This window comes from Bacillus sp. FSL R5-0422, from assembly GCF_038610765.1.
GTDB lineage: Bacteria > Bacillota > Bacilli > Bacillales > Bacillaceae > Bacillus > Bacillus pumilus_O.
Genome location: NZ_CP152014.1, coordinates 3,282,917 through 3,641,587, shown reverse-complemented (window position 1 = coordinate 3,641,587; position 358,671 = coordinate 3,282,917). Strand labels below are relative to the sequence as shown.

At 41.3% G+C, this 358,671-nt stretch carries 356 protein-coding genes, 4 tRNA genes, 1 pseudogene, 4 riboswitches and 1 other annotated feature (1 of these 366 running past the window's edge); of the genes and pseudogenes, 259 read left to right on the top strand and 102 right to left on the bottom strand.

All coding sequences use genetic code 11. From position 1 onward, the window contains the following. Positions 1 to 620: 620 nt before the first annotated feature. The 11 genes from rpmH (at position 621) to MKX52_RS18590 (ending at position 10,941) form a co-directional block, all read left to right on the top strand. On the top strand, positions 621 to 755 hold the full coding sequence (gene rpmH, locus MKX52_RS18640; protein ID WP_008360908.1) for a 50S ribosomal protein L34: 135 nt from the start codon (positions 621 to 623) through the stop codon (positions 753 to 755). A 78-nt stretch (positions 756 to 833) separates the two neighbouring features. Next, positions 834 to 1,193: a ribonuclease P protein component gene (gene rnpA, locus MKX52_RS18635; RefSeq protein ID WP_003214983.1), complete on the top strand. Its 360-nt coding sequence runs from the start codon at positions 834 to 836 to the stop codon at positions 1,191 to 1,193. A gap of 158 nt (positions 1,194 to 1,351) precedes the next feature. Next, the gene (spoIIIJ, locus tag MKX52_RS18630; protein ID WP_095117972.1) at positions 1,352 to 2,134 is read left to right on the top strand and encodes a YidC family membrane integrase SpoIIIJ; all 783 of its coding nucleotides are present in this window, start codon (positions 1,352 to 1,354) and stop codon (positions 2,132 to 2,134) included. Further along, positions 2,131 to 2,754, top strand: coding sequence for an RNA-binding cell elongation regulator Jag/EloR (gene jag, locus MKX52_RS18625; RefSeq protein WP_342491240.1), 624 nt, complete (start codon positions 2,131 to 2,133; stop codon positions 2,752 to 2,754). Before spoIIIJ ends, jag begins: the two co-directional genes overlap by 4 nt. A 403-nt stretch (positions 2,755 to 3,157) precedes the next feature. Next, a complete protein-coding gene (mnmE, locus tag MKX52_RS18620; RefSeq protein ID WP_012011921.1) occupies positions 3,158 to 4,537 on the top strand; it encodes a tRNA uridine-5-carboxymethylaminomethyl(34) synthesis GTPase MnmE in 1,380 nt (459 codons plus the stop codon). Positions 4,538 to 4,554: 17 nt separating this feature from the next. Continuing rightward, positions 4,555 to 6,441 carry a tRNA uridine-5-carboxymethylaminomethyl(34) synthesis enzyme MnmG gene (gene mnmG / locus MKX52_RS18615; RefSeq protein ID WP_342491239.1) on the top strand — a complete coding sequence of 629 codons (1,887 nt, stop codon included), beginning with the start codon at positions 4,555 to 4,557 and terminating at the stop codon, positions 6,439 to 6,441. A 13-nt stretch (positions 6,442 to 6,454) separates the two neighbouring features. Then, entirely contained in the window at positions 6,455 to 7,174 is a 720-nt protein-coding gene (gene rsmG / locus MKX52_RS18610) for a 16S rRNA (guanine(527)-N(7))-methyltransferase RsmG (RefSeq protein WP_144457382.1), read from the top strand. 105 nt (positions 7,175 to 7,279) lie between these two features. Beyond that, the gene (gene noc, locus MKX52_RS18605; protein ID WP_342491238.1) at positions 7,280 to 8,155 is read left to right on the top strand and encodes a nucleoid occlusion protein; all 876 of its coding nucleotides are present in this window, start codon (positions 7,280 to 7,282) and stop codon (positions 8,153 to 8,155) included. A 118-nt stretch (positions 8,156 to 8,273) separates the two neighbouring features. Next, on the top strand, positions 8,274 to 9,098 hold the full coding sequence (locus MKX52_RS18600) for an orthopoxovirus pf05708 family protein (RefSeq protein WP_342491237.1): 825 nt from the start codon (positions 8,274 to 8,276) through the stop codon (positions 9,096 to 9,098). A gap of 234 nt (positions 9,099 to 9,332) precedes the next feature. Next, positions 9,333 to 10,094 (top strand): sporulation initiation inhibitor protein Soj, encoded by a 762-nt coding sequence (gene soj / locus MKX52_RS18595; RefSeq protein WP_034620351.1) that lies wholly within the window; start codon positions 9,333 to 9,335, stop codon positions 10,092 to 10,094. Continuing rightward, positions 10,087 to 10,941: a ParB/RepB/Spo0J family partition protein gene (locus MKX52_RS18590; RefSeq protein ID WP_041816105.1), complete on the top strand. Its 855-nt coding sequence runs from the start codon at positions 10,087 to 10,089 to the stop codon at positions 10,939 to 10,941. The genes soj and MKX52_RS18590 overlap by 8 nt, the downstream gene beginning before the upstream one ends. Positions 10,942 to 10,966: 25 nt before the next feature. On the opposite strand, the gene yyaC is transcribed toward MKX52_RS18590, so the two are convergent. Then, positions 10,967 to 11,593, bottom strand: a complete 627-nt coding sequence (gene yyaC / locus MKX52_RS18585; RefSeq protein WP_003215235.1) for a spore protease YyaC — start codon at positions 11,591 to 11,593, stop codon at positions 10,967 to 10,969. 72 nt (positions 11,594 to 11,665) lie between these two features. On the opposite strand from yyaC, the gene MKX52_RS18580 reads away from it, so the two are divergent. After that, complete coding sequence (locus MKX52_RS18580; RefSeq protein WP_081112347.1) at positions 11,666 to 12,721, top strand: hypothetical protein; 1,056 nt, start codon at positions 11,666 to 11,668, stop codon at positions 12,719 to 12,721. 25 nt (positions 12,722 to 12,746) lie between these two features. Here the strand turns inward: MKX52_RS18580 and MKX52_RS18575 are convergent, their stop codons facing one another. Beyond that, positions 12,747 to 13,157, bottom strand: coding sequence for a hypothetical protein (locus tag MKX52_RS18575; protein ID WP_012011912.1), 411 nt, complete (start codon positions 13,155 to 13,157; stop codon positions 12,747 to 12,749). A 15-nt stretch (positions 13,158 to 13,172) separates the two neighbouring features. Next, complete coding sequence (locus MKX52_RS18570) at positions 13,173 to 14,492, bottom strand: hydrolase (protein WP_342491236.1); 1,320 nt, start codon at positions 14,490 to 14,492, stop codon at positions 13,173 to 13,175. A 285-nt stretch (positions 14,493 to 14,777) separates the two neighbouring features. On the opposite strand from MKX52_RS18570, the gene MKX52_RS18565 reads away from it, so the two are divergent. The 10 genes from MKX52_RS18565 to wrbA all read left to right on the top strand — a co-directional run bounded on the left by MKX52_RS18565 (position 14,778) and on the right by wrbA (position 22,693). After that, entirely contained in the window at positions 14,778 to 14,984 is a 207-nt protein-coding gene (locus MKX52_RS18565) for a DUF951 domain-containing protein (protein ID WP_012011910.1), read from the top strand. 216 nt (positions 14,985 to 15,200) lie between these two features. Continuing rightward, positions 15,201 to 16,301 (top strand): redox-regulated ATPase YchF, encoded by a 1,101-nt coding sequence (gene ychF / locus MKX52_RS18560; protein WP_012011909.1) that lies wholly within the window; start codon positions 15,201 to 15,203, stop codon positions 16,299 to 16,301. A gap of 108 nt (positions 16,302 to 16,409) precedes the next feature. Continuing rightward, positions 16,410 to 16,697 (top strand): 30S ribosomal protein S6, encoded by a 288-nt coding sequence (gene rpsF / locus MKX52_RS18555; RefSeq protein ID WP_003215073.1) that lies wholly within the window; start codon positions 16,410 to 16,412, stop codon positions 16,695 to 16,697. A gap of 36 nt (positions 16,698 to 16,733) precedes the next feature. Further along, a complete protein-coding gene (gene ssbA / locus MKX52_RS18550; RefSeq protein ID WP_003215157.1) occupies positions 16,734 to 17,279 on the top strand; it encodes a single-stranded DNA-binding protein SsbA in 546 nt (181 codons plus the stop codon). Between the two features lie 43 nt (positions 17,280 to 17,322). Next, entirely contained in the window at positions 17,323 to 17,562 is a 240-nt protein-coding gene (gene rpsR / locus MKX52_RS18545; protein WP_008347556.1) for a 30S ribosomal protein S18, read from the top strand. Between the two features lie 201 nt (positions 17,563 to 17,763). Next, complete coding sequence (locus MKX52_RS18540; RefSeq protein WP_342491235.1) at positions 17,764 to 18,729, top strand: ABC transporter ATP-binding protein; 966 nt, start codon at positions 17,764 to 17,766, stop codon at positions 18,727 to 18,729. Then, positions 18,722 to 20,239 carry an ABC transporter permease/substrate-binding protein gene (locus MKX52_RS18535; RefSeq protein WP_342491234.1) on the top strand — a complete coding sequence of 506 codons (1,518 nt, stop codon included), beginning with the start codon at positions 18,722 to 18,724 and terminating at the stop codon, positions 20,237 to 20,239. The genes MKX52_RS18540 and MKX52_RS18535 overlap by 8 nt, the downstream gene beginning before the upstream one ends. A 169-nt stretch (positions 20,240 to 20,408) precedes the next feature. Next, positions 20,409 to 21,401, top strand: coding sequence for a ring-cleaving dioxygenase (locus tag MKX52_RS18530; protein ID WP_342491233.1), 993 nt, complete (start codon positions 20,409 to 20,411; stop codon positions 21,399 to 21,401). Beyond that, positions 21,398 to 22,006, top strand: coding sequence for an alpha/beta hydrolase (locus tag MKX52_RS18525; RefSeq protein ID WP_151022144.1), 609 nt, complete (start codon positions 21,398 to 21,400; stop codon positions 22,004 to 22,006). The genes MKX52_RS18530 and MKX52_RS18525 overlap by 4 nt, the downstream gene beginning before the upstream one ends. A 72-nt stretch (positions 22,007 to 22,078) precedes the next feature. Beyond that, positions 22,079 to 22,693 (top strand): NAD(P)H:quinone oxidoreductase, encoded by a 615-nt coding sequence (gene wrbA, locus MKX52_RS18520; protein ID WP_186299398.1) that lies wholly within the window; start codon positions 22,079 to 22,081, stop codon positions 22,691 to 22,693. Between the two features lie 48 nt (positions 22,694 to 22,741). Here the strand turns inward: wrbA and katX are convergent, their stop codons facing one another. Then, positions 22,742 to 24,331, bottom strand: coding sequence for a catalase KatX (katX, locus tag MKX52_RS18515; protein ID WP_342491232.1), 1,590 nt, complete (start codon positions 24,329 to 24,331; stop codon positions 22,742 to 22,744). A gap of 105 nt (positions 24,332 to 24,436) precedes the next feature. Here katX and MKX52_RS18510 point away from each other — a divergent pair, with 105 nt between their 5' ends. From MKX52_RS18510 to MKX52_RS18500, 3 genes are all read left to right on the top strand, one after another. Next, positions 24,437 to 25,093 (top strand): hypothetical protein, encoded by a 657-nt coding sequence (locus MKX52_RS18510; protein WP_342491231.1) that lies wholly within the window; start codon positions 24,437 to 24,439, stop codon positions 25,091 to 25,093. A 148-nt stretch (positions 25,094 to 25,241) separates the two neighbouring features. Further along, positions 25,242 to 25,736 carry an RNA polymerase sigma factor gene (locus tag MKX52_RS18505; protein WP_050944666.1) on the top strand — a complete coding sequence of 165 codons (495 nt, stop codon included), beginning with the start codon at positions 25,242 to 25,244 and terminating at the stop codon, positions 25,734 to 25,736. Beyond that, complete coding sequence (locus MKX52_RS18500) at positions 25,737 to 26,594, top strand: DUF3298 domain-containing protein (RefSeq protein WP_342491230.1); 858 nt, start codon at positions 25,737 to 25,739, stop codon at positions 26,592 to 26,594. Between the two features lie 47 nt (positions 26,595 to 26,641). On the opposite strand, the gene MKX52_RS18495 is transcribed toward MKX52_RS18500, so the two are convergent. After that, a complete protein-coding gene (locus MKX52_RS18495) occupies positions 26,642 to 27,568 on the bottom strand; it encodes a manganese-dependent inorganic pyrophosphatase (RefSeq protein WP_342491229.1) in 927 nt (308 codons plus the stop codon). Between the two features lie 302 nt (positions 27,569 to 27,870). On the opposite strand from MKX52_RS18495, the gene MKX52_RS18490 reads away from it, so the two are divergent. From MKX52_RS18490 to rplI, 3 genes are read left to right on the top strand one after another with little or no spacing between them, the layout of a single operon-like run. Beyond that, entirely contained in the window at positions 27,871 to 28,809 is a 939-nt protein-coding gene (locus MKX52_RS18490; protein WP_342491228.1) for a YybS family protein, read from the top strand. A 30-nt stretch (positions 28,810 to 28,839) separates the two neighbouring features. Then, entirely contained in the window at positions 28,840 to 30,819 is a 1,980-nt protein-coding gene (locus MKX52_RS18485; RefSeq protein ID WP_342491227.1) for a DHH family phosphoesterase, read from the top strand. Further along, positions 30,816 to 31,265, top strand: a complete 450-nt coding sequence (gene rplI / locus MKX52_RS18480; protein WP_012011896.1) for a 50S ribosomal protein L9 — start codon at positions 30,816 to 30,818, stop codon at positions 31,263 to 31,265. Before MKX52_RS18485 ends, rplI begins: the two co-directional genes overlap by 4 nt. A 45-nt stretch (positions 31,266 to 31,310) precedes the next feature. On the opposite strand, the gene MKX52_RS18475 is transcribed toward rplI, so the two are convergent. From MKX52_RS18475 to MKX52_RS18450, 6 genes are all read right to left on the bottom strand, one after another. After that, on the bottom strand, positions 31,311 to 32,519 hold the full coding sequence (locus tag MKX52_RS18475; RefSeq protein ID WP_088002935.1) for an MFS transporter: 1,209 nt from the start codon (positions 32,517 to 32,519) through the stop codon (positions 31,311 to 31,313). Between the two features lie 21 nt (positions 32,520 to 32,540). Further along, positions 32,541 to 32,687 carry a YycC family protein gene (locus tag MKX52_RS18470; RefSeq protein ID WP_003214589.1) on the bottom strand — a complete coding sequence of 49 codons (147 nt, stop codon included), beginning with the start codon at positions 32,685 to 32,687 and terminating at the stop codon, positions 32,541 to 32,543. 90 nt (positions 32,688 to 32,777) lie between these two features. Continuing rightward, positions 32,778 to 33,509, bottom strand: coding sequence for an alpha/beta hydrolase-fold protein (locus MKX52_RS18465; protein WP_342491226.1), 732 nt, complete (start codon positions 33,507 to 33,509; stop codon positions 32,778 to 32,780). A gap of 46 nt (positions 33,510 to 33,555) precedes the next feature. After that, complete coding sequence (locus MKX52_RS18460; RefSeq protein WP_012011892.1) at positions 33,556 to 34,527, bottom strand: iron-hydroxamate ABC transporter substrate-binding protein; 972 nt, start codon at positions 34,525 to 34,527, stop codon at positions 33,556 to 33,558. A gap of 98 nt (positions 34,528 to 34,625) precedes the next feature. Further along, complete coding sequence (locus tag MKX52_RS18455) at positions 34,626 to 36,242, bottom strand: ABC transporter substrate-binding protein (protein WP_342491225.1); 1,617 nt, start codon at positions 36,240 to 36,242, stop codon at positions 34,626 to 34,628. Positions 36,243 to 36,577: 335 nt separating this feature from the next. Beyond that, a complete protein-coding gene (locus MKX52_RS18450; RefSeq protein ID WP_342491224.1) occupies positions 36,578 to 37,435 on the bottom strand; it encodes a hypothetical protein in 858 nt (285 codons plus the stop codon). Between the two features lie 109 nt (positions 37,436 to 37,544). On the opposite strand from MKX52_RS18450, the gene MKX52_RS18445 reads away from it, so the two are divergent. From MKX52_RS18445 to MKX52_RS18410, 8 genes are all read left to right on the top strand, one after another. Next, a complete protein-coding gene (locus MKX52_RS18445; RefSeq protein ID WP_342491223.1) occupies positions 37,545 to 38,492 on the top strand; it encodes a DUF4885 family protein in 948 nt (315 codons plus the stop codon). Then, on the top strand, positions 38,489 to 39,445 hold the full coding sequence (locus tag MKX52_RS18440; protein WP_342491222.1) for a DUF4885 family protein: 957 nt from the start codon (positions 38,489 to 38,491) through the stop codon (positions 39,443 to 39,445). The genes MKX52_RS18445 and MKX52_RS18440 overlap by 4 nt, the downstream gene beginning before the upstream one ends. A gap of 220 nt (positions 39,446 to 39,665) precedes the next feature. Beyond that, a complete protein-coding gene (gene dnaB / locus MKX52_RS18435) occupies positions 39,666 to 41,030 on the top strand; it encodes a replicative DNA helicase (protein ID WP_012011888.1) in 1,365 nt (454 codons plus the stop codon). 129 nt (positions 41,031 to 41,159) lie between these two features. Further along, a complete protein-coding gene (locus tag MKX52_RS18430; protein WP_012011887.1) occupies positions 41,160 to 41,573 on the top strand; it encodes a VOC family protein in 414 nt (137 codons plus the stop codon). Between the two features lie 352 nt (positions 41,574 to 41,925). After that, positions 41,926 to 42,063, top strand: a complete 138-nt coding sequence (locus tag MKX52_RS18425; RefSeq protein WP_186316308.1) for a hypothetical protein — start codon at positions 41,926 to 41,928, stop codon at positions 42,061 to 42,063. 443 nt (positions 42,064 to 42,506) lie between these two features. Then, complete coding sequence (locus MKX52_RS18420) at positions 42,507 to 43,796, top strand: adenylosuccinate synthase (protein ID WP_342491221.1); 1,290 nt, start codon at positions 42,507 to 42,509, stop codon at positions 43,794 to 43,796. A gap of 136 nt (positions 43,797 to 43,932) precedes the next feature. After that, positions 43,933 to 45,066, top strand: a complete 1,134-nt coding sequence (locus tag MKX52_RS18415; protein ID WP_342491220.1) for a DUF418 domain-containing protein — start codon at positions 43,933 to 43,935, stop codon at positions 45,064 to 45,066. A 15-nt stretch (positions 45,067 to 45,081) separates the two neighbouring features. Beyond that, positions 45,082 to 45,291 carry a hypothetical protein gene (locus MKX52_RS18410; protein WP_012011882.1) on the top strand — a complete coding sequence of 70 codons (210 nt, stop codon included), beginning with the start codon at positions 45,082 to 45,084 and terminating at the stop codon, positions 45,289 to 45,291. A gap of 230 nt (positions 45,292 to 45,521) precedes the next feature. Here the strand turns inward: MKX52_RS18410 and MKX52_RS18405 are convergent, their stop codons facing one another. Beyond that, on the bottom strand, positions 45,522 to 46,046 hold the full coding sequence (locus MKX52_RS18405; RefSeq protein ID WP_012011881.1) for a peroxiredoxin family protein: 525 nt from the start codon (positions 46,044 to 46,046) through the stop codon (positions 45,522 to 45,524). Positions 46,047 to 46,375: 329 nt separating this feature from the next. Here MKX52_RS18405 and MKX52_RS18400 point away from each other — a divergent pair. The 11 genes from MKX52_RS18400 to MKX52_RS18350 all read left to right on the top strand — a co-directional run bounded on the left by MKX52_RS18400 (position 46,376) and on the right by MKX52_RS18350 (position 54,514). Next, a tRNA-Lys gene (locus MKX52_RS18400) sits at positions 46,376 to 46,451 on the top strand. 6 nt (positions 46,452 to 46,457) lie between these two features. Next, a tRNA-Glu gene (locus MKX52_RS18395) sits at positions 46,458 to 46,529 on the top strand. Between the two features lie 81 nt (positions 46,530 to 46,610). After that, positions 46,611 to 46,687: transfer RNA gene (locus tag MKX52_RS18390), tRNA-Asp, on the top strand. 27 nt (positions 46,688 to 46,714) lie between these two features. Beyond that, positions 46,715 to 46,787 (top strand) — tRNA-Phe (locus MKX52_RS18385). A 348-nt stretch (positions 46,788 to 47,135) separates the two neighbouring features. Beyond that, the gene (gene yycF, locus MKX52_RS18380; RefSeq protein ID WP_003215017.1) at positions 47,136 to 47,843 is read left to right on the top strand and encodes a response regulator YycF; all 708 of its coding nucleotides are present in this window, start codon (positions 47,136 to 47,138) and stop codon (positions 47,841 to 47,843) included. Positions 47,844 to 47,850: 7 nt separating this feature from the next. Continuing rightward, positions 47,851 to 49,689 (top strand): cell wall metabolism sensor histidine kinase WalK, encoded by a 1,839-nt coding sequence (gene walK / locus MKX52_RS18375; protein ID WP_012011880.1) that lies wholly within the window; start codon positions 47,851 to 47,853, stop codon positions 49,687 to 49,689. Beyond that, on the top strand, positions 49,679 to 51,058 hold the full coding sequence (gene yycH, locus MKX52_RS18370; protein ID WP_342491219.1) for a two-component system activity regulator YycH: 1,380 nt from the start codon (positions 49,679 to 49,681) through the stop codon (positions 51,056 to 51,058). The genes walK and yycH overlap by 11 nt, the downstream gene beginning before the upstream one ends. Continuing rightward, on the top strand, positions 51,045 to 51,908 hold the full coding sequence (yycI, locus tag MKX52_RS18365; protein ID WP_088001940.1) for a two-component system regulatory protein YycI: 864 nt from the start codon (positions 51,045 to 51,047) through the stop codon (positions 51,906 to 51,908). Before yycH ends, yycI begins: the two co-directional genes overlap by 14 nt. Before the next feature lie 6 nt (positions 51,909 to 51,914). Then, the gene (locus tag MKX52_RS18360; RefSeq protein ID WP_012011877.1) at positions 51,915 to 52,709 is read left to right on the top strand and encodes an MBL fold metallo-hydrolase; all 795 of its coding nucleotides are present in this window, start codon (positions 51,915 to 51,917) and stop codon (positions 52,707 to 52,709) included. Positions 52,710 to 52,790: 81 nt separating this feature from the next. Next, positions 52,791 to 53,978 (top strand): S1C family serine protease, encoded by a 1,188-nt coding sequence (locus MKX52_RS18355; RefSeq protein WP_088001938.1) that lies wholly within the window; start codon positions 52,791 to 52,793, stop codon positions 53,976 to 53,978. Between the two features lie 68 nt (positions 53,979 to 54,046). Then, positions 54,047 to 54,514 carry a GNAT family N-acetyltransferase gene (locus MKX52_RS18350; RefSeq protein WP_342491218.1) on the top strand — a complete coding sequence of 156 codons (468 nt, stop codon included), beginning with the start codon at positions 54,047 to 54,049 and terminating at the stop codon, positions 54,512 to 54,514. A 36-nt stretch (positions 54,515 to 54,550) separates the two neighbouring features. Here the strand turns inward: MKX52_RS18350 and MKX52_RS18345 are convergent, their stop codons facing one another. Continuing rightward, complete coding sequence (locus MKX52_RS18345; RefSeq protein WP_342491217.1) at positions 54,551 to 55,432, bottom strand: ABC transporter ATP-binding protein; 882 nt, start codon at positions 55,430 to 55,432, stop codon at positions 54,551 to 54,553. Next, positions 55,433 to 56,122 carry an ABC transporter permease subunit gene (locus tag MKX52_RS18340; RefSeq protein WP_342491216.1) on the bottom strand — a complete coding sequence of 230 codons (690 nt, stop codon included), beginning with the start codon at positions 56,120 to 56,122 and terminating at the stop codon, positions 55,433 to 55,435. A 192-nt stretch (positions 56,123 to 56,314) separates the two neighbouring features. Next, positions 56,315 to 56,585 (top strand) — a binding site (T-box leader). A 110-nt stretch (positions 56,586 to 56,695) separates the two neighbouring features. On the opposite strand from MKX52_RS18340, the gene MKX52_RS18335 reads away from it, so the two are divergent. The 11 genes from MKX52_RS18335 to MKX52_RS18285 all read left to right on the top strand — a co-directional run bounded on the left by MKX52_RS18335 (position 56,696) and on the right by MKX52_RS18285 (position 68,300). Then, complete coding sequence (locus MKX52_RS18335; RefSeq protein ID WP_012011872.1) at positions 56,696 to 57,556, top strand: S-adenosyl-l-methionine hydroxide adenosyltransferase family protein; 861 nt, start codon at positions 56,696 to 56,698, stop codon at positions 57,554 to 57,556. A 14-nt stretch (positions 57,557 to 57,570) separates the two neighbouring features. Next, complete coding sequence (locus MKX52_RS18330) at positions 57,571 to 58,128, top strand: ECF-type riboflavin transporter substrate-binding protein (RefSeq protein WP_117732834.1); 558 nt, start codon at positions 57,571 to 57,573, stop codon at positions 58,126 to 58,128. A 19-nt stretch (positions 58,129 to 58,147) separates the two neighbouring features. Next, complete coding sequence (locus MKX52_RS18325; protein ID WP_342491215.1) at positions 58,148 to 59,863, top strand: ABC transporter ATP-binding protein; 1,716 nt, start codon at positions 58,148 to 58,150, stop codon at positions 59,861 to 59,863. Further along, positions 59,854 to 60,684: an energy-coupling factor transporter transmembrane component T gene (locus MKX52_RS18320; RefSeq protein WP_012011869.1), complete on the top strand. Its 831-nt coding sequence runs from the start codon at positions 59,854 to 59,856 to the stop codon at positions 60,682 to 60,684. Before MKX52_RS18325 ends, MKX52_RS18320 begins: the two co-directional genes overlap by 10 nt. Before the next feature lie 161 nt (positions 60,685 to 60,845). Further along, positions 60,846 to 61,016: a CxxH/CxxC protein gene (locus MKX52_RS18315; RefSeq protein WP_008360116.1), complete on the top strand. Its 171-nt coding sequence runs from the start codon at positions 60,846 to 60,848 to the stop codon at positions 61,014 to 61,016. An 80-nt stretch (positions 61,017 to 61,096) separates the two neighbouring features. Next, positions 61,097 to 61,576: a 23S rRNA (pseudouridine(1915)-N(3))-methyltransferase RlmH gene (gene rlmH / locus MKX52_RS18310; RefSeq protein WP_342491214.1), complete on the top strand. Its 480-nt coding sequence runs from the start codon at positions 61,097 to 61,099 to the stop codon at positions 61,574 to 61,576. A gap of 77 nt (positions 61,577 to 61,653) precedes the next feature. Beyond that, positions 61,654 to 62,463: a hypothetical protein gene (locus tag MKX52_RS18305; RefSeq protein WP_342491213.1), complete on the top strand. Its 810-nt coding sequence runs from the start codon at positions 61,654 to 61,656 to the stop codon at positions 62,461 to 62,463. Between the two features lie 17 nt (positions 62,464 to 62,480). Then, positions 62,481 to 63,299 carry a hypothetical protein gene (locus MKX52_RS18300; protein ID WP_342491212.1) on the top strand — a complete coding sequence of 273 codons (819 nt, stop codon included), beginning with the start codon at positions 62,481 to 62,483 and terminating at the stop codon, positions 63,297 to 63,299. 185 nt (positions 63,300 to 63,484) lie between these two features. After that, positions 63,485 to 65,368, top strand: coding sequence for a 3'-5' exonuclease (locus tag MKX52_RS18295; RefSeq protein WP_342491211.1), 1,884 nt, complete (start codon positions 63,485 to 63,487; stop codon positions 65,366 to 65,368). 184 nt (positions 65,369 to 65,552) lie between these two features. Then, positions 65,553 to 67,382 (top strand): hypothetical protein, encoded by a 1,830-nt coding sequence (locus MKX52_RS18290; RefSeq protein ID WP_342491210.1) that lies wholly within the window; start codon positions 65,553 to 65,555, stop codon positions 67,380 to 67,382. Between the two features lie 69 nt (positions 67,383 to 67,451). Then, the gene (locus MKX52_RS18285; protein ID WP_342491209.1) at positions 67,452 to 68,300 is read left to right on the top strand and encodes an MBL fold metallo-hydrolase; all 849 of its coding nucleotides are present in this window, start codon (positions 67,452 to 67,454) and stop codon (positions 68,298 to 68,300) included. Positions 68,301 to 68,357: 57 nt separating this feature from the next. Here MKX52_RS18285 and MKX52_RS18280 read toward each other — a convergent pair whose 3' ends face one another. Then, complete coding sequence (locus MKX52_RS18280; protein WP_342491208.1) at positions 68,358 to 68,600, bottom strand: hypothetical protein; 243 nt, start codon at positions 68,598 to 68,600, stop codon at positions 68,358 to 68,360. 14 nt (positions 68,601 to 68,614) lie between these two features. Further along, the gene (locus MKX52_RS18275) at positions 68,615 to 68,863 is read right to left on the bottom strand and encodes a hypothetical protein (protein ID WP_342491207.1); all 249 of its coding nucleotides are present in this window, start codon (positions 68,861 to 68,863) and stop codon (positions 68,615 to 68,617) included. A 100-nt stretch (positions 68,864 to 68,963) separates the two neighbouring features. Here MKX52_RS18275 and MKX52_RS18270 point away from each other — a divergent pair, with 100 nt between their 5' ends. The 5 genes from MKX52_RS18270 to MKX52_RS18250 all read left to right on the top strand — a co-directional run bounded on the left by MKX52_RS18270 (position 68,964) and on the right by MKX52_RS18250 (position 73,117). Then, positions 68,964 to 69,554, top strand: coding sequence for a Crp/Fnr family transcriptional regulator (locus tag MKX52_RS18270; RefSeq protein ID WP_217016443.1), 591 nt, complete (start codon positions 68,964 to 68,966; stop codon positions 69,552 to 69,554). A 71-nt stretch (positions 69,555 to 69,625) separates the two neighbouring features. Further along, positions 69,626 to 69,967 carry a darcynin family protein gene (locus MKX52_RS18265; RefSeq protein ID WP_217016444.1) on the top strand — a complete coding sequence of 114 codons (342 nt, stop codon included), beginning with the start codon at positions 69,626 to 69,628 and terminating at the stop codon, positions 69,965 to 69,967. 105 nt (positions 69,968 to 70,072) lie between these two features. Continuing rightward, positions 70,073 to 70,579, top strand: coding sequence for an LURP-one-related family protein (locus MKX52_RS18260; RefSeq protein ID WP_342491206.1), 507 nt, complete (start codon positions 70,073 to 70,075; stop codon positions 70,577 to 70,579). Positions 70,580 to 70,754: 175 nt separating this feature from the next. Next, positions 70,755 to 72,098, top strand: a complete 1,344-nt coding sequence (locus MKX52_RS18255; RefSeq protein WP_217016446.1) for a hypothetical protein — start codon at positions 70,755 to 70,757, stop codon at positions 72,096 to 72,098. A 155-nt stretch (positions 72,099 to 72,253) separates the two neighbouring features. Next, on the top strand, positions 72,254 to 73,117 hold the full coding sequence (locus MKX52_RS18250) for a LysR family transcriptional regulator (protein WP_342491205.1): 864 nt from the start codon (positions 72,254 to 72,256) through the stop codon (positions 73,115 to 73,117). A gap of 43 nt (positions 73,118 to 73,160) precedes the next feature. Here the strand turns inward: MKX52_RS18250 and MKX52_RS18245 are convergent, their stop codons facing one another. Further along, positions 73,161 to 74,057 carry a PhzF family phenazine biosynthesis protein gene (locus tag MKX52_RS18245; protein ID WP_144468582.1) on the bottom strand — a complete coding sequence of 299 codons (897 nt, stop codon included), beginning with the start codon at positions 74,055 to 74,057 and terminating at the stop codon, positions 73,161 to 73,163. A gap of 240 nt (positions 74,058 to 74,297) precedes the next feature. On the opposite strand from MKX52_RS18245, the gene MKX52_RS18240 reads away from it, so the two are divergent. Then, entirely contained in the window at positions 74,298 to 76,481 is a 2,184-nt protein-coding gene (locus tag MKX52_RS18240) for an Ig-like domain-containing protein (protein ID WP_342491204.1), read from the top strand. 81 nt (positions 76,482 to 76,562) lie between these two features. Continuing rightward, the gene (locus tag MKX52_RS18235; protein ID WP_342491203.1) at positions 76,563 to 77,573 is read left to right on the top strand and encodes a hypothetical protein; all 1,011 of its coding nucleotides are present in this window, start codon (positions 76,563 to 76,565) and stop codon (positions 77,571 to 77,573) included. Between the two features lie 49 nt (positions 77,574 to 77,622). Here the strand turns inward: MKX52_RS18235 and MKX52_RS18230 are convergent, their stop codons facing one another. After that, the gene (locus MKX52_RS18230; protein ID WP_012011855.1) at positions 77,623 to 78,333 is read right to left on the bottom strand and encodes a GntR family transcriptional regulator; all 711 of its coding nucleotides are present in this window, start codon (positions 78,331 to 78,333) and stop codon (positions 77,623 to 77,625) included. A 185-nt stretch (positions 78,334 to 78,518) separates the two neighbouring features. On the opposite strand from MKX52_RS18230, the gene bglA reads away from it, so the two are divergent. Continuing rightward, complete coding sequence (gene bglA, locus MKX52_RS18225; protein WP_342491906.1) at positions 78,519 to 79,958, top strand: 6-phospho-beta-glucosidase BglA; 1,440 nt, start codon at positions 78,519 to 78,521, stop codon at positions 79,956 to 79,958. Positions 79,959 to 80,011: 53 nt separating this feature from the next. Here the strand turns inward: bglA and MKX52_RS18220 are convergent, their stop codons facing one another. Further along, the gene (locus MKX52_RS18220) at positions 80,012 to 80,173 is read right to left on the bottom strand and encodes a hypothetical protein (RefSeq protein ID WP_342491202.1); all 162 of its coding nucleotides are present in this window, start codon (positions 80,171 to 80,173) and stop codon (positions 80,012 to 80,014) included. A 160-nt stretch (positions 80,174 to 80,333) separates the two neighbouring features. Between MKX52_RS18220 and MKX52_RS18215 the strand changes: the two genes are divergently transcribed. From MKX52_RS18215 to MKX52_RS18205, 3 genes are all read left to right on the top strand, one after another. Continuing rightward, positions 80,334 to 81,569, top strand: coding sequence for a TerD family protein (locus MKX52_RS18215; protein WP_342491201.1), 1,236 nt, complete (start codon positions 80,334 to 80,336; stop codon positions 81,567 to 81,569). A 437-nt stretch (positions 81,570 to 82,006) separates the two neighbouring features. Beyond that, on the top strand, positions 82,007 to 82,621 hold the full coding sequence (locus MKX52_RS18210) for a hypothetical protein (protein WP_144503452.1): 615 nt from the start codon (positions 82,007 to 82,009) through the stop codon (positions 82,619 to 82,621). A 333-nt stretch (positions 82,622 to 82,954) separates the two neighbouring features. After that, on the top strand, positions 82,955 to 84,148 hold the full coding sequence (locus MKX52_RS18205) for an MFS transporter (protein WP_119125626.1): 1,194 nt from the start codon (positions 82,955 to 82,957) through the stop codon (positions 84,146 to 84,148). A gap of 241 nt (positions 84,149 to 84,389) precedes the next feature. Here MKX52_RS18205 and MKX52_RS18200 read toward each other — a convergent pair whose 3' ends face one another. From MKX52_RS18200 to MKX52_RS18190, 3 genes are all read right to left on the bottom strand, one after another. Then, complete coding sequence (locus MKX52_RS18200; RefSeq protein WP_342491200.1) at positions 84,390 to 85,292, bottom strand: quinate/shikimate dehydrogenase; 903 nt, start codon at positions 85,290 to 85,292, stop codon at positions 84,390 to 84,392. Between the two features lie 18 nt (positions 85,293 to 85,310). Beyond that, positions 85,311 to 86,492, bottom strand: coding sequence for an MFS transporter (locus tag MKX52_RS18195; protein ID WP_342491199.1), 1,182 nt, complete (start codon positions 86,490 to 86,492; stop codon positions 85,311 to 85,313). Between the two features lie 436 nt (positions 86,493 to 86,928). Further along, positions 86,929 to 87,951, bottom strand: coding sequence for a LacI family DNA-binding transcriptional regulator (locus MKX52_RS18190; protein ID WP_012011845.1), 1,023 nt, complete (start codon positions 87,949 to 87,951; stop codon positions 86,929 to 86,931). Positions 87,952 to 88,215: 264 nt separating this feature from the next. Beyond that, a riboswitch (glycine riboswitch) is annotated at positions 88,216 to 88,295 on the top strand. A 162-nt stretch (positions 88,296 to 88,457) separates the two neighbouring features. Between MKX52_RS18190 and MKX52_RS18185 the strand changes: the two genes are divergently transcribed. Further along, entirely contained in the window at positions 88,458 to 89,804 is a 1,347-nt protein-coding gene (locus MKX52_RS18185) for an amino acid permease (RefSeq protein ID WP_012011844.1), read from the top strand. Positions 89,805 to 89,852: 48 nt separating this feature from the next. Here MKX52_RS18185 and MKX52_RS18180 read toward each other — a convergent pair whose 3' ends face one another. Together MKX52_RS18180 and MKX52_RS18175 are read right to left on the bottom strand one after the other, a co-directional pair. Beyond that, on the bottom strand, positions 89,853 to 90,533 hold the full coding sequence (locus tag MKX52_RS18180; RefSeq protein ID WP_342491198.1) for a DUF3169 family protein: 681 nt from the start codon (positions 90,531 to 90,533) through the stop codon (positions 89,853 to 89,855). Next, positions 90,530 to 90,736, bottom strand: coding sequence for a helix-turn-helix transcriptional regulator (locus MKX52_RS18175; RefSeq protein WP_088001880.1), 207 nt, complete (start codon positions 90,734 to 90,736; stop codon positions 90,530 to 90,532). The genes MKX52_RS18180 and MKX52_RS18175 overlap by 4 nt, the downstream gene beginning before the upstream one ends. Positions 90,737 to 90,906: 170 nt before the next feature. On the opposite strand from MKX52_RS18175, the gene MKX52_RS18170 reads away from it, so the two are divergent. After that, the gene (locus tag MKX52_RS18170; protein ID WP_342491197.1) at positions 90,907 to 91,530 is read left to right on the top strand and encodes a CoA pyrophosphatase; all 624 of its coding nucleotides are present in this window, start codon (positions 90,907 to 90,909) and stop codon (positions 91,528 to 91,530) included. A gap of 11 nt (positions 91,531 to 91,541) precedes the next feature. Here the strand turns inward: MKX52_RS18170 and MKX52_RS18165 are convergent, their stop codons facing one another. Then, positions 91,542 to 92,024, bottom strand: a complete 483-nt coding sequence (locus MKX52_RS18165) for a DUF4188 domain-containing protein (RefSeq protein WP_012011841.1) — start codon at positions 92,022 to 92,024, stop codon at positions 91,542 to 91,544. Positions 92,025 to 92,028: 4 nt separating this feature from the next. Further along, positions 92,029 to 92,580, bottom strand: coding sequence for a PadR family transcriptional regulator (locus MKX52_RS18160; protein WP_144459654.1), 552 nt, complete (start codon positions 92,578 to 92,580; stop codon positions 92,029 to 92,031). A 179-nt stretch (positions 92,581 to 92,759) separates the two neighbouring features. Here MKX52_RS18160 and MKX52_RS18155 point away from each other — a divergent pair, with 179 nt between their 5' ends. The 5 genes from MKX52_RS18155 to MKX52_RS18135 all read left to right on the top strand — a co-directional run bounded on the left by MKX52_RS18155 (position 92,760) and on the right by MKX52_RS18135 (position 99,202). Continuing rightward, positions 92,760 to 93,653, top strand: coding sequence for a hypothetical protein (locus tag MKX52_RS18155; protein WP_342491196.1), 894 nt, complete (start codon positions 92,760 to 92,762; stop codon positions 93,651 to 93,653). A gap of 115 nt (positions 93,654 to 93,768) precedes the next feature. Next, complete coding sequence (locus MKX52_RS18150; RefSeq protein WP_342491195.1) at positions 93,769 to 94,647, top strand: hypothetical protein; 879 nt, start codon at positions 93,769 to 93,771, stop codon at positions 94,645 to 94,647. 345 nt (positions 94,648 to 94,992) lie between these two features. Continuing rightward, complete coding sequence (locus MKX52_RS18145) at positions 94,993 to 96,852, top strand: beta-glucoside-specific PTS transporter subunit IIABC (RefSeq protein WP_342491194.1); 1,860 nt, start codon at positions 94,993 to 94,995, stop codon at positions 96,850 to 96,852. 4 nt (positions 96,853 to 96,856) lie between these two features. Further along, positions 96,857 to 98,323, top strand: a complete 1,467-nt coding sequence (locus tag MKX52_RS18140; protein ID WP_144471793.1) for a glycoside hydrolase family 1 protein — start codon at positions 96,857 to 96,859, stop codon at positions 98,321 to 98,323. 30 nt (positions 98,324 to 98,353) lie between these two features. Continuing rightward, positions 98,354 to 99,202: a PRD domain-containing protein gene (locus tag MKX52_RS18135; protein ID WP_012011835.1), complete on the top strand. Its 849-nt coding sequence runs from the start codon at positions 98,354 to 98,356 to the stop codon at positions 99,200 to 99,202. Between the two features lie 99 nt (positions 99,203 to 99,301). Here the strand turns inward: MKX52_RS18135 and MKX52_RS18130 are convergent, their stop codons facing one another. The 5 genes from MKX52_RS18130 to MKX52_RS18110 all read right to left on the bottom strand — a co-directional run bounded on the left by MKX52_RS18130 (position 99,302) and on the right by MKX52_RS18110 (position 106,211). Further along, on the bottom strand, positions 99,302 to 100,480 hold the full coding sequence (locus tag MKX52_RS18130) for a tetratricopeptide repeat protein (RefSeq protein ID WP_342491193.1): 1,179 nt from the start codon (positions 100,478 to 100,480) through the stop codon (positions 99,302 to 99,304). 658 nt (positions 100,481 to 101,138) lie between these two features. Further along, positions 101,139 to 101,900 carry an ABC transporter ATP-binding protein gene (locus MKX52_RS18125; protein ID WP_342491192.1) on the bottom strand — a complete coding sequence of 254 codons (762 nt, stop codon included), beginning with the start codon at positions 101,898 to 101,900 and terminating at the stop codon, positions 101,139 to 101,141. Positions 101,901 to 101,913: 13 nt separating this feature from the next. Beyond that, positions 101,914 to 104,241 (bottom strand): ABC transporter permease, encoded by a 2,328-nt coding sequence (locus MKX52_RS18120; protein WP_342491191.1) that lies wholly within the window; start codon positions 104,239 to 104,241, stop codon positions 101,914 to 101,916. Further along, complete coding sequence (locus MKX52_RS18115) at positions 104,238 to 105,491, bottom strand: MFS transporter (protein WP_342491190.1); 1,254 nt, start codon at positions 105,489 to 105,491, stop codon at positions 104,238 to 104,240. The genes MKX52_RS18120 and MKX52_RS18115 overlap by 4 nt, the downstream gene beginning before the upstream one ends. Positions 105,492 to 105,560: 69 nt before the next feature. After that, entirely contained in the window at positions 105,561 to 106,211 is a 651-nt protein-coding gene (locus tag MKX52_RS18110; RefSeq protein WP_342491189.1) for a TetR/AcrR family transcriptional regulator, read from the bottom strand. Between the two features lie 161 nt (positions 106,212 to 106,372). Between MKX52_RS18110 and MKX52_RS18105 the strand changes: the two genes are divergently transcribed. The 7 genes from MKX52_RS18105 to MKX52_RS18075 all read left to right on the top strand — a co-directional run bounded on the left by MKX52_RS18105 (position 106,373) and on the right by MKX52_RS18075 (position 113,139). Next, complete coding sequence (locus tag MKX52_RS18105; protein WP_342491188.1) at positions 106,373 to 107,485, top strand: sugar diacid recognition domain-containing protein; 1,113 nt, start codon at positions 106,373 to 106,375, stop codon at positions 107,483 to 107,485. 118 nt (positions 107,486 to 107,603) lie between these two features. Then, positions 107,604 to 108,875: a GntP family permease gene (locus tag MKX52_RS18100; protein ID WP_217016464.1), complete on the top strand. Its 1,272-nt coding sequence runs from the start codon at positions 107,604 to 107,606 to the stop codon at positions 108,873 to 108,875. Positions 108,876 to 108,906: 31 nt separating this feature from the next. Then, a complete protein-coding gene (locus MKX52_RS18095) occupies positions 108,907 to 110,046 on the top strand; it encodes a glycerate kinase (RefSeq protein WP_088004018.1) in 1,140 nt (379 codons plus the stop codon). Positions 110,047 to 110,138: 92 nt separating this feature from the next. After that, on the top strand, positions 110,139 to 110,477 hold the full coding sequence (locus MKX52_RS18090; protein ID WP_012011822.1) for a zinc ribbon domain-containing protein YjdM: 339 nt from the start codon (positions 110,139 to 110,141) through the stop codon (positions 110,475 to 110,477). Positions 110,478 to 110,803: 326 nt separating this feature from the next. After that, on the top strand, positions 110,804 to 111,733 hold the full coding sequence (locus tag MKX52_RS18085; protein ID WP_342491187.1) for an ABC transporter ATP-binding protein: 930 nt from the start codon (positions 110,804 to 110,806) through the stop codon (positions 111,731 to 111,733). Beyond that, complete coding sequence (locus tag MKX52_RS18080; RefSeq protein ID WP_012011813.1) at positions 111,730 to 112,683, top strand: ABC transporter permease subunit; 954 nt, start codon at positions 111,730 to 111,732, stop codon at positions 112,681 to 112,683. The genes MKX52_RS18085 and MKX52_RS18080 overlap by 4 nt, the downstream gene beginning before the upstream one ends. 27 nt (positions 112,684 to 112,710) lie before the next feature. Beyond that, a complete protein-coding gene (locus MKX52_RS18075) occupies positions 112,711 to 113,139 on the top strand; it encodes a DUF4064 domain-containing protein (protein WP_012011812.1) in 429 nt (142 codons plus the stop codon). A gap of 41 nt (positions 113,140 to 113,180) precedes the next feature. Here MKX52_RS18075 and MKX52_RS18070 read toward each other — a convergent pair whose 3' ends face one another. From MKX52_RS18070 to MKX52_RS18040, 7 genes are all read right to left on the bottom strand, one after another. Further along, complete coding sequence (locus tag MKX52_RS18070; RefSeq protein ID WP_012011811.1) at positions 113,181 to 114,509, bottom strand: citrate:proton symporter; 1,329 nt, start codon at positions 114,507 to 114,509, stop codon at positions 113,181 to 113,183. 296 nt (positions 114,510 to 114,805) lie between these two features. Beyond that, on the bottom strand, positions 114,806 to 116,872 hold the full coding sequence (locus tag MKX52_RS18065) for a beta-galactosidase (RefSeq protein WP_342491186.1): 2,067 nt from the start codon (positions 116,870 to 116,872) through the stop codon (positions 114,806 to 114,808). 23 nt (positions 116,873 to 116,895) lie between these two features. Next, a complete protein-coding gene (locus MKX52_RS18060) occupies positions 116,896 to 118,104 on the bottom strand; it encodes a glycosyl hydrolase 53 family protein (protein WP_342491185.1) in 1,209 nt (402 codons plus the stop codon). Positions 118,105 to 118,115: 11 nt separating this feature from the next. Then, positions 118,116 to 118,958 (bottom strand): sugar ABC transporter permease, encoded by an 843-nt coding sequence (locus MKX52_RS18055; RefSeq protein WP_012011808.1) that lies wholly within the window; start codon positions 118,956 to 118,958, stop codon positions 118,116 to 118,118. Between the two features lies 1 nt (position 118,959). Next, entirely contained in the window at positions 118,960 to 120,198 is a 1,239-nt protein-coding gene (locus MKX52_RS18050; protein ID WP_003214698.1) for a sugar ABC transporter permease, read from the bottom strand. A 138-nt stretch (positions 120,199 to 120,336) separates the two neighbouring features. Then, positions 120,337 to 121,602 (bottom strand): extracellular solute-binding protein, encoded by a 1,266-nt coding sequence (locus MKX52_RS18045; RefSeq protein ID WP_342491184.1) that lies wholly within the window; start codon positions 121,600 to 121,602, stop codon positions 120,337 to 120,339. 170 nt (positions 121,603 to 121,772) lie between these two features. Continuing rightward, positions 121,773 to 122,768, bottom strand: a complete 996-nt coding sequence (locus MKX52_RS18040) for a LacI family DNA-binding transcriptional regulator (RefSeq protein WP_342491183.1) — start codon at positions 122,766 to 122,768, stop codon at positions 121,773 to 121,775. Between the two features lie 172 nt (positions 122,769 to 122,940). Between MKX52_RS18040 and MKX52_RS18035 the strand changes: the two genes are divergently transcribed. Beyond that, entirely contained in the window at positions 122,941 to 123,840 is a 900-nt protein-coding gene (locus MKX52_RS18035) for a LysR family transcriptional regulator (protein WP_003214942.1), read from the top strand. Between the two features lie 15 nt (positions 123,841 to 123,855). Here MKX52_RS18035 and MKX52_RS18030 read toward each other — a convergent pair whose 3' ends face one another. From MKX52_RS18030 to MKX52_RS18020, 3 genes are all read right to left on the bottom strand, one after another. After that, complete coding sequence (locus tag MKX52_RS18030) at positions 123,856 to 125,532, bottom strand: hypothetical protein (RefSeq protein ID WP_119125605.1); 1,677 nt, start codon at positions 125,530 to 125,532, stop codon at positions 123,856 to 123,858. A gap of 82 nt (positions 125,533 to 125,614) precedes the next feature. After that, positions 125,615 to 126,025, bottom strand: a complete 411-nt coding sequence (locus tag MKX52_RS18025) for a hypothetical protein (RefSeq protein ID WP_342491182.1) — start codon at positions 126,023 to 126,025, stop codon at positions 125,615 to 125,617. A gap of 12 nt (positions 126,026 to 126,037) precedes the next feature. Next, positions 126,038 to 127,519, bottom strand: a complete 1,482-nt coding sequence (locus MKX52_RS18020; RefSeq protein WP_342491181.1) for a lipase — start codon at positions 127,517 to 127,519, stop codon at positions 126,038 to 126,040. A 133-nt stretch (positions 127,520 to 127,652) separates the two neighbouring features. Here MKX52_RS18020 and MKX52_RS18015 point away from each other — a divergent pair, with 133 nt between their 5' ends. The 8 genes from MKX52_RS18015 to MKX52_RS17980 all read left to right on the top strand — a co-directional run bounded on the left by MKX52_RS18015 (position 127,653) and on the right by MKX52_RS17980 (position 135,539). After that, positions 127,653 to 128,150 (top strand): DUF1433 domain-containing protein, encoded by a 498-nt coding sequence (locus tag MKX52_RS18015; protein WP_012011801.1) that lies wholly within the window; start codon positions 127,653 to 127,655, stop codon positions 128,148 to 128,150. Between the two features lie 83 nt (positions 128,151 to 128,233). Beyond that, complete coding sequence (locus MKX52_RS18010; RefSeq protein WP_342491180.1) at positions 128,234 to 128,716, top strand: DUF1433 domain-containing protein; 483 nt, start codon at positions 128,234 to 128,236, stop codon at positions 128,714 to 128,716. 82 nt (positions 128,717 to 128,798) lie between these two features. Further along, positions 128,799 to 129,281, top strand: coding sequence for a DUF1433 domain-containing protein (locus MKX52_RS18005; RefSeq protein ID WP_342491179.1), 483 nt, complete (start codon positions 128,799 to 128,801; stop codon positions 129,279 to 129,281). Between the two features lie 94 nt (positions 129,282 to 129,375). Beyond that, positions 129,376 to 130,311, top strand: coding sequence for a nucleoside hydrolase (locus tag MKX52_RS18000; protein WP_342491178.1), 936 nt, complete (start codon positions 129,376 to 129,378; stop codon positions 130,309 to 130,311). A 91-nt stretch (positions 130,312 to 130,402) separates the two neighbouring features. Beyond that, positions 130,403 to 131,260, top strand: coding sequence for a MurR/RpiR family transcriptional regulator (locus tag MKX52_RS17995; RefSeq protein ID WP_251184413.1), 858 nt, complete (start codon positions 130,403 to 130,405; stop codon positions 131,258 to 131,260). 184 nt (positions 131,261 to 131,444) lie between these two features. Then, positions 131,445 to 132,989 carry a gluconokinase gene (gene gntK / locus MKX52_RS17990; protein WP_342491177.1) on the top strand — a complete coding sequence of 515 codons (1,545 nt, stop codon included), beginning with the start codon at positions 131,445 to 131,447 and terminating at the stop codon, positions 132,987 to 132,989. A gap of 24 nt (positions 132,990 to 133,013) precedes the next feature. Next, complete coding sequence (locus MKX52_RS17985) at positions 133,014 to 134,342, top strand: GntP family permease (protein WP_088004045.1); 1,329 nt, start codon at positions 133,014 to 133,016, stop codon at positions 134,340 to 134,342. 105 nt (positions 134,343 to 134,447) lie between these two features. Next, a complete protein-coding gene (locus MKX52_RS17980) occupies positions 134,448 to 135,539 on the top strand; it encodes a DNA alkylation repair protein (RefSeq protein WP_342491176.1) in 1,092 nt (363 codons plus the stop codon). A gap of 31 nt (positions 135,540 to 135,570) precedes the next feature. Here MKX52_RS17980 and MKX52_RS17975 read toward each other — a convergent pair whose 3' ends face one another. Further along, positions 135,571 to 136,908, bottom strand: a complete 1,338-nt coding sequence (locus MKX52_RS17975; protein WP_012011793.1) for an amino acid permease — start codon at positions 136,906 to 136,908, stop codon at positions 135,571 to 135,573. A gap of 319 nt (positions 136,909 to 137,227) precedes the next feature. On the opposite strand from MKX52_RS17975, the gene MKX52_RS17970 reads away from it, so the two are divergent. After that, positions 137,228 to 138,742, top strand: coding sequence for a PAS domain-containing protein (locus tag MKX52_RS17970; RefSeq protein ID WP_342491175.1), 1,515 nt, complete (start codon positions 137,228 to 137,230; stop codon positions 138,740 to 138,742). 40 nt (positions 138,743 to 138,782) lie between these two features. Here MKX52_RS17970 and MKX52_RS17965 read toward each other — a convergent pair whose 3' ends face one another. Then, positions 138,783 to 139,766 carry a Gfo/Idh/MocA family oxidoreductase gene (locus MKX52_RS17965; RefSeq protein WP_342491174.1) on the bottom strand — a complete coding sequence of 328 codons (984 nt, stop codon included), beginning with the start codon at positions 139,764 to 139,766 and terminating at the stop codon, positions 138,783 to 138,785. Between the two features lie 142 nt (positions 139,767 to 139,908). Continuing rightward, positions 139,909 to 140,268 carry a MerR family transcriptional regulator gene (locus MKX52_RS17960; protein ID WP_012011790.1) on the bottom strand — a complete coding sequence of 120 codons (360 nt, stop codon included), beginning with the start codon at positions 140,266 to 140,268 and terminating at the stop codon, positions 139,909 to 139,911. Between the two features lie 309 nt (positions 140,269 to 140,577). Between MKX52_RS17960 and yidA the strand changes: the two genes are divergently transcribed. After that, entirely contained in the window at positions 140,578 to 141,390 is an 813-nt protein-coding gene (gene yidA, locus MKX52_RS17955) for a sugar-phosphatase (protein ID WP_012011789.1), read from the top strand. 37 nt (positions 141,391 to 141,427) lie between these two features. On the opposite strand, the gene MKX52_RS17950 is transcribed toward yidA, so the two are convergent. Next, positions 141,428 to 142,435 (bottom strand): helix-turn-helix transcriptional regulator, encoded by a 1,008-nt coding sequence (locus tag MKX52_RS17950; RefSeq protein ID WP_144469374.1) that lies wholly within the window; start codon positions 142,433 to 142,435, stop codon positions 141,428 to 141,430. A gap of 129 nt (positions 142,436 to 142,564) precedes the next feature. Between MKX52_RS17950 and MKX52_RS17945 the strand changes: the two genes are divergently transcribed. The 3 genes from MKX52_RS17945 (at position 142,565) to MKX52_RS17935 (ending at position 145,882) form a co-directional block, all read left to right on the top strand. After that, a complete protein-coding gene (locus MKX52_RS17945) occupies positions 142,565 to 143,272 on the top strand; it encodes a class I SAM-dependent methyltransferase (protein ID WP_342491173.1) in 708 nt (235 codons plus the stop codon). Beyond that, positions 143,269 to 144,366 carry a saccharopine dehydrogenase gene (locus MKX52_RS17940; RefSeq protein WP_342491172.1) on the top strand — a complete coding sequence of 366 codons (1,098 nt, stop codon included), beginning with the start codon at positions 143,269 to 143,271 and terminating at the stop codon, positions 144,364 to 144,366. The genes MKX52_RS17945 and MKX52_RS17940 overlap by 4 nt, the downstream gene beginning before the upstream one ends. A 244-nt stretch (positions 144,367 to 144,610) precedes the next feature. After that, positions 144,611 to 145,882: an MFS transporter gene (locus MKX52_RS17935; protein WP_342491171.1), complete on the top strand. Its 1,272-nt coding sequence runs from the start codon at positions 144,611 to 144,613 to the stop codon at positions 145,880 to 145,882. Positions 145,883 to 146,020: 138 nt separating this feature from the next. Here MKX52_RS17935 and MKX52_RS17930 read toward each other — a convergent pair whose 3' ends face one another. Then, positions 146,021 to 147,844, bottom strand: coding sequence for an acyltransferase family protein (locus MKX52_RS17930; RefSeq protein WP_342491170.1), 1,824 nt, complete (start codon positions 147,842 to 147,844; stop codon positions 146,021 to 146,023). A gap of 257 nt (positions 147,845 to 148,101) precedes the next feature. On the opposite strand from MKX52_RS17930, the gene MKX52_RS17925 reads away from it, so the two are divergent. The 6 genes from MKX52_RS17925 (at position 148,102) to MKX52_RS17900 (ending at position 153,991) form a co-directional block, all read left to right on the top strand. Beyond that, a complete protein-coding gene (locus MKX52_RS17925; protein ID WP_342491169.1) occupies positions 148,102 to 148,563 on the top strand; it encodes a stage III sporulation protein AH in 462 nt (153 codons plus the stop codon). A gap of 117 nt (positions 148,564 to 148,680) precedes the next feature. Continuing rightward, positions 148,681 to 149,556 (top strand): aldose 1-epimerase family protein, encoded by an 876-nt coding sequence (locus tag MKX52_RS17920; protein WP_342491168.1) that lies wholly within the window; start codon positions 148,681 to 148,683, stop codon positions 149,554 to 149,556. A gap of 60 nt (positions 149,557 to 149,616) precedes the next feature. Further along, complete coding sequence (locus tag MKX52_RS17915; RefSeq protein WP_342491167.1) at positions 149,617 to 150,561, top strand: sugar-binding transcriptional regulator; 945 nt, start codon at positions 149,617 to 149,619, stop codon at positions 150,559 to 150,561. Between the two features lie 83 nt (positions 150,562 to 150,644). After that, entirely contained in the window at positions 150,645 to 151,316 is a 672-nt protein-coding gene (deoC, locus tag MKX52_RS17910) for a deoxyribose-phosphate aldolase (RefSeq protein ID WP_119125591.1), read from the top strand. Positions 151,317 to 151,482: 166 nt separating this feature from the next. Continuing rightward, positions 151,483 to 152,664, top strand: a complete 1,182-nt coding sequence (locus tag MKX52_RS17905) for a NupC/NupG family nucleoside CNT transporter (protein ID WP_058013304.1) — start codon at positions 151,483 to 151,485, stop codon at positions 152,662 to 152,664. Between the two features lie 25 nt (positions 152,665 to 152,689). Then, a complete protein-coding gene (locus MKX52_RS17900; protein WP_012011779.1) occupies positions 152,690 to 153,991 on the top strand; it encodes a pyrimidine-nucleoside phosphorylase in 1,302 nt (433 codons plus the stop codon). A gap of 52 nt (positions 153,992 to 154,043) precedes the next feature. Here the strand turns inward: MKX52_RS17900 and MKX52_RS17895 are convergent, their stop codons facing one another. Together MKX52_RS17895 and MKX52_RS17890 are read right to left on the bottom strand one after the other, a co-directional pair. Continuing rightward, positions 154,044 to 154,601, bottom strand: coding sequence for a VanZ family protein (locus MKX52_RS17895; protein ID WP_144468100.1), 558 nt, complete (start codon positions 154,599 to 154,601; stop codon positions 154,044 to 154,046). Between the two features lie 27 nt (positions 154,602 to 154,628). Continuing rightward, a complete protein-coding gene (locus tag MKX52_RS17890) occupies positions 154,629 to 155,024 on the bottom strand; it encodes a hypothetical protein (RefSeq protein ID WP_144458137.1) in 396 nt (131 codons plus the stop codon). 235 nt (positions 155,025 to 155,259) lie between these two features. Between MKX52_RS17890 and MKX52_RS17885 the strand changes: the two genes are divergently transcribed. The 6 genes from MKX52_RS17885 (at position 155,260) to MKX52_RS17860 (ending at position 160,085) form a co-directional block, all read left to right on the top strand. Further along, entirely contained in the window at positions 155,260 to 155,703 is a 444-nt protein-coding gene (locus MKX52_RS17885) for a MarR family transcriptional regulator (protein ID WP_088002687.1), read from the top strand. Between the two features lie 14 nt (positions 155,704 to 155,717). After that, the gene (locus MKX52_RS17880) at positions 155,718 to 156,356 is read left to right on the top strand and encodes a nitroreductase family protein (RefSeq protein ID WP_012011776.1); all 639 of its coding nucleotides are present in this window, start codon (positions 155,718 to 155,720) and stop codon (positions 156,354 to 156,356) included. 25 nt (positions 156,357 to 156,381) lie between these two features. Further along, positions 156,382 to 156,675: a putative quinol monooxygenase gene (locus MKX52_RS17875; protein WP_342491166.1), complete on the top strand. Its 294-nt coding sequence runs from the start codon at positions 156,382 to 156,384 to the stop codon at positions 156,673 to 156,675. A gap of 189 nt (positions 156,676 to 156,864) precedes the next feature. Beyond that, on the top strand, positions 156,865 to 159,246 hold the full coding sequence (locus MKX52_RS17870; protein ID WP_342491165.1) for an immune inhibitor A domain-containing protein: 2,382 nt from the start codon (positions 156,865 to 156,867) through the stop codon (positions 159,244 to 159,246). A gap of 207 nt (positions 159,247 to 159,453) precedes the next feature. Then, positions 159,454 to 159,708: an ORF6C domain-containing protein gene (locus MKX52_RS17865; RefSeq protein WP_012011773.1), complete on the top strand. Its 255-nt coding sequence runs from the start codon at positions 159,454 to 159,456 to the stop codon at positions 159,706 to 159,708. Between the two features lie 5 nt (positions 159,709 to 159,713). Beyond that, a complete protein-coding gene (locus tag MKX52_RS17860; RefSeq protein WP_003215243.1) occupies positions 159,714 to 160,085 on the top strand; it encodes a DUF1304 domain-containing protein in 372 nt (123 codons plus the stop codon). A gap of 34 nt (positions 160,086 to 160,119) precedes the next feature. Here MKX52_RS17860 and MKX52_RS17855 read toward each other — a convergent pair whose 3' ends face one another. Further along, positions 160,120 to 160,284 carry a hypothetical protein gene (locus MKX52_RS17855; RefSeq protein WP_162900865.1) on the bottom strand — a complete coding sequence of 55 codons (165 nt, stop codon included), beginning with the start codon at positions 160,282 to 160,284 and terminating at the stop codon, positions 160,120 to 160,122. Between the two features lie 254 nt (positions 160,285 to 160,538). On the opposite strand from MKX52_RS17855, the gene MKX52_RS17850 reads away from it, so the two are divergent. The 11 genes from MKX52_RS17850 (at position 160,539) to MKX52_RS17800 (ending at position 172,953) form a co-directional block, all read left to right on the top strand. After that, positions 160,539 to 161,195, top strand: a complete 657-nt coding sequence (locus tag MKX52_RS17850) for a type 1 glutamine amidotransferase domain-containing protein (protein WP_342491164.1) — start codon at positions 160,539 to 160,541, stop codon at positions 161,193 to 161,195. 142 nt (positions 161,196 to 161,337) lie between these two features. After that, positions 161,338 to 162,465 carry a hypothetical protein gene (locus MKX52_RS17845; protein WP_342491163.1) on the top strand — a complete coding sequence of 376 codons (1,128 nt, stop codon included), beginning with the start codon at positions 161,338 to 161,340 and terminating at the stop codon, positions 162,463 to 162,465. Between the two features lie 56 nt (positions 162,466 to 162,521). After that, positions 162,522 to 162,625: riboswitch (TPP riboswitch) on the top strand. 87 nt (positions 162,626 to 162,712) lie between these two features. Beyond that, positions 162,713 to 163,399: a thiaminase II gene (gene tenA, locus MKX52_RS17840; RefSeq protein ID WP_088002676.1), complete on the top strand. Its 687-nt coding sequence runs from the start codon at positions 162,713 to 162,715 to the stop codon at positions 163,397 to 163,399. Beyond that, entirely contained in the window at positions 163,396 to 163,995 is a 600-nt protein-coding gene (locus tag MKX52_RS17835; RefSeq protein WP_144458133.1) for an ECF transporter S component, read from the top strand. Before tenA ends, MKX52_RS17835 begins: the two co-directional genes overlap by 4 nt. Further along, entirely contained in the window at positions 163,970 to 165,568 is a 1,599-nt protein-coding gene (locus MKX52_RS17830; RefSeq protein WP_342491162.1) for an energy-coupling factor transporter ATPase, read from the top strand. Before MKX52_RS17835 ends, MKX52_RS17830 begins: the two co-directional genes overlap by 26 nt. After that, on the top strand, positions 165,558 to 166,292 hold the full coding sequence (locus tag MKX52_RS17825; protein ID WP_251184921.1) for an energy-coupling factor transporter transmembrane component T: 735 nt from the start codon (positions 165,558 to 165,560) through the stop codon (positions 166,290 to 166,292). The genes MKX52_RS17830 and MKX52_RS17825 overlap by 11 nt, the downstream gene beginning before the upstream one ends. A 151-nt stretch (positions 166,293 to 166,443) precedes the next feature. Further along, a complete protein-coding gene (locus MKX52_RS17820) occupies positions 166,444 to 167,283 on the top strand; it encodes a methyl-accepting chemotaxis protein (protein ID WP_088002664.1) in 840 nt (279 codons plus the stop codon). Positions 167,284 to 167,455: 172 nt separating this feature from the next. Further along, a complete protein-coding gene (locus tag MKX52_RS17815) occupies positions 167,456 to 168,271 on the top strand; it encodes a YwqG family protein (RefSeq protein ID WP_342491161.1) in 816 nt (271 codons plus the stop codon). 224 nt (positions 168,272 to 168,495) lie between these two features. Continuing rightward, a complete protein-coding gene (locus MKX52_RS17810) occupies positions 168,496 to 169,329 on the top strand; it encodes a PRD domain-containing protein (protein ID WP_088002659.1) in 834 nt (277 codons plus the stop codon). A 326-nt stretch (positions 169,330 to 169,655) separates the two neighbouring features. Then, complete coding sequence (locus tag MKX52_RS17805) at positions 169,656 to 171,563, top strand: beta-glucoside-specific PTS transporter subunit IIABC (protein WP_342491160.1); 1,908 nt, start codon at positions 169,656 to 169,658, stop codon at positions 171,561 to 171,563. Further along, positions 171,535 to 172,953 carry a glycoside hydrolase family 1 protein gene (locus MKX52_RS17800; protein WP_144503487.1) on the top strand — a complete coding sequence of 473 codons (1,419 nt, stop codon included), beginning with the start codon at positions 171,535 to 171,537 and terminating at the stop codon, positions 172,951 to 172,953. The genes MKX52_RS17805 and MKX52_RS17800 overlap by 29 nt, the downstream gene beginning before the upstream one ends. 54 nt (positions 172,954 to 173,007) lie before the next feature. Here MKX52_RS17800 and MKX52_RS17795 read toward each other — a convergent pair whose 3' ends face one another. The 5 genes from MKX52_RS17795 to MKX52_RS17775 form a co-directional block, all read right to left on the bottom strand. After that, complete coding sequence (locus MKX52_RS17795) at positions 173,008 to 174,132, bottom strand: 5-methyltetrahydropteroyltriglutamate--homocysteine S-methyltransferase (RefSeq protein ID WP_088002650.1); 1,125 nt, start codon at positions 174,130 to 174,132, stop codon at positions 173,008 to 173,010. 87 nt (positions 174,133 to 174,219) lie between these two features. Then, positions 174,220 to 174,332, bottom strand: a riboswitch (SAM riboswitch). An 80-nt stretch (positions 174,333 to 174,412) separates the two neighbouring features. After that, positions 174,413 to 175,732 carry a gluconate:H+ symporter gene (locus MKX52_RS17790; RefSeq protein WP_342491159.1) on the bottom strand — a complete coding sequence of 440 codons (1,320 nt, stop codon included), beginning with the start codon at positions 175,730 to 175,732 and terminating at the stop codon, positions 174,413 to 174,415. 52 nt (positions 175,733 to 175,784) lie between these two features. After that, entirely contained in the window at positions 175,785 to 177,206 is a 1,422-nt protein-coding gene (locus MKX52_RS17785) for a four-carbon acid sugar kinase family protein (RefSeq protein ID WP_342491158.1), read from the bottom strand. A gap of 7 nt (positions 177,207 to 177,213) precedes the next feature. After that, positions 177,214 to 178,107: a 2-hydroxy-3-oxopropionate reductase gene (gene garR / locus MKX52_RS17780; protein WP_342491157.1), complete on the bottom strand. Its 894-nt coding sequence runs from the start codon at positions 178,105 to 178,107 to the stop codon at positions 177,214 to 177,216. Between the two features lie 198 nt (positions 178,108 to 178,305). Continuing rightward, positions 178,306 to 179,163, bottom strand: coding sequence for a MurR/RpiR family transcriptional regulator (locus tag MKX52_RS17775; protein ID WP_176372673.1), 858 nt, complete (start codon positions 179,161 to 179,163; stop codon positions 178,306 to 178,308). Between the two features lie 161 nt (positions 179,164 to 179,324). On the opposite strand from MKX52_RS17775, the gene MKX52_RS17770 reads away from it, so the two are divergent. Beyond that, positions 179,325 to 180,002 (top strand): DUF3298 and DUF4163 domain-containing protein, encoded by a 678-nt coding sequence (locus tag MKX52_RS17770; RefSeq protein WP_041816056.1) that lies wholly within the window; start codon positions 179,325 to 179,327, stop codon positions 180,000 to 180,002. Positions 180,003 to 180,086: 84 nt separating this feature from the next. Here MKX52_RS17770 and MKX52_RS17765 read toward each other — a convergent pair whose 3' ends face one another. Both MKX52_RS17765 and pepT read right to left on the bottom strand, forming a co-directional pair. Further along, positions 180,087 to 180,266 carry a hypothetical protein gene (locus MKX52_RS17765; protein ID WP_041816054.1) on the bottom strand — a complete coding sequence of 60 codons (180 nt, stop codon included), beginning with the start codon at positions 180,264 to 180,266 and terminating at the stop codon, positions 180,087 to 180,089. Between the two features lie 288 nt (positions 180,267 to 180,554). Beyond that, positions 180,555 to 181,787: a peptidase T gene (gene pepT, locus MKX52_RS17760; protein ID WP_342491156.1), complete on the bottom strand. Its 1,233-nt coding sequence runs from the start codon at positions 181,785 to 181,787 to the stop codon at positions 180,555 to 180,557. 226 nt (positions 181,788 to 182,013) lie between these two features. Between pepT and MKX52_RS17755 the strand changes: the two genes are divergently transcribed. From MKX52_RS17755 to MKX52_RS17735, 5 genes are all read left to right on the top strand, one after another. Next, a complete protein-coding gene (locus tag MKX52_RS17755; RefSeq protein ID WP_041816052.1) occupies positions 182,014 to 182,337 on the top strand; it encodes a WXG100 family type VII secretion target in 324 nt (107 codons plus the stop codon). A 4-nt stretch (positions 182,338 to 182,341) separates the two neighbouring features. Then, positions 182,342 to 183,538: a glycine zipper domain-containing protein gene (locus tag MKX52_RS17750; RefSeq protein ID WP_144468077.1), complete on the top strand. Its 1,197-nt coding sequence runs from the start codon at positions 182,342 to 182,344 to the stop codon at positions 183,536 to 183,538. Positions 183,539 to 183,550: 12 nt separating this feature from the next. After that, positions 183,551 to 184,309, top strand: a complete 759-nt coding sequence (locus tag MKX52_RS17745; RefSeq protein WP_342491155.1) for a hypothetical protein — start codon at positions 183,551 to 183,553, stop codon at positions 184,307 to 184,309. Between the two features lie 21 nt (positions 184,310 to 184,330). After that, positions 184,331 to 184,858 (top strand): YfjD family protein, encoded by a 528-nt coding sequence (locus MKX52_RS17740; RefSeq protein WP_342491154.1) that lies wholly within the window; start codon positions 184,331 to 184,333, stop codon positions 184,856 to 184,858. Positions 184,859 to 184,956: 98 nt separating this feature from the next. Further along, positions 184,957 to 185,424 (top strand): helix-turn-helix transcriptional regulator, encoded by a 468-nt coding sequence (locus tag MKX52_RS17735; protein ID WP_012011745.1) that lies wholly within the window; start codon positions 184,957 to 184,959, stop codon positions 185,422 to 185,424. Between the two features lie 54 nt (positions 185,425 to 185,478). Here the strand turns inward: MKX52_RS17735 and MKX52_RS17730 are convergent, their stop codons facing one another. Continuing rightward, the gene (locus MKX52_RS17730; RefSeq protein WP_003214932.1) at positions 185,479 to 185,826 is read right to left on the bottom strand and encodes a helix-turn-helix transcriptional regulator; all 348 of its coding nucleotides are present in this window, start codon (positions 185,824 to 185,826) and stop codon (positions 185,479 to 185,481) included. A 207-nt stretch (positions 185,827 to 186,033) separates the two neighbouring features. Between MKX52_RS17730 and MKX52_RS17725 the strand changes: the two genes are divergently transcribed. The 6 genes from MKX52_RS17725 to MKX52_RS17700 all read left to right on the top strand — a co-directional run bounded on the left by MKX52_RS17725 (position 186,034) and on the right by MKX52_RS17700 (position 191,759). Continuing rightward, positions 186,034 to 187,023: an asparaginase gene (locus tag MKX52_RS17725; protein ID WP_003215391.1), complete on the top strand. Its 990-nt coding sequence runs from the start codon at positions 186,034 to 186,036 to the stop codon at positions 187,021 to 187,023. 28 nt (positions 187,024 to 187,051) lie between these two features. Beyond that, positions 187,052 to 188,473 (top strand): aspartate ammonia-lyase, encoded by a 1,422-nt coding sequence (aspA, locus tag MKX52_RS17720; RefSeq protein ID WP_012011744.1) that lies wholly within the window; start codon positions 187,052 to 187,054, stop codon positions 188,471 to 188,473. Between the two features lie 143 nt (positions 188,474 to 188,616). After that, positions 188,617 to 190,026: a Na+/H+ antiporter NhaC gene (gene nhaC / locus MKX52_RS17715; RefSeq protein WP_144458109.1), complete on the top strand. Its 1,410-nt coding sequence runs from the start codon at positions 188,617 to 188,619 to the stop codon at positions 190,024 to 190,026. 298 nt (positions 190,027 to 190,324) lie between these two features. Further along, positions 190,325 to 190,750, top strand: a complete 426-nt coding sequence (locus MKX52_RS17710) for a DUF5082 family protein (RefSeq protein ID WP_050944558.1) — start codon at positions 190,325 to 190,327, stop codon at positions 190,748 to 190,750. 37 nt (positions 190,751 to 190,787) lie between these two features. Beyond that, on the top strand, positions 190,788 to 191,051 hold the full coding sequence (locus MKX52_RS17705; protein ID WP_012011741.1) for a YwqI/YxiC family protein: 264 nt from the start codon (positions 190,788 to 190,790) through the stop codon (positions 191,049 to 191,051). A 282-nt stretch (positions 191,052 to 191,333) separates the two neighbouring features. Next, positions 191,334 to 191,759: a DUF5082 family protein gene (locus MKX52_RS17700; protein WP_012011740.1), complete on the top strand. Its 426-nt coding sequence runs from the start codon at positions 191,334 to 191,336 to the stop codon at positions 191,757 to 191,759. A 44-nt stretch (positions 191,760 to 191,803) separates the two neighbouring features. On the opposite strand, the gene MKX52_RS17695 is transcribed toward MKX52_RS17700, so the two are convergent. Then, complete coding sequence (locus MKX52_RS17695) at positions 191,804 to 192,019, bottom strand: hypothetical protein (protein WP_225970040.1); 216 nt, start codon at positions 192,017 to 192,019, stop codon at positions 191,804 to 191,806. A 136-nt stretch (positions 192,020 to 192,155) separates the two neighbouring features. On the opposite strand from MKX52_RS17695, the gene MKX52_RS17690 reads away from it, so the two are divergent. The 7 genes from MKX52_RS17690 (at position 192,156) to MKX52_RS17660 (ending at position 199,128) form a co-directional block, all read left to right on the top strand. After that, positions 192,156 to 194,114, top strand: coding sequence for a BglG family transcription antiterminator (locus MKX52_RS17690; protein ID WP_342491153.1), 1,959 nt, complete (start codon positions 192,156 to 192,158; stop codon positions 194,112 to 194,114). 89 nt (positions 194,115 to 194,203) lie between these two features. After that, positions 194,204 to 195,514, top strand: a complete 1,311-nt coding sequence (locus MKX52_RS17685; protein ID WP_144498901.1) for a PTS transporter subunit EIIC — start codon at positions 194,204 to 194,206, stop codon at positions 195,512 to 195,514. A gap of 150 nt (positions 195,515 to 195,664) precedes the next feature. Then, a complete protein-coding gene (locus MKX52_RS17680; protein WP_236832264.1) occupies positions 195,665 to 196,087 on the top strand; it encodes a mannonate dehydratase in 423 nt (140 codons plus the stop codon). After that, entirely contained in the window at positions 196,084 to 197,517 is a 1,434-nt protein-coding gene (locus MKX52_RS17675) for a glycoside hydrolase family 1 protein (protein ID WP_342491152.1), read from the top strand. Before MKX52_RS17680 ends, MKX52_RS17675 begins: the two co-directional genes overlap by 4 nt. Before the next feature lie 12 nt (positions 197,518 to 197,529). Then, positions 197,530 to 197,853, top strand: coding sequence for a PTS sugar transporter subunit IIB (locus tag MKX52_RS17670; RefSeq protein WP_342491151.1), 324 nt, complete (start codon positions 197,530 to 197,532; stop codon positions 197,851 to 197,853). Between the two features lie 19 nt (positions 197,854 to 197,872). Next, positions 197,873 to 198,202 carry a PTS lactose/cellobiose transporter subunit IIA gene (locus MKX52_RS17665; RefSeq protein ID WP_342491150.1) on the top strand — a complete coding sequence of 110 codons (330 nt, stop codon included), beginning with the start codon at positions 197,873 to 197,875 and terminating at the stop codon, positions 198,200 to 198,202. Positions 198,203 to 198,267: 65 nt separating this feature from the next. Continuing rightward, on the top strand, positions 198,268 to 199,128 hold the full coding sequence (locus MKX52_RS17660; protein WP_342491149.1) for a polysaccharide deacetylase family protein: 861 nt from the start codon (positions 198,268 to 198,270) through the stop codon (positions 199,126 to 199,128). Between the two features lie 851 nt (positions 199,129 to 199,979). On the opposite strand, the pseudogene MKX52_RS17655 reads toward MKX52_RS17660, so the two are convergent. The 4 genes and pseudogenes from MKX52_RS17655 to MKX52_RS17640 all read right to left on the bottom strand — a co-directional run bounded on the left by MKX52_RS17655 (position 199,980) and on the right by MKX52_RS17640 (position 203,063). Then, positions 199,980 to 200,278, bottom strand: a pseudogene (locus tag MKX52_RS17655) (hypothetical protein). A 74-nt stretch (positions 200,279 to 200,352) separates the two neighbouring features. Continuing rightward, complete coding sequence (ribD, locus tag MKX52_RS17650; protein WP_144468057.1) at positions 200,353 to 201,444, bottom strand: bifunctional diaminohydroxyphosphoribosylaminopyrimidine deaminase/5-amino-6-(5-phosphoribosylamino)uracil reductase RibD; 1,092 nt, start codon at positions 201,442 to 201,444, stop codon at positions 200,353 to 200,355. Beyond that, a complete protein-coding gene (locus tag MKX52_RS17645) occupies positions 201,431 to 202,192 on the bottom strand; it encodes a GTP cyclohydrolase II (RefSeq protein WP_012011730.1) in 762 nt (253 codons plus the stop codon). Before MKX52_RS17645 ends, ribD begins: the two co-directional genes overlap by 14 nt. Beyond that, a complete protein-coding gene (locus MKX52_RS17640; RefSeq protein WP_012011729.1) occupies positions 202,170 to 203,063 on the bottom strand; it encodes a VOC family protein in 894 nt (297 codons plus the stop codon). Before MKX52_RS17640 ends, MKX52_RS17645 begins: the two co-directional genes overlap by 23 nt. Positions 203,064 to 203,238: 175 nt before the next feature. Between MKX52_RS17640 and MKX52_RS17635 the strand changes: the two genes are divergently transcribed. The 15 genes from MKX52_RS17635 (at position 203,239) to cydC (ending at position 219,754) form a co-directional block, all read left to right on the top strand. After that, the gene (locus tag MKX52_RS17635) at positions 203,239 to 203,571 is read left to right on the top strand and encodes a helix-turn-helix domain-containing protein (protein WP_144455236.1); all 333 of its coding nucleotides are present in this window, start codon (positions 203,239 to 203,241) and stop codon (positions 203,569 to 203,571) included. 369 nt (positions 203,572 to 203,940) lie between these two features. Further along, positions 203,941 to 204,399 carry an NEAT domain-containing protein gene (locus MKX52_RS17630; protein ID WP_041816047.1) on the top strand — a complete coding sequence of 153 codons (459 nt, stop codon included), beginning with the start codon at positions 203,941 to 203,943 and terminating at the stop codon, positions 204,397 to 204,399. Between the two features lie 20 nt (positions 204,400 to 204,419). Beyond that, the gene (gene isdC / locus MKX52_RS17625) at positions 204,420 to 205,073 is read left to right on the top strand and encodes a heme uptake protein IsdC (RefSeq protein WP_041816388.1); all 654 of its coding nucleotides are present in this window, start codon (positions 204,420 to 204,422) and stop codon (positions 205,071 to 205,073) included. Between the two features lie 18 nt (positions 205,074 to 205,091). After that, positions 205,092 to 206,936 (top strand): NEAT domain-containing protein, encoded by a 1,845-nt coding sequence (locus tag MKX52_RS17620; RefSeq protein WP_342491148.1) that lies wholly within the window; start codon positions 205,092 to 205,094, stop codon positions 206,934 to 206,936. A gap of 75 nt (positions 206,937 to 207,011) precedes the next feature. Further along, positions 207,012 to 207,899, top strand: coding sequence for a heme ABC transporter substrate-binding protein IsdE (gene isdE, locus MKX52_RS17615; protein WP_342491147.1), 888 nt, complete (start codon positions 207,012 to 207,014; stop codon positions 207,897 to 207,899). A gap of 33 nt (positions 207,900 to 207,932) precedes the next feature. Next, positions 207,933 to 208,919, top strand: coding sequence for an iron ABC transporter permease (locus tag MKX52_RS17610; protein WP_012011726.1), 987 nt, complete (start codon positions 207,933 to 207,935; stop codon positions 208,917 to 208,919). After that, complete coding sequence (locus MKX52_RS17605) at positions 208,906 to 209,676, top strand: ABC transporter ATP-binding protein (protein ID WP_342491146.1); 771 nt, start codon at positions 208,906 to 208,908, stop codon at positions 209,674 to 209,676. The genes MKX52_RS17610 and MKX52_RS17605 overlap by 14 nt, the downstream gene beginning before the upstream one ends. A 26-nt stretch (positions 209,677 to 209,702) precedes the next feature. Next, positions 209,703 to 210,455 (top strand): class B sortase, encoded by a 753-nt coding sequence (srtB, locus tag MKX52_RS17600; protein WP_342491145.1) that lies wholly within the window; start codon positions 209,703 to 209,705, stop codon positions 210,453 to 210,455. A gap of 18 nt (positions 210,456 to 210,473) precedes the next feature. Then, positions 210,474 to 211,412: an ABC transporter substrate-binding protein gene (locus MKX52_RS17595; protein ID WP_144503501.1), complete on the top strand. Its 939-nt coding sequence runs from the start codon at positions 210,474 to 210,476 to the stop codon at positions 211,410 to 211,412. After that, on the top strand, positions 211,409 to 212,422 hold the full coding sequence (locus MKX52_RS17590; RefSeq protein ID WP_342491144.1) for an iron ABC transporter permease: 1,014 nt from the start codon (positions 211,409 to 211,411) through the stop codon (positions 212,420 to 212,422). Before MKX52_RS17595 ends, MKX52_RS17590 begins: the two co-directional genes overlap by 4 nt. Position 212,423: 1 nt before the next feature. Continuing rightward, positions 212,424 to 213,545 carry a heme oxygenase gene (gene isdG / locus MKX52_RS17585; protein WP_342491143.1) on the top strand — a complete coding sequence of 374 codons (1,122 nt, stop codon included), beginning with the start codon at positions 212,424 to 212,426 and terminating at the stop codon, positions 213,543 to 213,545. A gap of 331 nt (positions 213,546 to 213,876) precedes the next feature. Next, entirely contained in the window at positions 213,877 to 215,292 is a 1,416-nt protein-coding gene (locus MKX52_RS17580; protein ID WP_119125559.1) for a cytochrome ubiquinol oxidase subunit I, read from the top strand. Further along, positions 215,279 to 216,295: a cytochrome d ubiquinol oxidase subunit II gene (gene cydB / locus MKX52_RS17575; RefSeq protein WP_088002585.1), complete on the top strand. Its 1,017-nt coding sequence runs from the start codon at positions 215,279 to 215,281 to the stop codon at positions 216,293 to 216,295. The genes MKX52_RS17580 and cydB overlap by 14 nt, the downstream gene beginning before the upstream one ends. Beyond that, on the top strand, positions 216,295 to 218,031 hold the full coding sequence (gene cydD / locus MKX52_RS17570) for a thiol reductant ABC exporter subunit CydD (RefSeq protein WP_342491142.1): 1,737 nt from the start codon (positions 216,295 to 216,297) through the stop codon (positions 218,029 to 218,031). Before cydB ends, cydD begins: the two co-directional genes overlap by 1 nt. Then, positions 218,021 to 219,754: a thiol reductant ABC exporter subunit CydC gene (gene cydC / locus MKX52_RS17565; protein WP_342491141.1), complete on the top strand. Its 1,734-nt coding sequence runs from the start codon at positions 218,021 to 218,023 to the stop codon at positions 219,752 to 219,754. Before cydD ends, cydC begins: the two co-directional genes overlap by 11 nt. A gap of 57 nt (positions 219,755 to 219,811) precedes the next feature. Here the strand turns inward: cydC and MKX52_RS17560 are convergent, their stop codons facing one another. After that, positions 219,812 to 220,855: a pectate lyase gene (locus MKX52_RS17560; protein WP_342491140.1), complete on the bottom strand. Its 1,044-nt coding sequence runs from the start codon at positions 220,853 to 220,855 to the stop codon at positions 219,812 to 219,814. Positions 220,856 to 221,323: 468 nt separating this feature from the next. Between MKX52_RS17560 and sigY the strand changes: the two genes are divergently transcribed. The 13 genes from sigY (at position 221,324) to MKX52_RS17495 (ending at position 232,622) form a co-directional block, all read left to right on the top strand. Continuing rightward, positions 221,324 to 221,854: an RNA polymerase sigma factor SigY gene (gene sigY / locus MKX52_RS17555; RefSeq protein WP_144469451.1), complete on the top strand. Its 531-nt coding sequence runs from the start codon at positions 221,324 to 221,326 to the stop codon at positions 221,852 to 221,854. Further along, complete coding sequence (locus tag MKX52_RS17550; RefSeq protein WP_144469453.1) at positions 221,854 to 222,168, top strand: YxlC family protein; 315 nt, start codon at positions 221,854 to 221,856, stop codon at positions 222,166 to 222,168. Before sigY ends, MKX52_RS17550 begins: the two co-directional genes overlap by 1 nt. After that, a complete protein-coding gene (locus MKX52_RS17545) occupies positions 222,165 to 222,377 on the top strand; it encodes a transcriptional regulator (protein WP_088002567.1) in 213 nt (70 codons plus the stop codon). Before MKX52_RS17550 ends, MKX52_RS17545 begins: the two co-directional genes overlap by 4 nt. Positions 222,378 to 222,691: 314 nt before the next feature. Continuing rightward, positions 222,692 to 224,062, top strand: coding sequence for an NADP-specific glutamate dehydrogenase (gdhA, locus tag MKX52_RS17540; protein WP_342491139.1), 1,371 nt, complete (start codon positions 222,692 to 222,694; stop codon positions 224,060 to 224,062). 83 nt (positions 224,063 to 224,145) lie between these two features. Then, positions 224,146 to 224,259: a hypothetical protein gene (locus MKX52_RS17535; protein WP_003214702.1), complete on the top strand. Its 114-nt coding sequence runs from the start codon at positions 224,146 to 224,148 to the stop codon at positions 224,257 to 224,259. Positions 224,260 to 224,385: 126 nt separating this feature from the next. Then, the gene (locus MKX52_RS17530) at positions 224,386 to 225,768 is read left to right on the top strand and encodes a copper amine oxidase (RefSeq protein WP_119125553.1); all 1,383 of its coding nucleotides are present in this window, start codon (positions 224,386 to 224,388) and stop codon (positions 225,766 to 225,768) included. Between the two features lie 70 nt (positions 225,769 to 225,838). Next, the gene (locus MKX52_RS17525; protein ID WP_342491138.1) at positions 225,839 to 226,453 is read left to right on the top strand and encodes a sortase; all 615 of its coding nucleotides are present in this window, start codon (positions 225,839 to 225,841) and stop codon (positions 226,451 to 226,453) included. A 237-nt stretch (positions 226,454 to 226,690) separates the two neighbouring features. Next, positions 226,691 to 228,637, top strand: a complete 1,947-nt coding sequence (locus MKX52_RS17520; RefSeq protein WP_342491137.1) for a BglG family transcription antiterminator — start codon at positions 226,691 to 226,693, stop codon at positions 228,635 to 228,637. 119 nt (positions 228,638 to 228,756) lie between these two features. Then, complete coding sequence (locus tag MKX52_RS17515) at positions 228,757 to 229,062, top strand: PTS sugar transporter subunit IIB (RefSeq protein ID WP_012011708.1); 306 nt, start codon at positions 228,757 to 228,759, stop codon at positions 229,060 to 229,062. Positions 229,063 to 229,076: 14 nt separating this feature from the next. Next, positions 229,077 to 230,426 carry a PTS cellobiose transporter subunit IIC gene (celB, locus tag MKX52_RS17510; RefSeq protein WP_342491136.1) on the top strand — a complete coding sequence of 450 codons (1,350 nt, stop codon included), beginning with the start codon at positions 229,077 to 229,079 and terminating at the stop codon, positions 230,424 to 230,426. A 26-nt stretch (positions 230,427 to 230,452) separates the two neighbouring features. Then, positions 230,453 to 230,779: a PTS lactose/cellobiose transporter subunit IIA gene (locus MKX52_RS17505; protein ID WP_012011706.1), complete on the top strand. Its 327-nt coding sequence runs from the start codon at positions 230,453 to 230,455 to the stop codon at positions 230,777 to 230,779. Further along, positions 230,776 to 232,104, top strand: coding sequence for a 6-phospho-beta-glucosidase (locus MKX52_RS17500; RefSeq protein WP_144503513.1), 1,329 nt, complete (start codon positions 230,776 to 230,778; stop codon positions 232,102 to 232,104). Before MKX52_RS17505 ends, MKX52_RS17500 begins: the two co-directional genes overlap by 4 nt. 119 nt (positions 232,105 to 232,223) lie before the next feature. Continuing rightward, entirely contained in the window at positions 232,224 to 232,622 is a 399-nt protein-coding gene (locus tag MKX52_RS17495) for a hypothetical protein (RefSeq protein WP_088002550.1), read from the top strand. A 318-nt stretch (positions 232,623 to 232,940) separates the two neighbouring features. On the opposite strand, the gene MKX52_RS17490 is transcribed toward MKX52_RS17495, so the two are convergent. Continuing rightward, a complete protein-coding gene (locus MKX52_RS17490; RefSeq protein WP_003215056.1) occupies positions 232,941 to 234,032 on the bottom strand; it encodes a branched-chain amino acid aminotransferase in 1,092 nt (363 codons plus the stop codon). Positions 234,033 to 234,398: 366 nt separating this feature from the next. Between MKX52_RS17490 and MKX52_RS17485 the strand changes: the two genes are divergently transcribed. The 5 genes from MKX52_RS17485 to MKX52_RS17465 all read left to right on the top strand — a co-directional run bounded on the left by MKX52_RS17485 (position 234,399) and on the right by MKX52_RS17465 (position 240,641). After that, positions 234,399 to 235,826, top strand: coding sequence for a right-handed parallel beta-helix repeat-containing protein (locus MKX52_RS17485; protein WP_088002544.1), 1,428 nt, complete (start codon positions 234,399 to 234,401; stop codon positions 235,824 to 235,826). 115 nt (positions 235,827 to 235,941) lie between these two features. Next, a riboswitch (SAM riboswitch) is annotated at positions 235,942 to 236,051 on the top strand. A gap of 169 nt (positions 236,052 to 236,220) precedes the next feature. Further along, positions 236,221 to 237,339 carry a sugar ABC transporter substrate-binding protein gene (locus MKX52_RS17480; RefSeq protein WP_012011701.1) on the top strand — a complete coding sequence of 373 codons (1,119 nt, stop codon included), beginning with the start codon at positions 236,221 to 236,223 and terminating at the stop codon, positions 237,337 to 237,339. Positions 237,340 to 237,408: 69 nt separating this feature from the next. Continuing rightward, positions 237,409 to 238,905 (top strand): sugar ABC transporter ATP-binding protein, encoded by a 1,497-nt coding sequence (locus tag MKX52_RS17475; protein ID WP_342491135.1) that lies wholly within the window; start codon positions 237,409 to 237,411, stop codon positions 238,903 to 238,905. Continuing rightward, complete coding sequence (locus MKX52_RS17470) at positions 238,902 to 239,915, top strand: ABC transporter permease (protein WP_012011699.1); 1,014 nt, start codon at positions 238,902 to 238,904, stop codon at positions 239,913 to 239,915. Before MKX52_RS17475 ends, MKX52_RS17470 begins: the two co-directional genes overlap by 4 nt. A 93-nt stretch (positions 239,916 to 240,008) precedes the next feature. Then, complete coding sequence (locus MKX52_RS17465) at positions 240,009 to 240,641, top strand: GTP pyrophosphokinase family protein (protein ID WP_065097768.1); 633 nt, start codon at positions 240,009 to 240,011, stop codon at positions 240,639 to 240,641. A 48-nt stretch (positions 240,642 to 240,689) separates the two neighbouring features. Here the strand turns inward: MKX52_RS17465 and MKX52_RS17460 are convergent, their stop codons facing one another. Both MKX52_RS17460 and MKX52_RS17455 read right to left on the bottom strand, forming a co-directional pair. Beyond that, entirely contained in the window at positions 240,690 to 240,830 is a 141-nt protein-coding gene (locus MKX52_RS17460; RefSeq protein ID WP_162900864.1) for a hypothetical protein, read from the bottom strand. 19 nt (positions 240,831 to 240,849) lie between these two features. Continuing rightward, positions 240,850 to 241,935 (bottom strand): Rap family tetratricopeptide repeat protein, encoded by a 1,086-nt coding sequence (locus tag MKX52_RS17455; RefSeq protein WP_342491134.1) that lies wholly within the window; start codon positions 241,933 to 241,935, stop codon positions 240,850 to 240,852. Between the two features lie 526 nt (positions 241,936 to 242,461). Here MKX52_RS17455 and MKX52_RS17450 point away from each other — a divergent pair. The 3 genes from MKX52_RS17450 to MKX52_RS17440 all read left to right on the top strand — a co-directional run bounded on the left by MKX52_RS17450 (position 242,462) and on the right by MKX52_RS17440 (position 244,665). Continuing rightward, the gene (locus MKX52_RS17450; protein WP_144469464.1) at positions 242,462 to 243,226 is read left to right on the top strand and encodes a transporter substrate-binding domain-containing protein; all 765 of its coding nucleotides are present in this window, start codon (positions 242,462 to 242,464) and stop codon (positions 243,224 to 243,226) included. A 69-nt stretch (positions 243,227 to 243,295) separates the two neighbouring features. After that, positions 243,296 to 243,940 carry an amino acid ABC transporter permease gene (locus tag MKX52_RS17445; RefSeq protein ID WP_342491133.1) on the top strand — a complete coding sequence of 215 codons (645 nt, stop codon included), beginning with the start codon at positions 243,296 to 243,298 and terminating at the stop codon, positions 243,938 to 243,940. Then, positions 243,937 to 244,665 (top strand): amino acid ABC transporter ATP-binding protein, encoded by a 729-nt coding sequence (locus tag MKX52_RS17440; protein ID WP_144469468.1) that lies wholly within the window; start codon positions 243,937 to 243,939, stop codon positions 244,663 to 244,665. Before MKX52_RS17445 ends, MKX52_RS17440 begins: the two co-directional genes overlap by 4 nt. A gap of 79 nt (positions 244,666 to 244,744) precedes the next feature. On the opposite strand, the gene MKX52_RS17435 is transcribed toward MKX52_RS17440, so the two are convergent. Further along, entirely contained in the window at positions 244,745 to 245,128 is a 384-nt protein-coding gene (locus MKX52_RS17435; RefSeq protein ID WP_012011694.1) for a VOC family protein, read from the bottom strand. Positions 245,129 to 245,245: 117 nt separating this feature from the next. On the opposite strand from MKX52_RS17435, the gene MKX52_RS17430 reads away from it, so the two are divergent. Then, positions 245,246 to 246,427, top strand: coding sequence for a class I SAM-dependent rRNA methyltransferase (locus tag MKX52_RS17430; protein ID WP_342491132.1), 1,182 nt, complete (start codon positions 245,246 to 245,248; stop codon positions 246,425 to 246,427). A gap of 37 nt (positions 246,428 to 246,464) precedes the next feature. On the opposite strand, the gene MKX52_RS17425 is transcribed toward MKX52_RS17430, so the two are convergent. Continuing rightward, complete coding sequence (locus MKX52_RS17425; protein WP_012011692.1) at positions 246,465 to 247,145, bottom strand: CidB/LrgB family autolysis modulator; 681 nt, start codon at positions 247,143 to 247,145, stop codon at positions 246,465 to 246,467. After that, on the bottom strand, positions 247,139 to 247,522 hold the full coding sequence (locus MKX52_RS17420; protein WP_342491131.1) for a CidA/LrgA family holin-like protein: 384 nt from the start codon (positions 247,520 to 247,522) through the stop codon (positions 247,139 to 247,141). Before MKX52_RS17420 ends, MKX52_RS17425 begins: the two co-directional genes overlap by 7 nt. A gap of 165 nt (positions 247,523 to 247,687) precedes the next feature. On the opposite strand from MKX52_RS17420, the gene MKX52_RS17415 reads away from it, so the two are divergent. From MKX52_RS17415 to MKX52_RS17400, 4 genes are all read left to right on the top strand, one after another. Then, the gene (locus MKX52_RS17415) at positions 247,688 to 248,575 is read left to right on the top strand and encodes a LysR family transcriptional regulator (RefSeq protein WP_342491130.1); all 888 of its coding nucleotides are present in this window, start codon (positions 247,688 to 247,690) and stop codon (positions 248,573 to 248,575) included. Between the two features lie 17 nt (positions 248,576 to 248,592). Continuing rightward, a complete protein-coding gene (gene thiM, locus MKX52_RS17410; RefSeq protein WP_088002527.1) occupies positions 248,593 to 249,417 on the top strand; it encodes a hydroxyethylthiazole kinase in 825 nt (274 codons plus the stop codon). Further along, positions 249,404 to 250,072: a thiamine phosphate synthase gene (thiE, locus tag MKX52_RS17405; protein ID WP_342491129.1), complete on the top strand. Its 669-nt coding sequence runs from the start codon at positions 249,404 to 249,406 to the stop codon at positions 250,070 to 250,072. The genes thiM and thiE overlap by 14 nt, the downstream gene beginning before the upstream one ends. A gap of 134 nt (positions 250,073 to 250,206) precedes the next feature. Then, entirely contained in the window at positions 250,207 to 250,581 is a 375-nt protein-coding gene (locus MKX52_RS17400) for a nuclear transport factor 2 family protein (RefSeq protein ID WP_088002521.1), read from the top strand. Positions 250,582 to 250,606: 25 nt separating this feature from the next. Here MKX52_RS17400 and MKX52_RS17395 read toward each other — a convergent pair whose 3' ends face one another. The 4 genes from MKX52_RS17395 to MKX52_RS17380 all read right to left on the bottom strand — a co-directional run bounded on the left by MKX52_RS17395 (position 250,607) and on the right by MKX52_RS17380 (position 254,456). Further along, on the bottom strand, positions 250,607 to 250,945 hold the full coding sequence (locus tag MKX52_RS17395; RefSeq protein WP_342491128.1) for a DUF4288 domain-containing protein: 339 nt from the start codon (positions 250,943 to 250,945) through the stop codon (positions 250,607 to 250,609). A 489-nt stretch (positions 250,946 to 251,434) separates the two neighbouring features. After that, the gene (locus MKX52_RS17390; protein ID WP_144459735.1) at positions 251,435 to 252,976 is read right to left on the bottom strand and encodes a cation acetate symporter; all 1,542 of its coding nucleotides are present in this window, start codon (positions 252,974 to 252,976) and stop codon (positions 251,435 to 251,437) included. After that, a complete protein-coding gene (locus MKX52_RS17385) occupies positions 252,973 to 253,287 on the bottom strand; it encodes a DUF485 domain-containing protein (protein WP_342491127.1) in 315 nt (104 codons plus the stop codon). Before MKX52_RS17385 ends, MKX52_RS17390 begins: the two co-directional genes overlap by 4 nt. 500 nt (positions 253,288 to 253,787) lie before the next feature. Beyond that, positions 253,788 to 254,456 (bottom strand): hypothetical protein, encoded by a 669-nt coding sequence (locus MKX52_RS17380; RefSeq protein WP_012011682.1) that lies wholly within the window; start codon positions 254,454 to 254,456, stop codon positions 253,788 to 253,790. A gap of 740 nt (positions 254,457 to 255,196) precedes the next feature. On the opposite strand from MKX52_RS17380, the gene MKX52_RS17375 reads away from it, so the two are divergent. Together MKX52_RS17375 and MKX52_RS17370 are read left to right on the top strand one after the other, a co-directional pair. Then, entirely contained in the window at positions 255,197 to 256,324 is a 1,128-nt protein-coding gene (locus MKX52_RS17375) for a Rap family tetratricopeptide repeat protein (RefSeq protein WP_012011680.1), read from the top strand. After that, positions 256,314 to 256,559, top strand: a complete 246-nt coding sequence (locus MKX52_RS17370) for a hypothetical protein (protein ID WP_342491126.1) — start codon at positions 256,314 to 256,316, stop codon at positions 256,557 to 256,559. The genes MKX52_RS17375 and MKX52_RS17370 overlap by 11 nt, the downstream gene beginning before the upstream one ends. A gap of 279 nt (positions 256,560 to 256,838) precedes the next feature. On the opposite strand, the gene MKX52_RS17365 is transcribed toward MKX52_RS17370, so the two are convergent. The 3 genes from MKX52_RS17365 to MKX52_RS17355 all read right to left on the bottom strand — a co-directional run bounded on the left by MKX52_RS17365 (position 256,839) and on the right by MKX52_RS17355 (position 258,628). After that, the gene (locus tag MKX52_RS17365; protein WP_342491125.1) at positions 256,839 to 257,507 is read right to left on the bottom strand and encodes a glycosyltransferase family protein; all 669 of its coding nucleotides are present in this window, start codon (positions 257,505 to 257,507) and stop codon (positions 256,839 to 256,841) included. Beyond that, entirely contained in the window at positions 257,500 to 258,189 is a 690-nt protein-coding gene (locus MKX52_RS17360; RefSeq protein WP_342491124.1) for a class I SAM-dependent methyltransferase, read from the bottom strand. Before MKX52_RS17360 ends, MKX52_RS17365 begins: the two co-directional genes overlap by 8 nt. A 298-nt stretch (positions 258,190 to 258,487) precedes the next feature. Continuing rightward, complete coding sequence (locus tag MKX52_RS17355) at positions 258,488 to 258,628, bottom strand: anti-repressor SinI family protein (protein WP_003215413.1); 141 nt, start codon at positions 258,626 to 258,628, stop codon at positions 258,488 to 258,490. A gap of 456 nt (positions 258,629 to 259,084) precedes the next feature. Between MKX52_RS17355 and MKX52_RS17350 the strand changes: the two genes are divergently transcribed. Both MKX52_RS17350 and MKX52_RS17345 read left to right on the top strand, forming a co-directional pair. Then, on the top strand, positions 259,085 to 259,468 hold the full coding sequence (locus MKX52_RS17350) for a GtrA family protein (protein ID WP_180992577.1): 384 nt from the start codon (positions 259,085 to 259,087) through the stop codon (positions 259,466 to 259,468). Positions 259,469 to 259,495: 27 nt separating this feature from the next. Next, on the top strand, positions 259,496 to 259,753 hold the full coding sequence (locus tag MKX52_RS17345) for a hypothetical protein (RefSeq protein ID WP_216888305.1): 258 nt from the start codon (positions 259,496 to 259,498) through the stop codon (positions 259,751 to 259,753). 35 nt (positions 259,754 to 259,788) lie between these two features. Here the strand turns inward: MKX52_RS17345 and MKX52_RS17340 are convergent, their stop codons facing one another. Continuing rightward, a complete protein-coding gene (locus tag MKX52_RS17340) occupies positions 259,789 to 260,634 on the bottom strand; it encodes an AraC family transcriptional regulator (protein ID WP_003214606.1) in 846 nt (281 codons plus the stop codon). A gap of 176 nt (positions 260,635 to 260,810) precedes the next feature. Between MKX52_RS17340 and MKX52_RS17335 the strand changes: the two genes are divergently transcribed. From MKX52_RS17335 to qoxD, 8 genes are all read left to right on the top strand, one after another. Further along, positions 260,811 to 261,995: a galactokinase gene (locus MKX52_RS17335; protein ID WP_342491123.1), complete on the top strand. Its 1,185-nt coding sequence runs from the start codon at positions 260,811 to 260,813 to the stop codon at positions 261,993 to 261,995. Then, the gene (gene galE / locus MKX52_RS17330; protein WP_342491122.1) at positions 261,995 to 262,987 is read left to right on the top strand and encodes a UDP-glucose 4-epimerase GalE; all 993 of its coding nucleotides are present in this window, start codon (positions 261,995 to 261,997) and stop codon (positions 262,985 to 262,987) included. The genes MKX52_RS17335 and galE overlap by 1 nt, the downstream gene beginning before the upstream one ends. Before the next feature lie 34 nt (positions 262,988 to 263,021). After that, the gene (gene galT / locus MKX52_RS17325; RefSeq protein WP_342491121.1) at positions 263,022 to 264,542 is read left to right on the top strand and encodes a UDP-glucose--hexose-1-phosphate uridylyltransferase; all 1,521 of its coding nucleotides are present in this window, start codon (positions 263,022 to 263,024) and stop codon (positions 264,540 to 264,542) included. Positions 264,543 to 264,546: 4 nt separating this feature from the next. Next, positions 264,547 to 265,629, top strand: a complete 1,083-nt coding sequence (locus tag MKX52_RS17320; protein WP_012011670.1) for an aminopeptidase P family N-terminal domain-containing protein — start codon at positions 264,547 to 264,549, stop codon at positions 265,627 to 265,629. Between the two features lie 516 nt (positions 265,630 to 266,145). Then, positions 266,146 to 267,102, top strand: a complete 957-nt coding sequence (qoxA, locus tag MKX52_RS17315; RefSeq protein ID WP_088002709.1) for a cytochrome aa3 quinol oxidase subunit II — start codon at positions 266,146 to 266,148, stop codon at positions 267,100 to 267,102. A 27-nt stretch (positions 267,103 to 267,129) separates the two neighbouring features. Beyond that, on the top strand, positions 267,130 to 269,088 hold the full coding sequence (gene qoxB, locus MKX52_RS17310) for a cytochrome aa3 quinol oxidase subunit I (RefSeq protein ID WP_003215069.1): 1,959 nt from the start codon (positions 267,130 to 267,132) through the stop codon (positions 269,086 to 269,088). After that, the gene (gene qoxC / locus MKX52_RS17305) at positions 269,088 to 269,705 is read left to right on the top strand and encodes a cytochrome aa3 quinol oxidase subunit III (RefSeq protein WP_012011668.1); all 618 of its coding nucleotides are present in this window, start codon (positions 269,088 to 269,090) and stop codon (positions 269,703 to 269,705) included. The genes qoxB and qoxC overlap by 1 nt, the downstream gene beginning before the upstream one ends. A 1-nt stretch (position 269,706) precedes the next feature. Beyond that, positions 269,707 to 270,087, top strand: a complete 381-nt coding sequence (qoxD, locus tag MKX52_RS17300) for a cytochrome aa3 quinol oxidase subunit IV (RefSeq protein ID WP_012011667.1) — start codon at positions 269,707 to 269,709, stop codon at positions 270,085 to 270,087. Positions 270,088 to 270,166: 79 nt separating this feature from the next. Here qoxD and MKX52_RS17295 read toward each other — a convergent pair whose 3' ends face one another. Beyond that, positions 270,167 to 270,433: a spore morphogenesis/germination protein YwcE gene (locus tag MKX52_RS17295; protein ID WP_003215279.1), complete on the bottom strand. Its 267-nt coding sequence runs from the start codon at positions 270,431 to 270,433 to the stop codon at positions 270,167 to 270,169. Positions 270,434 to 270,909: 476 nt separating this feature from the next. On the opposite strand from MKX52_RS17295, the gene MKX52_RS17290 reads away from it, so the two are divergent. From MKX52_RS17290 to MKX52_RS17280, 3 genes are all read left to right on the top strand, one after another. After that, positions 270,910 to 272,124, top strand: coding sequence for an FtsW/RodA/SpoVE family cell cycle protein (locus MKX52_RS17290; RefSeq protein ID WP_144468027.1), 1,215 nt, complete (start codon positions 270,910 to 270,912; stop codon positions 272,122 to 272,124). Positions 272,125 to 272,234: 110 nt separating this feature from the next. Beyond that, positions 272,235 to 272,984, top strand: a complete 750-nt coding sequence (gene nfsA / locus MKX52_RS17285; RefSeq protein ID WP_342491120.1) for an oxygen-insensitive NADPH nitroreductase — start codon at positions 272,235 to 272,237, stop codon at positions 272,982 to 272,984. A gap of 55 nt (positions 272,985 to 273,039) precedes the next feature. After that, a complete protein-coding gene (locus tag MKX52_RS17280; protein ID WP_119125545.1) occupies positions 273,040 to 274,041 on the top strand; it encodes an LLM class flavin-dependent oxidoreductase in 1,002 nt (333 codons plus the stop codon). Positions 274,042 to 274,056: 15 nt separating this feature from the next. On the opposite strand, the gene MKX52_RS17275 is transcribed toward MKX52_RS17280, so the two are convergent. Beyond that, complete coding sequence (locus MKX52_RS17275) at positions 274,057 to 274,284, bottom strand: hypothetical protein (protein WP_342491119.1); 228 nt, start codon at positions 274,282 to 274,284, stop codon at positions 274,057 to 274,059. 81 nt (positions 274,285 to 274,365) lie between these two features. Continuing rightward, positions 274,366 to 276,792, bottom strand: a complete 2,427-nt coding sequence (locus tag MKX52_RS17270) for a S8 family serine peptidase (protein ID WP_012011662.1) — start codon at positions 276,790 to 276,792, stop codon at positions 274,366 to 274,368. A 500-nt stretch (positions 276,793 to 277,292) separates the two neighbouring features. On the opposite strand from MKX52_RS17270, the gene MKX52_RS17265 reads away from it, so the two are divergent. The 6 genes from MKX52_RS17265 to MKX52_RS17240 all read left to right on the top strand — a co-directional run bounded on the left by MKX52_RS17265 (position 277,293) and on the right by MKX52_RS17240 (position 283,246). Continuing rightward, the gene (locus tag MKX52_RS17265) at positions 277,293 to 277,571 is read left to right on the top strand and encodes a hypothetical protein (protein WP_342491118.1); all 279 of its coding nucleotides are present in this window, start codon (positions 277,293 to 277,295) and stop codon (positions 277,569 to 277,571) included. Positions 277,572 to 277,623: 52 nt separating this feature from the next. Then, entirely contained in the window at positions 277,624 to 278,457 is an 834-nt protein-coding gene (locus MKX52_RS17260; RefSeq protein ID WP_088002486.1) for a PRD domain-containing protein, read from the top strand. A gap of 254 nt (positions 278,458 to 278,711) precedes the next feature. Continuing rightward, positions 278,712 to 280,100 (top strand): sucrose-specific PTS transporter subunit IIBC, encoded by a 1,389-nt coding sequence (locus MKX52_RS17255; RefSeq protein WP_342491117.1) that lies wholly within the window; start codon positions 278,712 to 278,714, stop codon positions 280,098 to 280,100. A 19-nt stretch (positions 280,101 to 280,119) separates the two neighbouring features. Then, positions 280,120 to 281,577 (top strand): sucrose-6-phosphate hydrolase, encoded by a 1,458-nt coding sequence (locus tag MKX52_RS17250; protein WP_342491116.1) that lies wholly within the window; start codon positions 280,120 to 280,122, stop codon positions 281,575 to 281,577. 189 nt (positions 281,578 to 281,766) lie between these two features. Continuing rightward, positions 281,767 to 282,021 (top strand): hypothetical protein, encoded by a 255-nt coding sequence (locus MKX52_RS17245; protein ID WP_008359596.1) that lies wholly within the window; start codon positions 281,767 to 281,769, stop codon positions 282,019 to 282,021. A 148-nt stretch (positions 282,022 to 282,169) separates the two neighbouring features. Further along, positions 282,170 to 283,246 (top strand): chitobiase/beta-hexosaminidase C-terminal domain-containing protein, encoded by a 1,077-nt coding sequence (locus MKX52_RS17240; protein ID WP_342491115.1) that lies wholly within the window; start codon positions 282,170 to 282,172, stop codon positions 283,244 to 283,246. Between the two features lie 45 nt (positions 283,247 to 283,291). Here MKX52_RS17240 and MKX52_RS17235 read toward each other — a convergent pair whose 3' ends face one another. Further along, positions 283,292 to 284,101: a bifunctional hydroxymethylpyrimidine kinase/phosphomethylpyrimidine kinase gene (locus MKX52_RS17235; RefSeq protein ID WP_012011655.1), complete on the bottom strand. Its 810-nt coding sequence runs from the start codon at positions 284,099 to 284,101 to the stop codon at positions 283,292 to 283,294. Between the two features lie 126 nt (positions 284,102 to 284,227). After that, complete coding sequence (locus tag MKX52_RS17230) at positions 284,228 to 284,533, bottom strand: general stress protein (protein ID WP_342491114.1); 306 nt, start codon at positions 284,531 to 284,533, stop codon at positions 284,228 to 284,230. 128 nt (positions 284,534 to 284,661) lie between these two features. On the opposite strand from MKX52_RS17230, the gene MKX52_RS17225 reads away from it, so the two are divergent. Beyond that, positions 284,662 to 285,489, top strand: a complete 828-nt coding sequence (locus MKX52_RS17225; protein WP_342491113.1) for a glycosyltransferase family 2 protein — start codon at positions 284,662 to 284,664, stop codon at positions 285,487 to 285,489. Next, positions 285,486 to 286,166 (top strand): uracil-DNA glycosylase, encoded by a 681-nt coding sequence (locus MKX52_RS17220; protein ID WP_012011651.1) that lies wholly within the window; start codon positions 285,486 to 285,488, stop codon positions 286,164 to 286,166. The genes MKX52_RS17225 and MKX52_RS17220 overlap by 4 nt, the downstream gene beginning before the upstream one ends. A gap of 33 nt (positions 286,167 to 286,199) precedes the next feature. Here the strand turns inward: MKX52_RS17220 and MKX52_RS17215 are convergent, their stop codons facing one another. Beyond that, positions 286,200 to 287,558, bottom strand: coding sequence for an aldehyde dehydrogenase (locus MKX52_RS17215; protein WP_342491112.1), 1,359 nt, complete (start codon positions 287,556 to 287,558; stop codon positions 286,200 to 286,202). 160 nt (positions 287,559 to 287,718) lie between these two features. Between MKX52_RS17215 and MKX52_RS17210 the strand changes: the two genes are divergently transcribed. The 3 genes from MKX52_RS17210 to MKX52_RS17200 all read left to right on the top strand — a co-directional run bounded on the left by MKX52_RS17210 (position 287,719) and on the right by MKX52_RS17200 (position 289,835). Next, entirely contained in the window at positions 287,719 to 288,051 is a 333-nt protein-coding gene (locus MKX52_RS17210; RefSeq protein ID WP_217013303.1) for a YwdI family protein, read from the top strand. Positions 288,052 to 288,084: 33 nt separating this feature from the next. Continuing rightward, complete coding sequence (locus tag MKX52_RS17205; protein WP_144458865.1) at positions 288,085 to 289,392, top strand: purine/pyrimidine permease; 1,308 nt, start codon at positions 288,085 to 288,087, stop codon at positions 289,390 to 289,392. A gap of 71 nt (positions 289,393 to 289,463) precedes the next feature. Continuing rightward, positions 289,464 to 289,835, top strand: coding sequence for a DUF423 domain-containing protein (locus MKX52_RS17200; protein WP_144469506.1), 372 nt, complete (start codon positions 289,464 to 289,466; stop codon positions 289,833 to 289,835). A 40-nt stretch (positions 289,836 to 289,875) separates the two neighbouring features. On the opposite strand, the gene MKX52_RS17195 is transcribed toward MKX52_RS17200, so the two are convergent. The 3 genes from MKX52_RS17195 to MKX52_RS17185 all read right to left on the bottom strand — a co-directional run bounded on the left by MKX52_RS17195 (position 289,876) and on the right by MKX52_RS17185 (position 292,064). Continuing rightward, on the bottom strand, positions 289,876 to 290,493 hold the full coding sequence (locus MKX52_RS17195) for a cupin domain-containing protein (RefSeq protein WP_012011647.1): 618 nt from the start codon (positions 290,491 to 290,493) through the stop codon (positions 289,876 to 289,878). A 129-nt stretch (positions 290,494 to 290,622) separates the two neighbouring features. Beyond that, entirely contained in the window at positions 290,623 to 291,165 is a 543-nt protein-coding gene (gene gerQ, locus MKX52_RS17190) for a spore coat protein GerQ (protein ID WP_012011646.1), read from the bottom strand. 224 nt (positions 291,166 to 291,389) lie between these two features. Then, complete coding sequence (locus MKX52_RS17185; RefSeq protein ID WP_342491111.1) at positions 291,390 to 292,064, bottom strand: YIP1 family protein; 675 nt, start codon at positions 292,062 to 292,064, stop codon at positions 291,390 to 291,392. A 175-nt stretch (positions 292,065 to 292,239) separates the two neighbouring features. On the opposite strand from MKX52_RS17185, the gene MKX52_RS17180 reads away from it, so the two are divergent. From MKX52_RS17180 to MKX52_RS17125, 12 genes are all read left to right on the top strand, one after another. Beyond that, the gene (locus MKX52_RS17180) at positions 292,240 to 293,010 is read left to right on the top strand and encodes a glycosyltransferase family 2 protein (protein WP_342491110.1); all 771 of its coding nucleotides are present in this window, start codon (positions 292,240 to 292,242) and stop codon (positions 293,008 to 293,010) included. 6 nt (positions 293,011 to 293,016) lie between these two features. After that, complete coding sequence (locus MKX52_RS17175) at positions 293,017 to 294,429, top strand: CDP-glycerol glycerophosphotransferase family protein (RefSeq protein WP_342491109.1); 1,413 nt, start codon at positions 293,017 to 293,019, stop codon at positions 294,427 to 294,429. Between the two features lie 21 nt (positions 294,430 to 294,450). Then, entirely contained in the window at positions 294,451 to 295,629 is a 1,179-nt protein-coding gene (locus tag MKX52_RS17170; RefSeq protein ID WP_251183751.1) for a DegT/DnrJ/EryC1/StrS family aminotransferase, read from the top strand. Beyond that, complete coding sequence (locus MKX52_RS17165) at positions 295,626 to 296,501, top strand: GNAT family N-acetyltransferase (RefSeq protein WP_342491108.1); 876 nt, start codon at positions 295,626 to 295,628, stop codon at positions 296,499 to 296,501. Before MKX52_RS17170 ends, MKX52_RS17165 begins: the two co-directional genes overlap by 4 nt. Before the next feature lies 1 nt (position 296,502). Beyond that, positions 296,503 to 297,627, top strand: a complete 1,125-nt coding sequence (locus MKX52_RS17160; protein WP_342491107.1) for an N-acetylneuraminate synthase family protein — start codon at positions 296,503 to 296,505, stop codon at positions 297,625 to 297,627. After that, positions 297,617 to 298,357, top strand: coding sequence for a glycosyltransferase family protein (locus MKX52_RS17155; protein WP_119125533.1), 741 nt, complete (start codon positions 297,617 to 297,619; stop codon positions 298,355 to 298,357). Before MKX52_RS17160 ends, MKX52_RS17155 begins: the two co-directional genes overlap by 11 nt. Next, positions 298,354 to 299,382: a glycosyltransferase gene (locus tag MKX52_RS17150; RefSeq protein WP_342491106.1), complete on the top strand. Its 1,029-nt coding sequence runs from the start codon at positions 298,354 to 298,356 to the stop codon at positions 299,380 to 299,382. Before MKX52_RS17155 ends, MKX52_RS17150 begins: the two co-directional genes overlap by 4 nt. A 2-nt stretch (positions 299,383 to 299,384) precedes the next feature. Next, positions 299,385 to 300,125, top strand: a complete 741-nt coding sequence (locus tag MKX52_RS17145) for a sugar phosphate nucleotidyltransferase (protein ID WP_342491105.1) — start codon at positions 299,385 to 299,387, stop codon at positions 300,123 to 300,125. Then, positions 300,122 to 301,087 carry a dTDP-glucose 4,6-dehydratase gene (gene rfbB, locus MKX52_RS17140; RefSeq protein ID WP_144473445.1) on the top strand — a complete coding sequence of 322 codons (966 nt, stop codon included), beginning with the start codon at positions 300,122 to 300,124 and terminating at the stop codon, positions 301,085 to 301,087. The genes MKX52_RS17145 and rfbB overlap by 4 nt, the downstream gene beginning before the upstream one ends. Before the next feature lie 3 nt (positions 301,088 to 301,090). Further along, complete coding sequence (gene rfbD / locus MKX52_RS17135) at positions 301,091 to 301,945, top strand: dTDP-4-dehydrorhamnose reductase (protein WP_012011635.1); 855 nt, start codon at positions 301,091 to 301,093, stop codon at positions 301,943 to 301,945. Then, a complete protein-coding gene (locus MKX52_RS17130; RefSeq protein WP_342491104.1) occupies positions 301,938 to 302,393 on the top strand; it encodes a dTDP-4-dehydrorhamnose 3,5-epimerase family protein in 456 nt (151 codons plus the stop codon). Before rfbD ends, MKX52_RS17130 begins: the two co-directional genes overlap by 8 nt. A 102-nt stretch (positions 302,394 to 302,495) precedes the next feature. After that, complete coding sequence (locus tag MKX52_RS17125; RefSeq protein WP_342491103.1) at positions 302,496 to 303,287, top strand: SDR family oxidoreductase; 792 nt, start codon at positions 302,496 to 302,498, stop codon at positions 303,285 to 303,287. 14 nt (positions 303,288 to 303,301) lie between these two features. Here the strand turns inward: MKX52_RS17125 and MKX52_RS17120 are convergent, their stop codons facing one another. From MKX52_RS17120 to MKX52_RS17095, 6 genes are all read right to left on the bottom strand, one after another. Continuing rightward, positions 303,302 to 304,495: a pyridoxal phosphate-dependent aminotransferase gene (locus tag MKX52_RS17120; RefSeq protein WP_342491905.1), complete on the bottom strand. Its 1,194-nt coding sequence runs from the start codon at positions 304,493 to 304,495 to the stop codon at positions 303,302 to 303,304. A gap of 18 nt (positions 304,496 to 304,513) precedes the next feature. Further along, complete coding sequence (locus tag MKX52_RS17115) at positions 304,514 to 305,935, bottom strand: ATP-grasp domain-containing protein (protein WP_342491102.1); 1,422 nt, start codon at positions 305,933 to 305,935, stop codon at positions 304,514 to 304,516. A 15-nt stretch (positions 305,936 to 305,950) separates the two neighbouring features. Beyond that, positions 305,951 to 306,712, bottom strand: a complete 762-nt coding sequence (locus tag MKX52_RS17110) for an SDR family NAD(P)-dependent oxidoreductase (protein ID WP_342491101.1) — start codon at positions 306,710 to 306,712, stop codon at positions 305,951 to 305,953. After that, entirely contained in the window at positions 306,709 to 307,416 is a 708-nt protein-coding gene (locus tag MKX52_RS17105) for a cupin domain-containing protein (RefSeq protein ID WP_342491100.1), read from the bottom strand. Before MKX52_RS17105 ends, MKX52_RS17110 begins: the two co-directional genes overlap by 4 nt. Position 307,417: 1 nt before the next feature. Continuing rightward, a complete protein-coding gene (locus tag MKX52_RS17100) occupies positions 307,418 to 308,020 on the bottom strand; it encodes a bacilysin biosynthesis protein BacA (RefSeq protein ID WP_088002983.1) in 603 nt (200 codons plus the stop codon). Positions 308,021 to 308,169: 149 nt separating this feature from the next. Further along, positions 308,170 to 309,402, bottom strand: a complete 1,233-nt coding sequence (locus tag MKX52_RS17095) for an MFS transporter (RefSeq protein ID WP_342491099.1) — start codon at positions 309,400 to 309,402, stop codon at positions 308,170 to 308,172. 145 nt (positions 309,403 to 309,547) lie between these two features. Here MKX52_RS17095 and MKX52_RS17090 point away from each other — a divergent pair, with 145 nt between their 5' ends. Beyond that, complete coding sequence (locus tag MKX52_RS17090; RefSeq protein WP_342491098.1) at positions 309,548 to 310,027, top strand: Lrp/AsnC family transcriptional regulator; 480 nt, start codon at positions 309,548 to 309,550, stop codon at positions 310,025 to 310,027. A 13-nt stretch (positions 310,028 to 310,040) separates the two neighbouring features. Here MKX52_RS17090 and MKX52_RS17085 read toward each other — a convergent pair whose 3' ends face one another. Both MKX52_RS17085 and hemQ read right to left on the bottom strand, forming a co-directional pair. Continuing rightward, positions 310,041 to 311,201, bottom strand: a complete 1,161-nt coding sequence (locus MKX52_RS17085; protein ID WP_012011625.1) for an MFS transporter — start codon at positions 311,199 to 311,201, stop codon at positions 310,041 to 310,043. 67 nt (positions 311,202 to 311,268) lie between these two features. Next, positions 311,269 to 312,039: a hydrogen peroxide-dependent heme synthase gene (gene hemQ, locus MKX52_RS17080; protein WP_012011624.1), complete on the bottom strand. Its 771-nt coding sequence runs from the start codon at positions 312,037 to 312,039 to the stop codon at positions 311,269 to 311,271. Between the two features lie 240 nt (positions 312,040 to 312,279). On the opposite strand from hemQ, the gene pta reads away from it, so the two are divergent. The 17 genes from pta (at position 312,280) to MKX52_RS16995 (ending at position 326,005) form a co-directional block, all read left to right on the top strand. Beyond that, entirely contained in the window at positions 312,280 to 313,251 is a 972-nt protein-coding gene (pta, locus tag MKX52_RS17075; protein ID WP_342491097.1) for a phosphate acetyltransferase, read from the top strand. Positions 313,252 to 313,366: 115 nt separating this feature from the next. Beyond that, positions 313,367 to 314,218, top strand: a complete 852-nt coding sequence (locus MKX52_RS17070) for a MurR/RpiR family transcriptional regulator (protein ID WP_342491096.1) — start codon at positions 313,367 to 313,369, stop codon at positions 314,216 to 314,218. A gap of 144 nt (positions 314,219 to 314,362) precedes the next feature. Then, the gene (locus MKX52_RS17065) at positions 314,363 to 315,034 is read left to right on the top strand and encodes an RraA family protein (RefSeq protein ID WP_144455306.1); all 672 of its coding nucleotides are present in this window, start codon (positions 314,363 to 314,365) and stop codon (positions 315,032 to 315,034) included. 12 nt (positions 315,035 to 315,046) lie between these two features. Further along, the gene (locus tag MKX52_RS17060; protein WP_088002999.1) at positions 315,047 to 315,922 is read left to right on the top strand and encodes a prephenate dehydrogenase/arogenate dehydrogenase family protein; all 876 of its coding nucleotides are present in this window, start codon (positions 315,047 to 315,049) and stop codon (positions 315,920 to 315,922) included. A gap of 41 nt (positions 315,923 to 315,963) precedes the next feature. Further along, positions 315,964 to 317,298 carry a TRAP transporter large permease subunit gene (locus MKX52_RS17055; RefSeq protein ID WP_342491095.1) on the top strand — a complete coding sequence of 445 codons (1,335 nt, stop codon included), beginning with the start codon at positions 315,964 to 315,966 and terminating at the stop codon, positions 317,296 to 317,298. Positions 317,299 to 317,311: 13 nt separating this feature from the next. After that, positions 317,312 to 317,578 (top strand): hypothetical protein, encoded by a 267-nt coding sequence (locus MKX52_RS17050; RefSeq protein ID WP_217013287.1) that lies wholly within the window; start codon positions 317,312 to 317,314, stop codon positions 317,576 to 317,578. A gap of 174 nt (positions 317,579 to 317,752) precedes the next feature. Beyond that, positions 317,753 to 318,151 carry a DUF5082 family protein gene (locus MKX52_RS17045; protein WP_342491094.1) on the top strand — a complete coding sequence of 133 codons (399 nt, stop codon included), beginning with the start codon at positions 317,753 to 317,755 and terminating at the stop codon, positions 318,149 to 318,151. 4 nt (positions 318,152 to 318,155) lie between these two features. Next, a complete protein-coding gene (locus MKX52_RS17040; protein WP_012011617.1) occupies positions 318,156 to 318,434 on the top strand; it encodes a YwqI/YxiC family protein in 279 nt (92 codons plus the stop codon). A gap of 11 nt (positions 318,435 to 318,445) precedes the next feature. Continuing rightward, a complete protein-coding gene (locus tag MKX52_RS17035) occupies positions 318,446 to 318,616 on the top strand; it encodes a hypothetical protein (RefSeq protein ID WP_342491093.1) in 171 nt (56 codons plus the stop codon). A 243-nt stretch (positions 318,617 to 318,859) separates the two neighbouring features. Then, on the top strand, positions 318,860 to 318,982 hold the full coding sequence (locus tag MKX52_RS17030) for a hypothetical protein (protein WP_260856529.1): 123 nt from the start codon (positions 318,860 to 318,862) through the stop codon (positions 318,980 to 318,982). 84 nt (positions 318,983 to 319,066) lie between these two features. Next, the gene (locus MKX52_RS17025) at positions 319,067 to 320,854 is read left to right on the top strand and encodes a T7SS effector LXG polymorphic toxin (RefSeq protein ID WP_342491092.1); all 1,788 of its coding nucleotides are present in this window, start codon (positions 319,067 to 319,069) and stop codon (positions 320,852 to 320,854) included. Then, entirely contained in the window at positions 320,854 to 321,294 is a 441-nt protein-coding gene (locus tag MKX52_RS17020) for an SMI1/KNR4 family protein (RefSeq protein ID WP_342491091.1), read from the top strand. Before MKX52_RS17025 ends, MKX52_RS17020 begins: the two co-directional genes overlap by 1 nt. 159 nt (positions 321,295 to 321,453) lie before the next feature. Next, positions 321,454 to 321,852 (top strand): SMI1/KNR4 family protein, encoded by a 399-nt coding sequence (locus tag MKX52_RS17015; RefSeq protein WP_342491904.1) that lies wholly within the window; start codon positions 321,454 to 321,456, stop codon positions 321,850 to 321,852. Between the two features lie 167 nt (positions 321,853 to 322,019). Beyond that, complete coding sequence (locus tag MKX52_RS17010; RefSeq protein ID WP_119125516.1) at positions 322,020 to 322,865, top strand: lipoate--protein ligase family protein; 846 nt, start codon at positions 322,020 to 322,022, stop codon at positions 322,863 to 322,865. Between the two features lie 28 nt (positions 322,866 to 322,893). Beyond that, the gene (locus MKX52_RS17005) at positions 322,894 to 323,379 is read left to right on the top strand and encodes a tetratricopeptide repeat protein (protein WP_342491090.1); all 486 of its coding nucleotides are present in this window, start codon (positions 322,894 to 322,896) and stop codon (positions 323,377 to 323,379) included. Between the two features lie 119 nt (positions 323,380 to 323,498). Next, positions 323,499 to 325,775, top strand: coding sequence for a glycosyltransferase (locus MKX52_RS17000; protein ID WP_342491089.1), 2,277 nt, complete (start codon positions 323,499 to 323,501; stop codon positions 325,773 to 325,775). Beyond that, entirely contained in the window at positions 325,772 to 326,005 is a 234-nt protein-coding gene (locus tag MKX52_RS16995) for a DUF5970 family protein (protein WP_119125513.1), read from the top strand. The genes MKX52_RS17000 and MKX52_RS16995 overlap by 4 nt, the downstream gene beginning before the upstream one ends. Positions 326,006 to 326,039: 34 nt before the next feature. Here MKX52_RS16995 and MKX52_RS16990 read toward each other — a convergent pair whose 3' ends face one another. Beyond that, the gene (locus tag MKX52_RS16990) at positions 326,040 to 326,840 is read right to left on the bottom strand and encodes an RsfA family transcriptional regulator (protein WP_088003038.1); all 801 of its coding nucleotides are present in this window, start codon (positions 326,838 to 326,840) and stop codon (positions 326,040 to 326,042) included. Between the two features lie 238 nt (positions 326,841 to 327,078). Here MKX52_RS16990 and MKX52_RS16985 point away from each other — a divergent pair, with 238 nt between their 5' ends. The 8 genes from MKX52_RS16985 (at position 327,079) to MKX52_RS16950 (ending at position 334,568) form a co-directional block, all read left to right on the top strand. Beyond that, positions 327,079 to 327,300 carry a DUF1450 domain-containing protein gene (locus tag MKX52_RS16985; protein WP_003215259.1) on the top strand — a complete coding sequence of 74 codons (222 nt, stop codon included), beginning with the start codon at positions 327,079 to 327,081 and terminating at the stop codon, positions 327,298 to 327,300. Positions 327,301 to 327,470: 170 nt separating this feature from the next. Next, a complete protein-coding gene (locus MKX52_RS16980) occupies positions 327,471 to 328,772 on the top strand; it encodes an HD domain-containing protein (RefSeq protein WP_007497716.1) in 1,302 nt (433 codons plus the stop codon). 30 nt (positions 328,773 to 328,802) lie between these two features. Next, a complete protein-coding gene (locus tag MKX52_RS16975) occupies positions 328,803 to 329,303 on the top strand; it encodes a YwgA family protein (RefSeq protein ID WP_012011603.1) in 501 nt (166 codons plus the stop codon). A 226-nt stretch (positions 329,304 to 329,529) separates the two neighbouring features. Beyond that, positions 329,530 to 330,342, top strand: a complete 813-nt coding sequence (locus MKX52_RS16970) for a zinc-dependent metalloprotease (RefSeq protein ID WP_161985303.1) — start codon at positions 329,530 to 329,532, stop codon at positions 330,340 to 330,342. Between the two features lie 323 nt (positions 330,343 to 330,665). Then, entirely contained in the window at positions 330,666 to 330,983 is a 318-nt protein-coding gene (locus MKX52_RS16965) for an uberolysin/carnocyclin family circular bacteriocin (protein ID WP_342491088.1), read from the top strand. A gap of 85 nt (positions 330,984 to 331,068) precedes the next feature. Then, a complete protein-coding gene (locus MKX52_RS16960) occupies positions 331,069 to 332,808 on the top strand; it encodes a hypothetical protein (RefSeq protein WP_144455329.1) in 1,740 nt (579 codons plus the stop codon). Continuing rightward, the gene (locus tag MKX52_RS16955) at positions 332,805 to 333,326 is read left to right on the top strand and encodes a stage II sporulation protein M (protein WP_342491087.1); all 522 of its coding nucleotides are present in this window, start codon (positions 332,805 to 332,807) and stop codon (positions 333,324 to 333,326) included. The genes MKX52_RS16960 and MKX52_RS16955 overlap by 4 nt, the downstream gene beginning before the upstream one ends. 582 nt (positions 333,327 to 333,908) lie before the next feature. After that, positions 333,909 to 334,568: an ABC transporter ATP-binding protein gene (locus tag MKX52_RS16950; RefSeq protein WP_342491086.1), complete on the top strand. Its 660-nt coding sequence runs from the start codon at positions 333,909 to 333,911 to the stop codon at positions 334,566 to 334,568. 320 nt (positions 334,569 to 334,888) lie between these two features. Here MKX52_RS16950 and MKX52_RS16945 read toward each other — a convergent pair whose 3' ends face one another. Further along, entirely contained in the window at positions 334,889 to 335,074 is a 186-nt protein-coding gene (locus MKX52_RS16945) for a 2-hydroxymuconate tautomerase (protein WP_003214939.1), read from the bottom strand. A gap of 107 nt (positions 335,075 to 335,181) precedes the next feature. Here MKX52_RS16945 and MKX52_RS16940 point away from each other — a divergent pair, with 107 nt between their 5' ends. Then, on the top strand, positions 335,182 to 335,844 hold the full coding sequence (locus MKX52_RS16940) for a site-2 protease family protein (RefSeq protein ID WP_342491085.1): 663 nt from the start codon (positions 335,182 to 335,184) through the stop codon (positions 335,842 to 335,844). A 12-nt stretch (positions 335,845 to 335,856) separates the two neighbouring features. Further along, entirely contained in the window at positions 335,857 to 336,375 is a 519-nt protein-coding gene (locus MKX52_RS16935) for a YwhD family protein (protein WP_217016005.1), read from the top strand. A 133-nt stretch (positions 336,376 to 336,508) separates the two neighbouring features. On the opposite strand, the gene MKX52_RS16930 is transcribed toward MKX52_RS16935, so the two are convergent. Continuing rightward, positions 336,509 to 338,578, bottom strand: a complete 2,070-nt coding sequence (locus tag MKX52_RS16930; protein WP_342491084.1) for a transglycosylase domain-containing protein — start codon at positions 338,576 to 338,578, stop codon at positions 336,509 to 336,511. Positions 338,579 to 338,803: 225 nt separating this feature from the next. Here MKX52_RS16930 and speE point away from each other — a divergent pair, with 225 nt between their 5' ends. From speE to argS, 5 genes are all read left to right on the top strand, one after another. Then, the gene (gene speE, locus MKX52_RS16925; RefSeq protein WP_012011597.1) at positions 338,804 to 339,634 is read left to right on the top strand and encodes a spermidine synthase; all 831 of its coding nucleotides are present in this window, start codon (positions 338,804 to 338,806) and stop codon (positions 339,632 to 339,634) included. Between the two features lie 69 nt (positions 339,635 to 339,703). After that, a complete protein-coding gene (speB, locus tag MKX52_RS16920) occupies positions 339,704 to 340,576 on the top strand; it encodes an agmatinase (RefSeq protein WP_342491083.1) in 873 nt (290 codons plus the stop codon). A 78-nt stretch (positions 340,577 to 340,654) separates the two neighbouring features. Beyond that, the gene (locus MKX52_RS16915; RefSeq protein WP_342491082.1) at positions 340,655 to 341,002 is read left to right on the top strand and encodes a hypothetical protein; all 348 of its coding nucleotides are present in this window, start codon (positions 340,655 to 340,657) and stop codon (positions 341,000 to 341,002) included. A gap of 124 nt (positions 341,003 to 341,126) precedes the next feature. Continuing rightward, complete coding sequence (locus tag MKX52_RS16910; protein WP_003215400.1) at positions 341,127 to 341,549, top strand: DUF1934 family protein; 423 nt, start codon at positions 341,127 to 341,129, stop codon at positions 341,547 to 341,549. Then, positions 341,546 to 343,219: an arginine--tRNA ligase gene (argS, locus tag MKX52_RS16905; RefSeq protein ID WP_088003055.1), complete on the top strand. Its 1,674-nt coding sequence runs from the start codon at positions 341,546 to 341,548 to the stop codon at positions 343,217 to 343,219. Before MKX52_RS16910 ends, argS begins: the two co-directional genes overlap by 4 nt. A gap of 50 nt (positions 343,220 to 343,269) precedes the next feature. Here argS and MKX52_RS16900 read toward each other — a convergent pair whose 3' ends face one another. Together MKX52_RS16900 and MKX52_RS16895 are read right to left on the bottom strand one after the other, a co-directional pair. Then, entirely contained in the window at positions 343,270 to 343,446 is a 177-nt protein-coding gene (locus MKX52_RS16900; protein WP_342491081.1) for a hypothetical protein, read from the bottom strand. Between the two features lie 482 nt (positions 343,447 to 343,928). Then, positions 343,929 to 344,900, bottom strand: coding sequence for a S66 peptidase family protein (locus MKX52_RS16895; protein ID WP_342491080.1), 972 nt, complete (start codon positions 344,898 to 344,900; stop codon positions 343,929 to 343,931). Positions 344,901 to 345,056: 156 nt separating this feature from the next. Here MKX52_RS16895 and cls (MKX52_RS16890) point away from each other — a divergent pair, with 156 nt between their 5' ends. The 3 genes from cls (MKX52_RS16890) to MKX52_RS16880 all read left to right on the top strand — a co-directional run bounded on the left by cls (MKX52_RS16890) (position 345,057) and on the right by MKX52_RS16880 (position 349,650). Next, positions 345,057 to 346,559 (top strand): cardiolipin synthase, encoded by a 1,503-nt coding sequence (gene cls / locus MKX52_RS16890; protein ID WP_342491079.1) that lies wholly within the window; start codon positions 345,057 to 345,059, stop codon positions 346,557 to 346,559. Positions 346,560 to 346,664: 105 nt separating this feature from the next. Then, positions 346,665 to 348,380, top strand: coding sequence for an ABC transporter ATP-binding protein (locus MKX52_RS16885; protein WP_342491078.1), 1,716 nt, complete (start codon positions 346,665 to 346,667; stop codon positions 348,378 to 348,380). Positions 348,381 to 348,651: 271 nt separating this feature from the next. Next, positions 348,652 to 349,650 (top strand): S66 peptidase family protein, encoded by a 999-nt coding sequence (locus tag MKX52_RS16880; protein ID WP_342491077.1) that lies wholly within the window; start codon positions 348,652 to 348,654, stop codon positions 349,648 to 349,650. Positions 349,651 to 349,676: 26 nt separating this feature from the next. Here the strand turns inward: MKX52_RS16880 and MKX52_RS16875 are convergent, their stop codons facing one another. The 3 genes from MKX52_RS16875 to cls (MKX52_RS16865) all read right to left on the bottom strand — a co-directional run bounded on the left by MKX52_RS16875 (position 349,677) and on the right by cls (MKX52_RS16865) (position 352,176). Further along, the gene (locus MKX52_RS16875) at positions 349,677 to 349,931 is read right to left on the bottom strand and encodes a general stress protein (RefSeq protein WP_088003321.1); all 255 of its coding nucleotides are present in this window, start codon (positions 349,929 to 349,931) and stop codon (positions 349,677 to 349,679) included. Between the two features lie 73 nt (positions 349,932 to 350,004). After that, the gene (gene uvsE / locus MKX52_RS16870; RefSeq protein WP_151021659.1) at positions 350,005 to 350,967 is read right to left on the bottom strand and encodes a UV DNA damage repair endonuclease UvsE; all 963 of its coding nucleotides are present in this window, start codon (positions 350,965 to 350,967) and stop codon (positions 350,005 to 350,007) included. 12 nt (positions 350,968 to 350,979) lie between these two features. Then, positions 350,980 to 352,176, bottom strand: coding sequence for a cardiolipin synthase (cls, locus tag MKX52_RS16865; protein WP_342491076.1), 1,197 nt, complete (start codon positions 352,174 to 352,176; stop codon positions 350,980 to 350,982). Between the two features lie 143 nt (positions 352,177 to 352,319). Between cls (MKX52_RS16865) and MKX52_RS16860 the strand changes: the two genes are divergently transcribed. The 5 genes from MKX52_RS16860 to MKX52_RS16840 form a co-directional block, all read left to right on the top strand. Next, the gene (locus MKX52_RS16860; protein WP_342491075.1) at positions 352,320 to 354,431 is read left to right on the top strand and encodes a heterodisulfide reductase-related iron-sulfur binding cluster; all 2,112 of its coding nucleotides are present in this window, start codon (positions 352,320 to 352,322) and stop codon (positions 354,429 to 354,431) included. Between the two features lie 102 nt (positions 354,432 to 354,533). Further along, complete coding sequence (locus tag MKX52_RS16855; protein ID WP_342491074.1) at positions 354,534 to 355,709, top strand: acetyl-CoA C-acetyltransferase; 1,176 nt, start codon at positions 354,534 to 354,536, stop codon at positions 355,707 to 355,709. 19 nt (positions 355,710 to 355,728) lie between these two features. Next, entirely contained in the window at positions 355,729 to 356,592 is an 864-nt protein-coding gene (locus MKX52_RS16850) for a 3-hydroxybutyryl-CoA dehydrogenase (protein ID WP_144458919.1), read from the top strand. Between the two features lie 11 nt (positions 356,593 to 356,603). After that, positions 356,604 to 357,716, top strand: coding sequence for an acyl-CoA dehydrogenase family protein (locus MKX52_RS16845; RefSeq protein ID WP_342491073.1), 1,113 nt, complete (start codon positions 356,604 to 356,606; stop codon positions 357,714 to 357,716). 16 nt (positions 357,717 to 357,732) lie between these two features. After that, positions 357,733 to 358,671 carry the 5' portion of an acyl-CoA dehydrogenase gene (locus MKX52_RS16840; RefSeq protein WP_342491072.1) on the top strand. The gene runs 204 nt beyond the window's last position, so 939 of the gene's 1,143 nt are visible here — the first part of the coding sequence; its start codon is at positions 357,733 to 357,735; its stop codon lies off the right edge, out of view.

The following is a 358,671-nucleotide window of genomic DNA, read 5'->3' as shown; positions in this document are numbered from 1 at the left end:
AAGACTTCTCCCCCCTCCTTTTCTTTTTAAAATGACCAGTATCAAACTGTTATAGAACACGAAAAAGAGCAAATGGTCATCACCATTCGTGCACATACATTGTTGAAAACAAATAATATAGTAGAAAAACGTCTTTTCGACAAATCACACAGTCTGTGGATAAACAATTCAACAAGCTGTGTAATATCTTTCCACAGGTTGTCCACAATTTGTGGATAACATAAATAGGTCAGATAAGTAATTAAGAGTTAAAACACAAATATAATATCAAAATAAACAAGATGGCGCAATGGGTGTCACAAACTTATCCACACACTTTACATCCTGTTGAAAAATAATTATCCACATCAGTTATTTGTGTGAAAAAAATGTCGATAATGAATGTGGATAGTCTAAATATGCCGAAAACATATCCACACCCTTGTTATGAAGACCTTTTAGGAGGAAAAAGAGAAGAAAATGTTAGAAACTAAAAAAGAAGGTTTCTTCGTTTGATAAATTATGTTATGCTTATAAGGTTGATAATAAGAGTTTTATCATTGATATTGACAATCGATGGGTTACACAAATATAATGAGTTAGACTGTCTTAAACAGCTATTCCTCAGGGAGGTGTCATACATGAAAAGAACGTTTCAACCAAATAACCGTAAGCGTAGTAAAGTTCATGGCTTCCGCAGCCGTATGAGTTCTAAGAACGGACGTCTAGTTTTAAAGCGACGCCGCAGCAAAGGTAGAAAAAAATTATCAGCTTAGGCCACTGAATAATGTCAGTGGTCTTTTTTACATAAAATCGTAAATGAACTGTCAGTTTTTATCGGAGTGGAAGAAAACATGAAGAAGCGAAACAGGCTAAAAAAAAATGAAGAGTTTCAAAAAGTGTTTAAAAAAGGTCAATCAATGGCGAATCGTCAATTCGTTATTTACCAGCTGGATCAACCAAATCAAGATGAACTGCGTTTAGGATTGTCTGTGAGTAAGAAGATTGGTAATGCAGTGATGAGAAATCGAATTAAACGACTGATCCGTCAGGTGTTTTTAGAGGAAGGTCATAAGTTAAAGCAAGAAAAAGACTACATTGTCATTGCGAGAAAACCAGCAAGTGAATTGACCTTTGAAGAAACAAAGAAGTCTCTCCAACATTTATTTAGAAAATCCGCTGTTTATCAACAACAACCGAAAAAGTCTTCGTAATAGAAACTTTCGTTGAATCAATTTTTAAAAGCGCTTCCTTCATCTAGTGAATTAAAATGAAACCACCACTTTGTAATGAAAAAATGTTACCATACTGATTAGGTGAGTCACTTTCGTAATCAATTCCAACTTAAATAAAGTTTGAAGTAATGGGAGGAATCTTGTTGAAAAGGCGATTATTACTAATATTTAGCTTGATTGGCGCATTGGTTCTATTGGCAGGATGTACACAAATTAATGAACCAATCACATCAGATAGTAAGGGATTCTGGAACTCTTATATTGTTTACCCGCTATCTCAATTAATCACGTACATGGCAAATTTGACTGGTGAAAACTACGGAGTTGCGATCATTATTGTGACACTGTTAATCCGCTTGCTCATTTTACCATTAATGATTAAGCAGTTAAGAAGTACAAAAGCAATGCAAGCATTACAGCCTGAACTGAAAAAGCTTCGTGAAAAATATAGCTCTAAAGATCAAAAAACTCAGCAGCAGCTTCAGCAGGAAACAATGGCTCTTTTCCAAAAAAATGGCGTCAATCCATTAGCCGGATGTTTCCCGATTTTAATTCAGATGCCAATCCTAATCGGATTCTATCATGCGATTATGAGAACAGCTGAAATTAAAAAGCATACTTTCTTATGGTTTGACTTAGGTAGTCCAGATCCATTATTCCTATTACCGATCATTGCGGGGGTAGCTACTTTCATTCAGCAAAAACTGATGATGGCTGGAAATCCTTCGGACAACCCTCAAATGGCGATCATGTTATGGGTTATGCCGATTATGATCATTGTATTTGCTATTAGTTTCCCAGCAGCACTTTCATTGTACTGGGTTGTAGGTAACATTTTCATGATCATCCAAACATTAGTGATTAAAACTCCTCAAGTAAAATTAGATACAAAAGAAAAAGCTGGCGGGAATAAAAAATGAAGGAAATAACTGCTGTCGGTCGCACAATCGAAGAAGCAGTAGATTCCGGACTTAAACAAATTCAGCTTCTAAAACAAGAAGTAGACATCACAATTGTGGATGAAGGAAATAAAGGGTTTTTAGGATTATTTGGTAAAAGACAAGCTGTAGTCAAATTGGTAGAAAAGAGAAATGCTCTTAAATTAGCTACACAATATTTAGATAATATTGTTAAATCTATTGATCCTAAAGCGAAGATTGTTTCCAAACAGGAGCCGAAAAAGATTTCTTTCCACATTGATGGAGATAAAACGTCATTAATGATTGGAAAAAGAGGACAAACTTTGTACTCTTTAGAAACTTTGGTACAGTTAGTGTTTAATCGCTATTCTGATCAGTATCATCATATTACCATTGATATTGGAGATTATAGGAAGAAGCGACAAGAAGCACTTGAACAATATGCCGTCAAGACGGCAAACAAAGTTTTAAAAACGAAGAGAAAAGTTCACTTAGAACCAATGCCTTCGAACGAACGAAAAGTAATTCATGATACGATCGCTACTTTTTCTAAAGAACTAGCAACGGCATCGGAAGATACAGGTAGTAAGCGTCATGTAGTGGTGCTGTATAAAAAATAACAGAAAGACTAGAATTCAGCAAAGCTGGATTTTAGTCTTTTTTTATTGAAAAATTGTGTTTCTATAGAAGATTCATCCTTTATTTCTAAAAAGTTAGGGTGTAAGTTGAGTCGAAAATGCCATTTTTACAAGTAAACGAAGGCATCGGGGCGTTTAAATTTATCGGGTTTCGGTGTAAGATGTGAAGATAAGTTTAGAACGTCGTTATTCACATGTGGATAAGTTAAGTGTTAAAATAGATAGGATGCAAAGCTGTGGATAATTGGATAGAGGATACTTTCACTTCGCTTTCATTTATGGTATCTTTAAATTTTGGATTAAGCGTTTTTGATATAGAGATGGACAACGTCCATTTAATAGATAAAAGACTGTCTATTAAAATAGAGAAAGAGGTGATTGAGCGATGGATACAATTGCAGCCATTTCGACACCGATGGGTGAAGGAGCAATTGCGATTATTCGTTTAAGTGGGCCTGAAGCGGTGCAGATCGCTGATAGGATGTATAAAGGACCTAAGGAGAAAAAACTTGTATCAGTGGATTCTCATACCATCCATTATGGTCATATTGTGGATGCAAGAACTGATCAAGTAATAGAAGAGGTCATGGTGTCAGTACTTCGAGCGCCAAAAACATTTACGAGAGAAGACGTTATTGAGATTAACTGCCATGGCGGAATTGTAACGGTCAATAAAGTATTGCAGCTTGCTTTAAGAGAAGGAGCAAGATTAGCGGAGCCAGGTGAGTTCACAAAGCGTGCTTTCTTAAATGGAAGAATAGATCTATCGCAAGCAGAGGCTGTCATGGACTTGATTCGGGCAAAGACGGATCGGGCGATGAATGTAGCGATCACTCAAATGGAGGGACGTCTCTCCGGTTTGGTTCAGCGACTGCGCGGCGAGATCCTAGAAACACTGGCGCATATTGAAGTCAATATTGACTACCCTGAGTATGACGATGTTGAAGAAATGACACATCGCGTCTTAGTGGAAAAAGCGACATCGGTCAAAAAAGAAATTGAGTCGCTACTCTCGACTTCTCACCAAGGGAAAATTCTTCGAGAGGGCTTATCCACTGTCATTATAGGAAGGCCAAATGTTGGAAAGTCTTCCTTGTTGAATAGCCTTGTACAGGAAACAAAGGCCATTGTCACAGATATTCCTGGAACTACGAGAGACGTTATTGAGGAATATGTGAATGTACGAGGCGTACCTCTCCGTCTAGTCGATACTGCGGGTATACGTGAGACAGAGGACATTGTTGAGCGTATAGGGGTTGAACGATCTAGACAGGTCTTAAAAGAAGCTGACCTGATTTTACTTGTGCTCAATTATAGCGAAGAATTATCGGAAGAAGATATTAAACTTTTTGAGGCTGTCTCAGGTATGGATATCATCGTGATTGTGAATAAGACAGACCTTGAGCCTAAGCTTGATGTAGAAAAGGTCAAGCAGTTAGCAAAGGATCGTCCGGTGGTCACTACATCATTATTACAAGAAAAGGGCATTGATGAGCTTGAAATGGCAATTCAATCACTGTTCTTCACTGGATCAATTGAAAGTGGAGATTTAACGTATGTAAGTAATACAAGGCATATTGCTCTTCTTCAGGCAGCAAAACAATCAATTGAAGATGCTCTTGAAGGAATTGAAATGGATGTACCAATCGACATTGTTCAAATAGATTTAACACGCTGCTGGGAACAGCTCGGTGAAATTATAGGAGATGCTGTTCATGAAAGCTTGATTGATCAGTTATTCTCTCAATTCTGTTTAGGAAAGTAAAGGGAGGAACATAAGAAATGGGTTATGAAGCTGGCAATTATGACGTCATCGTCGTGGGTGCCGGTCATGCTGGGGTTGAGGCTGCTCTTGCTTCTGCAAGACAGGGCGCTAAAACACTTGTATTGACTATCAACCTCGATATGGTTGCTTTTATGCCATGTAATCCGTCCGTAGGCGGTCCTGCAAAAGGGATTGTCGTTAGAGAAATTGATGCACTGGGCGGAGAAATGGCACGAAATATAGATAAGACGCATATTCAAATGCGCATGCTGAATACGGGGAAAGGACCTGCTGTTCGTGCTTTAAGAGCGCAAGCAGACAAGTTCCAATATCAGCATGAAATGAAAAAAACAATGGAAAATGAACCGAACCTGACAATGCTGCAAGGTATGGTGGATCATTTAATTGTAGAAGATGAGGAATGTAAAGGTGTTGTTACACAAACAGGGGCAAACTATCGTGCGAAGTCTGTTGTATTAACGACGGGAACTTTCTTAAAAGGTCGCATTATTTTAGGGGATCTATCGTATTCAAGTGGTCCTAATAACCAGCAGCCATCCATCAAATTATCGGATCATTTAGCAGAGTTAGGATTCGATTTGGTTCGCTTTAAAACAGGAACACCTCCTCGAGTGAATAGTCACTCGATTGACTATAGTAAAACAGAAATTCAACCAGGTGATGACGTTCCGCGGGCGTTCTCCTATGAAACAGTTGAATATATTACAGACCAACTGCCATGCTGGTTAACATATACAAGTTTAGAAACACATCAAATTATTGATGAGAATCTTCACCGTTCTCCAATGTATTCAGGTATGATTAAAGGAACTGGTCCTAGATACTGCCCTTCCATTGAAGACAAAGTGGTTCGTTTCAATGACAAACCGAGACATCAAATTTTCTTAGAGCCAGAAGGTCGTAATACGCAGGAAGTGTATGTTCAAGGATTATCTACAAGTCTTCCAGAGGATGTACAGCAGCGCATGCTTTCTACCATCCCTGGGCTCGAAAATGTCCAAATGATGAGAGCGGGTTATGCCATTGAGTATGATGCAATTGTGCCTACTCAGTTGTGGCCTACACTCGAGACGAAGAAAATTTCTGGATTATATACAGCTGGCCAAATTAATGGTACGTCTGGCTATGAAGAAGCAGCAGGTCAAGGAATTATGGCAGGTATTAATGCAGGAAGAAAAGCATTGGGTAAAGAAGAAGTCATTTTAAGCCGATCTGATGCATATATCGGTGTTCTCATAGATGATCTTGTCACAAAGGGAACAAATGAACCTTACCGTCTTTTAACATCCCGTGCAGAGTATCGTTTGCTTCTTCGTCATGACAATGCGGATTTAAGATTAACTGAACTTGGCTATCATATTGGATTAATATCTCAAGAAAGATTCCAAGCATTCCAGCAGAAAAAAGAAGCCATTGAAGCAGAGAAAAAACGTTTATATTCAGTCATCATCAAACCTACAGCTGAGACACAAGAGTTTATTCGTTCACTTGGTGGAAGTGAGCTGAAGGACGGTATTCGTGCTAGTGATTTGATGAAGCGTCCAGAAATGAACTATGAATCAGTTGTGAGGTTAGCTCCTGCTGAAACACCGCTTCCTTCTGATGTGTGTGAGCAGGTAGAGATTCAAATTAAATACGAAGGTTATATCGAAAAGTCACTCCAACAAGTTGAAAAGCTGAAAAAGATGGAGAACAAAAAGATTCCTGATCGTATTGATTATGACGCCATCAAAGGAATTGCAACTGAAGCGAAACAAAAGTTGAAAGAAGTCCGACCGCTTTCTGTTGCACAGGCTTCTCGTATTTCAGGCGTTAATCCTGCTGATATTTCTATCCTTTTAGTATATTTAGAGCAGGGACGTATTGCGAAGATAGCAGAATAGAAAGGATGTCGGTATGAACATTGAACAATTTACAGCAGCACTAGAGGAGAAAGGGATCACTCTTTCTCCTGTGCAGCTTGAACAATTTGAAACTTACTTCCGCATGCTTGTAGAATGGAACGAGAAAATGAATTTGACGTCCATTACTGAAAAGGAAGAAGTGTATTTAAAGCATTTTTATGATTCCATTTCCGCATCATTTTTCATTGATTTTCACAAAGTGACGACGATTTGCGATATTGGAGCTGGTGCTGGTTTCCCGAGCATTCCTCTTAAAATTTGCTTCCCTCATCTACATGTGACCATTGTTGATTCTCTTCAGAAACGAATTACGTTTCTTAATGAGTTAGCAAAAGGGTTAAACTTACAAGATACTACTTTTTATCATGATCGTGCGGAGACGTTTGGACAACGTAAGGAAAAGCGTGAAAGCTATGATCTTGTCACTGCTAGAGCAGTTGCGCGTTTATCTGTCTTGAGCGAACTATGTCTCCCCCTTGTAAAAAAGGAAGGGCTGTTTGTGGCATTAAAAGCATCTGCTGCTGATGAAGAAATGCAAGCAGGGAAGAAAGCCGTTACTGTCCTCGGAGGAGAGGTTGTTGAAAAGCATTCCTTTGTTCTTCCTTTAGAAGAAAGCGAACGGAACATTATTGTCATTAAAAAGAAAAAGCAAACACCAAAAAAATATCCTAGAAAACCAGGAACACCTAATAAATCACCAATAGAAGGTTGATCATGTAAAAGGTCGGTTTTTCTTCAATATTTAAGATTTTACAGAAGGAAAAAACATGAGAAAATAGAATTATAAAAAGGTAGTTTTTAAAGGTGGTGTAGGTTCATGAAGCATTCACTCTCACGCTTCTTCGGGCTTGGTGACAAAGAACATCCTGAGCGTGAAACCGAAATAGAGGCAGAGATTGCTGAGCATGATACATTAAAGGAAGAGATACAGGAGCTCCCGGTTGACACAATTATGCCAAACCGTTTTCAGCCACGCACCATTTTTTCAGAAGAAAAGATACATGAGCTGGCCACGACGATTCATACCCATGGCATTATTCAACCTATTGTCGTCAGACCGACAGAAGAAGAAGGAAAATATGAACTGATCGCCGGTGAAAGACGATGGAGAGCGGTACAGACTCTTCAATGGGAGAAAATCCCCGCTATTATAAAAGATTTTACTGATACGGAAACGGCATCTGTCGCATTGATTGAAAATTTGCAAAGAGAAGAGCTGTCTGCTATTGAAGAGGCTCATGCCTATGCACGTCTTTTAGAGCTTCATGATTTAACACAGGAAGCGCTTGCTCAGCGTTTAGGTAAGGGACAATCTACTGTTGCAAACAAACTAAGACTTTTAAAGTTGCCTGAAGAGGTACAACAAGCCATTTTAGAGAAAAAAATCTCTGAAAGGCATGCACGTTCACTTGTACCCCTAAAGCTTCCAGAATTACAAATCGCACTCTTGCAGGAAATCATCGAAAAGCAGCTGAATGTAAAACAGGCTGAAGAGCGTGTAGTGAAAATGCTTGAACAAAAAACAGATCGCAAACCGAAGCCAAAACGTAAGGCGTTTAGTCGTGATACACGAATTGCGATGAATACCATTCGTCAGTCTCTCCATATGGTAGAAGACAGCGGGCTTAAAATAAATACCGAGGAAGAAGAATTTGAGGAATATATCCAATTAACAATTCGGATTCCTAAATAGAAAAAAGCTGATGAGAGCCACTCGTCAGCTTTTTTTATTGATTCTACATTATATTTACTTATTATTCATAAATTGGTAGAATGTGATTTTCATAGAGGGAAGGAGGTGACATGACTCGATGAAAATGAAAAAGATGAATCTTGTTATTATTTGTTATTTACTGTTTTCTTTTTCTCTTTTTACAAATGAAACAACCATATTTGCTGTGAACTCGCCAACGGCTGCTCCAGATGAAAGCCCGCTGACCAAAAAAGAACTGAACGTCCTGAAGAAACAAGATGTTGTTTCAAAAGAGATCACTTTAGATCAATTAAATCATGAACATGAGTCTCAGGACGACACTATTGACTTGATTTCAGCTGGCGATCATTTGAAAGATTATGGCTTACAACAAAACAAGCAGAATGAGTTTGTGACGGATGAAAAGCCTCACACCATCAAGCACCTTTTAGGAAGGCCGTATCCTGGTACCAATATTATACCTAAAAAAGGGGATATCTTGGTGACAAACACTGATGCTGTGAAGGGTATCGTTGGACATGCAGGTATCGTCATTAATGAGGAAAGTTTTGCTTCTATTCCCGGGTTTCGACAGCATCCTCAGCTTGATTCCATTCTTAACTGGTTTCGCTATAATGCCAACACAAAGGTCATTCGGATTAATCAAAAGGAAACAGCAGACCTGGCAGGGGAATGGGCGCGCGATTATGTGAAAGCTCATCCAACTGCTCGATACTCCATCACTATGTCCATTCAATCACTGGATCCGACCTATTGTTCAAAGATTGTGTGGCAGGCCTATGCCAAAACAGGCGATGCTGTAGGTCATGCGACATTTACCATTAAGACACCCTATGGATTCTTAAAAAAGAGAAGCTACAAAACGGTGACCCCTAAGATCATTGTGAACGAAGGCCGAACAATTGGTGGATTACAATTTTGATAGATGCCCTCACTTTTGATGCAAGTGAGGGTTTTTTATGCTGATTTTTTTCTTCAATAGTTATATTGATATATTTTTTACTGTGTTTAAATTCGTTTTTTCATGTGCGAAAATAGACATTTGCCGACGAATATATAATGGAGAAACAAAAAAAGCAAACGTTTCATACTTTTTTTGATAGAATAGGAAGTATGAATGAATGAGAAACTTGTTAAGTTGAAAGTGGGTGTCATCGTGGGAAAAATCATAGCGATTACCAACCAGAAGGGCGGCGTCGGGAAGACGACAACTTCTGTTAATTTGAGTGCGTGTTTAGCATACATAGGTAAACGAGTGTTGTTAGTTGATATTGATCCGCAGGGTAATGCCACGAGTGGTATTGGGATTGAGAAGGCCGACGTAGAAAAGTGCGTGTACGATATTTTAGTTGATGATGCAGATGTTCTTGATGTGATTAAGACGACAGAGGTCGAAAATCTCGATGTCATTCCTGCGACGATACAACTTGCAGGGGCTGAAATAGAGCTTGTGCCTACGATTTCACGAGAAGTGAGATTGAAGAGAGCACTTGAGTCTGTTAAGCAAAATTATGATTATATGATTATTGACTGCCCGCCATCACTCGGATTACTGACGATTAATGCGTTAACCGCATCCGATTCCGTTTTAATTCCGGTACAGTGTGAATATTATGCGCTTGAAGGATTGAGCCAATTATTAAACACTGTTCGTCTCGTGCAGAAACATTTAAATACGGATCTTGCCATTGAAGGTGTATTGCTGACAATGCTTGATGCACGAACAAATCTTGGGATTCAAGTCATCGAAGAGGTGAAGAAATACTTCAGAGATAAGGTCTATCAGACCGTGATTCCGCGAAATGTAAGACTGAGTGAAGCGCCTAGTCATGGGAAACCGATTATCTTGTATGATCCACGTTCAAGAGGTGCAGATGTCTATTTAGACTTAGCAAAGGAAGTGGATGCGAATGGCTAAAGGTCTTGGAAAGGGTATTAATGCACTATTTAACACTGTAGATTCAAATGAAGAAACGGTTGAAGAAATCAAAATAAAGGATTTGCGTCCGAACCCGTATCAGCCAAGGAAAACGTTTGATGAAGATGCATTGTCTGATCTGAAAGAATCTATTCAGCAGCATGGTGTGTTACAGCCGATCATTGTCCGCAAATCGATTAAAGGATATGACATTGTAGCAGGTGAACGTCGTTTCCGTGCAGCTCAACAAGCTGGTTTGACAACGATTCCTGCGATCGTCAGAGAATTTTCAGAAACGCTGATGAGAGAGATTGCCCTTTTAGAAAACTTGCAACGCGAGGATTTATCTCCATTAGAAGAAGCGGAAGCCTATGCTTCCTTGCTAGATCACCTAAGTGTGACGCAAGAGGAATTAGCGAAGCGATTAGGGAAGAGCAGACCGCATATTGCGAATCATCTCCGCCTTTTGACTTTACCGGATGAAGTACAAAAGCTGATTGCAGATGGTACGTTATCGATGGGACATGGAAGAACCTTGCTTAGCTTGAAAAACAAAAATAAGCTGGCGCCATTGGTAAAGAAAATCGTGGACGAGGGTTTAAACGTACGTCAGGTTGAGAAACTTGTTCAGCAGTTAAACGAAAATGTTCCACGTGAAACAAAGAAAAAAGAAGCACCAAAGGATCGAGTGTTGAAAGAAAGAGAGTCTTTCTTACAAAACTACTTTGGCACTTCAGTGTCGATCAAGAAACAGAAGAAAAAAGGAAAAATAGAGATTGAATTTCTCTCCAACGAAGATTTAGAAAGAATCCTCGAATTGCTTTCTACGAGAGAATCATCAGAGTGACCATCTTGATACGAGATGGTCTTTTTTATATTCTCCCAGTGATATTTTGAATAGGAGCAAAGAGAGAACGACTTTTTTCTCTTGTCCAATCCATTTGATCAATATGAGATAGACTTTCAGAAAGTGTATTGGCCATAGACATGACAAGATGAAGGCGTGTGTTTTGGAGAACGAAGTATTCCATAAAGCCGCTCACATTGACGATCCCATTAATATGAATATCTCCTACCTCTGGCAGCTCTTTTTGTACACCCGCTCCAGGCTTTAACGGTCCATCTCCAATTTGGAAGGAGCCTACACTTTTCACTCTTCCTAAACAGGCATCAATTGCTACAATAAATGGATGTTTATGAGCTTGTTCAATTTCAGCAAGCTTTTCTTTTAAATTAACCGCATGAACTGGGTCAGAGAGCGTTCCATATACATGAAGCTTTTTCAAATCAAGACCTGAAAGCTTTGTACCAACAAGTGGACCTAGAGAGTCGCCAGTTGAGCGGTCTGTTCCAATACAAACGATGGCAACGGGTCTTTTTCCTGCTTTCTGAAGATGCGAGAATAAAATACTTTTAAGCTGTTGAATGGCGTTTGTATCCGTATGGGACACGTATTCTTTCACCCTATTTCTAAAAAAAAGACCGTTCTTGCTATTCATAGGTCTCACTTCCTTGTCATAGTAGTTAGTAACAGTATACGGAAACAAGCTTAATTCTATACCTATGAGGTGATGATTGTGTGGAAGGCTGGTTCAAGGTGGACGCTTTTAATTTTAGGAAGCTTAATAGGAGCGGGGTATGCTTCCGGCCAAGAAATTTGGCAGTTTTTTGGCATTGATAGTGGACTAGCCATTCTACTGTTTACATTGATGTTCATGCTGTCTACCTATGTGGTGTTAAAAATTAGTTATGAGGTACGTGCCGATCACTTTGTGCCAGTGCTAGAGCGGCTTGTCGGTCCATGGCTGGCTAAAGTGTATGACGTTTTAATTGTCCTTTATTTATTCACGACAACGACAGTCATGATTGCCGGTGGTGGGGTGACGCTAGAGATGTATCATGTGCCATTTTGGGTGGGGATCGGTGCCTTTTGTCTATTTTCATTTATGATTTTTTTCTGGGATGTGAAAGGGCTCTTATCTGTGAATGCTTTCATTATACCAATTTTGGTGGCGGGGCTCATCTATGCGTTTGTTTTTTATTATATGAACCATGATCATATGTGGCGGATTGATTTTGGACAGCAGTACAATTGGCCTGCCAGTATTGTCTTTGCTTCTTTGAATATATTATCTGTGGTCGCAGTGCTGTCTTCGGTTGGGAAAGAAATGAAGGGGCTTGGAGAGGCAAAAGTGGCGAGTATATTAAGTGGTCTGATTTTTGGGGTTATCTCGTACGTGTATAACGAAATACTGGTTGATATTTCTGGGAGCCTATCAGCAGAAGGCATTCCCTTGTTTACAGTATTAGAAGGAGCGCCAACATCATTGTTTGTTTTTATGACCGTTGTCCTTTGTCTAGCCATTTATACGACGACAGCGGCAGGTTTATTTGGTTTATCCAGCCGAATGCTCTCTTTTGTACCATTGCCTCGATGGTTGGTGGTGCTCATAATGCTTCTTTTAATGGCGCCTTTGACATCTCTTGGGTTTGCCGATTTGATTGCTTTCTTGTATCCAATATATAGCTTGCTGAATCTTTATTTGCTTGTCTGTTTAATGCTATATCCGATTTTAAGTAAAAAGATATTTTCTCACCCTAAAAATTATATTGATAAAATAAAATAAGCACCTCTCTTTGGCAGAGCTGTGCTTATTTTATACGAATAGAATCAATGGCTTCTTTGATATCATCATAGACTGGCATTTGCTTAAGACGCTGAAGGCGTTCCTCTAGTTCTGAAATGGCTTGTCCTTTTAAGTGCTGAGAGATGTGTTGTTTGACAATGGTCGTCTGGTTGATCATGTCTTCTGTTTTAGACAATTGATACTCCAAGTGCACGCGAGTGTTTGCTAATTCGTCATGCAGTCGCATTTTGAGCAGCCGTTTTAGATCCTTTCGCTGTCCTTCTCTTCGTATGGCCTGAATGGCGGCTATCTCTTCTGGGGACTGCGTTTGTGTTTGTGGTGCTGATTGATTTTCAAATACAGACATGGAGCGGCGGGCACTCACATTTTGCAAGAAACGCTGGGCGTCACTAGGAGGTTTATTTTGATTGATCATGCGGCGACTCCTTTCTTAATGAATACCCATTTGCATCGCAAGGCGCCTATCTGCCTTGGCGTAATCATCACCCATTGTGTACATATGTCTTGAAAGGGTAGAAAGTTCTTGTTCGTAATCTCTCAAGGTGTACAGGGCATTCAGTTGTTTTTCATGTGAATAAAAGGAGGAATGAGGTTGTTCCATCCTCACTTCTTCTACTAGTGCTTCCACATCACTTGGACTTAATAAATCATAGTGACCAAAGCCGACGAGTCCTTTGAGCTCTTGTTTTACATGCTGGACGGCGTCTTTTACACTTTCATCGATCCCATCAATTTTATCAAATATAGTGTGTACTTCATGATCAATCACACTTTGGAGATCGTAGGATGAATTTTTCAGTAAATGGGATTTTATGATAATTTCTAGACCGCTTTGTGCATATGCACGTCCAGAATGGATTTCTTGCAACAGCATGGCTGTAAAACTTGTATTATGATCAAGTTGTTCATCTAAAATCCGGGCAGATCCATCTTTGTGGAATGAATACCCATTTTCTTTTAAGTTTCCAGAAATTAGAGCTAAAAAAGCATTTGTATCAAAGGATTCGTTCCATTCTATATTCATAGACGCAAAAGCTGATTTTAAAAAGGTATCAATTTCTCTTTGTTTATATTTAACCGATTCTTGGACGGCGCTTTGTCGCTGTGGCGGCACGGTGTACTTAACTTGACCAACTCCATGATCATGACGATTGAGTAAACCTACATAATGACTAGGTTGAATATATTCAGTCAAGACCCGTGTATATTGACCTTGCTGCGCTTTCTGCTGAATCGAAGGTGCCAGACTGCTCCAAATATTGGGGCTATCAAAGGTGATGGCTTTTTTGACAGCTGGTTGTTCTGTTGCAACATAAGCACAAACAGCACCGGCAAGGGCTTGTCCAGTGAGATAAATACCTGCATTGGGGTGCTTCTGACTGATTTGCTCTATGTATTTCTTCCCTTTATAAAAGACATGATCTTGATTGCTTTCAAAGGACTTCCTTTGAATGGGATAGGCATAATCTGTTTTAAGCAATGACTGTGCCGCGATGTGTACATCTTGTGGCGAGGTCACCGGCATTTGATTCGGCATCGGACAGTGAAAAGCGACGATGAACTCATCTGTTTTCTCCGGTTGCATCGTTAAACCATATAATTGATGATCGACCTTGAGAAAATCGTGGACAGTGAGCGTTTGTTGACCTATTTCTATCGTATGGTGCTGCTGGTAATTATCTATGTTTCCAGCATGATCGGATATGATTTTATATTCTTTATCAGTTAATCTATCCTTTCGATTGACCATCGTACCTGCTCCCTCACATAACATTTATGCAGATATCATAAATCAAAAAATATGGAAAAACCACAGCGTTCTACCAATAAAAACCTTTTGGCCTACAGTGTTTGTGACAATATTGAAAAAAAGCGGAGTTTAAGTAACTATTGGTCACAAATAAAATGATCTAAAAGAAGGGTTTTTTTTATAAACAAGAATAGGAGAAAAAGGGTCTTTGCTTTGTGCATTGCTCTACATCGTCGTTTTTTTGTACAATAGATTCAATGAAGTGAGCAAGAGAGGTGAAAGCTGATGGCAGACAAAGCGTTTGGGTTACATGACGTCGTTGAAATGAAGAAACCCCATCCATGTGGTGTCAATCGGTGGAAAGTGATTCGATTGGGCATGGATATTCGTATTAAATGTGAAGGCTGCGGACATAGCGTCATGATCCCAAGGAGAGACTTTGAACGAAAAATGAAGAAAATTCTCGTCAAGCATGAGGAGCCAACTGCTTAAGTAGGCCTCATGCTTTTTTGATGAAATTTGTCTTTTGTATAGAAAAATTAGATGCAAATTCCCGTTTTAAAGGATTGATTTATTCTTTTTGGCAATGTTTCTTCTATTGATAATGCATAACGGTTAGCTTGTCTTTTCATGTAAACCTACTTATAATTGCTCTAGGTTCATATTACGCAGTATAACGAGCACGTTTGATATAGAGGAGATGAAAGAATGGCTTTAACAGCTGGTATTGTTGGCTTACCTAACGTCGGGAAGTCAACGCTATTTAATGCAATTACACAGGCTGGAGCGGAGTCTGCTAACTATCCGTTTTGTACCATTGATCCAAACGTCGGAATTGTAGAAGTTCCAGACGAGCGTTTGCAAAAACTAACAGAATTGGTGCAGCCGAAAAAGACAGTTCCGACTGCTTTTGAATTCACTGATATTGCCGGTATTGTCAAAGGAGCTTCAAAAGGTGAAGGTTTAGGGAATAAATTCCTTTCTCACATTCGTCAAGTAGATGCGATCTGTCACGTGGTGAGAGCTTTTGCAGATGATAACATCACACACGTATCAGGTAAGGTTGACCCTGTGTCAGATATCGAAACCATTAATTTAGAGTTGATTTTGGCTGATTTAGAAACAGTTGAAAAACGTTTGGCTCGTGTGAGTAAGCTTGCAAAACAAAAGGATAAGGAAGCGGTAGCTGAATTTGATATTTTGTCGAAGCTAATGCATGCATTTGAAGCTGGGAAATCGGCAAGATCTGTAGAATTTACAGAGGAGCAACAGAAACTTGTGAAACAGCTTCATTTACTCACATCTAAACCAGTTCTTTATGTAGCAAATGTGAGTGAGGATGAAGTAGCAGATCATGACGGCAACGAGTATGTGCAGCAAATCCGTGAGTTTGCTTCCGGTGAAAATGCTGAAGTCATCGTCGTATGTGCGAAGATCGAGTCTGAAATTGCAGAGCTTGAAGGGGAAGAGAAACAGATGTTCCTTGAAGAGCTTGGCATTAAAGAGTCAGGTCTAGATCAGCTGATTCAAGCATCTTATTCACTTCTTGGTTTAGCTACTTATTTCACAGCAGGTGAGCAGGAAGTACGCGCTTGGACGTTTAAAAAGGGAATGAAGGCGCCGGAATGTGCTGGAATCATTCATACAGACTTTGAGCGTGGGTTCATTCGTGCGGAAACGGTTGCATATGAAGATTTACTTGCTGGCGGGAGCATGTCTGCTGCAAAAGAGGCTGGAAAAGTCCGTCTAGAAGGTAAAGAATATGTAGTGAAAGATGGAGACGTTATTCATTTCCGTTTTAATGTATAGGTTCTTGTCATAGGCCAAGTAATTTGTTATAATATACAATTGTGAGTAATATAATTTATTGCTCCTTGCCCGTTTAGGGCCGCTTAGACCAAAAGGAGGTGCAATCAGATGAGAAAGTACGAAGTTATGTACATCATCCGCCCAACAGTTGACGATGAGGCTAAAAAAGCAGTTATCGAGCGTTTCAATAACGTGTTAACTTCTAACGGTGCGGAGATCACTGGAACAAAGGATTGGGGTAAACGTCGTCTTGCATACGAAATCAACGATTTCCGTGAAGGCTTCTACCAAATCGTAAATGTTCAATCTGACGCTGCAGCAGTTCAAGAATTTGACCGCTTAGCTAAGATCAGTGACGATATCATTCGCCACATTGTTGTTAAAGAAGAAGTATAAATCATTGAAATATATATTTAAAGGTGGTCTTTCAATATGCTAAACCGTGTTGTATTGGTCGGAAGACTAACAAAAGACCCTGAGCTTCGCTACACGCCTAATGGTGCGGCTGTAGCCACGTTTACTCTAGCTGTGAATCGTACGTTTACGAATCAATCTGGAGAGCGTGAAGCCGATTTCATTAACTGTGTTACTTGGAGAAGACAAGCCGAGAATGTGGCTAATTTCTTGAAAAAAGGAAGTCTTGCCGGTGTAGACGGTCGTTTGCAGACAAGAAACTATGAAAATCAGCAAGGACAGCGTGTCTTCGTGACAGAGGTTCAAGCTGAGAGTGTTCAATTTCTTGAGCCTAAGAGCGGCGGTGCTGGTTCAGGTGGATACAGCGGCGGTGGCAATAGCGGAGGCCAGTATTATGGCGGTAGCCAAAACGATCAGAATCCATTTGGAAATGAACCAAGTCAAAATCCATATGGCAATCAAAGCAACCAACAAAATCGTAATCAGGGAAATAGCTTCAATGATGACCCATTTGCGAATGACGGTAAACCGATTGACATCTCCGATGATGATTTGCCATTCTAATTGATCTGAAAAAACAATGACTAAAGGAAAGGTGTGAAAACAAATGGCAGGTGGACGCAGAGGCGGTCGTGCGAAACGTCGTAAAGTATGTTTCTTTACTTCTAACGGTATCACGCACATCGATTACAAAGATGTTGATCTTCTTAGAAAGTTTGTTTCTGAGCGTGGTAAAATTTTACCTCGTCGTGTAACAGGAACTAGCGCTAAGTATCAACGTAAATTGACATTAGCGATTAAAAAATCACGTCAAATGGCATTACTTCCATACGTTACTGGTGAGTAAGTCGTTGACTTAAAAGCGGAGAGCCTCGAGCTCTCCGCTTTTTTTTATTGTCTCAAGAAGATCTCACCTGAACTGGCTAGAGCTGATTTTGGCGGACATTCTAGGGGAAGTATGTAAAAGAGACAGTTTGTTCTATACAAATATGGGGTCGATCTGTCATATTGGTAGTCAAGAAAATAATTGCAGTCAGGGCGTGGAAAGATGATTGAATTTAGGAAGGTATCAATGCAATTTTCAGATGAACGTTATGCTGTTGAATCGGTTGATTTAGAGATTCAGAAGGGCGAGTTCTTTGTTTTCATTGGACCTAGTGGAAGCGGGAAAACGACGACATTGAAAATGATCAATCGTCTCATTTCTTCTACAGAAGGTGAGATTTACATAAAGGGTCAAAAAATAAATGATTATGATATGTACGAGTTGCGCTGGGATATTGGGTATGTTCTGCAGCAAATTGCTCTTTTTCCTCATATGACCATTGAAGAAAATATTGCTGTGGTTCCAGAGCTCAAACGATGGAGCCGTCACGAGATCAATAAGCGAGTGGAGGAATTGATGCAGATGGTTGGGCTTGACCCTGCTATGTATCGACATCGGAAGCCGTCAGAGCTATCTGGTGGACAGCAGCAGCGTGTTGGTGTGGCACGTGCACTTGCAGCTGATCCTGAGATTATCTTGATGGATGAACCCTTTAGTGCGTTAGATCCACTAACGAGGGAGAAATTGCAGGATGATCTGCTTGATTTGCAGCGCCGTATTCAAAAGACCATTGTCTTCGTGACGCATGATATGCAGGAGGCGATGAGACTCGGTGATCGGATTTGTATCATGAAAGAAGGGAAAGTGGTGCAGATTGGTCGTCCAGAGGAATTGGTTCAACACCCAGTCAATGCTTTTGTTCGAGAGTTTGTCTCAGGTGCTGCTCGCCATGTAGGACAACAAGCGTTTGAGCTAGAGGCCATGGCTAGACCAATGCCTGATGAGTCTCTTTTAGGCTATGAAGCAATCACAACACATGCCACGCTGAATGAGGTCTTATCCGAATTGGCAAAGCATGAGGAATTGGCTGTGGAAAAGGACGGGGAGCGAATTGGACTAGTGAATCGTCAAGCGGTGATTCAGTTTTTAGTTGATTCTCCTAGAGAGAGGGGCGAGTCACATGAATGATTGGATCAATCTGTTTTTAGATCGAAAAGAACAATTGGGTCATGCATTACTTGAGCATATTCAAATTTCGTTTATTGCTTTATTTTTAGCCATTTTGATTGCCATTCCATTAGGTATCTATTTAACGAGGGTGCCAAAGCTTGCAGAATGGGTGATTGGGGTGACGGCGGTCTTGCAAACAATCCCGTCTCTTGCGCTGCTTGGCTTGCTGATTCCTCTTGTTGGGATTGGGCAAGTGCCTGCGATTATTGCGCTTGTCGTTTATGCCCTCCTCCCGATTTTAAGAAATACATATACAGGCATTCAGGAGGTCGATCCTTCCCTGAGAGAAGCGGCACTTGCTATGGGAATGAATCACAGCAAACGATTATTAAAGGTAGAGCTGCCTCTAGCCATGCCAGTTATCATGGCAGGTATCCGAACCGGGATGGTTCTCATCGTGGGAACTGCCACTCTTGCCGCACTGATCGGAGCTGGGGGATTAGGAAGCCTCATTTTATTAGGAATTGACCGAAATGATATGGCACTCATTGTCATTGGTGCTATACCAGCTGCCTTACTCGCACTCTTATTTGATGTGGTACTGCGCACGTTTGAGAGAATCTCTTTTAAAAAGACTGTGATCTCTGTGACGGTTTTTGCTGTGATTGCAGGAGCTATTGTCGCGGGCCCATTATTGTTTCAACAAGAAAAAAAAGAAATCACCATCGGTGGAAAGTTAGGATCAGAGCCTGAAATTCTAATCTCGATGTATAAACTTTTAATTGAACAGGATACGGATATTCAAGTCAATCTTAAGCCTGGTCTTGGCAAGACGTCTTTTGTTTTTCAAGCTTTACAGTCTGGTGATATTGACATTTATCCTGAGTTTACGGGTACTGCAATTTCTGAGTTCCTCAAACAAACAGCGAAAAGCACAGATAAAGAAAAAGTGTATGAGCAAGCGCGGCGCGGTTTGGAATCATCCTTTCAGCTCCGCCTTCTTGAGCCGATGGCTTACAACAATACGTATGCTTTAGCCGTGCCTCAGTCGTTGGCTGATCAATATGATGTATCTAATATTTCAGATCTAGGCAAGATCAAGAATCGCATAAAGGCTGGATTTACCTTAGAATTTTCTGATCGACAGGATGGGTATCGAGGTATTCAAAAGACCTATCAGTTTTCCTTTGATGATGTAGTGACGATGGAACCGAAGCTTCGGTATCGAGCGATTCAAAAAGGGGATATCAATTTAGTCGATGCCTATTCGACAGACAGTGAATTGAGGCAATACAAGTTAAAGGTGCTTAATGATGATCAGCATGTTTTCCCGCCATATCAAGGAGCACCGCTGTTAAGGCAAGAGACATTAACGGAGTACCCTGAGATTGAGACCTCTCTCAATAAGCTCGGGGGTCAAATTACAGACGATGAGATGAGAGAAATGAATTATGAAGTGAATGTGCAAGGTAAGGATGCATTTCAGGTAGCGAAAGCCTATTTAAAAAAGAAAAAATTACTGCATTAATCAAGGAAGAGCAGGTCTGTTATGTAAAAGCAGATCTGCTTTTTTAAAAGGAAAAACAAAAATCGTTGACTTTTATTTAAAAACATCATATCCTTAATTCGAGATAAATATATTTTTTTAATTTAATATCTCGAATTCGAGATAATATAAAGACAGCAGTCAAGACATAATGAATAGAGGCTTGTTACTTCATGATAGGAGGTCATTAGAAGTGAAGAAAACAGAAGGAATTCACCATATCACAGCAATTGTAGGGCATCCTCAGGAGAACGTTGATTTTTATGCAGGTGTTTTAGGACTTCGTCTCGTGAAGAAGACCGTGAATTTTGATGATCCAGGTACTTACCATTTATATTTTGGAAATGAAGGAGGATCTCCGGGAACGATTATTACGTTTTTCCCTTGGCCAGGTGCTCAAAAGGGACAAATTGGCGCGGGTCAAGTGGGGGTGACGACATATGTTGTACCATCAGGCGCTTTCTCTTTCTGGAAGGAACGTCTTGAGCAGTTTGATATTTCTTATGAAATGGTTGAACGCTTTGATGAAGCCTTTCTCTCATTTGAAGATCCACACGGCTTGTTGATAGAGCTAGTAGAACGTGCGGAGGGAAAACAAAATGATTGGACATTTAACGGAGTTACGCCAGATGTAGCGATAAAAGGGTTTGGGGGAGCTGTTTTATTAACATCACAGCCAGAGCAAACGATGCAGCTGCTAGAACAAACAATGGGATTCGAACGAGTTGGAGCAGAAGAGGATTATGTAAGATTCCGTTCATTTGGTGAGATAGGCAATGTCATTGATGTGAACAAGACACCTGTTGCACGCGGACGTATGGGTGTTGGGGTGGTGCATCATATTGCATGGAGAGCGACCGATGATCATGATCAGTTAGATTGGCAAAGACATATTGCACAAAGCGGGTATCAAGTGACACCTGTGCAAGATCGAAATTACTTCAATGCGATTTATTTTAGAGAGCTTGGCGGCATATTATTTGAAATTGCAACTGATCCTCCAGGGTTTGCCCACGATGAATCAGTGGAAACTATGGGTGAAGCATTGAAACTTCCACCACAATATGAAGCGCAGCGCAGTCAGATTGAACAAATTGTGCTACCGATAGAAGTGAGAGAGTTGAAAGGGAAAGGAGACGCATGATGAAACATCTTTTTCGTAAAGGAAAGAATGATCAAAGACCTGTTTTGTTATTACTGCATGGTACTGGCGGGACAGAAGAAGATTTATTGCCGCTTGCCGATTTAGTCGATGCTGACGCTTCTGTTCTTAGTGTGAGAGGAAATGTGTTGGAAAACGGTATGCCGCGCTTTTTCAGACGTTTAGCAGAGGGTATTTTCGATGAACAGGATTTAATTGAGCGGACAGAGGAACTGTATACATTTATCGGAGACGCAGCAGATAAATATGGATTCGATCGTCATAATGTCGTCGCTCTCGGATATTCCAATGGGGCGAACATTGCAGGAAGTCTTTTATTCCATTACGAGGATGCGTTAAAAGGAGCGATCCTGCATCATCCAATGGTTCCAAGACGCGGTGTTTCATTGCCTTCATTGGCGGGGAAACAAGTCTTTATCGCAGCTGGTGAAAATGACCCAATGTGCCGACCAGAGGAATCACAAGAACTCGAGCAATTGCTGCAAGGCGCAGGCGCTTCGGTCACACTACATTGGGAAAATCGCGGACATCAGTTAACGAGAGAAGAAGTCGATGCTGCGGCATTATGGTATCGTCGTCAATTTTAATGAAGGTAGGGAAAATAGGTGGGATTTTTACAGAAGCTTTTTGGGCAAACCAAACAAAAGGAGATGGAACAAATGGAAAACGTAAAATTAGCAGTTATTTATTATAGTTCAACAGGTACAAACTATCAGATGGCAAAATGGGCAGAGGCTGGAGCGAAAGAAGCTGGCGCCGAAGTGAAAGTATTAAAGGTTGCAGAATTGGCACCAGAAGCAGTTGTAGCATCAAATCCAGCATGGAAAGCACATTTAGACGAAACAAAGGATGTTCCAGAGGTTCAATTAAGTGATTTAGAGTGGGCAGATGCGATCATCTTTAGCATGCCAACACGTTTTGGTAACTTACCGGCTCAAATGAAGCAATTTTTAGACACAACTGGTGGCCTATGGTTCCAAGGGAAATTGGCAAACAAAGCGGTAAGTGCAATGACATCTGCACAAAACCCAAATGGTGGGCAGGAGCAGACCATTCTTAGCCTTTACACAACAATGTTCCACTGGGGAGCGATTATTGCCGCTCCTGGTTACACAGATGACTCATTGTACGGCGCAGGGGGCAACCCATACGGTGTGAGTGTGACTGTTGACCAAAATGGAAAAATCCAAGAGGATGCAGAAGCTGCTGCAAAACATCAAGCAAAACGTACGGTCAATGTAGCAGAATGGATCAAAAAGGGTCAAAACGCTTAATGAATGAATACAAAAAGAATGCAGCCTAGGCGCTGCATTCTTTTTTATTTAATAAGGATCTGATGGTGTGCTGTTGTTAATCGCATCATCCACGGCTTGTGCGGCGCCAGTTGAGCCTATAGGTCCGCTTGGCTGTTCTTGTTTGAAGGCCTTTAAGCCGTCAGCGACACGCTTTCCGTAGTCAGGGTCTGCCTTTGTAAAGTTTTCGATCATTTGCGCTTGAATGTCCTTTTGACAAGTCGCAAGAGTGTTGACTAAGTTCTTAATCAATTCCTCACGTTCCCAATCATTGAAGCGGCGATACGTTTCTCCGGCTTGTCCGAAGTTGTTTGGGCGGTCAATAGCTTCCCGTTTGACGTCACCCTCAACAAAAGGCGTATGATCCTTCCCGTCCTGCTTAGCTTCTTTTAGTCCGCCGAGGATCGATGGTTCATAATTTACATGGGGGTTTTGGCCTTTGCCTTGATCGACCTGGTATTCCATTTGCCCATCTCTTTGATTCGTGGCGACATGCTTTTTCGGGGCATTGATCGGCAGCTGTAAATAGTTCGGTCCCACTCGATATCGCTGCGTGTCAGAGTAAGAGAAGGTGCGTCCTTGGAGTAATTTATCATCTGAGAAATCCAAGCCGTCTACAAGAACGCCAGTCCCAAAGGCAACTTGCTCAACTTCTGCGAAATAATTTTCTGGATTTTTGTTTAATACCATTCGTCCAATAGGCTTCCATGGATAGTCATCCTTGTACCATAGCTTGGTTGGATCAAGCGGGTCAAAGTCAAGGTGAGGGTGGGCATCATCTTCCATGATCTGCGCATAGACCTCCCATTCAGGATGATCTCCTTGCTCAATGGCTTCATATAAATCCTGTGTGGCATGATTAAAGTTTTCACCTTGTATCGCTTGAGCCTGTTCTTGTGTCAGATTGCGAATGCCTTGCTTCGGTTCAAAGTGATATTTGACCAGCACCGCTTTTCCTTCATGGTTCACCCATTTGTAGGCATGGACACCTGAGCCTTGCATGTGCCGATAGGTTGCTGGGATGCCCCATGGTGAAAAGAGAAATGTCACCATATGTGTCGCTTCAGGAGATTGCGAGACGAAGTCAAAAATACGCTCGCCGTCCTGACGGTTGGTGACAGGGTCTGGCTTAAACGCATGAACCAAATCGGGAAATTTCAAAGCATCTCGGATAAAGAAAATTTTCAGGTTGTTTCCAACGAGATCCCAGTTACCTTCTTCTGTATAAAATTTAATCGCAAACCCTCTCGGATCGCGCAATGTTTCTGGAGAATGACCGCCGTGAATGACAGAAGAAAAACGGACGAAAACAGGTGTCTTTTTTCCTTTTTCCTGAAATAATTTTGCTCTTGTATAAGTAGAAATAGGTTCATCACCGAATGTGCCATAGGCTTCAAAGTAACCGTGAGCTCCCGCCCCGCGTGCATGGACGACACGTTCAGGAATACGTTCGCGGTCAAAATGACTGATTTTTTCTAGGAAATCGTAGTTTTCAAGCGTAGTCGGGCCTCTATTTCCGACAGTTCTCATATTTTGATTGTCTGTTACGGGGTGACCTTGCCGATTTGTTAAAGTGTCTTCTGACTCTGAAGATGATTTAGGGTGTTGATCTTCTTTCAATTCGAATCCCTCCTTCAATATCTCCCTAACAATATGGTCATCTTTCTCCCTATTTCATACAAGGATTGATATAATGATTGAAAACTTTCACGAGGAGCGAACCTGATGATTCGATTACACTGCCTTCATGCCCATCCGTCTAATCAGTCCTATATAGAAGACGTGTTTGGAGATCCAGATATTGAGTTGCATCACACGGTCGATTCATCATTTATAGAACGTGCCACACAAGATCCAGATTTTCATCCTCACAAGCAACAAGCCTATGCCATCAACAAACTGATGAAAGAAGATGAAGCTGACATCATTCTGCTCACGTGTACACAATACATTGCCGCATTAGGTGATCAAGAGCATCTCTTTAAACAACCAATTGTTCCGATCGATGAACCGTTATTTGAGCTGATTTGTCAGAGAAAAGGGCCGCTTCAACTTGTGTTTTCAAACCCGGATACAGTGGAGGGGACAATGGAGCGGCTTGGATCATATGCAAAAAAGCACGGCAAACAGATTGATGCAGAAGTTATGGTGATGGAGGGTGTCTTTCACCTTTGCCTAAACGGTGAATTGCACGCTTATGAGGAGGAAATTAAAAAGCAGCTCAGAAGATGTATGAAAGAAGATGGGGACATTTGCGTGATGCAGTTATCGATGGTTCATGCGGCACAGCAGATGGTAGAAGAGACAGGTGTTCCGATCATTCATCCGCTTTCTCCACTTAAACAGTATGTCCATCAAACAATATCTGCTTTGAAAGAGTGAACCTGCCTGGTTCGCTCTTTTTGTATAGAAACGGAAATGGGATGACATGTTAAAAAATAATCGAGCGCAAACTATTTTCAAAAGGTGCGCGTCTATCCAATGTAAGAAATAACCGATGCGCATTTAAGATAAAGGAGCTCTTTGTAAAATGAAGAAACGAAAAATTGAGGATCAATTTGCTGATTACGTAATGGAGCATAAACACAGTTTTTATCGATTGTCCTATAGTTATGTCAAAAATCCAGAAGATGCGATGGATGTCGTTCAAGAGGCGATTCATAAAGCACTCAAATCTGTTCACAGGTTAGAGGATGCGACCAAGATGCATAGCTGGTTTTATAAAATTGTGGTGAACGCTGCCCTAGACTTTTTACGAAAGAAGAAGCGTGTGCAAGTGACAGATGATGACACGCTTGAGTTCTTATCACAGGGTGAATCAGATGTTTATGAAGATCAAGATGTCAGACGAGCCATAGAGGATTTGCCCGATATGTACCGGGTCATCATTATCTTGAGATTCTTTGAAGATTTAAAACTAGAGGACATCGCCCACATTCTCGAAGAAAACGAAAACACCATCAAAACAAGATTATATAAGGCGTTGCGGCTTTTAAAAGTAGAATTATCGCAGGAGGAAATATAAATGGATAAGCATTTGGAACAGTTAAAAGAGGAATATTTAGAAATCCCTATTCCGCCGGAATTCGATGCTATGGTTGAACGAACATTAAAACGAAAAATCAAAAAACCTCATTTTCAGCAATGGACGATCGGACTTGTTGCTGCGGCTGCTTTATTTGTTACGACTGTAAATGTCAGTCCACAGGCGGCAAGAGCGATTTCAGAGGTACCGATCATTGGCGAGCTAGTGAAAGTTGTGACATTCACTGAATTTAAAAAGAGCGACCAAGGAACGAATATTGACCTTAAAACACCACACGTTTCAGGGCTTGGGGACGGAAAATTACAAGACAGCCTGAATCAAAAATATTTAGCTGAAAACAAAAAGCTGTATCAAGATTTCGAAAAGGAAACAAAGGGTTATAAAAATGGTCATTTGAGTGTAGAGAGCGGATATGAAGTGAAAACAAACAATGACCAAATCCTTTCACTAGGTCGATACAAGGTAACGACTCAGGCTTCTGCGGCAGAGGAAATGACATATGATACGATCGATAAGAAAAACCATGTACTCATTACATTGCCAAGTCTGTTTAAAGATGATCGGTATATTGATGTGATTAGTGAAAATATTAAAGAACAAATGAAGAAGCAGATGAAAGAAGATTCAAATAAGATTTACTGGATGACCAAGCAAGATATGGTTGATCCGTTTAAGAAGATTCAGCCAGACCAAAGCTTCTATATCAATTCAAAAGGCAAACTGGTGATTTCCTTTAATGAATATGATGTGGCGCCTGGTTACATGGGCGTAGTTGAATTTACGATTCCAACAAGTGTGCTAAAGGATATTCTTGTCAGCGATATGTACATTCATTAAAAGAAGAAAAAAGACTGCTGAACATGTCAGCAGTCTTTTAATGTTTATTATGAAAGTGCGTCTGTCAGTGCAGGTACAACTTGTTTCTTTCTTGATACGACACCTTTTAGTAAAGCGGTGTTGTTTTCAAGTGTGACATGAAATGCTTTTTCTACTTTTGCCGCTTCTGCACCGAGAGCAAGTGCAAGAGAGTCATTTTCTAGGATGTCTGTGATCACTAGAACGAATAGATCAAGGCCTTTCGCTGCGATGACTTCATTGATTTTCGCTTCAATTTCAGCCTGTCTAGCTGTCACTTCAGCGATATCTACTGTATTGACTTGCGCAATTTCCACTTTGCTATTGCCTAATGCGAATTCTTTTGCATCAATTGTAATTAATTCTTGAACCGTTTTTTGGCTAAGGTCAGCACCAGCTTTTAGCATATCTAGGCCGTAAACTTCTGGATCTACCCCTGCGATTTTTGCGAGTTCATGCGCAGCATCAATATCCTGCTGTGTGCATGTTGGGGATTTGAATAGCAAGGAATCAGAAATGATTGCAGATAAAAGCAAACCAGCGATTTCTTTTTCAATCTTCACTTGGTTCTCTTTGTACATTTTGTTTAAAATTGTTGCTGTACAGCCAACAGGCTCAGCGCGATAGTATAGAGGTTCACTTGTTTCAAAGTTGGCAATACGGTGATGGTCAATGACTTCAGTCACTTGTACTTGATCAATATCGCTTACACTTTGTTGGAATTCGTTATGATCGACAAGAATGACTTGCTTTGTTTCATTTGCAGCCGTTTCAATGAAACGAGGTGCTTCTTGTTTAAAGAAGTCTAATGCGAATTGTGTTTCTCCGTTGATTTCTCCAAGTCTGACCGCTTCTGCTTCGATGCCGATTTTATTTTTTAGATCAGCGTAAGCGATAGCAGAGCAAATCGTGTCTGTGTCAGGATTTTTGTGTCCGAATACGAGTGTTTTTCCCATGTGAATTCTCCTTCTTACATTTATTGATGATGTTTCTATTCTAACAGCTTTTGTCCTTGAATTCAGGGTTTATAGCTAAGAATAATTTAAAAAATTGTAACATGCTGTTTGAAAAGTTGCATGTACGAATCTGTATCAGTGTTCCACGTGAAACGCTCTTAAGATAGCCTGCATTTTACTTGCGATTTACCGCTATGGTAAAATAAAGGTTGGGGTAAGACATGGAGTAGCTTACATCGTACGTATACATAGAAGGACACATTGAGCAAGATATAGTAAAAGGATTGGATAGAGGTGAAGGTGTGAAACAAACAAAAGCGTTAGTAGAGGGCGCTATCATGATCAGTATTTTCTCTGTCATGACGCTGTTTTATTTGTATGTGCCGCTATTATCCATTATTTTCTTTCTAGCTGCTCCGATTCCGATCATCCTCTATACAATCAGGCACGGCTTGAAAAAAGGAATTGCTGCTGGCGCTATCGGGATAGTGATCAGCTTTTTAATTGGGTCTATTAATGGACTCATGACTGCGCCCATTCTGATTGCTGTGGGATTAGGCATGGGTGTTTTCTACAGCAGACGGCAGCCCGGAAATGCCATCATTGCAGGTGGGCTGATTTATTTATTCAGTTTTCTTATCTCCTTTATTGTCAGTGTTCAGCTTTTTCAAATCGATATCATGAATATTGCGAAAGAGTCGATTGAGCAAATGATGCCGATGTTAGAGAGTACTTTAAAGCAATCCGGCGCGTCTGAAAAGGAGATTGCCAAACAGCTCAAACAGTTTAAAGAGTTGCAGGATACAGCATTAAACGCTCTACCTGTAGCGCTTTTGATCACTGCTACTTTGATGGCTTTTGTGAATCATTGGTTCGTGCGGCCCTTGATCAAACGGTTTGTATCAGACATGCCAGTCCTTAAGAAATTTAAGGATATGCGGCTGCCAAAAAGCATGGTATGGTATTATTTACTCACACTGCTTTTGATGCTGATTCAGACAGAAAAAGGCAGCTTTTTATGGCTCGTTCAGTCGAGTGCGTTTAAAATTTTATTTATACTGGTGCTTATTCAGGGATTTTCTTTTATCTTCTATTATTGCCACGAAAAAGGCATCTCAAAAGCAGTCCCCATTTCCGCTATCGTGTTAGGGGTTCTCTATCCGCCAGTCGGTGTGGTTGTGCGTATCATAGGGATTGCTGACATAGGCTTTGATTTAAGAGAAAAAGTGAAAAACAAATAATTCACTCTGAATGTTGAGGAGTTGATATCAGTGCCAAGCTTCTATAGAAAACCTGTCATCAAGTATCCGATCATCGCTTTAATTGTCCTTGCGGTATTCACAGTCCTCCTCAACCTTTATTATAATTGGATCATAGGAGCTGTTGGTCTTTTAGTCCTTGCAGGTGTGCTCTACTTCTTAAAGTGGGCAGATACGCAAGTTCAGAAAGAGATTGATTCATATATTTCAACATTATCCTATCGAGTCAAAAAGGTTGGAGAAGAAGCATTAATGGAAATGCCAATTGGTATTATGCTGTTTAATGACCAGTATTATATCGAATGGACAAATCCATTTCTCGCTTCGTGTTTTCATGAAAGCACGCTTGTCGGCAGATCCTTGTATGATACATTCGAGTCCATTGTGCCTCTTATTAAACAAGAGGTCGAGACAGAAAATGTGACGCTGAATGATCGGAAATTCAAAGTCATTATTAAACGGTCAGAACGCCTTTTATATTTCTTTGATGTCACAGAACAGGTACAGATTGAAAGACAGTACGAAAATGAACGAACGGTGTTATCTTATATCTTTTTAGACAATTACGATGATGTCACGCAGGGTCTTGATGATCAGGTGCGCAGCGCCATTAATAGTGAAGTGACGTCACTTTTAAACAACTGGGCACAGGAATATGGTATTTTCCTGAAGCGAATTTCGTCCGAACGATTTATGGCGGTTCTAAATGAAAGCATTTTAGCAGAACTGGAAGCGTCGAAATTCTCTATTTTAGATGAGGTCCGTGAGAAAACAGGAGCGCATAGTGCGACGCTGACCTTGAGTATCGGGATCGGTGCATCCGTACCTTCTTTAAAAGAACTTGGGGCACTTGCGCAGTCGAGTCTTGATCTTGCCCTCGGACGAGGCGGGGATCAGGTCGCCATTAAGCAGCCGAATGGAAAAGTGAAATTCTACGGCGGGAAAACGAACCCAATGGAGAAACGGACACGTGTACGCGCACGAGTTATTTCTCATGCTTTAAAAGAAATTGTATCTGAAAGCGGCAATGTCATGATCATGGGGCATAAGTTCCCAGACATGGACTCGATCGGTGCATCCATTGGGATTTTAAAGGTCGCCCAGGCCAACGGGAAAGAAGGCTATATTGTCATTGATGCCAACCAAATTGGTGACAGTGTTCAACGCTTGATTAGTGAAATTAAGAATTATGAAGATCTTTGGTCACGTTTTATCACCCCAGAGGAAGCCATGGAGCTTGCAAAGGATGACACGCTGCTTGTGGTCGTGGATACACATAAACCGTCTCTCGTCATGGAAGAACGACTACTCAATAAAATTGAACATGTCGTGGTCATTGACCATCATAGACGCGGCGAGGAGTTTATCCGTGATCCATTACTTGTCTATATGGAGCCGTATGCTTCATCCACAGCAGAGCTTGTGACAGAGCTTTTAGAGTATCAGCCGAAGAAATTGCGCATTAACATGATCGAAGCGACTGCGCTTCTCGCAGGGATCATCGTTGATACGAAGAGTTTCTCGCTGAGAACGGGATCAAGAACGTTTGATGCAGCCTCTTACCTTCGTGCGAAGGGGGCAGATCCTGTCCTTGTGCAAAAGTTCCTAAAAGAGACCGTGGATCATTACATCAAACGGGCAAAGCTCATTCAGCATACAGATTTGTATCAAAATCAGGTGGCGATTGCTTCATTACCGTCCGACAGCTCGGAGTATTATGATCAAATTACGATTGCCCAGACGGCTGATTCCCTGTTGTCAATGAGTGAGGTAGAAGCGTCATTTGCTGTCGCTAGGCGAGATGACAATACGGTGTGCATTAGTGCGAGATCATTAGGGGATATCAACGTTCAAATTATCATGGAAGCGTTAGATGGCGGCGGTCATTTGACTAACGCTGCAACCCAAATGTATGGTATAACCATTGAAGAAGCGGTAGAGCAGTTAAAAGCTGCCATTGATGAATATTTCGAAGGAGGGGTTCAAAGATGAAAGTCATCTTTCTAAAAGACGTAAAAGGCAAAGGGAAAAAAGGCGAAGTCAAGAATGTCGCTGACGGATACGCTCACAACTTTCTCATCAAACAAGGGTTAGCGGTTGAAGCAAACCCAACGAACCTAAGTGCATTGGAAGGGCAGAAGAACAAAGAGAAAAAGAATGCCGTCCAAGAGCTTGAACAAGCGAAACAACTAAAGGAAACACTTGAGGCGCTAACAGTGGAACTAACAGCAAAATCAGGTGAAGGCGGTCGTCTGTTTGGATCAATTACAAGCAAACAAATCGCTGATAAATTGCAAAAAGATCATCAAATCAAAGTCGATAAGCGCAAAATCGAGCTGAATGACGCCATCCGTGCATTAGGTTACACAAATGTACCGGTGAAGCTTCATCCAGAGGTACAAGCAACGTTAAAGGTACACGTGACAGAACAAGCATAAACAGAAAAGAACCCGTCTCACGAGGAGGCGGGTTCTTTTTTATGATCAATCTGAAATATAGACGCTTCGTCCAGCACGCATACCGGATAAAAACATGAAAAATAGAACGATGATAAAGATGATAATGGACGGCGTCCATGTATGTGTGACATCAAAAAGGATACCGATCATGAGTGGACCAACGGCGGCTAATAAATAACCGATAGACTGCGCCATTCCAGAAAGCGCAGCGGCTTGCTCCATATTGGTTGTCCGTAATCCGATAAATGTGAGGGCAAGACTGATGCTTGCACCTTGTCCAATACCGATCAATAAAACAGAGATCACCAGAATAGGCGTCGATCCTCCGAGGAGAAGTCCGATCATCCCAAGTAAATACACAAGGACAAGCCCGAAGACAAGCGGTCTTTGTGTTTTTAATTTTTCTGCAAAAACAGGTGCTAGAAAGGTGGATGGCAGCCCAACAAACTGCATAATGGACAGCATCCAACCGGCTGTTGATAGATTCATTCCATGTGATGTTAAGATATCAGGAAACCAAGCGATGCTGCTATAGAAAAGGAATGACTGCAGCCCCATAAATAAAGTTACCTGCCATGCGACACGTGAACGCCATATTGGCTGCTCTGTGAGCGAAATGCTTTTGACAGACGCTGTGTTCTGATGAAGAAGCTGTGGAGCCCAGACCATCATCGCAAGAAGTGCAAGGCCAGCCCATACGAGGAATGATGTATTCCAGCCGCCAGGCATTGCATGGCTAAGCGGAACACTGACACCTGATGCAAGTGCCGCAAAGACGGACATCGAGGTCGTATAGACACTTGTCATTAAACCAGCATGTGCAGGAAATTTATGCTTCACGAGCCCCGGTAAGAGCACATTACATATCGCAATCCCGACACCGATAAGTGCGGTTCCGATCATTAAGAAGGTGATGGAACCAAACGAGCGAATCACAATCCCAAACAGAAGGACAGCGAGCCCTAGCCAAAGGGTTCGTTCGTTGCCCAGACGCTTTCCGATTTTAGGTGTAATGGGAGAAAGCAATGCGAATGAGAGCAGTGGTAACGTCGTAAGAAAACCTGCAAGTCCGTTAGACAACTGCAAATCGGAACGAATGGCACCGATGAGAGGGCCAACAGACGTAATGGCAGGTCGTAGGTTAAATGCAATAAGTAAAATCCCAGCAATCAGCAGGATGGTTTGTCCTTTACTGCGGGGATGTAAGGTTGATTGTTCTAGTTGTTGTTCCATGAATGTATACTCCTTTATTCTTTAAGAAGAACGATCTTTCTTCTGTTCAAGTTCTGCTAGTTTAGCGATTAAGATATGTTGCGGCATATGCATGATTTGTTCAATGGGTACATTGAGTGATGCCGCAAGTTTTTGTGCCGTGTCGGCTGAGATTTGTAAAGGTCTCATACGCAAATCTCCCTCCTCTTTCAATCTATAAGTTCCAATATATCATAACCGCTCATCGTGCGGCTGAAAAAATTTTCACTGCGGCAGGCTCTATTTAGCGCCATAAAACCACTTGAGGGCAGAGACAAAGTTTCGCTGAAATTGACTGATATGATGTCCCTCCCTGTACTCAATATGAAGGCGGAGTTGGTGTTTTGGCATACCATAACCGTGCAGAATGTGATGCAGCTCTTCCGTAAATGGCACCATATGTTGCTGAGCAGAAGATTTCTCCTTTCCTTCCTCACTGCCAACGGATAAATAAATGCGCTGGGGTAAAGCCTTAGGGTGATGTTGACGTACATAAGGCATGAAGTGAGGATACCAAAAGGAACCGGAAAGAGAGCCGATATGTTGAAAAAAGAATTGCTTCTTCCAAAGTGCATACATGGACACAAGGCCACCTAAGGAGGCACCAATAAGTGCGTGCTGACGATCATCAGGCTCAATCGGATAGTATTGAACAAGATAAGGCATCAACTGGTCAGTTAAAAAAGCGAGATACGTGTCTGCTTCACCTTTGAAAGCTGGGAAGGATGAATGAAGGGAGGGTGCCTCCCAAGGTGTATATTCATCGAGCCGGTTGATTGGGTGAATGCCAATCAGTACTACAGGCATGATGGAACGGCCTTCGATCATCTCTTCTAAAGAAAGGATGTGCTGATGAAACAGGGAAGATCCATCCTGGACAATCACAGCCGGCATGAGGGTGTTTGAATGAGGCGGGAGATAAATATCGAGTTGCCGTCCGTTCAGTTCTTCATATAAAAAAGTACCTTTCATTTAGGAGGTCCTCCTTCGATGATGATGAAGAGCGCCATGACGGCGCTCATTCAGTTTTTTTTGATGATAACCAATTGACTGCTTGTTCGAGAAATGTGGTTTTACTTAAAGCTGTCCCACCTTGAAGCAGGGGATCGACGATATTTTCACTCACATGCCCTTGTTTCACTGCTTGAAGGCTTGCCCAAATCTGATTGGACTCTAAATCCTTGAGGGCTTTCGGATTTGATGCGTTTTCTTCCTCAGAGAATTGAATAAAAATATAATCAGGATCCAATTCGCCGAGCCGTTCCAATGAAAGTAAGGATTGTGCTTTGGCCTTTTTTACTTCGTTTGGTGCAGTAAATCCAAGATCTCCATACAAGGTAGAGTTGAAATATACATCTTCAGGATAGACGTAAAGATCTCCTTGTCGAATGCGGAGGATGATGGCTGTTTTGTTTTTACTTGTTTCTTTTAATGTTTTTTTCGCTTTTTCTAAGTCTTTTTGATAGTTTGCAATGATCGTTTTTACTTCTGTTTCTTTCCCAGTCAATTGTCCAAGCAATATGAGATTGGCTTTCCAATCGGAAGAAATATGAGACACTGGAATGGTTGTTTGAATCTTAGCTAGTTTTTGAATGGTCGCTGGCGGGAACTTTGTTGACCCTAAAATGACATCAGGTTTGAGCTTCAGAATTTTTTCTGCGTTTGGTTCTGTTTTCTCACCAATGCCTTCTGTTTTAGACGTGATGTCTTCAAATAATGATGGGAATGTGCCGCCTACTGTTGAAGCACCAATTGGATGAATACCAAGCAGTTTGGCATCTTCCATTGATTCTAAGCTTCCAGCAATGACAAGTCGTTTTGCTGGTGTGTTGACTTCATATGTCTTTCCTAAATACTCTATTTCAGCCTTAGCTGGTGTTTCCGTGGAGGTTGTTTTCTTTGTTGTAGCCGTTGTTTGATCTCCATTGCCACAAGCTGAAGTGATAATCATGACCATACAAATGAAAAGAAAAGCTGCCCATTTTTTCATACGTTTTCTCCTTTAACTGATAATTGTTCTCAATTAAAGATTGTATGCCTCTTTGCATCACGGTTCCATAGATTTTTCACAGGACTTTGCTGGACTTTTTACGGATAAAAAGATAATAGATGTTGAATGACCCGTAAGTGGCTAGCAGCTGAATATTCTCTCCATGGATCTGAAGAAAGCGAATAGACAGCTTGCCTCGCAACTGCTCTAATGTTTTGCCAAGCTTCCTGCTGTTTTAATTGATGGTAAAAAGCGATGGTGTCTGGTTCTTTATGCAAGAGTAAAAATATGCAGTCTGGATCACACTGCTGGATAAAGGCGATATCTATTTTCTGCTCTATCAAGCTGCTAGTTTGATGAAAGGCGGGAGGCACACCGATCTCTTCTAATATGACCTCTGACATTGTGCGGTTGACGTACAAGTAGAGTTGATCTTGATACACTCTGATTGGGAGCATTGTTTTTTTCCTGTGTGAGCAAACTCTCTTCGTATACTCTACTAGTTCATCGTAATGTATCAGCCATTCCTCTGCTTCTTTTTCTTCCCCTAATAGGGCGGCTGTCTCTTGGAACTGAGCCCGCCAGTTTAATAATTTAAAAGAGACAAAATGTACAGGACAAATTGATTGAAGTGCCTCTTTCTCTTCCTTTGTGATTTGATCGTTTGCAATGATAAGTTCTGGTTGTGCTTTTTGTACTTGCTGGATGTCTATTTCGCTATGTTGATTAACTCGGTGTGCGTTTAAATGAATGGGAATATCGTCTCCATAGTGTTCAAAATCATAGGCAGTCCACTTCGGATGAAGAGGTGCAGCATAAGGAAGCAAGTGAAGCGGTGTGAATTGTCCAAGGATAGATGGACCGTATGCAATGATTTTACGCTGTCTGCTTTTCATATACTGAGAAGGAGTTATACCGGTCTTTTTCTTAAACAATCGACTAAAGTAGTAAGGGTCTTGATAACCGATTTCCTGGGCAATATTTTTAAGCTTGTTATGTCCTTGCGCTATCAGTTGCTTAGCACGGGTCAGCCTTTTTCTCGTTACATAGTCTGTAACGCTTTGACCAAATTGCTTCTTAAATTGTTCGCTATAATGATTGGGGCTAATTCCAGCCATCTTAGCAAGTGTGGCTAGGCGAATGGGTTCATCTGAATGATCGTTGATGTATTGCTTCGTTTTTAAGAGTGCTTGTGCCGTGTCCCTCACCTTGTGCTGGTGAAGTGTCAGCAGTTTGAGAATCAACGATTGAAACAGTAACTGGCATTGAAAGGAATGAACGGAATCATTCTTCTTCCAAAGGTCAATCATCTGTGATAACGAGTAATGGATTTGGTCGAAGGCATCTGTATGGACGAATTGCCATGCATTGAGAAGAGACTTTGCCTTCTCTTGTGAAATGGGTGTTATCTCATCATGAAGCATGGCATATATGTGAAAACGGACTAAATAAAGCTCATGTTTTTGATTGGGCACGGTATCTAGCATAAATGTATCGTTTGGCATAATGGTATACAGTGTTTCATCTGTTAGGCGCCCTTTTTTATCATTGATGAAGAGAAATCCGCTGCTTTTGAGACTGAAAAGAAGGCAGTATGCATCGGAAAGCTGTTGTTCTACATGCGGTAATGCTGTGTGATGGATTTTTTCAACACTGATCAGGCGATATATAAAATGACCGGCATCCGTCAGCTCAGGTCTTGGATTATTGTTCATGTACAGTCACCTCTACTTTATATAGTGAATTGAAAAACACCCTGTCTTCTTCACAGGGTGACAATGATTGTATATGAGTTAGGCTGTGTGTCTGCGGTGACATCATCGTAACCGAGATTTTGGAAGTTTGCTTGGAAAGTAGTGAATACATGCAACTACAAGTGAAAATGATTATCATTATCAAAAATGTTATCTTTATTTTATAGATTAGTCAAATGAGGCGGCTGTTTTAAAAGTGGTAAAGTATAGCATTCAAAATGTCACAATTAAAAAAAGTAAGGGTTGTGCCCTTACTTTTTGGTCAAATGGTGCACATGTCTGTAAACACCATTAAATTAGAATCCATCTGTGACATCATATTCGTAACGGATATCGGCTTTGACATTGCTCATAGTAGATCTTGCTGTAGCCTTTGCATTGTACTTAAAGCTCCATTTTTGAGCGACTTTTAATTGATTTTCCAGAGAAATACGGTAAGAACCACTTGTTGCAGATGAAACAATGGATTCGTTCCAAATCTTGTTTGCATCAGCCATCAGCTTGTGAGTGACATTTCCTTGGTTAGGCGATTGGGTACTAGTTGTTGAAATGGATTTAACGATTGCATTTTTAGGGATAGAAGAGTTCTTCGTTAAATCCATTGAAATGACAGAAGAATCAACTCCTAAAAAATTCAAAGAAGTATTCCCCATGTTGGTGGCGGCTCCCGTAAAATTGAATGTTCCATTTCCAGATTTGATGCGATCTTGAATGGAGACAGTAAAATACATATTTTCTGTATATGTACCACGGGTCACTTTCACAAAATAAGTTTCTGAATTTGAAGTAACGTCATCAGTATTAGCAAAAATAAATGGTGTAACTGAATCAGGGTTAATGACTCTAGATCTACCATCAGAATATTTCGAATTGTAAACCTCTATTTTCATCCCAGTGTACTGCTTATCATATGAACTTCTAACATAAACTTTTTCACCCTTATTAATTGTGAACTGATAATACGCTTCGTTTTCACCTTCAGGTAAGATTGTCGTATCTGGACGACTATATTTCCAATATCCCATTGAGCTTGCTGTGTTAGGACTGTTATTCCCCGTAATCGCTGCTTCTGCTGAATTAGGTGCAAAAAAACTAGTAACAAGCACTAATAATAATGCAGGTAATAAAAAACGTTTGAAGATAGTATTTGTCATATTTTAACCCTCCTTGTAATAATTACTATATCGGCATTAAACTAACAATTTTTAACTTAATTGCCGATATATTTAATAATCACTATTTTTTGAAAAAAGGAGAATCAAAATGAATATTAATACGTCATACCCGACAAGTGCGCCTAACAATCAGAACCGAATCGACTATAAAGGTCAATCAGCTATTAAAAGTACAAATGAGTTGATGACCGAAGCTGATAAACGAATGAAAGTATTAGATGAAAAATATCAAAAAATAAATGAACAAAATAAACGTTTCAAAGATCCTCATGGCCATATATTTGATAAGTATCGAAATCCAAACTCCCCTTATTTCAGAAATGATTTAACCAAACCGGAAAGAGAGGCGGCTTACTCTATTGAAATTGGATGGGCTAATAGTGGAACAGGAGGGCATTATAATTCTAATGATGCCGCCTTCCGTAATGAAAAACGGTATGATCCAACCCAAGAAAGTGTAGAAAAGAAAATACTCAATCGTCAAAAGGTCAACGAACAATTACAAAGTTTATTCTCTAAAAACGGTATAACCATTCCTAAAAACACAAATTTAACTTTTACCATTGACCCGAACAATTTTAAATTAGTGGTAAGTGGTTCAAAAGACGAATCGCTGACTAAACAAATAGAAGAACTATTAAATACAAGCAACAATACAAGAGAATTATTTTTCCATATTATGAAAAGTAGAAATGATGATTCGACTCAATTCACGCCTGATTCTCTTGCTAAATTCCACCTTGTGAATCAAATCAAAACGGTGACAGGCTACAATTTAAAAGACTTAAATATTGTAAACGGTCAATTTGTAACGGATAAAGGGGTCAATATTTTTGATATATACAAAGAAGATCTCCTGAAAAACCCATACACAGCAGAACATGCACGAATTGCCGCTTCACATTACGGAGCACAGCTATTTGATCTAGCCAAAAACGGGTTTGATTCTATTCCCGACTTGGTGTTATCAATTGGTTATCAAAATGGGTCGTTACATGACATTGGACAAAAGGTGAATTACGGAGTAACAAAATGAAGATAAATACATCAAATGCTACAGCGGTTCTAAACAATCAGAACGTTACCGATTTCAATAGCCATCCAGCTATTAAAAGTACAAATGAGGTGATGACCGAATCTGATAGACGGATGAAAATATTAGATGAAAAATACGAAAAAATTAATGAACAAAATAAACGATTCAATGATCCTCAAGACCATATATATAATAAGTATAGAAACCCTTACTCTTCTTATTTCAGAAGTGATCTAACAAAACCGGAAAGAGAAGCTGCATACACTATGGAAATGAGTTGGGCAAGGAATAATAAGGGTGGTCAATATGACTTTAATGACGCCATCTTCCGTAATGAAAAACGGTACGATCCTACACAAGAAAGTGTAGAAAAGAAAATACTCAATCGTCAAAAGGTCAACGAACAATTACAAGATTTATTCTCTAAAAACGGAATATCCATTCCTAAAAACACAAATATCACTTTTACTATTGATCCAAATAATTTCAAATTAGTAGTGAGTGGTTCAAAAGACGAATCGCTCATGAAACAAATAGAAGACTTATTAAATACAACCAACAATACAAGAGAACTATTTTTTCATATTATGAAAAGTAGAAATGATGATTCTACTCAATTCACACCTGATTCTCTGGCAAAGTTCCATCTTGTCAACCAAATCAAAACGGTGACAGGCTACAATTTAAAAGATTTAAGTATTGTAAACGGTCAATTTATAACGGATAACGGAGCGAATATTTTTGATCTATACAAAGAAGAACTCCTGAAAAATCCATATACAGCTGAAAATGCACGTATTGCCGCTTCACATTATGGTGCACAACTATTTGACCTAGCGAAAAACGGGTTTGATTCTATTCCAGATTTGGTGTTATCTATTGGTTATCAAAACGGCTCTTTACAAGACATTGGACAAAAAGAGAATTATGGGATTAAGAGAACAATAGATTAACAAAACGTGGACGACAACAGGTACAAAACCAGATACCGTTAATAAAAGACTCTATAACAATTGATGTTACAGAGTCTTTTCTATTGAGATGCGTTGGTTGGCTGTTCAACGAAACCTCCTCATGGTAATTTTGACTATAGACGATGTTTTTCACTTTTTTATTGGTGAAAATGTTAAAATGATGAGTAGCGTATTTTTTTATGAAAGGACGGTGCTTGGCATGACGGAACTTCTCGATGACCGGCTGCCGCCGCAAAATATAGAAGCCGAGCAGGCCGTATTAGGTGCTGTTTTTTTAGAACCATCTGCGCTCACGCTCGCTTCTGAGGTATTAATTCCAGAGGATTTCTATAGAATGTCGCATCAAAAGATTTATAATGCGATGCTTGTACTTGGTGATAGAGGGGAACCGGTCGATCTTGTTACGGTGACATCTGAACTGGCCAATACAGATTTACTAGAAGAGGTAGGCGGGATTTCGTATTTAACCGATATTGCGAACTCTGTCCCAACTGCCGCAAACATAGAATACTATGCAAAAATTGTAGAAGAGAAATCCATTTTAAGACGTCTGATCCGCACGGCGACAACCATTGCACAGGATGGATACACGCGTGAGGATGAAGTAGAGGATCTGTTGAGTGATGCTGAAAAGACCATTATGGAAGTGGCGCAGCGTAAAAACTCAGGAGCTTTCCAAAACATTAAGGACGTGCTTGTTCAGACATATGATAATATTGAACAGCTTCATAACCGAAAAGGCGATATCACAGGGATTCCAACAGGTTTCTCCGAGCTTGATCGGATGACAGCTGGATTCCAGCGAAATGACTTAATTATTGTAGCAGCTCGTCCATCAGTAGGGAAAACGGCTTTCGCATTGAACATCGCACAGAATGTTGCGACCAAAACGGACGAAAGTGTCGCCATCTTTAGTTTAGAGATGGGATCTGAGCAGCTAGTTATGCGTATGCTTTGTGCAGAGGGGAATATCAATGCACAAAACCTAAGAACCGGTAATCTGACAGAAGAGGACTGGGGCAAGCTGACAATGGCGATGGGCTCGCTATCGAATAGTGGGATTTTCATTGATGATACACCAGGAATCAGGGTAAGTGAAATTCGCTCAAAATGCCGCCGCTTGAAGCAAGAAAACGGTCTTGGTATGATCCTGATTGACTACTTACAGCTCATTCAAGGGAGCGGACGATCAAGCGATAACCGTCAGCAAGAGGTTTCTGAAATCTCTCGGGCATTAAAATCGCTGGCAAGGGAGCTTGAAGTTCCAGTTATTGCTTTGTCTCAGCTTTCACGTGGAGTAGAGCAGCGTCAGGACAAACGTCCGATGATGTCTGATATTCGTGAATCAGGAAGTATCGAGCAGGATGCCGATATCGTGGCATTCCTTTATCGTGATGATTACTACGACAAAGAATCAGAGAATAAGAACATTATTGAAATCATCATTGCCAAACAGCGTAACGGCCCAGTGGGTACAGTATCACTGGCGTTCGTCAAAGAATATAACAAATTCGTCAACCTGGAAAGAAGGTTTGACGATGCGGGTGTTCCGCCCGGTGCTTAAAGCCCAGCTCAAGAAGCTGGGCTTTTTTTAATGGATCTACATCGAAAGAATGATTGAAAAACGATCGAAATGAGGAGGAGAGAAAGACTGAGAAATCGTATACTAAAAGAAGAAAAGGAGTGATGACTGATGAAATTTCAACAGTTCGAAGCCGCTCAATTACGCATCGCACGCCCAACCGTCAACATGGAAGAGGTTGTGTCCTTTTATGAAGAAGGCTTAGGGCTCAAACGAATAGGCTCGTTTGATCAGCATGAAGGATATGATGGTGTCATGCTGGGGCTCCCTCATCAGCATGTTCATTTAGAAATCACAAAGCATGAAGAAGAAGAAAGTTTGCCCGCCCCGCATCCAGAACAGCTTCTTGTGTTCTATATTCCGGATGCTGAGGAATTTCAGCAAATGAAAGAGAGGTTGCTCTCATTTGGCGGACGGCAAGTCACCTCTACAAATCCATATTGGGAACGGGGTGGAGCAACCATTGAAGATCCAGATGGGTATCGCATTGTGCTCATGAACACAGATGGCATCACCCCTGTTTAAAAAAGACTCCCATGCCCGGGAGTTTTTTCTGTTATGAACGAGGTGTGACACGCAGTTGATCACATCTTCCAAAAGCCTATTTTAACAAGCTAGTCACTCTATTAAAAACTGGGGAAGGTCCTTCAAGCAGCCGAAGAGAATGGGATTTTTTATATCCGGGCTGATGTTGTAGGTTGTTCATTATATATATACTCCCAGTCATTTTAATCTAAGGATATTAGAAGTTTTACCTTAAAAAATTAAGATGTAGTAAGAGAACTTCATAAATAGTGTTATATTGAAAATATAGATAAATATTCAAATTATTAATGCGTAGGCTTCTAATATAACTGCGCTTTAGGAGGGGTTTTATTTGTTATTTGTGGGCATTGCGATTTTGTTGGTGATCTGTATTTCAGGCTCCACGATCGAGAAGAGAATAAAAAATATTGAGCAGCAAAATAACACCATCATAGAACTGTTAAAAGAGCAATTGGACTATAAAAAATAAGCTCGGTATAGACCCGTAAGCCAACTATATAGTCAGCTTACGGGTTTTCATTTTTAGAGTTCTGAACACCGAATGATCATGCCTTGTGTGAAAATTAGTAAGAACAATCAGAGTTTGCACCGTAATTCGCCATCTCTGCTTACATTGGAACGGCTGAATGGTGGCTGAGGACAGGTAGACCGTATTCACCAGACTTTATGGCAAATTCGATGATTCATTTAATTGAAAATCAATAGAAAGTAAAAAACATTGGTTTTACTCAAAATCTCCCTTTTTAAGCGCTGAAGAAGTGAGTAAAGCGCTTTTTCTCATATTTAAAACGAACAAAATTTGATTTCGAGATATTAATGTTCGGATTTCACGTTGACTTTTTCGGTTTGCATTGATAAAATAAATGTGTTTGAAAGAGATAACGTTTTGAAAGGTTAACGGAGGTGCACGATATGTCTTCAGTAGTCGTAGTAGGTACGCAGTGGGGTGACGAAGGGAAAGGGAAAATTACCGATTTCCTTTCAGAAAATGCAGAGGTGATTGCCCGTTATCAAGGGGGAAACAATGCAGGTCACACGATCAAATTTGATGGAGTGACTTACAAGCTACACCTCATTCCGTCCGGTATTTTTTATCAAGAGAAAACTTGTGTCATCGGTAATGGAATGGTGGTTGATCCTAAAGCGTTGGTCACTGAGCTTGCGTATCTTCACGAACGGAATGTGAGTACAGATAACCTCAGAATCAGCAATAGAGCCCATGTGATTTTACCTTACCATTTAAAATTGGACGAGGTAGAAGAAGAGCGGAAAGGGGCTAACAAGATCGGTACGACGAAAAAAGGAATCGGACCAGCTTATATGGACAAAGCAGCTCGTATCGGTATCCGTGTCGCAGATCTATTAGATCGTGAAGTATTTGAAGAGAAGCTTGCGCGTAATCTAGAAGAGAAAAATCGTCTTTTAGAGAAAATGTACGACGCAGAAGGCTTCAAGATTGAAGATATTTTAGACGAGTATTATGAATATGGCCAGCAAGTGAAAAAATATGTCGTGGACACATCTGTTGTCTTGAATGACGCACTAGATGAAGGCCGCCGCGTGCTATTTGAAGGTGCACAAGGTGTTATGCTTGATATCGATCAAGGGACATATCCATTTGTTACGTCATCTAACCCAGTGGCTGGGGGAGTGACGATTGGTTCTGGTGTAGGACCAACGAAGATTCAACATGTGGTCGGCGTGTCAAAAGCGTACACAACACGTGTTGGAGATGGCCCATTCCCGACAGAACTCCATGATGAAATTGGTGATCAAATCCGTGAGGTTGGCCGTGAATACGGTACAACAACTGGACGCCCGCGCCGTGTTGGCTGGTTTGACAGTGTTGTTGTCCGCCATGCTCGCCGTGTGAGCGGGATTACAGATCTATCTCTTAACTCAATTGATGTACTGACAGGGATTGAAACATTGAAAATCTGTGTCGCTTATAAATTGAATGGAGAAATCACAGAAGAATTCCCAGCAAGTCTAAATGAACTAGCGAAATGTGAGCCTGTCTACGAAGAAATGCCAGGATGGACAGAGGATATTACAGGCGTGAAGAATTTAAGCGAACTGCCTGAAAATGCCCGTCATTATCTAGAGCGCATTTCACAACTAACAGGTATTCCACTTTCCATTTTCTCAGTCGGACCAGATCGTTCTCAAACGAACGTTGTCCGTAGCGTGTACCGTCCATAATCATAGACTGATCAGACACCAGTAAAATTACACATTTTGCTGGTGTTTTTTTGTTTAAATATTTCTTAATTTCAGTAGAACAGGCTTCCGATCATTACCAAAATATGATAACTGTATAGGGGGAAGGGGCGTTCTAGTGAAAGAAAGAATAAGATTATTAGATATTTTAAGAGGTTTCGCCATATTAGGCACATTGGGAACGAACGTCTGGTTTTTTGCGTATGCAGGGGATACCTTTGCGACAGATCAGATTGCAGATGAATATGAGAATGGCAGTTTTTTAGAAAGCCTTGTTTCCATGTTCGTCTATGGGAAAATGCTCTCGCTGCTCACCATCATGTTTGGTGTAGGACTAGAGTTGAAATACCAGCAGGCCAAAAGGAAAAACTCGCCTTGGCCGGGTACATACTTATGGATTCTTTTATTTTTATTTATCGAAGGCTTTGTCCATTTTGCACTTGTGATGGAATATGATGTGCTCATGAGTTATGCTGTCACCGGTTTGCTTGTGGCATTTATTGTACGAGGAGGGAGCAAGCGTATTAAAAGAGGCATGATCTTCTCTGGAGTCATTCATCTGCTTGTTCTGTCCAGCTTGATGGTGTTCGCCCTCTCTGAAATGGAAACAGCATCGTATGATCAAGGTAGTGAACCCGCGCTGGAAGAGCAGATGCCAGAGACATGGATCTCGCAGATTCAAGAACGATTGCAACACTTTTTCATGTACCGGGGGGAAGCGATCTTTATCATTCCAATGAACACATTTTTGTTTTTATTAGGTGTGCGGATGATGAGAGCCGGTGTATTTTATGCAAATGAACGCGGGCAGTCTCTACGGAAAAGATTATTCCGAGTCGGTCTGTGGGTAGGGTTGCCTCTGAATGCACTTGTCTTCGTTCCGAACGAACTAGTGGAATTCGTGGTGCGCTATGCGTTTTCGCCATTCCTTTCTCTTTTCTATATCGCTGTTATTGCGAAGCTCCTGGCTCACACGGAGTCATGGTTCATGTGGAATTGGTTTGAATATGTAGGGAAAATGGCGCTTAGTTGTTACATCCTGCAAAATGTCATCTGCTCCATTCTTTTTTATAGCTGGGGATTGGGTCTTGGCGGACAAATCAACGCTCCTCTTATTGTATTGGCATGGCTGTTGATTTCACTTCTGCAAATTGCCATATCAGCGTTTTGTCTAAAGGTTTGGAGAATCGGTCCGATGGAATATATTCGTTCGCGGGCACTTTGCCGGGTGACGATGAAGAAAGCAGGATAAAGAGGAATCGTGACAATGTTTTTCAAAAAAAGTACGAAAAGAGAACAAGCGAATGCGCGTAAAGCAGCTGTGTCAGCATTTATCTTTTATCTTCTCGCATTAGGAGGACATGCGCTGTACTCTTATTTCCAGGATGATAAACCGCCAGTCACCTTTGTGATTCTCATGGCGGGTCTCCTTGTATTTTTCACCTCAGATTGGCTATACAATAAGAGACGTTCATAAAAGAAGCCCTCATGACGAGGGCTTCACAGCGTGTAGACAAACCCTCGCATTCTTTGTCAGTCCTGTGCGTTGGTGCTCACGAATGTCAAATTCGCTCCGCGCCACTGCTCGTCCTTCCTAGACTGCAAAGGTTTTCAGACCACGCTGAAAAGAAGACAAAGGGCTAAAATAAAGATCATTTTAGCCCTTTGTCAACAATCTGAGAAGCCCTCATGACGAGGGCTTCTTTCTTATTTCACGCTTTTATATTGACCTTTTAAGTTTTTACGGATGTACTGAATGATTTTGCGCAATTCGTTGGCATGCGGTCTGCCAAACGGACTTGTTTGCCTTTGCTGATAGAGGACTTGGCCCTTTTCGTTTAGTAAGAAATAGGCAGGTTCTCCGTGCACCCCGTGATCTTCATAAGGAGCATCTTCCCCATGATAGTGGACTTCGTATGCTTTTAATGAAGTGAGATCCTTGTCAGACATGATGGGGAAGGATAGTCCTTCTTTATCGGCAAATTCCTTCAAGTCATCAGAATGATCTGTTGAAATCGCCATTAAGTGGATATCCTTGTCTTGAAAGTATGATTGCTGCTGTTCGAGCTCTTTTAATTCTTCTACACATACTGGGCACCATGAGCCTCTAAAGAAGACAATGAGGTGCCAGCTTTGATGCTCCTCTAGATGTTTGTGAAAATCAATATGTTCGCCCTGAATGGTTGGAAGTGAAAAATTGGGCATTTTATCTCCTAATTTGAATGAACTCATACTGCTTCCTCCTTTTTAAATCACAATGTCACTTGTTTCATGTATAACCAATTTCGTTCGGTCTAAAACGTTTCTATGTGTTTGAATAGTCAGAGGTCATGAAAATGAAGGCGGTTGCAAGTAGAAGGAATTTGGCAGGAGATTTCAAATCCGACACTTTTTTTAAAAAAATGTCGAAAAACGTATTGCCATATGTAATTACTCTATGATATTATAAATCTCGTTGTTGCAAAGGTCTCTGAAACTTGTTAGGATGCGATGTTCCAGCTTTTTTAAAGCGATTGGTTTGACGCAATACAACTTCTTCAGAATTACTTTTCACAAACCGAGAGCCATTAGCTCAGTTGGTAGAGCATCTGACTTTTAATCAGAGGGTCGAAGGTTCGAGTCCTTCATGGCTCACCATGTATTGGCCCGTTGGTCAAGCGGTTAAGACACCGCCCTTTCACGGCGGTAACACGGGTTCGAATCCCGTACGGGTCATTGATTTACTTTAGCGTTAAGCTAATTTTTCCTCACTTGCTTGGAAGAGCACCACGATTGCTTTTTCGGGCAAGTTACTGAGGTCCGGTAGTTCAGTTGGTTAGAATGCCTGCCTGTCACGCAGGAGGTCGCGGGTTCGAGTCCCGTCCGGACCGCCATTTATATTTATTCATCTTTTTGATGATGGCTCGGTAGCTCAGTTGGTAGAGCAACGGACTGAAAATCCGTGTGTCGGCGGTTCGATTCCGTCCCGAGCCACTTCCAAACGCATCTGCAATCGCAGGTGCGTTTTTCTTATGAAAAGAAGGCATAAAAAGGGAGAAGCCGGACCTAGGTAGGGCCCGGCTCCATAAGAAGAAGACGTTACATTTATATAGACGATCGGTGACTGGAAAAGTTTCAATAAAAAAGGAAAAAAACCATCATTTTTTTGAGCATCGTCTTTCTATCCAACGATTGCTAGAAAAGAAAGCCGTTATTATTTTTATCTTTGCCACGTAAAACGTTATAATAGACAGTGAGCCTTTTTTGCTCAAATGAAAAAGGTCTGATGAAACATGCAAAAATGGAATGACATAGATGCTAAAAATGCAGGAGGAAATCACAATGGAAAAAAAGATTCTTGTCGTAGATGATGAAAAGCCGATTGCTGATATATTGGAGTTTAACTTAAGAAAAGAGGGCTATGAGGTTCATTGTGCATATGACGGCAATGAAGCCCTTGAAATGGTAGAAGAAATCAAACCAGACATTATTTTGCTAGACATCATGCTACCGAATAAAGATGGCGTTGAAGTATGCCGTGAAGTGAGAAAGAAATATGACATGCCGATTATCATGCTGACAGCAAAAGACTCTGAAATTGATAAAGTCATCGGTCTTGAGCTTGGCGCAGATGATTATGTGACGAAGCCATTTAGCACGCGCGAGCTGCTTGCCCGTGTGAAGGCGAATTTAAGAAGACAAATTGCTACGCCGCAGACAGAGGAAGAATCTGAATCAAATGATATTGAAATTGGATCACTTGTCATATATCCAGATGCGTATGTGGTGTCTAAGCGCGAGGAAACGATTGAATTGACGCACCGTGAGTTCGAATTGCTTCATTACTTAGCGAAACATATCGGACAAGTGATGACACGTGAGCACTTGCTGCAAACCGTATGGGGCTACGATTACTTCGGAGATGTCCGTACAGTAGACGTCACCGTCCGCCGTCTTCGTGAGAAAATTGAAGACAATCCTAGTCATCCAAGCTGGATCGTGACAAGACGAGGCGTCGGCTACTATTTAAGAAACCCAGAGCAGGACTAAGATTCTTATGAGTAAAGTAGGTTTTTTTCGCTCGATTCACTTTAAATTGACCTTAATTTACGTGCTGCTGATCATCGTCGCGATGCAGATCATTGGCGTGTACTTTGTGAAGCAGCTAGAGCAGTCCTTAATTAATTCATATGATAATTCCTTGAATCAGCGAATCTACTCGTTATCGTATTACCTAGAACAAGATTCATCGAAAAGTAAGGCAGAATTAAAAGAGGATGCTCAAAAGATATTAAACGACTTTAACAACAAAGATGAGTCTAATGAAATTTCTGAAGTCAGCTATATTGACGAAAGCAGAGAGGTGATTGCCTCTGTGAATAATGGCAGTCAGGAGATTGCCGGCAAGAAAATCACAGATCAAATCATTAGCCGGATTTTCGCAGTAGGCAAAGACTACGAAAAGAAATTCTATGACCCAGAATCCAATAAACGGGTGCGTATTTCTGCGACAGCCGTGAAAAATGAAAACCAAGAAACTGTCGGTGTGATTTATGTTGTGTCTTCGATGGAGAGCGTGTTTAACCAAATGCGAACCATTAACACCATTTTGGCGACGGGGACACTGATCGCCCTTGGGACGACCGCACTACTTGGGATTTTCATCTTTAGAACCATCACTCATCCTATTTCGGATATGAGGAAGCAAGCAATTGAGCTCGCCAAAGGGAACTTTTCCAGGAAGGTTCGAAAGTATGGACATGACGAGATTGGCCAGCTTGCGACAACCTTTAACCATCTGACGAGAGAGCTGGAGGAAGCGCAGCTCATGACAGAGGGAGAGCGGAAGAAGCTATCTTCTGTCATTGCCTATATGACAGATGGCGTCATCGCCACGAATCAAAACGGTGCGATTATTCTATTAAACAGCCCAGCATTAGAGCTGTTAAATGTTTCACGTGAAACAGCACTAGAGATGCCGATTACGTCCTTACTGGGCCTCGAGGACACGCATACCTTTGAAGATTTAGTTGAAAATCAAGATTCCATGCTGCTAGAAATCGAACGTGAAGATCAGCTGTCAGTTTTGCGTGTAAATTTCTCAGTGATTCAGAAAGAGCACGGGAAAATTGATGGATTAATTGCGGTCATTTACGACGTCACAGAGCAGGAGAAAATTGATGCAGAACGCCGCGAATTCGTTGCGAACGTATCGCATGAGCTACGCACACCGCTAACGACGATGCGAAGCTATCTTGAGGCGCTGGCTGAAGGCGCAATTGGAGATAAAGAGCTTGCACCAAGGTTCCTTAGTGTGACGCAAAATGAAACAGAACGCATGATCCGGCTTGTCAATGACTTGCTACAGCTATCTAAGTTCGACAGCAAGGATTATCAATTCAACCGTGAGTGGACGAATTTTATCAGATTTATCTCATTGGTCATCGATCGTTTTGAAATGACAAAAGAGCAGCATGTTGAGTTTATCCGCAATCTTCCGCAGCGTGAAATATATGTGGAAATCGATCAAGATAAAATCACACAAGTGCTCGATAATATCATTTCTAATGCGATGAAATACTCTCCAGAGGGTGGACATATCACGTTTACCGTTGATTTGGATGAGGAGAAGAGTCTTGTATTATTCAGCGTCAAAGATGAAGGAATCGGTATTCCGAAGAAGGATATGGATAAAATCTTTGAACGTTTTTATCGAGTGGATAAGGCGAGAACAAGAAAGCTTGGCGGAACCGGCCTTGGCCTTGCGATTGCAAAAGAAATGGTTCAGGCTCATGGCGGAGACATTTGGGCTGACAGCATTGAAGGAAAAGGAACCACAGTGACCTTTACCCTTCCGTACAATGAAGAACAAGAGGATGATTGGGATGAAGCGTGAGACCTTTAAAACCATAATATTGACAATCCTAATTGCGATCAGTCTTGTGTTTACGTGGAATATTTGGATGTTCCAGCCCGTCATGCAGGACCAGGCAGATGCCGGCACTAAGGTCGTGGAAACGAAGAAGATATCAAGCGATGAACCTAGAAGCCTCATTGATGTCGTGAAGCCGCGGGAGATGTTCATCCATTCGAATGGAGAGCATTTTAAAGTGGATCAAAAGGAACTCTTTCAAAACTTCTGGAATGATGTGAGCCTTTGGGATGTGAAAGAGATTTCGGATGTGTCAGATCAATATTCTGAGCAGAAATTTAAGAATTTCTTCTATGGAAACGGAGGACAGGGGAAGACATTGGATCTTGTGTTCAATGACCCGATTCCGATTGATATATTCCAAGCGCTGTTTAAATGGCCGAACAAGTCCATTGAATACAACTCGTTTGATCGGATGATTGTGCCGTTCTCCCAGCAAGATAAGGCCAATAAGAAAGTTTATTTGGTTTCATACAGCAAGGAAACGGTGCTTGAGCTGACAATAGAGTCTGCTAACTATCGAAATCTCATGGACAGTATCGCAGCCGCTCAAAACGAGATGCCGCGCTACGATCTTTATACGTTCTCTGCGAATTCGAAACGAGATTTCCTCCTTCCGAGAAAGCAAGAGCAGCTTGAATCGAAAATGTTCTTTATCGAAACGATTAAAACAAGCAAATTCAAGGACGCTCTGTTTACGGACCCGAGTCTTGTCGGTGAGGAGTCTAATTTAAACCGAACGGTGTACACAGATGGCACAAGCCGTCTTGAAGCGAATCAAAAAGACCACCGCATCCAATATCAGCACCGCAACATCAACAGCAGCACCGTTTTCCAAACGGGCGATTTGATTAAGCGAAGTGTGAAGTATTTCAATGATACGGGGAGCTTTACCGATGACTATCAATACTTTGGCATCAATAGCAACCAGCAGCTTTCCTTTAATATGTTTATGGATGGCCTGCCGATCGTCAACAGTACAAAGCACCCATTTGGGATGACCTCGCTTGAAGTACAGTGGGCGAATGATGACATCTTAAATTACAAGCGTCCAAACTATATTCTAGGCAACAAGGCGAGTCAAAGTGAACAGGTCAAGCTGATGAACGGGACAGAGTTGAAAGACTTAATCGTCAAGCAGACGAAATATGATGACCTTGAGAAAATTGAACAAATTTTCCCGGCCTATCAAGCTGTTTCCACCGCATCAGATCAAGATCAAGCGATGTTTGTCTGGCTGGAGCCAGTATGGTGCATGAAATACAACGGCAAAACCGTGATTCTATCGCATGATTTGTTGACAGAGGGGAGCGAGAATCATGGAGTGGAATAAGACCAAAACGATCTTTATCCTAGCCTTTCTCGTTCTCGATATCTTTCTAGGTTTTCAATACTTTGAAAAACGATCGACTGATCATTTTGCGATTATCGAAAAAACGGATACGCTGGAAGAAATGAAGGCAGACGGGATCAAATATGGCAATCTATCAGATGAAGCGAAGATTGGCTACCGCATTACAGCTGAAAAGAAGCAATATACGAAAAAGGATGTCGACGAATTAGCTGATCAAAAGGCGAAAAGCACATTCCCGAAAACAGACAAAGATGATCCTGTCACGCTGCTTGAAATGACCTTCAATAAACCAGTGGCTTTACCGAAAAAAGATATGAAAACAGCGGCGGCAAACCTGGTGAACCAGCGTTTGCTAGATGGGAAGAATTATAAGCTGTGGAGTATTGATGAAGAGACAGGGAAAATCGTCTTTTTCCAAACGTATAAAGGGAAATACATTTTCCAAGAGGGGCTTGATGACTCCGAAACCATCGGAAAAATCACCCTAGATCTAAATGATAAAAATGAGGTCGTATCATATCAGCAGTCGATGGTGATATCGATTAATGAAGTGAGAAAAGAAACCCTTGTGCCAGCGCTTGAAACTGTGAAGGACTTATATACGCAAAACATGCTGAGCCAAAACACGACCGTGAAAAAGGTAGAGCTAGGCTACTATACGCAATATCCAGGTGCAAGCACGCAGGTTATGGTGCCTGTATGGCGAGTCGAGCTTGAGGGCGTATCAACTGGTTCAAAGAAAAAGACAGAAGAAGAATATTTGATCAATGCCATTGATGGCTCAACACTTGATCATATAGAGAAAGATGACAAATCTTCAATGGAGTGAGAGAACATGAGCTTGCAGTTCAGTGTACTAGCGAGCGGAAGTACGGGGAACGCTTTTTATTTAGAAACAGGCGAGCATGCCTTTTTAGTGGATGCTGGTTTAAGCGGCAAACAAATGGTCGAATTGCTGAGTCAAATCGACCGCAAGCCCGAAGACTTGGACGGTATTTTTGTGACACATGAGCACTCAGATCATATTAAAGGACTTGGTGTCATGGCAAGAAAGTACAAGCTTCCTGTCTATGCAAATGCGAAAACATGGAAGGCGATGGAGTCTCATATCGGGAAGATTGATACAGAGCAAAAATTCCATTTTGATATGGAAACTGTCCAATCCTTTGGCGGCCTCGATGTTGAGTCCTTTGGCGTCTCACATGATGCGGCTGAGCCCATGTTTTACGTGTTCCATTATGGAGGGCGCAAACTTGCCCTAATGACGGATACAGGCTATGTGAGTGATCGTATGAAAGGCATCATACAGTCAGCCAATACATTTGTATTTGAGAGCAATCATGATGTCGGTATGCTGCAAATGGGTAGATACCCGTGGAGCATTAAGCGTAGAATTCTGAGCGATGTCGGACATGTTTCAAATGAAGATGCCGCTCTTGCGATGACAGATGTCATTGGAGATGCCACCTCACGCATTTACTTGGCTCACTTGAGTCAAGACAACAACATGAAGGATTTAGCCCGTATGGCGGTCCAGCAAACGCTTGAGATGAAAGGCTTTGTTGTCGGGGATGGCTTTGATTTATATGATACGGATCCGAAAAAAGCAACCCCGCTTTGCGCCGTATGATTTTTACAATCGTATGATTAAGATAAGAGCTTCTTACCAACACTATATACATCATCTATTCACTGAAAGGAAGGAAACATAGTGGATTATCGCGATGTAGAGTGGAAGCCGAGACGAAGCAGAAAAGGATATTTCCTATCTGGTCTAATCGGTGTATTGGTAGGAGCTTTTTTAATGGGATTCTTTTTCCCCTATGTATCAGGACAGAGCGGCAGTCCCTTTGGATGGCAGCAGAACGGAGATGGGCAAGCAGCACAGGGCCCTTTAAAGACCGTCAATGTGAATGTCAATGATGCGGTCACAAAAGTCGTATCGAATATGTCAGATACGGTTGTCGGCGTTATTAATATACAAAAGTCGAGCTTTTGGGAAGAAGGCGGAGAGGCAGGCAGCGGGTCAGGTGTGATTTATAAGAAAAAGGGTGACACCTTTTATATCGTGACCAACCATCATGTCATCAAAGGTGCCAACCAGCTTGAAGTGAGTCTTCAGGATGGGACAAGAATTGGCGCCAATCTTGTCGGAAGCGATCAGCTCATGGATTTAGCGGTTCTCACCGTCAAAAGTGATAAGATCAAACAAACCGCAGCCTTCGGTAATTCAGACCATGTGAAGCCCGGTGAGCCAGTGATCGCCATTGGAAATCCATTAGGGCTTGAATTCGCAGGCTCTGTCACACAAGGTGTCATTTCAGGAACGGAACGTGCGATTCCTGTAGACTCGAATGGAGACGGACAGGCGGATTGGAATGCGGAGGTACTGCAAACAGATGCCGCCATCAATCCAGGGAACAGCGGTGGTGCCCTGATCAATATGGACGGAAAAGTGATCGGTATCAACTCAATGAAGATTGCCGAATCAGAAGTAGAAGGCATCGGACTGTCTATCCCAGCGAACCTCGTCATCCCTGTCATAGAGGATTTAGAGCGCTACGGAGAGGTGAAACGTCCGTACCTAGGTGTTGGCATGAAATCATTAGCAGATATTGCGAGCTACCACTGGGAGGAAACATTGAAGCTGCCATCTAACGTCACATCAGGCGTTGTCGTGATGAGTGTCGAGCCTTTGTCTCCGGCAGGAAAAGCGGGGCTAAAAGAGCTGGATGTCGTCACTTCCTTTGATGGCAAGAGTGTACAGAATATCGTAGACCTTCGTAAGTATTTATATCAAAAGAAAGTCGGCGACAAGGTAAAGGTACAGTTTTACCGAAGCGGAAAGAAAAAATCAGTAGAAATCAAACTTTCTCAAACCGACCGATTCGGCGGGTGACCAGTTCCTTGAGAGGACTGGTTTTTTTTGCATGCTCATCATATGATGAAGGAAAGGGGGCGATACAGTTGGTTACACTACAGCCAATGTCACAGACGGATTACGATGTATTGATGGAGAAGGCCATTCAGCGGTACGCAGAAGAAAAGGTACGCGCAGGGACTTGGGAAGAGGAAGAATCACTTGCAAACGCCGAAGAACAATTTGATCGGCTCCTTCCTGAAGGTCTACAGACAGAGCATCATGAGCTATGGAATCTCTTGAATGGAGAAGAGGCGATTGGCTGGGTTTGGCTTTGTTATGACCCGAATCATCCACAGAAGGAAGGATTCATTTATAACTTTTTCTTATTCGAAACTTATCGAGGGAAAGGCTTTGCAAAGCAGGCCATTGCTGCATTAGAGGAAGAGGCAAAGTCATTAGGAGTGCAAAAACTTTCGCTTCATGTCTTTGCACATAATCAAATTGCCCGTTCACTGTATGAGAAGACGGGATTTGAAGAAACCGGAATCTATATGAGTAAACCTTTATCATAAAGAAGAAGCACCGTGCGGATTGCATGCGGTGCTTTTTTATGAGGAGCTCATGGCATCTTCAGCCGTGACTCTGTATATATCGACTTTGCATTTCACGAAAGCGCGAATGATCGCTGGAACTTGAGCTTCTGAACGAATTAACAATGAGGTCTCGTCATCACTGATCACAAGATCTGTTCCGACAGTTTGTAAGTACTGCGTGAGAACAGGCTTCACCTCATCATCAATCCACGCATGCTTGAAGGTTGCACGTATGTTTGAGGATGTGATGGTTTTCTCTTGAGGATGTGTATGGGGGGACACTAATTTTCCTTCAGAAATAAAAGCCGTTTTGGTACAAATACTATTTGTGAACATTGGGCGATCAGCCGTTAAAAAGACGGTTTTCCCTTCATGTTTTAACGTGTCAATGACCTGCTGGATGTGCAAGATCGAATCTGCATCAATATCGGCAAAAGGCTCGTCGAGTAAAACAAATTCAGGTCGATGGGCGATAGCCTGCGCCATGCCGAGTCGTTTCTTCATACCAGGTGTGAAGGAACCGACCTTTTCCTGATGATAGTGATCTAAGCCGACAAATTCGAGCAGTTCTTCATAATCACTCGTTTTCTGACGCGTCCCGGTGATTTTTGATAAGTAGGCAAGATGTTCAAGTGCCGTCAGCCCTTCATATAAATCCGTATATTCAGGCAGAACACCGATATGCTGCCTCACCTTTTTTAATGAAGGCATATCCATCATCGTAAATGTCCCAGAGGTGGGTCGGGAAATTCCCGTAATGATATTGAAAAACGTCGTCTTTCCAGAACCCTTCGGTCCAATGAGTCCGAAGATATCGCCACGATTGACATCAAGGGTAATGTGATCTATCGCGACTTTTGTCCGATATTTTTTTGTGAGTTCTTTTGTATGTAGCATTTAGACATCCCTCCTTTGAAATAGGAGTGCTGTTCCAATAAGTAATACAACGGTTAATGCTGTATTCATGAGTACATAAGTCAGCGGTTCACTCAAGCGCGCATAATAATAAGGCGTCATATATTGGAACCAATGAATCAATCGTTCTGAAGAAAGAACCGATATCATACTGACGATCGGGAAAAGAAAGGAAAACAACATCCCAACAAACATTGATTTCTGCGGGGTTGGAAAGAGCATGGACAAAAATAAAGCACATGAGATACCGACACTGATAAAGGTTAAGATTTTTAACGCATCAGAGAACAAAAAACGATGTGAAATCATCATATTCAGTACATATGTTGTCATAATACAGCTGAGCCAAAATAGCATTAGTCCAAGATATTTACCGATAATAATGTTTAAACGGGTGGTTTTACTGACGAGAAAACGAATGGTTTTCAAATGGATTTCTCGACTCAAAATATCATGAGACAATAAGAAAATAAGGAAGAAACCAAATAGAGACATCACCAGTTCATTCCCAATGGAATAAGGATCCTTTGCCTGCTCCCATTTGTCCTGATGAGCAGCAATAAACGGTAGAGTTGAAACAAAAGTAGATAAAATGAAAATAATAACAATTGTTAAAATAGATTTTGTGCTTTTGAAGAGCTGCTTAAACTCATTCATACAGATGGTCCACACACGCTGTACCTCCCTTCATCTTTATTATACCGCTAGAAAAGAAAGACACCATATCTTGCTCTTTAACATTTGTTTAAATTTTATAAAAAGCAGACTCTTCCAGCACCAGTTGACTAACTTTTGAAAATGTTCAGAAAAATATCTTGATTTATCAAAAAACATCATGTATGATAGCTTTAATTCAAGATAGTTAAACAGGCAATGACGAGAGAAAGTACAATCATCAATTTTTCCACAGAGAGCTTCGGTAGCTGAAAAGAAGCAAAAATAATGATTCGAAAAATGGTCTCCGAGCCTCGTGCTGAACATATCTATGATATTAGTAGGACACGACGAGAGTTGGTACTCGTTATCAAAACCACAGTATATGAGCCAGATTGGAGCTTTGTACTTGTAGAGGCTGTTTAGCGCGAGCAAACAGTAAATAAAGGTGGTACCACGAGACAAATACCTCGTCCTTATGATTCAAAGATAAGGATGGGGTATTTTTTATTGTCCACTTTTTTCATACAAATGTTCAAATGTTCCACGTGAAACGCCACATCCATTTTTTCAAATGAAAGGGAGATTGACATGAGTGAACATGCATTGGTTTTACAATCAGATTTTGGCATTGATGATGGAGCGGTCAGCGCTATGTACGGAGTGGCAAATACGGTCAGCAGCAGCATTCGCCTTTTTGATTTAACACACAATATTCCGCAATATGACATTTGGGAGGCATCTTACCGCTTGCTCCAAACCGTCACGTACTGGCCGGAAGAGACGGTATTTGTATCTGTCGTTGATCCAGGCGTTGGGTCAGAAAGAAAGAGTCTTGTCGTCAAAACCACAAGCTCGCACTACATCATTACCCCAGATAACGGGACACTCACTCACGTAGCGCAGGATATAGGCATTGTAGAAGCCCGTTATTTAGATGAAACCATTAACCGGCTGCCAAAGTCGGGAAAATCACATACATTCCATGGGAGAGACATTTACGCATATACAGGTGCGAGAATTGCTTCAGGAGTGATTTCTTTTGAAGAGGTTGGGCCAAAGGCGAATATTGATGATATTATTCACCTTCCAGTCGTACAGGCTTATGCGAAAGAAGAAGTGATCACAGGGACAATTGATATTTTAGACGTGCGGTTCGGAAACCTATGGACAAACATTCATCACACGCTATTTGAACAGCTTTCAATCAATTATGGGGATGCAATAGAAGTTACCATTGCCAACGGGCCAAAAAATGTGTATAAAAATATCATGACCTATGGACGATCTTTTGCCGATTTAAAGGTAGGCGAACCACTCGTATATGTCAATTCACTCGATCATTTAGGCGTGGCGATCAATCAAGGGTCATTTGCAAAGGCTTATAACATCGGTACAGGCACAGGCTGGCGCCTTTCGATTCGCAAAGCTCCGCGCATTATATACGAATAAGAGGAGGATACATCATGGCAGGTAAACAACTTTCAACGAAAACTGTCGTTGCCATCGGAATTGGCGCAGCCGTCTTTGTCATTTTAGGACGCTTCGTCTCCATTCCAACTGGGATTCCGAATACACAAATTGAAACATCGTATGCATTCCTTGCATTAATGGCCGTGCTATTTGGTCCTGTTGCAGGCGCACTGATTGGATTTATTGGTCATCTCATTAAAGATGCGACCACATTCGGCCCTTGGTGGAGCTGGATTATCGTTTCAGGTGTTGTTGGGTTATTGATCGGCTTCATTTCGAACCGTTTAAAAGTAGAAGAGGGCGACTTTGGTTGGAAAAAGATCACGCTCTTCAATGTAGTGCAAATCAGTGTGCAGGCAATTGGCTGGTTTGTTATTGCACCATTACTCGATATAGCAATTTATGCTGAGCCAGCAAAAAAGGTATTTTTTCAGGGCTTTACCGCAGGAATCTCAAACATCATCACAGTTGGTGTACTAGGAACCATCATCATTGCGGCTTATGCGAAAACAAGAAGCAAAAGCGGCAGTCTATCGAAAGAAACATCATGAAGCAAGGTGGAACACATAAATGAAGAAACCGATGATTCAATTCGAACATTTCGGATTCCAATATCGCAGTCAGGCAGAACCGACATTGAAAGATATCAACCTGACCATCTATGAAGGTGAAAAAGTCCTCATCGCAGGCCCGTCTGGATCGGGAAAAAGCACACTAGCCCATTGCATCAATGGGCTAGTTCCTGCGTCTTATAAAGGTTCTATGGAAGGAAGTCTTCACATTGGCGGGAAAAATGCAGAGAAAGAGAACATTTTCTCCCTCTCACAGCTCGTCGGAACGGTGCTGCAAGATCCTGATGGACAATTTATCGGGCTGACCGTTGGAGAAGATATCGCATTTACACTTGAAAATGATCAAGTCACACGCGAAGAAATGAAAGCACGTGTCGAAGAAGCAGCAAGATTAACAGAGGTAGATGGGAAGCTGGCATCGTCTGTCCATGAGCTGTCAGGCGGTCAAAAACAACGTGTCGCCATTGCAGGCGTACTTGTGAACGAAGTCGACATTTTGCTGTTCGACGAACCACTTGCAAGTCTTGATCCCGCAACAGGTAAAGAAGTGATCGATCTCATTGATCGACTACAAAAACAAACGAAAAAAACGGTCGTGATGGTCGAGCACCGATTAGAGGATGTTCTTTTCCGCCAAGTCGACCGCATCATCGTTGTCAATGACGGCACGATTGCAGCAGACATGACACCAGATGAATTGCTCGCCTCAAATGTATTAGAAGCGGCGTATTTACGTGAGCCTTTATATGTAAAAGCCATGAAATATGCAGGTATTCCGATTGAAGCAGGAGATCAAATTGCGAATTTACAGCATCTTACCTTAAATGATGAGGAAAAAATGAAAATCGAGCAGTGGATGGAAGAGTCTGAGCCATTAGCTGAGCAGAATGAAGCGCAGGATTTACTAGAAGTGCGTGAGCTTAGTTTTGACTATCCGACAAGACCCAACACACTGAACAACATCTCTTTTACCGTCAAAAAAGGAGAAATGATCAGCATCGCTGGAGCCAATGGCGCAGGCAAGACGACACTATCCAAAGTGCTCTGCGCGTTTGAAAAGCCAACAAAAGGGACCATTCATCTAAATGGTGATGACATCACAGGAGATACGATCAAACAGCGCTCCGAACGAATCGGCGTCGTCATGCAAAACCCGAATCAAATGATTTCTAAACAGATGATTTTTGATGAAGTTGCATTTGGTCTCGTTTTAAGAGGCGTAAAGGAAGACGATATCAAGGAACGGGTGGAGCGAGTCCTAAAAGTATGCGGCTTATACCCATTTCGGAACTGGCCGATTTCAGCCCTCAGCTTTGGACAGAAAAAGCGCGTTACCATCGCATCAATTCTTGTATTAGATCCAGAAATTATCATTTTAGATGAGCCAACCGCCGGACAGGATTTTAGACATTACACAGAGATGATGACGTTTTTAGAGCAATTAAATCAGCAGGGCGTCACGATCTTGATGATCACCCATGACATGCATTTGATGCTCGAATACACAACAAGAACCATTGTCATATCAGATGGAGAAAAAATCGCAGATGATACACCTGCCAAAGTACTGACAGATCAGCTACTTGTTCAAAAGGCGAGCTTAAAGGAAACGTCGCTATATGAACTGGCGCTGAAAGCAGACTGGCCAAATCCAAATGAACTCGTGGAACGCTTCATTGAGGTGGACAGAAAGGAACGAATGACATGGCTGTAGACATGCTGTCTTATATTGATCGCCCGTCGCCGATTCACCGGCTGACAGGGGCAACCAAACTCATTTGCTTTATCCTCTGGTCGTCCGCAGCGATGCTCACGTATGATACAGGCGTACTAGTGTTTATGCTAGTTGCCAGTATCGTGTTCTTTCAATTGTCGAACGTGCAATTTCGTGATATCTCTTTCGTAGTGATTGTCCTGGCGGTTTTCCTAGTGATCAATAACATCGCCATTTACATCTTTGCGCCCCAGCAAGGCGTCGCGATCTACGGAGCAAAGCATGAGCTGTTTCATATTGCCGGCTGGTACAACGTCACACTTGAACAGCTTTTCTATCAGTTGAACATTACACTGAAATACGTGACAGTCATGCCAGCAGCTCTTTTATTTATTGTGACAACAAATCCAAGTGAATTCGCCTCATCGCTCAGCAGAATTGGGGTCAGCTACCGGATTTCGTATGCGGTAGCGATTGCTCTGCGCTATATTCCAGATATTCAGCGTGATTTTCGAACGATCGCGATTTCTCAACAAGCAAGAGGCATTGATTTGTCGAAGAATGAAAAACTGGGAAAACGGATCAAAAATGCGTTGTCGATTGTGATGCCGTTGATATTTTCTAGCCTAGAGCGGATTGAAACGATCAGCAATGCGATGGAGCTGCGCGGATTTGGAAAGCATAAAAAGCGCACATGGTTTACGGCGAAAGACTTTCAAAAAGCAGATTATGTGGCGTTCATATTTGTTGGTGTGGTACTGATCGTGTCGCTAGTGATTACATTTGTGAGAGGAACGAGATTTTATAACCCGTTTCTATAGAAGGAAGCCTTCACAGGAGTGGAGGCTTTTTTATTTGGTTTGTGGATAAAAGGTGTGGAAAATGGTAAAAGACTATTAACATGTGAATAAATCGGTTATATTGAACAATGAACGAAACACTTGTGAATAACGAGACAACATATTGGAGGAATTAGAAACTTATGAACAAATCACTTTATGCTTGCGCAGAACATATAGAAACCGTACTAGACATGTACATAGATGATCACGAAACGCCGCCAGAATTCAGAAAAATCGAACATACACACAGCTTATCCACAACCTGTGAATTGTGCGATGAACCTGCAATATATATAGTGGGGAACGAATGATCGGACACAAAATACACAAATTTTATCCACAATTGTTGATAACTTATATGAATAACTTGTTCTTAAGGTGGGGATGACCTGTGAATATATCAATTATCACAGTAGGAAAATTAAAAGAGAAATATTTAAAGCAAGGCATAGCCGAATACACAAAACGATTACAGGCTTATGCGAAAATCGACATCATTGAACTCGCAGACGAAAAAGCACCAGAACACCTCAGCGAGCAAGACATGAAAATCATCAAAGACAAAGAAGGCGAACGCATCCTAAGCAAAATCAACCCAGACGCCCACGTCATCGCCCTCGCCATCGAAGGAAAAATGAAAACTTCCGAAGAATTAGCCGATACAATAGATAAGCTGGCAACATACGGAAAAAGCAAGGTGTGTTTTGTCATAGGGGGATCCCTTGGTTTAAGCGACGCCGTCATGCAGCGTGCGAATGAGAAGCTGTCGTTTTCGAGGATGACGTTCCCGCATCAGTTGATGAGGCTGGTGTTGGTGGAACAGATTTATCGGACGTTTCGGATTGTGCGGGGGGAGCCTTATCATAAGTGAATTCTTTTAAATGAAGATAATTTTTCCATATAAAATGTATACTTAAATAATCCAGTAGTCAAAAAGGAGTGACATAATTGACTGTTAGTAAAACGCTAAATAACATTTTGTATATATTATCTTTAGTTTTTCTGGTAGGGTCGATTATAATGTATCTCCTAAAAGAAGAAACATTGGGATGGACGACATTTTTCGGAACAGATGCACTTACTCTTTACGGATTAGTAGCTACTTTTTTAAGTATGTTAGCAATGAAAATAAATTTTATTCGAAAGACATTTAGATGGATCCTTTTAAATCTAAGTTTGACTAAAATCAACTATGAATTATCTATGGTTGTTGATAGTAATTCATCTACAAAAGAAATTTATGATGTTATCTTAAAAAGTATAAATGAATCTGATGTTTATAGAAATAATGAATTTGAAGTTTATAATAAGAAAAGTATGTTAATTAGATTTTCAGTAGTTGCAATGAATTCAACGATTTCTATAAAGGAACAAGAAGTTACATCTGAATATCAGACAGATAATACAAAATATTCTAGTAGACATAAAATAGAGATAAAAAGTGTTGAAAATTTTAAAAGTATGAATAAAGTTATTAATTTCACACTCAATATAATGACAGATAAATTACAACAAGAAGATTTAAATTTTAATAAATTTTATTTAAAGGTTAAAAAAAACAGTACAGAATATAATTTTTTGAATATAAATAATCTTCTTTTAGATAAATCATTTGACATTATTTATTCTGAAACTCAAATTCAAAAATCTAATTCAAATATTGCTATTAATGCTCATGAAGGGATAACCATATCCGCAAGAAGCAGAGGGGAATTTGTAATAGCAATAGATTTGCTAAAAGATATATTAGTAAGTTAATAAAAGGGGAGATTTAAATGGGATTTGTAATTACGGTAAATAAAATAAAAAGAAAACCAAGTGATTTTGAAGAAGTTGTAATAGGGCAAGAAACGATACAGTTAGAGGGAAGTTCAGCAGTTGCGGAAACTAAGATATATAAACCGCAACTTAGCTCGGAGTTGCAGGGAATGAACGCAGAACATGAAGAAATAGAAGATGAAATCGATGAAGATTTTATTGAGGTTTTTCCAGATGAGGAAGTGGAACAGGTGACTTTAATTCCGGGAGGGGATATAACAGACTATGAAAAGTATATATTGAAGCATTCTCAAAAGTACCCGATAGTTGGTGTATTAAATCAAAGAGAATTCAAAGAAATACTGAGAATTTTTAGCTTCGATGTTTATATAAATAATTCCTATGCTATCAGCTATTCGAAACACAAAGGAAAATTTGCTCAATCAGCATTCAAACGTTTATCGGATACTACTGATTTTAAGAGTGATCCATATGAATTAAACTTATTAGATGCTTTAGAAAACATTATTACTAGTGATAGTGGGATAACTATTAAAGCAGGTTGGTTTGCCAATTTAGGACTAGCTAATTTGGATAGTGTCCTATTACGTGGAGAAGATGTTGACCAAGCCGCAGACTGGAAAAGATTTAAAAGGACAGCAGGAGCATCATTATCTAATATTGAATTATTAGTAGAAGATGATGCTTTTCCTAACAATAGTATTGCTATCTCTTTAAGTAAGAGAGGCATCCTTTACTGTAAACGAAATATCTCTCCAGAGAAAAGTTTAGAATTAACTGATAGAATTTTTAAAATAGTTCTTGGAGGGGAATAAAACGTAACTAAAAGCTCTTAGATTAGTAATCTAAGAGCTTTTTGAGATAATTTTATTTTTTATATAAACAGCCGCCCTAACTATTTTGTTAAAACAAAACCATTTATTACAATATATATTGTTTAAAAAAAACCATATTATTCCGATATATGGTGTATAAGGATAATAGAGGGGTGTTAGTATAAATGGCAATTACATTACCAGAAAATATTAAAAGTACTGCTACTGCAGGAGAGCGAATTTTATTTCGAACATTAAAGGAATATCTACCCGAAGAGTATATTGTACATTATGAGCCTAATATCGATGGATTTAGACCAGACTTTGTGATAATTGGTCCTGATTTAGGAGTTTTAGTTTTGGAAGTAAAAGATTACACCAAAAATACAATAAGAGAGCTAAACGATAATACCTGGGGCATTTTAAATTCTTCTGGTGATTTACATAGAGTGAAGAGTCCCCTAGTTCAATCAAGAGAGTATGCTTTTAAAATAAAAGATATGCTTGAGAAAGACATTGATTTAATCAATACAGAAGGGAAATATCAGTTTAAATTAAAGTTTCCTTATGGTTATGGTGTCGTCTTCACTCGGCTTCATGAAGAACAACTTTTAAAAAATAAAGTATATGAGGTTATTGATCCACATTTTATTTTATCGCGTGACCAGATTGATCCAGATAATGACCATTTTGATCCTGAGATCTTAATAGAAAAATTGTTTGATATGTTTCATGTGCCTTTCAAGTTAAATACTCCACTATCATCTGACGAATTAGAAAGGATTCGTTATCATCTATACAAAGAAATACGCGTTGGAGCAGATGTTGAACCAGTCCCTTACCAAGACAAACTGTTATTATCTTTTCGGAACATCAAAACGATGGATCTACATCAAGAAAACTTGGCTAAACAGATTGGTGATAAACATCGGCTAATTAGAGGAGTAGCAGGAAGCGGTAAAACCTTAATCTTAGCGACTCGAGCAAAAATGTTAGCTGAACAACATCCGAATTGGAAGATATTAATACTCTGTTACAATGTAGCTTTGAAACAAAATATTAAACAAATGATTCATTCTAAATTTACAGAACCAGATGATTTTCTGACATCCGATCATAGAAAAACACCAAACTTAAATAATATACAAATATTAAATTTTCATCAATGGATTAAAAAAGAGCATGGCATTTCAGAACTTGAAATAGATGACTACATTGAAAAAATAGAAAATGATGCTTTAACTCCTGTAAAGTATGATGCCATTTTAATTGACGAAGGACAGGACTTTGAAGGGAGCTGGCTGCATCTCATCAGCTTATGCTTAGATCCAGAGACGCAATCTTTACTTTTAGTAGAAGATAGAGCGCAAGATATCTATCGGAAAAGTAGAAGTTATGTGAAAGATACGGGGCTTGATTTTAGAGGTAGATCTAGAATCTTAAATATAAATTATCGTAATACGTCACAAATTGTGGATTTCGGATGGAAATTTTACGATAGCCATAGAGCTTTAGATCTTAAATTAAAACAAGAACAGACAGAGACAATAGAAATCATCCCTCCAAAAAAGACGAAACGTAAAGGGCCAGAGGTAGAGCTTTTAAGATGTAATACCTTTAAAGAAGAAATAGAGGAGATTACTAAACAAATAGTGGGTCAACATAATGAAAAGAACATACCTTACTCTGAAATTGCCATTTTATATCGAATAAAGGGATATAATAACCATTATATATCAGCGATTCAATCGGAATTTCAAACAAAGAATATTCCTTACAATTGGATAACTGAAAATGGTGCAACTAAACATATGTTCAATCCAGAGGAAGAGACAGTCAAAATTTGTTCTCTCGATAGTAGTAAAGGTCTTGACTTCCAATCCGTTTTTATTGTGAAAGCTGATCTGATGCCATTAAAGTATGAAGAGGATCAAGAAAAAGAAGTGTCTTTAATGTATATAGGGATGACTCGTGCTAAAGAGTACCTATCAATATCCTATTCAGGCGTCTCTTCGTTTACTCAGTATTTTGAGGATGCAAAGCAAAAAGAGCCGACATTTAATCAATAATTTTAAATAGTAAAAGGTATGGGAATTCATTCATTTCCCATACCTTTTTTCATGTAAGAAGAAAAGAAGACTCTTTTTAATAAATATCGTATTATATATAATGAAAACTTAGTTAAAAAAACGATTACAGCAGGTATTGGGAACGATCACATATTCAATCTACAATTACTTAAAGGAGACTTCCATGAGTTTTAAAGCTGACTTTAAACGTGAAATGAGTAACGTAATAAAAGACGTAGAAAAAGAAATAAATAAAACATGGAAAATTGAATATAAAGGACATTCTATAGAAATTACAAACCAAATAAAAGAAGAGCAACTAATCATTGATGGTGTGACAGTTGATAAAAAGCAACGAAAAAGTGTAATGTCTCATATAATTCCATATTCAAAATTATCAGGAATATTGGAAATTAAAGATGGTACAAAACACAAAGTGTCCGTTAAACTTGGTGGGTATGTACGATTTCGTTGTATTGTGAAGGTAGATCATGAAACGGTTTTAGATGATTCAATGAAGATAGAATTTCTACCATGGGATCATAAAGAGAAAATCGTTCCCTTTATTCAACAACAAATTCAAACACATCATAAAATAGTAGATGATCGTTTACCCGATGAAGATTATTTATTTGACGAAAATGAACCACGATTGGCTCCCGGTTTATCTGATTATTATGTAGATGAACGACCTGCCCCTTTTTATGTGAAGAAATTATTGAAGCTTTTTGCAAAACAACTAAATCATCCTACAAATGAAACAAGAAAGAAAACATATGAAAAAGTCATTTCTAACATTATGGCGAGCCGCAGCAGTGAGTTAATTGAACGATTTCAACAAACACAATGTGATGAATCCCGTGTACAGCAAGAAGCGTTATGGCTTCTTGAGCATGCGGCCCATCGGGAGGTCGTCAAATTTGCAGTTATGATACTGGGATGTACGAACTGTGAAAAATACAAAGAGCTTTTATTCACAATAGGTATGCATGAAGAATTTACTTCTTATGTCGTGATTGCATTGAAGAATGGCACAATTCAAGGAAACGAACATGTTTGGGGTCTTGCAAAGTCCGTTGATGGATGGGGGAAGATTTCGGCTGTTGAGCAATTGGAAGCATCGACGCCAGAAATAAAACGATGGCTACTAACAAAGGGCTGCGAAAATACAATCATGAATGAATACTTAGGCTATACTTGTGCTCTTCATGGTGATCTGGAATCAGCTTTATCAGAAGATGAAATTTCCAAAGAATTATATGATGGAGCGAGCCTCATCATTCAAGCATTATTAGAAGATGAGGTTTCTATCTACGGTATCGAAGAGTATCCAAATGCAAGCTCGGTTCTCTGCCGTTTTATTCATCATGCTCGTAAGCACTGCCAAACAATTGAGGACTTTTATCCAATTTTGAAAATAAATGAGTTTTTAAATGATGAACAAGAGGTTTGGGAAGAACGATTGAATGATTCAGGGACACAGGGTGATTATAAGGCTGTCAAGGAAGCGGTTCAACCGTTTATCAATGACAGTAGATGGCCAAAGCTTGCAATCGATTCGTTACAACAGGGTTTTAGCTCCCAAGCACTTAAAATTGCTCTCTTTTATCGTTTAGATGTGATTGAACGTCTATTTGCTTTACTTGAGAAAGATCCGGCAAATAGTGAAATATACTTTGCTGTTATGGACACAAATCATCACCAGCATATTAGAGAGCTTTGTACATTTGCAGAAACACATTTATCGTTATCAAACCTCTCAGATGATGAAGTGGCTTGTCTACAATATATTGTGCAAGATTTATATGAACACGACGGTGTAGGATTGCCATTGATTCAAGCTGCACTTAGATCAGATGATGGAAATTTACAGTATCATGCTTTAAGTGTATTAAAAGAATGGTCTCCTTCGTATTCACAGCAAGCGGCCACAAGGGAATTGATTGAACATATTTCTGTGAAGACGAAGGATAAAGAAGATCGAAAATTAGCCAAACATTTGTTAAAGAAATAATATTTGATTAAGTACCGCATAACAATTTAGCGGGGATAAAACTTAAAAATATTAGAAAGCAGGCACACCATGCACACAATCAAAAAAATAGGCAAAACCTTCTCCTACATCACACCAGTATCACTCACCGACCGCCCCATCCTAGGCATGGTCGAAGGCAATCACAAAACATTAATGATCGATGCAGGCAATTCAGAAGATCATGCGAACTATTTCATTCAAACAACTTTAAAGCATGAGCTCGCCTCTCCCGATCTGGTTGTCCTCACTCATTGGCATTGGGATCATATTTTTGGTCTACCGGCGTTGCCTCATGCGGTTTCAATTGCTTCTACAAAAACCAGAAAGGAAATGGAGAAGCTTCTTCCGTTTTCTTGGTCAGATGAGGCGATTGATGAGCGGGTGAGGGAAGGAACGGAGATTGAGTTTTGCGCGAAGGCGATAAAAGAAGAATATCAGGATCATCGAGAGATTCAGGTCGTTTTACCGGATGTGACGTTTGATCGTCGGATGGAGATTGATCTTGGCGGGGTGACTTGTGTTGTGCAGCATGTTGGGGGCGATCATGCTGCAGATTCAGTGATCGTGTATGTGAAAGAGGAAAAAATCCTGTTTCTTGGTGATTGCATTTATCCGAAAATGTATGCCGAAAAAGTACATTATACGGTGAAAGAAATCTTGCGTCTTTTAGATGAGTTAGATGCTTTTGATGCCGAAACGTATATTCCTTCACACCAAAGACCGTGGTCAAAAGAGGAGTTTCGTCAGGAAACAGATAAGCTTAGGATGATGGCGAAATTCACTGATCTATGTGGTGGAGATAAGCAGAAAATAACGAATGAATATAAAAAGTACGTGAACAGAGAACTGAAAGAGGATGAATTAGAAACTATAGAGTACTTTGTAGATGGGTATTAAATAATAAATAAAAAAGTCTCATTTGAGTGATTTTCCTCAAACGAGACTTTTTTATTTCTATGGTAACCCTACAAAGTCTTCTGCATCACGAACTGTGACAGACATATTTTTAGCATTAATAATAATGACACAATCCCAAGTCGGCTTAATTTGCAGTTCATCATTCTCATCAATACGGATAATTCCTTTAAATTCAACAGTCTGTTCTAGAAAGACCATTTTCTTTTCTGTATCGTCTTTGACTGCAGTTAAATGTTCAGGATAGTGAACTGTCCAATCATAAAAAGTGGTTTTCTCCATAGTTCCTCCTGTTTTCATTCGTACACATCTCCGAATACTTCTTCTGTTTGCCGGATGGTCAGAGATTTGTTGGTCGGATCAATTGAAATGACACAATCCCAAGTAGGTTTGATTTGTAGCTCGTTGTTGTCATCCATCCAAATGATGCTATTTAGTTCAATGGATGGCTCTAAAATGACCATCTTTTTTTCATGATGATCTGTTATTGCCGTTAAGTCTGCTTGTAATTGAATGGTCCAATCAAAAAAAGTGATCTTTTTCATTGTTTCTCCTCTCATCATCGCTTATATTTCCATTATAACTTGAGTGTTTTCTGAAACAATTTTTTATCAAGTCTTCTAATACTAGAGAGGTAACTTACAGATGGACAAAATACCTGACCCATACGCTACTTTCAAAACCAAAATATCGAAATATCCAATTGAACAAAATCATTGGCAAGCCTTCAAAGATGGAACAACGATTAAACCATTAAAAGCGGGTACATGCCTGATCAAGGCTGGCGATCCAGTGAAGCATGCCTACTTCTGCATAACAGGTCTCTTCCGTCTCTTCTATTTGTTACCGGATGGAAGGGAGTATAATGTGGCTTTTACGTTGGAAGATGATTTTTCTACGTCTTATGCAAGTATGATCAACGGGCAGCCTTCTCCTTATTCGATTGAAGCGATGGAGGATTCTATTGTGATTGAAATTCCGTATGATCTGCTTCAAATGTTGATGGACAGAAGTCATATGTGGGAGCGGTTTGTTCGGGTGAGTGTAGAAAGGCTGTATACGAGAAAGGAAGAGCGTGAGAGGGAACTGCTATATTTGCCAGCCATTGAGCGATATCAGGCGTTTTTATTGAAATATCCCGGGTTACATCAGCGTATCGCTCAATATCAAATTGCCTCATATATCGGTATTTCTCCGGTTTCGCTGAGCAGGTTGCTGCATCCTGCTGAACATTAACCTATGTTAATGCGCATTCTCTAGATCTGGCGTACAATCATCACATCATAGAAGAATCGAGGGGCTTGATGATGAAATATACGATGGTTGTTTTATTAGAGTTCTATCCATCTTGGCTTGCTTTACCACGAGAGGAGCGCAAAACCCATGCGGCTTCGCTACAAGAGTTGATGCAGAGATATGAGGAACATGTGACGGTGCGCTTTTTTGATGCTGAAGCTTTTCCAGGTAAGGATTACACAGATTTTGTTATATGTGAAACGGAAGACCTGAAATTCTATCATTTTATGTGGGAAGAGATTAGAGATTCTATTCCCTACACAAGTGGTTATGTCAAAATGAAAGAAGTCATCATGGGAATGGAAGATGCTTTTCAAACATATGAACAAGAATCTCTGAACATGGATCAGTAATCGAAAACCACCTGCTATCAGGTGGTTTTTTGTACATTCTATTGTTTGGTATAATCAGAGGTAGGGTAAGAACGGATAAATTTTTGAACTGAATCGGAGGTACTTATGAAACAGCTTTATATGAAGCAGAAAGTATTTAGCCTGAGCGGCAGGTTTACGGTAAAGGATCAACAGGAGAACGATGTGTATGTGGTCGAAGGCAGCTTTATGAAGATGCCGAAGACGTTTACCATTCTGAATACAGAACGACATGAAATCGCTGTGATTACCAAGAAAATGTTTACCTTTTTACCGAAGTTTTTAGTAGAAGTTGGTGGTCAAGAGGTATTGACGATCAAAAAAGAGTTTACGTTCTTTAAAGCAAAATATTCAATTGATGCTGCTGGGATCGAAGTGCAAGGTAACTGGTGGGATATGAATTTCCAGGTGCTCCAGAACGGCGAAGTGATCGGTCAGGTGAAGAAGGAATGGTTTACTTGGGGTGACAGCTATAAGGTTGATATTTTGAAAGAAGAGATGGAGCCTGTGATGATTGCATTTGTTGTTGCAATTGATTGTGTGAAGGCGGATGAAGCGGCGTCTAGGTCTTCGTCGTCGGCAACGACGAATTAGAAGAGAATATGGAAAAATAAAATCCTCAATTGGCTTTAAGCTTGTCGAGGATTTTTTTTTATGAGTGAAAATTAATAAACCTTATGATTCATAGATAATGAATTTTTTAGGTCATTCTCTATTATTTAACTTTAGTGTTATAATAATCAAATAAATTGATTAAGGAGTTTGAAAAATGAAGAAAAAGACGTTATTTATTATCGGTAGTAGTGTAGTTCTGTTACTTATTATTATCTTCTTGGTGGCTGGACGTTCAACAAATCCAGCAGATTTGGCAAAAGAATTTAAGGAAAAAGTGGAAAATGGAGATGCAAATGGCTTAGTTAAATTAGTAAAGCTTCAGAAAAAAGAGATGTCATGGGATAAAAAGGATGCCGAGAGCATTATTAATTATCTAAAAGATGAAAATAAAGAATTTGAAAATCAAGTAGAATTACTAGAGTATCAAGCAAAGTATTATCATTCAGACGGTGAAGATAGTACATTTACTGAGAGTCTATTTGGAAAAGCTTTCTTGTCTATGGGACCATTTTTTATAGATAAAGAGAAAGGTTTATTTGGGCGAGATAAATATACGCTTAAAGCAAGAGCCTACAAGGTAGAAGTTGAAGCTGTGAAAGGGGCAGAGCTCTCTTTTAACGGTGAGAAAATCAATTTTGATAGCGGTCATTCTAAACTTCTGGGCTACTTTGGACCAGGTGTGTATGAAATAAAAGGAGAAAAGAAGTTTAACTATACAACAGTAAATGATGAGAAGAAATTCACACTTTTTGATGCTGACTCTTATGAAAAAACAATTAGTCTTAACTTTACAGGTGATAATGTAGATGTATCATCATCAATGCCTAATACTGAGATATTGGTGAACGGAAAAGGAACTGGAGAGAAAATAGAGAAAGGTACTACGTTTGGTCCTGTGAAAGAAGGAATTACCTTACAAGGTAGGGCTGAATTTCCTTGGGGAGAGGGCAAGAGTAAAGAATACGAAGTAAAAGTTGAGGAAGATACTGACTCATCTTCTTTTTTTGGTGGATCAAAGGAGCAGTATGACTTAACACCCAATCCAATTATTGATAAAGCGTTTAAAGACAATATAAAACAAGAGATAAATGATTTCGCAAAACAGATGGTTGAGGCTAAAAATTCAAAGGATGCAAATAAGTTGAAAAACGTGTCTGATAATCTTAAAAAAGAATATATAAAAGTAATTGCTGATTATGATGCAAATAATTATTATGAAGGAAAGGCACTGGGTACGAGAATTGATTTTTCAAATGCCACCTATGAATTAGGAAGTGGCGGTTCCCATTTGGTACATATTCCAGTTGAGTTTCATGTTAAAGAAAGAGAAGTTTTTGAATACGTTGACAGTGAAAGTGAAGAGGGATTTTCGGAAGTTGAGCTTACTTTAGAATATATGGAAGATAAAAAAACATGGTTAATTAGTAGTGTTGAAGATGATTATTCGACTAATGATGAATATATGACTAGCAAAGAAGTAGAAAAAACAACTTTTTAGTTTGGATAGTTGTAATATATACAGAGAGTCATTCTGTGGTTATTTAACGGAAGAAGAGTGCCTCAAAGCACTCTTCTTCCGTTCTTTTAGAAAAAATCATAATTGTTCTTACAAAAATTAATTAAGCCTAAATAAATACAAAAGAGGTGAGCACAATGATCACATTCCAATACAAAGTATTTCTAACAGTCGTCGAGTGCGGCAGTTTTACAAAAGCCGGGGAGAAGCTTGGTTTGACGCAGTCTGGAGTCAGTCATAATATTGCGAAGCTTGAGTCGGAATTAGGGGTTGTGCTGCTTCGGCGGAATCGAAACGGGTTGTCGTTAACGGATGCAGGTGAGCGGGTGATGCAACATATTCGGCAAATCATTCATCATGCGTCATTGCTTGAGCAGGAGGCGGCGCTAATTCAAGGGATGGAAGTGGGGAGTATCAAGATCGGAACGTTCTCTAGTTTTTCTTCAAAAATGCTTCCGCAGCTGATCCACCTTTTTACCAAAAGGTATCCCAATATCCAAGTAGAGTTATATGAAGGTGGTTATGAGGAGATTGAGGAATGGATTGTATCTGGCACGATTGATGTTGGTTTTTTAACACAGCCATCGAGAGAATTCGAAACCATTCCACTTTTCCAAGATGAATTGGTGGTGCTCATGCAAGAGGATCATCGCTTCAATACGAAGAAAGTGATAGAAGTTGACTCGTTACATGATGAATCATTCATTATGCCCAAGGCAGGTTGTGACCTGCTCATTAAGAAACTATTAAAAGATAGAGGCGTGAAGCCTCATGTTTTATTTGAAATTGGAGACAACAATACGCTCATTTCGATGGTTCAAGAAGGGCTCGGAGTGACCATCATTCCGACATTAATTTTGCCGCCGCAGATGTCTCATACGAAAGTGATTCCACTTGAGACAAGCGTATATCGTGAAATCAACTTGGCGTTCAAGTCATTTAAAGTAGCATCGCCATCGGCCAAAAGATGGATCGAAGTCGTCAAAGATCATTTTAAGTAAATTCAGCTTGAACGAGATGTCTCCCATTCAAGCTGATGATTTATTATATGGTCAACACGCCGCGAATAGTGATAACCGCTGCGCCTGCCACTTTGATCACAGGTTTTGATTCGTTCGGAATAACCGTAATGCGAAGGATGCCGGGTCTGCCAATGGCATCCCCTTGAGCAATGTTTAGACGAGTGGTTTCTTGCTGAGAAATGATACCCTCTACATAAAGATAACCAGCCAATGCCCCGTTTGCTGCCCCCGTCACCGGATCTTCGGGTATCCCAATCCCAGGTGCAAAATCCCTCGTGTAAAGATCAACTTCTTTTGCGGTATGAAATGTATAAAGGTGAGTCGTTGTGATATTCTGCTCTTTATTCATTTTCCCTAAAGCCGCTAAGTTCGGTGCCGCTTGGTCAATGTCCTGTTGGTGCTTCATCGGAACGAGAAGATGCCAGTTTCCGGTGTTTGCTAATTTGATAGGGTAAGATGGATCAATGCGATCACTGCTGACACCAATCATGTCACTAAGCTCTTCTAAATCGATCATAAAATCTCGCGTTTTCGGTGTCACCTGCGTCATTTCCACATCGATGACTTTGCCATTTTCTTCGTGCCATACAACAGGAACATGGCCAATCTTCGTTTCTAACACGACCCCTGTTTTCTCTTTTGCCAGCCCAAGCTCCGTCGCTAAAAGCCAAGTCAATCCAACAGTCGCATGCCCGCAGAAATTAACTTCATCTGTCGGAGTGAAGTATTTGACTCGATAATCAGCTTCTTTATCATGTGCAGGGAGCAAGAAGACAGATTCAGGTAAATTCAACTCTTTGGCGATATTCTGCATCTCATCCTCCGTTAAATGATCACCATCCAACACGACCCCAGCAGCATTTCCTCCAAATTTCTCAGTTGTAAACGCATCGACATGATACACCCTAATGTCTCTCATATAATAAATCCTCCTATAGAATCTTGTTACGTTTATCATAAGTTTGATCATTCCATTCGTAAAATGAATCTTTTTGATACTTTAAATCGGAAGTGTTCATGTAAGGGAGCGAAATTCACAGTATCTATTAAAATAGTAATTAGATAAGCCTTTAGTCACATTATTAACTCTTGTGCCTACATTGGATGAAATGTATAATATTTGTATATTAAAACATTAATAGGAAAAGAGGATATCTTTATGAAAATAGTCCTGAAAATAGTAGTTTCTATTCTCTGTATGATGATGTTAACTTTCAATATACAAGAAAATGTGAGTGCCGCAGAGGGTGGAACGAAAACAACAGTTGATCGTTATCAATATGGTGATAATTATCTGACAGGTAAAACAGCGCCAAACGCAATCGTTGCATTCGTAGATTGGGGTGTTCCGAGTAACTGGAAATCTAAATATATGCACTATGCAAAAGCAGATAGTAACGGAAACTTTAAGTTGTTTTCTTGGAACATTAGTTCAGGCCAAACGGTGGGGTTAGATACGTACGACCAAAATGGGACAAAGCTTTCTTCAAACAAAGTGTATGTATTCAAGGAATCGTTCACCTCATTAGATCCGATATATGATACTTCTCAGGAGCTAACTGGGAAAACTGTGAAGAACACAAAAGTAGAGGTCATGAAAGATGGCAAAGTGATTGCATCAGGCACATTCAATGATGCCATTCAATTAAAGCTGCCTGCCCTAAATGCAGGCACATTCCTAACAGTGAAAATGACGACTGGCAGCAATATCGACGTTTACAAAAAAATTGTGAATCCTAAGAAAATCTCACTTATTCCTACGACGAAATGGTCGAAATCAGTGAAAGGCCAAACGGGAATTCCTTATGCAAAGATCGTCTTTAAAAATCAAAAATCAGGTGACATCATTCAATCGATGACTGCAGATGGTGATGGCAATTTTGAATTGAGTGTGGACAATAACACAATAAAAGCATTGGATCAAAGTGAATTTCAAGTGATGGAACCCTCTTATGATAATGCTTTGTATGAGACCACTTTCCGACTTAGATCAACCGCTCCGACGATTGATCCATTTACTCAGCTTTCCACTTCAGTAGCTGGGACTGCAACTCCTAAAAGTATGATCAATATTTTAGATGGAGAGGGAAGAGTCATTGGGGAAGGTCAGACAGACGCTAATGGCGACTATGATGTTCCTGTTTCAAAGTTAATCGGTGGTGACTTAATTACAGTCAAGTCGTTCATGGCAGATAACCCGAATGAAACGGATCAATCTCAGGAAGATGTACAGAAAGTTTTTGTGGAGGAAATCGATGACTCAAGTGATACCATTAACGGCATCAGTACGTTTGGTGATCAAGCTGTTGTAGAGGTGCAAACTGATTCAGCGAATAACACAATAAGAGCAATGTCGAAACTCAGTTCAAGTATAACGAAAAAGAAATATGGACCGTTTGCCATTACTCCGGGGAAAAACTTCAAATTAAAAACAGGGAAATTAATGAAAGGATCTAAAGTAACCATCACGTTGCAAAGTGGAAAGAGAAAGGTTGCCCTGCCAGCTGTTACCGTTAAAAAAGTCGTCACATCTCCACTTCTATCATCTCAAGTGAAGGTGACAAACAACAAAGGCAAAAACGATACAGTGACGATAAAAGGAATCAAAAAACAATCCGTCATTAAAATCTTTAAACAAGCTTCTGGTGGAAAAGCAATTGCTCAACAGACTGCATCTTACTCGAACGTGACGATTTCCTTGAAGCAATTAGGCCAAACAAATGGAACACTTTATATCAGTATGAAAGAGCCTAGTTTAAAAGAGAGCAATCGAGTATCGATTCGTTATCAGGGTGAAAAATCAGATGTTTTAAAAGCCAACCAAGTCAAAATCAATAATCTTAAAAATAAAAAAGACGTCATTACAGTGAGTAAGATCAAGAAAAAAGATGTCATCAAAGTTTATTCAACAAATGGAAAACTACTTGCCACATCAAAACCAGCGAACAGTTCATCTATCAAGCTGTACGTTAAACAAGTAGGGGCTAAGAGCGGTAAAGTGTATGTGACTCGTAGCGGAGATAAGATGCTGGAAAGCGGAAAGCAAGCCATTTCTTTTAAGGGTGAACCATCTGCTGCGCTAAATAGCAATCAAATCAAAATCGTGAACAACAAGAAGAAAAAAGACGTTGTCACGATCAGTCAATTAGCGAAACAAGATGTGGTCAAAATCTATCATTCATCAGGGAAGCTGATTGGAAAATCAACGGTTTCTAAAGGCAAGGCTGTGAAAGTCACTTTTAAACAACTTGGTGCCAAGGGTGGAAAGCTTTACTTCACCGTCACTGGGAAAGGCATGTCAGAAAGTAATAAGACAGTAAAGAAGTTTCAGGCTGAAAAGTAGTGTGCTCAATCGCCATTCATTTAGGGTGGCGATTTTTAAATAGCTAAATGATACAAATTTCATTGATAGGAGCGTGTTTTTTTGAAAAAAATAAAGATTATCATTTCAATGGCTGTCATCTTTTTCTGCAGTATATGGTCTACTACTGTACAGGCTCAATCAGGATATTTCAATACGTATACAACGTATTCTGCAATGTCTGGTTCTGGGTTTTACACTTCTATGCAAGGGATGGCTGTAGATCGTAATAATAATACGATTTATTCTGCAAAAATAAATACGTCAAATCATCTGACGCAATTGTATTCGACAAAAATGAACAACTCGTCCAGCAAAAGAATAGTTAAGCTTCTTAAAAACTCTGACACCAACAGTACTATCAATGATTTAGGACATGCGAATGACCTAGCTGTGAAAGCTCAAAAAGGTGATGAACAAGTTAGCTTGTATGTAGCGCCGATGACCGATGGTGTAAAGTATGTAAAAAAAATAGTGAAGTTAAGTGTGAACACGAAGAAAAATACGTACAAAGTGGCTAAATCCTATGTCCTGCAGTACCAAGGGGCGAATTTATCAATTAGTGGCATCACATATTCTGTAGGAACCGATAAGTTTATTGTAAGGTCTGGCAATCGCTTTTTTATTGGGAATTTTAATGACAAAAAAGGGCAGTTTGAATATGAGGCAACATTTGCATTAAATTATACAAAAGCTGTCGTAAACCGATCAGTGGTCGATGTGTCCAAATACATTCTTCAAGGAATCTCATTCTACCAAGGAACATTATATGTGCCTTTATCTAAACCGGATACTAACGGAGGAGCTTCTAATGTGAGTGTTATTCTCACATATCCGCTAAATATTAATCAAATGATCAAAGAGCAAAAGGAGACAGCTACAAAGGATTTTTCAAAAGAATTGTTTACGAGAAAAGATCTTTCATTCCGAATTACGAGCAGTGCATTTACTCTTTTTGAAATAGAAGCTGTCGATTTTGATGACGGAACATTATATTTTAATACGAATCGTGGTAAAAAAGGAACACAAGAAGATATGATAGCAACGTTTAATGACTATAACTATTACAAATAAATTGTCCACTTTAAAAGACCCCTTAGCCATGAGGGGTCTTTTCCATCCATCACCCATAATAATTATTCGCCTGAATAAAAAATTGGGATTGCATGTAGTTATATGTGATTTTCGAGAAGTCGAAAGGTTGGCCGTTTGTGAGATGAAAGACGGTTTCGACGCGGAGAGCGGGATCGTCTTGTTTAAGGCCGAGGTGTTTTGCTTCGGTTTCATTCAGTTTTCCTACTTGCAAGTACATATCGGAAAAGCCGACTTTGAGCCCAAGGCCTTCGCTTATAAATTTAAAAACAGAATCGGCGGCAATTTCTGTGTTGAGATAGGGAATGATGGTTTTTCGGTAATAGGATTCTTCTAGACATAAGGTTTGACCATTGATATAACGGATGCGTTTGAGGTAAAAAACATCCTCTTCTTCTTCAATATTCAAATTAAGCGCTGCTTCTTCGGGCGGTTTGATGGTGTCCAGCATTAAAACCTCTGATGTCAGTTGAAACTCCTCTAAATCTTTTTTAAACCCTTGGTTGGATAAAAGGCTGATGTAGCCCTTGCGTCTGTGTCTTCGAACAAAGATGCCGCTGCCCCTCACTTGATAGATAATTCCTTTTCTTTCGAGTAAGTCTAATGATTTGATAATGGTGCTTTTGCTCACAGCAAATTGGCTCATGAGGGTTTCGAGTACAGGAAGCTTGTCTCCTTGCTGTAGCTCATGGGTGACAATATATTTTTCAATATCGCTCGCAATTTGTTGATACTTTAACATAGCTATTCCTCTTTGTTTTCACGATTTATTGTCTTTGATTATAGCACATACCGATTTTTCTTTGATATGTTAAATAAAATTATATATGTATTGATAAATTGTACCGGTATAATTATAATGTACATATACTAGTAGTGATACAGCCAACGGACGTCATGATAACAATTGTGAAATAGGAGGAATAGATAATGACATTACCAAAAGATTTCCTATGGGGCGGCGCATTAGCTGCACATCAATTTGAAGGTGGATGGAATGAAGCAGGAAAAGGTCCAAGTGTTGTGGATGTAATGACAGCCGGAGCCCATGGAGTGCCGAGACAAATTACGGAGACGATAGAAGAAAGCAAATTTTATCCGAACCATGAAGCAATCGATTTCTACCATCGTTACAAGGAAGATATCGCGATGTTTGCCGAAATGGGCTTAAAATGCCTTCGTACATCCATTGGCTGGAGCCGAATTTTCCCAAAGGGAGATGAAGCGGAACCGAATGAAGCAGGTTTGCAATTCTATGATGATGTATTCGATGAACTGCTCAAGCATGGCATCGAGCCTGTAATTACACTGTCCCACTTTGAGATGCCGCTTCATTTGGCAAGAGAATACGGCGGGTTCAGAAGCCGAAAAGTGGCGGAATACTTCGCGAAATTCGCTGAAGTGTGCTTCAATCGTTACAAGGAAAAGGTCACGTACTGGATGACATTTAATGAAATCAATAACAAAATGGATGTCAACAACCCGCTGTTCCTATGGACAAACTCAGGAGTATCTATCAAAGAAGGCGAAAATGCCAAAGAAATTATGTATCAAGCAGGACATCATGAATTACTAGCAAGTGCATGGGCAGTAGCAAAAGGCAAAGAAATCAATCCTGATTTTCAAATTGGTGCAATGGTATCTCACGTACCAATCTATCCATATTCCTCAAATCCAGAGGATGTCATGCTTGCTGAAGAATATATGAGACAACGCTATTTCTTCCCAGACGTACAAGTTCGGGGCTACTATCCAAGCTATGCACTCAAAGAATTCGAACGCGAAGGCTATCAAATTCCGTTTGAAGAAGGCGATGAAGAAAGCTTGAGAAAAGGGAAAGTAGATTATCTTGGCTTTAGCTACTACATGTCAACAACGGTTAAAAGTGATGAAGTGTCTGATAACGACGGAGACATTGTCAACGGAGCCCTTCCGCATGGAGTAGACAATCCTTATATCAAATCAAGTGACTGGGGCTGGTCCATTGACCCGACAGGCTTAAGATATACGCTGAATCGTTTTTACGATCGCTATCAAATCCCGCTCTTTATTGTTGAAAATGGATTTGGTGCCATTGATCAAGTGGAGGAAGACGGTTCCATTCATGACCCAGAACGAATTCAATATCTCGCTTCTCATATCGAAGCACTGAAAAAAGCCATCGAATACGATGGTGTTGACCTGATTGGCTACACACCTTGGGGTATCATTGACATCGTGTCATTCACAACAGGTGAAATGAAAAAACGCTACGGCATGATCTACGTTGACCGCGACAACGAAGGCAACGGCTCAATGAAGAGACTCAAAAAAGATTCGTTTACTTGGTACCAAAACGTCATTGCCACGAATGGTGAAGAAGTGTAATAAAGGAAAAAATAGAAACCCGAATGAGCGTGGTATATGCTTGTTCGGGTTTTTCATCGTTTATGTTTTGATAGACTCTGAATACAAAGAAAAAAGAGAGTAATGGCGACAAAATAGTTCATTGGATTGTGAAAGATCTCCATGTTCAAGGATATTTGAAGAAGAATCCAAAGGAAGAATATGACCATAACAACAGGAATGATTTTTTTATACATATTGATTCTCCTTTTGAGAGTGGTTTGTTTTTAGTTAGCATTGTCTCATATTGTTGCAGAGGTTGAAAAGAGATAAAGAAATGAATAGTTTCATTACATGATTTGGTATAATTGATCTATAAAAACGTTAAATGGTAGATAAAGAATAGGAGTTGTTGTAATGAATCACACTCTGCAAATGGGAGCCAATACCGTACTAAACTCTCCAAAGGGGCAGGTATCCATCAGCTATGAAGTGTCATCTGACATTGATATTTCTTTAACGGCATTTCTTTTAACAGATTCGGATCAGGTTGAAGGAGATCATGGCATTATTTTCTACAATCAACCAGAGAGTGCTTCTGGTGCAGCGGCACTTCTACCAGCAGATGTATCAGGTCAGTTGAAAAGGCATCAATTGAATTTTGATATGAGCAGAGTGCCTGCTGGAATCACAAAGATGGCTATTACATTAACAGAAGATCAAGGAACAGGGTTTTCTCAAGTGAAGCATTTGCAAGCAGAAATTCGAACAGGCGATGAGGTGTTTTATCTAACACCAGTAAACTTTACAAATGAAAAGGGCATTGTCGTAGTAGAGCTGTATATGAGAAACGGTGATACGAAAGCACGATCAATCTGGCGTGGTTTCGATTCTGGGCTGGAAGGGCTATGCAAGCTTTATGGTGTGGAGGTTGAGCCAGATGAACAGGAGATGTCTACAACACTAATGGCTCCTGAAAAACAACCAATTGATGATCCTGCTCAAACGAAGGCAACAGCTAAAGAGCAAGTCGCTGCACCTATCAGTTTAAAAAAAGTTCAAGGTAAAATTAGTCTAGACAAAGGTCATAAACCGATCATCATTGAGAAAACGCCTGAGATCACAGCGACAGTATCTTGGGAGTCTGGCACCGATTATGATATTTATGCATTGGTCTACACAAAGTCAGGAAAGCAAGTAGATGTGGCTATGTTTGGTGCGAAAGGAATTCCTGCTCTCAAAAGTTACGGCAACGGAGCTGTTGAGCATATGGGAGATGTCGGTAGAGACTATGAATCAATGAAAACAGAAGTGATTAAACTTCGGTTAAATGATGATATCCTTGCTGTCGTTCCGGTTGTTTATTCTGCTCAATCAAACGGGACAGGTTCTTTTTATAGATATAGAGTATCTATGAGTATCGATAATCATCAAGGAACGTCTGTGACGATTCATTCCAAACATGCCAATGACAATGATCGTATTTATTCTTGTGTGCCAGGTATGCTTCAAAATACAAATGATGGTGTAATCATCCGCCCACTTGAGCTTTACAGCAAACCAAACTCTGAGCGCAGACCGAAATTAAAAATGAAGTCTTCTAATGAAATTGAGGTATTGATGGATAAAGGACCTGTCAATGATTACAAATAAAACGGATGTATGGCTAGCTCCAAAAAGGTGACTTTTATGAATAATAAGCCTAAAAAAATTGAAACTCTAAAAAGAAAAAGCAGAAGAAAGTACTTCATGAATGAAGCTATATGACACTTCCAGAAAACGCATTTTTATTGGATTATGCATAGAACGAACGGAATATTATCATGAGCTAAGTATTTGGGGTGTGTAAGAAATAACAAATTTGGTGCACAGTTTGCATAAACCATAGCTTTTTTATTTAACTTTTGCTTGAATAGTCCCAAAGTTATATTTTTTGGTTCGATTAAACAATTAATTGAGTACAAATATCTAATTTTTTGTTAAAAATTTCTTCTGCCAACCGATATAGATATTATCATCCAAAAATGTTCGTTTTAGGAAATTGAATTTGTGATGAAACACTATATCGTTATGAGGGAAGGAAGTTTAAAATGAAGTTTTTAAAGAAAAGTTGGAAGTATATTGTAGTAGCCATTGTTGCTATGTTTATCGGATCGGCAATGTCTGGTTCCTCACCATCAAAAGCAAGTGAAAAACTAAAGAAAGAAAACGAAACTCTGCAGAAAAAAGTAGATGAGTTAGCTCCATATGCAAAGTTAGCCGAAGCTGATGCAAAAGAAAAAATGGAGAAAATAGAAAAGAAAAAAGAAGAAGAAGCAAAAGCTAAAAAAGAAGAAGAGAAAAAGAAAGAAGAATTAGCAAAGAAAAAAGCTGAGGAACAAGAGAAAAAGGGTTACGATACTGGTATCACTTACGATCAATTGGCTAGAACACCTGAAAAATATAAAGGAAAAAAAGTGAAATTTAAAGGTGAAGTTGTCCAAGTCATGGAAGGTGACGGTACGACAGAAATAAGAGTAGCTGTAGATGAATATTACAATGATATTGTTTATGGCGCTTATCAAGCTGATCTCGTTAAATCGCGAGTCTTAGAAGGAGACGTAATTACTCTTATGGGTACTTCTGAGGGTGTCATTACATATGAATCCACGACAGATGGTAATATTACAATTCCAAGCGTAAATATTGAGAAAATCGAGAATTGAGGTTTTCTATCGAACACTTAAAAAGTTTTTACTTGGATTAAGAGTCAACCGTCAAAGTTGGTAGACGATCAAAAAGGAGTGGACACCTGCCACTCCTTTTTTTGTATCAATTCCTCTCAAATTTAAGCAATTCACTATCATTACCTTTCACATTCATATAAAATAAGATCAGTGAAAAATTGAAGAAATGCTTGATACATGAAGGGCATGTAAGCGGTGAGCTGCATGACATGATGAGATGTATGAACGTGAAGGCTGTAAAGCTGTTCTTCCTCACATATGAGATCTTATAAATGGTCACTTCATTGCGATGGTGTTGAGGGGTGTGTCAGGATGAGGAATCCGTATGTGAGAACGGCTTCTAGTCTATATATTAATTACTTTTTATTAGGTATGGTCAATATCATTTTGGCTTCCAATATGCCATTTTTAATCAAACAGTTAGATACAAATAGTGCAGGAATTAGTTATATGATTTCGGCGCTTGGCATTGGTAGGGTACTCACGTATGGTTTATCGGGTGTTCTATCAGATCGTTTTGGGCGAAAGCCTGTCATTTTGGTTTCGGGTGTGCTGATGGCTGTGTTCCTCATCGGAATTCCGTTGTCTCCAAATTATCAAATCGCGTTTGCATTTGCCATTTTGGCAGGGGTCGCGAATTCGGCAATGGACGCAGGAACGTATCCTGCATTAATGGAGGCTTTTCCGCAAAACTCGGGATCTGCGAATGTGATGGTGAAGGCCTTTATATCCATTGGGGCAACCATTTTGCCACTTGCGATTTTCTTTTTGGCAGAGCATGATTTGTTTTATGGAATGGCATTTTTTGTTCCTGCTCTGATCTATCTTGTGAATGTCTTGATGTTGTGGACCTTGCCATTTCCAAATCATCGCAAGGTGGAACAAGTCCAGGTAACGGAGCAGGATGGACTTCCGCGCTTCTCGACAGAGCCTACATTTTGGAGAGAAGGGATCGCACTCATTGTGATCAGCTTTACGTCAAATGGGCTATATGCGTTGCCACAAATTTGGCTTCCTACGTACGGTGAGGCCATATTGGGAATGACATCGGGCAGTGCTGTGAAACTGCTCAGTTACTATAGCATGGGCGGGCTGCTATCTGTCGTGATGCTTGCATTTCTGTTGCGCCGTTTTGTGCGTCCGGTCACTGTGCTGCTGATCTATCCAATCATTACACTAGTTTCTATTTGTGTACTCTTGGTCGTGAAATCGCCAGTCATCGGAACCGTTAATGCTTTTGTATTGGGATTTTCAACAGCAGGAGTTTTTCAACTAACATTAACTGTGATGGCTGAATTCTTCTGGAAAAACAAAGGGACGATGACAGGAATTATTTCCACAGCGGGCGGCGTGTCGGCTATCGTCATCCCAGTCGTAACAGGCTTAATTCAGAGTCACTCGTCCATTTTACAAATCTTTATGTTCGATGCAGTGGTGGCTGTTGCGGCCATTATCGGCGCATTGTATATTCTGTATCGATACCGCCAAATCATGGTTCATGATTAAAAAAAGACGACCTCCGCTGGAAATCGTCTCAGCGTGAAGACAAACCCTCGCATTCGTTGTCAGGGCTGTGCTCCTGTGCTCACGAATGTCAAATTCGCTCCGCTCCTGTGCTCGCCCTTCCTAGACTGCAAAGATTTTCTATCACGCTGAAAAGAAGACAAAGGGCTAAAATGAAGATCATTTTAGCCCTTTGTCAATAATGTAAGACGACCTCCGCATAGGAAGTCGTCTTTTTTTTGTTTTAGAATCGGTCATTTTCAAAAAGAATTTGTTTTACTTGATCAACTGGCATATCTTCACCAGTAAAGAGTTTGTAAGCAAGTGCACCTTGCCATAGCATCATTCCAAGACCGTTAATGGTTTTGGCGCCAGCTTCCTGTGCTTGCGCAAGAAGTTTTGTTTTTTGCGGGTTGTATACGACATCTGTCACGATCAAATCTTCACGAAGTACATCAAGTGTATCATCGATAATGCTAAGTTGATCTAGTGGTTTCATGCCAAGGCTTGTCCCATTTGCTAGGATTGCACTTTCTGCTACTTCACGGCGGAACGCGTCTTTGTCTTCAAGTGGGAAAATATTAGCTTTGACACCGAAGGATTTCATTTCGTTGTTGATGTAATTTACATTTTCTTCGGCTTGAACAAAGTATTGATCTTGGCGAGCAAAAATACTAATTTCACGAATACCAGATTGTGCAAGCTGAATGGCGATCGGAGTCGCCGCACCGCCAGAGCCAACGAGGGTGACCTTTTTACCGGCTAATTCAACGCCATGTTCAATCAAGTTTCTCACATATCCAAGACCGTCTGTGTTGTAACCGATGAGCTTGCCATCCTTGTTGACAACGGTGTTACTTGCACGTGTGTATTTTGCAGAATCATCTAGTTCGTCTAAGTAATCTAGTACTTTCATTTTGTTCGGCATAGAGACGTTAAATCCAGCTGCACCCATTGCTTTCATACCGTATACGGCAACTTCTAGTTCATCATTCCCTACTTCAAATGCGAGATAAGCATAGTTGATACCTGTTAGTGTATAGCCAAGGTTATGCATACGTGGTGAAAGGCTGTGCCCGATTGGTGTAGCAAGAAGACCGACTAATTTTGTTTTCCCATCAATATTTCGTTCATGTATGTTTGTCATGATTGACATCTCCTTCAATTATTTAAATAATTTTTTCATGCGTCCAAGAACAAAGACCGCTAGCAATACGCTCATAACCGCAATGGTCATATCGAAAAATAACGTCATTTTAATATCGTACGTGCTGACCAATCCACTTGTAATGAGCGGCACGAGGATAAACGCGGAGCTTGCTGCAATGTTGACGTAGGATGAAGCCGTTGCTTTGTTTGTCGGAAATAGTTTCATCATAATACTCATCGCTAGCTGGAAGATTCCCGCTGTAAATAGCCCTAAGAAAAAGGTGCTGACAATGACAATGCTGTATGTTTCGATTTGGAAAAGTGAAAGCATTGCAAGGAACGCCCCAATTGGATAAATGATCGCTACCATAATTGGTGAAATGAATTTATCTAAAACGATCGACAGCAAGAGAACAGATACCAATGCACCGATACTAAAATAAGATAGAAGCTGTGTGGCTTGTTCTGTGCCAAGTCCGATTAATTTTAATCCGAGCTGCGGAAGCCATGTCTGCCATACGACAAACAATGCAGTCGACGTGAATCCCATGAGTACAACAGCTAAGCCTTCGCCAAGCATTTTTGGTTCTTCCTTCAGCTGCTCCTGTACTGGAAGAGCGTCTTGTGAAGAAACTTGCTTATGGTTCGGGAAGGGCATAAAGATTAAGTAAATCCCAACAAGTAAATAAAGAAGCCCTAGTCCAAAGAACGCCCAGCCCCAGAAGATGTCATGTGCCACTAGGAATGCCAAGATAAATGGAAGAACAGTCGCCCCAATAGATACAGACGCTTTCACTAAAACAGACGCAGAACTTGCTTTTTTCGGAAATGACTCAGTCAAAGCAGGATAGGTTCCTGAATCAAGCAGTGAATTTGCAATACCTGCTGAAATCGCAAGGATAAATGCCAGTGTATAACTCGTTGTTGTTGGAATACCGATTAAGAATAATAAGTAAAGAAAATTCCCTGTAATAATGACAGGCTTACGTCCCCAGCTGTCGGCTAACCGGCCTGAGAAAAAGAGTGCAATGAGTTTACCAATTCCGATCGCCGAGACAAGCAAGCTAATTTTCGGAATATCTACATGGTAGCGTCCAGATAAGCTGTCCATGTTGGAAGCTATAATAATATTGATCATGCCAAGCATGAAGTAGTTTAAATACATACCAATTGATGATTTAATATAAGGATTTTTCATGTTCCCACTCCTATATTTGAAACCCCTTTAAGGTCAAATTCTTTGTCTACCCTTTGTTATTTTCTTACATGTACATAAGTCCATCACAACACCCCTTGTGTGATTGATGAGAGTAAATTAATGAATATTCATCTCTTCTTTCATTAAGTACATCGTTCTACCAAATTGTAAAAAATAATAACAGTCTTGGTTAGAAAGTGAAACTTCATGATTTGATCAGAATCATGAATTATCGTTCTCAACTGTTTTTTGATAGAAATAACGATAGAATGAATTTGGTATAACGATATACTAAAAGAAGCAACGAGATAAATATACTCCTGTGTTATAAATGTGTCAAGTTTATGACTTTGTGATTTAAAAAAAGAAAAATGAAACAAAGAAATCGTTGACTTGATCAATAAAAAAAGAGAATTGCTGTACGCAATTCTCTTTTTCATGATGAGGGAGCGGTTTCTCTAATATGAAGTTGAGGCTTTAAGATCAATCTCTGCAGCTCTTCATCCTGTTCGTTCATTTTATGATATAAAAGGTTTGCTGCTTTTACCCCGATGGATCGGGGGAAGGAGGAAACAGTGGTGAGCGGCGGATGGTACATTTCCGCTTCAGGAACATTATCGAATCCAACCACATCGATATCTTCACCAGGCTTAATGTCCCGTGCTGATAGTTCTTGAATGACTCCAAATGCGACTAGATCACTAAAACAAAAAATAGCAGTAGGAGGCTCAGGCTGATCCATCACTTGGGCAAGTGCTTCTTTCCCACCTTCACGAGTAGGTTCTATGTCTATAATAAGAGAATCATCAATCGTCAGATTTTCTTCGTCATGGGCTTTTTTGAAACCTTTCATCCGCTCAATCCAAGTAGATGAGGTCTTGATGCCGCCTAAGAAGGCGATACGCCGATGCCCCTTTTGAAGAAGATGACGAATCGCCATCCAAGCACCTTGTTCATAATCAACGCCGACGTAGTCACATTGCACATCTGATAATTCTCGATTTGCCAGTACTTTTGGGGTGCGAATTTGATTTAATTGTTTGACCGTTCGTGTAGAGCTTTTTGAAGCTGGGTTTAAAATAATTCCACCCACTCGGTGCTCTACCATTGTGGAAATGAGCCGCTCCTGTTTATCGACACTGTCAAAGGTCGTACCAAGTAGAACAGTATAGCCAAGTGATTCAAGCGTGGTTTGCACGCCAATTAAAAACTCAGACATAAAGGTATTAGAAATATCCGTGACAATCACACCCACGATATTTGAGCTTTTTGATCGCATGTTGGCAGCAACGCGGTCGTAAACGTATCCTAAGTCCTCCATGGATTGCAGTACTTTTTTTCGAGTGGCTTCAGAGATTCTAGGATTATTTCGAACAACAAGTGATGCCGTTGAAGTCGAAACACCGGCATGCTTGGCAACTTCCTGTAATGTGACACGCTGTTTGTTCATTTTTTTCATTTGTTATCACCAACTTCCATGGATTTCTTCACTTTGTTCATGATCAAGAGGGATTTCTCCATCAAACGGACCGAACATCTTTTGATTTATTATACATGAATCAAAGGGGATTGATGAAGTGAAGTTATATGGCTGCCACCGTCACTCATAAAAGATTTCCATTGACAGCTTTCTTTTAGAGGCGTAAAATATGAAATTATTCAGAAATAGCAACATTTTAATAAAATAACGAAGGCTATGATTGCTGTGGGTCACACTATAGCAGGAGCAGCTTCTGGAGAGACCGCATGTATGTGCGGCGCCGAAGGGTTCACAATCTCAGGCAAAAGGACAGAAGAGTACGAAATATTGTATTTGTAATGCATGGATGATGCCGTGTATTGCTTTTCTCTATTTTGCTATTCTTTTATGACCGTGAGATTGGAGCGCATCCAATCTCTTTTTTTATGGACTTTTTGAGAGTTCATTATTTCAGTATAAGATCGTGTCGTAGGAGGGCGTTAGCATTGGAACAACAAGAATTAAAACGAGATTTATCAAACCGCCATGTTCAGTTGATTGCAATTGGCGGAACTATTGGAACTGGGCTGTTTTTAGGCTCTGGAAAGGCCATTCAATTGGCAGGTCCATCGATCATTTTTGCTTATTTCATTGTCGGAATGGCGATCTTTTTCGTCATGAGGGCACTTGGTGAACTACTCTTATCGAAGACAGGCTATCAGTCATTAACCGATATTGCAGAAGACTACCTTGGTCCGTGGGCTTCTTTCGTGACAGGGTGGACGTATTGGTTTTGCTGGATTATGACCGCGATGGCGGATGTGATTGCGGTCGGAGTGTATGTGCAGTATTGGTTTGACATTCCGCAATGGATTCCTGCTATCATTTGTTTGTTAATTTTACTAGGGTTTAATTTATTAACGGTGAAGCTTTTCGGAGAAATGGAATTTTGGTTTGCACTCATTAAAGTGATTACGATTCTCTTGCTGATCGGCGTTGGAATTGTTCTTTTAATCATTGGGTTTCAAACAGATGCAGGGCCGGTGACGGTAACGAACCTTTGGTCACACGGCGGACTATTCCCGCATGGTGTTACAGGTTTCTTACTGTCATTCCAAATGGTTATCTTTGCGTATGTGGGAGTGGAGTTGGTCGGTGTGTCCGCAGCAGAAACAGCCAATCCTCAAAAAAACATCCCGTCTGCGATTAATAAAATTCCATTAAGAATTCTATTTTTCTATGTGGGCGCCATTTTTGTCTTATTATGTATCAATCCATGGACTGAGCTTAGTGCATCAGAAAGCCCTTTTGTGAAAACCTTTGGGCTGATTGGAATTCCAGTAGCAGCGGGACTCATTAACTTTGTTGTCTTGACGTCTGCGGCTTCTGCTTGTAATAGCGGTATGTTCTCGACGAGCCGGATTTTGTATAATCTCAGTCATCAAAAACAGGGCCCATCTTCCTTTGGCCGCCTGAACAAGCACGCTGTACCAAGTAATGCACTATTCGTTTCAACAATTGTGGTATCGGTCGGTGCTCTTTTAAGCAAGCTGATTCCGGAACAAGCCTTTGGTATTGTCACAACCATCAGTGCCATTTGTTTCATTTGGGTATGGAGTATTATTTTAATTTGCCATTTAAAATATAAGAAGACAAAGCCTGAACTGCATGCAGCATCTACTTTTAAAGCACCGTTCACACCTTTTGTGAACATTTGTGTTCTTGTCCTTTTTGCTGCCATTTTAGTGATCATGCTGTTTGCGGATGCAACACGTCCGGCGCTCTTGTTAACACCAGTTTGGTTTGGTTTCTTATTATTGATTTATGCAAGAAAGAAACGCCGTGCGTCATAATAGATAGAAAAAAGCACAGCCTTTGCAGTAGGCTGTGCTTTTGTTCATTCAACGATTTCTAATCTTGAACATATAATTGGCATTCAAAAGGATTAAAACAATTCCAATCACGATGATTGAGAAGAGCTGAGAGTGATTGGCTCCAAGGGAATACACAATCAAAATAAACATGGCACCGGTCAATAAGATGTTCATCATTTGATACGTGTGAAACAGTCCGCCAAGCATCACATGCTTTTCACCTTCGTCAGAAATAGCAAGCAGTTTTTTATTATAATCTTTGTCAGTCGGGCTTGGGAGATTGCGATTAGGGTAGACAAGTTTTAGAACGGATAACGCTACATAAGAACTGATAATGGTAATGATAAATAAAGCAACATTGACGAGAATCAGCCAAATAGGAAGTTCGGTAACGATAGCCATACCGATGGCAATAATGGATAAAATGGTACTCACTGTATTGGCTAAAGTCGAATCAGTAAAGGTACGATACTGTTTTGCTTCGAGTTCATCCTCTTCATCTCCAGAGACCGAAAATGATACTCTTTTCTTCATACGTGAAATCCCTGAAAAACAATAAACAATCAATACAATCGTCAAGCCGCTGATGACAAGAGTCGCTTCAAATGCGACATCAAGAAGGGTCATCTCAAATTCAGCTGCCAGCAGACAGTAAGCGCCGAGAAAGCCAAGGAGAGCACCTAATAGCATTTTGTATACAGTTTTCATGATAGTTCATCCTCCTCGAATAGAAAAATACGTTCAATGGGTTCCTGAAAAATTCGTGAAAGCTTAACAGCGAGCAAGAGAGACGGCATTAATTCATCTCGTTCCATTAAGCTGATGGTCTGACGAGAAACCTTTGCACGACTGGCAAGTTCAGTTTGGTTCAAACCATCACGCGCACGAAGCTCTTTTAATCGATTTTTCATTCTGTCACCTCAATTTTGATCTGAATCTTTCTTTGATTGTAAAGCATCTTATTCAATTTGACAAGTAAAGTTGTCAAGTTGATAAAAATAATTGTCAGAAAGATCATCTTTCTTCAAAAGATGAACCATGATACGCTAAAAGAAAGAGAAACAGAAAATAGGTGATGCCCGTGTTCATTGACCAATTAAAAAATGACTTACATCAATCTCAACCTTTATTTATTGGAGAAGAAACAGCATTCAAAGCTGCAGTCCTTGTCCCTTTGGTGCAAGTAAACGGAGAATGGCATATTTTATTTGAGGTGCGATCGCTCATCATGAGAAAACAGCCGGGTGATATTAGCTTCCCTGGTGGTAAGCTCGATGGCAGCGAAACAGCACAGGAAGCTGCATTGCGAGAAACACATGAAGAGCTTGGCATTCCGCCAGAATCGGTGGAGATTCTTGGACAGCTCAGCCCTTACATTGCATCTCCATCCTTTGTGGTTTACCCATATGTCGGGATCATTGATGAACAAAAAGTAAAACACTCCTTCAATCAAGAAGAAGTAGAAGAGACCTTTACCGTGCCTTTATGTTGGTTAAGTCAATATGAGCCGTATTTACATCATGTATCCGTTCAGCCAACACCAGCTGAGGATTTCCCTTATGAAAAAATCATGAATGGTGAGAAGTACCGCTGGGGGAGTCGTTCGATAGAGGAATGGTTTTATGATTATGAAAATTACACCATTTGGGGATTAACAGCCCGCATATTAAAACATTTTGTGACCGTTGCAAAAAGAAATTCCTAGAGATTCGCTCTCTAGGAATTTGTTGTTTTCAGCCGTTCTTTTGCTGTTTGTTTTCCTTTACCAATTGGAATAGGCGCTCTCGCTTGGCTAAGTCCATAAGAAGGCATGTTCACATAGACAGATTCATACGAGCCGGCTTGAATTTGATAGGTTTCATGATAAATACCCACTGCGTCATTGTTCTGAGCCCTCTGATGGAAGTTCTTCCAAGCCGCCAAATGTTTTTCCATCTTCGCATAAGCCAGAAGGTCATCTGTTGATTTCCAATATTGGATCATCGCTGTCGTCCGTAAGCCAAAGTAATTCTCTGTCCCGAGGAAACCAAGCTCTTCTTGATGGGTATACAATTCTTTGATCATACCAGGCATTGCCATGAACACAGGCATCCATTGATGAACCGCCCAGCGTTTGTTGATTCGCATGCCAATAATAAACACAACAATCGAGTCAGAATTCTCCGTTGTAAACCTGCCAGCACGTATGTCTTTTTTCATACATTTACCCTTCCTTCTTCATCAAATGGGATGTTTCCACGCACCAATCAATTCCTGCTTGAGCCACTCTTTTTCCGTAATCTAATGTAAACAGCCAATACTTCGCATCTGCTTCATCGGGATAAAGTTCTTGAATGTTTTGTTCAATCGAAACATAGGTCTCATAACGGATACGAAGCTGTCTTTCATAATCCTGTAGAAGCACCAGTTTTTTCTCAATCGAAAGATATTGACCGAAGAATAACTTTAATAACACTTCATTTCGTTCTGATGGTAAATGATCAAGAGGCTTTGCCAGCCATTGCCTTAACGTCTCCAGCCCTTTTTCAGTCAGATGATATTCCCGCTTGTCAGAGCGACCTGACGAAGAAGCAGGTGAAACCTCAGCAAGCCCTTCCTCGACTATTAACTTTAAAGCTGGATAAATTTGTCCATAACTAATTTTCCAAAAATGATGCAAGCTTCTATCAATTAATTGCTTCACTTCGTACCCTGACTTACAATCTGTCGTTAAAATACCTAAAATCGCATACGTCGTATCATTGTATTTTTTCATATCAGCACACCTATCTAAAAGATATATCATTTAGATATATAATAAACGATGTATAGCTGCAGACACAAGATGTATAAGAGAAAAAAATGCTAGAAAGGAGGTGAAAAGATCACTGATTTGTTAATCCATGAAATGAATCATTCATATTGATTGAACGATGATAGTTTGGAGGGGGATATATGAGTAAATCGAAAATTTGGCTCATGGCTATTCTGGTGGTACTTATGATTGGTGGAGGCGGCTTTATAGCATATCAAGCAATCGCAAAAAAGAGTGGTTTGAATCACCCCTACGCCTTTGCATATAAGACAAATGATCGTGTGAACTGGTTCAAGGTAACAGAGAGAAACGGAAAAGTAACAGGTCATCTGAATGAAACCATTTTAGAGGAAAATCCGAAAAGGCATTATGATCCCAATATATTTATCAACAAATATCAATTAACCGGAAAATCAATTGAAAACGGTTACGAATTTCATGTAAAGCAAGGGGAAGAAATGGTCACATATGAAGTTCACCTTGTCGAAAAGGATCTTTCTGTGAAAAAACAAGGTGAAAAGCAAAGCATCACATACAAAGCAGTTGATCAAAAAAAACTACGTGCTGTTCAACAGGACATTCATGATCGATATGAGAAACTGATGGATGACACGGAAAATAGATTTCATGATTATGTAAGAAACTTCATTAAGAAAGTAACAGGCGCTTATGGTTATCTGTATACGGCGGAGGATGGTTCATACCAACTATTTCTAAAGGTAAAACGAATGTATATGCAGTCTGAATGGGCAGGTTCTTTTCTGATGAGAAAGGTTCCAGGAGATGGTGGTGAACCTTATAAAGAAACGAAACATACAGCCGGTGGAGTTTCAGATGGGATCATGTTTGATTTGAGTACTTATCCTGCAATTGAAAAGGGTTTTATTTTAGGGGAAACTGACCGAGATGCAACATCAATTAAATTTCCTTTTAAAATGGCAGGCGGGACAATAGAATTTAAAGCGGTTACGAAAGAGGAATATCAAGAACAAACGGAAGCATTCAAAAAGAAGGCGAAAGAATGGCAAAAGTAGATCGTGTTGGAACAGATGAATGTTGTGAATGGCATTTCAGGGCGATAAGAATTTAGTTGAATATATAAATAGGGACAATGAATATTTTTTAAATCATATATTAGTGGAGGTACGTATGAGTAAATTGAAAATGTGGATCGTGTCTATCCTAACAGTGCTAGTCATTGGTGGAGGCGGCTGGACAGCATATCAAGCAATCGCACAAAAAAATTCATTGAACCATTCCTATGCATTTGCGTATAAAACGAAGGATAGAATGAGCTGGTTTAAGGTATCTTTGAGCAAAGGGAAAGTAACAGGGCATTTAAATGAAAAGTATGTAGAAGAAGTGAGATGGGATCCGCATATCTATAAAAAACAATTTGTCGTAGCCGGCAGCTCAAAAGAAAATGGATATGAATTCAAAGTCACACAAGGTAAAGAAACGATCGTATACGAAGTTCATTTTTCAGGAAAAGACCTTTCAGTGAAAAAACAAGGCGAAAAGAAAAGCACGATTTATCAGGCGATCAATCAAAAAAAGCTAGATAAATATCAGAAAGATATTCAAAAACGGTATGATTATCTATTCGATACCGCGGAGGATAGGTTTTATGATAGTATGAGAAACTTCAAGGAGAAAGTGGCAAAGGTATATGGCTTTCTCTATACGGCAAAGGACAAACAATTATTTTTACAGGTGAAAACCATGCATATTGAGATTGGATGGACCGGCTCCCTTCTAATCACAACTGTTCCTGAAGAAGATTGTAAGCCTTATAAAGAAATGAGATTAGAAGTCTCGGGTGAAACGGATGGAAGAAGTTTTGTAATGGGCCATGAGCCATCAATTGAAGATGGGATCATTAAAGGTTCCACTGATCGAGATGTAAAATCAATCAAACTTCCATTTAAAATGACAGGCGGTACCGTAGAGTTAAAAGCGGTCACGAAGAAGGAATATCAAAAACAAGCGAAAGCATTCAAAAAGCAGGCGGAAGAACAGAAAAAATAATAAATGGTGAAAACCAGATGAAAACTTATCTGGTTTTTTAACATGGAGATAGTTCTTATCGATGATAAAAGGATATCGATGTATAAAAAGGCGAGAAAGGTTGTTTTCATTAAATTAAAGAAAATTAATTTAGGTAGATAGACCTTAATAAATTTCAGAAAAATAAATGTTGACGCTTTCATATAATCGATATATACTAAAAACAAATCCAATATAAATAAATTAGACATGTGACTGGTCATGCAGGCAGGATCTAAAAACGATGAATTTCTTTAATTTGTCGTTTTAGATCCTTTTTTTATTGCCAAAATATAGGTCTCATGTATGAGAAAAGGAGGAGAAAAAATGGATTACACACAAGTCGCCAAAGACGTTTTACAGCATGTAGGTGGTAAAGAAAACATTGCGCACCTTGAGCACTGCTCAACAAGACTTCGCTTCACACTAATTGATCAGAAAAAAGCAGATGTACCAGCATTAGAAAAAACACCAGGTGTCATAGCTGTCAGAATGTCAGGACAATGCCAAGTGGTCATTGGGAATGACGTGATTGAAGTGTATCAAGAGGTAACAAGAATAATGGGCAGCAGCTCATCGGGGCAAGTCGTGCCATCCAATCAGCCAAAAGAAAAAAGAAAAGTAGGCACAGTTCTATTAGATTTCATTGTCGGTGTCTTCCAGCCGCTTGTTCCAGCTATCGCAGGCGGAGGGATTTTAAAATCATTTCTTCTCCTTTTCTCTCTATTAGGCTGGATGGATGCAAAGGGTCAAACCTATCAAATATTGAACATGGTAGGGGACGCGCCGCTTTACTTCCTGCCATTACTAGTCGCTGTAACAACGGCAAATAAATTAAAAGTAAACCCACTGGTCGCATTATCAGCAGTCGGTGCGCTTCTTCTTCCGAACATGACGGCTATGCTTACTGAAGGTGCGCAATTGCTGTCGTTCGACGTGAAAAATATAGCTTATGCGTATCAAGTATTCCCAGCAATCCTTTCTGTATTGCTTTACGCTCAAATGGAAAAATTCTTTACACGATTTTCACCAAAACCAATTCGGATTTTCTTTGTCCCAATGATGTCATTAGTCATTACTGTACCAGTTACGTTACTGTTATTAGGACCACTTGGTTTTACAGCAGGACAAGGGTTTTCATCTGTTATTCTTGCGATGTTTAATACAGTAGGCTGGGTAGCTGTCGCGATTTTAGCAGCAGTCCTTCCATTCATGGTCGCATCAGGAATGCACAAAGCAATGGTCCCTTATGCAGTCACTACGATGGGTACCCTAGGGAAAGAAGCACTTTATCTGCCAGCATCACTTGCTCATAATATTGCGGAAAGTGGAGCGTGTTTTGCTGTAGCACTACGCACAAAAGACAAGGTACTCAGATCAACAGCTATTTCGGCAGGGATTTCAGCATTTTTTGGTATCACAGAGCCTGCTTTGTATGGTGTCACACTTCAAAATAAGCGAGTCCTTGGAAGTGTCATGATTGGTTCGTTTGTTGGTGGGACCTTCATTGGATTAATTGGGATACAAGCCTTTGTACTTGTTGGTCCTGGATTAGCAAGTATGTCGATGTTTATATCAGATGAGCTCCCACGAAATCTAATGTTTGCTGTCATTGGAGCAGTCATTTCCTTTATTGTCGCTTTTATCGCTGCTTTTGTATTAGGTAAGGATAAAACGGTAGAAGAAAAGACAAATGATCAAGCTGCATTTGCTGAACAAATTGGAGCAGGTGAGACATTCAAAAGTCCTGTGATTGGTCAAATGATCTCTCTATCTGAAGTAAAAGATGATATTTTTTCTTCAAAGGTCATGGGAGACGGAATTGCCATTGTCCCTTCAGAAGGAGCGCTTTACGCACCAGTAGATGGTGAGGTGACCATGCTGTTCGAAACAAATCATGCACTTGGTATGAAAACGGACCAAGGCGTTGAAGTATTATTCCATATCGGCATTGATACCGTGCAATTGGAAGGACAGTATTTTCAGCCAAAAGTTCAGGCAGGAGAACGTGTTCAAGCAGGAGATTTACTGATTGAATTTGATGTAGAAAAAATCATAGCAGCAGGTTATGATCCAGTTACACTTGCTGTCATCACAAATACAGATCAATATGAAATAAAGGTACAGCCATTACAAGAGGTCAATCGTCAAGATACATTGATGGTTGTTACACAATTAGGAGGCTAAATATATGACAACAATTAAAGGTTTTCCAAAAGGGTTTTTATGGGGCGGCGCCATTGCCGCCAACCAGGCAGAAGGAGCCTGGAATATAGATGGAAAAGGACCATCAGTTGCAGATATTGCAATGTATCGTTCCAACTTAAGTGTAGAAGATTATGAAGGACATCTTGCTGTGACTTCTGAAAATATAGAACGTGCAATAAATGACCCAGATGATAAAAAGTATCCTAAACGCAGAGGTGTTGATTTCTATCACCACTATAAAGAGGATTTGGCTCTATTTGCTGAAATGGGCTTTAAAACACTTCGCATTTCTATTGCGTGGAGTCGTATCTTCCCTACTGGAGAAGAAGCTGAACCAAATGAAAAAGGTCTGCAATTCTATGATCGTGTATTTGCTGAAATGAAAAAACTCAATATAGAACCGATTGTGACACTCTCTCATTATGAAATGCCTTTAGCCCTTAGTGTGAAATATAACGGCTGGGTGGAAAGAAAAGTGGTCGATCTCTTTGTGAAGTTCGCCAATGTTTGTTTCGAACGCTATCAACATGATGTGAAATATTGGCTCACCTTTAATGAAATTGATAGTATTCACCGCCACTCATTCATTACAGCAGGAATTATTCCTGATCGTTGCCCAGAAGGTAAAGTAGAAGAGACCGTGTATCAAGCACTCCATCATCAATTTGTTGCGTCTGCTCTTGTAACAGCTGATTGCCATCGTATTATTCCAGGTAGCCAGGTTGGGTGTATGCTGACAAAATTGACAACGTATCCGCATACGTGTCATCCGAATGATGTGGAACAAGCTTTAAAACAAAACTTAGAAAACTATTTCTATGCAGATGTTCAGGTGTTTGGCGAATATCCACCACTGATTACACGGATGCTTGAGAGAAAAAATATTCATATTCAAATGGAAGCAGATGATCTCAACATTTTAAAAGAAAATACAGTCGATTTCATCTCATTTAGCTACTATATGTCTTTAACTGAATCAGCTCAAGAAGGGTTAGAGCAGACAGAAGGGAATACGATTCGTGGCGTCAAAAACCCTTATCTGCCTTCAACTGACTGGGGCTGGCAAATTGATCCGGTTGGTCTGAAAATTTCTTTAATCGAACTGTACGATCGCTATCAAAAACCTCTTATCATTGTCGAGAATGGAATGGGAGCTAAGGATGTAGTTGAAAGTGATGGCTCTATCCATGACGACTATCGGATTAACTATTTTAAAGAGCATTTCCGTCAGATGAGAGAAGCGATTGAAGAAGGCGTCGATCTTTTTGGATATACGAGCTGGGGCTCAATTGATATTATTAGTGCAGGTACATCACAAATGTCAAAACGCTATGGCTTTATTCACGTAGATCAAGATGATGATGGAAACGGCACATTAAAACGATCTCGAAAAGACTCATTTTATTGGTACCAAAAAGTCATTGAGACAAATGGTGAATCGCTTGATTGAACACCACAATCATGAAAACAGGTGATGACGATGTTTAAAATCAAAAAAGTTTTAAACTCGAGTGTGGTCCTGGCTGAAGATCAGAACCAACAGGAGATGGTTTTGTTTGGCCGTGGGATTGGCTATGGACAGAAACCGGGTCAAATGATAGAAGAGAAAAAAGCGGACCAAGTCTTTATGTCAGTCGATAACATGAGAGCAAAGGAATTTCTTCAATTGTTAGATTCAATGCCTCAAGAGTTTATCGATTTAACTCAGCGCATCGTCCAATATGCAGAAAAACGGTTAAATTCAAGTCTAAATTCAGGTGTTTATTTTACCTTAATGGATCATTTGAATTTTGCTGTTGAACGACATAAAAAGAATATTAATATTACGAACCGTGTGTACTGGGAAATCAAAAATTACTATACTGAAGAATTTGAAGTAGGGAAGTACGCTCTTGAATTAGTTAATGATACATTGAGCATACAATTACCAAAAGAAGAAGCAGCAAATATTGCCTTTCACTTAATCAATGCATTAGGTGAAGAATCCGATTCAAAAGATAGCATGAAATATGCCAAAATGATCGGAAGCATTGTCAATCTTGTGCGCTATACATTGAATATGAAAATGGATCAGGAGAATATTCATTACAGTCGATTCATTACACATGTGAAGTTCTTTGTAGAGAGATTTTATGCAAATAAATTACTCTCGGATCAAGAAAATGAGTTGTTTGAACAAATTGCACACTTGTATCCTCAAGCGATGGATGTTGCTTTTAAAATCAAGGATTATATTAAACAGGTGCATAGTATCGTGATTCCGAATGATGAGCTTACGTATCTTGCGGTACATATACACCGCCTCATGTCTTATCAGCAATTGAAATAATGGTGGAACCACTTGCCTTTTGACCAGGCAAGTGGTTCTTTGCTGTGATCAGTTTTATATTAAGTTCCGATAGGTCGTTCTGTTGTGCCAGGATTCGTGTCATTTAACGAATTGAAAGACACTGTTTGTCCGAAAACGACAATGGTTAAAGCGATGAACAATAAACTCATTTTTTTCATTAGAATTCCTCCATTCAAATATAGGATGGTTCATGTGATAGGCTTCCTTCAAAAAGAGATAGGCTTGATGAGTGGCACCTAAATCTTCAAAGTGTTTTGCAGCCAGTGCACTTAATTCACATGCACCTTCAGCATCCTTTAATTCTTTTAGAATGCTGATTTCCTCGAAACAGGCTTGAGCTTTTTGAGACATATCCTCAGTAAAATATAGATGGTAAAGCAAATTCATTTTTGCTGTATAGATGGGGCATTTCTCTGATTCGTGTTTTTGGTTGACTAATTCGAAGTAATAGAGAGCTTGTGTTCTTTCATCAATAGATAAAAGTTCTTTGACTAACATAAACATGGTGTGATGGAAATAGCATGATGAGAGGTAGTTTTCATCACTTAGAGCCTGTTCTAGGGCATCGATACATTTTTTCGATTCTCCAGCTTCAGCATACAGAATACTGATATTATGAAAAAGCTGTGAAGCTAGAAAACGATCATTTAGACTGTCAGCGATGTGTAATGCTTTTTTATAGTAGTTTTCTGCTCTTGTGAAGTCGCCAATATCCATATAATTAGCAGCGGAGATGACAAAGGCTGACGCTAGTCTTCTTTCATATCCCTCATGACTTTTGAAAATATCTACAGCATTCTGAATATAGTGAAGAGAAATTAGGCTTTGACGAAGTAGCATATATAAGTTTGCGATTTTCGTATGGAATTCAGCTACTTCTATTTCATCCGGAATGTTTTGTAGTTTTTTCTCAGCAATTTTAAACAGTCCAATGGCTGATGCATAGTCTCTGTTATATGAAGCGTAAAGGGCTTTGTATAGGTAAAAATAGTATTCAATTAAGTCGTTTGTTTTAGATGGGCAATCTAGCTCTGTCTGTTCTTTCAGTGTTTTACCTCTTCGTTCATATATCATGAGTTTATACTTGCCTTCTAGCAATGAATAATAAGTCAATACCTCCTGATTTTCTTCCATTTCTTGAAGCAATTGCTTTAATTCTGTGTACATTGCGTTAGCACTTTGTACATCATGTTTGCGAATCGCAATTCGCCAATCATTTAAACGGTTCCCCACCTGTTCAGCAGAAATGATAGCCATGAAATTTCACCTCTTTAAGATCCTTTCACCTGTTTCACTAAAAAACGATATCACAATTTTTGGAAGAATATAATCGTTTCTGTGAGGTGATTGCCAAGAGGTAATAAAAAGGACCAATGGTCATGTGATGAACGAAATTGTAATGGTGATTGAATGTTTTTACAAATGATTAAAATCTTTTTTTAATTGTCTAAAAGAGGAGTATATACAATAGGTTTTATGATTATGATCGAAAATATCATTGGTATATTGAAAATAAAGGGATTTTAGGTGATCGGTGGGTAAGTTGGGAGGTCGATCTATCAAAGAAAATCAGTTATGATGATGCTAGATCAAATTTGGAATAGAAACTGATAGAAGCAGACAAAAGTAGCTATTAATCACAAAAATTCGTCTGCTTGAAAGGATGTTGATATGAAAAAAAGATTTAAAATCCTAAACTGGCAAATCACATTGGTCATTGCGACGTTGTTACTCGTTTTAGTGACTCTGTATGTGTCAAAGAGATACTTTTATAGCAAAGAAATAGAATTACTGACAGAATCTTGTCAACAAGTAGGCGGTAAAATCATACTAGAAACTAATAGTTTATCTATGGATTATTCATTTGAGTGCCAGGAAAAGTAAAACAGGCGAAAAATGCCTGTTTTACTACAACTTAAAACCCCAAACCTTGGAGCCATTGATTTAATCGGGTCTCCCGTTTCTCGGCACTTGCCGCATCAAATTTCCCTAAATGTAAGCTGGCTGTTATTTCTCCGTCATTCATAAACATGATTCTTTCAGAACGAAGAGCAACCTTTGGGTCATGTGTGACAAGCAGTAATGTCGCCCCTTCAGAATGGATTTTCGAAAAGATATTCATCACTTCCTTAGTTGCATGGGAGTTAAGAGCACCTGTTGGTTCATCAGCGAAAAGAATGTCTGGTTCATTCATCAGCGCTCGGCAGATAGAGGCTCTTTGAAGCTGACCTCCTGAAACTTCTGACAAATATCTATCTGCTAAATGATCAATATCAAGTTTCTCCATTAAATATCTAGCTCGTTCATTTACTTCTTTTCTTGGCTTTTTCTTTGTTAAGTAAGCTGCAGTAATGATGTTATCAAATAGATTAAGATTTTTTAGTAAGTGGCTGTGTTGAAAGACAAATCCCATTTCTGTTAAACGAAAAGCAGATAACTGTTTATCTGTCATTTCTGATAGTAAATGGCCTTTATATTTGATCTCTCCCGTTGAGGCTGTTTCTATCCCGCTAAGCTGATAAAGCAAGGAGGTTTTCCCGCATCCAGAAGGTCCCATAATCGTCACAAATTCCCCAGGATTTATCGATAAATGAATATCTTTAAGGATGATTTGTTTCTGTCCTTTTAAAGAATCAATTTGCAAAGACAATCGCTTTGTTTCAATCAAATGTTCCATGTGAAACATCTCCTTATGAAAGTGTATGACGTGAAGTTTGACTAGTAAAAAATGTCTTCAATAACGAAGCGCTTAAAGCTAAGCTGACAATCAACAGTGTGATGGGGTATACAACTGAGACCCATTGTGGTGCCAGCCATTGAAGGCTTGATGCCCCTAAGGATGCTCCACCTATACTCATTAAAGCTGGTCCAATCGTGTGGACAGCGATAGTGCCAATCAATGCGCCCAAAAAGATAACGGAAATAAAACTTGTCATATATTGTCCTGTTACATCTTTTTTAGAAAATCCAATCGTTCTTAACAAATGGTTTCGACTGGAATCTTTTGCTTTTAACATGTGTAGGAACATGATTAACATCAAACTTGCGGTGCCAAAAGCAGCTAATGTAGATAAAAATGCAATGACTTTTACTAAAGATGCTGTACTGCCGATTGTTTGATGAACGTATTCTTTCATATCTGTCACTTTTGCAGGGGATATCTCTTTTTCAAGTACTGTTTTTTTCTCTTCAATTTCTACTCCTGGGTTTAGTTGGATTTGAATGGTTTTCCAAAGGGCTGATTGCGGAAATGGCTGTGATATTGCTTTTGCTGTTTTCCCACCGTTCGTGACATCCTGATAAATGCCAGTCACAGTTTTTTCAATTTCATGCCCGTTTGTTACAAGAGTAATTTTTTCTCCTACCTTTTTCTGAAGTGAATCTGAACTGAGCACTGATAAGGCAATGTCTTTCTTCTTTAAAGGCTGTCGCCCTTGTAAATAGGTAAGAGGAAATGCTGAGAGATTGCCTGTTTCTAAATAGAGTGTTTCTAATGAATTCTCCTTTGATTTTGCCTGAAGAGAAGTTGTTTCATATATGGCTGATGCATGAATATCTCGATCTTCAAGAATCATTGATTCTATTTCATTTGTTTTTTCCTCTAAATGACTTCCTTGTCGTATATCGATTCGGAGGTCACTTTGACCAGAGCCAAGATATGTGATGAAATCCGGCGATTGTAATGTATACCATAGCTGAATAGGTAGTAGCATCAAAAATGTACAAAGGGCGATAATACAAGTAATCGTTGTATACAACTTCTTTCGTGATAATAGATCTTTTAAACCAAGCCACATATTGACTGGTATGAATCTGTTTTTCTTGAGATGCAAGGGTATTTGTTTTTTATCATTCGTTGAAATAACGTTGCCTTGAAGTGCTTGAGCGGCTGATACTCGACCAAACTTTCTTAGGACAGTATAGCTGCCAGAAATGATAATCGTTGCTATCACAATAGAAACACAAAGCGGAATGAACCAAGTAGTAAAAGAAGGCTGATTTCCCATGTAACGCTGAATATTGGCTGTAAATATATCACCAAATATAAACGTTAATCCATATCCTGCTATACACCCTACACAAGCAAGCAAGGCATACTTTCCAACGTATAATTGCTTGATTCTTCTTAAAGGAATCCCAAGCACCTTCAATATTCCAATTTCACGTTCGTCTTCTTCTATAGAAGCCGTCATAGCAAGGTGGAGAGAGAGAAGAGCTATTCCGATGAGCAGCATGCAAACAAGTAGGAGAATGGCGATCACCATTCCATCTGTTAATGCGTTTAGCATACGTAGCAAAGGTAAAGTGACAGCTGGACCTTGTTGTGGAAGCTGGGATGACTGGTAGATTGCTTGAAAAGCATCTGCCTGGGCGGCATCATGCAGTAAAAATTCAATCAAATATTCCTTTTTATGGAACACTTGATTCGTTGCGTCCCAATCCTTGTGATGAAGAAGGAATCTTTTCGAACTAACAAGACTCGGGTTCATTTGTGCATCTCGCAAGAATGCTTTGATGCGGAAAGAGAATTGATTAGCCCCTTTCCCGATCAGTAACGTTTCTCCTATTTTCAGATGATACCTTTGCTGAAAGTAAATAGGCACTGCGACTTCACCTTTACTGATAGTGAGCTTTTCATTTTGTTCATTTAAAAGAAAATCAAAATAACGATTCTGTTTCACAAATAGATGATCCATCACACCTGCTTTGGCGGGTTCGTTTCCGAACTTGATATTTGCATGTTCAATTGGAATCATTGGGACGATTTGATGTGCCTTAACCATATTCTGCTTGCTTGAAAAAGTCTCAATATCTTTTTCCTTTAGGCTGCCTTCATGCATTTGGACAAAGTCTGGTGCCTTGGCTGAATGGAGCAGATTAGAAATGGAACCATTCAGCTGTACTGTCATTTGAGCGGCACTTGTTGCTAGAAATGATGTCATCATAATGCATATTGTTAAACCGATGGAAATGAGACGGTGGCGGGTTAAGTCCTTCTTTATAAACGTCAGTCTCATGAGGCTGATTCCCCTTCATGTTGCAACATATTTTTTGTTAAATAGGCAAGGACAAACATGAAAGTACTGACTATTAGAACTGTCACATACATGTTTGCTGAAAACGTATTGAACAAGAACCCATACATCATTTGACCAAGTGGGGCAGCACATTGAGAAACCATTGTCAGATTGGCCATCACTTTTCCTAATTGATTATTTGGCGTTTTCTTTTGAACGTGTGAAATCACAACGATTGAGATCATTGTAAGCAGCATAGCAATCGGAAGACATCCTGCTAGAAAGAGAAAATAAGCTGGATAAGTGCCAAATTGAAGAGCTGTGTTTGATGTTGAGAATGCGACAGGTAGCAAGATGATCGCGATGACGATCAGCCAGCGATATAAAGTAGGGATACGCCAATGCTTTGTTACAAGTCCAACTAGCAGAGCCCCTGCGATGACCGCAAACTCAATTAAGCCCATGCCTACTCCATACATGATGTCACTGCTTTTCATTGTGACCCTTAAAATGATCGGACCACCTACGATAAAAAATGGTGTGAGGATGAAATTTAACATTGCAGCAAGCAACATGGCTCTTTTTAAAAATGACTGACTGCCAATATAGGAAAATCCTTGTTTCATATCTTTTACGAGCACTTTGCCCATAGGTTCCGTTAAGGGGCTAGGTGAGAAGGATATGTTTAACCGTAAAAGCATGCATGCTGATAGAAAGAACACGATGGCACTGGCACCTATGATGGATTGACTTCCAACCAGTCCGTACAGTACCCCACCGATAATAGGAGCGAGGACACCTGAAAGTGCCTGCACGCCATTGACAATCCCGTTTGCTTGTTCTAATTGTTCCTGTTTTACTAACTGTGGAATGCTGGACATCACAGCGGGAGCATAGAACGTACTCATCACACCAAGAAGCACCATGACCGCTCCGATCATAATGAGTGAATCATTGCCTGAGAATAACCAAAAATAAAAAGCCACAATCATGATGCCAGTGAGAACATCAAATAAAATCATCAAGTTCCTTCTGTTAAACCGGTCAGCAATTGCGCCTGCTAAGGGCGAAAGAAGGAGTGGTACATTGGATAAAGCGAATAGTAAGGCATATAAGTCAACACGCTGAGTCATATCTAGCACGTATAAAGATAGAACAAACCGAATTAAGGAAGATCCAAAAACGGAAATAATCTGTCCGAGCACGAGGTAAATAAAGTGGGATGAGCCTCTTTTAGATAATAAAGACATAGGTATCACTCTCCTTTTAGACCGACCGTCAGTCTATAATGTATGCAGGATTGGTATTGAAGTGACCAATCACTGATTATGTTCATCAAGTTCTCCAGTTAAACGTTTCAGAAGAAAGGAGAAACTCCCTTTTTCTGCATGTAATGAGGATTCGAGGATGTCGATAAAAGCTAGTGCGCGCTGCATACTCTCTTCGGCTGTCCATTGAAAAAGGCCCTCATCAAATATGACTTGTGCAGAAGCAAGAAGGAATTCCACCGTTTCTTGAGGGTACTTTGTATTAAATGTTCCATCTTTCACACCTTGCTGAATGACATCAGCTAAAACGGGTGAGAGTTCTTTAATCGCTTTAATTAAGCTTTTTTGGTGCATCTCTGCATTAGAAGGCTGGTGAAATTGTTCAATCATGCCCTGTTTATTGCTTCCTTGCTTTGGCGATTGCGACATGATAATGCGAAATAGTTTGTCGACCACTGGAAGGTCTGGATCAGCTGCAATACGTTTTGCCACGATGATATCTGCTTTGATGATCCTGTCAATAATGGCATCCATCACTTCTTCTTTGGATGAAAAGTAATAATAAAAAGTGCCTTTTGCAATGCCAACAGCTTTCAGAATATCGATAATCGTTGTTTGCTGATAGCCTTTCGTAGAAAAAAGCTCTTCGGCTGCGTTTAAGATGTCATTTTTACGTTCTTCAGGATGTTTAACGGTTCTCATAAAGCCATCCTTTCTTTTGACTAGACTGTCGGTCGGTCCTTTGATTTGATTAAACACTTTTCAAAGTACCTTTGTCAATGACTTATTTTTAAACACTTTGCATTTATTGTGCAATGACACTATGATACATTGAATGAAAACACCTTCAGGAGAGATGCCTCATGCAATTTTTAACCACTGAATTGGCACAAGAAATGGTTGAACGTACGATGCGTATTTTAGATAAAAATATCAATGTAATGAATGCGGATGGTGTCATCATTGGTTCTGGTGAACGAAACAGGATTGGTCAGAAACATGATGGTACACGACTTGTGCTAACAAGCGGGAACAGTATGGAAATTGACTACAAGGCGTCCTTACAATTAGAAGGAGTCAGACCAGGAATCAATTTGCCCATTTGCTTTCGTGAACAAGTAGTTGGTGTGATCGGCATTACAGGTGAGCCGGAGAATATTCGGCATCATGCTGAGCTGGTGAAAATGGCAGCTGAGCTAGTGTTAGAGCAGTCTTTTCTGCTCGAACGAGTGCAGTGGCGGCAGCGAATAGAGAGTGAAATTGTCAATCAGTTAATTTCTGATTCGGACGTTGGTGATCATCAGCTAAAGAACCGAGCTGCATGGCTAGGAATGGATTTAGAAAAGCGTCGAATGGCCATCATTTTTCAGCCAGTTCCCTCCTCAGAAGACGCTGTGCATAAAATGATGCATGCGATTCAATACGATAAGAATGCAGATGATTTGCTTGGTATGACTTTTCGTCATGAATTGGTTCTTTTAAGGGAGCCGATCTCTGATCATCGTTTAAAGCATGTGGTTGTGCAGTTGCAAAGAACAATGGAAAATGCAGTAGGGGGCCAGGTGCTTGTGGGGATAGGGACTGTCGCCGCTGACATAAGCCGGCTGTCATTGTCCTTTGAGCACGCAAGAGATTCCTTGCGACTGGGAAAGGCCCTTGATCCGGAGGAAAGTATTTATTTTTTTGAATCTTATCAGTTGGAAAGACTATTCATCACTGCAGGAGTTGTTGAAGAAAACGTTAGTTGGACTGACTTTTACAAGCCATTAACGCAAGAAGTGGAGCTTGCCCACACATTAAGCATTTACATTGAAGAGGGCGGTGATTTACAAAGAAGTGTTGATCGTCTATATATTCACCGGAATACATTGAGATATCGTTTAGATAAGATACAAGCTTTGACTGGAAAAGATCCCCGTCATGTAAAACAGTTGATGGAGCTTTATATGGCGCAGTTGATGAATCAATTATCTTGATTGTGCATTTGCACAATGAGATGAAGTGATAAATGAAAAAAGTTCATCTAGATTCACAACCCGATTCCATATAGTAAACGCTTACAATAAAAGAAAGACATTTTGGGGGGGATCGAGGATGAATGGAGATGTGACTGTAAGTACACTGGGAGCCATTATGGCACTGGTTATTGCGATTGTTCTTATTTTAAGAAAAGTATCACCTGCGTATGGCATGCTGGCAGGTGCATTTATAGGCGGTTTAATTGGCGGCGTAGATATTGCTCAGACCGTGAATGTCATGATGGAAGGTGCTAAGGGCATGATTCCAGCTGTTCTTAGAATTATGGCGGCAGGGGTGCTGGCTGGCGTTTTAATTGAGTCGGGTGCAGCTTTATCTATCGCTGAGGCGATCGTGAAAAAGCTTGGAGAGGCGAGGGCGTTATTAGCACTGGCGCTGGCAACCATGATTTTAACGACAGTGGGCGTTTTTGTAGATGTAGCCGTTATCACGGTAGCACCTATTGCACTTGCGATTGCCAAACGGGCAAAGCTCTCAAAAACGGGAATTCTACTTGCTATGATTGGAGGTGGGAAAGCAGGGAATATCATGTCCCCCAATCCAAACGCCATTGCCGCTTCTGATGCGTTTGGTGTACCGCTTACTTCAATGATGGCAGCAGGTATCATTCCGGCTATATTTGGCTTAGCTGTCACATACGTGTTGGCCAAAAAGCTTGCTAAGAAAGGATCGCCTGTACTTGAAGAAGAAGTTAATCAAAGCCAGTTTCAAGTACCTGCCTTTTTACCAGCGGTGGTCGGTCCACTTGTCACCATTTTATTGTTGGCTTTAAGACCGCTTTTTCAAATGAATATAGACCCAATGATCGCCTTACCGATCGGAGGCATTGTAGGCGCTCTTTTCATGAAAAAAGGGAAATTTATTAATGATTATGCGATGTCCGGGCTGAACAAAATGTCGGGTGTAGCGATTATGTTATTAGGGACAGGCACATTAGCAGGCATTGTATCGAATTCTTCCTTAAAAGATGTGTTTATTCAAGCACTTGATGCATCGGGATTACCTCCGTATTTGCTTGCACCAGCTTCAGGGATCTTTATGTCAGCCGCCACTGCTTCGACAACAGCAGGAACAGCAGTAGCGAGTGGCGTATTCAGCGGTACATTACTTGGTCTCGGCGTATCGGCTCTTTCAGGGGCAGCGATGATTCATGCTGGTTCAACTGTGCTTGATCATATGCCGCACGGAAGCTTTTTCCACGCAACAGCAGGAAGTGTTCAAATGGATATCAAAGAGCGCCTGAAGCTCATGCCATTTGAATCGTTAATTGGTTTGACATTAACCGTCGTATCAACCATTATATTCGGCGTTTTCAAGTTGTTTGGCTGATGACATTTGATAAGAAACGAGGGGCATTAGGATGAAAATTGTGATTGCACCAGATTCATTTAAAGAAAGTTTATCTGCATATGAGACAGCATGTGCCATTGAGCGAGGATTTCAAGCGATTTTGCCAGACGCTGAATATATCAAACTTCCCATGGCAGATGGAGGAGAGGGAACTGTTCAATCGCTAGTTGATGCGACGGGTGGGCACATAATCAATCATGTGGTCACAGGCCCGCTTGGTGACCCCGTCGATGCCTTTTTTGGCATGTTAGGAGACGATGAGACGGCTGTTATAGAGATGGCCGCAGCCTCTGGGTTACACCTTGTTCCACAAGAAAAACGCAATCCATTACTCACGACATCGAGGGGAACTGGGGAATTAATGCTTGCTGCGCTAGATCAAGGAGCAAAGCATGTCATCATTGGGCTTGGCGGAAGTGCAACAAATGATGGCGGCGTTGGGATGATGCAAGGATTAGGTGCAGCTTTTCTTGATCAAGCAGGACAGGAGTTGTCGCCAGGTGGTGGAGCCCTTCATCAATTAGCTTCTATTGATCTAACTGGACTTGACCCTAGACTGCAGTCCGTTCGGCTGGAGGCAGCCTGTGACGTGGATAATCCTTTAACAGGTAAGAGAGGAGCGTCTGCTGTATTTGGTCCTCAAAAAGGTGCTGATGAAGAAATGGTTCAAGTGCTAGACATGAATTTAACTCATTTTGCCCAAATAGCAGAAAAGCAGTTTAATGTATCTTTTGAATATGCAGAAGGGGCAGGAGCGGCAGGAGGACTTGGTGCGAGTTTATTAGGCTTTTTACACGCTGATTTGCAGCGAGGAATTGATATTGTGCTCAAGGCAGTTCAGTTTGATGATGTCATCAAGGGGGCAGACCTAGTGATTACTGGGGAAGGCCGAATTGACCAGCAAACCATTTATGGAAAAACCCCAATTGGTGTAGCCAAAGCAGCAAAGCAGTATCACCTGCCTGTGATCGGCATCGCGGGCTCTCTCTCAAAAGATAGTGCAGTCGTACATGAGCATGGCATTGATGCCCTTTTTAGTATTGTTCCTGGTGTAACTTCTCTTTCTGAGGCGATGAGAGATGGGGCTATTCATGTAGAGAGAACCGCTCGAAATATTGCGGCTACTATATCAATTGGAAGAAATAAGTAAGCGGTGAAAAATGTTTCCTTTTCTATTACATTCTTTCTATCGAAATGTGGTAAAATTGTATGAAATGAAATAGAAAGTTGGAGGAAACACAAATGTCTAATCTACCAAATTGTCCTTCATGCAGCTCAACGTATACTTATGAGGATGGCAGTCTGCTAGTTTGTCCTGAATGTGCGCATGAATGGTCACTTGAACAAGAACAAGCGGCAGAGGAGCAGCTTGTGGTCAAAGATGCGAATGGAAATCTGTTAAGTGATGGGGATACAGTCTCTGTCATTAAAGATTTAAAAGTAAAAGGTTCTTCTTCCGTTTTAAAAATAGGGACGAAGGTCAAAGGCATTCGGTTAGTTGAAGGCGATCATAACATTGATTGTAAAATTCCTAGCTTTGGTGCAATGAAGTTAAAATCAGAGTTTGTGAAAAAGGTATAGTAACGAAAGGAGGCTGTCAGTAAGAGGCCTCTTTTTCATTTCTTTATTTATAGGTGAAAGGAATAATCTTAAACAGAATTCCATACATATATACCTGTTGAAAAAGGTTCATTTTTTAAAAAATCAAGCCTCTTTTCACATAAAAAATGGCTGTTTTCTTAACCCTACCTTAAAAAAGGCAGATGATTCGCTAAATTTTGGTTCATCCCCTTCACAACTTTTGGGCATTGCTGTACCATATGGAAGTGTTCTTCTATTTTTAACGAATCATGGTGTTATCAGGAAATAGATGATAGATGATACTTAGACAAAGAAGGAGAGGTAACGTGACGAACGTTTTAGAACTGCATAATGTATCTAGGCATATTCACGGGAAAAAGATCGTTCAAGACTTGAGCTTTTCTGTCCAAGCGGGCGAAGTCTTTGGCTTCTTAGGACCAAACGGCGCAGGGAAAACGACAACCATTCGTATGATGGTCGGTCTTTCTCCAATTACATCTGGTGACATTCTGATTAATGGTCATAGTATTCAATCTTCATATCAGCATGCCATTCAAGATGTTGGTGCTATTATTGAAAACCCAGAAATGTATAATCATTTAACAGCTAGACAAAATCTTGTTCACTTTGCCAGAATGAATGGGAAAGTGGATGAAGGGCGAATTGATGAGCTGCTAGAACTAGTCAGCTTACAGCACGTGAAACATAAGCGTGTCCGAACGTTTTCATTAGGAATGAAGCAGCGTTTAGGTATTGCGCAAGCACTGATACATAGACCGAAACTGCTGATATTAGATGAGCCGACCAATGGACTTGATCCAGAGGGAATTCGCATGATACGAGATTACTTGAGAAGGCTTGCAAAGGAAGAAGGGCTAGCTGTTATTGTTTCAAGTCATCTCATGTCAGAAATGGAATTGATGTGTGACCGTTTTGCGATTATCCAAAAAGGCAAGCTGATTGCGATTGAGGATCAGCGTGCAGAGACGAACCAGGACGAATTAGTCAATTATCGAATGAAGGTCGCTTCTGATGAACTGGAAGAAACGAAGAAACTCATTGGTATATTTGAGGAAGGCACGACTGTAAGAGAAGAGGAGCAGTATTTATTCTTCTCCTTGTCAGAAGAGAAAATGCCGGAATTGATTCGTCATTTGAGCGGCGCGTCCATTCATTTGTACGAAATCAAAATAGAAAAACAAACCTTAGAAGATAAGTTCTTAAGCTTAACAGGTAAAAAGGAGGCAGACGTATGATTCGCCTCATTCAAAACGAGTGGATGAAGATCAGTTATCGTATTGGAACTTGGATTATGGTTGGACTTCTTGTTTTAGGTATGATTGCCACGTTGATCTTTGCGGTTAAGACAAATGACGGTGATCAGGCATCAGGCGATTGGAAGACTGAGCTGCAATCGATCAATAAAGCAAAGAAACAAGAATTGAAAGAGGATAATATAGGATTTTATAAGAGATCTCTTGAAAAGGATATAGCGATCAATGAGTATCGAATCAAGCATGATTTGCCTCCTGCGGATCAATTCGGTAAAAACGCATGGGCTTATGTGAAGATCAATGCTGATTTGCTTCAGCTGGTCGGTGTGTTTGTGATTATCATTGCAGCCACAATTGTCTCGGCTGAATATAAGCATGGTACAATTAAATTATTGTTAATTCGTCCACCATCAAGAATGAAGATTCTCTTATCTAAATACTTTACTGTTCAACTTTATTCTCTATTTCTTATCGCGGTTTTATTTATCCTATCATTTATCTTAGGTGCGATATTCTTTGGACTAAATCATGACTATGTGCATTTGGCTTATCAAAATGGTGAAGTCATTGAGCGGTCTCAGTTTGCAAATATGGTCTCTTATTATTTGGCACATTGTGCTATGTTTGTTGTATTAGGGACACTTTCTTTTGCCATCTCAACAGTATTTAGAAGTGAGGCCATTTCTATCGCAATCAGTGTGTTAGCGTATGTTGTTGGAGCATCCATCACAAGCATTTTGATGTTCTTCTTTGATTGGGCGAAATACTTATTGTTTGCCAATGATCCTGCACAATATTTTGCAGACACACCTACTTTTATCGAAGACATGTCTCTAGGATTCTCACTAATCGTCCTAGTGATCTATTGGGCTATTTTCTTAGCCATTGCCTTAATTGTCTTCCAAAAACGAGAAGTGAAAACAGGCAGTTAAATTTTAAAATTTTTAGGAGGTTTACACATGATTAGACGTAAAGGTGAAAAGATTATGGGGATTATCAGTATTGTCCTCAATGTCATTGGTGTTGGATTTGGAGCATTAATTCTCTCCTTAGGTCCATCATTTTATGATCAAATCAATGAAGTGTTACAAGAGGAAGGAGAAACATTGCCAATTGAAACCCTTGAGGCTTCGGTTAATTCATTTGGTACTCAGTACATGGTTGTTTCCATCATTGCGGCTGTACTATCAATTGTTGGTGTGATTCTCTTGAAAACAGACCGCCGTGCCGTGATTTCAGGTGTTCTTTTCTTGGTGTCTGCTGTGACTCTTTTGATTGGAACAGTTGGCCTTGCATTCGTTCCAATGGTTCTATTGTTTATCATTGGTTTGATGTCTCTTATTAGAAAGCCGAATACAGACATTCACACAAATGAATATCCTTCATAAATAAAAAAGACATGCGCCGCTGTGCGCATGTCTTTTTATATTTATATAATGCCTATCAGTTTGGCAACGATCAGTAGAACAATACTGAATCCCCACATCCAGAAGAAAGAGTAGCGAATATGTTTCCCCATATCGACTCCTGCAAGACCTATTGCAAGCCAAACGGCTGGAGCGAGAGGGCTGACAAAGGTTCCTATGATGTTGCCGATCATCATGGCATACGCTGCGGAAGTGCCCGTCACGCCAACCTCAGATGTGATGGATTCGACAATTGGCAGAAGTGCATAATAATAAGCGTCTGTACTTGTCAGCATATCCAGTGGTACCCCAAACATCCCGACAATGATATGTAAAAATGGAAGCAGGAAAGCAGGTAGAATCTGAATGCTGTCCACAGCAATAGCTTTTAGCATTCCCGTTCCTTCGAGAATCCCTAGAAAAGAACCTGCGGAGAAAATAACAGCGGCCATCATGAGTGCACTAGGTGCATGTGCCTTGATTCTCTCCATTTGTACATCCACTTTCGGATAGTTAATTAATAGTGCGAGAGAAAGACCAATCATAAACATATAACTAGCCGGAATCACGTTGAGCACAAGAAGGACAACAACGGCTATAAACAGAATGAAATTCACCCAAATCAAGTGATAGCGTTTTAAAGCGGCATCACCTGTCTCGCTAATGGATTGAATAGCCCGGTCCCAATCTGCGCCTTCTAATTGAACAGCAGCAATTTCATTTGCGGCGATTTTGACCCGAATGCGTTTTTCTTCTCTTTTTCCTAAAATAAATGCCATTCCTAATACGAGAACGACCCCAATGAGCTGAATGGGAATGAGCGGCACCCAAAGTTCAGATGGGTCCATCTTAAGGACACTCGCTGCCCGTCCTGTGGGGCCAGCCCACGGCACCATATTCGTTAAGCCAGCACTTGTCCCGATCAATAACAGCAATAAGTACGGACTCATATGTAATTTTTTATAAAGTGGAAGTAGTGCAGGTACAGTTAATAAAAATGTAGTCGCTCCTGCTCCGTCTAAATGAGCGATGACTCCTATTAGAGCTGTCCCCATCGCAACTGTGACAACATTTCCCTTAGTCAGTTTAATCAGCGTTTTTATTACAGGTTCAAAGAACCCTGTATCTTGTAAAATGCCAAAAAATAAAATGGCGAAGATGAACATGGTCGCCACTGGCAGTACTTTGATAATCCCTTCTTCAAAGAATGATTGAATGTCATGAATCCCAAATCCTGCGATGAATGCCCCGATTAAAGGCACCATGACCATGGCAACAATTGGACTTGCTTTCCCCCAAATCAGCAATACAACAATCGTTAAAATAATCAACAATCCAACAAACGTTAACATAAGTCCCTCCCCCTACAATAAACCGTTTACATTTTCTTGCTCTTTTTATCACAATGCAGTCCCATATCTGCATTGAAAAAAAGGGTATCAAAAATATGAGTATTAGGCAACCGCTTTCATACCTATAAAATGGTGAAAAAGGATGATGAAACCAGTATTGGCGCAGGATGAAACATGTCGAAAAATTTAGATAAAATATAAAGATTCAAATTTAAATATAAAATACATGACTATATACGGGTATTTAGACTTACTAAAATGAAAGAAGCGTCCAATGAGTAGACGCCTCGTTCAATCTATTTTTTCATAATCATGTACTCGTAAGGATCAAGCTGGAGCTCTTGAGGCACATGTTGCCCTGTCAGCATATTTTGATAGCTCTCTTTTGAATCTAGTGAAAGGAGCTGCTGTTTTTCCGTAAAATTCATCATAAACACATAGTCCTGTGACCCATCTGTTCGTTTTTGGACACTGACTCCCTCTGGAATTTCCGTTGATAGGACGGGCTGTATATCCATTCCTACGATGAGATCCTCGTAAAACTCATCATAAAAAATTTGCTCATTTTCGGAAGCCATATAGTATGCCTTTCCATCTCCAAAAGGGTGGACAGTCAGGGCTGGCTGTCCTTCGTAGCATCCATTCTCAAAATGCCCTAACACAGAGGCCGTTTCAGGATGTATGGATTCGCAATATTGCCCGACATGGTAAGTGCGTCCATTCCCTGTGGTCATTAATACATGTTCATCTGGCATCAATGTGTTGATTTCTTCCGTCCAAATGCCAAGTACATGGCGGAGAGGACCGGGGAAACCGCCGAGGAAACAGAGGTCATTTTCGTCGACCATACCGCTCCAATAGGTTGCGATAAAAATACCGCCCGTTTTAACAAAGGCTTCGATTTTTTCTGCAACGCCTGGTTTGATCATGTAAAGCATTGGACCAATGAGCACACGATAGGACGAGAAATCCTTTTCCATGCCGACAATGTCAACAGGGATGCCTTTTTTCCAAAAGCTTCGATAGTGAGTTTGACAAGCCTCTACGTAGCGTTTGTTTGTATTATTTAAGCCTTGTGCATCATCAATGGCCCAGTGGTTTTCCCAATCGTATATGATGGCGACTTCTGGTTGAACGGAAGTCCCTGCGATGGGCTGCAGATGCTCCAGTTGTTTCCCTAGATCAGCGACCTCTTGAAACACGCGCGTATGTTCATGTCCAGAATGATCAACTACCGCACCATGGAATTTCTCAGATGCACCGCGCCCTTGGCGCCACTGGAAGTAAAGCACGGAGTCTGATCCGTGGGCAATCGCCTGTATAGCAGAAAGATGTGCCATGCCTTTGTGTTTGACCTTATTCACTTCATGCCAGTTCACAAGGCTCGGTGTACTCTCCATCACGAGAAATGGCTGACCGTCCTTTAATGAACGATATAAGTCGTGAACGAAGGCAACGTTTGACGCCAATTCAGCCGTTGTTTCCCTGCCGCTATGCCATGCTGGGTAGCTATCCCATGAAATCACGTCGACTTCTTTGGCAAATTGATGATAATCCAGTCCAAGAAATGGTCGCATATGCGGGTAGTCGCCCATAAAGTTGGTGGTCACTGGGATGTGAGGCGTCAATTCCCGCAGCGGTTCAATTTCATTTTGATAAAAATTGATCGTTTGCGCCGTGACAAAGCGTTTCCAGTCTAGATTCATCCCATGTATCATGTGCTCTCCGTGCGGTGCAGGTGACTCAACTTGTGACCAATCACTATACGTGTGGCTCCAAAATCCCGTCCACCATGCCTGGTTTAAAGCTTCAAGGTCATGATTGTACTTGTCTTTCAAATACCCTCGAAATGCTTCTTGGCAGAGATCGCAATGACATTCGCCGCCGTATTCATTCGAAATGTGCCACATGATCAGTGCTGGGTGATCCTTGTAGCGTTCAGCGAGCAAACGATTGAGTGTATTCGTTTTTTCTCGATAAATCGGTGAAGTAAAGCAATGATTATGGCGAAGTCCATGTAAATTACGCTGACGGTTCGCTTCGACGCGCAATACCTCAGGATATGTTTGTGACAGCCAAGCAGGTCTCGCCCCGCTTGGCGTTGCAAGAATGGCATGTGCCCCCTGTGCTGCCAAGCGGTCCATGATGTCATCCAGCCATGCAAAATCATACTGACCTTCTTCTGGCTCTAGCTTACTCCATCCGAAAATGTTGATGGAGAATGTTTGACAGTGTGCAAGCTTCATTAATCGAAAATCTTCGTCAATGATCTCGGGCATATGAAGCCATTGATCTGGATTATAATCGCCACCATGCAAAAAGCCTTTCACATTTGGGTGAACGAGTGGGTAACGCTTTCCCATTTTGTCACGTCCTATCCTTATAATTACGGTGTCATTTGTTTAAATACATCTAGTGAAGGCAGTGCTTTTCCGTTGAAATCAAACATAGCCTGATTTTCCCAAGCATTTCCGACTGTACCGGTCGTTTGAATATAAGCTAGCCCAAATTGACTTGACCACGGGGCGCCTTTCGCTGGAATCCAAAGCGGTTCCCAATAAAAGAATCCTTTCCCGCGATTGTTTTTCACTTGTGAAATTTTTTCTGATAGATCTCGTATAAAAGATGCCTGGCCTTGTGGTGAAGCTGGGTAGCCAGCAGTATTGACTGAATCTTGATTAAATGAGTTTTCTAGGTTGTCACCATTTGCTGTTGTAAAACCGTAGGCGGTTTCTACCACGATGACGTCTTTTTGATAGCGGGCGCTAATGTCATTCATATTGTTAGTAAGACCGCTAAATCCCCCGTCCCAATACGGGTAGTAAGATAAACCGATCGTATCGAATGAGACACCTCTTTTGGTGATTTCATCAAACCACCAGCGGGAGGCTCCGTTGTCCCCACCATGAGCAAGGTGAAGCATGATGTTGATATTTGAATCGACAGAACGGACAGCATTTGTACCAGCCTTTAGCAAAGCGGCGAGCCGGTCAAATTCACCGCCGCCTTCACCCCAGCTTTTGCCGTTCGGCCACAACATGCCTGAGTTCAATTCATTCCCGACCTGTACCATGTTCGGGAGCGCATTTTGGGCTTTCATCGTTTTGAGTACATCCCCTGTGTAAGTGCCAACCGCTTTTACTAAATCATTTTGTGAAAGAGATACCCAAGCTTTTGGTTTGAACTGTTTACCAGGATCGGTCCAGAAATCACTGTAATGAAAATCAAGCAGTACTTTCATATTTTGTGCTTTTGCGCGTTTTGATAAAGCGATGGCTGTATTAAGATCATTTGTCCCGCCATTATAGGCACGACCTTGGTTGTCGTATGGATGGTTCCACAGTCTAATGCGCACATAGTTGACGCCTTTTTCCTTTAATAGCTTGAGCGGGTCCACCTGTTTTCCATTCTGGTCGAAGTATCTGCCGCCGCTTCTCTCCACTTCCGCAAGCATGGAGATATCTGCTCCTTTAGTGAAATCACCTTGCAGTCCATTGATTGGCTGAACTGAAATGGCATCCGCTTTTGCTTCAGGTAAAATTCCTAACCCCATTAAAAAGAAAACGACAATCGTCACAAGCATCCATTTCTTCATCTAATCTCCCCTTATCCTTTTGTCCCACCTTGTGTGAGGCCGGACACAAATTGTTTTTGTAACACAAGAAACAATAAAGCGACTGGAATCGCAATGAGTAAAGCCCCGGCTGCAAAGGTCGTGTAGCTGGCCCCCATTTTGTCTGATACTAGATTGTACAGACCGATCGGGAGCGTATACATTTCGGGTGAGCGAACAATGACACTGGAGATAATGAAATCACCCAGTGGTCCTGTAAATGAGTTGATGGCGACAACCGCCAAAATGGGCTTAGCAAGCGGCATAATAATTTGGATGAAAATTCGAAAATGCCCTGCGCCGTCCATTCTGGCTGATTCATCGAGATCCTTCGGAATGGCATCAAGATAGCCTTTCATTAAATACGTATTCATCGGAATTTGTCCGCCTGCATAAATCAAAATCAGTGCAAGATGGCTGTTAATCAGTCCAAGCATTTGAGCCAAAACGAAAATCGCAATCAGCGCTGAAAATTGAGGAATCATTTGAAGCAGCAAAAAGAGCATCAGCCCATTTTTCCGTCCTTTGAAACGGAATCTAGAAAAGGCATAGCCTGTAAAACTAACAAGAATCAGCGTTAACAACATTGTGGCAATACTGATCTTCATGGAGTTCCAATACCATTTTGCATAAAGTGCACCTTGACCGAAAAAGAGCTCGGTAAAGTGACTGAACGTTGGATTCTTCGGAAACATACTTGTACTCATTAGGCTGTTTCCAGGATTAAAGGAAGCACCAATTGTCCAAAGCAGTGGATAAAGAATACAAATGGAGGCAATGAAAAGGATAAAATAAGTAATACTCAGACGAATGAGCTTGTTTTGTTTTGATCCCATATCACATCATGTCCTCCTCTTTGAATGAATTCGTTCTCTTAAACTGCCAGAGTGCAATGGCGATGACAAAGATTGAAAGTAAAATCGTGACAGCCGCAGCGAGTGCATATTGAGAGGACTGCATCGTGAGTTTATAAATCCAAGACACCAAGATGTCCGTTCCCCCAGCGGTTGATCCTGCAACAGGCGGTCCCCCGCCATTAAATAAATAGATGATATTAAAGTTGTTAAAGTTAAACGTATATTGTGTGATGAGGATGGGAGCAATCGAATAGAGAACAAGCGGTAATGTGATGGACCGGAATTTCTGAAAGAAATTGGCTCCATCAATGGTCGCTGCCTCATATAAGTCCTCGGGAATCGCCTGCAACACGCCTGTTGTCATAATGAAAACGAAAGGAAATCCAAGCCAAGTCTGCATCGCAATGAGGGCAATTTTGCTCCAAAATGGATCTGTCAGCCATGGTTTTGGATCAATCCCTATCGATGCAAAAAGTGTATTGTTAATGGCCCCAAATGTATCATTGAACAATCCAGCAAACACCAAAATCGTCACAAAACCTGGAACAGCCCAAGGAAGAATCAAAATGGTTCTAAAAAACCGTTTTCCCTTTAAATCCTTCTGATTGAGCAGAACCGCTAAAAAGATGCCGAGGGCACATTGAAGGGTTGACGCAGCCAAGGTCCATACGACGGTCCAGCCAAGTACATCAATGAAGGTGTCTCTCCAAATATCAATGGAAAAGATATTTTGAAAGTTCTTAATCCCTACCCAGTCAATCAGATTGGCAGGAGGCGAGTGGTATAAATCATAGTTTGTAAAGGCAAGCGCAAAGCTGAACATAATAGGAAAGACAACAGAAAATAGAAGTAAAAAGAAAGCAGGAGTGCTCATTAAGTAAGGGAAGCCTTGATCGATGAGCTGATGATATTGAGCACGGATGGAATGAAGTGGTACCCCTTGATCCCGTTTCTTTCCATTCATAAAAGCATCACGCATCATGAGGACGTAAAAGCCGATACCAAAACCAGCTGTTAACAGCGCAATGATCCCCTTCGCTAAAAGAAAAACAGAGTTGTCACGAGGCAGCATCGTCCCCAGTGTGAACAGTCCCCAGAAGCCAATATTGAATAAATCATAAAATACAATCAAAAAAGAGACGCCGAACAGGAAAAAGAGTGCCCCTTTGCCGTACTGTTTGTTGTATATCTGCCCCATTCCGGGTATAAAGGAGAACATTAGCGCCCGTCTCCGGTGTGTCTTTGATTCCACTATGTGTGTGCGGTCTAGTTCAAGGTTACCCGTCACGTCTAACACCTACTTCATATGAAATTAGATCAACTACGGGCAGTTTGATAGACTACCCGCATTTGATGGTTATTTGGAGTGATTTGCTTTAATTTGAGAGTCGATTTGATTGACCGCATCATCAAATGCCTTTTTCACATCTGTACGACCAGTTGCAATGAGTCCTAAAGCACTATCAATCGGCTTCCACACCTCTGCCATTTCAGGATTGTTCGGTGTCAGTGTGGCATATTTCGTTTGTTTTGAAATTGCATCTGCGTTGGCATTTTCTGTGATGACTGGATCTTTCATCAGCTTTTTCACTGGTGGAATTTCCTCTGTCACTTCAAAGCGCTTCTTCGCATTTTTTTCGTTCGTGATAAATTCAACAAATTTCTCAGCAAGTTCTTTATTTTTAGAATAAGAGGAGACGTTGTAGCTCTTGACACCTAAGAATGAGCTCATATGTTTTCCGTTAGGGAGTGTTGGCAGTTCGGTCACACCATAATCAATCCCAGCTTCCTTATATGGACCGAATGACCATGGACCAGAAATGACAGCAGCGGCCTTTTTTTCTGTGAATAAGGAGTTGAGGACATTGATTCCTTGTTCCCCAATGATGCCTTTCGGGAAAAGTCCTTCGCTAAAGAATTTTTGAACATATTCTCCACCTTGGATAGCACCATCGTTGTTCAAACCAATATCATTCACATCATAAGAGCCGTCGCTTTTCTGCTTGAAAATATAGCCCCCAGATCCGCCTAAAACACTTTGTGCGTAGTAAATCTCATCCCATTTCGCAACAAAGCCGTACTTTCCGTCTTTTGTCATCTTTTTCGAAAGATCATACCAGCCATCAAGTGTCGTTGGTGCCTTTTTGACAATATCTTTATTATAAAAAAGCACTGTCGTTTCAACTGATTTAGGAAGACCGTACAGCTTGCCGTCTACCGTTTGTGATTGAATCGATTCGTCTGTGAAGGAGTCGATCACTTTTTGATCTGGCTTCATTTCCTGTAATAGCCCCTCAGTGACAGCTGATCCAATTTGATCGTGAGGTATCGTGATGACGTCTGGACCTGTCCCAGCTGCTCCATCTAGACGCAGAGCTTCAATTTGATCGGCATAAGCTTTTTCGACCACTTTGATTTTCACATTATGTTGTTTTTCGAATTCTTTTACAGCGTCTTGAATCCCATCAGATTTTTTGACGTCTTCCCACACTAGCAAGGTCTTTGTACCTGTAGATGCTGGCTGTGATCCGCTTGAATTGTCATCTCCTGGTCCGCAAGCCGAAAGCAGAAGTACAGCAGTCCCAACGACTGCTGATAATGTCGCCCATTTTCCCTTTTTCATGAATAATCCCCTCTCGTTCTTTTTTCACAGATGATAAGAAAACGCTTTCTTAATGTGAGAATATCAACTTAAGTAAAAAAAGTAAACATATTTTATTAAATTTATTAAGTAAAATTTTTTACTCATATAAAGAAAAGAAGCCCTCGACATTGGACGGGGCTTCCAGTTGTTTATATCGTACTTTTTCGAAAGACTGGTTCTGAGGCAATCAGTACAGTTTTCGGTAATGTTCTGCCGTCTACAAGTCTTTCTAACAGTAAATCGATTGCTGTTTCACAAAGCAAAGACGTGTGGATATGATACGTGGTGAGCGGTGGTGACACATATTGAGACACATGAATATCGTTGATACTAAAGACGCTCACGCGGTTCGGAAGAGGAAATCCCCGTTCGTTTAATGCTTGTAAACAGCCGATGGCAAGAGGGTCACTAGCGACACAGAATGCGGATGGCAAGTCATCGCCAAGCTCATCAATCGCCTTCATCATCAGCGCATAACCTTCATCCACTGAGAAATGGTGACCGACATAGACCAATCGCTCATCAAGAACATTGTGAGCCTTCATATAATCACGGAAGGTTGTTTCGCGAATATCAGGAATATGCATATTCGTATTCAGGTCTAAGTCTGTGCCGCCAATGAATCCAATGGATGTGTGTTCCTTTTCAATAAAAGAATCGATGATCTTTTCAACAATTCTTTTCAGGTTTGGCTTTACTGAATCAAAACGATCTTCATCTGGTGACGTATCAATAAAAACGATATGTTGGGTGATCGCATATAATTGATCAAGCTCTGACTTTTTAAATCGGCCGATGGCGATGATCCCTTCTGTAGAAGGATCAATGGAGTGAAGCCCATCAGAAGGATTGTAAGCGGTGACATTTAAACTCCGAGTATTCGTAAGATCCTCGATGCCTAGACGAATGGATTTAAAATAAATATCTTCAAGCTCTTCCTTTTCGGTCATCCAATAGAGAAAGGCGATTTTTTTTAATGAATGTTTGAATGTTTTCTTTTGATAGGACAAAGCTTCAGCGGCGGCGTATACTTTCTCACGTGTTTGATCCGTGACAGATAGGTTAGGATCTTGGTTCAGTACGCGAGATACAGTCGCAATGGATAATCCAGCTTTTTCAGCAATGTCTTTTATTTTAGCTGCCAAATCAGCACCTCCTATAGAAAATATCTCCTTCTAGTATAGAGTCTTTAAAAAAATTAGTAAATATTTTTATTAAATTGTTTTCAGTTAAGCGCTTCTTTACGCATTGGAGAGGAATTAGTAAGATATATATATGAAAGGTTTTGGATTAAGATTTCTGATAGGAGAGGGACCGATGTATTACGATGCACTGAAGACATTTGTGACAGTTGTGGAAGAGAAAAACTTTACAAAGGCAGCCCAAAAGCTGCGAATTTCTCAGCCGAGTGTCAGTCTTCATATTAAGAACTTGGAGCAGGAATTCCAGACCGTTCTGCTGAATCGTTCGCCAAAGCAATTAACTGTTACACCAACTGGGGATATGCTGTACCATCGATCAAAACAAATCATTCGTTTATATGAACAGGCGAAGCAGGATATTTATGAGCATCATCATCTAGCAAGAGGGAAGCTGACAATCGGGGCGAGTTTTACGATTGGAGAGTACGTGCTGCCGCAAATATTGGCAGAGTTTCATCAGCTCTATCCGCATGTGGACATTGAGGTGGTCATTGATAACACAGAGGCGATCGCCAGTCACGTCCGCTTATTCCATGTCGACATCGGTTTAATCGAAGGACAGACGAATGACAAAGAATTGACAGTAGAAACTTTTCTAGAAGACGAGCTTTATATCGTTGCACCATTAGATCATCCCTTTGCTAAGAAAAAGGATGTCACGATTGATCAATTGCAAAACGAAACATGGATCACGAGAGAAGAAGGATCAGGCACCGGAGAATACTTACAGCACGTTCTGAAATCAAATGGACTGAAAGCACGGACGTTTGTGACGTTTAGCAGCAATCAAGCGATTAAAGAAGCTGTGATTCATGGAATGGGGCTTTCTGTTTTATCGAAATATGTGCTCCAGCGAGGCAGCATTGGCGGTGAACTGGCTGTTATTTCTGTGAGAGGAATGGATTTTAAACGAAAATTCTCTTATGTCGAGTCGCCCATGACAGGGGGAAATAAAAATAAAGAATTGCTTGTAGAATTGTTAAGGAAAGAGAGAAAAGACGCTTCTCCTCAGTAGGAGAAACGTCTTTTTTTATAATCCTTTGATGTTGATTTCATCAACTGGAAGGAAGATTTCACCTGTATCTGTGTATTTCATGGTAACCTGGTCGCCTTCTTTTAAATAAATGACGAGAGGTTCTTTTTCGGATGACATGGTGTAGCTTTTTCCATCGTCTAGTAGGAAGGTGACGGTTGTATAATCGCCGGTCTTTTCTTTATACACTCGTTTGACTTTCCCTGTCGTTTCTTTCTTTTCCTGCTTAGAGGAACTGTTAACGGTACCGCCGCCTTTTTGCAGAGCTGTCTTATAGGCTCTCAATGCTTCGTTTGGTGTAGAAGCGTATGCAGCGATTTCAGGATTGGCTGCAGACACGATAAAGTAGTTTTGCAGGAAGCCATTTGAATCGAGAACCGGCGTGAGCCAGCTGGCTTCTCCATAGAAATTATACAGAATCGGCATGCGGCCTTTCCATTTCTTTTCGATGAAACGTTTCTCAATAATTTGCAGAGCGCCTTGAGAATCCATGTAGGACGCTTCAAGATTTCCGGTATAATAAGTCGCTTTTCCTGTTCGGGCATTTGTCAGGGCATATCCAAGCATCGAATCAACGCCCTCTTTCGGACTTGTGAAATCTGTGAAGTAGTACATATCTCCTTTTGAATCAAATACTGGACTCACATTGGCTTCTGTTCCTTCATCTGAAGGCAGCTTCACATCTGACTTTCCAAACATACTGTTCCAGAACCCGTGAATATAGTTTCCGAAATAGCTATTTTGCAGACTAACGGCCTCTGGTGAAACCGCGCCATCAATAAAAGCAGGTACTTGATCTAGCGAATATTTCTTCGTTGCTCCTGTTTTGGCATCAACAACGACTACACCGGAAGCTTTAAAGCCGTTTCGAGCAGAGATGAAATCGCCATACGTGCGAATGTAATAAGGCTTTCCATCATCATTGATCTCTAGCTGTGTATCGCCGTAGAAAATCAAATCAGGGTATTGAAGGCGAATATGCCGCTCAATTTCTTTGTTGAAATAAGAGGAAGGTGTGTAAACCATCTCTGTTTTCACAAACTTTGGATTGGCAGATGAGTCGGTCGCACTTAATGTAAAGTAACCAGGCGTACTCCCTGAACGAATCCATTTAAAGAAATCCGAGAATTCCACTGGGGCGATGTATACATACTCACCGTTGACCTTCTGGATTTGCAGACTGCCAAGCTCATAGTAGCTTGTATTCGGAACCTGTCCGAACGATTTCTTCATTTTGTTTCGCGCAAATTGAGGCGGGACACTCGCAGGTGTTTCCGTCTCATCAAACGCTTTGATTTCGACCTTTTGATCCATTTTGGAGACATCAAATTTCTCATTCGCATTAAATAGAAAAGCTGTCGCCATATAAATGCCGAGCAGTAATAGAATAAGAAACAGCACGCCTTTAATCTTACGCTCCAATCCAACTGATAAAAAGGCGCCTGCTGCTGTCACAACAAGTCCAATCAACCAGAGGGATGAAGGATTGCGATCCAAATTGGTGATGTAATAGAATACAAAAATTCCGACCATAAACAGTAAAGCAATGCCTGCAATCCACATCAGTGGAACCTGCTGTTCTGCCCCTTTTTTTCTAACGATCAACTTGAGCGGCGTGAGCAAGAGGGTCAAGATAAGACCGATCACAACCGAAAATAACAAAATATATCCCACAAACAGATCTCCTTTCAAATCAATCACTCTTTTAGTATATACGAGTGAGACGGGGAAAAGATTCATCGAACAGAAGGTTCAGCTAAATGCCAATCGAGTCGATGGCGGATTGAACATCTTCTTTCAGTTCGTAAAACTTAAGTCTTTGTTCGATTTTCTCTGTTAAGGCGTCAATGGCATGTCCTGACATATGTGAATGAATACGCTTCTGATGTTTATACACTTTGTTCTGAAGTTCATCAATGAGATCTAAAATTTTTCCCGCTTCTTGTCGGTCTTCTGCAAATTCAAGTTGAAGCTGATGCCGGATGGCTCTAATTAGCGCTGTTTTCTGCTCTTCTTTGATCTTTGCTTTCAAAGCAGCCAGCTCTGCAGGTGTCATGTCCTCAGTGTGAAAGTTTGCTTGAGAAAAAACGGAGCTTGATGTATGCGTATCTGTCATTCGTTGCAAAAAACGGTCTGCATCTGTTGGTTGTTTCTTTGAAAATTCCATTCCTCGTTCTCCTTATGAAATGCCCATATTCTTGGCTAGGGCTGTATCTGCATCATGGTATTCTTTCCCTAGCTGGCTCATATCATCTGATATTGAATCCAGCCACCTTTTGATATTCATCGCACTATCAATCGCTGTATCATACTCTTTGATGGAATAGAACTCATTCTCAAGTCCCTCCGTTTTTAAATGACGAATCACGGCATCCACATCAGAAGCCGTCAGCTGATCATAGGAACCAAAGCCAACGATCTGTTTGTATCTCGAGCGTACCCGTTCCACAGACTGATCCACTTTGTCATCGAGCTTCTCGATTTTGCGAATAATTTTCTGCATATGGTGCTCGGCATATGTCGAGAATTTACGACCTGTGTTCATGAGAACATGGGACTTGATTAAAATTGCCACCACACTTTGCAAATGAACATTCGACTGACTTAATTGATGTAACATGGCGGCAGTGAGAGAAGGATTTTTTCTCAACATATCATCAATGGTTTCAACGGAGCCATCTGATGAAAAGGCATACCGATCTAAGCCATGGCTGCCAGCAATGGCTTCAAGAAACAAATTTGCATCCAATGAAGGATTTACGCTCATTGCCCGATTGAGGAGATTTTTCATAAATTGGACGGCTTTGGAGGGGTCCTCGGAGTAATCGACGCCTTCAGGTAAAGCGGCATCATACATCACTTTCACACGACCAATTTCTGTCGTATGTCGATTTAAAAGAGAAAGCCCGTCATTGAGATTGATATATTCTGTTAATCTACTACGGTAATCACCTTTTAATGCTTTGGCTTGGAGGCCGTCCGATAGATTGGGGTAAATATTCGGATTCTCAAAGGTGACCCCGCCTTTAATAAAATCATTTTTAACAAGAACGTAGGACGCATTCGATCCGCCAAGTGAATGCCCTGTCACATACATTTTGGCATTTGGCATTTTCTTATGTATTTCTTTCGCATACCGATCCGCTTGAACCATTTGATTCTCTGCACCATGTTCAAAGGGAATATTCTTAATCAAATACTTTGTATCTGATATCAGCCAATCTTGCACAACCTCATTTGTATAGGTCGTTGTCCCTGTCGCCACCTTCGTCGTGATTTCCTTTGACGTCTGTGACTGACGAAACGGAGGCAGCTTCGTCAAAATGGTAGAAAGAAGATCATCTGACTCTTTTTTTCCATGTTTTTTAATGGTATCTTTATATTGGCCAGCGCCAATCGGTTCTGACCCGCGGTAGGCGATGACTGCGTTTTTGATTTTGGTGAGGTCTTTGCCTTTGTTAGAAATACGATAATCTTCTCTTGAGACAAGGGTTAGTGCATTTAGACCTTTTTTTGTTTCTTTATAATCAACGACATACATTTTTCTACCGTTGCTAATTTTTATTGCTTTAGATTTTTTATAGCTTTCTATACTATAAGATCTAGAAGAGATCAAATTATAATCCTCATCTGTTAGTGCATATGATCTTAACTTAGACAAAGTAGTCACTCCTATAATAATATTAACAATGATGTAAATTATAATATACTATGGGATAAATATCTATTTTAATTAAAAATATTTAACTATGATTAGAGGTACATTTTGAAGTTGAAAAGGTGGATATTATAATATGAAATACCTCAAAATTTGTTTGTTTGTTTTTATCCTTATTATCATTATTATGTCAGCCGTTTTAATTATCCAACATAAGCGAGACCAATCCCATGATGCTGGAGGGAATAACAGTATGCAACAAAAAGAGAAAAGCGACCAAGAAAAGGCAGAAGAGTATGCAAAGAAAATGAAGCCAAAAATTGAAGAGGATTTACGTGAGTCAGATATTCATGGATTCATAAAAAAGATTACGTTTAAAAATCAAGTCACGATCAATCCGATGGGACATATCATGATTAGAGGATATATCAATGATGACCCTGAGAGATTTGGTTTTGAAGCATTACTAAGATACGAATCTGACAAAGTAGATTCGATGAGCTATGATCCTGACTTATCAGACCGTTTCGAGAATTGGGATGATTTTGATCCGCAAGTGAAAGAAGATTTTCTAAATAGCCTTTCCGAAAAAGAACGTGAACAGTATCTTAAGGATATTGGAGAAAAAGAGTAAGCAGGTACTCATCAACCTGCTTTTATTTTTGCCAATTTCATAGATAGATTGATTAAAGGTTTATTAAGGAGTTTTTGCTTTTTATGAGAAATACAATGAAGTTTTCTATCATAATTGTGGTCGGTATCATCTCAGTAACTGCGTTTATTGTACAGTACATTAATCAGAGTCTGTCAGATGATGTAGTGCAAGAAAAAAGCGATCAAGAAAAAGAAGAAGAGCTTGCAGAGAAGATGAAACCAAAAATCGAAGAATATTTACATAAAATGGATATTCATAACTTTATAAAATCTATTACGTTCAAAAAAGATGTGACTATTAATCCTATGGGGGATATTGTTATTAACGGGTATGTGAATGATGAGCCGGTAAAGTACAATTTTTCAGCATCCCTACAATATAGGTCTAGAAAGATAGGTTCAATGAGTTATTCATACGAGTTATCAATTCGATTCAGGGACTGGGAAAAATATAAAGGTGAACCGGAATTAAAAGAAAATTTCTTGAAAAGTCTTCCCAAAAAGGAACGCGAACAATATCTGAAAGATATTGGCGAAAAAGAGTAAAACAGGGACTTGTCTCCCTGTTTTTATTTTGTCAATTTCATTGGTAGACAGATTAAAAGTATATTAAGGAGTTTTTCTTTTCATGAGAAATACATTGAAATTTTCTATTATAATTGTGGCCACTGTCATCTCAATAACTATGTTCGTTGTAGAGTTCATTCATCAGGGTTTTTCAGATGAAGTAGTGAAAGAGAAAAGTGATCTAGAAAAGGCCGAAGAATTCGCAGAAAAGATGAAACCAAAAATTGAAGAACGTTTACATGAAGAAGATATTCACAATTTTATCAAAACCATCACATTTAAAAAAAATGTATCTATAAGCCCTATGGGTTATGTCACAGTTGATGGATATATAAATAATGAGCCTGATAAATATCATTTTTCTGCATCATTAATATACAAATCTAATGAAATAGGTTCGATGAGTCATTCTCCTGACTTATCAGATCGCTTTATAGACTGGGATGAATATAAAGATGAACCTAAAGTTAAAGAGGATTATCTTAAAAGCTTCACCGAAAAAGAACGCGAACAATATCTGAAAGACATTGGAGAAAAAGAGTAATAAGATCAACCTGGTAATGTTCCCTAAATAGTTGAAACAAGCATATGCTATCATTCCCCTAACAACACTTTCAAATAAGGGAGAGATTTCAATCATGGCAAATAAAAAGAAATTGATCTTAGATGTAGATACTGGAATCGATGATGCGATTGGGATTTTGCTGGCGGTGAAAAGTGAGCAGTTTGATATGTTGGGGATTACAACGGTGTGTGGGAATGTGTCTGTCAATGCGGCTACATTGAATACGTGTAAAGTGCTTGAGCTGGTTGAGGCAGATGATATTCCTGTCATAAAAGGTTCAGCAACGCCTCTTTTAAGAGCGCCTCATTATGAACATCGGGTACACGGAGAGGATGGGATTGGCGGTGCTTTAAAGGATGTCGAGCCTAAGAAGACCGCAGATGCTGGTTTTGCGCCTGATTTTATCATCGACCAAGTGATGCAGTATTCGAAGCAGGTTACGCTTGTGTTGACAGGCCCTTTAACGAATTTAGCCCTTGCAGTGAAAAAGTGTCCTGAGCTGATTCATCATGTGAAAGAAGTCATTTTTATGGGTGGTGTCGTGCAGGGTCAGGGGAATGTCACGCCGGTAGCGGAATTTAATACATATGCAGACCCAGAAGCGGCAAAGCTAGTGCTGGATGCAGGGTTCCCTACATTAACTCAAGTGGGATTAGATGTCACGAGAAAGGTCTTGCTTACGGATGAAAGAATCGATGCGATTCAGAATGAAACGTTAGCCCATTATATTAGAGAGAGCACAAGCATTTACCGTCAGCGCTACTTTGAGCGGAATGGTGTGTGGGCGTGTGCCATGCATGATCCGCTTGCTGTCAGTCTCGCCATTGACAAGCAACTCGTGAGCACTCAGGCTTTTCATGTGGACGTCGAGACGAAGAGTGAGTTTTGTGATGGACAGATGATCTGTGATTTTCAGCATCAATGGAAGAAAGAGCGCAACGTTCAAGTATGTACGGATGTAGATGCTGACGCTTTCTTTGATTTATTGATCAACACAATGAACGCTTAAAAAAGAAGTCTGTGCAAACAGGCTTCTTTTTTATAAGATGGGAACATGAGGAAATGTATGCGTTCACATCAATAGGGAGGAGTGAAGTCAATTGGCTTCTGTTAGTTTAAGTAGTATTGAAAAAATACGAGCAGCAAGCAGAGGATTGCCGCCAAAGCTCAAAGCAATTGCAGAGCATATTACGAGTGAGCCCCGCGACATCATCCATTTGTCTATTGTCGAGCTTGCGAAAAAAACTGCAAGCTCAGAGGCAACGATTTTTCGTCTTTGTAAAAGGCTTGGATTTGAGGGCTTTCAAGATTTGAAGATTGCTATTGCCCAGGAAATAGACCAAACAAAGCCTAATTATGTAGATGAAGAAATGAGTCTTGATGATGATATGGCTGTTTTTATGCAAAAGGTTTTTCAGACGAATATATCTGCATTAAAGGATAGCTTTCAATTGTTGAATCCAGAGGATGTAGAAAAGGCCATACAAATCATTCATGAAGCAAAACGCTTAGAGTTTTATGGGAGTGGTGGGTCTGGCCTCATTGCGACTGACGCTTTTCATAAATTTATGAGGACTGGCATCAACTGTATTGTCCACACAGATTCCCACTTTCAAGCAATGTCTGCTGGTCTTCTTGATCAGCATAGTACAGTGATCGGTATTTCTCATTCTGGACGTAATAAAGATTTGCTCGATGCGATGAAAACTGCAAAGGGCAAAGGAGCTAAAACCATTGGTATTACAAGCTATCAACGCTCTCCATTGAGCCAGCTTGCAGATGTCACGTTGTATACAGCAACGCAAGAAACGGCTTTTCGAACAGAAGCGATGTCCGCAAGACTTGCTCAGCTGACGGTCATTGACGTTCTATATTTTGCACTTGCTCACTTAAGGCAGCAGGAGACCATAACAAATTTAAAGCAAATGCGAGAAACCATTTCACAAAAAAGGGTGTAATGGTTCCAAAAATAAATTTTTCTGATAATGAAAAATGCTGTTGTGGTAACGATTATGAGCTTTTTACTGAAAATAATTTTCTTTTCAGTCGTTGAATGTCGAAAAAATTATTTTTATAATGGGGTTTAACAGACAATTTAAAACTACATATGTGACTTCAAATCAATGATTGGGCGTGATACAGATGAAGGGGAACCAGGCGGTAATTGGTTTGGATATTGGAACAACAAGTACAAAGGCGGTTCTGTTTGGACCTCAGGGGAAAGTATTAGCGAAGCATTCAGTTCCTTATGAGCTCATTCAGCCCCAGCCAGCATGGGTTGAGCAGGACCCTGAGAAGATATTAGAAGCCGTCATTGCGAGTGTAAGAGGTGCATTGACGAAAGCAACATTTGATAAAGAAAATCTGATAGGCATCGGGATAAGTTCAGCGATGCATTCCTTAATTGTGATGGATCAGGATGGGAAGACGTTAACGAACAGTATCATTTGGGCTGATAACAGAAGTGCAGAACAAGCGAAACGAATCAAATCAGATATGGATGGCTTCCACATTTATAAAAGGACAGGTACACCGATCCATCCAATGTCACCGCTTTCAAAAATACGTTGGATGAAAGAAATGGCACCGGATGTCTTCAAGAAGGCAGCAAAATTTATTTCGATCAAAGAATATATTCTTTATCATTTCTTCGGTCAGTATGTCGTCGATTATTCAATCGCTTCAGCAACGGGACTGTTCCAATTGGAAACGCTTCAATGGGATGAGAAGGCGCTTCGTATTGCTGGAATTGAAGCGAGTCAACTATCTGAGCTTGTTCCAACAAAGTATCAACTGAGAGGACTTCAGCCAGAGATTGCACTGCGCATGGGCATTAGAGAAGATACACCATTTGTCATTGGTGCGAATGATGGTGTTCTAGCGAATTTAGGTGTGGGTGCGATTGGTCAAGGAGAGGTGGCTGTTACGATTGGGACAAGCGGTGCGGTCCGTACGGTTGTAGACAAACCAATCACAGATGAGCAATCAAGAACGTTCTGCTATGCCCTGACAGATAAGCATTGGGTTGTAGGAGGACCGACCAATAATGGCGGGATCATGCTAAGGTGGTTGAAGGATGAATTCGGGTCGTCAGAGGTGGAGGTAGCAAAGCGTCTAGGGGTGGACCCTTACGATCTGATGATGGACATCGCGGAAAAGGTTCCAGCTGGTTCTGAGGGTTTGCTGTTTCTACCATTTTTATCAGGTGAGCGTGCACCTTATTGGAATCCAAATGCGAGAGGCACCTTTTTTGGAATTGGCCTTCAGCATAAGCGGGAGCATTTTATTAGAGCTGTGTTAGAAGGCGTCATTATGAGCGTTTTCTCGATCGGTGTTGCCTTAAGAGATTTAACCGGTTCAGCAAAGGATGTCAGAGCTTCGGGCGGGTTTGCACGATCTCCGCTATGGCGGCAAATTTTAGCGGATACGATGGGTAGAGAAGTGCTAGTTCCAGAAAGTTACGAAGCGTCAGCACTTGGGGCGGCTGTCCTTGCACTTTATAGTTTAGGTCATATGGAAGAGATAGAAGAGGTTCAAGAGTGGATTCGAATCTCTGCTCGTCATGAACCTAATATGAAAAACAATGAAACTTACATAGAGCTGTTTTATTTATATGAGCGCCTCTACGACAAACTGAAGGATGAATTTGATGTCATTAGCGCGCTGCAATTAAAACAAAATCGTTAAACATCAGGGAAAAGGTGGGAGAACATGCTTTTATTCATCGTGATTGCGGCGATTGTCCTTTTACTCATTCTCATTACAGTCGCTAAGTTGAATCCGTTTGTGAGCTTAATTATTACTTCGATGCTCGTGGGCTTTGCGACGGGGATGGATTTGCAGGAAATCATTCAATCAATTAAAACGGGATTAGGCAATACGTTATCATTGCTGGCTATTGTTCTAGCGCTTGGTACCATGCTTGGAAAAATGATGGCTGAATCAGGGGGAGCAGAACGAATAGCTCAAACTTTAATCGGCCGGTTTGGAACGAAAAATGTACATTGGGCAATGATGTTTGTTGCTTTTATCGTGGGGATACCTGTCTTTTTTCAGGTCGGTTTCGTTCTTCTCATTCCTTTACTTTTTACAATTGCCATTGAAACAGGCATTTCGCTCGTGACCATTGGCATCTCGTTAATCGCTGGCCTGTCTGTCGTGCATGGGCTAGTCCCGCCTCATCCAGCGGCAATGGCAGCCGTTGGCATCTATCATGCCAACGTGGGGAAAACCATTTTCTTCTCTATTATTGTGGGATTGCCGACAGCGATTATTGCTGGACCGCTGTATGGTAAATGGATTGGAAAACGGATACATAAACCCGTTCCGGAGATGCTGAGAAAGCAATTCACTGAACGAAATGAGGATCGAAAACTCCCAGGCTTTGCGAATACGATGTTTACCATATTGGTGCCGGTGATTTTGATGCTTCTTGCCACATTGGCGGACATTATCTTACCAGAGGGCAATATGTGGTTCCAAGTATTCAAGTACATCGGAGATCCAATAACAGCACTGCTGATTGCAACAGTTTATTCTTTCTTCAGTCTTGGCTTTGTGCAAGGGATGAGCCGTGACAGGGTGCTTTCCTTTAGTAATGAGTGCTTAGGTCCAATCGCTTCCATCTTGCTTGTCATTGGAGCAGGCGGAGCTTTCAATAATGTGCTCATTGATTCAGGTGTCGGTGATTATATTGCAGATTTAGCCAAACACTCGCCGATTTCACCGATTTTGCTTAGTTGGCTGATTGCTGCGGTGATTCGGGTGGCAACAGGATCTGCGACGGTATCTATGATGACAGCAGCAGGTATTGTAGCGCCAATTGCTGCAACGATGCCGGACGTGAGCAGGGAACTGCTTGTGTTAGCAACAGGAGCAGGTTCGTTAATTTTATCTCACGTCAATGACTCTGGTTTTTGGCTGATCAAGGAGTATTTTGGTATGACCATTAAAGAGACGTTTTTGACATGGACGGCTATGGAGACGATCATTTCTGTTAGTGCTATTGCATTTATTATGATCATTAATATGTTTATATAGCGAACAACAGCCTGGTTCTTTGGAATTGGGCTGTTTTTGCGTGTTGTGATACCACTTTCTTCAGATTGGGGTAAAATAATGATATTGAGAATGTGGGAGGCGGACATGATCGAACCATTAAAACATGTGTACAATGAATTGTTTATCCAAGAATTAGCTGAGAAACTTGCGCAGGTTTCGTCTGAATTTGATGCTGAGCCATTCAAGCGGCTCGTACTTCAAGAGGATTGGGAGCAGCTTGAGTTAAAAGGGCGGATGAGACGAGTCACTGAATCGATGCATGCCTGTCTGCCGGCAGATTATGAGAAGGCAATTGAGATACTGCGTCAGATAGCCCCGCATTTTTCAGGGCTTAGTGCGCTCGTCTTTCCAGACTACGTCGAGACGTACGGCCTTGCACATTGGGACCTCTCGATCAAAGCGCTCGAATTTTTCACACCCTTTTCCACTTCTGAATTTGCTGTTCGGCCATTTCTGATTCAAGATCAAGGCAAAATGCTGGCGCAAATGCTTGTATGGTCTCAGGATCAAAATGAGCATATACGGAGGCTGGCTAGTGAAGGGTGTAGACCACGTCTGCCATGGGGCTTATCTGTCCCTTCACTTAAAAAGAACCCCTCGGTCACGCTGCCCATTTTGGAAAACTTGAAGGCAGACCCGTCTCGTTATGTGCAGAAAAGTGTAGCGAATCATTTAAATGATATTTCTGCAATTCAGCCAGATCTAATGAAGCAGACGGTTCAAAACTGGTATGGAACCAACGAACATACCAACTGGATTGTCAAACATGCATCCCGTACTTTACTCAAAAAAGGAGATCCAGCTATTATGGCGTTGTTTGGCTATGGGGACGATCCATCCGTTCACGTAACGGATTTGAAGATCGTACAAGATCCTATTCAGATCGGTGAGAAAATGACTTTTCATTTTACCCTACAAGCCGATAAGCCGTTAAAGCTGCGTGTAGAGTATGCCATTGACTATGTCAAAGCTCGGGGGACCCGCAATCAAAAAGTATTTAAAATCACAGAGTTTGAAACAGACACAACGTTACATAGAGAATTCGTCAGATCACAATCTTTTCAAAATATGACGACGAGAAAACATTATGAAGGAACCCATACACTAACAATCATCATCAACGGTATTCCAAAAGCATCGATTGATTTTGAAGTAACAGAAGACAGCAACTCATGAAAAAACCCGCCTCAATGGCGGGTTTTAGCGTTTAAGCCTTCTTTTTCATTAAGAATGAAGCAATGATGGCTGCGATTAAGAAACCGATGCTGATAATCGAGCTAGGCAAGTTTTCTTGTCTGAATAAAAACATCACAAAACTCACACTTAATACAAGACCTGCAAATAAAGTTAGATACGGAAATAGCCACACCTTGAAATACGGCTCCTGTGGATATTTCGGACGAAGTTTCAGATGTGCCATGCAAATGCTAATCCAAATGAGTGAAACAGCAAAACCAGGAATAGCTAGCATATAACTGAAAATTTGCTCTGGATATAAGTAAGCAAAGAATGTTCCGATGAGAAGAAACAGAACGGTTACCCATAAACTCAAAATGGGCACGCCTCTTTTGTTAACCTGTGCCAGCTTTTTCGGACCGCCATCTGATTTAGAGAGAGAATGCATCATTCTCGTTGTTCCATAAATGCCAGAATTCGCCGCCGATAGAACGGCTGTAATCAATACAAAATTTATGAAGTGAGAGGCGCCTTGCATACCGGCTGCTGAAAAGACTTGAACAAATGGGCTGTTATTTGGATCAATTTGATTCCAAGGAATGAGTCCACAGATGATCAAAATCGGCAAAGTGTAAAATAAGATAATACGCCACATCATACTTTTAACAACACCAGGCAAGACCTTTTCGGCATCCTTTGTTTCTGTAATGGTCAGCCCGATCAATTCAGAGCCTCCATAAGAGAAAATAACGACTAATAAAGAGGCGAAGATCGCACCCCATCCGTTCGGGACGAAGTTTTGATAGTTGGTGAGTGCAGATGTGCTTTGTTCGTTCGGAATGATCCCAAATAATAGAGCTGCACCAAGAATAATAAACACAATAATAACGAAAATCTTCATTCCAGCGAACCAAAACTCAATTTCACCAAAGTATTTTACATTATTTAAGTTAATTCCGATGACTAATAGTGAGCAGAGTAAACATAGTGACCATAGCGGTACGTTCGGTAACCAGTATTGAAGCAGGCTACCTGCCGCAATAATCTCGATGACACACACAGTGAGCCACATGAAACAGTAAACCCAGCCGACAACAAATGAAAAACGTTGACCAAGCGCAATCTGTATCAGGTCGCGAAGGTTATTTCCCGGATAGACAATCGCCATTTCAGCTAAGGCTGCCATTACGATGAGCAATAATAATCCGGCAAATACATAGGAAAAGATGACCCCAGGACCTGCTAAACCGATTGTATCGGCACTTCCTTTAAAGATTCCTGTACCAATGACCCCGCCCAATGCAATCATGCGAATGTGACGCGGTGATAAAAGCTTTTTTAATTCTTGTTGTTCCTGATTCGCGCTCATGACGTTCTCCTTTTTAAAAAAATGCTTATGTTCCATTTTCTTTTTTCGGGACGTCACTGTCAATATAAAAAAAGAGATTTTTCAGACAAAAGAGGCGGTTGATTCTATCAAATGAACCGTTTTCTTCCATAAATCCTTTCCGTGACCTATCCCCAAAATCTGATACTTCGTGAAAAAATGAACATTTGCCTTCATTCTGACATAAACAATTTTCAGTTTTTGTCGATATATCTTCTGTATTACTAAAGTCCTAATAAAGAATTGTTTATAACTGTAAAATATTTCAAAAAGCATGAAAGAATGAAAGGAGTTATGAAAGATGTTTATGAGAAAAGGAAATGATTCATCGTCGGGAACCCTTTTAAATGAGAGTAGTCGATTAGTAGAACGAATTGAGAAGGGAGACCTTTCAGCAAGAATAGATACTGCTGCATTCTCTTCAAGTCAAACGATTGAAGCAGTAGCCCAAATAAATGAAGCTTTGGAAAAGATGCAGGAAGCAAATGAAAATATTCAAATGCGGATGAATTTGGTGACAAAAGCTATTCAAGTTGGTTTATGGGATATGGTCGTGATCGCTGGAGATCCGGTCAATCCAAAAAATGAATTCACATGGACGGATGATTTCCGTAAGATGCTAGGCTTTCAAAACGAGCACGATTTTCCAAATGTTTTAGACAGCTGGGCATCTCGAATTCATCCGGATGAACAAGAATATACCTTAAATGCATTTTCTACGCATTTATTGGATCATTCGGGACGTACACCATATGATATCGAATATCGCTTGAAGTTGAAAAATGGAAATTATCGCTGGTTCAAAGCAACTGGCACAACCATTCGTGATCGAAATGGTGTCCCTCTTCGTGTGGCGGGAGCTCTTTTTGATATTCATGATCAGAAATTGAAAGAAGAAGAACTACAAGCATTCGTGACGAGATATGACTTGATCAACCGTGCGCTTGTGGAAGCTCCTTGGGACATGGTCGTAGAGGCTGGCGATCCAGTCAATCCGAATAACGAGTTCTGGTGGTCTCCGCAGTTCAGAAAAACGCTTGGTTTTACGGACGAAAAGGATTTCCCGAACGTATTAAGCAGCTGGAGCGACCGCCTGCATCCTGAGGATCAAGAAAAGGCTCTTCAAGCTTTTGCAGATCATTTGAATGATCACTCTGGACGCACGCCATTTGATATTGATTACAGATTGCAGAGCAAAAATGGCGAGTATCGCTGGTATCATGCTGGTGGTGAAACCATTCGTGATGAAAAAGGTGTTCCTCTTCGTGTCGCTGGTACCATTCGTGACATCACGTTAGAAAAAAACAAAGAGAAAACAGCGAATGAAATGGCGTCACAAGTAGAACAGCTTTCAAGTTCAATCAGTGAGATGGTATCAGGAATCAGCTCTGTAACAAATCAAGCGCAAGAGCTTGCTGTTGCACAAGAGCAGTCAACATCTGCTGCCAATCTAGCAAAAAATAGTGCAGATGAGACGAAAAATATTTCTGACTTGATCAAAGAAGTAGCGAACCAAACGAACCTGCTTGGTCTAAATGCTGCGATTGAGGCAGCAAGAGCTGGTGAACAAGGAAGAGGATTCTCAGTCGTTGCAGATGAAGTACGTAAACTGGCGCTTCATAGTGCCAATGCAACGGAAAATATCGAATCTAGTTTAACGGATATGAAAACACAAATTGATGAAATTCTTGATAATATCTCGAATATGACAGCTCTTACACAAACACAGGCTGCTTTAACAGAGCAAGTGAATGCTGCAGTCGATGAAGTGAACCACATGTCTCAGCGCCTTGTTGCCTATTCGAAGAGTATTTAATCATTAAGAACCGCCCTCATATCAGAAGGCGGTTTTTTTATTACAATTGATCTGCTGGAAAAACAATACCTGCATCTTTTCTTGCAGCATCAAGGACTTTCATGACGGAGAGACTTTCATCAAGCCATGCATAGCACTGTTCATGATTTTTTGTTTCAATGATGTGCTGAAAAGCCTCTGCTTCATAAAATAGGCGGTTTGAATTTGTTTGTGCATTGAGTGAGATCACCTGATCATTCACATGGAGCAGCACTTCCTCGCAGCCATTCGCACCGTTTTTCACATGAATGAAGCCTTTTTCCCCTTGAATCAATGCAAAATTCATGCTGTTTGTATCCTTACTTCCGACACTTGTTGCAATGAAATCATTGTAGGTGAAAGTCAAAACACCAGACGTATCTATGCCATTTGGGTGACGGTTTGCTTGGTAGCGAACCTGCTCCGGTGATCCGAAGAGATTCATGATGAAATGGACATTATAGATATTAATATCCATCAATGCTCCTCCTGAGAATTCAGGGTTAAAGACATTTGGCGTTTCGCCGGCTAGCAGCTGATTATATTTGCTTGAATATTGACTATAGTTGCATTGAACCAGTTTGATTTTACCTAGCTGATGAAGGTGTTTTTTGATGAAATGATAGTTTGGCATATGAACGGTCGTAATGGCTTCAAATAGAAGAAGCTGCTTTTCCTTTGCGAGAGCGATTAAGGCTTCCAGCTCTTTGACATTAGAGGTGAAAGGCTTTTCGCAAATCACATGTTTTCCTTTTCTTAATGCAGCCGTGGCATGCTCGCTATGTAATCGATTCGGTGATGCAATATAAACGGCTTCAATGTTTGGATCTTCTAGCATAGCCGTTAAATTTGTATAAGTCGTTTTTACACCAAATTTGTCTGCGAGCTTCTTTGCCGTTGCTTCCTTTCTTGAATAGACGGCATGACAAGAAGCGCCGTCAAGCTGTTCAATCGCTTGCAAGAAGCTTTCCACAATCACACCTGTTCCAATGGTTGCAATGTTCATTCTACAAAACCCCTTCCACTCGTTTGATATCAAGTAAAGCTGTCTCTAGTATAACTGATGTTTGAATCGCACGCGCACTTGGCACCTGGGCGGAGAGGGGGGCCAGTGGCAAACACTGGCACATCTTTGGCAGCCCTTACAATTAGCTGATGTTCGCTAATGTTTGTTTTGTTAACAATTGAATGGCAGCTTTCCTCTTCTTTAACTCATGAATGGAGTGTTGAATATCCTCCACTTTTTGTTCGAGCAGCTGTTCAGCTTCTGTCTTTGATTGTTTTTCAAATAACGATTTGATAATTTCGCGAATTTCTTTGAGTGAGAAATCTAGTTTTCTTGCTTCTGTGATAAAGGATAGCATGAGTACATATTTTTTATCATATAAACGATAGCCGTTATGTGCTCTCTTTGGTTCGGGGAGCACACCCTCATTTTCATAAAAACGAATGGTTTCAATATGCACACCAGACATTTTTGACAATTTACCTCTAGTAAACGTAATCATTCCCTGCACCTCCTTTCTTTGCTATCCATCATACAATTAGAATTGCTAGTTTCAAAATATTCAGTGGTGAACTTTTGTTTTCATTTTCCCGTTGGAATAGGGCAGAAACCCTATTTACAGCAGGATGAATAGAATACGATATAATAGAGAAGGCATTTGACAATTTTGTTACAGGTGAGAACAAGTAGACAGCGTGATGAAAAAACGATAGGCTAAAATAGGTAAATAGTAATGATATAATCTGTCATCATCTAGATGATGGCTCAAAATAGTGCAGCACAAGTTTTGCTGAGAAAAGGGGACCAGTAAATGTATAAATTAGTTGCAATTGATATGGATGGTACGTTATTAAATGATCAACATATGGTGCCGGATGAGGTGTTTGAAGCCATTCAACAGGCGAAAGCAGAGGGAGTTAAAATCGTATTATGTACAGGACGGCCGATTGGCGGAGTGCATCGCTATTTAGATGATCTTCAGCTCAATCAAGAGGGAGATTATGTGATTGCCTACAATGGGGCGCTTGTCCAAAACAGTCACACAAATGAAGTGGTGTCAGAACTGACGTTATCCTATGAGGATTTAACTTCTTTATATAAGCTGAGCCGTGAGCTCGATACACCGATGCATTATTTCGATTCGGCTCATTTGTACACACCGAACCGAGATATCAGTGAGTACACAGTACTTGAATCCTATTTAACAAAGCTGCCGCTTAAATATTTACCTGTTGAAGAGGCAGATCCTTCAATGAGATTACCGAAGATGATGTATATTGATCAGCCAGAACGGTTGGAAAAGACGATACAAGCCATTCCATCTGAAGTGAAAGAAAAGTACATGATGGTGAAAAGCACAGATTTCTTCCTTGAAATCCTGCATCCTGAAGTCAGCAAAGGGAATGCCGTGAAGCTTCTAGCGAAAGAGCTGGGGATTGCTCGTGAAGAGGTCATGGCCATTGGTGACAATGGAAACGACGTATCGATGCTTGAATTTGCAGGCTGCGGCGTTGCCATGGGAAATGCCATTGATGATGTCAAAGCAGTAGCAGATGTTGTGACAAAATCCAATAATGAAGCCGGAGTTGCCCATATCCTGCATGAATTAGTTTTAGGAAAATAAACCAAAAGAGCGGTCTACCACTAAGGTAGCCGCTTTTTTATATGTGAGAGAAAAAGTAAACAAGCATCCGTCTGCTGCTCAAATTTGTCTTTTGCAGCATCGCCTTCACATGATCATGGACGGTATGGGTTGAAATAAATAAAGTACTGGCAATTTCCTTTGTAGACTGTCCTTTTAATAAGCAGTCGAGGACGTTCATCTCTCTTTCTGTCAGCTTGTACGTTTTTGCCGCATAAGGAAGAATATCATGGGTTTGAGCTCTCTTGATGTGAATCATGACAGCCTCTTCCTGACCTGCTGCCTGTGCTAACCGAAATGCTTGAAGAGAGAGGAACAACCCCGTAGGCAATCTCGTCATGCTTGCTGCGGTTTGCTCAATACCTCCGTATAAAAGTTTTGCCCCTAATGCTCTAAACGGGCGTGGCATGATCGTTTTGTCATGGATTTGTTCAAAGGCTTGAAACGTCTGAAGCCAATGAAGACCTGTCTCATTTCCATAAAGAAGGTTGTAATCGTGCGAAAGAATGAGGAAGCCTTGTTGCTCCGCCGCCGCGTCTTCTTCCGTATCTCTTTTCTTGAAAAGTTCATCTCTTAGCTTGGCTGCAAGTCTTGGCGTTTGTTCGATGACCGCTTGGATCTCTTTTTCTTGAAAAGGTTCCTTGTCCTTTAGACGATAGAGGCTGGCAATGCCCCAGCATTCCCCTTGGATCACAAGAGCTGCCCGCAATTCATCAGACCATCCATTAGGTAACAAAATGTCTTGGTAGCGCTCACTACTAAGGTATTCTCCGCTTTGGACTAGGCTCGCAGCATGAACGGGGCCTTTGGCTAGCGTTTCATGCTGATGTACGTCCCTTTTTAAAAACTCATTTTGAAACAGCTGGTTATGAATGTCTTCAATCGGTTCATCTGTGAAGGAACCTGTCGAGAGGAGAGTGGCTGGATCAATGGTCGTGATACAGGCTGCATCAAAATCAAGGACGGCAGCAAGTTCGTCCCGAATGTGTTGTCTCAGCTGCTGAAAATGAGTGGCTGGATTGGTCACAGGATCTCCTCCTCAAAAATCCCCACTTTTAGGGATCGTGTTTTCTGTTGTCTCTTTTTACAATAAAGATGTCATATCGTTAGTGTACAGGAAACGATGTAAAGCGGAAAGGAATTGGAGGAGAAGGACATGAAAGAAAACCAGCATTGGCACGATCCCGTGGCTGAGTCATATGCAGCGACGATTGCCTATAAAGTACCCGGTTATCAGCTATTGCATGAGTTGACAATAGACGTATTAGAAACTGAATTAAAGGGAGCGGCTTCCCGCATCTTGACTGTTGGAGCGGGTGGGGGCGAAGAGATCATCAACATGTTACAAAGAAAAGGAGATTGGCACATCACAGGGGTCGATCCGTCTCCTTCTATGCTGGACATGGCGAAACAGCGGGTGGCACAGCTAGAAAAGGAGGCGCGTGTCACATGGCATGAGGCCTCATTAGATACGGTTTCAGCTGATCCTGTTTACGATGCAGCGGTGAGCTTGCTTGTTATTCATTTTATAGAAAAGCGTCAGCTCTTTTTAGAGGAGGTTGCCCGTAGACTTCAACCAGATGCGCCGTTTATGTTGGCATTTATACAGGGCGAGATGAAGTCCCATGCATTTCAACAGGAGCTTCACATGCTTTCTCTGTTCATGCAGCGGCAAGGCTTAGAAAAAGATGTGTTTACGTCCTTTAAAAACAGGCTGGGACACACGACACACCCTGTTCCCGAGGAAGAAATAAAAGAACATTTAATCAAAGCAGGATTTAAAGACATCAGACCTTACTTTCAGGCAGGAATGATCAAAGGTCTTGTTTGCAAGCGAGGTCGTAGAGAGGCGGATGAGAAATGAGAACACAGGTGATGGTGATAGGCGGCTATGGACATGTTGGACAACAAATATGTCTTCAGCTAAGCGAAGTGTACCCCGGGCAAATTGTTGCGGCAGGCAGAAGCTATGAGAAGGCAGTGAAGTTTTCACGCCAGACAAAAGGGAAGGTTCTTCCCTATCAATTAGATGTGAGTGAGCCGTTATTTTCGGACTGGATGGATCAAACAAGGCTGGTAATTATGTGCCTTGATCAAGAAGACCCGTCATTTGCTGAAACAGTTCTCCGGTCAGGTATTGATTATATAGATATCTCTGCAAAAGGAGCGTACATGGAACAGGTGGCAAAGCTGGATCAGCAGCACATCGGTGCAACGGCTTTACTCAGTGTCGGGCTTGCGCCTGGCCTTACGAATTTATTGGCAGCGAAAGCATCATCTATGCTCTCAACAGTGGATCAAATAGATATAGGGATTATGCTTGGATTGGGTGATCAGCATGGGAAAGCCGCCATTGAATGGACGCTTGAGAATGTCCATACTGACTATGTGCATACTGAGCATCATCAACGTAAAAGAGTCAAAAGCTTTACTGGAGGCAAGCGTATAGATTTTGGGGTGAAACTTGGAAAGAGGCAAGCCTATCAATTCCCTTTCTCGGATCAGCAGACATTGCCTTCGACGCTCAGCGTGCCTTCTGTGACGACAAGGCTTTGTTTTGATTCTCGCGTGGCAACTCGGGCATTTGCCTTCACAAGGAGCCTTGGAATGACGTCACTTCTCACTGTTCCGAAAATTAAGGAAAGAGCCATTTCCATGATTCAATCGGCTCAAATGGGAACAGATCAATATGCAGTGAAAGTGGAGGCGACAGGAATGGAAAGGAACAAGATTCATCAAGCAGCGCTTGGAATAAAAGGGCATGATGAGTCTCAAGCCACAGCTCAAGTCGCCTCTGCTGCAGCACTGCATTTATTGAGCAGGAGGTTTGAGACAGGTGTGTTTCATATCGAACAATTATTTTCATTAGCGTATGAAAATGGTAATTTTGCGTTGGTGGATCAAAAAACGAAGGAAAAGCGTGTGTTAGCGCTGAAAGCCAGCCTTTTAACGGCATAAAAGAAGACTAGCAGGTTGCTAGTCTGGGTAACGAGATGAAAACATCTTCACTCTAAGATATGCGTCAGTTCAAAAGAATAGATCAGTCATGTGGCAGCTTTATTCATGTTCTCCTTGAAAAACAAGTTGTCCTCAATGTAAATGGCCGAGAGTGAAAAAGATTCGAATCGAGGATTGTAGGCTGAAAGGCTGAACTGATATAATGGTTACATTTTGCAAATAAATCTCAAGTGGGTGTTTACAAGTGTTAGATACAGAACAAGGTGTAATGAAGAATTATATAGATTCACCCCAAAAATTGAAAAAATTATTTAAACGAGTATTGTTCGTTGTCAGTCTATCGCAAATATTTGGAGGGGCTGGTATAGCCGCAGGAATTACGGTAGGTGCACTTTTAGCTCAACAAATGCTTGGAACTGAAGCCTATGCAGGAGTCCCAATCGCTTTATTTACTTTGGGGTCAGCTGGGTCAGCTTTTATTGTAGGAAAGCTTTCGCAACGTTATGGACGGCGTATCGGTTTATCTGCAGGTTTTGTTGCTGGAGGGCTAGGAGCAATTGGTGTAGTGATTGCAGCTATGATGAATAGTGTCATTTTACTATTTGCATCGCTCTTCATTTACGGCGCAGGAACAGCTACAAATTTACAAGCTCGTTATGCTGGGACTGACTTAGCGAATTCTAAACAACGTGCAACTGCAATTAGTATGACAATGGTCATGACAACATTTGGAGCAGTAGCAGGTCCGAATTTAGTTGAAATGATGGGGGAATTAGCAGTATCAATTGGTGTTCCAGCACTTGCGGGTCCCTTTATTTTATCAGCAGCAGCATTTATTGTAGCAGGTCTTGTCCTTTTTATTCTGCTGCGTCCTGATCCGCTAGTCATTGCTCAAAAAATAGCAATTTACAAAGCAGAGCATGGGCATGGAAATCAACGAGATTCTGCTGATCAAAAAATAGATAGAAAAGGGCTTACAGTAGGTGCCACGGTTATGATCTTAACTCAAATCGTCATGGTTGCACTCATGACTATGACACCGGTGCATATGCAGCATCATGGTCATGGATTAGCCGAAGTGGGCATTGTGATTGGTTTTCATATAGGTGCGATGTATCTTCCTTCACCTATCACGGGTGTACTTGTAGATAAACTAGGACGAACAGCTATGAGCATAGCGTCGGGCATCACATTGTTACTTGCTGGTTTATTAGCAGCATTCGCACCAAGTGATTCAATGATTCTATTAATCATTGCTCTTTCTTTACTTGGATTGGGATGGAACTTTGGTTTAATTAGTGGTACTGCTCAAATAGTTGATTCTACAGAACCATCAACCCGGGCAAAAACCCAAGGAACACTCGATGTTTTTGTTGCGTTAGCAGGTGCTTCTGGCGGCGCTCTTTCAGGAATGATCGTTGCGAATACGAGTTATGCTGCATTATCTTTAAGCGGAGGAATTTTATCGTTAATTCTCATACCTGTCATAGTTTGGTCTTTTAAAAGTAAAACATAATGAAGCTCCGAGCTGCAGATGCTCCTGCAATCCATCACAAAAAAAGACATGCCCCTAATCATGGGAAAGCATGTCTTTTTTAATTTTCTATTATTAGTAGAGCAATTGCACAAATTGCTTCACAGGATGCTAGTCCTCTTATGATGAAGATGACACATCTCCTTTTTTCTTGATACTCGCTGTAATGAGCTGTGTCAATGTGTCAGAGCCTTTAGTTGAAAGGTGAACACCATCAGGCTGAAAATAAGATGGCTGTCCGGTAGCGGCTGAATGCCAATCGACCAGGGTCACATTGGCATGTTGATCGGCCACTCGCTGAATGACTGCATTCACATCATTTTCCCAAGACCTTGGGACTCTTGTGTTCACAAGGAAAATATGCGCCTTTGAAAATTGCTGAATGAATGCTGTCAATGTGCCCTCAGTAAAATAGCCATTCGTGCCAAGCTCAATAATAACAGCGGCATCAGATTGATTAAATGAAGCATACTGAGGAGCGAGGCTGACGGCTTCGTTCATTTGTCTGCCAACCTTTGCATCGATAGTGATTTGTGCATATGTCTTTTCAAGATTTGGCGCTATGTCTAGCATGACGGAATCACCAATAGCAAGAATTTGGTGAAACTGCTTCTGATCTGCTGCTTTCTTCTCGTGTTTTTCTTTCTTTTTCTTCGTTTTCGCTTCCGTAGAGTCGCCTGTTTTTTTCGGTGCCGTCTTAATTTGTGTCACTTCCTTGGCATGTGGAGACGTATGAGATGAGCTGGACATGCCAATGGTAAATAAAATGATAAGAGCCGCAGTGATTCCAATGAACACTTTATGAGACGTAGACCATTGTTTGTATCCCTTTTTCCAAATAGACCAAGAGGCAAAATATTGTTTGAAGCCAAGCCGGCGAATCGGTTGCTCGATGAAGCGGTAAGAAGCCTCTGCAATGAGTAAAATGGCAATGATCTGCAATGCAACACGTCCTATAGAAGGCTGTCCAATTTCAATGATAGGGGTGGTCAGCACGATGATGGGATAATGCCACAGGTAAATACCATAAGAACGCTTTCCAAGCCAGACGAGTGGCTGATAGGAGAGCCATTTTCCTAGTAGGCTTGCAGGGTGGCAGATGCATGCAATTAAAATGGCTGCATTCAGACAGAATAAAAGCATGCCGCCTTGATAGAGAAAGCCGTCAAATTCGTCCACTGCATAAACACATAGAAGAAAAACTGCAAACGATCCAAAACCAGCGATATGTAAAATACGCCTGCCAACAGGAAGTAGCTTTTTGCTGGACAGTCTTTGCATGGGCCATACAAATGCTAGGCTGCACCCAATCAGAAGCGCAAATGCACGAGTATCTGTTCCATAATAAACCCTGCTTGGGTCCGTATCTGGTGAATAAAGAATCGCCATCCATAAGGCGGAGACAAGTGCAAGGCCAAAGGTGATCATTGGCAGATGGGATCTATTTTTTACCCATTTTAGCCCTGCAATCAATAGTACTGGCCAAATGATATAAAATTGCTCTTCAATCGCCAAAGACCATAAATTTTTCAGTGGAGATACAGCATTGAAGCTATCAAAATAAGACAGCTGATGGAAAATGTACCACCAGTTACTGACATAAAAAAAGGACGATAAGGCATCGCCACGAATGGACAAAAGTGCATTCGAACCCGCAATCGCACACCAGCTGACGGTTAAGAAAATCATCACGTAAGCAGCTGGAAGAAGCCTTCTGATTCGGCCCATCCAAAATGGCAAAAGCTCTTGATAGCCTAAATCCTGTTTATGTAACAAGATCGTCGTAATCAAGTAACCAGAAATCACAAAAAACAAATCAACGCCAAGAAACCCGCCGCTCGCAGGTCCAATATGTAAGTGATAAGCAATGACCGCCAATACAGCAATGGCTCTTAGCCCATCTAATCCTAATATATAACGTAAACGATTCTCCTTGCTGTTCATGAAAATGAATCCCCCATTAATGAAAAGCATCTTTACTTAAATTAAGAAAATTAATAGATAGTATATATAATAGACGTGTATCCATAGCATTTAGTTTGAGTTTTTTTATAAAATTTTAAGATAAACGGAAAAATATATCACTTTATTATATTATTACATCAATATAAAATGGAAGTTATTGAATTCATCAATTGAGAGATACTGGGGCACATAAGTTACGTAAAACTTAGTAGGCGTTCAGATACAGGAGGGTTTTGATGTTTGTTTTAAATCGTCAACCAAAAAACAAGGAATACAATGCGCTCATCGATTTATGTTGTGAAGTATGTGATGAATTCCAATTAGTTTTTAGAAAAGATTTAGCTGATTTTGATGATTATCGTGAAATTCTAAATAAACTTTCACCATCTCTTAAAGAAATGAAGGAAGAGTCTGAGTGGGCTACTACGATTCTAGGAGATGGTCAAACAGCTTATGTTTATTATTATTATGCCAATGAACACACAAAAAATTTGTTAAAAGAACTTTCGAACTCTCTATACGGGTGGGTTCACCCTAATTTACTGGAGGATTTATCATTCTTCAAAAATGGAAAAGAGTGGATGGTTTCAAGCTCACATGAAGAGGAGAGCTATATTTTTCCTGAAAACGAAGAAGAAATTGAGAGTTTAAAACAAATCAAAGGTCTTAAATGGACTATACAAGAAGATGATGAATAAGTTATTTTAAAGGCTTTCCCCTAGAAGGGAGAAGTCTTTTTTATTATAAATAACTCTTTTATACTCAAAACCAAAATCCCTGTCATAATAAAAGAAGATGGAAAGGGGATGTGTGAAATGAGAAGACTTGAAAATAATCAGTTATTGATTCAGATCAATGAGAGAGGTGCCGAGGTCAGAGAGGTGCTTCACAAGGAAAGTGGACGTCAATATATGTGGTCTGGCGATCCTGCATACTGGGGCAGGGTGTCGCCTGTCTTATTCCCGATTGTTGGGCGATTAAAGAATGACCAATACAAGATAGATGGTCAAACCTATGAGCTCACGCAACATGGATTCTTGCGTGATGTTGATTTTGATGTACATGAAGAAACGAAACATACAGTGACTTTTCAATATGAATCAAAAGGTCGTCATATCAAGCAGTATCCTTATGAATTTACTGCCCGTATCCGGTACGAGCTATTAGAAAATGGTCTGACGATTTCCTGGGAAATTGATTATGCCGGAGATGACAAGATGTATTTCTCTATTGGAGGTCACCCCGCTTTTCGAGTCCCGCTTGTTGAAGGAGAACGTACAGCGGATTATACCCTGACATTGACGCCTTCTACTGAGCATCTTCCTGTCCAATATGAACTGAAAAATTCACTTATCAGGGAGAAAGAAAAAGGGATTCAGCTTGAACCGATTCAGCTTCGACCAGAGCTTTTTCAGCATGATGCGATGGTCTTTCGTCATATCAATCGAGTGTCATTGACGTCTCAGGCAGGTCACGGGGTTGAGGTTGATCTCACTGGTTTTCCGTTCGTTGGCATTTGGTCACCTTATGATCAAGAAAAAGGCACAATGGCTCCTTTTGTTTGTATTGAGCCTTGGTACGGTATTGCCGATGTTGAAGGGACGAATGGACAATACAAGGAAAAGTTCGGTATTCAAACTTTAGGGAAGAATGAGACGTTCCAAGCCGCCTATACGATTTTCTTCAAATGAACATTTGTGCATGATGAGTTGAACAATTTGTTATGATAGAAGAAAAAAGGAGGCGTACGAATGGATCGGGAGAAACAACAACTGAGTATTGAAGCGGCAAGGCTATATTATTTATCGGATTACAGCCAGCAGGAAATTGCCAAACAGCTCGACCTGTCGAGACCAACTGTATCTCGGCTGCTTCAATATGCGAAGGAGAAGGGGTACGTCCAGATAACGGTAATGGACCCGTTTGAAGATTTGAATGAGTTGTCCTCATTGCTCAAGGAAAAATATGACCTGCTCGAAGCTCATGTGGTGTTTTCGCCCAAAGATGATTATCCAACGATCACCGAATACTTGAGCCAATTTGGTGCTGAGTACTTGCAAAGCACAGTAAAAGACGGTGATATCGTTGGTGTGAGCTGGGGAACCACTATGTATCAAATTGCTCAAAAGATGCAACCTAAACAGGTCAAAGGTGTAGAGGTTGTCCAGCTGAAGGGTGGGATTAGCCACTCCCATGTGAATACATATTCTGCGGAAACCATCCAGCTGTTTGCAGAGGCCTTTCAAACAGCACCGCGCTATTTGCCGCTTCCTGTTGTATTTGATAGTGCTGCCGTCAAAGAGATGGTTGAACAGGACAGACATATTCAGCGCATCATTGAAATGGGCAAACAGGCGAATATTGCTGTGTTCACTGTTGGAACGGTAAGAGATGAAGCCCTTTTGTTTAGACTTGGTTACTTCCGCGAAGAAGAAAAAGCATTGCTCAAAGCATCCAGCGTCGGAGACATCTGCTCGCGCTTTTATGATCAAGAAGGAAAAATTTGCAGTGAAGCGATTAACAACCGTACGATTGGCGTGGAGCTTGATGATTTAAGGACAAAAGAACGTTCTATTCTTGTTGCTGGCGGACATCGCAAGGTAGCTTCTATCCACGGGGCACTAAGAGGAAAATATGCGAACGTCTTGATTATTGATCAGCATACAGCAAAGGCTCTTATAAATGTCACAAAATAGTTGAACAAAATTTCATAACTATGTTTACAATTGTTCATCGGTCATATATGATGAAAGTATCATAATTAAAAGGAAGTGTAAGCATGACGATAGCAAAGCTCATTGATCATACAGCACTAAAACCAGATACATCGAAAGCTGCAATTATGCAGTTACTTGAAGAAGCAAAGACTCATCAGTTTGCATCCGTATGTGTGAATCCAACATGGGTATCTCTTGCGGCGAAAGAACTAGCAGGAACAGGCGTTGACGTTTGTACAGTCATCGGTTTCCCGCTAGGTGCAAACACAACAGCAGTGAAAGCATTCGAAACAAAGGATGCCATCGAGAATGGTGCAACTGAAGTGGACATGGTTATCAATATTGCGGCATTGAAAGACGGCGAATATGATGCAGTTGAGCAAGATATTCGTGCAGTTGTAGACGCGGCAAAAGGGAAAGCACTTGTGAAAGTTATTATTGAAGCGTGCTTACTCACAGATGAAGAGAAAGTCAAAGCTTGTGAGCTTTCAGTGAAAGCTGGCGCTGATTTTGTGAAAACATCGACTGGATTTAGTACAGGCGGTGCGACTGCTGAGGACATCGCATTAATGCGTAAAACAGTAGGGCCTGACATCGGTGTGAAAGCATCCGGCGGTGTGAGAACAAAAGAAGATGTTGAGGCAATGCTAGCTGCAGGCGCTACCCGAATTGGTGCGAGTGCAGGCGTTTCTATTATCAAAGGGGATCAATCAGCTCCTTCGAAAGACTATTAATTCATACGATCCTATGGTAGGATAACATTCGTGACTCATAAATGATGAAAAAGTCATATGCGGAAGGATCTCACTTCTGGGAATTTCTTCCGCACTTTGTTTGCAAAATAGGGTTTGTCCCATACAAGCGCATTAATGTAAACGAATTCATTCGAGGAGGAAAAACATGAAATACGTGATTGGTATCATCGGTTTGCTGGTGATTCTCGCCATTGCATGGCTAGCTAGTAACGGCAAAAAACGGGTAAAATTCCGTCCAGTAATTGTCATGATTGTACTGCAATTTATTTTAGGTTATATTCTGCTCAATACAGGTGTTGGAAACTTCCTAGTCGGAGGCTTTGCAAAAGGATTCCAAATGCTACTAGGCTATGCCGGTGAAGGAATCAACTTCGTATTTGGCGGATTAATGAATGATAAGGCATCAACTTTCTTCATCAACGTTTTACTGCCGATCGTCTTTATTTCGGCATTGATTGGTATCTTGCAGCATTGGCGTATCCTTCCGCTTATCGTACGCGGAATCGGTTATCTGCTCAGCAAAGTAAACGGTATGGGGAAACTAGAATCTTACAACGCAGTAGCGTCTGCGATTTTAGGCCAATCAGAAGTCTTTATTTCCATTAAGAAACAGCTCGGATTATTACCTCAGCAGCGTCTTTATACATTATGTGCATCTGCCATGTCGACCGTATCGATGTCGATTGTCGGTGCGTACATGCAAATGATTAAACCAGAGTACGTGGTCACAGCACTTGTGCTGAACCTATTTGGTGGATTTATTATCGCGTCTATTATCAATCCATATGAAGTAGCTAAGGACGAAGACATGCTTGAAGTCGTTGAAGAAGAAAAGCAATCCTTCTTTGAAATGCTTGGCGAATATATTATGGACGGTTTCAAAGTAGCGATTGTTGTCGCTGCGATGTTGATTGGATTCGTTGCATTAATTGCGATGATTAATGGAATCTTTACAGCTGTTATCGGTGTGTCTTTCCAAGATGTACTTGGTTATGTATTTGCCCCATTTGCTTTCATTGTTGGTGTACCTTGGAGCGAAGCAGTACAAGCAGGAAGCATCATGGCAACGAAAATGGTTTCCAACGAATTTGTGGCAATGCAAATCCTGTCTGGCGATGCTTTCCATTTCACTGCTCGTACAGAAGCGATTATCTCTGTATTCCTTGTATCATTTGCGAACTTCTCTTCTATCGGTATCATTGCTGGAGCAGTCAAAGGCTTAAACGAAAAACAAGGAAACGTTGTCGCACGCTTTGGATTAAAGCTTCTATTTGGTGCAACACTTGTCAGCTTCTTAACAGCAGGCGTTGTCGGTTTGATTTACTAATTTAAAAAAAGGAATGGTGAAAACAATGAGAATGGTAGATATCATTGCGAAAAAACGTGACGGAAAAGAATTATCTTCAGAGGAAATTTCTTTCTTTGTCAAAGGATATACGGACGGAACAATTCCTGACTACCAAGCAAGTGCCTTGGCTATGGCGATTTTCTTCCAAGATATGACGGATCAAGAACGTGCAGACTTAACGCTCGCTATGGCGAACTCAGGAGACACGATTGACCTGTCTGCCATTGAAGGCATTAAAGTAGACAAGCATTCAACAGGCGGTGTAGGTGATACAACAACGCTTGTACTTGCACCTCTTGTGGCTGCACTTGATGTACCTGTAGCGAAAATGTCTGGCCGCGGTCTTGGACATACAGGTGGTACAGTGGATAAGCTTGAAGCGGTAAAAGGCTTCCACGTAGAAATCACAAAAGATGAATTCATCGAGCTTGTGAACCGTCATAAAGTAGCGGTCATTGGTCAATCAGGCAACCTGACACCAGCAGATAAAAAGCTTTATGCCCTTCGTGATGTGACAGGTACTGTGAACTCAATCCCGCTCATTGCTAGCTCAATTATGAGTAAGAAAATTGCTGCTGGCGCAGATGCGATCGTATTAGATGTAAAAACAGGTGCAGGTGCTTTCATGAAAACACCTGAAGACTCTGAGAAACTTGCAAAAGCCATGGTTCGTATTGGAAACAACGTTGGCAGACAAACGATGGCTGTCATCTCTGATATGTCTCAGCCGTTAGGATTAGCGATTGGAAATTCCCTTGAAGTGAAAGAAGCCATTGACACACTTAAAGGCGAAGGCCCTGAAGACTTAAACGAGCTTGTGCTCACATTAGGAAGTCAAATGGTCGTTCTTGCGAAAAAAGCAGAAACGCTTGATGAAGCAAGAGAAAAGCTGATTGAAGTCATGAAAAACGGCAAAGCACTTGAGAAATTCAAGGAATTCTTAGAAAACCAAGGCGGAGACGGCTCGATTGTAGATCAACCAGAAAAACTGCCGCAAGCCCCTTACCAAATCGAAGTTCCTGCAAAAGAAGCAGGTGTGGTTGCTGAGATCGTCGCAGACGAAATCGGTGTTGCAGCCATGATTCTTGGAGCAGGACGTGCAACAAAAGAGGACGATATCGACCTATCAGTTGGTATCATGCTGAACAAAAAAGTTGGCGATCGTGTTGAAAAAGGAGATTCACTCGTAACACTTCATGCAAATCGAGAAGATGTTGCGAATGTCATGGAGAAAATTTATGACAACATTCGCATCGCAGATCATGCGGATGCACCAACTCTCATTCACACGGTGATCACAGAATAAAGAAAAAAGGACAAAAGTGCTTCGTCGCTTTTGTCCTTTTTTGCTAAAAATATTAACGTAGTGTTAAGTTGTACTTATCTAATGAATTCTTTGAATACTTATAAATTATTACTCCAATTAAAGTACCTAAAGTATTTGTTATGATGTCATCAACATCAAAACTTCTATAATTGTAGCCTACAATCAAATCTAAAACAAATTGTATCAATTCAATACTCAGGCTCACTAGGAAACCTATATAAATAACCTTTCGTAATTGGTTAAATGAAAAAAGAATAGGCAGAATAAATCCAAGTGGCACGAATAGAATAACGTTTCCAATGATTTGTTTTATAAATGTTGTCAGTCCAAATTCAAGTGTGACAATTATTGTTTTAAAAGGTATAAAATTATGAATAGAACCTAAATTGTCTTCTATCATAATTTCTATTAACTTCTTTTGATAAGGAAATGGGAAAAAAGTTAGAGAAACAAGACTAGCAATATATAAAGAAAACAATATATAGTATAGAAATAAGATTTTACTTGTAGTACCGCGCATAAATTTATATACGAAGATCACTAAACTAATCCCACATATAATGAAGTAGGGTAGAAGAGGATTTAACATATGAGACTCTCCTTGAATCTAAGATTATCAGTAACTAAGAGAACCTTTACCAATGATCCTCTTATAATTATAATTTTTCCATATTTCGTAGCTATATGTATGCCCTTTTTTTACAGAATAGTCAGTATCTGTATACGGTGAACCTTTACTGGATTTTTCAAATCCTAGACGAGTAACTAACTGAGCATTACTCCACCAGTTCTTTTGTTCATATACATGAATGGTAAAATAGGTATCTCCACCCCAACTTGTCATGTTTATCTTTCCAGTTACAGAATTTTTAGTTGACTTGTATTTACCAATATATAATTGGTGGGTCATATCAAATTTGAAATCTTTAGTTGCTGCTTGAGCTACTATTGGCGTAATCATAATTAAACAAATCATAAAAACAGTTAAAAACTTAAGAAAATTCTTTTTCAAAATAATCATCCTTTATTATATTTTAGCTTACTTTTATAATAATTACATTTTATGATAATAAAGTCAATATTTTTCGGTTGGAATTAAATATTAAATACTATACTTTTTATTTATTTTGATAGAGTAGATTTACCTTATGAAACAAACTTCTTGCAATCATGAAATAATGGGTGTATATTAGTTGACGAGTCAATGATTGATATATCAACTAATTGATCTGAATAGAAAAGAGGGGATGGCATTGACTGCATTTTGCTCTGAAGAAGCAGAGGTATTATACCGTTTGCAGTGCGTGAACCGTATGATGGGCGTGAAGTTCGAAGCATGCACGGGCATCAGCCAATCAAGATTAGAGTTGCTCTCACTGTTATTTCAAGCAGACGAAATCAGCCAGTCAGATTTGCAGAAAAAAGTAAATATTGATAGTGCGGCTGTGACGCGTCACTTAAAACAGTTAGAAACAAAAGGAATGGTCACGCGCAGAAGAAAGCCAGAAGATAATCGAGTCACACTTGTTCGTCTGACAGAAGAAGGCAGAACAAGAATCGAAGCTTCTAAAAAAGAAAAAGAACGATTTATCTCAGAAATGCTTGAGAACGTAAGTGACGAAGAACGAAAGCTTCTCACTGATGTGCTCAGCCGAATACAACAAAACATCGAAAAGATTCAAACAACTTAAAGGAGTGTTTCAACATGGCTACAACATTAAAAACAAACGATTTTATGGAAATTATGAAAGGACGCCGTTCTATTCGTAATTATGACCCAGCTGTGAAAATCAGCAAAGAAGAAATGGCAGAGATTCTAGAAGAAGCAACGACTGCACCATCATCAGTGAATGCACAGCCTTGGCGCTTCATGGTCATTGACAGCCCAGAAGGAAAAGAAAAGCTTGCACCACTTGCAAAATTCAACCAAACTCAAGTGTCAACATCAGCAGCTGTCATTGCCGTATTTGCAGATATGAAAAGCAATGAATACTTAGATGAAATTTATTCAAAAGCAGTAGAGCATGGCTACATGCCTCAAGAAGTGAAAGAAAGACAAATTGCTGCACTAACTGCACACTTTGAGGTACTTCCAGAGCAAGTCAACCGCGAAACAATCTTAATTGACGGTGGAATTGTGTCTATGCAGCTTATGCTTGCAGCACGTGCACACGGCTATGATACAAATCCAATTGGTGGTTTTGATAAAGAAGTCATCGCTGAAACATTTGGCTGGGATAAAGAACGTTATGTACCAGTAATGCTGTTATCAATTGGGAAAGCTGCTGACGAAGGTTATGCTTCTTACCGCTTACCGATTGAACGCATTACAGAGTGGAAATAATATCTATTAAAAAGGGGACTATCATATGATTATTATTCATGCAGGAATGACCATTTATCCAGAAAAAGAAACCGTATTTCTAGAAGAAATCAATTCATTAATGACAGCTTCACAAGCGGAAGAAGGCAATGTATCCTACAAGCTGTTCAAGGATACAGATAAGGAAAATACCTTCTTAATGGTAGAAGTGTGGAAAGATGACGCTGCGGTTCAGAGCCATAATGCGAGTGCACATTTCCAAGCTTTCGTCGCGAAGGCAAAAGAATTCTTAGCCGCTCCACTTGACGTTGTTGCCTTTCAAGGTCAGCAACTTTCATAGTAAAACAACAAACACCCTAGGCGTTTATCGTCTAGGGTTCTTTTATTTTCGACACATTGTTCCACCCATTTCATTCCCGTATTGTGCATTTTCCACAAAGTTTCTGAAAATAAAATGTTTTTCGACTTAAGTATATTGGAATATGCTAGAATTAGATATTATTTATTACCAAATTAGGGAGGAACCAAAATGAAAAAAGGGAAATGGACGAGTATTGCACTAACGGCTGTCCTCAGTTTAGGCACATTGGCAGCTTTCAGCACCCCTCTATCTGCCCACACCACAGAGAAATCAACATCCTCAGATGGCGGTCATTATTCAGGTGTTCCATTTGACGCAAGTGTCGTGAATGAAGACCGTCTCATCAAAGCCTTGAAAAAACAAGGAAAGATCAAAAAGAACGCCAATGAAGCAGAAACCCAAAAAGCACTAAAGAACTATCTAAAGAAAAAAGAAGAATCCGCTATGAAACAAAGTGCAAGCACCTTAACAGAAGAGCCTGAATTTCTGAAAGAATACAAACAAAAGGTACATAACAAATTAGCCAAAAAGAAAAAGTTAAAGAAGCATAATGGAAAAGAAAGCAATCATGTAAAACCGGTCAAAAAAGAAAAGTATAAAGGCGATGTTCGCAATGATAAGGTATTGGTTTTATTAGTAGATTTTAAAGATTATAAGCATAATAGTATTAAAAAAGAAGAGACTGATATGTACTATGACAAGTACGATCAACAGCACTATCAAGACATGCTTTTTGGAAAAAATGGCTACATCGGTCCAGATGGGAAACGAAAAGTATCCATGAAGCAATATTATGAGAAGCAGTCTGGCGGTAGTTACACGATCAGTGGAACGGTTGCTGGCTGGTATACAGCGAAGCATGAAGCAGCCTATTATGGCGGGAACGTACCTGATGAATCAGGCAGTGACGGTAGACCGCGTGAATTGGTGAAAGAAGCACTAGAAGCTGCAGCAAAGGACCCTAATATTGATCTTAGTGAATATGATCAATGGGATCGATATGATATGGATGGAGACGGCGTTTATAACGAACCAGACGGCATCATTGACCATTTGATGGTCGTTCATGCTGGTGTAGGTGAAGAAGCTGGCGGCGGACAGCTTGGCTCTGATGCGATTTGGTCGCACCGCTGGTCACTTGGTGATGTATTTGAAATTCCAAACACAGAATCTGAAGTTGGACAAGGCGGAAAGTTAGGCGCGTTAGATTACACCATTGAGCCTGAAGATGGTGCGGCAGGCGTATTCACACATGAATTCGGACATGACCTTGGTCTTCCTGATGAGTACGATACACAGTACACAGGCGGAGGCGAGCCCGTTTCCTACTGGTCGATCATGTCAAGCGGAAGCTGGGCAGGTAAAGTCCCTGGAACGGAACCAACAGGCTTTAGTCCATATGCGAAAGAAATGCTTCAAAACTTGCATGGCGGTAACTGGCTTACTGGACAAACCATCGATGGTAAAACATTAAAGAAAAGCAAAACAGTGCTGATTGATGAAGCAGCAACAAAAGGAACGAACCATGATGCGGTTCGGGTAGATTTACCAGATAAAGAGATTGAGGTCACAAAACCTGCTCAAGGACAACATGCGTACTTTAGCGGAACGGGTGACAATTTAAATGCGACCATGACGACAACAGGTATCGATTTGTCGAAAGGGAGCAAAGCAGAGCTGACATTTAAAGCATGGTACGATATCGAAGAAGATTATGACTATGCATATGTAGAAGTTCGTGAAACAGGAACCGATCAGTGGAAGACGATTGCTGGTAACATCACAAACGATCGAAATGAAGCTGGAGCGAACGAAGGCAATGGAATTGACGGAAAATCAGATGGATGGGTAGATGCAACCTTTGATCTTTCTGCTTATGCAGGGAAGAAAATTGACCTGCAATTCCGCTATACAACCGATGCAGGCTATTCACTGCCAGGCTTATTTGTAGATGATTTAAACATCACTGCAGATGGGACGAACGTATGGGCAGATGATGCCGAGGATACGTCTACTTTCACGTTTAACGGATTCTCGAAATCAAACGGAAAACAATATGCAGCACAATATTATTTATTAGAGTGGCGCTCTTATGCTGACGTTGATAAAGGGTTAAAGCATATCAAACGCGGGGCAAGTCTCATGAGCTATAATAATGGTTTGGTCGTGTGGTATGTCGATCAATCCTACAGTGATAACTGGGTAGGAAAACACCCAGGGAACGGTTTCCTTGGTGTAGTAGATGCAGATCAGCAAGTATTGAAGTGGAGTGACGGCTCTATTGCTGCTACAGGTTTCCAAGTACATGATGCTGCATTTTCTTTGAACCCAAGTACGAAGCTCAATATTGATTATACAGCGACAACTGGCTTAACTTTGGTAGATCGCTATATTCGCCCGACTCGTACATTTAGTGATAAAAAGAATTATGTGAATCCAAAAAATCCAGATGCAGGACGTGATGTGCCAACATACGGTCTATCCTTTAAAGTTGTTGGACAAAGTAAGGATCGTTCTGTTGGAAAGGTATTAATTTCTAAAAGTAACTAAACAGAAAGCCGGATTCTACCATTGAATCCGGCTTTTTGATATGGTCATAAACTGATTTTGATGAAGAGAACGGCTTTTCGATCGAATGTCTGTTCTTTTTTATTTTGATATCCGAATGAAATCATTATATAATAGGGACTGGAAGGTTTTTCTTTCATACATGGTTCTTTTTAGCTGTTAAAACAAAGGAAAGGATGAGCGTTACCAATGAGTTGTGTCACTGCTAAGCAATTAAAGGTGATAAGAGGGACGATGCAGACTTTTTGCAGCCATTTGGAGTATGATGGTCATGGTAAGCTTCATATCAATACCATCATGGCTTTTATTAAAAAGGAATTTGGTGTGAGGAAAATGAAAGACATTCCACAAAGCCGCTTTACTGAAGCACTTGAATTAATACAAGACTTTGATTTATACACGGATAAAATAGAAATTCGTGATCGTCTATCAGAAAGGAATTAACTAAATTGAATATTTTAGCAATAATACTAGTAGGAATTGTCGCATTAGAACACCTTGTCATTATGTTATTAGAAATGTTTTTTATGGAATCAAAGATGGCAAAAAGATCCTTTAAGTTGCCAGAACACTTGCAAAAGGATCCAAATGTAAAAGTGATGTTTGCCAATCAGGGGCTTTATAACGGGTTTTTGGCTGCTGGACTCATTTGGGGGCTCATTCTCGGATCGAATACTGTTGGATATATGATTCAGCTATTTTTCATTCTTTGCGTGATCATCGCTGCGGTATTCGGCGGTGTGACATCTAATAAATCAATCATCGTCAAGCAAGGCGTACCAGCGCTGCTTGCATTAATTGCGCTTATCCTGGCAATTTAGCCATGAATAAAGCCGCCCTAGTAAAGGGCGGCTTTTAACTTTTTCGAAGACCCATTAAACGAATAATGGAGGTCAGACATAGCGCAACGGCTACAGCCAAAATAATTTTTCCGTACATGACCCCTGTTAAATTCATCAAAAAGACGGCTAATATGATACAGAGCGTGATGATGATCATCACAATCGAATAGGTTTTCATCTACTTTCCACTCCTTTAAAAGTCCCCTCACATCCGTGAGATCTATCCATTTTACCTCATATGATATTACTCAATGACAATTTTACATGAAATTCCCTATCAATAGAATGTGACATATAGATTAGATTTGATGTCATGCCATATTTTTTAGAGAATCGGGTATACCATAAAGAGCTGTACTAAAGTTAAATTGCTTGATATTTAATTGTGCAAAATGTAAAATAACCACATGATAAATCGAAAGGATGATCAAGATGAGTAAGAAAGTGTTATTAGTATCCACAAGCAGTTCAGAAATGAACGGACATCCAACAGGCTTATGGCTAGAAGAATTGGCAGAGCCATTTCATATTTTTAAAGAAAATGAATTAGACGTTCAAATTGTCTCGATTCAAGGTGGAACTGTTCCTATTGATAAAAATTCCATTCCAGAAGGTGTTCCAGCGCAATATCAAGATGTATATGAATTACTTCAAGACACAAAGGCGCTTACAGATGTGAACCCAGCTGATTATGATGGCATCTTCTTTGCAGGAGGACACGGCCCAATGATCGACTTTGCGTCTAATCAACTGGTAGCCGATGCAATCTTAGCAATTTCAAACAAAAATGGTGCAGTCGGTGCTGTTTGTCACGGCGTTTCAGCATTCGTTGATGTGAAGGATCAAGATGGCAAATCATTCATCGAAGGCAAAAAAATCACAGGCTTTACAAACGAAGAAGAGGAAGCTGTTCAGCTGACATCAAAGGTGCCATTTTTATTGGAAACAAAACTTCGTGAGCAAGGGGCAGCGTTTGAAAAAGGAGATGCCTTTGCACCATACGCAGTAGTTGACGGAAAAATCATTACTGGACAAAATCCAGGTTCCAGTGCAGAAACAGCACGCCTGTTTGTTAAAACCATTTCATAAAGTCATCAAAAAACCAGTCGTAGAACATACGGCTGGTTTTTTTGTCATAAAGATTTCCTAAAAAAGACCATAACAACGAACGAAATAATGGTAAAATATTCACAGGGTATAAAACCCAAATTAGGAAAAAGGGGATGTTCCTGTGAGAGCTTTTTATGGAAAAATGACTGCCGCTTTATTATCCATTCTACTCGTCACAACAGGTTTATTTTCACCAGCATTAAAAGCAGAAGAAGCACCGAAAACAGATGGTAAATTATCACCACTGACGGAAAAAGCCATTCAGCAAGTGCAAGACTCGTTTTTGAAGCAGGATGAAGGAACCGCTATCAAACAGAAACAGTTAAAAAAATCTTTTAAAGTAGATAAGAAAAATGGAATCAGTATCAAACGAAAAGCCGCTAAAGATGGCAAGATGCGTACATCTTCCGTTCGCTCCATTGATGGATTAGCCATCAACCAATCAGTTGTCTTATCAGAGGACGACCCAGTCGATTTATGGTTGTTAAGTACGACTTCACCTCAGGCACTCATCAGCCGAATTACCTCATCAAATCCCGATTATTTCGTACAATTATTTGTTGTTGATTATGAAACTGGACAAGCTTATCCGACGGACTTGATTCAGCCAGCAGGCAGTCTCCTTGGTTTGACCAATTTACCAGCAGGTGACTACGCATTCGGTATCACAAGCGATGGAGATTTTGGAGACTCTTACACACTACTAGTGAATGCAAAAAACCCACCCAATTTCACAGGGGCTGTTTCCCTCTCTTCCACCTTGCAATACTTTGTAGCTGAGTATGCCAATGGGGATGTTTTCGCTAATGGTACAAAAGTGTATAACAAACAATCGAAGACCGCCGATTATAAATGGGAGCGTGTATTTTATTTCTCATATGACGGAAAATATGATCAGAGAACCCATTCTGTTGAAAGTGTAAAAGTGAAAAGTATCTCGGCACCAGTATCGTACTCTGCTCCTTATGCGAGTTCATCTGAGGCCATTCTCGTCTACTTAGATGTAGAGACATTATTTATGTATCATGAATCATCGTTTGCTAGCGGACAATTCTACCATAGTAGCTTTGTTGATACACTTGGAAAGACAACGCCAAGACGTTTAGATATAGATGACATGACAAATTACGGCGATCATATTTTAGCTGTTGATTTGAAAACAGGAAAACCAATTGATTTCTTCAGTGTCCTTAATTTTTACTATGCTGCGGGGATCGAGAAGCTGCCTACGATCAGAACGTTGAATTAAGAAAGGCGGTTGACAGCAAATCTCCACATGTGTAGAGTAAAGATAATTAAATGACAAAAGTCCACTAGGGGAGTCATGTATGACTGAGACAAGAGGAAATCTTGGACCCTTTGAACCTGATCTAGTTTGTACTAGCGGAGGGAAGTGGAGCTGGACCTCGTCTTATTCATGATTGAATCGATAAGAAGGCCGCTCCATTTGGGGTGGCTTTTTCATTTATTCTACTGAAGAAGAGGAGGCTTTTTTTATGACATTTTCAGCGCAATTAAGAGAAGAAACAGAACCATTATTTGAAGCCATTTATCAGCATCCGTTTGTCAGGGGACTGGCAGAAGGAAAGCTGGAAAAGAAGCAGATCATTCATTACGTCAAACAAGATGCAGAATATTTACAGGCTTTTATTAAAATTTATGCAGCGGCTCTTAGCAGATGTACAGACAAAGAAGATATTGCTTTTTTCCATCAGCAGATTGCATTTGTACTAGATAGTGAGACACACCCTCACCAAAACCTTTGCCGAGTGGCAGGTGTATCATATGATGGGCTCCAAGGTGCCCCGCTTGCTCCGAGTGCTCATCACTATATTCATCACATGCTACAAGTCGCCAAGGAAGGCACGCTTGGAGAAATGATCGCTGTTCTGCTTCCATGCCCTTGGACATATTGGGAAATTGGGAAACGAATGCTCACAGATGTGCAGCCCGACCCGTCACATCCGTTTTATGAGTGGATCACATTTTATGGAGGGTTAACCGACTCTATTACGGTGGAGCTTTGCAAACGGCTCGATCAGCTGGCGGAAGCAGCAAGTGAGAAGGAAAAGGAAAAAATGAAACAGCACTTTATCTTAAGCTGTCAACTAGAGTACAAGTTTTGGGACATGGCGTTTACGGTGGAAGAGTGGCCAGTTCCATTGGAGGTGCATTCATCATGACATGGAAGATGAAAGAAGTTGTCCTTGCTGTCATTTTATCCGTTGCATGCGGTGTCATCTATTTAGGGTGGTCCACACTTTACTTGCCCATTACAGCACTTGTTGGCCCCGCAGGAGGGAACATCATGTTTGGCATTTGGGTGATTGCTAGTCCAATCGTCGCGTATATCATCCAAAAGCCGGGAGCTGCCCTGATCGCAGAAACAGCCGCTGCCGCTGTGGAATTACTAACAGGCAGCCACTTCGGTCTTTCAGCCTTGCTGATTGGTGTATGCCAAGGACTTGGGGCAGAAATCGCCTTTGCTCTTTTTGGATATAAACGATATCGTATGTGGACACTGATGTTGTCAGGTGCCTTTGCGGCTGTTGGAGCAATGGCTTACAGCCTCGTTGCAAATGGCTTTGGTTATTACACACCTCAAGTTCTACTCATCACACTCATAACTCAAATTATTAGTGGAATGATACTGGGCGGATGTTTAGCCAAAGTTGTGGTAGACACATTATCTAAAACCGGTGTACTGAATCAATATGCCATCATGAAAGAAAAAAGAAACAAAGGTGAACAGCATGAATTCATTTCTCGCGTGCAATAATCTCACTGTCCGTTTTTATGAACAGCCTCAGCCCGTTTTGCATCAAGTCTCTCTGTCCATTCAAAAAGGAGAAAAGGTGCTTATTTTAGGACCAAGCGGAAGCGGTAAATCAACGCTCATCTCGGTTCTGGCTGGCATCATTCCAGAACATTTAGAAGCGGATATGCAGGGCGAAGTGATATTGCAAAGACATACAGGCGTCATGTTTCAGGACCCTGATTCCCAGTTTTGTATGCATCGTGTCAATGAAGAAATTGCCTTTAGCTTAGAGAACCGCTCCGTCCCTCGCGACGAGATGGATGATATCATTCAACAGCTCATGCAAAAAGTCCAACTCGAAGTCGATCCGAATACAGACATTCACACATTATCTGGCGGTATGAAGCAGCGATTGGCGCTTGCTTGTTTATTAGCTTTAGAGCCAGATGTGCTGTTCTTTGATGAACCGACCGCACAGCTTGATCCAGCAGGCAGAATGGAGATCTTTCGGCTTCTACAGCAGCTTGCAGCTGATCAGCGACAAACCATGATTTTTGTAGAGCATGTGCTAGATGGTGTCATCGAATGGATGGACCGGGTGATTTTATTAGACGATCAAGGCAGCATCTTAGCTGATGGATCTCCAAAAGATGTATTGACGACATATGAAAAAGAAATGAAAGAGGCAGGGATATGGCGGCCGAAATTATTTCCCGAGAAATGGTCCACAATCCTTCAAGATCCATTTCATCCAATGAGTCATACGTTTATGCAAACCTTTGAAGCAAGAAAAGAACAGCATAAACAAGTGCCGGCGACTGAGCGGGAGACCATCATGCGTTCAGAAGATCTTCAATTAAGCTACGGGAAAAAAAGAATTATGAGTGATCTCCAGCTTGATATTAAAACAGGGGATTGGGTGGCGATCATTGGGGAAAATGGAAGTGGGAAAAGCACATGTCTTAAACATTTGGTTCGTTTAGAGTCAACGAAAAAAGGCCACATTTTCTTAAAAGACACACTCCTTAAAAAGTGGTCAGACCGAGAACTATATGAAAAAGCAGGCTTTGTGTTTCAAAATCCGGAGCTTCAATTCATACAAGATACAGTGTTCGATGAAATTGCATTTGGTGGAAGGCAGCGGAATTGGCCAGAGAACGTTGTACAAGAAAAAACCATTCAGCTATTGAAAGAGTTCGGTTTAGAAAAGCATGCAAAAGCTCATCCTTTCACTTTAAGCTTAGGTCAAAAAAGAAGATTGAGTGTGGCTACAATGCTCCTTTTTGATCAGGATGTCTTATTGTTAGACGAACCGACTTTCGGACAGGATGAAAGAACAGCGAAGGAATTAATCAGGCGCTTAAAAGAACGTCAACGCCAAGGCACCACTATTTTAATGGTCACACATGATATGGACCTTGTCGATGAGTGTGCCAATCAAGTGCTTCTTTTTCATCAAGGAAAGCATGTGTATGAAGGTACGCCTTATGATCTATTTTCAAATCAGGAACTTGTCGATGCTTATCAGCTGAGAGCCCCGTTGCATTATCAATATATGGCTGAAAGAAAGGACGTGCTGACGATTGCAAAGTAATCATTCCTTTCTTTCCACTGTGAATCCAGCTATCAAATTACTCGCCCATCTGCTTGCGATGTGTTGTCTCATGGCGATATCGGATCCTAAAACAACCTTCATCATCTGGCTGTTTGCACTTGGTATTGGACTTGTCTTAGGCGGATGGAATTTGAAGTATCTTTTCACAAGACTTGTCCCTTATCTGCTCTTTTTCATTCTCGTGTTTTGGATGATGGCGGCCTTTGGCAAGGGGGATCATACTGTTTGGAAATGGGCATGGTTTCATATGACAGAGGAGAGTTTACGAAATGGACTCACCATCGCTCTCAGAATGCTTGGCTTTGTGACATTTGGTCTTTTGTTTACGTCCACAACAGATTTGACAGCATTTATGATGAGCCTCATTCATCAGTGCAAAATGTCGCCAAAATGGGCGTATGGGATGCTTGCAGGCTTCCGGTTTATTCCGTTATTTCAAAGTGAATTAAAGCAAATGAAGGCAGCACATAAAATTAGAGGCTATAAGCAAAAAAACAGTTGGAAAGCCTTTATACGTTATGCACTTCCTCTTTTTACACAGGGCGTACGAAAATCAGAACGTTTGGCCATTGCGATGGAAGCAAGAGGCTTCACGGGTGAGAGGGAGCGGACGTATTATCATGTCATCAGCACTTCATGGATCGACTATATGTATCTTTTGCTCATCGTTATCAGTGTCTTGATATGCATGTCCTTTTTTTAAAAACCTCCCCACATTCTCTTGATAGAATGTGGTTTTTTTATATGCCTTAGGTCATTTGATTGATATTAGTACACATTACAGGCTGTAATAGATCTTATAACGAACCGATAAAGAAGATGTACTGAGAAAAAGAGAGGATGAACGTGAGCGAATGTCACAGAGAATTGATAACATAATAGACGCTTTACCAATCATTGGACTAGCTATGAGAGAGCAACTAACCTTTTCTATTTTAGGGAAAGAGAAGGTTCTTTATTATCAGCAACACGGAAACATTGACCTAGGGTTTAAAGCTGGAGATATCGTAGCTCCAGGGTTCGAAAACTTCTCTATGTTGAAAAATGGGAGAGAGCCATCGTTTATCCAAATTCCGAAAGAAGTATACGGGATTCCAATGGATATTGTAGCCGTTCCAATTAAAGATGAAACGGGTCAAGTAGTCGCTGCTTTCTGCGTGGCCTATGACCAGACCAATCAACAACGATTAGATGACATCATGACAGAGAGCAACCAAGCTTCCGAAAAACTCGTCGCAATGGTACAGCAAGTGGCTGCACATTCAGAGGAACTACAAGCGACAAGTGAACAAATTCTACAAAACACGAAAACCACTGTAGAAAATTCCTCTAAAATCAATCAAGTGTCCAATCTTATCAAAGGTATTTCTGATCAAACGAACTTACTTGGACTCAACGCATCAATTGAGGCTGCAAGAGTAGGTGAAGCAGGAGCAGGATTCGGAGTGGTTGCAACGGAAGTGAGAAAGCTGTCAACTCATGCGAAACAAGCGACGACTGATATTGAAACAGCGCTAAAAGATGTGCAGGGATCGATTAAAGGAATGGAAGAAGAAATAGCACAAATTGTCGCTTCTTCTGAGCATCAAGCAGAGCTTGTAGGCACATTTACAAAAATTATTGAAGGCCTCCATGAAACAAATGAAACGATGAAATCACTCGCAGAAGACTTAGTGAATTATCAAGTGAAATAAAAAATAGATCGACCAAAACCTCCAAATCAATCGGAGGTTTTTTTCATTTGAAGGTGAGAAAGTTGTTAGGATATTGACCGATTTATCGCTGACAGGTAGAGTACACTTCTGTATGATAGAAAAAGAGATACTAGTCTAGTCAGTAGACCTAATCATAAGGAGGGAGACCATCGTGACACAATCAGCGAAGTTGCAAGAAATCATAGCACCTTACCGTAAAATGTTAGATCGAACGGAACAGCCCATGATTCAACTACAGATGAAACAAGGAAAAACAGGACCTTACGACAGCAAAATTGCAGGTGATCCTTACTTCCCTAAAAACGATGAATATCCAGTTGATGGTGAAGGTCACCCTATGAAGCTTTTGGCACAAATTAATTTTGGTCAGCTGCCGAAGCTGAAGGATTATCCAGAAACAGGACTTTTGCAAATTTTTATTTCTGTGCATGATGATCTTTATGGGATGAATATTGACCATAAAACAGAGCAAAAAGATTTTCGGATCAAATTTATTGAGGAACCTTTCTTGGCAGAAGAAGAGTTGTTGACTGATTTTTCTTTTGTGAAAATTCCTGATGATTTTTATTTTCCTGTGACGAAAGAAGGCGCCATTACAGGTGAACGGTCCAGTGAAACGATTAGTGTTGGAGATTTCCGCTTTGAGAAAATCACAGGTAAGCACGCCTGGGACCTATTTGAAGGTGTAGAAGGCATTGATGGAGATGAAGCGGATGCCTTGCTAGATGAATTTTATGAAACAGAGAGTGGCTTTGGTCACAAATTGGGCGGGTATCCAGGGTTTACACAAGAAGATCCGCGTACCTATGTAGATCAAGAACATACCGTTCTGTTATTACAAATTGACTCAGATGATGAAGTAGATCTAATGTGGGGAGATTGCGGAATCGCCAACTTTTTCATCAAACCAGAAGACCTCAAACGAAAAAATTTCGAGAATGTCGTCTATAATTGGGATTGCTCCTGATTTTGTAAAAAACACTCTTTATAGAGTGTTTTTGTGTATGTTTTTAGACTTTTTTGCCCCTATTTCGTCATTTTTGAGAGGTAATTTGTCATTCTTTCTAGTTGACCGTATCAAAAAAAAATGTAAAATCATCTTAAAGTCCTCTTTTTTGAAAATAATAATAACATGACATATTAGTCTACAATGAGATGCTCGAAAAAGCGGAATGTATTGGGGGGTATCAATTGATCATTTCGAAAGTAATCAATAATAATGTGGTCAGTGCGTATGATGACGAGCAGCATGAGCTAGTCATTATGGGCAGAGGAATCGCTTTTCAAAAGAAAAGTGGAGATCCGATTGACGAAGAACGTATTGAAAAAGTATTTTCCATTCAAAATAAAGATATATCAGAAAAATTCAAAACCCTGCTTTATGATATTCCAATCGAGTATATGCAAGTGTGTGAGGCGATTATTGATCATGCGAGAACAACCCTTAATAAAAATTTGAATGACAGTATCTATGTGACACTGACGGATCATATCACCTTTGCTATTGAACGTCATCAAAAAGGTATGGACATCAAAAATGCTCTGCTCTGGGAAATTAAGCGGTTGTACAAAGATGAGTTTATGTGTGGTGTAGAAGCGCTTCGGATTATTCAGGACAAGCTCAATATTCATCTTCCTGAGGATGAAGCCGGTTTTATTGCGATGCACATTGTCAATGCAGAACTCAATGAAGAAATGCCGAACGTGATTCAAATTACCAAACTCATTCAAGATATTTTAAATATCGTTAAGTATCACTTTCAAATTGATTTAGACGAGGAATCATTAAACTATTTCCGATTTGTCACGCATTTAAAGTTTTTTGGACAGCGTCTGTTTAACGAAACACAAATGGAAAATCAAAATGAATTTCTGTATGAAGTCGTAAAAGAGAAAAACACTGCAGCTTTCCAATGTGCTGAGAAAATTAACGATTATGTACAAAAAGAATACAACCGAAGCCTCATAGAAGATGAGATGCTGTATTTAACTTTGCATATCGACAGAGTGATAAAAAGAAAATAAATTTAAAAAGAAAGCGTTGACATCATAAAATTAACATGATACTTTATAACTATAAACAACATAACTCACAATCTTTTAGGATTGTTACTGGTCAAGCAGGCAAAACCTAAATCATTGTCCCTATCTTTGATAAGGCGTGATTTAGGTTTTTTGTATCCAAAGACTTATAAAAATTAAATAACGATCAATCGCTATGAAGGATTGTTACTGGTTAAGCAGGCAAAACCTAAATATCGATTAATGTCTGAATCGCTATTTTTCGGACATTAATGGATGTTTAGGTTTTTTCTATATCATGATTTAATCAACGATTGGAGGGTAATACAATGAACCACAAACAAACAGCAAAAGAAGTTCTAGAGCTTGTCGGCGGTGAAAAGAATGTTAAGCAGGTCACGCATTGTATGACAAGACTTCGCTTCAACTTATACGATGAAAGCAAAGCGGATAAAGAGAAGCTGCAATCAACAGATGGTGTCATGGGTGTGAATCAAAGCGGAGGTCAATATCATGTCATTATCGGCAATGATGTTTCGAATGTCTATCAAGCCATGATTGCTGACTCAGGCCTGTCAACAGATGTAAAGTCAGGCGGTACAGAAGAAGCAACAAAACAAAATGTGATATCTAAGCTTTTCGATTTTATCTCTGGTGTCTTCACACCGATTCTTCCAGCCATTGCGGGAGCCGGGATGATCAAAGGGATCTTGGCACTCATGCTTACGTTCCAGTGGATTTCAGATAAAAGCAGCACATATGCCATTTTAACAGCTATCGGAGACGGAGCCTTTTACTTCTTACCGATTCTGCTTGCTGTAAGCGTAGCCAAAAAAATTGGCACAAATCAGTATATCGCCGCTGCCATTGCAGCCGCCGCACTGCATCCGCAGTTAACGGCTTTACTAGGCGCAGGAAATACAGAATTTCTAGGCTTACCAGTGGTTGCCGTTGTGTACTCTTCATCGGTCATTCCGATTCTACTCACCATCTGGCTCGGCTCATATGTTGAAAAATTCGCAGAAAAGTATAGTCCGAAATCATTAAAGATCATCCTTGTTCCAACAGTCACACTTCTTGTCGTAGTACCAATTATGCTGATCGCGGTAGGACCGCTTGGTGGAATTATCGGAAATGGTCTTTCAGGTGGAATTGATTTATTGTTCAAACATGCAGGCATTTTGGCCGGACTCTTGATCGGCGGCTTCATGTCACCATTGATCATTACGGGTATGCACTATGCACTGCTTCCAATCATGATCAACAACATTACGTTAAACGGTTTTGACTTCATTCTTCCAATGATGTTTGTAGCGAATATGGCACAAGCAGGCGCAGCATTCGGTGTGTTCTTAAGATCAAAAAACAAAACATTCAAATCATTGGCGATGTCTACAAGTATTACTGCATTAATGGGTATTACTGAACCTGCTATGTATGGTGTGAACATGCGATTGAAAAAACCGTTCCTTGCAGCCCTCATTGGTGCAGCAGTAGGCGGCGTGTTCATGTCGATCTTTAAAGTAAAATCATATGTGATATCTGGATCAGCAGGTCTCCCAGGTCTCCCAACATTCATTGGCCCAACATTTGTCTACTCTATCATTGGCTTAGTAATCGCCTTTGTCGTAGCAACGATCATGACACTTGTTCTAGGATTCAAAGATGTACCAGTAAAAGATGATACAAAAGCAGACAAACCAGAAGAAAAGAAAGACACAGTAACACTTCAAAATGAAGTAGTACAAAGCCCGCTTGAAGGTCAATTAAAGCCGCTAAATCAAGTAAATGATGCAACATTCTCTAATGAAATCATGGGGAAAGGTACAGCCATTGTCCCAACAGTTGGACGTGTAGTAGCACCATTCAATGGCAAGGTTGAAACCATTTTTCAAACGAAACATGCCATTGGCTTAAAGAGTGACCAAGGCACTGAGCTTCTCATTCATGTTGGAATTGATACGGTGAAGCTTGGCGGAAAACATTTCACAAGTCATGTAGAGTCAGGTGATTTTGTACAAGCAGGAGATGTGCTCGTTGAATTTGATATCGAGGGCATTCAGCAAGAAGGCTATGATGTCACCACACCAATTATTGTGACCAACACAAACGATTTTGCACAAGTTGATGCGAAAACAGAAGGCACGATTTCAGTACAAGAGACACTGCTTACAGTCAGTGTAGAAGAAAATGAGGAGGGCGTTCAACATGAACAAGTTAGAAAAAACATTTCCTAAAGATTTCTTATGGGGCGGCGCTGTTGCAGGCAACCAAATTGAAGGTGCTTATAATAAAGATGGAAAAGGCTTATCGACAGCAGATGTATCACCGCATGGAATTATGCATCCATTCGATGAATCAATGAAAGACTTAAACTTATATCATGATGCGATTGACTTCTACCATCGCTATAAAGAAGATATTGCACTCTTTGCAGAAATGGGATTCAAATGCTTCAGACTCTCTATTTCTTGGCCGCGTATTTTCCCAAATGGCGACGATGCGGAACCAAATGAAGCAGGCCTTGCTTTTTATGACAGAGTATTCGATGAACTGCATAAGCATGGAATTGAACCAGTTGTCACGATTTCCCATTATGAAATGCCGCTTGCACTTGTGAAAAACTACGGCGGTTGGAGAAACCGTAAGCTTGTCGACCTTTATGAAACATACGCGAAAACGTTGTTTACTCGCTATAAAGACAAAGTGAAATATTGGATGACCTTTAATGAAATCAACGTCGTGTTACATGCGCCTTTCACTGGCGGTGGTCTTGTATTTGAAGAGGGGGATGACGAGAAAAGCATTCAATATCAAGCAGCGCATCACCAATTTGTTGCAAGTGCTTTAGCTGTCAAAGCAGGCCACGAAATCATTCCTGATGCGAAAATCGGCTGTATGATTGCAGCGATGACAACTTATCCATACAGCTCAAGACCAGAAGATATGTTTGCTGCAATGGATCAGGACCGTAAAACCTTGTTCTTCTCAGATGTACAGGCAAGAGGCTACTATCCAGGTTACATGAAACGATACTTCCAAGAAAATGGAATTCATATTGAGATCCAAGATGGTGATGAAGACATCCTAAGAAACCATACAGTAGACTATATTGGCTTCAGCTATTACATGAGCTTTGTGACAAGTACAGATCCAGAGGTTCTTGGAAAAGTCACTGGTGGTAACCTATTTGAAGGCGTTAAAAACCCTTATCTAGAAGCAAGTGATTGGGGATGGCAAATTGATCCAAAAGGACTTCGTACAACACTAAACCAACTATATGACCGCTACCAAAAACCATTATTTATCGTAGAAAATGGACTGGGAGCTGTCGATCAAGTAGAAGAAGACGGATCCATTCAAGACGATTACCGAATTGATTACCTCAGAAGCCATTTGCTAGAGGCGAGAGAAGCCATTGCAGACGGAGTAGACTTGATGGGTTATACAAGCTGGGGCCCAATTGACCTTGTTAGCGCATCAACAGCTGAAATGAAAAAGCGCTACGGCTTCATTTATGTCGACCGTGATAACGAAGGAAAAGGTACATTAGATAGAAAGAAAAAGAAAAGTTTCGATTGGTATAAACAGGTGATTGCGACAAATGGCGATCATTTAGATGCATAAAAGAAAAAAGACAAACCGTTCATACTGCGGTTTGTCTTTTTTTCGTCATTTGGACTATGAAGTCCACACTTGATCCGCAATCTCAATCACATGACGAAGCTTTTCCCATTGTTGCTCTTCTGTTAACAGATTGCCTTCCTCCGTTGAGGCGAAACCGCACTGTGGACTCAAGCAAATCTGGTTAATGTCGACGTATTGAGCTGCTTCCTCGATTCTTTTTTGAATCTGTTCAGCCGGCTCAAGCTCACCGTATTTTGAAGTGACAAGGCCTAGTACGATTTGGAGGTTTGGGTTCTTCACATAGCGAAGGGGTTCAAAACCGCCAGAACGATCGTCGTCGAATTCTAAAAAGAGACCATCTACATCTAAGCCGGCAAAAATCGTCTCTGCCGCTGCTTCATAACCGCCTTCAGCTGCCCATGTCGATTTAAAGTTCCCACGGCAAATGTGCATAGTGATCACCAAGTCCTCTGGACGATCGGCAACTGCTTCATTGATTGTTTTCGCAAATGACTCACGCAGTTCATCTTCTTCTCGGCCAAAGGCTTTGATTTGTTCATGCCCTTTTTCAGAAAAGAACACGGCCCATGCTGTATCATCCAGCTGTAGATAGCGACAGCCTGCATCATAAAAGGCACGGATGGCTTTTTTATATGCCTGTGCCACATCATGGTGGAATGCCTCTAGGCTGTCGTATACTCCTTCTTCAAGCTTTCCACGGAAAAAGAGCATATTCGGACTTGGAATCGTCATTTTAGCGGTATGATCACCAGCGATGCTGTGAAGGAATCGATAATCTTCCAGCATTGGATGATCTGTAAAATCGATCTTGCCCGTTACTTTGATTCCTCGCGCCTTTGTCGTCGTATTGTGGAATTGAATACCTTGATCTGCTTCAAATCCTTCAACTCCATCGAGTCCCTCAAGAAAGTCAAAATGCCACCAAGCACGTCTGAACTCTCCATCTGTGACAACCTCTAATCCAATTTCCTTTTGTTTCTCCACAATACGAGTGATTTCTTCATTTTCAATTTGTCGGAGTTGCTCTGCTGTCAGTGTACCGTCTGCTTTTTGCTTGCGTGCTTCCTTGATACGTTCTGAACGAAGTAAGCTGCCTACTTGATCTGCGCGGAATGGCGGTTTCGTTGTTTTCTTTCCAATGGTTTGTACTTGTGTCATGTTGAATCCCTTCTTTCTACAGGTTAAAAATCAAATAAAAAAGCTCTTCCTTGGATAAGGAAGAGCATCATATACTGAGAGAACTCTGCCTTATCTTCAAACAAGCATCTGCTTGCTTAAGGAATTAGCACCATTCTGTTCCGAGGAACAGCGGTTGCCGGGTTTCACAGGGCCAGTCCCTCCACCACTCTTAATAAGGTTACCTTTGATTCAATTTTCTTAATAAACATAATTATTCAACTTTTACGAGAGAAAGTCAATGGTTTTTACAGTTAATTTTCTATATGAACAAATCAGCGACGAGAACCCCCGCTAGTCCGACAAGTGAAAGAACGGTCACCATCAATGTCCACGTTTTAAAGGTTTGGGCCATGGACAGGTTAAAGTATTCTTTATAAATCCAGAAACCCGCATCATTCACGTGAGAGAACGTAATGCTGCCGGCACCTGTTGCGATCACCATTAACTCTGGGCTCACACCTGTGAGTCCAATCAAAGGAGCAGAAATGCCAGCCGCTGTGAGTCCGGCGACAGTGGCTGACCCTAAAGATACACGAAGGACCGCAGCAATCAACCAGGTGAGAAGCAGTGGCGAAAGTGTGCTTCCTTGCATGATTCCTGCAATGTATTGATCAACACCGCTATCAATGAGCACCTGTTTAAAAGCGCCACCACCTGCAATAATTAATAAAATCATCGCAATAGAACCGATAGAATCTGTGATTGATTTCATCACATCCTGCATGCTCTTTCCTCTGCCAAGTCCAAACGTGTAGATAGCAAGAAGAACGGAGATTAACAGTGCAATCGCAGGCTCGCCTAAAAACTCAGCGGTTGGCAGTAATGAGGAAGACGGAAAGAAAATTTCTAAAACTGCTCTGAAAGTCATGAGCAATACAGGCAAAATAGCGGTGAAAATGCTGATGCCGAAGCTTGGCATCTCTTCTTCTGTAAATTCCTTTGGATTAAATAAGTTCATTGGAATATGTGCGTGTAACTGATCTTTTTTAAATAATTTTGTAAAGAGAAGTCCGCCTACTAAAACAGCAGGAATCGCTAAAATAATCCCAACTAATAAGGTTTGTCCCATGTTTGCTTGAAAGACATTTGCAATGGCAGTCGGCCCTGGGTGAGGAGGGAGGAAGCCATGTGTGGTGATGAGTGCAGCGACGAGCGGCATACCCACATAAAGCACAGGAAGTCTTGCAGCTTGAGCGATCGTAAAGACTAGTGGAATTAAGATAATGAATCCGGTTTCATAAAATAGAGCAATTCCGATCACAAACCCAGTCAGCATCGTTGCCCATTGAATCTTTCCAATACCGAATCGATCAATGAGTGTCATCGCAATACGCTGAGCTCCGCCAGAATCAGCCATCAATTTACCAAGCATCGCACCAAAACCGAGAACGAGTGCGAGATGCCCGAGCGTACTGCCGAGTCCTTTTTCGACGGAAGCAATCGCTTCAAGTGGTGACATTCCTTCTAAGACAGCGACAATTAAAGAAACAATAATCAAAGATATGAAAGCGTTTAACTTAAAGACAACCATAAGTAAAAGCAATAATAAAACGCCAAGTCCGATAAACACTAACGACATGGTTTTTCCTCCTTTGTGGTGCATAAAGGAGTGTATAAACACCCCCTATGCTTTATCCTTCAAGTATGTCTACAGCTTCTTTTAACGTATCCCTTGAACCAACATTTCCCGGGAAAATCACATAAGACATGAAAGGGAATTTACTATCTTCACCTGTTTGCCAAACGGGAATGCCTGGTTTGATCTGCCCTGCTACGGTTGCGCGTTTCACGTGAAGTCCTCTAGTTCCAATATCACTGGAGGTAATGCCACCTTTGGCAATGAGATACTTAGGGCGAATTGTGAGACGCTGGACAATGCTTGTCACAGCATCACTAATTTTTACAGAAAGCTTTAATTCTTCCTCCTGTCGATCATCCCCAAGGTCAAGCCGTTCTCTTCTTGTATAAACAGCCACAGATTGACCAGATACTAATAATTCTTCAGTTTGCTGAATCACACGGTCAATTTCTTGTTGAAATGCTTCAGGCTCCAGCACGAGGTGTGTATTGAATTCGATCAAAGCTACCTCTTTATTTTGTTGAAGCGCTTTTAATTGATCTGTTGTCTTCTTCACATGAGAACCAATCATAATGAGACCACCGTGTGGGCTTTGTTCTTGTATCAAGTCATGTCTTGTTAATAAGGCACGATCCCCTATACCGCCAAGAACTTTTGTAAGTGCCGCTGCACTTCTGAACATAAGTTGCTTTCCTGCTTGAATGGCTTCTATGAGAGCAGTGACAAAGACTTTGACATCGTCATAGTCCACAGCGTTTACAACCACTTTTTTAAAATCAGTCACACTCAAGAGCTGATTTTTTATTTGATTCATTCGTAAAGCCCGTAGATCATCTAACGAAATGTAAGTGGTGTTCTCTTTCGTGAAAGATCCGTCTGACTTTTCTTCAATCCATTCTCCGAGATGAGATGACTGAAAGCCGAATGTGCGATCTTGTGCAAATTCTGTGTTACCAGCAGGAATTAATTCTTGTCCTTCTTGGACGTAATGAATATTGTTGATCGTCAAGCGTCCACCTTCTTGGAAAAAAGGAAGAAGGATTTCTCCATCGAATTGGCGGGAGCTTTGCTGTTCAATCGTGGTTCTGAGTACTTCTGTTTCCAGCGGGAAGTGTCCACGAAGAGTGGAATCTCCTCGGCTGACAATGATGAAATCCTGATCAAGCCGTTCCGCTACCTTTACAATTGTTGAAGCGATTGTTTCGTGTACAGCGATCGTTTCCTTCTCAGTCATACTGCGAGAATTGGTCAAAATAAAAAACATGCGGCTGTCTTCAAGAAAACCAGCTTCGATGCTTTCTTCTGACCAATCGGTGAAAACAGAGACGCCATGTACGGTTTGAATCCCTGTTGGATCATCATCTAATACAATGACTTTATGATGAAAGCTGTTCAGTGCTTGTTCGTATGCTGCTTGAATGATTTTTGAATCCGCTTTCGGAAGAGCATTCAGTATGTCAGTGCTTTTCTTCATGACCATCTCATCCTTTCTTCACTTCGACATGAGCCATTTTTTCGTAATATTGAACGATGCCGCCATGGTCAAGCCCAGATTTTCCGTCGGCTTTGAGCGCGTGGAAGATTTCGAGCAGCTGGCTAGAAAGAGGGAGAGGAACGCCGATATCGTGAGCCGTTTCCATCACATTGGTTAAATCCTTTAAGTTAATGTCGATACGTCCGCCTGGTTCAAAGTTACGTTCTAAGATGAGAGGGACTTTTGCATCAAGAACGGCACTTCCTGCCAGCCCACCGCGAATAGCTTCATACATTTTGTCAATGGCAATGCCCGATTTAGCAGCAAGAACGAGCGCCTCGGACATAGCGGCAATATTTAAGTTGACGATGATTTGATTGGCGAGCTTCGCTGTTGTTCCGCTCCCATTTGTGCCAACTAATACAACCTCTGTGCCCATCGCAAGCAGGACATCCTTCACTTGCTCAAAGATGGCTTCTTCGCCGCCAGCCATGATGGCAAGTGTTCCGTCTATTGCCTTCGGTTCTCCGCCGCTGACAGGTGCGTCGATAAATTCTACCTGATGCTGTTTTGTAAGAGCAGCTAAAGCTCTAGAAGTAACAGGAGAAATTGAGCTCATATCTACGACAATCGTTCCAGGTTTAGCTGTAGTTAAAATGCCATGATCACCTGAAACAACAGCCTCTACGTGCTCTCCTTTAGGAAGCATTGTGATAATGATATCGCTTTCAAAAGCGGCATCAGCTGCTGAAAAAGCACCTTTTGCTCCGGCTTTTTGTAACGCTTGAATCGCTTCCTCATTTAGATCGAAAACAGTCACAGTATGACCGGCTTTTAATAGATTAAGTGCCATAGGCTTTCCCATAATACCTAATCCAATGAATCCAAGTTTCTTTGTCACATTGAACGCCTCCTATATAGAAAACCCTTACAAAGAGCGCTTTCTTTTCTGTTTGTTAGTATATATACTATCTTTTATAATTGATAGTAGGAAATAAACTATTGTTCATTTAATGTACATGACGTGATAGGAACGTGTCAACGGAAAATATGAGAAAAGTCACAAAAAAAGACCGGAATCAGCTCCGGCCTTTTGCGTTCATGTTTTATTTTTAGCTACGGCTAATCGAGATCTTTTCACATTTTCAATGGCATTTGATCCTAGTTCTAAAACAGCGGCAACGTATAGTACATCGATGATCACAAGCTGGTTAATACGGGAGATCATGGAGTCAGATCGATAGGTTGTCTCCCTAGAAGAACTGAGCAGATGAAAGTCAGATCGCTTTGCGAGTTCTGATTTCGGATAGCTGGTGATAGAGGCGATTTTTGCTCCCTTTTCTTTAGCAAATTGCACGGCATCGAGAATTTCTCTACTCTCTCCTGAATGGGAGATCGCAACGATAAAATCGTGTTCCGTGGCGTGAGTTGCAATCATGTTCATCATATGCGGATCACTGCATAGACTTACTTCAAAACCAAGCTGGAGGAACTTATGATAAGCATCCCCGGCAATAAAGCTGGACGCACCGGCTCCAAAAAAGACGGTTTTATGTGCCTGTTTCATTTGTTCAATAAATTGCGTGACGGCATGGTCTTCTACTATATGTTTCATATCTTGAATAGAGTTTGTTGTTAACTCTATGACTTTATGTTTAATGTCAGCTACACTATCGGATGCCTCGATTTCACCGTATATGGATTGGGGTGTATTGGTTGCTATATCCTGTGCGACATGGACACGAAACACTTGGTATGATTCATAACCAATTTTCCGTAGAAACCGAAAGATCGTCGTTTCACTTGTATTGCATTCAGAAGCGAGTGCACTAATGGAATGAAGCACAACCTTCTGAGGGTTTTCTAAAATATAATTGGCAATCTTTTTCTGGGTCGGAGACAAACTATGAAACGTCGTCCGAATGTGACTAAAAATATTCTCTTCTATGATAAACACCACACTTCATCTAGCATTCTACATTAAGCATACAGGAACTTATGAAAACGGTAAACAAACCCGAAGTGGGAAAATGAAGAATAATATGGAAATACTGCTTCTTTTGGTTCTTTTGTCATGGTATACTCAATTGGTAATAGACAAAAATGGGGGTTTTTACTATGACAATGAAAAAAGGCCTAACAATCAGTCTGCTCATTTTTTCACTGATTGTTTCGTTGTTTGCGCCAGTTGGATCTGCGGATGCCAAACAAGCAAAAAAAGCGAAAGTAAGCACACACTATTATAAAAAGAAAAAAACGTTTAAATATGCACAAGTGAAAAACCTAAGTAAGGCGCATATGAAAACCATCAATCGTGATTTAAAAGAAGACATCGCATTCTCTTATTCTACTTATTTATACTTAAAGGACGAAGCGAAAAAGGATGGTTTTGGGAAGATCACGTACGAAAGATCGTTTAAAACGAAATTTAACAATGGGAAGAAACTCAGTATCTTAAACTATGATTACATGAATGATGGTGGAATGCACGGCGATACGATGGTTTCCAGCATGAACTATGTGCTAACGAAGAAAAAGACAAAGCAAGTGTTCTTGACAGACGTTGTGAAAACAAAGAAAAAGCGTACGAAAGTAAGAGATTATATTTATAACTACACAAAGAAACATAAGAGCAAATTCTATGCGAACCTGAAAAAAAGAGACATTGAAATCAACTACAACACGCAGTATTACTTCACGAAAAAGGGAATTGCTGTTGTCTTCCAGCCATATGAGATTTCACCTTACTATGTAGGGATACCGGTGATTCAAGTTCCTGCGAAAGTATATAAATAAAAAGAAAAACGACCACTGTATTTGGTCGTTTTTTTGCTATTTATTCAATGAAAAAGAGCCCCTGATGAGGCTCTTTTTTTAGATTTATACTTGTTTAGGTGCCTCGTTTAGTGGGTGACGGCGTTTTCCGTTGTAGTGGCGGCGCATACGAAAGATTTCAAACTCCGAAAGCTCTGCGCTTTTTCGTTTTGGTGTGCGGTTATCTTTTTTGAAAGAGAATAGTAAGTAGCAGCAAAGTGAAGCGATAATCAATAAAATCATCATATGACATTCCTCCAATTCATCCTATTCTTTAAGTGTAGACAGGGTGAGTGATGTTTATAACTGAAAATAAGCAGCAGAATCGGTTTAGTTCTTAAGATTTAGGTGATCTGCTAATTTAGGTCTAAAATACTGGTTGTTTTTAACTATTATATTTCCAGTTATTGCACTCGTCAAGAAGAATTTTTCTGGGGTTGTCTCTATTAGTACGAATAAGTGTCATAAAAGTTTCAGAAAATTGTAAACTTTTATTAAAAAACCGTTCCCGAACAGGAACGGTTGTAAACATATCTATGCTTTTTCTTCAAATAAACGGGCGATTTCAACGATGACTTCTGTTGCTTTCACCATGTTCTCGACAGAAATAAATTCATATTTACCGTGGAAGTTTTCCCCGCCAGTAAAGATGTTTGGTGTTGGAAGACCTTTATATGAAAGCTGGGAGCCATCTGTACCGCCGCGGATTGGTTCGATCACAGGTGTCACTGAGCGGTTTTCCATTGCTTCATGGGCAATATCCACAATGTGTTTCACCGGCTCAATTTTTTCTCTCATATTATAATATTGATCTTGAATTTTGAGATTGATGCTGTTTTCTCCGTAAATGGCTTTTAAGTCACTTGCTATTTTTTCAAATAGTGCTTTGCGATCGTTAAATTTGTCTTTATCAAAATCACGAATAATATATTGAAGCTCTGCTTCTTCGACTTCTCCTACAAACTTCGTGAGATGGAAAAACCCTTCGTAGCCTTCTGTGTATTCCGGTGATTCATCAGATGGTAGCTTGTTGTGGAAGAGCATCCCAATCTTCGCAGCGCTGACCATTTTGTCTTTTGCTGTCCCAGGGTGGACATTGTTTCCTTTAATTGATACTTTCGCACCTGCTGCGTTAAAGCTTTCATATTGCAGCTCCCCGAGTGGTCCTCCGTCAATTGTATACGCATAGGAAGCGCCAAAGGCTTCCACATCAAATTTGTGCGGCCCTCTGCCAATCTCTTCATCTGGTGTAAAGGCGACGCGAATTTTGCCATGCTTGATTTCTGGATGCTCAATTAAGTAATGCATAGCGGTCATAATTTCTGCGATACCTGCTTTGTTATCCGCACCAAGTAAGGTTGTGCCATCTGTTGTGATTAGCGTATGTCCTTGATACTTTTGTAAATTTGGAAACTGTGTTGGAGATAAAACGATATGTAAATCTTCATTTAAGGTGATGTCGCCGCCTTGATAGTTTTCATGAAGCTGCGGTTTTACATTTTTTCCGGTGAAGTCAGTCGCTGTGTCGATGTGAGCCAGGAAGCCAATAGTCGGCACGTCTTTGTCTGTGTTAGACGGGATCGTCCCCATGACATATCCGTTTTCATCCATTGTTACTTCTTGAATCCCGATGGATTTCATTTCTTCAACTAGTTGTCTCGCTAAGTTCAACTGTCCTTCAGTTGATGGGCAACTTTCCTTATCTGCATCCGACTGTGTATCTACCCTCACATAACTCGTGAATCGCTGAATCATTTCTTCTTTCATGTATACGTCACTCCTTTTGTAGAATACGTTCATTTTATCACGTCTTGAATGCGCTTCATAACAAGAAAGGCTTTCTCTGGCAATTAGAGAGGAAAAAGACCTACTTTCATTTTGTGATGTGTTGAATGGTTCTTTAGGGTGATTTTTTTGGGTGTCTTTTTATTTATAATGAGGACATATAAAATCATCCATTTGTACGTTAAATTGGGAGAAAGGGGTGCGAAAGTTGGATTCTAGTCAAACGCTGGCACTCGCTCAAAAGTTTCAGGAAGCAGCTGAAGAGATTCGGCAGTCAAAGCAGTTGCTGGAGAATCGGCTCAAGGCAGTAGGATCAGGCTGGCAAGGAGAAGCAAGGAATAAATTTGATCAAAGCTTTGAAGAAACAACAGCACGCTATGATCAATTTGAAAAGGACTTGCTTGAAACAAGTCAGGAACTGCGCGATGCAGCGGTCAAAATCGAGGAACGGAAAGCTGAAATAGCCAGAATGGAAGAGCTTGAGCGAAAGAGACGAGAAGAACGGAGAGAAAGAAACCGAGAAGGGAGATGATGTGATGGCACGTGACATAGTGGTTGATCCAGATCAGCTGACAGGGCTGGCGAATGATGTTGTAGGCGAACTGTCTGCCATAGAAACGAAGCACCGCGATTTACATAGTGAACTGGATGGTCTTATTTTAGGCTGTGATCCGCGGTATAGAAGCTGTTTTTCAGGCGTCGGGGATGCATGGGGAGCAGGACAAGCTTTGATCAGTAAATTGAGTAGTGATGATATTGCGATTCGTCATGCAAAAGATAAAATGGTCGAAGCAGATGATATTTTACGGAAATTGTACAGTATCTATGATCAATATGGAACACTCACGAGCTTAGCTGGTATTGTGATGATGCAGGCGAAATACTACGGGCTTGGGATGACGACCTTCATTAAAGAAAATGGTCGTTATGCAGCGCAGCATTCAAAGCTACTGCTTGATTTGACGAGCCGGGTAGAAGGAACGAGATTTGACCGACTAGCAAGGATTTGGCTAAGCAATAAAGAATTATTAAAACGATCAAATTGGTCGATGGCTGATTTGGTCCATAAGAAATTCACAAAATTTTATCCTGACGATACAGTTGCATTTACGAATAGTGTCCGTGATTTTACAAAAGGAAGTATCAATTGGAAGGACACGGCTGCGATCAAGTCTGTTTTGAAGAATGGATCAAGATTTGCCAAAGGAAATGCCATCATTGCAACGGTAGTCACTGGTGCAACGGAAACGGTCGGCTGTGGTTTGAAAATTGCAGAGAATTATGCAGAATTCGGTGATCAGCCAGAAGTCCTGAAGCGTGAAAATGCGAAGGCTGTTGGAAATGCAGTGAACAATACGGTCTTTATCGCTGGCGGGTCTGTCGCAGGTGCCGTTGTCGGAGGAGCTCTTGGAAGCTTTGCAGGACCGATTGGAACTGTCGTTGGAGGAGCCATTGGTTCCGCAGTCGGTGGTTTTATAGGAGAAAAAGTTGCCAAGCTGACATCAGGATTTGCTGAGCAGGTTGCAGTGAAATTAAAGGACCCAATTCATGCAGTCGTGGATAAAGGGAGACAAGCATTCGAGCTGGCGGGTCAAGGTGTGAAAGCAGTCAATGACACCATTGATCAGGCAAATCAGGTGATACATAAAGGGATAGAAAAAACAAAAGAAACCGCAGATTCGCTCATAAAAGGTGCAGGCGATTTCTTTAAGGGTGCATTTTCTTTTGGATAAGGAGAGATCAAGTTGGATCAGCTAAGTCTAGCTATTGAGGAACTCATCTTTAGTTTTTACAGTGAAGGCTATTTTGAACAGGGCATGTCCTTAAAGGAAGCCTATTACCCTGATGTAGAGGACGAGCGATTAGGTTTTTTATTTGAAATTGCGTGCCGCTCTTTGCTCGCAAAAGGTGTACTGGAATTTCAAAACAGACAATATCGTTATAAAGCGGAATACCGTCATTTCATTCAGGCGATGAATGATGCATCTCACACCATCAAGGCGTCTCGATTTGGTGATAAAGATGAAGAAATTAGTACCTCCTTTCACACGACACAGATGGGCGTATATGCGCATCATACGCTGTATGATCAACAAGTCCATCAGATTCAAAAACTGAAGGACGACCAGCAGGCAGAGGAACAATTGACTGCCTTTTTCAACCTACAGATGAGTGATCACCCTGAATCTGTCATGACCCTGCAAGCAGAGGAATTTGAAAAACTATTAGAGCAAGCAAGTGAGGCGAAAAATGAGTGGCCTTCCTTCCTTCCTCGAGCTGAGAACGAAGAACTCGTGCAGTCATTTGTTTCGGATGTACAGACGAGAAAAGGAAAGATGGACTCCCTAATGAAGGTCGTCTATGACAAAAATAATACGCCTGATGTGGAATCTATGTTATTTGTTATTCCAGGTGAGAAACAGTCGTGGCTTGTGTCGGGAATAAAAGAAAGTGAATTTCGCGTGGAGACGGCTCATAGAGACGGATTACGTTCTATATTCTAATGGAGAAAAGGAGAATGACGCTTGAATCCAAGTGAAGGAATAGAAGTGAGAAGCAGGACCTTTTTAAGGGTATGGGCTTTTTTAGCAACAGGCGGCTTCGGTATCATCGGTATTTGGTTGTTTTCAGAAGCTCTAACATTTGAATCGAATTATACATTGTTTTTATTTTTAGGCGGACTATTAGGCATGGTCTATGGCTCGATCTCTTTTTTGATGATTCTGCCAGCTTTTACGAGGAGGGGAAATGTGATTTTTCGCATTCAGCGCGGAAAAAATGGTGCTGTGCTGCATCGTGAGCGGACGATCCCTTTTCAAGACATTCAATCCATTGATATGCGCAGGCATCGGTACAGTGTAAGAGGATTTCTCTTCATGGATGTGCTCATTCGGAAAATAGATGGGAAATTGATCAAAATTCCAGCGTACAGTATTTTAGATGAAGAAGTATTCGAGCAAACCGTCAAACAAGAGATCTATCCATATTTAAATCAGACAGCCCAAGAGAAATGGAGACAGCAGCATGGTCAGGTTGAAGAACAGATCAATTAAGTATTATTTGCCAATATCCTAAAGGATGAGGCGCCACTTTTTCGAAAAAATCGTGTATGATGTCAGTAAAGACTGAAGACTCGGAGAGGTGATGAGAGATGGATAAAGAAATGGTAATCGACCTCGTCACAGAACAAATGGCACGGATTCGAAAAGAAAAGAATTATACGCAGGACCGCATGGCTGAGGTACTTGGTTTATCGAAGCGTCATTTGCAGCAGGTTGAAAAAAATAGGCTTCGCCTCAACTGGACGCAAACTGCGGCCGTATGTGCATTATTCAGGGATAGTGACATTTTAAAAGGGACACTTGGAGATGATCCGCTTGAGATTCTGGAAGTCGTTGCACATGATGAATTGCATTTATCGGTGGAACGTACGATCGGCGGAAAGGTTTGGTGGCGGACATCTATCAAAAAAGGCACATTTCGTCTTCAGCAAAATGTGCTGAGTCAGCATTACCGCATTTTAGATGATGAGAATTATCGCTATTATAGTTCGTTTAATAAAGAAGAAGCGAAGCGGCGCTTAGAGGAACTAAGTCAGTTGTCTTCTCCTTATTCATAAGCAGTTAAAAAAAAGAGAGGCACCCGATTGGTAGGGGCCTCTCTTTTTTGTGTTTTATACTTTTAGGGTGTTTTTCGCCCGAATAAAGGCAACAAGCTGTTTGATTTCTTCATCATTTAGGGGAACCCCGTCTACAAGAATGGTTCCTTCTTTTGCTTCGGTCAGTTCAATTTTGATATCAGAGATTTTACGTTGTATCTCTGGCTCGTCCGTTCTACCAAGTAAAAAATCAATGGACGTATCATACAAATCAGCCAGGCGCTTCACTGCTTCAAGCGAAGGTCGTCGGTACCCAGATTCGTAACCGGCATAGGTGCTTTTGGCGATACCTAGGCGATCTGCCGTATGCTGGAGAGACCATTTTTTCTTTTTTCTAAGAGTGGTTAAACGATCGAGTATCATTACATGAACGCTCCTTTATATACAACAACAGTATATCATATTTTGTGATAGAATGTACGCGTTATGCGTAATAATTTCTTGATTAATTCGCGTTATGTGACTATAATGGCAATGAAGGTACGCGTAAAGCGTATATTATAGAATAGCACAAGCTGGCTTATAATATGTGTGACAAACGTAGTAATTTTACTGAAAGAGGTGGACCTGTTGAAGAAATTATTGCTTTTAACCACTGGTGGGACGATTGCATCTGTAGAGAGTGAAAATGGTTTGGCTCCAGGTGTTAAAGCTGAGGACCTTTTAAGCTATTTAAACGAAATTAATGCAGAGTACACAATGGACACAAAGTCCCTAATGAGTATAGATAGTACAAATATGCAGCCTGAATACTGGGTAGATATCGCAACAGCCATTTATGAAAATTATGATCAATATGACGGCTTTGTCGTCACGCATGGAACCGATACAATGGCCTATACATCAGCAGCACTATCTTATATGCTGCAAAATCCGGATAAGCCAATTGTCATTACAGGCTCACAAATCCCGATTACGTTCAAGAAAACAGATGCGAAGAAAAACATCACTGATGCGATTCGCTTTGCATGTGACGGCGTAGGCGGCGTGTATGTTGTCTTTGATGGCAGAGTGATTCAAGGGACACGCGCAATCAAATTAAGAACGAAAAGCTACGATGCATTTGAAAGTATTAACTATCCATATATTGCATCGATTGAAAACCATCAAATTGAATACAATAGCAAAGTAAAAAGATCGTCAATGAAACCGCTTAAATTAGACGCATCCTTAAACACCGACGTTTGTCTCTTGAAATTGCACCCAGGTCTAAAGCCTGAATTCTTAGATGCAATCAAAGGTGTATACAAAGGAGTCGTTATCGAAAGCTACGGCAGCGGCGGAATTCCTTTCGAAGGAAGAAACCTTTTAGAGAAAATCAACGAATTGCTCGAAGAAGGCATTTCTGTTGTCATCACAACTCAGTGTCTTGAAGAAGGAGAAGACATGAGCGTGTATGAAGTAGGACGCAAAATCAATCAAGAACTGGTGGCACGTTCACGAAACATGAACACAGAAGCCATCGTGCCGAAACTCATGTGGGCATTAGGTAAAACAACAGACCCAAGAGAAGTGAAAAAGATTATGGAAACGCCGATCGCAGAAGATTTAGTGATTTAACTATTCTATAGAAAGCAGGTCATATCAGATGGTTCAAGCAACTTATCGCTATGAGAAGGATTTTCTTGGAGAAAAAGAAATTCTAGCAGACGTGTATTATGGAGTTCAAACCCTTCGTGCAAAGGAAAATTTCCCGATTACGGGATACCGCATGCATGAGGAACTGATTAGAGCCTTTGCCATCGTGAAAAAAGCAGCAGCTCAAGCCAATATGGAAGTTGGACGTTTATATGAAGGAATTGGAAATGCCATCGTACAAGCTTCTGATGAGGTCATTGAAGGTAAGCTGCATGAGTACTTTATTGTAGACCCAATTCAAGGCGGCGCAGGAACGTCGATGAATATGAATGCCAATGAAGTCATTGGAAACAGAGCGCTAGAAATCATGGGACATCAAAAGGGTGAATACATCCATTTAAGCCCAAACACACATGTAAACATGTCACAATCCACGAATGACTCGTTTCCAACAGCTATCCACATTGCTGTATTGAAGCAATTAGACATTCTGCTTGAGACAATGCAAACGATGCAGGACGTATTCCAAAAGAAAGCGAAAGAATTTGATCATGTGATCAAAATGGGACGTACGCACCTGCAGGATGCTGTTCCAATTCGTTTAGGACAGGAATTTGAAGCTTACAGCCGCGTGCTCAGCCGCGATATTAAGCGGATCAACCAATCAAAGCAGCATTTATATGAAGTCAACATGGGTGCAACAGCAGTTGGGACAGGCCTAAACGCAGATCCTCGTTATATTGAGATCGTCGTGAAGAAGCTAGCCGATATTTCTGGTCTTCCGCTTGTAGGCGCAGAGCATCTTGTAGATGCAACGCAAAATACAGATGCTTACACAGAGGTGTCTGCTGCATTAAAAGTATGCATGATGAACATGTCTAAGATTGCCAATGACCTTCGTCTAATGGCTTCTGGTCCACGTGCAGGTCTTGCTGAAATTGCATTGCCAGCTCGTCAGCCAGGATCATCCATTATGCCTGGGAAAGTCAATCCAGTTATGGCAGAGCTCATTAACCAAATCGCATTCCAGGTCATTGGGAATGACCACACCATCTGTCTTGCCTCTGAAGCAGGTCAGCTTGAGTTAAATGTGATGGAGCCTGTTTTGGTCTTTAACTTACTTCAATCTATTAGTATAATGAATAACGGCTTCCGTTCATTCACAGATCATTGCTTAGTGGACATTGAAGCAAATGAAAAACGTTTGAAAGAATATGTAGAAAAAAGCGCAGGCGTGATCACTGCAGTGAATCCTCATTTAGGCTATGAAGCAGCGGCTAGAATCGCTAGGGAAGCCATTTTAACAGGACAATCGATCAGAGATCTTTGCTTGCAAAATGATGTATTAACAGAAGAAGAACTTGATATTATTTTGAATCCATTCGAGATGACAAAGCCTGGAATTGCGGGTGCAGAGCTCCTAGAGCGATAATAATATCAAAAATTTTATTTTATTAATATGTAGAATTGCCTGTGAAATAGAGAAAAACAGGCAATTCACTTTCTTTCGAATTGACACACTTTTTTCACAATATTTTGAAAACGCTTAACGCGTATACAAAGGGAGGAAACACAATGAAATCACCACGTCTGCCGTCTATGTTAGAAGTCGTGTCTGTACTTGGCTTGTTTTTAGCAATTGTTTTATCTTTTACTCTTTATTTCAAATTGGATATTCAACTAGCATTGTTTATCTCATGGTTTATGGTTATCGCATTAGGTATTCGATTGGGGCATTCCTATAAGGATCTTCAAAATGCGATCACAAAAGGGATATCAAATGGTTTAGAAGCCATTTTAATCTTAATTGCAGTAGGTGCACTTGTTGGTACATGGATTGCAGGTGGGGTTGTACCTACGTTAATCTATTATGGTTTAGAGTTTATTCATCCTAATATCTTCTTATTAGCTACGCTTGTCATCTGTGCACTCATGTCCATTGCAACAGGAACCTCTTGGGGGACGGTCGGAACAGCAGGGATTGCGATGATCGCAATTGGTGAAGGGCTTGGTATTCCACTTCCGATTGTGGCAGGTGCCGTCTTATCTGGTGCTTATTTTGGAGATAAATTATCCCCATTATCAGATAGTACAGTGCTCGCTTCCTCACTTTCAAAAGTGGACGTGCTGGCGCATGTTCGAGCGATGATGGTTTTATCCATACCAGCCTTTGTTATAACGGCCATTATGTTTACGGTTACAGGCTTTATGTATGGAGGACGCAACATTGATCAAGATAAAGTAGAGTTTTTGAAAAATGCTCTTCATGATACATTCACCATCAACATTTGGATGGTCATCCCAGCAGTAGTGGTTGTATTACTGCTCGTATTTAAGAAACCTTCAATGCCTGTTATAGCTATTGGTGCTCTTTTAGGATCTATTTGGGCGATGGCTTTCCAAGGAATGAATCCAGCAGATGCGATTGGTTCAGCATACAATGGCTTCTCTATTAATTCAGATGTAGATTTCTTAAATACGCTGTTAAATCGTGGTGGTATTGTGAATATGCTTGGATCTTTAGTGGTCATTATTCTCGGGCTTGGGTTTGGTGGCGTACTTGAATATCTAGGCGTTCTAAAAGTAATTGTTTCTACTTTTGAGAAGAAATTATATAATGCAGGAAATGTAACTCTATCTACACTTGTTGTAGCATTCTTTGCAAATATTTTCGGATGTGCAATGTACGTTTCATTAATTCTTACACCGAAGATTATGGAAAAAAGCTACGATAAATTGAAAATAGACAGACGTGTTCTATCTAGAAACGCTGAAGTCGGTGGAACGATGACGTCTGGTATGGTTCCTTGGTCAGATAACGGGATTTATATGGCGGGAATTCTAGGCGTATCCACATTCTCTTATTTACCATTTATGTGGTTGAGCTTTGTGGCCATCGGTCTTGCTATTATTTACGGATATACAGGGAAATTTATCTGGTACGTTAAGAATCCACCACAAGAATCAGAAGAATCGGCTTCATAAGCCGTTTACAAAAGCCGCTCCTCTAACGGGCGGCTTTTGTTTGTCCTAGGTCTGTATGACTATATGTGACATCTCACAAATAATCAGGATGTAAGACCCCCTATAAAAGGGGGCTTAAGAGGTAATGAGAAGCAGAATGAAAGCATATTTATCCCATAAAAAGGGCACAAATCCCTATTCAAACGTGAGTCTTTGAACCTTATAATAACAATATTGGAAAAAGTGCTATTCACCTTACGCTCGTTTAGAAGAACTCTAAGCAGCGTTTTTATTTTTTTGTCAGGAGGAGGAACCCATAATGAGCTTATCGGATATGCTGTCTGCCCTAAACGGTGGCATTACAAGTAAAAAGGCAGAAATCGAAGAGAAAATCGCTCGACTGAAAAAGGCGAAAAGTAAGGTCGAACGTGAACAAGATGCGGCAGAAACAGACCTGAAGCAAATCAAGCAGCCAAAGCTTGGGACCTCTTGGAAAGGTGAGCGAAGCCAAGATTTCAAATCAGAACGAAATGAAGCCCATGATGCGTTGCAAACGATTGTGAACGATAAGTACCCACGCTATGTGAGCCGCATCGAATTCAAAATTAGTACGTTAGAAGCTGAACAAGCAGCGTTATCCTTTGCCAGTTCCCTAGCTGGAGACGCCGCACGTCTTGCTGAAAAAGGAGAAGACGCAGTGGAGGACGCCAAACGCTTGATCTCAAAAGCATGGAGCAGCTTATAAGCCAACTTCATGCTGAACAAACTTGGAGGATATCACGATGGGACAAATTAAGTTAAACTACCAAACAGTTATGAATCAACTAGACGAAGTCTCCCAAGCAGTCGAAGCTTTAACAATGAAAAAAGCAGCAGATAAAGCAGGTGAAAACAGCCTTGAATTTGTGACCAAGTGGACGGCACGTGAGGCAGAGGTGAACGAAATGGTCTCAAGTTTTAAAGAAGCTTTAACCAAAAATGTCCAGGATACACGCTCGAATGTGAAAACCTTAAAAGAACAGGATGAAGCGATTGCGGCAAAATAAATGCAATCGTTTTTCTAATGGGTTTCATGGGATGAAGCAAAATATAGATCTAAAGACACATATATCATTCGGGATATACGACCTTGTATTATTCCGTTTTTCTTCCAAGCGCGTCACTAAAAGGACACCTTTTCCCTATTTAAGACTGAGGCTTTTCACCTTATACTATATTTAATGAAAGCAAAACGATAGAAATGTCAGGTTTGGAAAAATCAAGTGAGTCGATCATTTCTAATGCTCTGACGCTGTGCTTTCGTATGAGGTCCGATAGAGGTGGATGACATGAGTTTATCCGAGATGCTACACCATCTGCATATGGGAATTGAAAACAGACGTGCAGAATTTGATGAAATGATCTCTCGGTTAAAGACAGCCAAAAGCAATATTCGAACAGAACAAGATCTTGCGCAGTCAGACATAAAGGAAATCAAGAAGCCTGCTCTAGATTCGTCATGGAAAGGTGAGAGAGGAACTGACTTTCATCACCACCGAAAAGACGCCTACCAAGTCATGCACGACATCGTAAACAATGAGTATGAAAAATATATCTCCGAAATTGATCAAAAAATCTTGCATTTTGAATTGAAAAAAATGGAGCTGGCTGTCGCCAGTAATTTTGCCGGAAGAGCCCAGGACGTGATGGAAAAGGGCGAGGATTTTGCGCTCGATGTTAAACATCTGATTGAACGGGGCTGGAAGGCTCTTTAAAATAATAAAACAGCCATCTCATCAGCGAGCGGCTGTTTTTTTGTTTAGTCACATCCACCACCACTATCACCAGAATCTCCTCCCCCGCAGGAGACATCAGAAGCGTGATGACTATAAGAATCAGTATAGGTACTTGTTGTTGAACTGTGATGAGAGGAACGTTTAGCAGATGTACGTTGATCCTTTGGTGTGAACAGATGAGCAACGATTGCGCCTAAAGAAGCCAATATGATGATAACCACAAACATAAAAGAACCCATGATGTATCCCTCCTCTTGTTTTCTATTCATACGAATGAGCCATATCGTGGTTCCCGAATTGAAAGAAAAACTGGGCAAAGAGTTCTACTTTCGTTTATGATGATAGGCAAAAGTAAATGCCAAGGGAGGAGAGATCATGCTATCTCTACGTCAGGAGGAGCTTCTGAAACGACTGATGCAAGCGGAACAGGAACTGACTAGTGAAGAAATTGCCCGCATGATTGGTGTCACATCAAGAACCATCCGAACAGATATGAAAGCGCTTAAATCTACTTTAGCTGAATATGGAGCCGTACTCCATATCAAACGCGGGGCAGGGTATACATTGACCGTCGAGGATTATGGGTCTTTTCGTACATTTTTGAAAAAATCATTGGGAGAAAGAAATGAAAAAAAAGAACAGATTATCCCCAATCAGCCTGAAGACCGTGTAGCCTATCTATTGAAAAGGCTGCTTCTATCTGAAGACTATATAAAGTTAGATGCGTTGGCAGAGGAATTGTTTGTGAGTGAATCGACAGTGAAAAATGATTTGAAAGCGGTCAGACATTTATTTTCATTACATGGACTTTCTGTGTCACATCGTCCTAAATATGGCCTAAGGCTGACAGGGGAGGAAATGAAATTAAGATATTGTATGGCTGAGCATGTGTTTCAAAAAGCGCATGCGAACTCTACGCTGTTACCTGAAGAAACGTATCAATTCATTCAGGGTATCGTGCGTTCACGTACAAAAGCTAGCGGACTTTATCTGTCAGAGATTGGTTTAAGTAATTTGGTCACCCACATCGCCATTGCATGCAAGCGAATTGAAGAGAAAAAAATAGTCATGATGCCAGAAACGGAATTGAAAGAGATTCAAGTCCAGCCTGTTTTCCAAGTAGCTCAACAAATGGCAGAAGATATTCGGCATGTGCTAGGAATTGAGTTTCCATTATCTGAAATGGCGTATATTGCAATTCACTTGATGGGAGCGAAGATGATGGCTTACGGAGATGCGGGTCATACGCTATTTCATCTTCTAGAAGAAGATCACTTTCGCTTCGTTCACCAATTGCTTGCTTATGTAGAGGAGCACATGTCACTTAATATTCAATTTGATAAAGAATTAATCGTTGGATTAAGTCTTCATTTACGTTCTGCTATTCATCGTTTTAGGTACGGTATGAACATTCGTAATCCTTATTTAACGGACATTAAAAGGCATTATCCCATTGCATTTGAAGCTGGTGTTTATATGGGGAGATGGCTGAAAGAAAAAGAGGGAATTGAGATTCATGAGGATGAGATTGGGTATTTGGCGCTTCATATCGGGGCTGCAATCGAGCGAACAAAATCACAGCACGTGAAAAAGAGATGCCTAATTGTATGTGCGACGGGTGTCGCCAGCAGTCAGCTCCTTCTTCATAAGCTGAAAGCAGCTTTTAGCGAAAGGATGGAAATCGTTGGTACCGCCAGTGTTGGGGAAATGTCTTCGTACGATTTGAGAAGCATTGATTTTATTATTAGTACCATTCCGCTTCAGAACACGTTGCCGGTGCCAGTAGTTGATGTACATACGATTCTAAGTGACGATGATATTGTTCGGCTGAAACGGTTTGTGCAGGGCGCGCAGGATACAGGGGTTTTGCGTTATGTGAGTCCGCCGCTGACATTTTTTCAGCAAGACCTTCAATCAAGAGAAGAGGTTCTGCAATTTTTCGTGAACGTGCTCAAGGAACAGGATCGCATCCCAGAAGAGTTTGAACAATTATTGCTGGAAAGAGAGCAAGTGTCACCGACATCGTTTGGTCATTTGGTTGCGATTCCTCATCCGATTAAGCCAGCAACAGATGACACGTTTTGTGCGATCTGTACGTTGAAAAAACCGGTGCTGTGGGGTGAAAATCGGGTACAAGTCGTTTGTTTGTTAAGCATCCAGAAGACGTATCAAAAAGAATTACAGTCACTTTATCAATTTCTTGTACGGCTGACAGAGCGCAAGGAAGTGGTAGATCAACTCATCAAGGCCGCTTCATTTGAAGAACTGACGGCGGCGCTACAAGTATTGGAGCATCCGAATGAAAAAAAGGGACACTCATTTCCGCATCTGTGAGGAAAAAGATTAGATGTTAATGAAAGCGCTTTTAAAATAACATCAAAAAGGAGGATGATCACGAGTTTTTGCAAAGGGGGAGACAGATCATGAGCTTCAAGGAGAAAGCGGCAGACGTCATGGGGAATGTGGCTTATCGTATCACGAATCAGAAATATATTATGGCGATTAAACAGGCATTTGTCACACTGATGCCAATCATCATTACAGGGGCTTTTGCTGTATTGGTGGCAAATATGATTATGAGCCCAGAAACAGGGCTTGCTCATTTTGAGATGTTCAGATTTTTAGCGGAGCTTCAGCCAATTATGAAGGCAATCAATTATGCCACGCTGAACTTTTTAACGATTGGGGCTGTGTTCCTCATCGGAATAGAGCTTGGGAAAATCAACGGGCACAAGTCTCTGTTCCCAGGGCTGATGGCATTGATTTCATTTATTTCTGTTATTCCAACGACACTTCTTCTTGAAGTGGATGGATCGATGCGTGAAGTTGTAGATGTACTGGCAAGGCAATTTTCCGATCCAAAAAGTTTATTTTTAGGGATGATCATAGCGATCGTATCTGTAGAAATTTTTTGTAAGCTGACTAAGGTGAAATGGCTGCAAATCAAGATGCCAGATTCTGTTCCATCGAATGTGGCAACATCTTTTTCGTCACTTTTTCCTTCGATCATTACGATTACGATCATTAGTTCCTTCGGCTTTGCATTTCATCGTTTGACAGGCATTTATTTGCATGAAGCAGTGTATAACGTGGTGCAACGTCCGCTAGAAAGTGTTGTACAGGGTCTACCGGGAATTTTAACCTTGATGTTTGTGGCGCAATTTTTCTGGGTGATCGGCATCCATGGCAATCAGATGATCAAACCGATCAGGGAGCCACTCTTATTAGGATCGATTGCAGTAAATATGACAGCATTTCAAGAAGGAAAAGAGATTCCGAATATCATCACGATGCCATTTTGGGATGTGTATATGAGCATCGGTGGTTCAGGTGTGACCATTGGGCTTTTGATTGCGATTTTTATTGCTGGAAGAAGGGAAGAGATGCGAAGTATTGCCAAGCTCTCATCTGGTCCAGGTCTCTTCAATATCAATGAACCCGTTATTTTTGGCTTACCTGTCATGTTAAACCCTGTGATGGCAATTCCATTTATCGTCACACCCCTTGTGACAGGAACGATTGGTTACATTGCGACAGCTACAGGGTTTGCTGGTAAAGCCGTCGTGATGGTGCCGTGGACGACACCACCAATCGTGAATGCATGGCTGTCCACCGCTGGCAGCATGGGGGCTGTCATCACACAGCTTATCTGTATTGTGGTCGCAGTCTTCATCTATTTGCCATTTGTTCTCTTGTCTAACCGCAAACCAGAAACGGCACCAGATTCAGAGTAAAAGGAGTGACATGAATGAACATGCAATTCAGGTGGTACGGAGAGGGTGATCCCGTATCACTCGCCCATATACGCTAAATTCCAGGCATGAAAGGTATTGTGAGTGCCGTCTATGATGTACCAGCTGGTGACCTGTGGCCTGAGGAAAGGATTGCTTGAGAGACATGAACTCGTATTTGAGGTGGTAGAAAGTCTTCCTGTCCATGAAGACATCAAACTCGGTAGACCAAAGAGGGACGTTTATATCAAGCATTATCAAGAAAACATTCGACGAGTAGCGAAGCACGGTGTGAAAGTCATTTGTTATAACTTCATGCCTGTCCTCGATTGGACACGAACGCAACTCGACTTTTCATTGGCTGATCGATCAACGACCCTTGCCTATTTTCAGCATCAACTAGAACAAATGGACATAGAGAAAGACCCATTTTCGCTGCCAAGATGGGATACCTCTTATACACAGGAGGAAATGAAACAATTGATGGCTGATTACAGGGAGCTTGGGGCTATATATTTGCAAGGGATTTGGGAAGGACTTCACGTTCAAACGAAGAAAGGGAAGGTGGCAACATGAACAGAATCGAGATTCCAAGAGATTTTATCCTAGGTGCTGCGGCCTCTGCTTGGCAAACGGAGGGATGGAAGGGAAAGCAAGCGCATCAGGACTCGTACATCGATTTATGGTATAAGAACGGATATCACGTATGGCACGAAGGATATGGGCCGGCTGGTGCGACGAACTTTTACGAGCGCTATCCAGAAGATGTAGCCCTCATGAAAGAAATTGGCCTGACTCATTATAGGACATCGATCAATTGGTCGAGATTTTTTATCGATTACGAGAAGGGGATTGTGGATGAGGATTACGCCCGTTACGTTGATGATTTGATCAATGAATTAATTGCGTCAGGTGTAGAGCCGATGTTTTGTTTAGAGCATTATGAGCTTCCAGCCGTGCTGCTTGAAAAGTACGACGGATGGTCATCAAAGCATGTCGTCGAGCTTTTTGTTCTCTATGCGGAAAAGGTGTTTGAGCGATATGGAGACAGGGTCAAGCATTGGTTTAGCTTTAATGAACCGATTGTTGTCCAAACACGCTTGTACCTAGATGCTATTCGCTATCCCTTTGAGCAAAATACGAAGAAATGGATGCAGTGGAATTATCATAAAGCGTTGGCAACAGCAAAAGTGGTGAAGCTGTTTCGAGAGATGGGATTGAAGGAATCAACAGGTGCAAAAATTGGGGTAATTCTCAATCCAGAAGTGACATATGCAAGATCTTCTGCTCCGCATGATCAAGAAGCGGCACGGATATATGATTTGTTTTTCAATCGAGTGTTCTTAGATCCCTCCATCAAAGGGGAGTATCCAGAGGAATTGCTCGATCTGTTGAAAAAGCATGAGATTCTTTTCGATGCGACAGAGGAAGAGCTTCAGATGATCAAGAATTATACGGTCGATGTCGTCGGGCTCAACTTATACTATCCTCATCGTGTCAAGGCGCCGAGTAAGGCGTGGAATGAGCACACACCATTTCATCCGTCTTATTATTACGATATGTTTGAGCTTCCAGGAAGAAAAATGAATCCATTCAGAGGTTGGGAAATCTACCCGGACATTGTCTATGATATGGGCATGAGAATAAAAGAAGAATACGGAAATATTGAGTGGTTTGTGGCCGAAAACGGCATGGGTGTAGAAAAGGAAGAACGGTTTAAAAAAGAAGACGGTATTATCGATGATCAGTATCGCATTTCCTTTATCAGCCAGCATTTGAAACGGGCAATTCAAGCGAAAGCAGAAGGTTCAAATTGCACGGGCTATATGCTGTGGGCTTTTACGGATAATGTATCGCCGATGAATGCCTTTAAAAATCGCTACGGATTAGTCGAAATCCAGCTGGAGAATGAACGGAATCGTCAGTTGAAAGCATCAGCGTATTGGTACCAGACATTAATTAAAACAAGGGAACTGAAGGTCGAAACAGAAGTCAACTATCGATAGGAGTGTTGGGATATGAAACGAATCATTCTCGCTTGTGCCGCAGGAATGTCGACGTCCATTGTAGTGTCCAAAATGAAGGCAGCCGCAGAAGCTAAGGGGCTGGAATATGATATATACGCCATACCTGAAGGGGCTATTGCGGATGAATTAGAAGAGCATGGAGAAGATGTGCAGGTGATTTTACTTGGACCACAAGTAAGCTTTATGAAAAAGACAGCAGAAAAAACAGCGGCACCTTACCAAATACCTGTCGATGTCATCAATGTGAATTTATACGGAACAGCGAACGGAGAAAAAATACTAGAACATGCTCTGAAACTAGCAAATGAATCTTAAGTAATTGGAGGAGAAGCAGATGACGGTATTAGAGGAAATGCAGGGAGCAGCCTTTCAAATCATTGCTCATGCGGGCGAGGCAAGAAGTCATTATGTCGAAGCCATTCGTCTAGCAAGAACTGATGATTTTGAAAAAGCACAGCAGTTGATTGAAAAAGGGGAGGAAGCGTTTCGAAGCATCCACAACCTTCACTTGTCGCTAATCCAAAAAGAGGCGGCAGGTGAGCAGCTTCCCTTTTCTTTACTGCTAATACATGCAGAAGATCAAATGCTCACAACAGAGACCATTCATCTGCTTGCCATCGAAATGATTGAAATGTGTAAAAAAATAAACACCTTGTCAAAATAGATATCAGCTAGTAACCAATTTCTGTTATAATCATTCGATAGATAGAGAGAAAGCAGGATTGGTGAATGAAAAAAACATGTATGTTGATGACGGTTGGTCTTTTGGCGCTGCTCATTTCAGGCTGTATGGGAACGAAGGAGCAAACGGAAGGAAACCAGCAAGTGGTCAAAGAGGAAAAAGGTCCATTACAATTAAAAGAAACAGAAGAGATTCAGCAGGCAGAAGCGATAGAGGTTGATACACAAAACTGGATTGAGCAAAAGGAGCCGGTAGAGCTTCCGATTTTGATGTATCACAGCATCTCCAGTGGTAACTCGCTGCGTGTACCAAAGAGCGAGTTTGCGGCTCATATGAAATGGCTGAAGGACAACGACTATGTCACGCTGTCGCCAGAAGAAGCGTACCGCGTCTTCACAACAAATACGAAGCCAAGTGAGAAGTGTGTCCTCATTACATTCGATGATGGATATACCGATAACTATACAAAGGCATTTCCGATTTTAAAGCAGTATGGGATGAAGGCAACGATTTTTATGATTGAGCAATCCATCGGCCGTCCGAATCACTTAACAGATGAACAAATGGATGAAATGATAACAAATGGGCTATCAATTGAGAGTCATACCATTCATCATTTAGAGCTCAATCGTTTATCAAAGGAGCAACAGAAAGAGGAATTAAAAGGATCAAAGGCATTCTTTGATCAACGTTTTTCTCAGCGTACGAGAATGGTGAGCTATCCTGTCGGGCGCTATAACGAAGACACGCTGAAGCTGGCGAAAGAAGCAGGTTATCAAATGGCTGTCACCACTGAACCTGGACATGCGAAGAAGGAACAGGGCATGATGTCCTTGCACCGTGTGCGCGTGTCACCGGGACTTTCACCCGAAAGCTTTGGCAGGCTGGTAAAAGGGAATGAACGATAAATGTTTCACATGAAACATTTTACGACAAGTTTCATGGTTTGAATAAAACTTGTTTTGGACTTATAGATTCAAGCAGGGTAAGGAATCAGTTTTGTCATCCACTGATCCTTTTTATTTAACTAAACAAGGTCATACAGTTGCCAATAGAAAGTAAGGGGGCGTTACATAAGAATTTTAAGTTATATAGATTGTTGCTCAGTGTACTTGATAAAAAATTCATTTCAAACAGTACAGTTCTTAGAATTTTTTACACTTAAAGGGTTAAAAAGTGTGCTTATCTATGGTAACAAATTGATACTTATGATAACATGTAATTGCACAAGTTTTTTGTTCAACTCGGACTAAGTTGAACTAGTTTTCAAACTGAAGCACGAGAGCTTCAAGGTGAATTTCTTTAATGTCACCATATAACTGAAAAGAAATTTAATTTGAGCACTCGGCTGACTACCGTGTGCTTTTTCTATGTATACATTTTTAATTTGAGGAATACACTGAATAAATAAAGTAGCCCTCCAAAAAGCAGAAACGAGATAGAACCAGCATTACCTTGACTAGGGGTAATGAAGGTGCTACTTTATTTTTTATTATCATCTTAAGGGTTAATTCAGAACGGTCTCTTATCTATCATCCATGTTATGAACTGGACTAGAGTTCGTATCGAATTTAAGATAAGAAACCAAAGCTTGTACTTGCAGGTGCAAGCTTTTTTCTTTTTGTTCTTGCGTCTCTCAACGCGTGAATGCACAAGTTTTGTTCTCAAACTGACCCCTCCTTTCTTGGCATAAAAACACCTTTATTATAGAAGGGGGGAGGACTATCAATTACTTTACGTTTCTATGTATATTTTACCATTATGTCCATAAAATTACGAATAGCACCATGTTGTTTTCCTCTTGTTTTTTATCATTCATCAAAAAATTGCAATGCGCTCTTTCTTGCTTGTAATAATCAATTCGATCCTGCATAGTACCTGTATGAACCTCAAATTTATGTCCGACAGGGTCTGTAAAGTAGATCAACTGATGATCATTTTCATCTCTTGGGCGACCTGGCACATATAAATCTATATCCTTTTCCACATTCAGAGCAAGCCGTCTTTTTTTCTTTTTACTAATAAAGTGGCGTCAAATACTTTGGTGTAAAAATCAATTGAGGTTTCTAAATCAGAAACAGAAAAATGCCAATTGAAAAAGCCTGTAGACGGGGTCTACAAGCTTTTTTTGTTTATTGATAAACGGGATAGCCCGTTATTTTAATATCTTTCCCTAGTGTTTCTACTGAGAGCTGATCGAGTTCAATGGCGTCACTCATAAGACGTATGCCTTCGCCTCCAAAAAAGGAAGGAGAAAGCCTTCCGCCAATCAGTTTAGGTGCCATATAAATGACTAATTTATCTACAAGCTGCTGTTCTAAAAATGAAGCATTGATCTGGCCGCCGCCTTCAATCATGAGGGAGGAGACATTTTTTTCTCCCAGCATTTGAAGTACTTCTTGAAGGGGCACCCGCGTCTCGCTATCTGTTACAAAGACGCTGACGCCGGCTGCTTCTAAAGCGGCCCGTTTTTCCTCATCTGCTTGTTTTGTTGTAAAGATCCATGTTGGTGCCATCTGATCCGTGACGATCTTTGCTGTCAGCGGAGTTGATAGCTTAGAGTCTAAAACAATGCGAATCGGATGATTTCCATTTGGAATCCGTGCAGTGAGTGAAGGGTCGTCATGAATAACCGTTTGAGCACCGACCAAAATCGCATCGTTGATATTGCGGATATGATGAGCATCATAACGGGATGTCTCAGATGTAATCCATTTGCTGTCAGACGTAGCAGACGCAATTTTTCCGTCTAATGTAATACCTGCCTTGAGTGTCACGAAAGGTGTTTTTTTCGTAATAAAATGATTAAACACTTCATTCATGAGAATGGATTCCTGTTCAAGTACGCCTGTAATCACTTGGATGCCAGCATCTTGTAAAATGGCAATTCCGCGGCCAGCGACAAGCGGATTCGGGTCAAGAGCCGCCACGACAACGGTTTCGACGCCTGCTTTCACAAGTGCCTCCGCACAAGGACCTGTACGACCATGGTGAGAACAAGGCTCAAGGGTCACATAAATGGTGGCTCCTTTTGCCTTGTCTCCGGCCATTTTAAGTGCATGAATTTCAGCATGTGCTTCACCGGCTTTCATGTGAGCACCTACACCAACAATTTCATTCTCTCGCACAATCACAGCCCCGACGAGCGGGTTTGGAGATGTCTGACCTTTCATTGCCCGTGCATTTTCAAGTGCTAGATTCATATAACGCTCATGATGTGGCAATCGTACGCACCTCTTGATCCGCCTTCATATGACCTGAGCGGTTAATTTTTGTCTGTAAGTATTTTTCATTGAACTCAGAGACATCACCCCAAAGTGGAATCCGTCCAGAAAGAGAAAGACCTGCATGGCTGATGGCATCTGTCTTTTTCGGATTATTGGTAATGAGTCTAACTGGCTTTGTTCGAAGTGTTTGAAGAACCGCGATGGCCTCTTCATATTGACGCGTGTCATCTTCAAAGCCAAGTGCTTCGTTCGCTTCTACTGTATCGTAGCCGTTTTCTTGAAGGATATAAGCCATGGCTTTCGTGAAAAGTCCAATACCGCGGCCTTCATGGTTGGCTAAATAAAACAGGGCACCTGCACCATTGTCCTCAATCATTCGCATGGACTGCTTCAATTGGAAGCCGCAATCGCAGCGCTTGCTTCCGAAAATATCACCAGTGTGGCAAATGGAATGCATGCGGATAAGGGCTTCGTCAGCGTGCTCGAAATCTCCATACACTAGCACGCTTGACTGCTGATGATCGGCAAGCTGGCGGGACGAGAGGCTTTCAATTAAAGCTTCATCTGACAATGGTTCTAACCCATCGTCTTTTAACCATGAATACCAGTTGAACATCACTGTTCTGCCGTCTAAATTCACTGGCAATTTAATGGGTCCAGTGATATATATATACCCGTCTTCTTGCTGTACTCGTTTGATTTTATCTTTTAAAATGGCTGTTTTAAGATCTGTGTGTTTGTCCATATTCTGCACCTTCTTTTTTGTCTGTTTCTTCAATCTGTAAACGAACGAGAACGCCAAATGGATCAACGAATTCGTTACTTTTCCCAACTGTTTTCACTGGAGTGCCTGCTTTTGTTAGGCGCTCAACGACGGACTGTCTGTCTGCCTCTTGTGGGAATACGAGTGTATAGCTTCTAATTCCTGAAAAACGTGGATCAATGGCTCCCTTTCGCCCACGTCCCCATGCATTAAAGGCAAGGTGATGGTGGTACACACCAGCTGCGATAAATACACTTGCTGGTGGAGCCATTCGAATATGAAAACCGAGCGTATTGACATAAAAGGAATCAGCTTCTTCTGGGTTCAGATGGAAATGTAAGTGTCCCATCACGGTACCAGCCGGAAGTCCTTCCCACGTCGTATCAGCGGCTTCTTGTAGGAGACCATCTCCATCAAGAGGTGCATTTCCGCCACCTTTCAGTTCTCCATGCTCACCTACCCAAACGTCCTCAGGACGATCAGCATATATTTCTACGCCAATGCCGTCAGGATCACTTAAATAAATGGCTTCACTAAAAAAGTGGTCGCTTGCTCCAATTAAAGGATAGCCTTTTTTGATCACATGTGCCAGCCATGTGCCCAGGTTTTTTCTGGTAGGTAATAAAACAGCAAAATGATAAAGTCCTGGCTCGTGATCAGGCTTCTCCTTGAGCTGTGCATCTTCTTTTAACAAAAGAATGGGTTCCTTTGCATTGCTGCCAAGTGTCACTGTGGAATCTGTCTTTTCTAATATAGAAAATCCTAAAATATCTGTATAAAAAGGTATAGAACGCTCAAAGCTGGATACATGTAATTCTGTTACACCCAATCTTAGCTCCTCAATTGTCTTCAAGCTCGGTCATCTCCTTCATGATATATGCATCGGCATGTTCAAATGTTTTTGAAAATCTATAAAATGAATACCTTGTTACTTTTAGTAACTAAACTATATAATAGTTAGTGACTTATTTCAAGTAATTAATTATGTTATAATGAAAAAAAGAGAAAAAAGTGGGAGGGAGTAAGGTATGGCTCAAGAAGATGGCTGTCCAATCACAGATGCCATGGAGATTCTAGGCAAGAAGTGGGTCATTCTCATCATCAATCAGCTTCTGACAGGCCCTAAGCGTTTCTGTCAGCTTGAAAATGAAATGAACATCAGTGGCAGATTATTATCTGAAAGGCTGAAGGATTTAGAGGCTGAAGAACTCGTTGAGAAAAACGTATACCCTGACATTCCAGTACGGATTGAATACGAATTAACAGCGCAAGGGAAGAAAATAGAGCCGATTATTCGTGAAATGTATGCTTGGTCTTTAGAACGTAAAAACAGCAAAAAAGGGGAACATGTCCCTTCCTAATCGATTTCGATCAGACTGTCTGATCGAAATTTTTTTGTGTGATTTTCCAGAAATCTAAGTCAATAGTATGAAAAATGATGTTGACAATAAATTCACCCATCATATAAGATCAAGAAGAAGAGGGTTCTTTTCCCTGTAATGGAATGGAGGTCATGCCATGGAATCATGAATGGGACAGATTGCCTAAAACACGTGTCAATACATCATTTAGAAACAGACATCTTTGGCTTTTAAGAAGCAAAGATTTATTTTTTCAACTCAATTGATAATGATTATCATAATCATCTTTAAGTGTAATCCAGCGCTTATGAAGATTATTTTTTTATTGTCCATTGAGAATAATTATCAATATCATTTAGGAGGGTTCATATGAAAGTCATTCGTTCAACATCACACGCATTATTGCTTTTTAGTTTTGTTCTATTATTTGCTCTAGCCCCGATTAGCTCAGCATCAGCAGCTGGTTTAGCAGATGGTCAACATTCAGCACAATATGTGGTTTGGAAGGCAGATAGCGATTCGACTTCAACAGCGAATACGTATTTTGAAAAACCAGCAAAGCTTGTCGTGAAGGATGGAAAAATCAAAGCACAAGTGACGTTAACAAATAGTTCTTGGATCACTAGCTTTAAAACACTTGAGCAAGGTGTCTACAAAGATGCGAAGGTGATCAGTACAAACACAGCTGCGAATAAGAGAACAGTAGAATTCAACGTGAACAGCCTGACAGAAGTCGTACCAGCAAAAGTGAGCGTCACTGTACCTGCCATCGGATATACAGGTAATTACGACATCCGACTCAAGTTTGATGCAGCATCTGTTCAATAAAAAGGGAGGAAATTCGCTTGATGAAAAAAATGATGAGGCTATCAGTCTTCATGACCGCTTTATTATTGGCATTTATGTTGCCTTTTTCAAACGCACAGGCTGCCACGTTAAAGGATGGTACATACTCCGTCAACTATAATGTGCTCAAGGCTGAAGGAAATGCGGTCTCCATGGCAAATGATTACTGGCTGAAGCCAGCAAAAGTGATTGCAAAAAACGGGAAGCTGACAGTACAAATGACCATTAAAAATAGCAGCTGGGTGACGGAATTTAAAGTGCCCGGAAATGGCGGCTATGTCGATACAACGGTTCTCTCAACCAATAAAAAAGCCAACACAAGGATTGTTCAGTTCCAAGCACAGAGCTTGTCTAAACCAATCAAGTCAAAAATACATGTCACTGTAAAATCTGCTGATTATGATCATGATTATACCATTCAGCTGAAATTTGATGAGAGCAGCATGAAATCACTTTCGTCTAACAGCACAAACAAATCAGCGGGTGAGGCAGAAAAGCAGCAGCCATCAAAAGAATCAACGAAAACATCTGATTCATCCACGACAAAACAAGAAGAGAATCCTCAAACTGGTGATACAAACCAGACAGGGTGGCTCCTTGTACTTGCTCTATGCTCAGGTGGATTTTTAGCAAGAAAGTGGATCATCAAGCATTAAGGAAGGAAGTGTCACCATTTGAAACGTCTTTTACATCTAAAGGCAGCCATTCTGCTCATTTTATTCAGTTTGTTTACTGCATTTCAGATTCCTCAAGGAACGGCACAAGCTGCATCATTTGTTGATGGTGAATACACAGTCGGGTTCACTGTTTTAAAAAATGGCAGCACAGAAGCGTCCATGATGGATACGTATACAGAAAAGCCAGCTAAGCTGATTGTGGAAAATGGCAAAACGACTGCCTATGTCACACTGAAGCAAAGCAAAGAGATTACAGATTTCAAGGTCGAACAAAATGGCAATCTTGTCACCACTGAAACCGTTAGTGAGGATGAAACTGCCAATACACGTGTGATCAAATTTGATGTTGCCGACTTATCAGCCAAATTAAACGGTTGGGTGAAAATTTACTGGGATTTAGGCGGCTTTATTTATGACGAAGCATATGATGTGCAGCTTGCATTCGATCAAAGCAGCCTAACGCTCGTTACACCTGCAAAGCCAGACGATAGCGAAACAAAACCAGATGACCAAACTGGCACAAAGCCAGACGATAGCGAAACAAAACCAGATGACCAAACTGGCACAAAGCCAGACGATAACGAAACAAAGCCGGATGATCAAACTGGCACAAAGCCAGACGATCAGCAGACGACACCAGGTAATAACAATGGCACAAAGCCAGTGGATTCTACACAAAATCAACTGAAAGATGGCGAGTACCGCATCAATTACAGTGTGCTCAAAGGGGATGAAGATGAGTCATCTCGGATGAATCAATACTTCTCACATCCTGCATCCTTAACCATCAAAAATGGAAAACGAACCATTTCCTTTACGGTGAAGGACGATACGTCTGTTGCTTCCTTGAAAACAGAGAAAAACGGTTCTTATCAAGAAGTGAAGACTGTCAGTACAGATAAAGCAAAGAACACAAGAGTGGTATCATTTGATGTCGCAGATTTGAAAAAAGCGGTCAAAGGAAAAGTACACGTTGTCGTAGCAGCCGCTCACTATGAGCAAACCTACGATATTCGTTTTCAATTCGATGCAAAGAGTATCGCGCCACTTAAAGGCGGACAGGTAGAGGAAGAAACGCCTGCTACGCCAGAAACGCCAGAAACGCCTGCTACAACAGAAACACCAAAACCAAACACACCATCACCAGAAACAAATAATGGCGGAGCTGCTCAAGAGACGGCTCAGCTTAAAGACGGTGTATACAAGCTTCCTTTTTCTATGAAGAAACCAGACAAGGATGAGCTTTCTCGTATGAACGATTACGTCGTGAGCCCTGCGACACTGGTTGTGAAAAATGGCCGCCATTTCGTTTCATATACAGTGAAGAATAGCTCAGCCATCACGTCCTTCCAAGTAGGAACAGGCGGCAAGTTTGAGGAGACGCTTGTTGCAAAAACCGATCAAAAATCAGATACACGAGTGATTCAATATGAAGTCAAAAGCTTAAGCACGGCTCAGGCAGCACGCGTGAAAATTGATATTCCGGCTGCGAATTATCATGAGCAGTACGATGTCCAACTTGTCTATGACACGAAAGGAATTGCTCTTGGTGAAGGAAGCGGGATTCGAACGGTCATTGGAGACGATGAGAGTGTCGGCTTTGTCAAAAATCCAAATGATCGCGATTCTCAACCAAATCAACCGATTCAACTTGAGAATTTAGTGCCAGAGGAAACAGGTGCAGAGCAGTTAACTTTTACTCCATCAGATGACCAAACCAAGTCTGAGACTGGACAGCTGAATCCAAAAACAGGAGATACCTCTCTTCTTTGGGTGTATATTCTTTTATTCGGCGGGTCATTATTCGTACTCGTTAGAAAGTATCAAACAAGAACAAGATAAATGGTTTAGTTGAAGTGAGATGCGCCGAGACCATCGACGCATCCACTCTCTTTTTTCGAAAGGGGGCTTCTGTTTTTGAAGCATCGAATGTTATGTACCTTGATCGCTGCCTTCGGTGTGTGCGTGATCTTATCGGGCTGCTCACAGTCAGCTGAAAGCTCAGCAAAAAGCAAAAAAAGCGTAGAGTCAAATGCGCGCATTGTGGCAACGACTGTAGCCGCTGTGGAGATCATGGATGCCTTAGAGATCGATCTTGTCGGGGTGCCAACAAGTCAAAAATCCTTGCCAGCTCGTTATAAAGGACTGCCGGAAGTCGGTAATCCAATGAGCCCAGACATGGAAATCATCCAATCACTTCAACCGACAGATGTCCTGTCTGTGACAACCCTTCAATATGATTTAGAGACACCCTTTCAGCAAGCTGGTGTCCCTGCTACATACTTAAATCTCGAGAGCATGGCTAACATGGAAAAGGCGATCACGAAGCTCGGAGGTCAGTATGACAGAAAGAAACAAGCCAAGCGCATCGTGACTGATTTTGAACAAAAAAAGAAAGACATACAAGAGAAGACAAAGGGAAAACGAAAGCCATCCGTTCTGATTTTACTTGGTGTACCAGGCAGTTATTTGGTGGCGACAGAGCATTCATATATTGGTGATCTTGTACGTATCGCAGGCGGAGAGAACATTGTCAAAGGTGAGAAAATGGAGTATTTGGCTTCCAATACGGAGTATTTACAAAAAGCCAATCCAGATATCATCCTCCGGGCCGCACATGGGATGCCAGATGAAGTCGTCCGCATGTTTGATCAAGAATTTAAATCAAATGACATTTGGAAGCATTTTCATGCAGTCAAGCAAAACCGGGTGTATGACCTCGAAGAAAGCTTATTCGGGACAACAGGCAATTTAAAGGCAGCAGAAGCACTAGATGAACTAATGCGTATGTTGTATCCGTCATAAGCGGCGAATCTGAATGATAAAAGGACGTTTAAGATGAAAAAAACAGGGATTTTATTTATGACAGTCAGTGTCTTACTAGTGTGCGTGTTTATTTATTCCGCCATTACTGGGAGCATTCATGTCACCCCGATTGAATTATTGGAAGGGCTCATCACCGGTCAACATGCACAGGTAGAAATCATTAAAGATCTCAGAATTCCTCGCATGCTCATTGCCATGTTTACAGGGGCCGCCTTATCAGTCTCCGGTGTACTGCTACAGTCGGTCATGAGGAATCCATTAGCTGATGCCGGCGTCATTGGGATTTCATCAGGAGCCAGCTTCTTTTCTTTAATGGCCATAACAGCACTTCCTCAATTTTATTTCTACTCTCCTTTATTTTCGGTGTTAGGCGGAGCCATTGCGTGTTTCCTCGTGTATGTTCTGTCTTGGAAGGGTGGATTAAGCCCCATCCGTATGATTTTGGTTGGGATCGCCATCAATGCCATGTTTACTGGAATGGCTGAAGCATTTGTGACCATTTGCAGTTATTTCAATATCACGATCAATCAGTCAGGACAGTCGAATCTCACGATGAAAACGTGGGGAGATGTCCGTTTAATCGGAGTCTATGGTGTCGTCGGTCTTGTCGTAGCCCTATTCTTTAGTAGGTGGTGTAACCTCTTGGCTCTTCAGGACAAGACAGCGAAAAATTTAGGATTGCGTGTGACCAGAATGCGCCTTTTGATTTCCATTACAGCTGTATTGCTTGCGGCGGTGACGGCAGCGGTAGCGGGCGTGATTGCGTTTGTCGGTTTGCTTATCCCGCACATTTCAAGAAGACTTGTCGGCTCGGATCACCGGGTACTCATTCCATTTTCTGCGTTAGGCGGGGCTTTGCTGATTCTAACGGCTGATACACTCGGCAGGACGCTTGTCGCGCCAAATGAAATTCCTGCTTCTACGATCATGGCCGTGATTGGCGGACCATTTCTGATCTTTTTACTAAGAAGGGGGGATCGTCTTCATGGACATTCGTGAGGTGTCATTCTCATATGACCAGCAGAAGGACATCGTTCAATCGGTCACCACACACATTGAAAAAGGGAAAATCACAACCATTATCGGTCCGAATGGCTCGGGGAAATCCACACTGCTTTCATTGATGGCGCATAACCATACGCCAAATAAAGGGCAGATTCACTTAGACGGCCAGGCGCTGAATGCGTTTAAGCCAAAGGAACTGGCAAAAAAGCTCGCTGTCGTTCATCAGCAAAATGAAGCGCCGCTTGATTTAACGATCGAGAGGATCGTGGCATTTGGCAGAACGCCGTACCAGACGATGCGCGGAGGAGACAAGGAAGAGGATGAGAGAGCGATAGAGTGGGCGCTTTCCAGTACAAAGCTAACGGAAAAACGAAAGGTGCCGCTCGCCTCACTGTCAGGTGGTGAGCGGCAGCGAGTATGGATTGCGATGGCGCTTGCGCAAAAAACGCCGATCCTCTTTTTAGATGAACCGACAACTTATTTGGATATTTACTATCAATTTGACATTCTTGAGCTGATCCGTGAGCTCAATGTCTTACATGGACTAACAATCGTTATGGTGCTGCACGACATGAACCAGGCTGTCCGCTACAGCGATGTCATCATTGCGATGAAGAATGGGCGGATTATGAGTGAAGGACAACCAAATGATGTGTTAACAGAAGAAAATGTGCGGCACATTTATGATGTGTCCGTCACGATTAAACAGGATGCAGAAACAGGGATGTACATCGTGCCTGTTGGTATATAAGCTGTGCAAAAAGCAGGTGAGACAGTGTGAAAAGACGAAAACGGGTCTGGCAGCGTATGCTGACAATCGTCTGTTTAGGTGTATTCATTTATAGCGGTTCGGCGATTGGCTTAGAACTGTTCGGCTATTATCAAAATCGGCAGGTGCTTGCAAAGGCTCAGACGATGTACGGACATGAGCCAGGAATGAATGAAAACCGGGAGCCAGGAACCATTCGTACATCATTTGATGAACTGCGGAAGGTGAACGACGATATTGTCGGCTGGATCAACATGAAGGACACAATGATCCAGTACCCAATCGTCCAATCTCGAGATAATGCGTTCTACTTAACCCGTAATTACTTAAAAAATGACACCAGGGCAGGCAGTATTTTTATGGATTATCGCAATGACGTCTTGCATGAAAGCCCGAATACTGTGGTGTACGGGCATCGAATGAGGGATGGGTCCATGTTCGCTGGACTCACAAACTATTTGAAAAAGGATTTCTTCGATGAACATCGGACATTTCAATACGATACGCTGTATCAAAGCTATGAGGCGGAGATTTTTGCCGTGTATGAAACAACGGTGGACTTCGATTATATTCAAACCGATTTTCAAGATCTTGGCGAATATGCGCACTACTTGCAAGCTGTGCGGAAAAAATCAATCTATCAAACGAAGACAGACGTGTCCACAGATGACCTCATCCTCACTCTATCGACCTGTGATCATGTGCTTGCACCGAAAATCGGGCGTCTCGTGGTACAGGCAAAGCTAAAGAAAGTTTACTAGAAAAGGAGAGACAGGCGGTTGAAATTTTCACATGTGATTTTCATGGGACTTGTCTTAATGTTACTCCTCGTCGGATGCAGTCAGGCAGCACCTGTAGAGAAAGGGAGTGGACAAGGTGCGCTGAAGATAAAGGACTTTGCCGGCAGAACACTGTCGTTTGAAGACTCCCCTCAGCGTATTGTCTCATTATCGACTGGAGACATGAGCATCCTATATGCCTTAGGCGGCGAGGTGGTCGGTCGTCCGGCCGCCGAATTACCAGAAAGCTTACAACAGGCTACATCTGTTCAAACAATTGGTACAACACATCAATTTGATGTAGAGCTTATCACAAGCTTAAAGCCCGATGTTGTACTTGGGAATGAACAATTAAACAGCAAGGACATCTCTACAATAGAAGGAATTGGTTCACAGCTTCTTTTGACAAGTGCCAATTCAGTAAAGGACATCCAGCGACAAATTACGTTATTCGGAGATTTGCTAGGAAAGCAGCAAAAGGCAAAAGCGCTTAACAAGCAAATCGATCAGCGGAAAAAGCAGGTCAAACAGCCTCAGAAAAAAGTGAAGACACTCGTTGTATACGGGGCACCTGGCACATATATGGCGGCACTACCTCAATCCTTAAGCGGAGATTTACTGCACATCGCTGGAGGGACGAACATTGCGGAGAATGAACCGGCACTCGAGAAATTCCCTCAATACGCTCAAATCAATGCAGAGAAGGTCATCGAAGCTGATCCTGATCTTATCCTGCTTATGACCCACAGCAATCCTGAAGATGTGAAAGCGGGCTTTATGAGTGAAATGAAGCAGAATGCCGCATGGCACGATGTGTCAGCCGTCAAACATGGACATGTCGAGATTTTGCCTAGTGATCTATTTGGGACGAATCCAGGTGCAGACGTGATGAAAGCGATTGATGAACTAGAGAAAAGATTGAAGCGATTGTCATCATGAAAATGAATGCAGAATTAGATTTTCAAAAAAGACAGTCGAGGCGAAGATGGCTGATACCCGGGCTGTTCATCTCGTTAGTTGTAGGCACATGTCTAGGACTTGCATTAGGTTCTGTTCAATTAACACTGCAAGACTTACTCGCTGCTTTGACGGGGTCAGGTCAGCCTGTCCATGAGAAAATAGTGATGGATTTACGTCTGCCGCGCGTTTTCATCGGTTTCATCGTTGGGGCCTGTCTCGCAGCATCAGGGGCGATTTTACAAGGAGTCGTCCGAAATCCACTCGCTGACCCTGGCATCATCGGTGTGACAGCTGGCGGCGGATTGGCTGCTGTGCTCAGCATGATCGTGTTTCCACAATTCACGTATCTGCTTCCAGCCGCTGCTTTCCTTGGCGCTTTATTAGCGGCACTTGTGGTGTATATGCTTTCATTTGATCAAGGGGTTTCCCCATTGAAGCTGATTTTGGCGGGAGTTGCAGTCAATGCCCTGCTTGGGGCGGTGATGAATGGGTTTATGGTGCTTTATAGTGAGCGTGTGCAGGCTGTCCTGCCCTTTTTATCAGGAGGGTTAAATGGACGGAGCTGGCATCATCTAAGCTTCGTGTCGCCCTATGCGCTCGCTGGGTTGTGCCTTTGTTTTTTTGCCATCAAGCCGGCAAATCTTCTTTTGCTTGGCGATGAATCAGCTCAGCTACTCGGTCTCAGAGTAGAGCGCACACGGTTTTTCTTAATTGCACTAGCGGCACTTTTAGCTGGTGCAGCAGTAAGTGTGAGCGGCTTAATAGGCTTTGTCGGACTGGTCGTTCCTCATTTTATCCGTCTTTTAATTGGAGATGACTACCGGTACCTGCTGCCAATTTCAATGCTGGGCGGAGGCGTGCTTGTGGTTTTTGCAGATACAGCGGCAAGGGTATGGTTTACGCCAGTTGAACTGCCTGTCGGTATCTTGCTTGCCTGCATCGGTGCACCTTTCTTCCTCTATTTATTAAAAAAGAAAGGGAGGGGTTAAGTTGGATGTGATCGCTATGGATGACGTGAGTCTCAGTCAAGGAGGCTTTCAGCTCTCATCTATATCAGCAGCTGTTCCTAAAGGAAGCGTGACAGGCATTATTGGACCGAATGGATCAGGGAAGTCGACTTTTATTAAAGCAGCCGCACGCCTTACATCAATCGAAAGCGGCATGATATATATTCATGATATACCGCAAAAAGAGATGACGGCTCAGGAGATTGCAAAGGAGATCGCCGTTCTCATGCAGACGAGGACAGCTATTCCATCTATGACCGTACGGGAGCTGGTCGCACTTGGACGCAGTCCGCATCGTTCGATCTGGAAAAAAAGCTCGAAGACAGATCAAGAAGCGATTGAGTGGGCGCTTGATGTGACCAATAGCCGTATCAATGAAAATAGAATGCTGCATACATTGTCTGGCGGAGAAAGGCAAAAAGCGTATATTGCGATGGCGCTTGCTCAGAAGACAGAGACGATTATTCTGGATGAGCCGACAACTTACTTAGATATTGCGCATCAGCTTGATTTACTAGAGCTACTCAAACAGCTGAATAAGACGCATGGAATCACCATTTTAATGGTTCTTCACGACCTGCAGCAGGCAGCAAAATATTGTGACCGCCTTATCGTGATGAAGCGTGGTCAGATTTATCAAATAGGGACACCAAAAGACGTATTAACAGAAAGCTTTTTCAAAGAGGTCTTTGGGATTCAGGCTGAGGTTCACTTAGATGGTGAGCATCCGCTGATTATTCCAATCGCTTCGATCCAACAACAAAAGGGAGATGAACAAAACATGATCATTGTTAATAACCAGGTAAGAGTAGAAAAAGGCAGTGCCGACCACCTCGTCAAACGTTTTAACAAGCAAGGACAGGTAGAATTCATGGAAGGATTTTTAGGCATGGAAGTCTGGGTCACACAGCAGACAACCGATTACGATGAAGTGACCATTCATACACGCTGGAATCGAAAAGAAGACTTCGTGAACTGGACAAAATCTCAGGCATTTGGTGATGCGCACGCTCATGGAAAAGCGAAACCTGAAGGCCTATTGAAAAACAAAATTACGTACTATGAAGTACAAGTGACTAGACCGGCTTTACAGAAAAAAGCCTAAAAAAGAAACAAAGCGCTGCAGCTCACGTGCAGCGCTATTTTTTTGCGTTTTTTTACTTTCTGTCACATTTCTTTGACAAAGTATTCAAACAACTGACACAATACCATCCAATTTTTAGGTAAAATTTACTTTATTTTTGAAGCGTATGGGTGTAAAGTACAGGTATAAATAACTAACCGAATGAAAAGCAAGAGTAAAATTTCACCGAGTAAACCATTTCAAACAGGCTATTATTTGTGAATCGTTGAACAAATAGTGAACATTTTGTGAAATGGTGAGCATAAATATTTCAAATCATTCGGCATGTGAAAGTAAGGGAGGATGTAAGACTGTGAGTGAGCTGTTTTTAGCAAGATTTCAATTTGCTTCAACGACATTATTTCATTTTATTTTTGTTCCTATGTCAATAGGTTTGGTGTTTATCGTTGCATTGATGCAGACCCTTTATGTCGTCAAGAAAAAAGAGATTTATAAAAAAATGGCGAAGTTTTGGGGTCATCTATTCTTACTCAATTTTGCAGTAGGTGTGGTGACAGGGATTCTCCAGGAATTCCAGTTTGGGATGAACTGGTCAGATTATTCAAGGTTTGTCGGTGATGTATTTGGTGCACCGCTTGCCATTGAAGCACTGCTCGCCTTTTTCCTTGAATCTACATTTATTGGACTTTGGATATTCGGCTGGGATCGCTTGCCGAAGAAGATTCATTTATTGTGTATTTGGCTTGTTTCCCTTGGTACGATCTTTTCGGCGTTTTGGATTTTACTCGCCAACTCATTTATGCAAGAACCAGTTGGATTTGTGATTAAAAATGGCCGTGCAGAAATGAATGATTTTGGCGCTCTTGTAACAAACCCGCAGCTTTGGGTTGAATTCCCGCACGTTCTGTTTGGGGCGCTGGCTACAGGTGCATTCTTTATCGCAGGAGTTAGTGCCTATAAAATGATCAAAAAACAAGAAATCGCCTTTTTCAAAAAATCATTCCAGATTGCGATGGTTCTCGCTTTAATTTCTGGCTTAGGTGTGGCGTTCTCTGGACATGATCAAGCGAAGCACTTAATGGAATCACAGCCGATGAAGATGGCAGCAAGTGAAGCCCTTTGGAAGGATAGTGGAGATCCAGCGGCTTGGACACTATTTGCCAATATTGATACAGATAAAAAAGAAAACTCTGCGGAGATCAATATTCCGTTTGCTTTAAGTTACTTGGCTTATTCGAAATTTAGTGGAGATGTGCCAGGTATGCTGACCCTTCAAAAAGAATATGAAGCAAAGTTTGGTCCTGGAGACTATATTCCGCCAGTAAAAACAACGTTCTGGAGCTTTAGAATCATGGTCGGTGCCGGCATGCTGATGATTTTTGCCAGTATGATTGGCTTGTACTTAAGCTTTAGAAAAAAACTCGAAACGAACAAATGGTTTTTACGCTTCATGGTAGGGATGATTTCATTCCCATTTATTGCGAACTCAGCTGGCTGGATTATGACCGAAATTGGGCGTCAGCCGTGGACGGTCTTTGGAATGATGACGACGGCTCAATCGATTTCACCAAACGTATCGTACGGCATGCTGTTATTCTCAGTCATTAGCTTTACGACGATTTATCTGATTCTTGCCATCTTGCTTGCCTACCTATTCATTCGAGAAATTAAAAAAGGTGCACATTCGGAAGAGGATACAGATCAAAAGGATGAAACGGACCTGTCTACAGATCCATTTGATGGAGGCGCATATCATGGCATATCTTAACGAGATTTGGTTTATTCTTGTCGCAGTATTGTTTGTTGGATTTTTCTTCTTAGAAGGATTTGATTTTGGTGTTGGGATGTCCATGCAGCTACTTGGTAAAGATGCGCACGAACGCCGCATTTTAATTAACACGATTGGACCTTTCTGGGATGCGAATGAGGTCTGGCTGATTACAGCTGGGGGCGCAATTTTCGCTGCTTTCCCGCACTGGTATGCCACGATGTTCAGTGGATACTATATACCGTTTGCGGTTCTCCTCTTAGCGCTCATCGGGCGCGGAGTTGCCTTTGAATTCCGAGGGAAGGTTGAGAAAGCCTCTTGGATCAAAGCATGGGACTGGGTCATCTTCTTTGGCAGTCTGTTGCCACCGTTTTTACTCGGTGTGCTATTCACAAGTATTTTACGCGGGATGCCAATTGATCAAGACATGAACATGTACGCTGGTTTTACGGATTTTGTGAACCTTTATTCAGTGATAGGCGGATTAGCTGTAACGATTCTTTGCCTACTGCACGGATTGATTTTCGTCACACTTCGTACAGAGGGTGATTTAAGAGATCGTGCGAGAAAGCTTGGCAAGCGTGTCCTGCTGATTGCGCTGCCAGTACTTGTCCTATTTGTTGGTGTATCTATCATGGAAACAGACATTTATACGGTACGCCCGATCATCACCATTCCGTTAACTGTTCTCATCGTGGTTTGTTACGTAGCGGCGCTATTCTTTATGAAAAAAGAACGTGATGGCTGGACATTCCTATTCACAGGTGCTGGCATCATGGTGACAGTGACGATGCTTTTCACTGCATTGTTCCCGCGCGTCATGATTAGTTCAATCAACCATACATTTGATTTGACCATTCAAAACGCTGCATCTGGATCTTATTCACTGACGGTCATGACGATTGTTGCCATTTCTTTGCTGCCCTTTGTGCTTGGGTATCAAATTTGGAGCTATTACGTCTTCCGTAAACGTGTAAGCGGTAAGGAGCCAATGACCTACTAATGGATAAACGTTTGCTTCAATTAAAAGGAATAAGAGGGCTTCTTGCCCTCTTAGGTATTGTGTCACTCATCCAAGGAGCAAGTATTATTTTCCAAGCACAGTGGCTGGCACATGCCATTACTACGCTGTTTGACGGGAAAAGCCTTTCGCAGGCAACGCCTTATGTCCTGCTGTTTCTTGCTGCCTTTCTTGTGCGGCACGGTCTCACCTTGATTCGGGAGAAGGTCATGTTTACCTACTCTTCCCGAATTGGAGCAGACATCAGAAAACAGCTGTTAGACCAACTCTTTCGTTTAGGCCCAGCTTTCACAAAGAAAAAGGGTACAGGAAAACTTGTCACATTAGCGATGGAGGGAATTGCTCAATATCGTCAGTATTTACAGCTGTTTTTACCGAAAATGGTCAACATGGCAGTGATACCGGCAATGGTCCTCATCTATGTTTGGACATTAGACGACACATCTGCTGTTATTTTAATCGTGACGCTACCGATATTAATTATCTTTATGATTTTGCTAGGTCTAGTCGCTCAGCGTAAAGCGGCCAAACAATGGAGATCGTATGAGAAATTATCCAATCATTTTACTGATTCTCTCCGCGGCCTTGAAACGCTTCGTTACTTAGGCATTAGCAAAAAACATTCTCGCAATATCGGGGAAGTGTCAAAGCGATATCGAAAGGCGACCATGAGTACGCTGAAGGTCGCATTTCTTTCATCATTTGCGCTGGATTTCTTTTCCATGCTGTCGATTGCAACCGTCGCTGTCTTTCTTGGCTTGCGATTAATTGAAGGAGAGCTTCTCTTATTGCCGGCTTTGACGGCGCTCATGCTGGCACCAGAATATTTCCTGCCAGTACGTGAAGTGGGAAATGATTATCATGCCACGCTAAATGGAAAAGAAGCGAATGAAGCGATGCAGGTCATTTTAGAAGAAAAGGGCTTCCGCACGCAGGAGACACAATCAGTGCAATTGAACGAGTGGAATGAACAGTCTGCACTCACCCTGCATGATGTGAGTGTCCAGCATGACGAACATGCCCCTTATTCAATTCAGGGTGTAGATCTTACTGTCAAAGGGAAGAAGAAAATCGGAATCATTGGTGCCAGTGGTTCAGGGAAATCGACGTTAACCGATGTGCTCGGCGGCTTTGTTGAACCGACCTCAGGTCAAATCACACTAAACGGCAATCCACTTGTGCATTTACAGATGAAGGAATGGCAAAAGGAAGTCGTCTATATGCCGCAGCACCCTTATTTATTTCACATGACATTAAGAGAAAACATTCGTTTTTATGAACCGCATGCAACAGATGAAGAAGTGGAAAGAGCTGCCAGTGAAGCGGGCTTATCTCAGCTCGTGGCGCAGCTACCAAATGGCTTTGATGAGGTCATTGGAGAACAAGGAAGAGGACTAAGCGGCGGACAGGCACAAAGAATTGCGCTTGCGCGAACGGTGCTGGGCAAGCGGTCCATTATGCTGTTAGATGAACCAACGGCACATCTCGATATTGAGACAGAGTATGAATTGAAGAAAACAATGCTTCCGCTGTTTGAAGATAAACTTGTGTTCTTAGCGACACATAGGCTCCATTGGATGCCAGATATGGATGAGATCATTGTCATGGATGAAGGAACAATTGCGGAAATGGGTACACATGAATCATTAATGCAAAGAAAAGGCGTGTATTATCAATTGGTACAGGAGCAAATGGGGGCGGTCACACATGGTAAGTAAAGGTTGGTTTATACCTTATATCAAGGAGAATCAAAAGCTGTTTGCGCTGGTTTTATTTCTAGGGGCAATTGCAGTATTCTCTGCTTCTATGCTGATGTATACGTCAGGATTTCTCATTTCTAAAGCAGCCACAAGACCTGAGAATATACTTATGGTCTACGTCCCAATTGTAGCTGTCCGTACCTTTGGTATTTCACGCTCAGCTGCCCGTTATGCAGAAAGATTGGCGAGCCACCAGCTCATTTTGACCATGATTGAAAAAATGCGTGTCCGCCTATATGACATGGCTGAACGAAGTGCGAAACAGACAAAGCTGGGTACAGGTGAAATGCTAGGGCTCTTGTCAGATGATGTTGAGAGACTACAGGACGCCTATTTAAAAACCATCTTTCCATCCATCGGTGCGCTGCTTTTATACGCCGCATCCATTGGGGCACTTGGTCTATTCTCGTGGCCTTTTGCTGGCTTGATGCTGATTTATATGGCACTTCTTGTATTTGTTTTCCCATACGTCACAGTGCTAGTGAACCGGGCGAGACAAATTCAAATGAAAAAAGGCAGAAATGAACTGTATAGCCATTTAACAGATGCCGTCATGGGCGTGAGTGATTGGCTGTTTAGCGGTAGGCAGAAAGATTTTGTGGATGAATATGAAAAGAAAGAAGCGCAGCTGTTAGCGCTTGAAGCAGCCAAGCACCGATTTATCCGTCTGCGCCAGTTTTTGGCACAGCTTATCATTGGAGGAGCTGTTGTGCTTGTCGTGTATTGGAGCGGTTCCGTCGTCCAGTCAGGCTCGATGTCACACACCCTAATTGCAGCCTTCGTGCTTGTGCTTTTTCCGTTAACAGAGGCCTTTCTTCCACTTTCAGATGCAGCAGGCGATATTCCGGTCTATCAGCATGCTGTCAGCAGATTACATCATTATGAAAAACTTTCGTATGAAGGAGAATCTGAGCGCAAGACAGTTGACCAGTCGGCTGTTTCTCAAGATAAAGCTGTTTCTTTTGAACAAGTGTCCTTTGGATATGATTTGCACCAACCCGTGCTAAAGCAACTCTCATTTTCACTAAAGCAAGGGGAATCACTTGCTCTCTTAGGGAAAAGCGGTGCAGGAAAGTCGACTATTTTGAAATTGTTAGAAGGAGCTGTCGTGCCAAATCAAGGAGCTGTCAGCATTCAGGGGAAACCGGTCGAAAGCATTCGAGAGAATGTGTCTACCTATGTGTCAGTGCTCAATCAGCAGCCGTATTTATTCGATACCTCTGTTTTAAACAATATTCGCTTAGGCTCTCCTCATGCGACAGAGGAACAAGTAAAAGAAGCAGCGAGACAAGTGCAGCTGCACGATACCATCGAATCTTTGCCAGAGGGTTATCACACCAGTGTGCAGGAGACAGGGATTCGTTTCTCAGGGGGAGAAAGACAACGGATGGCATTAGCCCGTATTTTGCTGCAAAACACCCCGATTGTTGTATTAGATGAGCCCACCGTTGGACTTGACCCACGTACAGAGCGTGAGTTGCTTGAAACCATTTTCCGTGTGTTAAAAGGAAAAACGGTCATTTGGATTACCCATCATCTCACTGGCTGTGAGGCATGTGACCGCATTATGTTTATTGAAGATGGTCAAATTGAGATGCAGGGGGAGCATCAGGAACTACTGAAAGAAAACCCGCGCTATCAAAAATTGTATGAGATGGATCGGCCGTTTTCTACAATATAAATAGATGAAATGACAAGAACGTTCGGACAGAGATTTCTGCCCGAACGTTTTGTGGTTTTAAGGGTTTACTTTTCCAACACCAGCATTTGATACTACTTCTGATTTGACATTGTTCACGTTAAGCAAAGAGTAGTTATAAGGAGGGTTGTACGTACCTGTAGAAGACGTTGGCAGACTGCCTGAGCTGTTAATATATGAGTTGTTGATGACATGCCATGTACCGACTTGACGGCTGTCCCAGCTGCCAATCGCATTTTTTGTATTTTCAAATACGTTGTGCTCAATTCTCATTTTTGCGCCCATACGAGAGTTAATCGCTGTTGTATGGATACCTTTATAGTAGTTGTTATACACATGACCTTCCCCGAAGCGCATAGATGGTACACGAGAATTCAGGTTTTCAAAACGGTTGTTGTGGAATGTAATTTTTCGGTTGTAGTTGTCGTTATCAGAGCTGCCCATGAGCATCGTTTTCCAGCTGTCATGAACATAGTTCCAAGAGAAGGTAATATAGTCGGAGTCATTTTTCACATCAAATAATCCATCATAATCATCTTTACCTGAGTTTAATGTATTGTACAGTTCATTATGGTCGACCCATACGTTTTTAGAAGCGCCTTCGATTCCGATGGCATCCTTGTCACCGATTTTGCTGTGATGGATTTTCAAGTTGCGGATGATGATGTTATTGGCACGCCATACTTTAATGCCAATGCCATTAAATTCACCTTTCGTGCCTTTGCCGACGATCGAGACATTGTTTGTATCTTTCACATCGATTTTATTGGCAGATGTATTAGAAGGGGTAATCGTCCCGTCGACAACAATTTTTAACTTTTCGTTTTTTCCTTTACTTTTGAGGGCAGCCAATAGTTCATTTCCGGTTTTAACTGTGACGGTTTTACCACCTTCACCGCCTGTTGTACCGCCATTTAATGTGGAGAACCCTTGTTGATTAAAATTGGCCATAATAGAAGGGCTTTCGGGATACTTTGCTGCCGCTTTTGCCTCTCCATTAGGTGCAAATAATGAAGTCACGAGACCAATCGCTAACACACCAGCTAACATTGGAACTTTTTTCTTCAAATTCAACCTCTCCATTCATTTTGTTTTAATGTAAACGTTTCCAAAAATAAGCTGCAATTCAACTACTCCTCCTTCCTTCGCCAGTATCGCCTTTTTCGGAATGTAGGAAGAGCATAGCACGCAAAAAGGTATCATCGGCTAAGAATTGGCGCTGTGTATTCCGTGATTTTCTAGAAAACTAAGGTCATGATTATTTTATTTTCGTCTAAATGAGACAAGGATCATTGACGATAGGTATTGGGATGACCTAGTGATTATGAAAGAGAGCTTGTCCGCTTGATAGAAAATCAGAACGAATCATTTTGTGAGAGACGAAGGAATGTCATAATCATTTCATAAGAAAAAACTGGATATTTAACGCTTCAATTACTGGACCAACAGGGAAAAAAGCAGACAAACTAAAAAAATGCATTCCATTTTGAACGATATCGTCATACGTGTCGTCTCATGAATAAGAGAAGAAAAAGGGAAGGAGGGGTGTGTTTGGAGCAGGCAGAAGAGACACTATTGATTCAGCGGGCAAAACAGGGGGAAGATGCTGCATTTACAGCTCTATATCGTCATCATTATTCCTTTCTTTACCGTTATATAATGAAGCTTACCCTTCAACAAGAGCTTGCAGAAGAAATCATGCAAGAAACGATGCTGAAAGCGTACATGAAACTCTCTTCATTTAGAGGAGATTCCTTATTCTCAACATGGCTCATATCCATTGCATCTAGACAATTTTTGGATCACCAGAAGAAAAGAAAACGTGAACAATTGAGGGAAGGAAAGGCTAATCAAGAGACGATGCGCCGTTTTAAATGGGAGATTCAGCAAAAGGGTCATACTTGGCACGAGATGTGGGATGCTCTAAACGAATTGAAGGCTCAGGAGAGAGCGCCGATTATTTTGCACTATTATTATGGCTTTACTTATCCAGAGATTGCTTCAATGCTCGGTATGAGAGAAGGCACTGTGAAGTCGAGGGTTCATCATGGGTTAAAGAAAATTCGAAAGGAGTGGTCTTAATGAAGGAAGATCAGTTCACAGAAGAACGTTTAAAGGAAGAGTTACAGCAACTAGATGAACAAATTGAAGTGAAAGAGCCGAGTGAACAAGCTGTCATGATGATGCTGAAGCAGGCGAAGGAACAAGAGAAAAGGCGTTTTAAACAAGAAGTGCTGGCGTATGTTCTCATCAGTCTGACCATTCTCACACTATTTGTCGCTGCCATCACCCATTTACCTTTTATCTTCATTCTTCTTCAAGTCGTGAGTGTGCCGCTCTGCGTCGTTGTCGGCATCAAGGAATATCAACATATTAAAGGAGGGTCTTCCTTATGAGTCAGACGGAGATGATCATCTTATTGTGCGCATTGCCGTTACTATTTGCGCAGGGCCTGCTTTTATTTATGGATGCGAAGAAAAGAGGGCGTTATAAGTGGTTTTGGGGCATTGTCGGTTTAATTAACTTCCCATCGTCTTCTATTTTATATTGGCTTTGTGTCGTGTACCCTGATCGAAAAAAAGAAGAGAAGATCCGAAAAGATTGAGCTGCCGGCCTATAAAACTTTAGGCCTTTTTTTCGTGTTGAAGATCAACTAGAAATCTTTCATGGTTCATCTAATTGTCAAAGAGTGCGGGATATATAGTGTCTAAAAGATGATTTCTAGCTCAATAGTCATTCTGTAAGAGATACTTTCTAAAAACGATGACGGCGGCTGTTTGATCCATCTCAAATCGGCATCATTTTCATCTGTTATCAGTATTGATCAGTTTTTACAAATGGTGTTAAATTAATCTCAATATGCGTTAGAAAATCTAACAGGATAAATGTGTGAAGATATACAAAGGAGGCAGATGAGACATGTTGACCTTAGATCGAGCAGCACAAACAGCACAAAGCTACATCGACCGTGTGTTAGAAGAGGTGGAAAAACGAAATCCTGGTGAAGAGGAATTTCAGCAAGCCGTAAGAGAAATTCTAGAATCACTTGTTCCCGTTTTTGCAAAGCATCCAGAGTATGAAAAACAAGGCATTTTAGAACGACTCATCGAGCCTGAACGGCTTGTGGTATTTCGCGTACCATGGGTAGACGATGAGGGGAAAGTACAAGTCAACCGTGGTTTCAGGGTTCAATTCAATAGTGCCATCGGTCCTTACAAAGGAGGCATTCGTTTCCACCCATCTGTCAATGCAAGCATTATCAAGTTTTTAGGATTTGAACAAATCTTTAAAAATGCACTGACTGGTATGCCGATCGGTGGAGGAAAAGGTGGATCAGATTTTGATCCTAAAGGGAAATCAGATGGAGAAATCATGCGTTTCGTTCAAAGCTTTATGAGTGAACTCAGCCGATATATTGGGCCTGATCAAGATGTGCCAGCAGGTGATATTGGCGTAGGGGCACGCGAAATTGGTTATATGTTCGGGCAGTACAAGAAAATGCGTGGTGCTTATGAAGCAGGTGTGCTTACAGGGAAAAGCCCTGGATTTGGAGGCAGCTTAGCCAGAAAAGAAGCAACAGGCTATGGACTGGTGTACTTTATGGAAGAAATGTTAAAAGCGAATGGACTTCAATTTGAAGGGCGTTCAGTTGTCGTATCTGGCTCAGGGAATGTGTCTATTTATGCGATGGAGAAGGTCATAGAGCTAGGTGGTAAGGTTGTAGCATGCAGTGATTCAAGCGGAGCGATTTATGATCCACAAGGCATTTCATTAGAAACAGTGAAACAACTGAAAGAAGGAAGCAATCAACGAATTGGGGCATACATAGACATTCACCCGCATGCTGAATTGATTGAAGATTGCGAACAAATTTGGTCTGTTCCTTGTGACATTGCGCTTCCATGTGCAACGCAAAATGAAATATCTGAGATGCAGGCACAGCAGCTCGTGGAAAATGGTGTCATTGCGGTAGGAGAAGGAGCGAATATGCCCTCTACTCTAAAGGCAGTCAAAGTTTTTGAACAGAATGATATTCTATTTGCGCCGGCAAAAGCGGCAAATGCAGGTGGAGTAGGTGTCTCAGCGCTGGAAATGGCGCAAAATAGTGCAAGAATGTCTTGGACATTTGAGGAAGTAGATGATCAGCTGAAACAAATGATGCAGACGATTTATCGTCAGTGTACAGAGACAGCAGACGAATATGGACACTCTGGAAACTTGATCGTAGGCGCAAATATTGCAGGATTTCGTAAAGTGGCAGATGCGATGATCGCTCAAGGCGTGATTTAACTCCTGCTCTCCCGCACCTGTTTATTTCATGACAAGATGGGGAATCTTCCTTGTAAGAATGACAATAAGGAGGCGCGGGAGAAATGAAAAAATGGCTGAAACAAATTTTTAAATGGGCACCTGTGATTTATCCAGTGGTGAGAAAAATATATAAAGAGCGGAAAGCATCTAAACGTCGTAACGTATCAGCCGGATAATCCGGCTTTTTTTTTATGCACACATACCGGTTGTGCAATGAATGAAAAAAAAGTTAGATTTGAATGATCCAAGTCATGCCTCACTCCGTTAAGTACATAACAAACGGAAAGAGGAGGCAATAACAGATGAACATGAAAAAAGCGATTTTAACCATCCCGCTTAGTGCAGCATTACTATTTCCGGCAGCTCATAGCGCAAGTGCACACGAAGGACATATGCATGGAGAGGCAAAGAAGATGTCTTCGTCACAAGAGGTGTCAAATAAAGCAACCGATCTTCGAGCAACTCTAGATCAGCTGTTTTCAGAGCACGCTTATTTAGCAGTCATCACAATGCAAAAGGGAATTGACGATAGCAAAGATTTTAAACAAGCAGCGGCAGCGCTAAATGACAACACAAATGACTTATCGGAAGCCATCGCTTCTGTGTACGGAAAAAAAGCAGGGAAACAATTCAAAGACATTTGGTCAAGTCATATTGGCTACTTTGTTGATTATGTACAAGCAACGGCAAAGAAAGATGAAGCAGGTAAAAAGAAAGCAGTTAAGCAGCTTGACCAATATCGCATGAAACAAGCCGATATGCTCGATCAAGCAACAGACGGTAGATTGAAAGCTAGTGAACTAGAAGAAGGCTTAAAAATGCACGTCAATGAACTGTTGAAAGCGTTTGATAGCTACACTGAAAAGGATTTTGATACGACCTATGAAACGGTTAGAAAATCTATTCATCATATGTTTGAAGTAGGCAAGGGCGTATCGTGGGCGATCACAGATCAATTTCCTGGGAAATTTGATCACAAATCCGTCGACACACCGGCCGCAGACCTTCGAGAAGATTTAAACTACTTGTTCTCAGAGCATTTGGCGCTTGCAGTCGTTGCTATGCAAAAAGGAAATGATGGCAGCAAGGACTTTGATCAAGCAGCGGCAGCTTTGAACGAAAACACAAATGATTTATCAGATGCGATTGCCTCTGTTTATGGCAAGGATGCCGGAAAACAATTCAAAGATATTTGGTCAAGCCATATCGGATACTTAGTTGATTATGTCAAAGCGGATGCATCAGGAGACAAAGAAGCGAAAGAAAAAGCGGTGAAAAACTTAGATGCGTATCGAATGAAGCAAGCGAAATTTTTAGATCAAGCAACAGATGGACGTTTGAAGGCAGCAGATTTAGAAGCGGGCTTAAAAATGCATATTGATGAATTGATCAAAACATATACGTCATACCATAATGGCGATTACGATCAGCTTTATCCAACAGTGCGAGAAGCGTACGGTCATATGTTCATGGTCGGTCAAGATGTCGCAGCAGCCATTGTTGATCAGCATCCTAAAATGTTCAAATCCAAGATGCCTAATGAAATGCCGAAAACAGGTATGGGAGGTACAGCCGGTCCTTTAGGTATGTCATATGAAGCCTTTGCGGGATTAATCGCAAGCTTGATCCTAGCAGGTGGTGCAATGGGTGCGTTCTTCCTTATTCGCCGCAAGACATCAAATTAAGCTCATATCAAAACAAAGGGGGAACGTGCACAATCGTGCCGTTCCTTTCTTTCAAAGGAGGCAGACTGACTTGAAAAGGTGGATGTTTGGTCTTCTGATGCTTCTCATCATCACGGGCTGTGCATCAAAATCAATGGATGATTCGTCATCCGCTAAAACAACCTCATCTCCTGAAAAAATCATAACAAACCAAGCCGCAAAACAGTCTCATTCAAAAGCTATATTAAAAGACGAACCGTCCGGTATTGTACCGGCTGAAATTGCAATTCCGGCGATTGGTGTCAAAGCAAAAGTAGAGAAAACCACCTTATCTAAGGATGGCAGTATGGGCGTTCCTAAAAAGACGGACAACACAGCTTGGTTTAAAGATGGTCCAAAGCCAGGAGATAAAGGGAACGCCGTCATGAATGGTCATGTTGATAATAAATGGGGACCTTCTGTTTTTTATCGACTAAAGGAGCTAAAAAAGGGAAACAAGGTAATCGTGACGTCCTCGTCAGGGAAAAAGCGAACCTTTGAAGTCATCAAAGTGCAAAGTTATCCTCGTGAAGAAAAGCCTAATGCATTTTTCGGGTATGCTTTTACACGAAATCTCAACTTAATCACATGTACAGGGACATTTGATCATGCAGCTGGGACTCATGAAAAAAGATTGGTTGTCTTTACGCAGCTGATCTCTTCATAAAAAAGGCGATGGCTCGAAGGTGCAGCGCCTTTTTTTCATGGTTTCCAAACGGTCCTATAAAAAGATTCATAGGTCATTAGATATGGTTTGTTGTATAAGTAGGGGCGTTTGTCATATAAATGAGTTGGCAATTTTTATTTCTTTTCAGTAGAATATGAGTAATGAAGAGAACTGCAAGCGTATACAACCTGTCCAGACAAGGCAGATTCTCCACCCTTACATAAGGAGGCCGATCTGATGCTGAGTAAAAGACTGGCGCACATTTTAAGTCAGTTAATGGCAGCGGAGACCCCGCTCACAAGCGCTGCGCTTTCTGTCAGCTTACAAGTGACAAGCCGCACCGTTCGTACAGACATCAAGGAACTGAACGACCGTCTCGCTCCTTACCAAGCGGCTGTATCAGCTGTTCGAGGAGCTGGTTATGAGCTGTTGATCAACGATGAGAATGCCTTTCGCCGTTTTATGAAAGAAGAGGTCGAACAGGAAGAACCGCTGGCTGTTCTGCCGGAGGAGCGCGTTCGGTTTATTTTAAAAAAACTGCTTCTTGCAGAGTCTTATGTGAAACTGGAAGATTTACAGGAGCAGCTGTTTATCAGTAAATCGACGATGAGTAACGATATGAAATGGGTCAAACGCAAGCTTGAACCCTTTGATCTAAAGCTGGAAGCAAAGCCGAATAAAGGCTGCCGGATCAAAGGATCGGAGATGAAAATCCGTTATTGTATGTCAGAATATTTATTCAATGAACGCCGTTCCTACCAAACGATGCTGAATACAGCAGTGACCATTTTGCCAAAACATGAATTGGAATTGATTCAGAAAACAATCATTGATTATATCAATAAAGAAAGAATGAATCTATCAGACATTTGCATGAATAATTTAATCGTTCATGTTGCGATTGCCTGCAAACGGATTAGACACGGAAACTATGTATCTGTTTTGCCAGAAGAAATCAATGAAATTCCACGGGCAAAGGAATACAAGGTCGCGAAAAAAATGGTGGAACGTCTTGAAGGACTGCTGGACGTCTCTTTTCCACAAGAGGAGATCGTCTATATCGCCATTCATTTGTTAGGAACAGCTAAAATGGTGCAGTCCTTTTCGTCGAGCGGTCAAAAACAAATTGTGGATGATGACACGAGCCGTCTTGTTCAGCTTATGTTGAAAGCGATTGACCAAAAATTGCAGCTGGATTTAGCAGGAGATGCGGAATTGCTGATTGGGCTCAGCCTGCACTTAAAGCCAGCCATGACTCGGTGTAAATATGGGATGAACTTAAGAAATCCGATGCTTGATGAAATAAAGGCGGGGTATCCACTTGCTTTTGAAGCAGGGATTGTCGCTAGCCGGGTAATTGAAGAAGAGACGGGGTTATGTATTCATGAGAATGAAATCGGCTATATCGCACTTCATTTTGGTGCGGCTTTAGAGCGGAGAAAAATGGAGATTCCGCCGAAGCGATGTCTCATTGTTTGTGCATCTGGTGCAGGGAGTGCGAGGCTGCTGCAGGATCGATTGCGGTCACAATTTGGGTCAAAGTTGACAATCTTAGGCACAGCAGAGCTTTATTCGCTTCCGCATGTCTCTTTACATGCCCTTGATTTGATTATTACAACGGTCCCGATTCAGATGGATATCCCGATACCCGTCATACAAGTGAATACTATTTTGGGAGGCGGCGACTTTTTAAAAATTGAAGAAGCCCTGACGAGTGAAACAAGGGTGACATTGGCCTCTCAATATATGAAAAAGGAATTGGTCTTTACAAAGCGTGCCTTTCAAACAAAGGAAGAGGTCATCGCCTTTCTTACAAAAAAAGTCATCGATATGGGATTAGCACCAGCAGAGCTTACACCTTCTGTGATGGAAAGAGAAGAGGCTGCTCCTACATCCTTCGGGCATTATACAGCCATTCCGCACCCAATGACGCCGCTGACAGAAGAGACATTTTGGGCAATATGTACACTAGAAAAACCGATTATATGGGGAGAGAAAAAAGTTCAATTTGTCTGCTTGCTTTGTGTCGAAAAAGAGAATGCAAAAGACTTAAAAGGGATGTACCGTCTACTGGGTGAGCTTGTGCACAATGTGAAATTCATTCAGCACCTCATCGCCTGTGATACATTTGAAGACATGCTCGATATCATGTATAAGAAGGCTCCTTCGTACAAGAATTCATAGTGTGATCTTAACTTTTTCCGCTTCCTAAAGGAAAAAGTATAGGTGTTTATGAAAGCGGTTTCATAATATGATGAGTGTGTAAAGAAAAGCTACACACTTTCAAAAGGGGGCGTTTACACATGAACATCTTATTGGTATGTGCAGCAGGTATGTCTACAAGCTTACTAGTTACAAAAATGGAGAAAAGCGCGCAAGAACAAGGAAAAGACTATCGTATTTGGGCAGTATCCGGAGATTCAGCAAAAAATCATATTGATCAAGCCGATGTGCTTTTATTAGGACCACAGGTTCGATATTTATTACCACAAATGAAAAAGCTAGGAGAAGAAAAAAGTATTCCAGTCGACGTCATTAATACCGTGCATTACGGCGTATGTAATGGGGCTGAGGTTTTAAAATCTGCTGAACAGTTAGTGAACGGATAAAGGGGGCGGATGGGATGAATGGATTCAACCGATTTCTAGAAGAGAAGGTCATGCCGTTTGCAGGGAAGATTGCCGCTCAAAGACATTTACAAGCATTGCGTGACGGAATTGTTTTAACCATGCCTCTCATTATTGTCGGTTCACTGTTTCTCATTTTAGCCAACCTTCCGATTCCAGGATACAGCGATTTTATGGCAAGTATCTTCGGAGCAGAATGGGCCACGAAACTATCCTACCCTGTGAATGCAACCTTTGACATTATGGCACTTGTTGCAACCTTCGGGATTGCCTACAGGCTAGCTGAAAAGTATGCAGTGGATGCCCTATCATCTGGTGCGATCGCTGTTGCAGCTTTCCTTTTGGCGACACCATATCAAGTTCCTTTCACACCTGAAGGCTCAACAGAAGCCATATTAGTAGGTGGGGGAATTCCAGTCACATTGATGGGCAGTAAAGGGTTATTCGTTGCTATGATTATTGCCATGCTTTCAACTGAAATTTACCGATTCATCGTCCAGCGGAATATCGTCATTAAGATGCCTGATGGTGTACCGCCAGCAGTGAGTAAATCGTTTATCGCACTTATTCCAGGTTTTGTGGTCATCACGCTAATCTGGGTCGCTAGACTTTTGATTGAGATGACACCATTTGAAAGTATTCATAATATCATCACGGTCTTAATTGGCACACCGCTTTCCATTCTTGGTGGAAGCTTAGGCGGAAGTATTGTCGCCATGGGCGTGCAAATGCTTCTCTGGGCTTGCGGTATTCATGGAGCAACCATTGTCGGCGGCGTCATGGGACCAATTTGGCTCGGTGCGATGGATGAGAACCGTCTCGCATTCCAAGCAGGAGAAGTGCTGCCAAATATCTTCACAGCGCAGTTCTTTGAAATCTTCATCAATGTCGGCGGAAGCGGTGCAACGCTTGCCTTGGTGCTGACGATGATCTTACGTGCCAGAAGTAAGCAAATGAAACAGCTTGGCCGACTTGCCATTGGGCCAGCTATCTTTAACATCAACGAACCGATCATTTTCGGAATGCCGATTGTCATGAACCCAATGCTTTTGATTCCGTTTATCCTTACGCCAATCATGATGATCATTACCACATATATCGGAATGAGCACAGGGCTTGTCGCAAAACCGGCGGGGATTGCGGTCCCATGGACGATGCCGCCTATTATTTCAGGCTATCTCGCCACAGGAGGCAAAATCTCTGGTGCGGTCATGCAGCTGATTAACCTGGTGTTGTCATTCGCTTTATACTACCCATTCTTTAGAATGTGGGATAAGCAGAAATTGAAAGAAGAAAGTGAACTAGAAACAAAAGCCACAACTGATGAAAATGTCGTCAACATGTAATAGAGGAAACAAGGGGGATGCGGCCGATGGAAATGGAACAAATTGTGTTTCAACTCATCTTACACGGCGGGAATGGCAGAAGCTCAGCGATGGAAGCCATTACATGTGCAAAGCAAGGAAACTTTGATGAGGCGAAGCTAAAATTGCAGGAAGCACAAGACGCGTTAAATGAGGCGCATCACGCACAGACAGAGCTGATCCAAGGAGAAATTAGAGGAGAAAAGACCGACATCAGTCTCTTAATGATCCATGCACAGGATCATCTCATGAACGCAATGACTGTCAAGGAGCTTGCGGCGGAAATCATCGAACTCCATGAAAAAATGAAGCAACTCGGAGGTGTCAATTCATGAAAGAAGGAATCAAAATTGTCACAATAGGCGGAGGATCGAGCTATACGCCTGAGCTTGTCGAAGGATTTATCAAACGGTATCATGAATTGCCAGTAAAGGAATTATGGCTCGTGGATATTGAAGCGGGTCAAGAAAAGTTAAACATCGTGGGTGCTCTCGCGAAACGCATGGTCGAAAAAGCCGGGCTACCGATTGAAGTACACCTGACGCTTGACCGCAGGGAGGCCCTGAAGGACGCAGATTTTGTGACAACACAATTTCGTGTAGGGTTGCTTGAAGCACGTGCAAAGGATGAGAGAATCCCGCTGAAATACGGCGTCATCGGTCAGGAAACGAACGGACCAGGCGGTTTATTTAAAGGTCTTCGAACCATTCCAGTGATTCTCGACATCGTGAAGGATATGGAAGAGCTTTGTCCAGATGCATGGCTTGTGAATTTTACAAATCCAGCAGGGATGGTCACAGAAGCTGTGCTGCGCTATACGAATCTAAAAAAAGTAGTCGGACTATGCAATGTTCCAATTGGGATAAAAATGGGGATTGCCAAGGCGCTTGAGGTGGATGTTGAACGGATCGAGGTACAGTTTGCGGGCCTCAACCACATGGTTTATGGATTAGACGTGTATTTAGACGGGATCAGCATTATGGATCAAGTGCTCGATGAATTAGGAAATCCGAATAGTCAGTGGTCTATGAAGAACATTGAAGCGAAAAACTGGGAACCTTCTTTTGTGAAAGGCTTAGGAGTCATCCCATGCCCGTATCACCGCTATTACTATAAAACAAAAGATATGCTGGAAGAAGAGCAAAAGGCAGCCCAAGAAAAAGGAACAAGAGCAGAGGTTGTCCAGCAGGTCGAACACGAATTATTTGAGCTCTATAAAGATCCGGATTTATCAATTAAACCACCGCAGCTCGAAAAAAGAGGCGGGGCGTACTACAGTGACGCGGCATGTAACTTAATCAGCTCCATCTATAATGATAAGCATGACATCCAACCAGTCAATACAGTGAACAGAGGCGCAATAGCCAGCATTCCCGCTGATTCAGCGGTTGAAGTGAACTGTATTATCACGAAGGACGGACCAAAACCAATTGCGACAGGTGATCTACCTGTAGCTGTGAGAGGGCTCGTTCAACAAATCAAATCATTTGAGCGTGTGGCAGCAGAAGCGGCAGTCACAGGAGATTACGAGACGGCTCTTGTAGCAATGACGATCAATCCGCTTGTCCCATCTGACGAAATTGCAAAGCAAATTTTAGATGAAATGCTCGAAGCCCATCGTGAATATTTACCGCAATTCTTCAAATCAGTTAAAGCTTAAAACAAATGGCCCCTTTATGGGGTCGTTTTTTTATCATTGCCCCATATAGAAATTCAAAAAAGAAGTGTATGATAGTTAAAAAACAACATGTATGGCTTCAAAGAAAGGACGGTTTGAGTATGGTTGCAATTGGTTTAATGCTTTACGGCTTTGTCGTTCAACCTCTGTTGAGTTATGGCACAGTGGTCTTGTTTTTGTATGGCATCATCGCTTCATTTATTGGTCTTATTCGTCATAGACAGTATGTGTGGATTTATGTTCTTCGCCTGCTCGTTTGTTTTACCATTCCAGTAACCAACCTGTTGATGTATTTCGCCACAATTGGTGGAGATGAAAGAGACTTTGATTTTCAGCCGATGCCGTTTGTTTATTATCTTGTTTTTATCATAGAAATCATCATCGTCTTTTTACCAGAGATCTTTTTACTGATCGAAAAAAAGAGGAGCATCAAATGGAAACAGTGGATATATGCAGGGGCGATTGTAGGTGTATCTGTCTTGTTTTGGTGTACGATTTGATAGAAGGCTGACTGGATATCTAAGGCTATTTCGCCTTTTTGCCACGTAACCTCTTTCGTCTAACCTTTACAAAAGTAATAGAAAGAACAAGGATAGAAATTCCGAGAAACTTAAATAGAACACGGGTGTGAAACGGTGAATCGTCGAAACCAGTAGCGACGATCATTGAACCGATACAGATCCCAATGAACGCTAGTAGATAAGTAAAAAACATACCATCACTCTCCTTAATCATATGTATTTACCATTATAAGGTATATTGGAGAGGTGAATAAACAAAAAAAGAACCCTTCATGATTGAAAGGTTCTTTTACATGTTTAAGCTTGTTTGACGACCGAGTCGACTTCTACTGTCCAGCCGAAGATATCTGGTTGTGTGCCTTTTTGAATACCCGTAATGGCTTCATACAATTTCTTTGATACTTCACCTGTTTGACCATCTTGAATCACATATGGCTGATCGTGATAAATTAATTCCCCGACAGGAGAGATGACGGCCGCCGTTCCAGTTCCAAAGATTTCTTCAAGCTCACCTGATTGATGTGCTTCAATTAACTCATCAATCGAAATTTTACGCTCTGTCACTGGAATTCCCCAATGTTTTAATAGCTCAAGTACAGAGTTACGGGTGATGCCTTCTAAAATGCTGCCGTTCAGTTCAGGCGTCACGATTTCCCCATTGATCTTAAAGAAGATATTCATACTTCCGACTTCTTCAATATACTTCTTCTCAACACCATCAAGCCAAAGAACTTGTGAAAAACCTTTCGTTTCAGCCACTTGCTGTGCCTTAAGGCTTGAGGCGTAGTTTCCAGCTGTTTTGGCATTTCCTGTTCCGCCTTTAACGGCACGGACAAACTCGTTTTCAACGGCAATTTTGACTGGATGGATGCCTTCTTTATAGTAAGATCCCACTGGAGAGAGGATAATCAGCAGCTTATACGTGCTTGACGGTGCAACGCCTAAATACGGCTCAGTGGAAATAATGAATGGACGGATATACAAGGAAGTGCCCTCTGCATCAGGTACCCAATCCTTATCAATGCGAATGAGTTCATTTAAGCCCTCTAAAACCGTTTCTGTATCAATTTGCGGGATACACAGGCGGTCATTGGATCTGTTTAAGCGCTCCATGTTCTTTTCCGGACGGAATAAGAGAATTTTCTGATCCTCGGAAACATAAGCCTTCAAGCCTTCAAAAACAGATTGCCCATAATGGTAGACCATCGAAGCTGGGTCCATTGGAATAGCCTGATAAGGGATAATTCTTGGGTCATACCAGCCTTGATCAATGGAATAATCCATCACAAACATGTGATCTGTGAAGATTTTTCCGAATTCAAGTTGATCAGATTGAGGTTTTGGTTTTTTTGTTGAACTAAGTTCAACGCGGATGGGTTGTTTTGGCATCGTAAATCTCCTTGCTGTTTGATTATTTGAAAATTCTAATAATATGAAATAATTATGATTCTATTCTATACCTTCACAAAATATTAGCAATAGGTTTTCTGGAATTCAGACAAGAAAAATCTGTTAAAGCGCTTTCCTTCTCTCTGCCGTCAGTCTGCCTCATGTCACCCCTTTGTAATAAAGAAATAAAATCCAAATGCATTATTAACTGATTAATCTGACAATTTAAAAGCGGATAAATTTCCTGTAAGATATTCTTTCAACCATACACCTTTTGACCAGTACATTGCAAGGGGCATTCTCATATTTTAATCCTCTTTTTTTTAACCGATAAAGAAAATAGAAGTGAAAGGAGCAAACAACAGGATGAAACGAGCGATACCAGGTATTTTACTTATTTTATTCATGACCGTCATCAGCTTCGGCTGTCAAGCGATGACGGAGGAGGCTGGCGCTAAGCAAAGCATAGCCTATCACGTAGCGACAAACGGAAACGATAAAAACCCAGGAACGAAGCAAAAACCTTTTCGCACGCTGAAAAAAGCGGCAAGTATGGCGAAAGCCGGGACAACCATTTACGTGAGAGGCGGCACATATAAAGAGAAATTGATTGTCCGCCATTCAGGTACAAAGAAAGCACCAGTTATCTTTCAAGCTTATGGAAAAGAAAAACCTGTTATTAGCGGGGCTTCACTTAAAGGAAATCAAGCAGATGGCGGTCTTGTCACGATCGATCAAAAAAGTTACATTACCCTCAAAGGTCTGACGGTGGGACATCTCAAGACGAATAAAGAAGACCTGACCCCAGTCGGTATTTTCATCAAAGGAAGCGGGAAAGGCGTCAAACTTCTCAACAACCGAGTGTATGACATTCAGACGACACACAAAAATGGGAATGCGCACGGTATTGCGGTCTATGGAACAAAAGCTCCAGCGGCCATTGAAGATATTGAAATCAAAGGAAACACTGTTGAAAAATTAAAGCTTGGCTTCAGTGAAGCGCTTGTGCTCAATGGGAACGTCACTAAGTTTCGTGTGACACATAACACGGTTCGCCACACGGATAATATAGGTATTGATTTAATTGGTTTTGAGAACGTAGCACCTTCTAAAAAGTACGATCAAGTCAGAAATGGTGTTGTATCAAGAAACAAAGTGTACGAGATCACGAGTGTAGGGAATCCAGCCTATGGCAAAGACATCTCCGCTGGTGGCATTTATGTGGATGGTGGGAAGGATATTGTGATTGATCATAACATTACACATCACAACGATCTTGGGATTGAAGTCACAAGTGAACATAAAGGAAAAATGGCAGATCGTATTCGCATTGAACACAACCAAGTGTATTTGAACCGTTATACAGGCATTTCAATTGGCGGTTATGATAAAAAGCGAGGCGGAACAACAAATACGACGATCTCACATAATATTTTATACAAAAATGACACAGCCGGCTTAGAAGGCGGTCAATTGTTGATGCAATATCAAGCCGTGAACAATCGAATCACGAGCAATATCATGACAGCGAGTGCCTCGCATTACTTAGTCGTGAATCTTTATGGAGTGAATCAAAAGAATACCTTCCAGAAGAACGTTTATGATGACCGCAAAGGTGCGAAGGCTTCACAGTGGGTATGGCGCGGGAAATGGATGGAAGGCTACAAAACATATCTCTCTAAAAGCGGTCAAGATAAAGGATCAGCACATCTCAATCCGCAATTTGTGAATGAGAAAAAATATGATTTTCGCCTGAAGAAGTCATCACCTGCTAAGAAAATCATCGGAAATTAAGCATGTGTGAACGCAAACGCATTGTTTTAAATTTTCAAAAAAATCATTGACATTGATGTGACATCACATTAAAGTAAAGAAGACATTTCAACGAAAACAAAATTTCATAACGGATCTCTTATCAAGAGAGGCAGAGGGACTGGCCCTATGACGCCCGGCAACCGTTTCTACTATAGAAATTGGTGCTAATTCCTGCAAAGCTGTGACAGCTTTGACAGATAAGAGAGGAAGAATTCCCGATACATGTTTCATGCAACGGTGTTCAAGCCTCTCTTTCTAAGAGAGGCTTTTTGTCGTCTCTTTTTCAAAAGGAAGAACAGTTTACTGGCGTTTTCCTACATTTTTACCTAGTTTTCCGATGTGAAAAATAAAAACAACTTGAGGAGGAACAGCAATGAAGCGTAAGTATTTTACATCTAGTCTTATATTATTAACGGTATTGACTGTCCTATTAACAGGCTGCGGCACTGGATCGAGTGCGGGCTCAAAGGCAAATGCGAATGAAAAAGTCTCTTTTGACAATGTACCGAAGCGATTCGCAAAGGGACAGGGAGCAAAAATTAAAGTCATCCGTAAAATCGGCGGAGATGATCATACAGCACAGTTTTTAGCTGGGACAAAGGCAGAAGGTGAAGCGCTTGGCTTTACGGTTGATGTCTACACCGCAAATGGAGATACAGCGAAGTTCCATGACGCCATCTCTCAGGCGCTGGAAGAAAATTATGATGGCTTTATCATCTCTCATGGGGACGACGAGGCGACCGTCGCTGACGTGAAAAAGATTACGGCAAAGGGCATTCCGGTCGTAGCGTTCGATTCAAATCCTAAACTGAAAGGCATCAAAGGGGTTACAGTGACGTCTCAAGATGACGAACAATTAGCGAAAAAATCACTAGATGCACTCGTGTCTGATTTTAAAGGAAAAGCCAATATTGCGTACCTCTGGGTAGATGGATTCCCGCCAATGGTGAGACGGAACAAGGTTTATCAAGAAACGCTCAAACAACATTCAGGAATCAAGGAACTTGACCGCTTTGGTATTGCCTCCTCTGATACGTCTGTTCAAACACAAAATGCTGTGGCAGCGATGCTGAATAAATATCCAAAGGGTAAACTCGATGCTATTTTTGCCACGTGGGATGCCTTTGCCATTGGCGCAGCAAGAGCGCTAAAGGAAGCAGGAAGAACAGAAGTGAAGATTTATGGGATTGATGTGTCAAATGCTGATCTTCAAGAAATGACAGCAAAAGACAGTCCGTGGAAGTACACAGCAGCAGTTGATCCGAAGCTCATTGGCGCAGTTGACGTGAGAATTCTTGCGAAGAAAATAGCGGGCGAGAAAACCCCGTCTTCCTATGACCTTGAGGCCTCTCTCATCTCACAAAAACAGCTTCAACAATCAGGAAAAGCCATCAATATGGTCAATCTTGCAGACGAAGTGAAGGGATTCGGCTCATCAACTGCCTTTGAAGAAGATTGGATGAAGACCTTGAAGAAGCATTATACAAAATAAACGTCGTGCACTCTCTTCTATAGAGGGTGTTTCGTTTTTCAGATGATGATCATGAGAAGGAGGACACCTATGACAGCGCCGTTAGTTTGTATGAAGCATATTTCGATTGAATTCCCAGGAGTAAAAGCGTTAGATCAAGTGAATTTCACATTAGAAAAAGGGACAGTTCATGCACTGATTGGAGCGAATGGTGCTGGGAAGTCCACGTTAATGAAAGTTCTTTCTGGCGCTCATTCCCATTATGAAGGAAGCATTCAAATCAATGGTCAGGCGGCATCAATTCAAACCCCAAAGGATGCAGCCTCATATGGTGTGCAGACGGTTCATCAAGAAGTGGATACAGCTCTCGTTCCTTATTTAAGTGTTGGAGAGAATATGATGATGCATCAGCTTGAGAAAAAAACATTTGTCGGCTGGAAAGAGCTACACCGTAAGGCAGCTCACCGATTAAAAGAATTGGACATCGACATTTCCACAAAACGCCTTGTGAGTGATCTGTCCCTTGCGGAAAAACAGATGGTGCTCATCGCCAAGGCTGTTTCAATCAAATGCAGCATTTTAATCTTAGATGAACCAACTGCCCCGCTTAGTCATACAGAAACAAACAAGTTATTTTTAATGATTGATCGGCTGAAACAGAATGGAACGGGTATTGTGTTTATCTCTCATCGCATGCCTGAAATTTTCACCATTTGTGATGAACTGACAGTGATGCGAAATGGAACCGATGTCGCAGCTCATCTTGTTCAAAATACAAATCCCCAGCAGATCATTGAAGAAATGCTAGGAGCGCCATTAGAGGAGCAATTCCCGCTTCGTACACCTTTGAAAGACGCACCTATTGTCCTTGAAGTGAAGCAGCTAAACGACCAGCATAAATTACGCAACATTCATCTTCATGTAAAAAAGGGAGAAATTCTCGGAATTGCAGGCCTTGTCGGTGCAGGAAAAACGGAATTGTGTAAAGCGCTTTTCAGCGCCTCAGAAAAAACGACGGGGACTGTACAACTTCATGGTCAAACCGTACGCTTCACATCGCCTCATCAAGCTGTGAGAGCTGGAATGGCCCTTGTGCCAGAAGAAAGGAGAAAGGAAGGGGTTCTGACAGAAGAGAGTGTGGGGTGGAACTTAACAGCAGCAAATCTTCGCTCATTCTCACGTGTGTTCAGCTTCTTACATCGTTCAAAGGAAAAGCGGAAAGCAGACGAAATCGTCAAGCGACTTGGTGTGAAAACCCCATCTCTTGAAGCAAAGGTGAAGCATCTATCCGGTGGAAATCAACAGAAGATTGCCATCGGAAAATGGCTGCTGGCTGAGGCGGATGTCTATCTCTTTGATGAACCAACTAAAGGTGTTGACGTTGGAGCGAAAAAAGATATTTTCACACTGATTGCAGAGCTTGCCGCCCGCGGGAAATCTGTGATTTATGCGTCAAGTGAGCTGTCGGAGATTGCAGGGATCGCAGACCGCGTCTATGTGCTGTATGATGGCAGCATTGCCCGGGAAATGACGGCCCCAACGACTGAGGAAGAGCTTTTATATCATTCAACAGGAGGACAATCATGACTGAACGACAAATTCTAGCCCCTGTGCAGCAAACGAAAAAACAGCGGCCATCCTTTCATCTATTTGATTTCTTTTATCGATATGGCACGATTTTAACCATTGTTGTATTGATTGTGGTATTTGCGGCAGCGAATCCAGCGTTTTTACAAACAGGGAATATCATCAATATCTTACGGTCTATCTCGATTGTGACCATTATTGCGGTGGGCCTTACCATCTCATTGGCAGTCAACGGCTTTGATCTATCAGTCGGATCAGTCGCAACGTTATCAAATGCAATCGTGATTTCTATGTTTGTGTGGTTTTCGCAAAACCCGCTGATTGCGATCCTTTCTGCGCTAGCGGCTGCCCTTATTGTTGGTTTACTCAATGCCTTGATGATTGTCAAAATGAAAATTCCAGATATGCTCATGACATTAGCCATGATGTTTATCATTCAAGGATTGGCTCAAACGTATACGAAAGGGGCGACCATTTCTGAAAACATGGTGCTGCCTGACGGTACATTCTCAACGGGTACAATTCCCGCCTTTTTTAGCAAAATCGGACAGGTGCCATATATTATTCTCTTAATGGCAGTGATTGTGCTATTTGCACATATTTTCATGACCTACACAAAGCACGGACGATTTATGTACATCATTGGTGGGAATAAGGAAGCGGCTCGATTGTCCGGGATACATGTAAACAAATATAAAATCGCGGCATATCTGCTCTCAGCTTTATTTGCAGCAATCGGTGGTATTGTGCTGGCATCAAGGGTGATGACAGCGGAAATAAATGCAGGTACACCTTATTTAATGGATGGCGTAGCGGCAGCTTTTATCGGTTTTTCCGTCATGGGAGCAGGAAAACCAAATGCATTTGGTACTTTTATTGGGGCTGTGCTCATCGGTATTTTGCAAAATGGGCTTGTGATGATGTCTGTCCCTTATTACGCGATGGATATTGTGAAAGGCTCTGTACTCGCGCTTGCGCTAGCGTTGACGTATTACAAACAGCGAGGCTGACGATGTATTTTTTAAAACCTTTCGAGTCTCGTCTCCGTCTAGTAAACGGAAAGCGGTGCAGCCGCCGTTTCCCAAAAGGAGATGACAAAAGAAATGAATATGTCAGCAACTCATGTAGAAGATTTGAAAAACGTCATGGAAGACTGGAAAAATGAATTATTAGTATATAAATTTGCATTAGATGAAATGGATACGAAGTTTTCAATCATTAGCCAAGAATATAATTTAATCCATGGCCACAATCCAATAGAGCATACAAAATCACGGATCAAATCCTTTGAAAGCATTGTAAATAAATTAGCAAGAAAAGGATGCGACATCACAACACAATGTGCCAAGGAGTATATTCATGATATCGCAGGTGTCCGCATCATCTGCTCCTTTATTCAAGATATCTATAATATTATCGATGTATTGAGGCAAAGAGAGGATCTAAAAATCCTTGAAGTGAAAGATTACATTCAACATCCAAAACCAAATGGCTACAGAAGTCTTCATTTAATTGTGGAGATTCCTGTCTACTTAACGAATCGTGTGGAGCATGTGAAGGTTGAGATTCAGGTGCGGACCATAGCGATGGATTTTTGGGCGAGTCTTGAACATAAAATCTATTATAAATTGCAAAACGATGTTCCTCATCAGCTAACCGATGAACTGAAGGAAGCGGCTGATATAGCCCATTACTTAGATGAAAAAATGCAAAATATTAAACGAGAAATTGATTAGTGCATAAAAAAGAGCAGCTACGATATTCACAGCTGCTCTTTAACATGTTTAAGGATTGGTACCGCGGTCTCTCTTTTGAATCATATCTTGAGATTGTGCAGATTGGCTATCTTTTTGGATAGAAGCGCCAATGGAAGCACCAGTTATCAAGAGTGTCAAAACCGCAGTTGTGATAAGCCATTTTTTCATCATATATCACTCCATATTCTTAACAAGTTTTTAAGGACAACGCCTTGTTCCAGAAATAAGTAGATTCTTCATGAAGTCCAAGATCTGTTAAGTAAGCAGCTGCATCCTGACAGATGGCTTCAAGATCGACAAGAAAATTCATAGATTCTAATTGATCACAATAAGACTTGATTTGCTCTATCATGTTGTCTTGCTGAAGCATCAGTGTTTCTAAAATAGATAATTTAAGTGAAATGTTTCGTTGTTTTAAATTTTCTGCTTTTTGAAGTGAAAGCTGTACATAGTAGTGGAACAAACCAGGTTTTTTCAGCTTGAATAGTGCTTTTGTGTAGGCATACATGGCAAGTAAGTAGCCGCCTGGAGAAGACGTTTCAAATGTCTCGATCAATAAAGCCTTTTCTAGGAGCGACACAGCTTCACTGTATTCATTTCTAAGACTTTTAATAAAAGCTGCATTGCAATACGCATGACCAAGTAAATCTGGGTCTTCCATTTGTTCTAGTGAATGAATCACTTCTTCAAATAATGATTCTGCCTCATCATATTTTGATTGATCAGCATAATTCAAAGCGAGCATCATTTGACAGCTGATTGACTTTTTTACATAACATGGATCTGCGTCATAAATAGATGAAGCCATTTTCAAGTGGTGTATGGAGAGGAGCGTGGATCTTATATTATAGTAAAGACAGCCTGTTTTATAATGAAATTCTGCTTTCTCAATGTCATCGTGGACGAGATCTAATTTATCCTCTGCCAATTTTAAAAGGTGAAATGCCGTATCCTGATTGCCTCTGCGCATTTCATACATCCCTTTAAAGAAATAGAAATAGTAGCTGAGCATGTCATCTGTACGGATTGCATTTTCATCAACAAAAAGACTATGATCCAACGAAGCTGTATCTTCGATGAGATCTTTAAAACGGTACTCTAGCAATTGATAGTAAAGTAAGACGTCTTGATTCTCTTCCATGTGATCAAACGCTTGAAGAATCTCTTCTTTTAGCTGGATCGCACCTTGTATTTCTCTTTTTTTCATCATGACATACCAGTCATTTAACATATTCGCTACATCAACGGACGACAAAACACCTGTTTCTGACAATTTATATCCTCCTTTCTTCATCTATCACTCTAGTTCGATTTCCGTTCATCTGAATTCACTTTCCATATTCAGTATCTTCTTATATTTTAAGCGCTCTCTCGCAATTTGTAAAACATGTTTTTTGATGTAAATTCAACCAGTTGTGAAAGAAATAGGGATTAGGTGTCTTTTTGTATACGCTTACATATTTTTAGGTAAAAAGAGGATATTAGAAAAAATATATTGCAATATCAATAGAGAGAAGAAAGTCATTCAAACGTCTATCTTCGCATGTTAGAAAAAACGGCGGTTTTCAAGGTGATATCTCGTTTTTTGTGAGATTATCTCACATCATGATTGTGAATTGCTTTTCTTTTAGAATAAATGAGTTATTCGCAAAAAAGTAAAATTTAAAGAGACTATTGATCTAGGATTGTATGGATCTTTGGTATTGATAAAAAATATCACACACTATAGATTTAGCGTGGTATATTATTAATGGTATTACGAATATTTAGACAAAACTGACAATAGGGGGTCGTGTTTTATGAAAAAATCGATGTTACTGATCATGGGACTCATAGTTGTGTTCGTCATGGCAGCCTGTGGATCAAAATCGGACAGCGGTTCGGGAGAAGGCAAAGACACATATAAAATAGGGATAGATGTAACATATCCGCCGTTTGAATTTGAAAAGGGCGGTAAAACTGAAGGGATAGACGTAGATCTAATTAACGCCATCGCGAAAGACCAAGACTTCAAAGTGAAGCTGGAAGCTATGGATTTCTCAGGCATTATCCCCGCAATGCAGGCAGGCCAGCTTGATGTAGGGATGGGCGGAATGAGTATTACAGATGAGCGTAAGAAGAAGGTAGATTTCTCAGACCCATACTTCGACGCTGGACTGACAGTTGTTGTGAAAAAAGACAGCAGCATTAAATCAATTGATGATTTAAAGGGGAAAAAGCTAGCTGTTAAAAATGGGACGACGGGTGCAAAATTTGCATCGGATAACGCAGATAAATATGGGTATGAAGTGGTTCAATTTAACGACAGCCCATCGATGTTCCAAGAAGTTTCAAACGGAAATGCAGATGCTTTAATTGAGGATTATCCTGTCATTACGTATGCAATCGCACAACAAGATTTAAAATTGAAAACAGTTGGAGACCGATTGAATGGCGACCAGTATGGTATCTCTGTCATGAAGGGGAAAAACCAAGATCTATTGAAAAAGATCAATAAAGGTCTAGAGAACCTAAAGAAAAACGGTGAATATGACAAGATTATTGATAAATATTTGAAGTCATAACACTGGCGAGGCGCGCTCCGAGCGCGCTTTCTTTATGATACGCCGTATGTGAATTAGGGAGGGAGAAACATGGACACGATTGTTAATGCATTTCCGTATTTAATGGATGGGTTGCAAACCACTTTATATATCTTTGTTGTTGCCATCATTTTAGGATTTATCATCGGTTTAATAGTGGCATTATTCCGTCTATCACCTTTTAAAATCTTAAATTTCATCGCGCTTGTCTTTGTCAATGCCATTCGAGGCACACCATTTATCGTACAGCTATTCTTCATTTACTTTGGTTTGAATACACTTGAATTCATATCGCTTGATCGAGTGCCGGCAGGGATTATTACAGTAGCGATTAATGCAGGGGCTTATTTCTCAGAAATTGTTCGTGCTGGGATTCAATCCATTGATAAAGGACAAACAGAAGCTGCACGTTCCTTAGGCTTTACAGGGGGACAAAACTTGCGTTTTATCGTGCTTCCGCAAGCATTTCGCCGCATGCTTCCAGCAATTACAAACCAAGCCATTATCAGTTTGAAGGACACGTCTCTCTTATCAATTATCGGAATCGCCGATATTATGCAGCGGGGTCAAGTACAAGCATCGGCAACATTTGATCCTTTGAATGTCTGGCTCATTGTCGGTATCATTTATTTCGTGATCATTTATTTACTTTCTCTACTGGCTAGCTATGCAGAAAGGAGATTTGATATCAAATGAGTATGATTACAGTGAAAAATTTGAAGAAATCCTTTGGAGATCACGAAGTGTTAAAGGATATTAATGCAGTCATCGAAGAAAAGGAAGTAGTGTGTGTCATTGGCCCTTCTGGGTCAGGCAAAAGCACGTTTCTAAGATGTCTCAATAAATTAGAAGATATTACGGCTGGTGAAGTCGTTGTCCACGGACATACGATTACAGATCCAAAGGTGAATATCAATAAAGTACGTCAAGAAGTGGGGATGGTGTTTCAGCACTTTAATTTATTTCCTCATAAAACCGTTTTAGAAAACATCACGATCGCACCGGTGAAGGTAAAAGGCACCGACAAGAAGGCGGCACTCGATAAAGCGATGGACCTGCTTGAAAAGGTAGGCTTAAAAGACAAAGCCAAAAGCTATCCTAACCAATTATCTGGTGGACAAAAACAGCGTGTCGCCATTGCTAGAGCCTTGGCAATGGACCCGAAAGTGTTATTATTCGATGAACCGACATCTGCTCTTGACCCTGAAGTGGTCGGAGATGTATTAGCAGTGATGAAACAATTAGCCGTCGAAGGCATGACGATGATTGTGGTCACACACGAAATGGGCTTTGCGAGAGAGGTTGGAGACCGCGTGATCTTTATGGATGGCGGATATATTGTCGAAGAAGACAAACCGGAAGCTCTCTTTGGAAACCCGCAGCATGAGCGTACAAAATCATTTCTTAGTAAGGTGTTATAAAAAAAGAGTAAGGGCATATGGATGCTCTTACTCTTTTTTATGGGGCATAAAGGGAATCGGCCCCATTTCCTAGGAAATATTAGCGCTGGAAGAATTCGATCCATTCTTGATCTGGCCCTCTGAAAAAGAAGTAGCAGTATCCATTTGGTAACGTCGTAATTTCTTCATCAATCAATTCAATTTGCAGCTTTTGAATACGATTGAATTCAGCATGAATATTGTCTGTTGTAAAGGCAAGATGGTGTACTTTTCCTTCAGATGGCAGATCGCTACTGTACCCTTGGATGAGCTCAATTTCCGTTTCTGCCTCATCTTTAAAGCCGAGAAATGCAAGCTCAATCACTCCGTTTGTATGAGTGATGCGATCCTTTAATTTCATGCCCACGACTTTTTCATAAAAATCAATGGACGTATCAATATTGGAAACCATAATACCTGTATGATCTAATCGTAATGTCGTCAAAAAAGAGCCTCCTCTATGGTGTGTTGATATTTTTCTCCTCATCTTATCATAATAGAAGTAACGTATACATTCATATGATAGGATAGAGAGAGTCAATTTAGGATAAGGATGACACAAATGAAAAAAATCTCATTAAAACAAACATTTGCAGAACAACTCAAAAAAGGATATCCGCTCATTTCTAAAGATGCTGTATCGCATGTAAGCAGTGTGAAAGAAGGCGAACTGATTGAATGGGTGGATGAGCGAGGCGCCTTTTTAGGAAAAGGATATTATGGTGTGCAAAATAAAGGGATCGGCTGGGTACTTACTTTTGATGCCAACGAAAAAATAGACCACGCCTTTTTTGTCTCCAAGCTTGAGCAGGCATCGAAAAGTAGAACGCATTTATTTCGTGATGCACAGACGACTGCTTTCCGTGTGTTCAACGGAGAGGGAGATGGAATTGGTGGATTCACGATTGATCATTATGACGGTTTCTATCTCATCCAGTGGTATAGCGAAGGAGTGTATACATTCAAGGCGGAAGTATTGGCTGCACTTGAGCATGTATATCCAGACTATAAAGGCATTTATGAAAAGAAACGATTTGATACGTCGGGACAGTATATAGAAGATGATGATTTTGTAAAGGGAGAAAAAGGTGAATTTCCTCTTATCGTCAAAGAAAATGGCATGAACATAGCGGTTTACTTAAATGATGGTGCGATGACAGGTATTTTTCTTGATCAACGTCATGTGAGAAAAGCAATTCGAGATCGTTATGCAAACGGAAAGACCGTGCTCAATACATTTTCTTACACAGGTGCTTTCTCTGTAGCAGCAGCACTTGGCGGAGCGAGCCGGACGACAAGTGTAGATGTCGCAAACCGCAGTTTGAAAAAAACATCTGAACAGTTTGAAGTCAATGATATAGATGTGGATGGGCAAGATATTAAAGTTATGGACGTCTTTAAGTATTTTCCGTTTGCTGCGAAAAAAGGATGGACCTATGATCTTGTCATATTAGACCCGCCTTCCTTTGCACGCACGAAAAAACACACATTCAGTGCAGCGAAGGACTATAAGAAGCTATTAAAAGAAGCCATCCAAATCACCGCTGAGAACGGCGTCATTGTGGCATCAACGAATAGCAGTGCATTTGGTATGAAGAAATTCAAAGGATTTATTGCGCAGGCCTTTAAAGAATCAGGCCAAACCTATCGTATCCTTGAAGAATATACACTTCCTGAGGATTTCCGTACGACGAAAAATTATCCTGAAGGAAATTATTTAAAGGTTGTCTTCATACAAGCATAAGAAAAAAGCCATTTTCCGATAAAGGAAATGGCTTTTTTTATAAGGCAAACGACATGAGGATAGGCGCTGCACATAAAGTAATGATGGCTGAAATAATCATGGATACGCTTGAGATCGTCCCTGAGACGGAGCTCATTTCAAATGCCTTTGATGTTCCTGCCCCGTGTGCACCTGTACCAAGCAAGACGCCCATGGCAATGTCATTATCGATACGGAAATAACGAATGATCATTGGACCGATGATTGACCCAAACAGTGCGGTTAAAATGACGAATACTGCCGTAACGGACGGCATTCCGCCAATCATTTCTGACACACTCATCGCCACTGGCGTTGTGACCGACCTTGGGACAAGACTTTCAATAAGGCCTGTATCCAAGTGGAACAACTTCGCGATAAATGCCGTAGATAGGATGGCAATGACAGAACCGCAAGCCACATTCAAAATAATTTCCACTGCATGCTTCTTCAGAATGTGAAAATACTTATAGAGGGGAATGGCAAAAGCAACAGTCGCAGGCTGAAGCATATTCGTGAGCCATTTCCCGCCTTGATTGTATGCGTCGTAAGGAATGTTGACGATTAAAAGCAAGACGACAAGGACAAGCGGTGTCACAAGTAACGGTGAGACATAGACCTTCGGGTGTCGTTTATATACCGCTTTTGATCCGAGATATAAAAGAACTGTTAAGATCAAAAATAGTACGCCAACTAACATAGCTTTTTTCGCTCCTTTCTTTTCGCAATCATTTGCGTCATGATACCAGTCGAGAGCATGACGACAAAGGTACTCAGTAAGACGACAAGGACAATACTTGTACCAGATTGAGAAAGCAATGTTCCATAATCAATAACACCAACGGCGGACGGGATAAAGAATAGTAGCAGTTCTCCGAGCAGCCAGACGGCACCAAGTTCAATCCATTTTAATTGAATAATTTTAAAATGAAGTAATAAGAAAATGACCAGAATGCCTAATATCGTGCCCGGAATTCTTAAATGCAAAAAGGCCGCGAGCACATTCATCAATTTCGCAAAAACAAACAAAGCCATAATCTGAAGGACAGCAATCAGCGGCGTTTTGACCAATTTCACTTTCTGTTCACTCCTTTTTCTATATAAATTGTTCACTGTTTCACAAAAACATGACAACGTTCCAATTGATTAGCTTACTTTAAAGTGTACAGCACGTTCAGTTATAGGTAAAATACATATATCGAATAATTAGTATTCCTTTTGTCTATAGGAAGGATGAGTCATGTGGACATTAGACATTTAACATATTTCTTAGAAGTGGCAAGGTTAAAAAGCTTCACAAAAGCATCACAATCTCTTTATGTGTCGCAGCCTACCATATCCAAGATGGTCAAAAACCTTGAAGATGAGCTAGGGGTGCAGTTGTTTTATCGGAATGGCAGACAGGTTGAAATGACAGATGCTGGACAAACGATGTATACCCAGGCGAGTGAAATCACACAATCATTTCAAAATTTAACAAGCGAGCTAAACGATTTAATGAATGTTAAAAAAGGGCATATTCGCATCGGGCTGCCACCGATGATTGGATCGAGTTTTTTCCCGAATGTCATGGGAGAATTTCGCCAGCAGTATCCAGATGTCACATTTCAATTGGTGGAACACGGCTCTATCAAAGTAGAGGAAGGGGTCGAAGATGGTTCGTTAGATATTGGTGTCATTGTTCTGCCTGCAAATGATAAAATCTTTCATACGTACACCATTATTAAAGAGGACATGAAGCTCGTGACGCATCCATCACATCCGATGGCAGATCGAGATAAGGTTGATTTAGCTGATTTAAAGGAAGAGTCTTTTATTTTCTTTCGAGAAGACTTTGTTCTGCATAGCCGGATATTGAATGAATGTATGAATGCGGGCTTCCGGCCCAATGTCATTTATGAGACGTCTCAATGGGATTTCATTAGTGAGATGGTAGCCGAGAACTTGGGGATTGGCCTTCTGCCTGAGCGGATCTGCCGTGATCTTGATCCTGAAAAGGTGAAAGTCATTTCCTTAAATACATCGATCCCGTGGCATTTAGGAGTCATTTGGCGAAAGGATCGCTATTTGTCGTTTGCGGCAAGAGAATGGTTAAAACATACGAAATCCTATGTATGGGGAGCAGAGTAAAAGGGAGGACGATACGGATGAAAACAAGCATCGCATCTCATTTATTGGAGAAGGTTCGAGCGGAAAATCCACTTGTTCATAATATCACCAATCAAGTCGTGACGAACTTTACAGCGAATGGTCTGCTTGCTTTAGGCGCTTCGCCGGTCATGGCAAACGCCAAAGAAGAAGTGGCAGAAATGGCGCAATTAGCCGATGCGCTTGTGCTAAATATTGGCACACTGACCAAGGAGACGGTGGAGTCCATGATTCTGGCTGGACAAGCTGCTAATAAAAAGGGGATACCTGTTCTATTAGATCCTGTCGGCGTTGGTGCGACAACGTTTCGTTTGAAAGCGGCAAAACAGCTGTTAGAGCAAGTGAACATAACCGTTGTCAGAGGGAACGCTGCAGAAATTGCTCATTTACTTGAAGTGGATGGTTGGGAGTCAAAAGGCGTAGATGCGAAAGCAGCAAACGGAGATGTATCGGCACTAGTCAAACAAGCAGCGAAGACACTTCAGACGGTTGTGGTGATTACAGGGGAAGTCGATGTAGTGTCAGATGGAGAGGACTTGTTGTCTATTCATAATGGACATGAATGGCTCACCAAGGTGACGGGAACAGGCTGTTTACTGACGTCTGTTATCGGGGCATTTTGTGCAGCAGGTGAAAGGCCGCTTCACGCATCGGCAGCTGCTCTATTGTTTTATGGTGTCGCAGCTGAAAAGGCAGCTCAGTACACCCAGAATAAAGGGCCAGGTACGTTTCAAATGGAATTGCTCAATGCACTCTCACACACAACTGGCAATGATGTGTTGACGCTAGGGAAAATAGGGGGAATGTCACATGACAAAGACTGATCAACAGCAAATCAAACAGCAATTATCGGTTTATTTTATTATGGGAACAGCGAATACAAGCAAGCAACCGCTTGATGTGTTGAAAGAGGCGATTCAAGGCGGAATCACCATGTTTCAATTTCGAGAAAAGGGCGAGGGAGCCTTGCAAGGAGAAGAGAAGAAACAATTGGCTCGTCAACTCCAAGTACTTTGCAAAGAAGCGAATGTTCCGTTTATTGTAAATGATGATGTGCAGCTAGCGATAGATTTAGATGCAGATGGCGTACATGTTGGACAGGAAGATACAAATGCAAAAGACGTCAGACAAAAAATCGGGGATAAAATATTAGGTGTATCTACGCATAACCTAGACGAAGTGAAACAAGCCATGAAAGACGGTGCAGATTATGTCGGCATGGGTCCAGTCTATCCAACAGAAACGAAAAAGGATACACGCAGTGTCCAAGGAGTCTCATTGATCACTGAAGTGCGTCATCATGGACTTCATATTCCGATTGTTGGCATCGGGGGTATCGCATACGATAATGCAGCACCAGTCATACAAGCAGGAGCAGATGGTATCAGCATCATCAGCGCCATTAGCCAGAGCGCTGATCCTAAGAAAGCAGCAGAAGAATTAAGAGCACTTGTTACATCAGAAAAAGCATTACTTTAATACGGAAGAGACATGGATTGACTCAATTCATGTCTTTTTTGATTTCGGGGAAAATAGACAGGTGAGAAACAATTGTGTACAATCAAATTGTTCGATTTTTATCGAAATGACAGGTAAATAAAGGAGAATGAACAATGGAAGTGCTCGATACGTATTTTCGCCGCTACGATGAAGCTGGAAAAGGGCAAGAACAAATGGATGAATTGCTCGCATTGTTTTCTGACGATGTCATGATTGTCTTAAATGGTGCAGAGAAGCCTGGTATCCAAGCATTTACACAGTTTTTAAACACATTTTTCCATGTGCATGAAGACATCAAACATATGTGGGATGGATGGGAAAAAAGAGAAGATGGCAAGTATGAAACCAACTGGGCCGTTTGTGGAAAACTTTCGGATGGCCGTGTTTATACAGCAGAAGGAATTGATATTGCAGAACTAGACGACAAAGGAAAAATCGTTTATTTAGAAAACGTTCCGAAAAATCCAGAGTTATTTCAGCGCTATTAAAAAGCTGGCTCATCAGCCAGCTTTTTTATTTGTCTAAAGAATAAGCCTCGATGGCTTCTTTCGCCGATGTTTCTTTATCAAACATAAGGTGGCGGCTGTACACTTCACTTAAATGCAGCGATTCTTGATCTAAGTGATCTATAAGCTCAAAGACATCTAATATGGCTGCTAATTTTATGGTCGTTTGTCCACCTGCAGCATTCTCAAAGGTTTCTTCTGGAAAGCTTTTTTTGACGATATCTTTTACTTTGCGATGGTTTTTTGCTCGCACCAAAAGGATTCGTTCTTCAAATATTTTAGCGGGCATATTGCTTGGTGATGAGATGGATTCAAATAATAACTTGGCAGAATATAGCTGACGCATAAGTAATGTCACTTCTTTCTTGCAGCTTTTCATTGTACACGCATGAAATGATTTCCAGTATGTGACTAAAATGATAACATATGAATGACGTAGTGTAGGAGAAATAGATCTATAACGGGGGGATAGTCATGAAGAAAGTGATTGATAACAGAGGAGAAACACATGAAATTTTGTTGATCATCGTCACCTTATGCTCTCTTATCACGTGTAGAAAAATTGCGAGATTAGAAAAGTATAAAGATAAGTTGAAGGGTCAATTTATACCTTACTAAGGAAAAGAAGAACACAAAAAAGCCGGCTTCCAGCGTGTAGACAAACCCTTGCATTCGGAGGCAGTCCTGCGTGCTGGTGCTCACAAATGTCAAATTCGCTCTGCGCCAGTACTCGTCCTTTCAAGGGCTACAAAGATTTTCTATCACGCTGAAAATAAGAGAAAGGGCTAAAATCAAGATCATTTTAGCCCTTTGTCAACAATATGAAGTCTCTTCCTTATGAATCAGTATCCATATGCATCCCTGTATGTGCCTTTACTTGAATTTCTGTAAAGGTGTCTTCATCTGCTTTTTCAGAAGAGAAGATCGTGCCTAAGTAAGCGGCAAGGAATCCGAGCGGAATCGAGATAATGCCAGGGTTCGACAGCGGGATGAGCGGATCTCCTGTAAAGATAGCTGCTCCCGATGGGTCCCAGACGCTTGGGCTGAGCGAGACGATGATCAGTGCGCTCAGCAGACCTACTAAGCTCCCTGCAATGGCACCCGTAGAATTAAATCGTTTCCAGAAGACAGTGAAGATAATCAATGGTAAATTTGCACTTGCTGCCACTGCGAAGGCAAGTGACACAAGGAAAGCAACGTTTAACGATTGGGCAAATAATGCAAGAATAATAGAAAGAATGGCCACGCCGATAGAAGCAAAGCGTGCGGCCTTCACCTGTTCCCGTTCACTCGCTTTCCCCTTGCGTATGATCTGACTATAAAAGTCATGCGCAAAGGCAGACGCAGCAGATAGGACGAGACCAGTTACGACCGCCAAAATGGTCGCAAAGGCAATAGCGGAGACAAAGGCAAATAACAGATCTCCACCAAGGGCTTGGGCGAGCAGTGGAGCAGCCATATTTCCTGCTGCATCTGCTGCTGTAATCGCGTCTGTTCCAACAAAGGCAGCTGCACCGAAGCCAAGGAAAACCGTCATTAAATAGAAAATACCGATGATCCACGTAGCGGATAGAACAGATTTACGTGCAGAAATGGCATCCTTCACCGTATAAAATCGGATCAAAATGTGCGGCAAACCTGCTGTTCCAAGCACTAAAGCAAGGTTCAAAGACAAGGTCTCTAAAGGCACATCATATTTATTTCCCGGGTGAAGAAATGACCCACCGAGCGGGGTCGCTGTTTTCATCTCCTCAAACATTTTGAGCAGGCTAAAATCAAACTTTGCAAATACAAGCAGTGAAATAATCAGTGTTCCTAACATGAGAAGCACAGCCTTTGTGATCTGTACCCAGCTCGTTGCGATCATGCCGCCAAACACGACATAAATGGTCATCAAGACACCAACGATTAGCACCGCAATCCAGTAATCAATGCCAAGAAGCAGCTTGATTAATGCACCTGCCCCCACAAGCTGTGCAATCATATAAAAAGTAGAGACTGTGATTGTGTTAAAAGCGGCTACTCCTCGAATGGCAGGGCGTTTAAATCGTGCAGCAATCATATCAGCCATCGTATATTTACCTAGATTTCGAAGCGGTTCGGCCACAACGTAAAGAACGACAAGATACGCCACGAGAAAGCCAATGCTATAGAAAAAGCCATCAAATCCATTCAAAGCGATCATTCCAGCGATTCCTAAAAATGATGCAGCAGACATATAGTCCCCGGCGATGGCAAGGCCGTTCTGAAACCCAGTCAGACCTCCACCTGCTGTGTAAAAGTCGCTCGCATTGCTCGTTTTTTTCGCAGCAAAATACGTGATGACCAATGTGAGCCCTACGATCGCTATGAATAAAATAAAAGCGGTCATGCTCATTCGTCATCACCTCTTGATTCAATTTTTAAAGCGCTTACATATTTGTCGAACTGAGCAGCTTTCTTCGCATAAAGTCCACATAATACCCAGGTCATCACAAATTGTGTGAGGGCGAATAACCACGCCCATGAAATCGCGCCAATTGCTGGCGTGTTCAAAAAGGTGAAGTAGGATGTAGCAACCGGAAGTGAAAAGTAAAAGAGAAAAAAGAAAATCGTCATCGGTACGATAAATCTGCGTTTTTCCTCGAGAAGTTTTCGAAAATCCTCTGCAGCGGCAACCTTCTTATAGTGAACTTTTTTGTCTGCCATTGTTTCCTCCTTTGTACGAATTAGGGACAAGGTACTCCAATGCATATGAGACGATCTGGTTGTTTATGACAGTATAGCATAAAAAAGGCACCCAGAAAGGGTGTTTGAGCCTAATTAAAACATGACTTTATCTTCAGGTATTTTTTGCTTCGCACTGGCTTAGTAATCTATGATGAAATTACTTGGAAATTTATGAGTTTATTCAGTTGTTAGAGGAAAGGCAACCTTAAGAAATGACCCGGATTTCTGTGGTAGCGGTAAGAAATATAAAAAGTCATAAGGACATTCATCTGAATCAAGGGCTGCACAGTTTATCGAAACACAAAAAAGTACGAACGAAAAATAGAAGATTATCAAAAATTTACAGGTAATATTCCTCCATGTCAGGAGGAGTGTTATAACTGCTCCACTACTTGATCCAAAAACAACCGAGTTGGCATGTTGACATTAAGAATTACATAAACATGAGAAAAAGCAGGCTAATGAAGCCTGCTTCTTTTTTAATATTTTTTCCCAAGACGTGTCGTATGTGAAACTGTTTTAACATGCTTTTTACGCTTTGAATCTTTGTAGACAGATAAGACAAATTTGTTGTTCCAGTAGCCGTTTTTCGGGCTGTAGTACGTTTTGAATGTGTAATGAAAGACTTTTTGACCTGTTGATCCTGAAGCGGATGTTACTGCTGTAGCTATTATGGCTACTGCTTTCAGTGTCAAGACTGCGCCAGCTATAGCACCGGTCCCCGTTGGTAATGCTAAAATAGCACCTGTGACAAGAGCGACAATAGCAACAGTGATGTTGAATTTGTTTTTATAGTTTTTTACAAGTCTCCATTGGTAATCTTTGTTTGTTGTGCTAATCTCGCTGTCTTCATTGATTAATTCTTTTCCAGCTTCTTTAAATTCCTCTAACTCAACTAATTCATTGTTGATACGAAGTTCTTTTTTTGCTCGGTCAAAAGAGACGGTATCAACTCGTTCGCCATTATCAATCGTTATTGTTTGAGTGCTGCCTTTGGTCACGGAATTGAAAGTATGTACCTTACCTTCAATTTCAGTTTGATAAGATTCTTTAATTTCTTGAGGTTGGTGGGTTATTGCTGCTACGGTTTGTAATGGAACTGTTAAAAATAACGTCAGGCCTAAAAGCACGATTATGAACTTTTTCATTTTGGATATTTCCCCCTTGTTTTTTGTGCAATAATGTACATATGGATAAAAAATGCTTTTCTTTTAAAAAAAGTTAATTTAGGAGTGATTGATGTGTTTTGGAATTGGGTAGTGGGCATGATCGGGATAATCCTAGGAGCTTGTATCTTTGCAACGGAGTTCGAAGATGCTACTTTCTTCACTCGCTTTATGTTCAAGCTTATTGCGATTTTACTTCTTGTGTTTTCAGTGACTTTTATTAAGTGGCGGCGGAAAAAAATAAAACAGCATAAGTCATAGTACTCCCTCCTTTTTCTTGACATGTTTTCATCCTAGCATTGATTGATTCACCTTTGGGAATTCAATGGAAAATTTCTTTTTGGGTTGCGGTGACCGCAATATAGGTTCTTTAATATGGTCTTCACTTGATAATAAAGAACAGGCTACAGAGCCTGTTCTTTTGTTTCTTAAAAAACATTGAGTCTATTTCAAAAACATCACCAAGAGCGTTTATATTCGATACTAAGCACCTTTATTTATGCTCGGGGATTTTCCATAATGTGATACTGCAAATGCGCTTATATGGGATTTAAATGGGTTAACAGCGATAGCATTTAAAAACCGATATGTCTAGTGTCCTACTTGCTTAAAAAACGTTTGCGTCATGCCGAAAATTTTACATATTAATGGATAAATAGGTTTTTATTAGGAACTGATATGCTAACATTTATTAAAAATTGGTTTTCTAGGGGGGATTGTAGATGGCGTCTATACCGTCTCCAGTTGTAGCGATCAAGATAAATGAATGGTATAAGCATATAAAAAGATTCAATGTTAAAGAGGCTCAGATGCTAAGGGAAGAGGTTAGAAAAGATATAGATGTCATGGAAGAAGATGAACAGGCGGTTCTTTATTTTCAGTTAATGGAGTTCCGTCATCAATTGATGACAGACTATGTGCAGCCTTCTAAAGAACCACTTGAAAAATCGGATTACTTGAAAGCTGTAGAAGGACAAGGAAAAAAGATGTCAGCCATTCTTGAATACTATTTTAATTTTTTTCAAGGAATGTATGAATTCAAAAATGGTGAGTTTATTAGAGCTATTGTATTCTATAAGCGTGCGGAAAAGCGCCTTGAGCAAGTAGGGGAGGAGTTAGAAAGAGCAGAATTTTATTACAAGTTATCAGAAGTGTTTTATCACATGAAACAGACACACGTATCTATGTATTACGTTGGTCTTTCTTATGATACTTATAAGGCGCAAAAGAGCAATTCCCTTTATATGATTCGAGAAATTAATTGTCTAACTGTTATGGCAGGTAATTTCATTGATTTTGAATGCAGAGAAAAAGCGCTTCCTCATTTAATGTCAGCTTTAGAAAAATCTAAAGCAATTTCTAATAAGCCAATGATTGTGAAGTCATTATTTAATATTGGGTGCTGTTATAAAGGATTAGGTGATTTTAATAGGGCGCTAGCTTATTTTAATCAGGTTATTCTAGAAGGAGAGCCTATTAATGCTATAGAGTTGCTATTGGTTTATTACGAATTATCGTTATTTCATTTGAGTCAAAAGGAATTTATTGAGGGTGAAAGATTTTTCAAAAGAGGCTTGGAAGAAGCGAAGAATAGAAAAAATGATCTGTTTTTATCGTTGCTGATGTTATTGGAAATTTTATTTTTAAAAACAGCAAACTTAAGTGAAGTCTTGAACTCGTTGGAAAAATTAGAGAATGAGAGGGGTTATCCATACATGGAAGACCTAGCGCTCGAAGCGGCTCGGTACTATAATGAGAATGGGCGTATGGATGAATCTGTAAAAATGTATGAAAAAGTGATGTACGCCCGAAAACAAATCCAAAGGGGCGACTGTTCATATGAATGTTAAAACGGTTCTTACTTGTTTTTTGGGTGCTTCAGCATTGCTAGGTGTGATCTCATTATCATCTGTCGATTTTGATGTGAATTCAAGAAATGCTACTTCTCCAGAATCCACTGATCTGACTGTAAATGCTACAGGCAGTAGCGTTACTACTGAGGGTTTTGCTGTGAGGAATGGAACCCGTTCTAGTGAAAATCCTGATGTTCGTTTTGGAACACGTGATTCTAGGTTATCTACTTGATGAATTAAACTGACCTTTAGGATTTGTCAGGCTGTCGAGAAAATCTCGACAGCTTTATTGTCCCAGAAAGGTTATCGATTCTATAAATCAGATCCGAAAGCTTGTGCTCCGTGTCCTTTTCTTGAAAGCTGCACAAGATTTCAAAAGCACCAAAAGGTCATTTCAAGACACGTGTGGGAAGCCTTTTTCATTCTCACCTTACATCATGACATGGAAAATAAAAAGAATGTAGAAAAACATGAGTTTCTCTACATTCTGTGCACCCGAAAAGGGTGCTTTCTATCGATAATTTGCAAGAAATGTTTGTCTCGCTTTTTCATATGCTTCCGCATCAAAATGATCTCCGCATTTGTGGATGCACCAAGGCTCTTCTTGCCTTGCAATGCCAACCTCATAGCCTTGTTGCATGAATTCAAAGGATTGCGAAACATCATAAAAATGAAAGCCATCAAAGAGATCCTCACGCCACTTTACATCATACTGCGTCGCCATAAAAAGACCATCAATCGCCGAAGCGTTCATATAATCTTGCGCTTCGGCCTGTTGACGACCATTTTCAAATGAAAGCAGTTGATAGGTGTCGTGACGATATTCAATGACTTTCCCCCTGCAATCAGAACTCTCCCACCAGATTCCATTGTCAGGCACGCTTTCTGCACCTATGACCCCAACCATCCCAAGTGATGGATGCTGTAAAAAAAGCGGGATCAACTCAAGAAGCATATGCTGTTTGACAATCAATGTATCTTGATGAAGATAAATTTTAAACTGAGCTGGATGAGTGATGGCTTCATTATAAGCAGAGGTCATACTGGATGCATGTCTAATCGGCAAAACCTCCACATGATATCCATGGGGAGCGGGAAGTGTAGCGAGCTGCCGAAAGCAAGCCTGAAACATCGACTCATCATTTACACATAAAACAAACAGGATGGTGGGATTACTCATGAAGCTGAACCGCCTCAACTACATACTGATAGGCGGTAGCGGCCTCATGAAAATCTGAACGAATGCTATGCTTTATGAGTAATTCATGTAAATCACTCATCACGCTCTCATAGGAAGGATGCTGAACGCGAATGGTTTTGAGTTCGCGAATACGGAAGCCTGCTGATTGAAAGAGTGCATGAATTTCATGAAGAGTAAAGAAACGCAAATGAGTTTGATCCATTAATCCTGCATCTGTATAAGTGAATCTGCCGGCTAATAATTCTAAAACGGTTGATATGTGACCGATATTCGGAATGGATGACAGAATGGCTCCTTCTTTTTTTAGGAAAGGTTTGACCTTCTTTAAAACGGCCCACGGGTCCAATAAATGTTCAAGGACATCTCCGAAAATGATGCAGTCAAATTGTTCCTGTTCGTAAGGGAGCGTCATCTGTTCAATATTTCCGCATAGCACATGATCTAGCTCTTGCTCAGCCTCTTTTGCTGCATCCTCAAACGATTCGATTCCATAAATGGTCCGGCCTTTTTGTTTCAGGACTTTTCCAAGCTTGCCTGTGCCGCATCCGATATCCAATAAAGACGTCCATTCCGCGCGGATACGGCTGACAATGACCGGGTTCACGCCATGATAATACTGATCCTTTTTTTGGTGATAATAGGAAAGGGACTCTGAACTCACGCTCTACCCACCTTTCTGCTTTCTCATTGTTTTCATGCTTAATATATGGGTGGGGAGCTTGGTTTTATAACGAGAGAAGGACAATTTTCATGAATGGTGGCTAAAAAGGGATCATATAAAGAACGGGAAACGGACTGTCCTCCTAATATAGAAAGACAGAACCCCATGAGTGGAAGGGATTGGTATGAAGGGGTGTTCTACTGTAGCGTATCGTCATGAAAGGATTTTTAAAAGGTCAATTGACAAGTCAGAACTTTTAGCCAAAGCAGTCTGAAAGACAAAGGATAACGGCGTTGATTTACGGTTTGTTTATCATCTTCTGATCACCGTTGGATGTTAAAAAAGCTTGTATTTCTTCGATGGCTAGTCCAATTTTTTTCGCTTCCTGAATCAAATAAACCCACTCTTCGTCAACTCTTCTTTTCACTTGCGTATCCATAATATCCTCCAGTTCAATAAGACATATTCATCTGCAACCAATGACTTGAACAAACCGTCTAGTAACTGTACGTGTGGATGAAAACAGCGCAAAATAGATTTTGTCGAAAAATGATGACATTTAACCTATTTTGTAAAATCTATCACCTACCACGTTCCTAAAAAAATGACTAAAAAACCCATAATTATTGATTTCTTACTTCTAATAATAAACAATTGTACAGTCAGTTAAAAGATTATAAATTAAAATAATGAAAAAGACCTAAATCATTTGGCTTATATAAACCAATTAGGTTGACATTTGCCATCGAGTAGAACAAATTTCATCTGTGCAGGACGTACATATTGTTCGTTTGGGAAGTTCTTCTCAAGATGGTATTCTAAAAGAAACAGAAACCACCAAGAAGGAATGAAGAAAGACATGTATAGCCTTTTTCAAAAGTATCAAGAAGTTGTCATGTATCTTGTGATGGGTGTGTGTACAACCATCGTCAACATAGTCAGCTTCTACTTATTCGTTGAGATGTTTTCCATGGATTATAAAACAGCTACAGTTGTTTCATGGGTATTTGCTGTTCTCTTTGCTTATATCACCAATAAGAAGTATGTCTTCAAGCAAAAGGCTCGTGATACGAAAAGCCTTATGCGTGAGCTTTCTTCATTTTTTAGTGTTCGTCTCATGTCTCTAGGTGTCGATCTGGGGCTGATGATTTTATTTGTGAGCCAATTGGCGCTCAATGAAACGGTCGCAAAAATTCTTGTCAACTTTGTGATTGTGGTCGTGAATTATGTCGCCAGTAAATGGTTCGTCTTCAAGAAAACAAAAGAAGATGCGATTTAACATATGAAAAAAGATAGGTGATGTGAAATGAGCAGCAGGCCAGACGAATTATATGACGTCATATATCAGCAAACAGAAAAGCAGCATGAACAAGTGTTGAGGCTAGTCAAAGAAATGACCGCACATCCAGAAGCGTTTTCGGAACAAGAAAAGGAAAAGATCAACCGAATGGACATTGCGCTTCAAACAGCAACGGACATTTTGCAAAACTTAATGACACCTGACACGCAAATGTCCATTGTTTTAAGACAAGGGAGAATTCATGTTGACCTGACGAAAGCGTAAAAGAAGCAGCCAATTGTGAAAGCGGCTGCTTTTTATTATGCATCGCTTGTTTCCCGCAGTTGCTTTGGAGACATGCCGATTTTCTTTCGAAAGACTTTATTCAAGTAATTCGCATTTCTATAGCCGCACTGTATGGCGATTTCTTCAATCGAATATTTTGTTGTTTTCAATAACGTTTCCGCCTTTTCTAACCGAATATTGGTTAGGTAGTGAATAGGTGTGAAGCCAGTGGCCTTTTTGAATTCCCTCGTAAAATGACTTTTGGATAAACGTGCCGCAGCTGCCATATCGTCTGGGCCAATTTCTTCGTGAAAATGATGGCTGGCAAACAAGGCCGCTTGAACGATGGGCTCGGGCCATTTCTCCATTTGTCCCTCAAGCTTTGGCAAATATGAATACAGTTCCATGACAAATTGATAAGCAAGGCTAGACCCCTCAAATGGATTGGTAATCCGTCTTTCACTGGCTTCATCATAAATGGTCTTGAGCAGGCGGATCGGTCTGGAATTCGGATGAAAACGCATGACCTGCTTTCCTTGGTCAATAAATTGGTCAAAGCAAAGATCGCAGGCTTCCCCGTAAAGCGTTAAATAGAGAAATTCCCAATGCTCACTGTCTTCTGGAAAATAATATTGGTAGGCACTAGGGCTTTTCACGAGAAAGGCCTGACCCGGCAATACTTTGAAACGTTTCTCTCCGATTTCAATCATGCCATGTCCAGACAGTGTGAGCTGAAAAATGCACTTGCCCTGATCCTTTCGCTCCACGCCATTCCAGCTATATAACGAAGAAGATTGAACTTCCCAGCCAACAGACCAGATTTGTGCCGGCAATGTCACATCAGAATGGTGAAAACGAAATGCAAATGCTTCTTTCTTCAAATTGGAAACCCTCCTTCACAGCAAAAAACAACCTTTTTCTATTTATAATCATGTTACACCTCATATCACATCGTACCATTCACAGCAAAAAAAGGGTATTTTTTAACGATTTTTTTACCATTGAACGGATGTTGCTGTGACAACTAAAATAAATAGTATCAGAAGAGAAAAGGGGAATGGATATGATCGATATGTTACGCGCGGCATTTTGCCAGCAATTTGGAGATAGAGAAGAACTTCGCTATTTTTTTGCCCCAGGAAGAGTGAACTTGATTGGTGAACATACAGATTATAATGGAGGACATGTGTTTCCATGTGCGCTTACTCTCGGAACGTATGCTGCTTGTGCAAAACGTTCAGATGGCCGCATAAGAATGTATTCCTTGAACTTTGAGGGCGATGGTGTGAAAGAATTCAATCTTTTTGAAATCGCTTACGTAGAATCGGACGGCTGGGCAAATTATCCGAAGGGTGTGTTCAAACATTTTATAGAAGCAGGAATGAAGATAGAAGAAGGCTTTGACATTGTGTACAGCGGCAATATTCCAAATGGGGCAGGTCTGTCTTCCTCTGCCTCCATAGAGCTTGTCACCGCTGTTCTCATCAATGAATGGCATTCATTCGGCGTTTCAAATGTCCAACTCGCTCTTCTTTCTCAGCGTGCAGAGAATGAATTTATTGGTGTCAATTGCGGGATCATGGATCAGTTTTCGATTGCCCTTGGAAAAGAAGATCACGCCATTTTGCTCAATTGTGATACCCTTGCCTTCGAATATAGTCCGTTTCGACAAGAAGGACTTGCGCTTGTCATCGCCAATACAAATAAAAAGCGGACACTGGCAGATTCCAAATATAATGAGCGCCGGGCAGAGTGTCAATCCGCTTTAAATGATCTACAGAAAAAAATCGACATTACCCACTTATGTGAGCTCACTGCGGATGAATTTGCAGGGGTTGCCCACTTGATTGAAGATGACATATGCCGCAAACGGGCAAGACATGTCGTGACGGAAAATGAGCGGACCATAAGAGCGATAAATTTCTTGAAAAATGATAAAATTGAAAAGTTAGGCGCACTCATGAAGGCTTCTCATCTTTCATTAAAGAATGATTATGAAGTAACAGGACTTGAACTAGATGCACTGGCTGAAGCCGCTTGGCGGCACCCAGGAACGATTGGCTCCCGTATGACAGGTGCAGGCTTTGGCGGATGCACGATCAGCATTGTGAAAGAAGAGCAGCTGGTGTCATTTATAGAAGAAACTGGTGCGATGTATCAAGAGAAAACAGGCATTCAAGCCTCCTTTTACACAGCTGGAATTGGAGGCGGCGCAAGAGAACTCACGAAGGAGGAAGTGTAATGACAATTTTAGTTTGTGGAGGAGCAGGGTACATCGGCAGTCATGCGGTGGCGGCTCTTCTAGCGAAAGGCGAACGAGTAGTGGTAGTGGATAATTTGCAGACAGGCCACAAAGAAGCTGTTTTGGAAGGAGCTGTCTTAGAGAAGGGGGATTTACGAGATCACGCTTTTTTAAGACAGGTGTTCAAAACGCATCAAATAGAAGCGGTCATGCACTTTGCGGCAGATTCACTTGTTGGGGAGAGTGTGACAGACCCGCTTAAGTACTATGACAACAACGTTGGCGGAGCAACTGCTTTACTACAAGTCATGAATGAATTTGATGTGAAGCACATCGTCTTCTCTTCCACTGCTGCTGCATACGGTGAACCGAAGCGGGTACCGATCGTTGAAACGGATGAAACGAACCCAACAAATCCTTATGGAGAAACGAAACTAGCGATTGAAAAAATGCTGAAGTGGTCTGAAGAAGCGTATGGAATAGAATACGTAGTGCTTCGCTACTTTAATGTAGCTGGTGCCCATACAGAAGGGCTTGTCGGAGAGGATCATCAGCCTGAGACGCATCTCATTCCAATTATTTTGCAAGTTGCTTTAGGAAAACGAGATCAAATCATGATTTATGGTGATGATTATGAGACAGAGGATGGCACGTGTATTAGAGATTACATTCATGTGATGGATTTAGTAGAGGCACACATCCTAGCTGTTGACCGCTTGCGTGCTGGAAAAGGCAGTGCGACCTACAACTTAGGGAATGGAACAGGTTTCTCAGTGAAGCAGGTCGTAGAAGCCGTCAGAAAAGTCACGGGGCATGCCATCCCGGCACAAGTGGTAAAAAGGCGCGCGGGAGATCCAGCAAAGCTGATTGCTTCTTCTGAAAAAGCGCTGCAAGAATTAGGATGGACACCTCAATATGCTGACCTTCACACGATCATTCAGAGTGCGTGGGATTGGTTTCAAAAGCATCCAGATGGCTATCAAAGTGAATAAAACGTAAAGACAGGCAAGAGAGGGGGCAAAGGGAATGGCGATTGATATTTTTGAAAAGCTGGAACAGCTGATTCAATATGGGATCAATAAAAAGCTCATAACATCACTAGATATCGAATATACGAGAAATCGATTGCTTGAGGTGCTCAGGCTTGATGAAGCGGAAACAAGAACAGTCCCAGGAGAAGAAGACCTTGAAGACATCTTAATGCCAATGCTCGATTGGGCAGTAGAAACAGGGCTAATTCCTGAGGGGACGGATACGTATCGTGATTTACTAGATGCGAAAATTATGGGCTGTTTGGTGGCTCCTCCAAGTGTTATCTATGCGAAGTTTGAAGAGAAGCGCAAGCAGGAGGGACCGAAGGCTGCTACGAGCTGGTTCTATGAGATGCAGAAGCATGCCCATTACATTCATACAGGCAGGATCGCCAAAAATGTACAGTGGTTTACACCAACAGACGATGGCGTGCTGGAGATCACCATTAATCTATCAAAGCCAGAAAAAGATCCTAAAGCCATCGCTCAAGCGAAGAAGCTCAGTCAAAAGCAATATCCCCTTTGTCTCCTTTGTAAAGAAAACGTTGGGTTCGAGGGCAGGGTCAATCATCCAGCGAGACAGAATCATCGGATCATTCCTGTGTCACTCTCAGGCGAATCGTGGTTTCTGCAATTTTCACCTTATGTGTACTACAACGAGCATTGCATAGTGTTCAAAGGCAAACATGAGCCAATGAGCATCACCAAAAAGACCTTTGAACGACTGCTTTCCTTCATATCTATATACCCGCACTATTTCATCGGGTCAAACGCCGACCTTCCGATTGTCGGAGGCAGTATATTAAGTCATGACCATTTTCAGGGCGGTGCACATGAATTTCCGATGGCAAAAGCAGAGATGGAAGAAGTCTTTTCTCTCAAAGCCTTTCCAAATGTGCGAGCTGGTATTGTGAAATGGCCGATGTCTGTGATCCGCCTTCGATGCAGTGAGCAGCAGTCGCTCGCAGACGCAGCAGATTTTATCTTACATGAGTGGAAACTGTATTCAGATGAAGAGGTGGGGGTGATCGCTCATACAGGAGAGACTCCTCACAATACCATTACTCCTATTGCTCGGCGTCACGGGGATGACTATGAATTAGATTTAGTGCTGCGTAATAACCGGACAAACAAGCAGCACCCGGACGGCATTTTCCATCCGCACGAAGAAGTTCACCATATTAAAAAAGAGAATATCGGATTAATTGAAGTCATGGGCCTTGCTGTGCTTCCTGGTAGATTAGCAGAGGAATTAAGCCAATTAAAAGAGGCTTTACTATCCGAAAGTCCACTTGAAGAAATCAAAGCCCGTCCTGAAATCATGAAGCACGAGGCTTGGGTAAAGCGGATGCTTGAAGAGAACACCTTTACAGAGGATAATACTCAAACCATTTTACAAAAAGAAATTGGTGTTATTTTTTCTCGAATTCTCTCACAGGCAGGTGTGTTTAAAAGAACTGAGCAAGGGAAAACAGCTTTTAACCGTTTCATTCAAACACTTCAAACAGGCAGGTGATTAGATGATTGAACAAGTAAGAGAGCTAATGGAAGATAAGCAGCTTGATGGGGTTTTGATTCAAAAACGAAATAACTTCTCATGGCTGACAGGCGGAAGAAGGAATCATATTGTGTTAAATACGCCAGAGGGTGTGTGCCAGCTACTCGTCTTAAAAGACGACATCGTTCTGATTGTGAATCAAATGGAAGAAAAGCGGATCATTGAAGAAGAAATGGCGTACGTCGATCATCCGTTCCAAGTGGTCACAATGGATTGGTATGAGGATGAGACCCCATACATTCAAGAACTCACAAAAGGTAAACGAATTGGGACGGATATTCAAATGGAAGGATTCGAATGGATCGAACCGGATTTGTCGCATGTTCGCTCGATCCTAACTGCTTCACAGCTCAGACAATATGAAAAACTCTGTCATGAAACAGCAGTCATTGTAGAAAGTGTCTGTCAAGAAATCGTTCCAGGGCAGACCGAGCACGAAATTGCTTCGCTTGTTGCTCAAAGAGCCATTGCTCAAGGGATGACGATAGAAGTCCTGCTTGTGGCAACAGATGATCGGATCCATCAATACCGTCACCCGATTCCAACAGATAAAGCCCTTCAAAAGCACGCGCTTGTTGTTCTCTGCGCGGAGCGTCACGGGCTCGTTGCAAATGTCACAAGGTCTGTTTACTTTGGTCAGCTTCCGAAGGAGCTTGCAGAGAACAAAGAGCGGCTAGCACGAATTGACACGGTCATGAATGCCGCCACACGTCCTGGGAAAACATTAGGTGATGTTTTGAAAGCAGGTATTGCTCAGTATGAAAGAGAGGGCTTCCCTGATAGCTGGAAAAAGCTCCATCAAGGGGGAAAAACGGGATTTGTATCTAGGGAAATCATTGCCGTTCCTTCAGCAAAGGAAGAAATTCAGATGCATCAAGTGTTTACATGGAACCCTTCATTGCCTGGACTGAAATCAGAGGATACGATTGTGGTAGAAAAAGAGGGCAACCGTTTTTTAACGTATACAGGCAAGTGGACGTACATGGACATTGAACATGAAGGGAACATCTATAGACGACCTGACATCTTAGTGAGAGATGAATAAATGTAGATTGCCGGCGCTGAGCCGGTTTTTTGCTGGAAGTCTCTAGAGAGATTCCACTAATTCAGCATCATTACCAATTCTTACAGCGTATACACAGAGGATCGATACTTTCTTTTCTTGTGAACTTGCGTTAAAATGAGTAAGGTTTTTGTTAAATGTGGGGATACCTATTTCGAAATTGTTTACCTAGATAAAATTTCATTAAGTTAAATTGAAATTTGACCAAACTTTTTTATTGTGGTAAACCTAAATTTGACAAAGTTCTTGATTGTTTGTCCTTTGCCTTCAACTCTCAACTTTTCAAAATCCTAGAAATTTATTGTGTGTGCAATAATATAAATTTATGTCGAATTTATGACATTTTAATAGAAATCTGTTGAAAAATAAATGAACTTTTGAAAAAAGGGAAGCTAACTCTAACAGATTTTGATAGCATTACAAAGGGAAGAAAAGTTTTCGAAGGCAGATGGCTTTTCACAATTATTCAGCAATTTATACATTATCTAAGGAAGGATGGTGATCTTCTTGTTCAGAGCCATTAAACCTATGCTTTTATTAGCGATGCTCGTGAGTGTTTTTCTATTAGGAGGTTGCAGCAATATCGCTGTTTTAGATCCTAAAGGACCTGTCGCAGCACAACAAAAAGACTTAATCCTTTTATCCATCGGATTCATGCTCTTTATCGTTGGTGCGGTATTTGTATTGTTTACCATCATTTTGGTTAAATACCGTGAGCGTAAGGACGTTGGAAACGCCTCTTATAACCCAGAACTACACGGGAATACGCTTCTAGAAGTTGTCTGGACAGTGATCCCAATATTAATCGTTGCTGCCCTTTCAGTTCCAACTGTAAAAACCATTTACTCTTTGGAAGAGGCACCTCAAGCAACAAGCCATAAAGATCCTCTTGTCGTTTATGCTACAGCTGTTGATTGGAAATGGATTTTCAGCTATCCAGAGGAAAATATTGAGACAGTGAACTACTTAAACATTCCAAAAGATCAGCCGGTTTTATTCAAAATCACTTCTGCTGATACAATGGCATCACTATGGATTCCTCAGCTAGGCGGGGAGAAGTATGCGATGGCTGGAATGGAGATGGAACAATATCTTCAAGCTGATCAAGTTGGCACATATGAAGGAAGAAACGCCAACTTCACAGGCGAGGGCTTTGCTCAGCAAAAATTCAAAGTCAATGCGATGAAGCAGTCTGACTATGATAAATGGGTAAGCAAAACGAAAAAAGAAGCTCCGAAGTTAACGAAGAAAACGTATGACTACTTGATGCTTCCTGATGCTGCAGATGTGCAGACATTCTCATCAACACATTTATCCTTTGCGAAGCATGGAGAGGATTCTGAATACGCACTCCAAGCACGCAAACGTTTAGGTTACCAATCAGTTTCTCCGCATTCCAAAACAGATCCTTTCGAGAATGTGAAGAACTATAAAAGAAAACTAGATAATGAATAAACTGACTAAGGAAAGGAGGAGGCCGTTATGCATTTGAAATGGGATGAGTTTTTTGTAACTGGAGACCCATTAATTCTTGGTGCGCAAATTTCTATCGCTCTTACTTCCATTGCTATCGTGTTTGTTTTAACCTACTTTAAAAAGTGGAAATGGCTCTGGAAAGAATGGCTAACATCAGTTGATCATAAAAAGCTTGGGATCATGTATATCCTTGCTGCTGTGATTATGTTCTTCCGCGGTGGGGTAGACGGACTGATGATGCGCGCACAGCTGGCGCTTCCTAATAATACGTTTTTAGATTCCAACCACTATAATGAAATTTTCACAACGCATGGTACGATCATGATTTTATTCATGGCGATGCCATTTTTAATTGGTTTAATCAACGTCGTTGTACCTCTTCAAATTGGTGCGCGTGACGTTGCATTCCCTTACTTGAACAACCTGAGTTTCTGGACATTTATGGTCGGAGCGATGCTGTTCAACATTTCCTTCGTTATTGGAGGATCACCAAGTGCAGGCTGGACGAGTTACATGCCGCTCGCCGGAAATGACTTCTCACCAGGACCTGGACAGAACTATTACTTGCTCGGGCTCCAAATTGCAGGTATTGGTACACTTATGACGGGTATTAACTTCATGGTGACCATCTTAAAAATGCGTACAAAAGGTATGACGCTCATGCGTATGCCAATGTTTACATGGACAACATTGATCACGTCTGTCATCATCGTATTCGCATTCCCTGTACTAACAGTTGCTTTAGCACTTATGACATTTGATCGTTTATTCGGTTCTGCATTCTTTACACTCGAAGCAGGCGGTATGCCAATGCTTTGGGCGAACCTTTTCTGGATTTGGGGACATCCTGAGGTATATATCGTTATCCTGCCGGCTTTCGGTATTTTCTCAGAAATTTTTGCAACGTTCTCAAGAAAACAGCTGTTTGGTTACAAAGCGATGGTTGTATCGATTGTGGCAATCTCTGTTCTTAGTTTCCTTGTGTGGGTTCACCACTTCTTTACAATGGGGAACAGTGCAGCGGTTAACTCATTCTTCTCGATTACAACAATGGCGATTTCTGTACCAACAGGTGTGAAAATCTTTAACTGGCTCTTTACGATGTATCGTGGCCGTATCAGTTTTACTTCACCAATGCTTTGGGCACTTGGTTTCATCCCGAACTTTGTTATCGGTGGTGTGACTGGGGTTATGCTTGCGATGGCAGCTGCGGATTACCAGTACCATAACACGTACTTCCTAGTATCCCACTTCCACTATGTATTAATCGCAGGTACTGTCTTTGCATGTTTTGCTGGTCTTGTTTTCTGGTATCCAAAAATGTTTGGTTACAAGTTAAACGAAAGAATCGGCAAATGGTTCTTCTGGGTATTCATGATCGGATTTAACATCTGTTTCTTCCCGCAGTACTTCTTAGGACTGCAAGGAATGCCAAGACGTATTTATACGTACGGACCAGAAGATGGCTGGACTGCACTAAACTTTATTTCAACAATTGGTGCATTTATGATGGGTGTCGGATTCATCATCCTTTGCTACAACATTTACTACAGCTGGAGACACGCGAAACGTGAAGTGTCTGGAGACAGCTGGGGAGAAGGACGTACTCTTGACTGGGCGACATCTTCTGCAATTCCGCCGCATTATAACTTTGCAGCACTTCCAGAAGTGACAACACCAGATGCATTCCATCATTGGAAGCAAAACAATGTAGACGTTCATCCTGAGAAAGAATTCAAGAAAATTCACATGCCGCACAATTCAGGTAGACCACTTATCATGTCTGCATTCTTCGGACTTGGAGCATTCGGTCTTGTATTTGAATGGTACTGGATTGGCGTTATTGGCTTAATCGGTGTATTCGCAACAATGATTTTACGTTCATTTGAATATGACGATGGCTACTATATTCCTGTTGAAGAAGTGATTGAAACAGAGAAAAAGAATAAGGAGGCGCAGAAGTAATGGGACATAATGATAGCAGCTATGCAAATGCACCGCTTGAATATCAGTCTGAAACGGGACGTTTAAACATTCTTGGTTTCTGGATATTCCTTGGCGCGGAAATCGTGTTATTCTCAACACTTTTTGCGACCTACTTTGTTCTTCATGGCAGAACAGCTGGCGGCGTTTTACCAGCTGAGCTGTTTGATATGAAGCTTGTATTGATCATGACATTCCTGCTATTGGTTAGTTCATTTACATGTGGGATTGCTGTTCATGAAATGCGCCGTGGAAGTACAAAAGGGGTTGTCATTTGGACAATTCTTACACTGCTTCTAGGTGCAGGATTTGTTGGATTTGAGCTTTTTGAGTTCTTCCATTATGTACACGAGGGTGCGAGCATCCATACAAGTGCGTATTGGTCTGCATTCTTTGTACTCTTAGGAACTCACGGATTACACGTATCTATCGGTATCTTCTGGATTACCGGGGTGTTGTTCCAAATTAAAAAACGTGGATTAACTCCACAAACAGCATCGAAGATTTTTATCTCAAGTCTATACTGGCATTTCCTTGATGTTGTATGGATCTTCATCTTCACAGCTGTTTACTTGATCGGATTAGGGGGGCTTTTGTGATATGGCTGGAAAAACACATTCCTCAGCAGAGCACGAACACTTCCCTTGGAAACACGTAGTTGGCTTCATTCTATCCATCGTGCTAACCGTTTTAGCATTCTGGATTGCTATTGGAGCTGAAATTGGCAGTTCTGCAAAACTATGGATTATCTTTGGTTTTGCTTTCATTCAAGCGTTCTTGCAGCTATTCATGTTTATGCACATGACAGAAAGCGAGAACGGAACTGTTCAAGTCGGAAATACATTGTTTGGTCTGTTTTGTGCGATTATCTTCGTTATCGGATCTGTTTGGATCTTTGCGGCTCACTACAGCCACGGAGAGAACAGCAAAGACGGTTATTCACCTTCTGCGCCAAAGCAATCTGAGCATTCAGAGAAATAATAAAAAACCACTCATCTTTCAAAGGTGAGTGGTTTTTATCTTTGATGTTGATAACGCCCTTCAATAAGTGGGGCGTTATTTATCTGGTGCTACTGAATCTTTTACGAATGAATGGAAGTCCATAAATGAGGAACGCTGCAATGTGTGCCAAAATGACGTTAATGGCAAAGAATGCAATCATGAAGGTATGTCCTGCTGGAGATAAACTGCTTGTCATGTAAAGACCGAAGAAAATCCACATAATCATAATGGGTGGAATAGAAGCAAGTGCAATTTTTCTGTTTTCCAACCATAAAAACAGGGGTGTAGCCGTTGCAATACATAGGTACGCAAAGAACATATCCATCGTATCCAACTCCTTTGTAAGTTGATGTTCAATTCAAATGAGAGGTCAGGATGCAATTGTGTCTGTTTTTAGGAGATATTATGAACATTTTGTTACAAGTATTATACCACAATTGACTTTGAAGTAAACTCAATAATTGGAAAATGGGCCTTATTCCGTAGAAGGTGGATTTTTCTTTTTCTCTTCGTACAGCTTATGTTGGTTTAATAATTGCTTGTCATATCGCCACATAGGTCATTGAATTTTCCCCTTAATATCTGTAAAATAATCTTTTTAAAGGACTCATGATCGGTTGAATGAAAAGAGTATAGAGGAATTTTTTCCTATTGTTAGGATGAAAAGTATTTCATTTTTTGAAAAATGATTGGAACCTTTCGGATGTATCTTCCGTCATATTTAAGGTGAGTTGCTTTTGTGAAAATTTCAATCTAATATAAATAAGGGCTTTTATGTTTTGTAATAAGGGTGGTTAGTTCATGAATAAGAGGAATACATCTCCATACTATCAAGGGGATTTCATTTTTATATTTTTAGCCTTCTTTGCCATTAGTGTCATTTCTATATATGCTGCGGGTCAGTTTGAACAATATGGTAGTGGTGCATGGACAAGGCAAATCATTTATTATCTCATTGGAGCAATTTGCATTGTAGCTATTAATTATTTAGACCTTGAACAGCTTGAAAAGTTGAGTATATACATCTTTCTAGGTGGGATACTTCTTCTAATTATTTTAAAATTGAGCCCCGCTCAGATTGGGGGTAAAGACTTTGCCCCTGTAAAAAACGGAGCCAAAAGTTGGTTTATAATTCCGGGGATTGGAACACTTCAGCCTTCAGAGTTCATGAAAATTGGTCTGATTATGATGCTCGCGTCTGTCATTGGAAAGTCTACACCTAGGGGAAAAAGGACATTAGAAGATGATATTATTCTATTATTAAAAATTGCGGGAGTGGCAGCTGTACCAGTTGGACTGATTTTCTTGCAGGATGCAGGTACTGCTGCTGTTTGTATGTTTATTGTAATGGTAATGGTATTTTTATCTGGAGTTAATTGGAAGATAATTTCATTGATTGGTTCTGTTGTTGTACTCTTAATAATTACGGTTCTGTCTGTAGTTTTATTATTTCCAGATTTCGCTAAAGAAAGTCTTGGTGTTAAACAATATCAAATCAATAGGATTACTGCTTGGATTCCAGATAGTTCTGCGAACTCTGAGGAAACTAAAATACAAGATGCTACAAGTAGTGATAAGTTTCAGGTTGATAGGGCCATTATGGCTATTGGGGCTGGACAGATTTTTGGGAATGGGGTTAAAAACTTAAAAGTCTATGTCCCAGAGGCACAAACAGACATGATTTTCTCCATTATAGGAGAAGCCTTTGGTTTTATTGGCTGTGCGTTTGTTGTGATCATGTTCTTCTTCTTGATCTACCGGCTTGTCGTGCTGATTGATCGTATCCATCCTTATAGCCGATTTGCGTCATTCTTCTGTGTAGGATATACAGCACTTATTGTAATCCATACGTTCCAGAACATTGGGATGAACATCGGCGTAATGCCTGTAACAGGGATTCCGCTCCTATTTATCAGCTTCGGAGGAAGCTCTGTTTTATCTGTTCTCATTGGATTCGGAATTGCTTATAACGCAAGTGTTCAATTAACAAAATACCAAAGTTATTTATTTAAATAAAACGGGTAAGGGCAGTCTAAGCATAGACTGTCTTTTTTCATTCGAGTTTTAATTTTTGAAAAGCCATATATCTTTGTCTTATGATAGGAGAAGTGAAGGAGGTCTTCGAATTGAACAAAACGATAGAAACGATATTAAATCATCGGTCCATCCGTTCGTTTACAGACGAGCGTTTGTCCGAAGAAGAGGTGCTGACACTTATTAAAAGTGCACAGGCTGCTTCGACATCAAGCTATGTACAGGCGTACAGTATTATTGGTGTGACAGATCAAGAGAAGAAGGCCAAGCTTGCTGAACTGGCTGGGAATCAGCCATACGTTGAGAAGAATGGGCATTTCTTTGTCTTCTGTGCAGACTTGAAACGCCATGATGATATTGCAAAAAAAGCAGGGAAGAATCATCAGGAGGCGCTTGAGAATACGGAAGCCTTTCTCATTAGCGTCATTGATACGGCGCTCGCTGCGCAAAATATGAGTATAGCCGCAGAATCAATGGGACTTGGGATCTGCTATATTGGCGGCCTGCGCAATCAACTGAGAGAAGTCTCTAATCTGCTTGAAACACCATCATATGTGTTGCCGTTATTTGGTCTGGTTGTTGGACATCCAGCAAGTCAATCGTCACAAAAGGAACGGTTGCCAGTTGAACTCATTTATCATGAAAATTCATATCAGCAAGATGAAGCGCGTGTGGATCGTTATTTAAAAGAATACGATGATCGTATTTCATCCTATTATGAAGAACGAACAAACGGAGAGAGAACAGATACTTGGTCTAAGCAGATGCTTCGCGGCTTTAGTCAGCCAAAGCGTGCCTTCCTTGGGGAATTTGTAAAAGAGAAGGGCTTTAATCGAAAATAAATAGAAATCCCCCTTTCGATGGAGAGAGGGGGATTTCTGTAAGAGGTGCAGTAAGATGAAATTAAGTATACTGGATCAATCTCCTTTAATTGGAGATGCAACTCCTGCTGAAGCCTTGAAGCAAACGGTTGAATTGGCAAAACAGGCAGAAAAGTGGGGCTATCACCGATTTTGGGTATCAGAGCATCACTTTTCAAACCGGCTTGCAGGATCGAGTCCAGAGGTGCTCCTCGGTCATTTATCAGCCGTTACGTCACATATACGTATTGGCTCAGGAGGTGTGATGCTGCCGCACTACAGCGCGTATAAAGTAGCAGAGAACTTCAGGGTTCTCGAGGCTCTCGCTCCTGGCAGAATTGATCTTGGAATTGGACGTGCTCCTGGTGGTATGCCGATTTCCTCCATTGCTCTTCATCATGGTGAACGAAAACGTCTAGGTGATCAATATCCTGAGCAAGTAGAAGAGTTGAAGGTCTATTTACACGACCTAGCAGATGAATTTTATCCATTGCCTCATTTAACCGCTTCTCCGAAAGTAGAGACTGCACCCGAGGTATGGATGCTTGGTTCCTCTGGAGGAAGTGCAAGACTTGCGGCGAAAGCAGGTGCAGGCTATACGTTTGCTCTATTTATCAATGGTGAAGGTGGAGAAGATTCTGTAGAACAATATATCAACCGGTTCGAACCATCAGCATTCGGTGAGAAGCCGCGCGTTAGTCTGGCGGTCTTCGTTTTATGTGCTGAAACTGAGGAACAGGCAGAAAAACTGGCAGTCAGTTTAGATTTATCTTTACTTGCCAATGAACAGGGGCAAAACCTCGGGGGATTTCCTTCATATGAAAAGGCACAAGCATATTCCTATAGTCCATATGAACAAAAACGTGTGGCTGCCAATCGTCAAAGAATGGTGGTTGGGACGCCATCTTCTGTGAAAAAGCAGCTGACGGCACTAACGAAGGCTTATCGTACAAATGAAGTGATTGCCGTGACCATCACTCACCGCATGCAAGACCGGCTCACATCCTATCGTTTATTAAAAGAAGCCTTTGATGCATAACGTATGTATGTCTAGTTAGCGTCCACGCAGCCAGTAGAGAGGGAAGAGAAGCATCATGATGAAAATAAACGAGGCTGTCACAAGCAAACTAAGTGGGTAAATAAAGGACACATAGACTGTCAGCTCGCATGTTTGATGAAAAGGACGAGGATGTTTCGCATATAAAAGGGTGAAAAAATACAACAGGGTGATCGTTAGAAAAAAAGCAGTAAAACAAGAAACGATCCATAGCAATATCAACATCAGTCTCTCTTTCCTCCATATATGATCAAAAAGCCTTGATGAGCTGATCCGCTCATTCAAGGCTTTTCTTGTGATTCACATTTATTCAGGGTAAATATCGAAAGGTTCCTTCGTTTGAACAGTGTCAGATTTCCCTTTCAAACTTGCATACGCAAGCATTGTATACTCACCAGATTCGAGCTTTTGACCTTGATTGATTGTGCCATTCCATTTTACGCGGTGTTCTCCTTTATCAACATGTTGATAAACACCTGCTTCACCTAAATACTCTCCATCTGTCGAGTAGACGAGGAATGCAAGGTTTTCAGCTCCGCCAGGCAGATAGCTGCTAATGACATAGCTTCCAGCACGGTTATCCGGCTCTACAGAAACCGAAGTGACGCGCGGATAATCAGGTTCTTTTACAATCAATAAAGTCGGAATCTCTGTGACCTTTCTGCCATTTTCGCGAAGGGTAATGCTACCTTGGTACGTTCCTTTTTTGGTTTTACCGTATTTCACTTGTACGGCGGAAGTAAAGGACCCTGTGGAATTCCCTTTGACAGTGATTTTCTTCGTTCCGTTTGTGCTGATGCCGCTGCCATCGAATTTGTAATCAATGGTGTATGTTTTCGGTGCTTTTGAAAGGTTCTCTACCTTGAATTTCTTCGTTTTGATTTGAACGCCTTTTTCTTTCAAGAAAGTGCCATAAGAATAACTCGCATCAGAAACGATAGATGACGCTTGGAGTGATTCGATAATTCGAACACTGCCTGTCCCTTGTGTGTTGTGAGGGAATGGGTTGCCGTTTGCATCGAATAGTTTTTCTGCTGTATTCATCAGCAATGCTTTAATTTGTGCTGTTGAGTAAGATGGTTTTGCTTGCTTAATGATCGCTGCAACCCCAGCCACATGCGGTGAAGCCATGCTTGTTCCTTGCTTTGATCCATATCCGTAAGGCTGAGAAGGATCGTGCGTTGGGATTGTACTCACAATGCTGACCCCTGGCGCTGATAAATCAGGCTTAATCATCCACGTATCCACAACTGGTCCGCGAGAGGAGAAGTCAGCGACTTGCTCACTAAGCTCTTTAACAAATTGAATGGAGAAAGTCGTTGTATTATTTCCAGCCTCAATGGCATTGACAAGCGCCGTTCCTTCAGCTTTTGATAGCTTAATCGTTGGAAGAGCAAGACCTGGTACATCGACTGGAATTTCCCCATCGGTGTTGTTAAACATCACAACGCCGATTGCACCAGCAGCTTTTGCATTGTCGACTTTATCAACAAAGGCAATCGCTCCTCGCTCGATCACGGCAACCTTTCCTTTCACATCAATGTCTTCAAATGCTTTTTCGTCACCGATCCCTGCATGGACGAGTGTGACTTGTTTTTGGTCAAGTGCTTTTAAATCACTCTCTTGGTAGTAGCCCATCACTTTTGCAGTAGAATAGTTCGGGAATGTCACATTGTAAAGGCTGTAAGGAAGCTGAGTTGCTCCGACAGATATGGCATCTCTTGACGTGCCGGGAGATCCGACTGTCCAGCTGTTCGGACCGCTGTTTCCATTCGATGTGACAGCGACAACGCCTTCAGACATGGCCCAATCAAGTGCGATACTTGTAGCATAATCAGGGTTATTCACACTGTTTCCGAGAGAGAGGTTCATAACATCTGCTCCATCAGTAACAGCACGGTCGATGCCTGCAAGAACGTTTTCAGTTGTTCCAGAACCGCCTGGTCCAAGTACACGGTATGCAAGAAGTGTGGCATCCTTGGCGACACCTTTCATTTGTCCATTGGCAGCAATTGTCCCTGCAACGTGTGTGCCGTGGTCTGTCGATTCACCTCTAGGGTCTCCTTTAGGTGTCTCTTGCGGAGAATAATCGTTATCAACAAAATCATAGCCTTTGTATAAACCAAAGTTTCCTTTTAAATCAGGGTGGGTATAGTCAACTCCAGTATCAATGACAGCGACTTTTACCCCTTTTCCAGAGTAGCCGGCATCCCAAGCTTTTGGTGCACCGATAAACGGAGCGCTTTTATCCATAAGAGGGGAGACATCTTCATTTGGAAGCTGAATGCTTTCCTTTTTCACTTCATCTGTTTGATATGTAACGTCCGGATAAACGGCTTTGACTCCGTCAACTGCGAGCAGCTTCGGAATTTCGTTTGCAGGAAGTTTCATAGAGAAACCAGAGAAGACTTTTTCATATTCTTGACGAACACTCGCTTTATCAATTTCTTTGAGTGCTTCATTTTTTACTTTTGTTCGAGATTTTTTGAGGGAGGCTTTTGTTTGAGCTTTGCCTTCTTGCTTTGCTTCAACTAAAGATTTTTCCTTTAATTCAACAATGACAGTGGTATGTTTTCTAGATTTGACATTGATTTCACCGAAGATTTCTGCTTTTTCCAGTTCCACCTGTTTGTTCGATGGAGCGGCAGCAGCCTGTTGACCTGTAAAGAATGTGGATAAAACAAAAATAGTGGAGAACAATAGAACGGAAGAACGAGAGATAACCTTTTTCATTAATTTTCCCCTTTCTAGATGTGTTTTTAGGGAGATAGCCTTTCTTTTTGTAGATAAATAGGAAAGATTCACTGCCCGTTATTAAGTATTCAATACGATGAAAACAATTCCTTTACTAAAATGGTCTTATTTTACATAGTTATAAAGAACTATTTTGTTTATAAAGTCTCACTTATGCACAAACTCCTGTTGATAACTCAATTATTTAGATATATATATGGAAAACAAAAAAATCTCATACACAAAATCTAGTAATGGGGTGTTGATATGTGGATAAACCCTGTTGATAAGGTGTGCTTATCTTTTGGATATAGTGTGTATAAAATTTTTATTGAAACATCCTCGTACATGATGATCTTCTGCACTTTTCAACAAAACTTCTGAAAACTAGTTTGTTTTTTCACCCAGATTGTGACAAACCTTTCTTTTTTCTCGGGATATGATAGGAGCAGTTGTTTTGCTAGAACTGCTAGATTCTAAGAAAAGCGGAGGGATGTTCAGTGAGGAAATTCAAAAACTGGTTGAGTGTATGGTTTGGTTTCATGATGAATGTGCTTGTGAATCCTGGTGTGATGATGAAGCAGCAACGTTTTCAGGCAGCTGCAGTGGATGATCGTTTCTTTCAAATCGTGAAAGAGAGAGAGCTAGAGAAGCTGGCAGAAGTAAAGAACAAGAAGCGCAGGTCAGAAAGAGCGTTTAAGCAAAGTCTGATAATGCTTGATAAGAAGACGACGAGAGAGGCGCGTGCTGGTCCGCTCTTACCTTTACATGGGAGATGAAACAGGGTAAAATCCCACATAAGAAACGTTATCTGGTGGGAGAGGATACCCCTTGAAGATATATAAGATATTGAATAACAATGCAGTTGTTGTAAAGGAAGGTGATCAGGAGAAAATTGTGATGGGGCCCGGAATTGCTTTTCAGAAGGGGAAAAATGACGTCGTTCCCGTTCAAAAAATAGAGAAAATCTTTGTTGTGCGTGAAGAAAATGAGAAATTCAAACAAATCCTTGCAACATTGCCCGAAGCGCATATTGAGGTGGCAGAGCATATCATCAGTTATGCAGAGGGTGAACTGATGATGCCGCTTAGTGATCATATCCACATATCACTGACTGACCATTTATCCTTTGCCATTGAGCGCATTCAAAAGGGCATTGTGCTATATAATAAATTGCTTGGTGAGATCAAAGTCTTATATAAGCAGGAATATGATATTGGAAAGTATGCCATTCGTTATGTAAAGGAGCGGCTCGGGGTTGAACTGCCGGACGATGAGGCAGGGTATGTAGCACTCCATATTCATACGGCCAAAATGAATACGGAGTCTATGAAAAAGACCGTGAAATATACAACGATGATCAAAGAAATGATCGAGCATATAGAAAGCTATTTTCAGTATTCAATTGATGAGGATAGTATTTCCTATCAGCGGCTTGTGACACATTTGAGGTATGCATTAGGCAGGTTGGAATCAAATGAGGCATTTCAAATCATGGACGATGACATGCTGAGTTTTATCCAAACAAAGTATGATTTGGCTTACCAGTGTGCACGTGGACTCGCTGATTTGTTGAAAAATGAATATGAACTTTATCTCCCTGAATCGGAGATCGGCTACATCACGCTGCATGTCCAGCGTCTGCAGGATGCCGAATTGGTTTAGTGGTTGTGCCTGCATGCAGGCTTTTTTTTATGCACACTACTTTAATTAGTGTATATGGGTCAATAGATTCGAAAAAAGAGGTTGACGCAGGTCACGCTCTTATACTATGATGAAAGCGTAATCAAAATTTGATATCGTGGGATTGTGACTGTCAGGCAGGCAAGACCTAAAATTTGCGTAACGAGGGGACGTGTATGTCCTTTTATCGTTGGTGAATTTTAGGTCTTTTTTGCTTTAAAAAAGGAGGAGACAACATGGATTATCAAAAAACAGCCAAAGAATTAACAGAACTATTAGGTGGCAAAGAAAATGTCATCAGTGCCACGCATTGTGCAACAAGACTCAGATTGGTGATGAAAGATGAAGAGCTAATTGACAAAGAGGCCATTGAGGAACTTGAAGGGGTAAAGGGGGCTTTCTCAAGCTCGGGGCAATTCCAAATCATTTTTGGAACAGGAGCAGTCAACAAAGTATATGAACCTTTTGCTCGTGAGACTGGCCTTGAGACAGACGACGAGAAACAAAAACCTGTCAGCCATGATGAAGCAGTGAAACAAAAAATGAATCCACTTGCTCGTTTTGCAAAGACGTTATCAAATATATTTGTGCCGATCATTCCAGCGATTGTTGCAAGCGGTTTATTAATGGGCTTATTAGGTATGATGAAAGCCTTCAAATGGGCTGACCCAAGCTCCGCGATTTTTCAAATGCTTGATATGTTCTCAAGCGCAGCCTTTATCATTTTGCCGATTTTAATTGGGGTCAGTGCAGCGAAAGAGTTTGGTGGAAATCCGTATTTAGGAGCCGTTATTGGGGGGATTATGATTCACCCGAACCTGCTCAACCCGTGGGGACTGACAGATGCGAAACCAGAGTATATGCATTTATTCAATTTTGATATTGCTCTTCTTGGTTACCAAGGAACAGTCATTCCAGTGTTATTGACTGTGTACATCATGTGCCTTGTTGAAAAGAATTTAAGAAAAGTGGTTCCGAACAGTATTGATTTACTTGTGACTCCATTTGTGACGGTGATTGTGACTGGATTTGTGACGTTTATTGCTGTTGGGCCGCTTGGAAGAATGCTCGGTACAGGAATTTCGAATGCACTGACATTTATTTATGATCATGCAGGGTTCTTAGCAGGACTCATTTTCGGAGGAGCCTACTCACTTATTGTGCTCACAGGGGTTCATCATAGCTTCCATGCGATTGAAGCTGGACTGTTGAATGATATTGGACGTAACTATTTGCTGCCAATTTGGGCGATGTCTAACGTAGCACAGGGCGGGGCAGGCTTGGCGGTCTTTTTCTTAGCGAAACGAGCGAAAACAAAGGAAATCGCACTACCTGCAGCTTTCTCTGCTTTCCTAGGGATTACCGAGCCTGTGATATTCGGTGTCAATCTCCGCTATCGTAAGCCGTTTATCGCCGCGATGATTGGAGGCGCATTAGGCGGGGCATTTGTTGTTTTCACAAAGGTAGCCGCCAACGCCTATGGTTTAACTGGTATTCCGATGATTGCGATTGCAGCGCCATTCGGTATGCAAAATGTGGTGAATTATGTGATTGGTATGTTAATCGCTGTTGCGGTCTCATTTACTCTCACTATCATGTTTAAAGTAAAAGAAGTAGAAAAATAATCAAGGAGTGGTCACAGTCATGACAACAACTGACGCAGCACTTCGTCAAAAGGTAGCAGAACGTATTCGAAACTATGGGCATTTGGTGAAAAAAGATGTGTATCGCCAGCATTTTCATTTAATGCCGCCGGTTGGTCTTTTAAATGACCCGAATGGGTTGATTCAGTGGAAAGGGGTTTACCACATTTTTTATCAGTGGCAGCCATTCAAAACGGGTCACGGCGCAAAATTTTGGGGCCATTACACATCGACAGATTTAGTGAATTGGCAGCACGAGGAAGCCGCTCTTGCGCCAAGTGATTGGTTTGATCAAAACGGCTGTTATTCTGGCAGTGCAGTCATTGACGATGGACATATGTATGTGATGTACACTGGCAACGTTCGCGATGAACAAGGGAACCGCGAGACGTATCAATGTTTAGCGGTTTCAGAGGATGGCATTCATTTTCAGAAAAAAGGTGTCGTGGCGACGCTTCCAGAGGGATTCACTGCCCATTTTCGTGATCCGAAAGTATGGAAGCGAAATGGCCAGTGGTACATGGTTCTAGGTGCACAAAGCCTTGACCTGAAAGGGAATCTCGTCTTATTTACCTCTGATACTTTAGACAATTGGACGTTTCAAGGCATCATTGCAGGCAGTGGGAAAAATGGATTAGAGGATTTCGGCTATATGTGGGAATGTCCAGATCTATTTGAATTAGATGGCCGGGATGTATTGATTGTGTCGCCGCAGGGGCTCGAGCCGAATGGCTTAAAATATCATAATACACATCAATCAGGTTATTTTGTTGGGAAATTGGATGACCATACCTATCAATATACGCACGGAGCGTTTGAGGAGCTGGATCGAGGCTTTGACTTCTATGCGCAGCAAACCTTTCTAGACGAATCAGGCAGACGCCTTTTAATTGGATGGATGGGAGTGCCTGATCAAGGAGAAGAGCATCACCCAACGATTTCTTATCAATGGATACACTGCCTCACCATTCCAAGAGAGCTACGTTTAGATGAAGATGGACATCTGATTCAAAAGCCCGTCACTGAGCTTCAGGCGATGAGAACCAACGAACAAGAGCATGTTTTCCATATCAAACGCTCTGTTCAATCGATTCCTGTAGATGATATTACGAGTGCAGAGTTATTCATTGATCAAATTGATACACAAAAAGGGTTTGAATGCTGTATTCGTGCGGCAGCCCGTATCATTTATGATAAAGATGAGGGCAAACTGACATTAGAGAGAGATCGATTTGAAGATCGAACAAAAGAAGTTCGAGAAGTGGCAATAGAGGAATTACACGACCTTCACATCTTGATCGATGCATCTTCAATTGAGATTTTTGTAAACGGAGGCAGAGAAGTATTGACTGCTCGTTACTTTCCTTCCCCGGGGAATAAATCAATCTCAATCAGTGGCAGAAATGAAACAAAACTTAAACTAAAAACATGGCATTTACAAAGAAAAGTAGATCAATGATCTGCTTTTTTTCTAGTGAATTCAGCCTGTATCTTAGGGGCTATATCATGTATATACAAGCGTTGCCAGAAGCGGTTTGATGACGTTTTACATATATGATAACAGGTGGAATTATGGTATCATTTTAAAATATATACAGCTGAGGCTGACGTTTATCCAAATGCGATAGGACAAAAAGGGGTTGTTTACTTGAATTCAAAACAGCAGCCGACGACTAGAAAACGCTTGGAGACAATGGCAGATCATGTTGAAGATAAACGTGAAGAATATAAAGAATTGCTCATTCAAGTCCAATCTATTCTCGGTGAACCTTCTCTAGAGCAGGAAGAATTAAAAGAGAAGCTGTCAGATACGTATAAACAAATGAAAGAATATGCCTTATTTGTTGAATCTATTGAAGCCTTTATTCGAAAAATGGCGAAAGAATCTGATCAGCAAAAGTAGGTATGAATGTATCGTGAAAAAGTATACCTGTGTATGGGTATGCTTTTTTTAGTCAGATCATTAAAAATTAAAATGAAAGCGTTGACATTTCTTTTGTCATGATACAAAATAAATGAAAATTCATCTAAGCTTATACAGGAGGAACGATATGAACCATGCAACCAAGAAATATTTGATTACCGCTATCATTGTCCTTTTTTCTATGAGTTTTCTTAGTCCTTCCGTTTCATCTGCTCGAACCCCGCACACGTCATTTTTTACACCTACCGCTTCCTTACCATCTGGTCAATATTATCGTGCACAAGAGGTGGCTCTCCATTCTCCGGTGCCAAAAGCTACTTTGTATTACACAACAGACGGCAGTCAGCCGACATCTCAAAGTCAGCGGTATAAAAAGCCTATTCATATTGATACCAATACAACTTTAAAAGTAAGCGCTTACAAAAATAAGCACTACCTAGCTACTTCTACGTACAATTATCGTTTTGTCACACGAGAGGATATTGCATCATCTTTTTTATCTTTTGAATATCAAGGAATGCCTTATCGGTTGTACATTCCGACAAACCATAAGAGGGGTAAAGCTTATCCTCTAGTCCTATTCTTACATGGAGGCGGGGAAAGAGGGACCGATAATCAAAAGCAGTTACTTGCGAACGATGGTGCAGTTTTATGGGCTTCTCCTGAAGTTCAAAAGAAACATCCTGCATACGTACTAGCACCTCAGGCGCGAAATACTGTGGATGGGGGCTTTGCTTTAACAAGAAATGCGCAAAATGAAATCGATCTGAAAAATGTATTTCAATTTTCACCAGATTTACACAAAGCCTATGAAGTGCTTCAGCATGTGTTAACTTCTTATAAGATTGATCAGAAAAGGATTTATGCGACTGGTTTATCTCAAGGCGGATTTGGCTCGTATCAGTTGAACATCACATATCCTCGTTTGTTCGCAGCGATGATTTCTATTGCCGGTGGTGCTGATCCAAGCAAGGCGGGAATTTTAGCACACAAGCCAATATGGGCATTTCATGCAGAGGATGATTCCATTATCCCTATCAGCTATGCGAGAAATACAATTCAGGCTATTCAAAATGCTGGTGGAAGGCCAATTTATACGGAGTATGAAAGCAAGTATGGGTATGATCATGCATCATGGACGCCTGCTTATGAGACCAAAGGATTAACCGATTGGTTATTTGCACAGAGACTCAGCTTACGATAAACAAAAAAACCGATTCATCCAAAAGACGAATCGGTTTTTTCTATTCTACTTATCAAAACGATGAGCAGAATGCTTTGTTGGTCCGATGTATTCATTTAGCTGGAAAGAGCCTTTGATGGCAGCTGTGATGAATTCTTTTGCTGCATAAATGGCTTCTTTCACGTCTGAGCCGTTTGCCAGTTCAGCTGTGACTGCTGCTGAGAATGTGCAGCCCGCGCCGTGTGTGTATTCTGTGTCGATCTTATCTGTTTCAAGTCGTTCGAAGGTTTGTCCATCATAAAGCAAATCGATCGCTTTATCTGGGCTTAGCTTACCGCCTCCAGTGATGACCACATACTTGGCACCAAGTTCGTGAATGCGTTTTGCTGCTTCTTCCATTTGTTCGATCGTTTTGATCTCACCGATTCCGCTTAATTGACCTGCTTCGAAAAGGTTAGGCGTAATGACGGTTGCCAGTGGCGTAAGCTTTTCGCGCAGTGCTTCAGCGTGCTCTGGATATAGCACTTCGTTCGCACCCTTACAAACCATAACAGGATCAATGACGACATTTTTTAAGTCGTATGTTTTGATGGTGTCCGCTGCAAGTTCGATCACGTCGACTGTTGGGAGCATCCCTGTTTTCAGCGCATCTACCCCAATGCCTTCTACAATGGTAGAGAGCTGCGCACGGATCGTCGCCGTATCAATTGGAAACACCTGATGATCCCAATGGTTATGAGGGTCCATTGCAACGACAACGGTTAAAGCTGTCATCCCATAGACGTTTTTCTCTTGAAACGTTTTTAAATCTGCTTGGATACCTGCACCGCCGCTTGAATCCGAGCCTGCGATGGTGAGTGCTTTATTCATAGACATAGTTGCTGAACCTCCAATGTGATGTGTAACAGTTACTGTTCTATCCCTTATTATAATCAGCTTTTCCATTTATCACAATGAAACGACCTAAAAAAGCGTTCCACCCTAGGAAGAACGCCTTTCCCCTTATCTTTTACAAATCACCAATTTCCCTATTTTCAGTTCGTCTAAAAGTGTTAAGGCTAATTCCTGATCGGCGCCAACTGACATCATTTTGGCCATGAGCTCGTCATCCCGAGTGCGGATGACATTGGCGATTTGATCTAAAATCCCTTGATCGACCGCTGTCATGCTTTTGGCACTCGTATGCTCTGTGACGGTATCAGAGCGTTCTGGATCGTACGCAAAAACAAAAATATCATCCTTTGCTGAACGTATTTGTTCAATGGTCTGTTTTGCTTCTTTGCTATTTTCTACTGTGAAATGTTCCATCGTCATCACTCCTTTTCATCAAAAATTCCCATTTTTCCGTCACATCAAACCGCCTTTTATATCATGAGAAGAACGTCATTTTATGTTTTAATGGAAAAAGACGAATCTATTAAAGGAGTAAGCTGAATATGAAGATTTCCTTATTAATTGTGACACATAACCGGCTCAGCGCACTGTGTGAGCTGCTTGAATCTATTACGAGACAAACCGTACAGCCCTTTGAAATTGTGGTTGTGAATGATGCAGGAGAGCGTGTCGAGGTCATTCAGGAACTCTATCCCGAACTTCCGATCCGCTTGATCCATTTAGAAGAGAATGTCCAGCATGTGAATGCTAGAAACGTGGGGGTGCGGGAGCTGACAGGCGATGTCATTATGCTTAGTGATGACGATGATTATTTTACACCTTGTCATATTGAACGGATGAGTAAGGCGCTGGAGGATGCCGATTTTGTCTTTTCTGATGCAGAAATTGTGTCATTTGAAGAAAAAGGCGTGACCCGCTTCCCGGTGTCAAGACGTCTGTTTGCGTATACAGCTGCTATTGAGGATATGCGTGTCTTTTCTACATATGTTCCTTCCGGTAGTATGTACAAACGCTGTATACACGATGAGATTGGCTATTTTGATCCAGCGATGCATCATTACTGGGATTGGGACTTTTTCTTACGTGTCACGCAGCATGCCCGGGTCAAACGAGTGCCTGCTGCCAGTGTGATCTATGCGTTCTTTGACGGCGGTGGAAATCAGTCTAGTGACCTTGGTGAGACAAGAAAGAACTATTTAGATGATTTAAGTGAAAAGCATGGGCTGGGCGATTTGCCGACAGCGAACTTTGCTGTCTTATTAGAAGAACCAGCGATGAAAAAGCGAGAATCAGAGAGTGAGATTGTGTGGGATGGAAAACCGATGATCTCAAGACTGGCACAGCAGACACAAGGAGGAGAACCCCAATGAAGCCATTTTTAAATGATAGCTGGTGGGCTGTGATGAAAAGTGAATTTGAACAGCCATATTATCAGGAATTACGTGAATGGATGAAGGAAGAATATCGCACGCAGACCGTTTTTCCGAAACCGGATGACGTTTATCGCGCGCTTCATTTGACATCATATGAAGAGGTCAAAGTGGTGATTTTGGGACAAGACCCTTATCATGGCCCAGGACAGGCACATGGATTAAGCTTTTCTGTCCAGCCTGGCGTGAAGCATCCACCATCGTTGAGAAATATTTTTCAGGAGCTAAAGGATGATCTTGGCTGTCCTGTTCCAAATCACGGCTCACTTGTGAGCTGGGCAGAGCAAGGTGTGCTGCTCTTAAACACTGTGTTGACCGTAAGAAAGGGCGAGGCGAACTCGCATAAAGGCAAAGGCTGGGAACGTGTGACAGACCGTGTGATTGATGCGCTGAATGAACGTGATCAGCCCGTCGTTTTTGTGCTGTGGGGAAGACATGCTCAAAATAAGAAAGAACGCATTGACCAAAACAAGCATTACATCATTGAGTCACCTCATCCAAGTCCTTTTTCAGCAAGAAACGGCTTTTTTGGCAGTCGTCCGTTTTCAAAGGTAAACGCGTATTTAAAGCAAATGGGGACAGAAGAAATTAATTGGTGTATCCAAGATATTGAATAAAAAGAGGACGAGGGGAGAGACCCTTCGTCCTGTTTATTTTAAAAATTTACGAACCAAGTCGAGTCCGTTTTTCGCATTTGGATAACGGAAGGAAAAATCGAAGCGATTGGTTTGGCGTAGAACGCTTTTTTCATGCGTAAAGGTAAAAAAGCTTTCTTTCCCATGATATCGTCCCATGCCGCTTTCACCCACGCCTCCGAATGGCAGGTAAGGAGTAGCGACATGCATGAGCGTGTCATTGATACATCCTCCGCCAAATGAGAGATGGTCTAGAATATAGGATTCTGTTTCTTTACTTGTTGTAAATAAGTAAAGCGCAAGCGGCTTCGGTCTTGCTTTGATCATATGAGTTGCCTCGTGCAGAGAATCGAAGGTCATGACAGGCAGAATCGGTCCGAAAATTTCCTCCTGCATGACGGGATCTTCCCATGTGATGTGGTCTAAAATGGTCGGTGCAATTTTGAGCTCGTCTTCGTTGCGCTGTCCACCCGTAACGACCGTTCCATTTGAGAGGAATTCGGAAAGCCTGTCAAAATGACGTTGGCTGACATTTTTCCCAAAGTGCGGATGTGTTTCCGGTTGTTCGCCATAAAAGTCACGAATGCAGGCTGTCATTTCCCGTAAAAGTTCCTCTTTTATGGATTCATGAACAAGCAAATAGTCTGGCGCAATACACGTTTGACCGGCATTGGCAAATTTGCCGAACGTGATTCGTTTTGCCGCTAATTTGATATCTGCATCAGGCATGACGATGCAAGGGCTTTTTCCGCCAAGTTCGAGTGTGACAGGAGTCAAATGCTTTGCGGCGGCTTCCATGACGACTTTGCCGACTGCCACACTTCCTGTAAAAAAGATATAATCAAAGGGCAGTTTCAACAGCTCTGTACTCACATCTACACCGCCTTCTACGACAGTGGCATGGTCTTCTTGAAATACAGGTTCGATTATTGCACTGATTACTTCTGAAACTTGCGGCGTCAGCTCAGACGGTTTTAAAATAACGGCATTACCTGCAGCAATGGCACCAACTAATGGAGAAAGAGCCAATTGGAAAGGATAGTTCCAAGGAGCAATGATGAGCACACTGCCATAAGGTTCCTTTATAATCATGCTTTTCGACCCGATATGAGTGAGGGGGGTTCGCACGCGTGTTGGCTTTGCCCATTTGTGGAGGTGCTTGATGGTATGATTGATTTCTTCATACACCATCCCGATCTCAGTTGTGTAGGCTTCCTGTTCGGATTTATGTAAATCATGGGCCAAGGCTTGTAAAATATCCTCTTCATGCTGTTTGATGGCTGCTTTTAAGTCTTTAAGAAGACGGATGCGTTCTTCAACCGACGGCTTTTGAAAGACTTTTTGTTTCTGAAAAAGAGCAGTGAGCTTATCCATTATTCAATCCTTTCATAAACGATACTGTTTCTTTTATTATGTGTGAAGGGCTATGTCGGGTCAAATAAGAGAGGCGGGTTTGAAAAAATGAACCCATTTCGTTTGTTCATTTGGTAAAATAATGTTGAAAAGAGACTTTTTTAGATTGGAGGGTCTACCCTTGAATATTCATATATCAAGCCTGCTCCAAAAAATGGAGGAAGCGGTTCAAAAGGCGAAACAAAGTGGAAATGATGAAGAGGTGAAACGTCAAGTGGCGGCGATTTCTTCACTATGTGATGTCATTCTCGATGCACCATCACAGATGCAAATGCCGCAAACGCCGGTGATCTCGCCACCTTCTTCGATACAGACACCGTCCGCGCCGCCCGTATCCTCAGATCAAGCGATGCTTGAGAAACTGATGGGTGCGAGTGGTGCGAAGAAATTTCAGCATCAAGAAGAGGGGCAAAAAGAGAAGGATGGGAACGGCGACTCTATCTTTGATTTTTAATGGTCTTGTCACGACAAAGGGAAGGTGATCGGTTTGAAACTATTTTTGGGCGCCATTCAGTGGATGGCATTTTTTATCGCAGCTTCTATTGCTGTACCAATTGCGATTGCACAAGCATTTGAATTGAACCAAGTGCAGTCAGCGGAGCTGATTCAAAGTACATTCTTTTCACTTGGTCTTGTGGCGATGGTGCAATGTTTATGTGGCCATATGCTACCGATCAATGAAAGTCCAGCGGGGCTTTGGTGGGGTGTGTATACCCTTTATGCAGGTATGACAGGAACCATCTTTGCGACGTATCCTGAAACCCTGCAAGCCTTACAAGGAGCTTTAATTTTTAGTGCTGCTTTCTTTTTTATTTTTAGTTTATTTAAAATCATTAATTGGCTCGCGTCGTTATTTACGCCAGTCGTCACAGGTATTTATTTGCTGCTATTAGTTGTCCAGTTAAGTCAGCCGATTATGAAAGGGCTGATGGGCATCGGCTATCGGGGAAATCAGGTGGACGGACTAGTCTTTTGCTTGTCGATCTTAATTATTGTCCTGACCTTCATGATCAGCCGCTCAAAATGGCATTACTTAAGGCAGTTTTCTGTGTTGTTTGCCCTTGCAGGAGGCTGGTTGTTATTCGCTCTACTCGGGCTGGCAAAGCCGGTTCGAATTCCAGAAAAAATCATCGAGTTTCCGAAGCTGTTCCCATTCGGAACGCCAGTCTTTGACAGCGGATTGCTTGTCACGTCCTTTTTCATTACGATATTACTCATTGTGAACATGCTGGCAAGTATTCGAATTGTGGAAAGTTCAGTGAAGGCATTTGGTGAACTGCGTGAGCGGAAGAGAGCTCGTCCGGCTGGTTTTGTCGCAGCATTTGGTCACTTACTGAGTGGATTGATCGGAGCGATTGCGCCTGTACCTATTTCCGGGGCAGCAGGATTTATCCAGACAACGAAAATTCCATCGAGAAAGCCTTTTTTCATAGGAAGTTTGCTCATTGTACTCATTAGTTTATTCCCACTGCTCATGAGCTTTTTCTCCGCATTGCCATCACCTGTGGGGCTTGCTGTAAACTTTGTGGTATTCTCCTCAATGATTGGAATTGCGATGTCTGAGTTCGATCAGTATGAAAAAGAAGAAATTCCGCGGATTCGCTTTGTCTTAGGAATTGCCGTTTTAGCAGGTGTAGGGGCGATGTTTGTACCACAGGGAGCCTTGAAAGGCATGCATCCTGTACTTATTTCATTATTAAGCAATGGACTTGTACTAGGTACACTCATTGCGATCGTGGTCGATCAAGTTCTGTTACGAAAGAAAAAGAAATCCGACAATCTCGTGTCAACGTAAAGGGAAAGTTGAATATCCTCTGTCACCCGCGCTATGATAAAAGATAATTGACGAGATAAGGAGAATGACGAATGAAACTATTTTTCATTTTAGGTGCGATGAATGCGATGTTAGCTGTTGGACTCGGAGCCTTCGGTGCGCACGGTCTTGAAGGGAAAATTCCTGAAAAGTATATAGAGATTTGGAACAAAGGGGTTCAATATCAAATGTTCCATGCGATAGGACTATTTATTGTCGCTTTTCTTGCAGATAAGCTGTCAGGTGTTTCTCTAGTTCCGACCGCTGGCTGGGTCATGCTTGCAGGCATCCTTTTCTTCTCAGGCAGCCTTTATGTCCTAGCATTGACTCAGGTGAAGATTCTAGGTGCCATTACCCCAATTGGTGGGTTGGCATTTATCGCTTCTTGGATCTTGCTTGTCATTGCAGCAGCAAAAAATTTATAAGCCAAAAAACCGATGCTCTGAGAGGGGCATCGGTTTTTTCTTAATTCCAGTAAGGAGCGTAATTCGGTGGTGCTTGATAATATGGGATGTAGTGAGATGGAGGGACAGGGTTCGTTTGTACTTCCTCTTCTCTGTGGCAAAATGGCCCGATAAAAGCACTTGGCTTCACAGGCTGAATCGCCTGTTTCCACTGTGTTTCGTTCATGCAATACGTATGTGCCATGATGTGAGCAGGGGTAAGGGTGAGAAGGTCTGAGCCTAGGATCACTTCTGGCGTAGATGCGTTAAAAATGGCTAACAAATGAGTTCTGTCTTGAAGGGCAACTTCGTAGTGCCACCAGCCTTGAGGTACGTTTGCCACCTGTCCAGGGTTGATGGTATAGGTGTGCAGTTTTTTTGTAAATGGATTCAGCATCGAGACGGCAGCAGAACCGGCTATACAATAAACAAGCTCTGCGGCATTTTGATGATAATGAGGCTCTACGACTTTGCTTTTACTCAAATATATATCCAGCAGCGATACTTGATCCAACGAATTTAATTGTTTTTTCCCTAAAACGTTAATCAGGTTATGCTGATCGTATTTCACAAGTGGGCTTTGATTCAGATCGTATGAATATTTCACATTTGGCGATGTATAATCTAGCTCAACAGTCATGAATGTCACCTCTAGGCGTTTGATAAAAACTACTAGGCATCTTATGAGCAGTGCTCTAGAGGTGTGACAAAAACCTACTCAAAAGAAAAAAGCAAGGGCACCTGCTCCTTGCTTTTTATGTGGCGTTATCTACCTTGGAGAATACGTGGACATAGAGTATGGATAGTCGTATTGAATTTCCCCATCAAACGTAATGTAATCAAGATAGATCGTTAATAGTAAGTATCGTGTTCCCGTCTTGTTATCGCTAATAATAATGTGGTCACGTCCTGCAGCTTCAATGACGCCTCTGAAAATCTTCGAGTTCCACTCCTTACTTGCCTCAAACGTCATATAAATCGTGGCTACCTTGCCGCGGTTCAATCGTAAAATATTTTCAATATAGGACTGTTCGATTGGCAGCTGACCAGTGACATTCTGCTGATAAATGGGTCCAGAAGGAATTTGATACGGCTGCCCGCTGCTCTGCATGCCCTGCCCCCCTTGTGAAGAACCAGTAGACGGCATTGGTGAAAATCCCTGCTGCATTTGTCCTTGCATTTGACCCTGCGTTTGGGGAGGGACTGAATAACCCATCTGCTGCGCAGGATACGGATTTGCTCCATATTGTTGCTGGCGAAAATCTTGACCTTCGAAACCCGAACCTTGCCCAAATTGATTTTTCAATTTCATAACGTTCCTCCTCTTTCCTCATGGTGTTCTAAACAGAAGGCGCTTAAGCACCTGTTGTTTCCATAGCATTCTTTCTCTCTTTCACACTATGAGACAGGTGGGCAGAATATGTACACTGAACGAAAAAAAGGAACTGCGGTGCAGTTCCTTAGGCGCGGGCAAACCCCCCGCATTCTTTGTCAAGTCTGTGCTTCGTTGCTTACGAATATGATATGAAATCTTCCTTACATCATCCAATTTACAGCGCGCTGGACATCAAATAAAAGAGTCATGATAAGAAAAAATACCGCAAGCGGTGTGATCACAATGAGAAAGGCTTGCCATAATCTGAGCTTCATCACAGCGACAATGCCTAAAACGGTCATTCCAAATATCCACGTCTTCGCATAAGCCTCAATCAATGTCAACAGATCGAGATAATACCATACCTCAAAGTGCTGATCTAAATAGGGTGAGATTTTGACAAACGTATACGGACCGAGCAATCTGATCGTAAAAATCCAACTGAGTGCAAATAAAGAGGAAGGGAAAAAGATTGTCAGCGTGCAGGCTTTGAGTACATCTAGATATGCCGTTTGACTGCCGAAAAAAAGACGCCCTAACCACTTTAGGATGAGTACACCGAAAAAAAGACCGAGATTGCCTGCTAGAATACCATATCCCGCACCTTGTAACAGAATAAAAGGGAATGGAATATGATTGCCCATATAATCGCTAAAATACCCTTCGTAGACCCAGCCTGTACCAGCGATACTTGCAAGGAGCATCATCAGCCAAATGGGAATAGAGGAATGTTGATATGAGCGAATAATCGTTTTTGTTGCGACGAAAATTTTGAAAAATCGAAAAAAACCTTTTGCTTCCTCTTCTTGGGAGTGATCATTCTTCATAGCTTCCAATGTTCTTTACTCCTTTAATACACACAAATGATTACTTATATTACCAAAAAGTTCGCGTTTTTCAAAGTTAGATCAATAAAAAAATACAATTTTATAAAAAATAGGTCACTCTACAGTCTCTTTAAGAGGAGACACATATGATAACCATAGTTTGAAAGAGACCGAGGTGAAAACTTTGACAAAAGTAACTGTCATTATGACGAGCTACAACAAGGCGGCTTACGTCGGCAGATCGATTGAAGCGATTTTGCAGCAGACGCTGTCAGACTTTGAACTATTTATCATGGACGATGGTTCAAACGAAAAAACCCTTGCTGTAATTGAGCCCTTTCGCAAAGATCCCCGTGTTCATTTTATCCAAAGCGGTGTCAAATCGCTGGAGGAGAGAACAGCGAAAACCCGATACGCCGTCCTCATTAATCAAGCTTTAGAACTAGCAAAGGGGGAGTATATTTCCTATGCCACAGATGACAATGTCTATACCCCGGACCGTTTAGAGAAACTCACACATTATCTAGATGCTCGTCCAGGTGAAGATATTGTCTATTCTGCTTCAAAAGTAATCTATTTAAATAGCAAAAAAGAGCCAGTTAAGGAAACGATTCGACCTGCGCAAGCGGTGCAATGGAATGCACCTTGTGCCATAGATCATTGCTCAGTCGTTCATCGTGCTTCTATTTTAACAAAAATCCATGCTGAATTTGGGTCTTACTGGGACGAGAGTCCGCATTTTTATCGAATAGGGGATGCTCGGTTCTTTTTTCGATTAAATCATTTTTATCCGTTCTATCCCTATGATGAAGTGTTAGATACAAATTACATCACAGAGCAGTCGATTCACTATCAGTTGGCGGAAGAAGAGAAAAGTGCTTTTATTCAAGCACTTCCTGAGCAGTCTACCTGCTGGGAGCTCCGCCACATATTAAAACAAAAACATGGGAGGTGACCTTAAGTGTCGCACTATATTCATCATTATTGGCAGGTGTACTTTGAGTTTGTAAATCTCATGAAGGATTTGTCCTATCGACAAATTCCCCTTGGATTGATCAGCAATTTCTATCAATATATCAGTCCTGAGGTAAGGGAACGTATGGAGGATGAGGCATTCGGTCAAGAATTGACAACCGATTGTCCGTTGCCGGAAGAAATTCAGCCATTTTATGATCAACATAAGCAGCAGATCAAGCGTATTGCGTATCATCCGGCGAATGGAAAGGTCTTGCTTCATTTTGAACATCTGCGTTTTACTGAACAAAATTACACGCGGTTCCATCCAAGTCAAACCGTGGTGCTTGCTCGCTGGAAGAAGGCAGACTATTTCGGTTTACCTGTCATCAGCAAGCCGGAATTAGCGGGAGAGGTTAATAAAGAAGCCCATGCTGAATATATTGAGAAAGCAAATGCTCTCCTTAAACCTTACGCAAAGCACCCCGTCTTTGGCGATGTCTTTTTTAGAGAAAAGCTTCGGAAGGACATTGTGCAATTTATTGATGTCATTGACCAGACAGAAGTGCTATTTCAGATGGAGCCAATTGCAGCCATTATCGTGGGGACAACGGAGGATGCATACAGCCGCGTACTTGCATTGCAAACTGTGAAACGCCAGCTCACGAGTATCTGTCTTCAGCACGGCGCGCTTATGGGAGACGAAGCCTTTTTACCGATTTTTACGACGTGCCACGGGGTGTTTGGAAAGTATGAAAAAGACTGGTATGTAGACAAAGGCTGTCAACCGGAACAGGTGGAGGTCACAGGTCATCCAAGGTTTGATTTGGTGAAGGATCGAACGCCGCTTCAGCAGGAACTCATCTTTCGTAAATTAAACTTCAATCCTGCTAAAAAGACCGTGCTTGTGGCAACGCAGCCGTTTTCAGAAGCTTTCTATGGTGATGTGCTTAAAACAATTGCAAAACGGAAAGACATTCAGTTGATCATGAAGCCGCATCCGTGGGAAATTGCCCGAAACCGATTAAATGAGTATGTGTCCATTGAACGCGCAGGAAATCATGTGAGACTGATTAAAAAAGAAATCGACTTGTATGACCTGCTGCCATATATGGATATGGTCATTACGCTTACATCAACCGTCGGTCTTGAAGCAATGCTTTTTGAAAAGAGTGTGCTGATCGGGAAAATGACAGAAGGCAGAAGATACCCTTATTACGAGTCGCTTGGCAGCTATCATATGGAAAACCCTGTTGAACTGGCTGAGAAAGCCATTCGTATTTTATCGGATGATCAAGAGATGAAGCTGGCAAAGCAGCAAGGAGCTAAGTTCATTAAACAACATTATCCGCATGCGCGATCGACCGATGTGCTGCTTTCTCTGCTTAAAACAAAAACAGGTGTAGATTTTCAGAGATGAAGATAGGGGTGTTCAAGCGATATGGAAAAAAAGAGAGAACAATTTCTTCCTTATGCCCTGCCGTTGATTGAGCAGGAAGAAATTGAGGAAGTCATTGGAACATTAAAATCCGGCTGGCTGTCAACCGGACCAAAAGTCAGACAGTTTGAAGAAGAGTTTCGGAAGCTGACTGGTGCAAAACATGCGATTGCTGTCAATTCATGTACAGCTGCTTTATTTTTAGCCTTAAAAGCTAGAGGGATTGGGAATGGGGATGAGGTGATTACAACGCCTCTGACATTTTGTGCAACAGCCAATACGATCATTCATACAGGGGCAGCTCCTGTTTTTGTCGATATTGACCCAGCGACACTCAACCTCGATGCAGAGAAACTAGAAGAGGCGATTACACCATATACAAAAGCCATTGTCCCTGTTCATTTTGCTGGCCAATCGTGCGATATGGACCGGATTCTAGCCATTGCTAAAAAGTACGATCTATTTGTGCTCGAGGATGCCGCTCACGCCCTGCATACGACGTATCACGGGCAGCCGATTGGAGCGATTGGAGATGCGACTGCCTTTAGTTTTTATGCGACGAAAAACATAGCGACCGGGGAAGGCGGCATGCTGACGACAAATGATGATGCACTAGCCGATCGAATTAGAAAACTAGCACTCCATGGGATGAGCAAGGGAGCATGGAATCGTTATGGAGAAAAAGGAACGTGGTACTACGAGGTCGAGGAACCTGGCTATAAGATGAATATGTTTGATGTGCAAGCATCGTTAGGACTTGTCCAGCTAAACCGTCTAGATGATATGCAAGCACGGAGAGAACTAATTGCGAAAGCGTACAATCAGGCATTTCAAAAAGAAACAGGGCTGATCCTACCGCCTGTCCATCAAGAGGGCAGACATGCATGGCATTTATATGTACTGCAAGTGGACCCGAAAGAAGCATTCATCACACGTGATGAGCTGATTGATCGGCTGCAGAAAGACTATAAGATCGGCACGAGTGTTCACTTTATCCCTGTTCATTTGCATCCATACTATCAACAAACCTATCATTATTCACCAGAGGATTTCCCTGAGTCACTCGCATACTACAAGCGGACCCTCTCACTGCCTCTTTACCCAAGTATGACAGATGAAGATGTGCAGGATGTCATCGCTGCGGTGCTGTCTATTTTAAAAGAACAGAAGGCATCTTCATGAAGGTCGTTCATGCAATAGACGATCAGGTGTTATCCGTTTGGCTTGAGAAATACGGTCAACAAATTGAACAAATGAAAGGCTTCAAACAGTTTGGTCTTGTCAGTGGCGCCCAGCTCAAAGCGGTGCTGTTATACGACTGGTCAAAATGGGAAAGCGGCATATTTGATCAGCATATTTTTCATGTGAAGTTTGCGGAAGCTGAGTCAGCACCTGCTTTTCAGGAATTGATGGAACGCTTCATCAATTGGATGAGATCAGAAAAATGCGATTTTTTCTTTTTACGTCTTGAAGCGGCAGATGTTGAAAAAAATCGCATCGTCCAAAGGCTGTCACATGTGTACTATGTGGGCGGTCTCACTCGTCTTGAAGCACCGCCTATTCACATGGAAATGCCATCAACAAGTGAAGATGTGGTCATCAGTCTGCCGGATGAAAAGGAATACGATGAGGCGGTGTCACTCGCTTATCAGGCTTTTGTGAAAAGCCGGTATGCACTTGATCCTTTTTTAGACCAGAATGCCGTCCAGCATTTCTTTCAAGAATGGATGAAAAATAATTTGCTCGGACGTGCAGATATCAATCTCGCAGCAAAGGTGAATGATGAAATCGTTGGTTTGATCCAAGGGTTGATAAAGGACGATGAGTTGGTGCTTGATTTACTTGCCATTAGACCAAATGCACAAGGGAAAGGACTCGGGAAAAAGCTGGTGATGGCAATGATGAAAGCCTCTTATGAGAGAGGGCACCGGTTTATGTCGGCCGGAACTCAGATGCATAACACAACCGCCATTCAGCTGTACGAAAAGCTGGGCTTTAGAACAAAAAATTCTTTTTTGTATTACCATGTATGGCCGAAAAAAGGAGAGAGGTAAGATGGCGCATTTCTACATTGGAGATCGCAAAGTGGGGGATGGTGCGCCTGTCTTTATCATTGCAGAGGCAGGCATTAACCATGATGGGAAGCTGGATCAGGCGCTTGCTTTAATTGATGTGGCAAAAGAAGCAGGTGCCGATGCAGTGAAGTTTCAAATGTTTCAAGCTGATCGGATGTATCAAAAGGAACCGGGTTTATACGAAACAGCCAAGGGAGAAGAGGTGTCCATTTTTTCCTTAGTCGAACAAATGGAGCTGCCGCCAGAATGGTTACCGGTGTTATTGTCACGCTGCGCGGAAAAAGGGCTGCTCTTTTTAAGCACAGTGTGTGACGAGGAATCTGCGGATTTATTAAATCAAACCGATCCGCCAGCTTTTAAACTGGCATCCTATGAGATCAATCATTTGCCTCTTTTACGTCACACAGCTTCTTTTCAAAAGCCCATCATTTTCTCAACTGCCGGCGCCACTATTGCAGATGTTCATGAAGCATATGAGGCGATTACAAGCGAGCAAAACGATCAGGTCGCCATCATGCATTGCGTGGCAAAGTATCCAGCACCTAGAGCTTTCACGAATCTTCGTGTGCTCCAAACCTTAGCCTCCGCTTTTCCTGAGGCGGTCATCGGCTTTTCTGATCATAGTGAACATCCTACTGAAGCTCCTGTTGCTGCTGTGAAACTTGGGGCAGCCATGATTGAAAAGCATTTTACAATAGATAAGACACTTCCTGGCGCCGATCACTCCTTTGCGCTCGATCCAGAAGAATTAAAGGAAATGGTTCAGCATATTCGAACGGCGGAAAAGAAGCGGAACCAATCAGAAACTGATGCTCATTCTGTGTCAGAGGATCTCCTTGGCAGTTCTTTTAAAACGACAACAGCCATTGAAGGGCAGATTCGTGAATTTGCGTATCGAGGGATTTTTACGACAAGAGGGATTGCAAGGGGCGAGACGTTGACCGAAGAAAATCTAGCCGTATTACGTCCAGGACAAAAAATCCAAGGTCTTCATCCGCGATACATGGAGATTTTACTGGGGGCAAAAGCTGTCAGAGACATTCCAGCCCATACAGGGATTTCGTGGAAAGATGTGCTCATGCAGGAGTCTGCAAATGATCAATGATGTGCTCTTTGTCATACAGGCTAGAATGGGCTCAACAAGACTGCCAAAAAAGGTGATGAAGCCGATCGGTGGTATGGCATTGATCGATTTTATCGTTGAACGGGTAAAGCAATCAGATCATTACAATCACAAAACGCAGAACCTCATGATCGCCACAACAGTCGAAGCAGAAGATGATCTATTGGCTCATTATTGTTTATCAAAGGGCTATAAGGTATTTCGTGGCAGTGAGATGGATGTATTGCAGCGATTCGCAAAGATAGCTCAACATTTTGAACCACAAATCATTGTACGTTTAACGGGAGATAATCCATTTATAGATCCAGCGCTTTTGTCGAAAATGCTTGAAGAACATAAACAGAAGAAGGCGGACTACACGTATACGACCGGAACACCACTCGGTATTTCCGGGGAAATGATCAACGCAACTATTTTACGTGAAATCGACAATTTTCCCCTTACGCAACCAGAGCGTGAGCATGTCACGCTGTATATCCGAAAGCACCCTGAGCAATTTCAACTGCAATTATTCACACCGCCCAAAGAACTCGCATATCCTGCTTATCGATTCACGATTGATACAGAAGAAGATTACGTATTTGCCACCCGTTTACTTGAAAAAGCCGGTGGGTCTAATGCGGTGCCTACAGCTGAACTCATCACCATTTGTGAACAGGATCCTGATATGGTTCGGTTGAATCAATTTGTGAAGCAGAAGGATGCTGAATGAACAAAAAAATCATGATTGTTGTGTACGGTGGTTTTTTAAGAGGAATGGGGCATGTCGTTAGAATGAAACGGCTGGCAAAGGAACTGATTCAAGAAGGAAACGACTTGTATTTCTATACAAATGAACAGATTTGTGTAGAAATGCTCTCGCATTCAGCGTGGCATGTTCATTTGGTGAAGGAATCAAATGTAATTTTTCAGATAGAGCAGGACATAAAAAAGATAAATCCTGATCTTCTGTTGATCGATGTCCTTGATTGTGAGCTTCAGTTCCTTCGATCGATCAAAGCATCCTCCAGTAATGCAAAATTGGTCTTATTTGAAGAGGAAAGAACAGAAGTTTGCCAGCTTGCTGATGCTGTTGTAAACGGCATTTATGGTGGACTGGATGAAAAGCACCTGCAAGTAAATGGCACGGACTACTTTTATGGAACACCTTATTTATTGTTAGATCACGAGATCAGCAAATTAAAAGACACATATGAGGTTCGCAAAGAATGTAAGAAAGTAGTGATCAGCCTTGGAGGCAGTGATCCTGAAGGGTTATTAACAAAGGCTGTATCAGCACTTCGCGAAGCCGGCCATTTACACATTCTAGCGGTTACAGGAAAAGCCTCTCGCATCGAAGAAAAAATCAAGGCTACACATATTCAATTCATTCGCCATACGGATCAATTATCTGCCCATCTTGCCGAAGCCGATCTAGCGATTGTTGCTGGTGGGATGACGTTATATGAGGCCGTTTGTATCGGGGTGCCTAGCATTGTCCTTTCACAAGTAGACCACCAAGCAGTAACAGCCACTCGTTTTGCACAAAAGGGAGCCTGCTATCATCTTGGGTTAGGCCGCCTTGTGGATGAAAAGGATATATGGCGTGCTGTTCGAAGGCTGTCCGGTAGCTATTTTCTCCGTAGGAGTATTCACCTCAATGGACGGTCACTCATTGATGGAAAAGGAACCGAACGAGTGAAAAACATTCTTATATACCTCATGAATCATCACCAAAAAGAACATAAGGATGTGTAGATGTGAAGGGAGTTATTTTAGCAGGAGGAAAGGGATCACGACTGGCACCCTTAACAAAGATTTTCAATAAACATTTATTGCCGGTTGGCCCATATCCGATGATTTATTGGTCATTGTTCAAATTGAAAGAAGCAGGAATTTTAGATGTCATGGTCATATCACAAGCAGAACAAATCCCGTTGTTTCAAAAACTGCTTGAAGGCGATCAGGAACTTGGGATGAACATCGTGTATCAAGTACAGCCTGAAGCTTCTGGAATTTCAGACGGTTTATCCTATGCAAAGCCATTTGTAGAAGGTGAAAAGTTTGTACTGATGCTTGGTGATAATGTATTTGAAGATTCGCTGAACCCTTTCGTTGACGCCTTTCAGCGGCAAGAAAACGGTGCGAAAGTTCTGTTGAAAGAAGTGACAGATCCAAAGCGATTTGGTATTGCAGAAATTGATGCCGTTCACCAACGAATAGTATCAATTGAGGAAAAACCGGAGCATCCGCGTTCATCCTACTGCGTCACGGGTATCTATTTTTATGATCAAGAAGTCTTTCAATATATTGAGAAAATCTCGCCATCAGATCGAGGCGAATTAGAGATTACAGATGTAAACAATCTCTATATCTCAAATAGTCAGCTGACCTATGATATGTTAAAAGGGTGGTGGATTGATGCAGGAACACATGAATCTCTCCACCAGGCATCAACGAAAATGTTTGAAACGATGAAGAAAAAAGAGGGATACGAATGACGAAGTCTTATTTAATTACAGGCGGAGCGGGATTTATTGGACTGAATTTTGTGAAGCTGCTGCTTCAGGAAACAGATGTCCGGCTCACTGTTTTTGACAAGTTAACATATGCCAGTCATCCAGAAGAGATGGATGAATTATTAAAGCTGTCTCATTTTCGTTTTATTCAAGGAGATATCACCCTTCAACATGAGCTGGATCAAGCGTTTGATGAAGTCTATGATGCTATCATTCATTTTGCAGCGGAATCCCATGTTGATCGCAGTATTGAATCGGCAGAGCCGTTTATTCAAACAAATGTGCTCGGCACTTATCGTATGCTGGAGGCAGTCTTAAAAGGAAAGGCGAAAAAGCTTATTCATATTTCAACAGACGAAGTATATGGAGATTTGGAGCTAGATGACCCAGCTTTCACAGAACAAACACCACTTTCACCGAATAATCCTTATTCTGCAAGCAAGGCAAGTTCAGACCTGCTTGTGAAATCTTATATCCACACTCACCAATTACCCGCAATGATCACAAGATGCAGCAACAACTACGGACCATATCAGCATGAAGAAAAATTAATACCGACGATTATTAGAAAAGCAATCAATGGAGAAAAGATCCCGATTTATGGGGACGGCCAGCAGATTCGCGATTGGCTGTATGTTGAGGATCATGCGAAAGCTGTAAAGCAGGTCCTTGAAAACGGAACAGCTGGGCAAGTGTACAATATCGGCGGTGGCAACGAGAAAACGAATCTTGATTTGACCAAGACCATTCTGACGCAGCTCGGGATCAGTCATGACCGTATTGCGTTTGTTGAAGACCGAAAAGGACATGACAGACGGTATGCGATTGACGCCAGTAAACTAAAAAGAGGGCTTGGCTGGACGCAGTTGACGTCATTTGAAGCAGGTATTGAAAAAACGATCAATTGGTATCGTACCAAATATGATCAGAGCGAAGAAGGGTGACGGATGAAAGTTTTAATCACCGGTGCAGGCGGGCAACTAGGGAAAGAATTGAGCAGACAGCTCAAGGAGAAAGACATCACCGTCATTGCCTTAACGAGGAGCATGCTCAATATCGCAGACCAGCAAGCAGTCAGACACGCAATGAGACATTTTCGACCTCATATTGTTGTCAGTGCAGCAGCATATACCTCTGTAGATCAGTGTGAAACAGAAACGGAAAAGGCGTATCTTGTTAATGGCATTGGCGCCTACTACACAGCGCTGGAGGCTAAGAACATAGGGGCTGATGTGTTACATGTCAGTACAGATTATGTGTTTGACGGGCAAGCAGACACGCCTTACAAAGTCGATGCACAAGCAGATCCTCAAACCATTTATGGAAAAAGTAAAAAGCTTGGTGAGGAATTGATTCATCTTGTATCAGACGAAGTAAAAATCATCCGTACATCGTGGCTATACGGACATGAGGGACATAATTTTGTGAATACCATCCTTCGGCTCGCAGAAACAAAGGATCAATTGCGCATCGTGAACGACCAAATAGGCTCACCTACTTATACAAAGGATGTCGCAGAGGCCATCATTCATTTGTTTGATCAACAGGCAGGAATTTATCATGTCAGTAACAGAGAGAGCTGTTCCTGGTTTGACTTTGCGTCAGAAATTGTGGCAAAAAGCGGCCTGTCTACGACCATTGAGCCCATTTCCACGGAAGAGTATGGATTCCAAACGCCTCGCCCAGCCTATTCTGTATTAGACCTTCAAGCGATTGAAGCTACAGGTTGGCAGCCGAGACATTGGAAGGATGCGCTTCATGAATATTTGCAGAAAGAAGGGAGATGGCATCAGCATGATTGAAGGTGTACAAACGAAAAAACTCATGAAACATTGTGATGATCGCGGCTTTTTTGCAGAGCTCATTCGAGATGATGAGCCATTGCTGAAACGTTTTGGGCAGGCATCGTGGTCGAAAAGCTTTCCAGGAGTGATCAAAGCCTTTCATTATCATGAAAAGCAAGATGACGTTTGGTTTTTCCCAGTAGGTCATGCTCAGGTCGTTTTATACGATTTGCGTGAGGACTCTCCTACAAGGGGGCAAACCGATGTGTATTATATGGGGGAAGATAATCCAATGCTGCTCCTCATTCCAAAGGGTGTCGCGCATGGCTACCGGGTACTAGGGGAGACACCGCTGCAAATTGTCTATTTCACGACAGAATCCTATGACCCGAAAAAACCAGATGAAAAGAGAATCGCTTGGAATGACGAGACAATCGGATTTGATTGGGAAACGACATTTAAATAAAGAACAGAGGCCTTTCGCAGGAGAAAGGTCTTTTTTTGTTGAAATACATTCTGTAAGTGTCATTTTATGTATTTTTATAAGTTGAGCAGAAAAGGGATGTGGATGAGTTTGTCTAAAAGAATTGCATTTGTAACAGGGGCAAGTACAGGGATTGGAAAGGCAATCGCCATAAAGCTTGCCGCCCAGGACCATATAAAGGTCATCATCAATTCTAGAAATCAATCCTCACTAGAAGATACGCGGCAGCACATTGAACGTATGGCAGAAACAAAGGAGCCGGTGTCTCTTTTCTGTGGCGATATGTCACATGAAGGAGTGCGAGCTGAGGCCTTTGCGGCAATAGATAAAGAGTTTGGCAGACTGGATGTGTTGATTAACAACATTCCAGGAGGGAAGCCAGATACTTTTGATTCATGTGAAAGCGAGCAGATGCTGGCAGCATTTTCTCAGAAAGCTCTTGCGTACATTGATATGATGAAACGCGCGGCAGTGATGATGAAAAGACATGAATATGGACGGATCATTCAAATTGTCGGGAACCTTTGGAAGGAACCTGGTCATCAAATGTTTACGAACAGTATGATGAATGCAGCGATTATCAATGCTAGTAAAAATGCAGCCTCGCAGCTTGCGCATTCTGGGATCACAGTGAATTGTTTAAATCCAGGATTTATTGCTACAGATCGGTATGAACAATTTATCGAAAACATGATACGTGAACAGTCATTATCACGCGAAGAAGCTGTACAGGCTGTTGCGTCAGGAATCCCGATGCAAAGAGTAGGTTCAGCGAGTGAAATGGCTTCATTGGCCGCATTTATCGCATCAGAGGAAGCCTCTTATGTCACTGGCCAGCAAATATCTGTTGATGGTGGTTCGATGAAAAGTATATAAATATGAAAAACCCGCTATATGCGGGTTTTTTGATGAAAGCAAATCGGCAGGATATGGAGCCGGTCGATAAAAAGGGCAAGCTGCTCAATTGGCGCCACCATTGAGATGCGGACATGGCGTCTTCCATGTGTGCCAAACACACTCCCAGGCGTCACGACGACATCTGCATGCTCGAGTAAATAGTCGGCAAAGGTATGGGAATCCTCGAATTCATCAGGAATCGGTGCCCACAAATAAAAGGCGCCGGCTGGACGTTCAATGGTCCAGCCAAGCTGCTTCTCAGCTTGACGGATGAAGAAAGCCATTCGCTCAAGGTAGACTTCTTTCAAAGATTGAATATGAGAGTTATCACTTTGTAAAGCGACGGTGGCGGCATGCTGAAATCCACCATACATACTGACAAATACATGATCTTGGAAAGCGTTAATGGCATGAATGATGTCCTCATTGCCTACAGCAAAAGCGACTCTCCATCCTGCCATATTGAATGTTTTGGATAAAGAATATAGTTCCACGCCTACGTTTTTTCCAAGAGGAGCTTTTAGAAAGCTTATAGGTTTTTGCTCGTAATGAAAGGAGCCATAAGCAAAATCATGAATCACATGAAGACCGTGAGTAGAGGCAAATGCCGCAGCCTCTTCAAAAAAAGCCTCATTTGCCACCGCACCTGTTGGGTTATTCGGATAATTTAAGAAAAGGACCTTTGCCTTTTTTAACACGCCTGGATCAATTGATGAGAAATTCGGCAAATAGCCATTTTCCTCTTCTAGCCGGATGCAGTATGGCTTTGCATCTGCCATTAAGATACCTGAATGATATTCTGGGTATCCAGGATCGGGGACAAGGGCAATGTCACCTGGATCAAGCAGACACTGACTCATTACATAAAGGCCTGTTTTTCCTCCAGTGAAAAGGGCAATTTCCTTCTTCGGGTCAACCTCGATACCGAATTCCTTTCTGTAGAAATCCGCAATGGCTTGCTTGAAAAAGTCAAAGCCTCTAAAAGGTGCATATTGCTGAAATGGCAAAGAGCCTGCTGCTTCTTCAAGGGCACTCACAATATGTGCAGGGGTCGGAAGATCGGGATTTCCCTGACCAAGGTTAATGATGTTCGCTCCCTGTTGTGTTTTATGCGCTATTTTCTCAAACACGGTTCCAAATTTTTGTTCTGGCAGCCGTTCAATCATGTTAGATGGTAAGATCTTCACCACGACATCCTCTCTTTCTTATCCCTTCACTAATTCATCCATTAACTGAATGGATGCCTGCTTTTGAATGTTACGGATAGAAGCAGCAACATCCAGAGAAGACGACCCTTTTAATTCAAGAGACACGATGCCATTAAAGGCTTCAAATAAAGACAAATCGACAAAGGTTCCTTTAGGTGGAGCGGATTCACTGATGATGACAGTATCTCCAACTAAAGTGTCCTGCGGAATATACACATGATCAATGGTGATGTGTGTGACCTCAGGCGGAATGTGTCCGCTCTCTTTGAAATGCTGAGGGTATAAATGACAATCTGCTACATAATGCGTATGACCAGAAAGTAGTTCTTTTGGCAAATCAGCTTTTTTTCCATCGACTAATACATCAATGAGCAGCTTGGCCATATCGACCCCAAAGACTTTTTTGATATTCGGAATCATATTCCAGCCAGCAAATCTAGCTGCTGATTCAATTAATCCGGTTTCCCGGTGTTTCATAAGCTTGATCTCTGTATGAGTGGCGCAGTTTTCAAGTCCTAACCCCTCATTTGCTTTTTTTGCTGCCTCAATGATGAGGTGCTGCGCTTCATTGTCTAGGATCGACGGAGTGATATGAGCTGTTTCTGTAAATCCGATTTGAGGGGTCTTATCATGAATGACAAATGGGATATATTCTCCCTCAACAACTAATCCTTCTACACTGACATAATCAGAATAGCCGTCGTCTTGATACCAATCCTCGTAAGAACCCTCTAAGTACGTTTCAGCGACAAACGGTGCATCATACGTCACAGCGTTTGGAACGGGGATGGTTTGCAAATAGGATTGTACGCGTAAAAAGAGATCATCACTGCCGGCACGATCATGAAAAAGGGTCACGCCAATGGAGCTTGCTAAATATGTAGGCTTTAAAATGAGCGGTGTCCCGATATGCTCAATGGCTTGCTGAAAATCAGCTAAAGTTGTGACAGGCTTAGTTTTTACTGCTTTGACCCCAGCCTCGTTGAATGCAGCCCTCATTTGGCTTTTATCACGCGCTAATTCAGCTGCCTTTACCCCGGCGCCGCGCAGCCCAAGTCGTTCAGCGGCTTTTGCCATTGGTGCAATGAATAATTCATTATTGGTGGTGACCGCATCTGCTTTGAAAAAGGAAGCGACACGAACGAGGTCATCGACCACCTCTTCCTCTGATTTCAGATAATCATCATGTGCCCAATAAATCGAATCAGGGTGTTCAAAAGAAGGATTTGTATCAAAATAATCCCGATCTTTGATGACCGCAATAGAGTATTTTTCGATTAGCTCAGCGTGTCCCTTTGTAATAGCAAAGGGTCTCGGGATATAAGAAACGATATGATACGATGCAGCCACGCTTTCATAAAACATATGGGGCGGGCATCCTCCCAGATCAGCAATGACAAGTACGGTTTTTTTACTCAATGAAAGCACTCCTTTTTATCTAGCGGTGTAACCGCCATCTGCTGTGACAACACTTCCAGTCATATAGCTGGATAAATCAGAGGCGAGAAACAGCATGACGCCCGCAATTTCTTCTGGTTTTCCGAGACGACGTAATGGATTCACCTTTGCTTTTTCCTTTTTAACAACCTCAAGACTTTCTGAATGATTGTCTAAAAAGGATTTTTCATTTAATGGTGTATCAATAATGCCTGGGGCAATACAGTTTACCCTGATTTGATGGGCGGCATAGTCGACCGCCATCGATTTGGTCAACTGGATGACACCGCCCTTTGTTGCGTTATATGCAGGGATGTCAGGCCAGCCGACAAGACCTCCGACAGATCCAGTATTGATGATACTTCCGCTTTTCTTTTCAAGCATATGTGGCAAAGTATGCTTACTCATGAGAAAGACACCCGTCAGGTTGACCTGGACAATGTGATTCCAATTCTCTAACGTCATCTCGTGAACAGGCGAGACGATTTCAATGCCTGCATTGTTAATCAGTACATCGATTGTTCCAAACTGGTTCAGCACAGACTGAACGGTTTTTTGACAGTCAGATTCATTCGTAATATCTGTTTTGAAAAACGCAAGATGCTCGTGCGGTAATGATTCAACGAGTTGTTTGCCGCTTTTTTCATTGATGTCGGCCACTGCGACTATTGCTCCGTGCTCAAGGAAAAGCTTGACTGCGGCAAGCCCAATCCCCGATGCACCTCCTGTAATCAAGACGACTTTTCGGGCAAGGTTCATTTCTTCACCTTCGACTCTTTTGGTTTCAACCGATTATAGCGGGGAGGAAAGAAGAGATTAATAGACTTTGAGGCTTCCGGCTTTGGATTTATTGCCCCGTGATCTTCCTTAGGTTCACAGAAGTAGGTAGTACCAAATTCCATTTTTTCTGTAAAGCCTTCAATGGTCATATCATAGCCTCCGCTGATGCAAATGCCGATTTGTTCATTGCGGTGTTTGTGAAAAGGCATTTCTCCGCCATTTCCAGGAATGTTGGCAATCATGAGCTCCATCCAATCCTCAACAAAGAAGGTCACTTCCATGCCAGGGAGTAAATCCCGTGTTTTGAAAATGTCTAAGAAATAAGTAGGAGGCGCTGTGTATTCCTCGCCATCTTTTAATCTTTTAATATCAATAGCAATCACTTCTTCATCTGTTAGGTTAGAAGCGCCGTGAGGGATAAAAGGTGGTGCGATATAGGCTGATTCTAAAGGGGTGAGTAATTGGATCGATGGGCCGACCGTCATTTGAAGCTCGCCTTTTAATACGATACCGATTTGTGCTTCGGGATGCTCGTGAGGTTCAATGATCGTGTGAGGAGGGACGTATGAGATTAACACTTCCGTATCACCTCTGACTGTGGAATATTGTGTGACACCATTCTCCCATTCTATTTTCTTGGCTTGTGGAAAATATCGTTCTTGCGTCTTTTGTTCAGTTTGCATATTATATCTCTCCTTTTCCGAATATGGACCAGCTCATAGGGATGCTTTTAAACGTTCGAACGAAGGTGAGGCCATATGTGGCTCTGGCTACCTCATTGGTTAAAGCGAAATCAAATTCGCCGTCTCTTACTTTTTGTGCGGCAGTACTTGTTGAATTGACTAGCTCAAATTCAGCATTTTGGTGAATGAAATATTGAATCAAATTGACAGGGGCAGGGTGAGAGACAATTTTTAAATGGTGGAGCATTTGTTCATGAAATGGAAAATCTGGTCTGACAGCCAAACCATACATGGGTGTGTCACATCTGAAAATTTGTAAAAGCTGCAGGTCAGGTCTCATGTAGAAGTGTTTGATTCCTTCGTATGCGTGTGGAACGAGAGTGTATTGGAGTGCGTGAGAGAGAGTATGTTCAATGCAAGTTTCGAACGAGTCGTAAAGGGATAGTTTCGTTTGAGTGCCGAGTGTAGTGGTGGAATGAGAGATGAAATGTTTTGCTGCGTATTCACTGCTTGTCCCCTTAGGGCCTAGTGTATTGACTGTAAACATCTTAGGTGAAACGATGGGCTCTTCTTTGAAATGAAAAACATCATTCTTTAAGATCATGTTTACCATCCAATCTTTTTCAAATTTTTACTAGATTATAAAAAATAAAATTGGCAATTGTCAACAAAATTTTTAAAAAATGTATTTTATGATGATATTAAAAATTGATCTAAAAAACTGCACATACCTTGATGTGCAGTGGGTGGAGCTTACGTTTCAATTGTGTTTTTATGTTTCTGCTGTAAGGTTCGTTCACGTTTATAGCTGACGAAGCTAATAAGAAAACCAACGAGCGTAATGAGGGCACATAGAAGCCCGACCGTATGATAGCCGAAATGGACATAGACTGGTCCCATCAGAGCGGAACCAAGCATAACGGCAAGATTGGACGCAAGGCTGTAAAAAGCCATCACTTTACCTCGGTGGGTTTGGGAGCAGTCACTTAAAACAGTGCTCAAAAGCGTGACAGATAAACTTTGCATGGCACCCCAAATAAATAGGGCAAAAATCAGCAATGTCCATGAGAAAGGAGCATAAGGAAGTAAGGCGAGAACGAGTGTAATGCCGCCCAGCACAAAAAATAGAGAACGAGTTTTGCCAAACAAGTCTGCTAATTTCCCTGTAAATACACTCATAGAAAAGCCGACCCCGTAAGCCATGATCAGAAGTCCAGCAGTTGATTGACCTCCAGAAAACAAACTTTGCAAATACGCTCCTAAAAATGAGTACATGCCATAAAATCCAAGCATATTACAAAATGTCACAGTCAAATAGGCGGGGACACGATCAATTTTTAAAGCTCCCCATAAAGAGCCAGCTTTCTCCTTAGCTTGAGGTGTTCCTGTATTCGCTGTGGCGGTTCGTTTACGAGATTCAAGGATGACGAGTAGCAGGACAATGAGACTCATGATAGCGAAAATCCAAAAGGTCCATCGCCAGTTTAAACTCTGCCCGATGAAGGCGCCAATTGGTACACCAAGGACAAGAGAAAGAGACCAACTCGACACAATGATTCCCATCACTTTGCCTCGATATTCATAAGGCACCCGGTCGCCCACAAGCGCATAGGCTGTTGGCACAAATACACCGGTCGCGAGCCCAGAAATAGCACGGCCGGCAAAAAACACGGCCAAATTCGGGGCAGCCGCACACATCACGGTCCCAATCAAAAAGAAAGAAAGACCGATGATCAGACAAAGCTCCCTTGAATATCGGTCCCCTAAAGGAACAAGCAGCGGGGCTCCAACCAGCACAGCTAACCCATAAATGCTGATGGAAAGAGCGAGAATATCAAGAGAGTGCTGAAAGGAGTTTGATAAATCAGGTAGCAGTGGTGAAATCACCAGTTCTTCCGATCCCGCCGCAAAGACGCCAAGTGTCAGCGCAATGGCAAGTGTGATGGGAAATGTTTGAGAAGCCTGGCTGTCTAAAGATTCTTTCATCAGGTGATCCCTCCATACTTGCTTTTTCATTCAATTCCGTTAAAATAAATTCTACCATTATTTAGTTTTATTTTACATTTCGCATCATAAGTATTATCATAAAATACTTTTCAAATGGAACGATTTTTGGATAGGAGAGGTACGAATGAAAATCACCGATGTTGATGTGCATATTTTAAATGAATTGAAAGAAGATGCCCGCTTATCTATGAGGGAATTGTCCAAACGAGTCAATTTATCCGCCCCTGCGGTAGCAGAAAGAGTGCGTAAATTAGAGGATGCAGGGATTATCGAAGGGTATTCGGTTCAGGTGAACTATAAAAAATTAGGGCTTATGATTGACTGCCTGCTGGAAGTCACAGTGCTAAACGGGGAGTATCAACGTTTTGTGGCTTTTATGAATCAGCACCCACGCGCTTTTTTTGCGTATCGAGTGGCAGGGCAGTCATGCTTTTTCATTAAGCTGTCAGTCGCGTCCCTTGAAGAAATTGAAGCCTTTATTCAGGCAGTGTCTGGGTTTACAAAAACCGTATCTCATATTGTCTTATCCGAGCACTCCTTTTCCCACCCAGTTCAGGAACGTGTGAAACAAATAGAGGAGCCAGAAATGACCATGATGAAATAAAAAAGGACCTGACTCAAGTCCTTTTTGTTCGTCTGTCTGACTGATCGCTCATGATTGTAATGATGAGTCCAATGAAGGTTACAGCTGCAGCAAATAACGGTACAAGCTGTAAATGTGTAAGCTCGATAGCAAGACCGCCAAGCGCTGCACCGCCGGCATTCCCGATATTAAAGGCAGAATGACTAAGCGTTGATGCGAGTGTCGGTGCTTCATGTGCCATGTTCATTGTGCGATATTGCAATGTAGGAACAAGAATAAATGAAATGATTCCCCACACAAAAATGGTCAGCACAGCAGGCACTTTGAATTCGGAAGTGATTGTAAACAATAATAGGACAGCTATCAGCAGAATCAGTGACACGATAATACTTGGCATCAGCTTCCAGTCGGCAAGCTTTCCACCAACTAAATTCCCGATGGTGACCCCAAGTCCGAAAAGAACAAGGATGAGCGTCACCCCATTTTCCTGAAAACCAGTCACTTGCAGCAGGATCGGGCTAATATACGTAAAAGCTGTAAATACACCTGCAAAACCAAAGATCGTCATTGCAAAGGAGACGAGCACTTGTGGCTTTTTCAAAACAGACACTTCATTTCGAATATCCAGTACTTCTTCCTTCGATTGATTGGGTACTAAGCTGATGATACCGATTAAGGAAATGAGTCCAATGACGGCAATGACGAGAAACGACATACGCCAGCCGAATTGATTTCCAATGAAGGTACCGAACGGCACACCTAGTACATTGGCGACCGTCAGTCCTGTAAACATGAAGCTGATCGCACTTGCACTTTTCTCCTTAGGTACAAGCCGTGCTGCCATGATCGCTCCGACACCAAAGAAGGTCCCGTGAGCAAATGATGTTAAAATACGTGCCGCCATTAATAGACCATAAGAGGTTGATACAGCAGCGACAGCATTTCCCGCCACAAACAGGATCATTAATAAAATGAGAAGACGTTTCCTCGACATTTTCCCAGTCGATAACGTTAAAATAGGTCCGCCAACTGCTACACCAAGTGCATATCCAGTAATCAGCTGCCCTGAAGCAGAGATAGATACATGAAGGTCGTTAGCAACGTTTGGTAAAAGTCCCATAATAACAAATTCAGTCATGCCAATCGAAAACGCACCGAGCGTTAACGCAAAAATAGCGATGGGAAAGTTTTTCATGATGTGATCACCCTTCTAAAAAAATACATAAAAAGGCTTCGGAAAGATCCGAAGCCTTAAGAGTTTATCATACATGAAAATAAGACGCCAGCTGCTCGTTTGCTAATCGGTTTCCGACAAAGAAGGAACCGAATTCGCCGTAGCGTGCACTGACTTCATCAAAGCGCATTTCATAAACCAATTTTTTGAATTGAAGCACATCGTCAGAGAATAGAGTGACGCCCCACTCATAATCATCAAAACCGACGGAGCCTGTAATGATCTGCTTTACTTTTCCAGCATAGCTTCGGCCAATTAAGCCGTGGCTTCTCATAAGTGATTTACGCTCATCCATGGAGAGCATGTACCAGTTGTCATTGCCGGAACGTCTTTTATCCATTGGATAGAAGCACACGTATTGAGAAGAAGGGAGCTCTGGGTATAGACGCGCACGTACATGCGGGTTCTCGTAAGGATCTCCGCCATCTCCGCCTCCTGCTAAGTAGTTGCTAAGTTCAACAACTGAAACGTACGAATAAGCTGGGATCGTAAACTCTGCTAGTCGTGTCTTGTTGAATTCAAGTTCAATTTCACCCAGTTCTTCCATGGTTGGACGCAAAATCATGAGCATAATATCTGCTTTTTGGCCGACAATACTATAGATTGTTTGGCTTCCAGTCTTATCGTGCTCAGCTATTTTCCATTTTTCTAATAGACCTGTGAACTCATGAAGAATCGCTTGACGCTCATCACTTGTCAGCAGCTTCCAAGCTGTCCAGTCAAAGGTTCTAAAATCATGTAGTGCATACCAGCCGTCTAGTGTTTGAGCTGCTTCATTGGTTGTATGTTGTTCGCTCATTTATTTCACTCCTATTAACAGTTTTCCATCTGTTCCAACTATAACATAGTTTGTCCAAATGAAGATGTGATCAAAACTTGAACGGCGAAGTGAGTTATTATGGAAATTGATTTAATTAGTTTGAAAAATAAGAATTTAATTTGTAAGCGCTATAATGTAAGTTGGTAGTTTGAATTTATGTAGAAGAAGAGTATGCTTAAAAGAGAACGCTTTTTTTGTAAAATCAAGGAGGGTATATAAGTGGCAGATATTTTTTCAACAGTTCAGGAAAAGGTTGCAGGTAAAGGAGTAAAGATCGTTTTTCCTGAGGGAATGGACGAACGCATTCTAACAGCCGTTCAAAAACTAGCAGATGGCAAAGTCTTGCAGCCAATTGTTGTAGGTAAAACTCAAGAAGTTGAAGCAAAAGCAAAAGAATTAGGTCTTACACTTGATGGTGTTGACGTGTATGATCCTCATACATATGAAGGTTTTGAAGAGCTTGTACAAGCTTTCGTCGAAAGACGTAAAGGCAAAGCAACAGAAGAGCAAGCAAGAAAAGCATTACTAGATGAAAACTACTTTGGTACGATGCTTGTGTACAAAGGTCTTGCAGACGGACTTGTGAGCGGTGCAGCACATTCAACTGCTGACACAGTACGCCCAGCACTTCAAATCATTAAAACAAAAGAAGGAGTAAAGAAAACTTCTGGCGTCTTCATCATGGCTCGTGGCGAAGAGCAATATGTGTTTGCTGATTGTGCAATCAACATTGCACCAGACAGCCAAGATCTAGCTGAAATTGCCATCGAAAGTGCAAACACAGCCAAAATGTTCGACATCGAACCACGTGTGGCAATGCTTAGCTTCTCTACAAAAGGCTCAGCAAAATCAGACGAGACAGAAAAAGTATCTGAAGCAGTTCAGATTGCAAAAGAAAAAGCACCTGAGCTTGTACTTGATGGAGAATTCCAATTCGATGCAGCTTTCGTTCCTTCAGTAGCAGCGAAAAAAGCACCAGATTCCGTTATTAAAGGCGATGCTAGCGTATTTGTTTTCCCTAGCCTAGAAGCTGGAAACATTGGCTACAAAATTGCACAGCGCTTAGGTAACTTTGAAGCTGTAGGTCCAATCTTGCAAGGCTTAAACCAGCCAGTAAACGACCTTTCAAGAGGCTGTAATGCAGAAGACGTTTACAACCTTGCGCTTATCACAGCAGCTCAAGCACTATAAAATAGCATCATCGTTAAAGCAGTCAGCGCGATAGATTCGTGTTGGCTGTTTTTTTATATTGGTCAAATGTGTACAATAAAGAGAGATAAAGTCGATAGGATGGGCAGGTGCTAAAATGGAGGATTTAATACATAAGCTTCAGCATAAGGTCGCAGAATTAACCGATGCACAGAGGAGAATTGCAGATTATATCGTACAACATCCAATGGAGGTCGCTTTTTTAACTGTCGATAAACTGGCGTCAAAAGTCGGGACGAGTACAGCAACCATTATGCGATTCTCTGCTGCTGTGGGGTATTCCGGTTTTTCTGAGTTTCAAAAAGAGCTCCAATCAGCTATGAAGCATAAAGCCGACCCTCAAACGAGACTTGAAGCGAACCTTAAGCATTCAAATAAGAGTCAGCTCCTGCATAACCATGTAGAACTGCAATTTCAAAATATCCAGTACGCCTTGGACAATATCACGGAAGAAACCTTTCAGCAAATTGTTGGGAAAATAGCTAGCGCGCGCCATGTTTTGTGTACAAGTGTCCGAAGTGGAAGACCTGTTGGCGAATACATGTCGTTCGGAATCAATCGGCTATTAGGCAATTGCCAGTATATTGATGCAGATCAAAGTGACTGGGTGGATGATTTGGTTCATTTCAACTCAGGTGATTTCATTATAGCTGTCAGCTATCCGCGCTATGCAAAGCGTATGAAGGATTTGATGGAAGCAGCGAAGTCTTATGGGGTGGAAGTCCTTTTAATCACAGACAGCTACAGCTCCCCATTAACTAAATATGCACAATATGTATTACCATGTTCCTCAGCAAGTGTAGGCTCTCATAACTCTGTCGTATCTGCTATCTTTATCGTCGATTTCATTTTAAGTGCATTAGCGATGAATGATCCAGAAAGAACCAAATCACGTTTAGATCAAATCAATCATATGTTAACGAAAATGAGTTATCACACAACACATTAGTCGTGTGATAACTCATTTTTTTATTTTTTTGAAAGCGCTTTACTATTTAAAAACAAGGTGGTATGATCATATCACAAAAGTAATATATATTACTTTAAATTAATTAAATGTAATGAATATAACTCAAAGGGGATGATGGAAACAATGAGTACTGTTCATTTCGTGTCAAATGATCTTATAGCTAGAGCAAGAAAGCTTAACTCGACCTTGCTGTCAGACGTGATGGGATGCACCGGCGCGATGGATCATCAAATCAAACCAGTTGCGAGAGGCATGAATATCGTCGGCACAGCTTTTACCGTGAGCTTACGGCCAGGGGATAATTTGTTTCTTCACCAAGCGATTTATTCTGCGCAAGTAGGCGATATACTCATCGTTGATGGGAAAGATCATAAGGGTCATGCATATTTAGGGGAATTGATGGCAGGTGCTGCAAAGGCTGTAGGGATAGAAGGAATCGTGATCGACGGTCTTGTCCGCGATAAAGTCGCTTTAGAGGAATTAGCTTTTCCAATCTATAGTAAGGGATTCATGCCGAATGGACCCTTTAAAGATGGACCTGGTGAATTGAATGAAATCATCTCGTGTGGAGGGGTCAAAGTATCACCAGGTGACTTGGTCGTTGCAGATGATGATGGAGTAGTGATTGTCCCGAAGGAGAAAGCAGAAGTGATGCTGTCTCTGGCTGAAGAGAAACAAGCATATGAACATCAAAGATTAAAAACCATTCAACATTATATAAGCGAAGAAAAGCAGGATATCAGTCTCCTAGCACCTGCATGGCTAGAGGGCAAAATGAAAAAATTCCAAGGATAGGGGGGATCTGTGATGAAGATAGGCTTTATCGGTTATGGAGAAGCGGCATATGAGCTGTCAACGGGATTGAAAACAGAAGGATTAAATCATTTTTATGCGTATGATGTACTATTACAGAATGAGAAACTAGCTGGAACAATCCAAGAAAAAGCAGCTCGTACAGGCGTCGAATTAACAAATAATGTGAATGAAGTCATTGAGAAATCTGACATTATCATTGCGGCTGTGCCAGCGAATAAAACCTTAGAAGTGGCTCAATCGGTATTAGGAAGTTTGAAAAAAAATCAAGTATATGTGGACGTATCGGCATCAACTCCAGACATCAAAAAACAAGTGGCAGACGAAATGAAAAAGCAAGAAGCTCTATTTGTAGATGCCGCCATGCTAGGACCTCTCCCAGTTAACAAACACAAGGTTCCGATCACGGCAAGCGGTAGTGGAACAGATCGATTCATTGAATTAACGAAAGAATACGGTATGAATATTACAAAAATCAGTGATCAGCCCGGAGATGCTTCAGCCTTAAAGCTAATACGAAGCATTTATATGAAAGGGATTGTCGCTTTACTCATTGAATTTTTGGAAATTTCTAAAAAATATAATGTCGAAGATCAAGCAATTTCTTCACTTAGCGAAACGCTGGACAGCAAAAGTTTTGAAGAGACGATGAATCGTCTTGTAACAGGAAGTGCCTTACATGCAAAAAGGCGAGCGATCGAATTACTTGGCTCTATTGAAATGCTGGATTCAGCTCATATTGATGCGAGCATGTCACGGGCAGCACAACAGAAGCTAGAGAAATTAGCAGACTTTCAATTCGTTGAACGGTTTAATGGGGAAAAACCCGCCAGCTGGGAAGAAGTCATTGATGTGATGCAGCAAGGGTGATGTAAGCGTTTTATTATATGAAGGGGAGGCGAAGAAACGACATGGGTTTTATTGCATTGATTGTATTCATAGCCGTCATCATTATATGGAATGTCATCGTGAAACGAAATATGGGAGAAGCCATGCTGTTAGGCTTTATTGCAACCACTTTGTTTGGTGGAATGGATGCGCTTAGACTGTTTTGGGATGGTTTACTATTTGCATCCACTTATGAGGTGCTTTATGCAGCCGTTGCGTTTGTATTCATGGCTTATTTAATCGAGAAGCTGGAATTAATTCACGCACTCTTGCGCATCCTGAATTCGGTCATCGGTAGACTTCCAGGTGGCGCAGCTTATATGAGTACGTTAGGTTCAGCAGTGTTAGGTGCTCTTTCAGGTTCAAATTCTGCAAATACAGCTGCCACTGGCTCTATTACGGCTTCTTGGATGATTAAATCAGGATGGAGCCGAACCTATACGGCCACGATTCTAGCCGGGAATGGCGGACTTGGAGCCGCGTTGCCTCCGAACTCTTCCATGTTTATCATGCTCGGCTTTGCACCAGTTGCAGCCCTTGTCTCTGAAGGTGATTTATATATTGCTCTTTTAATAGGAGGACTGTATCAAGTCATATACCGATTTATTTTGGTGTATATTCTGGTGAAAAAGAATAAAATCCAAGCGATGCCGCCAGATGATATTGTTCCCTTTGGAGAAGCTGTGAAACAGGGATGGAAATCGATTTTTATTTTTTTCGGTGCCTTGATCCCGATCATCATCACAATTGGTCCGCTGGCAAACTACTTAAAAAGTAATCCAAATATTGGACTAGAGGCCATGGATCAAATTTCTTTAATTACGTGGATTCCAATTCTCATGATGCTGATTAGTTTAACAATTGGAAGAAAAAAGGCGTCTGCACTAGATTGGTCTCAGTTTTTCAAGTCGGCCATTCCTAAGTTTACAACGATTGGGGCCTTGATGCTGTTTGCTGTTGCTGCTAGTCAGGTGCTTGCTGAATTAGGACTCGCAGAAGATTTGACGCAAATCACATCAGTACTTGCCATTCCGAAGTGGCTTATGGTGCTTATTGTTGGTGTTCTTGTCACGCTGGTGGCTGGACCATTATCTTCAACTGCCACATTAACCGCTGTTGGGCTTGTCTCATTCTCAGCTTTAATCTCAGTCGGAGTAGATCCGGTTGTCGCGGTTGTCGCCATTCTAGCCTTTTCATCAACAGAAGGCGCTTCCCCGCCTGCATCAGGATCCATTTTCATCGCTTCTGGTCTTGCAGGAGCCCGTCCTGAGAAAACATTTATTCCGCTCATTCTTTACTATATGCTGCCGATTGTAGGAATTGGCTGGCTCATCGGAATGGAAATACTTCCAGTATAGAAAGGAGTCACATATGAGAGCATTGATGGAATGTTTATTTAAAGTGCTGCTTGTCCTTTTCTTAACGTCAGGTACCATGTTGGTATTCGGGCAAATACTTGGGATTCTCTTGCAAAAGGGAGATTTGATCATAGCAAGTACGAACCTATTCAAAAATCCAACACTGGTGTTAAGCGCTTTTTTTAGTCTTGTCGGTTTCTCTCTTCATTATATTCCTGAAAAGAAAGATACATCATTTAGCGATCAACCATCAGCATCAGCTGGTGATTCGGTCAAATAAGCGTCAAAAGCTGGATTCAGTTGGTGAATTCAGCTTTTTTGTGCGTGTGTAATAGGTATAAAAACCCAATACCGACGATTCATTTTTCGTTGAATTCGTTTTCAATCATATGCCTCTTGTGCTAGGAAATGGTAACATGACGGAGGACTATTTGAGGAATAGAGGTGTTTGACGATGTCTGGAGCTATCATCGGTTATACAACAGCCTTGTATTCGTTAAAGGCAGACATATCCATAAAAAAAGAACAAATCATAGAACTGACCATGTGTCGAAAAGAAATAAAAGAAGCAAAGTCTGCTCTGGCAGATGCTAACAAGAAAATGACTCATCCAGATCTGACATCACATACATGGTTTGGTTATCTTGCAGATACGTTTGATGACATTCGAGACGAGATGGCATCCGCCAGTCAAGAGATAAAAAGTGTACAGATCACCAATCTAGTGAACCGAATTGATGAAAGAATCAGCGACTTAAAATCAGAGATCCATTCATTAGAACATGAAATTCATTCGGTTGAAAGAAAAATAGAGAAAGAAAAGCAGAAACAACTGGAAGAAAAAAGAGGGTAGTCACATGAGCAGAGAAATTAAAATAGATGCCAGTCAGGTCAAACGAGTATTACAGCATGCAAAACAATCAGGTGCTCAAATGAATGCAACACATCCAACAACCATCAAAGGGAGAAATCAGCTCCTGACGGCAGACACATTAGAAAAAATCAATCAGCAGCTGAACGAATTAAGTACATCCTACATAGGCATTCTTCAGAAACAGCTTGTACAAACAGAACAAGCGGTGAACACCATGATCGAAACGGACAAGGCGCTTGCTTCCAGCAGTAAAAGAAAATAAAGGAGAACGCAATGAAAACCCTTGATGCCTTTGCGCTAATAAACGGAATTGACCAAACGCTGAATATATTAAAGCAGCAAGTAGATAATTACACAGCATGGTGGTTTTCAAAAACAAATAAAAAAAGAAAGCATCATGTAGCACTTGATTCTAATCAAACTATAACCTGCGGATGCAGCTAGTGGTCATCATTTAAAAATCAAGTTGAAAGGAGTAATAGGATCATTAAGAATAATTGGGTATCTGTTCAGAAGATTGAAGATGAAACTTTAATTTGGGCTGGAACTATAATCAGAGTTTTTAAAGAGGAAATAAATAAGGACAACATACAAGATAATTTCTATGATTACATCGTTTCTTTTATTTATGATAACAATGAATATTTACAATTAACCTGTCTTACTCAAGGGGAGGGTGGAAATATTGTGTCTGTATTGCAAGCAGAACCAGATTCTAATTATTCATTAGGTAAGGAATTGAAAAGAATGATGGATGATGGTAAAAACTCTGTTTTTGTGAAATTCTCACCTGAATGTATCGTTAAGTAAACATCTAATATGAGCGGTGAACACCATGATCGAAACGGACAAGGCGCTTGCCTCCAGCAGTAAAAGAAAATAAAGGAGAACGTAATGAAAACCCTTGATGCCTTTGCGCTAATAAACGGAATTGACCAAACGCTGAATACATTAAAGCAGCAATCACAACAGATTAGCTCCATAGAAAAACAAATCCAACAGATCATTTCACTTGATGGCGCACTAAAGGGAGAGGCGGGACAAGCCATCCGGTCCTTTTATACAGAATGTCATATTCCCTTCCTACAATTCTTTCAGGTCGTCATTGAGGAATACAGCACTGCGCTGAAAAACACAAAGCAGGCGCTTCATGCACTTGAATCAAATCAAAACGGCTTTATATCACAAGCATTTATTGAACACGAACTTGATCAAGGATTAAAAAAAGCTGAACGAACGATTTCTGAAATCGTATCAGAGGTGAACCACGCCATCGGCAGAATTGGTTATATTGTTCATTTGCCGAATGTAGACGAATCAACTTTTCAGCAAAACTATCAAAAAGCATGGCTCGAGACCTCAAGAACCATTGGTCTGCTTCATGCATTTGACAGAGAGCAGACAAGCGCTTTGCAAGAAACAAAAAGTTCCCTTCAAACAATGAAGCAATACATCAATACGTTAAGTGCCATGTTCACCGGCCCAAAAATCGACATCACGAGCTATCAAAAAGGGTCTATTTTCAAAAATGGAAAAGAAGAAAAAATAAGCAGCACCATCAGTGGGTTGAATGACAAAATAGAAAACACGAAAGACAACCCGATGATGATCATGCTGAAGAAGTTGAGAGAGAAAGAACGGACGAATGTGGAGACGGTTGTTCGGGACGAATTTCATAAAAACACTAATCAACAAGTCACAGCAAACGATCCATCACTTACGACGTTGCAAAGGGAAGCTGTAAACGGGAAAAACAAGATTCATAGAGACATCAGGGTCATAAATGGTAAACTATACAACGTCAAAGGCATTAAAAAATTAAAAGAATTTGATATAGCAGATGAAGTCGTCACCGACTCATCCAATATTGATTTTATTGGCGGCCGATACACCGTTTACGCCAATAAACAAATTATTCGAACGTATATCGCAAACGGTGAAGTAAGAATAGAAGAAGTAGACAAAATTCCAGAAAGCCGGAGTCGAGGCAACGCGAAACGCATATTAGACGGTGAAGTTGTCTCAACAACCGAAAACATCATCCTAGAATACAGCGGAATCTATGACGGTTATCGAGCCGTCACCGGCAAAGACCCTGAAACCAGCCAAAACATCAGTAGCACAGACCAAGCCCTATCCGCAGCTTCAATTATCCCAATCGCGAAAATAGTGAAGGTAGGGAAATATGTTTTTAAGATAGATCAAGGGAAGAGTGCGGTAAAGAGGATTACTACTAGTACAGGGAGTAAGATAGATTCTGATACAATAAAAAGATATGTTAGAGATATAGAAGGACGAACAGGAAGAGAGTTACCTAAAAACCAAATAGATAATTTGAAAGCAGCATTAAGAAATAAAGAGTATAGCAAAATGTCACCCATAGAAACGGCTAAGCATCGGGCGAAATTTGATAGTGTGAAAAGTAAAGTAATCAAAGAGTGGGAAAGAAATACTGGACAAAAGTGGCCAGTGTATAATGAGAATATTATTTCAGGGAAAACTGGTAAAGTAATTAGAAAAAAAGGAGATAAGTATGATGCTCACCATATAATTGAAAATACTTTTGGAGGAGAGCATGAGTGGTGGAATATGCATCCTGCAAAATTTCCAAATGAGCATCAAGCAGGTATACATGGAGCAGGTTCACCTGCAAATACATTATTTAAAGGAGTTAAAAAATAATGAGATATGAATTTATTAAGAAAAACGAAGAAAATAGTTTTTTTTTAGTAACTGAAAAAGAAATCTTAGATGTTGAAAAGGAACTTGACTTAAAGTTTCCTAAGGAGTTAATTCGTTTTTATATAGAGGTAGGTTACGGTTTTATTAATGGGTCTGAGTTTAATACTAATCGCATTATGGACCCTTATTCTGTAAGAGACTTTCGATTAAGGGTTAATGATTTTGAATTCTATCCTGACATTGAAATCTATGATGAATTTGAGAATAACAAATTAATCTTTTTTGAAGCAAATGAGACAGCTTTAATGTCAATTGAATTGAATGAAAAGGATAAAAGCGCAATATATTATTATGATATACAAATCGCTAATTCTTTGGAAGAATTTTTAACCAAAATACAAGAGGATGATAAATATTATCTAGATTTACTAGCAGATTAATAAAAGCTTTTCAAAAGTTACTTTGCATTGATCAACTAATAGATGAGAATTGCAAAAGGGGAAATTCATCATTTGGAATATAAGTATGGGTTGAGTGACCTGTTAAGTAAAATTTAAAGATAAATCAAAAATTTATAAACATGGCACTCTTCGAGGAGGATTCACAAGATCGATGTAACCCAACTTACAGGTTTAATTATCAACAAACCAGAAACAGATATAAACATCAAAAAGGCAGAATCCCAACTAAACATGGTGCTGCCTCATGCTCATAAGACCTTACTTAAACAGACAAATGGATGTTCCGTTGGAGGCGATGTCCTACTATATGGCACTGAGGACCTTGCGGAACGCAATGCAACGTGGGAAGTTCATCATTATGCCAACGGCTATGTAGCCATTGGCGACGATGGTGGCGGACAAGTATTTCTCATGCGTCAGACCGAAGAAGAAAAACGCGTATGGATTGTGGACGCTGGTGTGATGGACCCTCAGCATGCAGAATTGGTGACTGAAAACTTGCTGGAGTGGGTGAGTGGAGGATGTATCGTTGAATGAACACAGCTTTCAAATGTATGAATCACTGAAAAGTAAAACTGAATCATCCAACTGAACGCTCTGTGACGTTAAATGTCATGGAGCTTTTTTAATGATCTCTTCGATTCTCCCTCCATTCTTCCCATGTTATAATAAACACAGTTTATGAACGAGAGGATATGCAGGACATGAAAAATGAACCTATTGAGTTACTGACACAGCCGAAATGGCGAATCATAGATCAATCGAGCCTCGGTCTTTATGTGGACCCGAAGCAATCCTTTGCGATGGATGATACGCTTTGTGCGTCGGTCGGGAAGGGACTCTCACCAGCGACAGCGCGTTCTTGGGTGCATCACAATACAATTGTGCTTGGAATTCAGGATACAAGACTTCCTTTTCTCCAAGATGGTGTAAAGCTCCTCGAAGAAGAGGGCTATCGCGTCATTGTACGCAACTCAGGCGGCCTTGCTGTGGTGCTGGATGAAGGTGTCTTGAATGTGTCGTTAATCTTTGCGGAACAAAAAAAAGGCATTGATATTGACCGCGGGTATGATGCGATGGTGGAATTGGTCTGCCGGATGCTGTCTAAGTATGAGGTGGACATTGAAGCTTATGAAATTGTCGGCTCTTATTGTCCGGGCAGCTATGACCTAAGCATCAATGGAAAGAAATTTGCAGGCATTTCTCAGCGTAGATTACGCGGGGGAGTTGCTGTGCAAATTTATTTGTGTGCAGATGGAAGCGGGCGGGAACGTGCTGACTTGATCCGCCGTTTTTATGACGCCGCCTTAAAGGACAAACGAGAAGAAGTGAAGGCCGTATTTCCTGATATACAACCTGATACGATGGCGTCTTTATCAGAATTAACTGGAGAACCAATTGATTGTGCGCTCCTTATGCGTCTTTTACTAGAAGAGCTTCAAACGTTAAGTGATCAGCTGACAGCTTCAGGGCTGAGCGCAGATGAACAGCTAGAATTTGAAAAAAACATGACGCGGATGATTGAGCGGAATGAAAAGGTGTTTTCTTAAAAATCTTGAAAAGCATAGAGGTGAACTGATGGAAACCAAGCTCGAGAAAGCCATTGAACTTCGAAAAAGTGGACACCTTCAAGAATCAAATGAAATGCTCTCTCATCTTGTAGAGAAGTATCCAGACGATGCCTCTATTCATTATCAATGTGCCTGGAGTTATGACTTGCTAGGAGAGGAAAGGCAAGCTGTCTTTTTTTATGAAAGAGCCATTGAGTTAGGATTGTCTTCAGAAGAACTAGAAGACGCTTTACTAGGGTTAGGAAGTACATACAGAACCTTAGGAGAATATGAAAAGTCCAAGCACATATTCCTACGAGGGATAGAAACTTATCCGGACAACAAAGCCATTCAAACGTTCTATGCCATGACTTTGTATAATTTGAAAGAACATAGCAAAGCAATGGAAATGTTACTGAACTGTTTAACTGAAACGACAACAGATCCTACTATTTTGAGTTATCGAAAAGCAATTGATTTTTATTCGAATCAGTTAGATAAATTGTGGAAATAAACCATTTAATAGAATAGTCAAATAGAAACGGAGGGGCACTTTAATGGAAGAATCCCCTCCTTCGTTATGTTGTTTTTTATGCGATAGTCATTTATGACATAAGAAAGAAGGAAAATGTATTGTCATTATTCACCACGTATTACCCGCTGTTTATGCTTTGCGTTTTGTCTTTGTTGTATGTAATGTATCGTATTCAACCGATAGCCTCTACGGTTAAAAAAATCATCATTGTGCTTTGTGTGTTAACTAATGCCGCTTATATTTGCTGGCGTCTTTTCTTTACACTGCCTCATGAAGGTACTTTTAATATTGTGATGGGTATTTTGCTTGTTGCTTGTGAATGCATTGGATTTTTACAGCTGCTTGTGTTTTATACACTTGTTTGGAAACCTTCTAATCGGAAGCAAGTCATGATCAGTGATCTTGATAGGCTGCAAACAGTTGATATTTTCATAGCTACATATAATGAACCAATTGAAGTGCTGAAACGTACTGTTGCAGGTTGTGTGAATCTCTCTTATCCAAAGGACAAAGTCCATATTTATTTATGTGATGATGGAAAACGGGCGTCTGTAGAGCAGCTTGCGTCTGAGTTTGGTGTTCATTATTTGACGAGAACCGATAACAAGTTTGCGAAGGCGGGTAATTTAAACCATGCGATGTCTCAAACGAATGGGGAGCTGATTCTCACACTTGATGCCGATATGGTTCCCCTTCCTGCCTTTTTAGAAAAAACAGTGCCTTATTTTCATGATGGAGCGACGGCGTTTGTTCAAGTTCCACAGGCGTTTTATAACGAAGATCCTTTCCAATATAATATGTTCTCGAAGGATCGAATTCCGAATGAGCAGGACTTCTTCATGCAAACCCTTCAAGCTGGGAAGGATCGGTTTAATGCTGTGATGTATGTCGGTAGTAATACTGTCTTTAGAAGAATGGCCTTAGATGAAATTGGCGGATTTGCTACTGGGGTGATTACAGAAGACATGGCGACAGGAATGCTGCTCCAAGGCAAGTTCAAATCTGTGTCTGTCGGAGAAGTATTAGCCGTCGGTCTGGCACCTGAAAGCTGGCTGGATCTGTTAAAGCAGAGAGATCGGTGGTCGAGAGGGAACATTCAGTGTGCCCGTAAGTTTAATCCTTTGAAGGTTCGCGGCTTAACGCTGATGCAGCGAGTTCTTTATTTAGATGGTATTGTGTATTGGTTTAACGGTTTGTTTAAAATGATTTACATTCTCACACCGATTTTGTTTTTATTGTTTGGTATTCAAAGTTTCTGGGCAGATTTCCAGTCCATTTTCATGTTCTGGCTACCGGCGTTCTTTAGTTCCTATTTAGCATTTAAACTGGTGTCGAATCAAAAAAGAAGCATGTTTTGGAGTCATATTTATGAAAGCTCGATGGCATTCCACCTAGCTGGTGTGGCTTTAAGTGAGCTGTTTTTCAAAAAGAGAGTGGAATTTCTTGTCACACCAAAGGGAATTCAAACAGACAAAAGACATTTTCATTTGAAAACGATGATTCCCCATTTAATCTTTTTGCTACTCTCATTGCTTGTCCTAGTGAAAATAGGATACGATGTGAAGGTAAACGGAACGATGAATGCTGATCTCACGTTGATTAATATATTTTGGGTGATGTATAACGGTGCAGGTCTATTCATGGCACTGCTTGTGGCGTTTGATCGTCCGCGTTATCGAAAATCAGAGCGGTTTATCATTGAAAAAGAGGGACAGCTTCGTTCTGATCATCAAGATCAGTCGATTGCATGTTTCCTGCTAGATATGAGTGATTCAGGAGCGCGACTCTCCATTCCATTGGATCAAGCTTCTTCTCTTTATCAAGGACAACAGCAACTATTCTTTACAGAGGATGAAAGCGTGACGTGTGACGTCGTCTGGAGCTATCCAGAGGAAGACAAGCTGATGGTAGGTGTTGCTTTTACTGACACACAAAAATCAGAGTATCTATCACTCATCCGCTTCCTATTCACACGAGAGCATGTAGCCATTACGGATCGTGAGAAAAAATCCTATGCTGTTCGGACGTTTCTCCGTTTTATAAGAGAAACAGAGAAAGTGCCAAAGGCTATACGGCGAAAATGGATGAGAAAACCTTTAAAAGGTGTGACAGGCACGTTATCATATGGGGACAAATTAGAAGAGAAGGTGTCGCTTGTCATACACGATATTAGTGTATCTGGGTGTAAAATCGAGTCTGAAGCTGTCATTGAATTACATGAGAAAGTACGGATCACCATTGACACAGAATCTTTGACAGATCAGCCGGCGATTGCCGTTTGGACTTCAAAAAAACGCGGCCGCACAATGGTCGGACTCAAATTTGTTCAACCTGACATCAAGCAAATAGAAGAAAGAGAGGGAGTGGTTTCTTGAAATCAAAAAACGGCGGTTACCTCTATTTACTATGGCTTCCTATTATCATAGGAGCCGGCTACGGCATTTCGCTTTTGGTGCCGTTTCTTCAGCCTGTACTGACACTTGGCATCGCAGGTCTGTATATTTTTATATTTGGTGATTTTCAGGTGAGACAAGTCAGGTATATTTTTATGTTTGTCTTTTTGATTAATGTCCTATTTAGTGTGATGCTATTTTTAGGCATTTAAAAAAGTGCTTCCCACAGATGGGGAGCACTTTTTGTTATTCTGCCATTTTTTCGAGGTTGCCGTTTCGGTCCATTTTAAAGGTTGGAGCGGCAGTGTCGTCCTCTTCAAACAAAACTAGTTTTCTTGCACGGTTCATGATTTTGACGAGTGTTTCATAATCTTCTTGAATGGTGAGCTGATCCTTTTCAAGCTTTTTCACTTCTGCTTCTAGCTGCGTGACTTTATGTGAAAGTTCGTTATTTTCTCGTTTTAACCGGCTGTTTTCCATGCGTAAGGCAGAGGATTGCTGTCCATCGCCTTCATAGCGTCGCAAGAAATCAATGACATCTTCGATGGTTAACTCCTGTTGCTGCCTAAAAGGATTGGCTTCTGGCTTTTTCTCCACGACATGAGAAGCCTGTGACAATAAGTGTGATAAACTAGCTAACTCTTCATTGTAGCTTTGGTCTACAAACTGAAGTTGCTCTGCTGTTTCAGATGCTGGTGCAAACGTTTCTTCCTTCGCTGGTTCCAGCTCCTGCGAGAATTCCTCTTGCGTGACCGTTTCTTCTACTTGCGGCTGATAGAGTAATCGTTTCTTTGCAGGCTGGCCGTTGCCGAGCGCACGCATGCGTTGTTTCCGCTGTTTTTTAGCAAGGGCTAGAGCTTTTTCATATTGATGCCTCACAACAGCATTCCATCTAAAACCGCAAGCCGCTGAGGTGCGATTTAGCTTATCTCCAACTTCTTCAAATGCATTCAACTGTGTGCTGCCCTCTCTCACGTGACGTAAGACGGTTTCCGCCAAAAGGAGATCATCTTCCTCTGACCAAGCATCTTGTCTTTGTTTTGACATGTTTAAACCCCCATATGATTTGATGGTATTAGATTAGCCAAGTTCAAGACGGTTTATACAAGTTTGCTAAAAGGATAGTGGAAAATACTAGCTTTTATATGAGCACGTCTCAGCAATTATCATGCGTCTTGCAAGTCCAGCCGCTTCGATGTACAATGTTGGGTGGTATATTATGACTCTTGGTTGTCCAACTGTTTCATATAAAATGAAGTTCATCATTGAAAGGAAGCGTAAGACCATGGCTAATGAGTTTCGCGTATGTGACGATTGCGATGCGACGAACCTAAAGACGTTGTTGCCTCGACTCAAATCGGTTGACCCTGATGCAAAAATTGAAATTGGCTGTCAATCCTATTGTGGTCCAGGACGAAAAAAGGCTTTTGCGTTTGTAAACAATCGCCCATTATCCGCACCAACAGAAGATGAGTTACTCGAAAAGGTTCAAAAAAAAGTCAAATAAATGTCACTGAATGTGTTCAGTCGACCTAAAAAGAGGTCCGTCCCTGTCAGGTCGGGCTTTTTACGTCCGTGCAATCATTGAGAACACATTCACGAGCAAATTCAAGGATGTTTTCGGGAAAAGTTACCCGATATAATAGAAACACGTCTTAAAAAAAGAGGGACGAAACGATGGCGTATCCAAAAGGGAAATTATCTGAGGAAAAGGTATTTAAAGATCCTGTGCACCGTTATGTTCACGTACGGGACGCATTAATATGGGATTTAATAGGAACAAGAGAATTTCAGCGCCTGCGCCGAATTAAACAGCTAGGAACCACTTATTTGACGTTTCATGGTGCAGAACACAGCCGTTTCAATCATTCGCTCGGTGTATACGAGATTGTGAGACGGATTGTGGATGATGTATTCAAAGGACGGCCGGAATGGGATGAGGGAGAACGCGAGCTTGTCCTGAGTGCGGCCTTGCTTCATGACCTCGGACATGGACCATTTTCTCATTCCTTTGAAAAGGTCTTCCACTTAGATCATGAATCGTTTACAAGAGATATTATTTTAGGGCAAACCGAAGTCAATGAAGTGCTTCGCCGGGTGAGTGATGATTTCCCGAAGCATGTGGCAGAAGTTATTGCGAAAACGTATCAAAACAAACAGGTGGTCAGTTTGATCTCAAGTCAAATCGATGCCGACCGTATGGACTACTTGCAGCGTGATGCCTACTATACAGGCGTCAGCTACGGCCATTTTGATATGGAGCGTATTTTGCGCGTAATGCGTCCTAGAGAAGATCAGATTGTGATGAAGCAGAGCGGGATGCATGCGGTTGAAGATTATATTATGAGCCGCTATCAAATGTATTGGCAAGTCTATTTCCACCCAGTGACACGCAGTGCGGAAGTCATTTTAACGAAAATCCTTCATCGGGCAAAAGAGCTGCATGAAACGGGTTATATTTTTACACATGCCCCAGTTCATTTTTATTCGATCTTTGAGGGGAATGTCACCACAGAGGACTACATTAAGCTGGATGAATCTATTGTCTTATTTTATTTTCAGGCGTGGGAAGATGAAGAAGATCACGTGCTGGCTGATTTGTGCCGCCGTTTTATGAACCGCCGATTGTTCCAATATACAGAGTTTAATCCGAATGAAGAAATGACGAAATATTTCAAGCTGACCGCCTTGTTCAAGGAGGCAGGCATTGATCCTGACTATTATTTAGTCGTCGACTCTTCCTCTGACTTGCCATACGACTTCTACAGACCAGGTGAGGAAGAAGAGAGACTGCCGATTCACCTTTTGACGCAAAGTGGTCACATTAAAGAGCTGTCGAGACAGTCAGATATTGTTGATGCCATTTCCGGTAAACGAAGAACCGATCATAAACTTTATTTCCCGATGGACTTAATTGTAGATATGTCGGAAAAAGCTGAAGAAAAGAAGGCGATCATGAAGCTGCTTGGATTGGGATAAGGAAGTACTGAAAAAGGAGATGTCGGGAATTTGTTGAAAGAGCATGCAAAGTTGATGAAGGTATTCTCTGAATCTGGGGAAATCGTTGGACGGAAGAAGCTGCAAAAGATGATTTACATAGCAAAAAAGCTAGATTTGCCTTTTTACGAGAAATACGATTTTCACTTTTATGGCCCCTATTCAGAGGAGTTGACGCTCAGAATTGAAGAGTTGTGCAACCTTGGATTCTTGGACGAAATGAAGGAAAAAAAAGGCGGGTACTATCAATATCGCTATTCGCTGACGGACAATGGGAAAGAATTTCTCGACCAGTGTGAAGTGGACATGCCTGACCTCAAAGTACTGACGCAGCAGATGAACGAGCAGTCGTCTCGTTTCCTAGAGCTCGTCTCTACGATTTTATACTTTGATGATCTGCCAGAAGATGAGGTAAAGGAAAAGGTCTTCACTATTAAAAGCAAGCAGCGCTATACGGACGAAGAATTTGAGGATGCTCTTGCTTATATTGATCAATTGAAGGAATTGAACTAGCTTCACAAAAGCCCCGCATTTAGGGCTTTTTTTTGTTTTTGTAAGACCTAGACCAAAAGCGCTAATTTTCGATGAAATGTGTACTGAACGATTCAGAAAATTAGTGAATATGACGTATTTCGACTTTCTTCCTGTGTATCTAATTCCCTGTTTTTGACTGAATAGAAGGAAAATGGTGAATTTTCAGTGAATATATAACTTTGTGAAAATCAAAGGAGGGATAGGAATGAAAAAGCGTTCAGTCTTTTTGTCATTTTTATTGGTAGGTAGTTTGTTACCGGGAGTAAGTTCAGCTTCAGCACCAGTCGCGAGTGCTGGTCATGGGCATGATCATGGTCATACGCCATTCGAAACACATATTAGTGAGGGGTTGCCAAAGGCAAACGATTTTAAAGATTTGACAAAAGCACCTCCAATTGAACGAGATGTGACAACAAAGGTATTAGATGAGTCTGGTAAGCAAGTAGGCTCTAGAACCTTTAAGGCGAATACAGGGGATTCTATTTCAACAAAGGCAAGCACAGGCAGTCAAAAAGTAACGGTTTATGCTGTAGCAGATGCGCAGTATCGTGCGAAATATAGTGACTGGCAGACGCGCATTGTCAGCATCATCGAGCAAGCGGACGTCACCTTTAACCGTGATCATGATGTCGACTTTGTCGTACAAGCAGTAGGATCTTGGACATCTTCTGGATCAAATGCAGAGCAAATTTTATCTAACCTGTCACGCAGCTTTGATGGCAGAGGATACGATTTTGTCACTGGCTTTACAGCTAATCCAAACTTTGATGCGGGCGGAATCGCGTATGTATACAATAGTGCACCACGCGGAAGTGCATTCGCCGTTAACCTTGATCAAGGAACAGCGAATACTGCAAAAGCGGCTACGCATGAATACGGTCATAACTTTGGCTTACCACATGATCCTCAAGGCAGCGGCATTGTCTGCTTAATGAATTATGATTATTCCTACACAGTCGATTTCTTTGATGCGGCTCATAAAAATCAAGTGAACCGTAACAAAGCGTGGTACAGATAAGAGCTAGTATGATGTAATTCAAGAACAAATCATAAACTATTGTCAAAGGGTTAGAGTGAAGTTATTTTAACCCTTTGATTTCTCTTAAAATACTTATTAGAAAATAAATATATTTTGATTGGATGTTCAGAATATATAATTTGACAATGATCTCGCATCTAAAGTGTCTAAATACTATTTATAATAATGTGGTGAGAAAGATCCTTATCTTAAATAAGGTTTTATTTTGAAAAAAAGTTAAATTTTACTTGTTATTTAAAGTAAACTATGATTAAATTCTATTATGTTTCAAATCTATAATCAGATGGAGGGGGTGAAATAAAATGACAGCAAGAGTGAATGCTTTCAAAATCTCAGGCTTACTTTTAGCGAGTATTGCATTATTATTTGCTTACTTTTTTGCGATGGGGAACTTACCTATTGCTTATCTGACTAAAGAGTTTGGTATTCCGTCAGCAGTAGGTAGTACAATTACTTGGTACCTAGACATGGGGGCAACAGCTTCAGTCATAATCGGTATATTATCAGGTTTTTTAACCGGGGGATTAGGACTAATTGCAAATGCCGGCAGACAAGCACTTACAGTCTATCTTAAAGAACAACTTAGAGAAAGAGGCAAAAAGGCCTTTATTGCTTGGTAAGGTAAAATTATTCTAATAAGAGGAGAAGTCCTCTTATTAGAATGAAATGAGATCATTAGGGAATATTATTTTAGGAGTTATTCATGTGATAACAAGATACATAAATATTTTAAAAATCCATTTGATTATGCGTGCTGAAAAAGACTATTCCTTTTTACTAAAGTTTATTCCTTTTTTTAAGAGGATAAAAAATATTGCTATATTTAAGATGATTATTCACACTATTTTTTCAATCATCCTAATCCTTTTTTTATATAACAAGTACGGTGTTTTTGTTGATAAATGGAATGAAATGTTCTTATTTGGGATATTCCTTTTATTATTCCTCTTAGCTCTAACTAGTGGAATTTCAACATATAGAAGGACCCATTTTTCAATATATCAGGATCTATTGAGTACAACTCCACTAAGTCAGCGACAAATATATGTTTTACTACTGACTGAAGAACTGCTTTGGTTTTTGATGCAATATGGAAATATTTTAATAACAGCAATTGTATGTCTCTATTTTATTTTGAAAATACCTTTAAGTTTTTTTTTATTGCTAAATTCCAATCTTATTTTGTTTATTTTCTTCACATTTATAATTTCGAATCTTTTAATGGGGAAGTATCAAACATATAAAATTAAAAATAAAATTGGTTTCTTTAGATTTGTTATATATATGTTTTTTTCCTGTGTTTTAATGACTCTTGGATACATAATGAGTCATCAATTCGCAAAACTAATATTTGCTTTAAGAGAACCATTTAAAAATGTAGAACAGCTATTAAATGATTCCTATTGGATTCGTGTGAAAAATATATTTGTTCAAGAATTCAAGGGGAATTTTGTTTATTTCAAAAAAATTATTGCGAGTATTTACGACGGTATTATATATTCTATTAACCTACCAATATTAATATTGGTATTCTTTGCTTTAACGATGTGTATTGTCTTTATTACACGTTATTTTTATCCAAATTATTATAAAAATGAACAAATAAAATCTAAGCAGGAATTATTTGATTGGTTAACACTTTATATAAAACTAGTAAATAAGATTTTCAGAGCAGAGAATAATTTTCTGTTTAAAAAAGAGCTTATTAATTTAGAAAGAAAACGTTGGATCGTATCACCAGGAGTCTTTTCTATTATTATATATTCGTTAGAAGGCTTTTTTTATTGTGGGGTTTTATTAGGGATAGTGGAAAACTCTGATAACAGTTCATTCATTATGGCAATGCTACTTCTCTTTAATGTTTTAACAATAATTATTCATTGCTTTGAAGTTTCTTATGAGTATCCTCAAGTATTCTTTTTAGGTTCTGAAGGTAAAAGTATCCATTTGTTAAAAACGTCTCCAAATGGTGTAGAAAAATTATTTGAATCTAAAATAAAATTGTTGGAAGTATGTTTATTTATACCTCTTGTTATTAATATCATCATATCTTTAATTGTTATCAATTTAATGAAAGAATTGAATTTGATATCTTGTTTGCAAATATTTATATTGTTGTTTGCTGTGTATAAAATATCACCACTCATTCAATTGTATATGGCTCCTTTATTTTCTAAATTTTCTTTTGATGATATACAGGAAGTTGGAAGTACATACGATGAAAAAATATTGCATATTAAGTCTCAAAGTCTACCAAGAAACTTTATACTAGTTCCACTTTTAATTTTTAGCTTCATAAACATATTTGTACCTATTTATAAATGGATTCATTATATTGACTGGTACTATTTTATTTATTTCATGTTATCAATGATTGTGTTTAAAATAATATCTAAAAAAATTATTGAAAAGGGAATTGAGAAGATAGAAAGAGGTATTTTTTGACTAAATTAATTAACATCTTAAAAAGATGGAAGAATATCTATATTTTATTCATAATAATATTTTTTGCAGGTGTTTTGGGTGGTATATTTTTTCGAAAAGGAGGTTCGGTTCAATCTAATTCTGATAGTGTATATTATGGAAGCATATTTCTAAATAATCTAGATGTTGGTTTACTTTGTCTAATTGGTGGACTATTTACGTGTGGTGCTATTCCTATATTTGTAATGTGTATGAATGGTTATGTTGTCGGTAATACAATTAATAGTTTGATAATTAAAGGAAATATAGAATCTTTGTTTACAGGATTACTGCCACACTTTTTTATTGAGTTGTTTGGTTTGTTATCCTTCTCAGTCCTTGGAATGTTTACAGGAGTGATATTTTTGAGATTTTTGCAAGGTGAAATTCGTAAAGTTAATTATTTAAAAATGATTAGAGAGGGTTTCATAATGCTCTTCATCGCAACATCATTTTTATTTCTTGGAGCGATAATTGAAGATTTTGTGAGTTGGGTTTGAATATAACTAGGTTAAAAATTTCATTTTAGGAGGAAAAGATGCAACTTGTTTTTAAACCCCAGAATTATTTAACGTTAAATATAGAAAAAGTAACTAGTAGATCAATATTGTTTCAAAACTTAATCATTATTTTATTCAATATGTTTTTTGTAACTTGTATTATCGTGCAAATTCTCCCTAGTAGTGAAAATTACAACTTCTTCGCTCTATATGTCTTTATTGCTTTTGTGTTCACACCTTTTTACTTAATCATTAATTTTATTATTTCTTTGGTGTATTTAATAGTCATGATTTTTTTCCACCCTACATTAAAAATAAGTCATTTCTTTGTTGTCATTTTGACTTACAACTCATTAATATTTTTTGGGAATTCAGTCGGTATAAATTTAATATTTATGTTTGAAAATTCTTTTATCATGTTCATGGTGGTTCTTTTAACTTTCATAACAGTAGTATGGGCTTCTCGAGTTTTGTTTTTAGGATTACTCAATTTTGTTGGATATTCTAAGAAAGCAAGCTTGAATTTTTGTATTGTACTCTTCCTCTTTAACCTTATATCTTTTGGGGGTGGATTCTTAATTAATGTCTAAATTGCTAAGTTTAAAAAAGGTTAGTTTTTATTACAATAAAGGTAAGCCAATATTAGAGGACATAAATCTTGATCTCTATGCACATGAAATTATTTGTATTTTAGGCGCAAATGGTGCTGGAAAGTCTACTTTATTAAAGGTGATCGCAGGTATTGCTGAATTTCAAGGTGAACTTCATTTTAAGAATAACCCCGTTGATAATTTAAATGAATATAAAAGAAATATTGCTTACATTCCAAGCAATCATTTACTATATGATATTCTTACAGGCAAAGAGAATTTAGAGTTAATCAGAAATCTTTGGGATGTGCCTAAAAAACTATTTTGGGGAAATGTTAGTTTCTATTCTGATAAACTAGGTATGAATCAGCATTTAGAAACTAGGATTGAGCATTATTCTGAAGGAATGAAAGATAAACTTTTCTTCATTGGAAGTATTTCGAAACAACCAGATCTTCTTTTATTAGACGAGCCATTCATGTCTTGGGACATCCAATCACAGAAAACGGTAATTGATCTTATTAAAAAATACAAAGAAGAATATGCAAAATCTATCATTATAATCACTCATTCTGAGCACTTAAGAGAGACTCTAGCAGATAAGACTTATCTAATTCAAGACACTAAACTTATTAATACTTTTTCTAGTTAGGGGTTATTAAATTGAGGAACTTATTTATATTATTATTAATAATTTCAATCACTGTCATAGCAATTGTTGTATTTACAGGTGGTTATAAAATTATTGTAGGTAAATTGATTATTGTTTTTTCATCAACTTTAGCTGCTACAAGCATTATGAAAATAGTTGATAAAAAAAATCATAAGAGAAAGGGCTAAAATGAACTTTATTTTATCCCTTTCTCTTCTTTTCAGTATGTGACACTCATGATCACAGTGCTCAGGACTGCGGGGATGTCTACAAGCTAGCTGAAGGCAGGCTCTTTTAAAAAAAGTCGTCTGTTAAGATGCTTAAAGATCGCTCATTCGCTTTCCTGCTACGGCATAGTGTTCTTTTTTCATTTCTTCAATAATAACAGAGACTTTTTCTGCACCTGCGCCTGTTGTTTCAACAACAGCGTCAGTGACTTTCTCCACAAGCGCCCTTTTCTGCTCGTCTGTTCTTCCTTCAAGCATTTGTACGGTGACAATCGGCAATGCGAAAACCTCCTTTTTCCTTTAATGCTACGCTTCCCTTTAGTTTAAGGGACTTCTTATAGTATACTGAATGAAGTAAATCATTGTATAGAAAGAAAGAGGGATTCATGCCTTTGAACCAATTTCTTGTGTATCCATTAGAACTGATTCCATATGTCGCCATTACACTTGTTGTTGCATTTACGATGCACGAGTTGGCGCATGCATATGTTGCGTATCGTTTCGGAGACCCGACAGCTAAGAACCAAGGGAGACTCACATTAAATCCGTTGAAGCATCTTGATGTATTTGGGACGATTTTGATCTTTGTCGCTGGGTTTGGCTGGGCGAGACCTGTGCCTGTGAATCGTTACCATTTTAAAAACCCGCGCTTAGCAGGAATCTGCGTCTCGATTGCTGGCCCTTTAAGTAACTTGGTGTTGGCATTTCTAGGCTTTTTCGTGTATGTCCTTCTTCAAAAATTTGGCGGGGAGTCGCTCATGCGCTTTGAGCCGGGGATCGATTATTTCTTCCGAATCTTTATTAACTTGAACGTCATTTTGTTCCTGTTTAACTTATTGCCAATTCCACCGCTGGATGGGTATCGTATTATTGAGGACGTCGTCAGCCCCCGTATCCGGGCGAAAATGACGCAATTTGAACAATATGGGATCATTATCTTTCTCATATTTGTGATTACGCCGCTAGGACAGTTTGTTTTTGGTCCATTGATCGGAATGCGGGATCAAATCATTCAATGGTTTGGACTTATTTTGAAGCCGCTGCTTTAGGAGGTTTAATGAATGGAAGGTAAAAAGAAGAAACCAATTGGTTTTAATATCATTAAAAAAACAGATGCAACAGACGGACACGGAGGCTTTGGAGCGGGTGCGCTCAGCCTGGATAACATTTCGCCGGTGATCATTGATGTAGAGGAAAAGGAAGCTGTCATTGATATTGGTGCTATGCATGCGAGAAGTGCCGTTGAAAAAGGAATTAAATTTCTGAAAACAAAAGAAGAAGTGCCGAACGGAAAACCGTATTGGCTCGTATGGGTGACCATTGACCGCAGAGAAGAAGGTCCTTACTATGCGGGTGTCACGGCTTGCGAAATGACCGTTGATCGTTCAATCCGCCGAGGGTATAAGTCGCTTCCAGAGCATGTGAATTTAATGGATAAATCAATGAAGCGAAAAATCGTTGTCAGTCATATGGATAATGTATCGAAAAAGGTACTGGCTGATTTCTTGAAGAGTCATAATGAAGCACTATGGGAAGCATCCACAGATGAATTAAAAGAAGGATTGGCTGTCCCTGAATAATTGTGAAATTTTTGTGAAGAATGGCGAATTGCTACCAATTCCAGCTGATTTTTGAGTAAACTGGTGTTAAAGCTAGGACATGGAGAATCCCGAGATGCAAATCTCGGGGTTTTTCATGTCTTTTTTTCTTTTTTTAACGTTTCAGCCACTTTTCCCACCATTTCTTTGGCTTTTGATCTTGAACTGGATGATCCTCAGAAGATTTATTCTCAGCGCCGTAGCACACACCTGTCGGCTCCGTTCCTTCTATAAAATAGGTAAATACCTTTGATTCACATCCTGGGCCTGCCAGATCGCCGGTTTTTGGATTGATATACACACCTTTTACGCCGTCTGGTGGCATGAAGGAGGACGCTGGCTGTTTAGAGAGGGCTGATTCCATAAAAGATGCCCATATCTTTTTTGCATAGGCTGTTTCTTCGACCGAGTCAATGGTTCGCCCTTTATCATAGCCTGTCCACACACCTGTCACGAGCTGGGGAGAGAAGCCGATCATCCAGCTGTCGGCTCCTGTCGTCCCTGATTTTCCTCCGTATGTTCGCGTGAGATCCTTCATAATGGTGCGACCAGTGACACTCGTATAGCCGTTTAACTGATCATTGAACATTCCTGACATCATGTCGGTGGTGACAAAGGCTGCCTTTTCATCTAAGACTTGCTCTCGTTTTTGCTTTTCTTCAAAAAGCACGTTGCCTTTTGCATCCGTTACTTTTGTAATAAAGGTGGGTTTGACTCGTTTTCCGCCATTGACAAGCATGGCATAAGCATTGGTCATTTCAATAGGTTTGACAGGAGACGTACCTAAGGCTAGTGATGGCACTTGATCTAGTTTTTCGTTGATGCCAAATGTTTTCCCGGCACGTACAAGCTGCTCCATTCCTAAAAATAGATGGGTTTTCACGGCATAAATATTATCAGACAGCGCCAAGGCTTGAAGCATCGTAATGCCGTCATTGGCGTAATAGCCATGATAATTGCTTGGCGAATAAGCAGCACCGCTTCCTTGATCATCGAGCTCAAAAACTGTTTCTTCACTACGCATGACGGTTGCTGGTGTAAACCCATTTTGTAAGGCCATGTAATAGAGAAGTGGCTTCATTGTTGAACCGGGCTGTCTTTTCGCTTGTGTCACCCGGTTGAATGGACTTTTCTCGTAATCTCTTCCTCCGATGAGGGCGAGTACATGACCTGTTTGTGGATGGATAGCAGTAAAGCCGATTTGGATGTCTGATTTCAAATCGATTGTGCTTTTTAACGTCTTCTCAGCAATTTTCTGTAATTCTGGATGTAAAGTCGTTTGGATATGAAGGCCATAGGTTTCGATCTGTTCCTTAGTTAGCCCCAAGGTTTGCTTCAACTCACGAACCACATCATCATAAAAATACGGGGCTTGCTTTGCTTGTAGCTGCTTCTTTTGCAAAGGACGATAGGACAGTTTTTCTATCGCGGCTTCAGCGGCTGCCTTTTTCGTAATCATGCCGTCCTCTTGCATGTGCCTCAAAATCATATTCTTTCTTGCACCGGCTTTCTCTTCATTCACATAAGGGGAGTAGAGAGAAGGGCCCTTTGGGATACCGGCAAGTAAGGCAGATTCAGCGAGGGTCAAATTCTTCGCTTTTTTTCCGAAATACAGACGGGATGCCGCTTCCACGCCATAAGCTCCATGACCATAATAAATGGTGTTCAAGTATCCTTCTAAAATCTCATCTTTTGTATAGTTTTGTTCTAAGCGAATCGTGTAAAAGGCTTCATTCCATTTCCGCTTCCACGTTTTATCATGATCTAAATAAAGATTTCGTGCATATTGCTGGGTGATCGTGCTGGCTCCCTGTACTTTAGCCATGGCGCGAATATCAGCCACTGCAGCCCCTGCCATTCGTTTCACATCAAAGCCGTGATGCTCATAAAAAGTTTTATCCTCAACAGCTACAGCTGCCTGTCTGATATGAGGAGACATGTCCTTTAACGGCACCCAATATCTCTTTTCTCCAAAGCTAGTTTCTCCAAGCTTTGAACCATCGGCTGCATAAATCGTCGTAGATTGGGGAACTTGAACAGAAGGGGCGCCTTGCCATTTGGCTATTAAAAGAATCGTCAAAAAGACAGTGCCTGCAAATAGAAAAGCGAGTAAGCCAATAAAAAAACAGGCTCGAATCGTTTTCACGGTCATGCGGATTTTTTTATTACTCATGATTGTGTCCATGCCAAGCCCCCATTTTGACGGTTTTTTATCAGTATGGAACAAAGAAAACCGTTTTAAACAAATGATTGAAAGAGCGTGCATGAAAATTGAAGAGAACTCATGCGGTTCTTTACAATTTGATATGAATCCACTATACTTTTTTCTTGGACAATCGATATAGTCATAGCCGTTAAAAGGCGCTAACAATAGATGTTTGTTTATTATTGGATGAGAGGAAGATGGACAATGAGCGAACTTTGGTATACAGAGAAGCAAACGAAGAATTTTGGTATTACATTGAAGGTGAACAAGACCCTTCACACAGAGCAAACAGATTTTCAGCATTTAGAAATGGTGGAAACAGAAGAGTTTGGCAATATGCTGTTTTTAGATGGTATGGTGATGACATCTGAGAAAGATGAGTTTGTATACCACGAAATGGTGGCACATGTACCTCTTTTCACTCATCCAAATCCGGAAAATGTTCTTGTCGTAGGCGGAGGAGATGGCGGTGTCATTCGTGAAATCCTCAAGCATCCAAGTGTGAAAAAAGCGACACTTGTTGATATTGATGGAAAAGTCATCGAATACTCGAAGAAATTCCTTCCTTCAATTGCTGGGAAGCTAGACGATCCTCGTGTAGATGTCAAAGTCGGAGACGGCTTTATGCACATTGCTGAAGCTGACAATGAGTACGATGTCATCATGGTGGACTCAACTGAACCAGTTGGACCAGCTGTGAACTTGTTCTCTAAAGGATTTTACGCAGGAATCTCAAAAGCACTCAAAGAAGACGGTATTTTCGTGGCACAAACGGACAACCCTTGGTTTACACCTGAGCTGATTACAAATGTACAGCGTGATGTGAAAGAGATTTTCCCAATAACGAAGCTTTATACAGCGAATATTCCAACGTATCCAAGTGGTCTTTGGACATTTACCATCGGTTCAAAAAAATATGATCCACTTGCTGTAGAAGACAGCCGTTTCTTTGATATTGAGACGAAATATTACACAAAAGAATTGCACAAAGCGGCATTTGTTCTGCCGAAATTTGTAAGCGACTTAATCAAATAAATCAAGCGAAGTGGAAATGCGCAAATGACCGTTTGCGCATTTTTTGAAGCGTAAAAGGAGGAATCTTGCATGAGATTCGACGAGGCTTATTCAGGAAAAGTGTTTATTGGAAGTCATCCGACATGGGAAGATGCAAAAGTCATTTTATACGGTATGCCGATGGATTGGACGGTTAGTTATAGACCAGGCTCACGTTTTGGTCCGAACCGAATTCGTGAAGTTTCGATTGGATTAGAGGAATATAGCCCTTATTTAGATCGTGAGCTACACGAGGTACCATTCTTTGATGCCGGTGACATTCCGCTTCCTTTTGGAAATGCACAGAAAAGCTTAGACTTAATTGAAGAGTATGTCGACAGTATTTTAGAAAAAGGGAAGTTTCCATTAGGAATGGGCGGCGAGCATCTTGTATCTTGGCCGGTTTTCCGCGCGATGCATAAGAAATATCCTGATTTGGCCATTATTCATATGGACGCACATACGGATCTTCGTGAGGAATACGAGGGTGAGCCGCTGTCTCATTCAACCCCGATTCGTAAAGTAGCAGGACTCATTGGACCTGAGAATGTGTTCTCTTTCGGAATTCGTTCTGGGATGAAGGAAGAATTTGAATGGGCAAAAGGAGCGGGCATGCACATTTCTAAATTTGAAGTGCTGGAGCCATTGAAGCAAGTATTGCCAAAGCTGAAGGGACGCCCAGTGTATGTGACGATCGACATTGATGTACTCGACCCAGCTCATGCACCTGGTACAGGCACGGTAGATGCTGGCGGTATTACATCAAAAGAGCTGCTTGCATCCATTCATGCGATTGCAGGATCTGATGTGCAAGTAGTCGGTGCAGACCTTGTTGAGGTAGCACCAGTATACGATCATTCTGACCAAACAGCGAATACAGCGAGCAAGCTTTTACGCGAAATGCTGCTTGGATTTGTGAAATAACAACTTGATAGAGGAGCTTGTCATCTCATGTGGACAAGCTCTTTTTTTACATGGATCAAAAAATAAAGGAGGCAGTTCATGTTTTCTTCTATATTGATGGTGTTTCTCGCTTTTTGTGTGTTAGCGGCGGGTTTCCTCACGCTGAAACGAGAGCTCGCAGCTGAGCCGCCTGTTTTTGCTTCGAAAAAGGAAGCGAAGGAAGAGATGTTGGGGCTGTTTCAGGATCGAGGCTTTTTCTATCTGACGGCCATTGCGCTATGCATGCAGGTGGTATTTAAGCAGGCGCAGATCGTGCCATTTGATTTTTTTCAGGCATTTTTGGCAAGTTCAGGCGTACAAGCTCTTTTTTATTTCATCAAAAGAAAAGACTTGGGCATAAAGGCTGGATTGGTGGTATTAGTGAGTTTCGTGTTCCTTTTTTTCTAAAGTGATGGTGTAAGATCAAAAACGAAGTTTAATCGCAGTGAATAAGAGAAATGATGGGATGATAGGCAATCATGAATATGGTATACTATTTTAGTTAAACGGGTCTTAGCAAAGGAAGTGCAAAATGACACAAAACCAAATTTCAATTCATGTAAAGTCAGTGATGAAACCAGAGACGGAGCCGGCTGAAACGATCGAATTCCGCACGACTGGAACGTATCAAGAAAAGAATGACAAAACGTATCTCACTTACCATGAAGAACATGAAATGGGTCAAGTAAAAACCGTTGTGAAAATGAGTGAAAAAGAAATTTTTGTCATGAGATCAGGGGCCATTCAAATGAAGCAGCGTTTTCTCATCGGAGAAACGACCGTCACACATTATACGATGCCATTCGGTACACTACAGCTTGATGTGCACACACATGGCATTGATCTGGATGTGGACAAGGGACTGCTGCACATTACGTACGATATGCTGACAGGGGAAGACCAAAAGCATTTACATACATTATCGATTTCATATAAGGAGGATTTACGTTCATGAATATCGCAGAACAGGTCAAAGATGCGTTAAAAGAAGAAATTATCGCGGCAGTCGTCAAAGCAGGACTTGCTGATGAAAGCCAGGTACCAGATGTCCTTTTAGAAGTGCCGAAAGACAAAACTCACGGTGATTACTCCACCAATATGGCGATGCAGCTTGCCCGCATTGCAAAAAAAGCACCTCGTCAAATCGCAGAGGACATTGTCAAAGCGTTTGATAAAGGGAAAGCCTCTATTGAAAAAATGGATATCGCAGGTCCAGGATTCATTAACTTTTATATGAACAATCAGTATTTAACAAAGCTCATCCCTGCTGTCCTTGAAGCAAAGGAAGCATATGGTGAAACGAATACAGGCGGCGGTCAAAAAGTGCAAGTTGAATTCGTCTCAGCCAACCCAACAGGTGACCTTCACCTTGGACATGCCCGCGGAGCAGCTGTAGGTGATTCTCTTTGCAACATCCTTGATAAAGCAGGGTTCGACGTGAGCCGTGAATACTATATCAACGATGCAGGGAATCAGATCAATAACCTCGCTTTATCTGTAGAGGTACGTTACTTTGAGGCGCTCGGTCTTGAAAAAGAGATGCCTGAAGACGGGTACAGAGGAGAAGACATCAAAGGCATCGGGCAAAAGCTGGCAGATGAATTTGGTGACCGTTTCGTGCACGAGTCAGAAGAAGAGCGTATGAAGTTCTTCCGTGAATACGGCTTGAAATACGAATTGGAGAAATTACGTGTAGATCTTGAGAATTTCCGTGTCCCATTTGATGTATGGTATTCAGAAACCTCTTTATATGAAAACGGAAAAATCGAACCAGCGCTGGAAACGCTTCGCGAAAAAGGCTATGTCTTTGAAGAAGATGGTGCAACGTGGCTGCGTTCAACTGATTTTGGCGATGACAAGGATCGCGTGCTCATTAAAAAAGACGGCAGCTTCACTTACTTGCTTCCAGATATCGCATATCATAAAGACAAATTGGACAGAGGCTTTGACCAGCTCATTAACATTTGGGGCGCGGACCATCACGGCTATATCCCTCGAATGAAAGCGGCGATTCAAGCACTTGGATATCCGGCTGGCAAGCTTGAAGTAGAAATCATTCAGCTCGTTCATCTATACAAAAACGGTGAAAAGATGAAGATGAGTAAGCGTACAGGAAAAGCCGTCACCATGCGTGATCTGATTGAAGAAGTAGGCCTAGATGCCACTCGTTATTTCTTCGCGATGAGAAGTGCGGCGACACATATGGACTTTGACCTAGACTTAGCGATTTCTACGTCTAACGAAAACCCTGTGTACTACGCACAATATGCCCATGCGAGAATTTGCAGCATGCTGCGTCAAGGTGAAGAAAAAGGCTACGAGCCAAATCTTGAAAAAGCAGATTTCTCTCACATTCAATCAGAAAAAGAATACGATCTTCTGAAAATCATTGGCAGCTTCCCAGAAGTGGTAGCAGAAGCAGCTGAAAAGCGTATTCCGCACCGTGTGACGAACTATATTTATGACCTTGCATCAGCCCTTCACAGCTTCTACAATGCCGAAAAGGTCATTGATGTAGAAAATGAAACAAAAACAACAGCACGTCTTTCACTCATGAAAGCAACACAAATTACGCTTGCGAATGCATTAAAACTAATTGGTGTATCGGCTCCGGAAAAGATGTAATTATACGAAAAACCCACTCTAAACAAGAGTGGGTTTTTCGTTTGTATTTTTCATCGTTCAGCTGTTAGATCACTTTTATGTCTCTGGAAAATCTCAATTTCGTAATCCTCTAATGCTTGTTTAGGAAGTTGCTTTTCTAATGCAGAATGCAAACCTGCCATATCTTTTGAAGTATCGATGCCAATGGATATTGTGGGCTCTGTCTTGATAATCTGATAGTTAAACAATTTATACTCTTCCCATAATGAGTCCAATACGTGGATGATCTTATCATCTAATTCCTCTTCAGAAAGGGTGAGAGTTTTTGAAGTGAAACTTAATCCAATCATACAAAGAGATTCAGAATCTGTTAAATAAAAAACACCCGCTATCTACTAGAGACAGCGGATGTTGAACATTACCCAAGCGTATTAATAATATTAGAAATAGAATCAAATAATTGGCTAAGTACATCAGAAAACATAGTTTGTATCCTCCCTTCGGCAAGCATGTAGTATGTGTGCGTTAATGAGATTAACCAAGTGTGTTAATAATGTTAGAGATAGAATCGAATAATTGGCTAAGTACATCAGAGAACATGTTTTTGCCTCCTCTCTTTTCTTTTTACATTTACTTAACGAAGGGGATGAAGGGTTGGATCACTTTTTCTAAAAAAAGATGGTGGCTTAGAAAAAAGCACCACAATTCGGGTGCTTTTTTCTTTTATTAGTTATGAATGAATGCGCAGCTTCACGTCTCCATTTTCACACGCTAGCTGAACGTTTCCGCCAATCGGTAAGGTGAAAACCGGCTGCGTATGTCCGATATCGACATCGTAGATCACGGGAATGTGTTTAAGCATCGGGTGTTTATCTAAAATGAACTTCAAATGTTCTTCTGTCATCTTGGATTTCTTCTGAAAGCGTCCGATGATCAACCCTTTAATGGACTCTGCATGCTGCAAGAGGGAAGTGAGGTCTCTGGCGAACATTTCAGGGAAGACCAACTCATCATCCTCCACAAATAAGATGGCGTCCTTGATTTGAGGCATAAACGATGTCCCTTGCAGTAAGTTCAGTGTACAAAGGTTCCCTCCATACAAGGTGCCTTCGGCTGTTCCTTCCTGATAGATTCCCCATCTCGTCGGATGAAACTGCCTGTTCGCTTGATCAAGATACCACGCATCATCACTCCACTTGGTCGAAGGGGTCACATCAAAAGACTCACCGTCATTCATCAAACAGGCTTGAAACATAGCCGTCTGCTCCTCTTGCCCCTGCTTCATTTGAAAGCTGGAGAAATGGGGTCCAGAGTATGTCACCATCTCACATTTGGCTGTAATAGCGCTTGCGAGTGCGGTAATATCACTGTATCCGCAAAGAACTTTAGGATGCTGACGGATCAAGTCGTAATCGATGTAAGGCAAAAGTTCATTGCAATTGAAGCCACCAATGGCGGTCAAAATACCGTCGACCTCATCATCTGTGAATGCCTTATGCAAATCAGACAAGCGGTGTTCAATAGATGATGAGGAATGAAGATCACATTCAAACACGTGCTGTCCAAAAGAGACAGTGAAACCTAAAGCCTCTAAACGTTTTTTTGCTTGAGCGATTCCTTCTTCTGATAAAATGCTGGCACTTCGGCTTGGGGCAATGACACGAAGATGACTGCCTTTTCTTAAAGGAGAGGGTGTATACATAAACAAATCTTCCTTTCCATCACATATTTATCCATTATATCGGATCAAATGACCTAAGTCTGTAAAAGCTAGAAGAAAGGCATAGGTCGTGCGTTTCATACAAGCTGTGCGAAGGGTATGGAAGAGAAAAGACAGAAACGAATGAGGGCGGAGAATGTGAAAAAAAGAAGACTGGAATTTTTATTTTTATATTTTATGATATTTGGGGCATATGTGGTGTATTGGTGGCCGGTTCCAGCGTGGAGTGTTCAACTGTACGCAGCGATTTATATCGCCATTATTTTATTTAGTATCATCTCACTCATGCTAGAGAACCGAACTTCACAGCACACACTCTTATGGATGTATGTGCTCATCTTTTTCCCGATCATTGGCTATATGTTTTATTTGTTCTCGGGACAGCTCTATGTGAAAGGTCATTTATTCAAATCAAAAAGAATGTACAACCGTGAAAAACTACGCAGAATATCTGAGCTTGAGAGCAAGCCTGATGAATCAAGTTTAACCGAAAATCAGCGGACTTTTTTTCATTACACAGAAAAGGCAACAGGCATGCATGTGAACACAAATAGTGATATGGACATTTTAAAAAATGGGGAGGAGACGTTTCCCCGTATTTTTGAAGAGTTAAAAAAGGCAAAATCGTTCATCCATATAGAATACTACATGTTCAAATCAGATTTCCTTGGACACCGGATGATGGAGATTCTGATAGAAAAAGTGAAAGAAGGGGTAGAGGTTCGCTTCATCTATGATGCGGCTGGCAGCATTCGCTTCTCTCGAAAAGATATTAAACGCTTGAAGCAGGCGGGAGTCAAGGTTGCTCCTTTTCTGCCTTTAAAATATGGTTTCTTTAATCAAAAATTCAATTTCCGTAATCACCGAAAAATTGTGATCATTGATGGGAAAACTGGATTTGTCGGCGGGTTAAATGTCGGAAAAGAATATGTCGGACGTGATGAAAACATCGGTTTTTGGCGTGATACGCATACGATGTTAAAGGGAGAGGCTGTCCAAACCCTTCACTCTGTTTTTATGCTCGACTGGGAGTATGTATCAGATGAAGTATTAATTGACGATCCGAAGTATCATACGCCTCATCCTGTGACGGGAGAGGATGTCATTCAGGTTGTACCAACTGGACCTGATATGAAAGAAAGTATGAGTGATTTATATGATGCACTCATCTCAAATGCGAAACAATTTGTCTGGATTGCGACACCTTATTTTGTCCCGAATGAATCCATACGTACGGCATTGAAAATTGCTGCAACAAGAGGGGTTGATGTTCGGGTGATGGTTCCGGAGATCAATGATGGCTTTCTCACACAATACGCCACAAGGTCCTATTTTTCTGAGCTCCTAAAAGAGGGTATCAAGGTGTATCACTATCAAAAAGGCTTCATGCATCAAAAAGTGATGATCGCAGATGGAGAACTTGCCTCTGTCGGCACCGCAAATGTGGATATGAGAAGCTTTCAGCTCAATTTTGAGGTCAATGTCTTTATGGCCGCGAAAAAGCCCATTGAGCAGCTGATGGCCCATTATGAAGAAGATATGAAAGAATGTGAGCAAATGGGACCTGTTCATTTTTATAAAAGAGGCTTAAAAGAGCGATTAAAGGAATCATTTGCTCGGTTGTTTTCTGGTGTTTTATAAGGCTTTCCAGTCGAAGAAATCATTTCCTCATCTAGTATTTTGATGAGGTTTCCTCTATAATTGAAAATGATTATCAATTATAGAGGAAATGAGGTTCTTTTACATATGCTAAAACGCTTTTTCGCCTATTACAGGCCCTATCGAGGTCTGTTCTTTTTAGATTTCTTTTGCGCTGTTGCCGTTGGATTGATGGAACTAGGTTTCCCGCTTATCGTGAACTACTTCATTGATACATTGTTACCAACAGGGAACTGGACAATTATTGTCTGGACGGCACTTGCCCTGTTTGTCATTTATGCCCTCAGCTCGGTTATGCAATTTATTGTGTCGTATTGGGGGCATATGCTTGGCATCAATATTGAAACAGATATGAGGAAAAAGCTGTTTGATCACTTTCAGCGCCTATCTTTTAAGTTCTTTGATAACAACAAAACGGGTAAGCTCATGTCACGGATGACTAACGACCTCATGTACATTGGAGAGGTGGCGCATCATGGTCCTGAAGATTTGTTTATAGCCATTATGACGATTCTTGGTGCCTTTGCAGTCATGCTGATGATTAATTGGCAGTTGGCCATTTTAACGTTCCTCATCATGCCTGTCATCATTTGGCTCGCCCTTCATTTTAATAAAAAGATGACAAAGGCGATTACACAGCTCAACAATGACATTGGAGACTTTCATGCAAGGGTTGAAAACAATATCGGAGGCATTCGACTTGTTCAAGCCTTTGCTAACGAACATTTCGAGAAAAAGCGTTTTGCTGAAAACAACAACCGTTTTCGGAAAGCGAAGCTTCTTTCCTATAAAATTATGTCGGTCAACGGATCAATCAGCTATATTCTGACACGTCTTGTGACACTGTTTGTCCTTCTCGCAGGTACATGGTTTGTCCTGCAAGGTCAATTAACGGCAGGTGGCTTTATCGCATTTGTTCTGATTACGAATGTTTTATTTAGACCGATTGATAAAATCAACACGGTCATTGAAATGTATCCAAAAGGCATTGCGGGCTTTAAAAGCTATGTTGATTTGCTAGAAACAGAACCAGATGTGAAGGATACAGAGGGAGCACGTGATGTATACGGATTGAAAGGTGAAATTGAATATCGAAACGTAACATTTGGCTACGATGAACACAGTCATGTGTTAAAGAATATCGATTTGAAGATCAAACAAGGAGAAACGGTTGCGTTTGTCGGGCCTTCAGGAGCGGGGAAATCAACGATTTGCAGTCTTCTGCCTCGTTTTTATGATGTGGATGAAGGAGAGATCACAATAGACGGTGTAAGCACAAAATCGATGACGTTGTCTTCGTTAAGGCAGCAGATCGGTATTGTGCAGCAGGATGTCTTTTTATTCTCAGGCACCATTCGTGAAAACATTGCGTACGGCAACCTAGAAGCCAGCGATGCAGAGGTGTGGGAGGCTGTACGTCGTGCGCATTTAGAGGAACTTGTCCAGCGTTTCCCAGAGGGGTTGAATACGGTGATAGGTGAGCGCGGCGTCAAGCTATCAGGCGGCCAAAAGCAGCGCTTGTCCATTGCACGGATGTTTCTGAAAAACCCTTCTATACTCATCCTAGATGAAGCCACATCAGCACTGGATACAGAAACAGAAAAAGCCATCCAGGACGCGCTGAGTGAACTAGCCGTCGGCAGGACAACACTCGTCATCGCCCACCGCCTAGCAACAATTAAACACGCCGACCGTATCATCGTCGTGACAGAGGAAGGCATTGAAGAGCAAGGCCGCCACCAAGATTTAATTCAAATGGGTGGCGTATACAGCAGACTGCACGAAGCGCAGTTTGGTCATTAAAGAAAAAGTCCTTTTGATAAAGGGCTTTCAGCGTGTAGACAAACCTTCGCATTCGTTGTCAGGTCTGCGCGCCGGTGCTCACGAATGTCAAATTCGCTCCGCGCCAGTGCTCGGCCTTCCTAGACTTCAAAGGTTTTCTATCACGCTGAAAAGAAGACAAAGTGCTAAAATAAAGATCATTTTAGCACTTTGTCAACAATCTGAAAGTCCTTTTGATAAAGGGCTTTTTTTGTTAGGATAGAAAAAACTTGTGAAGGAAGGATCTGATGGAATGAAGGGGCTTCGGCGATTACAAAAAGGCGACAAGATCGGTATTTTTTCACCTTCAAGTCCTGCATCAGCGACCTCGCCTCTTAGGTATGAGCGGGCGAAGAAGTGGCTTGAGCAAAAAGGATTCATTGTGGTACCAGGATCATTAACAGGGAAAGAAGATCACTACCGTTCAGGTACAATTCAAGAACGAGCCAATGAGCTGAATGAGCTGATGGCTAGAGACGATTTGGCGTGCGTTATGTCAATGATTGGCGGGACAAATTCAAATAGTTTGCTGCCTTATCTTGATTTTGATCTACTGAATCAACATCCGAAAATCATGATCGGTTATTCAGATGCGACAGCAATTCTTTTAGCCGCTTACGAAAAAACGGGACTGCCTGTATTCTACGGACCGGCGCTTGTCCCATCTTTTGGAGAGTTTGAACCGTTCGTCGCTTATACGTATCAGTCGTTCGAAGACATCCTCATGCAGTCACAAACTATTCCTTATCAAATCAAAAAACCACCTTTTTGGACGGATGAACGAATCAATTGGGAAGAAAAAACGCGTGATAAAAAGCAGCGCCCGAACGATTGGCTGTGCGTCATAGAAGGACAGGCAGAAGGTAGGTTGATTGGCGGAAACCTCAATGCAATGTATGGCATATGGGGCAGTGAGTTCATGCCAGCAATCCAAACAGGAGACATTCTCCTCATTGAAGATTGCATGAAAACCGCTTCAGTTTTAGAAAAAAACTTCTCTTTATTGAAGGTAAATGGAGTATTTGAGCGGGTATCAGGGATTCTTTTGGGGAAACATGAGCTGTTTGATGATGAGGGGACAGGCAAAGAACCTTACGAAATGTTACTTGAGGTGCTAGGAGAGACAAAAAAACCGATCATCGCAGATTTTGACTGTGCCCATACGCACCCGATGCTCACGATGCCAATTGGGGCACAAGTGAAAATGGATGCAGCTTCAAAACAAGTGTGGTTGACGAAAGAGTGGATCTAAAAAGAGCAGCCAGGAGCTGCTCTTTTTTATGAAACCTTCTCTTTTTCAAATGGCTGCAAGAGGTCTTGTGCTTTTTTTCCCTCTACGACAATTAAGTAGTCAGATTCTAAATGAGTGAGCCTGAATGTTTCAAGCTCTACGATATTTTTGATGTTACACATTGTTTTCTTAGAATATACATATAGACGATGTTGAGCCTCGTGGCATTTTTCATAAAGAGAAATAAGCTTATGTAAATTCAATGCTTTCGCAGCGATTTGGATTGAATAGATCTGAGACATCTTCATATCCTCCTGTTGATTACTTTCTCACAATAGCTTTGTTACCCCTGTTTGCACAGAGATAAACCTTTCTCTATGGTTTCCACTCAATGGTTCCTCCGCCCACTCGCTTGTTGCCTCTTATTGCAGACAGCTCTTCGACCAGTCGGAGCAGGGCTTGATCCTTTAACTTCGCCTCAATCATAAAATCTACATCACGCCCACACGGTTTTAATGCATGAAAAAGCGGTAAGACAAAGGACATATCTACACCATCTGCATGACTACGTATAGCTTTCTCTGATTTCGGTGAGGATAAATGAATTTTAGGCGGAATGCCAGTGCTCGTCCAAGTGTCGAACATTCTTGGCAGGATGTCTTCAAGCGCGGCATTGTCATCTTTATTGGCCACGTGATGATGGTAATCAAAAACAAAGGGAATACCATGCTTTTCACATACACCAAGCGTTTCTAACGACGTATACGTTTTGTCATCATTCTCAAGCGTCATCCTCGCCTTGATATGCGCTGGAAGCTGTTTGATATTTTCATCAAATCGTTGAAGCGCCGAGTCTTTATCACCGTACGCGCCGCCAACATGAATGTTCATATAGCCTTCCTTTTCGAGCTTCATCGCCTCAAGCATTTGATAATGGTACGTCATGTCGATCACGGCATTTTCTGTGATTGAAGGTTTAGGGCTAGTAAACAAGGTGAATTGATTGGGGTGAAAGCTCACCCGAAGCCCATGCCGTTTCACCAAATCACCAATTTCAAGAAACTCCTTTTGAAAAGGTGTCACAAAGTCCCAGCGTACCTCAGGATGGGTCGCAAGCGGAACGATCGAACTCGAAAAACGGTAAAGCGGGATATCATGAGCAATGGCGAAATACAGCGTTCTTAATGTATTCACGAGATTGGCCTTTGTTGTACGTAATAACGCCTCTTTTCCTTCTTCCTTTGAGAGCTTGCTGTATCTTGCAAAGGTCAGCGACTTGGCAGGAGAAGCCTCCCACAAGGTGACGGCATTGGATACATAACCAAATCGATAACGCATAGGTCATCTCCTTTATAAAAAATAAGAAAACATGGCGGCAGCCCATTCAAGCATACGTGACAAAAGCGGACGCTGTGCCAATTTCTCTTCTGTCATAAGCTCAGACACTTCTATGTGCTCGCGAATTTTCCCCTCTACGTGTGAAGTAAAGTCGACATCATCAATAGCGACGTCAACTTCCTCGTTTAAAAACAAGCTGCGTTTATCAAAATTTGCCGTACTGATGATACTGCGTCTCTGATCAATCAGAATGGCTTTCGCATGATAAAATCCTTTATAAAAACGATAAACAAGGCAGCCAGAGGCAATGAGATCCTTTAAATAATGAAATCCAGCCTCTTTAACAAGTGGATGATCTGCTTTCATTGGGATGATGATTTCAACCGTGATGCCTCGCTTTCGTGCATCAAGCAGTGCATTCAGTAGAGGAGCAGAGGGAATAAAGTAAGGCGTACAGATGATGATCTGTTTTCTCGCCTGCTGAATATCTTTCAGGAACAAAGCTTCTAAAGAGAAACCAGCAGTCGCGCGTGTAGTGCATTGTAGTGTTCCCGGTTCCAAAGCAGGAAAAACCTCATATTGCAGCTGGTGAATGCCAGATGTCCGGTATAAATCATTCAAAAACACATGCTGGAGATCTGCAACAACTTGCCCCGTCATGCGCAAATGATAATCCTTCCATATGCCAAACCGTCCCTTTTTCCCAACATATTCATCACCAATATTAAATCCGCCAATATAGCCAATCTTTCCATCAATCACCGTGATTTTACGATGATTTCTCATGTTTAACCGATAAATCAAAAAAGGGAAACGAGGTTTATTTAAAAAGTAAAATTGGATGCCACTTTTCTCCAGCATGTCAATGGACTTTTGATCAAACGGATAGGACCCTAATCGATCGGTCAGTAAAAAGACGGGAACTCCTTGTTTCGCTTTTGTTTTCAAGGCTTCTAACACCCTTTGACCAATCTTGTCGTTCTTTACAATAAAGAACATCATATGAATAGAAGAAGTGGCGTGCTGTATATCGGTGAGCAGCTGATCAAAAAGTGGCTCACCATCATGATAAAAGACGGCATCACCGCTTGTTTGTTCAAAAGATCGTTCAAAAGCGCGGGTAGAAAAATATTTCTTTCCCATATAAAGGTCTAACAATATGAGACATACGATGACAATGAGTACGAGTAGGATGATCAATGCGATCATGAAGCTTCCTCCTTTTTTGCATATTTCAATAGTGTACCCAAACGCGTAAAAAATATTGACTGAATACTCATTCATTATTTATGATAGAAGTACAACATGGAAACGGAACAAAGTGGGTTTTGGGGAATGAAAGGGGGAGCAAGATGAATAGCCTTTTAATCATGAACATGATCGCATTTGCGGCGGTGACCGCTTACGCTGTGTATTTGTTTATTTATCTCATTCGAACACGAGCAGCGTACATTCGTCTTGGCAAAAAAGAAGAGTTTCAACAAGACATGAAAAAGCGCTTAGAGCGTGTTTGGGTCAATGTATTTGGACAAAAGAAGCTGTTAAAGGACAAGAAGAGCGGCATCATTCATGTGCTGTTTTTCTACGGATTTATCCTTGTGCAGTTCGGAGCCCTTGATTTTATTATGAAGGGACTCGTTCCAGATAGCGGACTCCCTTTAGGTCCGCTTTACGGTGTCTTTACTTTTTTCCAAGAGGTGGTCACACTTCTCATTTTAGTAGCCGTTGTTTGGGCGTTCCATAGAAGGTATGTGGAAAAGCTTGTCCGTTTAAAGCGTGGCTTTAAATCAGGTCTAGTGCTTTTATTTATTGGCGGCTTGATGCTGACCGTTTTACTTGGCAACGGGATGAATATCATCTGGCATGGACACTCTCTATCACCAACTGAGCCAATCGCATCCAGTATTGCGTTCTTGCTGGGCGGTATTTCACCTCTTGCGGCAACAGTCGTTTTTTATGTTGCATGGTGGGTGCATCTTCTGATTTTGCTGACATTCTTAGTGTATGTCCCGCAGTCAAAGCATGCTCACCTCATTGCAGGACCGGTAAACGTATTTGCAAGCAGATTAGACCCGCCAGGTAAGCTGCAAAAAATTGATTTTGAAGATGAGACACAAGAGACCTTCGGTGTGGGGAAAATTGAAGACTTCCGTCAGTCACAGCTGATCGACCTTTACGCTTGTGTGGAATGCGGGCGCTGTACAAATATGTGCCCAGCAACAGGAACAGGGAAAATGCTGTCTCCAATGGATTTGATTTTAAGGTTAAGGGATCATTTAACCAATAAAGGTGCGGCTATTACTTCGAAGACGCCTTGGGTACCGCAACTTGCCTTCAGGCAGACAACAGGGAATCAGCTGGCGCTTCAGGCGAGAGGAGCAGGTGCAGAGGAATCGGCTGCCAGCTCGATGTATCATCCTTCTCTTATTGGTGAGGTCATTACAGAGGAAGAAATTTGGGCATGTACGACGTGCCGAAACTGTGAAGATCAATGCCCTGTCATGAATGAGCACGTCGACAAAATTATTGATATGCGCAGATATCTTGTGCTGACGGAAGGGAAAATGGATGCAGATGCACAGCGTGCGATGACAAGTATAGAGCGCCAAGGGAACCCATGGGGATTGAACCGGAAAGAAAGAGAAAATTGGCGTGAACTGAGAGAAGATGTGCACGTGCCGACAGTAAAAGAGCTGAAAAAAGCAGACCAAACCTTTGATTATTTATTCTGGGTTGGTTCAATGGGGGCATATGACAATCGAAGCCAAAAAATTGCGCTTGCCTTTGCAAAGCTTCTCAACGAAGCAGGCGTCTCCTTTGCCATCCTAGGCAATAAGGAGAAAAACTCTGGCGATACACCAAGAAGGCTTGGAAACGAATTTTTATTCCAAGAGCTTGCTGCGAAAAACATTGAAGAATTCCAGAAAAACGGTGTTACAAAGATCGTCACGATTGATCCTCACGCCTACAATTTATTTAAAAATGAATATCCAGACTTCGGACTTGAGGCAGAAGTGTACCACCATACAGAGTTACTGGCAGAGCTAGTGAAAGAAGGGAAACTAACGCCTGTACATGAAGTAAACGAGGTCATTACCTTCCACGACTCTTGCTACCTAGGCAGATATAACGAAGTGTATGATCCGCCGAGAGACATTTTAAAAGCCATCCCTGGAGTGACGCTGAGAGAAATGGAGCGTCATCGTGAAACTGGTATGTGCTGCGGTGCAGGCGGGGGCTTAATGTGGATGGAAGAAGAGACAGGTACCAGAATTAACACTGCCCGAACGGAGCAGGCGTTACAGGTGCAGCCGTCCATCATCAGTTCAGGATGTCCTTACTGCTTAACGATGCTGGGAGATGGGACGAAAGCGAAGGAAGTAGAAGAGCAGGTAGGTACATTTGACGTCGCTGAACTTCTTGAAAAATCAGTGTTTGGCGAGGCTGAAAAGCAGGTTTCGTAAACAAAACAGGCCGATGAATAGAATGTTCATCGGCTTATACATGGCGCTGTACATCAGCTGATTAGATAATATGTAAGCGGTAACAAATGGGAGGGGACATACATGAGCAAGACGGTCATTGTATCTGGAGCAAGAACACCATTTGGAAAACTAGGCGGTGCTTTCATCGGGTTGACTGCCGCAGAACTAGGCGGAGTGGCAATCAAGGCTGCGCTGGAAAGAGTGCCAGGTTCACATCATGTGGATGAGGTCATCATGGGAAGTGTTTTGCAGGGAGGACAAGGACAGATTCCTTCAAGGCAAGCAGCAAGACATGCTGATCTTCCGTGGTCCGTTCCGACGCAAACCATCAATAAAGTCTGTGCATCAGGTATGCGCAGTGTGAGCACAGCAGACCAAATCATCCGAGCTGGAGATGCGGAGGTCATCCTATCGGGCGGTATGGAATCCATGTCACACGCCCCTTATTTACTAAAAAAAGCGCGCTGGGGCTACAAAATGGGAGATGGTGCGGTACAAGATGCGATGATTTTAGATGGATTAACCTGTTCATTTACAGGCGTCCATATGGGGGAGTATGGGAGCATGGCTGCGAAGGAACTTGGAATTACGCGCGAAGAGCAAGACCTTTGGGCGTTAAGAAGTCATGAACGGGCGATCGAAGCGCAGAAAAACGGCTTTTTTGAACATGAAATCACCCCCGTCACCGTCAAGACGAAAACGGGAGAGCGGCTGATCACAGAAGATGAATCCCCGCGGCGTGATACGTCATATGAACGACTGTCAAAGCTCATGCCTGTTTTTGATCAAACGGGTACCATTACCGCTGGAAATGCACCAGGTATCAATGATGGCGCAAGTGCACTACTTTTAATGAAAGACACATATGCAAAGCAGCATGATGTCAAGCCATTGGCAGTCGTGCTTGGTCATGCGCAGGTAGCCGTAGAGGCAAAGGATTTTCCAAAAACACCAGCCTTTGCTATCGAGAAGATTTTACAGAAAACAGGCAAGCGTTTGGAGGATATCGATCTATTTGAAATCAATGAGGCCTTCTCAGCTGTGGTGCTGGCGTGTGAAAAAATAACCGGGCTGGACCGACGGAAAATGAATATCAACGGAGGTGCAGTTGCGCTTGGTCACCCTATTGGGGCAAGCGGAACACGGATCATATTGACCTTAATTCATGCATTAAAACAAAGAGGTGGCGGTATTGGCATTGCGGCGATTTGCAGTGGAGGCGGTCAAGGAGATGCCATCATGATAAAGGTAGATTAAAAGGGAGGGGTTCATCGTCATGAGTACAGAAGAAACCGTCATGGTCGTTGGAGCTGGACAAATGGGATCAGGCATTGCCCAAGTCTTTGCACAGTCTGGCTACACAGTCCTGCTGCATGATGCATCTGAAAAGCAGATTCATCGAGCCATTTCCTCCATGACCAAACAACTGACGAAACGAGCAGAAAAAGGAAAACTAGCCCATCAGGCAGTCCGAGATATTACACAGCGGCTTGCCGTATCAACAGATTTAAAGGACGTGCAGCAAGCTTATTTAGTGATTGAAGCTGCATCTGAACAAATGAGTGTGAAAAAACAAATCTTTGAAACACTTGATCAATTTGCAGAGGCGAAGACGATATTTGCAACAAACACATCTTCCTTGTCGATCACAGAATTAGCAGCTGTTACAGGGAGACCGGAGCAAGTGATTGGCATGCACTTTATGAATCCTGTCCCTGTCATGAAACTCGTTGAGGTCATTCGAGCGCTGCAAACGAGTGACGACACGTATCAACTCGTTTGTGAAACAGCAAAGGCATTAAACAAAACTCCAATTGAAGTGGAAGACTTCCCAGGGTTTGTATCAAATCGTATATTGATGCCAATGATCAATGAAGCCATCTACACCCTTTATGAAGGCGTGGCAGATGCAGAAAGCATTGACAGTGTCATGACGCTTGGGATGAATCACCCAATGGGACCGCTTCGTCTCGCTGATTTCATCGGACTAGATACATGTTTATTTATTATGAATACCCTTCATGAAGGACTTGGGGATAGCAAGTATCGACCTTGTCCTCTTTTGAAAAAATACGTGAATGCAGGCTGGCTGGGCAAAAAGACAAAGAAAGGTTTTTACACATACCACGACCACTCATAGGGGGAGTCAAAATGGATGTTTTGCTTACGGATCAACAGCGACTCTGGAGAGAACAGGCAGCAGAATTTGCAAGACAGCGTGTAATCCCGGAAGTGGAAGCCATGGAACAAGGTCAATTCCCAAGGACACTTTTAGCTGAAATGGGACGACAAGGCTTTCTAGGGATTCCAATACCATCTTCTTATCAAGGCTTGGGAGCAGATTTTACAACGTATATCATCGCCATTCATGAATTATCCAAAGTGAGTGCGACCATCGGCGTCATTGTGTCCGTCCATACATCTGTTGTGACGATGCCTATTTTGGCTTTTGGAACGAATGAGCAAAAAGAATCCTATGTTCCGCAGCTTGCATCTGGGCAGAAACTGGGCGCTTTTTGCCTGACTGAACCGAAGGCAGGCTCAGATGCCTCTAGTATTCAGTTAAGGGCAGAGCGGACAGAAGACCATTATGTGTTAAATGGTACAAAAATGTTTATCACAAGCGGCGGGGAAGCAGAACTGTATCTTGTCTTTGCCGTGACAGATCCTGCTTCTACGAAAAAAAATATATCGGCATTCATTGTTGAGAAAGGTACACCAGGATTTACGATCGGAAAAGATGAGAAAAAGATGGGACTGCATGGATCAAAAACGGTCACGCTTCATTTTGATGGTGTGCAGATTCCAAAACAGCAGCTGCTCGGAGCAGAAGGAGAGGGCTTTCACATCGCCATGTCTAGTTTAAATGCGGGAAGAATCGGTATCGCGGCTCAAAGCCTTGGGATAGCTGAAGCTGCTTTAACGGAAGCAGTGACGTATTTAAAGCAGCATCCAGCAGGTCTAGAAACGACCATTCGGCTAGGGGATTTGGCGGCGAAGCTTGAAGCTGCCAAGCTATTAGTCTATCAAGCGGCTGCTTATAAAGAGGCAAATCGTCCGGTGACAAAGGAAGCATCCATGGCAAAGCTATTTGCGTCAAAAACGGCGGTTGAGATCAGTACAGAAGCGATCCATTTACTCGGCATGGACGGTTATACGAATCGCTATCAAGCACAACGTTACTTTCGTGATGCAAAAGTTTGTGAAATCTATGAAGGAACAAGTGAAATTCAAAGGCTGGTCATTTGTAAACAGCTAATATGAAACGAGGTGGCTCATGATGCAGTTTCAATTAAGTGATGAACATGAAATGATTCAAAAAATGGTGAGGGATTTTGCGAAAAATGAAGTAGAGCCAACAGCAGCAGAGCGAGATGAGACAGAAACGTATGATCCAGCTATTTTTCGCCAAATGGCAGAGCTCGGTTTAACGGGGATTCCTTGGCCGGAAGAGGTTGGCGGGATCGGTAGTGATTATTTAGCCTACGTCATCGCAGTGGAGGAGCTTTCAAGAGTGTGCGCCTCTACAGGCGTTACCCTCTCCGCCCACACTTCTCTCGCCTCGTGGCCCATCTATACTTTTGGAACAGATGAACAAAAAGAGACCTATTTAAAGCCGCTTGCAGAAGGACAGAAGGTAGGGGCATATGCACTCACTGAGAGCGGGTCGGGTTCGGATGCCGGCGGAATGAGGACGACAGCAGTAAAGGCAGGCAGTGAATACGTCCTGAACGGTGCGAAAATCTTTATTACAAATGGGGGCATTGCGGATTATTATATTGTGTTTGCTGTGACAGACCAAGAAGCTGCATCTCGAAATACGACAGCCTTTATTGTAGAAAAAGAGACACTGGGCTTCTCGGTCGGTAAAAAGGAAAGCAAACTGGGCATTCGCTCATCGCCAACGACTGAAATTCGATTTGAAGATTGCCGGATTCATGAAAAGAACCGGCTCGGACAAGAAGGAGAAGGCTTTAAAATAGCAATGATGACCCTCGATGGCGGCAGAAACGGCATTGCTGCACAGGCTGTTGGGATTGCACAAGGCGCTCTTGATGCGGCAGTCCATTATGCGAAGGAGCGCAAGCAATTCGGCAAACCAATCATTCAACAGCAAGGAATCGCGTTTAAGCTAGCAGATATGGCAACCGCAATTGAAGCCTCCAGGCTACTCACTTATCAGGCAGCATGGCTCGAAACGAAAGGGCTCCCGTACGGA

Excerpts from the sequence above, each read along its gene's own strand:
- cydC (WP_342491141.1), top strand. The coding sequence starts at position 218,021 with ATGGTAAGTAAAGGTTGGTTTATACCTTATATCAAGGAGAATCAAAAG.
- gntK (WP_342491177.1), top strand. The coding sequence starts at position 131,445 with ATGAAGGGGAACCAGGCGGTAATTGGTTTGGATATTGGAACAACAAGT.
- MKX52_RS17125 (WP_342491103.1), top strand. The coding sequence starts at position 302,496 with ATGAGTTTGTCTAAAAGAATTGCATTTGTAACAGGGGCAAGTACAGGG.
- MKX52_RS17605 (WP_342491146.1), top strand. The coding sequence starts at position 208,906 with ATGGACATTCGTGAGGTGTCATTCTCATATGACCAGCAGAAGGACATC.
- yidA (WP_012011789.1), top strand. The coding sequence starts at position 140,578 with ATGTATAAATTAGTTGCAATTGATATGGATGGTACGTTATTAAATGAT.
- MKX52_RS17275 (WP_342491119.1), bottom strand. The coding sequence starts at position 274,284 with ATGTTGATATTGCTATGGATCGTTTCTTGTTTTACTGCTTTTTTTCTA.
- MKX52_RS18155 (WP_342491196.1), top strand. The coding sequence starts at position 92,760 with ATGAGTAAATCGAAAATTTGGCTCATGGCTATTCTGGTGGTACTTATG.
- MKX52_RS18095 (WP_088004018.1), top strand. The coding sequence starts at position 108,907 with ATGAAAATTGTGATTGCACCAGATTCATTTAAAGAAAGTTTATCTGCA.
- MKX52_RS17705 (WP_012011741.1), top strand. The coding sequence starts at position 190,788 with ATGGGACAAATTAAGTTAAACTACCAAACAGTTATGAATCAACTAGAC.
- MKX52_RS17975 (WP_012011793.1), bottom strand. The coding sequence starts at position 136,908 with ATGAGCGCGAATCAGGAACAACAAGAATTAAAAAAGCTTTTATCACCG.
- MKX52_RS17040 (WP_012011617.1), top strand. The coding sequence starts at position 318,156 with ATGAGCAGAGAAATTAAAATAGATGCCAGTCAGGTCAAACGAGTATTA.
- MKX52_RS17970 (WP_342491175.1), top strand. The coding sequence starts at position 137,228 with ATGTTTATGAGAAAAGGAAATGATTCATCGTCGGGAACCCTTTTAAAT.
- MKX52_RS17590 (WP_342491144.1), top strand. The coding sequence starts at position 211,409 with ATGAAAATGAATGCAGAATTAGATTTTCAAAAAAGACAGTCGAGGCGA.
- rplI (WP_012011896.1), top strand. The coding sequence starts at position 30,816 with ATGAAAGTCATCTTTCTAAAAGACGTAAAAGGCAAAGGGAAAAAAGGC.
- qoxB (WP_003215069.1), top strand. The coding sequence starts at position 267,130 with ATGCATTTGAAATGGGATGAGTTTTTTGTAACTGGAGACCCATTAATT.
- MKX52_RS17055 (WP_342491095.1), top strand. The coding sequence starts at position 315,964 with ATGGGTTTTATTGCATTGATTGTATTCATAGCCGTCATCATTATATGG.
- rfbD (WP_012011635.1), top strand. The coding sequence starts at position 301,091 with ATGAAAGTTTTAATCACCGGTGCAGGCGGGCAACTAGGGAAAGAATTG.
- MKX52_RS17345 (WP_216888305.1), top strand. The coding sequence starts at position 259,496 with ATGAGCAGCAGGCCAGACGAATTATATGACGTCATATATCAGCAAACA.
- MKX52_RS16875 (WP_088003321.1), bottom strand. The coding sequence starts at position 349,931 with ATGTCTCAGATCTATTCAATCCAAATCGCTGCGAAAGCATTGAATTTA.
- MKX52_RS18005 (WP_342491179.1), top strand. The coding sequence starts at position 128,799 with ATGAGAAATACATTGAAATTTTCTATTATAATTGTGGCCACTGTCATC.
- MKX52_RS17735 (WP_012011745.1), top strand. The coding sequence starts at position 184,957 with ATGGATAAAGAAATGGTAATCGACCTCGTCACAGAACAAATGGCACGG.
- isdC (WP_041816388.1), top strand. The coding sequence starts at position 204,420 with ATGAAAAAAATGATGAGGCTATCAGTCTTCATGACCGCTTTATTATTG.
- MKX52_RS18345 (WP_342491217.1), bottom strand. The coding sequence starts at position 55,432 with ATGCTACATACAAAAGAACTCACAAAAAAATATCGGACAAAAGTCGCG.
- MKX52_RS18495 (WP_342491229.1), bottom strand. The coding sequence starts at position 27,568 with ATGGGAAAAACACTCGTATTCGGACACAAAAATCCTGACACAGACACG.
- MKX52_RS17900 (WP_012011779.1), top strand. The coding sequence starts at position 152,690 with ATGAGAATGGTAGATATCATTGCGAAAAAACGTGACGGAAAAGAATTA.
- MKX52_RS17635 (WP_144455236.1), top strand. The coding sequence starts at position 203,239 with ATGGCTCAAGAAGATGGCTGTCCAATCACAGATGCCATGGAGATTCTA.
- MKX52_RS18105 (WP_342491188.1), top strand. The coding sequence starts at position 106,373 with ATGCAATTTTTAACCACTGAATTGGCACAAGAAATGGTTGAACGTACG.
- MKX52_RS17270 (WP_012011662.1), bottom strand. The coding sequence starts at position 276,792 with ATGAAAAAGGTTATCTCTCGTTCTTCCGTTCTATTGTTCTCCACTATT.
- rpmH (WP_008360908.1), top strand. The coding sequence starts at position 621 with ATGAAAAGAACGTTTCAACCAAATAACCGTAAGCGTAGTAAAGTTCAT.
- yycI (WP_088001940.1), top strand. The coding sequence starts at position 51,045 with ATGGAGTGGAATAAGACCAAAACGATCTTTATCCTAGCCTTTCTCGTT.
- MKX52_RS16980 (WP_007497716.1), top strand. The coding sequence starts at position 327,471 with ATGGCGTATCCAAAAGGGAAATTATCTGAGGAAAAGGTATTTAAAGAT.
- MKX52_RS17985 (WP_088004045.1), top strand. The coding sequence starts at position 133,014 with ATGCTTTTATTCATCGTGATTGCGGCGATTGTCCTTTTACTCATTCTC.
- MKX52_RS18450 (WP_342491224.1), bottom strand. The coding sequence starts at position 37,435 with ATGACAAATACTATCTTCAAACGTTTTTTATTACCTGCATTATTATTA.
- MKX52_RS18010 (WP_342491180.1), top strand. The coding sequence starts at position 128,234 with ATGAGAAATACAATGAAGTTTTCTATCATAATTGTGGTCGGTATCATC.
- MKX52_RS17170 (WP_251183751.1), top strand. The coding sequence starts at position 294,451 with ATGGAAAAAAAGAGAGAACAATTTCTTCCTTATGCCCTGCCGTTGATT.
- MKX52_RS17215 (WP_342491112.1), bottom strand. The coding sequence starts at position 287,558 with ATGGATAAGCTCACTGCTCTTTTTCAGAAACAAAAAGTCTTTCAAAAG.
- MKX52_RS17255 (WP_342491117.1), top strand. The coding sequence starts at position 278,712 with ATGGATTATCAAAAAACAGCCAAAGAATTAACAGAACTATTAGGTGGC.
- cydB (WP_088002585.1), top strand. The coding sequence starts at position 215,279 with ATGGCATATCTTAACGAGATTTGGTTTATTCTTGTCGCAGTATTGTTT.
- qoxC (WP_012011668.1), top strand. The coding sequence starts at position 269,088 with ATGGGACATAATGATAGCAGCTATGCAAATGCACCGCTTGAATATCAG.
- celB (WP_342491136.1), top strand. The coding sequence starts at position 229,077 with ATGAATGGATTCAACCGATTTCTAGAAGAGAAGGTCATGCCGTTTGCA.
- MKX52_RS18025 (WP_342491182.1), bottom strand. The coding sequence starts at position 126,025 with ATGGAATTTTCAAAGAAACAACCAACAGATGCAGACCGTTTTTTGCAA.
- MKX52_RS18055 (WP_012011808.1), bottom strand. The coding sequence starts at position 118,958 with ATGGGATCAAAACAAAACAAGCTCATTCGTCTGAGTATTACTTATTTT.
- MKX52_RS17795 (WP_088002650.1), bottom strand. The coding sequence starts at position 174,132 with ATGACACAAGTACAAACCATTGGAAAGAAAACAACGAAACCGCCATTC.
- thiM (WP_088002527.1), top strand. The coding sequence starts at position 248,593 with ATGAAAACAAGCATCGCATCTCATTTATTGGAGAAGGTTCGAGCGGAA.
- MKX52_RS17070 (WP_342491096.1), top strand. The coding sequence starts at position 313,367 with ATGGAGGATTTAATACATAAGCTTCAGCATAAGGTCGCAGAATTAACC.
- MKX52_RS17880 (WP_012011776.1), top strand. The coding sequence starts at position 155,718 with ATGGCTACAACATTAAAAACAAACGATTTTATGGAAATTATGAAAGGA.
- MKX52_RS16855 (WP_342491074.1), top strand. The coding sequence starts at position 354,534 with ATGAGCAAGACGGTCATTGTATCTGGAGCAAGAACACCATTTGGAAAA.
- MKX52_RS18510 (WP_342491231.1), top strand. The coding sequence starts at position 24,437 with ATGATTCGATTACACTGCCTTCATGCCCATCCGTCTAATCAGTCCTAT.
- MKX52_RS17155 (WP_119125533.1), top strand. The coding sequence starts at position 297,617 with ATGATCAATGATGTGCTCTTTGTCATACAGGCTAGAATGGGCTCAACA.
- MKX52_RS17855 (WP_162900865.1), bottom strand. The coding sequence starts at position 160,284 with ATGAAAACCTATTCGATTGTGATGATCATCATCACGCTCTGTATCATA.
- MKX52_RS18315 (WP_008360116.1), top strand. The coding sequence starts at position 60,846 with ATGAACAAATCACTTTATGCTTGCGCAGAACATATAGAAACCGTACTA.
- MKX52_RS18180 (WP_342491198.1), bottom strand. The coding sequence starts at position 90,533 with ATGAAAACTGTATACAAAATGCTATTAGGTGCTCTCCTTGGCTTTCTC.
- MKX52_RS17980 (WP_342491176.1), top strand. The coding sequence starts at position 134,448 with ATGATCGAACCATTAAAACATGTGTACAATGAATTGTTTATCCAAGAA.
- MKX52_RS17520 (WP_342491137.1), top strand. The coding sequence starts at position 226,691 with ATGCTGAGTAAAAGACTGGCGCACATTTTAAGTCAGTTAATGGCAGCG.
- MKX52_RS17965 (WP_342491174.1), bottom strand. The coding sequence starts at position 139,766 with ATGAACATTGCAACCATTGGAACAGGTGTGATTGTGGAAAGCTTCTTG.
- MKX52_RS17665 (WP_342491150.1), top strand. The coding sequence starts at position 197,873 with ATGACGGTATTAGAGGAAATGCAGGGAGCAGCCTTTCAAATCATTGCT.
- MKX52_RS18120 (WP_342491191.1), bottom strand. The coding sequence starts at position 104,241 with ATGAGACTGACGTTTATAAAGAAGGACTTAACCCGCCACCGTCTCATT.
- MKX52_RS17770 (WP_041816056.1), top strand. The coding sequence starts at position 179,325 with ATGACAATGAAAAAAGGCCTAACAATCAGTCTGCTCATTTTTTCACTG.
- MKX52_RS17010 (WP_119125516.1), top strand. The coding sequence starts at position 322,020 with ATGAAAAATGAACCTATTGAGTTACTGACACAGCCGAAATGGCGAATC.
- MKX52_RS17150 (WP_342491106.1), top strand. The coding sequence starts at position 298,354 with ATGAACAAAAAAATCATGATTGTTGTGTACGGTGGTTTTTTAAGAGGA.
- MKX52_RS18210 (WP_144503452.1), top strand. The coding sequence starts at position 82,007 with ATGAAGTTTTTAAAGAAAAGTTGGAAGTATATTGTAGTAGCCATTGTT.
- MKX52_RS18530 (WP_342491233.1), top strand. The coding sequence starts at position 20,409 with ATGAATAGAGGCTTGTTACTTCATGATAGGAGGTCATTAGAAGTGAAG.
- MKX52_RS18245 (WP_144468582.1), bottom strand. The coding sequence starts at position 74,057 with ATGAGAGACATTAGGGTGTATCATGTCGATGCGTTTACAACTGAGAAA.
- jag (WP_342491240.1), top strand. The coding sequence starts at position 2,131 with ATGAAGGAAATAACTGCTGTCGGTCGCACAATCGAAGAAGCAGTAGAT.
- MKX52_RS16985 (WP_003215259.1), top strand. The coding sequence starts at position 327,079 with ATGGCTAATGAGTTTCGCGTATGTGACGATTGCGATGCGACGAACCTA.
- MKX52_RS18065 (WP_342491186.1), bottom strand. The coding sequence starts at position 116,872 with ATGGGAAAGCGTTACCCACTCGTTCACCCAAATGTGAAAGGCTTTTTG.
- MKX52_RS17230 (WP_342491114.1), bottom strand. The coding sequence starts at position 284,533 with ATGGAACATTTCACAGTAGAAAATAGCAAAGAAGCAAAACAGACCATT.
- MKX52_RS17675 (WP_342491152.1), top strand. The coding sequence starts at position 196,084 with ATGAACAGAATCGAGATTCCAAGAGATTTTATCCTAGGTGCTGCGGCC.
- MKX52_RS17445 (WP_342491133.1), top strand. The coding sequence starts at position 243,296 with ATGGACACGATTGTTAATGCATTTCCGTATTTAATGGATGGGTTGCAA.
- MKX52_RS18500 (WP_342491230.1), top strand. The coding sequence starts at position 25,737 with ATGGATAAGCATTTGGAACAGTTAAAAGAGGAATATTTAGAAATCCCT.
- MKX52_RS17385 (WP_342491127.1), bottom strand. The coding sequence starts at position 253,287 with ATGGCAGACAAAAAAGTTCACTATAAGAAGGTTGCCGCTGCAGAGGAT.
- MKX52_RS17355 (WP_003215413.1), bottom strand. The coding sequence starts at position 258,628 with ATGGATACGCAAGTGAAAAGAAGAGTTGACGAAGAGTGGGTTTATTTG.
- MKX52_RS17085 (WP_012011625.1), bottom strand. The coding sequence starts at position 311,201 with ATGAAAAACTTTCCCATCGCTATTTTTGCGTTAACGCTCGGTGCGTTT.
- MKX52_RS18060 (WP_342491185.1), bottom strand. The coding sequence starts at position 118,104 with ATGAAGAAATGGATGCTTGTGACGATTGTCGTTTTCTTTTTAATGGGG.
- rsmG (WP_144457382.1), top strand. The coding sequence starts at position 6,455 with ATGAACATTGAACAATTTACAGCAGCACTAGAGGAGAAAGGGATCACT.
- rpsF (WP_003215073.1), top strand. The coding sequence starts at position 16,410 with ATGAGAAAGTACGAAGTTATGTACATCATCCGCCCAACAGTTGACGAT.
- MKX52_RS17545 (WP_088002567.1), top strand. The coding sequence starts at position 222,165 with ATGAGTCAGACGGAGATGATCATCTTATTGTGCGCATTGCCGTTACTA.
- MKX52_RS17530 (WP_119125553.1), top strand. The coding sequence starts at position 224,386 with ATGAACATGAAAAAAGCGATTTTAACCATCCCGCTTAGTGCAGCATTA.
- MKX52_RS18265 (WP_217016444.1), top strand. The coding sequence starts at position 69,626 with ATGAAATATACGATGGTTGTTTTATTAGAGTTCTATCCATCTTGGCTT.
- MKX52_RS17685 (WP_144498901.1), top strand. The coding sequence starts at position 194,204 with ATGAGCTTCAAGGAGAAAGCGGCAGACGTCATGGGGAATGTGGCTTAT.
- MKX52_RS18075 (WP_012011812.1), top strand. The coding sequence starts at position 112,711 with ATGATTAGACGTAAAGGTGAAAAGATTATGGGGATTATCAGTATTGTC.
- MKX52_RS17475 (WP_342491135.1), top strand. The coding sequence starts at position 237,409 with ATGACAGCGCCGTTAGTTTGTATGAAGCATATTTCGATTGAATTCCCA.
- MKX52_RS18280 (WP_342491208.1), bottom strand. The coding sequence starts at position 68,600 with ATGGAGAAAACCACTTTTTATGATTGGACAGTTCACTATCCTGAACAT.
- MKX52_RS18255 (WP_217016446.1), top strand. The coding sequence starts at position 70,755 with ATGAAGAAAAAGACGTTATTTATTATCGGTAGTAGTGTAGTTCTGTTA.
- MKX52_RS17515 (WP_012011708.1), top strand. The coding sequence starts at position 228,757 with ATGAACATCTTATTGGTATGTGCAGCAGGTATGTCTACAAGCTTACTA.
- MKX52_RS17450 (WP_144469464.1), top strand. The coding sequence starts at position 242,462 with ATGAAAAAATCGATGTTACTGATCATGGGACTCATAGTTGTGTTCGTC.
- MKX52_RS17095 (WP_342491099.1), bottom strand. The coding sequence starts at position 309,402 with ATGAAAGAATCTTTAGACAGCCAGGCTTCTCAAACATTTCCCATCACA.
- MKX52_RS18000 (WP_342491178.1), top strand. The coding sequence starts at position 129,376 with ATGGCAAATAAAAAGAAATTGATCTTAGATGTAGATACTGGAATCGAT.
- MKX52_RS17060 (WP_088002999.1), top strand. The coding sequence starts at position 315,047 with ATGAAGATAGGCTTTATCGGTTATGGAGAAGCGGCATATGAGCTGTCA.
- MKX52_RS18220 (WP_342491202.1), bottom strand. The coding sequence starts at position 80,173 with ATGTATAAAAAAATCATTCCTGTTGTTATGGTCATATTCTTCCTTTGG.
- wrbA (WP_186299398.1), top strand. The coding sequence starts at position 22,079 with ATGGAAAACGTAAAATTAGCAGTTATTTATTATAGTTCAACAGGTACA.
- mnmE (WP_012011921.1), top strand. The coding sequence starts at position 3,158 with ATGGATACAATTGCAGCCATTTCGACACCGATGGGTGAAGGAGCAATT.
- MKX52_RS17870 (WP_342491165.1), top strand. The coding sequence starts at position 156,865 with ATGAAAAAAGGGAAATGGACGAGTATTGCACTAACGGCTGTCCTCAGT.
- MKX52_RS18140 (WP_144471793.1), top strand. The coding sequence starts at position 96,857 with ATGACAACAATTAAAGGTTTTCCAAAAGGGTTTTTATGGGGCGGCGCC.
- MKX52_RS18070 (WP_012011811.1), bottom strand. The coding sequence starts at position 114,509 with ATGTTAACGTTTGTTGGATTGTTGATTATTTTAACGATTGTTGTATTG.
- MKX52_RS17750 (WP_144468077.1), top strand. The coding sequence starts at position 182,342 with ATGGCACGTGACATAGTGGTTGATCCAGATCAGCTGACAGGGCTGGCG.
- speB (WP_342491083.1), top strand. The coding sequence starts at position 339,704 with ATGAGATTCGACGAGGCTTATTCAGGAAAAGTGTTTATTGGAAGTCAT.
- MKX52_RS18165 (WP_012011841.1), bottom strand. The coding sequence starts at position 92,024 with ATGAAAAAAGACATACGTGCTGGCAGGTTTACAACGGAGAATTCTGAC.
- MKX52_RS17470 (WP_012011699.1), top strand. The coding sequence starts at position 238,902 with ATGACTGAACGACAAATTCTAGCCCCTGTGCAGCAAACGAAAAAACAG.
- MKX52_RS17645 (WP_012011730.1), bottom strand. The coding sequence starts at position 202,192 with ATGGACAAACACACAGATCTTAAAACAGCCATTTTAAAAGATAAAATC.
- MKX52_RS17875 (WP_342491166.1), top strand. The coding sequence starts at position 156,382 with ATGATTATTATTCATGCAGGAATGACCATTTATCCAGAAAAAGAAACC.
- MKX52_RS18465 (WP_342491226.1), bottom strand. The coding sequence starts at position 33,509 with ATGAAAGGTACTTTTTTATATGAAGAACTGAACGGACGGCAACTCGAT.
- MKX52_RS17400 (WP_088002521.1), top strand. The coding sequence starts at position 250,207 with ATGGAAGTGCTCGATACGTATTTTCGCCGCTACGATGAAGCTGGAAAA.
- MKX52_RS18260 (WP_342491206.1), top strand. The coding sequence starts at position 70,073 with ATGAAACAGCTTTATATGAAGCAGAAAGTATTTAGCCTGAGCGGCAGG.
- noc (WP_342491238.1), top strand. The coding sequence starts at position 7,280 with ATGAAGCATTCACTCTCACGCTTCTTCGGGCTTGGTGACAAAGAACAT.
- MKX52_RS18445 (WP_342491223.1), top strand. The coding sequence starts at position 37,545 with ATGAATATTAATACGTCATACCCGACAAGTGCGCCTAACAATCAGAAC.
- walK (WP_012011880.1), top strand. The coding sequence starts at position 47,851 with ATGAGTAAAGTAGGTTTTTTTCGCTCGATTCACTTTAAATTGACCTTA.
- aspA (WP_012011744.1), top strand. The coding sequence starts at position 187,052 with ATGGTTCAAGCAACTTATCGCTATGAGAAGGATTTTCTTGGAGAAAAA.
- MKX52_RS17460 (WP_162900864.1), bottom strand. The coding sequence starts at position 240,830 with ATGAAAAAATGGCTTATCACAACTGCGGTTTTGACACTCTTGATAACT.
- MKX52_RS18420 (WP_342491221.1), top strand. The coding sequence starts at position 42,507 with ATGTCTTCAGTAGTCGTAGTAGGTACGCAGTGGGGTGACGAAGGGAAA.
- MKX52_RS17430 (WP_342491132.1), top strand. The coding sequence starts at position 245,246 with ATGAAAAAAATCTCATTAAAACAAACATTTGCAGAACAACTCAAAAAA.
- MKX52_RS17905 (WP_058013304.1), top strand. The coding sequence starts at position 151,483 with ATGAAATACGTGATTGGTATCATCGGTTTGCTGGTGATTCTCGCCATT.
- MKX52_RS17165 (WP_342491108.1), top strand. The coding sequence starts at position 295,626 with ATGAAGGTCGTTCATGCAATAGACGATCAGGTGTTATCCGTTTGGCTT.
- MKX52_RS17390 (WP_144459735.1), bottom strand. The coding sequence starts at position 252,976 with ATGAGCATGACCGCTTTTATTTTATTCATAGCGATCGTAGGGCTCACA.
- MKX52_RS17560 (WP_342491140.1), bottom strand. The coding sequence starts at position 220,855 with ATGGAGAGGTTGAATTTGAAGAAAAAAGTTCCAATGTTAGCTGGTGTG.
- MKX52_RS17670 (WP_342491151.1), top strand. The coding sequence starts at position 197,530 with ATGAAACGAATCATTCTCGCTTGTGCCGCAGGAATGTCGACGTCCATT.
- MKX52_RS18455 (WP_342491225.1), bottom strand. The coding sequence starts at position 36,242 with ATGAACAATAATCCAAGACCTGAGCTGACGGATGCCGGTCATTTTATA.
- MKX52_RS17380 (WP_012011682.1), bottom strand. The coding sequence starts at position 254,456 with ATGAAAAAGTTCATAATCGTGCTTTTAGGCCTGACGTTATTTTTAACA.
- qoxD (WP_012011667.1), top strand. The coding sequence starts at position 269,707 with ATGGCTGGAAAAACACATTCCTCAGCAGAGCACGAACACTTCCCTTGG.
- MKX52_RS17375 (WP_012011680.1), top strand. The coding sequence starts at position 255,197 with ATGGCGTCTATACCGTCTCCAGTTGTAGCGATCAAGATAAATGAATGG.
- MKX52_RS17930 (WP_342491170.1), bottom strand. The coding sequence starts at position 147,844 with ATGAACAGCAAGGAGAATCGTTTACGTTATATATTAGGATTAGATGGG.
- MKX52_RS18090 (WP_012011822.1), top strand. The coding sequence starts at position 110,139 with ATGTCTAATCTACCAAATTGTCCTTCATGCAGCTCAACGTATACTTAT.
- MKX52_RS17500 (WP_144503513.1), top strand. The coding sequence starts at position 230,776 with ATGAAAGAAGGAATCAAAATTGTCACAATAGGCGGAGGATCGAGCTAT.
- uvsE (WP_151021659.1), bottom strand. The coding sequence starts at position 350,967 with ATGCGTTATCGATTTGGTTATGTATCCAATGCCGTCACCTTGTGGGAG.
- MKX52_RS17790 (WP_342491159.1), bottom strand. The coding sequence starts at position 175,732 with ATGTCGTTAGTGTTTATCGGACTTGGCGTTTTATTATTGCTTTTACTT.
- MKX52_RS18540 (WP_342491235.1), top strand. The coding sequence starts at position 17,764 with ATGATTGAATTTAGGAAGGTATCAATGCAATTTTCAGATGAACGTTAT.
- MKX52_RS16935 (WP_217016005.1), top strand. The coding sequence starts at position 335,857 with ATGGAAGGTAAAAAGAAGAAACCAATTGGTTTTAATATCATTAAAAAA.
- rnpA (WP_003214983.1), top strand. The coding sequence starts at position 834 with ATGAAGAAGCGAAACAGGCTAAAAAAAAATGAAGAGTTTCAAAAAGTG.
- MKX52_RS17370 (WP_342491126.1), top strand. The coding sequence starts at position 256,314 with ATGAATGTTAAAACGGTTCTTACTTGTTTTTTGGGTGCTTCAGCATTG.
- MKX52_RS18240 (WP_342491204.1), top strand. The coding sequence starts at position 74,298 with ATGAAAATAGTCCTGAAAATAGTAGTTTCTATTCTCTGTATGATGATG.
- MKX52_RS18145 (WP_342491194.1), top strand. The coding sequence starts at position 94,993 with ATGGATTACACACAAGTCGCCAAAGACGTTTTACAGCATGTAGGTGGT.
- MKX52_RS17025 (WP_342491092.1), top strand. The coding sequence starts at position 319,067 with ATGAAAACCCTTGATGCCTTTGCGCTAATAAACGGAATTGACCAAACG.
- MKX52_RS18190 (WP_012011845.1), bottom strand. The coding sequence starts at position 87,951 with ATGAAAAAAATGAACAAACAGCGTGTCACATTACAGGAAGTTGCCAAG.
- MKX52_RS17090 (WP_342491098.1), top strand. The coding sequence starts at position 309,548 with ATGAAAATCACCGATGTTGATGTGCATATTTTAAATGAATTGAAAGAA.
- MKX52_RS17235 (WP_012011655.1), bottom strand. The coding sequence starts at position 284,101 with ATGTCTATGAATAAAGCACTCACCATCGCAGGCTCGGATTCAAGCGGC.
- MKX52_RS18475 (WP_088002935.1), bottom strand. The coding sequence starts at position 32,519 with ATGGAACAACAACTAGAACAATCAACCTTACATCCCCGCAGTAAAGGA.
- MKX52_RS17295 (WP_003215279.1), bottom strand. The coding sequence starts at position 270,433 with ATGGATATGTTCTTTGCGTACCTATGTATTGCAACGGCTACACCCCTG.
- dnaB (WP_012011888.1), top strand. The coding sequence starts at position 39,666 with ATGACGGAACTTCTCGATGACCGGCTGCCGCCGCAAAATATAGAAGCC.
- galE (WP_342491122.1), top strand. The coding sequence starts at position 261,995 with ATGACAATTTTAGTTTGTGGAGGAGCAGGGTACATCGGCAGTCATGCG.
- MKX52_RS17960 (WP_012011790.1), bottom strand. The coding sequence starts at position 140,268 with ATGATTACGTTTACTAGAGGTAAATTGTCAAAAATGTCTGGTGTGCAT.
- MKX52_RS18195 (WP_342491199.1), bottom strand. The coding sequence starts at position 86,492 with ATGAAAAATCCTTATATTAAATCATCAATTGGTATGTATTTAAACTAC.
- MKX52_RS17885 (WP_088002687.1), top strand. The coding sequence starts at position 155,260 with ATGGCATTGACTGCATTTTGCTCTGAAGAAGCAGAGGTATTATACCGT.
- MKX52_RS17535 (WP_003214702.1), top strand. The coding sequence starts at position 224,146 with ATGAAAAAATGGCTGAAACAAATTTTTAAATGGGCACCTGTGATTTAT.
- MKX52_RS17915 (WP_342491167.1), top strand. The coding sequence starts at position 149,617 with ATGGATCGGGAGAAACAACAACTGAGTATTGAAGCGGCAAGGCTATAT.
- MKX52_RS17065 (WP_144455306.1), top strand. The coding sequence starts at position 314,363 with ATGAGTACTGTTCATTTCGTGTCAAATGATCTTATAGCTAGAGCAAGA.
- MKX52_RS18600 (WP_342491237.1), top strand. The coding sequence starts at position 8,274 with ATGAAAATGAAAAAGATGAATCTTGTTATTATTTGTTATTTACTGTTT.
- MKX52_RS17350 (WP_180992577.1), top strand. The coding sequence starts at position 259,085 with ATGTATCTTGTGATGGGTGTGTGTACAACCATCGTCAACATAGTCAGC.
- MKX52_RS18230 (WP_012011855.1), bottom strand. The coding sequence starts at position 78,333 with ATGTTAAAGTATCAACAAATTGCGAGCGATATTGAAAAATATATTGTC.
- MKX52_RS18135 (WP_012011835.1), top strand. The coding sequence starts at position 98,354 with ATGTTTAAAATCAAAAAAGTTTTAAACTCGAGTGTGGTCCTGGCTGAA.
- MKX52_RS17700 (WP_012011740.1), top strand. The coding sequence starts at position 191,334 with ATGAGTTTATCCGAGATGCTACACCATCTGCATATGGGAATTGAAAAC.
- MKX52_RS18575 (WP_012011912.1), bottom strand. The coding sequence starts at position 13,157 with ATGATCAATCAAAATAAACCTCCTAGTGACGCCCAGCGTTTCTTGCAA.
- MKX52_RS17020 (WP_342491091.1), top strand. The coding sequence starts at position 320,854 with ATGAGATATGAATTTATTAAGAAAAACGAAGAAAATAGTTTTTTTTTA.
- MKX52_RS18125 (WP_342491192.1), bottom strand. The coding sequence starts at position 101,900 with ATGGAACATTTGATTGAAACAAAGCGATTGTCTTTGCAAATTGATTCT.
- MKX52_RS17160 (WP_342491107.1), top strand. The coding sequence starts at position 296,503 with ATGGCGCATTTCTACATTGGAGATCGCAAAGTGGGGGATGGTGCGCCT.
- MKX52_RS17225 (WP_342491113.1), top strand. The coding sequence starts at position 284,662 with ATGAAGATTTCCTTATTAATTGTGACACATAACCGGCTCAGCGCACTG.
- MKX52_RS16950 (WP_342491086.1), top strand. The coding sequence starts at position 333,909 with ATGTCTAAATTGCTAAGTTTAAAAAAGGTTAGTTTTTATTACAATAAA.
- MKX52_RS18175 (WP_088001880.1), bottom strand. The coding sequence starts at position 90,736 with ATGAAAAATCGATTAAAAGAGCTTCGTGCGCGTGATGGTTTGAACCAA.
- tenA (WP_088002676.1), top strand. The coding sequence starts at position 162,713 with ATGACATTTTCAGCGCAATTAAGAGAAGAAACAGAACCATTATTTGAA.
- MKX52_RS16885 (WP_342491078.1), top strand. The coding sequence starts at position 346,665 with ATGCTAAAACGCTTTTTCGCCTATTACAGGCCCTATCGAGGTCTGTTC.
- MKX52_RS17335 (WP_342491123.1), top strand. The coding sequence starts at position 260,811 with ATGGATATGATCGATATGTTACGCGCGGCATTTTGCCAGCAATTTGGA.
- MKX52_RS17110 (WP_342491101.1), bottom strand. The coding sequence starts at position 306,712 with ATGAACCTTGCCCGAAAAGTCGTCTTGATTACAGGAGGTGCATCGGGG.
- MKX52_RS17920 (WP_342491168.1), top strand. The coding sequence starts at position 148,681 with ATGAGAAGACTTGAAAATAATCAGTTATTGATTCAGATCAATGAGAGA.
- MKX52_RS17695 (WP_225970040.1), bottom strand. The coding sequence starts at position 192,019 with ATGGGTTCTTTTATGTTTGTGGTTATCATCATATTGGCTTCTTTAGGC.
- MKX52_RS17395 (WP_342491128.1), bottom strand. The coding sequence starts at position 250,945 with ATGCGTCAGCTATATTCTGCCAAGTTATTATTTGAATCCATCTCATCA.
- MKX52_RS16915 (WP_342491082.1), top strand. The coding sequence starts at position 340,655 with ATGTTTTCTTCTATATTGATGGTGTTTCTCGCTTTTTGTGTGTTAGCG.
- MKX52_RS18470 (WP_003214589.1), bottom strand. The coding sequence starts at position 32,687 with ATGAGACCTTTACAAATCTCAGCCGACACGGCACAAAAACTTGCGGCA.
- MKX52_RS17505 (WP_012011706.1), top strand. The coding sequence starts at position 230,453 with ATGGAAATGGAACAAATTGTGTTTCAACTCATCTTACACGGCGGGAAT.
- MKX52_RS18250 (WP_342491205.1), top strand. The coding sequence starts at position 72,254 with ATGATCACATTCCAATACAAAGTATTTCTAACAGTCGTCGAGTGCGGC.
- thiE (WP_342491129.1), top strand. The coding sequence starts at position 249,404 with ATGACAAAGACTGATCAACAGCAAATCAAACAGCAATTATCGGTTTAT.
- MKX52_RS18295 (WP_342491211.1), top strand. The coding sequence starts at position 63,485 with ATGGCAATTACATTACCAGAAAATATTAAAAGTACTGCTACTGCAGGA.
- MKX52_RS18300 (WP_342491212.1), top strand. The coding sequence starts at position 62,481 with ATGGGATTTGTAATTACGGTAAATAAAATAAAAAGAAAACCAAGTGAT.
- MKX52_RS18150 (WP_342491195.1), top strand. The coding sequence starts at position 93,769 with ATGAGTAAATTGAAAATGTGGATCGTGTCTATCCTAACAGTGCTAGTC.
- MKX52_RS17690 (WP_342491153.1), top strand. The coding sequence starts at position 192,156 with ATGCTATCTCTACGTCAGGAGGAGCTTCTGAAACGACTGATGCAAGCG.
- MKX52_RS17550 (WP_144469453.1), top strand. The coding sequence starts at position 221,854 with ATGAAGGAAGATCAGTTCACAGAAGAACGTTTAAAGGAAGAGTTACAG.
- MKX52_RS17290 (WP_144468027.1), top strand. The coding sequence starts at position 270,910 with ATGAATAAGAGGAATACATCTCCATACTATCAAGGGGATTTCATTTTT.
- gerQ (WP_012011646.1), bottom strand. The coding sequence starts at position 291,165 with ATGAAATTGAAAAATCAATTTGGGCAAGGTTCGGGTTTCGAAGGTCAA.
- MKX52_RS18525 (WP_151022144.1), top strand. The coding sequence starts at position 21,398 with ATGATGAAACATCTTTTTCGTAAAGGAAAGAATGATCAAAGACCTGTT.
- MKX52_RS18270 (WP_217016443.1), top strand. The coding sequence starts at position 68,964 with ATGGACAAAATACCTGACCCATACGCTACTTTCAAAACCAAAATATCG.
- MKX52_RS17480 (WP_012011701.1), top strand. The coding sequence starts at position 236,221 with ATGAAGCGTAAGTATTTTACATCTAGTCTTATATTATTAACGGTATTG.
- MKX52_RS17050 (WP_217013287.1), top strand. The coding sequence starts at position 317,312 with ATGAGAGCATTGATGGAATGTTTATTTAAAGTGCTGCTTGTCCTTTTC.
- MKX52_RS18160 (WP_144459654.1), bottom strand. The coding sequence starts at position 92,580 with ATGAAAAAATACAATGATACGACGTATGCGATTTTAGGTATTTTAACG.
- speE (WP_012011597.1), top strand. The coding sequence starts at position 338,804 with ATGAGCGAACTTTGGTATACAGAGAAGCAAACGAAGAATTTTGGTATT.
- MKX52_RS18015 (WP_012011801.1), top strand. The coding sequence starts at position 127,653 with ATGAAATACCTCAAAATTTGTTTGTTTGTTTTTATCCTTATTATCATT.
- MKX52_RS18460 (WP_012011892.1), bottom strand. The coding sequence starts at position 34,527 with ATGAAAAAATGGGCAGCTTTTCTTTTCATTTGTATGGTCATGATTATC.
- MKX52_RS18200 (WP_342491200.1), bottom strand. The coding sequence starts at position 85,292 with ATGACAAACATACATGAACGAAATATTGATGGGAAAACAAAATTAGTC.
- MKX52_RS18130 (WP_342491193.1), bottom strand. The coding sequence starts at position 100,480 with ATGGCTATCATTTCTGCTGAACAGGTGGGGAACCGTTTAAATGATTGG.
- MKX52_RS18110 (WP_342491189.1), bottom strand. The coding sequence starts at position 106,211 with ATGAGAACCGTTAAACATCCTGAAGAACGTAAAAATGACATCTTAAAC.
- MKX52_RS18275 (WP_342491207.1), bottom strand. The coding sequence starts at position 68,863 with ATGAAAAAGATCACTTTTTTTGATTGGACCATTCAATTACAAGCAGAC.
- MKX52_RS18580 (WP_081112347.1), top strand. The coding sequence starts at position 11,666 with ATGATTGTGTGGAAGGCTGGTTCAAGGTGGACGCTTTTAATTTTAGGA.
- MKX52_RS17365 (WP_342491125.1), bottom strand. The coding sequence starts at position 257,507 with ATGAGTAATCCCACCATCCTGTTTGTTTTATGTGTAAATGATGAGTCG.
- ssbA (WP_003215157.1), top strand. The coding sequence starts at position 16,734 with ATGCTAAACCGTGTTGTATTGGTCGGAAGACTAACAAAAGACCCTGAG.
- MKX52_RS16895 (WP_342491080.1), bottom strand. The coding sequence starts at position 344,900 with ATGTATACACCCTCTCCTTTAAGAAAAGGCAGTCATCTTCGTGTCATT.
- MKX52_RS16910 (WP_003215400.1), top strand. The coding sequence starts at position 341,127 with ATGACACAAAACCAAATTTCAATTCATGTAAAGTCAGTGATGAAACCA.
- MKX52_RS16965 (WP_342491088.1), top strand. The coding sequence starts at position 330,666 with ATGACAGCAAGAGTGAATGCTTTCAAAATCTCAGGCTTACTTTTAGCG.
- MKX52_RS17800 (WP_144503487.1), top strand. The coding sequence starts at position 171,535 with ATGAACAAGTTAGAAAAAACATTTCCTAAAGATTTCTTATGGGGCGGC.
- gdhA (WP_342491139.1), top strand. The coding sequence starts at position 222,692 with ATGTTGACCTTAGATCGAGCAGCACAAACAGCACAAAGCTACATCGAC.
- MKX52_RS17710 (WP_050944558.1), top strand. The coding sequence starts at position 190,325 with ATGAGCTTATCGGATATGCTGTCTGCCCTAAACGGTGGCATTACAAGT.
- MKX52_RS17850 (WP_342491164.1), top strand. The coding sequence starts at position 160,539 with ATGAGTAAGAAAGTGTTATTAGTATCCACAAGCAGTTCAGAAATGAAC.
- rpsR (WP_008347556.1), top strand. The coding sequence starts at position 17,323 with ATGGCAGGTGGACGCAGAGGCGGTCGTGCGAAACGTCGTAAAGTATGT.
- MKX52_RS18115 (WP_342491190.1), bottom strand. The coding sequence starts at position 105,491 with ATGTCTTTATTATCTAAAAGAGGCTCATCCCACTTTATTTACCTCGTG.
- MKX52_RS16940 (WP_342491085.1), top strand. The coding sequence starts at position 335,182 with ATGCCTTTGAACCAATTTCTTGTGTATCCATTAGAACTGATTCCATAT.
- MKX52_RS18565 (WP_012011910.1), top strand. The coding sequence starts at position 14,778 with ATGGCAGACAAAGCGTTTGGGTTACATGACGTCGTTGAAATGAAGAAA.
- MKX52_RS17865 (WP_012011773.1), top strand. The coding sequence starts at position 159,454 with ATGAGTTGTGTCACTGCTAAGCAATTAAAGGTGATAAGAGGGACGATG.
- MKX52_RS17280 (WP_119125545.1), top strand. The coding sequence starts at position 273,040 with ATGAAATTAAGTATACTGGATCAATCTCCTTTAATTGGAGATGCAACT.
- MKX52_RS18035 (WP_003214942.1), top strand. The coding sequence starts at position 122,941 with ATGTATTACGATGCACTGAAGACATTTGTGACAGTTGTGGAAGAGAAA.
- MKX52_RS17485 (WP_088002544.1), top strand. The coding sequence starts at position 234,399 with ATGAAACGAGCGATACCAGGTATTTTACTTATTTTATTCATGACCGTC.
- MKX52_RS17805 (WP_342491160.1), top strand. The coding sequence starts at position 169,656 with ATGAACCACAAACAAACAGCAAAAGAAGTTCTAGAGCTTGTCGGCGGT.
- MKX52_RS17830 (WP_342491162.1), top strand. The coding sequence starts at position 163,970 with ATGAATTCATTTCTCGCGTGCAATAATCTCACTGTCCGTTTTTATGAA.
- galT (WP_342491121.1), top strand. The coding sequence starts at position 263,022 with ATGGCGATTGATATTTTTGAAAAGCTGGAACAGCTGATTCAATATGGG.
- MKX52_RS17945 (WP_342491173.1), top strand. The coding sequence starts at position 142,565 with ATGAAAGAAAACCAGCATTGGCACGATCCCGTGGCTGAGTCATATGCA.
- MKX52_RS16860 (WP_342491075.1), top strand. The coding sequence starts at position 352,320 with ATGAATAGCCTTTTAATCATGAACATGATCGCATTTGCGGCGGTGACC.
- argS (WP_088003055.1), top strand. The coding sequence starts at position 341,546 with ATGAATATCGCAGAACAGGTCAAAGATGCGTTAAAAGAAGAAATTATC.
- cydD (WP_342491142.1), top strand. The coding sequence starts at position 216,295 with ATGGATAAACGTTTGCTTCAATTAAAAGGAATAAGAGGGCTTCTTGCC.
- MKX52_RS18320 (WP_012011869.1), top strand. The coding sequence starts at position 59,854 with ATGGCTGTAGACATGCTGTCTTATATTGATCGCCCGTCGCCGATTCAC.
- MKX52_RS17200 (WP_144469506.1), top strand. The coding sequence starts at position 289,464 with ATGAAACTATTTTTCATTTTAGGTGCGATGAATGCGATGTTAGCTGTT.
- MKX52_RS17105 (WP_342491100.1), bottom strand. The coding sequence starts at position 307,416 with ATGCAAACTGAACAAAAGACGCAAGAACGATATTTTCCACAAGCCAAG.
- MKX52_RS17045 (WP_342491094.1), top strand. The coding sequence starts at position 317,753 with ATGTCTGGAGCTATCATCGGTTATACAACAGCCTTGTATTCGTTAAAG.
- MKX52_RS16845 (WP_342491073.1), top strand. The coding sequence starts at position 356,604 with ATGGATGTTTTGCTTACGGATCAACAGCGACTCTGGAGAGAACAGGCA.
- MKX52_RS18335 (WP_012011872.1), top strand. The coding sequence starts at position 56,696 with ATGAGTGAACATGCATTGGTTTTACAATCAGATTTTGGCATTGATGAT.
- MKX52_RS17100 (WP_088002983.1), bottom strand. The coding sequence starts at position 308,020 with ATGATCTTAAAGAATGATGTTTTTCATTTCAAAGAAGAGCCCATCGTT.
- MKX52_RS17765 (WP_041816054.1), bottom strand. The coding sequence starts at position 180,266 with ATGATGATTTTATTGATTATCGCTTCACTTTGCTGCTACTTACTATTC.
- pepT (WP_342491156.1), bottom strand. The coding sequence starts at position 181,787 with ATGAAAGAAGAAATGATTCAGCGATTCACGAGTTATGTGAGGGTAGAT.
- MKX52_RS17220 (WP_012011651.1), top strand. The coding sequence starts at position 285,486 with ATGAAGCCATTTTTAAATGATAGCTGGTGGGCTGTGATGAAAAGTGAA.
- MKX52_RS17730 (WP_003214932.1), bottom strand. The coding sequence starts at position 185,826 with ATGATACTCGATCGTTTAACCACTCTTAGAAAAAAGAAAAAATGGTCT.
- MKX52_RS18325 (WP_342491215.1), top strand. The coding sequence starts at position 58,148 with ATGAAGAAACCGATGATTCAATTCGAACATTTCGGATTCCAATATCGC.
- MKX52_RS17895 (WP_144468100.1), bottom strand. The coding sequence starts at position 154,601 with ATGTTAAATCCTCTTCTACCCTACTTCATTATATGTGGGATTAGTTTA.
- yycF (WP_003215017.1), top strand. The coding sequence starts at position 47,136 with ATGGAAAAAAAGATTCTTGTCGTAGATGATGAAAAGCCGATTGCTGAT.
- hemQ (WP_012011624.1), bottom strand. The coding sequence starts at position 312,039 with ATGAGCGAACAACATACAACCAATGAAGCAGCTCAAACACTAGACGGC.
- ychF (WP_012011909.1), top strand. The coding sequence starts at position 15,201 with ATGGCTTTAACAGCTGGTATTGTTGGCTTACCTAACGTCGGGAAGTCA.
- MKX52_RS18590 (WP_041816105.1), top strand. The coding sequence starts at position 10,087 with ATGGCTAAAGGTCTTGGAAAGGGTATTAATGCACTATTTAACACTGTA.
- MKX52_RS18290 (WP_342491210.1), top strand. The coding sequence starts at position 65,553 with ATGAGTTTTAAAGCTGACTTTAAACGTGAAATGAGTAACGTAATAAAA.
- MKX52_RS18100 (WP_217016464.1), top strand. The coding sequence starts at position 107,604 with ATGAATGGAGATGTGACTGTAAGTACACTGGGAGCCATTATGGCACTG.
- MKX52_RS17630 (WP_041816047.1), top strand. The coding sequence starts at position 203,941 with ATGAAAGTCATTCGTTCAACATCACACGCATTATTGCTTTTTAGTTTT.
- MKX52_RS17610 (WP_012011726.1), top strand. The coding sequence starts at position 207,933 with ATGAAAAAAACAGGGATTTTATTTATGACAGTCAGTGTCTTACTAGTG.
- MKX52_RS17425 (WP_012011692.1), bottom strand. The coding sequence starts at position 247,145 with ATGTTAGTTGGCGTACTATTTTTGATCTTAACAGTTCTTTTATATCTC.
- MKX52_RS18410 (WP_012011882.1), top strand. The coding sequence starts at position 45,082 with ATGTTTTTCAAAAAAAGTACGAAAAGAGAACAAGCGAATGCGCGTAAA.
- MKX52_RS16880 (WP_342491077.1), top strand. The coding sequence starts at position 348,652 with ATGAAGGGGCTTCGGCGATTACAAAAAGGCGACAAGATCGGTATTTTT.
- mnmG (WP_342491239.1), top strand. The coding sequence starts at position 4,555 with ATGGGTTATGAAGCTGGCAATTATGACGTCATCGTCGTGGGTGCCGGT.
- MKX52_RS17785 (WP_342491158.1), bottom strand. The coding sequence starts at position 177,206 with ATGAAGAAAAGCACTGACATACTGAATGCTCTTCCGAAAGCGGATTCA.
- MKX52_RS18285 (WP_342491209.1), top strand. The coding sequence starts at position 67,452 with ATGCACACAATCAAAAAAATAGGCAAAACCTTCTCCTACATCACACCA.
- MKX52_RS17660 (WP_342491149.1), top strand. The coding sequence starts at position 198,268 with ATGAAAAAAACATGTATGTTGATGACGGTTGGTCTTTTGGCGCTGCTC.
- MKX52_RS17495 (WP_088002550.1), top strand. The coding sequence starts at position 232,224 with ATGGTTGCAATTGGTTTAATGCTTTACGGCTTTGTCGTTCAACCTCTG.
- MKX52_RS16930 (WP_342491084.1), bottom strand. The coding sequence starts at position 338,578 with ATGGACACAATCATGAGTAATAAAAAAATCCGCATGACCGTGAAAACG.
- MKX52_RS16850 (WP_144458919.1), top strand. The coding sequence starts at position 355,729 with ATGAGTACAGAAGAAACCGTCATGGTCGTTGGAGCTGGACAAATGGGA.
- MKX52_RS18360 (WP_012011877.1), top strand. The coding sequence starts at position 51,915 with ATGAGCTTGCAGTTCAGTGTACTAGCGAGCGGAAGTACGGGGAACGCT.
- MKX52_RS17240 (WP_342491115.1), top strand. The coding sequence starts at position 282,170 with ATGAACCATGCAACCAAGAAATATTTGATTACCGCTATCATTGTCCTT.
- MKX52_RS18440 (WP_342491222.1), top strand. The coding sequence starts at position 38,489 with ATGAAGATAAATACATCAAATGCTACAGCGGTTCTAAACAATCAGAAC.
- nhaC (WP_144458109.1), top strand. The coding sequence starts at position 188,617 with ATGAAATCACCACGTCTGCCGTCTATGTTAGAAGTCGTGTCTGTACTT.
- MKX52_RS18570 (WP_342491236.1), bottom strand. The coding sequence starts at position 14,492 with ATGGTCAATCGAAAGGATAGATTAACTGATAAAGAATATAAAATCATA.
- MKX52_RS18430 (WP_012011887.1), top strand. The coding sequence starts at position 41,160 with ATGAAATTTCAACAGTTCGAAGCCGCTCAATTACGCATCGCACGCCCA.
- MKX52_RS17005 (WP_342491090.1), top strand. The coding sequence starts at position 322,894 with ATGGAAACCAAGCTCGAGAAAGCCATTGAACTTCGAAAAAGTGGACAC.
- yycH (WP_342491219.1), top strand. The coding sequence starts at position 49,679 with ATGAAGCGTGAGACCTTTAAAACCATAATATTGACAATCCTAATTGCG.
- MKX52_RS18535 (WP_342491234.1), top strand. The coding sequence starts at position 18,722 with ATGAATGATTGGATCAATCTGTTTTTAGATCGAAAAGAACAATTGGGT.
- MKX52_RS17490 (WP_003215056.1), bottom strand. The coding sequence starts at position 234,032 with ATGCCAAAACAACCCATCCGCGTTGAACTTAGTTCAACAAAAAAACCA.
- MKX52_RS17465 (WP_065097768.1), top strand. The coding sequence starts at position 240,009 with ATGAATATGTCAGCAACTCATGTAGAAGATTTGAAAAACGTCATGGAA.
- rfbB (WP_144473445.1), top strand. The coding sequence starts at position 300,122 with ATGACGAAGTCTTATTTAATTACAGGCGGAGCGGGATTTATTGGACTG.
- MKX52_RS17250 (WP_342491116.1), top strand. The coding sequence starts at position 280,120 with ATGACAACAACTGACGCAGCACTTCGTCAAAAGGTAGCAGAACGTATT.
- MKX52_RS17925 (WP_342491169.1), top strand. The coding sequence starts at position 148,102 with ATGTTTGTTTTAAATCGTCAACCAAAAAACAAGGAATACAATGCGCTC.
- MKX52_RS17130 (WP_342491104.1), top strand. The coding sequence starts at position 301,938 with ATGATTGAAGGTGTACAAACGAAAAAACTCATGAAACATTGTGATGAT.
- MKX52_RS17320 (WP_012011670.1), top strand. The coding sequence starts at position 264,547 with ATGATTGAACAAGTAAGAGAGCTAATGGAAGATAAGCAGCTTGATGGG.
- yyaC (WP_003215235.1), bottom strand. The coding sequence starts at position 11,593 with ATGAATAGCAAGAACGGTCTTTTTTTTAGAAATAGGGTGAAAGAATAC.
- MKX52_RS18205 (WP_119125626.1), top strand. The coding sequence starts at position 82,955 with ATGAGGAATCCGTATGTGAGAACGGCTTCTAGTCTATATATTAATTAC.
- MKX52_RS18505 (WP_050944666.1), top strand. The coding sequence starts at position 25,242 with ATGAAGAAACGAAAAATTGAGGATCAATTTGCTGATTACGTAATGGAG.
- MKX52_RS17940 (WP_342491172.1), top strand. The coding sequence starts at position 143,269 with ATGAGAACACAGGTGATGGTGATAGGCGGCTATGGACATGTTGGACAA.
- MKX52_RS17035 (WP_342491093.1), top strand. The coding sequence starts at position 318,446 with ATGAAAACCCTTGATGCCTTTGCGCTAATAAACGGAATTGACCAAACG.
- MKX52_RS17440 (WP_144469468.1), top strand. The coding sequence starts at position 243,937 with ATGAGTATGATTACAGTGAAAAATTTGAAGAAATCCTTTGGAGATCAC.
- MKX52_RS18215 (WP_342491201.1), top strand. The coding sequence starts at position 80,334 with ATGAATCACACTCTGCAAATGGGAGCCAATACCGTACTAAACTCTCCA.
- MKX52_RS17820 (WP_088002664.1), top strand. The coding sequence starts at position 166,444 with ATGTCACAGAGAATTGATAACATAATAGACGCTTTACCAATCATTGGA.
- MKX52_RS17195 (WP_012011647.1), bottom strand. The coding sequence starts at position 290,493 with ATGACTGTTGAGCTAGATTATACATCGCCAAATGTGAAATATTCATAC.
- MKX52_RS18050 (WP_003214698.1), bottom strand. The coding sequence starts at position 120,198 with ATGTTCTCCTTTATACCCGGAATGGGGCAGATATACAACAAACAGTAC.
- MKX52_RS18080 (WP_012011813.1), top strand. The coding sequence starts at position 111,730 with ATGATTCGCCTCATTCAAAACGAGTGGATGAAGATCAGTTATCGTATT.
- MKX52_RS17835 (WP_144458133.1), top strand. The coding sequence starts at position 163,396 with ATGACATGGAAGATGAAAGAAGTTGTCCTTGCTGTCATTTTATCCGTT.
- MKX52_RS18330 (WP_117732834.1), top strand. The coding sequence starts at position 57,571 with ATGGCAGGTAAACAACTTTCAACGAAAACTGTCGTTGCCATCGGAATT.
- MKX52_RS18405 (WP_012011881.1), bottom strand. The coding sequence starts at position 46,046 with ATGAGTTCATTCAAATTAGGAGATAAAATGCCCAATTTTTCACTTCCA.
- cls (WP_342491076.1), bottom strand. The coding sequence starts at position 352,176 with ATGATCGCATTGATCATCCTACTCGTACTCATTGTCATCGTATGTCTC.
- MKX52_RS18045 (WP_342491184.1), bottom strand. The coding sequence starts at position 121,602 with ATGAAAAAGGGAAAATGGGCGACATTATCAGCAGTCGTTGGGACTGCT.
- deoC (WP_119125591.1), top strand. The coding sequence starts at position 150,645 with ATGACGATAGCAAAGCTCATTGATCATACAGCACTAAAACCAGATACA.
- MKX52_RS16990 (WP_088003038.1), bottom strand. The coding sequence starts at position 326,840 with ATGTCAAAACAAAGACAAGATGCTTGGTCAGAGGAAGATGATCTCCTT.
- MKX52_RS16970 (WP_161985303.1), top strand. The coding sequence starts at position 329,530 with ATGAAAAAGCGTTCAGTCTTTTTGTCATTTTTATTGGTAGGTAGTTTG.